Raw genomic sequence first — 438,835 nt, 5'->3', positions numbered from 1 at the left:
CCTGCGCCTCGGTCAACGGGCCGCCCGTGTCCAGGAGCGCGCGCAGCTGTCCGGCTTCGGCACCGGCGGCATGGAGCGCCGCTACGACCGGAAGGGTCTTCTTGCGGGCTGCGAGGTCAGTGCCGACGGGCTTGCCGGTGCGGCGGCTGTCTCCCCAGATGCCGAGGACGTCGTCGGCGATCTGGAAGGCAACTCCCGCGTGGCGGCCGAACCGCTCCAGCGCCTCGACCACGGCCGGGGGAGCGCCAGCGAGGGTGGCTGCCAGCTCGCAGGCAGCACCGGTCAGGGCTCCAGTCTTCCCTTCTGCCATCTTCAGGTACGCGTCCACCGTGACCTGCTGATCGTCTTCGAAGGCAAGGTCGCTGCCCTGGCCGCGCACGAGCGCGTTCATCATCCGCACGCACACTCCCATGGACGCCGCGCTGCCGCTGTCGGCCAGCACACCGAGCGCGAGCGTCAACAGCGCGTCGCCGGTCAGCAACGCCGCCGGAACGCCGTAGACGACCCAGGCCGCGGCGCGGCCGCGCCGGGTGCGGTCGCCGTCCATGATGTCGTCGTGCAGCAAGCCGGTGAGCCTTGAGCCATCGGGTGCAGTCGGTTGCCACGGCGCCCAGGAAAGGCCGCTGCCCCAACTCGTCTGCGACGGAGTATGCCCGACCCGCCGACCCATCATCAGGCATCGGGCACCGCCATCCGGGCCGTACCCGGGAGGGCGGTCGCCAGCACGTCGGAGGCGCCGACGACGAGCTGTAAACCTGCGTGACGCATCATCCAGAGCTTTCCAGGAACTAGGCAGGTGGGAACTTTTTGAACCGGCCCAAGACGATCACGAGCACTGTGCGCTTACACGTCCGTTGGGACCCGATCCCTCGAACGGGGGAAACGTCATCAGCCCTTTGGCGTAATGCGCGTACCGGCGATCCTTGGCGGGTCGGGATCCGTGTCGATCACGGCGTGTGGCTGACGGTCGCGATCAGCTCTCTGGCATGGTCCTTGAGGGCCCTGCAGAGGCCGGCGGAGGGGATGGGTTGTTCTTGCGATTCCCAGCGTCGGAGGAGGGACGACCGCGAACGTCCAGCGGGAAGGGATCTTCTCGGTCGGGAACTTCGGGAACCGTTCGCTCATGTACTGGTACATCAACCGGTGTCTGGCGGCCAGGCTCAGGCGGGCGCGTTCGCCGCACTCGGCCTTGACCGCGACGATCGCCTCACGGACCTACTCGGTGACGCTGCGATGGCCACTGCGGCGCCGGGTCCAGTGTCCGTCCGCGCAGGCCAGCAGGAGACTGTCGCCCGCGAGTCCCGACAGACGCACCAACGTCCGGAAACTGAGGTGCTGCAGCCCGAGCCGGACGGCCTCCGGACGGGGCATCGCCCTCATCTCCGCCGCCTTCGCGTACCGACGCTGGGTCAGCGTCGTGCGGCCCGGGTCGTAGTTCGCTCGGGGCTCGCCCGGCAGGGCCCGGGCCGGGTGCCCCTCCCGGAAACCCGTCTCGACTTCCAGCACATGAGCGGCCCGCAGCCGGGCCCGCTCCAGCTGGTCATCGGTCAGGTCGGCCAGAGTCCTGGGCTGCCGGACGACCGGCGCCGGCCGCTCCGGCGCTTCGGCCGCCGGCAGGAGCCGCAGGTCGGCGTGGTTGATGAGCCAGCGGAACGAGCGGGTCTCAGCATGGCCGCCACCATCGAGGAGCACGAGCCGGCCGAGCTGGCCGTGGACCTGCTCGACCGTCCACTCGACACCGTTGAGTGCGACCCGCCTGCCCGGCGCGATCTGCAGAAACGCCCTCGCCGCCATCACACCCCCCAGATCAGCGAGCTGTCACGCAAGGGACTGCCCAGATCAACTCCGAGCTCGCGCTGCCAGAGCAGCCGGACGATGTTGGCCCGGCCGACGGCAGGCACGCTGGTCGCGTCCGCCAGCGCGGAGAACGTCATCACGCGGCCTTCCCGGCCGCCGATGATCGTCAGTAGCTGGTCCCGCATGCCCAGCAGATCCCTCACCGGCCGACGACGCGACGACAAGTGGTCAAGGACGCTCCAGACGTGCGGGCGCCAGCCCGCGACCACCGAGTACCGCCAGCCGCACGCAGCCGCCATCTCCCTGGTCGCGGCGAACTTCAGCGCGTCCTCGTCCTTGATCAGTCCGATCGGGCGCACGTCCAGCAGCCACATCTGCCGCCGATCACGGCCAAGTAGTTCGGGATGTGCCAGGACGACCCGCCCTTGTGCGCAAAGTCCAGCCGGAACGGCTGCGAGAGCACTTCCGACGCCCCCACGAAGTCCAGCGCGACCAGCAGCCGCACTTCCTCCAGCGACTCGAAGCCGTACCCCCTGCCCGTGGACGCCATCACCTCCAGGCCGGGCCGGTGTCGCTGCTTCGCCCGCCAGGTGAACCCCCGCATCGGCCGCGACGACAGCACCGGAACATGAGCCATGTCGCGGATCGGCCAGCAGACCTCGCCGGCACCCACCCGCCACGTCGAACTCCACCGACAAATCCAGCCATCCGCGAGATCGAGTTGATCCCGAAATGCGGCATCCCCGCTGTACCCCGCGACAAGCTCGTCGAGGCGACTTGAGTCCGACCGGATCCCTGCCCTGGGTAACTCGCTCACTCACCCAGAGCATCACCACCCGCATGGCGACAAGTCCCGATCTTCGGAACCGACCACAACACAGCGCTACCGAAGCAAGATCCGCCAACTACTGCGCTCGTCCGCCAAGTAAAGATCTCGATCGCACCCGGCGTGCCGATGTGTCGCGTCGCGGCAGGAGTGGGGGAGACCGTGGAGCCCGGAAGACATGAGTTCGGCGGCGTCGGGCGGATCCGGTGACCAGCGACCGTGAGCTCGCACGGCAATGGGAGGACACGCGCCGTCGCCTGCGCTTCGGGCAGCGCTTCAAGGGCACGGTGGTCCTGGTGCCCAGGCCGGGCACCATCGGGGTCTTCGTCGACATCGGACTCGCCGTCAGCGGCTTCGTCGACGTGATCCTGCTCCCTGAACACGGCGAGTCGTGGCCGACAGTGGGCACCGAGTCCGAGTTCGAGGTCTGGTGGGTCGATGAGCGGCCCCAGGTCCGGTTGAAGCCGGTGGATCCGCGGTTCCTGCGGGAGGACTTCGCCGACTACCTCAGCCGCTGGCGCCCGGGGTGGCCCCAGGAGCAGGGGCTTCCGGTCCTGGCCGCCGACGTGCCGCCCACGGAAACCGGAGCCGCCGGCTGAGGTGGTTCGAAGCCGTCTGCTCCGGCCCGAACGGACCCCGCATCCGCCGGCCTCCGGCACGAGGGCGCGAACGCCCGGAACACGCCTCGGCCGCCTTCGAGTGTCGCTGGGACTCCCGCAAGGCGGCCAGGGTCGTTCGGGCGCCGCCGTCAGCAGGGCTGGGGGATGCCGTTGCCGATGCGGGTGGGGACCGGGTCGGTCTCGCTGTAGATGTCCGTGTCCTTCATCCAGCCCCACTTGCCGTTGTCCGCCATGGTGAACAACCAGCGGTACGGGTGCGGGCCGCCGACGTAGGCGCCGCTGTCCCTACGGCACTCGAACCAGCTCGGGTTGGAGTACATGACGCCGACCGGAGTGCTGGTGTCGGGGGTGGCGTAGACCGTGGCGCCGGAGACGTTGTTGCAGTACATGCGCATGCCGCCGTCGCCCCACCAGCACGGATTGGCCGCCTCGGCGGTGCCTGTGAAGACGGTGCCCAGAGCGGTCAGTGCCATGCCGGCGACGAGGCCCGAGATCGTGCGCGCGGATGATTTCAAGGTGTTCCCCCTGTGGTGAAGTCGGTGGCGTGCGGTCAGCACGGACGCACCGAGTTGGTCTCGCTGTAGATGTCCGTGTCCTTCATCCAGCCGTACTCGCCGTTGTCCGCCTTGGTGAACAGCCAGCGGTACGGGTGCGGACCACCCACGTGCGGCCCGTTGTCGCGACGGCAGATGAACCAGCTGTGGGTGCTGTACATCGGACCGACGATCCGGTCCGGGATGGGATAGCCGTCGATCTCCCGTGCGTCGTAGACCGGTGCGCCGGCCACGTTGTCGCACCAGTAGTAGCCGCTGCCGTCGGGACCGGTGCAGTTGTTGGCCGCCGCGGCGGTCCCCGCGCCCGCGAGGCCCGTACCAGTGGTGACGGCCGCCAGCAGCAGGGCGGTAAGAGTTCCCCGTACGCGCATCGAGCGCTCCTTCACGATGGATCGTCCGGAAGCGGCGCGCGCTGACGCGTCTCCCGGGAGTTGTCGGCCTTATGCGTCGAAGACCTTGAAGTAGGCGATGTCGTCGTTCGCCCGGTCGCCCACGTACGACGTGGCGTAACCGTAGTAATAGAAGGTGGTCCGGCCGTCGTTGAGGACGGCCTGCTGCCCGTCGCAGTTGTTGTACGTCCGGAACGACGAGATCATGTAGCGCGAAAGCCCGGTGTCCAGCAGATAACCGTCGCTGTCACAGGGGCCGTAGTCCCCGTACACATGGGTCACGTCGCCGCCGAACCCGGCGTGCTGGTACCAGCTCATGAGCAGCGTCCCGGCGCTGCTGCGGGTCGCCGCGGTCTTGTCGTCGGAACAGGTCCGGCTCTTCACGCGGGAGGCCTTTTCGCCGGGCTTCACCCGTTCCACCACCACGGTGCAGTACCTGCCCTGCGATGTGTCCGAGGCCTCGGCCGAGGCCGACACCGGCGAGGCGAGTCCGACGAGACCCATCAGCGAGGCGGCCAGCGTGAGCGTGGCTGCCGTTCGGGTGCGCAGATGCATGGGGCTCTCCTTGCGGCTGGGACGGCAGAGGGCTTTCGAGATCGAAAGGCTAGGGGAATGCGGGCCGCGGCGGTCCTGACAGGTGTCAGGGATCCCGAGCCGGCGGGATGCGGGGCCGGACCGACGATCGGTACGCGGCAGCGCGTGCTGTCGCCCCTCGAACCCGCGGGACAGCGGCCCGTGTCGGCGAACCCGCCTGAACGGTGCTGCCGCGGTTCGATCGCCTGACCGGCGCTTTTCCCCAATCCCTGGAGCGGTGCCGCTGTTCATTACCTGGTCGGGCGTTTTCCTGCCCCGGATAACGGTGTTGAGGCTTTCTGGAGGGCTGCTAGACAGGGAGCCCAGCCGAATTCGACAGGCAGGGACAGGCGTTGTGATCTCGCTTAGTGTGACTCCCGCGTTTACTGATCCGCTTTCCTGAATGCTGCGGAGCGCGCGACGGAAAAGGGAGCGATGGAGAATGTCGAATTCACGTAAGGGCCTCACGAGATGGGCGCTCGCACTGTCAGCGGGCGTCGTTGCCGCACCCCTGGCGACCGCCGGGCCTGCCGGTGCCGCGACGGCCGGGACCGATGACCTCTCGCAGGTGACGGTCAAGGTGGTGGCGTCGGGGTTGAAGAACCCCCGGGACGTCACCGCGCTGAGCGACGGCAGCCTGCTCGTGGCGGAGTCGGGCGAGGGACTGCCGGGCTGCCCCGTGGGCCAGGTGTGCGTGGGCAAGACGGGCGCTATCTACAAGGTCAAGGGTTCGTGGCAGGGCCGTGTCGTGACGGGCCTGACGTCCTTCGGCCCGGGTGCCGCGCCGGGGGCCGCGGTACAGGCCCTGGGTCCGGCGAGCGTCCTGCCCGATCCGTACGGCGGGTACCTGGTTCTGAACTCGGGCGGTTTCGACAGCAACGGCCGCGCCGCGCTGGGGCCGGAGGCCAAGACGCTGGGCACGCTGATGCGCACCCGTGACGGTTCCATCGTCGCGGACTACGTCGATCACGAGACGCGGCTGAACCCCGATGGCCGCGAGCCGTACGCCAACCCGTGGAAGGTGCTGCGCAGCGGCAGCAGCTACCTGACCACCGACGCGGGCGCCAACACCGTGCTGCGCACCACGGGCGGCACCACGACCACCGAGTTCGTGATGCCGACGAACGAGAACGATCGCGACGGCGTGCCCACCGGCATCGCCCGCGCCGCCGACGGCACGACCTACGTCGCGGGCCTGGGCGTCTACGAGGGGCAGTCGCGGATCTACAAGGTCGGCCCCAACGGCCTTGAGCTGTGGGTCGACGGTCTGACCAACGTGGTGGACCTCGCGGTCGCCCCGAACGGCGACCTGATCGCTCTGACGTACACCCCGGGCTACCTCGAGGACCCGCCGCAGCCGAGCAAGGTCCTCAAGATCAACCCCGCCACCAAGGCGGTCACCGAGATACCGACCGGCGACCGGCTCATCATGGGCACGGGTCTCGACGTCAACCGGGACGGGAAGATCTTCATCGTCAACAACGCCCGTGGCACGAGCGGCGAACTGCTGAGCCTGACGTACTGACACCCTCCGGCGGCGTCGCCGGTACGTGTCTCCTCCTTCACCCCGACGTGCGAACGCCCGTCATGAGCGGCCCCGCCGGTGACACCCACACCGGCGGGGCCGCTCACGCATCCGTGCGACGGCGCCTGGTCACGCCACCGCGGTACCCTCCAGCTCGACCATCTGGCCAGGGACCGCCAGCCGTGTCACCCCGAGCATCGTGGTGGTCGGGGCCACCGCGGCAGCGCCCAACCGAGCTGCCAGCTCGCCGTAGTGCTGGAAGAGCAGGTCGACGTCGGTCGTATAGACGTTCAGCCGCACCAGATTGGCGAGAGTCATCCCCGCCTCGGCGAGCACGGCCTCCAGGTTGTCGACGCCCAGCCTCAACTGCGCCGCCATGTCCCCCTCGTGCTGTGGTCTGCCGTCCTCGCTCATCGCGGTCTGGCCCGAGATGTACAGGGTTCGTGTGTGCCCGGAGACGACCTCACCCTGGTTGAAGCCCAACTCCACCGACCACTGCACCGGGTTGACGGCCGTTCGCTCCATTACCGCATCAGCTCCATTCGATTCATCTGGAGTACGTACGTCCATGGGCTCGCTGTGCACCCGCCTCGACGTCGCGCTGACGAGCCTCCCAACAAATCACGACACCCTTGGTCACGTATTCCGTTAGTGTTTTTCGCATGCGCGCCGACCGGCTGGTCTCTTTGGTGTTGCTGCTGCGTCAGCGCGGCCGGCTGACCGCGGACACGCTCGCCCGTGAGCTGGAGGTGTCCACTCGCACCGTGCTGCGCGACATCGAGGCGCTGTCCGCGGCCGGAGTCCCGGTCTACGCCGAACGCGGCCGACACGGCGGGTTCGTGTTGTCGCCCGGTTTCCGCACCGAGCTCACCGGGCTCAACCACGACGAGGCCCTTGCCCTGTTGACCGCGGGAACGGGGCGTGGCCAGCAGGCGTTCGGCCTCGGCTCGGCGCTCGCCTCGGCCATGCGGAAGGTGGTCGACGCGCTGCCCGAACCCCACCGGGCCACCGCGAGCGATGCGGCCCAGCGATTCCTCGTCGACCCGGACACCGACCTGCTCTCCCGCCGGGTGGTCACCAAGGAGGTACCCGACAGCACCATGGTCGAGGTCCGGCGCGCGGTGCTCGCCGGACACAGACTGCGCATCCACTACGCGGCCACGGGCCAGGCACCGCAGTGGCGCACGGTGGAGCCGATCGGCCTGGTCACCGTCCGCGGCCGGAGCTATCTGCTGGCCACGAGATCCGGCGCGGACCGCACCTACCGGCTGTCGCGGATGCTGGCCGCGGAGGAACTCCCCGAACCGGCGCAACGGCCGAACCGGGTGGACCTGGACCGGATCTGGCGGGAACGCTCCGCGCAGTTCCTCGGCGGCGATCACATCACCGTGCAGGTGCGGGTCGATCCGGCCCGGCGAGAGGACCTCCTGGACACCGCACTCGCCGTCCGAGCCGAAGAGCCCGACGCAGAAGGCCGGTTGCGTCTGGAGCTGAGTTTCCAGGACGCGCGACACGCCGAATGGGCCCTGTGGCAGCTCGGTACGGACGCCGAAGCCCTCACCCCGCCGTCGCTGCGTGCCGCCCTGCGCGACCGTGCCGCCGCGATCGTCGCCCGCTACGCGGACTCGGGCCGCAACGACCGCTGACTGGCGAGAGCGCCAGGGCACGGGGCAGGGCCGAGGGGCTGACCTGGGGCGGGAGTGCGGCTGTCCCGAGGCCTACGGTGTCGAGAACAGGCCGGGCCCCGACGGTGAAGGGCCGTCGGCGCGGACGCCGTTGGTGACCCGCAGGAACTCCAGCTTTTCGGCATCGGCCGTACCGGCGGCCACCGTGTAGACGACGAGCCGGATGTCGCTGCCGGGGACGGTGAGGACGTCGCAGTCGCAGACGACCTCCCCGACCTGGGGATGCTGGATGGTCTTGCGGGACGAGACGTGCGGGCCGACCGCGCCCTCGTCCCACAGGCGCGTGAACTCCGCGCTGGTGGACCGCAGTTCGTCGACGAGGTCGTTCAGTGCGCGGTCGTGGGGATAGGTGAGGAGAGCCGTGCGCAGATCGGCGACGAGGGCGGAATTCAGGGCGTGGCCGTCCTGGAGCACCGGCCAGGCCGCGAGCCCCGAGGATCCCGCGGCGAAGACCGCTCGCACGAGGTTGCGCTCCAGGTGTGTCCGCCCGCTGGGGTCGCCCAGCAGTGCTGCCCATGCGGGAGTCCAGGAGAGCAGTGTCCAGTCGGCACTGAACACACCCACGGGGTAGTCGCCGAGACGAGCGAGCATCCGCTGGACCCCCGCCGGAACATGTGTGGAGATCGTCCCCTCCTGCGGAGGGAGGAGACCGGCCAGGCGGTAGGCGTAATCGCGTTCGAGGGGCTGCAGCTGAAGCGCCCTGGCCAGACTCGCGACGACCTGTGCCGAAGGGCTCGTGGCGCGCCCCTGCTCCAGTCGCACCACGTAGTCGACGGACAACCCCGCCAGCTCGGCCAGTTCCTCGCGCCGCAACCCCACCGCACGCCGTCCGGGCCGCGCAGGCCGTCCGACATCGAGGGGGGAAAGCCGGTCGCGCCAGCGGCGCAGAGCCGTGCCAAGGGTTTCGTCCACCCGCCCATTGTGTCCGCCGGGCAGCCGTTGTGCCTGGTACTGGCAGTCCTACCGTCGCAGGGGGCACTGGTTGTCGCCCGGCCGCGGGCCGAGAGTGAGACGCATGACGACAACATTCATCACAGGAGCCAACAAGTCCCTCGGGTACGAGACCGCCCGTCGCCTGATCGAGGCCGGGCACACCGTCCTCGTCGGTGCACGTGATCCGGAGCGAGGCAGGGCGGCCGCCGACGCACTCGGTGCCCGTTTCGTGCGGATCGATGTGACGGACGACGCGTCCGTGGCCGCGGCCGCCGCCGATGTGAGGGCCCGAGAGGGTGGCATCGACGTCCTGATCAACAACGCCGGAGCCCTCGGGACGCACAACCCCGCCGACCAGATCACGGCCGCTGACGCCGACGAGGTGTTCGCGGTCAACGTCGTGGGGATCGTGCGGGTGACCCACGCGTTCCTGCCGTTGCTGCGCGAGTCCGCGAACCCGGTCATCGTCAATGTGTCCAGCGGCATGGGGTCCTTCGGTGCCACCCATGACGCGGGGCGCGTCGAAGGCCGGGTGCTCGCGCCGCTCTACACGGCGTCGAAGGCCGCCGTGACCATGTTGACCACGCAGTACGCGAAGGCGTGGCCGGACGTGAAGGTGAACGCGGCCGACCCGGGCTACACCGCGACCGACTTCAACGGGCACAGCGGCCCGCAGACGGTGACCGAGGGGACCGACGCGATCGTCGCGCTCGCCACCATCGGGCCGGACGGCCCGACCGGCGCCTTCCGCGACCGTCACGGTGAGATGCCCTGGTGATCCGTCCCGGACCGGCGCCCCGCCCGAGCTGCGGGAGCCGCCAGTACCCGTTGCCATGGTGCCTTCGACGCGCCCCCCTCACGGGTGGCGCCCGAAGGCCCCATGTCGCTGCCGCCATGTCACCGTTCCGGCGCCGCGGTCCGCGCCGGGCGCAGCTCGTCCAGCCGTGCGAGGTGGGCAGTCGCGGCATCGGCGATGTCCGCGGCGAGGTCCTTCGCCTTGCCCGCCCGGCCCTGGGCCCGCTCGCCGGTGCAGAGGGTGCGGGACTGGGTGAGGTGAGCCCGCAGCGCCTCGGTGAGGATCTGGTCGAACGCCGCGCCGGTCGTACCCCGGGCCCGCTCGATCGTGTCGAGACGGACCATGCCCGGCATGTTGTGTCCCTCGTGAGGGCGGGAGTCGGGCGCGCCCGAGAGGTCCAGCAGTTCGCGCAGGCCTCGCAGCTCCTCACGCAGTCGCGAGCCGGTGCCGGCCGCCAGTGCCGTCACCTCTGTGTCCGCGGCGCGCGAGGGAGCCAGGTCGGTCAGGAGCTGCGCACGCTCGTCCATGGGAATCATCAACTGGATCCATGCGATGTCGGTGGCGTTGAAGGACGCGGTCGGCGATGCGCCGTGCGTCGGCGACGTGCTGGTTGCCGGCTGAGTGCCGCAGCCGGCAACCAGCAGCGTGATGGCCGCGGCGCACGCCAGACGCAGCGTCAGAAGGTGCCGGCGGAGTTGCACTTGGCCTTCTGGGTGATGCAGTCCTTCACACGCTGTCCTTGAGCGGCGTTGTCCCACGCGTTGAAGAAGTCACCGTGGATGGACGACGCCATGCCGGAGGCCAGCCGGAAGCCTGCGGTGCTGCCGCTGGTCGGATAGCTGACCACGAAGGAGAGGTTGGGTATGGCCACGGGATAGGCGCCGCTGCACTTTCCGTCGTAGGTGTAGGCCACGTGTGACTTGTGGTCGGGGCTGTCGAGGTTCTTGCCGTCCCAGCAGTCGGGGAAGACGAGTTGGTGGGTGAGATGGGCTTTGGGCGCGCAGACGGGCCAGTTGCCGTCGGCGCTGCGGCCGATCTCACCGCCTTCGCCGGCGCACCAGTACTGACCGGGCGACCCGGGCGGGGTGGGCGCCTGCGCCTTGGCGTCGCCGGCGATCATGCGGAACCCCTGCGGGAAGGGCACGGTCACCGAGGGGTCGGGCAGCCGGGAGCCGTAGTAGACGATCATGCCTTCGGCCTCGACCGCCCTGTCACCCTCGTACAGGGTGGGGATCCAGTACGCCGAGAGGTCCTTGGCGGGGGTGCAGCTGGTCGGCGTGTTGGCGAGCAACGACTGGGTCGTGGAGAAGGCGTCGGTGCTCTTGTTGCCGAAGAAGCTGTGCATGTGGGACCCGCCGGGAAGGCCCGGCAGGACGATGGGGTCGTCCGGCTTCGAGTGGCTGTAGGCGCAGGTGGCGTTGAACTCCGGGACCCGGACCACGCCCGCGGGCACGGGGGCCGGCGTCATCGCTCGGAACTGCGCCAGCTGTGCGTCCCACGTGGCTTGGTCGACGGGGACCCATCCGGGAGTCGTGCTGTCTCCCGCGCCCACGAAGGAGAACCAGTTGATGTTGACGAAGTCACCCGGTGCTGTGCCGCGCAGCACCGCGAACACCGTCTGCGCACCCGTGGGGTGGGTGGTGACGTCGGTGGTGCGCGTGACCCAGTTCTGCCAACCGCCGGTCGGAGAGGTCTGGATGACGGCGAGCAGTGGTCCGTTCAGGCTGGTGGTGCGCAGCTCCACCGTGCCCGAACCCACGGCGGACGCGATCCGGGCGGACACCGTGAGCCGACCGGCCGGACCGAGGTCGACGTTGTCGAAGCGCATCCAGTCGCCATCGGCGAGGAACGCGGCGTTCTGGCCGCCTCCGGAGTCCGCGGTCGCCTCCAACCCGACGCCTGACTGGGCGGCGTAGGACTCGGCCTGGACGGTGACGTTGGCGGCTCGCGCCGGCTGGGCCGAGACGGTCAGGCCCAGCGCGGCGGCCAGGACGACCACCAAGGCGCCTGCCAACAGCGTGTACAGATGGACGGGATATCTGCGCATCTCACTCCTCACGAACATCGGGGGTGCGGGGACGAGCCATCGGGATCTCAGGCAGAGGGCAGGGGTGGAGCACCGGCGGAAGAGCGTGACCGCGGGGTGGTCACGGGTGCCCCGGGCCGCTTCGGGGGGCGGGCGGAGCGGCCCGGGAGTCTCACGGAGGCCTCGGCGGACGAGGCGGCTACTGGTAGACCCGCACGTAGTCGACGAGCATCTTGGCGGGGAAGGGCGTGCCGGCGTCGGTCGGGCCCGGCCAGTCCCCGCCGACCGCCAGGTTGAGGATCATGTAGTGCGGGTGGTCGAAGATCCACGGCCCGCGGGTCTGCTCGACCTGCTCCTTGTCCAGGGTGAACACGGTCCGGCCATCCAGGCGGTAGGTGATGCCCCGGCTGTTCCAGTCGGCGGTCCAGGTGTGGAAGTCGTCGGAGAAGTCGGCGTCGCCGGGCAGCCGGTACGGGGCCCCGATGCCGCCTCCGCCGTTGTACGCGGGAGCGTGGACGGTCGAGTACGCGGTCTTCACGTCCTTGCCCAGGATTTCCATGATGTCGATCTCGCCGTTGTACGGCCACGGCCGGCCGGTCAGGAAGTCGGCGCCCATCATCCAGAACGCGGGCCACAGTCCGTTGCCCTTGGGCACCTTGACGCGGGCCTCGACGCGCCCGTAGGTGAACTGGAACGTCGCGCCGGTGTTCATCCGCGCCGAGGTGTACTGGCAGGTGGTGCTGCCGCTCAGCGGGTCACGCGGACAGGATGTCCCGGCGGTGGCTTCCTTGCGCGCCTCCATCACCAGGTGACCGGCCCCGTCCAGTGCGGCGTTGCGGTGGTCGGTGTAGTACTCCAACTCGTTGTTCGGCCCGGTGCCGGGGTCGGCCTTCCACTTCGAGGCGTCGGGCCTGGTACCCGCCGTGCCCTCGAATTCGTCGCTCCACACCAGCCGGGGCGGGTCCGCGGGATCGCTCGGCAGGGGAGGAGCCGGTATCGGGTCGCCGCCGGTGCCGTACACCTGGAACTCCCACAGCGAGTAGCCGTAAGGGGTGCCACGCTCGGTGCCGTACATGCGCACATGACGGCCGGTGCCGGAGACGGCCAGGGTCTGCTTGAAGCCCGTGCCGGACGTCGTCGAGTAGATCGGCGTCCAGTCGGATCCGTTGGACGAGACCTGGATCTGGAAGGACTTGGCGTACGCGGGATCCCACTGCAGGACGACCTTGTCGATCTGCGCCGTCGCCCCGAGGTCGACGGAGATCCAGCCCGGATCGGTCCACCCCGTGGTGGAGCTCGTGGCCCAGCGGGAGGCCGGATCGCGGTCGAAGGCCCTGGCCGGGGTGCACTCCCAGCAGTTCTGGTCGCTCTGGGAGGAAGAGGCCGCGCCCGTCCTGCCGTAGGAGAGGAGTCTGCTGGTGTCGCCGGCGCCGGCCGTGCCGTAGACCTGGAACTCCCACAGGGAGTAGCCGTATGCGGTGGCCCGCTGGGTGCCGTACATGCGCACGTAGCGGCCGGTGCCGGCCACCGTCAGGCTCTGGGTGCCTCCTGTGCCGCTCGCGGTCTCGTGGACGGTGGTCCAACTCTGGGCGTCGGTCGACACCTCGATCCTGAACGCCTTGGCGTACGCGGCTTCCCAGTTGAGGGCGACCCGGGTGATCCGGGAGCTCGCGCCGAGGTCGATCTGGATCCACTGCGGGTCGGCGAACGCGCTGGACCATCGGGTCCCGGGATCGCCGTCGACGGCACTCCGAGCGCTGAAGACGGCCTCGGTGCTCGATGCGGTGGCGGACTTCCCCTGGGAGAGCAGGACTTCAGCCGCCTGGGCGGAAGGAGTGGGCAGAGCGACGAAAGCGAGCAGGGAGGCGGCGACGGCCCAGAGTAAGCCGAAGCGACGCAAAATCGTGTGCACGGGCGACTCCTCAGACGGGGGTGGAGGTGAGGGAGCGCTCCCTGAGGGGAGAATGATGGTGCCAGTAGAGACTGTCAAGGCTCCTGTTCACCTTGAAAAAACAAGGGTGAAACGCACCCGGCACACTCAGGGAGCGGTTTCTCACGACCTCGTGGCAGGCAAACGGCCGCAAGCTGCCGCATAGGGGAATCGGAGCCCTGGGCAAGCGAGTTGCGTCCCCGCCTGCGGATACGCTGCAACGACGACGCGGAACTGCACGACGACGCAGGGCAGTAGACGCAGCGCCGCACGACGACGTAGATCCGCATGACGACGCAGAGCCGCACGACGACGTAGAGCCGCATGACGACGCAGAGCCGGAGGTCGCCTCGATGAGAAAACCCTCCCCATGTAGGGATCTGGGCGACAGCGCAGGGGAGGGGCAGCGATGAAACGCCCCACGCTCGAAGTGGTCGCCGCCCGTGCGGGAGTGTCGAAGTCGAGCGTCTCGCGCGTCATCAACGGCGAGACGACGGTCGCCCCGCAGATCCGGGACGTCGTCATGCGCGCTGTGCAGGAGCTGGGTTACGTGCCCAACGGGGCGGCGCGCAACCTCGTCAACGGCCGTACGGACACCCTCGCCGTGGTCGTCTCCGACCCGCCTCAGGGGGTCGTTTCCGACGACCCGCTCTTCTCCGCCGTGGTCCGCGCCGTGAGCAGGCAGCTCGAGGCCGCGGGCAAACGCCTTGTGCTCATGCTCGCCGAATCGGACCAGAGCCGGACCAGAGTGGAGCAGTACATCGCCGGCGGGCACGTGGACGGCGTACTGCTCGTCGCGCTGCACGGCACGGACCCGCTGCCGGCCGCACTGGCCAGGCAGGGCCTGCCGGTCGTCTCCTTCAACCGCACGTCCGCACAGGGGGTGCCGTACGTGGCCCTCGACAACGCCGGTGGCGCGACACTGGCGGTACGTCACCTCCTGGAGCGCGGGCGGCGCCGCATCGCCACCATCACCGGGCCACTTGAGCTCTACGAGGCGCGCGAACGCCTCGAGGGCTACCGCCGGACGCTGCGCGACACCGGGCGCCGCTCGATCGTGGCACTGGGCGACTTCACCAGAGCCTCAGGCGCCGAAGCCATGCGTGAGCTCTTGGCGGACGATCCCGACCTGGACGCGGTGTTCGCGGCCAATGACCTGATGGCGATCGGGGCCCTGCGCACCCTCCACCAAGCTGGACGACGGGTCCCCGACGACGTGGCCGTCGTCGGCTTCGACGACATCGAAGCAGCGGCCTACACCACCCCCGCGCTCACCTCCGTACGCAGCCCCATGGCAGACCAGGCGACCGCCGCCGTCGACCTCCTCCTCGGCCTCATAGAGGGCGGACCGACGGATCCGGTGATCATGCCGAACGAACTTGTGGTGCGTGAATCGGCCTGAGGGGAGGGGGGCGTTGGGGCGCCTCGCTGATCCGCCGTGCCGGTGATTCGGGCCAAACCGCCCTGCTCGACGCGCTATTGTTCCGCCAGGCCTCTTCTCAAGCTTCCGGTCCGGGCCCTTGGGCCACGGACCGAGAAACTGAGAGGGGAACTCTCTTGGAGAACAAGCACAACCTGTGGCCCCGCGTTCGTCGCTTGGCCGCGAAGGTCGTTCCAGGCGTCGTGTCGGGCGTACTCGTCCAACTCATCCTCGCCTTGCTCGGCCTCAACTGAGAAGGGGCCAGGGGGAACCACCCGGGGAGTACACCGGGCCCCGCCTTTCCCTGCCGCCCGGGTGCCGCCGACGGCCCTCTCCAGATGCCGCGCACCGCCCGAGGGTGCTCGGCGGGCTCGCCGTGACCGGCGCGAGGGAGTCCTGAGCGGTACCTGCGACTGCGTCCTCGGCCCCCTGGAGCCCGGCCTGTCCTCCACGGACGCCGACGCCGACGCCGACGCCGAGGACCAGGCCCTCGGGTGTGCCGATCACACCGCCGACGTCGTGCGGTGAGACGTCCGGCCGAAGGTCATGATCCTCGCGAACGAGGTGCCGGGCGCCGACCTGACCCGCGTGGACGTGCGCTGCGCCGGCAGATCCGCCCTCACGCCGTCGCCTGCCACGCCGACCTGTGGGGTACTGGCACCGTCGGCGGACCCGGCTCTGGGCGCACCGAGCCCGCGTACGCCCTGCTGGCCGACGGCGTCGCCCTCCACGAGCAGCGCACGGGCGCCGACGCCATGCCTCCCAGGAGACCCACCGTGGCTGACACCGCCCTGAGCGCCCGGTTGCCTCCAACACGCACCGACGATCGCAGCGTGGCGTGGCGTGGCGTGGCGTGGCGTGCGTGCGGGCCCGTCTCCCCGGCGGCCGCGGCCCGCGACCGGGTGGCGTCGGCAAGCCCCCCGGCGTGGTTGGGGATGCCTCAAGTGCCCGGACGACCGTGAGCAGGGGCTCTGGGGGGGCGCATTCTCGGCGACGGCGGGCGCCGGAGGGGTGCCAGATCGCCTGTCCGATCGCTGGCGGGTCCGCTGTGAGAGGGGCGAAGTCGATCTCCGAAGAATTTAATCGGCAACAGTTTCCTGATTGCGTGGGTGATAGCGCTGCTTCGGGGCATTCGGGAGAAGAAGGATCGGGTCACCCAGGAGGTAGGTCATGATCGCGCTCGGCATCATTCTGCTCATCGTCGGTTTCCTCACCGGCATATCCATCTTGTGGACCCTCGGCATCATTCTGGCCGTGGTCGGAGTCGCCTTCTGGATCATGGGATCCATGGGCCACGCGGTCGCCGGCCGACGCCACTATTGGTGACCGTAGCCCTTCAAGAACGCCGATAGTTGCCCCCGCACCGAACACCTTCGGTGCTGGGGGCATCGGGCGGTGAGAGGGCAGGTCTCGCCTGTTCCCCTGACGCGGCGACCGCGCCGTACCCGCCGGTCACGCGGCCCCGTGCGACGCGGCCGGGGACGGAGCTGCCTGGTCGTCCGGCCGCCATAGCCAGCGGAGGGCGTCGGGAAGCAGGACACCGCCGTGGTTGGGGCTGTGCCCGCCGTCGCCCATGACGAGGCGGAAGTCGTAACCGGCCTCCGCGAGCGCGGCCGCGACGCGCAGATTGGCGGCGAGCCAGTTCCCTTCGGGCTGGTTCCACCGCAGGTCGCGATGGCCCGCTTGCATGAAGACGCGCAGCGGCTTGCGCGGGACCCCGGGGATGAGGTCGGGGTATGGGTTGCCGCCTGGCATCTGCGTGAAGCTGGACAAGTATCCGATGACCCGCCGGAATTTGTCCGGGCGCAGCCAGGCCGCGGTAAAGGAACAATTACCGCCACTACTGCCACCACAGAGGCCCCATCGATCGGGGTCCTCGGCGATCGAGTAGCGCCTCGTGACCACAGGAATGATCTCCGTAAGGAGAAAACTGACGTACCGATCGTCGTAGGCGTCGTACTCGGTGTTGCGGTTCTTCGAATTCTCGGCACCCGGAAAGACACCCGGGTCGACAAAAACTCCGATGGTGACCGGGATGTCACCGCCGTGGACGAGGTTGTCGAGAACGACGGCGCCGCGCACCTCCCCTTCGGGGTCCAGGTACCACCAACCGTCCTGGAACACCATCAGCGACGCCGGCTCCGAGGGGTCGTACCGCGCGGGCACATGCACCCAGAACCTCCGTGACGTCCCCGGATAGACCGCGCTGTCGTTCCAGTCGAACTCGATCGTCTTACCGGCCGGTACGCCTGGCTGAACGGCGGAGTCGGGGCCATGGGCGTAGCGCACGTCCGACTGCTGGATCGGCAGCGACTGGTAGGGCACCTCGATCGTCACGCGGGCCAACCTAGGAGAGATCACGAACGCCCTCAAAGGGTTTGTGACTGCCTCACACGGCCTGACCCCTGCACCCGGGCCCCCTCCTGCCGGGAGTCCTCCCGCGCGACGGGCACTGACCGGCGAACCGATGAGCGGCGCGGCCGGCCCCATCGCCCCTCACCCGAAGTACGTACGTCCCTCTCGGCTGTCGCGGGCCCTGAGCCGGGCCGCGGTCCTGGGCCGAGCCGCGTGTGGCGCGAGTCGGCGAAGTGGTGCTCAACAGCGATAGGCGACTGTTGCGGTCTCGGTGAAGGATCCGGATCAATGGGTTGGTGTCGCCCGTGTTCCACACTGCTACCACTCGACTCGGCGCCATGTCGGTCAGCGGCACCACGGCCAACTCCGTGGGCAGGTCGTGTCCGAGCGGGGCCAGGCCGACCGTGCTGTTCCATAAAGCGGCCTGGAGGCATTCCTGGACGGCGCGCACCACGGGGCCCTCGCGCGGCGTGGCGCCGTTCCAGTACGACCGCCAGACGGGGTTGGTGCCCTCAGGGAACTGAAACCAGCGGCGCTCGCTCAGGTCTGCCAGCCGCAGCTGGTTGCGGCGGGCCAGCGGGTCGTCGACGCGCAGGACCACGCCAACTTCCGAGACCTGCAGGACGTGTTGGCCGACGAGGGGCGGCTCACACCGCAGGTCGGCATCGACGCGATGAACCGCTACGCCACCGAACCCGCCTGACGCCGAGGCGGACCGCACGGTCGGGCGACTCCCCACCGTGCCGGCGCGGCGCCCGTTCCTTTCCGCCGATGTCCGATGGGTGGGCGGAAGCGCTCGACAATCGGTGGGCTGATCACGCACCGGAGCAGGTGGGTTGAGGGGCGGGGGCGCCGGCTGGTGAGCATCCGGGAGAAGGGACCGCGGGGTTGTGGGACGCCGCCGACGCTCGGTGGCGGAGGAAGGTCGATGTGTATCGGCGTTCATTGCCCGGACGGCGGGTGTTTGCCTTCGGCGCTAGCGGCAACGCGGAGTACATGAGTCAAACGAACAGCGGCACGAGTCAGAATTCCAACGCCAAGCAGAGTGCTTCTGCCAAGGCCCGGCAGGCCACGGCGAAGGCAACTGCCCCGGCGTCGCAGGCGGCAGACAAGGCAGCCGCCAAGTCCGGTGACGCGGCCTCGACAGCCGCGGACACGGCCGAGCGTACGGCCGGAACGGGCACGGCCATCGTCAACAGCACCGCCGAGCGCGTCCAAGCCGGCCGTCAGGCCGTCATCGACGCCTCGGGGCAGGCCGCGGCCTTCGCCAAGACGACCTGGACGGTGATCGCGAACCGAAAGGTCGTGGCCGCCGGTGTGGGTGCGGGCCTGTCGGTGCTGGGTGCCACGTCGTACCTGGCGGGGCGCCGCGCGGGTCGCCGTACGTATGGTCCGATCACGCGTCTGACCGGCGGACGGATCTGAGGCCAGAGGTCACCGGAGCGGCCCCGCCACCAGGCGGGGCCGCTCCGGTTTTCACTGCTCGGCGGAACGGCCGCCCGCGTGCGGCTGGTTGGGCCGGCGCGACAGGCGGATTCCGAGCCTGCTCCGTCTCCGCGAGGAGGATGCCCGGCGCGCGCTCTGTGGTGACACCAGCGCGAGTCCACCGACGGGATCATCAGTCGACGCCGCATCCCTCGGCCGACGGACGGCTTCCCGTGGACGGGTCGGGCGCTAGCTCGAAGTGGACACGTGCGGGGAGCGGAGTACGAGCAGAGTGATCTCGCTGGGGGCGAACACACGGAACGGCGGGCCCCAGAAGCCCGTGCCTCGGCTCGTGTAGAGCAGGGTGCGGGAGCCGTGCCGGGTGAGGCCGGCGAGGGCGGGCTGGTCGATGCGTACGAGGTGATGGAAGGGCCAGATCTGGCCGCCGTGGGTGTGGCCGGAGAGCTGGAGGTCGACACCGGCGGCCGCTGCCCGGTCGATGAACTTGGGCTGGTGTGCCAGGAGCAGGACGGGCAGGTCGGGATCGGCGCCGTCCAGGGCTCCGGTGAGGTGGGCGCGGTGGCCCGGCAGTCCGGAGGACTCGGCGGTGACGTCGTCCACGCCGGCGACCACGAGGATGTCACCGCCGCGTTCGAGCAGCAGATGGCGGTTGCGCAGCGGCTCCCAGCCCAGCTCGTTCATCAGGTCGACCCAGCCCTGGGCCTCGCTGTAATACTCGTGGTTACCGGTGACGTACACCCGGGCCCGGGTGGCTCGTACGGTTCCCAGCGGCGCGGCCTGGGCGCGGCGGCGTTCGGCCGTACCGTCCGCGATGTCGCCGGTGTGGCAGACCAGGTCGGCCTCCAGGGTGTTCACCGTCTCGCACACCCGCGCGGACCAGCGGGCGCGATCGAGCGGGCCGTAGTGGGTGTCGGTGATGAGGGCGACGCGGAGACCGTCCAACCCGGCGCCCAGCCGGGGGAGTTGCACGTCGAGTCGACGCACGCGCGGCACCCGGCGGGCCTCCGCGTACCCCCAGACGAGCAGCACTGCGGTGACGCCGAGGACGGCCCAAGTGACGACGCGGGCCCGGTCCTGACTCTCGCCGACACCGGCCACGGCCAGGGCGAGCCGCAGAAAGACGCCGAGCAGCACGGACCAGGTGAACAGGACCCAGCTCGAGCCCAGCAGGGTGTCGCCGACGATCGCTGCCCCGTCCTGCTGACGCCGACCGTGGCCGCGCATCATCGCGACCGGCATGCCGGCGAGTCCGAGGACGAACAGGGCGGTGCCGATCAGCGTGACGGGCAGGGGCCAGTGCTGGCCGGTGTACAGGAGCACCCAGCAGGGCACCGTCCAGAGCAGTACGGGGGCGACCAGAGGGATGTAGCGCATCAGGCGGTGCAGCCGGCTCGGCTGCCGCGGGGCGTGCGCCTCGTTGTCGGCGGGTCGGGTGTCGCTGGTGTCGGTCACGCTTGCCCTCTCTGACCGGTCTACCGTCTCGCGCACTGTATCCGGTCCCCCTCGGACCGGACCGAGCGGCGTTCCTGGGCGGCGGGCCCCGGACCGGCGCCGTACTCCGCGACCGTCGGCATCGACGAACCGTCCGCACATGCGCTCCCGGCGGTGATGCCGCCGGTGCCCGCCCTTCACCTTCCCGCGCTCACCTCGACGCGCTGATGCGGAGCCTGAGCGTGTGGGCCTCGGGGCGCAGGGCGAAGTCCGGCCAGACGTCCGGGCCGCAGGCACGCGAGCCCAGGCCGTGCTGGGCGGCGTCGATGTGGAGGTGGGTGGTGGTGGAGTCGGGGAGTTCGAAGGGGTGGTCGGCCGCGGCGATCTCCTGCGGGGTGTGGCGGCTGAGGACGAACCCGGGACGGCGGCCGCGGGTGTCGGGGAGGGCCACGACGCGCAGGACCTCGGTGCCGCCGCTGGTCAGGGACAACTCGCGCAGTCGGGAGCGGTGTCCCGTCTCCTGGGGGCGCGCGTAGTCGACCGAGAGGCCGCGCACGGAGGAGGAGAAGCGGCCCGTCAGTGCCGCGCGCAGACTGTCGGGGTACGACTCCAGCGGGCCGAGACCGAACCACTCGGCGCCGTCGACGGGTGCGGTGCCGTCAGGCAGGTCGAGACGGATGCCGACGCGCGGCCACACGGTCCGCCAGCCGCGGGAGGGCTGGATCTCCACGCGCAGTTCCAGTTCACCCGCGTCGAGTGTCCAGGTCGACTCCACCATCACGAACAGGGCGGAGTCCGCCGCGGACACCTTGTCGACGGTGCGCAGGGCGTCCTCGGCACGTTCGGTGCTCACGCGGCGTGTGGTCAGCCGGTGCAGGCCCTCCCGTCGCCACAGCTCGGCGTTGGAGATGCCCGGGACGGCCGCGTCGGTGTGGTCGACCTCGTCGGAGGCGGCCTCGTCGTTGTCGGTCGGCGCACGGAACAGCTCCAGCCGGGGGCCCGACACGGCACGGTCGGCGAGCCGCACCAGGCAACCGTCGGCGAACTCGGCGATCCCCAGGGCGAGGGTCCCGGTGCAAGGCCGCCAGTCCGGCTCTGGGCGTAGGGCGGGGACGGGACGGTGGACCGAGCGGTCCAGCTGGGCGGTCGCGACGACGTGACCCTCCGGCGCCCAGGCGGTCCCCGTGGCCAGCACCGCATCGATGGTGAGCCACGTCTCGGCGTCCGGGGCCACGGCGACCGGCGGCATCGGCACCCACTCCGAGGCGCCCGCGGCGACGACCGGGGCGTCCAACTCGCCCTGCTCGACGAGGATTCCGTCGTGCTCGACGCGCCAGCGGAACCGCAGGTCCGAGGTGTCGGCCGAGTGCCGCAGGTTGGTGACGGCGACCTTGTGGCCGTCGAAGGAGAAGGCGAGGGGCTGCACGACCGCCTTGAACTCGTACAGACTCGGCGTCGGGACGTCGTCGCTGAGGACCATGCCGTCCATCACGAAGTTGCCGTCGTGCACGACCTCCCCGAAGTCGCCTCCGTAGGCGTAGTACGGCGTGCCGTCCGCCGCCTCGGCCAGGATGCCGTGGTCGCGCCACTCCCACACGAAACCGCCGTGCAGGCGGGGGTGTTCGCGGACCAGCGCCTCGTACTGGTCGAACCCGCCCGGGCCGTTGCCCATCGCGTGGGCGTACTCGCACAACAGGAACGGCTTCGTGCGCTGCCGTGCGCCCTGCGCGGGCGTGCAGTTGAACAGCGGCGCGCGGGAACCGTCGGTGCCGATCTCCTTGGTCTCCGGCACGGAGGAGTACATACGGGAGTAGACGTCGGTGTACTCGCCGGTGTGGTCGCCCTCGTAGTGCACGGGGCGTCCGGCGTCGCGGGCGTGGACCCAGGAGGACATGGCGGCCAGGTTGCTGCCGGTGCCCGCCTCGTTGCCGAGCGACCACATGACGATGCTGGGATGGTTCTTGTCCCGCTCCACCGTGCGGCGGATGCGGTCGAGGTACGCCTCGCGCCACGCGGGGTCGTCGCTGGGGTTGCCCGCCCAGTCGATCTTCTCGAAGCCGTGCGTCTCCAGGTCGCATTCGAGGATGACCCAGAAGCCGAGCTCGTCGGCGAGGTCGAGGAGCCGCGGGTGCGGCGGGTAGTGGCTGGTGCGGAGGGCGTTGACGTTGAACCGCTTCATCAGGGCGAGATCCTCGCGCGCGTGCTCCTCGTCGAAGACACGGCCGCGCTCGGGATGCGTCTCGTGGCGGTTCACCCCGTGGAAGACCACGCGGCGGCCGTTGACCAGGAACTGATCGCCCCGGATCTCGACCGTACGGAAGCCCACGCGCAGGGCGATGCTCTCCGCCGCGTTGGACACCGTCGCCTCGTACAGGCGGGGAAGCTCCGCCGACCAGGGTTCGACCTCGGCGAGGTCGAAGCCGGTGACGTCGGCGGGCGTCGCCCAGACCCGCTCGATGCCGAGTTCGGGGATGCGCAGCGTCACGGGGAACGCCGCGGGGTCGGCGACGATCTCGGGGTCGATGTGCCCGCGGCCGGTGTCGTACCCGGTCCGCAGCCAGACGTCCTCGATGCCCGCGGCCGGGCGGGCCAGGAGGGTGACGTCCCGGAAGATGCCGGGCAGCCACCACTGGTCCTGGTCCTCGACGTAGCTGGCCGCCGACCACTGGTGCACTCGTACGGCGACGACGTTGCCGCCCGGACGCACCGCGGAGGTCACGTCGAACTCGTGCGCGAGCCGGCTGCCGCTGGCGCTGCCGATCTCGGTCCCGTTCACCCACACCCGGAACAGCGACTCGACCCCGTCGAAGCGCAGCACGATCCGTTCGGCGCCGGACCAGTCGGCGGGCAGTTCGAAGGAGCGGCGGTAGTCGCCGGTGGGGTTCTCGTCGGGGACGTGGGGCGGGTCGATCGGGAACGGGAACTGGACGTTGGTGTAGATCGGCCGTCCGTAGGCACCGTCGCCCTCGAGCACCCAGTGCGACGGGACGGTCAGGTCGTCCCAACCGTGATCGTCGAAGTCCGTGGCGGCGAAGTCCTCCGTGACGGCCGCCGTGGGGGACAGGCGGAACCGCCAGGAGCCGTTCAGCGACAGGGAGGGGGCGTCGGAGTGCAGCCAGGAGCGTGCCGGGCGGAGCGCGCCGCGCGCTGGGGTGATGTCAGAAACGTGAGCGGAGAGCTGGGAAGGCAACAGTCACATCTTTCTGCTGGTCACGGTGTTCTGTGAGGGGGAAGCGGCCGGTCAGGCGGTCGTCTGAGGCGGATCGGTCCGGGTCCTCCGAGAACTACGGCGGCGGGTGGCGAGGCGGTTGGAAGTGCGGTCCGTGAGCGGTAACGTGAGCGCTCACGGGAGCTGACCGATGTGGAGTCTGCGCCCATGTCCGGACAAGTGTCAAGGTGCCGGAGTCGTTGCGAGGGACAGAGGTGAGACATGACGTCGTCGGCGCACGGTCCACGCAGAGTGACCATCGACGACGTGGCCCGGGCCGCCGGAGTATCGCGGCAGACCGTGTCACGGGCGCTGAACGACAAGGGCGAGATCGACGCCACCACCAAGCAGCGCGTCCTAGACCTCGCCCGGGAGCTGGGCTACCGGCCGAGCCGCTTCGCCCGAGGCCTCGTACGGCAGGACTCCACCAGCGTCGGCCTGGTGATCCCCGACCTGCTCAACCCCTTCTTCACCGAGGTCGCCGCCTCAGCACTGGAAGCCGCACGCAAGCGCGGCTGGCACGTCGTCATCTACGACACCGGCGACAACGCGGACGAGGAGCGCGGCACCCTCGAAGCCATGGCCACGCAGGTCGACGCCGTCGTGGGCTATCTGACCCTGCCGGAGGACGAGATCGACCAGCTGACCCGCGGGCTCCCCGTCGTCCTCATCGACCGTGAACACCGCGGCGAGCGGTTCAACGCGATCAGGATCGACGGCGAGGCGGGCGTCCACGCCGCGATCAGACATCTGGCCGGCCAGGGACACCGGCGCATTGGCATGCTCGACCACGCGGCCCGCTCGGAGCCGAGCATCCGACACCGCTGGTTCGCCGACGCCATGACCGCCTGCGGCCTCGCCCCCACGGCGGTCAGCCATGCCGAGCAGACCATCGAGGGCGGACAGAGCGCACTGCGCGAGCTGCTCGCCGCTCACCCCGACGTCACGGCCGTGTTCACGTTCAATGACATCATCGCCATCGGCGCACTGCGCGCCGCGCGGCAGCTCGGTCGCGGGGTCCCGCAGGACCTGGCCGTGATCGGCTTCGACGGCCTCCAACTCGGCACGCTGGTGGAGCCCGCGCTGACCACGGTCGCTCTGGACACCCGCGAACTCGGCGTGCTCATCGTCGAACAGGCCGGCCGGCTGCTGGCCCGCAGCGGACCACTCAGCCACGAGGCGGCGACGGTCCGGGCCGAACTGCGACTGGGCCGGTCCACCTGACCGGGGCGCGTTCGGCCTGGCGGGCTCAACAGCCGTGCGTTCGGGGGCCGGTGGTTCAGGCCGTGGGGGTGTCGTCCGCGCCGTCGACCGGTTCGACACCCGCGTCCCGCGCCATGGCGAGGAAACGCCGGACAACCTCCACCGGCATGTCCAGTCCCTCGGACGCGGACTGCTCGTCACCGAAGACGCGGACCGCCTCGGTCACGGCTACGGCCAGTTCGGACTCGGCCTTGCGGACCTTGACCTCGGCCTTGTCCACCAAGTCGACCGCCAGCAACTGGCGGCGCTGCTTCTCCTGAAGCCGCTGCTTGCGGGAAAGGGCCTTTTCGGGGTTCTGCACTGTCATGACCAAGATCATAGTGACTCGCGGCACGCCCTTTGTCCCGGCAACTCGCGACTGGCGGAGCGCCGTTGGAGCCGTCTGGCTCTGGACGTACGCGGCTTCGACTGACCTGACCGCGTCCTCGGTCTGCTCGGAGGACCGGAGCACGCGGCGCGGGGGTGGACGCTCGGATGTGGACGCTAGTGCCGAGCGTAGGCAAGGGAGTTGGATTGGGGGCGCCCGTTCCAGGGGAGTTGGCCACGGGCGGACCTCCGGCCGCCGGTCAAGGAGTGCGCGTCGGCACGGCGGTCAGCAAGCTGTTGGCGACGTCCTGAAGGGCCTGGTTCAGTTCGTCCTCGGGCAGGTCGCCGCAGATCTTGCGGCCCTCGGTGAAGTCGACGCCGCCCCCGGTTCTGCGCAGCTCGGGCGTGAGCCAGGCCCGGCATTCGGATGTGAGGCCCGTGGTGGGGGTGGCTTGCGGCAGAGTTCCGTCGAGGGCCTCGCTGACCTGGTCGGCCATGAGTTCACCCGAGTACTTCTGGAGCGTTTCGGCGTCGACACCGTCGCACTGCGGGGGCCGGGCGGTGGGAGCGGCCGTCGCACCTGCCGCGATGGCGTCCCGGAGTTGCTCGCGCATGGCGATCTTGCAGGCGCCCGGATCGGCGTGCGTCTCGCTCCCTGGAGCGCCGGCGCACGCGGAGAGCACGACAGTGAGAACGAGGGCGGCGCAGGCGGTGGTGCGGGTCTTCATGATCCCCCCGGGGCAGTGATGTTGAGGGGCATCATGCGGCATGAGGGGTCGTCACGTACTGGTTCGACGACAACTCGAAGACCCGCACGCGTCGGCCGTGGCCGCGACCGACGATCTCACGGACCGGCCGCATCCCCAGTTTGGTCACGACCCGTTCGGAGGCGCCGTTGCCCACCTGAACGATGCTCACGATCCGCTCAAGACCCCGCTCCTCGAACCCGAACCGCACAGCGGCCGCAGCGGCTTCGGTGGCCAGCCCCTGCCCCCAGTGGGAACGCCCCAGCCGCCAGCCCACCTCGACCGCCGGTAGCACCTCCGGAAGGAAGTGGGGCACCGCGAGCCCGGTGAACCCGGCCAGCTCACCGGTGGCCCGGATCTCCACGGCGAACAGTCCGAAGCCCTCCGACTCCCACTCGCGCTCCCACGCCTGGATCCCGTCGCGCGTCTCCTGCTCGTCACGCACGCTGCCGTCACGAATCCACCGCATGACCTCGGGGTCGGCATTGACGGCAGCCATCGGCACGATGTCTTCCTCGCGCCAGCGACGCAGGATCAGCCGGGGCGTCTCAAGGGTGACCATCGAATCATTCTGGATCAACGACGGTTTCGGCACCACGCCCACGGCCGGGCAGTGAGCTGGAGCTCGGGCGCCTGTGTGCCGCGTCAAACAGGCGTAGGACGCATACCGGCCCACTCAGGAGTCCGCGAAGCTCAACACGGCGGTAGGCGCCGGTGGTTCGCACGATTCAAGCTCCCGCCGCTGCGGGGCGTCTCACTCGTTCGGGGTCACTAAACCGTGGACAAAGTCGGGGAATTGAGCCGAGGGCGCGAGAACCCGAGGGCGTACCGGAGGGAGTGCTCCAGGAGGGGCGCTCCCTCCACGCCCCGGCGCGCGAGGCCATTGCCCGGGGTCGGGCATCCTCGGCTGGAAGGCCGCCCTGCACGCCGGAACCGCCCGCCAGAGGTGCTCGTCCCCCCAACCGGGCAGTCTTGGGAGCGTCATTGCCAGGTGTCGGCCATGGGCACCTAGGCTCCCCGCATGCAGCAATCCGAGATCATGCGACGCGTCATCGGCATCCTGACCGAGGCCATGGAGATAAGGCGACAGGCAACCGAGAACCCGGACGTCGAAGTCGCACTCACCGGCGCCATCTCCAGCCTCCTCGCCGAGACCCTCCCTGAGATCAGCCTCCCGGCGGACGCGAGCCCGCAAGAGGCCGCGGACATCATCGTGAGGGCTCTGGGGCCCGCGATCGTGGCGCTCTCCACCTGCTTCTCCTACGCCTTCGTCCACCTGGGCGAGGTGCACGACGAGGGGCACCCCGAGACGTCGACGACCGATGTGCTGCGGTCCCTCTCCCTCCGGTTCTCACAGGGAGACGGCGCCTGACCCCACGGTCCCCGACCGCCGAGCGTGAGACGCCCGCCATCTGGGCGTGCCCACCGCGCTCGCGCTCGCCGGTCCCCCTGTCAACCGTTTGCGCGCAGAACGCCGGAGTTTGCGTTCGTAGACCAGTCGACTGATCGCCCTCGCGGCAGGTCCGCGGTGTGTGGCGGCAGGGGGCGGCCTTGCCTGGCTCGCGCCGCCCGAACGTCGTGGAGCCACGACATTTCCTTGCGTTCGAGGTGCCCCATCGTCACGGGCCCCCGGCGTCCGCTCTCGCTGTCCGCGCCGTTTCCGAAGCCCCTTGTCCCGCAGTTTCCTTTGCTGATTCCTCCGTCACTGCGCCCTGCCCGGCGGCCCCCTTCCGGTTTGCCGCAGCTATCGAAAGACACACCGCTGCGGGCCCTCGGTGTGAGCGAGTGCGGGGCGTGAGAGTGGCCTCCCGGCGGATTCGGTAGGGGAGGGCGGCAGGTCTCCCTTGCGTCATTGACGCCCAAGCGACACCGCATTGTCGAGCAATTACGAATCTGGCGCGCAATCTTGCGTGGGGTTGTCGACGGTGGTTGAGTGTGGCCCGCCCCACAACGCACCCGTACCGACGGTGGGGCCTCCTCCACGTCATGCCCGAAGGGGATCCACCCATGAGAGTTGCCCGGTTCCGTCGTACGCGCCGCGCCAGCGCGGTCGCCCTCGTCTCCGCCCTGACGCTGACCGCTCTGGCCGCCTGCGGCACCAGCAGCAGTGACAACGGGGACAACTCCGAGGGGAGCGGATCGAGCGACCCGTCCGCCCCGCTGGACCCCAAGACGAAGGTGACCCTCACCATCGACTGCATGCCCCCGACGGCGAAGGCGGCCGAGCTCAAGGAGTGGAAGGAGGACGTCGCCGAGTTCAACAAGACGTACCCGAACGTCACCATCGAGGGACGTTCCACGCCCGGTCAGTGCCTGGAGCCCGCGCGGTTCACGGCCATGCTCAAGGCCAAGTCGCAACCGGACGTCTTCTACACCTACTTCACCGACCTCGGCCAGGTCCTCTCCGAGGACGGCGCCGCCGACATCAGCGCCTATGTCAACGACAAGACGGTGCCGCTGCTCAAGGACATCGACCCCAACGTCCTCGGCCAGCTCAAGAAGGACGGCAAGCTCTACGGCCTGCCCACCAGCAACTACACGATGGGCCTGCTCATCAACCGCAAGCTGTTCAAGCAGGCCGGGCTCGACCCCGACAACCCCCCGCGCACCTGGGACGAGGTGCGTGAGGCGGCCAAGAAGATCGCCGGCCTCGGCGACGGTGTCGCTGGCTTCGGCGAGTACAGCGCCGGCAACACCGGCGGCTGGCACTTCACCGCGCAGATGTACAGCCGTGGTGGCGAGATGGTCGACGCCAGTGGCGAGAAGGCCGCCTTCAACGACGACATCGGCAAGCAGGTGGCCGAGAACCTCCACGCCATGCGGTGGGAGGACGACAGCATGGGCAAGACCCAGCTGCTGAAGTGGGGAGATCTGCAGAAGCAGATCGCCACCGACAAGCTCGGCATGTTCCTCGCCGCGCCCGACGACATCGCGTACATGGTCCAGCAACTGGGCGCCCAGTACGAGAACTTCGGCATGGGCCCGATCCCCGGAGAGCAGAGCACGCTCGCCGGCGGCAACAACTACATGATCAAGAAGGGCATCTCCGGCGACAAGATCAAGGCCGCGGTCGCCTGGCTGAACTTCAAGAACCTCACCGTCGGCAAGGGCCAGTTCGACTGGGAGCGGGCCAAGGCCGACAAGCTCCCCGTCGGTGTCCCGCAGCCCAACTTCTGGCTGAACGAGTCCAAGACCAAGGACGACGCGGCCCGCCAGGCCAACGCGACCATGCCGGTCGCCAACTTCAAGGCGTTCATGGACAACCCGGTCCCGGGCAAGGCCGAGCCGCCGAAGGCCCAGGAGGTCTACAAGGTCCTCGACAACGTCATGTCCGGCATCCTCACCAACAAGAACGCCGACATCGACAAGCTCCTGTCCACCGCCGAGTCGCAGGTCAACCAGGTCCTCGCCAACCAGTGACCGGCCGGGGCGGGGCGGCCCTTCCACGGCGGCCCCGCCCGGCAGCAGCAACGGCAGCACGTACGGCAGCACGTACGGCAGCACGTACGGCCGCCGATACGGCAGCCCAGTACCGAGGAGCGACGATGTCGGCCCCGAGCCTGACCCCGAGCAAGGCGGGACCTCCCCGCCCTCCCGAGCCGCGCACCGCGGGCCCGTCGGCCCCCGGCGGCTCCTTCGCCAGAAGCCTCAGGCGCAACCTGACGGCCCACGGCTTCCTCATCGGAGCCGTCCTCTGCTTCCTGGTGTTCTCCTGGTATCCGATGGTCCGGGAGTTCTTCCTCGCCTTCCAGAAGACCGAGAGCGGGCAGACGACCTGGGTCGGCTTCGACAACCTCGTCACCGTCTTCAACGACCCCGCCTTCTGGCAGGCCTGGCGCAACACACTGCTGTTCACCGTGCTCGCGCTGGTCCTCGGCTTCGCCGTGCCGTTCGTCGTCGCGGTGGTCATCAACGAGTTCCGGCACGGCCAGGGTTATCTGCGGCTGCTCGTCTACCTGCCCGTCATGCTGCCGCCCGTCGCCTCGGTCCTGCTCTTCAAGTACCTGTACGACCCCGGGTACGGGCTCCTCAACGAGCTGTTCGCCATCCTGCACCTGCCCGAGCAGCAGTGGCTCCAGGACCCCGACCTGTCCATGCTGTCCGTGGTCATCGCGTCCACCTGGATGAACATGGGCGGCGCCACCCTGATCTACCTCGCCGCGCTCCAGGGCGTGCCCGGCGAACTGTACGAGGCGGCGGAACTCGACGGCGCCGGTCTGCTGCGCAAGATCTGGCACGTCACCATCCCGCAGACCCGCCTCATCCTGTCCCTGATGCTGCTGATGCAGATCATCGCGACGATGCAGGTCTTCGTCGAACCCTTCCTCCTGACCGGCGGCGCCGGCCCCGAAGGCTCCACGACCACCGTCGTCTACCTCATCTACCAGTACGCCTTCAACTTCAACAACTACGGTGCCGCGGCGGCGCTCGGCCTGCTGCTCCTCGTACTGCTCGCCGGATTCTCGGCGCTGTACGTCAAGCTCAGCCGCGCCGAGGACAAGTAGGCCAGGGGAGTCCACCATGTCCACACGCACGCTCATCGCGCCGGCCGTCCTCGCCAAACGCAAGGGCAAGGCGCTGTACTGGACCGTCTTCGCCGTGGTCGTCGGCGGGTTCAGCCTGGTGTTCCTCGGGCCGCTCTACTGGCTGGTCTCCAGCGGCTTCAAGGACACCCAGGAGGTGGTCCAGACCCCGCCCACCCTGGTGCCCGGCAGCTTCACGCCGGAGAACTACAGCAGGGCCTGGGACGTCATGGATCTGTCCTCCCTGCTGTTCAACACGCTGTACTACGCGTTCGGCGCCCTCGCCTTCCAGCTCGTCCTCGACGTGGCGGCCGCCTACTCGCTGTCCAAGCTGCGTCCCGTCCTGGGCAAGGCGATCCTGGGCATGATGCTGGCCACGCTGATGATCCCGGCGACCGTGCTCGTCGTACCGCAGTACCTGACGGTGCTCGACGTGCCGATCGTGGAGCGCAACCTGCTCAACTCGCCCTGGGTGATCTGGTTGCCGTCCGTCACCAACGCGTTCAACATCTTCCTGCTGAAGCGCTTCTTCGACTCCATCCCGCAGGAGCTCCTGGACGCCGCCTCCATGGACGGGGCCGGCCCGATGCGGACGCTGCGCTCCATCGTGCTACCGATCTCGCGGCCCATCCTCGGCGTGGTGTCGATCTTCGCGGTCGTCGGAGTCTGGAAGGACTTCCTGTGGCCGATGCTCACGCTGCCCGACCCCGCCAGGCAGACGCTCAACGTCGGCATCTACTCGCTGTCCAACGGCGTCCCCGTCAACGTGCTGATCGCGGCGCTGACCATCGCCTCGATACCGACGCTGCTCATCTTCCTGGTCTTCCAGCGCAACATCATGAGCGGCCTGACCGCCGGCGGCCTCAAAGGCTGACGCCCACCGCACGGAACACCCCCCGATGAACTTCGCCGCCGCCCTGTCCATCCGCCCCGCAGCAACCGGGGCGACGGCGAGGAATCTTCCTGCCCGAAAGGAACCTCTGTGGCAGCCCCTCATGCGCCCCGCACCGACGACTGGTGGCGCGACGCCGTCATCTACCAGGTGTATCCACGCAGTTTCGCCGACGGCGACGGCGACGGCACCGGTGACCTCGCGGGCGTCCGGGCGAGACTGCCCTACCTCGCCGAACTGGGCGTCGACGCCGTCTGGTTCACCCCGTGGTACGCCTCACCGCTGGTCGACGGCGGCTACGACGTCGCCGACTACCGCACCATCGACCCCGCCTTCGGCACCCTCGCCGAAGCCGAGAAGTTGATCGCCGAGGCCGCGGCCCTCGGTATCCGCGCCATCGTCGACATCGTCCCCAACCACGTCTCCGACCAACACCCTTGGTTCCAGGCAGCGTTGGCTGCAGGGCCCGGCAGCGCCGAGCGGGAGCGGTTCCACTTCCGGCCCGGACGCGGTGAGCACGGTGAACTGCCCCCGAACAACTGGCCCTCCCAGTTCTCCGGACCCACCTGGACGCGCGTCCCGGACGGCGAGTGGTACCTGCACCTGTTCACCCCCGAACAGCCCGACCTCAACTGGGCCCATCCCGAGGTCCGCCAGGAGCACGAGGACGTCCTGCGCTTCTGGTTCGAGCGCGGTGTCGCCGGCGTCCGGATCGACTCCGCCGCGCTGCTCGCCAAGGACCCCGCGCTCGCCGACTTCGAGGAGGGCGTCGACCCCCACCCGTACATCGACCAGGACGAACTCCACGACGTCTACCGGTCCTGGCGCGCCGTCGCCGACGAGTACGGCGGGGTCTTCGTCGGTGAGGTGTGGCTGCCCGACGCCGAACGCTTCGCGCGCTACCTGCGCCCCGACGAACTGCACACCGCGTTCAACTTCAACTTCCTTTCCTGCCCCTGGGAGCCCGGCCGGCTGCGCCGCACGATCGACGACACCCTCGCCGAGCACGCCCCGGTCGGCGCGCCCGCCACGTGGGTGCTGTGCAACCACGACGTCACCCGCACCGTCACCCGCTACGGCCGCGAGGACACCGGCTTCGACTTCGCCACCAAGCGTTTCGGCACGCCCACCGATCTCGCTCTCGGGACCCGCCGCGCCCGGGCCGCCGCCCTGCTGACCCTCGCGCTGCCCGGCTCGGTCTACCTCTACCAGGGCGAGGAACTGGGCCTGCCCGAGGCGGACATCCCCGTCGACCGGATCCAGGACCCGATGCACTTCCGCTCCGGCGGTGTCGACCCCGGCCGCGACGGCTGCCGGGTGCCCCTGCCCTGGGAGGAGGCGGCCCCGGCGTACGGGTTCGGCGCGGGGGACGCCCCCTGGCTGCCGCAGCCCGAGAACTGGGCGCACTACGCCGTGGACCACCAGAGCGTCGACGCCTCCTCGATGCTCTCGCTCTACCGGCGGGCGCTGCGCATCCGCCGAGCCGAGCCGGGTCTCGGCGACGGGTCGATGCGGTGGCTGCCCGCCGGGGAAGGTGTGCTGGCCTTCGCCCGCCCCGGAGGAGTGGTCTGCGTGGTCAATCTGTCGGCCACGTCGGCCGGCCTTCCCCCGTACCGCGAGGTCCTGTTGGCCAGCGGGCCGCTCCGGGCCGACGGGACGCTGCCCTCGGACACGGCGGTGTGGCTGCGGGCAGCCGACGGCGCCTGACCCACGTTCCCTGCGCGCCCCGCCGTCCGCAACAGGTCGGCCGGGCGCGCAGGTTCCATCCGCCGGTTACCGCGGGGCGTGTCCCCGTGCCGGCAGGTTCCATCCGGCGGCTACCGAGGGGCGCGCCCCCGTGCCGGCAGGTTCCATGCGCCGACTACCGCGAGGCGCGCCCCCGTGCCTACGTCCCTGCCACCGGACCGCATCCACCGCCCCCGTACGACGTGCCTCGCCCTTCCCTCCGACAGAAGCGAGCCCCGATGTCTCCCAGACGCGTCCGCGCACACACCGGCGCCAGAGCCACCTCCCTGTTCTGCGTGCTTCTCGCTCTCGGACTGGCGGCCGACGGCATCGCCGCCGCGGCACCGGGCCGCACCTCCGACGCCACCGGCGTCCGTCCGGTCGTCACCCGGGCCGCACTGGATCCCGCACTGGTCGCCGGACGCGGCGCGGACGTGGACTTCGACGAGCAGGAAGCCGAGAACGTCACCACGGACGGAACCGTCATCGGACCCGACCGCACGCCGTACACCCTCGCCTCGGAGGCGTCCGGACGGAAGGCGGTCCGGCTCACGCCCGGTCAGTACGTCGAGTTCGTCCTGCCACGTGCCGCCAACGCCCTCACCGTGCGCTACAGCATCCCCGACGCCCCCGAAGGCGGCGGGATCACCGCGCCTCTCGACGTGAGCGTCGCCGGCCGGCACCGCGCCACGATGACACTCACGTCCCGGTACTCCTGGCTCTACAACCAGTACCCGTTCACCAACGACCCCCGCGCCGACCTGCTGCACCCCGACTGGTGGATCACCGAGTGCTCCTGCGTGCCCGCGGCCACCACACCCGCCCCGCGGATCGACAAGCCGTTCCGCCCCACCCACTTCTACGACGAGCAGCGCCTGCTCCTGAAACGCACCTACCGCGCGGGCGACCGGGTGCGCCTGACGGTGCCCGCGGGCAGCCGCGCCGCCTGGACCGTCGTGGACCTGCTCGACTCCCAGCTCGTCGCCCCGCCGAGGACCGTACGCGGGGGCGTCGACGTGCGGGCCTTCGGCGCGGACCCCACCGGCCGGAGGGACGCCGCGCCCGCCATCGAGCGGGCCATCGCCTTCGCCCGCCGCGCCCACCGGCCCGTCTATCTGCCGCCGGGCACCTTCCAGGTCAACCGGCACATCGAGGTCGACGACATCACCATCACCGGTGCGGGCAGCTGGCACACGGTCCTGAAGGGGCGCCAGGTCACCCTCGACACTCCCGCGCCCGACGGGTCCCGGCACACCGGCGTGGGCCTGTACGGCAAGAGCGCCGCGGACGGCGGCAGCCACCACGTGCACCTGTCCGGCTTCGCCGTCGAGGGTGACGTCCGCGACCGCGTCGACACCGACCAGGTCAACGCGATCGGCGGCGCCATGAGCGACTCCACCGTCAGCGGCCTGTATCTGCACCACACCAAGGTCGGGCTGTGGTTCGACGGGCCCATGGAGAACCTGCGGGTGCGCGACAACGTCATCGTTGACCAGATCGCCGACGCCCTGAACCTCCACACCGGCGTGACCCGCTCGCTCGTGCACGGCAACTTCATCCGCAACACCGGCGACGACGGCCTGGCGATGTGGTCGCAGACGACGGCCGACTCCGGCAACACCTTCTCCCGCAACACGGTGCAGTCCCCGACCCTCGCCAACGGCATCGCGATCTACGGCGGACGCGACAACACCGTCAGCGGCAACCTGGTCGCGGACCCGGTGCGCGAAGGCAGCGCGCTGCACGCGGGCGCGCGCTTCGGTGCCACACCGTTCGGCGGGTTCCTGCACTTCACCGACAACACCACGGTCCGCGCCGGCACCCTCGACCTCAACTGGCGGATCGGGCTGGGCGCCCTGTGGTTCTACGCCCTGGACCGCTCCATCGACGCCGACATCCGGGTCACGGGCGACCACTACCTCGACAGCACCCACAACGCGATCATGCTCGTCAGCGAGTACGGCGTGAAGGACCTCTACGACATCCCGTCGGTCCACTTCAAGGACATCCGCGTCGACGGCACCGGCAACTCGGTGCTCAGCGCCCGCACGAAGGGGTCCGCCACCTTCGAGAACGTGGACGCCCGCAACGTCGGCGCGGTCGGGGTGAACAACTGCGGTTCCTTCAACTTCCCGGCGTCCGGATCGGAGTTCGCGCTGACCGACCTCGGGGGCAACGACGGAGGCTGGCTCTCGGACTGGCTGCTGCCGAACACCATCACCTGTGACGACCGGCCGCCGGTGGTGGAGCCCCCGGCGCCGTCACCCTGGTGACGCGGTTACGTCCGGCACCGTCCCATGGCCCAGGCGGTCACCGGGGGAGGGGCTGTCCGGCCGGTGGGCTCCGGGTTGCAAGCGCCGCTGCGACGGGAGCCCGGGACGGCGCTGGTGGCGCCCCTCGGAGGTGGCAGGAAACCGGAATTTTCCGCAACTGGCTTGCGTATCTTGCGCTAGGCTTGCGTTCATGACGCGACGACTTGCTCAGGTGGCGAAGAAGGTTGGGGTCAGCGAGGCGACGGTCAGTCGTGTCCTCAACGGAAAGCCCGGGGTGTCCGAGGGGACCCGGCAGTCGGTCCTGACCGCCCTGGACGTGCTCGGGTATGAGCGGCCGACCCAGCTGCGCGGTGAGCGGGCCCGGCTCGTCGGCCTGGTCCTGCCCGAGCTGCAGAACCCGATCTTCCCCGCGTTCGCCGAGGTCATCGGCGGGGCGCTGGCCCAGCAGGGGCTGACCCCGGTGCTGTGCACGCAGACCCGAGGCGGCGTGTCCGAGGCGGACTACGTGGAGCTTCTGCTGCAGCAGCAGGTCTCCGGCGTCATCTTCGCCGGCGGTCTGTTCGCGCAGGCCGACGCCCCGCACGAGCACTACCACCAGCTCGCGGAGCGGAAGATCCCGGTGGTGCTGGTCAATGCCTCCATCGACGGACTGGACTTCCCGTGCGTCGCGTGCGACGACGCCGTCGCGGTCGAGCAGGCCTGGCGGCATCTGGCCTCTCTGGGGCACGAGAGGATCGGCCTGGTCCTGGGCCCGGAGGACCACATGCCGTCGCGCCGCAAGCTGGCGGCCGCCCGCCTGGCCGCCGACGCGGCGGGCACGGTCTGGGACGACGCCCTGGTCCAGCGGTCGATCTTCTCCCTGGAGGGCGGGCAGGCGGCCACCACCCGGCTGCTCGAGGCGGGGGTGACCGGCATCGTCTGCGCCAGCGACCCGCTCGCCCTGGGCGCCATCCGGGCAGCGCGTCGGCGGGGGCTGACCGTGCCGACGCAGGTGTCGGTCGTGGGCTTCGACGACTCGGCGTTCATGACGTGCACGGAACCGCCGCTGACCACGGTGCGCCAGCCCATCGAGGCGATGGGGCGCGCGGCGGTGGACCTGCTGTGCTCGCAGATCCAGGGGAGTACGGCGCACCCGGGCGAGCTTCTCTTCGAGCCCGAGCTGGTGGTGCGCGGCTCCACCGCGCCGCCGCCCGTCGAGTGACGGACTGATCCCGCGTCGCCTCTCGGCACCGGTGTCACCGCCTTTCCGGCGGTTGTGACACCGGTGCCGTTGTCGTTTCCACGGCATTCGACTGTCGTGAACCTGACGGAAGCGTTGACAAAGTCGTCACACTGGAGAAACCTGTCACCTCAGCGTTGCAAGTGAGTCACATAACTACTCAATAAATCGACTCAACGGCGCCATCCCTCATTGAAGTCCTGCTGGGCTCCAGGCGCGCGACCTCGGCACCCCCACTCCGGCCCCGGCGTGCGTCCCGCGCCCGCAGGCCCGATCCGAGAGGCGGCGCCGGGGTTCCCGCACCCTGCCCGGATCGCGGAGAGGCCACCATGAGACGCATCAACTTGAGCAGACGGCTGGGGGTCGGCCTGCTGCTCGCGGGTCTGACAGCCACCGGGCTGCTCCCCGCCCCGGCACACGCCGCGGCCCAGCCCAACCTCGCCCTGGGCAGAACGGCCACCGCCGGCGGAACCCTCGGCGGCTACCCGGCCGCCCACGTCACCGACGGAAGCCAGCAGACGTACTGGGAAGGGCCCACCGGCTCCTTCCCCCAGTGGGTACAGGTCGACCTCGGCGCGCAAGTCCCCCTGGACCGCGTCGCGTTGAAGCTGCCCACCGGCTGGGAGGCGCGCACCCAGTCGCTGTCCGTCCTCGGCAGCACCGACGGCGGCTCCTTCAGCACCCTCGCCGCCGGGCAGGGCCGCGCCTTCAACCCGTCCGCGGCGAACACCGTGAACATCGACCTGCCGGCCGCGACCGCCCGCTATGTGCGGGTGCAGGTTGCCTCCAACACCGGCTGGAACGCCGCCCAGTTGTCGGAACTGGAAGTCTTCGGCGAGGCCGGCCAGGAACCCGAGGAGCCGCCGGTCGAGGCGGGTGACCTCGCCCGGGGCAAGCCCGTCGAGGCCTCCTCGACGACCCAGAACTACATCGCCGCCAACGCCAACGACGGCAACATCGGCACCTATTGGGAGTCGGCGGGCTTCCCGGCGAACCTCACGGTGAAGCTCGGCTCCGACGCGGACGTCCAGGCCGTGCGCGTCAAGCTCAATCCCGACGCGGCCTGGGGACCGCGGACCCAGTCCATCGAGGTCCTCGGCCGCGCCACAGGAGTGTCCGGCTTCACCACCCTCAAAGCCCGCGGCGACTACTCCTTCAGCCCCTCTTCGGGCGGCAACAGCGTCCTCATCCCGGTCAGTGGCCGGGTGGCCGACGTACGGCTCGCCTTCTCCGCCAACACCGGCGCGCCCGGCGCCCAGATCGCCGAGATCGAGGTGCTCGGCACCGCCACCCCGCAGCCCGACCTCGTCGTCACCGACCTGACCTGGTCCCCGGCCACGCCGTCCGAGGCGGACACGGTGACGGTCAAGGCCACCGTCCGCAACGCCGGCACCGCCGCCGCGCCCGCGAGCGCGCTCGACGTCAGCGTCGAGGGCACCGTCGCCGGTTCCGCCTCCGTCGCGGCCCTCGCCGCGGGGCAGTCCGCCACGGTCGACGTGCCCGTGGGGAAGCGTCCGACGGGTTCCTACACCGTCTCCGCGGTCGTCGACCCGAGCGACACCGTCACCGAGTCCGACAACGGCAACAACAGCCGTACCGCGACGGCCAAGCTGACCGTCTCCCCGGCCCCGGGCCCGGACCTCCAGGTCACCGGCATCACCACCAACCCGTCCTCGCCCGCGGTCGGCGCCGACGTCTCCTTCACCGTCGCGGTCCGCAACCGCGGCACCAGCGGCGTTCCGGCGGGCAGCGTCACCCAGCTGACCGTCGGCGGCCAGACCCTCAAGGGCACGGCCGGCGCGATCGCCGCCGGCGCCACGGCCGAGGTGGCGATCAGCGGGACCTGGAAGGCCACCAGCGGCGGCGCGACCCTCACGGCCACCGCGGACGCCACCGGCACGGTCACGGAGACCAACGAGAACAACAACGTCTTCGCCCGCTCCATCGTCGTCGGGCGCGGAGCCGCCGTGCCGTACACCGAGTACGAGGCGGAGACCGGTCGCTACCGGGGCACCCTGCTGACCGCCGACAGCAAGCGGACCTTCGGCCACACCAACTTCGCCACCGAGTCCTCGGGCCGCGAGTCCGTACGCCTCGACACCACCGGCGACTACGTGGAGTTCACCTCCACCAACGCCGCCAACTCCCTCGTCGTACGCAACTCCATCCCCGACGCCGCGGGCGGCGGCGGCCGGGAGGCGACCATCAGCCTCTACGCCGACGGGACGTTCGTCCGCAAGCTGACCCTGTCCTCCAAGCACAGCTGGCTCTACGGCAGCACGGACGAACCCGAGGGCCTGACGAACCGCCCCGGCGGCGACGCCCGCCGACTGTTCGACGAGGCGCAGGCGCTGCTGACCACGAGCTACCCCGCCGGCACCACCTTCCGTCTCCAGCGCGACGCGGGGGACAGCGCCGCCTACTACGTCCTGGACCTGATCGACCTGGAACAGGTGGCGCCGCCCGCCTCCAAGCCGGCCGAGTGCACCTCCATCACCGCCTACGGCGCCGTGCCCAACGACGGCATCGACGACACCGACGCCCTCCAGCGGGCCGTCACCGCCGACCAGAAGGGAGACATCGCCTGCGTGTGGATCCCCGCCGGGCAGTGGCGCCAGGAGCAGAAGATCCTCACCGACGACCCCCTCAACCGCGGGCAGTACAACCAGGTCGGCATCCGTGACGTGACCATCCGCGGCGCCGGCATGTGGCACTCGCAGCTGTACACGCTGACCGCGCCGCAGGACGCGGGCGGCATCAACCACCCGCACGAGGGCAACTTCGGCTTCGACATCGACGACAACACCAAGATCTCCGACCTCGCGATCTTCGGCTCCGGCACCATCCGGGGCGGCGACGGCAACGCCGAGGGCGGCGTCGGCCTCAACGGCCGCTTCGGCAAGAACACGAAGATCAGCAACGTGTGGATCGAGCACGCCAACGTCGGCGTCTGGGTCGGCCGCGACTACTCCAACATCCCCGAGCTGTGGAACCCCGGCGACGGGCTGGAGTTCACCGGCATGCGGGTGCGCGACACCTACGCCGACGGCATCAACTTCGCCAACGGCACCCGCAACTCGACCGTGTACAACTCCTCCTTCCGCAACACCGGGGACGACGCGCTCGCCGTCTGGGCCAGCAAGTACGTCAAGGACACCTCGGTCGACGTCGGCCACGACAACCACTTCCGCAACAACACCGTCCAACTGCCCTGGCGCGCCAACGGCATCGCCGTGTACGGCGGTTACGGCAACACGATCGAGAACAACGTCGTGGCCGACACGATGAACTACCCCGGCATCATGCTGGCCACCGACCACGACCCGATCCCGTTCTCCGGACAGACCCTCATCGCCAACAACGCGCTGCACCGCACCGGCGGGGCGTTCTGGAACGAGGACCAGGAGTTCGGCGCCATCACGCTGTTCGCGCAGGGGCCGGACATCCCCGGCGTGACCATCCGCGACACCGACATCCACGATTCGACCTACGACGGGATCCAGTTCAAGACCGGGGGCGGCGCGATGCCGGGTGTGAAGGTGAGCGACGTCCGTATCGACACGTCACTCAACGGCTGCGGTGTCCTCGCCATGGGCGGGGCCCGCGGCAGCGCGACCCTGACCGGTGTGACCATCACGGGTTCGGCGGAGGGCGATGTCTGTGTCGAGCCGGGCTCCCAGTTCGTGATCAACCGCAACTGACCGACCGGGGTGACCGGTTCGGCGGCCCGCTCCACGCGGGTCGCCGAACCGGAATGGCGTCATGAACGGACGCCCCTCCCGAGCCGCGACCCGCATCCCCGACCCGCATCCCCGACCCGCACCCCCGACCCGCACCCCCGATCCGCCCCCCGACGTGCGATCCCGAAATGCGAGGAACGATGAGAACCCCCACCTGGAGATCACGGTGGCTGAGCGCCGTGATCGTGACGAGCCTGCTGGCCCTCGGCGGCCCCCTGATGACCGCCCAAGCCGCCGGCGGACCCAACATCGCGCTCGGCGACACCGCATCGGCCAGCAACACCAACAACGGCTACGCCGCCTCGAACATCACCGACGGCAACCAGGGCACGTACTGGGAAAGCGCGGGCAGCAGCCTGCCCCAGTGGGTCCAGGCCGACCTCGGCAGCAGCCGGCGCATCGACGAAGTCGTCCTGAAGCTGCCCTCCGGCTGGGAGAGCCGCACCCAGACCCTCAGCGTCCAGGGCAGCGCCGACGGCACCAGCTTCGCCACCCTCAAGAGCTCCGCCGCCCACACCTTCAGCCCCGCCACCGCCAACACCGTCACCATCGGCTTCCCCGCCGCACAGGCCCGCTACGTCCGCATCGCCATCAGCGCCAACACCGGCTGGCAGGCCGCCCAGCTCTCCGAACTCGAAGTCCACGCCGCGGGCGAGTCCTCCACCAACCTCGCCTCCGGCAAGACCCTCAAGGCCAGCAGCCACACCGAGGTCTACGCCGCCCCGAACGCCAACGACGGCAACCGCGCCAGCTACTGGGAGAGCACCAACAACGCACTCCCGCAATGGCTGGAGGCCGACCTCGGCGCCTCCCTCGCCGTCAACCGCGTCGTCCTCAAACTCCCCGCGAACTGGGAGACGCGCAGCCAGACCCTGAAGATCCAGGGCAGCACCAACGGCAGCACCTACACCGACCTCTCGGCCTCCCAGGCCTACACCTTCAACGCGGCGAACGACAACACGGCGACCCTCACCCTCGACTCCGCCACCACCCGGTTCGTCCGCGTCCTGGTGACCGCCAACTCCGTGCAGCCCGCCGCCCAGATATCCGAGCTGGAGATCTACGGCCCGAGCGGCGGCGACACCCAGGCCCCCAGCGCCCCGACCAACCTGGCCTACACCGAGCCCGCCGACGGTCAGATCAAGCTCACCTGGAGCGCGGCGACCGACAACACCGGCGTCACCGGCTACGACATCTACGCCAACGGCTCCCTGCTCACCTCCGTCGCGGGCAGCGTCACCACCTTCACCGACACCCGCCCGGCCAACCAGACCGTCTCCTACCGCGTCCGGGCCCGCGACGCCGCCGGCAACCAGTCCGCCGACAGCAACACCGTCACCCGCATCGGCGACGCCGGCGACACCCAGGCGCCCACCGCCCCCGCGAACCTGACGTACACCGAACCGGGCAGCGGCCAGATCAAGCTCACCTGGACGGCCTCCACCGACAACACCGGCGTCAGCGGCTACGACATCTACGCCAACAATGTCCTCAGGGACAGCGTCGCGGGCAACGTCACCACCTTCACCGACACGCAGCCCGCGACCAGCACCGTCACCTACTACGTCCGCGCCAAGGACGCCGCCGGCAACCAGTCCGGCAACAGCAACACCGTCACCCGCAACGGCAGCGGCGGCAACGGCTCCAACCTCGCCGTCGGCAAGCCGATCGACGCCTCCTCCACCGTCCACACCTATGTCGCCGCGAACGCCAACGACAACAACACCGCCACCTACTGGGAAGGCGCGGGCGGCAGTTACCCCAACACCCTCACCGTCAGGCTCGGCGCCAACGCCGACCTCGAACGCCTAGCCCTCAAGCTGAACCCCGACAGCGCCTGGTCCGCCCGCACCCAGACCATCGAGGTCCTCGGCCGGGAACAGAACGCCTCGACCTTCACCAGCCTCGTCGCCGCCAAGAGCTACGCCTTCGACCCGGCGAACGCCAACACCGTCACGATCCCCGTCACCGCCCGCACCGCCGACGTCAGACTGAGGTTCACCACCAACTCCGGCGCCCCGGCCGGCCAACTCGCCGAGTTCCAGGTCATCGGCGCCCCCGCCCCCAACCCCGACCTGCTGGTGACGAACCTGACCACCACACCGGCCGCGCCGGTCGAGTCGGACTCCCTCACCGTCGCCGCCACCGTCCGCAACGACGGCCCCGCCGCCGCGCCCGCCAGCAAGCTCGCGGTGCGCCTGGGCGGCACCAAGGTCGCCACCGCCGAGGTCGGCGCCCTCGCGGCCGGCGCGCAGACCACCGTCAACGCCTCCCTCGGCCAGCGGGAAGCCGGCTCCTACGAGCTCAGCGCCGTCGCCGACGACACCGACACGGTCATCGAACAGAACGAGACCAACAACACCTACACCCGGCCCACCGCCCTCGTGGTGAAGCCCGTCGCCAGCTCCGACCTGGTCACCACCTCGGTCACCACCACCCCGTCCAGCCCCTCGGCGGGCGACACGGTCTCCTTCAAGGCGTCCGTCAAGAACCAGGGCACCGAACCCACCGCCGCAGGCAGCCACGGCCTGACCCTCACCCTCCTCGACAAACAGGGCGCCACGGTCAAGACCCTGACCGGCGCCCACACCGGCACCCTCGCCCCCGGCGACTCCACTGTCGTGACGCTCGGCCCCTGGACCGCGGCCAACGGCACCTACACCGTCAGGACCGTACTCGCCGCCGACACCAACGAACTGCCGGTCAAGCGGGACAACAACACCGCCACCCAGTCCCTGTTCGTCGGCCGCGGCGCCAACATGCCCTACGACATGTACGAGGCGGAGGACGGCACCACCGGCGGCGGCGCCAGTGTCCTCGGACCCAACCGCACCGTCGGCGACCCCGCCGGCGAGGCCTCCGGGCGCAAGGCCGTCCGCCTCGACGCCACCGGCGAGTACGTCGAGTTCACCACCCGCGCCGCCACCAACACCCTGGTGACCCGCTTCTCCATCCCCGACGCGGCAGGCGGCGGTGGCACCGACGCCACCCTCAACCTCTACGTCGACGGCACGTTCAAGAAGGCCGTCCCGCTCACCTCCAAGTACGCCTGGCTGTACGGCGCCGAAGCCTCGCCGGGCAACTCCCCGGGCTCCGGCGCCCCACGGCACATCTACGACGAGGCGCACGTCCTGCTCGGCGAGACCGTGCCGGCCGGCAGCAAGATCCGCCTGCAGAAGGACGCCGCCAACACCTCCACCTACACGGTCGACTTCGTCAACCTGGAGCAGGCGGCACCGGTCGCCAACCCCGACCCCGCGACGTACGCCGTGCCCGTCGGCTTCACCCACCAGGACGTCCAGAACGCCCTCGACAAGGTCCGCATGGACACCACCAACACTCTCGTCGGCGTCTACCTGCCGCCGGGCGACTACCAGACCGCGAGCAAGTTCCAGGTCTACGGCAAGGCCGTCAAGGTCGTCGGAGCCGGCCCCTGGTACACCCGGTTCAACGCTCCCACCACCCAGGACAACACCGACATCGGCTTCCGCGCCGACGCCACCGCCAAGGGCTCGCTCTTCAAGGGCTTCGCCTACTTCGGCAACTACACCTCGCGCATCGACGGCCCCGGCAAGGTCTTCGACTTCGCCAACGTCTCCGACATCACCATCGACGACATCTGGAACGAGCACATGGTGTGCCTCTACTGGGGCGCCAACACCGACCGCATCACCATCAAGAACTCCCGGATCCGCAACATGTTCGCCGACGGCGTCAACATGACCAACGGATCGACCGACAACCTCGTCACCAACAACGACGCCCGCGCCACCGGTGACGACAGCTTCGCGCTGTTCTCCGCCATCGACGCCGGCGGCGCCGACATGAAGAACAACCTCTACGAGAACCTCACCACCACCCTGACCTGGCGAGCCGCGGGTGTCGCCGTGTACGGCGGCTACCACAACACCTTCCGCAACATCCACATCGCGGACACGCTCGTCTACTCCGGCATCACCATCTCCTCGCTCGACTTCGGCTACCCCATGAACGGCTTCGGCACCGATCCGACGACCTTCGAGAACATCTCGATCGTCCGCGCCGGCGGCCACTTCTGGGGCGACCAGACCTTCCCCGGCATCTGGCTCTTCTCCGCCTCCAAGGTCTTCCAGGGCATCCGCGTCAACCACGTGGACATCGTCGACCCCACCTACAGCGGCATCATGTTCCAGACCAAGTACAACGGCAGCCAGCCCGAGAACCCGGTGAAGGACACCGTCTTCAACGACATCTCCATCACCGGCGCCCGCAAGAGCGGCGACGCCTGGGACGCCAAGTCCGGCTTCGGCATCTGGGTCAACGAGATGCCCGAACCCGGCCAGGGTCCCGCCGTGGGCGAGGCCACCGTCAACTGCCTGCGCACAAACAACAACGCCCAGGACATCCGCAACACGACCAACTTCAAACTGACCATCAACCCCTGCTGAGGCCCCGACCCACCGCACACCACAGCGAGAACCGCGCCCGCCGCACTCCGCGGCGGGCGCGGCAGCATGATCCGTGGCGCGGGACACGCATCGGCGAGCCCCACCCGCGGGAGCCCCGCTCACGAGCCGGCGCGCTCGCGGGGGATCTTCTGACCCGCCTCGATCGCGACCGGCAGCCGGTTCTCGGCCGGGGGCAGCGGGCAGGTCGCCAGGTCCGTGTAGGCGCACGGCAGGTTCGTGGCGCGGTTGAAGTCCAGGACGACCGTGCCGTCGGCGGCGGGCGGATCGAGGGTCAGGGACCGGTTGGCGGCGTAGGTCGTGACCCCGGAGGTCGCGTCGGTGAACAGCACCATGAGCCGGCCCGCACCATGACCGGGGAACGCGGTCAGCGACAGCGGGCGTCCGTCGAGTTCGAACTCGACCCTGCCGGGAGCCTCGTAGACATGCTCAAGGCCCTCGACGGCGGCTCCCACAGTGGTCGGCCGCGGCGTGTCGAACGGGACGTAGCGGCCCGTCACGGCCCAGCGCGGGTCGGGGGCGTAGGCGGGCGTTCCGGTGAAGGAGGTGCGCAGCGGCGCGTCCGGGTGCCGGGGGCGCACGATGTCGTACCCGCCCCGCTTGGCGACCTCGATGACGGCGTCCCCCCAGACGGCCTCGACACCCCCGCGCTCGGGAAGCACCCCGAAACGGTGCTCACCGCTCACGGTCGTACCCTCGACGACCAGTTCCTCGCCCTCGTCGAGGGTCACGACGACCCCCTCCGGGCCGGTGTGCCACGCACCGGGCGCGTCCGGGAAGCGCTGGGGCCGGTCGTCGAGCCAGTGCAGTCCGGTGATGGCCAGGAAGCCGTGCGGGGCGGCGAGCCGTGCCTCCTGGGCGCGGTGCCACTCCACCCAGGTATCGGTGAAGGCGGCGAGGTCGGTGCCGGTCTCGGCGGTCACGGGATCTCCTTCGTCACAGGGGGTCGGGGGAGCGCGGCGGTCGGGCAGCCGGGCTCGACGGTGTGTTCAGCGGGCCAGTTCGCCCAGGAGCCGCCAGGTGCGCCTCCGGTCGGTCTCTCCCGCGATCTCGGTGCCCGAGAACACGACCTCGGTGGCGCCGGCGTCGCGGTAACGCCGGATCTCGGCCTCGGCGGTCTTCTCGTCACCGATCACGGCAAGGTCGGCGGCACGTCGGCCGCCGGAGAGTTCGATGACCCGCGCGTAGGACGGGATCTAGTAGAACGCCAGGTTCTCGGTGGCCTTGGCCCGTACCGCGTCGGTGTCGTCCGTGACCACGCCGGGCACGATGTGGTCGGCCAGGGCGCGCGGCCCCGCGAGGTACGGCAGGATGCCGTCCGCCAACTCGCCGCTGACACGCAGGGCCTGGGGTCCCATCGCGGCGACCAGCAGGGGGACACCGCCCTCCGCGCCCGTCACCCGGGCGGGGATCGGCGTGGTGGCGGTGAGCAGCTCGCCGTGGAAGTCGGCCGTGCCCCGAAGGTCTGCCCGAACCACGCCGACGTGAGACAACTCAGCGGCTTCTGAGGCGAGTTGGACGGTCGCGTCGACCTGGTTCGATGCCTGGGACGCGTTGAGTGCTACTCCGACAGTCATGTCAGTTCAGAACGAGCGCCGCCCGAACGCGCATTCCGGTCCGCGTATGACAGCTTCTTGTCAGTCATGTGTACAGGGAGCCGCACCTCCAGGCACCGTTCACGTCGTTGACGTGCGCCCTGGTGCCCGGTGTCTGGTTGTCGTCAAGCAACCTGACCTCGCTGTGGGCCGGGCCGGCGAACGAGCCGTGCGGACGGGTGCCGTGCCGCACGGACCCGTACGGTGACACCGGCCGGTCACATCCACCCGGCGCCCCCGGCTTCGGTGCTCAGCGCCAGCCCAGTGCCGGAGCGACGTGGGTGAGGATGCTCTCGATCACGTGGGCGTTGTAGGCGACGCCGAGCTGGTTCGGCACGGTGAGGAGCAGCGTGTCGGCGGCGGCGACCGCTTCGTCCTCGGCGAGTTGCTTGACCAGGACGTCCGGTTCGGCGGCGTAGGACCGGCCGAAGATGGCCCGGGTGTTGGCGTCGATATAGCCGATCTGATCTTGGGAGTCGCCCTCGCGGCCGAAGTAGGCGCGGTCCCGGTCGTCGACCAGCGCGAAGATGCTGCGGCTGACCGAGACGCGCGGCTCGCGGGCGTGCCCCGCCTCCCGCCAGGCCTCGCGGTAGGCCTCGATCTGCTTGCGCTGCTGGACGTGAAGCGGTTCGCCGCTCTCGTCGTCCTTGAGGGTCGAACTCTGCAGGTTCATCCCGAGCGTGGCCGCCCACGCGGCGGTGGCGTTCGAACCGGACCCCCACCAGATTCGGTCCCTCAGGCCCTCCGAGTGCGGCTCGATGCGCAGGAGCCCGGGTGGGTTGGAGAACATCGGATGGGGGTGGGGCTGCGCGAATCCCTCACCCTTCAGTACCTCCAGGAGCCGCTCGGTGTGGGCGCGGGCCATGTCGCTGTCGGTGGTGCCCTCGGCGGGCAGATGCCCGAAGTGGCGCCAGCCGTCGATGACCTGCTCCGGGGATCCTCGGCTGAGGCCGAGCTGCAGTCGACCGCCGGAGATCAGGTCCGCGGCGCCCGCGTCCTCGGCCATGTACAGCGGGTTCTCGTAGCGCATGTCGATCACACCGGTGCCGATCTCGATCCGGCTGGTTCGCGCGCCGATGGCCGCGAGCAGCGGGAACGGTGAGGCGTACTGCCGCGCGAAGTGATGGACCCGGAAGTACGCGCCGTCGGCGCCCAGCTCCTCCGCGGCGACCGCGAGGTCGATCGCCTGGAGCAGGGAGTCCGCCGCGGAGCGCGTCCGGGAGTGCGGCGACGGTGTCCAGTGACCGAAGGACAGGAACCCGATCTTTTTCATACCACTTTCAACAATCAAGCAGGACGTTCATTCCCTGCCGCCCGGGCAGCCGATCCTGCGGGGCTGCGACCACGTCGGTCAGCTGGCTCGCCTCGCACAGGAACGCAGGCAGGGGCTAGGCGGTGGCGTAGTCGGACAGGGTCGGTTCCAGGAGGTCGAAGGCTTGAGCGGCTTCGGCGGTGATGGTCTCGGCGATCCGGTCGTTAGGGTGTCCGGCGAGAGTGAGCTCCTGGATGCGGTGGAACAGCGTGCGGTGCACGGTGCCCAGCAGTTCGGCGACGGTCCGGACGGTGATGTCGTCGGGCCGGGCGCCGGTCGCCTCGGCGAGTGCGTGAGCGAGGTGGTGGGCGCGTTGGTCGTGGAGGCCGCGTACGCAGGTGCTCAGGGTGGGGCTGTCGGCGATCATGCGGGCGAACTCCTGGCCGGAGAAGCCCGCGACCGGGTCCTGCGAGGCGACGGAGTCGGCGAAGGCGCGGCGCAGCGCGGCCAGCGCTGATTCTCCCGGGTGTCGTGCGTCCACGGTTCGCGCCAGCGAGGCGGCGAACTGCTCCTGATGGTCCAGCGCCAGGTCCTCCTTACGGGGGAAGTAGTTGGTGACCGTCTTTTTGGCGACGCGGGCGGCGGCGGCGATCTCGGCGATGGTCGTCTGCTCGAAGCCCTGTTCGATGAACAGTCGTGTCGCGTGGTCGGAGATGAGCTGCCGGGTCTCCTGCTTCTTCGTCTCGCGAAGCCCGGCCTTGGGGGACGGCGTCTGGGTAGCCATGACGCAATCTTACCCCCGTAGCATTTTTATGTTGACACTATGGATGGGCGGGGCTAAGTTTACGTCCGTCGTAAATTTACGTCGATCAGACAGCGGCAGGGTGTCACCCGCGCGCCCCGCCGTCACAGCCGCTGAGCCCGTCCCACCGCATCCAGGGAGCCTTGTGCAGTTCACCGCCTCCACCGTCTCGCTGACCGTTGACGACGTCATCCGTTCGCAAGAGTTCTTCACCACCCATCTGGGCTACGTCGTCCGGCAGTCAGCCGACGGGTTCGTGGCCTTGTCGCACGACGACGCGGTCGACGTCATCCTGCTCGCCCGCGGTATCGAGGTGCTGCCGCCCGAGCAGCGTGAGCAGCGAGTCAGTGGGCTGATCCTGGCCTTCACCGTCGCCTCCGGCCTGCGCGAGCACGAGGAGCGCCTGCGTGCGGCCGGAGTCCCGATCACCATGCCGTTGCGCCAGGAACCGTGGGGTGAGCGCCTGTTCCAGGTCACCGATCCCAACGGCGTGATCGTCCAGTTCGTCGAGTGGGCTGCTCCCGAGCACGGCTGACCCCGCCCCGCCCCCAACGGATCTCGGGCCTGTCGCCCGATCCGCACCATCCGCACCGATCGCCACCTGCCACCCGACAGCCGATCCACCAGGAGCTCTTCTTGCGCAAGCTCGTCTACTACATCGCCACGACCCTCGACGGCTTCATCGCCGGGCCCGACGGCGCCGACCCCACCGGTCCTGACGGCTTCTGGCCGGTCCCCATGGACTACGTGCAGTACCTGGCCTCGGAGTACCCCGAGACGCTGCCCGCCCCGGCCAGGCAGGCGTTGTCCATCACCGCGGAGGGCACCCACTTCGACACGGTCCTCGAAGGCCGCAAGACCTATGAGATCGGCCTCGAAGCCGGTATGACCAACGCCTACCCGCACCTGCGGCACCTGGTGTTCTCCACCACATTGACCGAGAGCCCCGACCCGGCCGTGGAACTGGTCGCGAGCGACCCGGTGGCGAAGGTGCGGGAGCTGAAGCAGGAGACCGGCAAGGACCTCTGGCTGATAGGGGGCGGCGAACTCGCGGGCGCCCTGTATGCCGAGATCGACCAACTGATCATCAAACTGGGCCCGTTGACGATCGGGACCGGCATCCCTCTCTTCGGGCGCCGGGCCGCGTTCGACCCGCAGGTCTGGAATCTGACGGACCACACTGTCCTGGAGAGCGGGGCAGCGTTCCTCACCTACAGCCGCGGCTGAGGGCGACCGGTGTGCCTGATGCCGCGGGCCGGACACGCGGGCCCTCGGCACCAGGCACGGCTCTCCGGCCGCCGTCCGGGATCGTCACCGGAGCGGACCTGCGGCCGGTGAGGGGATCGGGGCCTCAACCGCGAGGCCTCGTGACCTCCTTAAGGCACCCTCCCGGTCACACGGAACCGGTGCCGGCGGGCGACGGCAGCGTGTGGTCGCCGTCCGGCGCCGGGCCGGTCGCCGGGCCCCGTTGGCCGGAGTCCTGCCGGGCGCTGTCGCCGAGGAAGCCACCCGACTGGTGCCTCCACAACCTGGCGTACGTGCCCTGCCCCGCGAGCAACTCCTCGTGGGTTCCCTGCTCGACGACGCTTCCACGGTCCAGCACGACGAGACGGTCCATGCCCGCGACGGTGCTCAGCCGGTGCGCGACCACGAGCGCTGTGCGCCCCTTCATCAGTCGCCACAAGGCGTCCTGGATGAGGATCTCGCTCTCGGAGTCCAGCGCGCTGGTCGCTTCGTCGAGCAAGAGCACCGGTGCGTCCCGCAGGATGGCCCGGGCCAGGGCGACGCGCTGACGCTGGCCGCCCGAGAGCTTCACCCCTCGCTCGCCCACCAGCGTGCTGAAACCGTCGGGGAGTTGCTCGGCGAACTCCCTGACATGGGCGGCCTCGGCCGCCGCGAGGATCTCCGCGTCCGTCGCGCCGGGCCGGGCGAAGGCGATGTTGTCCCGCAGCGGCCGGTGAAACATGGCGGGTTCCTGAGGGACGTAGGCGATCAGTGACCGCAGGTCGCTCTGCCGCAGCCGACTGATGTCCTGGCCGCCGATCAGGATGCGTCCGCCGTCGATGTCCGACATCCGCAGCAGCAGGCGGGTGAGGGTGGTCTTGCCGCCGCCGGACCGGCCGACCAGCCCGATCCGCGCACCCGCCGGTACGTCCAGGTCGAGTCCCTCGAAGATCGGCGCCGCGCCCGCGTGGGCGAACGTGACCTGGTCGAAGCGGACGCTGGAGTCACGGGGCGCGAGCGGCTCCGGCTTCGGCGGGTCGACCACGGTGGGCGGGTCCAGCAGCAACTCCGTGAACTGCGCCGCCTCGGTCATCGAGCTCTCCAGGCGCCGGTAGATCTGATTGAACTCGAACATGATCTCGGTCGCCTGGGAGTAGTAGGTGAAGGCGACGACAACGCCCTCCACCCCCAACCCCGGTCCGCCGAAGGCGATCGCCACGATCAGCCCCAGCACGTTGGTGGCGACAGACATCGGCGCGATCACGGTGTCGACGCGTAGGTTGCCGTAGTCCCACGACCTCAGCGTCAGCCGCCGGGACTCCGCCACACGGCTGCGGTGCTCGGCTCCTTCGCGCTGTTCGGCCGCGAACGCGCGGATGGTCTCCATGTTCATGAGGCTGTCGGCGACATGGCCGGAGACGCGGGCGATCGCCGCCTCCCGCTCGTTGACCAGCCGTTGCCTACGCCGGATCAGCGGGGTCGCGGCCACCAGGGTCAGTGCCATCATCACCAGCAGGCCGGCGACCAGCATCGGCGAGTAGGTCCACAGCACCGCGGCACCGAAGAGCAACGGCACCAGACTGCCCACGATCCGGTACGTCATCGTGTCGATGTAGTCCTCGAAACGCTTGCCGTAACTCAGTACCCGCTTGGTGAGGGAGCCCGCGAAGTTGTCGTGGAAGAACGCCGCGTCCTTGGCCAGCAGTTCGTCCATGCCGTCGACGTAGAGGTGCTCCATGCCGAGCGCGGCCACCCGGTTCAGGCAGTGCTGCCCGACCCGCCACACGGCCTCGGAGAGCAGCAGTGTCACCCCGAAGCCGAGCAGGTAGGGCGACGCGGAGTCGAGGGTGAGGCCGTCGTCGGTGGCGGCCTGCCCCGCGAGCTTGGCGATCAGCAAGGGGGCGATGTAGCGGATGCCGATGTTGCCGAGGGCCGGAAGCAGCAGCGCCGGCAGCGTCAGCCACCGTAACCGCAGGAGTTCGAGGTTGTAGTGGCGCAGCGCCAGGAGGACCGCACTCCTGCCCGGAGCGGAGCCGTAGGTCTCAGAGGTGCCCATCACACTCCCGGAGGTGAGGAAGCGGGCAGTGTCCCGTCGAACAAGGCTCTCAGTCCATGCATTTACGGCGGAGCGGTGAGAATCGGACACTCCGTCCAAGGTCGTCAAGGACGGTTACTGGCGTTGGGACTTCACCTCAACGAGCCCGGGGGCACACGCGCCTGCGCTGCTCGCGTCCCAGGCTAGGGTGGAGTCCATGTCTGTGAACATCCATCTCTACCTGGACATTCTCAACCTCGCCTCCGCCGAGGAAGCCGACGCGGTGGCGGTGTCGGTGGAAGAAGTCTTCAAGGGCCACGGAATCGACTCGTGGATGCAGGTGGGTATTTACCACCAGCCGCCGCAGGTGCTCACGAGCAGCGAGCACGGACCGATCATCATCAGCGGGTTCGGCAAGTGGTCCGAGCGCTTCGAGACCGACGCGACCGAGGCGATCCGCGCCATCGCGCCAGAGGCCCGGATCGAGTTGGAGTGGGGTTACCCGGACGAGGCTCGATAGGGCGCTAGCGGGCACCGGCACTCGAGGCTGGCGCCCGCCGACAGGTCACCCCCCGGCAGCGTCCGTCGCCCCCGACCCCGCAACGGCGTGGCGGCCATGGCTGTTCGGCGGCCCTGGTTCTACCGGGGATGGGTGCCCGGGCCGTGTTCTCGGCCGGCCAGTGGGGTGGGGGAGAGGTCGGCGGGTTCCTCGCCGGCTTCCAGAAGGGTGTCGGCGGCGCCGACGACCAAGGGGTCCGGCTTGCCGACGGCTTCGGAGTCCTTGTCCGGGTAGTCGCAGCGCTGCAGCAGACTGCGCATCGCTTCCAGACGGCCCCGCCGTTTGTCGTTGTTCTTCACCACGGTCCATGGCGCGAACTCGGTGTCGGTGGCGCGGAACATCTCGACCTTGGCGGTGGTGTAGTCGTCCCAACGATCGAGGGAGGCGACGTCGGTGGGGGAGAGTTTCCAGCGCCGTACGGGATCGACCTGGCGGATGGCGAAGCGGGTCCGCTGCTCGGCCTGGGAGACGGAGAACCAGAACTTCACCAGCAGGATGCCGTCCCGGGTGAGCATCTGCTCGAACTGCGGGGCCTGTTCGAGGAACCTCTCGTGCTCGTCGTCGGTGCAGAAACCCATGACCCGTTCCACACCGGCCCGGTTGTACCAGGAGCGGTCGAAGAAGACCATCTCGCCGCGGGCCGGCAGGTGGGCGACGTAACGCTGGAAGTACCACTGGCCCGCCTCGCGTTCGGTGGGCTTCTCCAGAGCGACCACCCGAGCACCGCGCGGGTTGAGCCGCTCGGTGAAGCGCTGGATGGTGCCTCCCTTGCCGGCGGCGTCGCGCCCCTCGAAGAGGATCACGACCCGTTGGCCGGTCTCCTTCACCCAGCGCTGCATCTTCAGCAGTTCGATCTGCAGGATGCGCTTGGTCCGCTCGTACTCCTGGCGGCCTATCTTGCGGTCGTAGGGATAGTTCTCCCGCCAGGTGTCCACCGGGCTGCCGTCCGCGTCCAGCAGGACCGGGCGCTCCGGTCGGCGCCGGTCCACACTGAGGCCGTCCAGGAGCGTCGCCTCCACGGGCGCGTCCTCCGCGTCGTCGCCCGTCAGGGCCATGTGCTCGTCATCCGACACCGCTGCTCTCCCGAACTGCTCGTTGCTTGCCCTTGCGGGCCCCGGCGACGACGGCCGCCGGGCCGTCCCGCTCCGGGGCCATCGCTCTCGCTTCGCGGCGCCGAGGCTCAGAACGGCATACGCCCGCGGGCCCGCCGGCCGGCCGCACCACTGCGTCCCATCGCCCGCGAGCTGGAACTGAACGGCTTGCTCAGCAGTCGGCCGAAGACGCCCGGTGCCTTCGATCCGGCGCGCGATCCGGCTCCCAGGCCGCGCTGGGCACCGTTCTGCGGGTGCCGGGACAGCCGCGGCAGCAGGAAGGCCAGTACGGCCAGGACGACGCAGCCGGCGATGACAAAGCCGATGACCATCGTTGTCTCCAAGTTTCGGTGGCAGGCAGGTCCTGTGCTCTTCTGTTCCACCGACTGCCCCGTCCGCCTGAACCAACACTGCCCGCACCGACCTCCGACCGCATCCGCTCCGTGGTGCACCCCCAGGCCCCAGAAAGGGGAGGCAGGCAGTACGGCCAGCGATATGGGCTCGCCCATCCGGCTGTTCCGGTGGGGAGTTGGACCTGCTGGTAGTCGCCGGTCGGAAGATCCGCCGGTGCCGCGGAGGCGGAGAGGGCCGTGGGAGCCGCCGTGGCGACGCCGGCCGGGACGAGCGCGAGCGCGGTGAGGCTTCTCAGCCCCGCGCGGGGGCGCCGGAAGATGGGGGCGGTCCTTCCTGGCGATGGCAGATGTCAGGCAAGGCACGCGCCGGCCGCGCTTGCCGGGTGCAGGTACGGGGCGAGCCCGAGCTCACGGCCGGCGCAGCACACCATGCGGCTCAGCCGTGCGGCGTGCAGGGTGGGGGCATGGCCACCGATCATCCCGTAGTCGTGTACCCGCCCACGGCGGACGGTGGCCGACGCGTACGGATCGACGGGCACTTCGTCGGCATCGCCTACAGCGTTCTCGACATCGCCGCATTCGTTCAGGAGGCCGGGCTCCAGGACTGGGACGAGATGGACGTCGTCCGGTCCTCGCTGATCGAGTGGCGCAGCGGCGGGCCCGACGTCTGGACGCCTGAGTGATCGCGATCCGTGTGGTGTCGCGCGACTCCGGGAGGACTTCAGCGGCAGCGCCCCCGCATGGTTGACGCGCGTAGCCGCCCGGCCTCACCCTGAGCGGTGGATGGTCACGCAGTGACAGTCGATCCGTCTCATGGGGCTGTTTTCGGGACGTACGGTCGGGAGGCCGGAATGTTCGTACGGGTGGCACGATTGGTCGCTTCGTTTGTCATGGTCGCGACAGGAGTGGTGGTGGGAGTGGGCGTCAGCGCGGGCACCGCTGTGGCTGACGAGTGCTACACCTGGGGACGCACCCTCTCCCAGGGGGCGTCCGGCGGTGATGTGACACAGCTGCAAATACGTGTCGCCGGGTGGGTGACCTCCGGCGAGCGGCTGTCCTACGACGGTCAGTACGGGGCGCGCACCGCGGCAGCGGTCAAGAAGTTCCAGTCGGCGTACGGTCTGACCGCGGACGGCGTGGCAGGCCCCGCGACCTTCGCCAAGATCTACTCCCTCCAGGACGCGGACTGCACGCCGGTCCACTTCAGCTACGCGGAGCTCAACAAGTGCAACTCCGACTGGTCGGGCGGTGCGGTCTCCGCGGCCACGGCGAAGGCCAACGCCCTGAAGACCATGTGGAAACTGGAGGCCATGCGCCACGCACTGGGTGACGTGCCGATCACGATATCGAGCGGCTTCCGCTCCTACGCCTGCAACAACGCGGCCGGCGGATCGTCCACGAGCCGCCATCTCTACGGCGACGCCGCCGACCTCACCGGCTCGGTGAGCCTGTGCCGGCTCGCCCAGCAGGCCAGGACGCACGGCTTCTCGGAGATCCTCGGCCCGGGCTACCCGGACCACAACGATCACACGCATCTCGCGTTCGACCCGTCGCCCTACTGGTCCGCACCCACGTGCGGGATCTGAGAGAGGGCAGGCGTCCGCAGCGCGCCGAGGCACGCCGCAGCGTGCCGAACCACGGCACGGCCGGCAGGCGGGCGTGCGACCACGCCTCAGCCCGCCGGCCGGGCCGCCCTCGGTGAGCGGTGCCGCCCCAGCCCCCCAGACCCTCCTCCGCCACCGGAGAGCGGCCGGGTGTGTACCGGGTTCCGAGAGGGAACCTGTGCAACCTGATCGTGGCACGGCGGAAAGGAACCCGGTGGCGGTGTCGGACTCGGCGGCGAACGGACCGCGCACGGGCGGTGGCAAGGACGGGTACGTCCCGGATCCCAACCGGTGGCACGCGTTGTGGGTCACCCTCGTCGCGGGGTTCATGAGCCTGCTCGACGTGACGATCGTGGCGGTGGCTCTGCCCACCGTCCAGCGTGAGCTGGGCGCCACCCCCGCCCAGGTGCAGTGGGTCGTCTCCGGGTACGCCCTCTCCTTCGCCCTGGCCCTGGTCACCGCCGGACGGCTCGGGGACGCGCTCGACCGGCGCCGCATCTTCCTGCTGGCCCTGAGCGGATTCACCCTCTTCAGCGCCGCGTGCGGCGCAGCCCCGAACATCGGCCTGCTGGTGGCGGCCCGGCTCGCCCAGGGGCTGGCTGCCGGCTTCATGGCCCCGCAGAACTCCGCCCTGATCCAGCAGATGTTCCGCGGCGCCGAACGCGGACGCGCCTTCGGCCTCTTCGGCGCCACGGTGGGCATCTCCTCCGCCGCCGGGCCCCTCACCGGCGGCGCCATCCTCGCACTCGCCGACGGCTCCGACGGCTGGCGCTGGATCTTCTTCGTCAACGTGCCGATCGGTGTCCTCGCCGTGCTGCTCGGTCTGCGCCTGCTGCCACGCGCCGAGCGCTCCGGCCGCGGCTCGGTGGACGTCGCTGGCATCGTGCTGCTGGGCCTGGGCGTGCTGGCGGTCATGTATCCGCTGGTACAGGCGGACGCCGGCGGCATCGGACAACTGTGGTGGCTCTTCCCCGTGGGCGCGGCGCTCCTCGCGCTCTTCACGCGGCGTCAGTTCCGCCTGGTCGCGCGCGACGCCCAGCCCTTGTTGGATCCGCGCCTGTTCACCACCGTGCGGGGTTATGCGGTCGGCGCGGGAGTCGGCACGCTGTACTTCATCGGCTTCAGCGGGGTGTGGCTCGTCTTCGCGCTCTTCTACCAGCGGGGACTCGACTTCACCCCGTTGCGGTCCGGGCTGGCGGTCACCCCCTTCGCCCTCGGCTCCGCCGCCGCCGCGGTGGTGGCGGGCCGGCTCGTGGACCGCTTCGGCCGCCTGCTCACGGTGTGCGGGCTGAGCGCCGTCATCCTCGGCATGGGGGGCGCCGCGCTGCTGCTGTGGCTCGTCGCGGACGACTCGGCGCCCTGGGCGGCCGCACCGGCGCTGTTCGTCGCGGGCATCGGCGGGGGCTTCGTGGTCTCCCCGAACATCACCATGACCCTGCGAGACGTGCCCGTCCGCATGGCCGGGGCGGCGGGCGGCGCCTTGCAGACCGGCCAGCGTCTCGGGGCGGCTGTGGGTACCGCGGCCCTGCCCGGCATCTACTACCTCGTCCTGGGCAGCACCGACCACTACCGCACGGCACTGGTCACCGCCCTCGGCGTGGCCCTGGTCGGCATGACCGCCTCGCTGGCGCTGGCCACCACCGACTGGCTGCGCGACCGGGGCGGCGACGCCGGGCACCGCCCCTGCCCGGACGAGGTCGCCAACAGCCCCGTCCACTCCCGGCATGGCTGAGCTGGAGGCCGTACGGGGTCCCGTCCGCTCTGCGTTGTGGAGCGCGCGGCAAGAGTCCTCACATCCGGCGATCCCAGGACCTCGGGGTCGGCGCACCGAGGCCCTCGGAACGCCGGATGTGGGCGGGGCGGTCTCCCTCAGGGCTCAGATGCGTACGACGGCGAAGTCGGGCAGGTCGGGGTAGAGCTCCTGCCGTGTCTCCGTCACACACTCCACGACGACCGGCTCGTCGCGGGCGGTGGCGGCGAAGTCCGTGGCGTTGTGCTCGGTGCCCGACACGTTCACCCCGCGGCCCTTGAGGCACTTGCCGACGGCTCGTCGCAGCGGCTGGTCCATCACCTTGCGGTGTGACTCGACGTACGTGGGCTCGATCATGGACAGCTGGCCGAGGTTGCAGCGCTGCACCCGGTCGTTGTACGTCGCCGGGTCTCCCGACGGGGTGATGTCGTACAGCAGGCTCAGTCCGTCGATGGGGCTGAGCACCGGCTTTCCGGTGCGGTAGCCGCTGTCCTCGATGCAGGTGAGGAAGCGTGTGATCGCGGTGCGGTACTCGCCCGCCGTCACCCGGCCGTCTCGTAGTGCCCATCGCTGGCCCGGAAGGGGCACGTCCTCGTCCGCCCCTCGCGTACCGCTGTCGGTGGTGCCGGGGGAGCAGGCCGCCACCGCGACTGCCGTCAGCAGCGCGGTGGCGACGGAACGGAAGCGCACCTGCTAGCTCCTGGTCACGTTGCACGAGTCGCAGCCCCAGTGCAGCCCGTTGGCGGCCCTGGTGGTGGAGGTGTGCGAGGTGTAGGCGTTCTCGCTCGTCCCGTAGGCGCGAGGCGTCCACCAGCCGGTGCCGTACTCGATGGCCGAGCTCAGCCGGCCGCTGCAGTCACCGCTCTGCCTGCGGGTCTGGGCCCAGTTGTAGCTGCCGGTGAACCCGCTGGAGACGTAGTTCGTCCCGCAGGAGCGGCTCACCGCCCGGTTGTTGCCGAGTGCGTTCGCGGACGGTGCCGCGAGAGTGGAGACCAGGATGGCGAGGACTCCTGTCGCCGCCACCTTCGAAAGCCGTCTGCCCGCGAGAATTCGTCCCATCACTTCTCCTCCTCGATGGAAGCCAGAGCCGGGCGTGGCCCCGCGAGGCGCACAGACCGGTTGGCGCGAACTCATGTTCCCGGGCCGTAACCGCTGCTGTCATGCTCATTCGACCCTGCTGACACATCGCAGATGAGAGATCTGAGCACAGGGGGGAACACGTTGCTCCGCTTTCATTTCACGCCTGAGGACCTGACCAGACTCAGGATCGCCACCGCACCGCACCCGCTGTGGGAGATCGCGGCGAGCCTCCACCGCTTCCAGACCCAGGAAGGACGGTGGGCCTACGCGCCCTGGTACCGCACCGCGCGCTCCGTCCTGTGCAGTACCGGACTGGACCGCATGGTACGCACGGTCCTGCTGCCCCTCTTCCCGCGGGCGAGCTACTTCCCCGACTTCCTCACCCCGGCCGACGGCATCGCGGGCCTGGACGCCGGGCTCGAATCCATCCGGGCCGCGCCGGATCGACAGGTCGCCCAGGAGGTGACCAAGCTCCGGGAGATCGTCGGCGCTCCCGCCTGGACCCGCAAGCTCACCGACGGCGGGATGCGGGACCAACTCGTGCGCGCGTTACGCGCCTACCACCACGCCGTGATCACCCCGTACGAGGAGTGCCTCCACGGACGTCTGCACGCCGAGCGCACCCGGCAGACCCGCACGCTCTGCGGTACGGGCATCGAAGGCGTACTGAACACCCTGGCGCCCTCCATCCGATGGCGCCCTCCCGTCCTGGAACTCGGCAGATACCCGACCGAGGCCGACATCCACCTCAGTGGTCGCGGGCTGCTCCTCATCCCCTCCTACTTCTGCTGGAACACCCCGGTCTCGCTGGCCGACCCCGACCTGTCTCCCGTACTGCTCTATCCCCTGCACCACCCGCCCGCCGCGCCCCAGCACGTCGCCGGCCACGCACCGCTGCACGCCCTGCTCGGCAGCACCCGCACCGTCATTCTGCGGGCCGCGGCCATCGGCGCCACCACCACCGAGGCCGCCCGGCACGCCGGTGTCACCCCCACGACCGCGAGCCACCACACAACCGTTCTGCGCGACGCGGGCCTGATCACCAGCCACCGCCACGCCAACACCGTGCTCCACGCCCTGACGCCCCTGGGGGCCTCCCTGCTGCAACAGGACGGGTGGCATCGCATCCCCTGACCCCGCTGGACGGCGCGATCAAGTTTTCCGGGCGCAGGCCGAATCCTTTCGGCGGGCCCGCGCCTCCTATACATGTGCCGACGAACGTCGGGACAGAATGAGGAGGTTGTCATGATCGTAGGTATCGCCATCGCCGCCGGAGCCGTACTGCTCTGCACGTGCAGCTACTTCGTCATGCGCAAGCGAAAGCAAGCCCGTGGCTGAGTCTTCCTGGCCCGCTGAGCAGCTGATCGTCGCCGCCCAGCGCGGCGACGTCGATTCGCTCACCGCGTTGGTGTCGGGTTCGCACCCGAACGTGCGGCGGTTCGCGCGCTCACTGTGTGCCACACCCGAGGACGCCGAGGACGCGACGCAGGAAGCCTTGATCATCCTCTATCGCAAGATCGGGATGCTACGGGCGTCCGGCGCACTGGCGTCGTGGATGTTCCGCATCGTCCGCAACGAGTGCCTGCGACGGGTGCGGACGACGCGGGTCCACGCACCCCTGCCGGATGCCGCCGTGCGCTCGGCCGAGGAGGTGGTTCTGCAACGCATCGAGGCGGGGAGGGTGGCAGCGGCCGTCGCCGCTCTCCCGGAAGAGCAGCGCAGCGTGTTGATCATGCGGGACATCCAGGGCTACAGCGGACGCATGACCGCCGATGCGCTCGGCCTCAGTACCGCCGCGATGAAATCCCGACTGCACCGCGCCCGCGCTGCGGTTCAGCAGTCCCTCCGTGTCACATCCGAACCTGAGCCTGGAGATACGCATGACGACAACGAAAGCCGACCGTCCTGACTTCGCGAGTTCCTCCCTGCCCCGGCACCTGCTGCGGGGTGTGATCGGATTCGGCAGCCTGATCGGCTCGGTCGCGTTGCTCTCGACCCTCGGTCCGGTCAGTCTGCTGCTCCTGCCGGTCGGCCTCCTGGCACTGCGGGGCTGCCCGATGTGCTGGACCATCGGCATGATCCAGACCATCTCGCGCAACCGCCTTCAGCGCACTTGCGAGGACGGCCAGTGCAGGCTGGCCGTGGCGGATCGCGACCACGAGGAACGCCCGAGCGAACTGGTCTCGCCGTAGCGGAACCGAGGGTTCGGTGCCCGTCTCCGCGATGCCCAGGCCGGTGAGTCACCGATAGGATCCGCGGGTTGTCTCAACGGGGAGGGACCATGGCCGAAGGCCGGGAGATGATCAACAGCGGCGAGGAAAGTGCCGCCGATGTGGGGGACGAGGCGGCGGTGCAGGTGGTGTACCGACCTCAGCCGGCCGACACGTTGGTCGCTCTGCGGGTCCGGCAGCGGATCAAGCGGTGGGGGGTGGTGCTGCGGAGCGTGTTTCTCGTCCTGTGGGCGGGACAGTGGTTGCTGATCACGATCGGCCGCGGCCGTGTCGACGTCGTAGCCACCGTCCTGTTCCTGTTGGTCGTCCTGTTGACAGTCGGCTACCCGCGCTTGCAGGCCGCCCAGGTGCAGCGCGTCGTCGCAGCACAGGGCGAGTACCGCACCACCGTGTCCGGTGCCGGGCTGACCACCAGCAACGACCACAGCACCCTCATCCAGAAGTGGTCGGTCCTGCGGGGATACCGGGAGACGCCCGGCCACTTCGTCCTGCTCAGTCGGGACCCCAACATCCTGTGCCTTGAGGTCCTGCCCAAGCGCGGGTTGAGCACGGCCGACGACGTCGACCGGCTGCGTGCCCTCCTGGATCGCCACTCCGTCCGGGTCTGAGCTACGCGCCCACGAGCAGGGATGTGGATGCGGGGCGCCGACCAGGACGCACGGCTCTCGCCCCGTGCACTGGGCGTGCGGGGGAGCGGTTCACAGGAAGCGCCGGAGCGGAGTGACCGCGGCTTCCTTGGCGCGTTGTAGCGCTGCGCGTCGTTCCCAGCGGGAAAGATCGATGGCCACGCTCTGTTCGAGGTCGGCGTCGTAGTCGCGGTCGAGCGCGGCGGTGAACGTCTCGTCCAGGACGGCGAGCATGACTTCCTCGTCGTGTTCCATGGAGCGGCGGTTGAAGTTGGTCGATCCGATGAGTGAGGCGACCGAGTCCACCGTGATGATCTTGGCGTGCATCATCGTGGGCTGGTACTGGCGGATGTGCACCCCGGCTTCCAGGAGCCGTGTGTAGTGGTGCTGGCCGGCGAGTTGGCAGGCGCGCTGGTCGGTGTGGGGGCCGGGCAGGAGTATCTCGACGCGCACGCCGCGACGCGCGGTCTGGCACAGCAGATCGATGAAGTAGGTGTCGGGCGCGAAGTAGGCGGTGGCGAGCCGGAAGCGCTCTTCTGCGGAGGTGAGCATGATCCGGACGAGGGTCTGCATGTCCTGCCAGCCGATGCTCGCCGATCCGCGCACCACCTGGACCACCGAGGAGCCGACCTGCTCGTGTTCCGTGAAGCGGTCACAGTGGTCGAAGAGTTCGTCGTGGCACTCCGCCCAGTTCTGCGCGAACGCGGCCGCGATCCCGTCCACCGCCGGACCGCGTACCTGTACGTGGGTGTCCCGCCATTCGGCAGGATTGCTGGCGTTGCCGCACCACTCCTCGGCGATCCCGACCCCGCCGGTGAAAGCGGTGTGCTCGTCGACGATGAGGGCCTTGCGGTGGCAGCGGTGATTCTGTTTGAACGGCGAGAGCCACACGGGTTTGCGGAACCAGGCCACCTTCACGCCTGCGCTGCTCATGAGGTCCAGCAGTTCCGGCTCTATCTCCTTGGCGCCGAAGCCGTCCAGCAGCAGTCGCACGCGAACCCCGGCGGCGGCGCGTTCGGCCAGCGCTCCGGCGAAGGTGTGCGCGATGTCGCCACGCCAGTACACGAACGTCATCATGTCGATGGTGTGCTGGGCCGAGCGGATGGCCTGGAGCATCGCGGGGAAGATCTCGTCACCGTTGCGCAGGGGGACCAGGTCGTTCCCCTCGGTCGCGGCGATGCCGATGAGCCGTTCCAGACGGCGGCGCAGGCGTTGCTTGCGCGCTGCCTGCGCATCGACAGGTGAAGGCGCAGGTCTACCGTCGAGTCGCACGCGGAACCTCCTGTTGGGGTAGGGAGTCGAAAGGCTCACCCCACCGGACGAACCCGAACAACCTCCTGCCCTGCGCTTCCCTCGGCATGCAGCTCACACAGGTGGGCGGCATTCGCGAAGAGGCGAACGGAAGGGGGGACCGGTCCGCCCACACGGATGTTCACGGCCTGGGCGCGCGGGCAGCTGTGGGGGCGGTACGAGGTGTGGGACTACCGGGCGCCGCAGCAGCCGCAGGCCGTTGCCCGCTGTCGGGCCCCATGAGAGCATCAAGCCGGTCCGTCTGCTTTCTCTTGCGTTTCGCGACGTGAGCGAAAGGGGGCGGGCCGTTGCCGTGCTGAGGGTGAAGAGCCTTCCCTCAAGGTCTGCGAATGACGGGTACCGCCTGATGTCCACAACTGAGCCGAGGGAAGCCCGTATCGAGGACGCGGGCAACGTTTTGGTGGCGCCTTCGGCGCTGCGGGACGAGGGCTTGGTCCGGGATTTCTTCGGATCCGTGATCACCCCGGAGGACCTTTCCTCCGCCGCATTCGACCTGGCGCAGAAGACCGTCTACCTGTGTGGTGACATCTCCGGGCTCCATCGCGTTCAACTGCGCAAAGCCGCCCGGGTGTTCGTCGTACGGCAGCTGTCGCACGGCTACGACGAGGATGCCGGTCAGGACTGGAGTGCGGTTGATCTCGGCCGAGTCCCCGTCCGTGTGCAGGGCGTGGGCGTGTACTACCGCCGGTTCTTCGACGTGGGGGCCGACTATTTCGGACAGATCCGCGCGGAGCACGCGTTCCAGTCCCTGACCGAGTCCACCAAGCCCGGCACGGCCCATCGCAGCGGGATCTACCTGACGCCCGTGACGCGCGACGGCGACGCACTGCATTTCCGTCTGCTCCGCTGCTCCACGAATCTTTCGGGGCCCACCGAGGGGTTCGGCCCGACCGACACGCGCATCGTCGAGGAGCTGAACCGCGAGGCTGATGCCGTCTTCCGGGACCAGGCGCCGCTGAATCACGTTCTGGCTCAGATCTACCACAACACCCGTGCCACTGCCGAGCGCAGACAGTCAAAGGCCAAGATCTCGGCCCATGCCGACAAGACCAAGGACATGCCCGTCAACGGCGTCATGGCCTTCTGCACTTTCTACGATCGGCTCGACGGGATGGAACCCCTGGCCGAAGACGCCTTCGACCACGGAGTGAGGGGGGTCAGTGGACTGACCAGACTTCACTTCCGCCTCAAGGAGGCGACCGAGGAACGCGAGGGGAATGCGCTGCCACCGCATTTCACCCTGACGCTCTATCCCGGCTCCGTGTTCTTCATGCCGTTGTCCACCAACCGCCTGTACACGCACGAGGTCCGGCCCTCGGCGCTGGACGCCGAGTTGCTTCCGACCCGCCTCGGGTATGTGGTGCGCTGTTCCCGTACCGAGGCCGTGCACAAGGACGGACAGACGTTCCTCAAAGCGGCCGGAGGCGCGGTGCCGCTGGAGCCGCCCACACAGGCCGGCATGGACGAGCTGCGCAGGCTGTACGCGGAGGAGAACCGAACCTCGTCGTTCGTCGACTACGGCGACGAATTCGTCTTCAGCATGAACACGGGAGACTATCTTGCCCCCCCGAGCCTAGGATCCCGGACGAGATCCTCACGTACGGCTTTCCGACTGACGAGAACCCCTTCACCGAGCTGTTCGCCTCTGTCCGTTGGGAGGACGTAGGCAAAGGCCGACGGGGCGCCGTGCTCACCAAGTTGGACGAGGCGGGCGGGGTACCGCTCGTACGCACCACCACTCGATACCGCACTCCGGCGCAGCGCTTCCGGGCGGTGCACGAACGACTGGCGCGGCAGGTCCAAGAACGCGCGGCGCTCCCGGTCGCCTTCAACAACGCCCTTGTCGAGTGCTACACGAGCGCCTACACCACCATGGGGAGCCATTCGGACCAGGCTCTCGATCTGGCCGACGGCTCGTTCATCGCCGTCTTCTCCTGCTACGAGCGTCCTGAGGTGGGTCCGCCGCGGCAACTGATCATTGAATTGAAGGGGAGCGGTGGCGAAAGGTACGGGATTCCCCTCGCACACAACACTGTCGTCGCGTTTTCCCTCGATACGAACCGGCGGTTCAGGCACAAGATCGTGTTGGACGGGTCCGCGCGGGCGGCGGACAACCAATGGTTGGGCGTGACCTTCCGGACGTCGAAAACCCTGGTCCGCTTCGGCGACGGGCAGGTACAACTCCCGCAGGGTGCGCGCCTCATGGTGGCCGACGAGGAGCAGAGGCGCGAGTTCTACCGGCTGCGACGCCGTGAGAACGAGGAGACGGACTTCGTCTATCCCCCGCTGACGTACACCGTCAGCGAGAGTGATCTGCTGCCACCGCTCTGACCTGAGTGCACTGCGGGTGTGCGAGGTAGCGGTAGGGATGAACCACCGGGCTCCGGACCACGCCCGCGCCTGAGTACCGCCTCGGCGCGGCCCGAAGGGATGCGAGCGCGGGACAGGCCTCAGGCGATGGACGCCGAAATGATGGCGGAGACGGCGAGGTTGCAGGAGGCCGTCACCCACACCGCGGGGTGCGGTTCCGTCTCGACCAGGGTCGCGCCCAGGCGCCCTGGGGTGATCAGGTCCACGATCCAGAACGCCACGGCCATCATCACCAGCCCGAGCAGCCCGAACGCCCCGGTGGAGAGCAGTCCCTTGCCGAAGTCCTCGTACGTCGTCCAGATCGACGTGAACACGATGCCGCCTATGCCGAGCAGTGCGGAGCTGAGCACCAGGGCGGCGTTGCGGTTGCGCTCTTCCCAGATCTGTCGGCCGAGCTTTCCGGGCGTCAGTACGTCGACCAGGACGATGCCGAGAACCAGCAGGACCAGGCCCAGGCCTCCGTATGCGGTGGCCCGTCCGAGTCCGTTGACGATGTCGCTCATGAGGTTGCCGACTCCGTGAGGTGAGAGATCGTGAGTGATCGCGGTCAAGGAGAGGCAAAGTTAGCGCACGCGTGTGGTCCGCTGATCGGCGCCCGGGCCTGGGTGGGAGATGAAGCCCGAGCGGGCTCCGTCGCGGTCGGCATCGGAGCCCGCTCGGTGATGCTGGTGAGGGGTCAGGTGGTGTGCAGGGTCAGCCCGTAGCGGTTGAGGATCTCGTTGACGGGCTGGTGCCAGGTCTGGCCGCCGCTGCCGCAGTTGCCCCAGCCGCCGGAGGTGACGCCCTGGGCCTGGTCGCCGCTGATGAAGGAACCACCGGAGTCACCCGGCTCGGCGCAGACGCTCGTCTTGGTCATCTGGTAGACGGCACCCTGGCTGTAGTTCACGGTCTCGTTCTTCGCCAGGACCGTGCCGCAGTGCCAGTGTGTGGTGGAGCCCGAGCGGCATATCGAGGCGCCGACGGGGGCCTCGGCGGAGCCGCGGACGAGTTGGTCGGGGACGGTGCCCCAGCCGAGGACCACGGGCACGGTCCACCAGCCGCTGCCGACGTTCACCCAGGCGTAGTCGTCGCCCGGGAACGACGAGCCCTGGAAGTTGCCGATGTAGGAGCGGTCCCAGCCGTACACGGCCGCGCTCGGCCGACCACAGTGCCCGGCGGTGACGAAGCCGCCGTGCACGGAGAAACCTATGGAGCAGCGGACGTTGCCCGTGTAGTAGGGGTCGCCGCCCACGGTGCCGGCGGCGAAGGTGCGTGGTGCCGTGGGCACGTCCCGCACGGTGACGGGTCCGGCCTGGCGGGCTCGGGTGAGGAAGGAACGGACATCGTTGTCGTCCCGGTGCGCGGCGACGACGTTCACGACGACGGCGTTGGTCCTCGCGTCCACGTGCCAACTGCCGACTCCGGCGGGCGCGGACAGGGCGTCGATGCGCTTCTTCGCGGCGTCGAGCTGTGCCGCGTCATGGCGTACGAGGCGTACGTTCGCCCCGGCCGCGCGTACGGCATCGACCCGTGCGGCGCTCGTGACGGCGACGGTGAGCCGGCCGCGGTCGGCGTCGAACCAGGAACCGGCGTAGGCGGAGCCGGCAGCCCTGCGGGCCTTGGGTTCGACGGCTGTGGCGGTCTTCTCGGCGGCCAGGCGGGTCTCGGCCTGGCCCCGGGTGAGCCCCAGGTCGCGCTGCATCGCGGACAGCAGGTCGGCGGAGGCCGGTGCCTGGGGTGAGCGGGTGGGTGCGTCCGCGGCGGAGGCCGGCAGGGTACTGGCGGTCGCCCAGGTGCCGAGGAGCAGGAGGGCGGACAGGGCGGTGCGCGGAAGTGTGGTGCGTCTCAAGGGAGTGACCCTTCGTTGTTCCAGCAGGGTGGGGGTGGAACAGCCGTGCTTGAGAGCGCTCTCGTGCGGGCAGAGCCTAGCCCGTGATCATGGATTGGTCCATGCCAACTTCAGCCGTGTGTCGTCGCGTTGGCGCCGGTGTCGCCCGGGAAGGTCGGCGGACCCGTTGGCGACGCGCCACGCGGGACGCCCACCGGTCAGCAGCTCGGGGGCTCCTGACCGGTGGGCGTCTCGGCATCGCGCTCAGCGGCGGACGTCGTACCGGTCGAGGTTCATCACCTTGTCCCACGCGGCGACGAAGTCCCGTACGAACTTCGCGTCGGCGTCACGGGAGGCGTAGACCTCGCTGAGGGCGCGGAGCTGGGAGTGCGAGCCGAAGACGAGGTCGACGGCGGTCGCGGTCCACTTCACCTCGCCCGTGTTCCCGTCCCGGCCTTCGTAGACGTTCTCGTCCGTGGCCGACGTGGACCACTGCGTCCTCATGTCGAGGAGGTTGATGAAGAAGTCGTTGGTCAGGACCTCCGGCCGGTCGGTGAGAGCGCCGTGTGCGGAGCCCTTGTAGGCGGTGTTGAGGGCTCGCATGCCGCCGATCAGGACGGTCATCTCGGGGGCCGTGAGGTTCAGCATGTTCGCGCGGTCGAGCATGAGCGTCTCGGGGGAGAGCTTCTCGCCCGCCTTGAGGTAGTTGCGGAACGCGTCCGCCTTGGGTTCGAGTACTGAGAACGACTCCACGTCGGTCTGTTCCTGCGTGGCGTCCGTGCGTCCGGGAGTGAAGGGGACGGTCACCTTGTGCCCGGCGTCGGCCGCGGACTTCTCGATGGCCGCACAGCCGCCCAGGACGATCAGGTCGGCGAGGGAAACCCGGGTCCCGCCGGTCTGTGAGCCGTTGAAGTCCTGCTGGATCCGCTCGAGTGCGCGTACCGTCTCGGTCACCTCGGGGAGGTTGTTGACCTCCCAGTCCTTCTGCGGTGCGAGCCGGATGCGGGCCCCGTTGGCGCCGCCACGCTTGTCGGTGCCGCGGAAGCTGGCGGCCGAGGCCCAGGCGGTGGTGACGAGCTGGGAGACCGACCGGCCGGAGGCGAGGATGGTGGCCTTGAGGGAGGCGATGTCCGCGTCGGTGACCAGGTCGTGGTCGACCGGGGGAACCGGGTCCTGCCACAGCTGCGGCTCGGGAATCCACGGGCCGAGGTAGCGCGAGCGGGGGCCCATGTCGCGGTGCAGGAGTTTGAACCACGCCTTGGCGAAGGCGAGCGCGAACTGGTCCGGGTTCTCGTGGAAGCGCTTGGCGATCGGCCCGTAGACGGGGTCCATCCGCAGCGCGAGGTCCGTCGTCAGCATGATGGGGGCGTGCCGCTTCGACGGGTCATGCGCGTCGGGCACCTTGTCCCGGGCGGAGGCGTCGGTGGGAGTCCACTGCTTGGCACCGGCCGGGCTCGTCGTGAGTTCCCACTCGTAGCCGAACAGGTTGTCGAGGAACCCGTTGTCCCACTTCGTCGGCTCGTGCGTCCATGCCCCTTCGAGCCCGCTGGTGATCGTGTCGCCGCCGACTCCCCTGCCGCAGGTGTTCCGCCAGCCAAGGCCCTGCTGCTCGATGGGGGCGGCCTCGGGCTCGGGGCCGAGGTAGCTGGGGTCGACCGCTCCGTGACACTTGCCGAACGTGTGGCCGCCGGCGATGAGCGCCACCGTCTCCTCGTCGTTCATCGCCATCCGCCCGAACGTCTCACGGATGTCCCTGGCGGCGGCCAGCGGGTCCGGGTTGCTGTTGGGGCCTTCGGGGTTGACGTAGATCAGCCCCATCTGTACGGCGCCGAAGGGGCCGGTCAGTTCCCGGTCGCCGCTGTAGCGCTCATCCCCGAGCCAGGTGTCCTCGGGTCCCCAGAAGATCTCCTCGGGTTCCCACTGGTCCTCCCGCCCGAAGGCGAACCCGAACGTCTTGAACCCCATGGACTCCATGGCGCAGTTCCCGGCGAAGACCAGGAGGTCCGCCCAGGAGATCTTCTGCCCGTACTTCTGCTTCACCGGCCAGAGCAGACGGCGCGCCTTGTCCAGGCTCGCGTTGTCCGGCCAGCTGTTCAGCGGGGCGAATCGCTGCGAGCCGCTGCCGCCGCCGCCCCGGCCGTCCGCTGTCCGGTAGGTGCCGGCGGAGTGCCAGCTCATACGGATGAAGAGCGGACCGTAGTGACCGTAGTCGGCGGGCCACCAGTCCTGCGACGCGGTCATCACCTCGAAGACGTCGCGCTTGAGCGCTTCCACGTCGAGGCCCGCGAACTCCTTGGCGTAGTCGAAGTCCTCGTCCATCGGATTCGAATGCGACGAATGCTGATGGAGGATCTGGAGGTCGAGCTGGTTCGGCCACCAGTCACGGTTCGTCCGGGGACGACTCGCCGTGGGGGTGGGGGAGGGGATTGCCGGGTTCTCGCTCTCACTGCCGGGCATGCGCGCAACCTGCTTCCTGGTCGGATGTGTCCTTTTGCCGGTTGTTGGTCCTGACGTTGTTCGCTTTGCCGGAGCCGGGCAATCCGACACGCACGCGGAGGGCGCCATGGCGCCCACAGGATGGAAACCCCGGCCCGGGCCGCGTCTCATTCCGCTGTAGCGGCAGCACGGTAGAGACTCCTACGGGCGAGGACGGGTCTCCAAGGGGGCAGGTTCGCCACCGTGGCCGTCGAGCGGCCGCGCAGGGTGGCTGAGCGGCCGCCAGGGCCGGGGCGGGCCGCGCCGAGGCGGCCCCCGCAGCTGTTCTCACTCCCGGTCAGTGGCCCGAGCCCTGGGTGCCGCCGAGCTGGTCGCGGTAGCGGGGGTCGCCGAGGTACTTCTCCTCGTCGAAGACGGGCGCCGCCTTGACCTGGTCCTTGGTCCAGCTCAGGTGCACGGTCCGGGCCGCGTGGTCGATGCCCGCAACGGCCTCGGACGGGATCACCACGTCCTTGCCGAGCAGGGGGAGACCGGTGTGCACCACCGCGTGGTGCGGCCCGAGGTCCGCGGAATGCGCGCCGATCTTGCCGACCTCCGCGTCCACCGCGTGCACGTGGTAGCCCGTGAGATCGTCGTCCGGGGTGTGGCCGGCGGTCGGCACCTGGTCGCTCTGGAACTCGTTCACTTCGTCCTCCCTGTGGTCCTGGACCTGCGTCTGCCCACCATGGGCCGCGCCAGACGTGCGCCGACCGGCTCGTCGGGATGATCGACTACGCTCCAGTGCGACCCCGGCGCGACCACAGGAGATGCCCATGCCCTCGCACACTGACCAGGACAGCAGCACCGTGGAGGTCGTCGACGTTCCCGAGGCATCGCGCTTCGAGGTGCGCCTCGACGGGCGGCGGGTGGGCCTCGCGGAGTACCTGCGTACGGACGAGCTGGTCGTCTACCCCCACACGGAGGTGGACCCCGCCTACAACGGCAGGGGCCTCGGCTCGGCACTCGCGCGTGCCGTCCTGGACGACGCCCGCGAGCGGAAGCTGGCGGTGCTGGCGACCTGCCCGTTCATCGCGGCCTACCTCGCGCGGCACCCGGAGTACCACGACCTCGCCTACCAGAACCGCAGCAAGGTCGCGGACTGAGGGAGGCCGCCGCATCGCACGGGCGCCGTGCGTCGTCCCGGTCACCGAGGCGGCGTCGGCGCCCGTTTCGGCGTAGGGCGTCCGCCTCGGTGCAAGGCGGCGTTGAGCCGCCCGCCGCCCGCCTGCCGTCCGCTGCCCCCGCCCGCCTGGCGCGGGGGCGCGCTTTTCGCACCGAGGTGCGGCAGGTCGACCAGCCCGCGGGACATGTTCCCGCCTTGCGTGTGACCACCTTGCGTGGGCATGAGCGCAGGCCATTGGGCGGTGGCGACGAGTCCACCGCCGACCCGGTCGACGCGGCCGCCCACGGCGAGGGCGCCCCGCGGGGGGCGCCCCGATCGTGAGGACGGTCGTGCGGTGGGGCGTGCCGCGACCTTGCCGTTACGCCCCGCGAACGCGCGAGATCCCGGCGGCGCCATCGTGGACGGCTGCCGCCGGGACCTCGCGGGGACGCCCCTGGCCGGTCACCGGCGTGAACCGCTCCCGGCCCGGGCGGGACCGCTCACCGACCCGGGGCGGGGGCAGCCGCGGCGAACCACTGAGAGCCGCTCCCCGCCCCAGGTCGGCCGGTCACGCCGCGGTGAATCGCTCCCAGACCCGGTGCGCACCGAGCAGTTCGGCGAGCTTCTCCAGCGTGGCGGTCATGCTGTCACCGACGACCACACCCGGCCCCGCGGTGGGCAGCCCCGCCCACTCCAGCACGGCTTGGGTGCCGTTGAGCCCGCCGATCGCCTTGCCGTGCCGGAACGCCTCCGACAGCAGTAGCGCGACGCGCGGGTCGTAGGCGGCCTGCTGGGCGTCCGTCAGAGGTGACTTGGCGTCCCGGCCGCCGAACGCGTCGCCGCCAACACCCGGCACCGCCACGAGCAGCAGGGCGTCGAACTCGACGGAGCGTGCGGTGGCGTAGGTGCGCTGCACGGTGACCGCGCTGTCGCCGGAGCCGAGGACGCCGCCGGTCGGGGCGATGACGAGGGGCACCATGCCGGCGGCGAGGATGGTCTCGCGGGCGGCCTGGACGGCGTCGAGATCAGCGTCGGGTCCGGTGACGATGCCGATGAGGCGTCCGTCCGTCGGCCAGGTCTGACCGACCTGCGAGAGGGCCGGGCTGGGCGCCACGTCCGCCGGCGGGACCGTGGGTTCCGGGGCGGGCAGTCCGAGGCCCTCGGCGACCTGCGCGCACAGATAGGGGTCGATGTTGGCCAGGACCTGCAACGCCCTTTCCCTGATGGCCTGCTCGTAGCACTTGCTCAGCTCGAAGGTGTAGGCGCCGATGATGTGCTCGCGCTCGATCGGGCTCATGCTCAGCCAGAACCGGCGGGGTTGGCTGAAGTGGTCGGCGAAGGACTCCGGCGCCTTGCGTACCTTGGTCGCCTCCGGCACCCGCACCGGCGTCTCGACGAAGGCGCTCATGTCCGCGCCCGCGGTGAACGGGCAGCCGCCGTCGAGGCTGTTGGGCCGGTAGGGCGCGCTCCCGCGGTGCACGGCCGTCTGGTGCATGCCGTCGCGCAGCATGTCGTTGACGGGGGAGTGCGGGCGGTTGATGGGCAGTTGCGGGAAGTTGGGGCCGCCCAGGCGGGTGATCTGGGTGTCGAGGTAGGAGAACAGGCGTCCGGCGAGCAGCGGGTCGTCGGTGATGTCGATGCCCGGGACGAGGTGCCCGACGTGGAAGGCGACCTGCTCGGTCTCGGCGAAGTAGTTGGAGGGGTTGCGGTTGAGAGTGAGCAGTCCGATGGGCTGCACCGGCGCGAGTTCCTCGGGGACGATGTTCGTCGGGTCGAGCAGGTCGATGCCTTCGAACGTCTGGTCCGGGGTGTCCGGGAAGGTCTGGATGCCGAACTCCCACTGGGGGTAGGCGCCCGCCTCGATGGCGTCGGCGAGGTCCCGGCGGTGGAAGTCGGGGTCGACGCCGTTGATGATCTGCGCCTCCTCCCAGACCAGGGAGTGGACGCCCAGCTTGGGCTTCCAGTGGAACTTCACCAGGGTCGTCTCGCCCGCGGCGTTGACCAGCCGGAAGGTGTGGACGCCGAAGCCCTCCATGGTGCGGTAGGAGCGCGGGATGCCCCGGTCGGACATGTTCCACAGCGTGTGGTGGGTGGCCTCGGTGTGCAGGGTGACGAAGTCCCAGAAGGTGTCATGGGCGCTCTGGGCCTGCGGGATCTCGCGGTCCGGGTGCGGCTTGCCGGCGTGGATGATGTCCGGGAACTTGATCCCGTCCTGGATGAAGAAGACCGGCATGTTGTTGCCCACCAGGTCGAAGACGCCCTCGGTGGTGTAGAACTTCGTCGCGAACCCGCGGGTGTCGCGCACGGTGTCGGACGAGCCGCGCGAGCCCAGCACGGTGGAGAAGCGCACGAAGACCGGCGTCTCCACGTCCTTGGCGAGGAACGCGGCCTTGGTGACGCCCTCGGCGGTGCCGTAGGCCTTGAAGACGCCGTGCGCGGCGGCGCCGCGGGCGTGGACCACGCGCTCGGGAATGCGCTCGTGGTCGAAGTGCATGATCTTCTCGCGCAGGTGGTGGTCCTGGAGCAGGACGGGACCGCGCGCACCGGCCTTGAGCGAGTGGTCGGTGTCGTACAGGCGGGTGCCCTGCGCGTTGGTGAGGTAGGCGCCGCCCTGCGCCACCTGAGCCTGGTCGGTGCCCGTGGGCTGGCCGGTGGGCGAGTAGGTGTCCGGGCCGCTCTGATCGGGCTTCGGCGGCAGCGGCTCTCTGGGCTCGGTCGGCTCGGCGACGCCGGGGGACTGGGGGCCGGGCTTGCCGGGGACGCCGTCCTCGGGTCCCGTGCCCGAGGGCAGGCTGTCGGCGATCTTGTGTGCGGCGCGCTTGAGGGGATTGGCTTCGCTCATGGGGGGTGACCTGTCTCCGTTCTCCTCGGGCACCTGCGGTCGCGGTGGCACCGAGAGGGGTGATCTCCGTGGACACGGAGTCCCCAGCGAGCGCGCTGCCAAACGATCCGCCCCATCAGGCGGTACGCAGTTCCGCGGTGCTGTGGCGTGACGCCAGGTCAGCCGGATGTCCGCATGCGGGTGTTGCGGTCGGTGCGGATGTGGTGGCCCTGGGGGGGCGAGGCGCGACGGTTCGTGACTCAACTTCCGCGTCCGGCAGTAGATCGATCACTTTGATGTTGAAAACAACATCAACAAATTCCGGAAAATCTTGCATTAATCCCCACGAAGCGGACACCCCGAACGGTGAAGCCGATCCACTTCTAGACATCGAGGAGATGGTGGTATGGCTGCCGAGAAGATCGCTCAGGAAGCCCGTCTGGCGGACATCGACATCGAGGCGGTGCTCGACCCCGCCGAGCCGGACGGCGTCTACCGCGACAGCAGGCAGTGCGGCGCACTGGCGCTGTCGTCCGGGACGACCAACCTTCTGCTGTCGCCGCCGACCCCGCGGCCCAAGAAGGGCTGAACGGATCGACGGGAGCAACCCCATGAAGCAGTCAGGTACCTCCGCCCTCTTGCAGGGCGCGGTGCAGGACCTCGCTTCGAGCGTGGTCTCCGCCCTTCGGGGCGGAGGCCACGCGCCTTCGGCCGCTGCGGCCGTGGGCGCCTCGCTCGGCGACGACCTCACCTTCGCGGCCGCACGTGTGCTCGGCGCCGACCTCCTGCTGCCAGGCATCCTGCGCCGCATCACGCCCCCGCAGGAGCACCTCGCCCTCATCCGGCGGACCCTCGCCCTCTTCCCGCCCCGGCCGCAGGCCGCGCCCACCGTCCTGTGGAGCCACTGGGCCATGCGGCGCTCGCTGCGCCTGGCCGACGACGCGCCCACCAGGACTGGCTCGTGGGCGGCAGGCACCGAGGAGCCGGAACCCGACACCGCCTGGATCGACGGCGCCCCCTGGTCCCAACTGACCCACCAACTCGCCGTGCTGGCGCCCCTCGCGCTGCCGGGCGAGGACTGCGCGGTGGCCCGCGTCGCCCGCTCCCGCACCCTCGACGTCTCCCGGGGCTTCGTCCGGGCCGTACGGCGCCGGGACTGGCAGCAGGCGGCCGGCGCCGGACGATGGCTGGCCACCCTCGACGACGTGCCGCACACCCTGGGCCTGGACAAGGGGCTCGACTTCGTCGAACTCATGAGCGACGGCGATCCCCGGGTGCTGCTCCAGGTGCAGGCGGCGCGGTTGATGCGAGCCGGAGCGTACGCGTGACGGCGGCACCGGCCGCGCGGGTGCGCGACGCGGCGCTGCACTGGCTGGGGCGCAACCGGGAGCGGTTCGCCCTGGACGCCGACGCGCTGTCCCCGGACGGCCGCGCGGACCGCAGCTGGAAGCCACTTGGCGAACTGGCCCAGGTCAGTGCCACGCTCACCGTCCGCACCCCGCCCAGCGACCCCGCGCACGGCCGGGCACGCGACCTCCTCGCCTTCGCCTGGCAGGAGACGCATGACGGCGCCCTGTTCGTCCACCTCCAGCGCGCGGAGCCCTTCGCCACCTACCCCCTGGAGGTCTACTCCGCCTTCGCGGCCGCCGGGCTGCGGCACCCCGAGTACGAGCGGGTCGCCGCCGGCGTGGCGCGCACCCGCGGCTGGCGGTGCGCGGAACAGGACCCCACCCGGCGCCTCGGCGTCCTCCAGGCCGAACGGCACACGGGCGCGGACGGCGCCGGTGCGCCGCTGGAGCAGATCCTCGCCTCCACCTGGCTGGGCGGGCTGCCGGAGCCCTGGAGTTTCGAACGCTCGTCCGGCTACGCGCTCACCCACGTCGTCTTCCACCTGACCGACTGGGGACGCGGCGGTCCCGGCGTACCCCCCGCCATGACCGACTACCTGCACGACTGGCTGCCCGCGTGGCTCACCACCTGCCTGGAGGCGGGGATGTGGGACCTCGGGTGCGAACTGCTGGCGGTGGCCGCGAGCCTCCCGTGCCCCGACGAGGCGCTGCTGCGCGAGAGCTGGACACGGCTCGCCGACGCGCAGGACGAGACCGGGGCCCTGCCCGAGCAGGACGGGCTTCCCACCAGCGGCGAAGCCGACTTCATCCACACCTACCACTCCACCCTGATGGCCGCCTTCGCGGCCGGCCTCACGGTCGCCGCGCCGGTCCGGACCGACGCCTCCCGTACGGTGCGGCACCCGCAACACGCACGGGCCGTGCGAGTGGTGCACAACGCACAAGGAGTGTCCGGATGACCGACACCCGCCTGCTGCACACCGTGGGGGCCTGTGCCGTCGAATGGCTGTGGGCGCACCGCGACGGGTTCCGGCTCGAAACCGACGTGGACCCGGAGACCGGCTTCCTGGAGCGGTTCAAGCCCATCGGTGAACTCGCCCTGGTCTGCAAGGTGCTGTTCCGCGAAGGGGTCGCGGGCTCGGTCCAGGCCGAACTGGCCCGCCGACTGCTGGACCACGTCTGGCGCGACACCCTGGACGGCGGACAGATGCTGGTCCGCGGGCAGCGCATCGAGCCGATCTCCCCGATCCCCTTCGAGGTCTACCTGCCCTTCCGTGAACTGGGCTACAGCCAGCCCGACATCGAGCGCGCAGCCCGGCTCAACCACCGCCTGGACAGCTGGACCTCCTTCGAGACGACCCCCACCCGACGACTGGGCCTGTCGGCGTTCCAGCGCCGCTTCGGCCTCACCCCGCACCCACCCGAGCACGAGGCCCTCACCACGACCTGGCTGGCCCGCACCCCCGAACCCTGGACGGTGGAGGGACACATCGCCTACGACGTGACGCACGCCGTCTTCCACCTCACCGACTGGGGCGAGAACCCGGACGGCCTGCCACCCGAACTCGCCGACTACCTCGCCGCCTGGCTGCCCGCCTGGATCGACGACTGGCTGGACCTCCAGCGCTGGGACCTCCTCGGCGAACTCCTCGTCGTGGACGCCTGCCTGCCCCGGCCGACCCTCCACGAGGACGCCTGGGCGGCCTTCGCCGCAGCGCAGCAGCCGGACGGCGCCATGCCTGCGGTGCGCGCGATGCCGGTCACCGACGACCGCGACGAACTCTTCGACCTCATCTACCACCCCACCCTGGTCGCCGCCTTCGCCTCCACCCTGGCCACCTCCCGCTCCCTGAGCCAACTCGCGCAGGCCGCCTCATGACCGGCCACGACCTGCCCTGGCTCGCGCTCGACGACCTCTCTGTCGGGCTGGTGAGCGTGGGCCGGACGCCCGAGCCCCTTCGTGAGTCCGAGGCGGAGCTGGACGCGCGCCTGGCTGCCGCCGTGGACGCGGTCGGCGCCCCCGACGCCGTCTTCGCCCTCTCCCGGCACGGCCGCCGCCTGGTGCGCTCCGGTGGCACCGCCCCCGCGCCGGCGGCCAGCCGCGCGGAACGGCGCTACGAGATCGGCTCGGCCACCAAGACCTTCACCGCCCTGCTGCTCACCCGGCTGATCGACACCGGAGCCGTGACCGGCACCGAATCCGCCGCCACACTCCTGGCACCCGCCGACTCCGCCCCGGCGTCCTCCGCCACCCTGGCGCACCTGATCACCCACACCGCGGGACTGCCCCCGCTCCCCGGGGACTTCTACGTGAACGCCCTGCCCGCCTGGCGCACGAACCCCTACGCCCGCTATCCCGCCCCGCGCGTACGAGAGGCCTTCCTGCGCCACCGGCCCCGGCACCGGCCCGGCACGCGCTGGCGCTACTCCAACTACGGCGTCGCCGTCCTGGGCCTGGCCCTGTCGGCGGCCACCGGCACCGCATGGGAGGAGCTGCTGGCCGCCGAGGTGCTGCACCCCCTGGGCCTCGGCGACACCGCCACGCGCGGGGATCACGTCCGCGACGCGGTCGGCCACCGCAAGAACGGCGTCACCCCGACCCCCGGGTTCGACGCGGGCGGCTTCCAGGCGGCCGGAGCGCTGCGCTGCACCCCCAACGACCTGCTGACCTTCCTCGAAGCCCATCTCCGGCCCGCCGCAACGCCGTTGCGGGAGGCGCTCACCGCCGTACAAAGGCCCGTTCTGCGCCGGGGCCTGACCCACCGGCACGTCCACACCGCGGGCTGGTTCCGGCACCCCACCGAGGGCGGGCCGATGTACTTCCACAGCGGCGCCACCCTCGGCCAGCAGGCGTTCCTGGGGTTCAGACCGGACACCGGGACGGCCCTGGCGGCGGTGTGCACCCGCCGGTTCGGCGCACGGGATCCGTTCATCCCGACCGCGTACGGGCTGCTGGCGGGGCAGTAGCGCGGGCCGCTCTCAGACGACCCCAGGGCCTGCCGGGCGCGACCCGGCCCGGGCGCGCGCAGGTGCCGCGCCCGGGTGAGGGCCGGTCGTCACAGACGCTGCCACAGGGCGGGCGTGACGTCCGGGGCCCAGACGCCCTGCGCCTGGTGCGTCTGGAGGCACCGGTAGCTGTGCTGGCCCCGCGTCACCGTGGTGCCGACCTCGTAGACCCGGCCGGCGCTCCAGGCGTCGGCCGCGCCGCCGTTCTGCTCGGGGGCGGCGCCGCTCTGGGCGGTGGTCTTCAGCGTCAGTCCGTAGTCGCCGAGGATGGGGTTGACCGGCTGGAAGAAGGTGGTGCCGCCGCGGGTGCAGTCGCCGGAGCCACCCGACAGGACTCCTTGCGCCTGGGTGCCGGCGACATAGGAGCCGCCGGAGTCGCCGGGCTCGGCGCACACGTCCGTGCGGGTCACTCCGTCCACGGTGCCCTGGGCATAGCTGACGCTGGTGTCCTGCTGCTGGACGGTGCCGCAGTGCCAGCCGGTGGTGGAACCCGAGCGGCACACCGCAGCCCCCACGACCGCCTGCACGGAACCGGCGACCTGGACCTTCTCGCCGTTCTCGGCCTTGATGTCGGGGGTGGCGGTCCAGTCGGCGTTGACGGTCACCCACGACATGTCCTTGCCCGGGAACGCGGAGCCCTGGAAGGTGCCCTGGGCGCTCTTGTCCGCTCCGGCGGTGATGGAGCCCGCGGTGCCGCAGTGGCCGGCCGACACGAAGCCCTGCTGCTCGGCCTTGGTGGCGGAGAAGCCGATGGAGCAGCGTGCCTTGTCGTCGATGTAGTAGGCATCGCCGCCGACGAGGTCCTTCAGGACGCGCGGGCGCTGCGTGGTGAGACGGACGCTCGTCATGTCGGCGTCGGCGCCGGCCGCGGAGAGGAAGGCGGTGGCCGCGGCCTGGCTGGTGGCCTCGACGGTGACCCGGTTGGTGGGGATGTCGACGTACCAGACGGGGGTGGCGGAGGTGTCGGTGCCCGCGGCCGCCTCGCTGAGCTGCTTCTTCACGGCGCGCAGGTCGCCGAGGCCGTAGCGGACGACCGCCGCGGTGGCGCCCTGGGCCTCGATCAGGGGGACGTCGGCCTTGTCGGTGGTGGCGACGGTCAGTTCGGCGGAGGTGGCGCCCGTGACCCAGGCGCCGGCGAAGTGCGTACCCAGGGCGTTGTGCAGGATGCCCGCGCGAGTGCCGGCCTCCGCCTCGTTGGCCAGCCGCTCGGTCGCCTCCTCGGGGGTGAGGCGCAGGTCGCGCTGGAGCGCCCGCAGCACCTCGGGCGCGGGCCTGTCGGCCCCGAGCGTCTGGGCGGTGCTCGGGAGGGGGCCCCGGACGGGCGGCGGCTCGGCCGACGCGGCGGGGTGGACGGCGGTCAGTACGAGCGTGCCGAGAGCGACGAGGGCGGCGCTGCGTCCGCCGGTGCGATGTCTGCCTGCCATGGGCATGCCTTTCGGAAGCGGTGAGCCATGCGAACAACAGGCCTAGCCACCGCCACCTGGGGCGATATCGGGAGGACGGTCCTTTTGGGTACTTCGGGGGACACCGGAGAGGGCATGTGCAGTAGCCGGCCCCCGCGGCCACCCTCGACCTGGGTGTCCCCCGTGCTGCTCGGTCGACGCGGCGAGGTGGCACACGACGCGGAACGCCCCGGGGCTCAGGGCCCCGGGGCGTCGACCGGCGCGGTCCGCCGCGGGACCGCCGGGTGTCGGCACAGCCGGTCCCTCGGCGGCGAAGCGGCGCCGTGTCTCACACGAAGGCGCTCTGGCCGGTGATCGACTTGCCCACGATCAGGGTGTTCATCTCGCGGGTGCCCTCGAAGGAGTAGATCGCCTCGGCGTCGGCGAAGAACCGGAAGATGTCGTGGTCCAGGAGGATGCCGTTGCCGCCGAAGATCTCCCGGCTCCAGCCCACGACCTCCCGCATTCGCGCGGTGACGAACGCCTTGGCCAGCGAGGAGTGTTCGTCACGGAAGATCCCGGCGTCCTGGAGGCGGGCGAGCTGCACCAGCATGCCCCAGGAGGCGGTGACGTTGCCGAGGCTCTTGACCAGGAGGTCCTGCACGAGCTGGAAACCACCGATGGGACGGCCGAACTGCTCACGTTCACGGGCGTAGTCGAGGGCCAGTTCGTAGGCGCCGGCCATGACACCGAGCGCCTGCCAGGCCACCCCGGCGCGGGTCGCGCGCAGGATCTCGGCGACGTCGCGGAAGGAGTGGATGCCCTGCAGGCGGTTCGCCTCCGGGACCCGGACGTCGGTCAGCGTGATCTCGGCGTTCTCGACGATGCGGAAGGCGACCTTGTGCTGGATCTTCTCCGGGGTGAACCCGGGAGTGCCCTTCTCGACGACGAAGCCCTTGATGTGGTTGTCGTCGACGTCCCGCGCCCACACGACGACGTAGTCGGCGAAGGTGGCGTTGCCGATCCACTTCTTGGCGCCGTTCAGGATCCAGCCGTCGCCCTCGCGCCGAGCGGTGGTCCGCATGCCGCCGGCGACATCGGAGCCGCCGAGGGGCTCGGTCATCGCGAAGGCGCCGATCTTGTCCATCGCGGCCATGGCCGGCAGCCAGCGGTCGCGCTGTTCCTGGTCGCCACCGGAGTGGATGGAGTACATCGCCAGCCCGTTGTGGACGCCGAAGAACGTCGACACCGAGGCGTCGGTACGGGCCATCTCCATGGCGAGCGTGCCCGCGAGGAGGTTGCTCGCGGCGGGCTTGTGCTCGCCGTAGCCCTCGTAGGGCAGGCCGGTCAGGCCGCTGTCGCGGAACAGGCCGATGAGCTCCGTGGGAAACTCCCCCTTCGCCCAGTGGTCGTTCACCAGCGGCTTGACCTGGTCGCGCATGAGGTCGCGGGCCTTGAGGAGGATCTTGCGCTCCTCGTCCGGGAGCAGCGACTCGAAGTGGTAGAAGTCGGCGGTCAGTTCGCCGGTGAGGGGCCCGGCGGTCGGGGTGGTCATCTCAGTTCTCCTCCTTCGGGCGGGTCGTCCCGTTCGCGCCATCCAGCGCGTCCAGGACCGCCAGTTGCCTGCGGTCGCGCGTCTCGGCGAGTTCCGAGTACGTGGAGGAGCCGTAAGCCTTCTCTACGGCTTCGATGAGCCGTTCCTGCTGGGCGGGGGTCTGTGCGGGGCGGCCGAGGCCGTTCCCCATGGCCTGCATCGAGGCGCCGATGTGTTCGACCAGGTGCCGGTAGCCGCCGGGGCCTCCGCCCAGGTGGGAGCCGAGGAACGGACCGACCGTGGCCCAGCGCAGGCCCAGCGAGTTGGTCACGACCCGGTCGAGGTCCTCGGGGGTGACCACGCCCTGCTCGACGAGGTGCACCGCCTCGCGGCTGAGCGCGTTCTGCAGGCGGTTGCCGACGAAACCGGGGATCTCCTTGCGCTCGACGACCGGCGTGCGGCCGACCGAGGTGTAGAAGTCCAAGGCGGTCTGTACGGCGTCCTCGCCGGTGCGTTCACCGGGGACGACCTCGACCAGCGGGAACAGGTGCGGCGGGTTGAACGGGTGGCCGATCAGGACACGGGCGGCGTCCTCGTCGGCCAGCTCACCCGTGAACGCCGTGGACGGTATCGCCGACGAGGAGCTGAGCAGCAGCGCGTGGGTGGGCGCCTGGCGGGCCGGCGTGGCGAACAGGTCCTTCTTGAAGTCGACACGCTCCGGGCCGTTCTCCTGGACGACGTCCGCGTCCCGGACCGCCTCGGTCACGTCGGCGGCGATGTGCACCCGGTCGGCGAGGCCGGTCACGTCCAGGCCGCGGGCGGCCAGATGCGGCGCGTACCGGGTGAGGGCCTCGTCCACCGCCTCGGCGAGGTCCTCGCGCGGGTCGCTCACGCGGACGGTCAGGCCGTACGCCGCGAACAGCGCCGTCCAGGACAGTCCGATGGTGCCGGCGCCGATGACGGCGGCCGTACGGAAGGGGCGGGTCATGAGGAAGCGCCTCACTTCAGCTAGTCGTGGACCGGCTCGACGCCGTTCAGCGTCAGGTCGGTGAGGATGTGGCTGGCGGAGACGACCTCCAGCACAGGCAGGTCGGCCAGCGGGGCGAGCGCGTGCTGGAAGAGCTGGAGCCGGGCCGGTCCGGTCCAGGCGCCCTTGACGGTGAGGTCGGTGATGCGGGTGCGGACGAGTTCCTGCACGCGCGGCGTGCCGTCGTAGCCGGGGATCGTCTTGAGCATGAACGTCGGCACGGCGATCTGCGCCTCGGCCTCGCTCCGGTCCAGCTCGTGGTGCTTGTAGCCCATGGTCGCGGTGGCGACCCGCAGCGTGCCGTAGTCGAGGGTGCCGACGAGCGCGCCGGAGTCGATGGAGAGCGACGGGGAGCCGATGACCTTCGGGTAGGCGGAGACCTCGCGGCCGGAGGCGGTGGCCGGGAAGTTGTCGAGGTACATGGCGTGCAGGTACTCGCCCCGCTCGCCGTCGAAGCTGACGGGGATCGCCTGGCCGGCCTCCGTGTAGGGGCCGTAGCCGCTGACGTCGCCCATCCTCATGACCTCGAACCGGACCAACGGCTCGTCGATCCGCAGCGGTTCGGGGACGACGGCTCGCAGGGCGTCGGGGTCGGTGCGGTAGACGATGTTGAGGTACTCGCGGTCGGTGAACCGCGGGACCGTCGGCGCGTACGCCGGGCTGGTGAGCGGAGTGGTGAGGTGCTGTCGTACGTCCTGGGTCTTCATGCCTGCCTCACCGCCCCGTCCACCGCGGCGGACGGCGCTCGGCGAAGGCGGTCATGCCCTCGGTCACGTCGGCGGAGGCCATCAGGGTCCTCATCTCACCGCGCTGGAAGGCGAAGGCCTCGGCGTCCGGGGCTCCGTCGGCCGCACGGACGACGCGCTTGACGGCGGCCAGCGCCAACGGGGCGTTCGTGGCGAGCTGTTCGGCCAGGCGCAGGGCCTCGGCGACGGCCAGGCCCGTGGGGGTGACCCGCTTGGCCAGACCCAGCTCCCCGGCGCGGCGCCCGTCGACGGGCTCGCCGGTCAGCAGCAGCGTAGAGGGCCGCTCGGAGGGCGTGATCAAGGGCCTCACCGGAGGCCGATCGGGTGCGGGGCGCGGCCACTCGGTTGCGGACGGATCAACTGGACTGCTTCTACCTGTCCTTCTTGAGCTTGTGCTCCCGCCAGAGCGAGATCGATCCGCTGAGGACGCTGATCACGATGATCATGATGACGCCGGTGGGCCAGAAGCTGTGATCGCCTTCGGCGGCCAAGTAGAGGTGATCCATGGGAGACCCCTTCTCCTCTTCTCCTCAGCAACTGATCGGTTCCGGTTCCCGCCGCCGATCGCGGTTGCTGCGAGGTAGCTGCCCGCGCCGACGCCGGTGTCGGGTACACCGTCGCGCCTACCCGTAACGCATCGAGGCCCGCTCTCCTCGGGCCGCTGCGGCATCGTCCGGAGGGTGCAACTCGCAGACGGTGAAGGCGATCCCGTCCGACCGAACCGATCGGGCGGGATCTTTGCGTTGAGCTGTGCGCGGAGCCGTGCATGGAGCTGTGCGTCGGGCCGAACTCCCTGGCCGTAGCGTCGCCTGGGGGCGACAATCCCCCGCATGACCGAGTCCTCCGGTGGCGCATCCACCTTCCGTGACCTGTCCGCCTTCGTCGCCCGCCCCCGCGTCAACTCCCTTGCCCTGTCCTGTGACGGCAGTCGTCTCGTCGCCGCTGTGCAGTCGTTGTCCGGGGACGGGACGCGCTTCGTGTCGGGTCTGTGGGAGATCGACCCGGCCGGGGAGCGTGACGCGTTGCGGCTGACCCGCTCCGACAAGGGCGAGTCGGCGCCGGTGTTCGGTCCGGACGGGACCCTGTATTTCCTGTCCGGTCGCGCCGCCGCGCACGGTGACAGCGAGGAGGACGAGGGGGCCGCGCTGTGGGCGCTTCCCCCGCGCGGTGAGGCCGCCATCGTGGCCCGGCACCCGGGCGGGATCACCGCGGTCACCGTCGCCCGGGACTCCGGCGCGCTGTGCCACACCGCGGGCCTGCTGCCGGGTGCTGCCGATGCCGAGGCGCACGGCAAACTGCGCGCGGCACGCGGGGACGCGAAGGTCACCGCGATCCTGTACGAGGCCGGCCCGACCCGCGCCTGGGACCACGACCTCGGTCCGGCGGAGCCGCACACCTTCGTCCGTGCCGGTGCCGACGCGGAGCCGGTCGACGCCGGTGGACAGGGGGTCGGCCTGGAGGACCCGGGGGACGCGGCGCTGTCGCCGGACGGCACACGGGTCGCGTACCGACGGTTCGTGCCCGGGCGGGTCCCGGACGAGCACCGCACCGCCGTGGTGGTGGCCGACGCGGTGAGCGGCGGGGAGATCCACGTCGTCGGTGATCTGGAGCACCTGTATGAGGCCCCGCGGTTCACGCACGACAGTTCGGCCGTCGTGTGCTGCCGGATGCGTTACCCGACGTATGACGAACCGTGGGACGTGACCCTCGTCCGGATCGACCTGGCCGACGGCACGGTGCGGGATCTGCTGCCCGGATTCGACAACTGGCCCGATGGCGTGGCTTGTTCACCGGTTGACGACACCCTCTTCTTCACGTCCGACGAGCAAGGGCACGCGCCCGTCTTCCGGCGCGATCCGGACGGGGGCGTCACACGGCTGACCGCGTCGGGCGCGTACGGTTCGCTGACCGTGGCCCCCGACGGGCGGACGCTCTACGCCCTGCGCCACGCGGTCGACGCCCCGCCGACGCCCGTCCGGATCGCTGCCGATGCAGTCGACCAGACTCCGGTCGAGCTGCCTGCCCCGGGTGGCATCGGGGAGCTGCCCGGCACGCTTACCAAGGTGCACGCGGAGGCGGACGACGGGTTCGTGCTGCGCGGCTGGCTCGTGCTGCCCGAGGGCGCGTCCGCCGAGCGGCCCGCGCCGCTGCTCGTCGCGGTCCACGGCGGACCGCAGTTCAGCTGGAACGGCTGGACCTGGCGGTGGAACCCGTGGCCGTTCGCCGCGCGCGGTTATGCGGTGCTGCTGCCCGACCCGGCCCTGTCGACCGGTTACGGACAGATCAACCACCGCCGCGGTTGGGGGCAGTGGGGCGGGCGGCCCTACACGGATGTGATCGCGCTGACCGACGCGACCGAGGCCCGGGACGACATCGATGCCGGACGCACGGCGCTCGCGGGCGGCTCGTACGGCGGATACATGGCCAACCGGGTCGCCACCAGCACGGACCGGTTCAAGGCGATCATCAGTCATGCGGGTCTGTGGGACCTGCGGATGTTCCAGGGCGACACCGACGTGCCCTGGTACTTCCAACGGATCTTCGGTGACCCGCTGACCCGCCCCGAGCGCTACGAGGCGGACTCCCCGCACCTGGGCGTCGCCGACATCCGCACCCCGATGCTCGTCATCCACGGCGCGAAGGACTACCGCGTGCCTGTCGGGCAGGGCGCCACGCTCTTCCAGGAACTGCAACGGCACGAAGTCCCCGCGAAATACCTCTACTTCCCGGACGAGAACCACTGGATCCTGAAGCCGAACCACGCGCGCGTCTGGTACGAGACGTTCCTCAACTTCCTCGACCACCACGTCCTCGGAGCCGAGTGGCAGCGGCCCGGACTGCTCTGACCGGGCCGAGCCGGGTGCGCGTACGCCTGTCTCCGCGTGCCGGTGATCTGATCCGGGGTCGCGCAGCGGGCGGCCGTGCGGCATCAAGGGGGCCGCATGGACGGAGGAGTGAGGCAGTCGGACGGGGCCGACTACGACTCTGCGCGCATGGCCAGTGCGCTCCGTGCCAGCCCGCGTAGCCAGGTGTGGGCGTGGTCGGTGTCGTAGCGCTGATGCCACGACAGGTATATGGGGGCCGGCGGCAGTTCGAGCGGGAGGGGGAGTGCGACCAGGCCGAGGTCGGCGATCGCTGACCGCGTGGTGGCTTCGGGAACGCTGATCAGGAGATCGGAGGCGCGCGCGAACTCCAGCGCGGCCGCTTCCGTGGGCGCCGTCGCCACCACGCGGCGGGTGAGGCCGAGCTGTGCGAGCGCGTCGTCGAGCGCGTTGCCGAGGTTCCCGCGGCGCGAGACGCTGACGTGTTCAGCGGCGGCGTACTGCTCTGCGGTGACGCTCCCGGCGCGGGCGAGCGGGTGCCCCTGTCTCACGACGATGACGAGGCGGGTCTCGCCCACCTTCTCGGCACGGATCTCAGGTGCGCTCGGGCGATTGGCGTTCGCCTCCAAATCGACCTCGCCCCGCCGCAACTCGGGGGTGTCGCTGCTCGATTCCGAGAGGAAACGCAGCCGCACGCCCGGCGCCTGTTCGCGCACGGCCGCGAGCAGTGCGGGGCCGCTCAGGGCGACCAGGGAATCATGCCAGCGGAGTGTGAACGTGCGCTCCAGCGTCGCCAGGTCGAGCTCACGGCTCGGTGCCAGCACCGCCTGGACCTGGTGCAGCAGTTCGTGCACCTGCTCCCGGACGGCGATCGCATACGGCGTCGGGGTCATCGTGCGGCCGGTGCGCACCAGGATCTGATCCCCGGTCGTGCGCCGGATGCGGCCCAGGCTCCGGCTCATCGCGGGGGCGGTGACGTGCAGACGCGCGGCCGCCCCGGCCACACTGCCCTCCTCCAGCAGCGCGTCGAGCGCCGCGAGCAGGTTCAAATCCAGTTGCATGGGAGTAATCCTAGGCGTGCTTGACATGCATTTGAAGTTAATCAAGGGGCTCTATACCTTCGACAAGAGAGCCCAGGACGGAACGCACAGCGACGGAACGCACAGCGTGGTCCCGCCGGCCTCCTCATCACCCCTCCTCACACGGGAGTTCCACCATGTCCGAAACGCCTCAGCTCCTCGATGGCACCGTGTCCGACGCCGACTTGCTCGACCAGACCGCGAGTGCCGTACGCGCGGCCGGTTCGGTGCTGCGCGAGCGCTTCGGCGAGGTGGTCCGCTACCAGAGCCGCGAAGAGTTGATGCGTGCGCTCGCCGCCAACGACGACGCGGCGCTCGACATCCTGCGCCCCCGTCTCACGCGCCTGCGCCCGGACGCCGGCTGGGTGGAGGACGAGCTGGACGGCGGGGCGCTGCCGCCCGGCGAATGGTGGGTCGCGGATCCGGCCGAAGGCAACGTCAACCACCTGCACGCGCTGCCGGAATGGGCGGTGACCGCCACCCTCGTGCGTGAGAACCAGCCGGTGCTCACCGCGGTCCACCTGCCGTTGACCGGCGAGACCTACACCGCGCTGACCGGAGCGGGCGCCTACGTCGACGGCCGGCCGCTGCGCGTCTCCCCAACCGCGGACCTCGCCTTGAGCATCGTGGCCACCAGCCAGGCCCGGCCGGACGAGGACGAGCAGGTCGTGCGGCGCGTCGGCTCCTCGATCACCGCGATGCTCTTCGACGCACTCGTCGTCCGCACCGCCGTGCCCGCGACCCTGCACCTGCTGAACGTGGCCGCCGGACGGATCGACGCGTTCTGGCAGTTCGCCGGCGCCCGCGCGGACCTGCTGCCCGGCACGCTGCTCGTCACCGAGGCCGGCGGACAGATCTCCGACGCCGAGGGTCGCCCCTGGACCCCGCAGAGCGACAGCTTCCTGGCCGCCGCGCCCGGCGTCCACGCCGAGGCTGTCGCCACCCTCTCGTGCTGACCGCGCACCACACCCCGCACGCTCGGAAGGACCAGATCATCATGAGCACGATCGCAGTTCTCGGCAACGGCCGCGTCGGCGGCAACCTGGCCGCGGCTCTCACCCGGGCAGGACATGAGGTGACCGTGGCGGACCGCACGCCGGGCGCTGCCGCCGACGCCGCCCGGGGCGCCCAGATCGTCATCAACGCCACCCCGGGCGCCGGTTCGCTCGACGCGCTCGTCGCCTTGCGCGAGGAACTGCGCGACAAGATCCTCATCGACGTCTCCAACGCCACCGTCGACGGTCCCGACGGACTGCCCGCCGACCTGATCCACCCCGGCTCGAGCCTCGCCGAGCAACTCCAGCAAGCGCTGCCCGAGACGCGCGTCGTCAAGACGCTCAACACCATGCTCTTCCCGGTGATGACCGCGCCGGCCACGCTCACCCAGGCGCCCGACGCCTTCCTCTCCGGCGACGACCCACAGGCCAAGCAGACCGTCCGCGAGCTGCTCATCGACCTCGGCTGGCGCAAGGAGTGGATCATTGACCTCGGCGGGATCGAGACCGCCCGCGCCACGGAGGCCGCGATCCTGTTCGCACCGCACGTGATCCGGTCCAGCGGATTCGCACCTTTCGCGATCTCGATCGCCCGCTGACCCGGCCTGGACGGCAAGCCGCGGCCGACCATGACCGGAGCCATGTGACCGCGGGCCGCCGCGGTGGCCGGCCGAAATTCCCAGGCTCGTGCAGTCCGCTCCTGCGATGCTGTTCGCCGCCGTGGAGGTTGGGGCGCCGCTTGCTCCGCGAAGACAGCAGGGGCGTCGCTGTCGTCCATAAGACGTGTACGTGTGCTCGACATGAGGGGACGACATGGAGCCGCCGGAACTCGGGCGCGCAGTTGAGGCGGGACGTACGACCGCTTCTGAACTGGGCCTTCAGGTCGACGATGTGGTCGTCATCCACAACTCGGATCGCGTGGCACTGCACCTGGCTCCTTGTGATGTGCTGGCTCGGGTCGCGCCTCCAGGGCATCTGGCTGGTTCCGAGTTCGAGGTGGAGGTCGCCCGCCGTCTGGCCGACGTCGACGCTCCCGTGGCCGAGCTCGATCGTCGGGTGGAACCGAAAGTCTTTGTGCGTGATGCCTTCGCCATCTCGCTCTGGACCTACTACGAGCCCGCGGAGTCAGAGATCGCGCCGGCCGACTACGCAGACGCCTTCAAACGGCACCACGCCGCCCTGCGCCGAATCGATCTGGACGCCCCGCATGTCACCGATCGCGTCGCGATGGCACTCGGAGAGGTGAACGACCGGGAGAAGACCCCCGGGCTGCCGGAGTCTGACCGAGAACTCATCATCAGCACCCTCAGCGCCCTGGGCGCCGCGATCAGCCCCGACCGAGTCGGCGGCCAGCTGCTGCACGGCGAGCCGCATCCGGGCAACGTCCTCAACACCCGGAGGGGGCTGCTCTTCGTGGACCTCGGTACGTGCTGCCGCGGACCGATCGAGTTCGACCTCGCCCATGCGCCCGAAGAGGTGGCGATGCACTATGAGGGGGCTGATCACGGGCTGATTCGCCAGTGCCGCGCCCTGAACTGGGCGATGTTCTCAGCCTGGCGCTGGCGCCAGGACGACCAGATGCCTGACCGGGACCATTGGAGAGCGGCGGGCCTCAACCATGTTCGTGCTGCACTCGATCGCTGCGAGCTGGGCTGAACCGGGGGCGACGGCCGCTGACTCCGAGATCCGCTGCGCCGTGCGCGTGCCGCATTCTGGAGGCTCGGACCAATGAAATAGCGGCGATGATCGCGAGGGCGTCAGTGGGGAGCCGATGCCGGTTGACGACCGCGACCGGGTGCTGGAGGCAGTTTCCGGCACGGCTGGCGTCCACGGCGCGTATCACCTCATCGGCCCTGTCACCGGCAAAGGCCTGCCAACCGCGTTCCTTGAGGACGAACCCGCAGCCCACGCCACCCGCGCGGTGATCGAGAGGGCGCACCGAGGAGATCGGCTGGAAGTCGGCCGGAAGAACGCCTCGCACCCGGCCCGGCACCCACATCCCAGGCGATCCGGCAAGTCGTCCGGCACGGGTAACACGGCGCCACCCTGCCTGTCCGCGAGATGATGTCCTTGGAACGACACCTCCGCCCACCCCGTGCCCACGACACAGGGCAGAGGGCACGCACTGCCACTCGTGAAGTGCCGTCGGGCACACCGCGTGCTGGTGTGACTATCTTGGGGAACTCGCTCAAAGAACGTGGGACAAGAAGCGGACGCGGGTGCCGATGTGCAGTGGGTGGCGCGGTCGGCAATCGCAAAGGAGGACGGGCGTGACGGGGCCAGAAGGGGCCGAAGAAGTCGATCAGTGGTCTCGCAGGGCGGCTGACACCGCCCTGGTCGGGGCGCTGGCCGCGATCGGCGCGGGGGCGTACGTGGTGGACGCCAAGGGTTGCATCCTTGCCGTCAATGCCCGCGCGGAGCAGTTGCTGGCCCGTACCGCTGAGGAACTCGTGGGCCATGACGCGCATGATCTGCTGCACCGGGATGCCCGTGGCCAGGCCCTGCCGACCAGCCGATGCAGCATGCGACAGGCGTTCTACGCCAGGCACACGGCTCAGACCGAGGGGGACTGGTTCGCTCGAGGTGACGGCTCCCTGCTGCCCGTCTCCTGGATGATCGCCCCTTACGACATGGGCGGTCCGGACGCGGCCACGCTGGTCATCTTCCACCGTGAACAGCAGCACCAGGAGGCGGACCGGCGCTCAGAGGACGCCGCCGAGCCGCTGACTGAGCTCGAGCGGCTGACCTTGCTGGCGGAGACCACCACGCAGCTGACCTCCACCTTGGACGTCGACGAGACGCTGCGTCGGCTCGTGGCACTGGTCGTGCCGCGCTTGGCGGACTGGGTGATCATCGACATGATCACCGAGCGCGACGAGGTGTGGCGCACCGCCGTGATCCATGCCGACGGCGACATGTTGGTGCGCCGCGATGACCTCGAAGGACCGATGCCGCCGGTACCGGAGGAATCTCCGATGCCACTGTCCAGAGCCCTGCGGGGGGTGGCTTCCACCGTCGCCAGTCCGCAGACCTACGAGGGAAGCCCGGACTCGGGCATAGCGGTCGAACAGCGCCGTCTCTTCGAGGCGACCGGTATCCGCTCCGCGGCCATCGCTCCCATCCGCAGTACCCGCGAAGTCCTGGGCGCCCTGACCCTGGGCCGTGCGGACCAGGCGAGGGACTTCAGCAGCGCGGACCTGGCGCTGATCGAGGACATCGCACGTCGGGCCGCGGTCGCCCTGGACAACGCCCGCCTCTACCAGCGTCAGCGCACGGTCGCCGAGACCATGCAGAACCACCTGCTGCCTCAGTTGCCGCGGGTGCCCAGGCTGGAGATGGTCGCCCGCTATCTGCCCGCACCCGACGCCTCCCAGGTCGGCGGCGACTGGTACGACGCCTTCCGTCTGCCCCACGGCGTCACCGCACTGGCCGTAGGCGACGTCGTCGGGCACGATCTGGAGGCCGCGGCCGGTATGGCACAGGTGCGCAACATGCTCCGCGCCTACGCCTGGTCCCAGAAGGAACCCCCGAGCAGGATCGTGGAGCGGCTCGACGAGGCGCTCACGCACATCACCAATGTCCCCATGGCCACGATGATCTTCGCCCACCTCGAAGACACGGGTGACGGCCACTGGGAGCTGTGCTGGACCAATGCCGGGCACCCGCCGCCCCTGCTGATCACCCGCGACGGTCTCACGCGCTACCTCGACGAGGGCCACGGCATCCTCCTGGGCACAGGGACCCGCAGACCCCGCCCCGACGCCACCGCCGTGCTGCCCCCTGGATCCACCCTCCTGCTCTACACCGACGGCCTCATCGAAGAACCCGGGCACTCCCTGGACGAGGGACTCGCACGCCTGCGCCAGCACGCCGCCGCCCTCGCCCACCGTTCCCTGAAATCCCTCACCGACCAGCTCCTGCGCCGGGTCCGCCCCGCCGACAACGACGACGACGTGGCCCTGCTGGCTCTGCGGACCCCGTTCAACAAGCGGACGCGGTGAGGAGCGGCGTCCGGCAGGGCGACCACGCGCCCGCCCGTTCCAGCGGCGGCTGCACGCTCCTGGAACCCGAGCCGCCCCTTCGCCTACGCCGAGGCCGCCCGCAAGGCCCGGGCCGCCGTGGCCGTCACGGGGCCAGCGTGGAGGCGAGTGCCTCGGTCGCGTTCACGAGTTCGCTGTCGCGCTCGGCCAAAAGGCGCGGGATGACACCGCGTTGCGCGCGCACGGCCTGGCGGGCGGCCGACTCCCACGCGATGTCGTCGCCGTGGTGGCGGCGCAGCTTCGGGTAGGCGGCGGCAGTGGTCTCCCACTGCCGAGCCTCGGCTATGTTCCGCAGCAGGTGCAGGATGTGCACACGACACGTGATCTGCGGTCGCTGGGCCAGGTCCCACAGGAAGGGGACCGTGACGGCTGTCGCCTGCCCGACGAGGAAACCGTGCCGGCAGATGCGGTGCCGCAACCGGCCCAGCGCGTCGCGCGCAGCGGCCTCGTCGCCGGAGGCGATGGCGGCGAGCAGGAAGGGGATGGCGGCGGCGGACCCTGACGAGTCCTTGATGTCCCTCCAGGGCACGCGACCGGCGTCGCGGAGCGCGGTGGCCTGATGGGGCCGAGGCGCGGCTCTGTCACCGCTGCGGACGTCGGTGGACCGGCGCATGTCAGGCCCGCGGCCCTATGGGCAGCATGGCCCAGACGGTCTTGCGCAGGGGCGAGTGCCGGGTCCAGCCCCAGTGCCGCGACAGGGCCTCCACGATGAACAGTCCACGGCCGCTTTCGCTGAGCACGTCCGGCGCGTGCGGTGGGCACGGATGTCCTTCGCCCTGGTCGGTCACGGCGCACACCAGGTGCGCGGACCGGCGCGTGAGGCGCAACCACACCACGGAGTCGGCGTCGTCGGCCAGGTCGCCGTTTCGGCCGTGCAGCACCGCATTGGCGGTGAGTTCGCAGACGACGGTCAGCGCGTCGTCCCGGTAGTCACCCAACCCCCACTCGCTCAGGACGCGTTGGGTGAACTCGCGCGCCTGTGCGCAGCCCTCGCTGTTGCCGGGCAGGCGCAGGGTCGCGCTTGTGCTGGTGGGGCGGGAATGGGCGCTGGGGGGTGCGGGCCGGTGTGCCGGGAGCACGGTGGGGCCAGACCAAGGTGCTGGGCGTGCGGGCTGCGACACGGCATCTCCTGAGGTGGCGTCAGGACTGGGCGCCAGCACGGATGTTGGCGACGGGGTTATTATCCATCTCGACAGCCAGTCCGTGCAATTTCACGAGAAATTGCGCGTGCGGATCGAGCCAGTCATGCGCGAGGAGACTGCGGTGCCATCTGTTCCGAACGGAGTGCAAGCGAGTTCATTGGACGTCCGCTGGACCAAGAGCCGACACAGCAACGCCGAGGGCAACTGTGTCGAGGTGGCGCCCCTGACCCAGGGAGGCGTGGCCATACGCAACTCCCGTGACCCGCACGGTCCGGCGCTGGTCTATACGTCCGCCGAGGTCGCGGCGTTCCTGGCAGGTGTGAAGGACGGCGAGTTCGACGACCTGATGTGACAGGGGGCGCGCGCCGTCCGTACCGAACTGGGCACGGAGCATGCGCGCAGGGGCCAACCGGTGCGATAATGCGGGCTGTTGCCTTCTGCCCACCGGGAGTCAGGATGCCCTCCGAGTCACCGCGCGTCTCCCGTCTCGAACCGTACCTGCAGCGCACCGAACCCGCGCCGACTTTGCTCAAGATGCTGGTCGGCGTGCAGTTGGCGGGCTTGCGCGAGGACGCGGGCATGGCGCAGGAGCAGGCGGCGCGTGCCGTCGGGTTCAGCGCGGCGAAGCTGTCCCGCATCGAGGCGGGCAAGGGCCGCCGGCCACCCACCGAGGGTGATGTCCGCGCACTGCTGGACCTCTACAAGACAGAGGACTACGAGGCGTCCGTCCTGCTGCAACTGCTGCGGAGGGCCGGTGAGCCCGGATGGTGGCAGCGCTTCGACAAGCGGTTGATGCCGGAGTGGTTCGACCGGCTTGTCGGCCTGCAGGAAGCGGCTGATTTCATCCGTACGTTCGAGATCCAGTACGTTCCCGGGCTGTTGCAGACGCCGGCCTATACGCGCGCCGTAGTGGAGCGCGGCCTGCCCTCCGCCCCGACCCGCGAGGTGAACCGGCGCGTTGAGCTGCGCATGAAGCGGGCGGAGCTGCTGGGACGGCCGGACGCACCACAACTGTGGGCGGTCGTCGACGAGTCGGTGCTGCTGCGGGTGCTGGGCAGCCGCGAGATCATGCGCGAACAGCTGGAGTACCTCATCGCGATGGCCGAGCAGCCGCATGTCGTCGTGCAAGTCGTACCCCTGGACGTGACCAACGCCTCCGCACCGGCCATCCCGGTCACGTACCTGCGCTTCGGCGACCTCGACCTCCCGGACATCGTCTACCTGGAGCACATCAGGAGCGCCACGTTCCTGGAGGACCGCGACGAGACCGAGCAGTACCGCGTGGCACTGGACCAACTGGCCGACGACGCGCTCAGCCCCCGTGACACCCTCGACTGCCTGCGCAGGACCGTCAAGGAGCGCTACGGGAGCCAGTGAGCCGGTGCCGCACCGTCACAGCATGCGGCCGACTCCGCCGAACTCGACCCACTCGTGGGTCAGCTGACGCGGAGCCACCTCGGTGTCGGGCCGCCAGGTGGACACCTCCACCAGGCCCGGTTCGAGGATCTCCAGCCCCTCGAACCACTGCGCCACGTCCTTCTCCTGGCGCACCCGGCCCCAGTGTCCCTGGGTGGCCTTGTCCATGAAGTCGGTGACGAACTCCCGCACCTTGGAGTCCTCGCTGACCAGCTGGCACATCACCAGGCAACTGCCAGGCGCGAGCCGCTCGGTCACCCGCTTCACCACCGCGAGGGGACCGTCCGTGTCGCTGTCCGGAATGCAGTGGAAGACCGAGTTGAACAGCACGCCCACCGGCTGAGAGAAGTCGATCAGCCGCTGGGTGTCGGGGTGGGAGAAGATCACGTCGGTGTCGCGCAGGTCGGCCTGGATCACGGCCGTGCGGTCGTTCTGGTCCAGCAGGGCCCGGCCGTGCACCAGAACCATCGGATCGTTGTCCGCGTACACGACGCGCGTGGTGGGATCGATGGCCTGGGCCACCTGATGCACGTTGTTCTGCGTGGGCAGACCGGACCCATGGTCCAGGAACTGCCGAATGCCGTACTCCTGCGCCAGCGTCCCCACCACCCGCTGCAGGAAGCGCCGGTTGTTCAGCGCCAGCGCCCGGGTGCTGGGCACCACCTTGTCCAGTTCCTCGCATGCGGCACGGTCGACCGCGTAGTTGTCCTTGCCGCCCAGGTAGTGGTCATACATGCGCGCGGCCGTCGGAACCGTGGCGTCGATCTTGGTGGACAACCGCTTCCCGGATTCCATCGTCTCCCCAGTCACCTACCCGCACCGGCCCGACCGGCACGTCAGGCAACACATCCTAGGGACAAGGCACTTGACGCAGCCACCGTCTCCACAAACTCCAACTGCCGAGTCACCGCTGGGTGCCCGCGAGGTCTCCGGTGTCCGGGTCTTCCTGGTCGCCGAACCCTTACCGGGAGCCGTTGGTGGGCCAGACGAGGCCTTGATCGGTCCAGATGACGCCCTTGTTGCGGCAGAGGCAGAAGGGGTGGCCGACGGGGTCGGTGTAGACACGGAAGCCGTAGCCGTCGGGGTCGGTGCAGTCCCGGTGCAGGGTCGCGCCGAGGGCCAGGACACGGCGCTGTTCGGCCTCGATGTCGTCGACTTCGAAGTCGAGGTGGAACTGCTTGGGGTGCTCGCTGTCGGGCCACTGCGGGCCCGATAGTCGTCCACCTGGACGAAGGCCAGTTCCAGCTCGCCGAACCGGATACCGGCCCAGGTCTCGTTACTGTCCTCCTTGACGGGGAGCCCCGTCACCTCGGAGTAGAAGGCTGCCAGCTTCATCGTGTCCGGGCAGTCGATGATGAAGTCGGTGAGTCGTAGCATCCCGTGATCTTGCCACAAGACCACGGGAACCGAACTTCGGGCCGGAACCAGGCCTAGTAGCTGTCGTGGCTCGGCTTGCCGTGGGGCCGGTAGACGCCGACGATGGTGCCGCTCTTCGTGCTCGAGACGCTGACCGGCTCCAGCGCTGTGGGGATCGCTCCGTCGGCGAACAGCCGCTTGCCGGTGCCGATGATCACCGGATGGATGGTGAGCCGATACTCGTCGACGAGGTCGTGCCGCATGAGGGTCTGGGCGAGGTCTCCGCTGCCGACGACGTTGATGTCGGCGCCGTCGGACGCTTTGAGCTCGCGTACGGCATCGGCGATGTCGCCCTCCAGCAGCGTGGAGTTCTGCCAGTCGACGGACGTCAGGGTTCGGGACGCCACGTACTTGTGCATGCTGTTCATCCGGTCGGTGAACGGGTTCTGAGGGTCAGCGGTCGGCCAGTACGACGCGAAGATCTCGTACGTCTTGCGGCCGAGCAGCATGGCGTCGGAAGCTTCGTACCAGCCGGCGATGGCCATGCCGACCTCGTCGTCGCTCACCGGCTTCTGCCAGCCGCCCTGCTCGAAGCCGCTCTCAGGGTCCTCGTCCGGACCGCCCGGCGCCTGCATGACGCCGTCCAGCGTCAGGAAGGTACAAACGATGATCTTGCGCATGGTGCGCTCCCTTCGTCGAGGGGTAGACCGCACAGCCGCCGGAGACTCATCGGTGAAACTCCCGCGGCGTGGCACGGGGGCCTCGTTCACCCAGGGAACTCGCCGATCCGCGCTGCGGCTCGCGGCTGGTGAGCTGGGGCTCACGACGGTGCGGGTCGACCACATCCGGCGCCTGGCGGAGACCACGAGGACGGGGCCGCCCGGCGCCCGGGCCGGCGCCGTCACCGGCACCCCCGTGCCGAACGTGGCGGTATCCGTCGTGCGCACCGGCCCGGGAGCCTCGCAGCTGTGGCGCCGCAAGTCCGCGGGGCTCGTCGCGCGGGTCTTCCGTCGCCGGGCCGCGTCCTCCTCAACCGGGTCTCCCCGCAAGGCGGGCCAGGGCGGTCGCCGTCTCGTCGGCGGAGGCCGTGTCGCCGGCCGTGACGAACAGACGGTGGGCCTCTGTGAAGCGGGTATGGGCCTCGGTCAGTTCGCCGCACCGCTCCAGGGCCGTGGCGAGACCGGCGAGGGCCTGGGCCTGGAAACGACTGGTGCCGCCGTGGGTGACGGGGGCTATGACGGCGCGGAAGGCCCGCACCGCCTCGGGCCACCGCTCCAGGGCGAGCAGGTCGCGGGCTATCTGATGGCGCACGATGGCCTCGGCGAACTCCTGGAAGCCCGGCGCGTCACCGGCCCGGACGCCCAGCAGAGCCAGGTGGACGCTCAGTGCCTCCTCGGCGCGCCCGGCCTCACGCAGGGCGCTGCCGAGGACACGCCGGGAGACGGCCTGGCCCGCCTCGTCACCGGTGGTCGCGAAGAGCCTCACCGCGCTCTCGGCGGCCTCGGCCGCATCCGCCGGGCGGCCCAGGGACATGCAGGCCCCGGCGATGTACGTCGACGCCCATGCCTGCTGCGCGATGTCGCCCGCGTCCGTGGCCAACTCCAGTGCACGGCGGGCGTGTTCCTCGGCCTCCCGGGGACGGCCGTCGCTCACCGAGTACGTCCAGGCCAGGCAGTTGAGTTGGTGGGCCTCGGCCGACCGGTCGCCGAGCGCCGCCGCCGCGCGGACGCCGTGGGAGAACAGGGTGCGCCACTCGGGCCAGGAGTCCCAGCGGTCGGAGAACCAGTACAGCGTGCGGGCCGCGTGCAGAATCTCCCGGTGCCGGCCGGCCGCCGACATCACCGGCAACGCGCCTGACCAGTGGGCGCGTTCGGTGGTCAGCCACTCCTCGGCCTCGGCGGCGGACGCGGGGGTGAAGGGCGCGGGCTCGCCCTTCCACGGCTCCGGCGCGGTGTCCGGTGCCTCGAACAGGCGGCCGGCCGCCGAAGCCGAGCGCAACAGCCAGTCCGCGACCTGGAGGTGGACCGTGTCCGCGTCCTCCTCCTCGTCCCGCAGCCGCTCGCGGGCGAAGAGCCGTACGAGATCGTGCAGGGCGTATCGGTGGGGTGTCGTCTCCTCCAGCAGGCCCCGGTCGACCAGCAGGTCGAGGGAGGCCTCGGTGGTGAGCGGGTCCTCGCCGTCGAGGACGGCCGCGAGGTCCGGGCCGGCGTCGTGGCCGGGCAGCAGAGCGAGTCGGCGCAGCAACCTTCGGTGAGGAGGCGTGAGTTGGCCGTACGACAGGGCCAGTGCGCTGCGGACGGCGAGGTCACCCGCCACCAGTCCGCTCAACCTGCTTTCCTCGTCGGTGAGTTGACTTACCAGTCGGGCCGGGGTCCAACTCGGGCGGCTGGAGAGGCGGTTGCCGACGATCCGCAGGGCCAGGGGAAGGTGGCCGCACAGTTCGGTCAGCCGCTTGATCACTTCCGGCTGGCCGTCGGTGCGCGGGGCGCCGAGGATCCGTTCCAGCAGCCGCGCCGATTCACCGCCGCTGAGCCCGCCGAGCCTGATCCGCCGGACGCCTTCCAGTCCGGCCAGCGGCCGCCGGCTGGTGACCAGCACGAAACTGCCCTCCGCGTCCGGCAGCAGCGGTCTGGTCTGACGCTCGTCGGCCGCGTCGTCCAGGACGACCAGTGCCCGCCGGCCTGCGAGCGTGGCACGGTAGAGCGCCTCCCGGGCGACCGGGTCCACCGGGATCCGGTCGGGCGGATGTCCGAGCGCTGTGAGCAGGCGGACCAGGGCCTCGGCAGGGGGCAGCGGGGAGTCACTCATGCCGTGCAGCTGGACGCACACACAGCCGTCCGGGAAGGCGTCCGACAGCCTCCGTACCGCCTCCGCCGCCAGTGTCGTCTTGCCCTGCCCGCCCGGCCCGAAGAGCACCACGGCCCGCGTCCGGGCCCCGCCGGCGAGGGCCGCCAGGTCCGCCAGTTCCTGTTCCCGACCGGTGAAGTCCGGGACTGTGCGCAGGAGGTACGGCGTTGTCGGCGCCCCTCCGCGTTCCCGGCCGGCGTCGGCCAGCCGCTGGAGGCGCTCGCGCTGCTCGGCGTCGAGACGGAGGGCGGCGGCGAGCGCCTCGACGGTACGGCGCTGCGGTCCTCGGCTGCGGCCGCGCTCCAGGTCACCGAGGGCGCGCACGCTCACTCCGGACGCCTCGGACAGCTCCTCCAGGGTCAGCCGGGCGGCCTTGCGCAGGGAGCGGAGTATGCCGCCGAAGGCGGTGCCGCCGGGGGAGGTCTCGGACTGCGGGGGTTCAGATGTGTGACTGGTCATCACGCCAATTAGAACAAGCGTTTTCTACTTCCGCCTGCACTTCTGCCTGGCGGGCGCGGGCCGCCCCTGATGAGCTGGAGGCTCCCTACGACAAGGACGTCCGACATGCCGTACATCACCGTTGGCCAAGAGAACAGCGCGCCCGTCGAGCTCTACTACGAGGACCACGGCACCGGACAGCCCGTCGTGCTGATCCACGGGTACCCGCTCGACGGCCACTCCTGGGAGCGCCAGGTCCCGGCGCTGCTGGAGGCCGGCCACCGGGTCATCACCTACGACCGCCGCGGCTTCGGCCGCTCCTCGCAGCCGACCACGGGCTACGACTACGACACCTTCGCCGCCGACCTCAACAAGGTGATCGAGGAGCTGGACCTGACCGACGCGGTCCTGGTCGGCTTCTCCATGGGCACCGGCGAGGTGGGCCGCTACCTGGGCACGTACGGATCGGGCCGGATCGCCAAGGCGGCCTTCCTGGCCTCGCTGGAGCCCTTCCTGCTCAAGACCGACGACAACCCGACCGGTGTCCCCCAGGAAGTCTTCGACGGAATCTCGGCCGCGGTCACCAAGGACCGGTACGCCTACTTCACCGCCTTCTACCAGGACTTCTACAACCTGGACGAGACGCTGGGCAGCCGGATCAGCGAGGAGGCCGTGCGCAACAGCTGGAACGTGGCCGCGGGTTCCTCGGCGCACGCCTCGGTGGCCTGCGTACCGACCTGGATCACCGACTTCCGGGCCGACGTGGCGAAGGTCGACGTACCGTCGCTGATCGTGCACGGCACCGGCGACCGCATCCTGCCGATCGACGCGACCGGACGGCCCTTCCACGCACTGCTGCCTTCCGCCGAGTACGTCGAGATCGAGGGCGCCCCGCACGGGCTGCTGTGGACGCACGCGGAGGAGGTCAACGCGGCGCTGCTGGCGTTCCTCGCGAAGTAGTTCCCAGCGGCGGGACACCCCCTGAAGCGGTCACCGCCGGCGGCCCGGCCTAGCGCCGGGTGGCGATGACCGCCTTCACCCACCGCATCCATGCCCGAGCAGAAGGCCAGGCCCGGTGTTTCCGAAAGTTCCGCTAGCATTCCATATGAATGCTTTTGGGCTAATGTCCGAAAAGGGATGAACATCTTTCGGAGTGGCGCATGTCCCGCAAGGGCCCCGCGTACGACGGCGACGAGCTGCTGGCCAGACTCGGCTCGCTGACTTCTCGGGCGCGTGAGCACGCGGAGCTACAGCGCTCCCAGGTCGAGCTGGCCATTGCCCTGCAGCGCGGCATGCTTCCCGCGGAGATGCCCACCGCGCCCGGCTACCACCTCGCGGTGCGCTACGCACCGGCCTTTCATGGCCTGAACGTGGGCGGAGACTGGTACGACGCCTTTCGCCTCCCGGACGGCCGGATCGGGCTGTCCATCGGGGACGTCCAGGGCCACAACATAGAGGCCGCCGCCTTCATGGGGCAGGTACGTGTCGGGCTGCGTGCCCTCGCCTCGGTGACAAGCGAGCCCGGCGAACTGCTCGCGCGGACGAACGACCTCCTCCTGTCCCTCGGCACCGATCTCTTCGCCACCTGCACTTTCCTGCGCCTCGACCCGACCACCGGCGTACTGGAGAGTGCCCGCGCCGGGCACATCCCCCTCGTCTGGGCGACGGCGGACGGCAGGAGCGGTATCGGCGGCGACGAGGGCGGTCCGCCGCTGGGTGTCCAGGCCGGCACGACCTACCCCGTCACCTGTTACCGGCTCACCACGGGCGGCGTGCTTGTCCTGCTCACGGACGGTGTGGTGGAGGGGCCGTCCATGGAACTCGGTCAGGGGCTGGACCAGGTCGTGCGACTTGCCGGGGTCGCCGCTGTGGCGGGCATGGACGCCGGTGCGCTCGCCACCGCCGTGATGCGGGGCGCGGACCAGGTGGGACATGAGGACGACGCCGCCGTGCTCGTCGTCGGGTACGAAGGGGCCGAAGCTCAGCCGTAGGGCGGCATGCGGCCGCTCCCGCCTCGCCGGAGCGGCGGCCTCGGTGTCTGATGGCTGGTGTGGTGGGTACCGAGAATCTGCGCCGGGACGGCGTCTTCGCCCTCCAGACGCTGGCCGTCGCCGGTTGCTACTACGCCGCGGGACGACTCGGACTTCTCTGGAACCTGGCCGTCGAAGGGGCGGTGTTCACTCCCATCTGGCCGCCGACCGGTATCGCGGTGGCCGCTCTGCTGATCTTCGGGCTGCGCGTCTGGCCCGGAATCACACTCGGAGCCCTGCTCGTCGTCGTGCACCTCACCTCGCTCAGGCCCGAGGTGCTCGGGAACCTGGCCGGCAACACGGCCGCACCTGTCTGCGCGTACCTGATGCTGCGTGCGGTGGGCTTTCGTACCGACCTGAGCCGGTTGCGGGACGGCCTGGCGCTGGTGTTCCTCGGGGCCCTGACCGGCATGCTGATCAGTGCCACGGTGGGGGTCGGCATGCTCGTGATCACGGACCGGCTGCACACCCACAGCTTCTGGGGGGTGTGGCTGGCGTGGTGGGTGGGCGACGCGATGGGCGTCTTGATCATTACGCCGCTTCTGCTCGTGTTGTACGAGGCACGCTGGCCCCCGCCTCTGTCCCGTTGGCTGGAGGCCACAGCGCTGACGATCGTCACCTGCGGCGTCATGCCGCTGGTCACCCACAGCAGGCTCAGCGTGCTGTTCCTCGTCTACCCTCTGCTGATCTGGGCTGCCCTGCGCTTCCAGCTGGTCGGCAGCATGCTCTGCGCTCTCTTCGCGTCCGTCATGGCCACTGTTGCCGCAGCGGAGGGAGCAGGGCCTTTCAAAGGCTTGAACCAGATTGAGATGATGATCAAACTGCAGGCGTTCAACGGCACCATAGCCCTGACCGCCCTGCTCCTCTCGGCTGTGATGACCGAGCAGCGCAACACCCGGCGCTCGGTGGAACGGGCCTGCCAGGAGCTTGTCGAGGTCCTCGAACATCTCACCGCGGGGGATGCGGCACGCGGCAGGCCCATGCGGCCGAAGGGGGAGGCGGAGACCGACGACGGGCCCCGGCAGCAGGAGAGAGGACATTGAGCCTCGCCCCTGCGGCATGCCGTGATGCCCGGTGCGGCTCACTGCCCAGTCGCATGCCGCGTCGCCCGGTGTGGCTCACTCGGGACGCCGCCCTACCGGCGCGCGCCGGTAGGGCCCTCGATGCGTTCCGTGCCGTTCTCGGCGCGGCGGCGGGTCAGTGGTCGGAGTAGCTGAAGTCGCCCACGGTCCAGGCGCTGACGTCCTCGATCGCCACGCGGTACATCCCGCCCGTCTCCGGGATCCCCACAGTGCCCTGCAGGATCCGGGCGACATGGAAGTGCAGATGCGTGGGCGGCCCCTCCTCCTTCACGGGGGTGTCGAAGACGGCGGAGAAATCGCCGAGGTCGGAGGAGTCCGCCAACACCTCCGACACCCGCTGCCTCCACACGGCTTCGGGAGCCAGGCGACCGGTGATGACAGCACCACCGGTCACCACGGTCAGGGACATCTGATTACTCTGCCCGGACTCCACACGGGCGGCGATATCTACGATCAGCGCGTCAGGCTTCGACATGAGATCGGATTCTACGCACCGACCCGCTCGGGCAGGCCGAGTGGTGGCCCTACCTGGCAGAACGGGCGCACAGGGCGCTGCTGCCGGCGACCCGGAGGTGGACCTTGGTGGCGGGGGCGCCACTGGCCGAGTCGGCTTCCAGGCGCTCGTGGGATGAAGGTCGTCGACGCGTTTCACGCGATGAAGGCCCGCAGACCAAGACCGGGACCGGGGGCCTGGAGCCACTAGACGTTTCAGCTATAGCCGAAAGGGAGTGCGCGACGGTGGCCCGGGGGAGTCAGCGGGCGGTGAACCGCAGGGCGGGGCGGGGCAGTTGGCCGGTAGCCTGAGGATGTGGCTGAGCCCTGGACCGAGCAGCTGGACGACGGAGACCGCTACCGGCCCGACGGGGGAGACCTCTGGCTGGGGTGGCGCCCGAGCGGTGGGGCTGCCGTCGATCGCTAGGCAGCTGCCGAACACGTCCGCGAAGCCTGCCGAGCCCGCGACGGCGTCTGTTTGACCTGCCCTACGGTGACGCCACCGTCATAGCCCTCAGGTACCCGCGAGCCGGAGTGGGCGCCTTACGTGGCAGCCGAGGAAACGGACCTGGTGACGGCCGCATGAACGGGCGGACAACCCGCAGTTGGCGTAACGGCCTTTGTGACACCAGTGACAGGACCGCGACAAAAAGGCCCACAACTGTCAGTGGGGCTTTCCGGTCTCACTCTGCGTGGACGGCAACGACCGGCCGTCCCGATATGGCAGCAACAGGGGGAACACCATGAAGTCGATCCGCAACAAGGCAGTCACCGCCGGCGCCCTCGCCGTCCTGGCCCTGGGCGGCACACTCGCCGCGACCACACCGGCCTCGGCCTCCACCACAGGCGCGTACAACGGAGCGTGCGGCGAGGGGTACGAGGTCTTCATGTCGACCCCGATCAAGTCCTCGCAGACCACCGTGGCCGCCACCACGTACGTGGCCTACAGCTCCGCGGACGAGCAGTGGTGCGCGGTGACCGTACGCAACAAGCCCGGCGCCCGCGTGTTCATGGAGGTCACCCTGGACACCTGGCCGACCAGCAGCGCCCCGGCGAGGGACGCCGGCTCCTACACGACCTACGCCGGCCCGGTGTACAAGGACCTCCCCGAGGCCGGCCAGTGCATGACCTGGAGCGGTTCGATCGACATCTACTACAACTCGGACAACGGCCTGTGCCCGTGACCTGACGGCAGCCGACGTGGTCGACCTTCGGATCGGCTACGCCCATGACATCCAAGCTGAGAGCCCCCCGGCGCGGCCGGGGGGCTCTCAGCTCTGGCTACGGGTTACAGGTCCTGATCCGTGACGTCAGAAGGCTTGGGCAGGCTCAGCCCGTACCGGCGCAGCCGCCAGAGGCCGAAGACTTCGCTCCCGTCGACTGCGAAGTCCACATTGATCTCGGTGGTGCTGTCAGGGTTGCTGCGCAGGCGGCAACGAGAGGTAGAGGCGAGTGCCTTGCGGGCGGAAGCCGACGCGTTCGTAGACGCGGCGGGATCCTTCACCGGAGTACTCCAGCCAGACTGAACCGGCTCCCTGGGCGAACATCGCTTCGCTGAGCACGGCGGTGACGGCAGCGGCGATGCCGCGGCCGCGGCAGGCGGGGCGCGTGCCGACGCCGGTCAGCTCTGCGGTGTTCTCGGCAGGAGGGGAGCAGGACGCCCCGCCGGCGATGCCGCCCCGTGGGTCGCGCACAAAGCGCACTGCGCCGCCGCTCTGCTGGGTGTGACGCAGCCGGGCCGCACCCTGTGGGGAGGGGGTGAAGAGGCCACCAAACGCTTCGGCCAAGGCGGCGTCGAGCTCAACGAACTCCTTGTCGGTGGTCGGGATCTCCACCTGCGGGGAGTCGGGGGACTGGGGGAGCACCAGCGTGCGGGGTGTGCAGACGAGGTATTCGTGCGCGGCCTCGGTGCCGAAGCCCGCCGCCCGCAGGGCCGGTGCCACGGCGGGGGCGGCCTGGGGCACGAACTCCAGCCGTGGCAGCAGACCCCGCTCCCGGAAGGCCCCGATCAGCGCGGCGACGTCCCGCGCCGTTGGTGCCGCGCCGGGTAGCGGCGTCGCGTAGTTCAGGTAGGGGTTGTCGGTATCGGGGGTGAAGCCGGCTACGAAGCCGCCGGTCTCGACGACCACGGGACGGCGGCGGAGGTTGATGACGGCAAAGCTCTGGACCTGGGTGTCCATGGTGGGTATGACCTCACGGAGTCTCTGGATGAGCCCCTGGTGAACTTGGGAAGTCCGGGGCGCGAGAGCGGCGATGCGTCAGGCATCGCGTCGTGGGGTCGCCGTAGGCAACAGCGTGGCCGGCTGGGCTGCCGCGAAGCGGGGCTCAGGGCCGACGGCGACCGCTGGGGGGCGCCGAGCACATGGACTTCGTTCCTCACCGTGAGTGTGTCTGCGGGGTCGCAGAGTGCGGTACACCCTTCCACGGCCAACCGCCGTGGACAAGCAGTTATTTTCGCTGCGGTCCAGGGGGGGCCGGTCTCCCCGGAGCCACCCCCGCCGCAGGCTCAAGGCCGGGCTGGGACTTCAGGCGCTCGCGCACCACTGCCGCCCACCAGTGACGGCCGCTGCTCCCTCAGCGACGGTTACAGCGGGGCTCAGCCGGGTCCGACACCCCGCTCCGCCACATCACCGTCCCTGCTGACGAGCCGGTTTCACCCCTGCAGTACAGGATGAAGCGGCTCACTCAGGAAGAACTGCCCCTGACGTGTCTGCCGCTCAGGTCTGTGACCGGTCGCACGGGCCCTTCACAACCTGGGCGGGCCGGCTACCGGTCTGACCGGGCGGGCGGCACCGGCGGGCCTCACTCCGGCGTCAGGGCGCCGGTCCGCAACAGGGCCAGTCCGAGGGGGGTGATGAGGTGCAGCACGGACCTGCCTCGGCGGCTGGTGGTGATGAGGTCCGTGTTCCGCAGCACGGTCGCGTGCTGACTGGCCGCCGCGGCCGTGACGTTGAGGCGGCGTGCCAGTTCGGCCGTCGTGCAACCCTCCGCTGTCACCCGCAGGGCGGCAGCTCGCGTGCGGCCGAGCAGAGACTCCAGGTTCCGGGCGGGGGAGTCGTCCGCTTCGCCGGGGCCGGTCAACGGCCGGCGGAGGGCCGGTACGGTCAACCGGGGAGACTGGGTGTTGTCGAGCGGGTCCCACAGAAAGCTGACCGGGAGCTTCGAGAAGACCGTGGGCGTGATGATCAGCCCCCTGCCCTGGAGGCGCACCTCGACCCGGCGCGGGTAGGGAGCTTCGAGCACTGGCGGACGCCAGCGGACCAGTGGTGCGCAGATCGACCGCAGCAGCAGATCGGTGCCTCCTTCCAGGACCAGGTTCGCGCAACGGGTGGACAGCGCGACCAACTCGGCCCGTCCCCGGTGCCAGTAGGGCTCCACGGCCAGCCGATGACAGGCGCGCACGGCTTCGGCGAGCTCCCGCCGCGCGTCCCGGTCTCCTTCGGACACGCGTCTGGCCCAGGGCAGGTGTCCGGGGTGGAAGTCGAGACCTTCGAACTCGCGTCGCAACCGGGACACCGGGGCGTGGAGCAGGTTGTCCACGGCGTGGTCCAGAGAAGACACGTCACCCATCAACGCCAGCAGATCAAGCCCGGGGCCGCGCACCGGAACCAGGGACGTCAGGGGGCGTGTGTCGCTTCCCATCCGGCCCGCGACCGCTGAGCGCCATGACCGCAGGTGAAGAAGATCTCGCGTCTCCCTCAGCAACTCCAGGCTGTAGTAGATCTCCGCTGCCACACCGATCGTCGCGGCTACCCGGGTCCGGGCGAGGTCCTCCGCCGTGAAGTGGATGCGTAACACCAACCGTCCCCCCTGCCACCGCGACAGCGCGACAGCGCGTGTGAGCGCACCCCAGGATGCCCCACCTGGCACACCCCGAGAGGCACGCCCGAAGGGAAGCTGTACGCAGTCTTCACACCCGGGGCCGCCCAATCCGCGCCGCCCACAGCCGGGGGAGGGCCGGGCGGAGACGACTGTCGTGTCCGGTGAAACACACCCTGCTCGACGCGCCTCGCCCGCAGGCACTGTCCGACTGATCGGGCGGCCCGACCGCTCGCTGTGCCGTTCGCGGGGGACTACCTCATGGTCAAGGCCGCGAAAATCTACCTTGGCCATAGTAGACATTGGAGATCCGGCCAGTTATGGTTTCTCTCGTAGCCGAGATCTAGAAGGGCCCGGCAGAGATGAACTGCCGGGCAGCAGTACGCAGGACGGTGCGGCAGTGGAGCTCCGAAGCCAGGGTTGTTGCATGACGGCGACGGGACTGACGGCCGGACCGGGTGGCCCGCGGTGATCAGGGGCTGCCACGAGCAGGACCGCAGTACCAGTTCGGTAAGTGATTGATCAGAGGGAAGAACGGAGGAGCCGAGCGCCATCAGGATCGCCCGGACGAGTAGTGGGTCCGGGTACCGCAGGACATCGATAGTGAGGTGGTCTCCGGTCACGCATTCGCGATCCCCGCATCCCCGGCAGTCTTCAGGCCAGGCACGCGGAAACAGAAGGCCGGCGCATTACTGGGCCGGCAGATGGTGTAGATAGTTCCTTCGGGGTCCTGGTGCCGATGGCACCAGGACCCCTCCACGTGTTCCACAGAGAGGTGCGATGACAGCAGACGACTCGTTCGGGCGTCTCGATGACGACGACTACCCCGCCTACACCATGGGCCGGGCCGCCGAACTGCTCGGCACCACCCAGGGCTTCCTTCGCGCCGTCGGCGAAGCCCGCCTCATCACCCCGCTGCGCTCCGCAGGCGGACACCGCCGCTATTCCCGCTACCAGCTGCGCATCGCCGCCCGGGCCCGCGAACTCGTCGACCAGGGCACGCCCATCGAGGCCGCCTGCCGCATCATCATCCTCGAGGACCAACTCGAAGAAGCCCAGCGCATCAACGCGGAACACCGCCGCGCGGCCGAAGCGTCCACGTGACCCGCAGCCTGAGGCAGTGCGTGGTCATTGCCTCAGGGGAACTTGCAAGTTCCCCCAAGTTCCCCTTCGCCCACGTCTCCCGGCGTGGGCGTTGTGCTGTCGTGCGCTGTGCTGCTGGATCAGATGGTCACCTTCGCCTGCGCATGTCGCGGGAGGTGCACTGGTCAAGCGGGGGTGCGTGCCGGGCGGAAAATCGCCACTGGAATAAGCGCTCTTTGAGCGCGTAAGGGCGACCGCTGTTCCTGAAACGCTGCGCTTCGGGTCGGTCAATATCTATGGCCGCGAGGTGAGGATTTGCCGCGTCGCGCAGAAAATATTGTCGCTGGGACGGTCGGGGCCGGGGCATTTACCGGACTCGGCCCGCCATCTCATGCTACTGTTGATCTCAGTTGCAGTTGTGGTTCCCAAAAACTTCAAACGCCTTCACCGTCATTTCAGCCGGTGGCGGTGTTTTTTTGGCCGGTCGTTTCCCGGACGGGGCATCATCGCGGCGACCCGGTTTCCGTGCATCGCGGATCCCGGCGTACTGCCCAAGAGGAGATATGACATGGCTTCAGGCACTGTGAAGTGGTTCAACGCGGCCAAGGGGTTCGGCTTCATCGAGCAGGACGGTGGGGGTGACGACGTGTTCGCCCACTTCTCGAACATCGCCGCCCGTGGCTTCCGCGAGTTGCTCGAAGGTCAGAAGGTCTCCTTCGACATCGTGACGGGCCAGAAGGGCCCGACGGCCGAGAACATCGTTCTCGCCTGACGCTGACGCGTACTCCGTAGCTGGGGCCCGCACTCCGAGGGGTGCGGGCCCCAGCTACGGACATTTCCCGCAGTGGTGCGACCTGCGGGACGAGAAGCGTCCGCGGTCCCTTGTCCAGGGACGGGCGCCTCGTCGAAGGCGCAACCGGTAGGGGCCCGGGATTTCACGTCCCGATGGCATCAGAAATTCTACCGATGCAATTCGCGCCAGATCTATCGCACTCCTCATGCTTTTTCGTATTCATTCGGTCCGGTCTTGTGATTCCCAGCGCTGCTTTCGCTGCGGGAATTCCTTGATACGTGCCGTATCAAGGAAGGTTCTCAATGAATTTTGCACGTACCAATGACCGTTCTTCCCGTCGCAGCCGCGGCGAGGTCCCCGCTTTCGGCTCCGGCGGCGGCACCAGGCGCGGCAGCCGTTTCGCATCGTCCGCCCCGAGCCGTTCAGGGGGTCCGAGCCGTTCGGGCGGCTACGGCCGGCGGCCCGCAGCGGTTCAGGGGGAGTTCGCGCTGCCCAAGACGATCACTCCCGGGCTGCCCGCGGTCGAGGCGTTCGCCGACCTCGACATGCCCAAGCAGTTGCTGGCGGCGCTGACCGCGCACGGCGTGAGTGTCCCGTTCCCGATCCAGGGCGCCACCCTGCCCAACACCCTCGCGGGCCGAGACGCCCTGGGACGCGGACGCACCGGCTCCGGCAAGACCCTCGCTTTCGGTCTGGCCCTGCTGGCCCGCACCGCGGGCCAGCGCGCCGAGCCCCGTCAGCCGCTGGCCCTGGTCCTCGTACCGACACGCGAGCTGGCCCAGCAGGTGACCGACGCACTCACCCCCTACGCCCGCTCGGTGCAACTGCGTCTTGCCACGGTCGTCGGAGGAATGTCGATCGGCAGGCAGGCCCACGCGCTGCGCAACGGTGCCGAGGTCGTCGTCGCGACACCGGGCCGGCTCAAGGACCTCATCGACCGCGGGGAGTGCCGGCTGAACCAGGTCGCGATCACTGTCCTGGACGAGGCGGACCAGATGGCCGACATGGGCTTCATGCCCCAGGTCACCGCGCTCTTGGACCAAGTCCGCCCCGAGGGCCAGCGGATGCTGTTCTCCGCCACCCTCGACCGCAATGTCGACCGACTGGTCCGCCGCTACCTCACCGACCCGGTCGTCCACTCCGTCGACCCGTCCGCGGGTGCGGTCAGCACGATGGAGCACCACGTGCTGCACGTCCACGGCGCGGACAAGCACTGGACGACGACGCAGATCGCGGCACGCGAGGGCCGAGTGATCATGTTCCTGGACACCAAGCACGCCGTCGACCGGTTGACGCAGGATCTGCTGAACTGCGGGGTGCGGGCCGCCGCCCTGCACGGTGGCAAGTCGCAGCCGCAGCGCACCCGGACCCTGACCCAGTTCAAGACCGGGCATGTCGGCGTGCTCGTGGCCACGAACGTCGCCGCCCGCGGCATCCACGTCGACAACCTGGACCTGGTCGTCAACGTCGACCCGCCGACCGACCACAAGGACTACCTGCACCGCGGCGGTCGCACCGCCCGCGCCGGCGAGTCCGGCCGTGTCGTCACCCTGGTCACCCCCAACCAGCGCCGCGAGATGACCCGTCTCATGGCCGCCGCCGGCATCGTGCCCCAGACCACGCAGGTCCGCTCCGGCGAAGAGGCACTCAGCCAGATCACCGGCGCCCAGACGCCCTCCGGCATCCCCGTGACGATCACCGCGCCGGTCGCCGAGCGGCGTCAGCGCGGCACGTCGCCGTCACGCGGCCGTCGTAGCCCCGCCTCGGCCGCCCGACGCAAGACCCGGCAGTCCACGTTCAACGCGGCGGCGTAAGGACTTCGTGTTCAGGTTCAGCACCCTGGCCCACCTCTGTAGGAGGCACGTTTTGACGATGGTTCAGATGCAGCCCCGCCCGACAGGCACCGACGTCATTTCGAGGACGGTGGCCGACGCCATGGACACCGCCGGTCCGCAAGTGTGTGACGACATGACCGTCGAGGTGGCCCTGTCCGTCATGGCCAGCGCCCGCACCACACACCTGCTCGTCTGTGACAACGACGGCGTGTGCACCGGACTTCTCACCGAGGCACAGCTCACCGCGGTCCGCGACAGCGCCGTGTACACGGACCGGGTCCAACTGCGGGACATCGCCGTCGACCCGGGGCCTTTCGCCTCTCCCGTGACCACGATGGTCGAGGCCGAGCATGCGATGCGCTACCGCAGCCTCCATGCACTGCCCGTGGTGGATGAACAGGGCAACGCCCTGGGCATCCTCGCCCTCGCCCGGTGATCCGCCTCAAACGCGGCAGAACCATCCCTTCGTTCTTCTCCCCTGTGAGGCATCATGCGCTGTGTCATCGCCCGATTCCCGTTCGACCTGACCAAGAGCGGTGTCCTGGAATCGATGAAGGGCGTCAAGCCTGAGCAAGCCATCGGGGCGTCCGTGATCATCGGCCGTCGCACCTACCCCGTCAAGCAGGTCGGGCAGGTCATCACCCGCCAGGACCGCCGAGACTTCAGCGTCGACGAAGTCCTGCGAGCCATGACCCAGCTCGGCTTCACCTGCCGCGACCTCTCCCAAGTCGCCACACCGGCGCGCGTTCTCAGCCCGTTGCAGAAGGCTTCCGCGATGCTCGGGGCCCCGGCAGCCGTGTGACCGACGTTGCAGCAGGGGTGAGCTTCGCCGCCATCACCGAGTAGTGGTGACTGCTGCCGAGGGCTGGAGTCCGTGGAGGGTGCCCTCGCGGAGCAGCACCCGCTTCAGCCCCCGAGGCGGTGTGCAAAGGTCGAGCAGATCTGCCAGGTGCAACACCCGCCCGTCGAAGCCCGGGAGGGGGACATGGAGTGGCTGTGTCCACCGGGCGGGGATGGCGTCCAGCCCGTAGTACGCCCCCGCGAGGCCTCCGGTGACCGCGGCGACGGTGTCCGTGTCGCCGCCGAGGTCGATCGCCGCGCGTATCGCGTCCTCGAAGCCTGCGGTGGTGCGCAGGGCCCAGACGGCGGAGCCCAGGCAGGGCCAGACGGCACCGTTGAACTCGGTCGCCTGATCGGGGTGCCAGTCAGGCGCGAGGACGGTGGCGTAACGGCCGCGGTGGTCGGGGTGGACAAGGGCCAGGATGTCCGGGAGCGCGGCGAGGGGGTCGGTCTCCTCCCACGTGAGGCGGACGAGTTCGTGGAAGATCGCGGTGCCCTCCCAGGCAGCGCGGTCGCCGTGGGTGAGGGCGGCGATCCGGCGTGCCGCCTCCGTGGTGGCTTCTTGGCCGGCGGCCGCGAAGTAGACCGCGGAGGTCGACGCCCGCATCAAGGAGCCGTTTCCCGCTGCTCGTTGGTTCACCTGGAAATGGATGGCGGCGGCGAGGTCCCAGGACATGCCGTTGGTCAGGACGTCTTCGGTCTGCAAGCCGATGTCCTTCGGCTCTGACGCTGCCCACCGCTGGAAGCGGCCGAAGATGTCCGGCAGATCCAGGCCACCCCGCTCCAGCAACGACTCCGCGACCAGGACGGCCATCTGCGTGTCGTCGGTCGCCTCGCCGGGCTCCCAGCCGCCGCCTCCGCACATCTCGCCACCGGCACCAGGCACGGGAAACCGCGCGGAGAACACTCCCTGGGGACCGAACTCGAATGGGCCGCCCAGGGCGTCACCCACCGCCGAGCCGACGACCGCGCCGGCGGCTCGCTGTATCCGCTTCATGCGCGGAGGCTATCCGCGCCCCGCCCCGCCCCGCCCAGCCGCGCCTACGGCCGCACGGCCCTGTCGCGTTCCTCGGCTCCCCGAACCGTCGGCGGCGGATGCGTCTCGACTACGGAGGCGCACCGGCTGAGACACCCGCACAGGTCACCCACTGTCCGCGTCACAGCCCAGCGCTGGTGTCGTGCGCGCTGGTGTCCAGGTCGCCCACCGTTACAACAGACCTCACCGGACCCGGCGCCGGCGCGGGATCCGGTGAGAGGTCTGAGCCGATACCGGTGATCAGGCCGCGACGAGTTCCTGCTCCTGCTCGCGAACCGGTGCCTTGGCCTTGGGCTTGCTGTTCGGCAGCGAGAGCCGGATGACCTTGCGCCACGCGGAGAACACCTGCTTGGGCAGGGGACCGGTGACGTACTCCAGCTCGTACTTCTCGAACAGCGCGCGCACCTTCACCGCGACCTCGGCGTAGCGGTTGCTCGGCAGGTCCGGGAACAGGTGGTGCTCGATCTGGTGCGAGAGGTTGCCGGTCATGAAGTGCATGGCCTTGCTGCCGCTGATGTTGGCCGAGCCCATCATCTGGCGCAGGTACCACTGGCCGCGCGTCTCGCCCTTGATCGACCGGCGCTCGAAGACCTGTACGCCCTCAGGGAAGTGCCCGCACATGATCACCGAGTGGGACCAGATGTTGCGGACCAGGTTCGCGGTGAACGTGGCGGCGAGCGTGGTGAGGAACGACGGGCCCGACAGCGCCGGGTGGATCACGTAGTCCTTGAGCACCTGCTTGCGGATCTTGCGGCCCACGGCCCTGGCCTGCGCGCGGAACTGCGGGTCCTTGCGGCGGCGCTTGTTCAGGTTCTTGCCCAGCTCCAGGTCGTACGCCGCGATGCCGTACTCGAAGAAGCAGGCGTTGATGAAGTTCCACAGCGGCTGGCCGAGGTGGAAGGGGTGCCACTTCTGGTCCTCGTCGACGCGCATGATGCCGTAGCCGAGGTCGTTGTCCTTGCCGAGCACGTTGGTGTACGTGTGGTGCAGCTCGTTGTGCGAGTGCTTCCACTGCTCGGCCGGCGATACGTGGTCCCAGTCCCAGGTGGAGGAGTGGATCTTCGGGTCCCGCATCCAGTCCCACTGGCCGTGCAGGACGTTGTGGCCGATCTCCATGTTGTCCATGATCTTCGCCACGGACAGCCCGGCAGTGCCGACCAGCCACGCGGGCGGGAAGAACGAGAACAGCAGCACGCCCCTGCTGGCCAACTCGAGCTTGCGCTGCGCCGAGATGACCTTGCGGATGTAGGCGGCGTCTTTCTCACCGCGGCTGGCGATCACTTCGTCGCGGATCGCGTCCAGCTCGCGGCCGAGCTCCTCGATCTGCTCCGCGGTCAGGTGGGCGGTGGGGTCGATAGCGGTCAAGGTGTTCCTAACGTTCGATGTCGCAAGGGCCCGCGGCAGCGGACACGCAGGTCTGGATGAGGACGCCCGGTTCGGCCTCGGTGATCTCGCCGGTGCGCAGGTCGCGGACGGCGCCCGCCTTGAGCGGCGTGATGCAACCGAAGCAGATGCCCATGCGGCACCCCGACGGCATGAGCACTCCGGCCTCCTCACCGACGTCCAGCAACGGCGTCGCACCATCCGCGTCAACCGTCTTGCCGCTGGTGCTGAAGGTAATCTCGCCGCCGTCGCCGGTGACGACGATGCTGGGGCGGAAGCGTTCGATGTGCAGGCGCTCTGGGACGCCGTGTTCGCTCCAGTGCTTCTCGGCGGCGTCGAGCAGGCCCGTGGGCCCGCAGGCCCAGGTCTCACGCTCGGCCCAGTCGGGCACGAGTTCGTCGAGACGGGCGATGTCGAGCGTGCCGTCCGTGTCGGTGTGCACCTCGGTGAGCCGCAGCTTGTTGTCCGCGACCAGGTCATGCAGTTCGTCGCGGAAGATCACGTCCTGCGGCTGTGGCGCGCAGTGGACCATGACGACGTCGTCGAACGCGGTGTCGCGCAGCATGCCCATCACAGGCGTGATGCCGCTGCCGGCCGTCAGGTAGAGCACCTTGGCGGGCTTGGCCGGCGGCAGCACGAAGTCGCCGGTCGCCTGGTCGAGCTGGATCAGCGTGCCCGGTTTCGCCTTGCGGACCAGGTGGTTGCTGACCTTGCCGTCCGGGATCGCCTTCACGGTGATCGTGATGCGACCGTCCGGGCGGTTCGTCGGCGAGGTGATGGAGTAGGCACGCCACAGGCGCACGCCGTCGACGTCGACCCCGATCCGTACGTACTGACCGGGCGTGTGGCCGCGCCAGCCCCGTCCCGGTCTGATCACGATGGTCGCGGCGTCAGGCGTCTCGGGGTGCACGGCCTCGATGCGCCCGCGAAGGTCAGCGCCCGCGCGCAGCGGGCTGACCAGGTCGAGGTAGTCCGACGGCAGCAGCGGCGTCGTGACCATCTCGAGCAGTTTCCACGCCCTGCTGCGGAGGGCTGTACTCGTCATGTCTCCAGCTTGCTGCGCTTCAGGGCGTAAAGTCCTGTCCGTAGGACGTAAATCTGGACGGCGGAATTGTTCGCAGGGAACAAAACATGAGTCATGCGATCCAGAGGGCCAGCGAACTGGCCCTGGATGAGACGACGGTCGCGGCACTTCGGGCCGCGGTGAGGACCACCGCGGACGAGGTCGTCCAGGCGATCATCGACGAGGTCCCTTCTTACGCCAACGCCCTCTCCGGCCGCATGGGTGGCACCATCCGCAGAGCCGTCCGCACCGCTCTTGGGCACTACCTGGACCTCGCGAGCGGGAACGCCACGGGTGGCGACGCCGGTGACGCGGCCTACGAGCTGGGCCGCGGTGAGGTCCGCGACGGCCGTTCGATGGACGCGCTGCTCAGCGCCTACCGCGTCGGCGCCCGAGTGGCCTGGCGATGCCTGGCGGCGGGTGCTGTCCCCGCGGGCCTGCCCGCCGCCGAGGTCGCCAAGTTCGCCGAGCTGACCTTCGCCTACATCGACGAGCTCTCCGCCGCGAGCGCCGCGGGCCACGCCGACGAACTTGCCGCCCGGGGCCGGGCCCAGGAGCGCCACCTGGAACACCTGGCCCGCGACCTCCTCATCGGCGCGAGCCCGGACGTGCTGCTGGCCTCTGCCCAACGGGCCGGCTGGCAGCCTCCCCTCTCGCTGACCGCGGTGCTGCTGCCCGCCGCCCAGGCCCGGCCCGCCTACCGCGTGCTCGATCCGAGCACTCTCGTCCTCGACGATCAACCGGACGCCACCGGTGTGCTGCTCGTTCCCGATGCCGACCGATCGCATCTGCTGCGGCAGTTGACCGACCGCACCGCCGTGGTCGGCCCGGCCAGGCCGTGGACTCGTGCGTCCGCCTCGTACGCACGAGCGGTACGCGCGCGTTCCCTGTCCCCCGACATCCGCGACACCGAGGACCACTTGCCCGAGCTGGTGCTGAGCGCCGACGCGGAGGCGTTCGCGGACCTGCGTGCCCGAGCCCTCGCACCGTTGCGGACCGTGCCCGACGCGACCGCGCGGCGGCTGGAGGAGACGTTGCGGGAGTGGCTGCTGCACCAAGGCAGGCGGGAGGAGGTGGCGGCGGCGTTGTTCGTCCATCCCCAGACCGTCCGGTACCGCATGTCGCAACTGCGGGAGCTCTTCCCGGACCTCGCCTCGCCGCAGCGGGTCCTTGAACTGACGCTGGCCCTGGGCCTCCGGGACAGCTGACGCGTGCCGCATGAGCCGGCTGATGGCACCGAGGGCGAGGTGCATCCGCTGGACCGCTCACCGACGCGGTTGTGGACGGACGCACAGACAGGCGAGGCCTCGGAGGCCCGCCGGGCCCCTGACTCCCGTGGACGACGCCCATCGGCCCGCTCCGGCGCGCTCCGCCGGCGTGCTGCGGGGCCCCCTGTCTATCGGGCAGCCGGACGTCCGACCGGTCGGCCCGGCGTGGCGCGCGAGAGATGATGGGGGCGACATGACGGAACGCGAGGTCAGGAGCTTCCATGGCGAAGGCGGTTCACCGACCCCGTGAGGACGCGGAGTTCGATTTCATCCTCGGGATGAGCGCGGTTCCGGTCCTCGCGTACTTCACCGGGACATGGCCCAAGGCGATCGAGCCCTGCCGGGTGATGAACCTCGTCGTGGGTGACATCGCCGACCACTACGCGGGCCGTCTGACGACCGTCCGCACCGACATCACGCGTTGCCCGGCCGCGACCACGCGATACGGCATCACCGGAGCCCCCTCCTACGTCCTGCTGAAGGACGGAGAGGCGGTGGCGCACGGGATGGGGCCCATGACCACCGCCGAGCTACGGGAGTTCCTGGACGGCCACATCTGAGTGGCCGCTGCGGCTCGCGTCCCTTGCCACCGCTCACGTCGGCCACTTCCTGGCCCGCCTCCTGCGTCGGCAGACGAGGCGCGCAGTCTGTGGACCTGTCGCGCCCCCACTTACATCCCGTTCTGGTCGGGCACGCACATGACGTGGTGAGCCGGTACGACGGGCTCAACAGGTGGCGGATCGAGTCCGCGGACCCGCACAGCGACGATGTCCGTGGCGATGAGGGAAGGGCCCGGGAGCTTGGTCAATCGCCATCTGAAGGGCTCTGGGACGTCCTTGGCGGGCAGTTCGACCGTACTGAGGCTCACCCAACGGTCGTAGTTGGTCGGGTACACGCGGATCGGTGCTCCGCACTCGGGGCAGGTGGGCGGCTCGATCCATGACGTGTCGTCGGGGTCAGGCTCAGGTCTTGGTGCGGCTGTGGCGCCGTCGGCTTCGGCCATCTCGTTCGCGAGGATGTTCCAGCACCGCGCACAGAGTCTCGCCATGAGGTCGATCCGCCCTCGATCGCGCACCGTCGGGCTTGCCTCACCGCAGCGATCGCATAACCCCTCTTGATCCCTCAATGCCCCCATGTGTTCGAGTGTGAGTGAATCTGACCGGATCGCAGTAGGTGGCGATTCGGCCTCGTTTGGTGACTTCTCACCGGTGAGGTCGACAAGGCCCTGTCGATCGCTGCGCGTACGCCGGGCGGGACGGGGGCGCGTCGAGCGGTGTTGTCACCCGGGAGGCTGAATTGCACGTCGGGTGTGGGCGGATGGCGCATAAGGGCGGGCGGGTGAGGAGATGCAACGGGGGCGGGGTTGTGGCTGACAGCAAGGAGAGCGCAGGTGGATGCCGTTGCGTTCAGTGCCGATTTCTCCTCGGAACGACAGTGGGTCGCGGGCCGGTCCTGGGCCTATCCGGACGGAGGGCCCACGAATCCGGGCGACAACAAACTCGATCACCTCACGGCCGACCCCGCCTATTCCCGGACGGGGACGTTCAGGGCCCGACGCAGGGCGGACGGCTTGTGGGACGCCGGGCTGCTGACTACGGAGGAGAGTTCCGAGGGGTTCATGGTGGCCACCGGGGACCACCTGGACGCCACCGTACGGCTCCCTACCCGGCTGGGTGCCTGGCCCGCCATTTGGACCTGGCGGGACGGCGGCAACGAGGTCGACGTCTTCGAGTACCACCCCGACAACCCAGACCTTCTGGAACTGACCAACCATGTACGGCAGAGCCAGAGTTACGTTCGCCACGACGCGGTGCGTCCGGGAGCCGTCCTCGATGTGGGCGTGACCTTCGGCCGACGCAGTGTGGTGTGGACCCTCGACGGGGAGCGGATATTCGCCGACGGACGCGGCGTGGGATCCGACTGGCAGGCCTACCTCATCGTCAACCTGTCGGTGTGCGCGGGCCGTTACCACCCCGCCCCCGAACCCGAGACCACCGAGATGTCCTTCGAGGTGCGCCGTCTCGTGGTCACCCGGCCGTTCGGGGGTGTTTCGGACGACCCGGCGGAGGCGGACTGACCCGTGGTGCCTCGTCGGGGGAGACCTGACCCGGAGGCGCCTGGGTGATCAAGGCTTCGCGGCGACTTGTTGGCCGCGTGCAGCCGCGCGCACCCCGCGCAGCGGGCGCGCGCACCGGTCGGTCAGCCCGGCCTCGTCAACCGCGCGCCATGTGAGGCGCCTTTGGTAGGGCCTATTACGAGGTCTGCTGTCGGCGCTTCAGTGCTCGAAGACCGCGGTCGCCACTGGTACTGCCAGCAGCAGGCTGAGTCCGATCAGGGGCAGGCGGTCCAGCCACAGGATGGCGGCGAATTCGCGCAGTGTCGCGGCCAGCCAGTAGGCGGGTGAGGTCGGCGCGCCCACGACGTGCACGGGCACGCCGACGCGGCGGGCCAGCAGGGTCGTGCGGTAGACGTGGAAGCCGCTCGTGACCACCGTGGCACGGTGGCCGGGAGTGGTGCCGTCCACAAGGGCCGCACTGAAACGGAGGTTCTGCCCGGTGTTGACGGAACGGTCTTCCCGCACGATCCGGTCGGCGGGCACTCCGCGTCCGCGCAGATAGTCGGCCATCGCGTCCGCCTCGGAGCGGACCTCGTCGTTGCCTTGGCCGCCCGAGACGACGAACACCGCACGCGGCGTGTCCGGTGCGCGGGCGGCGTCGATCGCGAGGGCGCGCTCCAGCCTGCGTGTCAGCAGGGGGCCGGGCCCCTCGCCGTTGAGCCCGGCGCCCAGGACGACGACGTGGGTGGTTTCCGGCAGGGGGGTGCTACGGCCCCGGACGAACACGTAGCCGGCGAAGACAAGGAAGAGCAGAGTGAGATATCCCGCGGCCGCGTTCACCGCGACCACGAGGGCACCTAGCGCCTCGCCGTCGACCGCGTAGAAGACCGCGTCCAGGCCGAGCACCGCCAGCACCGCGCAGCCGGCGGCCCCGGTCGCCAACAGGGCTGCCTGCGGTCCGTAGCGCCGGACCAGGAGGACGCCGTCGGCCAGCAGCAGCAGGCCCAGCGCGAGCGCCAGGAGCAGGGCGGCGACGGCGAGGACGGTGGCGATGGTCGGGTGGGCTGCCGCGCTGCGACCGGCCACGCCCAGTCCGGCAGAGGTCACCGCGAGGCAGAAGAGGACGGCGGTGGAGAACCGGTGCGGTGCCAGCAGAGCGTTGACGCCGCCGCCCGCGGCGAACACGACCGCTGCGAGGTACTCCGGGTACTCCAGCATGTGCCGCACCGCTCCGCTCTCCCGCCCGTCTCTCGTCGTCCGCAGATTCCCGGACCCGGTACGGACGGCTGCCGGCCATCCTCCCAGACCTGCTGCGGTCCGCCGAACGCGGGCGGGCGGTGGCGCGTTCGGCGGGACTGGCACGTCGTGCCGGTGCCGGTGCCGGTGCCGGTGCCGGTGCCGTATTAGCGGCGGTGGCGAAAAGCCGAGTATGCATCTTGCGGTGGGCGGGGAAACGACAGGCCGGGCGTCAGGCCCTGGCCCGCCCTTTTCTTTATGGCCTGGTTTCTGTGGAAGGTCAGCCGGCAGTGTCACTGCGGCGCTGCCGAAACCACAGGGTGATGTATCCCGCGAGGGCGAAAGTGAACAAGACCGACATGGCGATACGCAGGATGAGCCATGGCTGTCCGTCGGGGTCCCACAGTGCCTCTGCCAGATTGAGAAGCAGTGTGAGGCACAGTGTGACCAAGAGAGCAGTCTTCGCCCACGCGGCCTGCTGTCGTGTGGCTTCCATCAGTGATCTCTCACTCCGTGACCGAGGAATAGTCGCTGGTGGAGCAGCTTTTGGCCGACCGGGTCGGGCTGTGCCTGGCGACCGGCTGGCACCGCGGGGACTTCGTGTTCCAGCCCGGCCACCTCGCCGAACTGCCCGTGCCGAACACCGTCCTGATGTTCATCGGCAGCCTACTGTGCGCGTACCGCTCCGAACTCGTCCTGCTGGTGAGCGGCTGGCTGCTCGGCGGGCCCGTGGGCGTCGGTACGGTCTGCTTCCTCGTCGTGGTCGACCTTCAGATGCCCCACTGTGGCCCGCGTGAGCGGGAGCAGGGTGGGGCGGTGGGCCCGCTAGGGGCCATCACGGTCCCCCTCGGGCCGTCTGTGCCCGCGCACACGGCTCGTCCTGACCCGTTGTGCGCGGGTCTCGCGATGCCGAGGAGTCCTGGACCACGTGTCGGGCGGCTGATGGCATGACCGCCATGTCAGCCGCATCTGTCGTCGCGCAGTCCCGGTCCGCGCGTACGCGACCCCCAGGCCGCGCCCTCGCCGTCACTATGTTCACTGGTCCGGAACGGGACGTTCTAGCCGTTCACGGCACCGCGTGGGCAGCGGGGCGTCGCCGGTGAACTCCACGGACGGGCAGTCCCTCGCCGCGATGGTCTTCCTCGTCTTCGTCGCCGGATCGCTGTTGCTGTGCGGGCTCGCCGCCGCCGACCTGGACGAGCCCGAGCATTTCTACGCCGGTGGCGGTGCCGCCTTCGGCCCGGTCGGCAGCGGTCTCGCGATCGCGGGCGACTATGTCTCCGCCGCGACCTTGCTCAGCACCACGGGCGCGGTCGCGCTGGACGGCGCCGACGGCCTTCTGTTCGCTACGGCCACCGTGGTGTCGCTGTGGCTCGTGCTGCGGATCCTGGGCGAACGCCTGCGCGGCGAGGGGGTGTTCACCGTCGGTGACTTCGTCGCGGCCCGGCTCGGCGATCCCTCCGCGCGCAAGGCACTGGGAGTGGCCGCTCTGGTCGTGCTGACCCCGTTGCTTCTCGTGCAGCTGTCGACCGCCGGCCACATCGTCGTGGCCATGTTCGGCCTGCCCGAAGCAGCCATCGCGGGTTGCACCATCGGGAGCGGCGTCCTGATGATCAGTTACGCCGCGTTCGGCGGCATGCGAGGCATCGGTTACATACAGATCCTCAAGATCGTCGTGGTGCTGATCGCGGTGCTGCTGCTCGCCGGTCTCGTCCTCGCGCGCCACGGCTGGTCGCCCCCGGCCCTGTTCGAGGCCGCGCGCGATCAGTCGGGGGCGGGAACCGACTACACCGTCCCCGGACTGCACTTCGGGCCCTCACTCGTCGGCCGCCTCGACCTGCTCAGTTTCGCCGTGACCCTGCTGCTCGGCGCTGCCTGTCTGCCGCACCTCACGATGCGTCTGCATCCGTTGCGCGACGCCCGTACGGCGCGCCGCGCCGTCGGGTGGGCGGTGGTTCCGGTGACACTCGTCTGCCTGGGCGTGGCGGTCGCGGGGCTGGGTGCGTGCGCCCTGCTCGGCCGGGACGCGATCCGGGCGGCCGACCCCACCGGGTCGACCGCCCTGCTCATGGTGACCGGCGCGCTCGACCCGTCCGCTGACGGCACCCGGCACAGCATGCTGTTCGCGATCGTCGCCTGCGCGGTCTTCGCGACCACCCTCGCAGCCGTCGCGGGCATCACCCTGGCGGCAGCGGCGGGCCTGGTCAGGGACTTCGCCAACCGCCCCCACCGCGACCGCCGTTCAAGCGGCGAGGTCCGTCGGGCCAGAGCGGGAGTCGTCCTGTTCGGCGCCGCCGCCGTACTGCTCGCCGTCCTGCTGCGGGATCGCGGCACCCTCACACTGATCTCGCTGTCCCTGACGACAGGCGCGTCCGTTCTCGCCCCGGTCCTGCTGTACGCGATGTTCCTGCCCCGGTTCACGGCGGCCGGGGTGCGATGGACCGTGTTCGCGACCCTGCCGCTGATCGTGACCATCATGTGCCTCTCACCAGCGGTTTCCGGCACTCCGACGGCCCTGTTTCCCGACCGCGACTTCCATCTGTTCCCCTTGCAGACACCCGGCCTGCTCACGATCCCCGTCGGATTCCTGCTCGGGCTCCTCGGCAGGGCCCGCACACCCCACACGCGGCCGGCCTGGGGGAGGCGGTCGACAGGGGTGGGGGCGCGGCGCCGAGTGGGCTCGGGTTCGGCCTGACGTGTCGGGGCACCGCCCTGCTGCCCGGGCTGTGCCCCGACCCGTGCCGGTCAGACGCGGCGGCGGGTGAAGCGCTGGTTGGGGTTGCCGCTGTAGGTGTACTGGGCGATGCGGGCGCCGTCGGCGGTCGAGTGCTCCCAGACATCCATCGCCAGGCCGGACTCCCGGTTGACGAGACTGATGACGCCGCCACCGTGGTCGACCACGCGCCACTGCTGGCCGGTGGCGTTGGTGTCGGCCTGTTGGACGATGTCCGCGCCGGTCGAGGTGCCCGTGGGCTGGAGGAACAGGCCACTGTGCAGTGCCTTGACGCGGACGTGGCCGTTACCGGCGTCGATGAACTCGAACTGCTGGTTGGGGCGACCGCTGCTGGTCCGCTGGACGAGTGGTGCGCCGGCGGCGGTGGAGGCCCCGTTGATCTCGGCGGCCTTGCCGCTGTGCTGGGCCAGCAGGGTGTAGAGGCCCGGGCCGCCGGGGGAGTCGCCCAGCTGGGCCTCCCACCTGCTGTTGGACCCGGAGGCGTCAGCCGCGAGGCGGTCCCGTGCGGCGGTGTCGCCGTACATGGTCCAGCGGGCCCAGTCGACGACGGTCCTCGGGAAGCGTTGGTCGCTCCAGAAGCTGGTGTGGCTGCCGCCGACGAAGGTGAGGAACGCCTTGGGCCAGGTGATCTCCGAGTACGCCTGCCGGGCCGAGGAGTACGACGTGGTCGAGTCCCGGTCGCCGTGGACGAACAGGACCTTGGCCGAGACCGAGCTGGACGGGTTGCCCATGTCCACGCAGGACTGGGGGTTGGCGGAGACGATCCGGCTGTCGGGCCAGGAGGTCAGCAGGCCGTGCGTGACCATGCCGCCCAGGGAGTGGCCCGAGACGCCGACGCCGATACCGGTGTTGATGTGCCCGGCCAGCGGTCCGCTCGCGTTGAGCGCGAGGGTGTTGGTGAGGACCTGCGAGACGTCCTTGGAGGTGTTGCCGTTGTTGACGTCGGTGAAGTTGTGGTTGAAGTGCGGGGCGGGGACGATGAAGCCTGCCGAGGCCAGGGCCCTGATGATGAACAGGGAGTTCTGCGGGCTGCTTCCGTAGCCGTGGGTGAAGTTGTAGACGGGGAAGACCCCGGCCGCGACCGGGGCGTCCGTCACCGGACCGCCGCCGGAGGCGCCGGTGGCCGGGTAGTAGACGTACGTGGTGCACGGGCGGCTCCCGCGGGTCCAGTTGTGCCGGCGCACGCCGACCGCGAACGGCGTGGTCGGCGCGGTGTCCAGCGGCCCGGCGGTTGCCGGTGCCTGTCCTGCCCCGAGCAGGGACAGGCCCACGCCCGTCGCTCCGGCCGCGCTCAGGCCGAGGAAGGTTCGTCGTCGCAGCGTCATGGTGGCTCCTTGGGTGCGGGGATGAGTCTGGCGAGGGGTGCGCGGCTGGGCTTGTCGCCGGGTGGAGGCGCGGTGCGGACAGCCGGTCGCTGGTCGAGGCTAGGAGGGGGGCACACCGTGTCCACCGCGTCCGGGAACGACGTCGACGACCGCCGTGACCGATCCTGCGCCGGTCGTCCCGGTGACTGTCACCTCGCCCGGCCTGTCGGTCGCGCCCGGTGGCAACGGCTGCCGGCGGACGGGGACCGTGCTGATCTGGTGGGTGGCGGTGGTGAGCACGCGGAGGGAGGAGGGCAGCTTCGGGGCGGTGCCCACCACGGTGGCGGTGTAGACGGTGTCCTGGAGGACGCGCTCCGCGCGGCTGGCGTTGAAGACGTCGACGGACGCGTGCGGCTCCCACGTGTTCGCCAGTCCGGGCACAGCCCGGAACATCGGCTGGTAGCCGGCCGGCTCCCACACCAGCACACCTGAACCTCGGTTGCCGGCCACGTCGTTGGCGGCCTGGAACACCCTGCGGATCGCGTCCGCCTGCCCCTGAATGGTCCGCGGGTACGGCGAGTTGGGCAACGGCGAGCCGTCGCCGCCCGAGGCGGGGTAGGCGGTTTCCGCGATGTCGATCTCGCCCGACCGGCCTCGGTTCGCGCCCGCCACCGCGTGCTATCGGAGATACGCGGCGAGCGGGAGGTTCTGGCGGCGCACGTCACCGGCGACGAGCCCGGCGATCCGCTGGGCGCCGTAGGTGTCGAAGTGGGTGTGGTCGTTGCAGAAGAAGGTGCCCAGGGGACCGCTGCCTCCGTAGTCGCCGTTGTTCGGGCAGAAGCGCAGACTGTTGTAGAGCGAGACGCTGAGCGTCTGGAGGTCGATGACGGGTGCCCTGGTGGCGGATCCGGCGGCGAAGGTCTCGTTCACGAAGCCGCGGTTCTTGGTCGCCGTGCCGCCGAAGCAGGTGATGGCGGCCACCGGGGGGAGCAGCACCGGGTGCGCGCCCCGGGCCAGGGCGGCCTGCGCCATCATGGTCATCAGCTGCTGGTACCGGGCCCGGCCGACGTGCCGGGGGCAGGTCGAGGACGAGTCGTTGATGCCGAACTGGATGAACAGGTAGTCACCGGCCTTCATCCCGGTGGTCGCGTTCAGCATCGCCTGCCAGCGGGACGAGTACGTGGTGGAGGTGAGGCGGCACTCACCGTCCGAGCCCTTGGTGCTGCTCACGTTCCCCTCGTACAACCAGGTCTGGATGCTGCGGCCTCCGACCGCCTGGTTCTTGACGGTGATGTCGGTGTTGAACAGGGCGTCGAACTGGCTGCCCCAGCCGACCGGGCACCGGCCGGAACTCGGGTTGGCCATGGTGGAGTCACCCGCCAGCCACACGGTGACCGGCGCGGTGGCCGCCCGTGCGGCGGGGGTGTGGGTGGGTGAGGCGCTGGTGCAGTGGGTGGTGACGCGGTCCGCGGCGGATGCGGTGCTGACACCGAGACTCGACAAGGCGATCACGAGCGCGGTCGTGATGACGATCCGTAAGTTCCTCAAGGGTCCCTCCTTGGGACGGGCGCCGGGCGTCGGTCAGCGCAGATGCGCGGCCAGGGGCAGGTGTTGCTCGCGGATGCTCTGGAGCACCAGCCCGCCCATCTGGCTCGCGCCGTACTGCGAGAAGTGGGTGTTGTCCGTGACCCCGTCGACGGACGAGCGCAGGAAGAGCTGTGCGGAGGCGGACGGGCCGAGGGACTCGACCAGCGTCTTGCTCTTGGTGGTCAGATCGATCACCGGCACGTTCTGCGCGGCGCCGACCGAGCGCATCTCGGCGGGCAGATTCACTCCGACGCCGTTGACGTGCAGTGCCGTGGGCGTGAGTCGGCTGCCGTCGAACTGCCGGCGGACCGGCGGGGTCACGAGAACGGGGAGGCCGCCCTTCGCACGGACCTGCGTGATCATGGAGGTGAGGTTGCTTCGGAAGGCTGACGCGCTGGTCTGCTTGTCGTTGTGGCCGAACTGGATGAAGACAGCGTCGTTTGCCCTGACCTTCGCCAGCAGCGCCGGGAAGAGCGCCGAGTTCCTCAGGAAGCTGCCCGAACTCTCGCCGGAGTCCGCGTAGTTGGCGACAGACGCTCCAGGGCCTACCGCCGGCGTGATCATCTGGCCCCAGCCCGTGTGCGGGGCCACGGGCTGGTCGCACACGGTCGAGTCACCGGCCAGGTAGGCGACCAGGGGTTGGGTCGCCGGTTGGACGGAGAGGGCCGACACCTGTGGGTTGGCCCCCGCGAACCGGATGTCCAGACCGGGGTTCCCGGTGCCGCCCTGGCCGGTCGGCTGGCCCTCCGGCTGGCGCACATTGACCGTGAACGAGTACGTGGCGGTGGCGCCGGCGGTGGTCTTCGTCGCCGGAATCATCAGGCGCCGGGCCTCCACCCACATGTCGGTCTCGCCGGCAGCGCCGCCACCGCCGATGGAGACCGTCACGGCGTAGTTGCCGGGGGAGAGCGCATAGTGGCACTTGATCGGTGCGGTGCCGGAACAGCCGGCCGGCAGCGCCCGCGTGGCGGCGCCGGCCGGCGTCGCACCAGTGCTGACCAGCGTCGCGAGGGTCAGTAGCCCCACTGCTCCCAGCCTGGCCCCATGCCCTTCGGAACGTAATGTCATGCCCATTACAATCACCATTCTCGTGCGTCCATCGGCGAGTTGCCCGGGGTGAGGTCCGTGGCCCGTCGCTCAGGCCTGGGTGAAGCCGTTCATGATGACGGAGGGCCGTTTCGTGGCGGAGTCCCAGGCGCCCATGGTGTAACCGGTGAACGGGGACATGCACTCCGGCTCCCAGTAGAAGATGCCCTGCCCACCGCTGGCCTTGAGGGCCCTGATGTAGGCCACCAGCGCGGCCTGGGTGGAGGAGGCGCGGTCCACCCGGCCACCGAACTCGCTCTGCAGGAACGGTTTGCCGTAGGCGTCGGAGATCCTCTTCATGTTCCCCACGATCCCGGCCGCGACATCGGCGCTGCCGTAGGAGGAGAACACCGACATGTCCCACTTGCCGCCGTTCGCGGCGAAGCGACTGAAGAACGTCGTCATCACGTCGTACTTCTGCGGCTGGGCCAGGTGGATGCACACGGTCGAGTTCGGTGACACCACCTTGACCTGATCGTATGCGGCGTTCAGGAGTCCGGTCATCTGTGCCGGACTGGAGACGCTGCCGACCGGGCGGCAGATCCCGCTGTTGATCTCGTTGCCGATCTGCACCCAGGTCGGCAGCACGTCGTTGTTCCTCATGACCGTCATGGTCTGGTTCACGTATGTGCCGATCGCGGTGCGCATCTGGCTGTAGCCCATGTTGCGCCAGGCCGCGGGCGGGTTCTGCACCCCGACGGAGTTCCAGGTGTCGCCGAACATGTAGTCGAGCATGATCGACATGCCGGCGGCCTTGACCCGCTTGGCGAAGGCGGCCACCTCGTTGATGGCGCAGTGCCCGTTGGCCGGGTCGTTGGAAGGGTTGACGAACGTGCGCAGGCGTACGGCGGTGATGCCGTATCCCTTGAGGATGGTCAGCAGGTCCTGGGTCTGCCCGTTGGCGTTCTTCCAGGAGTAGCCGCGCGCCTCCATCTGAGGAGCCCAGCTGATGTCGACGCCCTTGACGAAGCCCGCCGCGGCGTCGGCAGGCGTCTCGAGTTCGGCGAAGGCGACGGCGGTGGCCAGCGCTCCGGCGGTGGCGGTGGTGGCCTTGAGCAGGGTGCGCCGGCTGATGCGTCCGGTGCCTGGTGTGGGGGGTTGCTGGGGCACGGTCGGTCCTTTCCTTCCGTCGGCCTTGGGGGAGACGTCACGGTCGGCGGAGAGCGGGTGGTGAGAGAGGTGTCGAGGAGGGGGCGAATGAGTGGAGCGAGCAACTGGCTGGTGGGCGACGGAAGTTGATGTGGTCCGGTGTGGTCCAGTCGAGGCGTTTCCCTTGGTGCGGCAACAACTGCGTCAGGAGTGCTGATGAGTGGCACGTGTGGCGAGGGTGTGGCCTGGGCGTGCCAGGAACGTTCCCATAGGTCGGATCTGTGAGCGATCACAGGAATGTTGCGACGGAAGTGTGCAATCGCATCAGGCCGAACTTGAGGTGCATCACGCAGCTTCTCGATCGGACACAAAGCTGTCAACCATTGCTCACCAATCCTTGGGGGAACCACTGGGATCTTCTGGACGGGGGCCGCTGCTCCTCGGCTGCGAACGGTCTGGAGCGACGAGATGAAGCCCCAGTTCAAGTGCCCTTCGAGGAGGGATGCGGCAACGTGGAGAGGGTGCACGCCGGGCATCGGGAGGGCTCGCATCCGAACACGCTCGAACAAGAAAAGCCAACAGAATGCTTGACGGGCTATCAGTGGATTCCTACCCTCGCAGCGAATGAGAGCGTTCCCATGCTGGGGTCAGATCGCCGTCTCCGCGATCTTCGCCTCACCCCCCACATCGGAGGTCATCGTGACCGACCCGCACCGGCATCCCCGCATCGCATCGCGTCCATGGCGAATCCAACGCCGGTCGACCAAGCGGCTGTTCGGCGGCTTGACGGCCGCTACCGCACTGGCCCTGACCACACTGACCGGACTGCCACAGACCGCGCAGGCCGCGACCGCGCGGCAGGTGGAACGCCTCGACCGGGGCCTGACCAGCGTCCACACCAGCAACGGGAACCTGGTGTCGTGGCGGTGGCTGGCCACTGACCCGAACGACGTGGCCTTCAACGTCTACCGCGGCGCCACCAAGCTCAACTCCTCACCCCTGACCACCTCGACGAACTACCTGGACGCCGGCGCCCCGGACTCGGCCGACTACACGGTGCGCGCGGTGGTGAACGGCACCGAGCAGGCGCCGTCCGAACACGCGCTCCAGTTCCGCACCGGGTACAAGGACGTGCCGATATCCCCGCCACCCGGGGGCACTTCACCGGGCAACTCGCCGTACACCTACGAGGCCAACGACGCCTCCGTCGGCGACCTCGACGGCGATGGCGCCCTGGACATCGTTCTGAAGTGGCAGCCGACGAACGCCAAGGACAACTCCCAGTCCGGCTACACCGGCAATACGATCGTCGACGGCATCAAGCTCGACGGCACCCGGCTGTGGCGCATCGACCTGGGCCGCAACATCCGCTCCGGCGCGCACTACACCCAGTTCCAGGTCTACGACTACGACGGCGACGGCAAGGCCGAGGTCGCCATGAAGACCTCGGACGGCACGAAGGACGGCACCGGCGCGGTCATCGGCAGTTCCTCGGCCGACCACCGCAACTCCAGCGGGTATGTGCTGTCCGGCCCCGAGTACCTGACGATGTTCAACGGCCAGACCGGCAAGGCGATGCAGTCCGTCGACTACGTCCCAGGCCGAGGCACGGTGTCGTCCTGGGGAGACTCCTACGGCAACCGCGTGGACCGGTTCCTGGCAGGCACCGCGTATCTGGACGGCTCCCGGCCGTCACTGATCACGGCGCGCGGCTACTACACCCGCGCGGTGATCGCGGCCTGGGACTGGCGCAACGGCCAGTTCACCCGCCGCTGGACCTTCGACTCCAACGCCAACAGCGGCTACGCGGGCCAGGGCAACCACCAGCTGTCGGTCGCGGACGTCGACGGGGACGGCAAGGACGAGATCGTCTACGGCGCGATGGCCGTCGACGACAACGGCAACGGCCTGTGGACGACCCGGAACGGCCACGGGGACGCGATGCACGTGGGCGACCTCGACCCGTCCAGGCCGGGTCTGGAGGAGTTCAAGGTCGACGAGGACAGCTCCAAGCCGTCCTCCTGGATGGCGGACGCCAGGACCGGCCAGATCCTCTGGTCCACCCCCTCCGGCGGTGACAACGGCCGGGGCGTGTCCGGTGACATCTGGTCCGGCAGCGCCGGCGCCGAGTCGTGGTCGTCGCTCGTGAGCGGCGTCCGCAACCCCAAGGGCGCGGTGGTCTCCAACCGTAAGCCCGGCTCCAGCAACTTCATGGCGTGGTGGGACGGCGACCCCACGCGCGAACTCCTCGACGGCACCCACATCGACAAGTACGGCACCTCCGGCGACACCCGCCTGCTCACCGGCTCCGGGGTCCACTCCAACAACGGCACCAAGTCGACGCCGTCCCTGTCCGGCGACATCCTCGGCGACTGGCGCGAGGAGGTCATCTGGCCGACGTCCGACAACACGGCCCTGCGGATCTACTCCACGCCGTACCAGAGCACTACGCGGATCACGACCCTCCTCCACGACACCCAGTACCGCACGGCCCTGGCCTGGCAGAACACCGCCTACAACCAGCCCCCGCACCCCAGCTTCTTCATCGGCAGCAACATGGCCACCCCGCCCCGCCCCACGGTCACCGTCCCGAACCACCTGTGAGCTGAATGGCCGACTTCCCTGATGCTTGAGCAAGTTCAGGCATCAGGGAAGCGGCGTTTGTTGAGGCAGCGAACCCGGGCCGGCTGCCTGAGCACCGGCCGCGGGGCATGCGGCCCGGTGGGGGTGTTGGTCATCCACGCCGTGTCCCCGCGATGCCGGCCCGACCGGCATCGCGGGGACAGCCTGCCTGACGCCCTGCTACGTGCCAGACGGAAGGCCCTGGTTGGCTGCGCTGGCACCGACGCCGCTCATGATGCCGTTGATGATGCCCTGTTGGGTCACCGTGAGGGAGCGCCGGTCGAACAGTCCGAACCCGTAGCGACCGGTCGCACCGTTGTCCCAGTAGATGCTGGCGGCCCCGTATTTCTTGGCAGTGGCCGCGACGGCCCGGGCGAAGTCCGCGCGATACCTGTTGTTGGACGAGTCGAACGACGACTTGTCGATCGCGCCGTACTCGCCGACAACCACCGGATACCCCTTCGTGACGAACACGTCGTGCATCGTCTTGAGCTGGGCGTCCAGATAGTCCTCCTGCCCCCAGGTCGACTTCCTCGAAGGATCGGTCGCCCCTCGTCCCCACTGCGTGATGGTGCCGCTCTCCTCGCCGGCGAAGTCCCACGGGCTGTAGTGATGAACGGAGATCATGATCCGCCGCTCACTGGCGGGAATGGAGGAGGAGCGGTACTGGTCGGTCGGGAGCTTGAAGCCGTAATTCCCCGCGGTGTAGTCGATGTTGGTGTTCCACCCGGCCACGAGCAGCCACCGCGAACTGTTGTTTCCGCCCGTTCTCCGCACGGTGTCCACGAAGATCTGGTTGTAGCTGTTGATGTTGGAGTAGCAGGGTTGGGTCGGACGGCCGTACTGCCCGTCGAACTCCTCGTTCATGGACTCCAGGATCAGGCGCTGGTCGTAGTTCTTGAACCTGTTCGCGATCTGCTGCCAGGCCTTCTCGTACTTGGCCTTGATCGTCGTCTGGGAGGACGAGTCGCAGATCAACCAGGAGCCGCTCACGTTCTTGTAGCCGTCACCGTGCATGTTGATCAGCACGTGCAGGCCCCTGTTGTAGGCGTAGTTGACGACCTCCTGGACTCTGTTCAGCCAGGACGCGTTGATCGTGTAGTTCGGGCCGGGGCCTATGTATCCCAGGTAGGAGACGGGAATCCGGATCGTCTTGAACCCTGCCGCCCGCACCTTGTCGATGAGGGCCTGTGTCACGGCCGGCTGGCCCCACGCCGTTTCGCTGGGGTATCCGTTGGTGGTGGCTTCGAGCTGGTTCCCCAGATTCCATCCCGCGCCCATGTCGGCCACGATCTGCGAAGCGCTCGACTGTGCCCCGGTATCGGCCGATGCCTGATGAGCCGCACCGTACACGGACGCGGCAACCGCCATCAGGACGGCAAGGACAATGACTCTGATCTTCCCTGCTGGTGAAGCCATGGGCTTTCCTTTCTGCAGTCTTGGGGGGTGTCGGACCCCCAAGTGGACCTTTCTGCCCGAGCGCGGGCGGTCGGAGCCGCCCGGCTGTTCGGGAGTGTGATGTCCGGGGCCGGGCCTGGCGACGTACACGGTCGGCCGGGCGTCCGCCGACGCGCGTCCGTGGGCGGTCAACGCATCCCGCACGGCCCGGGCGCGGCCCCGCGCTCACGGCGAACGCGCGCTGTCGGGGCCGAGCGTGGCGGTTCCTCAGCTCAGGGCGGATTCTGCGTCCGGCCATGCCGTGAGCAGGCCATGGGTGGTCATGCCGCCCATCGAGTGACCGGAGACACCGACTCCGACCGCCGTGTTGAGGTGGCCGGCCAGCGGGTCGCCGGAGGCGTTGAGGGCGAGGGTCCGGGTGATGACCTCGGAGACGTCCTTGGACTGGTTGCCGTTGTAGACGTCCTGGCCGCTGAGGTTGCCGAAGTGGGGGGCGGGGACGATGAAACCGGCCTCGGCCAGGGGGCGGATGAGCGCCAGGGACTTCTGGGGGCTGCTGCTGAAGCCGTGCATGAACTAGCAGACCGGGAAGACGCCTTGCGCGACAGAGCGTTGACGACCGGGCCGCCACCGGGGGCGCCGGCGGCGGGGTAGTAGACGCACGTGGTCCACCGGCGGCTGGCGACCCCGAGCAGTCCCAGCCCACGGCAGCCGCCGAGCCGGACACCCATCGGCCGCGGCCGGTGTCCGAGGGCATCCCCGTCCAGCCGGAGGCCGCGTCCGACGGCCCTGCCGCGGCTCCAGGCGTACTGGCGCACGCCGACCGCGAACCGCTGGGTCGGAGCTCCCGCCCGCGCGGTGGCATCTGCTTGGCCCGTGCCGAACAGGGGCATGCCCACGCCCGCGGCTCCGGCCGCGCTCAGGGTCAGGAAACTACGCCGTCGCATGGTCATGAGGACTCCTGGTGTGGGGGGTTCGGAGCGCTGCTCGGTCAGGTGCCGGGAGGAGACATCGGCGATGCTGGGGCGGTCGTACCGACCGAGGTGGTGGGGTCGTAGCCGCGGGGGTGGGGTTGCGGCCGCGGAGATGGTCAGGTGGGCGTATCGCGCACGGTGGGGGACGTTCCGGTCCTGCCCATGGCAAGGACCGTGGTGGTGATCGATGCGGCGTTGCCATGCGTGCGGAGACGGGGCGAGCCGATGAACACCTGCCGACCCCGCGGGGGCGTGCCAGAGGGTGCCTCTCCTTCCACTTGGCGTGTGCCGCGCCTCTGGGAGCGTTCCCACGTCGGGTTGCAACAGTCAGAGTCCCGATCGGGTGCCAATCTGTCAATCATCGGCGCCCAACTCTGTTGTCTTCGACGCGCATTCGACAGATCAAGGGGCGGATGGCCCGGTGTGGCGTCTCCCCACACCGTCCGGTCACGCTCGCGACGGGCCCCTCGTCAGGTGTGACCGACGCCCGCACTCATGCCGGCGATCGTATGGGCCTTGATGTCGAGGTGCGGACCTTCGGCGAATCGGGTCACCACGGCGCGGACGTGGTCCTGGGCGGGCTGGAGCAGCCTGTCGTACACCGCGACGCAGACTTCCCGCGCCCGTGACCGCGGCCAGTCGGAAGGCAGCTGCCCGATGGGGAGCAGCGGGTCCAGGATGGGGAAGTGCCGGTAGGCGTGCATGACCTCGGTCCGGGCGCGCACCGCGTCGGCGCCGGTGACATCGTTGGCGCTGATGCGCGCGAGCAAGCCGCTCCAACGGCTGATGAAGGCGTGGTAGTGGTCGGCGATACCGGTCAGGTCCCACGCCTGGACCGGGTTGCGGTCGACCTCCGTGTCCAGTTCCTCCTGCCGCGCGCGGAACACGGTCACCGCTCCCCGCGCCAGCTCGGCCACCTCGATCCGCCCCTTGGGGGTCAGGGGGTGCGGCGACACCCAGAGCGCGTCGTACAGCGGCGCGAATCCGCGCCAGCGCAACGCGGTGCGCAACGCCCGCCGCCGCGTGCTCTCCTGTTCCGGGACGGAGAAGGCGATCAGTGTCCACCGTCCGTCCCAGGCGTCGGGTTGGGTGGTGAAAGTGGCGATCGAACTGGCGCCGCTCCACAGGTCGGCGGCGGCCTGCGACGTCAGCCGGTATGAGCTGTACCGCCCTTGCCGGCTGCCTTCCAGTACCCCACGGCGCATCAGCCTGCTGATCGTCGTACGGGCGGCACCCGCGCTCACGTGGAACTCGCCGAGCAGCGCCACGATCGCCGCCGACGGCAACCACGCCCGCACGGGGAACGTGTAGTCGGCGATCAACGTCACTGCGAGTCCCTGCGGTGAGAGGGTGCTCTGCCAGCCGGGTGACCGCACGGGGTCGGCGGCGCCGTCACCCTCGTCCGAGAAGATCTCCTCGAGATGGGACAGGTTCGGCAAGGTCGGCTCCGACGCGGTGGACAGGGTCGGCCTCACTTTAACGGCTGGGAAAACGTCGGGTGGAGATCCGCCGGGATTGCTCCACCCGGAGGGACGTCCGCGCACCGGCGAAGGCGCACGGACAGCGTCCAGGTACGCAACACAGGTGTCCTGGAGGGCACTTGGAGGGGTGGTAGTGAACCGTGCCCGGTCAGGTCACGGTGTTCCGCAACCCCGGGGCGAAGTCCGTCCGCATTTGATCGACCGGCGCGCGGTGGCAGCGGGGGAGTGGGCTCGGCACCCCAGTCTCGCGCTGCGTCTCGCGCTCCCGCGGCTGGGAGTCCGTCCAGAGGGCGGGGCCGACGGAGTGCTACGGCCTCAGCGAAGTCGGCAACGAATGGGAAGGGCTTGGCCTTGCATGGTCGGCGGGCGGATCGGTCACCGCCTCGCGTCACCAGCACGGTGGGATCCGCGTTCCCGGCAAGCGCGGTGCGGCGATCTCGCCGTCGAGCGGGCCGGGGACGGGCGCCCGCGCAAGCCGCGCAAGCGGCCAAGGCTGTGAAGGCTGCGAAGGCGCCCGCCTGCGCGGCGCGGTCCGGCGGCCCAGGCCGCTCTCCGTCACATACCGATCCGCGCCGCGATGATCGGTGCCAGCCGGTCCGCGATGGCGCGGTGCCCCTGGTCGTTGGGGTGGACCGAGTCCGACAGGTCGCCCGAACCCAGCCAGCCGGTGGTGTCGACGAAGGAGACCCGGGAGTCGCCACCGTCGGCGGCCGCCTTGACCGCCGCCTGGGTCTGCGGGACGTAACGCCCGCGGAAGGTCTCGAGTGCGAAGATCCACGCCTGCGGGTACGCGGCGCGGACCTTACGCAGCAGGCTGGTGTACGCCGTCTGGAACTGCGCGGAACTCACCCCGTGGCCCACGTCGTTGGTGCCGAGGTTGATGACGACCGCGTTCGCCTGGTAGCGGGCGAAGTCCCAGTCGGGCGTGGCCGCGTTCGGGTTGAGCTTGGTGAACTGCCGCTCCAGACCGACGCATCCGTCCGCCGCGGCGACCAGACAGGCGCCGCCCTGGGCGATCTGGGTGTGCTCGGTGCCGAGCCGTTCCCCGATCAGCCAGCCGTACGCGGTGCGGGCGTTCTGCGACGACGTTGTCCCCACCGTGATCGAGTCGCCGACGAACTCGATCAGCTTGCCGGGCGCCGGCGGTGCATACGTCGTGGCGCCGCTGTCGAGGACCAGTCCCTGAAAGACGGCGTCGCCCCGGTAGGAACCGGCGACCACCTGGTAGTTGACCTGGAGGGTGTGGTTGCCGGCGGACAGCGGGGAGGGCGTCAGGTTCACCGTCCCCTTGACGTCGTCGTAGAACTTCACCGGGCCGTTGTCGATCCTCGCCCAGAAGTCGATCGTCCCGCGCTGCTTGAGCTGGACGGTCCGGCCGGTGAAGCCGACCCGGTAATAGGCGCCCGCCCAGTACGGGGTGTAGGCGGTGGAGGTCCTGGTGTCCCAGCGGCCCACGAACTTGATGTTCGGGTCGCCGGGTTGGCCGGGAGCCGCCGCCAGGGTGGACGCGGGGTTGCCGAGCCGGGCGGCGATGACGGGGGCGAGACGGTTCGCGAACTTGGTGTGGCCCGCCTCGTTGGGATGCCCGTTGCCGTCCTCGTAGTCGGTGCCGTCGGTCAGCCAGCCCGTGGTGTCCACGTAATGCACCCTGCTGTCACCGGCGTTGGCGCGGGCGGTGACAGCCGCCTTGGTCTCGGTGACGTAGCGCTTCTTGAGCGTCTGCACGGCGAAGAGGCGAGCGTTGGGGTAGGTGGCGCGCAGGTCGGCGAGGAACTTGGTGTACGCCGACTGGAAGGCGGCGCCGGTCACGCCGTGGCCGATGTCGTTGGTGCCCAGGTTGATGACGACGGCGTCCGCCCGGTAGCGGGAGAAGTCCCAGTTCTGGGTGCCGGTGCTCGCCGTCCTGAAGAACTGTGTGCTCAGGCCCGTGCATCCGGACTGGGCGACGAGGCAGTAGCCGGAGCGGGCGATCTGGGTGTGGCGCGCCCCCAGTTGCTCGCCAGCCTTCCAGGCGTACGAGTCGAGTGCCAGCCGGTCCGTGAGCGCGCCGGCGGTGATGGAGTCGCCGACGAACTCGATTAGCCGGGACGGGGTGTTCGGCGTCACCGTGCGCGCACCGGCGTCCAGCACCAGGCCCTGGAAGACGGTGTCGCCGGAGCGGTACGAGATGCGCAGGGTGTGGGTGCCGGGGGACAGCGGTCGGGGAGTGAGGTTCACCGTGCCGCGCACGCCCGCGTGGAAGACGTCGGGGCCGCCGTCGATGCTGGCGTACAGGTTGACCGCGTCTCTCGCCTTGACCTTCACCGTGGTGCCGGTGAAGGCCGTCTGCAGATAGGCGCCGGTCCAGGAGGGCACCGCCGCCGTGCCTGCGCTGGTGTCCCAGCGCCCGACGTAGACGATGTTGGGGTCGGAGACCGAGCCGTCGCCCGGCGCGGCCTGGGCGGGGGAGCTCCCCGTCCAGGACAGCAGACAGGCGACGAGAACGGCCGCGACGAGCGCGGGGAGGGTATGGGCGAGGCGGCGTAAAGAGGTGACGTGGGGGGTGGTGTGGGGGGTTGTCTGCACGGGGATCCCTTTCGGCGTGGGGTGGGAGCGTTCCCAGAAGCAGCCTCTTGAGAGAAGCAATGAAACGGTTCAGCGTCAAGGGTTCGCGTGAGGCAGGCAATTCACCGATAGGCGAGGGGAGTTGCTCGAGTCGTCTCCGCCGATCAGGGCTTGGCGGGATGGTGGCGCGCCTGCAGTGCACTGCACTGCATTGCGTTGCTGTTAGGCGTGATTGCCGGCCAGCCGTTCAGCACGCGGAGTGGGGGCGGCGGCTGATCCGGTGGCCGTCGCCGTGGAGTCAAAGGCGGGTTCGGGGCTACTCGGCGGGTATGACTGCTGGAGACGCCCGGGCCGCGCCGCGAGGTGGCCAAGGTCTTGTCGCCGCTGACCGTGGCGGACGAACAACTGCGGCTGGGCTTCGATACTCGGGGAGTCCGTCGCCTCGGTGACCGGCAGGCTGGCCCTCGCAGCCTGACCGAATCCGGCCAACCCACCTCTTGAACTGACGATCTTCGCGCGGCGGACCGGCCGCGGGGCCGGCGGGGCCGGCGAAAGGGAGGACAGATGTCGGTCGACCTCGTCGGCTTCCTAGGCGTAGTGCTGGTGGCGTATGTGGTCCCCGGCCCAGACTTCCTCGTGGTGGTGAGATCGGCCGGCGAGAATCCCGCCAAGGGGCGGGCCGCGGCGCTGGGCGCGCAGACCGGACTGTGCGTGCACATGGTCGCCGCCGCGGTCGGACTGTCCCTGATCGCCGCCCGATCACCGGCGGTCTACGACACCATCAAGCTGCTGGGCGCGGCCTACCTCGTCTATCTCGGGGTCCGGGCTGTGCTGGCCGCGCGACGGGCCGCCCGTGAGCGTGCCGCCGGGTCAGAAGAGCCGGTCACCGGTCTGGCAGACGGCGTTCCTTCGCGGGCTTCGGCCGACAACGGTCGGGTCCCTGGCGAGTGGCGATCGGGCTTCACCCAGGGCTTCTTCACCAATGTTCTGAACCCCAAGGCCGCCCTGTTCTTCCTCAGCATCTTGCCGCAGTTCGTCAACGGCGGCGGCTCCGCGTCGCGGCAGATCTTTCTTCTCGGCACCCTGGACATCGTCCTCGGGGTCGCCTACTGGTTCATCGTTGTCGCGGTCACCGCGCGGCTACGGGCCTTCCTGGCCCGCCCGAAGGTTCGTCACCGCTGGGAGCTGACCACCGGCTGGCTCTTCATCGGCATAGGCCTGGGTGTCGCCGTGACAGCCTGACAGCGCTACTCCCGGTCCCGGTCCCGGTCCCGGTCCCGGTATCGGACCTTCTCCGGGAGCCGGGCAGGGCCGGCGGCGCATACGTAGGCCGCGGTGGTTCCTCCCGCATACCGATGCCGAACGGGGCGTAGGGCGCCGCATGTCACGTACGTCGGATCAGCCGTGGTCTATCAGTCATGCGGGGGCTGATCGTGCGTGGGTGGCGGAATGCCCGGCGGCCGCCTGCGCACCCTGCTGGGCCGGGACCTGTTCGGACCGAGTTCGGCCCAGGCGCGCCGCGTGTTTCTGGAGGCGGTCAACGGCCCGTTCCGGCCGGAGGAGGAGTCGGCCCTCCTTGGGCCCGGTCGCGACTTGCGGCGGGTCGGCGCCAGGGGCCCCCACGTGTCCGGCTGCCGACCGCACGTGCGGAACCTGCCTGTCCGGTAAGCGACTGTCACCCACCGTGACGGCCTCCTGGTTCAGCTGAGGGAAGCGCCGCGTCCCGTCAGCGGGTGGAGCGGATGCTGCCGGGAGCCGGGAGGGCTGGCGTTGCGGGCCGCCGGGCCGTGCCGCCGGTGGTGCCGCAGGGGTTCAGGCGGCGTCCTGCGCCGTGAGGGCCCCGTTCAGGGTGGGGTAGAGCGGGAGGACGGCGTCCAGTCCGACGATGCGCAGGAGGTCCAGCACGCGCGCCGGAGTGTGGGCCAGGCGCAACCAGCCGCCTTCGGCACGGGCGGCGTTGTTCGCGGCGACGAGGACGTTGATGCCGCTGGAGTCCATGAAGGTGACGTCGCAGAAGTCGACGACCGTGCAGCGGGTGGACCCGTCGTCCGCGGTGAGGGCCTGGCGGAAGATGTCGGCTGTCGTGTGGTCGATCTCGCCGACCAGGGCGAGGACGTGCACGCCGTCAGTGGTGGTGTGCCGGGTGACGGTCAAGTGGGCCTGTCGCATACCGTCTCCTGTCCCTCGTAGGCGGACTCGCCGCTACGAGGCCACTGCCCACGCAAACGCATGCCGCCCTACGATGTCAACTGTCCCACGGTCGGACGGGCCTGAAGAGGCTCGGACGGGGCAGATGCCAGGCGCTGTGGTGCAATGGGCGGGCACAGGATGAATATCGTGTGCTGATCATGTGAGGCGGGCGGGTGCATGGGGCAAACCGCGGGGGATGAGGGACGAACGGCCAAGGATCGCGATCTGCTGTCGGCGTCGGCCGCTTTTGACGGCGACTCCTCCTGCATCAGCGCCGCGCGTCATCTGGCCACCGGCTTCCTCGCCGAGGTGCAGGCCGTTCACGGGCTGCCGGTGTCCGAGCGGGCGATGGGGATGACGGAGTTGGTGGTCAGTGAGCTGGTCACCAACGCGGTGAAGTACGCGCCGGGGCCGGTCATACTCGACCTGCAGATCAGCCAGGGCTCGGTCCGGGTGTCGGTGTGGGACAGCGATCCGGTCCTGCCGGACGTCGCGGCCACCGATCCGGAGCGGGTCGGGCGGCACGGGTTGGAGATCACTCTCGCCGTCAGCCAGGGCTATGAGGTCCACCGTGAACCGGTCGGCAAACGCATCACGGCGCTGATCGCGCTGGCCGACGACCCCGGCGGGAGCATCGCCGGCCGCACCGCGCCGTAGAGCCCGAGCGGCCGACAAGCACGACCTGCTGGATCCGGGGTATGTGCGCGCGAGGGTGCCACCCCCGTCTGTACAGGTAGGTCTCGAATGCCGTCGGTCGTCGGACTACTGGAACAGCACGAGCCCGTTGCTCGGCGCCGGGTCGGCGGCCTGCGTGAGGAGGCCGACCGGAGAGCCGTTCAGGAGGCCCTCCCCGCATGCGCCGAGTACCCGACGATCAGCCGATCGAGACGGCAGTTCGATCACCAAGGCCCCAGAGCATCACGACAAAAGCTACTTACGCGTCGGGGTGCTTCGGCAGGGCGAGCCAGTCCGACCAGGAGGTCTCGCGGCCGAGGAAGCGCGGCTGCTCGAACGGCCAGTCGGCGGCGATCCACTGCGGCACCAGCTCGTTGAGGGCCTGCTCGACCTCGCTGCCCACCAGCTCGTCGACCACCCACCAGGAGATCTCACCGTCCGCGCCGACTCTCTCCGGTGGATCGATGTAGACGCAGCCGAGCAGAGCTGTCTCCGCCGCGTCGAACAGCGCGTAGTTGAACGACTGATGTGCGGCGATCTCCTTCTCGTGCCGCAACAGGTCGGCCTGGTCGGCCTCGTAGGTCATGGTGGCCGCGGGCCAGCCCCAGGCTGGGCCGAAGATGGTCCACAGCCGCTCGCGCGAACCCATCACAGCCGGATAGTCGAGCGGGGTGTCCGACTCCCGGATCGGCCGCAGGTGATGACCACCGCCCGGCAGCGGTACCAGGACGGGATGGACGAAGTCCTCGGGGAGCCAGCTCATAGCGCCCGACCGTAGCAGCGCGCAGCCGTCCGTTCGGCTGGAATTTCCCCGTAGACCGCCAGGCCCTGCTCTCATCCGGGGCAGTGCCCGCGATCACCCGATGGAGACTCCCGCTCGATCGACCGACTCCATGATCAGTCACCTCACCCTCAGCCCTGACCCCAATCGTCTCGACCAGGAATCACTGCGCTGCGCCGGCACCAGCTCGCTCCCTCCCGCTACCCGGCGATCCGGTTCCGGGCCGCCGATGAGTTTGGGTGTGCCGGACGGTCCAAGTCGGCACACCTACTGAGGAGAGAGCCCGATGGGCAAGACGAGCGTGCATCCGATGACTCACATCGCCCGCCGCATGCACGAGCTCCTGGAGCCGATCTGCCTGGTCACCTACTTCGCTGACGAGTGCAATGAGGAACTGGCCGCGCTCGGGCACCGCACTTACTGGGACGGCTATTTCGCCAGCAGGGCCGCACCGCTGGGGCGGGTACCGGCGGAGGTCGTGCACGCCGCTTTCTACAACTTCGCGGACGGGGAAGCCGCACGGCACATTCCCAGCGCCTGGGAGACCATCCCACCCGAGGCGTCCGTCGCCGCACGGGAGCGGGGCAGCGCGGCCTCCCTGCGGCGGATCCTGGGCGAGGAGCTGGCTGATTCCCCAGGCCTGGTGCGCGCCGCTGACCTGACCACCAAGGCCGCGACGAGCGCCCCCATGGAAGGCCGGATGATGTACGCCGGGATGCGCACCCTTGCCGTGCCGAGCGACGCCGTCGCCCGCCTGTGGCACTCCGCGACCATGCTGCGCGAGCACCGCGGTGACGGGCACGTCGCCGCTCTCCTCGGGGCGCGCATCGGCGGCACGGCAGCTCATGTCCTGTCCGCCCTGGAGATGGGCATCCACCCGCCGGAGTCGTTCGGGCGCATCCATCACCTACCGAAGGAGCGGCTGGCCGCGGTCATGGACGACTTGCGCGAGCGCGGGCTTGTCGACGCCGATGGTCGCTTCACCGACGCCGGTCGCGAGACCAAGCGACGCATCGAGGCTCTGACCGACGAACTCGCCGCCCCGCCCTACGACGCCCTGACTCCCGCCGAACTCGACGAACTGATCACCGAGCTGGAACCCATTACCGCGGCCCTGGTGGCCGAACGCTCGCAGTGAGGCGCGCTCGCCCGGGGCCCGGGCCGAGGCCCGTGCGCGATTGCCGAGTTGCTGCGTCGGGGTGAGCTCACGGCCGGGCGCGTGTTTGAGGGGTGTCGTCACCCGCGAGCCGATTCCGACGTCGGCGAGTACCGGGACGGCAGCTGCCGCCCGACGCGATGGCGCTGCCGGCCGACCGCTGCTTTCTGGGGCCGGGGCGTGACGTAAGAGGTAAGAGGCCCAGTGCAGGTCAGCTCCGCGCCCCCGGCCCGGTTTCGTCCGAGCGAGTGCGGTTGCTGTGCCAGTCCAGTATCAGGACTGTGGCGTCGTCCCTGAGATTGCCGTGGCAGGCGTCGAGTACCGCGGTGGTCAGACTCTGGACGGCTTCTCGCGGATGTAGCGCACGGGTCTCGTGCACGATCGATGCCAGGTCGACGGACGCGGCACCACGCTCCTGCATTCCGTCGGTGAGCAGGACCAGGCGGTCCCCGGGAAGCAGTTGCAGCTGCTGCAGACGGTAGGACGTGGGCGCCGCCACGCCGAAGGGCAGATTGACGGCGAGTTTCACCTCTTCAACGGCGTTGTCACGCAGTCGGAACGGCCGGGGGTGACCGGCGTTGACCAGTTCACACAGACCTGTGTCGAGGTCGACGCAGAACAGTTGCCCGGTGGCCAGGCCTCGGCTGTGACTCAACAGAGCCTGGTGGGCGTGGCTGGCTTGCTTGAGGGCGTCACAGCCGCTGCGGCGCGCCCGCCGCAAAGCGCCCACCAGCAAGGTGGCCAGGAGCGCGGAATTCGTGTCGTGGCCCATGGCGTCGGTGATGGACAGGTGCAGGGTGTCGCGGTCGAGGGTGTAGTCGTAGGTGTCGCCACCGATGTCATCGGCTGGGACCAGCCCGGCGGCGAGGGTGAACTGGGCCGCCTCGCAGCAGGACGCCGAGGGAAGCAGCTGGTGCTGGATCTCCGCGGCCAGGCTGGTGTCCGTGGTGCGCCGGCCCAGGTGGTAGAGATCGGTGAAACGGCGGTCCGTGACGATGATGTAGGCGAGCGCGTGGGCCGCGTCGCGGACCTGTCTGAGCACGGTGTCGTCGGCGGATTGGAGGGTCACCTCCAACACCCCGAGGCAGTCACCGCGGTTGGTGACCGGCGTGATGACACGCCGTCCACCCTGTTCGTCCGCTTCCACATGCTGACGCTGGTTCCGCAGAACGGTGTCGTAGACGCTGCCCTGCAGATCGATCGGACGGGCACGGTCCACGCCGGCTTCCGTCGCGGCGAGCCGTACCAGCCGCTGGCCGATGAGATCGACGAACAGGAACGACACAGCCTCCGCACCGAACCGCTTCTGCAGATCGTGCGCCACCACGTCGACGGACTCACCGGGCGGCGCCGCTTCCGCTGCGGCCAGCAGCTCGCCCAGTTCAAGGTCTCCACCCTTCACGACAACCTCCATTCGGCTGTCGCCACTTCTTCCCCGAGTCGTCGCTACCTCACCTGTGAGCTGCGTCCTGCCTGGTCAAGGCAGAGAACGACGCGCCCGACGCCCGTTCGAAGGCGGCCGCGGACCAGCTGATCGCTCGGCGCGAGGTGTACCTGTGGGAGAAGGCGTAACCGGCAAGTTTCCCCGGCCAGCGGTCGCCTACGGGGCGCCGTCGAGGACCTGGCGCAGTCGATGCGCGAACTCGTCCGGCTTCCCCCGATGTCCGAACTCGCCATCGCAGAACCCGCCGTGATGGCTAGGGAAGACGGTCACCTGCTGCCCGAGCAGTTCGGCGGTTGCGAGGGAGGTTCGTCCGGTCAGGACGCCTTCGGACTCCTCGCCCACGGCGATCACGATACGGGTGGGCGCAGCGGTGAGCGCGTCGACATCCGGCTGGTAGCTGCTGATCGCCCAAGACCGGTCGGACAGCAGCGGATCGTCACGGGAGCCGTCGTCTTCCGTGGGCATCCCGAACGCGGCGGGATCGGCTTGCGGTTGTGCGAAGTACGCGTCGGTGAACTCGCCTTTCCACGAGGCCATGGCCACGAACGCAGCCATCCCGGCCCCCCACCCGCGCTGCTCGTAGGCCTCCCGGACTCCGGCCCGTGCCCGTACGGCCGCCGGGCCGTCCGGTGTGAGGGTGATGAGTGGCGGTTCGTGCGCGACCAGGGTGGTTACGTCTGCGGGATACGCCGCCACGAGCGCGAGCGCGGTGACCGCTCCGCCGCTGCTGGCGAACATCTCGACAGGTCCGGCACCGAGCGCCTCGACGACGGCGTGCACGTCGTCGGCCTGGGGCTGGGGCGTATGGTCGATCCGCCCGTCCTTGCGGGTGCTGCGCCCGAGCCCGCGCGGGTCGTAGGTGATCACGGTCCGCTCGGGGAAGCGTGCGGCGAGCGCGGCGAAGCCGGCAGCGTCCATGGGCTGCCCGATCATGAACAGCGGCGGGCGCCCGTCTGCGGTCGGCAGCGGCCCACGAACGTCATAGACGAGGTCCGCACCGGCTGTCTTGAGCGTATGAGTGTCCATGGTGGTGCAGACCCTCCTCGCCTCGAAAACTAATCGGTCCGGCGGGCGCCGCTCAACGGTCCGGCGGACCTGTCACTCGGGTCAGACAAACCACGACGAGTGGCCCCGCACCGCGCTGCGAGTAAGGGCGGGTGATGCGCCCCAGCGGGGCGCCGGGGATGGTGTGCTCGATGCGCCAGAACGCACACGTGGCAGGCAGGCCTGCGCGGTCTCACATCCGGGATCGCAGCACGTCGACCTCACAGCCCGGCGCGAAGGGGTCGAAGCCCTGCTCGATCAGCGCGCGCACTGCCAGCAGGCTTCGCAACGACGACCACGCGCGGATCACGCCGAGGTCGATGTCGATGTCGGTGCCGTACCCGGCGAGGACGTCGTCGAGGCGCTCCTCGTGTCCGAGTGTGAAGGTGGCCAGGTCGTACAAGGCATCTCCCTGGCCCGCCTCGGACCAGTCGATGATGCCGGTGACCTCGTCGCCGTCGACGAAGACGTGCGCGATCTGCAGGTCGCCGTGTGTGAACGCCGGAGTCCACGGCCGCAGCGCAGCCTCGGCGACCTGGCGGTTGCGGGTGACCAGGTCGGCTGGCAGGACGCCGTTCGTCACCAGCCACTCGCACTCGTCGGCGAGCTCCTTCGCCCGCTCGTCGATGCCCCGGCCGGCCCGTCCAGGCCAGGGCGGCAGCGGTGCGTCGTGCAGCGTCCGGATGGCGACACCCGCCGCGGCCCACGCTGCCGGCGCCCCGGTCGCCGGCCCGCCGAGGCGCCCGAGCGTCGTGCCCGGGAGCGCGGCGGTCGCGAGCACGGGCGGCTTGCGCCACAGGATCTCCGGGGTCGGAACCGGCGCGAGGGACATCGCCTCGACCTCGACGTCGATGCGCGCCTGATCGGCGTCCACCTTCAGGAACACGTCACCGACGCGCAGAGTCGCGCGCTCGGAATGGGCGACGACGACTTTGACCTCATCCATGGGCGGCCAGTATCCCGGGCCTGATCGCCGACGTCGCCGGATTCATCGCATCCGATGACGCGGCTGACCGCGTCCCGGTGATCTTTGCCAACGTCATCGAACTGGATGAGCAGGCAGAACCGGTCCACGAGAAACACGCGGAGCGCCGGGCTGCCGCCTGGCTCTACCGTCAACGTGGGCGAAGACCAAGCCCTCCCGCACCCGGACGGATCCGAACGTACGAGTCAAGGGTGGCGGCCACTCGTTCGGCAGGTCAGGGCCCTTTGGCGCTGTCAGACTCCAAGAGGAAATGCGCCGGTGGGGCGTGGATGCGGCGGGAGCAGCGAGGCAGGGTGGGTGTGACCGAGCGTGGTACGGGCGGTCGTGCCGCTGCGGACGGGGTGGGGCTGGGCATGAGGGACCACGGTGTTCCGCACGCACGCGCGGCTACGGAGGACTGGCTGGGCGGGAAACCGTGGGACGAAAGTCCCGGCGGGCAGCGGCGGGACGACGGGCCGGTGCGTTCGGTGCCGCGGCACGTGGCCTGTGTGATGGACGGCAACGGCCGCTGGGCGCAGCGGCGTTCGCTGCCTCGTACGGCGGGTCACCGGGCTGCTGAGACCACGGTCATCGACATCATCGAGGCGGCGCGGGCCGCTGGTGTCGAGTGGCTCAGCCTGTACGCGTTCTCCACCGAGAACTGGAACCGCCCTGGTCCCGAGGTCGAATTCCTGATGCGCCTGGTCCGTCGGGTCGTGCGCAAGCACGCGCCGCTGTTGCTCGCCCGCGGCATCCGCTGCCGTTTCCTGGGGGTCGCCGACCCGCGCATCCCCCGCGAACTGGCCCGGGACTTCGACGATCTGGCCACGCTGACGGCCGAGAACCGGGGGATGACGCTGACCGTTGCCTTCGACCACGGGGGACGCCGGGACATCGTGGAGGCCGCCAGATCGCTGATCCGCAGCAAGACGCCGGCCGATGAGGTGACCGAGCAACTCTTCGCGGACCACCTGCCGTTCCCCGACACCCCCGACGTGGATCTGGTCATCCGCACCTCTGGCGAGCAGCGCATCTCCAACTTCATGCTCTGGCAGGTCGCTTACGCCGAGTGGGTATTTCCCGAGCTGTTGTGGCCGGACTTCCGGGCTCCCGACTTCCTCGCCTGCCTGCACACCTACCGGCGCCGCGACCGCCGCTTCGGCGGCGTGCCGCCCCGGACGAACGGAAACTCATCATGACCACCGAAACCACGGGAACGCACAACGAGACCTCCCTGTTCGGGCCGCAGTCGCAGTTCAGCGGCTTCTTCGACGACCCGCGCTGGGCGCTGGCCATCATCCGCGCCACCGTGCTGGAGGCCGCACATCCGCAGATCGGCGCCGCCCTCGTCGACAACTCCACCTTCGTCGCCCACCCCTGGCGCCGGCTGCGCAACACCTTCCTCAGCATGCGGCGCATGTTCGGCAACGACCCGGCGGTACGCGAGAGGGAGGCCGCTCGGCTCAACCGGCTGCACGCCCGCATGAGCGGCACCGACCCCCGCGGCCGTGCCTACGACGCCATGGACCGCGCGACCCGCGCCTGGGTGGTCGCCACCCTCTTCGAGAGCGCCGTCACCATGTGCCGACTGAGCGGTCAGCCGCTCGACCAGGACACCATGGAGCGGATGTACGCCGAGTACCGCACCTTCCTTGGTGCGCTCGACGGCGACGCCACAGAACTCCCCGAGGACCTGAACGACTTCTGGCCGTACTTCGACCGGGTCGTCGAGAACGAGCTGGAGAACACCGAGGCGGCCCGCGTCATCCTCTACCGCCTCTTCGACCACCTGCCCGCCCCCGCCCTGCTCGACGGCGCGCCGACACTGTGGGCGGCCGGCCGTGCTGTCGTCGGACCGCTGCTCGGCACGATCACCGTCGCCTCGCTCCCCGAGGCCTACCGGCGTCGGGCCGGCCTGCCGGAGATGCCCGGCGCCGCAACCCTCATGCAGGGTGCCTATCTCGCCGCTGGGCTCGCCCGTTTCCTGCCTGAGGGCTGGATCAACGCAGAAAGCATCATCGAAGCCCTCTCCCTGTCGCCCGACAGCGACGACCCCCGGGCGCGGACCGTCGCGGCTCTGCGCACTCGCATGAAGCGTGCATCGGCCCTGCTCCGCCTTCTCACACCGCTGAGCGGCGACCCGGCCCCCGACCCGGCGCCTTCCGCGGGTACAGGAGAGAGCCGACGCTCGGCGGAGGAGTTCTTCCGAAAGGTGCTGGACCAGACCGGCGACGGCCACCTCGACTGGCCCGACCTCGCTGCCATGGCCCGGGAACTCTCCACCCGCCTCGACCTGGACGAACCCGAAGAGAGCCGGCTCTACGACGCCTTCGCCGCCTGGTGGCGCGAGCTCCAGGCCGCCCTCGACACCGACGGCGACGGTCGCGTCAGCGCCGACGAGTACGCCGTCGCCGTCCCCTCTCTCGCCGGTCCCGCGCTCATCCGCGTCGCCGAGGTCCTCTTCGACGCCACCGACAAGGACGGCAACGGAACCATCGACGCCCACGAATACCGGGCCCTCTTCCACACCGCCTTCCACCGCGACCTCACCATCACCGACGGCACCTACGGCCGAAGCGCCTTCGTAGGGGACTTCCTCTCCTTCATGTCCGGCCGCCGCCCGAGCAGCCCGTACGACCCCCTCCTTGCCGACGCCTAACGAAGTCGAGCAGGGGAGGGGGACAGCCTCGCCCCTGCTCGCGAGACGCCCAGGAGGTGGGCGGGGACGCACGCGGGGTGACCCGGGCCGATGCGGGGCACCCGGATTGGCTCCGTCAAGGCGCTGAACTGGGCGCAGGCGTTGGTGTTTGCTGGGGCGGGCCGGGTCGGGCCGGGCGGGGTTGCGGCGTGAGCGGGGCGGGGCGGGACGGGGCAGGGCGGGGCGTCAGGAGTCGGCGGACTCCCCGGACTTCTTTTTCGCGAGCCCGTCCCGCACTTTCTTCGCAGCAGGTTTCACTTTGTTGTTCCAGAAGGGCTTGACGTGAGGAGCGATGAGCAGAGCGCCCACTACGGCTCCCCCGATTGCCAACCCTTTCCAACTGGGCGGAGAGACATCGTCATCGTCGCTGCTGCTGCAGTCCGACGAAGGTTCGTACGGCGGAGTGTCCTCTTCGTCAGTGGAAGAGTCTCCCGCGTTGAAGCCTCCGGGGTTGGCTTCCATGTCAGCCTTGAGCGCCGCTGCCGTTTCGTCGCTCCAGGTGCGTGTTTCCCAACTAGGGTTGTACTGTGCGTAACCGCCAGTGCCACGAGAGTGGTACTTCTCCTCCGCGTACTGCTGTCCCTTCTCGGTGAGCCCGTACGCGCCGGGGTTTCCGTCCAGGTACCCGTGGAGCTTGAGGAGCTCATTCATTTCGCGAGCCGTTCGACCGAATTCCCAGCCCAGCACCCGTGCTGACTTCCCCATGGAGCAGAGTCCCCCTCTTCCGCGTAGCAGTGACCTGCACGCGAAGGGCATCGTATCCGTGCAACACGGCGGCGAAAGCCTGGCAGTTGACGCAGGATGCGTCTCCGCGATCGAGCATCCGCCACAACATGGTTCTGCTGGGCGGACTTGAGGGCGAGGGGACTGTCAGTGCCCGACGCGGACCAGGCCTGGCGCCGACATGTGTGTCTCGGTTATGCCCGCAGCTCCTCCGTCACGGGCACGCACTCGGTGAGCAGGTCGACGACGTCGCGCCAGGCTCGCTGTGCGTGCTGTGGGTGGTAGCCGACGCCGGGGAGGGTGGGGTGGTCGACCGGCGGGTGGTGGAAGGCGTGCACGGCGCCGCCGTAGACCGTGAGGCGCCAGTCGACGCCCGCAGCCTGCATCTCAGTGGTGAACGCGTCCCGTTGCGCGGGCGACATGATGGGGTCTTCCGACCCGACCCCGGCCCACACCGGGCAGCGGATGCGCGCCGCCTCGCCCGGTCGGCCCGTGAGCGTCGCGTTGACTGTCCCGATCGCGCGCAGGTTGACGCCGGCGCGCCCGAGTTCCAGGCCTATGGCGCCCCCGGTGCCGTAGCCGACAGCGGCTATCCGGTCGGGGTCGGTCCTCGGCTCGGCGCGCAGCACGTCGAGCGCCGCATGGCCGATTTCTCGCATCCGGTCGGGATCAGCGAGCAGTGGCAGGCAGCGGGCCAGCATCTCCTCGGGGTCGCTCAAATAGCGCCCGCCGTGAAGGTCGAAGGCCAGCGCCACGTAACCCAGTTCGGCGAGAGCGTCGGCCCGCCGGCGCTCGACGTCGCTGAGCCCGATGCCCTCTGGTCCGAGCAGCACCGCGGGCCGCTGGTCGACATCGGCCGGGAGCGCGAGGTGCCCGATCATCGTCAAACCGTCCGCCGGATACTCGACCGTGCGCGTCGTAATCGTCGTCATGAGACTGGACTTTAGGGAACATCGGGCCCGGTCCTGCCGGTGTTCTGCCGCTGGCAGAACAGCGCGTGGGTCCCTCGAATTCGGGGGCCGGGCTCAGGGCCGGGCCGCCCCCGCGCAGGCAGTGCGGGATGTCGACGGGTACAGCGCGCGTCGGCTCGGGCAACGACCAACTGGACGGCAAAGACGGAGACATGGTTGACGTCTTCCACCGCCCGAGCCCGCATCGGCGTCTCTTCCCCCGGCCGGGCGACGGTTCTCGAAGGAGGGTGCCGAATCCACACGTCTGACCCGAGTGCCTGTGAGTGATCCTCCAGGTCCGGGCCGGGGCGGTGTATCTGCCTGGGCAAGCAGGGACGCCGCCCTACGGCGCGAATCTGTGCGTCAGGCGGATCTGCAACGGGCCGCACCGACGCTTCACCTGACGGTCACACAGGGATCGGAGGGGGCGCGGACACGTCTGACGCCTCGACTCCGGCCGCGACCGGGATGGTCTGGGGCGGCGTCTCCTCGGCGACGTCCGCGCCCTCCCCGGTGCGCGGCTTCGCCTTGCGGTCGTCGAGCCGGCTCTTGACCTTCATGGCGGCGACGGTGGCCGCGACGGACGTCACCGCCGTGGCACCGACGATGCCCGCGACAACGCGTCCCGCGGGGAGCAGGTCGGCGTGCCCGACGAGATTGTTGCCGCTGCCGCGCAGAAGACTGCTGAATGCGCCAGCCGTACTGGAGTTGGACAGGGACGTCCACTCCGGCCGTTTCACCAGCATCAGGCACCAGCTCGCGCCCTTCCAGCGAATGTTCATGGCGCCACTGTAGGGGCGCCACCTCACGCTGCGGGGCGGAACGTGATGTTCCTGGATCCAGGTCGGCTGCGCCTTTGAGCTGGCGAGACCGCTCTTCCTGTCCGTCGGTGAGCCCTGTCCCGGTCATGGCTCCAGCCCGGCCTCCCGCAAGCGAAGCAGCGCCCTGCCCATGCACTCGGCGACCGAGGCTCCGTCGGCTCTCATCCCACCGTCCAGCGGCCCACCAGACGCGGCAAATCCACGTCGGCTGACCATCACGCATGCGCTCCGCATCGACCCGGGACTCCAAGGGCCGCCTGAGCAAGGCCGTGGGGACCAAGGACGGCTCCATCACCGCCGGCTGGGCCTACTGCTACGACAGGGCCAGCAACATCACCGGCCGCTCCACCGGCACCAACCTGCCCGTCTGGACAAGGCCCAGTCCGTCCGCGAGTTCAACAACGCAGGCGAACTGACCTCAGTGGACGGCAACACCGGCTTCAGCTACGACGTCGATGGCAACGAGACCTCCGCCGCCTCTCCCATCGGCAACCGCTCCGGCGGCCAGTGGACCCCCTTCACCCAGCTGTCCGACCTGACGGCCTCCGGTGCCGCGTCGAACTACACCTACGGCGGAGTGGACAACAACGACCGTCTCAGGCGCGGCAGTTCGGCCGTCACCAACGCCGCGGCCGGCAAGACGCGGGAAAACTCCACCGGTTTCGTCCGTGAAGCCTCGGGCACGTGGACAGCCATGACGACCGGCGGAGCGAGCCAGTACTACCTGCCCGACGTCCAGGGCAGCGTCATCGGCCTTGTCGACGCCGGCGGCAAGCGCACCGCCACCTACAGCTACGGCCCCTACGCCGAAGCACGCACCACCACCAGCACCAACCAGCCCTACCGCTACACCGGCACCTACCTCGACCCGTCCGGTCTGTACAAGATGGGCGCCCGCTACTACGACCCCCAGCTCGGCCGCTTCACCCAGCCCGACCCCTCCGGCAGGGAAAGCAACCCCCACGCCTACGCCGCCGGGGACCCCGTCAACCCGCATCGACCCCAGCGGCCTGGACTTCCTCGGGTTGTCCGGGGGTGAATGGCTCAGCCACGGCGACCAGGCGCCGGGGTTTGCTTCCATCTTCAACCTGGCGGCGCGCTCGTAGCGGCCGGTCTCACCGCTGCAGCGATCGGTATGGAGGCCGCAGGCGGGGCCATGCAAGGAAAGAGCGGGTCTTCGATTGTCGCCGGAGCTCTTGTGGGTGCGGTAGGCGGCAAGGTGGGAATCGGAGCAAAGCTGCTCGGCGCTTCCCAAGCAACGGCTCAGGACATCGGCGTGGCCTACTGGGCCATGGGCGCAGGTGCCGGCCTATTCATGTGACCGGCTTGTGACAGGCTGAGGAGAAGGACATGTCATTACCGCTTGCTCGTTCCGGCGCCGCTGTCGGGGGCAGCGTCGGAGCCACCATAGCCATCATCATCATCGGGCTTCTCATCTTCGCAATCCTCACCCTGCGGCGCCGCAGGAGAGGCGGAAAATGACAGCCGTCTGTCCGTGAAGTGAGAACGACGCACTGATCGGTGCTTAGCGTGTATGGAAAGTCCGCTGCATGAGGGCGCCCGACCACCACTGGCCGAGCGCCCGTCGGACATGCGGACCGCTCCGACTTCGACACCCCCCGCCGTCCACCGCGACCTTGCTGCACTGACACCACGCGAACGCGAGGTACTGACACTCATGGGCAAGGGCCTGTCCAACGCCGAACTCGCTCAGGAACTGACACTGAGCGAAGCGACGGTGAAAACCCACGTGGCCCGGATTTTCGCCCAGCTCACCCTGCGGGACCGGGCCCAGGCCGTCGTCCTCGCCTACGAGACGGGACTCGTCGCGCCCGGCGAGTCCGCTGACCTCAATTGCTAGCTGCTTTCACCCTGCCGCCGTTTCCACCCAGCCGGGTCCGTCCGCCCTGGTTGGTCCGGTGGTCGGCGTCCACGAGCAGACGAGGGACGTCATACAGTCAATTCCAGGTCTGGGCGGTCGCCTCGAAGAGATGCGGATCACTGTGGACGGGGATGACGCACACCAGGTGCCCACCCGGCGCTCGTAACACATGGCACTCAAGCCAACGAGACACCTCGGTTGCGCCGAGTTGCACGAGGCGGTCGACCTCGGCCTCGACGTCGTCGGTTTCGATGTCGATGTGCATACGTGGTGCAGCATCGACGGCCTGGACCGCGGTAGCCAGTTGGTCCACGGCGCCGACGAGTGACGTGAACTGGGGTTCTGCGGGGTCGACACGGGTGGGCACACCCAGAGCGGCTGACCAGAAGCGGGCTGCTGCCGGAGCCTCTTGCTCCGGAGCATCCACGATCAGCGCGTACATTCGTGATCGGTGCATACATGTCACTTTAGTGATCGCAGAGCCGACTTGAGGCCCCTGGAGACACCTGGCCGAGCAGCCTGCGCCAGTGGACTGGCTGGCCAGCCCCGGCGCTACCGCGTCGGCACCCGCGTGGCGAGACGGGCGAGTGACTCCGTGGGGGCCAGTAGAGCCAACACCGGCGAGGAAATGAGGATGCTCACCGGGACCAGAGCTCTCACGGCGCTCAGCTTCGTCCTCTCCTATATCGCATGCGCTCAGTGCGCTGACCTGAATGGCTCTTGTCAGCCTGCTCTGCGGGCTTGGAACTGACCTTGCGGTGGGTGGGGCGGGTGTACGCGGCGCCGGTGGCGAGGACGCGTTCCGCTTCAGCGGGTGGCGGGGCAACGGTTCCTCGAACCAGGCGGACCCCGGAAGGGAAACGTGGGTCACGCGGTGGTGCAGGCAGTGCCGTTCAGATAGCGCCCCTGGATGGTCGTCGTACCGAAGGGCTGGCGGATCGTGGCGTCGGTCTCACGACCTTGTAAATGGAAGCGCTTCCAGTCCTTGATTCGGGCAGGACGGCAGGGATAGCTCAGGTCCATGACAAGGATGCCGACAGGAACACGTTGACCTGATGAGAGAGACGCAGGCCAGACAGGGGCGGTCACAAGACATGCCCGCCCGTTCCGAAGGGTTCCCCGGGCGCTGGTACGGACGACGGTCAGGTCGACTCGCGGACCACCAGCTCCGTACGGAGGATGACGTGACGCCAGGCCACAGCGCCCTCCTCCATCTCCTCCAGGAGCAGGCGGATCATGGCCCGCCCGATCTCCTCGATCGGCTGACGGACCGTCGTCAGTCGTGGTTCGGTCCGTTGCGCCAGCGGAAAGTCGTCGAAGCCGATTACGGCGACGTCCTCGGGCACCCGGCGTCCGGCCGCGTGCAGGGCCTCCAGTGCCCCCGCCGCCGTGGTGTCCGAAGCGGCGAGGACGCCGTCGATGTCCGGATGCCGATCGATGAGCTCGGTCATGGCACGGCGTCCGCTCTCCGCCGTGAAATCGCTCTCGGCGACACGGGTCTGATCACCCTTCAGGCCTGCCATCGCCAGGGCCTCTTCGTAACCGCGCAGCCGGCACTGGGCGGCGTGCAGGTCGAGCGGCCCGGTGATGGTGGCGATGACCCTGCGGCCCCGCCGCAGCAGGTGGGAGACGGCGCTGCGGGCTCCGCCGACATTGTCCGCGTCGACGTAACTGACGTACTCGTCACCGGAGCGGCGCCCCAGCAGCACGGTCGGCAACCGGGCCTCGGCGAGCATGTCGGGCAGCCGGTCACCGGCACGCACGGACATCAGCAGGACGCCGTCGACCCGGCCGCCGCGCGCGTACTCGAGGAAACGCTGCCGATCGGCGTCGGAGCGGACCAAGGTCAGCAGCAGCTGTATTCCGGTGCCGGTCAGCGCGTCCCCGAGCGACGTGACGATCTCGGAGAAGAAGGGTTCCGCGAACTGCCGCCAGTCCGGCTCCGTCATGACCAGGGCGACGGCGTCGGCCCTGCGTCCGGCCAGGGAGCGGGCGGCGAGATTCGGGACGTAACCCAGTTCCTCGATGGCCTGTTGCACGGCCAGGCGGGTGGACTCCTTCACGCCCGCGGCGTTGTTGATGACGCGGGAGACCGTGCCGCGCCCCACCCGTGCGTGGGCGGCCACCTCCTCCAGCGTCGGTGCCTCCGGGCGCCGTCTGCCCATGCCACCTCCCCCAAGAGATCACCGATCTTACCGGCCGGAGGGGGCCGAGCACATGAGTTCACCAGCGCATGGCCACAGACGGTCGTCCTGCCCGCGATGATTGGGAGCGCTCCCAGTCCAAGCGGGGAGGCGTGTGCGCGATGTGTGCCAGGCCAAGCGGCCCCTGGGGGCGTGGGGCCGCCCGGCCTGGTGACCCGTCGCCTTGCTACCACCAATGGGTGCCCACCGTCGTCGGCTCCAACTACCGGCTCGTGAACGTCAACAGCGGAAATGCCTGCAGATCTCCGGCGCCTCCACCGCCGACGGAGCGGTCGCCGTCCATTCGACATGCACCGGCGCCCCGCACCAGCTGTGGACCCAGGACGGCTGTGATCGGAGGCCACGTCACCTTCACCAACGTCAACAGCGGCAAGTGTCTCGAAGTCGCCGTAGCGTCCACAGTCAACGGCGCCCCGCTGGACCAGGCAGCCTGCACCTCCGCCGGCAGCCAGCAGTGGATGGTCGTCTGAGGCGCCAGAGCACGGCGACCGGGTGGAGGGCGAAGCGCGCCGCATCATTAACTGCCCCCCGCCACGTAGCCCGCCACCGAGAGATCACCCGGCACCGACAGCCCGCCTTCGGTCACCGCCTCCAGGACACCCATGGCAACGATGTCCTTCGCCCCCGCGAACACAACCGTGAACCTGACCGGACGTGCGAGCAACTGTCTCGCGCCCTCGTATCCGCCCTGCTGGGTGTAGCTGGTGGAGAGGACGTCGATCTCCTCGTCCAGGCCCAGGTCCCGCCTGGCCTGCCGATAACCACTGGCGCGCGGGGCGTTGGGGCATGCCGCGGTCGATCATGGCCTCCATGACACGGCCCTCCTCCTTCTCCCTGTTGCAGTCCGGGCCCTGGGTATGGCGGGCCACGTCGACGATGGTGACGCGACGAGGTGGCGCGGGCGGCTCCATACCAACCGACCCTGGACCACAGCCAGATGCCCGGCCTCACGCACGGCGGCACGAACAACGAACTGGTGCACGCGGGCACGACCAACTCCGAGCGCACGAAGCTGGGTTCGACGTCGTTCCACCGCACCGCGCTGGGTTCGGCGTCCACGACGACGAACGAACCTGGACGCCGGATTCATCCATGAGTCGACGGGCACGTTGAATCCCATGACGATCTGGGGGAGTCCTACTCCTACCTCACCGGCGCCACCGGGAAGGTGCTCGGCTTGGTGGACGACGCGGGCAAGCGCACCCACACGTACGCCTATGCCCCCGCTCACCTCCGGGCAGGAGACGGGCCCCTACCTCTCACGCCAAGCTGACCGCCTCTTTCGGGATCGGGCCCCCGGCGTGGGTGAGCTCTCCGCGGACACTGGTGACACGGACAGCGGCTGGCCGGGCGAGGTGTCCTGCTGTTACCGGCCTGGAAACTCCAAGCCGGCCGGGGACAAGAGCGGTGCGGACATCGGCTATGGAAGTGGCGCGGGCAATACACCTTCTAGACACGAGGAGCATCAGTGAACGTCGCCGTCGGAATCTTCATGGCTGCCTTTGGCCTGGCATTCGCGATCTTCGCGCCTCGCTTTTCAAGGGCCAGTGCCGCCAGCTCCAAGGAAGTGTTCGGGACGACCGGCGGCAGGCCGATGTACCTCTGGAACCGGACAGTTTTCATAGTGGTTGGACTCGTCCTGGCCGTGTTCGGGATCCTCTACGCCGCCGGTGTAATTGGCTGAGCGTGATCTAGCGCCCCGGTTGGACCTGCGATGGTCCCACCGAGCGCACGCGAACCGTAGTTCGGTGCCACGACCTGCTCCACCACGAGGCTGTTCAGCGCTGTGACCGTGTGACGGGCGCCGCCTCGTGGATGTGGCAGCAGGTGCGATGGTCAGCCCGCCTCGTCCTCCGCCTTGTTGGTGGGAACGGATGCTCGGGTACGGCGCGCCGTCATCACACCGGCGGCCGCTGCGGTGGCGGCCAGGAGCACGGTGGCTGTGCCGAGGGCGTGTTCGGCCGCGGTGCGGGGGCCGCCGGTCGTGTCGAGGTAGATCCCGCCGATGAGGGCGACGCCGAGCGTTCCGCCGAGTTGTTGGACGGCGTTGAGTAGTCCCGCTGCGGAGCCGGTCTCCTGCGGTCCGACGGCTCCCAGCGCGGTGGTGAAGAACGGCGGCGTGAACAGCCCGGAGCCCAGCCCCACCAACGCGAGGGCGAACGGGAGGGCCGTCGGGTACGCGTCGGGGGCTGCGGCGCGGTAGGAGAGGGCGGCGGCGGCCAGGCCGCAGGCGAAGGTCGCGATGCCGGCATGCATGACACGCCCGCCGTACCGGGGGACGAGGTGGCTTCCGGCGGCCCAGGAGGCGACGGCCAGTCCCATGGACCAGGGCAGCAGGCTGAGTCCGGCGGTCAGCGGCCCGTCGTGGAGGCCGAGTTCAAGGTGCAGAACGACGGTGATCATGACGCCATTCATCACGGCGAAGAACAGCGTGGACGTGGCGAGTGCGGCAGGAAAGGAGCGGCCGCGCAGCAGGGCGGGTTCGATCAACGGGGCTTTGCCGCGACGGGCGGTGCGGCGTTGCTGGGCGGCGAACACCGTGAGAACGACGGCGCCGACTGCGGCGGTCGCCCACGCTGCGGGCCCGGGGTGGCCGGTGGCGAGCGGGCACACCAGCAGGGCCGTGCCGAGCATGGCCAGTGCGGTGCCGGCCGGGTCGAGGCGCGGACGGACGGGGGCGCGGTCCTCGCGCAACCGGGGTGCGGCGGCCAGAACGGCCGCGGCGAGGGGGAGGTTGACGAGGAAGACGGCGCGCCAGGAGGCGCCGAGCAGGTCGGCGTGGGTGAGAACGCCGCCGAGCGCGGGGCCGGCAACGGCGGACATCCCCATGACAGGACCGATCATGCCGAGAGCCTTGGACAGTTCGGTGCCGGTGAACATCGCGCGGATCAGCCCGAACGTCTGCGGGATGATCGCGGCCGCGGTGGCCCCTTGCAGGGCACGCAGGATGATGAGAACGGTGGGGGTGGGAGCGAGCGCGCACGCCAGGGAGGTCGCGGCGAACGCGACGACCCCGGTACGAAAGACGCGCTTGCGGCCGTGAATGTCGCCAAGGCGGGCGCCGGTGAGCAGGCCGAGGGCGAAGGCAAGGGTGTAGGAGGCGCTGAACCACGGGATGGTGGCGCCCGCTCCGCCGAGATCGGTGTGGATGACAGGCGCGGCGACCTGGACGATGGTGGCGTCGAGCAGGTTCATGGCCTCGGCGGCGAGGAGTGCGGCGAGCGCTATCCAGCGCCACCGGTACGGCACGGGCGCGTTGGCGGGGGTGCCCGCTGCGGCGGGCGTGGTGGCGGGTGTGCCGGTCGTGCGAGACATGCGGTCTCCCTAGGAATACGGGTCGTGACGAACCGGCGACCACCGTGCCCGCACACCCGCGTCAGCTTCCATTTCTTCGCAGCCGACGGGCCATAACTTCCATTCAGATCAGCTAATTTGCTGGATATGCTCATACTGGATGACCTGGATCGAGGCCTGATCCATGCCCTGCAGGTGGACGCGCGGGCGCCGTTCACGCTGATTGCCGAGATCCTCGGCTCCTCGACGCAAACCGTCGTCCGCCGCTACCGCCGCCTGCACGCGCAAGCCGGGCTGCGGGTGGTGACGCTGCCGACTCCGCGCAGCGCGGGCGCACACCAGTGGTTCGTGCGGCTGACGGCGGCGACGCGCAGCGCGCACGACATCGCGTTGGCGCTCGCGCGCCGACCGGACACCTCGTGGGTACGGCTGACGTCCGGCGGCACGGAGATCGTGGCGATCATCCACACGGCACCCTCCGGTCCGGACGCGCACACGCTGCTGCTACGCGACATCCCGCGCACTGCCGGGATCACCTCGGTCTCCGCGCACTACCTGCTGCACACCTACCTCGGCGGGCCGACGGCATGGCGGGGACGGGTGAACGCGCTGGACGAGGAGCAGCAGGCCCGGCTACGCGCTGAACGGGACACAAGTGGCGTCAACGGGCGAGCCGCGCACCCTGAGGAAGGGCCGTACCTGCTGACCCCCGCGGACCGGGTGTTGCTGAACGCGTTGCGCGAGGACGCACGAGCCAGCTACGCAGAACTGGCTGCGGTGACCGGCACGACGGCGTCGACAGTGGCCCGCCGACTCGCCGAACTGCGGGCACGCGACGCGTTGTTCTTCGACGTGGACGTGGACCCGGCGCTGGTGGGCATCACGGTGTCGGCGCTGTTGTGGATGCAGGTCGCGCCCGCGCACCTGGAGACGGTGGCCACCGCCCTGGCGGGCCACGACGAACTGGCGTTGGTCGCGGCGACGACCGGGCCCACGAACCTGGTCGCTCATGCCCTGTGCCGGGACGCGGAGGCGCTCCACGCGTACCTCACGCGACGCGTGGCATGGGAGGCAGTGGCACGGATGGAAACGGCACCAGTACTGCGCACGTACAAGGCAGCGGTGGCTGTGCGGACACCCTGAGCGGTTTCCAACCTCCTGCGCCTGGCTGCCCAGTTGGCCCGACAGCCGGATGACGCCCCTCTCGCCCACCTCCACAACGGGCCCCCTTATGCCAGCTCGCGGCAGGTCTCGGGACGGCACCACCACCGTCTACCGCTACGTCACCGGGACCGTCGAACTGCTGGCTGCGCTTGCCCCCAGGTTCGCCGAAGCCATGAGGGCGCGCCTAGATGAAGGAGTACCTGTCCCCGGCGTACCTGTTTCCTGGACGGGACGCTGCTGCCGATCGACCGAATCGCCGCCGACCGTCCCTTCTACTCGGGCAAAACCCAATAAGCACGGCTGAATGCGCAGGTCATAGCCGACCGGTAGGACTGTCTCCTGTGGGCTTCACCAGCCCCGGCAGGCGCCGTCCCTCACGCCTAAGCCGCAGGCGAGCACGACCTCATCGACCGATGCGTCTGGGTCACGGGAGCGGTCCGACTTCTGAAACGACTGTGAGGAGTAAGCCGAGTGGACCTTTACAGCATCAGGTGTGTAAGTGACAGGACCAGGGCACGCGAGTGGTTCGAGGCCTTTTTTGGGCGCCCAGCAGACGAGCTCATTGGCGAGGAACACCTGTGGCAGGTCGGTCAAAACGCATGGGTAGTCGTTGACGATCGGGACATGCGCGCTGAGCGAGTGGGCGAAGGCATGATCACGCTCGGCGTGAGCGACCTCGACGACATCCTCTCCCGACTCGCCGCACACGGGATCGACCACGAACCGGTCGAGACCTACAGCAACGGCGTGCGCCACGTCGTCGTGCTGGACCCCGACGGGAACAGCCTGTCACTTGCCGAGGCGCCCGCTCGGTGAGGTTCCCACCTGTGCGCTGCGCTGCATCTGACCTGCTCAGAGGGAGGTTGAAAACGCTCCCTGACCCGGGCCGGGCAGGCGGTGGGACTGGCCGGTGCGCTGGCTGTTCCTGCTCTGCCCGTGGGGTCCGGTCTCACGGCCCTCAGTGCGGGGCTGGAGGCGCCGATGGTTTCGCTGAAGGAAAGAGCGCATCGGATATCGCCGGAGAAGCGTCGCGGCAGGCGGAGTTATGTGAAGGAGTGTCGAATGACCTTGTTGAGCGCGGCAATAACTGACAACCCGCCGGTGACCATCGCAGTGCTCGTCATCGGCTTGTCCATCACGATCTTCGTCATGATCAGGGGTCGAAACAAATAGCGACCCCACTGTTGCGTCCCGCCGAGCTCGGCTGCGTTCCCTGTGGCAGGGCCGCCTCATGAGTCAGTCCTCTGCCGGTGTGACCGTCCAGCGGATGGAGACCGATCACCGGTACATGATCCGTGCTGAACGGCGAGCGGCGAGCGCGCCGGTCTCACCGACTGTCGCGACCGTGGTGAGCAATGTGTCTTCCGTGCGGAGGTAGACACGGCCTCCGCCGGCCAGGGGTCTGGCCGCGCAGCTGGCCCAGAGGCACCGACGTGCGCGTGTTCGGGAATGGGTCGTTGGCGTGACGAGTGAATTGCCACGCCAACGATGAGGAGCTCCGACCTGTGCCGCTCGTGCCGAAGGCAACTTATTTCATGCGTGCCTTAGAAATGGAAGGAGGGAGCTCTGAGGAGTGTTCAGCGGTAGACCCAGCTGCAGCGGTCCTGTACCAGCCAATCATCCTTCTCAAAAATGGCGACGTCGACAGTCACAGCCGCTATCCCGGCGGGGTCGGAGGCGGACGTGTCCCAGATGTCGGCGGCACCCTTGCCGCCGTAAGTGTGGTGCCAGGACCACGTCTTAACGGTGCCCCCGTTGGTCTTCGTCACCAGGCGAATTGCTGGGTGGTGGCCATCGGCGGCTGTGTCGTACAGGTGGAGCTCCAGCGGGTCCAGTTTGGTGCTGCTCGACCAGTCCCCCCACCAGTACCCGTAGGAACCGTCCACCTCACATCCCGACGAAGTCGCAGCAGACGCTGACGGTGTCGAGAGCGAAATCAGCCCAGCCGCCATCACTGCAGTGCTCAGCAATGCAGGAAGTTTACGCATATTATTCCCTTTTCCTTGGTCTGCTAAATAAATGCACCAGACGCCCGGTCGTGATCAGCAAGAATTTTGACCGCCGCACCGATCGACGTCAGAAGGACGACCAATCAGTGCCGGGCGAACCGAGTCGCAAGGCATTTCGGTGCTGCAGCCGGTGTGATCACCTTGACCGTTGATGATCTTAGGTTCGGATAGTGGTTCACCGGAAGACTCAGGCGTGCACAACCCTATTTCCTCGTGGCTCACTTGTGCGCAGCTCGTCACTAATTGCTCAACAGACTCAGATTCAGGCATCGCCGCCACCGCCCCAGAATGTCGCTTAGGCACCGTTTCTGATGGTGGGTCCATGTCGTTGTCGGGGTAAGGCAGGCCTTGTAGAGCGGCTGGTGCCCGGAGGAGCTGTGGGAACTGTTCCGGCGGGTCGTGCCGCCGACCGAGGTAGTCCGCCCGCAGGGCGGAGGGAAAAGGCGAGCTGACGATCGCGAGGTCTTGGCCTGGATCATCTTCGTCGCTACCTCCGGGCGCACCTGGCGGCAACTGCCGCCCGTGTTCGGCCCGTGCTGGCAAACGGTCTATCGGCGTTTCGCCCAGTGGAGCCGCGCACGGGTGTGGGCCCGGCTACACCGTGTGATCCTGGACGAGTTGGGAGCCCGTGGTGAGCTGGACTGGTCCCGCTGCGCGGTCGACTCGGTGAGTATTCGCGCCGCAAAAGGGGGCTGTTGACGGGACCGAATCCGACCGATCGCGGCAAGAACAGATCGAAGATCCACTTGATCACGGACCGGAACGGACTTCCGCTGTCCCTGGGGATCTCGGCCGCCAACCTTCACGACAGTCAGGCTCTGAAGCCACTGATCTGCGGTATCCCTCCGGTCCGCTCCCGCCGCGGCCCTCGTCGACGCAAGCCCGACAAACTCCACGCCGACAAGGGGTATGACTACGCCCACCTGCGGCGATGGCTTCTAGAGCGGGACATCACCCCTCGCATTGCTCGCAAAGGAACCGAATCGTCGAACCGGCTCGGCCGTCACCGCTGGGTCGTGGAGAGAACAGTGTCCTGGCTGGCCGGCTGTCGGCGCCTGCACCGTCGATACGAGCGCAAGCCCGAGCACTTCCTGGCCTTCGTCGGCGTCGCAGCAGCCCTCATCGGACATCGCCGCCTGACATGCTGAGATGCGAGGTCAGTCCGTCGACGGGGTCAGAGGGTCCGGTCGGGACAACGTCTCGGACAGCGGCAGCCCGTCCCTTGCGGCAACGACCCGACGCACCCGCAGCTCGGATCGTGTCCGCGGGCGGTACTTGGGCTCCTTGCCGCACCCGCAGACCGATAGCCCCTCGTAGCGCAGCCCTTCACCCAGCACCGCAGCCACCACAGACCACGCGTGGACATCACGCCTGGGCGGCGGAGCGAAGTCATGACCAGCGCAAATGAGGGGCTGAGAACAGTTTGGGCACACGTGCTCGCGCTGCGGATAGGCATGCTGCTTGAAGCTGACACGGCACGAAACACACGCGTAGTGCAGCTTGTAGTAGGTCATGGCGTAGAAGCACACCGGGTCACCGTACCCACCAGTCCTTCAGGCAGACCACCCGTTTCGAGCGACCAACAGTCCGCCATCAGAAACACCCTCTTAAGCGATGTGTTCTCACACTCCGTCAGCACGCACCATGCGCGCTCTACCGCGTCACAGCGGGGAGGCGGTGGGTGTACGGAAAGGGGTGCGGCCCCCGGGGATCCGGAGCCCTGCGCGGTTACCCGCTGCGCGGGCGAAGCGTGACAACTTGACCAGCAACGAAGTTGAGGAGCTGGCTCAAATGCAACGGGGGAACCGCCGATTGCGGGGGTGCCTCTGTGCCTTGCGTCGGGCGAGGCGTGGGTTCTGGGTTCGGAGAGGGTGTCGTGCCGTCGCGGAATATCGCGAACAGCACGCTGATGCGATGTCGGGCCAGGCGGAGAAGAGCGTGCGTGTCCGTCTTGCTGCGGGCCCGGCATCGGTCGTAGTAGGGAACGGGAGGTGTGATCGTGCAGGGGGGCGAACGCGGACAGGAACACCGTCCGTTTGAGCTGCCGATTGCCGCCTCCGTGCGTTTGGAGGTGTGAGACAACGGCGTGGGCTTCGACGTCGCGTGACTGAAGGGGTGCGACGCTGGCGACGGGTGCTGTTTCGGACTGATCGCGAGCCGGGAGCGCCCGCCGCGTGTGCCGGCACGATGAGCGTCGACACCCATCAGGTCCGGCCAGCCGACCCTGACGACCAGGCGGCGGCCCGTGCTCTGGCCCGAACTGGATCTCACCGGCTCACCGCCGAGGAGGGCGCGCAGTCCCGTACGGAGGACGGCATGGTCGTCCACGATCAGGATCTGGATCGTCGCGGCGGCCGTCTCGTTCATCGCGTACTCGCTGGGCCGGGGGCTTGCACGGGCACGATGCGGGCGGCGGCCCGCCGAGTGTCCCGTCGGCGGACTGTGCACCCGACGCGAGGCGGTGGCACAGTCCGGGCAGCTCAACAGGTTCCTCGGCGCCCCGCCGCTTCTGCTGCCGGTGGGCGGTCGTTCCACGGCACAGAGTGTCGGGCACTGCCGAGGAGCGTGCGTCGTGCCACTGCACCGAGTGCACCGAGCCTTGCCGGTTTCTTGACGAAACCGCAGGACTGGAGGGCCGATCATGGGCAAGGAGCGGAACGTGACTCGTATGGCAATCGTCGTTCTGACTCTGGCCCTCGGCGTGCTGGCGTCCGTTGCAGCGGTCGGTCTCTCGCTGTGGTGGTGCGCTGCCGCCGTACCGCTCGTCCTGCTGGGCCTGCTGGGTGCGGCGGACCTGTTGCAGCGCCGGCATTCGGTGTTGCGCAACTATCCCGTTGTGGGGCACGCCCGCTTTCTTCTGGAGCGGATCCGTCCCGAGTTGCAGCAGTACTTCGTCGAGCGGAACTTCGACGGGCGCCCCTTCGACCGGGATGTCCGCACCATCGTCTACGAGCGGGCGAAAGGCACGGACGCCGAGCAGCCGTACGGTACTGAACGGGACGTGTATGAGCCCGGTTACGAGTTCCTCGTGCCGTCGATGGCTCCGCGCCCGGTGCCGAAGTCGCCTCCGCGGGTGCGGGTCGGTGGGCCCGACTGCAGCCGTCCCTATGACATGGCGCTGCTGAACGTGTCGGCGATGAGCTTCGGTTCGCTGTCGGCCAACGCGATTCTCGCGCTCAACGGCGGCGCCGCGGCCGGGGGCTTCGCCCACGACACCGGTGAAGGCGGCCTGTCGGAGTACCACCTGAGGCCGGGTGGGGACCTGGTCTGGGAGATCGGCACCGGGTACTTCGGCTGCCGTACCCAGGACGGCGACTTCGACCCCGCCGAGTTCGCCGAAAAGGCCGCGCACGATCACGTCAAGTGCGTGTCCCTGAAGCTCTCGCAGGGCGCCAAACCCGGCATCGGCGGTGTCCTGCCCGGCACGAAGGTCAACGCCGAGATCGCGAAGGTACGGGACGTGCCCGAGGGCCAGACGGTCATCTCGCCGCCGTACCACAAGGTGTTCTCCACCCCGCGCGAACTCGTCCGCTTCATCGCCCGGATGCGTGAGCTGTCCGGTGGCAAGCCGACCGGGTTCAAGCTGTGCGTGGGGTCGCGTCGGCAGTTCCTCGCCGTGTGCAAGGCCATGCTGGCGGAGGGCACGGCCCCCGACTTCATCGTCGTGGACGGAGGCGAAGGCGGCACCGGAGCCGCGCCCCTGGAATTCGCCGACCACGTGGGAACACCGCTGACCGAGGGCCTGCTCACCGTGCACAACGCCCTCGTCGGCGCGGGCCTGCGCGATCGCATCAGGATCGGGGCGAGCGGCAAAATCGCCACGGGCACCGATCTGGTCAAACGCCTGGTGCAGGGCGCCGACTACGGCAACGCGGCGCGGGCGATGATGTTCGCCGTCGGCTGCATCCAGGCTCAGCGGTGCCACACGAACACCTGCCCCACCGGTGTGACGACCCAGGACCCCCGACGCGCCCGCGCTCTCGACGTCCGTGACAAGACGCCGCGTGTGCAGCGGTTCCAGGAAGCGACCGTCGCCAGCGCCCTGCAGATCATGGCGTCCATGGGGGCCACCGATCCCGCCGAGCTGCGCCCGCGCATGCTCCGCCGGCGCATCGATCCGTACACCGAGCGCTCCTACGAGGAGCTGTACGAGTGGCTCGAACCGGGCCAGTTGCTCGCCGAGCCGCCTGCCGCCTGGGCGGCCGACTGGCAGGCCGCCGACCCCGACCGATTCACCGTCTGACCTGGAGGACTCAAGTGGCCCGAACCGTAGCCCGCGTCATCGTGGACGCCCTGAGCGAACTCGGCGTGCGCCAGGTGTTCGGCGTCGTGGGAGACGCCCTCAATCCCGTGACCGACGCCATCCGCACCACCGAGGGCCTGGAATGGGTGGGCTGCCGGCACGAGGAGGCGGCGGCCTTCGCCGCGAGCGCGCAGTCGCAACTCTCGGGCACTCTCGGTGTCTGCATGGGCACGGTCGGACCCGGTTCCGTCCACCTGCTCAACGGACTGTACGACGCGGCCAAGAGCCGCACCCCCGTCCTGGCGATCGCCGGCCAGGTACCGCTCGCCGAACTGGGCACCGACTACTTCCAGGAAGTCGACAATGACGCCCTGTTCAGCGACGTGGCCGTCTTCCGCGCCACCATCACCTCTCCCGACCAACTGCCTCAGATGCTCGAGACGGCGGTGCGCCACGCCCTGGGCCGCAAGGGAGTCGCCGTCCTGACCGTGCCCGGCGACCTCGGTGAGCGCGAACTGGCCTCGGACCGCCCGGCCCGGTTCTCCCTGAACCCTCCGCTCAGCCGGCCCGAGGAATCCGCCGTACGGCGTGCCGCCGAACTCCTGGACCGGTCCGAGAGGGTCTCGCTGCTCGTCGGACGGGGCGCACGCGCCGCACGTGAGGATGTACTGGCCCTCGCCGACCGGCTGGCCGCGCCCATGGTGCTCACGCTCAAGGCGAAGGAGGGCTTCGAAGGCGACACCAATCCTTTCCAGGTCGGCCAGACCGGGCTGATCGGCAACCCGGCCGCCGCGTCCGCCCTTCACGACGCGGACACCCTGCTGCTCCTGGGGACCGACTTCCCCTACCGGGACTGGTATCCGGAGGGGAAGACAGTCATCCAGGTCGACACCGAGGCCGCCCACATCGGGCGACGCGTACCGGTCGACGTCGGCCTCGTCGGCGACACGGGCGAGACCGTTCGCGACCTCCTCACCCACCTCGCCACCGCTCCCGCCGGGACGGAAGGCGCGCGTGACCGCACGCATCTGGAGAAGGCGCGTGAGCGGTTCGAGCACTGGCGCGAGGGCCAGGCACGGCTGGCCGACCCGGCACACGACAAGGGCCTGCTCGGTCGTGTGCGTTCCTCGCTCGACAACCGGACCCACGACATCCGACCGGAGGCGTTGGCCGCGGTGGTGGACCGGCTGGCCGACGACGACGCTGTCTTCACCTCCGACACGGGCATGGCGACGGTGTGGCTCTCCCGTTTCGTCGAGATGCGCGGCGAGCGGCAGCTCATCGGTTCCTACAACCTCGGCTCCATGGCCAACGCGATGCCGCAGGCGCTGGGAGCGCAGTGCCTGGACCGTGAGCGGCAGGTCGTGGCCTTCTGCGGGGACGGCGGACTGAGCATGCTCCTCGGCGACCTCATGACACTGAAGACACACCAGCTCCCCGTGAAGCTCGTCGTCTTCGACAACCGCCGTCTGGGCATGGTGAAACTCGAGCAGGAACAGGTCGGGCTCCCGGAGTTCGGCACCGTCCTGGACAACCCCGACTTCGCCGCCGTCGCCACCGCCATGGGCATCCCCGGAATCCGCGTGACGGACCCGGCCGACCTGGAGAACGCCGTACGCCGCGCCTTCGACACCCCCGGGCCGGTGCTGCTCGACGTCCTCACGAACCCGGACGAGATCGCGGTACCGGCCAAGCCGACCGTCGAGCAGGGCTGGGGGTTCGCGGTGGCCAAGGTCAAGGAGGTCGTGCGCAGCCACGGGGACGACAGCCCGCACTGATCTGGCCGCGAAGGCCGGCCCCGACGCCCGGCATACATGCCGCGTCGGGGCAGACGGGTGGACGTCGGTGACTGAACCCGCCGGTGACGAAGCCCACGACGACTGGACTGGCCCGCCCAGGAACTCTGAGGCGCTCTGCGGATGAGGTCAGGTGCGGGCCACTTCGCCGGAGCTTCGGCGGGCTGCCGATTCCTTGGCGCCATCGCTGTGGAACGCCGGGTCCTCGTCTTCGCCGCCAGCCATCCGCGACGCGGAAGACACACCACCGCCAAGTCGTTCGAAGCCGGCTCCTGGCGCGTCGTCGCGCTAGAGGCCGGGTTCAACACATCGGCCGACAGCCATACTTGAGTATGCGGGGCCATTCCCGTGGTGACGTGACTCGGGAGAGGCTGCAAACCGGTGAACAGCGACAACACGCAGAGTGTGAGCAAGGTCGAGGTACGGCTCAAGTGGGACCCGAGTCCCTGGAACCAGCCATCTCACCATCTCGACATCATCGCCACGACCTACTCGGCGGAAACCCCCTACAGCCGGCCCGTGTACGTCGTCCACTTCGACAGCCGCTCACCGGACGGCACCATCAACATGGGCCGACACAGCCAGACTGGTCAGGGCTTCGGCTACGTCGAGGTCATGACCCTGGAGCTCGATCGCCTCGGTTCCTCCTTCGCACGGGTGGTCGTGGGCGTGGCGATCCACCAGAACAACGGCCCCAAGACCTTCGGTGACGTCTCGAACGCCGGCGTACTGGTCGTCGAGGGGTACAAGGAGCTCCTCAAGGACGACTTCACCCAGCTCTCGGGAGCCACCGCGGCGACGGTCGCGGAGTTCACCCGGGATACGTCCGGAGCCTGGAAGTTTCACGAGATGGTCCGCGGCTTCGACAGCGACCCCACGGTCTTCACCGCTGAGATGGGCCACGCCCCGCGGTCGTGACCCGGATCATGGAGCGCTCCGCAGTCACACCAGCGCGGTGGGGCAGAGCTGACCAGAGCACACGTCGAAGCGGTCGCACCAGATACTCACGCTGGCGAACAGCTGCCCGTCGACGAGACGCAACGCCGTCTCATGCACACCGTCATGGACTACCACCAGGGACGGGTGGAGGACGACGCCACCGTCCTGTTCTGCGAATGGCACGGTCCTCCGGGCGCCCCGGTGGGATGAACGGGGGAGGGGCTCCAAGCCGTCCCCCGCCGGGCTCGCGCCCGTCGACCCGGCGTGTGAAGGCCGCGCGGCCGGCTGACGTCCGAAGGGCGGCTTCACCGCCCGGCCACTGCCGACATGTGTGCACGGCCGGTCAGCGAACTGGTGACCAACGCGCACACGCACGCCCCCGGACTTGCCTGCTGGATCTGGAGATCAGCGACAGCGCAGTGGCAGACGCAGCCTGGGAGCCGAACTCCGCCGGCTCCGCCGGCCGGCGATCCGAAGAGCGCCGAAGCGGCCGAGCGGCTCATGGTCTCCCAGTCCCTGGACTGTGGTCCGACCTGCGACCCCACGGGTTCGCGACCGGACTCGGTGGAGCACGCACCGGTCTGGCAGCCCGGGGCGGAGCTCGTGCCACCCGCCGTCGATTACGGCCGTTGCCCACCCCCCAGTCCACCCCGCGGCCCGCGCTCCGCGCCGACAGAGCGCGGGCCGGGGGCGTGACCGGACCGGTGGACGAGCGTGGTCAGGACGCGGTGGGAACCGACACGTCGATACCGCGGGCGGCTACGAGCTGGGCACTGCCGTCGGCCAGCCGGTAGGACAGCCCCACCACGCCGAGGCGGCCCTCGGCCACCGCGTCGGCCAGGATGCGGGAGCGCTCCAGCAGCAGGTCCACCGTGTGCTCGATGTGCTCAGCCAGGATCTCGTCCGGCTCGACCCGTCCGGCGGCCCGCGCCGCGAGAACACTGGGGGTCACCCGTTCGACGACGTCGCGGACGAAACCGCCCGGGGTCTGCCCGTTCTCCAGGGCGGAACAGGCTGCGGCGACCGCGCCGCAGGAGTCGTGGCCGAGGACGACGACCAGCGGCGCGTTGAGGACAGCGACGCCGAACTCGAGACTTCCGAGCACTTCGGTGCCCGCGACGTGTCCGGCGGTGCGGACCACGAACAGGTCGCCCAGACCGCGGTCGAAGATGATCTCGGCGGCCAGCCGGGAGTCGGAGCACCCGAACAGCACAGCGAAGGGCTTCTGGGACGGTGCGGTCTCGGTGCGGCGGGCGGCGTCCTGGTTCGGATGCTCGGAGGCGCCGGAGACGAAGCGCTCGTTGCCGGCCATGAGCAGGTCGAAAGCGTCACGGGGCGTGGGAGTCAGGATCTTCTCGGTCATGGCGGCAGCCTACGAGGTGACACCAGCCCCTGTGTCGTACACCCCCGCTCCAGTCCGCCGGAGCCGTACCCGCCGTGGACTCCTTGACCAGCGCCCGCCGGTGCGCTCCACACCGAGCCGGCAGCTTGGCGGTCTCCTCACCGGGCGCGCGGAACGTCCGCACGGCCGCACGCATCCCATGGGAGGAAGTCACGATGGTTCGTGTACGACGAGGTCTGGCGGTGGCACTGGCGGCCGGTGCGGTCCTGGTGGGCGGCGCGTCGGCGGCGTCCGCCGACGCCGGCGCGCAGGGCGTGGCGGCGTACTCGCCGGGCGTGGGCTCGGGCAACCTCATCCAGGTGCCCATCCACATCCCGGTCAACGCCTGCGGCAACACCGTCAGGGTCATCGGCCTGCTCAACCCCGCCTTCGGCAACACCTGCGTCAACGACTGACCGGACGCCGGGAGAAGAGCCCCGGTCCACCGCCGACAAGACGGGTCGGTGACCTGCCCCGGCTACGGCGTGCGAGGCGACCCTGAGGACGCCTTGCACTGACCGTGAACTGGGCGGGTCGGCTGCGGGTGGCTGCCGGCACAGCCACCCGCAGTACCCCCGTCCTTTGCCGGGCCTACCAGGTGAGGACGGCGATGACCTGCTTGTCGCTGTCCAAGGAGATGACCCGCAGCCGGTTGGCGGCGGGGTTGAAGTCCACGCCGAACGCGCTGCCGACCAAGACCGTCACCGTCACCCATACCGGAGGCGTCCTGGACCTCGGCCTCGTGCTCCCCACCGCCACCCATCTCGCCGGCGAAACCGTCCTGGCCCGGCTCGGCACCGCAAGAGGACTCATCGTCACGGCCATCGGCCTGTGGCTTCTGACCGGAGCCCCCGTGACAAGCCCGACCACGGCCAGACCATCACGGGCATGAGCACGGGCACAGGCACAGGCACAGGCACAGGGCAGTCGCCCGGCCCGGCCCCGACCTCCACCATCGGGATGCGTGGGGTGTGCGGGTCCTGAAGGATCCTGAGCCATGCCGGAACATCGCCCCCCGCCCATGACCCCCGACGGCCGTTATGTCGTGATCAATGGCCGTCGGTGGCGTGCCACCGATCCGTCACTGCCCCCGGAGGTCGCCGCCGTTCTGCGCCGGCACCTTATGTCGGCGCGGCGCGCCGTCCGTTCGGCCCTGTCCGCAGGTGACCCGGCCGCCGAGCGGGCGGCGCGGGCTCGGGTGAACACGGCGAAGACCGCACTGGGCGAGCGCGGCACTCCTTGGTGGGAGCAGGACGAGGACGAACGGCGAAGGCGCTGGGAAGAAGGTCTCACGCAGCTCGACGCGCAACCGTAGCGGCCCTGACTGGGGAGGCCGAAAGGGCCGTTGACACGGCCCGAGGGTGATCACGGGCGCACTCGACGCACTCGTTGTGCAACCGTTCCCCCGGCCAGGCCACCTCGGCTCCTCCCCTCATGTTGTCCGGCGCCACGCTGACATTCGGTGTCGGAGTCTGACTCAGGCAATTCAAGCGACCCGGCCTACGAGATGCGCGCCGCCCTCGAAACGCCGCGACGCGCGTCACCAGTGCGGATGGCGGCACTTACGTGACCCGGATGTCGCACTGTCATCGGCGTTTCGCGCCTACCTTTTCTGACACTCTGTAATTTGACGTGCAATTTGTCGGTTTAACACCGATATGACGCAAGGGGTGGCAGTGAGAGCGGTGAAGCGGAGCCGGACGTCGAGGGCCGCCACGGGAGCCATGGCGGCAGCGCTGTTGCTGCTGACGGGGTGCGACGTACCGGGCCTCTATCGTCCCGCCCGTCCCGCCACGGGAGGGCCGTTCACCTTCTATGTGAGCCCGGACGGCGACGACGGGAACGACGGGATGTCTCCTCAGAGGCCATGGCGGACCCTCGACCACGTGAACAGCGTGCGGCTGCGGCCCGGTGACCGGGTTCGGCTGAAAGGCGGCGCACGGTTTCGCGGGAGCCTGACCCTCGAGAAGGGCGAGGCCGGCAGTGCGAGTGAGCCCGTGGTCATTGAGTCGTACGGGACCGGCCGTGCCACCATCGCGCCGCGGCGCACGTCGGCGATCACGGTGCGGAACACCGCGGGAGTGGACATCCGGAACCTGTCGCTGGTAGGCGATGCCAAGGCCCTTCAAGAAGGGGTCGGTGTCGCCTTTCGGAACAGTTTGCCCAACCACCGGCGGCTCGGTCACGTCAGGATCTCGAAGGTAGAGGCCAGGGGATTCCAGAACGGCATCAGCGTGGGCGCGGACCGGGATGATGCGGCGGGTTTCAGCGACGTACGGATCACCGACGTCTCGGTGCATCACAACCTCGAAGCCGGGCTCACCTTCTACGGGCCCGTGTTCGACGCCGACCGCCCGGCCTACGCGAACGAAGGGCTCCGGATCGAGCGAGTGAGGGCATACGCCAACGCCGGCGACCCCCACAGCGTCGACCGCAACACCGGCAGCGGCATCGCCCTCGGCAGCGTGCGGGATGCCAGGGTGGCGCGTTCGCTCGCCTATGGCAATGGCGCGAGGTCCGCCGCCACCGCGGACGAGGGGCCTGAAGGGGTCTGGGTGTACGACTCCACCCGCGTCGTGCTGGAGCACAACACGTCCTACCGCAACCGCACGGGTTCCCGTGTCGACGGCGGCGGCTTCGGCCTGGACAACAACGTGTCGGACTCGGTCATGCAGTACAACCTCGCGCACGGCAATGACGGGGCCGGCTTTCTCGTCTACTCCGGGCAGCCGACCGGCGCCCACAAGAACAACACCGTCCGTTTCAACATGAGCTGGGACGACGCCCGCAAGCTGCCCGATTACGGCGGCATCGTCGCCTACGGCACCCGCATGAGCGACTTGGACATCCATCACAACACGGTGGTGATGCGGACCGTCGGCCTGGCCTCCGCACAAGCCGTCGGAGTCAGGCCGCCGGCGCTCCGGCTGCGTGACGGCATGCGTGACGTACGCGTCCACAACAACATCTTCGCCACCGACGGCGGCCCCCTGGTCGAGGCCCAGTCCCCCTACAGCCCCTCCCATCTGAGGCTTCAGGGCAACGATTACTACAGCAGCGGCCGTTGGGACCTGGGCTGGGGGCCCCAGCGCCACGCCACGCTGGCCGACTGGCGTACCGCGTCGCTCCAGGAAATCCTCAACGGGAAGCCCATCGGCTCCGACGAAAATCCCTGCCTGCCAGGCCTGATCGCACCCGTCCCCGAGGGGGCCGACGCCATGAACCTGGTGCCCCGCTGCGCGAGCGCAGCGCCCCTGGGCCTGGAAGCCGGGACCTTCGGAGTCGCGCCGGGGCTCGTCGACTACTTCGGCAACCGGCTCGGACAGACCTTGGTGGTCGGGGCCGCCCGGCCGGTGATCGCCAGCCCGTCGCCCGACTCCGGCGCAGCCGGCGCCGAGGACCTGAACCTCCTGTCGGACCCGACGCCCGCGGCGCCCGGCGACGCAGAGGACGCCGAAGACGCCGACGGCAGTCAGTTCGTCGACCCGGGTGCGGACGAGAAGCCCCTGTCGCGACACTGACCCTCCGCAAACACCCGAAGACGAGGAGGAAGGGCCGCGACGGGTCGCCCGTCGCGGCCCTTCACCGCTGTCAGGGCCATGGGGCAGCCTGGGCTGCCTGAGTCCGGACGGCAGACGCCGAGCGGGCGGAGCCGTTCAGGAGGATCACGGACCTTCACGGCCCGCGTATGGCTCTGCCCCGGCCCCGCGGTGGAGTTCGCGGTGCCAGGGCAGTGAGGGGTTGCCTCGGCCGGGCCTATGCGCGGGCTGCCGTGTGGTCGACGGGGGCCGGCGCGGTGGCTGGGGAGACGATCGTGGTCCGCAGCGGTTCGTGCGGGCGGTCGGCGTCCGGGTGTTCTGACGGGGCCGGGCGGCCCAGGGCCTTGACCGTCCAGCCGGCGGCTCGCCACTGGGCGTGGGCGAGCGTGTTGCGGCCGTCGATGAGGACCGGTGCGCGAACGACGCGGGCGAGCTTGACCGGGTCCAGCCCGCCGTACTGACTCCACTCGGTGAGGTGCAGGACCAGCTCGGCGCCTTGGCAGGCGCTCAGCAGGTCTGCGCTGTAGCTCAGCTCCGGGTGGGCGAGTTGTGCGTTGGCCGTGCCCTCCGGGTCGTGGACGCGGACGTCGGCGCCCTCGTGGCGCAGCGCCGAAGCGACGGCCAGGGCGGGGGAGTCGCGCACGTCGTCGCTGTTCGGCTTGAACGTGGCACCCAGCACCGTCACTCGGCGTCCGGTCAGGTCTCCGCCGGCCAGTCGGCGGGCGAGCGCGACGGTTCGTGTCCGCTGGCGTTGGTTGATCTCGTCGACCTGGTGGAGGAACGCCACCGCTGCCCCGGCGCCCAGTTCCTGGGCCCGGGCGGTGAAGGCCCGGATGTCCTTGGGCAGGCAGCCGCCGCCGAAGCCGATACCGGCGTTCAAGAACCGGCGGCCGATCCGGTTGTCGTGGCCCAGCGCGTCGGCGAGGGTGGCGACATCCGCATCCGCCGCGTCGCAGACCTCGGCCATCGCGTTGATGAAGGAGATCTTGGTGGCGAGGAAGGCGTTCGCCGCGACCTTCACCAGCTCCGCCGTGTTCGGGTCGGTGCTGATGTATGGCACGCCCGCCGCGAGCATGGGGGCGTACACCCGGCGCAGTGTGTCGTCGGCGGTGCGGCTGGTGGTGCCGACGACGAGCCGGTCCGGGTGCAGGGTGTCCTCGACGGCGAAGCCCTCGCGCAGGAACTCCGGGTTCCACGCCATCTCGGCTCGTACGGTGTTCGGTGCGAGGCTCGCGATGCGGGTGGTGAGCTGGGCTGTGGTGCCCACCGGGACCGTGGACTTGCCGACGACCAGGCAGGACGCGGGCAGGTGTGGTGCGAGGCCGTCGACTACGGCCTGCACGTAACTCAGGTCCGCCGCGTGGGAGCCGGCCTTCTGCGGGGTGCCGACGCAGATGAAGTGGACCTCGCCGTGCGCCGCCGCCTCACGCAGGCTGGTGGTGAAGCGCAGCCGGCCGGAGGTGAGGGCGCGGCTCAGGATGTCGTCGAGCCCCGGCTCGTAGAACGGGGGCCGGCAGTCGGCGAGAGCGTTGATCTTTTCGGTGTCGACGTCGACACCTAGGACGTCGTGCCCGATGTCGGCCATGCACGCGGCGTGCACAGCTCCGAGGTATCCCGTACCGATGACGGTCAACCGCATGCGGCGTACTCCTGTCTGGGTGGAAGGGGGGAAGAGACGCCGAACGCGTCAGGGGGCATAGCCGTTCGGGTTGTGCTGCTGGAAGTGCCAGGCGTCGCGGCACATCGCCGCCACGTCGCGCCGGGCCGTCCAGCCCCAGGCTGCCGCGACCTTCGCGGGATCGGCCACCAGCTCCGCCACGTCGCCCTGACGGCGGGGCGCGATGCGGTGCGGGAGGGGCAGGCCGCACGCCTCCTCGAAGGCCCGCACGAGTTCCAGGACGGACGAGCCGTGCCCGGTGCCGAGGTTGAAGACCTGCAGCCCCGGCTCGTCGTCGAGGTGGTCGAGGGCGGCCACATGACCCTCGGCGACGTCCATGACATGGATGTAGTCCCGCACTCCCGTACCGTCCGGCGTCGGGTAGTCGTCGCCGAAGACGCTGAGCTCCTTGCGGCGGCCCACGGCGATCTGGGCGAGGAACGGCATGATGTTGTTCGGCACGCCGCTGGGGTCCTCGCCCAGCAGCCCGCTGGGGTGCGCCCCGGCCGGGTTGAAGTACCGCAGCGCGAGCACCCGCAGCTCGGGTACGTGGCGGCACAGGTCCGCGAGGATCTGCTCGCAGGTCCACTTGGTGGAGGCGTACGGGTTGGTGGGCGCGGCCGGGGAGGTCTCGGTGAGCGGGACGACCGTGGCGTTGCCGTAGATCGAACAGGACGAGGAGAAGACCAGCCGATGCACCCCGTGGTCGTGCATCGCCGAGGCGAGCGCGGTGGTGCCGCCGACGTTGATGTCGTAGTACGTCAGCGGGATGCGCACCGACTCGCCGACGGCCTTCTTCGCGGCGAAATGGATCACCGAATCGATGGCGTGGCCCGTGAACACGGCATCCAGCGCCCGCCGATCGCGGACGTCGGCGGTGTGGACGGCAGCGATCGGCCGGCCCGCGATCTTCGCGACGCGTTCCAGGGCTTCTGGGGAGCCGTTGGAATGGTCGTCGAGGACGACCACCTCGTGACCGGAGCGCAGGAGTTCGACGCAGGTGTGGCTGCCGATGAAGCCGGCACCGCCGGTGACCAGGACGGTTTCGGGCATGGGGACCTCGTCTCTCGAGCGCATGCGGTGGGCCGTCACCAGGAGTAGAAGCCGGTGAGGTACAGGGGGAAGACGGCGACGGCAAGCGTCAGAGGGAGCAGGCAGAACACGCCGGCCGTCAGAGGGATCACAGCGGTACGCAGCGCGCGAAACGCGGGGACGCCGGTCGCGCGCGCGGTCTCCTTGACGTGCAGTACGCCGATGACGAGCGTGACGGCGGCATAGGAGGCTGCGCCCAGGAGGCACAGGAAGACGTAGCCGACGGCCGGTCCCGTGAACTGTCCCACGAGGGCCGAGCCCGACAGAAGCAGAGTGATCACCAGGTACGGTGCGACGGCGCGCAGCGGGAGCCGCTCCAGGCCGTCGCGCTTCTTCGGCGTGACCTTGAAGGTGATCTGGCGGGGCCGCAGCTTCTGTACGACCGCCGCCAGTACACCCCAGGCGACGTAGGGCCAGCGCGACAGACCGAAGAGCCAGATCTCCCAGCTGAAGAGCGGGACGTTGTTGGGCCGCAGCAGGCCGCGGCGCCGGCACAGCAGCGTCAGCGGCAGCAGCCAGAGCGACATGCTCCAGAAGTGTGCGAGGAACTCCAGGTAGTTGACATTGATCCACGGTGCACCGGTGATCGCGGCGATGGGCGGCAGCAGGATGCCCGTGACGGTGGCGACGGCGAGCAGGGGGTAGTACAGCAGGGCCACACCGAAGCGGATCTTCAGCTTCACGGGCATGCGTGCCAGATGGCGCGGCAGCATCCCCAGGAGCATCACGGTGAGGCTGCGCGACCACTGGAACTCCTGTGTGACCATCGCGCCGAAGGTGATCGGGCCCTCGCCGTGCGCCTCCGCATCGATCGCGAACGCACCTTGCCAGCCGGCCGAGGTGAGCAGGAACGTGGTGGAGAAGTCCTCGGCCAGTTCCGGGCCGAGACCGCCGATGTCTTTCAGGGCACGGGTGCGGACGGCGTAGTGCGAGCCGATGCACACCGGGGCGAGGCCGGCGGAGTGGCCGAGCTGCACGGGGCCGTGGAAGAGGGCCTCGCGCTGGAGGCGGCCGCGGGCCGCCCAGGACTGTTCGGCGTTGGAGTCGCAGACGCTGGGTGCGGCGACATAGCCGATGGACGGGTCGGCGAACGGGCGGATGACCTCGGCCAGGTAGCGCGGGCCGGGCACGTGATCGCAGTCGAGCTGGGCGACGACGTCGTAGTGCTCGTAGCCCCAGTGGTCGTAGAAGAAGGCGAGGTTGCCCTCCTTGCAGCGGGTGCGCCGCGGCCACTGGGCCCGGTGGTAGTCGCCGCGGCCGTAGCGGCAGGAGACGCCGACGCCCTGTGTCCGGCACCAGGTGAGGATCTCGTCGCTGGGGTCCTCGTCGCACAGCCACACGTCATAGGCGTACGGGAACTCCTGGTCGAGCATCGCCTCCAGGGTGGCGCGAGCGATGTCCCAGCTCTCGGACGGGGCGCGGGTGACCACGAACGCGGTGTGCAGGGCGGGCACTTTGATGGCCGGGGCGAGACGCCGCATTCGGTTCAGCGCGACGAGAAAGTGCACCGGCAGGTAGGTCAGGTAGAGCAGCAGAGCGCTGTTGATGAGCAGGCCGAGCCAGCCGATGCGGTGGGACGGCTCGAACCACCATGCCCAGAACCAGACCAGGCAGGCCGCCCAGCCGAGACTGAGGACTGCGACCAGGAAGCGGTCCCAGTGCGAGAAGGCCCGTACGAAGCTGGAGGGGAGCGGCGTGAGCCCGCGTGCGGGCCGTGTGAGGACCGGCCCGTCCGGGCCGATGGACGTCACCGCGCCGTTCGACAGGGCCCTGATCTCCCTGCCCAGCGCTTGCCATTCCTGCGGGGAGCCGGGGGTGGGGGCGGCGAGCGGGAGACCAGTGACGGTGCCGGCCCCGCCGGGGGGACCTTGCTCCAACGACGTCATGACAGCGCGTTCTCCAGGCGGTTGGACAGTGGTCCGCGAGGTGCGGTTGCAGGAACAGGGGGCGAGGGCTGCCGCGGCAGGCGGATCAGCCGGTCGTCGCGGACGGCCCGGGGGCGGCGGCGACCCCGCGGGCTACGGTGGCCGGGCAGGGGATCGTCGAGGCGGCCAGGGCGGCCGGATGTGTGACGGCGGCCAACGGCACGGTCTCGTCCTGGCCGCCTCGGATCGCCGCGGCCGACGCGCGCAGCCGGTCCGGGCGGGCGGCGAAGTACGCGACGGTCCGACGCAGACCCTCGCTGATGTCGACCTCCGGCTCCCAGCCCAGGACTTCACGGGCCCGGGTGATCACGGGGCGTCGGCGGACCGGGTCGTCGACCGGTAGCGGGTGGTACTTCACCTCGGACGCGGAACCGGTCATCGCGAGCACCAGATCGGCGAGCTCGGCGACGGTGCGCTCGACCGGATTGCCGAGATTGAACGGGCCCAGCTCGCAGGAGTCGAGCAGGGCGAGCAGACCGCGGACCAGATCGTCGACGTAACAGAAACTGCGGGTCTGCTTACCGTCGCCGTAGATCGTGAGCGGCTCACCGGTCAGCGCCTGGGTGATGAAGCTGGACACCACCCGGCCGTCGTGCGGCCGCATCCGCGGACCATAGGTGTTGAAGATCCGGGCGATGCCGACGTCCACATCGTGAATACGGCGATACGCGGCCGACACCGCTTCGGCATAGCGTTTTGCCTCGTCATAGACGCTGCGCGGGCCGATCGTGTTGACGTTTCCCCAGTACGTCTCCTCCTGGGGGTGGACCAGGGGGTCTCCGTAGATCTCGCTGGTCGACGCGAGAATGAAACGGGCGTCGTGGCGCAGAGCCAGCCGCAAGGCGTTCTCGGTGCCGCGGCTGCCGACCGCCAGGGTCTCCAGCGGCTGCCGCAGGTAGTCGGGCGGGGACGCGGGAGACGCCAGGTGAGCGACCGCGTCGACCCGGCCGGCGACCTCCACGGCCTCGCTCACATCAGCGAGCTGGAACTCGAAGCCCGGCTCGCTGAGAAGGTGGACGATGTTCTCGGGAGAGCCCGTCGAGTAGTTGTCCAGGCACACCACCGAATCGCCGCGACGCAGGAGCGCCTCGCACAGGTGGGACCCGAGAAAGCCACCGCCACCGGTCACGGCAACGCGCATCTGTTTCTCCAGGAATCGGAACCGGAAGTGCCTTGCACCCCGCTGCACGGACGACCTGAAAGAACATCACCGGACGAACCGAGAAGCGGAGCGATCTCTCACACAACGCAGGGACGAGAATATGGACATAAATTGCTATTTACGTGAAGGCGAATCGGGCGCTGGGCCGTTCGGCAGACACTGCACGTGGGGCACACGCAGCCCGACTCTCCCGTTGCATGGGGCTCTTCCTTCGAACGGCTCGGCCGAGCGGCATCACACGCACGTGTGAGATGGCGGCGGGCGCGCTTCTAGCCGGGCCGGCGGGCGTGCCGGTGCGTGGGGTGGACGGGCCTGTGGTTGCGTGCGGCCGGCTCATGGGGTGGTCGTGCCGGGGGCGCTGAGGGCCATGGCCGCGGCGAGGGGTTCGCGAGACGGCGGGCGGGCTTCGGGCGCATCCGCGATGGCCGGGCATCACGGGCATGCGTGCGGGTCCTCGCAACCAGCAGCAACCGCCCCTTTTCCGCCAGCGGCTGACTTCAGCGCGACGTCGCGAGCGGCGCGTCGCATGGGGGGTGTCGATCGGACGGGACGATCGAGCGGGAGAATCAGGCCATGGTCATGGCAAGGCGCTTGTATGCCTCTTCTCCCGTGGTGGACGGTCTGCCGTTGCTGGCAGAGCCGGAGTTCTGGGCGGCCCACCTGGTGGAGATGTATGAAGGCTCGCAGGTGGAGTCCTTCGGCGTTGATCCGGCGGACGTCGAGGGCATGCTGGAACGCCTGAGTGACAAGGTCGCCTGGCCTGTGTTCCGGATCCCGCTCGTGGGCGGGCACAGCATCGTTGTGCACTACAACAGCGGTGAGGAGTACACCTGCGTCGACTACTTCATCGTCCACCCGGACTGGCGGACGAAGGAGCTGGTCCTGGCCAGCACGGACGGGGATCGGATCGGCCCGGGCCTGTGCTGGGCGGAACTCGCCGCACTCCTGCAGGCCCCGGAAGGCGAGGACGGAGTCACCGACCCGCACGCCCGGCTGCTGCTCCTGCTCCCTGTCCTGGGCGACACGAACATCCCGGCTGAAGCCGTCACCCTGGTGCAGCAGGCACTGTCCGCTCAGGGCGCCCTCGACGACGAGGCACTGGCCCGCTGCCTTCTGCAGGGGCACCCCATGTGGGGAGCGGCGACGTGGTCGTTCGACGAGGATGAGCGCGCCTGGATCTGCGCGGGCGAACACAGCCCGCGCAAGGAGGCACTGGGTGATCACCTTCCGGACGGGCAGCGCAGGGCGCTGGATGCCTGCCTCACACCGCTAGGCGGCTGATCCGGTCAGGCGGCGCCGGCTGGCGGTGACATGCTCCACCGTTCGAAGTGCCGGGTGGGCGGGGCGAGGAACATGGGGATAGTGGTGTCCCGCCTGGGTACTGGGTGCGGGTGGCCGCGAAGAGTGCGGATGGTCGGGGTCTGTGACGCATGGGAGTAGCGAGTTGGGGTTCGTCGGGTCGGGTTTCGCTCTCATGTCCCGCTGCAGCGCCCGAGTGGTGGCGGGCCGCTACCGGCTGGACGAATTGATCGGTTCCGGCGGTGCCGCGGATGTCCATCGGGGCTTCGACCTGCGACTGCGCCGCCCGGTTGCTGTGAAGGTCTTCCGGCCCGGGACCGGCTTCGACACCGAGGAGAACTTGCGCGGTGAAGCGGTGATCCTGGCCCGGCTGGAGCATCCGGGAGTGGTCAGCGCCTTCGACGCCGGGCACGACGGCGACGGCTACCTCGTCATGCAGCTGGTCGACGGCCCCACTTTGAAGGCCCGCATCGCCGAAGGGCCCCTGCCGTGGCAGACGGTGGCGGTGCTGGGCGCCCGACTGGCCGACGCGCTGGCTCACGCGCACGGGGAGGGGATCGTCCACCGGGATGTGAAGCCGTCGAACATCCTCCTGGACGCCTCCGGCCGTCCCCATCTGACCGACTTCGGCATCTCGCGGCTGCTGGACGGCACCACCCGCACCGCCACCGGCACCCTCACCGGCACGGCTGCCTACCTGGCCCCCGAACAGGTCCTCGGCAGGCCCGTCGGCCGACCCGCTGACGTCTATGCCCTCGGCCTGGTCCTTCTGGAATGCCTGACCGGCCGGCTCGAGTACGACGGCGGACCGCTGGAGGCCGCCATCGCGCGACTGCACCGCGGGCCCGGCATCCCCGACGGCATCCCTGACGGCTTCGCGGCCCTGCTGCGGCAGATGACCGACCTGGACGAGCACGCGCGGCCCCCGGCCGGCGACTGCGCCCGGACGCTGAACCTTCTGGCAGCGAGCCACATCCCAGGGACGGAGGCCATCCCTACCGCGTCACGGCCGACAGGGGTGCGTGCGCCGGTAACGGCGGGCGGCACAGGCCGCGCCCTGTCACCAGAGGCCCCGCCGTCCGACACTTCGACGACCGCTTTCAAGGAACCGGCGGCTGCCGCGTCCGCGCGCCACCGAGTGCGCATGGCGAGGGCGGCCGTGGCCGTCGCTACGATCGCCGTCCTCGCCGTCACCGAGGGCACCGCCCGTCACACCACGGGGGGTGACCAGGCCGCCCCAGCCACCCCGGTGACGCCACAGACGCAGGTCGAGGACACCCCCTCTGAGACGGGGTCCTTGCCCGCCGATGAGCAGCCGGTTCCCGCCCGCAAGCTCCCTGCCGCCGCGCCGGGACAGGGCGCTACCGGCACCGCCAGGCAACCGGCCGCCGGGCGGGCGCAGGCCCAGCGCCATCCCACGCCTGCGCACACACCCGCTGCCGCCCCGGGGACGACGAAGACCGCCGACGCACCGCGAGGCCACGCGAAGCGTCAGGGTGGCAGCGAGTCGGGCAAGCGAGGTTCGGCTCAAAAGGTTGAGCAGGGTAAGCGCCGCTGACAGGGCGTCTTGGGCAGGCGCTACGCCCCCCCTGCACCGGTGTGATCATGAGACGCGAGGGATGGGGGCCTGCCCGCGCAGGGGGAGAACCACGCGTTCTTGAGGTCGCGTACTGCTCGGCGAGCGTGTCCTGCACGTCCGCCAACGGGCCTGGTGCCGGCGTCCTGCCAGGCGACCGCTCATGGGGATGGTCATCGACCACAACCATGGCTTCGTGCATGGCCAGCATGGTTTCATAGTCGCGCGCCAGGCGACGCGAGCGCATTACCCAGCTCAGCGTCCTCTCCATCAGCCATCTATGCCGCAGCGCCACGAACTCTGCTGTGCCGTCGATGCGTTGACGATCTGATGGGTCGGCCAGCCGGGGCTTCTCGCGGGCCCAGTCGATGATCCGGCGGGTTACAGTCCCGACGAGGCGACATGGAGATCGGCCCGCTTCGGACCGCCCGCTCGCGGGTACCTATCGAGGGGACGCTCGTCACGCAGGCCCGCACGTTGCGAGTTACCTACCGTTACCTACCGCGTAGGCCTGTTCAGATACGGATCACGATCTTTCCTCGGGTGCGTCCGCGCTCGGCGTGCGCGTGGGCGTCGGCGATCCGCTCCAGGGGGTAGGCCTGTTCGATACGGGGTGTGTAGCGGCCTTGCCCGCCCAGTTCCGCCGCTGCGGACAAGAGAGTTGAATCGTTCTCCGCGTTGACCACGTGCGTGCCCAGGCGCTGCCCGCCCGCGTGGTCGGCGACCGTCGCGACGCGCTTCGGATCACCTGTGATCGCGACGAGGTCGTCGAGGGAGCCGGAGGCCGCGGTGTCGAGCGCTATGTCGACGCCGTTCGGAGCGAGGGCGTTGAGGCGCTGTGCGAGGCCGGGGCCGTAGGTGGTGGGAACGGCGCCGAGAGAGGTGAGGAACTCGTGGTTGCGTTCACTGGCTGTCCCGATCACAGTGGCGCCTTGCGCTACCGCGATCTCGACCGCCGCGCTGCCTACGCCTCCGGCGGCTCCCTCGATGAGAAGGGTGCGCCCCGCGAGGGGGCCGAGCGCGTCGAGCCCACGCATCGCGGTCACGGACGCGAGACCGGCACCAGCGGCCTGCTCGTCGTTCCACGTGGCGGGGGTGTGCGCCCAGGCCGAGAGGATGAACAACTCCGCGGTCGCCCCGGTGACACCGCCCAGTCCGAAGACCCGGTCGCCGATGCTCACCCCCCGCACCCCGTCGCCGATCTCGTCGACCACACCGGCGCCGTCGCGCCCGGGAATGGCGGGCAACTCCAGGGGAATCAGCTGGCGCAGGGCGCCTGCGCGCAGCTTCCAGTCGATGGGATTGACACTGGCCGCCGCGACGCGGACGCGGATCTCGCCGGGTCCGGGGTGGGGGGCGGGGGCCTGTTCGATCACCAGGCTCTCCGCTCCGCCGTATTCGTGGAACCGGGCTGCGCGCATGATGGTCTGCCTCACTTTGACGGGCCGGAATGACGTGTTCATCCGACGCTCGGCACCCTAGAACCTGACGTTGACGTGAGGTGCAAGCCCAAACTGCCGCCCGGCCGGAAGAGGGCAGGCGCGGATGGGTGAGGTTGCCGAGCGGCGGGGGTGAGCGTGGGGGCCTGCGCCACCGCGAGGGATCACGCGGCCCGTTAGGGTCGACACCCATATGCCCTCGGGCGACTCCGTGATCCCGGCACGACGCGAGGACTGCCGTGCGTACGTGAACCACGTGAACGCCCTCGGGTCCGCCACCAGGTCATGATCAATCTCGGCGCCGGCAACGGTTCGATCGGCCCCCGGCGATGCCCCCCGGAGCCGGAACCGGTATTGCTAACCTAAACCTCACGTCAACGTAAGGTACGAGCGGGAAGGGAGTGGCCTGCGCCATGCGCATCGGACAACTCGCCAGGCGGTCAGGGGTCAGCGTGCGGGCCCTGCGCTACTACGAGGAACAGCGGCTCCTGGAATCGACGCGGACGCCCGGTGGGCAGCGTGACTATCCCGACGAAGCCCTGGAGCGGGTCCAGCTCATCCAGGACCTCTTCGCGGCCGGCCTCTCCAGCCGTACCGTTGTCGAACTCCTGCCATGCGTGAGCACCGGCGTCGCGACCCCCGCCATGCTCGACCAGCTCATCGTCGAACGCGATCGCATCGCCGCACGCATCCAGGACCTGACCCGGGCCAAGACCAAACTCGGCCGCGTGATCGAGAATGTGACCGCGGCGAACGTGGCACAGGACTGATCAACCCGCTGCGAGGGGTGGGGCCCCGACCTATCCGGCATCTACCGGGCGACATCGCGCGTGAACAGGTGTCCCCACCCGGTCGGGTCCGTGAGCGCCCCAGCCACGGCAGGCCCGTGGCGAGGAGGTGGCGTCCTCGCCATCACCCCGAAAAGGCCGCTGGCAGGGGTGGCGGACCGCTGCCGGTGAATGACTACGGCATCCACTGCCTCGGCCTGCTGGCCGCGATCCCGCCTGCCACGGCCCACCGCCTGCTGGGCGGGCACGCGGGCCGGATCGCCGCCGGCCGCGCCCCCGGCCTCGATCCCCGCCCGTCATCTCCCGCGCCCTGCCCGCCTTAACCGCCGTCCGCCGTAGTTTCGACCGGCACATCCTGGACGGCGCCGCCGTCCGCGCGGCCCTGTTCGACCTCGTTGTCCGGCTCAGCACCCTGCTGCGCGGCCGCCATCAGGTGGCCCGCGCGGTGATCCTGCCCCTGACCTTCGCCGGAGGCAGTCGCTGGAGGAAGATCTGCCGCATCGGGGAGACGCGCGTACGACGACGAACTGCGCCTGCTCGCCTACCAGCTGATGGACGCCTCCGGCCTCCAGTGCGGCCGCCTGACCGGCCTCGCCCCCAAAGCCGAGGACCTCATCAGTGCCGACCAGGCCGCCGAGCAGATCAGCCACGCTGCCGCCCGCGAGAACCGCCTGATCGCCGAAGACGCCATCGACCGTATCCGCGCGAAGTTCGGCCCCCGCAGTATCGGCCGGCCACCATCTACCGCCGCGCCTCATGACCGGCCCACGCACGGGAGTTGAACGGTGATCCTCCACCCGCCCGGCCTGGGCGCCGATGCGGCACAGCAACTGCCGCACTGGCCCTTCCTCCAGAACGGTCGACGCAGCCCTCACCCGCCGGGGCGTCCCGTCCGGAAAGAGCCGTGCCGACCGCAGCCACCCCCAATTCAAAGCCTTGTTGTATCTCGTCCTCACCTGGGACATCAGCTGCACCGCGAGCAGATGCGGCCTGCGCAGTTGTAGACGCTCCGACAGCCACCGGGCCGACGAACACCGACTCCCGCGCTGCTCTGCGCCGCTGGTGCGGCCACCGGTCGTATCCGCTCCGGACAGCCGCAGCAGGTCGGGTCGATGAGACAGTGGTGTTGGCAGAGGAGACGATGGAGGCGCGGCGCCGGGTGTTGGGCGATGAGCATTCCGACACCGTGCGCACGGCAGTGCTGTCCCTGTTCGCAAGCTGATGGGCGGGGCCGACGTCCCCCTCTACGATGGCGGCCTGGCCGCCGCATGGAGCGGCGGAACCGACGCTGGCCCGTCGCGAGGCCGGCTAGGAAGACGGTGACTCATGGCGTACGACAGGGAGCTCGCAGATCGCATTCGTGAAGCCCTTGCAGGAGTGACGCAGGTGCGCGAGGTGCGCATGTTCGGCGGGCTCAGCTTCATGGTCAACGGCAAGATCGCCGCTACCGCGAACGCCGGCGGTCAGCTCATGGTCCGCTGTGATCCCGACAGAACCGAGGCCCTGCTCAAGCGCGAAGGTGCCAGCTGGCCGGAGATGCGTGGCCGCAAGATGAGTAAGGGCTGGATCGTTGTCGACGATGGCGGCACTGCATCGGACGAGGCCTTCAACTTCTGGTTGAACGAAGCGCTGGATTACAACACGAAGGTAAGCACCGACGGCTGACATGGCCCTGCTTGACCTTTGCCGCCGCAGACGCGGGACGCTGGCTCGGCCCGGCGGCGTCCCAGTCGTGGTCGTCGATGACGTGCTGGACGCGCTCGCGCCCTTGCCCGCACCGTGCTGGCGTTCACGGCGCTGGAGCAGCCGCTGGTGATCATGGAGTCGCGATCCTCTGTGACTACTCGGGAGACCGCGCCCGCGCTGCCCTCATGGCTGACCGAACCGCTCTCGATCCACTCATCCTCAGTCGCACGCGCAAGAGCAGCCTCCCACTCACTCCGCAGAAGGTGGAACCTCGGTAGCGGACCCCACTTCAGGGCGGGAAGGCTCGGGCACTCGCCCCGACCACCCGGAGTGTCGGCTCAACAGGCGGAGTTCGCCGGTACGGACGATTTCTTCTGCCTCGGCGGAGACGCGCTCATCATGCCGAGGATCCAGCGAGAAATTCTCTCCGAGCTCGGCATCGAGGCTCACGGCAAGCGCTGTATCCGACTGAGTGTCAGTTCCGACTGAGTACTCGTTCCCGCGAATGGACCGTGTCGCCGAGGGTATTGACCGGCTCGGCGAGGTACGCGAAGCGCTGCGCATGAGCGCATGAGCGCGAAAGCCGGGGAGTGAATCAATGGGTGAATGGTTGCGCCGCCATCCGGTAGAGGGGCCTGTGGTCAGCCGCCTGGTCTGCCTGCCGCACGCGGGCGGGACCGCCGGGTCCTACGCCGGCTGGGCCGGCCGGCTGCCTGCCGGGGTGGAACTCGTCGCGGTGCAGTACCCGGGCCGACAGGACCGGCTGGCCGAGGAACCCATCGGGGTCATGGCGGAGATGGCCGACCAACTCGCGCAGGCACTACGTCCGTTGATGGACCTTCCCATGGCACTCTTCGGGCACAGCATGGGTGCCGGCCTGTCCTACGAGCTGGCCGGCCTGCTGGAGCGCGCGGACGGCTTCGTGATGGACCACGTCTTCGTCTCCGCGCGGCCCGCCCCGCACCGGATCCACGGGGAGCACCGGCACCGGTTGGGCGACGAGGAGCTGATCGCGGCGATGCGGCGGCTGGGTGGGCCGGACGTCGTGGTGTACGACCACCCGGAGCTGCTGCCCGTCATCCTTCCGCCGCTGCGGGCGGACCTGGCCCTGCTGGACCGCTACCGGCCGGAGCGCCTGACACCGCTTCGGGCGCCCGTGACGGCGTTTGGCGGTGAGGCCGACGAGACGTGTCCGGTCGCCGAACTGGCGTCCTGGGCCGAGGTCACGACGGCCGGCGCCCGGGTCCGGACGTTCCCAGGGGGACACCATTACCTACGGGAGTGCGAGGACGAGGTACTCAGAGCCGTGTGCGCGGACGTGGCGCCGACCCCCTGATGTGACGCGAAGGGGCGCCGGACGCCCAGCGGGTCTCTCGGTGTCCAGCGCCATGCCGCGAGTTCACCAGAGACCGCGTTCTCGTTGAGGGCGACTAGCGGGCGACTAGTGGGCGACTTGAGGGCAACTTGAGGGCGACTTGGGTTCGTAACCGAGGTGGCGGAGGAGGAGGGCTCCGGTGACGGACGCGCGCCCGTCGAGGAGGTCGACGACGAGCCGTCCTCGGCTATGACGACCCGGTCGGGGTCGACATCGGTCCGGATGGCGGGTCGCCCGTTGGGCCCGCAGTTGGCGCCATTCGCCGTGCAGGGGATGACGAGTTGGCGCCATCAGCCGTGCAGGGGCATGGCGTTGCGGGGTGCCGTGCTGGCGGGGGAGTAGCGCCCCTGGTACGCGTGGTCTCCACTCGTCTCCAGCGCGGTGACAGCCTCTTCGTAGTCCCCCCGGGCACAGGTGGCCCCCGTAGTCGGCATGCGTGGCCCGGGCTCCGGCCAGCCAGTCGGCGATCAGTTCACTCCACTTCCCTGCCGACGGCCCGTCGTTCATCTGGTGACGCCGGCTCAACTCGGTCCGCCACTCGTCAGCAACATGGCGCCCGAATGCGTGAGCGGTCAGGGTGACCGGGGCGAAGCCCTCGCGCCCTGGGACCCGCGTCCGAGAAGGCCGTCCGGCAGGGCCATGGCGGCGGTGGGACGCGACGCGTTGTCGGCGTACATCTGAACGAGGCGTACCCCCCCGCGGACATCAGGCGGGTGCGACGAGAGATCACGGTGATGGCCCGCTGCCCGCTTGCCTTGGACCGCATCTGCGATTACTGGCAACTCCGACTTCATGGGGTCGAGTTGCGCGGGTCACTGCAACGCGCGGACCGTCGGAACCCTCGCGGGCACCGCCCGTGCGTCCTGGGTGCGGCCCGCCCTCTGCGCGTGTTTCCGCCGGGCATCGATGACGCCAGGCGCTCGGCCCGGGAGCTTCTGTGCGGCGGACCGGCAGGCAGGCGTAGTGATCGCAACTCTCTTACCGGCGCGCGAGGCTGGCAGGGCCGGGCGCGCACCCGCGTACGCCGCGCACACGCCAGAGAAGTGCGCCCATCGCGCTCCCTATGCGCCCCCGGCGGGATTCGGCCGAAAGCAGGGTCGAGACTCGGCCGTACTTCCGTGGCGGCAGCATTCGGCCGCCGGGCGCCGCGAGGAACGCCTCCAGCGGTGGACGATCCTGGAATTAGGTGTTCCGATTCGCTGCAGGCGTGCTCGTACGGCCGCGGCGAACGATCTCTGTGCAGGTGAGGCGAGTTGCGGGCGGTGTGCGCTTAAGGGGAATTGTGGGTTCTGCATGTGTGGTTGTTTAGCCATCTGTTCGCGGGGCACGCGTTCAGGGCCATGTCGATGGGTTTGCTTCGGGCTGCCCGAGGCCCCTGAGAGATGCCTTGTCGGAATACCCCTCCGTTCAACTTGAGGGGGTTGCCGTCGGTTGACCCACCGTGAAGACTATCGCCGAGTTCGACCGGGTCGACGGTGCTCGTCGTGAGTACGACCCTGCCCTGACCGGCGGGGATGCGCAGCTTTGCAGGGAGCCGTAAGGGCGGGTCCACCCAAGGGCCCGCCCTATATAAAGGCAAGCGGAAGTCGCCGTACGGCACTTGCGCGGTGCGTTCACTGGAGATGTGTGATGTCGGCTTGGTGTGCACCACAAGTACTGCCGTTTGTCCAAGGGCGGGGCATGGAGTCGATGTGGTCCGCGGTGCATGGGGTGAGGCGGGTGGCGGAGTCGGGTGAGGCACGGCAAATGGCTGTTGGAATCGGTCGGAGCCGCGCCGGTTCCCGAAACGCTTGACGCAACAATTCGAGCTGCTCACCGCTCCGAGGCGTCGGCCGCTTCGCCACCCGTGTAGAGCCGGTTGCCTGTCGTGAGCGCCCGAGGTCACATGCGAGACCCGTGTCCGGGGCTGCGGCTCATCGTCGACCATCCCGCTTGTGGATGCGCTGTCCCCGCGTTCCCCACGAAGGAGAAAAGGTGACCGGCAACCCATCGGTCCAGAAGGACTCGCCCTTCGACAGACTGAGCGAGCGCTGGCAGTCCTTACGTGCCTGCGGTCCAGTTCATTACGACGATCGGCAGGGCGCGTGGCAGGTGGTGGACTACCCGTCGGTGGCCGGGATTCTCGCGGACCCGGCGACGTACTCCTCCGACTTCTCGTCCATCGCGCCCACGCAAGAGGACTTCGAGGTCTTCCGGCAAGGCAATTTCGTCGGCATGGACCCGCCGGAGCACCGCAAGCTCCGGACGCTTGTCAGTCAGGCATTCACTCCCCGGACGGTGCAGGGATTGGAATCGCGTATCGAATCTGTGTGCGGTCGCCTGCTGGATGATGTCGCCGACCGCGACCGGTTCGATCTGGTCGACGCCCTCGCTTACCCGCTGCCCATCATCGTCATCGCCGAACTGCTCGGTATCCCGGCCGCGGACCACAAGCTTTTCCAGGAGTGGGCGGCCACCCTGTTCGGAGGGGACGAACTCGGCGAGTCGCCCAGCATGGCCGACCTGGAGCGCGCCCTGAACGCCATCGCCCCGACGGTGCGGGAGATGAACGGCTACGTCCTGGACCATATCCGCAGGTGTCGGGCGCGGCCGGGGGACGATCTGACCAGCAAGCTGGTGGCTGCCGAAGTGGACGGTGTCCGCCTGGAGGACCAGGAGATCGTCGGTTTCGTCGCCCTGCTGCTGGTCGCCGGGCACATCACCACCACGGCCCTGCTGGGCAACGCTGTTGTCACGTTCGACCGGCACCCCGGCACGCTCCGGTCGTTGCGTGCCGACACCGGGCGGCTGCCGGAGGCCATCGAGGAGGTGCTGCGCTGGCTGCCCCCCTTCGCGGAGCTCGGCCGGCGCACCACGCGCCCGGTGGTGATCGGGGATCAGGAGATTCCCGAGGGCGCGATGGTGGTGGCTCACCTGGGTGCCGCCAACCGCGATCCCGCCCGCTTCGACGAACCGGACGTCTTCGATCCGGCCCGAAGCCCCAATCCCCACCTGACCTTCGGTCACGGCATCCACTTCTGCTTCGGCGCCCCCCTGGCCCGACTGGAGGCGCGGATCGCGCTTCGGATGCTGCTTGAACGTTTCTCCAGTGTGGGTGTCCCCGCCCATGATGAGGTCATCTTCCAGAACCCGGCCGTCATCGTCGGCGTACGTCACCTGCCGGTCGAGGTCGCAAGGCGTTAGCACGCACCGAAGCACACCCGCACCGACGCGTCGGGCCGAACCGCTCCTCCCCATCGGCCTTCGTGTCATGTCCATGAACACAGTCATCGGGAGTCCCCTTCTCATGCACTACCCCACCGCCGCTTCAGTCGCCGCCTCACGACCGTCCCTCTTACGTCAGGCGTTGCAGCACAGTCTCGACACCCTCGCGCGGACCCACCGCGTGCCCGGCGCCCACCTGGCCGTCGACACCGGGACGGAGGTCGTCAGCGTGCACACCGGGACGGCCGACGCCGTCCGGGGCACCGCGTTCACGGCTGAGACGGCCGTGCCGCTGGGGAGTGTCACCAAGACCTACACGGCCGCCACCGTGATGCTGCTGGTCGACGACGAGGACCTCGACCTCGACGAGGCCGTCGCCGACAGCCTTCCGGAGTTCGAGGACATACCCAAGGTGACCGTGCGTCACCTTCTCTCCCACACCGCCGGTCTGCCCACCGGCCCCGACTCGGACACCGCGGCAGGCTTGACGGCCTCCCGCTATCTGTCGACGGAGTGCACCGCCGAGAAAGCGCTGTTCGCACCCGGGACGGACTTCTCCTACTCCAACGTCGGTTACGTGGCGGCGGGACGGCTGATCGAGGCCGTGACGGGCATGAGCTGGCAGGAAGCGGTCCGCGTCCTACTCCTGGAGCCCCTGGGCACCACACCCGCCTTCCTCGGCGCGAGTGCCCCCGGCCGCCCGGCCGCCATCGGGCACGCGCTCAACACCGCGACGGGCGCCATCCGGCCGGCCCGCCAGAACCTCGCCCCCGTCGAGGCCCCGGCGGGCGCCCTCCTGGCGGGCGCCCACGATCTGATCGCCCTGGGCAGGGCCCTGATCGGCCGGTCCGCCGTCGTCCCGCCCACCGTCGCCACGCTGATGCGGCGCGCCGAGCCGGGAACGGAGGCCGGCGGTCTGGCGGACGCCTGGGGGCTGGGGGCCGCCCTCTACGAGCAGGACGGCCGATGGTGGTGCGGCCACGACGGGAACGCCCAGGGCACCTCCTGCCACCTGCGCGCGGAGCCGCGCAGCGGTGTCGTCGTCGCCTTCACGGGCAACGCCGGTGGTGCCACCGCCCTGTGGCGGGACCTAGCCGACATCCTCACCCGGCTCACCGGCATGCGTGTGCCCGCCACTCCCGCGAGCGTCGACCGGGGGGAGCCCGTCGCCTTCCCCGAATGCGCCGGGACGTACCGCAACGGGACGACCGAGTACCGGATCAGCCTCGACCCGGACGGCCGGCCCGCGCTGTCCATCGACGGTGACCTGCCGCTGCCGCTGGTCTGCTATCCCGATCTGACCTGTGACCTGGTCGACCCGGTCACCGGCCGGAGGGAACCCGGCGGACGCTTCCACCGGGACCCCGTCGACGGAAGCGTCGACCGCGTGCAGATCTCCGGTCGCACGGCCCGCCGCGTCGGCACCGCCTGACCCCAGGGCCGTTCCGGCAGCCCCACCCCAGCCGTCCCGGCGTATCCGGACGCACCTCTCCCCGCACCGAAGAGCAGTCAGCGCGGGGGTTCCGGTGCGCCCGGGCGGCTCCCCGCGCCCGCGCGCCCCCGCATCGTCACCGCCTTCCGAGGACTCCCCATGACGGACCTGCACAACTCGCCCGACTCGATGTCCCCCTCCACCCGGGCGGACGACGGCACCGCAGCCGGCGGCGGGGCGGTGCCCCACCGGACGCTCGGTGAACTGTTCGAGGCGTGGGTGAGCCGTACGCCGCACGCGCCGGCGGTGACCGATGGCCGACGGACGTGGTCCTACCGGGAGTTGGCCGAACGGACCGGTCGCCTGGCCGCCGATCTCGTCCGGCAAGGGGCCGGGCCGGAGCGGACGGTCGCGCTGGTCCTGCCGCGCTCCCTGGAGCTGATCGCCGCCGAGCTGGCCGTGGCCCGGGCGGGTGCCGCCTTCCTGCCCGTGGACCCGCAGTACCCGGAGGAACGGCGCGCGCTGATGCTGCGGGACGCGGCACCCGCCGTGATCCTCGACGACCCGGCCGGCGTACGCGCCGTCATGGAGGCCGCCGAAGACACCCCGAGACCGTGTCCGCGAGTGGACGCCGACCATGCCGCCTACGTCATCTACACCTCGGGCTCGACCGGAACGCCCAAGGGCGTGACCGTCACCCACCGGGGCATCTCCGCCTTCACCGCGGGCGCGGCCGAGCAGTACGCCGTGGGCCCGGGCGACCGGGTGCTGCAGTTCTCCTCGCCCAGCTTCGACGCTTCCGTGCTGGAACTGTTCATCTCCGTGCTGTCCGGCGCCACTCTCGTCGTCCCGCCGGACGGCCCCTGGCTGGGCGACGAACTCGCCTCCGTGGTCAACGAGCACCGCATCACCCACGCCCTGATCCCGCCGGCCGCCCTCGCCACCCTGCCCGACCCGGCGCGGATCGACGCGGGCCGCCTGCGCACGCTGATCGTGGGAGCGGAGGCCTGCCCGGCGGACCTCGTCGACCGCTGGGCGCCCGGCCGCCGGATGATCAACTCGTACGGGCCCACCGAGACGACCATCGTGGCGTCCTGGACCGGGCCACTGGCAGCGGGCAGCGGGACCCCGGGCATCGGCACCCCTCTTCCCGGCACCGAGGTGCACGTACTGGACGCGGCCCTGCGGCCGGTGCCGCCCGGAGCCGACGGTGAACTGTTCGTCGGCGGCGTGGGAGTGGCCCGCGGCTACCTCCACCGGCCCGGCCTCACCGCCGGACGGTTCGTCGCCAGCCCCTTCGGTCCGCCCGGCGCCCGGCTCTACCGCACCGGCGACCGGGCACGCTGGAACGCGCGCGGCGAACTGGAGTACCTGGGCCGGCTCGACCGCCAGGTGAAACTGCGCGGCTACCGTATCGAGCCCGGCGAGATCGAGGCGGCGCTGCGGCGCCTCACCGGTGTGCGTGACGCCGTCGCCGTGGTGCGCGAGGACGAACCCGGGCGGCGCCGACTCGTCGGGTACGTCACGCCCGCCGATCCCGAACAGCCCCTCGACTCCGATGAGTTGCGGGAGAATGTCGCCGCCGTCCTGCCACCGCACATGGTGCCGTCCGTCGTGGTCGTCCTCGACACCCTGCCGCTCACCCCGCAGCACAAGATCGACCTGGGTGCCCTGCCCGCGCCCGTCCGCGCGGCCGCCCGGGGGCACGTGGCGCCGCGCACCGCGCGGGAACGTGTGCTCGCCGACGTCTGGGCGGACGTCCTGGGGACGGATGCCGTCGGCGTCGAGGACGACTTCTTCGACCTGGGCGGAGACTCGATCCTCGCCGCCCGCGCCCTGGCCCGCGTCCGCGAGGAACTCGGCGCCCGCCTGTCCATCCGGGACGTGTTCACCGCGCGCACGGTCGCCGCCCTGGCCCGGCTGCTCAGCGCCCCCTTCGACGCGGTGGCCGAGGACCCGATCCCGGCCGCCCCGCGCGACCGGCCGCTCCCGCTCTCCAGCGCCCAGCGGCGCCTGTGGTTCCTGAACGACCTCACCCCGGGCGGCACCGAGTACAACACCGGGTCGGTGCTGCGGCTGCGCGGCGAGGTGGACACCGCGGCGCTGGCCCGCGCCCTCGACAAGCTGGCCGCCCGCCACGACTCGCTGCGCACCACCTTCGCCACACAGGACGGACACGGCGTACAACACATCCACCCGCACGCCGACCTGCCGCTGTGCACCGCCGACGTGACGCACCTGCCCGCCGCCCGGCGCGAGGAAGCCGCCGACCGGCTGCTCACCGAGGAGCTGGAACACCCCTTCGATCTGGCGGCCGGCCCGCTCACCAGGGCGCTGCTCGTCCGCCGCGGTACCGACGACCATCTCCTGTTGCTGGCCCAGCATCACATCGTCACCGACGGCTGGTCCGTGGGCATCCTGACCCGTGATCTGGCAGCGCTGTACCGGGCCGAGGTGTCCGGCACAGCGGACGGGCTGCCCGCACTCGGCGTGCAGTATCCGGACTTCGCGGTGTGGGAGCGGCGACAGCGCTCCGACGCCAGGGAAGCGGAGGACCTCGCCTACTGGAAGCGGCACCTGGCCGGCATGCCGCAACTGGAGCTGCCCACCGACCGGCCCCGGCCCGCGGTGCGCACCACGGCCGGCGCCGCGCACCGCCGGCACCTTCCGGCGGAGCTGGTCGCGCGGCTGCGGCACCTGGCGGGGGAGCGCGGTACGACCGTCTTCACCCTGTTCGCCGGGGCGGCTGCGGTGCTGTTCTCCCGGTTCTCCGGCCAGCGGGACGTCGCCTTCGGCACCGTCACCACGGGGCGGGAGCGCCGCGAACTGGAGGACGTGGCCGGGTTCTTCGCCAACACCGTCGTACTGCGCGGCGACGTGGACGACGCCGCGACCGTCGACCGGTTCGTGGAGAGCATGCGGGCGACGGTGCTGGACGCCTTCGCCCACGACGCGGTGCCGTTCGACCGGGTGGTGGAGGAACTGGCCCCGCCCCGGGATCCCAGCCGGACCCCGCTGGTGCAGGTGCTCGTGGTGCAGCAGACCGCTCTGAGCGACCCGCCGCCGGCCGGCGGGGTGCGCATCGAACAGCACCCGCTGCCCCGCCCGGCAGCCCGCTTCGACCTGGTGCTGGAATTCACGCCGCGCGCCGACGGCAGCTGCGAGCTCACCACCGAATACAGCACCGGCCTGTTCGACGCGGACACGGTCGCCCGCATGAGCCGCCACCTGCTCCGGCTGCTGGAGGGCATGGCGGACGGCCCGCACCGCACGGTGGGCGAGCTGGCGCTGCTGTCGGAGGACGAACGGCGCACCATGCTGGAGGTGTGGAACCCGCGGGCCGCGGACACCGGCCGCGCGCCGGGCAGCACACTGTCGGCGCTCTTCGAGGCACAGGTGGCACGGACACCCGAGCGCACCGCTGTGGTCTGCGGCTCCGAGCGCCTGGACTACGCCGAGGTCAACCGGCGCGCCAACCGGCTCGCCCGGGTGCTGGCCGCCCGCGGGGCCGGGCCCGAGACGCTGGTGGCTCTGTGTCTGCCGCGGACGGCGGACCTGCTGCCGGTGCTGTGGGCCGTACTCAAGTCAGGCGCGGGCTACCTGCCGGTGGACCCCGGCTACCCCGTCGAGCGCATCCGCTTCATGCTCGGTGACGCCGCTCCCGCTCTCGTCCTGGCCACGCGCGAGACCGCGGGCGCGCTGCCCGAGGACTGCGCCGCGCTGCTGCTGGAGGACTGCCTCGCGAGGGACGCCGCCGACGGCGACCTCACCGACGCCGACCGGGCGCGGCCCCTCGACCCCGAGCATCCCGCGTACGTCATCTACACCTCTGGTTCGACGGGGCGTCCCAAGGGTGTCGTGGTCACCCACCGCAGTGTCGCGGCCCTCGCGGCATGGGCGGGGGAGCGCTTCGGCCCGCGGCGGCTGGCCCACGTGGTGGCCTCCACCTCGCTGAACTTCGACGTGTCGGTCTTCGAGATGCTCTGCCCGCTGCTCGTGGGCGGCGGCATCGAGGTGGTCCCCGACCTCCCGGCCCTCGCCGACTCCTCCGAACCCCGACGCGCCGGACTGGTCAGCGGCGTGCCGTCGGTGATCTCCCGCATGCTCACCGAGAGCGGGGCGGCCGTGACGGCGGACACCGTCGTCCTGGCCGGGGAGGCGCTTCCCGCGCAGACCGTGCACGACCTGCGACGGGCCATGCCGGACTGCGAGATCGCCAACATCTACGGCCCCACCGAGGCCACGGTCTACGCCACCGCGTGGTTCGCCGGCCCGGCGGCACCGGACCAGGCCCCGCCGATCGGCAGGCCCGTGGCCGCCACCCGGGCCTACGTCCTGGACCGCCTGCTGCGTCCCCAGCCGCCCGGCGTGACGGGAGAGCTCTACCTGGGCGGCGGCGGGCTGGCCCGCGGCTACCTGGGACGCCCGGGGCTGACCGCCTCCCGGTTCGTGGCCGATCCCTTCGGTATGCCGGGGGATCGCATGTACCGCACCGGAGACCTGGTGCGGTGGACCACCGACGGTGAGCTGCAGTACCTGGGCCGTACCGACCAGCAGGTCAAGGTGCGCGGCTTCCGCATCGAACTGGGCGAGGTGGAGGAGGCGCTGCGCGGTGTCGACGGCGTGGCGGAGGCGGCGGCCACCGTCCGGGAGAGCGACGGCCGCCGTCGTCTGGTCGGCTACGTCGTTCCCGCCCCGGACGCGCACCTGGATGCGGAGGGGGTGCGCCGGACCCTCGGCCGCACCCTGCCCGACTACATGGTGCCGGCGGCCGTCCTGGTCCTGGCCGACCTGCCCCTCAACCCCAACGGCAAACTGGACCGGAGCCGCCTGCCGGACCCGGGGCCCGCACGGAGCGGGACGCACCGCGTGCAGCCGCGCACGCCCACGGAGCGCACCCTCGCCGCGATCTGGGCGGACATCCTGCGCGTGGACCGGGTCGGGGTGGACGACAACTTCTTCACGCTGGGCGGCGACTCCATCCTCAGCATCCAGGTGGTGGCCCGGGCCCGCCAAGCGGGCCTGACCGTGACCTCCCGGGACGTCTACCATCACCAGACGATCGCCGCCCTCGCCCGCTGCGCCGACGCGGCCGGCGACCGGCGGCCCGCCGTCCCGGACGCGGTGCCCGCCACCGGCCCCGCCCCGCTCACGCCCATCCAGCGCTGGCTGTTCGACAGCGCGGTCGAACGTGCGGACGTCTTCGCCCAGACCCTGTCCATCCAGCTTCCCGACACGGTGGACCCGGTGGCTCTGGAGGACGCCCTCAACGACCTCGTCGCCCACCACGACGCGCTGCGCTCCCGCTTCCTCACCGCGGAGACCGGCGAAGCGGCCACCGACGACACCGTCGACGGTCCGGACGCGGCGCCCCGCACCGCATGGCACATCGAGGACCGGGCACCGCGCCTCAGGCTGGGCCGCCACGCCGGCCCCGACACCGACACACCGCACCACGGCCCCTTCGACCTGCGCCACGGCCTGCTGCTGCGTGCGGTGCTGCACGACCGCGGCCCCGGCCTGCCCGGCGTGCTGCACCTGGCCGTTCACCACCTGGTCGTGGACGGCGTCTCCTGGCGCGTGCTCCTGGAGGACCTCGACCGCGCCTACCGCGCCCGCCGGGAAGGCCGCGACGGACAGACGGCGCTGCCCCCCAAGTCCTCGCCGCTGCGGCACTGGGCCCGGCGCCTGTCCGCCCACACCGCCGACGGCGGCTTCGACGACGAGGTCGCGTACTGGACCGACGCCGTCGCGGGCGCCGGTGCGGCGCTCCCGGCCGACGGGGAAGGCGCCAACACCTACGCCTCGGCGCGCTCGGTGACCGTCCGCCTCACCCCCGAGGACACCTCCGCCCTGCTGCGCATCCTGCCGGACACCTACCGCACCCGGGTCAACGACGTACTGCTGAGCGCGCTCGGCCGGGTGCTGTGCACGTGGACCGGGCATGAGCGGGTGCTGGTGGACGTCGAGGGACACGGCCGCGAGGAACTCTTCGCCGACGTGGACACCAGCCGTACCGTCGGCTGGTTCACCAGCCGCCATCCCGTCGCCCTCGCCGTCCCGCCCGACGCCGACTGGGACGTGGTGCTCAAGCAGGTCAAGGAGCAGCTGCGGGCGGTACCCCGGCACGGGGTCGGACACGACGCCCTGCGGTACCTGACCCGCCCGCAGGCCCTGTCCGGGGTGCCGCAGGCGCAGGTCAGCTTCAACTACCTGGGCCGGTTCGGCCTCCCCGACACCGGAGGCCTGTACGCGGGATCGTTCCGCACGCTGGAACTGGACGCCCACCCCTCGGCGGTACGTCCGCATCCTCTGGAGGTCGTGGGCCGACTGGACGGCGACGCACTGGAGTTCACCTGGTTCTACTCCGAGGACCTGCACACCAGGACGACCGTCGCCGACCTGGCCGCCCGCTTCGGCGACGCGCTGGTCGGCATCGCGCGCCACGCCGGCCGGCCCGGCAGCGGCGGACGCACCCCGTCGGACTTTCCCCTGGCCCGCCTCGACCAGGCGACCGTGGACCGGATCGTGGGGGACGACCCGAGCGCGGTGGAGGACGTCCACCCGCTCACCCCCACCCAGACCGGCATGCTCTTCCACGGGCTCTCCCAGGCCGACGAGGGCGTCTACTTCCAGCAGTTGACCTTCGACCTTGACGGCGTGGCGGACCCGGCCGCGCTGGCGGCGGCCTGGCAGCGCGTCACGGACCACACGCCCGTGCTGCGCGGACGCGTCTGCTGGCAGGACGTGCCCGAGCCGCTGCTGGTGGTGCAGCGGCATGCCCGCGTACCCGTGACCCACCTGGACTGGCGCGAGCTGACGGAGCGGGAGCGCGAGACCCGGCTGCGGCAGCTGCTGGACCGGGACCGTGAACAGGGCATCGACCTGACCCGGGCCCCGCTCCAACGGCTGGTGCTCGCCAGGATCTCCGACAGCGGCGTACGCGTCGTGTGGTCCTTCCACCACCTGCTGCTGGACGGCTGGAGCCTGTTCCAGGTGCTGTCCGACGTCTTCGCCGGGCACGCCACCGCCGGCAGTGAGCCGCTGCCCGACCGGCGCCCGTTCCGTGACTACGTGGCCTGGCTGCGCGACCGCGACGGGGCGGAGGCCGACCGGCACTGGCAGGGCCGCCTCGCGGACCTGGACGAGGCGACCGCTCTGCCCTACGACCGCGAGCCGCGCGAGAGTCACCGCGCCGAGTCCACGGCGGCGGTCCGCGGCGCCGTGGACGCGGCCACCACCCGAGCCCTGGAGGAGCTGGCCAGGACGGCGGGGCTGACCGTCAACACCCTGGTGCAGGGGGCGTGGGCGCTGCTGCTGGGGCGGCAGGCCCGCAGAACCGACGTGGTGTTCGGCACGACCGTCTCCGGGCGGCCGCCCGAGCTGCCGGGAGCCGACTCGATGACCGGCCTGTTCATCACGACCCTGCCCACGCGGGTGAGCGTGCCGCACGACCGGCCCCTGCTCGACTGGCTGCGCGACCTCCAGCGGGACCAGAGCGAGGACCGCCGCTTCGATCACGTGCCGCTCACCCGGATGAAGGACTTCACCCGACTCCCCGAGCGGGCACCGCTGTTCGACAGCATCGTCGTCTTCGAGAACTACCCGGTGGACGACGACCTGGCCGCCGTCCACGGACTGCGCCTGACCGGTCTCGACGGCATCGAGACCACCAACTACCCGCTGAGCCTCGTGGCCTATCCGGGTGCCGAGCTGGGACTGCGGCTGGGCTACGACCCGCGGTTGTTCGACGCCGGCACCGTCGAGCGGATGGTCGAACACCTCACCGTCCTGCTGTCGGGCATGGCCGCCACTCCCGGACTCCCGCCCGCCCGGCTGCCGTTGCTCACGGACGCCCGCCGCCGCCAGGTGGTCGAGGAGTGGAACGACACCACCGCCGACGCACCCGAGACCACGGTGGCGGAGCTGTTCGCCGCACAGGTGCGGCGCACACCGGACGCCGTGGCCCTGGACGCGGACGAGGAACGGCTCACCTACCGGGAGCTCGACGCCCGGGCCGCCCGGCTGGCCGCCCGGCTGACCGCGCTCGGTGTGACGGCCGAGGTCGCGGTCGGCGCGCTGACCAGGCGTTCGGTCGATCTCGTCGTCGTGCAGCTGGCGCTGGTCCGTACCGGAGGCGTGTACGTCCCGCTGGACGGCAGGGCGCCCCGGGAACGGCTGCGCAGGATGCTCGCCGAGGCGGGCGCGCGGTTGCTGCTGACCGACGTCGAGTGGCAGCGGACGGCGGGGGAGGCGCTGCCCGACGGCACCGTGCTGCGCGTGGAGGACCTCCTGGCGGGTGAACTGCCCGACCCGGAAGCCGCCTTCGCGGCGGACGCGCCGGCCGCCCACCCGGTCCACCCCGACAACGTCCAGTACCTGATGTTCACCTCCGGTTCCACCGGCACTCCCAAGGGCGTGGCGGTACGCCAGCGGGACGTCGCCGCGCTCGCCCTCGACCGCGCCTTCACCGGGCACGACCGGGTCCTCGTGCACTCCCCGCACGCCTTCGACGCCGCCACCTACGAGGTGTGGGTGCCGCTGCTGCGCGGCGGGACGGCCGTGCTGGCCCCGCCGGCCGACGTGGACGCCGGAGTCGTCCGCCACGCGATCACCGAGCGGGGCGTGCGCTGCCTGTGGCTGACCGCGGGCCTGTTCCGGCTGCTCGCCCAGGAGGACCCCGCCTGCCTGCACGGCGCCCGCGAGGTGTGGACCGGCGGCGAGGCCGTACCGGGCGCCGTGGTGGGCCGTGTGCTCGACGCCTGCCCCGGCCTCACCGTCGTCGACGGCTACGGACCCACCGAGACCACCACCTTCGCGACCCGGCGGGTCTTCCGCGCCGGTGACCCGCTCCCGCCGGTGCTGCCCATCGGGCGCCCGCTCGACAACACCCGCGTGTACGTGCTGGACGACGTCCTTCAGCCGCAACCGCCCGGCATACCCGGGGAGTTGTACATCGCGGGGGCCGGCCTGGCCCGCGGCTACGCCGGACGCCCCGGCGCGACCGCCGCGCGCTACCTGGCCGACCCGTTCGGCCCGCCCGGCGAACGGATGTACCGCACCGGCGACATCGTGCGGTGGAGCGCCGACGGCGAGCTGCACTTCGTGGGACGCGCGGACGACCAGGTCAAGATCCGCGGGTTCCGGGTCGAGCCCACCGAGATAGAGGCCCGGCTCACTGCCCACCCGGCCGTCGCCGAGGCGGTGGTCTCGGTGTACGAGCACACCGGACGCAAACGGCTGGCCGCCCACCTCGTGCCCGCGCCCTCGGCCGCCGTGCCGTCCGCGAGCGAGCTGCGCGCGCACGTGGTCGCCGAGCTGCCCGACTACATGGTGCCCGCCGCCTTCGTCACGGTGACCGAGCTGCCCCTGACCGCCAATGGCAAGGTGGACCGGCGCCGGCTGCCCGCCCCCGACTGGGCGGCGGCCGGTGACGCCGAGTACCGCGCGCCGCGCACCGAGGCCGAGCGGATCCTCGCCGGTATCTGGGCGGAGCTGCTCGGCGTGGACCGGGTCGGAGCCGACGACAACTTCTTCATGCTGGGCGGCGACTCGATCATCAGCATCCAGGTCGTCTCCCGCGCCCGCGCCGCCGGGCTCGCGCTCACCCCGAGGGACCTGTTCCGGCATCCGACGGTCGCCGCTCTGGCCGCCGCGGCGGCCACCGGCACCGCCGCACCCGTGGCGGGGACCGGCCCGGTGAGCGGTGAGATCCCGCTCACCCCGATCCAGCACTGGTTCCTCGATCCCGGACCGCGGCGGCCGGAGTTCTTCAACCAGTCCGTCGTCGTGGACACACCCGACGACGTCGACCCGGCCGCTCTGCGCCACGCCCTCTCGGCCGTCTACGCCCACCATGACGCCCTGCGCTGCCGTTTCGTCCGGTCCGCCGACGGCACCTGGCGCCAGGAGTGCGCCGGAGCCGACGAGGAGGTCCCCGAGCTGCTGGAGGTCTGTGACCTGAGCGGGCTGCCGGCGACGGCGGCCGAGGAGACCGAGGCCCGCGTCACGGCCGAGGCGCACGCCGCCTTCCGGCTGACGAGCGGACCCCTGCTGACGACCCGCCTGTTCACCGGCACCGGCACCGGCACCGAAACGGAAACCGGAACCGAAACGGAAACCGGAACCGGCACCGAGGCCGGGACCGGCGCCCGGCTCCTTCTCGTCGTTCACCACCTGGTCGTCGACGGGGTGTCCTGGCGCATCCTGCTGGAGGACCTGGAGACCGCCTACGGGCAGGCCCGTGCCGGGGAACCGGTGCGCCTGCCGGACCGGACGACCTCCGTCCAGGAGTGGGCGCGACGCCTGCACGCGCACACCGAGGCCGGCGGTTTCGCCGCGCAGCGCGAACACTGGGAGGAGGCGGCCCGGCACTGCGCCGCGCCGCTGCCGGTGGACGGCGACGGCGGCAACACCATGGCCGACGTGGACGCGGTGACCGTGCGCCTGGGCCGGCGGCACACCGACGACCTGCTGCGGAAGGTGCCCGGCGTCTACCGCACGCGCGTCGACGACGTCCTGCTGGCCGCTCTCGGCCGGGTGCTGTCCGGGTGGACCGGGCGGCGTGCCGTCACCGTCGGCCTGGAGGGGCACGGCCGCGAGGACCAGCTCTTCGACGACGTCGACCTGTCCCGCACCGTCGGCTGGTTCACCACCCTGTTCCCCGTCGCCCTCGACATCCCGGACGGGGACTGGGGAGCGGCCCTGAAATCCGTGAAGGAGCAGCTGCGATCCGTGCCCGGGCGGGGCCTGGGACACGGCGCCCTGCGCCGGCTCGCGCGCGACGAGCGGCTGGCCGACGCGCCGATGCCGGCCGTCAGCTTCAACTACCTGGGCCGGTTCGACTGGTCCGCCGGGGGCGGCGCGCTGGTGCGTTCCGTACCGGGCGGGCTGGACGGCGCCGAGGCGCCCGAGTCGGTGCGCCCGCACCTGCTGGACGTGGTGGCCCGCGTCGAGGACGGCGAGCTGGAGGTCACCTGGCACTACAGCCGGCACCTGCACCGGGAGGAGACCGTCAGCCACCTCGCGGCCGGCATGCTGCGGGCGCTGGAGGAGGTCGTCGCGCACTGCGCCGACCCCGGGTCGGGAGGCCGTACACCGTCGGACTTCCCGCTGGTCCGCATCGACCAGGCGGCCGTGGACCGGGTCGTCGGCGACGGCCGCGGCGTCGAGGACCTGTACCCGCTGACGCCGATGCAGGCGGGCATGCTGTTCCACAGCCTCATGGACCCCGACAGCCGCACCTACGTCAACCAGGTCCAACTGGTGCTGTCGGGCGTCGGCGACCCGCACGCCCTGGCCGAGGCCTGGCAGCAGACCGTGGACGCCAACGCGATGCTGCGCACCCGCCCGGTGTGGCAGGAGACCGCCGAACCCCTCCAGGCCGTGCAGCGGCGGGCGACCGTGCCCGTCACCCAGCACGACTGGTCAGGGTGGTCCGACGAGCGGTGCGAGGCGGAACTCGCCCGGCTGGTGGACGAGGACCGGCAGACCGGCATCGACCTGCGGACGGCTCCGCTGATGCGCCTGGCCCTGATCCGGCTCTCGCCCGAACGGGTGCGGATGCTGTGGACGTTCCACCATCTGCTGCTCGACGGGTGGAGCGCGGCCCAGGTCTTCGACGAGGTGTGCGAGCGGTACGCGGCACTCACCACCGGGCGCCGGCCCCACGTGCCCGACCGTGCCCGCTTCAGCGACTACCTGGCCTGGCTGGCCCGGCAGGACACCGAGCGGGCGGAAGCGTACTGGCGCGAGGCCCTGGCCGGTTTCCCCGTCGCCACCGAACTGCCGCGCGACCGGCGGCCGGCGGAGGCGCACCGCAGCTCCTCCTCGGGGTCGGTGCGGGTGACGCTCGACGCCGAGGTGTCGGCGAGGCTGCGCCGGACCGCGCAGGAGGCCGGCCTGACCGTCAACACCGTGCTCCAGGGCGCCTGGGCACTGCTGCTGTCCCGTTACGGCGGCGGGGACGACGTGGTGTTCGGCACCACCGTCTCGGGGCGTCCGGCCGACCTGCCGGGCGTGACCTCGATGGTGGGCGTGTTCATCAACACCCTGCCCACCCGGGCGCGGATCGACGGGCGGCGCCGGCTGCTGGACTGGCTGGGTGACCTCCAGGCCGCCCAGTCGGAGTCCCGGCGCCACGACTTCGTCTCGCTCGCCCAGCTCCAGACGTGGAGCGAGGTACCGGGCGGCACCCCCCTGTTCGACAGCATCGTGGTCTTCGAGAACTACCCGTTCGACGCGGACGCCATGGCCCGGCACGGCCTGGCCATGGAGCAGGAACGCGATGTGGAGCCGACCAACTACCCGCTCAGCGTGGTGGTCGCGCCCGGCGACACCCTGACGGTCACCCTCGACTACGACCCCGCCGCCTTCGACGCCGCCACCGTCGACGGCCTCGGCGCGAGCCTGCGCACGCTGCTGACGGAGATGGCCACCGACCCCGAACGCGACCTGGCCGACCTGCCCCTGATGTCCGGCGAGCAGAGCCGTCGTCTGCGGGAACGCTTCGGCGGCCCGGTGGCCGAGGCACCGCGGCGGACCCTGCCCGAGGCGTTCCGCGCGCAGGCCGCGCGCGTCCCGGACGCCGTCGCCGTGCTCGACGACACGGAACAGCTCACCTACCGGCAGCTCGACGAGCGCGCCAACCGGCTGGCCCGGCTGCTCATCGACGCCGGAGCCGGGCCCGAACGGTTCGTCGCGCTCGCCCTGCCGCGCACCCCGGACCTGATCGTGGCCCTGCTGGCGGTCCTCAAGAGCGGCGCCGCCTACCTACCCGTCGACCCGGGCTATCCCGCCGAGCGCGTCGCCTTCCTCTTCGACGACGTGCGGCCCGAAGCCGTCGTCACGAGTGCGCAGACCTCCAGCCGGCTGCCGGACGGCCCGTTCACCCGGATCGCCCTCGACGACCCCGCCTGCGCCGCGCGCCTGGCCGCCCTGCCCGGCGACGACATCACCGACGAGGAGCGGCACGCGAGGCTGCTGCCCGACCACCCCGCCTACGTCATCCACACCTCCGGCTCGACCGGCCGGCCCAAGGGAGTCGTCGTCGCCCAGGCGTCGGTGCTGGCGCTGACCGAATGGGCCGCGGCCGAGTTCGGCGGGCGGGGCCTGGAGCACGTCGTGGCCTCCACCTCGCTCAACTTCGACGTGTCGGTGTTCGAGATCTTCTCCCCGCTGCTGGCCGGCGGCCGTGTCCAGATCGTGCGTGACCTGCTGGCCCTCGCCGAGCGGGAGGGGCCGTGGCGGGCGGGACTGCTCAGTGCGGTCCCCTCCGCGCTGGGCCGGCTGCTGGCGGAGGACACCGTCCGCGTCACCGCCGACACCGTCGTCCTCGCCGGGGAGGCGCTGCCCGTGCGGACCGTGAGCCAGGTGCGCGCGGCGGTCCCCGGCTGCCGGGTGATGAACATCTACGGCCCCACCGAGGCCACCGTCTACGCCACCGCCTTCACCTGTGACCCCGCCGACCCCGACCGTGTCCCGCCCATCGGCAGGCCTGTCGGCGGAGCCCGCGCCTACGTCCTGGACGCCCGGCTGCGCCCGGTCCCCGCCGGTGCGCCCGGCGAGCTGTACCTGGCCGGAACCGGCGTGGCCCGCGGCTACCTGAACCGGCCGGGACTGACCGCGTCCCGCTTCCCCGCCGACCCGTTCGGGCCGCCCGGCAGCCGCATGTACCGCACCGGAGACGTCGTACGGTGGACCGCCGACGGCGACCTGGTGTACCTCGGCCGCTCGGACGACCAGGTGAAGGTCCGCGGCTTCCGCATCGAACTCGGAGAGGTCGAGGCCGCGCTGACCCGGCACCCGCGGGTGTCCGCGGCCGCCGCCCGCGTCGTCGAACACGACGGCCACAAACGGCTCGTGGCGTACGCCGTACCCGACGGCGGCGGGCTGCCCGACTCCGCCGGACTGCGGGACTTCCTCGCGCGTACGCTCCCCGACCACCTGGTGCCCGCACTCGTCCTTCCGCTGGAGCGGCTGCCGCTGGGGGCCACCGGCAAGCTGGACCGGCGCGCGCTGCCCGACCCCGTGTGGTCGGCGCCGGGCGGGGCCGGTGACCGCCCGCCGCGCACCGAGGCCGAACGGGCGCTCGCCGCGATCTGGTCGGAGGTGCTGGGCGTGCCCGACGTGGGGGCGCGGGACAACTACTTCGCGCTCGGCGGCGACTCCATCCTCGGCATCCAGATCGTCTCCGCCGCCCGCAGGGCCGGTCTCGCCCTGACCCCCCGGCACCTGTTCCAGCACCAGACCATCGCCGAACTCGCCCTGGTCGCCCAGGAGGCGACGGAGCGGCCGGCCGTGGGGGAACAGGGCCCGGTCGTGGGGGAGGTACCGCTCACCCCCGTCCAGCACTGGCTGTTCGACACGCTCACCGGCGACCCCGCGCGGCTGACCCAGGTGGTCTCCTTCCACCTGGCCGCCGACACCGACGAGACCCTGCTGCGGGCCGCCCTGGCCCGCGTACTGGAGCATCACGACGCGCTGCACCTGCGGTTCGAGCAGACCGACGACGGGCGGTGGCGGCAGCACGGCACCGCCCCCGGCGAGGCGCCGCCGCTGGAGGTGCACGACCTGCCCGACGGCACGGACACGTCGGTGAGTGACCTGGCCGACCGTCTGTGCGCCGGGTTCGACCTCGTCGACGGCCCCCTGTTCAGGGCCGCGCTGTGCAGGACGGGCGACGCACGGCGGCCCGTGCTGCTGCTGGCCGCCCACCACCTGGTCGTGGACGCGGTGTCCTGGCGGATCATCCTGGAGGACCTGGAGACCGCCTACCGGGCGCTGCGCGGCGGCGAGCCGGCGGACCTCGGGCCGAAGACCACCTCCTTCAGGGCGTGGTCGCGGCGCCTGACCGCCCACACCGCGTCCGGCGGCTTCGACGACGAACTCGCCCACTGGCAGGCCCTGCCCGTCGACCCGGCGCCGCTGCCGACCGACCTTGCCGGAGCCAACACCGCCGCCGACGAGGAGACGGTGACGGTGAGCCTGGACAGCGACGAGACCCGGCGGCTGCTCCAGGACGTGCCGAACGTCTACCGCACCCGCGTCAACGACGTCCTGTTGTGCGCCCTGGGCCGCGTCCTGACCCGCTGGACCGGGCGGGACCGGGTCACGGTGGCGCTGGAGGGCCACGGGCGGGAGGACCTGTTCGACGACATCGACCTGTCCCGTACCGTCGGCTGGTTCACCTCCATGTTCCCCGTCGCGCTCGACCTCCCCGGGGACACCGGCACCGGGGCGGCGCTGAAGTCCGTCAAGGAGAGCCTGCGGGCCGTGCCCCGGGGCGGACTGGGCTACGGCGCCCTGCGCCACCTGCACCCCGACCGCGACCGGCTCGGCCTTCCGGGGCTGCCGCAGGTCGGCTTCAACTACCTGGGCCAGCAGGACTGGAACGCCACCGAGGGCGGCCCGCTGCACACGCCGTACGCGGGACTGACCGGCGGCATCGACCGCGCGGCGGACCGGCCCCACCTCCTCGACGTCCTCGGCCGAGTCGTGGACGGGCGGCTGGAGTTCACCTGGTCGTACTCGCGCCAGGTGCACCGGCGGGAGACGGTGGCCCGGCTGGCCGCCGGAATGGCCGGGGAACTGCGGACCATCGTGCGGCACTGTGCCGAGCCCGGCGCGGGCGGCCGTACCCCGTCGGACTTCCCGCTGGCGCCGCTGGACCAGTCGGCCGTGGACCGGCTGGTGGGCACCGGCCGCGACATCGTGGACCTCTACCCGCTCACCCCGACCCAGGCCGGCATGGTCGTGCACGGGCTGGACGAACCCGGCCAGGGCATGTACGTCGAGCAGATCACGTTCGTCGTGGACGGGGTACGCGACCCTGGCACGCTCGCCGCCGCCTTCCAGCACGTGGTCGACCGCACCCCCGTCCTGCGCACCACCGTCGCGCTGCACGGCGTCCCCGTCCCCCTCCAGGCCGTCCACCGCGGCGCCGACCTGCCGGTCACCGAACACGACTGGAGCGCCCTGACCCCGGCCGAACGCGACACGGCACTGGAACGGCTCCTGGCCGAGGACAAGGCCCGCGGCATGGCGCTGGACCGCGCCCCGCTGCTGCGCCTCGCCCTGATCCGGCTCGGCCCGGACCAGGTACGGGTCCTGTGGACCTTCCACCACGTGCTGCTGGACGGCTGGAGCGTCTTCCACGTCCTCGCGGACGTCATGGCCGCCCACGCGGCGCTCGCCCGGGGAGAGGGACCCCGGCTGCCTGACCGCCGCCCCTTCGCCGACTACGCCGCCTGGCTCGCCGCCCGGGACACCGCGCCGGCCGAGGAGCACTGGAGGAGTGTCCTCGCGGATCTCACCGCCCCCACACCGTTGCCCTATGACCGCAGGCCGGCCCACAGCTCCGCGGCCCGCTCCGACACCTGGCTGTCCCAGTGGCTGGGAACGGAGGAGACCAAACGGCTGGAGGACTTCGCCCGCCGCAACCGCCTGACCCTGAACACCGTGGCGCAGGGCGCCTGGGCGCTGCTGCTGTCGCGTTGGAGCGGAGAGCGGGAGGTGTGCTTCGGCACCACCGTCTCCGGGCGGCCCGCCGACCTGCCCGGCGCCGACACCATCACCGGCCTGTTCATCACCACCCTGCCCGCACGGATCACCGTGGACGGCGGCGCGTCCTTCGACGCCTGGCTGCGGGAGACGCAGGCCGGCCGGGCCGAGGACCGCCGCTTCGACCACGTGCCCCTGACCGACTTGCAGGCATGGAGCGGACTGGACGCCGGCACACCGATGTTCGACAGCCTGCTCGTCTTCGAGAACTACCCGGTCGGGGACGCCACGGCCGGCGCCCACGGCGTCCACGTACGCGACCTCGACGCCCGCGAGGCCACCAACTACCCGCTCACCGTGGTGATCTCGCCGGGTGAACGGCTCGGCGTCGAACTCGGCTACGACCCGCGCTGCTTCGACGCGAGCACCGCGCGGTCCCTGGCCGGTCAGCTCCTGCACACCCTGGGCGAGCTGGCGGCCGCCCAGGACGCCGACCGCCTGGACACGATCGACATCCTGCCGCCCGAGGAACGGGCACGGCTGCTGCGCGGTCCCGCCCGCCCGCAGCTCGCCCCGGTGCCCCCGGCGACCCTGCCCGCCCTGATCGAGGCGGCGGTGGACCGCCGGCCGACCGCCCCGGCCCTGAGCGCGCCCGGCCTGTCGCTGACCTTCGCCGAGACGGAGGCGCGGGCCAACCGCCTGGCACACCGGCTCGTCGCGCGCGGCGCGGGCCCCGGCACCCTGGTCGCGCTGGTCCTGCCGCGCTCGGCGGACATGGTCCTGGCCCAACTGGCGGTGGCCAAGACCGGCGCCGCGTTCCTGCCGGTCGACCCCGACTACCCGGCCGAGCGGGTCGCGTTCATGCTGCGGGACGCGGCACCCGCCGTCACCCTCGACGCCGCCGAGGTGGCCGCCCTGCTCACGGCGCAACCGGACGGCGCGGCGGACCACCGGCCCGCCGACGCCGACCGCACCCGCCCGCTGGACCTGGACGACCCGGCCTACGTCATCTACACCTCCGGGTCCACCGGCACCCCCAAGGGCGTGGTGGTCACCCACCGGGGCCTGGCGGGCTTCGCCGCCGCCGAGGCCGCGCACTACCAGGTGGCGCCGGGCGACCGGGTGCTGGCGTTCGCCACGCCCAGCTTCGACGCCTCGGTCCTGGAGCTGTGCATGTCCCTGCCGCAGGGCGCCCGCCTCGTCGTACCCCGGCCCGGCCCGCTGCTCGGCGCCGAACTCGCCGACGTGCTGCGCGAGGAGCGCATCACCCACACCCTGCTGCCCCCGGCCGCCCTCGCCACCCTGCCGCCGGACACCCCCGGCACCCTGCCCGACCTGAAGACCCTGACCGTCGGCGCCGACGCGTGCGGCGCCGATCTGGTCGCCCGCTGGGCCCCGCACCACCGCCTGGTCAACTCCTACGGACCGACCGAGGCCACCGTCGTCGCCACCTGGTCCGATCCGCTGGAGGTGGACGGCACCGCGCCGCCCATCGGCCGCCCGCTGCCCGCCACCGGCGCCTACGTGCTGGACGCCCGGCTGCGGCCCGTCCCCGACGGCGTGGCGGGCGAGCTGTGGCTGAGCGGACCGGCGCTGGCCCGCGGCTACCTGGGCCGGCCCGGGCTGACCGCGACCCGGTTCACCGCCGACCCGTTCGGGCCGCCCGGCACCCGCATGTACCGCACCGGCGACCTCGTACGACGAGACGCCCGCGGCGAACTGCACTACCTGGGCCGCACCGACCGCCAGCTCAAGCTGCGCGGCCACCGCATCGAGGCGGGCGAGGTGGAGGCCACGCTCGCGCGTCACCCGGCCGTCCTGGACGCCGTGGTGAGCGTCCGGGAGGACGAACCGGGCCTGCCGCGCCTGGTCGCGCACCTGCTGCGCGCACCCGACGCCGAGACGCCCACCGCCGCCGAACTGCGCAAGCTGGCCGCCGCCACCCTGCCCGGGCCCATGGTGCCCTCGGCGTACGTGGTGCTGGAGCGTTTCCCGCTCACCGAGAACGGCAAGACCGACCGGGCCGCCCTGCCCGCGCCCGCCCCGGACGCGCCACGGGCGGCGGAACACATCGCTCCCCGCACCCCCACCGAGGAGGTGCTGGCCGCCCTGTGGGAGGAGGCCCTGCACACGCCGGTCGGCGCGGAGGACGACTACTTCGACCTCGGCGGCGACTCCCTGCGGGCCCTGCTCATCGCCTCACGGGCCAACGACGCCTTCGGCGTGACGCTCACGCCCCGCGACGTCCTGGTCCACCGCACGGTCGCCGCCCTGGCGGACCTGGTGGAGGAACAGGTGCTCAGCGAACTCGAAGACGCCGCACGCGGCGACAGCGACCACGACGAACGGTGAGGACCGGCAGACCATGACGTCTTCGAAGCGAGACCGCACCAAGGCCCTGCCCCAGGACCTCCAGGAGGCGATGCGCCGCCGGCTCGCCGGCCGGGCCGCCGCCGCACGCCAGGGCATCCCGCGCGCCGACCGCGCCAGGCCGCTGCCGCTGTCCTTCGCCCAGCAGCGGCTGTGGTTCCTGGACCGGCTGCGGCCCGGCGACGCCCGCTACAACAGCGCCGTCGCGCTGCGTCTGACCGGCCCGCTGGACCACACCCTCCTGAGCCGCGCGCTGGACACCGTCGTCGAGCGGCACGAGGCGCTGCGCACCACCTTCGAGGAGAGCGACGGACGGCCCGCGCAGAGGGTGCGCCCGGCGGCCCCGGTGCCGCTGCCGGTGACCGACACACCGCCGTCCGCCCTGGAGGCCGCCCTGCTCGCCGAGTACGAGCGGCCCTTCGACCTGAGCACCGGTCCGCTCCTGCGCGCCCTGCTGCTGCGCGAGTCGGACACCGCGCACACGCTGATGCTGACGGCCCATCACATCGTCACCGACGGCTGGTCGATGGGCGTCCTGCTGGAGGAACTGTGCACCGCCTACGAGGCCCTGTCCCGGGGCGCGGCCCCGGAGCTGGAGCCGGTGGCGACGCAGTATCCGGACTTCGCCGCATGGCAGCGCGAACAGCTCACCGGGCCGCGCTTGGAGCGCGAACTCGCTTACTGGACCCAGCAATTGTCGGGCGCCGTCCCGCCGCGGCTACCGCTCGACCGCCCCCGCGACGGGGAGGAGTCCGGAGCGGGAGCCGTGCACGCCTTCACCGTGCCCGCGGACGTCACCGCACGGCTGCGCGAGCTGGCGGCCGAGCAGCACACCACCCTGTTCACGTCCCTCCTCGCCGCCTGCCAGGCACTGCTGGCCCGCTGGTCCGGGCAGGACGACATCACCGTCGGCTCCCTCACCCCGGGCCGCTCCCGCACCGACCTGGAACGGGCCGTCGGCTTCTTCGCCCACACCGTCGTGCTGCGCACCCCCGTCGACACGGACGGTTCCTTCCGCGACCTGCTCGGGGCCGCCGCGACCACCGTCAACGACGCCTTCGCGCACGGCGACACGCCGTTCGAGCGGCTGGTGGAGTCCGTGGGCGCGACGCGCGAGGCGGGCCGCAACCCCCTGTTCGACGTCATGGTCCTGCTGCACCCGGCTCCGCCCGCCGCGCCCGCCCTGCGTGATCTGACCACCGCCCCGGTCGCCATACCCCGGCAGGCGGCCACCTTCGACCTCAGCGTGGAGTTCGTCCCCGACGGGGACGGGCTGACCGGCCTCCTGGAGTACCGCACCGACCTGTTCGACACCGCCACCGCCGAGCGGATGGCCGGCCAACTGCTGCGCACCCTGGAGGGCGTGGCCACCGCACCGGACCGCCCCCTGGGCACCGTGCCCCTGCTCACCCCGGGCGAGGCCCGGCGCGTCACACAGGAGTGGAACACCACCGCGCCGCCCGTCCCCGCCACCACCCCCCAGGAGCTCTTCGCCCGGCAGGCGGCCCGCACCCCGCACGCCACCGCCCTGGTCGCCGCGGACGACCGCCTCGACTACGCGACCCTCGACGCCCGCGCCAACCGGCTCGCCCACCACCTCATCGCCCAGGGAGCCGGCCCCGAACGCCTGGTCGCGCTCCGTCTGCCGCGCACCGCCGACATGATCGTGGCGATGCTCGCCGTGTGGAAGTCCGGCGCCGGATACCTGCCCCTGGACCTCGCCCTGCCCGAGGAACGCGTCCGGTTCCTGCTCGACGACGCCCGCCCCGCCCTGGTGCTGGACGAGGCCGCACTGCGCGCGGTGCCCACGACCCTGCCGGACACCGACCCGGCCGCCCCCGCGTCCCCGGACACCACCGCGTACGTCATCTACACCTCCGGCTCCACCGGCCGCCCCAAGGGCGTCGCCGTGACGCACCGCGCGCTCACCCACCTGCTGGCCGCACACCGCGCGGGATTCGTCGCCGACGCGGGCGGCGGACCGCTGCGGGTGGCGCTGACCGCGTCGTTCTCCTTCGACACCTCGCTGGAGGGCGTGCTGCTGATGGCCGACGGCCACCCGCTGCACCTGGTCGACGAGACGACCCGGCTGGACGCCGCCGCCCTGGTGGAGTACGTCGTCGAGCACCGCGTCGACTTCCTCGACCTCACCCCGTCCTACCTGCGCCAGCTGCTGCCCGCCGGACTGCTCACCGACCCGCGGCACCGTCCGCGCGTGCTGATGCTCGGCGGCGAGGCGATCGGCCCCGCCCTGTGGCGGGAGCTGGCCGGCCACCCGGACGTGGCCGCGTACAACTTCTACGGACCCACCGAGTGCACGGTCGACGCCCTGGCCTGCCGTATCGAGGGCGAGGGGCGTCCGCTGGTGGGCCGGCCGCTGCCCCACGTGCGCGCGTACGTCCTCGACGACCGCCTCCAGCCGGTGCCGCCCGGTGTCGGCGGCGAGCTGTACCTGGCCGGCGAGCAGCTCGCCCGCGGCTACGCGGGCCGCCCCGGGCTGACCGCCGCGCGTTTCCTCGCCGACCCGTTCGGCCCGCCCGGAACCCGCATGTACCGCACCGGCGACCTGGCCCGCTGGACCGCCGACGGGCGCGTCGACTACCTCGGGCGCGCCGACGACCAGGTGAAGGTGCGCGGCCACCGCATCGAGCCGGGCGAGGTGGAGGCGGCACTGCTCGACCTGCCGGACCTCACCGGCGCCGCGGTCGTCGCGGTCGCGGACGCGCACGGCCACCTGCGGCTGGCCGCCTACGTCGTACCCCGACAGGGCGCGGAACCGCCCGCTGCCTCGGAGCTGCGGGCGGCCTGCCGCCGGGTCCTGCCCGACCACATGGTGCCGTCGTCGTTCACCGTCCTCGACGCGCTGCCGCTGACCACCAGCGGCAAGCTGGACCGCCGTGCCCTGCCCGCCCCCGACGTCGACGCGGCCCCGCGCGAGCGGGAGTTCGTCGCACCGCGCACCCCCGAGGAGGAGGCGCTGGCCGGGATCTGGGCGGAGGTGCTGGGCGTTGCGAGCGTGGGTGTCACCGACAACTTCTTCGAACTCGGCGGCGACTCGATCCTCAGCATCCAGGCCGTCTCCCGCGCCCGTGCGGCCGGTCTGCGCCTGACCTCGCGGGACGTCTTCCGCCACCAGACCGTCGCGGACCTGGCCGCCGCGGCGTCCCGGCGCACCGCCGAGGCGCCCGCGCCCAGCCTGGCGCGGCAGGAAGGGCCCGCCCCGCTGACCCCGGTCCAGGACTGGTACTTCGCCACGCACGGCGACCCGGACGGCAACCCGCGGCTCTTCAGTATGTCGATGCTCATCGACCTGCCGTACGACCTCGACGCGCCCGCGCTGGAGCGCGCCGTCGACGCGCTGGCCGCCCACCACCCGGCCCTGCGCACCCGCTTCGCCCGCGACGGCGACACCTGGCGGCAGCACCCCGGCGAGGGCCCGGCCACCGGGCTGACGACCCGCCACGACCTGACCGGCGCCGCCGACCTCCCGGCCGCCCGCACCCAGGCCGCCGACGCCGCCCGCGCGGCCCTCGACCCGGCGACGGGCGCACTCCTGCGCGCCGCCCTGCTGCTGCCCCCGCCCGGTGAACGACCGCAGCTCTTCCTCACGGCCCACCACCTGGCCGTGGACAGCGTCTCCTGGCGCATCCTCCTCGCCGACCTGGAGCCGGCCTACCGGCAGGCGTCGGCGGGCGAACCGGTGCGCCTGGAGCCCGTCCCCTCGGCGTTCACCGACTGGGCCGCGGACCTGTCCCGCCGGGTGCGGGCCGGCGAACTCGACGACGACCTGCCGTACTGGACGGCCGAGGCCGCCGAGTCCCGGACCCCGCTGCCCGTGGACCGCCCCGGGACCCCGCTCGCCGGATCCGTGCGCACCGTCCGTACCCGGGTGGCCCGCGGCACCACCGAGGCGCTGCTGCGCCGGGTGCCCGCCGCCTACCGCACGCAGGTCAACGACGTCCTGCTGAGCGCGCTGAGCCGGGTCCTCACCGACTGGACGGGGACCGAGCGGGTGACCGTCGCCCTGGAGGGCCACGGGCGCGAGGACCGGCTCTTCGAGGACGTGGACCTGTCCCGCACGGTGGGCTGGTTCACCACCCAGTACCCCGTCACCCTCACCCCGGCCGGGCCGCCCTCCGCACCCGACTGGGGCGGCACCCTGAAGGCGGTGAAGGAGCGGCTGCGGGCCGTGCCCCGGCGCGGACTGAGCTACGAGGCGCTGGCCCGCCTCGGCTCGCCGGCCCCCGCCGCCCGCGCCCTGGCGGAGGTGCCGCTGCCGCAGGTGTGCTTCAACTACCACGGGCAGTGGGACGCGAGCCCCGGGCAGGACTTCGCACCGGCCGCCGAGGTGCCCGGCAGGGACATGGCGGCCGACGAACCACTGGACCACCTGCTCGACGTCTCGGCCGTCGTGGTCGACGGCGAGCTGGAGATCACCTGGCACTACAGCGACCACACGCACGACACGGACACCGTCCGGAGCCTGGCGGACGGCATGGTGGCCGCGCTGGCCGCGATAGCCGAGCACTGCGGCCGCCCCGGCGCGGGCGGTCGCACCCCCTCCGACTTCCCCCTGGCCCGCCTGGACCAGGCCGCCGTGGACCGGCTGGTGGGCGACGGCCGCACGGTGGAGGACCTGCTTCCGCTCACCCCGTTGCAGGAGGGCATGCTCTTCCACCGCCTGGTCGGCGGCCCCGACGACGTGTACGTCGACCAGGCCGCCCTGCTCCTGGACGGCGTGGCCGACCCGCACGCCTTTGCCGTGGCCTGGCAGCGCGTCACCGACCGCACGCCCGCGCTGCGGACCTCGGTGGTGTGGCAGGACGTGCCCGTGCCGCTCCAGGTTGTGCACCGCGACGTCCACCTGCCGGTGACCCAACTCGACTGGCGGGACGTGCCCGCGGGGGAGCGCGCCGACCGCTTCACCCGGCTCCGGGCCGACGACCTCGCCCGCGGCGTCGACCTCGCCTCGGCACCGCTGATGCGGCTCACCCTGGTCCGGCTGCCCGACGCCCGACTGCATCTGCTGTGGACCTCCCACCACCTCATACTCGACGGCTGGAGCCTGGCCCAGGTGCTGACGGAGGTGTGCGAGGAGTACGCGGCGCTCACCGCCGGAACCGAGCCGAGCCCGCCCGTGCGCCGCCCCTTCGCCGACTACGTGCGCTGGCTGGCCGACCAGGACGCCGAGGCCGGGCGGGCCCACTGGCGCCACGCCCTCGCCGGGTTCGCCACCCCCACCCCGCTGCCCTTCGACCGCCCCCTGACCGGCGGACACGAAGCCCGGTCGGCGGACGTCCACACGGCCGAACTGTCCGACCCGGTGTCCCGAGCGCTGGCCCGCACCGCCCGCGAGGCCGGGCTGACCGTGAGCACCGTGGTGCAGGGCGCCTGGGCGCTGCTGCTGGCCCGCTACAGCGCCGAGCCGGACGTGGTGTTCGGCACCACCGTCTCCGGACGCCCCGAGGAACTGCCGGGCGTGGAGTCGATGGTGGGCATGTTCATCAACACCGTGCCCACCCGCGTCCGGGTCGACGGCCACCGCGCGGCCGTCGACTGGCTGCGTGAACTCCAGTCCGCGCAGGCCGAGTCGAGGCGTTTCTCGGCCGCCTCCCTCGCCGAACTGACCGCCCTGAGCGACGTGCCGTCCGGCAGCCCGCTCTTCCACAGCATGGTCGCCTTCGAGAACTACCCCTTCGACGACGCCCGCACCTCCGGCTCCGGCATCCGCCTGGCGGACGTCACCTCCCGGGACGCCACCAACTACCCCCTGGTGCTGCGCGCCTACCAGGGCGAGCGGCTCGGCTTCGACCTGGCCTACGACCCGCACCTGTTCGACGCCGGCACCGTCCGGGCGTTCGCCGACCGGCTGCGCCTGCTGCTCACGGAGTTCGCCGAGGCACCCGGCCGGCCGCTGCGTGCCCTGGCGTGGACGACCGCCGAGGAACGACGGCGGATGCTGGTCGACGTCAACGGCAACGAACGGGGCCGCCCCGCGGACACCTTGGTGGACCTCTTCGAGGCCCAGGCCGCCCGCACCCCCGACGCCACCGCCGTCACCTGCGGCGCCGACCGCCTCGACTACGCCACGCTCGACGCGGCGGCCGGCCGCCTCGCCCACCGGCTGGCCGAGGCCGGCGCCGGACCCGAACGGTTCGTGGCCCTGGCCCTGCCCCGCTCCACCGACCTCGTCGTGGCGATCCTGGCCGTACTGAAGACCGGCGCCGCCTATCTGCCGATCGACCCCAAGCTGCCCGCCGAACGCGTCGCCCACCTGCTGGACGACGCCGCCCCGGTGACCCTGGTGACCACCACCGAGGCCGCCGAACGCGCACCCGTCACCACCGTCCCGCTCTTGGTGCTGGACGCCCCCGACGTGCCCGCCGACCTCGCCCGCCGCCCCTCCACCGGCCCCGCCCCGGCCCGCCGCCCCCTGCCGGAGAGCCCCGCCTACGCCATCTACACCTCCGGCTCCACCGGCCGGCCCAAGGGCGTGGTCGTCCCGCACGCCAACGTCGTCCGCCTGTTCACCCGCACCCGCCACTGGTTCGGCTTCGACGAGACGGACGTGTGGACGCTGTTCCACTCCTACGCCTTCGACTTCTCCGTCTGGGAACTGTGGGGGGCCCTGCTGCACGGCGGCCGGCTCGTCGTCGTCCCCGACGACACCGCGCGCTCCCCGGAGGACTTCCTGCGCCTGCTCGTCGACGAGCGGGTCACCGTCCTCAACCAGACCCCCTCCGCCTTCTACCCGCTGACCCGCGCGGACGCCGAGCACCCCGAGCTCGGCGCCCGCCTCGCCCTGCGCACGGTGGTCTTCGGCGGCGAGGCCCTGGACGTGTCCCGGCTCGCCGACTGGTACACCCGCCACCCCGACACCGCGCCGCGCCTGGTGAACATGTACGGCATCACCGAGACCACCGTGCACGTCACGTACGCGCCGCTGGACCGCACGACGGCCCGCACGGGCACCGCCAGTCCGATCGGCACCGGCATCCCCGACCTCCGGATCTACGTCCTCGACGACGCTCTGGCCCCCGTACCGCCCGGGGCGGTGGGTGAGATGTACGTGGCGGGGGAGGGCCTGGCCCGCGGCTATCTGCGGAGACCCGGTCTGACCGCGACGCGTTTCCCCGCCGACCCGTTCGGCGCGCCCGGGACGCGGATGTACCGCACCGGCGACCGGGCCCGCCGACGGGCCGACGGAACCCTGGAGTACCTGGGCCGCGCCGACCAGCAGGTGAAGATCCGCGGCTACCGCATCGAGCCCGGCGAGATCGAGGCGGCGCTGCACACCCACCCCGGGGTGGGCGAGGCGGCCGTGGGTGTCTACGAGGACGGCACGGGAACCCGGCGGCTGGTGGCCCATGTCGTCGGCCGCGGCGGCGCCGAACCGCCGTCCGCCGCCGAACTCCGCGCCCACCTGGAGCGGCTGCTGCCCGCGCACATGGTGCCCGCCGCCTACGTACCGCTGGCGGCCCTGCCGCTGACCGCCAACGGCAAGCTCGACCGCCGCGCACTGCCCGCCCCCGGCCCGGACGGCTTCGCCACGGGCACCGGGCACAGCGCGCCGCGCACCCCCGCCGAGCGGGCGGTTGCCGCCGCGTGGGCGGACGTGCTCGACACCGGAGAAGTGGGAACCGACGACGACTTCTTCGCTCTCGGCGGCGACTCCATCCTCGCCGTCCGGGTCGTCTCACGGCTGCGCGCCGCCTTCGGCACGGACGTCTCGCCCCGGCTGCTGTTCACCCACCCGACGGTGTCCGCGCTGGCCGCCGCACTCGGTGACCCGGCCGAGAACGGCACCATGCCGGCCGACGTCATCCCGGCCGCGGACCCGGGCACCCCGGCGCCGCTGTCGTACGCCCAGCAGCGGCTGTGGTTCCTCGACCGCTTCGAACCGGGCAGCACCGAGTACACGACGCTGTCCGTGCTGCGCCTGCGCGGCCCGCTCGACGAGACCGCCCTGCGCACCGCCCTCTCCGGCCTGGTGGCCCGCCACGAGGCGCTGCGCACCACCTTCGCCGAACAGGACGGCCACGCGACGCAGATCGTGCACCCGCCCCATCCGGTGGACCTGCCGCTGGACGACCTCACCGGCGCCCGCGACCGGCTGGACGCCCTCGTGGGGAGCGAGGCCGCCGTCCCCTTCGACCTGAGCACCGGACCTCTGCTGAGGGCACGTCTCGCGCGCCTGGCCGACGACGAGCACGTGCTGGTCCTGGCCGTCCACCACATCGTCACCGACGGCTGGTCCGTCGGTGTGCTGGGCCGGGACCTGGGCGAGCTGTACGCGGCCGCCCGCGAGGGCCGGGCGCCCCGGCTGCCGCACCTGCCCGTCCGGTACGCGGACCACGCCACCTGGCAGCGCGCCCGCACCGACCACGTGGACAAGCAACTCGCCTACTGGCGGGACACCCTGGACGGCATCACCCCGCTGGAACCGCCCACCGACCGGCCGCGGCCCGCCGTCCGCACGCGTGACGGCGCGCTGGTGACCTTCACCCTCCCCGCCGCGCTCACCGACCGGCTGCGGGAGACGGGCCGCGATGCCGACGCCACCCTCTACATGACCCTGCTGACGGCCTGCACGATCCTGCTGTCGCGCTGGGCGGACCAGGAGGACATCACCGTCGGCACGGTCACGGCGGGGCGGGAGCGCCCCGAACTCCACGACGTGGTCGGCATGTTCGTCAACACCCTGGTGCTGCGCAACCGGGTGGAGCCGGGCCTGTCGTTCCGCGCACTGCTGGAGCGGGTCCGCACCACCGTCCTGGACGCGTTCGCGCACCAGGAGGTGCCGTTCGAGAAGCTGGTGGACGCCCTCCAGCCCGAGCGGGACACCAGCCGCACCCCGCTGTTCCAGGTGATGGTGGCGCTGCACAACCTCGGCGCCACGGCGCCCGACCTGCCGGGGCTGGACGTCGAACCGCTCACGCCGCCGGTCCGGTACGCCGCCTTCGACCTCGCCTTCGACTTCGTCGAGAGCGACGGCGGCGTCACCGGCTACCTGGAGTACGACACCGCCCTGTTCGACGCCGACACCGCCGAACGCCTCGCCGCGCGACTGGGGTTGCTGCTGGAAGCGGCGGCCGAGGACCCGCACCGGGACGCCCGTGCCCTGCCGTTGCTCACGGACGCGGAACGACGGCAGGTGCTCGACGAGTGGCAGGGCGGACGCCTGCCCGCGGCGGACACCGCCTTCCCCGCCCTCTTCGAAGCGCAGGCGGCCCGCACCCCGGACGCCACCGCCCTGGTGGCCCGGGACGAGACCCTCACCTTCGCGGCCCTCGACGAGCGCGCCAACCGGCTGGCCCACCACCTCATCACCCTGGGCGTCGGCCCCGAGCACGTCGTCGCCGTGCGGCTGCCGCGCACCTCACACCTCCTGGTCGCTGTGTTCGCCGTCCTCAAGGCGGGCGGCACCCTGCTCTGCCTCGACCCGGACCTGCCCGAGGAGCGCGTCTCCTTCCTCCTCACCGACGCCGCGCCGCACACGGTCCTGACGGCCGACGCCCTGCGTGAGGTGCCCTGGGACCGGCTGCCCGCCCACGCCCCCACCGACGCCGACCGGCTCGCCCCGCTGCACCCGGACAACGCCGCCTACATCGTCTACACCTCCGGCTCCACCGGCCGTCCCAAGGGCGTCACGGTGGAACACCGCCACCTGGTCAACCTCTGCCACGACCACCGGGAAGGCCTCGTCGCCCCGCACACCGCCGACGGGCGCCGGCTCAAGGCCGCGCTCAGCGCCTCCTTCTCCTTCGACACCTCCTGGGAGGGGCCGCTGCTGCTCGCCCTCGGCCAGGAGGTCCACCTCGTCGACGAGGACGTACGCCTGGACCCCGAGGCGTTCTGCGCCCAGGTCGACCAGCGGGAACTGGACCTGGTGAACGTCACCCCGTCCTTCCTGCGCGAACTGACCGCCGCCGGACTCCTCGCACCCGGCCGCCACCGTCCCCGCCTGCTGCTGGTGGGCGGAGAGGCGATCGGCCCCGACACCTGGGCCGAACTGTGCGCGGCCGGGACCGACTCCGGCGTCACCGCGTACAACATGTACGGCCCCACGGAGACGACCGTCGACGCCGTCTACGGCCGGTGCGCCGACCGCCCCGAACGCCCCGTCATCGGCCGGCCCGGACGCAACCTGCGCGCCTACGTCCTCGACGGCGGGCTCCGCCCGGTCCCGCCCGGCGTGCCCGGCGAGCTGTACCTGGCCGGGGCGCAGGTCGCCCGCGGCTACCTGAACCGGCCCGGCCTGACCGCCGCCCGCTTCCTCGCCGACCCGTTCGGGGCGCCGGGGGAGCGGATGTACCGCACCGGCGACCGCGCCCGCTGGGACACGTCCGGGACGCTGGAGTTCCTGGGCCGGGCCGACGAGCAGATCAAGATCCGCGGGTTCCGCATCGAGCCCGGTGAGGTGGAGGCCGCCCTGCTCGCCCTCCCGGACGTCACCGACGCCGCGGTGACCGCCCGCGAACACGCCGGGCGCACCATGCTCGTGGCGTACGTGGTGCCCGCCGGAGAGCGGTCCCCGTCGGCCGACGCGCTGCGGGTGGCGCTGCGGCGCACCCTGCCGGACCACATGGTGCCCGCCGCGTTCGTGCCCCTGGCGCGGATACCGCGCACCAGCAGCGGCAAGACAGACCGCCGCGCACTGCCCGCGCCGCCCGTCCAGCCCGACGGCGGCACACCCTATGTGGCACCCCGCCCCGGCACCGAGGAGCGGCTGGCCGCCATCTGGGCCGAGGTGCTGGGCGTGGAGCGGGTCGGCGCCCGGGACAACTTCTTCGCGCTCGGCGGCGACTCGATCCTCAGCATCCAGATCGTCTCCCGCGCCCGCCGATCCGGCCTCGCCCTGACGACGAAGGACGTCTTCCGCCACCAGACGATCGGCGAACTCGCCCTCCAGATCGGTGAGTCGGCGCCTCGACCGGCGGCCGGTACGGACGACGCCCCGCCCGCCGAGGCACCACTGACGCCCATCCAGCGCTGGTACCTCGACGACCGCCGCCCCGGCGACACACTCCGCTTCACCATGACCCAGCGCCTCGAACTGGCCGCAGGCACCGACCTGCCGGCCCTGGAGCAGGCGGTCGACGCTCTGGTACGCCACCATCCGGCCCTGCGCACCCGGTTCCGGCACACCGGCGACGGCTGGCACCAGGAGGTGCTCCCGCAAGCGCCGGACGGCGTGTGCACGCGCCATGACGTGGCCGGCCTGGACGCCCCGGCGCTGGAGGCCGAGGTGCAGCGCGCCGCGGACGCCGCACAGGCCTCGCTCGATCCCGTCGAGGGCCGGGTCGTACGGGCCCTGCTCTTCGACCGGGGTCCGGAGCACCCCCCGCAGCTGCTGATCACCGTGCACCACCTGGTCGTCGACGGGGTGTCCTGGCGCATCCTGCTCGCCGACCTGGAGAGCGCCCACCACGCCGCCGCGACCGGGCGGCCCGTGGAACTCCCGCCGGCGGGCACCGCGTACGGCCACTGGGCGGCGCGGCTGGCACAGCACACGCGGTCCGGCGCCCTGAACGCCGACCGCGCCCACTGGAACCGCACCGCCGCCACCCCGGCCGCCCTGCCCGCCGGACGGCCCGGCGCCAACACCCACGGCACCGCCGCCACCGTCACCGTGGCGCTGGCACCGCAGGAGACCGAGGCGCTGCTGCGCCAGGTCCCCGACGTCTACCGCACCCAGGTCAACGACGTGCTGCTCAGCGCGCTGGGCCGCACCCTGGCCCGCTGGTGCGAGCGCGACACCGTCCTGGTCGGGGTGGAAGGACACGGCCGGGAGGACCTGTTCGACGACATGGACCTGTCGCGGACCGTCGGCTGGTTCACCGCGGAGTTCCCCCTCGCCCTGACCGTCGCGCCCGACGCCGACTGGCGCGCCACCCTGCGGTCGGTCAAGGAGCAGCTGCGCGCGGTGCCCCTGCACGGCCTGAGCCACGGCGCCCTGCGCCACCTGCTGCCGGCCAGCCCGCTCGCCGACGCCCCGCCGCCGCAGGTCGGCTTCAACTACCACGGCCGCTGGGACGCGGGCAGCGGCACCGAGGAGGGCCTGTACCGGGCCGCGCTGGCGCCGGCCGGCCGGGACACCGACCCGGACGAGACCCGCCCCTACCTGCTGGACATCACGGGCGTGGTCCAGGACGGCCGCCTCGAACTGGGCTGGACATACCCGAGTGCCGTCTACGACGAGTCGCTGGTGCGGGAGCTGGCCGATCAGATGTGCGCGGCCCTCCGCGACATCGTGGCGCACTGCGCGGACCCGGACGCGGGCGGCCGCACCCCCTCCGACTTCCCCCTCGCCGATCTCACCCAGGAGCAGCTCGACCAACTGGTGGGCGACGGACGGCACGTGGCGGACGTCCTGCCGCTGACGCCCCTTCAGTCCGGCATGCTCTTCCACGGCCTCGTCGACACGGCCGGCGCCTACTTCGACCGTACGGCGGTCCGGCTGACCGGAGTGGCCGACCCCAGCGCGTTCGCCGCGGCCTGGCAGCAGGTCGCCGACCGCACCCCGGCCCTGCGCACCAGCGTCCACTGGCAGGGCCTGCCGCACCCCGTACAGGTCGTCCACCACCGCGTGGAACTGCCCGTCACCCACCTCGACTGGCGCGCACTGACGGCCGAGCAGCGGGCGGAGGCGACCGAACGGCTGCTCGCCGAGGACCGCGCGGCGGGCATGGAGCTGACCGCCGCGCCGCTCACCCGGATCACGCTGGCCGCCCTGCCGGGCGACGAGGTCCTGCTGCTGTGGTCCTCCCACCACCTGATCCTGGACGGCTGGAGCTCCGGGCAGCTGCTCACCGAGGTGTGCGAACGGTACGCCGCGCTCGCCGGCGGTCAGGACACCGCGCCACCGGTGCGGCGGCCGTTCGCGGACTTCCTGCGCTGGCTGCGCGAACAGGACGCCGAGGGAGGTACGGCCGAACGCCACTGGGCGGACACCCTCGCCGGTTTCACCGAGCGCACCCCGCTGCCGTACGACCGCACTCCCGCCGAGGCGCACCGGGCCCGTTCCGCCGAGTCCGTCCACCACGAGCTGGACGCGCGGGTGTCACAGCGGCTGCGGGAGACGGCAGCCCGCGGCGGGCTCACCGTCAACACGGTCGTACAGGCCGCCTGGGCGCTGCTGCTGGCCCGCTACAGCGGGCGCGACGACGTCGTGTTCGGCACGACCGTCTCCGGCCGGCCCGCCGAACTGCCGGGCGTCGACACCATGATCGGCATGTTCATCAACACCGTGCCGACCCGGGTACGCGTCCGGGCCGGCGGTGTCCTGCCCTGGCTGCGCGGTCTTCAGGAGCGGCAGAGCGAGGACCGGCGCTTCGACCACCTCTCCCTCGCCCGTCTCCAGGCGCTGTCCGAAGTCCCGGCCAAGGAAGCCCTGTTCGACAGCATGGTGGTGTTCGAGAACTACCCGGTCGACGAGTCGGCCGCCGCCCGGACGGGCGTGGGCGTGGCGGAGGTACGGGCCGACGACGCCACCACCTTCCCGCTGTGCCTGCGCGCCCACCTGACCGACCGGCTCGGCTTCGACCTGGCCTACGATCCCGCCTTCTTCGACCGGGCCACGGTGGAACAGGCCACGGCTCGCCTGGCCGCCCTGCTCACGAGGTTCGCCGACGGCCTCGACGGCGACGTGGGCGACGTCGAACCGCTCACCGCCGAGGACCGGGGGCTGCTGGCCGGGTGGAACACCACCGCCCGTCGGACTCAGCCGCGCAGCCCGGTGGACCTGTTCGCCGAGCAGGCCCGCCGCACCCCGCACGCCCTCGCACTGGACGACGGTGAGCAGCCGCTGACCTACCGCGAACTCGCCGACTGGTCCGACCGCGTGGCGTCCCGCCTGCTCGCGGACGGTCTGGCCGCCGAGGATGGGGTGGCCCTGCTCATGGACCGCGGCGCCGAACTCGTCGTCGCCCAGCTCGCGGTCCTCAAGGCGGGCGGCGCCTACGTGCCGGTCGACGCCCGCGCCCCCGAGGAGCGGCGCCGGACGATGCTCGCGCAGGCCCGTGTCAGGGCCCGGCTCACCGCCGAGGACGTCACCGCGGCCCGTCACGCACCCCTGGCGGGACCGGCCGCCGTGCCGGCGGATCCCGACCGGCTGGCCTACGTCATGTTCACCTCCGGCTCCACCGGACTGCCGAAGGCCGTGGCGGTACGCCACCGCGACGTGGCGTCGCTGGCCACGGACAGCCGCTTCGCCGACGGGGTGTGCGCCCGCGTGCTGCTGCACTCGCCGGTCGCGTTCGACGCCGCCACCTTCGAGGTGTGGGCACCCCTGCTGACCGGTGGCTGCATGGTCGTGGCCCCCGGGGAGACGGTGGAGGCGGGCCTGCTGCGGCGGCTGACCGGCGGCACGGCGCCGAACGGCGACAGCGGGCTGAGCGCCCTGTGGCTGACGGCGGGCCTGTTCCGCCTCCTGGCCCAGGACGCGCCCGACTGCTTCGCGGGCCTGCGCCAGGTGTGGACCGGCGGTGACGTGGTCCCCGCGACCGCCGTACGCCGGGTACTGGATGCCTGCCCCGAGCTGACCGTGGTGGACGGCTACGGCCCGACCGAGACCACGACCTTTGCCACCTCCCACGCCCTCGACGACGCGGCGGCCGTGCCCGAGACCGTGCCCGTCGGCCGGCCGCTGGACGACAAGCGGGTCCACGTCCTGGACGCCCGGATGCGTCCCGTTCCGCCGGGCTGCGCCGGCGAGCTGTACGTGGCCGGCGAAGGCGTCGCGCGCGGCTACCTGGGCCGCCCCGGCGAGACCGCCCGCCGCTTCCTCGCGGACCCCTCCGGACCGCCCGGTGCCCGGATGTACCGCACCGGCGACCTGGCCCGGCGCCGCCCGGACGGCACGGTCGAGTTCCTGGGCCGCGCCGACGACCAGGTGAAGATCCGCGGTTTCCGGGTCGAACCCGGCGAGGTGGCGGCCGTACTGGCGGCCCACCCCGGTGTCACGGACGCGGCGGTGGTGGCCCGCGAGGACCGGCCCGGCGCCCGCCGCCTGGTCGCCTACGTCGTGGGCCCGGCCGGGGACGAGCCCGAAGAGCTGCGCGCCCACGCACGGCGCACGCTTCCCGACTACCTGGTGCCCTCCGCGTTCGTCGCGCTGGCGGCCCTCCCGCTGAGCGGCAACGGCAAGGTGGACCAGGCGGCCCTCCCGGCGCCCGAGCCGGACACCGACGCGGCACGGGACACGGGCAGGGCGCCGCGCACCGAGGCCGAACGCCGTACCGTCGACGTCTTCGCGGACGTGCTCGGCGGACAACTCCCGGGCGTGGAGGACGACTTCTTCGCGCTGGGCGGCGACTCCATCCTCAGCATCCGCCTCGCCTCCCGCCTGGCCGAGGAGTTCGGCACCACGCTCTCCCCGCGCGCCGTGTTCACCCACCCGACGCCCGCCGCGCTCGCCGCACTGCTCACCGGCGACCGGACCGCCGAAGGGGCCGCTCCGGCGATCGTGCCGGTGGCCCGGGACGCGGCGGCACCGATGTCGTACGCGCAGCAACGCCTGTGGTTCCTGGAGGAGTTCGCGCCCGGCGGCACCGAGTACGTCACCGCCCTGGCGCTGCGCCTGCGCGGCCGGCTCGACACCCGCGCCCTCACGGCGGCCCTGGGCAAGCTGGTGGCCCGGCACGAGTCGCTGCGCACCACCTTCGACACGGTGGACGGCCACGGCGTCCAGATCGTCCACCCGCCGAGCGAGGTACCGTTGCCGCTCGACGACCTGTCCCGACTGCCCGAGGGCGACCGCGCGGCCCGCCTGGAGGAACTGCTCGCGGCCGACCGCGGCCGCCCGTTCGACCTGCGCGAAGGCCCCCTGCTGCGCACCGGCCTGATACGCCTGGCCGACGACGAGCACGTCCTGACCCTCACCCTGCACCACATCGTCACCGACGGCTGGTCCACCGCCGTCCTCACCGGCGACCTCGCCCACCTGTACCGGGCCGAGCTGGACCCGGCCACCGGGCCCCTGCCGGCGCTGCCGGTCCAGTACGCCGACTACGCACAGTGGCAGCGCACCACCAGCGGCAGCGAACAACAACTGGCCTACTGGAAGGAGCAGTTGGCGGACATCGAGCCGCTGGACCTGCCCACCGACCGGCCGCGCCCGCCGATCCGCACCCGGTCCGGGGCGACCGCCCGGCTGACCCTGCCGCCCCGCACCGCCCGCCGCCTCGCGCAGGTCGGCCGGGACCGCGGAGCCACCCTCTTCACCACGCTGGTCGCCGCCGCCCAGACCTTCCTCGCCCGGCTGAGCGGCGGCCGGGACATCGCCGTCGGCACCGTCACCTCGGGCCGCGAACAGACCGAGATCCAGCAGCTGATCGGGTTCTTCGTCAACACCCTGGTGCTGCGCTCGCACGTCGACGCCGGCCGTCCCTTCCCCGAGTTCCTCGACGACGTACGGCGGACCGTGCTGGACGCCTTCGCCCACCAGGAGGTGCCGTTCGAGCAGGTGGTGGACGAGGTGCGACCGGTGCGCGACACCAGCCGCACCCCGCTCTTCCAGGTGATGGTCGTCCTGCAGAACACCCCGACGGCCGACCTGGATCTGCCGGGCCTGGAGGTGTCCGCCGTCGCGACGGAACTCCAGCACGCCGCGTTCGACCTCACTCTGGAGTTCGCCGAGACGGACTCCGGCGCACTGGACGGCCTGCTCACCTACAACACCGACCTGTTCGACGCGGCCACGGCGGGACACATGGCCGACCAGCTCGCCACGCTGCTGACCGCCGTGGCCGACGACCCGCACCGCCCCCTCGGCGCCCTGCCCCTCGCCTCCGACGAGGAACTCAAGGCCCTGCTGGACCGGGGGCAGGGCACGGCCCCGCCGGTACCGGTGGCGACACTGCCGGAACTGTTCGAACGGCAGGCCGCCGACACCCCCGACGCCGTCGCGCTGCTGGACGGGGAACGGCAGCTGTCGTACGCGGACGTGGACCGCGCCGCCAACCGGCTCGCCCACCAGCTGATCGCCCGCGGGGTCGGGCCCGAGGAGACCGTCGCCCTGGCCCTGCCCCGAGCCGCCGAGACGGTGGTGGCGCAGCTCGCCGTCGCCAAGGCGGGCGGCGCCTTCCTGCCCGTGGACCCCGACTACCCCGAGCAGCGGCGGGAGTTCATGGTGCGCGACGCGGGCGCCCGGGTAATCCTCGATGACCCGGCGGACGTCTGGGCGGCGGGCGGACCGGACACCGCGCCCACCGACGCCGACCGCACCACCGCCCTCACCGCCGACCATCCGGCCTACGTCATCTACACCTCCGGCTCCACCGGCACCCCGAAGGCAGTCGTGGTGACGCACCGAGGCCTGGCGGGCTTCGCCGCGGCCGCCGCGCAGCGGTACCAGGCGGGCCCCGGCGACCGGGTCCTCCAGTTCGCCTCACCCAGCTTCGACGCCTCCGTCCTCGAACTGTGCGTCTCCCTGCTCAGCGGCGCCGCGCTGGTGACGGGGGAGGAGGGACCGCTGGTCGGCGAGCGGCTGGCCCAGGTGCTCGCCGAGCGCCGCATCAGCCACACCCTCGTCCCGCCGGCCGCGTTGGCCACCGTGGAGCCGGAGACCTCCGGAGCCCTGCCGCACCTGCGCACCCTGATCGTCGGCGCCGAGGCGTGCCCGTCCGACCTCGTGGAGCGGTGGGCGCCCGGCCGCCGAATGATCAACTCCTACGGGCCCACCGAGGCCACCGTGGTCGCCACCTGGACCGGCCCGCTGAGCCCGGGAGACGATGCCCCGCCGATCGGCCGCCCGGCCGGCGCCACCCGCGTGTACGTCCTGGACGCGGCCCTGCGACCCGTCCCGCGCGGCGTGACGGGGGAGCTGTACGTGGCGGGGCCGGGCCTGGCCCGCGGCTACCTCGGCCGGCCGGGCCTGACCGCCCAGCGATTCGTCGCCGATCCGTTCGGCGCGGCGGGCGACCGGATGTACCGCACCGGCGACCTGGTGCGCTGGGGCGCCGACGGCGAACTGCGCTTCGTCGGTCGCGCGGACGACCAGATCAAACTGCGCGGCTTCAGAATCGAGCCGGGCGAGACGCAGAGCGCCCTGCGCCGCAGCCCGCACGTGCGCGACGCGGTGGTCGTCGTACGCACCGACGGCCCCGACGGACAACCGTCCGGCGGTCCCGGACGGCTGGTGGCGTACGTCGTCCCCGCCGACGGTGACATCGGCCGGCTGCCCGTCGCCGCCCTGCGCGAGCACCTGGCCGGGCTGCTGCCCCCGCACATGGTCCCGGCCGTGTTCGTTCCGCTGGAGCGGCTGCCCCTGACCCCCAACGGCAAGACGGACCGGCGGGCCCTGCCCGCACCCGGCCCCGCGCACACCGTCACCGGCTCGCGCACCGCACCGCGGACCGACACCGAGCGCCGCATCGCCCACGTCTGGGCCGACGTCCTCGGCGTGGAGGACTTCGGTGTGGACGACAACTTCTTCCACCTCGGCGGCGACTCCATCCTGAGCATGCAGGTGGTCTCCCGGCTGCGGCGCGAGGGCCTGCACCTGGCCACCCGGGACCTGTTCACCCACCAGACCGTCGCCGAACTGGCCACCGTCGTCGCCACCGCGCCCCAGCACACCGGTGACGGACCGGTGACCGGCGCGGTGCCACTCACCCCGATCCAGGAGTGGTTCCTGACCACACCGCGCGCCGACCACACCCACTTCAACCAGTCGACGCTGCTGGAACTCGGCGGCGCGCCCGATCCGACCGCCCTGACCGCCGCCCTGAACGCCCTCCTGGAACACCATGACGCGCTGCGCATGCGCTTCACCAGGGACTCCGACAGCTGGCACCAGTTCAACCCGCCGCCGGGGGAGACCCAGGCGTCCCTCGTCCGGCACGACCTGACGGGCCTGTCCGCGCACGAGGCCGACACGGCCATGGAGAAGGCCGCCGACGCCCTGCACACCGGCTTCGACCTGGGCCGGGGCCCGCTGCTGAGGGCGGCGCTGTTCACCGGCGCGGGCGCGGGCGCCGAAGAGGGCGCCGCTGGTTCGGCCTTCCTTTTCCTGGTCGCCCACCACCTCGTCGTGGACGCCGTGTCCTGGCGGATCCTCGCCGACGACCTGGAGACCGCCTACCGGCAGGCGGTACGCGGTGAACCCGTCAGCCTGGGGGAGCGCACCACCTCCTTCCGCGACTGGGCGCGCAAACTCGCCGCCCACGTCGCCGACGGCGGCCTGGACCACGAACTGCCCTACTGGGAACAGGCCGTGACCGCCGACCAGCTGCCGATCGCCTCCGCGCCCGGCCCGGAGGCCCAGGAGGAAGGCACCCTCACCGTCGAACTGGGGGAGGAGGACACGGCGGCACTGCTGCGCGCCGCGCCGGCCGCCTACCGCACCCGCGTCAACGACGTCCTTCTGGCCGCGCTGGCCCTGGCGCTGGCCCGCTGGACCGGAAGCGACCGTGTCCGCCTCGACCTCGAAGGGCACGGCCGTGAGGACCTGCTCGACGACGTGGACCTGTCCCGGACGGTCGGCTGGTTCACCACCATCCACCCGGTCGCCCTCCAGGTGCCCGAACCGGACCACCTCGGACCCGACCGGAACTGGCGTGCCCTGGTGAAAGCGGTGCGCCGCCAGCTGCGCTCCGTACCCGGCAACGGACTGGGCTTCGGCGCCCTGCGCACCTTCGGACCGCCCGAGGTGCGCGAGCGGCTCGGCGCCGCGGCCCACGGGCAGGTGGTCTTCAACTACCTCGGCCAGTGGGACGCCGGCCCCGCCGCCTCGGGCGATGGCCTGGTGCGCACGGAGCACGGCTCCTTCGGCCAGGACCACGACCCCCGGGACAGCGGATCGCACCCGCTCGAGGTGGTCGGCGCGGTCCGGGACGGGCGCCTCGCCTTCACCTGGCATCACCGTCCCGGCACCTACGACACGACGACCGTGCGGCGCGTCGCCGGGGAGTTCGCCGCAGCGCTGCGCCACATCTCCCGGCAGGCCAGGGAGAGCCTGTGACCACACCCCCTCCCGGCGCCCGGGAGCCCCCCGCGCCGTGAGCGTCTGCAACCAATTCCGGCCGCCGTCGGCGGCCGGCCGGACCGATCCACCCACGACGGGAGCACACGACATGGACGAGAACACCCGCTACCAGGTACTGCGCAACGACGAGGACCAGTATTCGCTCTGGCCGGTCGACGTGGAGGTGCCCGCGGGCTGGCAGCCCGTCGGCAAAGAGGGCACCGAGCAGGAGTGCTCCGCCTACGTCGACGAGGTGTGGACCGACATGCGTCCGCGCAGCCTGCGGGAGCGGATGCAGGACGCGCAGGCCTGACCTCCGTCGCCATGAGCCGTGGGCACGGGGGCGGCACGCCACCTCCGCGCCCACGGCACCGAGCCCACCTCCCGGGGCGGTGTCCGACCGACCGCACCGCGGACCCGGGCACCACCCGCTGCCGAGGACGGCCCGCCGCCCGCCGCCCGAGCATCGCTCGCCGTACGCGGGGGCGGGACACCGCCCCGGGAGAAATCTCGCCCACACCGGCCCCGCCCCGCGGGACGGGGCCACAACATCCGCCGCACGCCCGAGGAGTTCGCCGATGACACCCGCTCTGAGAACCGAACGGCTGGAGTTCACGCCCTACCGTCCCGAGGACGAGGACCACTTCGTCGCCCTGCTGCGCACAGAGGAGGTGTGCCGCTGGATGGGACAGGACCAGGCGCCCGAGGCCGACCTGCGCGCCGTGTTCCGTGCCATCCTCAGCGACGTCTACCCCACGCACCGCTTCGACGTGTGGGGCGTGTGGTGCCAGGGCACGTACATCGGCCACGCGGAGGTGAAGAAGACCGGCAACGTCGACGGTCACGAACTCATCGTCGCCCTCGCCCCCGAATACTGGGGACAGGGGATGGGCACCGAGGTCACACGCGGCCTGATGCGCCACGCCGCGGACAACCTCGGCCTGAAGGAGGTCTACGGCATGGTGGGCGTCGAGAACACGGCAAGCCTCGCCCTGTGCCGACGGTTGGGCTTCCGCGACGTGCGCGACGTGGTCGGCGAGGACGGTTCGGTGACCCGGATGGTCGTCATCCCCACCACGGTGTGACCACCCGAGGCCGACGCGCCCGGCCACGGGCGACGCCGTGGGCACGGCGGACTGGGACTGGGGGCTCGGAGTGCCCCTGGACCGCGCACCGGCGTCGGCCTGGCCTACCAGCTCGCCGAAGGCGGCGCCCGGCTCGTCAGCTCGCAGGGCATCCCCGCGGGCATCAGCCACCGCACATACCGGCTGATCACCCGCTGGGCGATTTCGTCCGGATCAGCGGGCCGACCACGGGAAGATGCCGGCGGTGGCCGCAGACGAACTCGTCAGCAAGCACGCGCATGTGGAGTCCGGCCGCGTAGATGATCGCCGTCTTCTCGTAGCGGGTGGCGATGCCACGCCACTGTTTTGAGGCGGTTTTGAGGCACGGTGGCCTGCCGCCCTGGCTGGCTCGTCGCAGCCGGTGGCCACGCTGATCTGCCGGGACCGGGATCACCGCCCGGATGCTGCGCTTGCGCGGGTGGCCGTGGATTGGACGGGACAAATAGGCCTTGTCCGCCAGGCCCGACCTGTCCGGCCAGGAGAAGAACACCTACCTCTATGCAGGCGGCGACTTCCACCGCTACTTGTGAAACGGCACTGGTGACGTCCGCGCCGACCAGCGCAGGCGCCACGATGGCGGGCACCGTCGGCTGCGCCACCGATGGTGGAGCCCTCCGGAGAGTCAGCGGAGACACAGGTCTGATCAATCCGGGGGTGGAGCGCCGAGGCGTTCCACCCCCGTCGGCGCAGTGTGGAGGTCAACGGAGATGTTTGTGGCTCGTGACGCAATACCCGATGGCTATGAGCTGCCAGTCGTGTTCCTCGCCTTCGGGTTCGTAGCCGCAGTTGTTTTCTGTGGGCGCTGGAGGAACGGCGCAGCGGTGGACCCAGACCAGCGACGAGTGGCAGCGCTCATCGGTGGCATCGCGGTGCTTCTCTGGCTTGTCTTCGTCGTTCTGCTTCTCGTATGAAGTAACTGGTGCCATTCCAAGCCCGAGGTCGATGCTTTGGTGCAGGAACGGGACGGACGGGACGTGGGTGACAGCTCTCCGTCCGGGATGTGCGGCATGCTGTCGCTGACCGAGGTGCTGCGGCAGCCTCGGGTGACTTTTGTAGTAGTCACAGGCCAGTTCGCAAAGGGCGGCGACCTTGCGGGGACAGTGCCGATGAACGTTCGACGTGGCGTCAGACACCACCTCCTGCACCCCGTGGGCGTACGCGGGCGGGCCGAACCAGACTTGGAGCGACGGATCACTGCGGATCCCGCGCCCGGGCGGCGTCGTGGAGGTCTACATCCTGATGTTCGACGAGAACTACACCACGCTGGCCGACGTGGTCTGTACCCGCGGCGGCTGTTCGCGGCTGGACATCTGAGCCAGCCACCAGCAGCGGTCAGCCCTGCCCGGCGGTCGGCCTCGAGTCGCGCAGCAGCGCATGGGTGTCAGACGAAGTCGAGAATGTCCGGAGGCGGGGCCACGGCCGGATGCTGCGGGGGTGCAGCCGCTGTGCTGAGCGGATTGCCGGCGTGCGGTCAGCTCGTTCTTTCCAGCCCCCGGGTGAGGATTAGGCGATGCCTCACTCAGCGAGCACGCGCAGCACCGCAATGAGCGCCAGGAGAACGCCGCCCGCCTGCGTCCGGCCAAACCTCCCATCAGCCTCGCCCCAGATTCGTGACCCCCGCCCGCTCGACGGACGGCACTCCGCGTGACAGTTCACGGAATGCGCGCGAGACCAGGTTCGTAAGTGCAGCCATCAGGTCGGCGACGCACGTGTTTTCACGGACGTCATGGCGCGCCTGCGCGTTCCCGTCGCCGAGGATGGACCCGCGCACCAGGCCGGATGTGGTTATGGCGGATAAGGCGTACTCTTCCCGCGCGATTCGCGATCCCCTGCGCCAGCGCGGCATCCGCAAGCCTCAGGGACTCGGCGCGGTCAGGTACCGCTGGATCGTCGGTGCCAGCCATGCCACGATCTCCGCCCGCGCCAGCACCACCGCGGGCGGCATCCGCAGTACGTACCGCGTGAGCGCCAGCCCCAGCAGCTGCGACGCCATGAGGGCCGCCCGTGCCGGGACCTGCTCGGGGTCGGGGCACACCTGCCGGGCGACCGGCAGCAGTTGGTCCCGCAGGATGCCCTGCATGCGCTCGGCCCCGGCCTGGTTGGTCACGCCGACCCGCAGCAGGGCGGTGAGTACCTCGTTGTTCTCCCACATGTCGAGGAAGTGCTCGACCAGGATCCGCCCCGCGTCCTGCCGGTGGTCAGCCCCGCTCACGTCCGGCAGCCGCAGGTCGATGGCGACGGCCGCGGCGAAGAGGCCCTCCTTGTTGCGGTAGTACCGCATCACCATCGACGGATCGATGTTCGCGTCCTTGGCGATGGCGCGGATGGTGGCTCGCTCGTAGCCGTCGGTCGCGAAACGCTCGCGGGCCGCCGCGAGGATCGCGCCGCGAGTGGCGTCGGACCGGCGGGGGGCGGCTGAGCCGGGAACCGTGGAGGTGCTGTCGCTGCCGTTCATGCCAACAAGCGTAGGCCAACGGGCGTAGGTCAACAAGTGTTCGCCAACAGATGTTTGCCAACAAGCGTTGACACCTCTCCCAGTGCCTCGCTATCTTCGTCCACAAGTGTTGGCCAACATCCGTTGGCAACAGGTGATGGCAAGCAAGCGTCGGCAACAGGAGGCCACCATGAACGGCACCACCACCCACCGCACGGTGATCGTCGTAGGCTCCGGCCCCACCGGCCTTCTCCTCGCCGGTGACCTCGCCACAGCCGGTGTCCCCGTGACCCTCGTCGAGAGGCGGCCGCGCAAGATCAACAACCTCTCCCGTGCCTTCGGGGTGCACGCACGCACCTTGGAGCAGCTCGACGCCCGCGGCCTCGCCGACCCGCTCCTCACCACCGGCGACACCATCACCGGCCTACGGCTCTTCCGCCGCCTCTCCCTCGATCTGAGCACCCTGCCCTCGCGCTTCCCGTTCCTGCTCATCACCCCGCAATACGAGGTCGAGCGGCTCCTGGAGCGCCGGGCCCGGGAGGCCGGGGTCGAGTTCGAGTACGAGAGCGAGGTCGTCGGGCTGCGGCAGGACGACGAGGGAGTCGACCTCGACGTGCGCGGCGCGGACGGGACGGTCGTCACCCGCCGAGCCGCCTACGTCGTTGGCGCGGACGGTCATCGGAGCGCCGTGCGGGAGGCGATCGGGCTGGACTTCCCCGGTGTCTCCGTCATCAAGTCGCTGATCCTGGCCGATGTCCGGCTGGCCGAGAAGCCCGAGGGCGTCCTCACCGTCAACGGCCGCGGCGACGCCTTCGCGATGATCGCCTCCTTCGGCGACGGTTGGTACCGGGTCATGGGCTGGAACCGCCGCAACGAGGTCTCCGACGACGCCCCGCTCGACCTCGACGAGGTCAAGGAGATCACCCGCCGTGCCCTGGGCACCGACTACGGCATGCACGACGCCCGCTGGCTCTCCCGTTTCCACAGTGACGAGCGTCAGGCACCGCACTACCGGGTCGGGCGGGTGTTCCTCGCGGGGGACGCCGCGCACATCCATTCCCCGGCCGGCGGGCAGGGCATGAACACCGGCCTCCAGGACGCCGCCAACCTGAGCTGGAAGCTCGCAGCGGCCGTCCAGGGCCGGGCACCCGAAGGGCTCCTCGACAGCTACGAGGCCGAGCGCCACCCCGTCGGCAGGGCGGTGCTGCGCAGCAGCGGCGGACTGGTCCGGCTGGCCCGCGCGCAAAATCCGCTGCTGCGTGCCGCCCGCGCCCTCGTCTCCGCGTTCGTCGACATGGCCCCGCCCGTTCAGCGCAAGGCCCTCGGGCAGATCACCGGGATCGGCTACGCCTACCCCGCCCCCCGCGGCGCCCATCGCCTCACCGGCACCCGCGTCCCCGACGTCACCCTGAAGGACGGCCGGCTCTACGAGGCGCTGCGCGGCGGCCGATTCGTGCTGATCACGCCGGGGACGTATGAAGGTCCCGGTGTCCGCGAGGGGTGGCTGACCGTGGAGCGCTGGGCGGGCGACCGCCGGACGACCGTCCTGGTACGGCCCGACGGATATGTGGCCTGGGCGGCGGAGGGCGCGGACGCGGCGGAGATCGAGGAGGCGGTGGCCCGGCATGTGGGCGCTGACCTTGAATGCGTGACGTCGTCGTAGTGGTTGGGTCGGAGACCGGTGCCGGTGCGACAGCCGTCGAGGCCGTCGTGGCGGTATTGGAGCCGACGTAGGCCACGTAGGACGGCAGTGAAAGTCCTCCGGGTCGGCGAAGGCACGGTTGGCCGCGGTGGTGCGTCGCAGGACTGACCAGGTGCCCTAGGGCCGTGTTTTGGAAGTCGGCTCTGTTCCCCGTCCCGCATCGCGATGATCTCGGTGTGGGGCGAGGGGATCTTTCTGACGAGCATCGGGCCGTCTTGGAACCGCTGTTGCCGGTCGCGGTGGTGGGGCGGCCATTGTTGGGCCGGCGGAAGTTGATCGACGGGATCCGGTGGCGGGTGCGGACCGGTGCTCCGTGGAGGGATCTGCCGTTGCAGTACGGGCCGTGGCAGACGGTCTATGGGCTTTCCGCCGCTGGCAGCGTGACGGTACCTGGCCCGAACCGCTGACCCGGCTGCAAGTCCGTGCGGACGCGGCCGGGCTCATCACCTGGGAGATCAACATCGACTCCACGATCTGCCGCGCCCATCAGCGGCCAACGGCTACTGTCCTTCCTGGTCACCGCAGGTCAGCGTGGTGACAGCCCTCAATTCGCCGCCGTTTTGGATGGCATCAGGGTGCCTCGCATCGGACTCGGCCGTCCACGTGTCCGGCCGCTGCGGGTGCGGGGCGACAAGGGGTACTCCTCACGCGCCAACCGCGCCTACCTGCGAAAGCGCGGAATCCGCTGCACGATCCCGGAGCCTGCCGACCAGGCCGGCCACCGCAAACGCCGGGGAACGGCTGGCGGGCGGCCTCCGGCCTTCGACCGCGAGGACCACAAGGCCCGGCACCCGGTTGAGTGCGGCATCAACCGGCTGAAGCGGAACCGGGCGGTGGCGACCCGGTTTGACAAGCTTGCGGTCCGCTTCGAGGCAAGCATCCTTATCGCAGCTATCAACGAATGGCTGTGACCTGGCGTAAGTGCCAGCCCCGGGTGAACTTGCTCGCGAAGTGCCAGCAGCGATCGTTCTGCTGTTTGGAAACACTCATGCGGCTTGGGCTCGATGGTCACGATGACGGGCAGCACCTCGCTCGGCGACTGATAGGCCGGGCGAGGTGAGTTTGTTGGTGCGACGGACCAACTGCTTTCCGGGCTGGTCCCCCTGTGACAGCCCGGCGCCCAGTCAGCTGAGCCGAGTTGTGGCGTACGCCTCGATGGCGTCGCGCTGGTACGCGGCCAGGCCCGGTGCGATCGCCTCGTACGCGGAGCGCCAGGCGCTGTTGTCCACGCAGGAGCGCCCGACGGCGCGGTACTCCTCGGCCGACACGGTCCTCAGTTCGGTCATGGCCTGGTACTGGGCGTCGATCTGGGCCTGCACGGGCGCGGCGTCGGCCGGGTGGCCGGCGGCCATCAGGTCGGCCAGCAGGATCATCTGCGTCGTTCGCTCGCGTTGCCCGGCCTCGATGTCCTGCGGGGTCATTACGGCGACCCTTCGGGCAACTTCCTCGGAGTGCTCGGGGAAGTCGCGCAAGCTCTCCTGGTACTGGGAGGGCTGGATGCCCTCGAACAGGTTCTCCGGTCGGTTGATGGTCATGGGGTTGCCGTCCTTTCTGGACTGTTCCAGGTCGGCGATCGTGCGGGAGACGGTGCCTGCCAGGGCGTCGAGCCGGTCCCGCTCAGCAAGCAGTCGCAGGTGGTGGCCGCGCAGCGCGTCCACCTCGTCGACCTGCTCAGCCAGGATCCGGCCGACCTCGGGAAGCCCTACGCCCAGCGCCCGCAGCACGAGAATCTGCTGCAGCCGCAGCAACTGATGCTCCTCGTAGTAGCGGTGGCCGTTGGCCCCGATCCGGGCGGGCGGCAGCAGGCCGACCTCGTCGTAGTGCCGCAGGGTCCGGGCGGTCACGCCCGACATCCGAGCGACCTCCGCGATAGGCCAGTCCATCGCTGTCTCCCTCACGATCGCGTCACCGGGCCGGTTTCTCCGGCCCTGTTAAGGACGGTAGAAGCTTCCGCAGCGGCAACCGCAAGCCCGCACCCTCACGATCTGGATGGCCGCCCGCGACGTTCCCCGACGGCCCACTCAGCACACCGGTAACTTCCAAAACACGGCCTAGGCGTGCCGGTGTGTTCACCACCCCCGAACCACTCAGGGTGATCGTCGGCCTGGTCGCGAGCAGGATCCTCGGCATCCTCGTCGGCACCTACCAGAGGGACGACGACGGATAACTGACGTTGGTCGAGCGCGGCGCGATGTCTCCAGGGCGCGGGCTACAGGATCAGTCCCGTCGTGCTGGAGAGGGCGCTGCTGGAGCACGAGGCAGTCCCCGAGGCTGCCGTAGTGCCCGCCCCGGACGGGCCACGCCTCGCCGTCACCAAGGCCCACGTCGTCCTCGACGACGGCTGGGAGCCGGGTTCCGGCACCGCGAATGCCCCCTTCGAGCACTCCCGCGAAGGTCCTCAGATGGCCGACGTCCGGGTGATCGGCGTGCCGCACGAGCGGTACCGGTGAGGAGGTGCTGGCCTGTGTCATCCCCCGCGACCCGGCCGACCCGCCCACGCTGGAGCAGATCGGGCGGAGCCTGGTGCGGCTGCCGAGGGAGGAGATGGAACAGCCGGAGGTCGCCGGGCGCCATGTCATCTTGCGCACCCGGCCGGTGCTGCGCGGCTCGGTCCGAGGGCACCGGACGGGCCCGGGCGAAAACTTTCGGGAGCGCTCCCAACTCCCATTGCCCATCGAAAGGTTGCGATGTGCCCGCCTGGCCTGCGGCTTCGAAATCCCTTCGACGCATTCGCGCCCACGGGGTTGTCAGGGACATGGGCGGACTTCTACAGTCCGACCCGAACGAGTGGGGTGGGAGCGCTCCCATCAGTGGGGAGGTGGGAGCGCTCCCGTACCGGCCCCGATACAGCCGAGCCACGTTCGAGAGAGGCACCCGCATGCGATCGTTACCGCACCGTCCCCGCCCCGTGCGCGGCATGTTCGCCGCACTGCTCTCCGCTTTCGCCGCGCTCGCGGCTCTCCTCGTCGCCGCGCCGCCGGCCCAGGCCGACACCACGATCTGCGAGCAGTTCGGCTCGACCGTCATCCAGGGCCGCTACGTCGTGCAGAACAACCGCTGGGGCACCAGCGCCACCCAGTGCGTCACCGCCACCGACACCGGCTTCCGCCTCACCCAGGCCGACGGCTCGGTGCCCACCAACGGCGCCCCGAAGTCGTACCCGTCGGTGTTCAACGGCTGCCACTACACGAACTGTTCGCCGGGCACCAACCTTCCGGCGCAGCTCAGCACCATCTCCAGCGCGCCCAGCAGCATCTCCTACGGCTTTGTCTCGGGCGCCGTGTACAACGCCTCGTACGACATCTGGCTGGACCCGACGCCTCGCACCGACGGCGTCAACCGCACCGAGATCATGATCTGGTTCAACCGGGTGGGCTCCATCCAGCCGATCGGCTCGCAGGTCGGCACCGCCACCGTCGGCGGCCGCACCTGGCAGGTGTGGACCGGCAGCAACGGCTCCAACGACGTGATCTCCTTCGTCGCTCCCTCGGCGATCAGCAGCTGGAGCTTCGACGTCATGGACTTCGTCGACCAGACCGTCGCCCGGGGGATGGCGCAGAACAACTGGTACCTGACGAGCATCCAGGCCGGGTTCGAGCCGTGGCAGAACGGCGCCGGACTCGCGGTGAACTCCTTCTCCTCCACCGTCAACCTCGGCGGCGGCGGCCCGGGCGGCCCCGGTGGGCCGACCACGGCCTGCCAGGTGACCTACGCGACCAACGTCTGGCAGGGCGGCTACACCGCCGACGTCACCGTCAAGAACACCGGTACCACCGCCCTCAACACCTGGCAGCTCGGCTTCACCCTGCCCTCCGGGCAGCGCGTCACCAGCGCCTGGAACGCCACCCTTTCCGGCTCCTCCGGCGCGGTGACGGCGACTCCCGTCGCGCACAACGCGCAGATCGCCGCCGGCGGCAGCCAGACCTTCGGCTTCCAGGGCACCTACAGCGGCACCTTCGCCAAGCCCGGCACCTTCACCCTGAACGGCACGGCCTGCACCAGCGCCTGACCCCGCCGGTGCGCCGCACCGGCCTCCTCCGGGGCCCGCCCCGCCTTCCCGCACCGACGGGGGGCGGGCCCCGGCTCCACGTCCGCCCCTCCGGCCCGCACCCGGAAAGGCCGCACTCCATGAGCCCGAGCCGCACCGTGTCCGCAAGCCCTCCCGTACCCCTGCGTTCCCGGACCCGTCGCCCCGCCCTCGTCGCCGCGCTGTGCGCCGCGACCCTCGCCCTGACCGGTCTTGCCGCCGCCCCGCCCGCCCAGGTCCCCACGGCCACCGCCGCCCTGCCGTACCAGGACCCCTCCCTCCCGGTGTCCCAGCGGGTCACCGATCTGCTCTCCCGGATGACGCTCGACGACAAGCTCGGGCAGATGACCCAGATCGAGAAGGACGCGCTCGTCCCGCAGTCCGACCTCGCCACCTACCGCATCGGCTCGGTGCTCTCCGGCGGCGACTCGACGGTCAGCCCCAACAACGCCCAGACCTGGGCCGACACCTACGACTCCCTTCAGCGCACGGCCCTCACCACCCCGCTCGGCATCCCGATGATCTACGGCATCGACGCGGTGCACGGCCACAACGCGGTGCGCGGCGCCACCCTCTTCCCGCACAACATCGGCCTCGGCGCCACCCGTGACCCGGCGCTGGTGCAGCGCGTCGGACGGGCGGTGGCCGAGGAGGTGGCCGGTACCGGCATCGACTGGTCCTTCGCGCCGTGTCTGTGCGTGGCCCGCAACGACCGGTGGGGCCGCACCTACGAGTCGTTCGGCGAGAAGCCCGAACTGCCCACGTCCATGGCCACGTTCGTCACCGGCATGCAGGGCACGGGCCTGGGCGGCGACCCGGCGTCGGTACTGGCCACGGCCAAGCACTACATCGGCGACGGCGGCACCACCGGAGGCGTCGACCAGGGCAACACCGAGCTGTCCGAGGCCGAGCTGCGCGCGATCCACCTGCCGCCCTTCCAGGAGGCGGTACGGCGGGGCGTGGGTTCGGTGATGCTGTCCTACAGCAGTTGGAACGGCGTGCGCTCGCACGGGCACAAGTACCTGGTCACCGACGTGCTCAAGGGCGAGCTGGGCTTCACCGGCTTCGTCGTCTCGGACTGGGCCGCGGTCGACCAGCTGGACGGGCAGAGCGGATTCACCGGCGCCGAGATCGCCACGGCCGTCAACGCGGGCGTCGACATGGTGATGGTCCCGCACGACTACAAGAAGTTCCTCACCCTGGTGCGTGGCGAGGTGAGCGCCGGGCGGATCCCCCTGGCGCGCGTCGACGACGCCAACCGGCGCATCCTCACCAAGAAGTTCCAGCTCGGCCTGTTCGAAAGGCCGCTCACCGACCGGTCGTTGACCCCGACCGTGGGCTCCGCGGAGCACCGGGCCCTGGCCCGGCAGGCGGTGCGGCAGTCGCAGGTGCTGCTGAAGAACGACGGCGCGATCCTGCCGCTGGCGAAGAACGCCAAGCTGTTCGTGGCCGGCAAGTCCGCCGCCGACATCGGCAACCAGAGCGGCGGCTGGACCCTGGGCTGGCAGGGCCGCAGCGGCCCCGTCACCGAGGGCACGACCGTCCTCCAGGGCATCCGCGCCGCCGCGACCGACCCGTCCCGGATCACCTACGACCGCTACGGCAACGGCATCGACGGCAGCTACACCGCCGCCGTCGCGGTGGTCGGGGAGACGCCGTACGCCGAGATGCACGGCGACCGGCCCGGCAGCATGGGGCTGGACCAGGAGGACCTACAGACCCTCAGCCGGCTCAAGGCCAGCGGGGTGCCCGTCGTGGTGGTCCTGGTCTCCGGGCGCCCGCTCGACATCGCCGCCCAACTTCCGGACTGGCGCGCCCTGTTGGCGGCCTGGCTGCCCGGCACCGAGGGCGCCGGAGTGTCGGACGTGCTCTTCGGTGACTACGCCCCGACCGGCAAGCTCCCCATGACGTGGATGCGCAGCGCTTCCCAGCAGCCCATCAACGACGGCGACGGCAAGAGCCCGCTCTTCGCGTACGGGCACGGCCTGACCTACGGCACCGGTCCCGACCCCGACCCGGACCCGGAGCCGGAGCCCCAACCCAAGTCCTGCACCGCCCAGTTCAAGGTCGTCTCGGCCTGGTCCGGCGGCTACCAGGCGGAGATGACCGTCAAGAACTCCGGCACCGGCCCGCTGACCGGTTGGTCCGTCGTCTGGGACCTCAACGGCTCCACCATCAACAGCTTGTGGAACGGCTCCCTGACCGTGGCCCAAGGCCGCGCGACCGTCCGCAACGCCGCCCACAACGGCGCCCTGTCTCCCGGCGCCACCACCTCGTTCGGCTTCACCGCCAACGGCGGCGCGGGCACGCCCGCTCCGCAGTGCACCGGCTCCTGAACGTACGACCGGCACACCCGCACGTACCACCGAGGAGGGCACGATGACCCACCCGACCAAAACCGACGGCGCCTCGCTGCCGCGCATGCGCCGACGACGGTCGGCAGCCCTGGCCACCGCCCTGGCCACCCTGATGCTCGGGGCGGCCGGCCAGATCGCGGGACAGCCCGCGGCAGCGGCGGAAACTCATGTCGACAACCCCTTCGCGGGGGCGTCCTTCTACGTCAACCCCGACTACGCCGAGCTCGTGAACACGTCCATCGCGCAGACTTCCGACGCCACGCTCAAGGCGAAGATGGAGAAGGTCAAGACCTATCCGACCGCCGTCTGGCTGGACCGGATCGCTGCCGTCCACGGCGGTGCGGCCAACGCGGGGCGCAAGAGCCTGGCCGACCACCTCGACCTGGCGCTCGCCCAGAAGAAGCCCGGACAGCCGATCACCGCCACCTTCGTGGTGTACGACCTGCCGGGACGGGACTGCGCCGCCCTCGCCTCCAGTGGCGAACTCCCGCTCACCCAGGCCGGGTTGGCCCGCTACAAGAGCGAATACATCGACGTCATCGCGAACGTCCTCAAGAACCCCAAGTACCAGGACATCCGGATCACCACGGTCGTCGAGCCCGACAGCCTGCCCAACCTGGTCACCAACACCTCCGACCCCGAATGCGGCCAGGCCAAGAGCAGCGGCATATACGTCGAGGGCATCCGGTACGCCCTGGACAAGCTGCACGCCATCCCGAACGTGTACACCTACCTGGACTACGCGCACTCAGGCTGGCTCGGCTGGGACAACAACCTCTCCCAGACCGTGCAGCAGTACACCGAGGTGGCCAGGGGCACCGCGGCCGGGCTGAGCAGCGTCGACGGGCTGGTCACCAACGTCGCCAACGCCACGCCACTGGAGGAGCCTTTCCTTACCAACCCCGACAAGAGCGTCGGCGGCAACCCGGTCAAGTCGGGCAAGTTCTACGAGTGGAACCCGAACTTCGACGAGGTGGACTTCACCAAGAACGTGCACCGGGCGCTGGTCTCGGCGGGCTGGCCCGCCTCCACCGGCATGGTGGTCGACACCTCCCGCAATGGCTGGGGCGGCTCGGCCCGGCCCACCGCCGAGAGCACCAGCACCACCCTCGACACCTACGTCACGGAGTCCAAGGTCGACCGGCGCGCCCACCGCGGACTGTGGTGCAACGTGAGCGGAGCCGGACTCGGACAGCCGCCGCAGGCCGCACCCTCCGGATACCCGGACTCGCACTTCGACGCCTTCCTGTGGGTGAAGCCGCCGGGGGAGTCCGACGGGGCCAGCAAGGACATCCCCAACGAGGAGGGCAAGAAGGCGGACCCGATGTGCGACCCGGACTACACCGCGCCCAACGCCGGCAACAACAAGACCGGGGCACTGCCCGACGCGCCGCTGGCCGGCCACTGGTTCCACAACCAGTTCCAGATGCTGGTACGCAACGCCTACCCCGCCGTGCCGACGGGCGGCACCGACCCGGGTGACACCACCGCCCCGACCGCCCCGGCCGGACTGCGGGCCACCGCGAAGACCGCGAGCAGCGTCTCCCTGGCCTGGACCGCGGCCACCGACGACGTGGGTGTGACCGGGTACGACGTGTACCGCAACGGCACCCGGGTCGGCTCGCCGGCCTCCGGCACCACGTACACGGACACCGGGCTGAGCGCCGCCACGGCCTACAGCTACACCGTGCGGGCCCGTGACGCGGCCGGGAACGTCTCCGCCGCATCCGCAGCGCTGAGCGTCACCACCGAGACGGGCGGCGGCGGTCCCGACCCGGCGGGCGGTCTCAAGGTCGCCTACAAGAACAACGACTCCTCGGCCACCGACAACGCCATCCGCCCCGGCCTGCGGATCACCAACACCGGCAGCGCCGCTGTCGACCTGACCGGGGTGACCGCCCGCTACTACTTCACCCGGGATGGCGGCTCGTCCACGGTGAGCGCCTGGTGCGACTACGCCGCGGTCGGCTGCTCCAACGTCAAGCTCAGGGTTGTCCCGCTGAGCACCCCCGTGGCGGGCGCGGACGCCTATCTGGAGGTCGCCTTCTCGGCCGGCTCGCTGGCCGCGGGCCGGGACACCGGTGACCTCCAGCTGCGCATGGCCAAGTCCGACTGGTCCGCGTTCAACGAGGTCGGCGACTACAGCCGCACGACTGCCACGTCCTACACCGACGCCCCTGCGATCCCCGGCTACCTCGGCACCACCCTGGCCTGGGGCGCACCGCCCGCCTGATCCGCCTACCTCCCCACACTCCCTCGCCCGCCCGGAGCGACCTGTTCCCCGGGCGGGCGGGGGCTCCACAGCGGACAGCCACGGAACGACAGGAGGCACCATGGTTCGACGCAGAAACCGGCTCCTCTCCTGGGCGGCGGTGCTCGCCACCCTGCTGAGCGGTCTCGGTCTGGCCTTGCTCGGCCAGGGCAGCGCGCAGGCACACGGGGTGGCGATGATGCCCGGCTCGCGGACGTATCTCTGCTACCAGGACGCCAAGACCGGCACCGGCGCCCTGGACCCGACGAACCCGGCGTGCAAGGCCGCGCTGGCCGAGAGCGGATCGACGGCGCTGTACAACTGGTTCGCCGTGCTCGACTCCAACGCGGGCGGCCGCGGCGCCGGTTACGTACCCGACGGCAAGCTGTGCAGCGCCGGTGACCGCTCCCCGTACAACTTCACCGGCTACAACGCCGCCCGCGCCGACTGGCCCCGCACGCATCTGACCTCCGGGAAGAGCATGCAGGTCCGGTACAGCAACTGGGCGGCGCACCCGGGTGACTTCCGGGTGTATCTGTCCAAGCCCGGCTACTCGCCCAGCTCCCCGCTGGGCTGGGGCGACCTGGAGCTCATCCAGACCGTCACCAACCCCGCCCAGTCGGGTTCGGTGGGCAGCGACTCCGGTCACTACTACTGGAACCTGAACCTGCCCTCGGGCCGCTCGGGCGACGCGGTGCTGTTCATCCAGTGGGTGCGCTCGGACAGCCAGGAGAACTTCTTCTCCTGTTCCGACATCGTCTTCGACGGCGGCAACGGCGAGGTGACCGGCATCCGCGGCTCGGGCGGCACCCCGACGCCGACCCCCACGCCCACGCCGACCCCCACCCCGACCGACCCGCACAGCGGCTGCATGGCCGTCTACTCGGTGACCAACGCCTGGAACGGAGGCTTCCAGGGCTCTGTGCAGGTGATGAACCACAACACGACAGCGATGAACGGCTGGGCCGTGCGCTGGCAGCCGGGCACCGGTACCCGGATCAGCAGTGTCTGGAGCGGCACACTCAGTTCCGGCACGGACGGCACGGTCACGGTCAGAAACGTCGACTACAACCGCACCGTCGCGCCGGACGGCAGCGTGACCTTCGGATTCACCGCCACCTCCACCGGCAACAACCATCCGGTCGGCTCGATCGGCTGCGTCACCCCGTAAGAAGTCCCGCCGAGACGCCGGCTCCCGCACTGCGGGGAGCCGGCGCTCTCGTGTGCGCGGAGCTCAGCGGGCGGGGGAGTGATCTCAACGGTGAGGGTCGCCGGGGCAACAGTCGGACAGCGTCGACCATCTGGCCGAGACCGCCCACGCCGTCGGCTCCTTCTTCCCCTACCCGAGTTCACCGCGACGGAGGGCGTCCCTCATCTCGCTGAGCTTCGCGGTCATTGCCGGGGTCTGCTCCTGTGGTTGTTCAGCGAGTCGGAGGGCATCGTCAATCTCGCTGAGCTTCGCCGAGGACAGGACGGCCACCCGCTCGATCAGGCCATCCCGTGACACGGTGGTCACCCACGTGCATGGGGTAAAGCCCGGACGCGGGAACGCGAGCCGCAGCACGCCCTCGAAGGGCAGCCCTTCCGTGGCGCCAACTCGCACTTCGACGCCCAGACCGCTCATGTCGACGCCCGCCGGCGCGACGACCTGCATCGCCCGGATCCCGGACGGGTCATCTCCCGACAGCAGTACGAACAGTCGCCGCTCGTCGGACCCCACCCACCAGACTTCGCCACGTTGCACATGTCCTCCTGACACGGGAGGGCGGGCGAACCCGCACCGCTCCGAAGCCATGATCCACCTCGCCATGACGGGCCTCATGGCCCGCCGCCTGACCGACGAGTACACCATCTGCCGGCGCGACCCGACATCACAGGACCAACTACGCATCACTGGATGGGGCATCGGGAAGAACCGACGTCTAAGCGGCGTGTTCCCACTCGTCCTGGTAGGGGTCTTCGTCGTCGGTCGGCGGCTCGGCGGTGTTCTTCTCGTGGGCTCGCAGCAGTGCCCAGGCGAGGGTGGAGACACAGGTGAGGATCCAGGGTGCGGGCCAGGTGTAGGGCCACCAGGGGGCGTGGGGGTCGAGCAGGAGGTCGGTGGCGGCCAGCGCCATGGCGGTGGCGAGGCTCCAGCAGAGCAGGCGGCCGGTGTACTGGACGGCGCGGGTGAGCCGGCCGGGTGTGGCGCGGTGCGGGCTGCGCGCGCGGCATGTGGGCGTGGGTCTGCCCGGCTCGGTCATCGCGGGAAAATCCTCTGCTCGAAGCGGCGGCTGCTGCCGCGGATACGGTCGGGCTCGCCGGACGCTGTAAGTGTGCATTCGGTGAAGAGATGCGCACAGGGGCGTTCTTGGGGCGGGCGCGGCCTACGAGACAACTTTCCTCCCTGGGCGTTTCCGTATGAACCAGGACGCAGTGTGTCGTCCCATAAGGTCGAAGTCGCAGGTGAGCGGACTGAACTTGTCTGGAATCCGGCGCATAGAGGCAGGGCGGGCTGCTGAAAACCGGGAAAGGAAGCGCTTTCAGTCAAGTCACTTGTCATATCTAGGGCAGGAACTGAGCATTCCTCAGATTTTTGGTGCCGATTCACACGCTCTTGTCCTGTTCTGGCAATCTGAAGAGGTAGGGCCGATTCCGGCCCGTATCAGAACGCGGTTGCGGGGCAGGCGGGGCTGCTTCATGTGTCTCCCGTGACAGCTCAAGCTGATGCAGTCACCTGCTGCCCGCACGCCTTCTCGGGCCCGGAGATCGTCCAGAACCATCCTCACCGCCGCCATCTCCACCGCGGCTTCAGTCGTGGCAGCCGCACCCGCTGCGCTCGTCCGGTGGGTCGGCATCACCGATCACACGCCGGGGGCGGTATCAGCCTGTGTGATCACGACGACTTCGTCGCGATCGGTCCAGCGCCGTCGCTCGTTCTTGTCCGGGTTGATACGCACTCCGTGGTCGGGGACGGCCGTGGATCGGTCGTGTCGGCGGTAACCGATGGCGCATTCGCGGCGCTGCTGCGCCGCTGCGACGACCGTGGCGAAGGACGCGTCACTGCCGGGCAGGACGTAGGACGCCGCCGGTCGCAGGTGGATCTGACTGCCGGTGAGGGAGAACAGTTCCTCGAACACAGCGGCCAGGTGCCGGTTCTGGGAGATCTGAGCCATCAGCAGGCCGATGAGTTTTCCGCTGATGATCACGTCGGCTCCGGGGCTGATGGGCGCGAGCGTCCGGTTGCGGTCGTCGGTCATCTCGGTGACCACCGGCAGCTCCCGTCCGGTCTCCTGTTCCAGCATGTGCAGAACGAGGAGCGTGACGAGGGTCCGGTTGTCGGCCTCGTCGGGCCGCTGTCCCGGAACGAGGTCCGGGCCGAGCACGACGACGCTGTCGTACGAGTCGATCTCCAGGCACCGTAATGTCTCGGGCCGGGTGACGTCCCCAGGCCGGAAGGTCATGGTCAGACGGGGAGCGAAGTCCGTACCGGCGTCCCGTACCTGCTCGGCCGTCACCTCCTTCGGGTCCGCGACCACGGCGATGACCGAGCCGTGCACGGCGTACCGGCCGAACTGGTCGACGATGAGTGAGGCCCGCCGGTTCCAGCCGAGGATCAGGACCCGTTCGGGCCGGGCGTTCACCGGCTGCCAGGGAGTCATCACCGACTCGTCGACGAGCCCGGAGCAGTCGCTGAGCCGCGCGGTGTCGTCGTCCCGCGTGATGACGATCAGCCGGTCGCCGGGGCCGAGCAGGGTCTGTGGCGGCGGGTTCAGCACGGGCCTGCCGTCGCGCAGCAGGCCGACCACGCTGGAGGTGGCGTAGGCCAGCAGCGTGTCGCCGAAGGACCGGCCGGTCAGCGCCGGGTCCGAGGTGAGGTAGAACTCGTCTCCGGCGAAGTCCAGGAGATCGCGGTACACCAGGGAGAGTCCCGGACGGCGGGCGGACTGAACGATCAGCCGGGCGGTGATCGCGTCGCTCTCCAGGACGGTGCCGTTTGATCCCGCGGCGAGGGAGGCCGCCAGACGGTACCGGTCGTCTCTGACGGCGGCGGCGACCGGCGGGCTTTCCTGCCCGCCGAGTGTGGCCCGCAGCGCCAGCAGTGTCTTGACCACTTCCGGATCCGCTGACGGATCGTCGTGAGGCAGCACCAGCACAGCACTGGCCGCACCGGGGTTGGTCAGGGCGAGCAGATCGGGGTCGGTGGGAGAACCGCTGCGGCAGACAAGCCGGGTACGGCCGGTGGTGCCCACCTTGCTGCCGAGGGCCTCCTCCATCGTGGTCTTGTCCCGGTCGGCCAGTACGGCCACCGCGCCGTACCGCTGATTGGCGTTGGCGGCCACCAGTTCGCTCACCACCGTGAACACCTGCTCGGACCAGCCCAGCACCACCGAGTGCCCCTGCTCGATGACGGTGGAGCGGCCCCGCCGCAGTGCGGTGAGCCGCTCGGTCAGTCCGGTGGTGATCAGACCGACGAGGGTCGAGACGTACACCAGGGCGACCAGGGCGAGCAGTACCGACAACAGCACGCGCAGGAGCGGGCCTGTCGCCCCGCCGAGCCGCAGTGTCTCACCGCTGAGACGCCAGACCGCTGCCAGCCTCCCCGAACGGGACGTGGGCGCATGCGGGTCCGTCCACACCAGCACGGCGCTCACCGGGAAGACGACGACGAGACAGCCCACGGCCAGCCAGCCGACGAGCGCGGAGGTGCCGCGGGTCAACGTGGTGTCGAACCAGTAGCGTGCCCGGCCTTTGAGTGAAGTCCCTTGTCCCACGCCTGCCCCCTGTTCTGCCGGGACTTCCGGCGGCGGCAGCCATGCCGCTCCGGTTCGTCCCGCCCGTTCCCCCGCCAACCACGCACGGCCACCCGGCCATCTGGAAGTGTGCCGATGAGCCGGCCCGACACGCGGGTCACCGTCTGTCTTTCATCCCTTCGGGGACGTCGCCGAAGGCGCGCTCCGCAGACGTCCGACTGTGCGTCAGCGGTTCGACCCGGCATCGCTCGTTCGGGGCAACGCCGCAGCACAGTCGGGCGAGTCGGGTCGGCCCACCGTTACAAGTGGGTCATGACTGAAGATCACAAAGCCGTCGTGGCAGGTTCGGGCCTGTCCAGGCGAAGCTTCGCAACGGCGGCGGGAACGGCAGCGGCGGCCACGGCTCTGGCCAGTGGCGCGCCTGCCACGGCCATGCCCGTGCAGGCCCCGGCCGCACCGGCGCCCACCCGGGGCGCGGACTTCGACAGGTGCCTGGCTGTGGCCCGGGCCCTGCTGGTCGTGGACGACCACGACCGCCCCTTGGTCCCACACTACGAGCACGTACTCAAGGAGGGACTGCCCACCCGGCGGGCTGGCGCACCCAAGAAGGTCCTTGTCATCGGAGCCGGCCCGGCAGGTCTGGTGACGGCGTTACTGCTGAAGCGGGCCGGCCATCACGTGACCGTTCTCGAGGCGAACGGCAACCGGGCGGGCGGACGCATCAAGACCTTCCGCCGCGGCGGCCACGAGCGGGCGACGCAACCCTTCGCCGACCCCCGCCAGTACGCCGAGGCGGGCGCCATGCGCCTGCCCGGCAGCCACCCCTTGGTGATGGGGCTGATCGACCAACTGGACCTGAAGAAGCGGCGTTTCCACTACGTCGACGTCGACGGTGACGGCCGGCCCGCCAGCCGCACCTGGATCTACGTCAACGGCCTCCGGATGCGGCGTGCGGAGTACGCCCGCGCGCCCCGGCGCATCAACCGGTCCTTCGGCGTGCCGCGCGCCCGCTGGGACACTCCCGCCGGGGCCATCCTTCGGTCGGTACTGGATCCGGTGCGCGACGAGTTCAGCACCCTGGGCGCCGACGGCAAGCGGGTCGACAAGCCGCTGCCGGAACGGGTGCAGGGCTGGGCCAGGGTCATTCAGCGGTTCGGCGACTGGTCGATGTTCCGCTTCCTGACCGAGCACGCGGGGCTGGACGAGCGCACGGTCGACCTGATCGGCACTCTGGAGAACCTCACGTCGCGTCTGCCCCTGTCGTTCATCCACAGCTTCATCGGCTCCTCCCTCATCAGCCCCGACACCGCCTTCTGGGAGCTGGAGGGCGGCACTGCGGTGCTGCCGGACGCGCTGCTGACGCGGGTGCGCGACACGGTCCGGTTCGACCGCAGGGTCACCCGCATCGAGTACCACGATCCCGACCGCCCCTCCTCCGACACCCGGCACGTCGGTCGCACGGGCCCTCAGGTGTGGGTGGACACGGTGTCCGAGGGGCGTGACGGTCCGGTGGTGCGCGAGCAGTTCACCGCGGACGCCGCCGTGGTCACCGTGCCCTTCTCCGGTCTGCGGCACGTACAGATCAGCCCCCTGATGTCATACCGCAAGCGCCGCGCGGTCGCGGAGCTGCACTATGACAGCGCCACGAAGGTGCTGCTGGAGTTCAGCCACCGTTGGTGGGAGTTCACGGAGGCCGACTGGAAGCGCGAGCTGGGCCGGATCGACTCGAAGCTGTACGACGCCTACCGCACCGGCCGGGCACCCGCCGACGGCAGCCTGCTGGGTGCCCATCCCTCCGTGCCGGCCGGCCACATCAGCCCGGGCCAGCGCACTCATTACGCCGCCAACCGGGCCGTGTCCCGGGACCAGCCCGAGGCCACCCACGTCGTGGGCGGCGGCTCGGTGTCGGACAGCGCCAACCGGTTCATGTACCACCCCTCCCACCCGGTGCCCGGCAGCTCCGGCGGAGTGGTGCTGGCGTCCTACAGCTGGGCGGACGACGCACTTCGCTGGGACTCCCTGGACGACGAGGCCCGTTACCCGCACGCCCTGTGCGGACTGCAGGAGGTCTACGGCCAGCGCGTCGAGGTCTTCTACACCGGCGCCGGACGCACCCAGAGTTGGCTGCGCGACCCCTACGCGTACGGAGAAGCGTCCGTACTACTGCCCGGCCAGCACACCGAGTTGCTGCCTTCCATCCCCGTGCCCGAGGGCCCGATGCACTTCGCGGGTGACCACACCTCCCTCAAGCCGGCCTGGATCGAGGGCGCCCTGGAGTCGGCGGTCCGCGCCGCCCTGGAGGTCCACACCTCGCGCCCCCTTCGACGGCCCGCCTGATACTCCAGCAGCGGTTCTCTGTCTGGCCTGGTCAGAGGCATCGCCGGGAGTGTAGTCAGGTGATGATGTGTCAGGGGCGGTCTTGCCGGACCGCCCCTCCAACGAATGGCATTGCCGCTGGCGGTTCGTCGAGGAACTCACCCAGGCCCGGACCGCCGAACGTCTCGGCGTCTCCCAGATCCACGTCTCGCGGCTGATCACGTGCCTCTTGGCCCGCCTGCGTGAAGGCATGCTCTGCACCTCTCGACGACTGTCGGCCCGAGGCCGGGAGTTTCGGAAAGGCGCTGAGACCGCGAAGAGGGGGCCTGCCCGGCATCACGCCGGGCAGGCCCCCTTTGTCGGAGCCGCAGGTCGGACGGAGCGGGCGTGCCCCGCCGAACCGGCCGAGATCTCCGTCGTTGGCGGGTCCCGTCAGGGGCGGTCGCCGGTGCCGCCGTCGGTGGGGGCGGAGGTGCGCTGGTGGCCGCCCGGACGCGGTGCCTGCCGGGTGTCGTGGATGCTGTCGCGGGCGGCCTCTGCGACGGCTAGCGGCGTGATGCCGAACTCGTCGTACAGGCGCTGGTAGTCGGCGGAGGCGCCGTAGTGCTCCAGGCTCACGATCCGTCCGGCGTCGCCGACCACCTCGCGCCAGCCCTGTCCGACCGCGGCCTCGACGCTGACACGCGCGCGCACGGACGGCGGCAGCACGTCGTCCTGGTAGGCCGGGGACTGGGCGGCGAACCACTCGCGGCACGGCATCGACACCACCCGCACCCCGAGACCGTCGGCCGCCAGCAGTTCGCGGGCGTCCAGGGCGATCTGGACCTCGGAACCTGTCGCGATCAGGATGACGTCCGGCGCGGCGCCGTCCGCCGTGTCGGCCAGGACGTATGCGCCTCGAGCGGCGCCTTGCGCGGGGGCGTACGCTCCGCTGTCGCGGTCGAGGACGGGCAGGTTCTGCCGGGTCAGGATCAGGCCGGCGGGCCGGTCCCGGTGTTCCAGGATGGTTCGCCAGCAGGCTGCGGTCTCGTTCGCGTCGGCGGGGCGCACCACGTCCAGACCGGGGATGGCGCGCAGCGCCGCCAGGTGTTCCACGGGTTGGTGGGTGGGGCCGTCCTCGCCCAGTCCGATGGAGTCGTGGGTCCAGACGTAGACGGCGGGCAGTTGCATCAGCGCGGCCAGGCGTACGGCGGGGCGCATGTAGTCGGAGAAGGTCAGGAAGGTGCCGCCGTAGGGGCGGGTCAGGCTCTGCAGGGCGATGCCGTTGAGGATGGCGCCCATCGCGTGCTCGCGGATGCCGAAGTGCAGGGTGCGGCCGTACGGGCCGCCCTTCCACTCCTTGGTCTGCCGGTCGGCGGGGACGAAGGAGGGCTCGCCGTCCATGGTGGTGTTGTTGCTCTCGGCCAGGTCCGCCGAGCCGCCCCACAGCTCCGGCAGTACCGGCGCCAGTGCGGTGAGGACCTGGCCGGACGCCTTGCGGGTGGCCATGCCCTTCGCGTCGGCCGGGAACGTGGGCAGCGCGTCGGCCCAGCCGTCGGGCAGTTCCTGCGCTTGCAGCCGGTCGAGCAGCGCGGCGCGGTCCGGGTTCGCCTCCCGCCAGGCCGTGAAGCCGCGCTCCCACTCGGTGTGGGCTTCGCGGCCCCGGTCGGCCACGGCGCGGGCCCGGCGCAGGACGTCGTCCTCCACGGTGAAGGTGTGTTCCGGGTCGAAGCCCAGCACCTCCTTGGTGGCGGCGACCTCGTCGTCGCCCAGCGCCGAGCCGTGCGCCTTCCCGGTGTTCTGCTTGTTCGGCGCGGGCCAGCCGATCAGGGTGCGCAGCATGATCAGCGACGGGCGGTCGGTTTGGCGCTTGGCCTCCTCGACGGCGGCCAGCACCGCGTCGACGTCTTCGACGTAGGAGCCGGTGCGGGTCCAGTCCACGGTCTGCACGTGCCAGCCGTAGGCGGCGTACCGGGCGGGGACGTCCTCGCTGAAGGAGACGTCGGTGTCGTCCTCGATGGAGATGTGGTTGGAGTCGTAGAAGGTGATCAGGTTGCCCAGTTCCTGGTGGCCGGCCAGTGAGGCGGCCTCGGAGGTGACGCCCTCCATCATGTCGCCGTCCGAGGCGATCACGTAGACGTGGTGGTCGAACGGGCTGGTGCCCGGCGCGGCGTCGGGGTCGAGCAGCCCGCGCTCGCGGCGGGCGGCCATCGCCATGCCCACGGCGCTCGCCAGACCCTGGCCCAGCGGGCCGGTGGTGATCTCCACGCCGCGGGTGTGGCGGTACTCCGGGTGGCCGGGGGTGGCCGAGTCCCAGGTCCGGTACGCCTCCAGGTCGGAGAGTTGCAGTCCGTAACCGGAGAGGTAGAGCTGGATGTACAAGGTCAGGCTCGAGTGTCCGCAGGACAGGACGAACCGGTCGCGACCCAGCCACTGGTCGTCGTTCGGGTCGTGGCGCATGACGTTCTGGAACAGCAGGTACGCGAGTGGGGCCAGGCTCATCGCCGTCCCGGGATGGCCGTTGCCCACCTTCTGGACCGCGTCGGCCGCCAGCAGCCGCGCGGTGTCCACTGCGCGTACGTCCACCGGGTCCCAGCCGGCCCGCTCCGCCACCGGCAGGGGCACCGACCTGTTCCGCTGGATGCTCGACTCCTTGCTTGCCATGCAGTTCTCCTGACGAATCGGTTCAGCTGGACTTCGGGTGATGTGGCCGGCCCCTTGCGCGAGTGGCGAGAGCCGGCCACGGGTTGAACGAGAGAAAGCCCGCCTGGCGCTGTGCGCCTGGTGGCGGGCCTGGTACGAAGGGGAAGATCTTTTACCTCTGTCCCCGATGGGCTTTCGGAGCCTGGTGAAGGCGCGCTCAGCGGTTGTCGTCGTAGGGGTCGCGGCTGCCCGACTTGGCCAGTCCTCGGCTGATCATGTAGCCGACGGTCAAGATGACGATGTACAGCCATGCCGTGTCGGCTCGGAAGTAGTCGGCGTGACCCTCGTCGTCTCCGACCACCATGGAGGCGATCAGCACCGCGACGACGGAAGCGAGGTAGATGAAGAACTCGGTGGTCTTCAGCGCTGACTTCGTCTCGGTCGAAAGCCTGCGGGTCTGGTGAACCGTGGAGTCGTTGCCCGCGCGGTGGGCCGGATTGCCGGCCGGGTTCATGGTAGTCATGGGCGCGCATCCTTTGGGCTTGCGGAAAAGGTTGCCGCACTCCGATGGGATATTCCCTGAAGATCGGCGTGCCCCTTCCGAGTACCCACGTGAAGAGGGGCAAACAGGACTCGTGCCGCGAGGGGTCTCCAGCTGTGACCAGCTGCGGGGCGCAGCCGTCCGGGCTCCGCGGTGGGTCACCGGAGAAGAGCACGGGGATCAGTCTCCGCGGAGCACGTCCTTGACCATCTCGTGCCGTGGGAGGACGGTCGTGAGACGGGTGAGTTCCAGGATGCGTCTGACCTTTGGTGGGGCACCGGGCAACGCGAATCGGTGCCCGGCGTCGGGACGCCGGCGGTGGATGTCGACGGAGGCTCCCAGCGCGCTGGAGGCGCGGAAGTCCACAGGGGTCAATCACGCGCGACCGCCACCACCTGGTGCGCGGCGTCCTCGGGCCGATGCAGGTACAGCAAGGTGACTGTCGTCGTCGTGCAGATCGCCGGCAAGGGCATCCAGCCAGGAGTCGCAGTCCGCGATGCGGGGTGTTCAGCCGCCGGAGCCCGGGCCATAGAGCGCGGCGATGTCTTTGGAGGTCGCCCACCGGCTGTAGGTGGGGGACTGAGGCCAGCCGTCGGGGGAGTCCTGCCACTCCTCCTGCCGTCCGTAGGGCAGGACGTCGATCAGGGGGAAGGTGTGACTGAGCTGTTCGGTGCCCCGGCCGTTGGTGTGCCAGGTGCGATAGACGGTGTCGCCGTCGCGCAGGAACACGTTGACCGCGAATCCTGCGTCGGGTGGTGCACCGACGTCGGCCCCGAAGGAGCTGTTGGCAGTCGAGTACCACGTCATCTGGTTGCCGACCCGCTGCTGGTAGGCGAGTGCCTCTTTGATCGGGCCCTGGGTGACGATGACGAATCGCGCATCGTAGTTGTCCAGGAACTCCAGGCGGGTGTACTGCGAGGTGAACCCCGTGCAGCCCGGGCACTGCCATTCCTTGCCGGCGAACCACATGTGGTTGTAGACGATCAGTTGCCGCTTGCCTTCGAAGACGTCCGCCAGCCGAACGGGGCCGTTCTCGCCCTCCAGGGTGTAGTCGGGCATCTCGACCATCGGCAGGCGACGACGCTCGGCGGCGATGGCGTCAAGCTCCCGCGTCGCGGCCTTCTCCCGGGCACGCAGCGCCTCGAGTCGGCGCTCCCAAGTTGCGGCGTCGACGACGGGTGGGAGTGCGTGGGTGGTCATGGTCCCTCACAGAACTCGTGTGCAGCTTTCGCTCGTGCAGAGGTAGACCTCATCGGGCCCCGGAACTCATCGGCCCGAGCCGCCTCCTTTTCCTGGCTCCGACGGCGTGCTGGTGGGCTCGGCAGACGGTCGGGTGCACGGACACGGACACGGACACGGTCCAGCCGACGTCGTCAGCGTCGTCGGCCGCTGCCGGGACCGCGGCGACGATCCGTTCCCAGGGGTTCACCCAGCGCCGCCAGGCGGCCGTCACCGGATGTCTATGGGGTCCGGATGCTCGTGCACGTCGAAGCCGCGCCGCGCCGAACCGGAGACGACGTCGCCGCCCTGCATGATGCCCTGGCCAGGCGCCGGAACGCCGGGAACGCGGACAATGCCGAGTGCGTCGAGGCCGACGTCGCCCCGCACGAGGCCGTGGTCTTCGCGGCGCACAGCGCGAGCACACCCGTGCCCCGGCGTGAACGGCGCCCGCAGAGTGTCTAGGGGTGCCCGGGAGCCCCGGTTAGGGGTTATCGGGGACTGCCCGTGTCCGTAACGTCGAAGCTCCCGCACCCTTCCGGAGGTGGCCGTCTTGATCTGCCGTTCCTGGAGCCCCGCACCGAGTACGCCGACGACGGCGGCATGATGGGAGCCCCGACCGAGCACCGGGCCGTCGGCATCCTGGGCACCGGGTCGTACCTGCCCGCCGAGGCCGTCCCGAACCAGCTCGTGGCCGAGCGGGCCGGCGTCACCGCCGACTGGATCGAGGCCAAGACCGGCATCCGCAGCCGCCGTTACGCCGCCGAGGACGAGGCCACCTCCGACCTCGCCGCCGAGGCGGCGCTCGACGCGCTCGACACCGCGGGCGTCACCCCCGACCGGCTCGACTGGATCGTGGTGGCGACGTCCACCCCCGACCATCCACAGCCTGCCACGGCCTGCCTGGTGCAGGAGCGCATCGGCGCGGTGAACGCGGCGGCCTTCGACGTCAACGCCGTGTGCAGCGGTTTCGTGTTCGCCCTCGTGGTGGCCGCGCGGCTGCTGCAGTCGCCGGGGGCCGCGCCCGGGGGCCACGCCCTGGTGATCGGCGCGGACCTCTACTCGCGCATCATCGACCGCTCGGACCGGCGTACCGCCGTGCTGTTCGGCGACGGCGCGGGCGCGGTCGTGCTGGGGCCGGTGGGTCCGGACCGCGGCCTGGTGGGCGCGCACGCGGCCAGCCACGGCGCGTTGCACGACCTCATCAAGGTGCCGGCCGGCGGCAGCCGGGAGCCCGCGTCGCAGCAGACGGTGGCCGAGGGCAGGCACTCCTTCCGCATGAGCGGCCGGTCGGTCACGGAGTACGTGATGGCCGAACTCCCTGCCGCCGTCCGGGCCACGCTCGCCGAGAACGGCGTGGACGGCGCGAGCGTCGACCACTTCGTGCCGCACCAGGCCAACGGCGTGATGCTGGACAGGGTCCTGCCCGGCCTCGGGCTGCCGCGGGCGCGCGTGCACCTCACGGTCGCCGAGCACGGCAACACCAGTGCCGCGTCCATACCGCTGGCGCTGGACTCGGCGCGCAGGCAGGGGGCATTCGCTGACGGGGACCTGTTGCTGCTGGCCGGGTTCGGCGGCGGGATGTCGCTGGGCACGGCACTGGTCAGGTGGCAGGGGACCGAGTAGGGCGCCCGCCGAGGCATGTTTCCCTACTCGGCGCGTCGGTGCCACTGAATTACGCCCCGTGTAAAAAGGTGGCTAAAAAATTGTGGTCCACGGGTGCGCCATAGTGCGCCCCGTGTACGGATCCGGATCCGCGCCGGACGCGTCCGCCGCACTTCGGTAGGGGGATACCCCTATCTTCCGGCACGCGCTCGTCCCGGTCATCGGGCAATCACCCAGCCGCATGTGAGAGGCGTCCGACCACTGCTTCGTCGGCAGCCATTTGGCGAGAGTTCAGACCGGTTCAACCTCCGCGGCTTTACAGCGGAATGAGTGATTCCCATGGAAACGGGATCGTTCACTACGGTATGAATTGGCAGAATCAGGTCGCGGTATGCGGGTTTCCGTCGGTGGCCAGGCGGAGGGGCTTGGTCCGGGGCTGGTTGACAGTCGGACGAGCCCGAGGGTTTCATCGATCTGTGGACACGGGTGGGGGAATCTGCCGTGCGGACCTCCGTCTCGTGGAGGCGGAGCGGCCGAACCACCGCCGGAGCAGAAGGTATTGACGGTCTGTCAGTACCGCCGGTCCATCGGTGAAGGGGGATCCGGATTCCGTATGCTGATAGCCAGGGAATTAGAACTCGCCGCACTGAAAATAGCTGTGCGAGACAGTGCGGCGGGGCGAGCGAGAACTATTTTCGTCGAAGGACCCGTGGGATGTGGCAAAACCGAGCTTCTGGAAGCCCTGGCGGCATTGTCGAGTGAGGCGGGGGCGATCGTTCTCCGGGCCACCGGAATGCCGTCGGAGGAGAGTGTTCCGCTGGGATTGGTGAGGCAACTCGTCCACAGCGAAGCGCTGCCACCCGAAACCAAGCCCTGGCTAGAGCGTGTGCTGGACGAGGAAGAGGGAACGACCGGCCCCGGTCTGCCCGACGGGACGGCCCAGGGCAGGGGCGCGGGGATGCAGAGGTTCTGGGCCGCGCTGCGCACCGTCGCGCGCGACCGGCTCGTCGTCATCGGCATCGACGATCTCCAGCACGCCGACAGCGCCTCCCTGCAATACCTGCTCCACATAGCGGGCCGCTCGCGCACCAGCCGGCTGCTGATGGTGTTCACGGAAGCCCTTTACTACCGGCAGCAGGACACCGCGTACCGCACCGAATTCCTGCGCCAGCCGAACTTCCGCAGGATCCGCTTGGGATGCCTCGGTCCCGACGCGGTGGCGCGATTCCTCGCCCACCACCAGTCCCGGCTGCCGGTGCGGGAGGAAACGGCGGAGGAGTTCTACGCCGTGACGCGGGGCAATCCACTGCTGCTGCGCGCCCTGCAGGAGGAGCGCGGAACGGCCGTGGGCGCGTCAGGCTGTTTGGACCCCGCGCCCGGGGAAACGTTTGCCCATGCCGTCCTCACCTGCCTGGACCGCAGCGGGCCCACGGCCGCCAAGGTCGCTGAGGGACTGGCCGTCCTCGGCGCGGCCAGCACTCTCGACCTGCTCAGTCGCCTGTGCCGGCTGCCCCGCACCTCGGCCGCCCAGGGCCTGCGCGCCCTGCACGCCGCCGGTGTGGTCGACGACTGCCACTTCCAGCACCCGGCGGTCAGCAGCCAGGTCCTGGACGCGATGGACCCCGAGCACCGCCAGCAGCTCCACCGCAGGGCGGCCACCCTGCTGTACGCCGACGGCGCCCGGGCCTCGGCCGTCGCTCCCCACCTGCTGGCGCTGGAGCGGATCAGCGAGCCGTGGGCGGCCGCGGTCCTGTGCGACGCCGCGGAGGAGGCGCTGGCCGACGACGAGGACGACGTGGCCGTGGCCTGCCTGGAGCTGGCCCACCGGGTCTGCGAGGAGCCCGGCCGGCGCATCGAGATCAAGCTGCGCACCTCGGTCATCCTGCGGCGCAACCACCCCTCCGCCGCGGAGGACGCGGCCGAGGAACTGCTCGCGGCCGTACGGTCGGGCCAGGCACCGCCGCGGTACACGACGGCGATCGCGGACCTGTTCCTGGCGCACCGGCGGCTCGAGGAGGCGTACGAGGTGCTCGTCCCCGGGCCCCAGGGCGCCGGCGTGGCGTCCGCGGCCGTCGGGCCCGCCCGTGCCGCCGCGCCCGCCGGCCAGGCCGCCGCCGGGCAGGAACGGGGCACGGGAGGTGCCCTGATGACCTCCATCGTGGAACGCCGCTATCCGTGGGCGGACGGCCGGCTGAGCGGCATCCCGCACCAGGGCGGCGAGGTGCGGGCCCTCCCGGCCCGGCCGGGAAGCGAGTCGCTGCCCTCCTGGGGCGGCCAGCCGTGGCGGCTGCTCCTCGGCCCCCGGCGCGGCGACTTCGCCACCGCGGCCGAGGAGATGCTGCAGCGCTCCGCGCTCACCGACGCCACGATGGAGCCCCTCACCAGCGCCATAAAGTGCCTGCTGTTCTCCGGGAAGACGGAGCGGGCCCGCTACTGGTGCGACGTGCTCCTCAAGCACACCGCCCGCCGCGGCGCGGGCGGCTGGTACGCCATGTTCGCCGGGCTGCGCGCCGAGGTCGCCCTCGCGCAGGGGAACCCCGAGGAGGCCGAGCGCTGCATCGACGCGGGGCTGGACCGCCTCACCGAACGCAAGCGCAGCGTCCTGGCCTGCGGCCTGATCGCCGTCCAGGTGATGGCCCAGACCGCCATGGGGAAGTACGAGGCCGGCGCCCGCAAGCTCAACGAGCCCGCCTCGCAGGCGCTGTACGCGAGCGCCTACGGACTGACGTACCTGCGGGCCCGGGGCCACTACCACCTGGCCACGAACCGCCTCGACGCGGCGCTGGACGACTTCATGGCCGTGGGCCGCACGACCCAGCGCTGGGGCCTCGACCAGCCGGTGTGGGTGCCGTGGCGCAGCGACCTGGCCGAGGCGCTGCTCGGGACAGGCGAGTGCAAGGAGGCCGAGCGGCTGCTCCTGGAACAGATCTCCCGCCTCGACGACGCCAACCCCCGGATCCACGGCATCTCCCTGCGGCTGCTCGCTGAGGCGTCCGCGCCGGGGGAGCGGCTGGGCCTGCTCACCCGGGCCGTGGCCCAGCTGCGGCAGTCCGGGGACCGCCTGGAGCTGGCGCGGGCCCTGTGCGACCTGGGAGAGACCCACAAGAGGCTCGGGGACCTCGCGCAGGCCGCGATGGCGTCCCGGCGGGCCTGGGAACTGGCCAGGGAGTGCGGCGCCGAGCCGCTGTGCGCGCGGATCCGCCTCGAACACGGGGAGGACGGCTGGGGCACCGGCCCGGAGAGGACGGTGGTGGACACCCGCGAGGCCAAGCTCAGCGACTCGGAGAAGCGGGTGGCGGCGCTGGCCGCCTGCGGCTACACCAACCGCGACATCTCCTCGCAGCTGTACATCACCGTCAGCACCGTCGAACAGCACCTGACCCGGGTCTACCGCAAGCTGAAGATAGGTGGCCGCCAACAGCTCCCGATAGACCTGCAGTTCGACCTGCCGGAGACCGCGTGACATGAGGCCGCGGCGACGGTCCCCCCGGCGGGGGCACCGTCCCGGCGGTCCGCGCCCCAGCGCGGTGGGCGGCTCAGCGGCCCGCGTGGACCCGGAACCCCTGCCCCGACTTGCTCCCCAGGTGGCCCGCCCGGACCAGGTGCTCCAGGTAGCGGGCGGGCGCGAGCGACGGATCGAGGAACGTGTCGTGCAGCGTCCGCTGGATCTGCAGCGACACGTCCAGGCCGACCACGTCCAGCAGCTTCAGCGGGCCCATCGGATAGCCGTGGCCGCCCGTCATCACCTCGTCCACGTCGTCCGGGGTGATGGCCTGCTGCTCCACGAGCCCGATGGCCCGGTTCAGGTAGGGGAACAGCAGGGCGTTGACGATGAACCCGGCGCGGTCCGCACAGCCCACGGGCCGCTTGCCCATCGCGGTGGCCGCGGCGTGCGCGGTGCCGACCGTCTCGTCGGAGGTGAGCGCCGTGCGGACCACCTCCACCAGCCGCATCACCGGGGCCGGGTTGAAGAAGTGCATGCCGACCACGTTCTCCGGGCGGCCCGTGGCCGTGGCACACTCGATGATCGGCAGCCCGGACGTCGACGAGGCCAGCACCGCGTCCGGCCGGCAGGTCCGGCCCAGCTCCGCGAACAGCGTCCGCTTGACCGCCAGGTCCTCCACCACCGCCTCGACCACCAGGTCGCACTCGTCGAGCGCCTCCAGCTGGGAGACGGCCACCAGCCTGCCCAGGGCCGCGTCCGCGTCGCGCCGCGACACCTTCCCCCGGCCCACCGCCCGTTCCAGGGACCGCTCGACCATCAGCACCGCCCCCTTGGCCTTGGCGTCGCTGCGCGCCACGAGCACCGTGGGGTGGCCGGCCCTGGCGCACACCTCGGCGATGCCCGCGCCCATCGTCCCGGACCCCACCACGCCCACCGTGCGCACCGGGCGCGAGGGCAGGACGCTCCGGCCGGAGACGCGACCGCCGGCCACGGACGTGGGGGCCTCGCCGTCGGGCCCGTAGTCGTAGAAGCCGCGCCCCGTCTTCCGCCCGAGCAGCCCGGCCGCCACGTAGTGCGAGAGCAGCGGGGCCGGCGCGTAGGCCCGGTCGCCGGTCCGCTCGTACAGCAGCTCCAGCGTGTCCCGGGCCACGTCGAGGCCCATCATGTCGAGCTGCGCCAGCGGCCCGAGCGGCAGCCCGCAGCCCAGCGTCATCGCCGTGTCGATGTCCTCCCGGGAGGCGTAGCGCTGCTCGTACATCGTGACCGCGCTGTTGAGGAACGTCATCGCCAGCGCGCCGCCGATGAAGCCCGGGCGGTCCGCGACCTGGACGGGGGTGTGGTCCAGGCGCCGCGCCAGCTCCACCACCGCCTCCCGGACGGTCCGTTCGGTCAGCGGGGTGCTCACCACCTCCACCGCCTTGGTGGGCACCGCGGGGAACAGGTGCAGGCCGACCGTGCGGGTCATCGTGCCGCACAGCGACGCGATCTCGGTGACCGAGTGGCCGCTCGTGGTGGTGGCGAACACGGTGTCCGGCCCGCACACCCCGACCGCCTCCGCGAGCACGGCGGTCTTGACGTCCAGACGTTCGGGCACCGCCTCGATCACCAGGTCGGCCCCGGCGGCGTCCGCCACCCGGGTGCACCAGCGCACGCCCGCGGGCTCGGTGCCGTCGGCGGTACGCCCCGCCGCCCGCCGCCTCCCGGCCGCGAGCGCCTGTTCGTCCGCCTCCACGGCGGTGACCGGCAGCCCCGCCCGGGCCAGCAGGTCCACGAGCGTGGCGCCGACCGCGCCCACCCCTATCACCGCTGTCCGCGTGAACGTCTGAGCCATGGTGGTTGGGTCCCTTCGGTTCCTCGTCCGGTCGGTGCGCAGACAAGGGGACCGCGGCTCGGCTCTCCGACCGGACGGTGAAGGCGGCCAGGATCCCCTGCGCCCGAGTGGGGTCAGCCCTTGTCGATGACGGTGGCGTCACCGCGGCCGTAGAAGGCCTGCATCTGGTCGACCAGGCCGTCGTCGTTGACCCGGATCACCATCACGATGTTGACCCGGATCATCTTGTTCTCCGGGTCCGGCGGCGGCTCCGGCGGCAGCAGGCCACTCTGCGCCATCGCCGGCCCGGCGAGCGGCAGGTAGTTGAACGTCGACACCATGGGGACCGCGGCCCAGCGGCCGCCCTCGGCGGCCACGGGCGACGCGGCGTCCTCGTACGCGCCGGAGAAGATGGCTGCTGCGGCGCGCTGGCTCAGCGCCTTGAGCCCGTACTGCTTGCCATTGCCGACCGGGTCCTCGAAGCTGCAGTCCTCCGCGTACAGCTTGAGCAGGCCCTCTACGTCCCCCTCGTTGATCTTCCGGCAGTGGTCCAGGATGAGCTGCTTGGCTGTCGCCTCGTCAGGCATGGGGTCTCCGGTGCCTCTCGCAGTGAGCCTCGGGGCCGAACGGTTCGGTGCTTCTCCGGTGGGGTGCGTGTCCTAGGCGTGCTTCACGGACACCGGCAGCGACTTGACGCCGAAGAAGTTCTGTTCGTGGAAACGCAGCGGCACCTCGCGGTCGAGCCGGATGTCGGAGAACCGGTCGAACAGGAGCTCCAGGGCGACCCGGCCCTCCAGGCGGGCCAGCGGGGCGCCGATGCAGAAGTGGATGCCCTTGCCGAACGCCACGTGCGCGTTGGGCGAGCGGTGGATGTCGAACACGTCCGGGTCGGCGAACTGCCGCTCGTCGCGGTTCGCCGACACCAGCCACGGAATGACGATCGAGCGCTCCGGAATGGTCACCCCGGACAGTTCCACGTCCCGGGTCGTGTAACGGCCGGTGATGGTGAACGGCGGCCGATAGCGCATCACTTCCTCCAGCGCACCCGGGATCAGCGAGCGGTCCGCCCGCAGTTGCGCCGCGGCTCCCGGAAACTCGTCGAAGGAGAGGATGGAGCTGCTCAGCATCATCGTCGTGGTGATGTGCCCCGCGATCAGCAGCAGCCGCGCGAAGTTGACCGCCTCGGCGCCCGTGATCGGCTCCCCGTCGAGCTCGCTCGTCACCATCCGGCTCAGCAGGTCGTCCCCCGGCCGGGCCCGCCGCTCCTCCAGCTGCCCCTCGAGGTAGTAGTCCATCTCCTCGATCGCGGACCTGAGCCTCTCGTACGTCTCCGGGTCGTCCACACCGGCGATCTTCGCCGCGATGATCCGGTCCGCCCAGTGCCGGAACACGGGGCGGTCCTCCGCCGGCACGCCCAGCAGCTCGGCGATCACGATCACCGGCAGCGGATGCGTCAGCTGCCGCACGAGGTCCAGTTCGCCGGCGTCCCCGGCGGCGTCCAGCAGCCCGGTGCCTATCTCGCGGATGCGCGGCTCCAGGCCCGCCACCATCCGCGGGGTGAACACCCGGCTGATCTGCCGCCGCAGGTGGTGGTGGACGGGCGGGTCGATCTGCGCCAGGTCGCCCTTGGCCACCTCCGCCGCCTTGGGCGAGACCGGCGTCGGATCGGAGGAGAAGTCGGCGTACTCGGAGAGCACGTGCTGCACGTCGGCGTAACGGAACACATACCAACTGCCGTTGCTCCCCCGGACGACGGGCGCCTCGTCGCGCATCACGCGCAGCCAGTCGAACAAGGCCGCTCCACCGTCGGCAGCCGAAGGGGGAGTCAGAGGAAGAGCCTGTTCGGACATGTGAGGACTCCTTACGTCCGGACGGAAAGGCAGGAAAGGACCGGCGACGGAAGAAGAAAGAGGGAGGAATGAGTAAGAAAGAGGGGGTGGGAAAGGAAAATGGGCCGTTCCCGGGTGCTTTTTCCCAGTACTGCTCTTCGTCCGGAAATAAAGGGCGAGTTCCTGCGCACTAACCGGACGCACCCCGGTACCGGAACGCACGAACCGTATCCGAGCGTACGCGCGTCCGGCATCCCCAGATTGCCCGTAGGGGGACTCCCGGACGACATAGGGGTGGGGGCCACCAAGCTAGGGGCCCATGAGCACCAGGCACCGGTCGACACACGCACCGTCGTCCTGCTGGGATTCGGGGAAACCAACGCATCACCTCGACACCCACCCGTTCGGATTCCCACTTCCATCCGGCCCGATCGCGGTCTCGACGCAATTCCCGGGGAGCTCTGGAGACAGTGTTGGCGGACAACAAGGCGCGCGAGAATTCCATGACCCCGTCCGGCGACGGGCCGGCCGACGGTGACGAGGCGATCGCCGTCGTGGGGCTCGCCTGCCGCCTGCCCGGAGCCCCCACCCCCGCCGCCTTCTGGGAGTTGCTGCGCGCGGGCGGCCACGCCGTCCGCGAGCTCCCCCCGGAACGCCTCGGCGCCGCGGCCACCGACGACGGAACCGACGGCGAGCAGGACACCCGCACCCCCCGCTTCGGCGCCTTCCTCGACCAGGAGCAGATCGAGGGCTTCGACGCGGCGTTCTTCGGCATCTCGCCGCGCGAGGCCACGCTGATGGACCCCCAGCAGCGCCTGGCACTCGAACTCGGCTGGGAGGCGCTCGAGGACGCCGGACTGCCCCCGACGGGGCTCGCCGGCCAGCGCTCCGGTGTGTTCGTCGGCGTCATCGCCGACGACTACGCCGCGCTCTCCGCCCGCCTCGGCGCCGACGCCCTCGGCCCCCACTCCATGACCGGCCTGCACCGCAGCATGATCGCCAACCGGGTCTCGTACGCCCTCGGCCTGCGCGGCCCCAGCATGACCGTGGACACCGGCCAGTCGTCCTCCCTGGTCTCGGTCCACCTCGCCTGCGAGAGCCTGCGCACCGGTGAGAGCACCGTCGCCCTCGCCGGCGGCATCAACCTCAACCTCCTCCCCGAGACCACCGACCGTGTCGCCCGCTTCGGCGCCCTCTCCCCGGACGGCCGCTGCCACACCTTCGACGCCCGCGCCAACGGCTACGTGCGCGGCGAGGGCGGCGCCGTCGTCGTCCTCAAACGCCTCTCGAAGGCCGTCGCCGACGGCGACACCATCCACTGCCTGCTGCTCGGCAGTGCCGTCAACAACGACGGCGGCGGCGCGTCCCTGACCGCCCCCCTGCGCGCCGCCCAGGAGGAAGTCCTGCGCCTGGCCCACCAGCGGGCCGGCACCGACCCCGCGGACGTCCAGTACGTCGAACTCCACGGCACCGGCACCAAGGTCGGCGACCCGGTCGAGGCCGCCGCCCTCGGCGCGGCCGTCGGTACGGCCCGCGAGCCCGGCGACCCCGTGATGGTCGGCTCCGTCAAGACCAACGTGGGCCACCTGGAAGGCGCCGCCGGCATCACCGGCCTCCTCAAGGTCGTCCTCAGCCTCCGGCACCGACTGCTCCCCGCCAGCCTCAACTACGAGACACCCAACCCCGAGATCCCCCTCGACCGGCTCAACCTGAGCGTCCAGCGGACCACCGGCCCGTGGCCCGCTGACGACCGGCCGCTGCTCGCCGGCGTGTCCTCGTTCGGCATGGGCGGCACCAACTGCCACGTCGTGGCCGCGGAATGGACCGGAGCCTACGAAGCCACCGCCCCGGAAAGTGACACCGCGCCGTTCGCCCACACTCCCGTGACGTGCTGGCCGCTCTCCGGCCGGAATCGCGCGGGCCTGCGGGGGCAGGCGGCGCGGCTGGCGGCGTTCGCCGGTGAGCGGACGGAGGTGTCGCTGCCGGACATCGGGTGGTCGCTGGCGACGGGCCGGGCCGCGCTCGATCACCGTGCGGTGGTGCTGGCGGGTGACCGGGGTGCGGCTGTGGGGGTGTTGGGGTCGGTGGCGGAGGGTGTGCCGTCGGCTGGTGTGGTGTCGGGGGCGGTGTCCGGGGAGTCGGGCCGGGTGGTGTTTGTGTTCCCGGGTCAGGGGTCCCAGTGGCTCGGCATGGGGGCGGGGTTGTGGGAGGCCTCGCCGGTCTTCCGGGAGCGGCTTGCGGAGTGTGAGGCGGCTCTTGCGCCGTTGGTGGACTGGTCTGTGGTGGATGTGGTGCGGGGTGTGCCTGGTGCTGCGTCGCTGGACGATGTGGTGGTGGTGCAGGCGTCGTTGTGGGCGGTGATGGTGTCGCTTGCGGCGGTGTGGCGTTCGGTGGGTGTCGAACCGGGCGCGGTGATCGGGCACTCACAAGGTGAGATCGCCGCTGCCGTGGTGGCGGGTGGGCTGTCGGTGCAGGATGGCGCCCGGGTCGTGGTCCTGCGGGCGCAGGCGATTGCGGAGAGCCTGTCGGGCAACGGCGGGATGGTCTCCATCGCGGCGAGCGCCGATCGGGTGCGCGAGTTGACCTCCGTGTGGGGTGAGCGGATCTCGATCGCCTCCGTCAACGGCCCTTCGTCGACCGTGGTTTCGGGTGAGCCGGGGGCTCTCGACGAACTGACAGCCGCCTGCGAAGCCGAGGGGATTCGGGCGCGTCGTATCGCGGTCGACTACGCGTCACACTCCCCGCAGGTGGAGTCCATCCGGGAGCAAGTCGTCGACGCCCTCAGGGACATCGAGCCCCGTTCTGCGGAGGTGCCGTTCTACTCGACGGTGACCGGTTCGGTGTTCGACACCAGCGGCTTGGATGCCGGGTACTGGGTGACGAACCTGCGTCAGGAGGTGCGTTTCGACGCGACCGTCCGCGAGCTTCTGACGGATGGCTTTGGCTACTTCGTGGAGTGCAGCCCTCACCCGGTTCTGACCGTTGGTATGCAGGAGACGTTCGAGGACCACGCCGACGCTCAGGCCGCGGTCGCGTTGGGGACCTTGCGCCGTGACGAGGGCGGGCCCGAGCGGTTCCTGACGTCCCTCGCCGAGGGCTACGTCCGTGGACTCACCGTCGACTGGAACGCCCTCTACGCCGGCACCGGCGCCCGGCGGGTCGAACTGCCCACCTACGCCTTCCAACGGCAGCGGTACTGGCTCGACACCGTTGTCTCCGTGGATGCCCTCGCCGCGCCCAGGGTGCGACCGGCCGCCGTGCCGGAAGCCGACGAGACAGCGGACGCGGACGCCCACGCGCTGCGCCGCGAGCTCGCTCTCCTGAGCGAGGCCGAGCAGGAGGCAGCGCTGTCACGGCTGGTGCGGACCCACGCCGCCGCCGCGCTCGGGCACTCCTCGATGGACGCGGTGGACACCGGTGTGTCGTTCAAGGAGCAGGGCTTCGACTCGCACCTGTCCGTGCAGCTGCGGAACACACTGAGCGCCGAGACCGAGCTGTCGCTGTCCACGACCGTGCTCTTCGAGCATCCGACCCCGGACGCCCTCGCGCGCCACCTGCGAGCCACCCTGTTCGGCGCGGCCGCGCCCGCCGTGCAGGAGGCCGCCGCCAGGCGTACCGAGGACGACGAGCCCATCGCCGTCGTCGGGATGGCCTGCCGTTTCCCGGGCGGTGTCAGCTCTCCCGACGAGCTGTGGGAGGTGGTGGCGGGTCGCCGGGACGTGATCGGCGACTTCCCGGACAACCGGGGGTGGGACCTGGAGAACCTCTACGACCCCACCCTGGAGCGCCAGGGCACGAGTTACGTGCGCAGCGGCGGCTTCCTGCGGGAGGCGCCCGACTTCGACCCGGCGTTCTTCGGGATCTCGCCACGCGAGGCCCTGGCCATGGACCCGCAGCAGCGGCTGCTGCTGGAGACCTCGTGGGAGGCGGTGGAGCGGGCCGGACTCGACCCGCTGTCCCTCCGGGGGAGCCGGACGGGCGTGTTCTTCGGGGCTATGTTCCAGGAGTACGGGCCCCAGCTGAAGGACGGGGCCGAGGGCGTGGACGGGCACCGGCTCACCGGTGGCACGACCAGCGTGGCCTCCGGCCGGGTGGCGTACACCCTGGGCCTGGAGGGCCCCGCCGTCACCGTGGACACGGCGTGCTCGTCGTCGCTGGTGGCGCTGCACTGGGCCGTGCGCTCCCTGCGGTCCGGGGAGTGCTCCATGGCGCTCGCGGGCGGCGTCACCGTCATGTCCACGCCCGGCATGTTCGTGGAACTCAGCCGTCAGGGCGCGCTGTCGCCCGACGGGCGCTGCAAGGCGTTCTCGGCGTCGGCCGACGGCACAGGGTGGGCCGAGGGCGTGGGCACGCTCCTGGTGGAGCGGCTGTCGGACGCGCGGCGCAACGGGCACCCGGTGCTCGCGGTGATCCGGGGCTCGGCTACCAACCAGGACGGCGCGAGCAACGGCCTCACCGCCCCGCACGGGCCCTCCCAGCAGCGGGTGATCCGCGCGGCGCTGGCCGACGCGGGCCTGTCCGCCGCCGAGGTGGACGCTGTGGAGGCGCACGGCACCGGGACGACGCTGGGCGACCCGATCGAGGCCCAGGCGCTGCTGGCCACCTACGGCCAGGACCGACCGTCCGGCCGTCCGCTGTGGCTGGGGTCGGTGAAGTCCAACATCGGCCACACACAGGCCGCCGCCGGCGTGGCCGGTGTGATCAAGATGGTCATGGCCCTGCGGCACGGGACGCTGCCCGGGACCCTGCACGTGGACGAGCCGTCTCCGCACATCGACTGGTCGCAGGGGGCGGTGGAGCTCCTGACCGAGCCGGTGGAGTGGCCGCGCGACGGCCGCCCGCGGCGCGTCGGTGTGTCCTCGTTCGGTATCAGCGGCACCAACGCCCACCTGATCCTGGAGGACGCGCCCGAGGAGCCCGCCGCCGCGGTCGCGGGTCCCGGCCGGACGGGCACACCGGCCGGAACGGAGCCGCGGCAGGGCGCGGAAGAGACGCCGGCCGGTCGGCACGAGGAGCCCGGCCTCGCCGTGGCCGCCGGGCTCGTCCCGTGGCCGCTGTCGGGGCGCAGCGAGGAGGCCCTGCGCGCCCAGGCGCGGCGCCTCGCCGGCTACGTCGGGGAACGCCCGGAGCTGTCACCGGCCGACACGGCCCTGTCCCTGGCGACCACCCGGTCGGTGCTGGAACACCGGGCCGTGGTGCTGGCGCAGGGCCGCGACGATGCCCTCCCCTCGCTCTCCGCACTCGCCGACGGCGTACCCACTCCCGGGGTGGTGGCGGGTGTGGCGGATGTGCGGGGCCGGGTGGTGTTCGTGTTTCCCGGTCAGGGTTCGCAGTGGGCGGGGATGGCGGTGGAACTGCTGGACGCTTCCCCGGTGTTTGCTCGTCGTTTCGCCGAGTGTGATGCGGCGTTGGGTGAGTTCGTGGACTGGTCGGTGACGGATGTGCTGCGGGGGGTTGTGGGTGCGCCGAGTCTGGAGCGCATCGAGGTGTTGCAGCCGGTGTTGTTCGCGGTGAACGTGTCGTTGGCGGCGTTGTGGGAGTCGGTGGGTGTGGTGCCGTCGGCGGTGGTGGGTCACAGCCAGGGTGAGATCGCGGCGGCGTTGGTGGCGGGGGCGCTGTCGTTGCGGGATGCGGCGCGGATCGTGGTGTTGCGCAGTGCCCTGTTCGCTGAGCGTCTGGTGGGGCGTGGGGCGGTTGCTTCGGTGGCTTTGTCGGCGGGTGAGGTGCAGGAGCGTTTGGGCCGGTGGGAGGGCCGGTTGGTGATTGCCGGGCGTAATGGTCCCGGGGCGGTGACGGTGGCGGGTGAGGTGGCGGCGCTGGAGGAGTTCGTGGCGTCGTGCAAGGCGGATGATGTGCGGGCGCGGGTGGTGGGTTCGACGGTGGCGTCGCACTGCGCTCAGGTGGATCCGTTGCGTGAGCGGATTTTGGAGTTGTTCGCGGATGTGGTGCCGGTGCGGGGCAGGGTGCCGTTCTATTCGACGGTCACTGGTGGGGTGCTGGACACGACTGGGCTGACGGCGGAGTACTGGTTCGCTAATGCGCGTCGGCCGGTGGACTTCGAGGGTGCGGTGCGGGCGCTGTTGGAGGACGGGTTCCGTTTCTTCGTCGAGTCCAGCGCTCATCCGGTGCTGGTCATGGGTGTCGACGCCACCAGTGACGATGCCGGTACCGATGCCGTGGCTGTGGGGACGCTGCGGCGTGACGAGGGCGGCCCGGGGCGTTTCCTGACCTCGGTGGCGGAGGGGCATGTGCGCGGTCTGCCGGGGGTGGACTGGCGGGCCGTGTTCGCCGGAACCGGCGCCGGCACCCTGCTGGACCTACCCACCTACCCCTTCCAGCGCGAACGCTACTGGCTGGAGCCCTCCTCCGCGGGCGCGGGCGACCCGGCAGGGCTCGGACTGCGCGCCGCCGACCACCCCATGCTGGGCGCTGCCGTGGAGGTCGCCGGCGGCGGGCAGCTGCTGCTGACCGGGCGGCTCTCCCTGCGCTCCCACCCCTGGCTGGCCGACCACGCCGCTCTCGGCACCGTCCTGCTGCCGGGCGCCGCCTTCACCGAACTGGCCCTGCGCAGCGCGGAGTCCGCCCGCTGCGACCGGCTGGAGGAGCTCACCCTGGAGGCGCCGTTGGTCCTCCCCGCGGACGGTGCGGTCCAGCTCCAGATCACTGTTGCCGCCCGGAGCGACGACGGCCGGCGCGCCATCGAGATCCACTCCAGGCCGGAGACCGCCCACGGGGACGACGACGGCGCCACGTGGACCCGCCACGCCTCCGGCACCCTCACCGGTCTCGGTACTGCAGCCCCCGCACCCGTGGATTCGGGGCTCGGGGTGTGGCCTCCGGCGGGTGGCGTGCGGGTGGACGTGGGGGATTTCTACGAGCGGGTGGGGGACGCGGGGTACGGGTACGGTCCCGCGTTCCGTGGGGTGCGGTCGGTGTGGCGTGTGGGTGGGGAGGTGTTCGCGGAGGTCGCTCTGCCGGAGGAACAGGCCAGGGACGCGGGGCGGTTCGGTATCCACCCGGCCCTCCTGGACGCCGCGCTCCACCCGATGCTCCTCGCCCGGCTCGACCAGCCCGGCGGCACCTCCGAGGACGACGCCTCCGTCAGCCTGCCGTTCGCCTGGAGCGGCGTCACGCTGCACGCCGTAGGAGCCACCACCGTCCGCGTCCGCGTCGCCCCGGCCCAGTCCACGGCCGACACGGTGGCCGTGACTGTCGCCGACACCACCGGCGCACCCGTCGCCACCGTCGACGCCCTGAGCCTGCGCCCCGTCTCCGCCGACCGGTTGCGCACCGCAGGCTCCGGGAACGACCTCAAGCTGCGCAACGCGCTGTTCCGCACCGAGTGGAAGGCGCTTCCGGCCGACGCGCTGCCGGCCGGCACTGAGGACACCTCCTCCTGGACACTGCTCGCCCCCGCAGACGGCGAACCGGCCGGATCACTGGCCGCCCAGGCGATCGGCCGCCCGGAGGCACTGGTCACCCTGGACGGGACCGCCACCGAGGTCGTGAGCGTCCCCGAGATCGTCGTCGCGGACCTCACCGCCCCGGACCCGTGCCTGGCCCCAGGTGCGGAGCCGTCGCCGGACGCGTCCCTCATGCCGGAGACGGCCTCCGACGTCGTGGCGGCTGCGCACCGGGCCACGGCCGCTGCCCTGGACCTGGTGAAGTCGTGGCTCGCGGACGAGCGGTTCGCCTCCGCGCGCCTGGTCGTGGTCACCCGCAGTGCCGTCTCCACAGGGCCGGGCGACCCGGTCACCGACCTGGTGCACGCGCCGGTGTGGGGTCTGGTGCGGTCGGCGCAGTCGGAGAACCCGGGCCGGTTCGTGCTGGTGGACGTGGACGGTCATCCGGCGTCGGCTACGGCGTTGACGGCGGCCGTGGCCGGTGCCGTTGCGGCCGGTGAGCCGCAGGTGGCGGTACGCGGCGGTGCCGTGCTGGTCCCGAGGTTGGCTCGTGTCGCGTCGACAGGTGGCCCGGCGGGCGACGCGGTGTGGGATCCGCGCGGGACGGTGTTGATCACGGGTGGTACGGGGACGTTGGGTGGTCTGCTGGCGCGGCATCTGGTGGTGGAGCGGGGGGTGCGGCATCTGCTGTTGACCAGTCGCCGTGGTCTTGAGACGCCGGGTGCGGCGGAGTTGGTGGGCGAGCTGCGGGGGCTGGGTGCGCAGACCGTTGACGTCGTGGCGTGTGACGCGGCGGATCGTGAGGCGTTGGCCGGGGTGTTGGGGGGTGTGCCTGCGGAGCGTGGGTTGAGGGGTGTCGTGCACGCGGCGGGGGTGCTGGACGACGGTCTCGTGGGGTCGTTGGACGGTTCGCGCCTGGAGCGGGTGTTGCGGCCGAAGGTGGACGCGGCGGTTCATCTGCACGAGCTGACACGGGAGTTGGACCTGTCGGCGTTCGTCCTGTTCTCCTCCATCGCCGGCACTTTCGGCAACCCTGGCCAGTCCAACTACGCCGCCGCCAACGCCTTCCTCGACGCCCTCGCCTCGCACCGCAGGGCATCCGGCCTGCCGGCGCACTCCCTCGCGTGGGGCCTCTGGGAACAGTCCACCGGCATGCTCGACCACCTCGACGGCGACGACCTGGCGTGGATGCGCCGTGCGGGCATCCACCCCCTGCCCGCCGACCTCGGCCTCGCACTCCTCGACACCGCGACCACCCTGGACGACGCCCACCTGGTGCCGGTCCTCCTCGACCCGGCCACCCTGCGCGGCGAGGCCGCCTCCGGGATGCTGCGCCCGCTCTTCCGCGACCTGGTGCGCACCGGCTCCCGACCCCAGGCAGCGGCGGCGAACCCCACCGACGGATCGGCCCTGGCCCAGCGCCTCGCCGGCCTCACCGAGGAACAGCAGGAACGCGAGATCCTCGGACTCGTACGGGCCCAGGTCGCCACCGTCCTGGGGCACGCCACACCGGAGACCGTCGCCCTCGGACACCCCTTCAAGGAGTTGGGTTTCGATTCCTTGACGGCGGTGGAGTTGCGGAACCGGTTGAACGCGGTGACGGGGTTGCGGCTTCCGGCGACGTTGGTGTTCGACTATCCGACGCCGTTGGCGTTGGCGGGTTTTGTGCGGGGTGAGGTGCTGGGCCTGGGGGCGGCTGTGTCTCCGGGTGCGGTGACTTCTTCGGTGGTGGCCGGTGGTGTCGGGGTGGATGAGCCGGTGGCGATCGTGGGGATGGCGTGCCGTTTCCCGGGTGGGGTGGGGTCGCCGGAGGGGTTGTGGGACCTGGTGGCTTCGGGCGGAGACGCGGTGTCGTTGTTCCCGGAGGGCCGTGGGTGGGATGTGGAGGGGTTGTACGACCCGGATCCGACGGCAGTGGGCAAGTCGTACGCCCGTGAGGGCGGGTTCTTGGAGGGGGCGGGGGAGTTCGATCCTGCGTTCTTCGGTATTTCGCCGCGTGAGGCGTTGGCGATGGATCCGCAGCAGCGGTTGTTGCTGGAGACGGCGTGGGAGGTGTTCGAGCGCGCTGGCATCGATCCGGCGACGGTGAAGGGGAGCGCGACCGGGGTCTTCGCCGGCGTCATGCACCACGACTACGCCTCCGCCGCCGGGCAGCCCGAAGAACTGGAGGGTTACGCCGTCACCAGCACCCAGGGCAGCGTCGCGTCCGGCCGCGTGGCCTACACGTTCGGCCTGGAAGGTCCCGCGGTGACGGTGGACACGGCGTGCTCGTCGTCCCTGGTGGCGCTGCACCTGGCCGTGCAGGCCCTGCGGTCCGGTGAGTGCTCCATGGCCCTCGCGGGCGGAGTCAGCGTGATGGCCACCCCCTGGGTGTTCGTGGAGTTCAGCCGGCAGCGCGGCATGGCCCCCGACGGGCGGTGCAAGGCGTTCGCGGCGGCGGCCGACGGCGCGGGATGGTCCGAGGGCGTCGGCTTGCTGCTCGTCGAACGGCTCTCGGACGCGCGGCGCAACGGGCATCCGGTGCTGGCAGTGGTCCGGGGCACGGCGGTGAACCAGGACGGTGCGAGCAACGGCCTGACCGCGCCGAACGGTCCGTCCCAGCAGCGCGTCATCCGGGCGGCGCTCACCAACGCACGGCTGACGGCGGCGGACGTGGACGCCGTGGAGGCCCACGGCACGGGGACGACGCTGGGCGACCCGATCGAGGCCCAGGCACTGCTGGCGACCTACGGCCAGGACCGTCCGGCGGACCGGCCGCTGCGGCTGGGGTCGGTGAAGTCCAACATCGGGCACGCCCAGGCGGCAGCCGGTGTGGCCGGCGTGATCAAGATGGTGCAGGCCATGCACCACGGCGTCCTGCCCAGGACCCTGCACGTCGACGAACCGACACCGCACGTGGACTGGTCCGCGGGTGCCGTGGAACTTTTGACGGACACCGTGAACTGGACGGCGGACGGTGAACGCCCGCGCCGCGCCGGGGTGTCGTCGTTCGGCATCAGTGGGACGAACGCGCACGTGATCCTGGAGGAGGCGCCGGAGCTGGAGGGGGCGCAGGAGTCTTCCGGTGATCCGCGTCTGGTCTCGGGTGTGTTGCCGTGGGTGGTGTCGGGTCGTTCGGATGCGGCGCTGCGTGCGCAGGCGGGGCGGCTTGCGGAGTTCGTCGCGGAGCGTCCTGCTCTGACGGTCGCGGATGTGGCGCGTTCGCTGGTGGAGACGCGGTCGGCTCTGGAGCACCGGGCGGTGGTCTTGGCGGGTGACCGGGATGCTGCCGTGGAGGTGTTGGGGTCGGTGGCGGAGGGTGTGCCGTCGGCTGGTGTGGTGTCGGGTGTGGCGTCCGGGGAGCCGGGCCGGGTGGTGTTCGTGTTCCCGGGTCAGGGGTCGCAGTGGCTGGGGATGGGGGCGGGGTTGTGGGAGTCCTCGCCGGTGTTCCGGGAGCGGCTGGGGGAGTGTGAGGCTGCCCTGTCCGCGTTGGTGGACTGGTCTGTGGTCGATGTGGTGCGGGGTGTGCCTGGTGCTGCGTCGCTGGACGATGTGGTGGTGGTGCAGGCGTCGTTGTGGGCGGTGATGGTCTCGCTCGCGGCGGTGTGGCGTTCGGTGGGTGTGGAGCCGGGTGCGGTGATCGGTCACTCGCAGGGGGAGATCGCTGCCGCTGTGGTGTCCGGTGGGTTGTCGGTGCAGGACGGCGCGCGGGTGGTGGTGCTGCGGGCGCAGGCGATTGCGGAGAGCCTGTCGGGCAACGGCGGGATGGTCTCCATCGCGGCGAGCGCCGATCGGGTGCGGGAGTTGACCTCCGTGTGGGGTGACCGGACCTCGATCGCTTCCGTCAACGGCCCGTCCTCGACGGTCGTTTCGGGTGAGCCGGGAGCTCTCGACGAACTGACGGCCGCCTGCGAAACCGAGGGGATTCGGGCGCGTCGTATCGCGGTCGACTACGCGTCGCACTCCCCGCAGGTGGAGTCCATCCGGGACCAAGTCGTCGAGGCCCTCAGGGACCTCGAGCCCCGTTCTGCGGAGGTGCCGTTCTACTCGACGGTGACCGGTTCGGTGTTCGACACCAGCGGCCTGGACGCCACGTACTGGGTGACGAACCTGCGTCAGGAGGTGCGTTTCGACGCGACCGTCCGCGAGCTGCTCACAGACGGCTTCGGCTACTTCGTGGAGTGCAGCCCCCACCCGGTCCTGACGGTTGGTATGCAGGAGACGTTCGAGGACCACGCCGACGCCCAGGCCGCGGTCGCGTTGGGCACCCTGCGCCGTGACGAGGGCGGGCCCGAGCGGTTCTTGACCTCCCTCGCCGAGGGCTACGTCCGTGGACTCACCGTCGACTGGAACGCCCTCTACGCCGGCACCGGCGCCCGGCGGGTCGAACTGCCTACCTACGCCTTCCAACACCAGCACTACTGGCTGGAGTCCGTTCCCACCGGTTCCGGTGATCCCGCCGGCTTCGGGCTTGCCGACGCCGAACATCCGTTGCTGGGTGCGTTGGTGCGGATGGCGGCTGAGGATCGTGTGGTTTTGGCGGGGCGGGTGTCGTTGGGTTCGCATCCGTGGTTGGTGGATCACGCGGTGTCGGGTGTGGTGGTGGTGCCGGGTGCGGCGTTGATGGAGTTGGCGTTGCGGGCGGCGGACGAGGTGGGGTGCGCCGTGGTGGAGGAGTTGACGTTGGCGGCGCCGTTGGTGGTGCCGGAGCGTGGGGGGTTGCAGGTTCAGCTCTCGGTGGGTCCGCCCGACGAGACGGGACGCCGGGAACTCACCCTCCACTCCCGCCCCGAGGGCGCGGCGGACGGCGTCGAGTGGGTGCAGCATGCGATCGGCGCCGTCAGCACACAGGAGCCGGTGGCCGGGGTCTCGCTGACCGCTTGGCCGCCGCCGGGGGCGGAACCGGTGGACGTGGATGGGTTCTACGAGCGGGTGGCGGCCAAGGGGTACGAGTACGGGCCGTCGTTCCAGGGGCTGCGCGCCGCGTGGCAGGTCGGTGACGAGGTCTTCGGGGAGATCGAACTGCCCGAGACCCTGCATCAGGATGCGGAACGGTTCGGAATCCACCCGGCGCTGCTGGACGCCGCGCTGCACCCGCTGCTGCTGCGGGCGGAGGACCGGCCACTGCGGCTGCCGTTCGCGTGGGGTGATGTGGCGTTGTTCGCGGTGGGTGCGCGGGTGGTGCGGGTGCGGGTGAGCCCGGAGGGTGAGGACGCGGTGTCGGTCGTCCTGGCAGACGGGGCGGGTTCGCCGGTGGCGTCGGTGGGTTCGCTGGTGCTGCGGGCCGTGGACCCGCGCAAGCTGCGTACGGTCGACGACCCGATGAGGGATGCCCTGTTCCGGATGGAATGGGCCGCGCTGGGGTCCGGGTCGAAGGAGTCGGCCGCGCCCGCCGCGACGGTCGAAGTGGGTCCGGCGGGGGAGCGGCTGACGGACGCGCCCGGCTTCCCGGACCTGGCGGCCCTGGCGTCGTCGGTCGACGCGGGCGCGGAGGCGCCGGACACGGTGATCGTTCCGCTCGGTCGCGGGCACCGGGACGGTGATGTGCCGGGTGGGGTGCGTGCCGTGGCGTCGGAGGCGTTGGGGCTGGTGCAGGAGTGGCTGGCGCTGGACCGTTTCGCCGGGTCGCGCTTGGTCGTGGTGACGAGTGGCGCGGTGCCCGCCGGGGACGCGGGAGACACCGGGGACGGTGCCGACGCTGACGGCGCCGTGGATCTGGTGTCGGCTCCGGTGTGGGGTCTGGTCAGGGCCGCGCAGGCGGAGAACCCGGGCCGGTTCCTGCTGCTGGACATCGACGGTGACGAACGCTCGCGGGCTGCGCTGCCCCAGGCCGTCGCGGCGGCGGTGGCGGCTGAGGAGCCGCAAGTAGCGGTGCGGGGAGGAGAGTTGGTCGTACCGAGGATGGTGCGGGCGGGCGAGTCCGGTGGGCCGTTGCTGCCTCCGGCCGGCGTCGAGGCGTGGCGGCTGGACACCACGGGGCCGGGCACGCTGGAAAGCCTGGAGCTGCTGCCCGCTCCGCAGGCCCTGGAGCCGTTGGGTGAGGGGCAGGTGCGGGTGTCGGTCCGCGCGGCGGGCGTCAACTTCCGCGACGTCGTGGTCAGCCTCGGCATGGTGCCCGGTCAGGAGACCCTGGGCAGTGAGGGCGCCGGTGTGGTGACCGAGGTAGGTCCCGGAGTGACCGGGCACGCGGTCGGGGACCGGGTCATGGGCCTGATTCCGCAGGGCGCGTTCGGCCCTGTCGCCGTGGTCGACCAGCGGTTGGTCACCCGGGTCCCGGACGGCTGGTCGTTCGAGCAGGCCGCGGCCGTGCCGGCGGTGTTCCTGACCGCGTACGTGGGCCTGGCGGATCTGGGTGGGTTGTCGGCGGGTGAGTCGGTGCTGGTGCACGCGGCCACGGGTGGTGTGGGGATGGCCGCGGTGCAGTTGGCGCGGTACTGGGGTGCGGAGGTGTTCGCGACCGCCAGTGAGGGCAAGTGGGACATCTTGCGGGAGATGGGTTTCGACGCTGATCACATCGCGTCGTCGCGGGACCTGGGCTTCGAGGAGAAGTTCCTGCGGGTGACCGGCGGGCATGGTGTGGATGTGGTGCTGGACTCGCTGGCGAGGGAGTTCGTGGACGCCTCGCTGCGACTGCTGCCGCGAGGTGGCCGGTTCCTGGAGATGGGCAAGACCGACATCCGCGACCCCCGCGAGGTCGCCGAGCGCCATCCCGGCGTCACCTACCAGGCCTACGACCTGGCGCAGGTCGAGCCCGACCGGGTGGCCGCCGTCCTCGCGGAGCTGCGGGAGTTGTTCGAGCGGGGTGTGCTGGAGCCGTTGCCGGTGCGGACGTGGGACGTGCGCCGGGCGCCGGAGGCGCTGCGGTTCATGAGCCAGGCCCGTCACACGGGCAAGCTGGTGCTGACGGTGCCGCGCCCGTGGGACACGGCGGGCACGGTGCTCGTCACCGGCGGGACGGGAACGCTGGGCGGGCTGCTGGCCAGGCACCTGGTGGCCGAGCGCGGGGTACGGCACCTGCTGCTGACCAGCCGGCGCGGCCCGCACGCCCCCGGCGCCACCGAACTCATGCGGGAACTGCGGGAGTTGGGCGCGGAGACGGTGGACGTCGTGGCCTGCGACGCAGCCGACCGCGAGGCGCTGGCCTCGGTGCTGGCGTCGATACCGGGCGAGCGTGCGCTGACGGCTGTCGTACACACCGCCGGAGCCCTGGACGACGGCCTGGTGGGTGACCTGACCCCGCAGCGGCTGGACACCGTCCTGCGGCCCAAGGTTGACGCCGCCCTCAACCTCCACGAACTCACCCGGGAAGCGGATCTCGCTGCCTTCGTCCTCTACTCCTCCTTCGCGGGAGTCATGGGCAATCCCGGCCAGGCGGGATACGCGGCGGCGAACGTGTTCCTGGACGCGTTGGCGGGGGTGCGCCGGGCCCAGGGGCTGCCGGGTGTGTCGTTGGCCTGGGGCCATTGGGAGCAGGCCAGTGAGCTGACCGGGCGGCTGGAGGCGAACGACCTGTCGCGGCTCGCGCGTTCAGGCATCGTGCCGATGCCCGCCCCGTTCGGGCTGAGCCTGTTCGAGGCCGGCTGCGGGGTGGACGAACCGATGGTCGTCACCGCGCGGCTGGAGGTGGAGGCGTGGGCGTCGGGCGGGAGTGAGGTCACCCGAGCGCTGGCTCGGGGTCTGACGACGGCCGGGAACGTCCGGCGCCGGACGCGTGCCGCGGCCGGCGATGGTGAGGCGGGCGGCTCGCAGTTGGAGCGGCGCCTGTCGGCGATGCCGCGGGCCGAGCGGGTCTCGTACCTGGTGGATGTGGTGCGTGCTCACGTGGCCACGGTGTTGGGGCACGGTTCGCCGGCGGCGGTGGATCCGGGCCGGGCGTTCAAGGAGATCGGCTTCGACTCGCTGACCGCCGTGGAACTGCGCAACCGGCTCCAGACCGCGACCGGACTGCGCCTGCCCGCGACCCTCGTCTTCGACCACCCCACCCCCGACACCCTCGCCGAACACCTCCTTCAGGAGCTGTCGCCCGAGGAGGACACGGCGCATGGGACCGAGTCCCTGCTCGCCGAACTCGCCCGGCTCGAATCGGCCTTCGCCGCGGTCTCCGCCGACGAGGCCGGACACTCGACCGTCGCACGGCGCCTGGAGAACCTGCTCGCGGCCTGGAAGGAAACAGGGCCGGCGCAGCGCAAGGAAACAGCCGGTGATCGTCTCAAGTCGGCATCCGCTGACGAAGTCTTGGATTTCATCAACAGCGAGCTCGGGATTTCCTGAACGGTCACGATCCCGCCGCGGACGAGCCGTTCGCGCCCTTCCGGAATTCCCGCAAGCTCGAAGGAGGACCGCGTCAGATGACGAACGACGAAAAGCTGGTCGACTACCTGAAGCGCGTGGCGGCCGACCTCTACGAGACGAGGCAGCGCCTGCGCGAGGTCGAGGAGCGCGAGCACGAGCCCATCGCCATCGTCGGCGTCGCCTGCCGCTTCCCCGGTGGGGTGAGTTCGCCCGAGGACCTGTGGCGGCTCGTGGAATCCGGCACCGACGCGATCTCCGACTTCCCGGACGACCGCGGCTGGGACGTCGAAGACCTCTACGACCCCGACCCCGACGCCGTGGGCAAGACCTACCTGCGGCAGGGCGGTTTCCTCGACGGCGCCGGTGACTTCGACGCCGACCTGTTCGGCATATCGCCCCGCGAGGCCCTGGCGATGGACCCGCAGCAGCGGCTCACCCTGGAGTCCTCGTGGGAGGTCCTGGAACGCGCAGGCATCGACCCGATGTCGCTCAAGGGCACGAAGACCGGCGTGTTCGTCGGCGCCGCCGGCACCGGCTACCTCAACACCATGCAGCGCGTGCCCGACGGCGTGGAGGGCTACACCGGCGTCGGCTCCTTCGTCAGCGTCATCTCCGGCCGGGTCTCGTACACGCTCGGCCTGGAAGGGCCGGCCATCACCGTCGACACGGCCTGCTCCTCCTCGCTGGTGGCCCTGCACATGGCCGTGCAGTCGCTGCGCTCGGGCGAGTGCACGCTCGCCGTGGCCGGTGGCGTCGCCGTCATGCCCACCCCCTGGGTCTTCGTGGACTTCAGCCGCCAGCGCGGCCTGGCCCGCGACGGCCGCTGCAAGGCGTTCGCCACCGCCGCGGACGGCACCGCATGGTCCGAAGGCGTGGGCACCCTCCTGGTCGAACGCCTCTCCGACGCACGGCGCAACGGCCACCGGGTCCTCGCCGTCATCCGCGGCTCCGCACTGAACCAGGACGGCGCCAGCAACGGCCTCACCGCCCCCAACGGCCCCTCCCAGCAGCGCGTCATCCGCGCCGCCCTCGCCAACGCACAGCTGGCCGCCGACGAGGTGGACGCGGTCGAGGCGCACGGCACCGGCACCCCGCTCGGGGACCCCATCGAGGCCCAAGCCCTGCTCGCCACCTACGGCAAGAACCGCCCCGCCGACCGCCCCCTGTGGCTCGGATCCGTGAAGTCCAACCTCGGACACACCGCCCACGCGGCCGGCATGGCCGGCGTCATCAAGATGGTCATGGCGCTGCAGAACCACACCCTCCCGCGCACCCTGCACGTCGACGCACCCTCGCCCCACGTGGACTGGTCCCCGGGCACCGTCCAACTGCTCACCGACCAGGTGACCTGGCCGCGGAACGGCCGCCCGCGGCGCTTCGGCGTGTCCTCGTTCGGCATCAGTGGCACCAACGCCCACCTGATCATCGAGGAGGCGCCCCAGCCGGAGACCGACGACCCGCGGACCGGCGAAGGACCGCAGGCGAGCGCGGACCACGACGGGGCCACCGCCGGCACGGAGACCGGAACCGGGGCCGGCAAGGAGTCCGGCACGCTGACCGGGGCCCCGGCGGGCGACGAGCGGCCGCCCGTACCGCTGACCGCCCTGCCCGCAGTCCCGTGGGCGGTCACCGGCCGCACTCCGGAAGCGCTGCGCGGCCAGGCCGCACGCCTGGCCGCCTTCGTGGAAGAATCCGCCCCGGACGCCGCCGACCTCGGGTACTCCCTCGTCACCTCCCGCGCCGCTCTCGAACACCGCGCGGTGATCACGGCCCCCGACCGACAGAGCGCGCTGACCGCCCTGTCCGCACTCGCTCAGGGCGTCCCCACGGCCGACGCGGTAACGGGTGCCGTGTCCGGAAAGCCGGGCCGGGTGGTGTTCGTGTTCCCGGGTCAGGGGTCGCAGTGGCTGGGGATGGGGGCGGGGTTGTGGGAGTCCTCGCCGGTGTTCCGGGAGCGGCTCGCGGAGTGTGAGGCTGCGCTGTCGTCGTTGGTGGACTGGTCGGTGACCGATGTGGTCCGGGGTCAGCCGACGGCTGCGTCGCTGGACGATGTGGTGGTCGTGCAGGCGTCGTTGTGGGCGGTGATGGTGTCGCTCGCGGCGGTGTGGCGTTCGGTGGGTGTGGAGCCGGGTGCGGTGATCGGGCACTCGCAGGGGGAGATCGCCGCCGCTGTCGTGTCCGGTGGGTTGTCGGTGCGGGACGGCGCCCGGGTCGTGGTGCTGCGGGCGCAGGCGATTGCGGAGAGCCTGTCGGGCAACGGCGGCATGGTCTCGGTCGCGGCGAGTGCCGATCGGGTGCGGGAGTTGATCGCCCGGTGGGGTGAGCGGATCTCGATCGCGTCCGTCAACGGCCCTTCGTCGACCGTGGTTTCGGGTGAGCCGGGGGCTCTGGACGAGCTGACGGCCGCCTGCGAAGCCGAGGGGATTCGGGCGCGTCGTATCGCGGTGGATTACGCGTCGCACTCCCCGCAGGTGGAGTCCATCCGGGAGCAGGTCACCGAGGCGCTGGCCGGCATCGAGCCCCGTTCCGCTCAGGTGCCGTTCTACTCGACGGTGACCGGTTCGGTGATCGACACCAGCGGCTTGGACGCCACGTACTGGGTGACGAACCTGCGCCAGGAGGTGCGTTTCGACGCGACCGTCCGCGAGCTTCTGACGGACGGTTTTGGCTACTTCGTGGAGTGCAGCCCTCACCCGGTTCTGACGGTTGGTATGCAGGAGACGTTCGAGGACCACGCTGACGCCCAGGCCGCGGTCGCGTTGGGCACCTTGCGCCGTGACGAAGGCGGACCCGAGCGGTTCCTGACGTCCCTCGCCGAGGGCTACGTCCGTGGACTCACCGTCGACTGGAACGCCGTCTTCGCCGGCACCGGTGCTCAGCGGGTGGACCTCCCGACGTACGCGTTCCAGCACAAACGGTACTGGCTGGAGGCGGGCGCGCTTTCCCCGGCCGACGCCGGTGGGCTCGGGCTCGGCGCCGCCGACCACCCCCTGCTGGGCGCGACCGTGCAGGTGGCGGGCGGCGACCAGATGCTGCTGACCGGGCGGCTCTCCCTCCAGACCCACCCCTGGCTGGCCGACCATGCCGCCCTGGGCACCGTGCTCGTGCCGGGTGCCGCCTTCGCGGAACTGGCGCTGCGCGCCGCCGACGAGGCCGGGTGCGAACGGGTCGACGAGCTGACCCTCGAGGCCCCGCTGCTCCTGCCCGAACGGGGAGGCGTGCAGGTTCAGTTGTCCGTAGGCGCGCCCGACGAGGCGGGCCGCCGAGAAATCGCGGTCTACTCGCGACCCGAGGATTCCGGCAGCACGGACGACACCTGGCAGCGGCACGCTGTCGGAGTGCTGGCCGGCGACTCCGTACCCGCCGTGGAGTCGGGGCTCGGGGTGTGGCCTCCGGCGGGTGGCGTGCGCGTGGACGTGGAAGATTTCTACGAGCGGGTGGGGGACACGGGGTACGGGTACGGTCCCGCGTTCCGTGGCGTGCGGTCGGTCTGGCGCGTGGGCGGGGAGCTCTTCGCGGAGGTCGTGCTGCCGGAGGAGCAGGCGAAGGACGCGGGACGGTTCGGCATCCACCCGGCCCTCCTCGACGCCGCGCTCCACCCGGCCGCGCTGCTGCACGACGGTGACACCGCCGATGACCAGCTGCGCATGCCGTTCTCCTGGAGCGGAGTGAGCCTGCACGCGGTGGGCGCCACTACCTTGCGCGTCCGGATCAGCCCGGCCGGCGAGAACACGGTCACGGTGGCGATCGGTGACGCCACCGGCGCCCCGGTCGCCTCGGTGGACACCCTCACCTTGCGGCCCGTGACCCCCGAGGCGCTGCGCCGCGCCACCGACCCCGCACGCGACGCCCTGTTCCACGTGGACTGGGTGCCGCTGCGCACCGAGGACCAGGCCCCCGCCGACACGTCGGAGTGGGCCGCCGTGGGTGCGGACGGCCCCTTCGCCGCAGTGGCCGGACGCCACCACGCGGACCTCGCCGCCCTGCTCTCCGGGCTCGACGCCGAACTCGGCTTCGCGTCCGGATCCGAGTCGACCGGCGTATCCGGCCCCGAGTCCGCCTCCGCCCCCGGCACGGTCCTGCTCGTGCTCCAGGCACCGCCGCACGACGTCGACGCCGAGCTGCCCGCCCTCGTCCACCAGGCCACCGCCGACGCCCTGAACCACGTGCGGATGTGGCTGGACGACGAGCGGCTGGCGTCCTCTCGACTGGTGATCGTCACCCGTAACGCGGTCAGCGCGGGACGCGACGAGGACGTCGTGGACCTGGTGCACGCGCCGGTGTGGGGTCTGGTGCGGTCGGCGCAGTCGGAGAACCCGGGTCGGTTCGTGCTGGTGGACGTGGACGGTCATCCGGCGTCGACTACGGCATTGACGGCGGCCGTCGCCGGTGCGCTTGCGGCCGATGAGCCGCAGGTGGCCGTGCGCGAGGGCGCTGTCCTGGTGCCGCGGCTCGCCCGCACCGCGCCCGTCGATGACGTGCGGGCCGGCGACGCGGTGTGGGGTCCGCGCGGGACGGTGCTGATCACGGGTGGTACGGGGACGTTGGGTGGTCTGCTGGCGCGGCATCTGGTGGTGGAGCGGGGGGTGCGGCATCTGCTGCTGACCAGTCGCCGTGGTCTTGAGACGCCGGGTGCGGCGGAGTTGGTGGGCGAGCTGCGGGGGCTGGGTGCGCAGACCGTTGACGTCGTGGCGTGTGACGCGGCGGATCGTGAGGCGTTGGCCGGGGTGTTGGGGGGTGTGCCTGCGGAGCGTGCACTGACGGCTGTGGTGCATGCGGCCGGCGTGCTGGACGACGGTCTGGTGGGCTCCTTGGACGGTTCGCGGCTGGAGCGGGTGTTGCGGCCGAAGGTGGACGCGGCGGTTCATCTGCACGAGCTGACACGGGACTTGGGCCTGTCGGCGTTCGTCCTGTTCTCCTCCATCGCCGGTACCCTCGGCAACCCTGGCCAGTCCAACTACGCCGCCGCCAACGCCTTCCTCGACGCCCTCGCCCGGCGCCGTCGCGCCGAAGGGCTCCCGGCCCTGTCCATGATCTGGGGCTACTGGGCGCAGAGCAGCGACCTGACCGGACACCTGGACGACGCCGACGTCGCCCGCTACCTGCGCCTGGGCGTCACCCGGATGGGATCCGAGCAGGGCCTGGCCCTCTTCGACGCGGCCTGCGCGGCCGAACGCGGCGACGGCGCCCCGGTCCTCAGCCGCCTCGACCTCGCCGGGCTGCGCTCCCAGGCCAACGCCGGGGAACTCCACCCCCTGTACCGCGGCCTGGTGCGCGCCACCGCCCGGCGCACCGCCGCCGGTGCCGGCGACGACTCCGGAACGCTGCTGCGCAGGCTCGCCGGCTTGAGCGAGCAGGAGCAACTGCGCCTCCTGCTCGACCTGGTGCGCGAACGGGTCGCCACCGTCCTCGGCCACTCCGACGGCGAGAGGATCGACGTCAACCGCCCCTTCAAGGAGTTGGGTTTCGATTCCTTGACGGCGGTGGAGTTGCGGAACCGGTTGAACGCGGTGACGGGGTTGCGGCTTCCGGCGACGTTGGTGTTCGACTATCCGACGCCGTTGGCGTTGGCGGGGTTTGTGCGGGGTGAGGTGCTGGGCCTGGGGACCGGTGCGTCTCCGGAGACGTCGGCGGCCAGTGGTGTGGTGGCCGGTGGTGTCGGGGTGGATGAGCCGGTGGCGATCGTGGGGATGGCGTGCCGTTTCCCGGGTGGGGTGGGGTCGCCGGAGGGGTTGTGGGATCTGGTGGCTTCGGGCGGGGACGCGGTGTCGTTGTTCCCGGAGGGCCGTGGGTGGGATGTGGAGGGGTTGTACGACCCGGATCCGACGGCGGTGGGCAAGTCGTATGCGCGTGAGGGTGGGTTCTTAAAGGGGGCGGGGGAGTTCGATCCTGCGTTCTTCGGTATTTCGCCGCGTGAGGCGTTGGCGATGGATCCGCAGCAGCGGTTGCTCTTGGAGACGGCGTGGGAGGTGTTCGAGCGCGCTGGCATCGATCCGGCGACGGTGAAGGGGAGCGCGACCGGGGTCTTCGCCGGCGTCATGCACCACGACTACGCCTCCCGGGTCGAACAACTGCAGACCGAGACCGAGGGCTACGCCCTCATGGGCGCCTCCCCGAGCGCGGTGACCGGCCGCGTCGCCTACACGTTCGGCCTCGAAGGCCCCGCGGTGACGGTGGATACGGCGTGCTCGTCGTCACTGGTGGCGCTGCACCTGGCCGTGCAGGCCCTGCGGTCCGGCGAGTGCTCCATGGCCCTCGCGGGCGGAGTGACCGTCATGTCGACACCGACCCTCTTCGTGGAGTTCAGCCGGCAGCGGGGCATGGCCCCCGACGGGCGGTGCAAGGCGTTCGCCGCGGCGGCCGACGGCGCGGGATGGTCCGAGGGCGTCGGGCTGCTGCTCGTGGAGCGGCTGAGCGACGCCCGGCGCAACGGGCACCGGGTCCTCGCCGTGGTGCGCGGCAGCGCGATCAACCAGGACGGTGCGAGCAACGGCCTGACCGCGCCGAACGGCCCCGCCCAGCAGCGCGTCATCCGGGCAGCGCTGGCCAACGCACGGCTGACGGCTGCGGATGTGGACGTCGTGGAGGCCCACGGCACGGGCACCACGCTGGGCGACCCGATCGAGGCCCACGCCCTCCTGGCCACCTACGGCCAGGACCGTCCGGCGGACCAGCCGCTGCGGCTGGGCTCGGTGAAGTCCAACATCGGCCACACGCAGGCCGCCGCGGGCGTGGCCGGCGTGATCAAGATGGTGCAGGCCATGCACCACGGCGTCCTGCCCAGGACCCTGCACGTGGACTCACCCTCCCCGCACATCGACTGGTCCTCCGGCGCCGTGGAACTCCTGACGGATGCCGTCGAATGGACGACGGACGGAGAACGTCCGCGCCGCGCCGGGATCTCCGCGTTCGGCGCCAGCGGCACCAACGCCCACCTCATCCTGGAGCAGGAGCCCGAGGACCACGTCCCCTCGGCCACTGAGTCCGCTGTCTCCCCGGTGGACTCGCTGGTCGTCCCCTGGGTGCTCTCGGGCAGGACCGAGGCGGGCCTGCGGGGGCAGGCGGCGCGGCTGGCGGCGTTCGCCGGTGAGCGGGCGGAGGTGTCGCTGCCGGACATCGGGTGGTCGCTGGCGACGGGCCGGGCCGCGCTCGATCACCGTGCGGTGGTGCTGGCGGGTGACCGGGGTGCGGCTGTGGAGGTGTTGGGGTCGGTGGCGGAGGGTGTGCCGTCGGCTGGTGTGGTGTCGGGTGTGGTGTCTGGGGAGTCGGGCCGGGTGGTGTTTGTGTTCCCGGGTCAGGGGTCGCAGTGGGTGGGGATGGGGGCGGGGTTGTGGGAGTCGTCTCCGGTGTTCCGGGAGCGGCTTGCGGAGTGTGAGGCTGCGCTGTCGTCGTTGGTGGACTGGTCGGTGACCGATGTGGTGCGGGGTCTGCCGTCAGCTGCGTCGCTGGATGACGTGGTGGTGGTGCAGGCGTCGTTGTGGGCGGTGATGGTGTCGCTCGCGGCGGTGTGGCGTTCGGTGGGTGTCGAACCGGGTGCGGTGATCGGTCACTCGCAGGGTGAGATCGCCGCCGCTGTGGTGTCCGGTGGGTTGTCGGTGCGGGACGGCGCCCGGGTCGTGGTCCTGAGGGCGCAGGCGATCGCGCAGAGCCTGTCCGGCAATGGCGGGATGGTCTCGGTCGCGGCAGGTGCCGACCTGGTGCGGGAGTTGATCGCCGCGTGGGGTGAGCGCATATCGATCGCGTCCGTGAACGGGCCTTCGTCGACGGTGGTTTCGGGTGAGCCCGATGCTCTGGACGAGTTGATGGCCACGTGTGAGGGCGAGGGGGTCCGGGCGCGTCGTATTGCGGTGGATTACGCGTCGCACTCGGCCCAGGTGGAGTCGATCCGGGATCAGGTGATCGAGGCTCTCCAGGGCATCGAACCCGGTCCCGCTCAGGTGCCGTTCTACTCGACGGTGACCGGCTCGGTGATCGACACCAGCGGCCTGGACGCCACGTACTGGGTGACGAACCTGCGCCAGGAGGTGCGATTCGACGCGACCGTCCGCGAGCTGCTCACAGACGGCTTCGGCTACTTCGTGGAGTGCAGCCCTCACCCGGTTCTGACCGTTGGTATGCAGGAGACGTTCGAGGACCACGCCGACGCTCAGGCCGCGGTCGCGTTGGGCACCTTGCGCCGTGACGAGGGCGGATCCGAGCGGTTCCTGACGTCCCTCGCCGAGGGTTACGTCCGTGGACTCACCGTCGACTGGAACGCCCTCTTCGCCGGCACCGGCGCCCAGTGGGCGGACCTCCCGACGTATGCGTTCCAGCGTGAGTGGTTCTGGCTGCGTTCTGCGGCCGGAGCCGGTGCGGCGGACGTGTCGGAAGCCGGCCTCGACGTCACGGGGCATCCGTTGCTGGGTGCGTTGGTGCGGGTGGCGGCTGAGGATCGTGTGGTGTTGGCGGGGCGGGTGTCGTTGGGTTCGCATCCGTGGTTGGTGGATCACGCGGTGTCGGGTGTGGTGGTGGTACCGGGTGCGGCGTTGGTGGAGTTGGCGTTGCGGGCGGCGGACGAGGTGGGCTGCGCCGTGGTGGAGGAGTTGACGTTGGCGGCGCCGTTGGTGGTGCCGGAGCGTGGGGGGTTGCAGGTTCAGCTCTCGGTGGGGCCGCCCGACGAGACGGGACGCCGGGAACTCACCCTCCACTCCCAGCCCGAGCACTCCGGTCCCGAAGTGGCCTGGACGCGCCACGCCACCGGTGTCCTCGCGGACGGCGACCGGGAGGGCGGCCAGCGGCTGACCGCTTGGCCGCCGCCGGGGGCGGAACCGGTGGACGTGGATGGGTTCTACGAGCGGGTGGCGGCCAAGGGGTACGAGTACGGGCCGTCGTTCCAGGGGCTGCGCGCGGCCTGGCGGGCCGGCGACGAGGTCTTCGCCGAGGTCGCACTGCCCGACGAGGCGGTCGAGGAAGCGGACCGGTTCGGGATCCACCCGGCGCTCCTGGACGCCGCCTTGCACCCGGTCGTCCTGCTGAACGGCGCTTCCGCCGAGGACTTGGCGGAGCTCAGGCTGCCGTTCGCGTGGGGTGACGTGGCGTTGTTCGCGGTGGGCGCGCGGGTGGTGCGGGTGCGGGTGAGTCCGCTGGGTGAGGACGCGGTGTCGGTCGTCCTGGCAGACGCGGCGGGTTCGCCGGTGGCGTCGGTGGGTTCACTGGTGCTGCGTGCCGTGGACCCGCGCAAGCTGCGCACGGTCGACGACCCGACGAAGGACGCCCTGTTCCGGGTCGAGTGGAAGCCGTTGACCGAGCCGGGGGACGCCACGACCGCCGTTTCGCTCGCGGAGATCGGCGAGGCGGGGGAGCGGCTGACGGACGCGCCCGGCTTCCCGGACCTGGCGGCCCTGGCCGATGCGGTCGGTGCCGACGGGGAGGTGCCCGAGGCCGTGGTGGTCCGCCTCGTCGCACACCGGGACGGTGACGTGGCGGGTGGTGTTGCCGGGGCGGTGCGTGCCGTGGCCGCGGGGGCGTTGGGACTGGTGCAGGAGTGGCTGGCGCTGGACCGTTTCGCCGGGTCGCGCTTGGTCGTGGTGACGAGTGGCGCGGTGCCCGCCGGGGACGCGGGAGACACCGGGGACGGTGCCGACGCTGACGGCGCCGTGGATCTGGTGTCGGCTCCGGTGTGGGGTCTGGTCAGGGCCGCGCAGGCGGAGAACCCGGGCCGGTTCCTGCTCGTGGACGTCGACGACGCGGACGCCTCGCGCCACAAGCTCACGCACGCCGTGGCCCTCGCGGTGACGGACGAGGAGCCTCAAGTAGCCATACGCGCCGGGGACTTGTTCGTGCCGAGGATGGTGCGGGCAGGTGATCCCGGTGGGTCGTTGCTGCCTCCGGCCGACGCCGACGCGTCCACCGCTGACGTCGGCGCCGAGGCGTGGCGCCTGGGCACCACCGGTCCCGGCACGCTGGAGAACCTGGAGCTGCTGCCTGCTCCGGAAGTCCTCGAGCCGTTGGGTGAGGGGCAGGTGCGGGTGTCGGTCCGCGCGGCGGGCGTCAACTTCCGCGACGTGCTGACCGGCCTCGGCATGTACCCGGACCCCGACGCGTACCTGGGCACCGAGGGCGCGGGTGTGGTGACCGAGGTCGGTCCCGGAGTGACCGGCTGCTCCGTCGGCGATCGGGTGATGGGACTCCTGCCCGAGGCGTTCGGACCGGTGTCCGTCGTGGACCGGCGGCTGATCGCGCCCGTGCCCGAGGGCTGGTCGTTCGAGCAGGCCGCCGCCGTGCCCGTCGCCTTCCTCACGGCCTGGTTCGGCCTGGCGGATCTGGGTGGGTTGTCGGCGGGTGAGTCGGTGCTGGTGCACGCGGCCACGGGTGGTGTGGGGATGGCCGCGGTGCAGTTGGCGCGGTACTGGGGTGCGGAGGTGTTCGCGACCGCCAGTGAGGGCAAGTGGGACACCTTGCGGGAGATGGGCTTCGACGCCGATCACATCGCTTCGTCGCGGGACCTGGGCTTCGAGGAGAAGTTCCTGACGGTGACCGGCGGGCGTGGTGTGGATGTGGTGCTGGACTCGCTGGCGAGGGAGTTCGTGGACGCCTCGCTGCGGTTGCTGCCTCGCGGTGGCCGGTTCCTGGAGATGGGCAAGACCGACATCCGCGACCCGCGGACCGTGGAGCAGGCGCATCCCGGCGTCACCTATCACCCGTACGCCCTCACCGAGATTTCCTACGACCGCCTCGGCGAAATCCTCACCGAGCTGCGGGAGTTGTTCGAGCGGGGTGTGCTGGAGCCGTTGCCGGTGCGGACGTGGGACGTGCGCCGGGCGCCGGAGGCGCTGCGGTTCATGAGCCAGGCCCGTCACACGGGCAAGCTGGTGCTGACGGTGCCGCGCCCGTGGGACACGGCGGGCACGGTGCTCGTCACCGGCGGGACGGGAACCCTGGGCGGGCTGCTGGCCAGGCACCTGGTGGCCGAGCGTGGGGTACGGCACCTGCTGCTGACCAGCAGGCGCGGCCCGGACGCCCCCGGCGCCACCGAACTCATGCGGGAACTGCGGGAGTTGGGCGCGGAGACGGTGGACGTCGTGGCCTGCGACGCAGCCGACCGCGAGGCACTGGCCTCGGTGCTGGCGTCCATACCGGGCGAGCGCGCACTGACCGCCGTCGTGCACACCGCCGGAGCCCTGGACGACGGCCTGGTGGGTGACCTGACCCCGCAGCGGCTGGACACCGTCCTGCGGCCCAAGGTCGACGCCGCCCTCAACCTCCACGAACTCACCCGGGAAGCGGATCTCGCTGCCTTCGTCCTGTACTCCTCGCTCGCCGGCGTCCTCGGCAGTCCGGGGCAAGGGAGTTATGCGGCGGCGAACGTCTTCCTGGACGCGTTGGCGGGGGTGCGCCGGGCCCAGGGGCTGCCGGGTGTGTCGTTGGCGTGGGGTCATTGGGAGCAGGCCAGTGAGCTGACCGGGCGGCTGGAGGCGAACGACCTGTCGCGGCTGGCGCGTTCAGGCATCGTGCCGATGTCCGCGCCGTTCGGGCTGAGCCTGTTCCAGGCCGGTTGCCGGGTGGACGAACCGATGGTCGTCACGGCCCGGCTGGAGGTGGAGGCGTGGGCCTCGGGCGGGAGCGAGGTCACCCGCGCCCTGTCACGCGGCCTGGCCGCAACCAAGAATCCGCCCCGTCGGACGCGTGCCGCGGCTGTGGACGGTGGGCGGGCCGGTGGCTCGCAGCTGGGGCGGCGCCTGTCGGCGATGCCGCCGGCTGAGCGTGTGTCGCACCTGGTGGACATGGTGCGTGCTCACGTGGCCACGGTGCTGGGGCACGGTTCGCCGGCGGCGGTGGACCCGGGCCGGGCGTTCAAGGAGATCGGCTTCGACTCGCTGACCGCCGTGGAACTGCGCAACCGGCTCCAGACCGCGACCGGACTGCGCCTGCCGGCCACTCTCGTCTTCGACCACCCGACCCCCGAAACCCTCGCCGGATTCCTGCTGTCCGAGCTGCTCACCGACTCCGACAGTGACACCGACACCGTCACCGGCGGTGCCGCTGTCACCCGGGGGACCGGTGCCGAGACACCCGTGGACGACGACCCGGTCGTCATCGTGGCGATGGCCTGCCGCTTCCCCGGCGACGCGGACTCGCCGGAGGGACTGTGGGACCTGGTCGCGGAGGGCCGCGACGCCATCTCGGGCTTCCCGGCCGACCGGGGCTGGGACCTGGACCGGCTGTACGACCCGGACCCGGACCGCTCGGGCCGCAGCTACGCGCGGGAGGGCGGTTTCCTGCGGGACGCCGCGGACTTCGACGCCGGCCTGTTCGGCATCTCCCCGCGCGAGGCCCTGGGGATGGACCCGCAGCAGCGCATGATGCTCGAGTCCTCCTGGGAGGTCTTCGAACGCGCCGGCATCGACGCCGTGTCGCTGCGCGGCAGCCGCACCGGTGTCTTCGTCGGCGCGGTCACCACCGGCTACGGCCAGGACACCAGGCTCCAGCGGAGCGTGGAGGGCTACTCCGTCACCGGCAACGTGCTCAGCGTCGTCTCCGGCCGCGTCTCCTACGTCTTCGGACTGGAGGGCCCGGCCATGACCGTCGACACGGCGTGCTCCTCAGCCCTGGTGGCGCTGCACCTGGCGGCGCAGTCGCTGCGCTCGGGCGAGTGCTCGCTCGCCCTGGTCGGCGGTGTCACCGTGATGCCGAGCCCGTTCGGGTTCGTCGAGTTCAGCCGCCAGCGCGTGCTGTCCCCGGACGGCCGCTGCAAGGCGTTCGCGGAGTCGGCCGACGGCACCGGCTTCTCCGAGGGCGTGGCCACTCTGCTCGTGGAGCGGCTGTCCGACGCACGGCGCAACGGGCACCCGGTGCTCGCGGTGATCCGGGGCTCGGCGACCAACCAGGACGGTGCCAGCAACGGGCTCACCGCCCCCAACGGCCCCTCCCAGCAGCGCGTCATCCGTGCCGCCCTCGCCAACGCCGGGCTCACCCCGGCCGACGTGGACGCCGTCGAGGCGCACGGCACGGGCACCGCGCTCGGCGACCCCATCGAGGCGCAGGCCCTCCTCGCGACCTACGGCAGGAACCGTCCCGCCGACCGCCCGCTGTGGCTGGGGTCCGTGAAGTCCAACATCGGCCACACGCAGGCCGCCGCCGGGGCCGCCGGACTCATCAAGATGGTGGAGGCCATGCGGCACGGCGTCCTGCCGAAGACGCTGCACGTGAACGAGCCCACGCCCGAGGTGGACTGGTCGGCGGGCGCCGTGCGGCTGCTGACCGAGTCGGTGCGGTGGCCGGACACCGGCGGGCGCCCGCGCCGTACCGGCGTCTCCGCGTTCGGCATCAGCGGCACCAACGCCCACGTCATCCTCGAGGAGCCGCCCGCCGACCTGGCGGAGGACCGCGCACAGGACGAGCCGCACGACGCCGGCACCACAGACGGACCGGCGGACGCGCCCACGCCGGGCGGACCACAGCACGCGCTCACCCCGGACGGGCCCGAGAACCCCGGCCTCACCTCCGAGCTGGTGCCCTGGCTGCTGTCCGGCAAGAGCGACGCGGCGCTGCGCGCCCAGGCCGGACGGCTGGCCGCCCACCTGGAGGACCACGACGGACTGCGGACGCTCGACGTCGGTCACTCCCTGGCCGTGTCGCGGACCGTCCTCGAACACCGCGCCGTCGTCCTGACCGGACACGGTGAGGACGCCGGCCCCGGCCTGTCCGCGCTCGCCGCGGGGCTGCCCGCCGCCGGGACGGTGGCGGGTGTGGCGGATGTGCGGGGCCGGGTGGTGTTCGTGTTCCCCGGTCAGGGTTCGCAGTGGGCGGGGATGGCGGTGGAACTGCTGGACGCTTCCCCGGTGTTTGCTCGTCGTTTCGCCGAGTGTGATGCGGCGTTGGGTGAGTTCGTGGAGTGGTCGGTGACGGATGTGCTGCGGGAGGTTGCGGGTGCGCCGAGTCTGGAACGCATCGAGGTGTTGCAGCCGGTGTTGTTCGCGGTGAACGTGTCGTTGGCGGCGTTGTGGGAGTCGGTGGGTGTGGTGCCGTCGGCGGTGGTGGGTCACAGCCAGGGTGAGATCGCGGCGGCGTTGGTGGCGGGGGCGCTGTCGTTGCGGGATGCGGCGCGGATCGTGGTGTTGCGCAGTGCCCTGTTCGCTGAGCGTCTGGTGGGGCGTGGGGCGGTTGCTTCGGTGGCTTTGCCGGGGGGTGAGGTGCAGGAGCGTTTGGGCCGGTGGGAGGGCCGGTTGGTGATTGCCGGGCGTAATGGTCCCGGGGCGGTGACGGTGGCGGGTGAGGTGGCGGCGCTGGAGGAGTTCGTGGCGTCGTGCAAGGCGGATGAGGTGCGGGCGCGGGTGGTGGGTTCGACGGTGGCGTCGCACTGCGCTCAGGTGGATCCGTTGCGTGAGCGGATTTTGGAGTTGTTCGCGGATGTGGTGCCGGTGCGGGGCAGGGTGCCGTTCTATTCGACGGTGACCGGTGGGGTGCTGGACACGACCGGGCTGACGGCGGAGTACTGGTTCGCCAATGCGCGGCGGCCGGTGGACTTCGAGGGTGCGGTGCGGGCGCTGTTGGAGGACGGGTTCCGTTTCTTCGTCGAGTCCAGTGCTCATCCGGTGCTGGTCATGGGTGTCGACGCCACCAGTGACGATGCCGGTACCGATGCCGTGGCTGTGGGGACGTTGCGGCGTGACGAGGGCGGCCCGGGGCGTTTCCTGGCCTCGGTGGCGGAGGGTCATGTGCGCGGTCTGCCGGGGGTGGACTGGCGGGCCGTGTTCGCCGGGACCGGTGCCGCACGCGTGGACCTGCCCACCTACCCCTTCCAGCGCGAACGCTACTGGCTGGACGACCTCGCCGTGACCTCGGCGGACGACGACGGCAGCGCGGCCGACCCGGTGGAGGCGGAATTCTGGGAGGCGGTGGAACGCGGCGACCTCGAAGGTGTCGCCGCGGAGCTGGAGGTCGGCACCGACCGGCTCGGCGCCCTCCTGCCCGCCCTGTCGACCTGGCGTCGGCGCCGGCGCGAACGGTCCCTGGTGGACCGCTGGCGCTACCGCACCGTCTGGCGGCCCGTCGACACCCAGGGCACGCCCCGCCGCAGCGGAGGGGCCCCCGCCGCCCCCGCCCTCTCCGGACGCTGGCTCCTGCTCGTCCCCGCGAACCTCGCGGCGGACCCGTGGGCCGACGCCGCCGAACGGGCCCTGACAGGCCATGGAGCCGAGGTGGAACGCGTCACCCTGGACACCGCGGACGCCACCGACACGGCACTCGACCGGCTCGTCGGCCTGCTGCGCGACGACACCGCCGGCGTCCTGTCCCTCCTCGCCCTGGACGACGCCCCCCACCCCGACCACCCCGCCGTCCCCGCGGGCCTCGCCGCCACCCTGGCGCTGGCCCGGGCGATGGCCGGCGCCGGGACCACGGCACGGCTGTGGGCCGCCACCCGAGGTGGTGTGCTCACCGGCCACGACGACCCCCGGACGAGCCCCGGCCAGGCCCAGACCTGGGGCCTCGGACGGGTCGTCGCCCTGGAGGAGCCCGCGCTGTGGGGCGGCCTCGTCGACCTGCCGGACACCGCCGACGACACGGCCGCCGCCCGGCTTGCCGCGGTCCTCGGCGGCCTCCCCGCTCCCGACGGATACGGGGAGGAGGACCAGCTCGCGATCCGCCCGGACGGGGTCCACGCGGCCCGGCTCGTCCGCGCCCCGCTCGGCGACGAGACCGCGCGGCGCGCCTGGAAGCCCGGCGGCACCGTACTGATCACCGGCGGCACCGGGGGGATCGGCTCCGGCGTCGCGCGCTGGTTCGCCCGCAACGGGGCGCGGCACCTGCTGCTCACCGGCCGCCGCGGCCCCGCCGCGCCCGGCGCCGGAGAACTGCGCGCGGAACTGGAGGAGTTGGGCGCCCAGGTCACCATCACGGCCTGTGACATGGCCGACCGGGAGGCGGTCGCCGCCCTCGTGGCGGGCGTGCCGCGGGAGCACCCGCTCACCGCGGTCGTCCACGCGGCCGGCGTGCCGCAGGGCTACACCCCGTTCACCGACACCACGGCCGACGACCTCTCGGACGTCACCGCGGGCAAGGTGGCGGGCGCCGCCCACCTGGACGACGTACTCGCGGACACGCCCCTGGACGCCTTCGTGCTGTTCTCGTCCAACGCGGCCGTGTGGGGCAGCGGCGGACAGGCCGCCTACGCGGCGGGCAACGCGTACCTCGACGCACTCGCCGCGCGGCGTCGCGCCCTCGGCAGGACCGCCACCTCCCTCGCCTGGGGCGCCTGGGGCGGGGGCGGCATGATGGCCGCCGAGGGGGCCGCCGACTACATGGGCCGCCGTGGCGTGCTGGAGATGGCACCCGAGCCGGCCACGGCCGCGATGGTGCAGGCCGTGGAGCACGACGAGACCACCGTCGCCGTCGCGGACGTCGAGTGGGACCGGTTCGTCCTCGGCTTCACCGCACGCCGCCCCAGCCCGCTGCTCGCCGAGATCCCCGAGGTCCGGGCGGCCCTGCGCGAGGACGCGGAGGAGCCGGACACCGGGCAGGGCGCCGCCCGGGCCGCGCTCACGGGCCGGCTGGCCGCGATGACGGAGCACGAACGGCTCAGGACGCTCGTGGAGTTGGTGCGCGAGGAGGCCGCGGTCGTCCTGCGGCACGACGGCACCGACGGCATCCAGGGCGCACGGGCCTTCAAGGAGCTGGGCTTCGACTCCCTGACCGCCGTCGAGCTGCGCAACCGCCTCCAGGCCGCCACCGGCCTGCGGCTGCCCGCGGCCGTCGTCTTCGACCACCCCACGCCGGCCGCGCTCGCCACCCACCTGCGGGGCTTGCTGGTGCCGGACGACGCCCAGGACGGCACCGGCGCCGTACTGGACGGGCTCAAGGCTTTGGAGGAGTCCGCCGCCGCGCTCGCCGGCGGTGGTGACGGCACGGCCAGGATCGTCGAACGCCTTGAGGCGCTGGTGTGGAAGCTCCGCGACAACGGCGCGCAGGCCGCGACGGCCCCCGGAGACGACGCGGGTCCCGCGGGCGGCACCGACGACCTCGCGTCGGCCACGGCCGAGGACATGTTCGACCTGCTCGACCGCGAACTCGGCAACGCCTGACCCGCCGCCCGGGCACGGCACGCACTCGACCCGCGACTGGGGGACCAGAGGCAATGGCAGAGAACGAAGAGAAACTGCTCGCGTACCTGAAGCGGGTGACGGGCGACCTCCGCCAGACGCAGCGCCGTCTGCGCGAGGCCGAGGCGGCGAACAGCGAGCCCGTCGCCATCGTCGGCATGGCCTGCCGCTACCCGGGCGGGGCCGACTCCCCCGAGGGACTGTGGGACCTCGTCGCCCGCGGCGGCGACGCCGTCACCGGCTTCCCCACCGACCGGGGATGGGACGTCGAGGGCCAGTACGACCCCGACCCCACCCGCAGCGGCAAGAACTACGTCCGCGGCGGCGGCTTCCTCGACGGCGTCACCGACTTCGACGCCGGCTTCTTCGGGATCTCTCCCCGGGAGGCCCTGGCCATGGACCCCCAGCAGCGGTTGCTGCTGGAAGGCGCCTGGGAGCTGTTCGAACGCTCCGGCATCGACCCCGCGTCGCTCAAGGGCAGCCCCACCGGCACGTTCATCGGCTTCAGCTCGATGGACTACGGCTGGGAACTGCCGAGGATCCCCGAGTCCGTCGAGGGCTACTACGCCACCGGCAACTTCGCCAGCGTCATGTCCGGGCGGATCGCCTACAGCTTCGGCCTGGAAGGGCCCGCGGTCACCGTGGACGCGGCCTGCTCCTCCTCGCTGGTCGCCCTGCACCTGGCCGCCCAGGCGCTGCGCTCGGGGGAGTGCTCCCTGGCCGTCGCCGGCGGCGTCACCGTGATGTCCACGGACGTGGGGTACGCCGAGTTCAGCCGGCAGCGCGCGCTGTCACCCGACGGCAGGTGCCGCGCCTTCTCCGCCTCCGCCGACGGCTTCGGCCCCGCCGAAGGACTCGGTCTGCTGCTCGTGGAACGGCTGAGCGACGCCCGCCGCAACGGCCACCGCGTCCTCGCCGTGGTCCGGGGCTCGGCCGTCAACCAGGACGGCGCCAGCAACGGCCTCACCGCCCCCAACGGCCCCTCCCAGGAACGCGTCATCCGCGCCGCCCTGCGCAACGCCCAGGTGTCCCCCGACGAGGTGGACGCGGTCGAGGCGCACGGCACCGGCACCCCGCTCGGCGACCCCATCGAGGCCCACGCCCTCCTGGCCACCTACGGCGAACGCCGCGACCGGGAAAGGCCGTTGTGGCTGGGCTCCGTCAAGTCCAACATCGGCCACACCTCGGCCGCGGCCGGAGTCGCGGGCGTCATCAAGATGGTGCAGGCCATGCGGCACGGTGTGCTGCCCAGGACGCTGCACGCCGACGAGCCCACACCCCACGTCGACTGGTCCCCGGGCACTGTGCGGTTGCTCAACGAGCCCCGGCCCTGGCCCGACACCGGCGACCGCCCGCGCCGGGCCGGCGTGTCCGCGTTCGGCATCAGCGGCACCAACACCCACGTCATCCTCGAACAGGCCCCGGCCACCGCTCCCGACGGTATCGAGCCCGCACCCGCCCCCGGGACACCGTCCGGGCTCACCGCGACGGTCGTGCCGTGGCCGCTCTCGGCACGCTCCGAACCCGCCCTGCGCGCCCAGGCGGAACGCCTCACCACCTACCTGACCGCACACCCCGAGGCCCCCCTCGACGGCGTCGGCCGTACCCTGGCCACCGCCCGCGCCGCACTCGACCACCGCGCCGTGGTCCTGACCACCGGCCGTGACGAGGCCCTCACGGCCCTGGCCGCCGTCTCGGACGGGCATCCGGACGCGCGCGTGGTCCACGGCGTCGCGCTGACCGACGGCACCGAACAAGAACTGGCCGGCCGGGTGGTGTTCGTGTTCCCGGGTCAGGGGTCGCAGTGGGTGGGGATGGGGGCGGGGTTGTGGGAGTCGTCTCCGGTGTTCCGGGAGCGGCTGGGGGAGTGTGACGCTGCCCTGTCCGCGTTGGTGGACTGGTCTGTGGTCGATGTGGTGCGGGGTGTGCCTGGTGCTGCGTCGCTGGACGATGTGGTGGTGGTGCAGGCGTCGTTGTGGGCGGTGATGGTGTCGCTTGCGGCGGTGTGGCGTTCGGTGGGTGTCGAACCGGGTGCGGTGATCGGTCACTCGCAAGGGGAGATCGCCGCCGCTGTCGTGGCGGGTGGGCTGTCGGTCCAGGACGGCGCGCGGGTGGTGGTGCTGCGGGCGCAGGCGATTGCGGAGAGCTTGTCGGGCAACGGCGGGATGGTCTCCATCGCGGCGAGCGCCGATCGGGTGCGGGAGTTGACCTCCGTGTGGGGTGACCGGATCTCGATCGCGTCCGTCAACGGCCCGTCCTCGACGGTCGTTTCGGGTGAGCCGGGGGCTCTCGACGAACTGACGGCCGCCTGCGAAGCCGAGGGGATTCGGGCGCGTCGTATCGCGGTCGACTACGCGTCGCACTCTGCTCAGGTGGAGTCCATCCGGGACCAAGTCGTCGAGGCCCTCAGGGACATCGAGCCCCGTTCTGCGGAGGTGCCGTTCTACTCGACGGTGACCGGCTCGGTGATCGACACCAGCGGCCTGGACGCCACGTACTGGGTGACGAACCTGCGCCAGGAAGTGCGTTTCGACGCGACCGTCCGCGAGCTGCTCACGGACGGTTTCGGCTACTTCGTTGAGTGCAGCCCTCACCCGGTCCTGACGGTTGGTATGCAGGAGACGTTCGAGGACCACGCCGACGCTCAGGCCGCGGTCGCGTTGGGCACCTTGCGCCGTGACGAGGGCGGGCCCGAGCGGTTCTTGACCTCCCTCGCCGAGGGCTACGTCCGCGGACTCACCGTCGACTGGAACGCCGTCTTCGCCGGCACCGACGACGCCGAGCCGCTGCTCGACCTGCCCACCTACGCCTTCCAACGCAGGCGCTACTGGCTGGACGGGGGCGCCGCGTCCGTCACCGACCCGGCCGGGCTCGGGCTCGCCGACGCGGGCCATCCGCTGCTGGGCGCGACGGTCCAAGTGGCCGACGACGAGCGGATGTTGCTCACCGGACTGCTCTCCCGCCGGGCCCAGCCCTGGCTGGCCGACCACGTCGTCCACGGCGCGGCGCTCGTCGGCGGGGCCAGCCTCGCCGAGCTGGCGCTGGCCGCGGCCGCGCAGGCCGGTGCCGACCGGGTGGAGACACTGGTCGTGGAGGCGCCGCTGCCGCTGCCCGAGCAGGGCGGCGTGCAGATCCAGCTGTCCCTCGGCGCTCCTGAGGCCGAGGACCGGCGCGAGCTGGCCCTGTACGCGCGACCCGGTGACGCGTTGCCGGACACCCCGTGGACCCGGCACGCCCGAGGCACCGTGGCGACGTCCCCGTCCGCGCCCCCCACCGAAGAACTCTCCGGTGTGTGGCCGCCCGAGGGCGCCGTGCCCGTGGGGATCGGTGAGGCGTACGAGCGGCTGGAGCCCGCCGGGTACGGGTTCGGTCCCGCGTTCCGAAGGCTGCGGGCCGTGTGGCGGCGCGGTGAGGAACGGTTCGCCGAGGTCGCGCTGACCGAGGAACAGGCCCGTGACGCAGGGGCGTTCGGCCTGCACCCGGCCCTCATGGACGCCGCCCTCCACCCCGTCCTGCTCGACCACCTGGCCGACGACGCGGCGGTGCGGCTGCCGGTCGAGTGGCACGGTCTGGCCCTCCACGCCGTGGGCGCCACCGTGCTACGGGTCCGGATCCGGCCCGCCGGCCCCGGCGCCGTGTCGCTGCTCCTCGCCGACGCGGCCGGCGCCCCGGTGGCCTCGGTCGGCGAGGTGCGGCTGCGCGAGCACACCCCCGAAGAGGTGGCCGGTGCCGCGCGGCCGCTCCGGGACGCGCTGTTCCGGCTGGAGTGGACCCCGTTCGACCGGCCGCTCCCGGCGATCGCCCCCGCCGGCGGTTGGACCGTCGTGGGCCCGGACGAGCTGGGCATCGGCGCCGGCGCGGAGCAGGACGCCGAACCGTCCCTCGCCCTCGCCTCGTTCGCGCCGCTCGCGGAAGGAACCCCCGGTGCCCCGCTCGCCCCGCGGGTGCACGAGGCGGCCACGGCGGTGCTGGGCCTGGTGCAGAAGTGGCTCGCCGACGAGCGGTCCGAAGCCGTGCCGCTGGTGCTGGTGACCGGCGACGCGGTGGCCGCCGCGCCCGGTGACCGGGTCACCGGCCTCGTCAACGCGCCGCTGTGGGGCCTGGTCAGGTCCGTGCAGGCCGAGTACCCGGCCGGCAGGTTCCTCCTCGTGGACGTCGACGGGCACGAGGAGTCCCGCGCGGTGCTCGCGGCCGCGGCAGCCGCCGCGCTGGAGGCGGGCGAGAGCCAACTGGCCGTCCGCAACGGCACCGTACTGGTGCCGCGCCTGGTCCGCGCGGGAGAACCGGTGGAGGGTGCCGCGGCGTCGTTCCCCGGTTCCGGCACGGTCGTCGTCACCGGCGGCACCGGCACGTCCGGTGCGCTGGTCGCCCGCCACCTCGTGGCCGCCCACGGGGTGCGGCACCTGCTGCTGGTCGGCCGTCGCGGCCCGGACACCCCCGGCGCTGCCGGACTCCGCGACGAACTTTGCGAGTTGGGCGCGGAGACGGTGGACGTCGTGGCCTGCGACGCCGCCGACCGCGACGCCCTGGCGGCCGTCCTCGCCTCCGTGCCCGCGAGCCGTCCGCTGACCGCGGTGGTGCACGCGGCCGGAGTGCTGGACGACGCCCTCACCGCCTCCCTGACCGCCCCGCAGCTGGAACGGGTCCTGCGGCCGAAGGCCGATGCCGCGCTCCACCTGCACGAGCTCACGCGTGACCGCGAGCTGTCGGCGTTCATCCTGTTCTCCTCGGCCGCCGGGACGCTCGGTAACCCGGGACAGGCCAACCTCGCCGCCGCCAGTGCCTTCCTCGACGCCCTCGCCGCGCACCGGCACGCCCTCGGCCTGCCCGCCGTCTCCCTGGCCTGGGGCCCCTGGGCCCTGGACGGGGACGAAGGTGAAAGGGCGGCGGACGGAGGAGTGCTGCCGTTCTCCCCGACGGAGGGGCTGGCGCTGCTGGACGCGGCCCTCGCGGACGGCACCGCGCTCGCCGTGCCGGTACGACTCGACCTCCCCGCACTCGGCGCCGCGGCGGCCACGGGGACGCTCCCCGCACCCCTGCGCCGCCTGGTGCGCGTTCCCGTCCGACGCGCGGCGGCCGCCGAGCCGGGCACGGGGGCGGACACCGGTCTCACCCGCGAGCTTGCCGCGGCGTCCGAGGCCGAGCGGCGCAGGATGCTGCTCGACCTGGTGCGCACCGAGGTCGCGGCGGTCCTGCGGCACGCGACCGTGGACGACGTGGAGGCCGACCGGGCGTTCAAGGAGCTGGGCTTCGACTCCCTGACCGCCGTCGAACTGCGCAACCGGCTCGGCGCCGCGACCGGCCTGCGGCTGCCGCCCACGCTGGTCTTCACCTATCCGAACCCCACGGCCCTGGTGCGTTTCCTGCTGGACGAGATCGCGCCGGGGACCGGGGAGGAGTCCGCGACTCCCGTCCTCGCCGAGTTGGACCGGCTCGACGCGAGCCTGTCCGGCCTGGCCCCGGACGACGCGACCCGCGACAGGATCACCCGGCGCCTGGAGGCGCTGCTGTGGAAGTGGAGCGGTGAATCGGACGGCGAGGAGGGCGTCCTCGGCCGGGAAACCCTCGAAGCCGCTTCGGACGACGAGATGTTCGCGCTGATCGACCAGGAGCTCGGCGGAGCCGGCTGAGGTCCCGTCACCACCACGCGGAGAAACCGGCCGCGGGCGCACCCGCGCCGGAATCGCTCGAACGGCTTGCGAAGGAGTTCTGGGGAAGATGTCCAACGGCAGCACCGAGGCGAAGCTCCGCGACTACCTCAAGCGGGTCACCGCCGAGCTGGGCGAGACCCGGCACCGTCTGCGGGAGGCCGAGGCCGCCGCCGGGCAGCCGATCGCCATCGTCGGCATGGCCTGCCGCTACCCGGGCGGGTCCGACTCCCCCGAGGGGCTGTGGGAGCTGGTCGACCAAGGGCGGGACGCCATCACGCCCTTCCCCGCCGACCGCGGCTGGGACCTCGACGCGCTGTACCACCCGGACCCGGAGAACCGCGGCACCAGCTACGTCAGGGAAGGCGGGTTCCTGCACGACGCCGCCGACTTCGACCCCGCCTTCTTCGGCATCACCCCGCGCGAGGCGCTGGGCATGGACCCCCAGCAGCGCCTGATGCTGGAGACCTCCTGGGAGGCCTTCGAACGGGCCGGCATCGACCCCCTCACCCTGAAGGGCGCCCAGGTCGGCGTCTACACCGGCATCGTCACCTCCGGCTACGTCACCCGGCTGCGGGAGACCCCCGAGTCCGTCGAGGGGTACGTCGTCACCGGCACCATGGCGAGCGTCGCCTCCGGACGCGTCGCCTACACCCTCGGCCTGGAAGGGCCGGCGGTCAGCGTCGAGACCGCCTGCTCGTCGTCCCTGGTCGCCCTGCACCTCGCCGTGCAGGCCCTGCGCGACGGCGAGTGCTCCATGGCCCTGGCGGGCGGTGTCGCGGTCATGCCGGTGCCGGACGCCTTCGTGGAGTTCAGCCGCCAGCGCGGCATGGCCCCGGACGGGCGGATCAAGGCCTTCGCGGCCGCCGCCGACGGCACCACCTGGTCCGAGGGCGCCGGTGTGCTCCTCGTGGAACGGCTCTCCGACGCCCGCCGCAACGGCCACCCCGTGCTCGCCGTGGTCCGCGGCTCCGCCATCAACCAGGACGGCGCCAGCAACGGCCTGTCCGCCCCCAACGACCTCGCCCAGGAACGAGTGATCCGCGCCGCCCTCGCCAACGCCCGGCTCACCCCGGCCGACGTGGACGCCGTCGAGGCCCACGGCACCGGGACGACGCTGGGCGACCCGATCGAGGCCCAGGCACTGCTGGCGACCTACGGCAAGGAGCGCCCCCAGGACCGGCCCCTGTGGCTCGGCTCCCTCAAGTCCAACCTCGGCCACTCGGGCCCTGCGGCGGGCGTGGCCGGGGTGATCAAGATGGTGGAGGCGCTGCGGCACGGCGTCCTGCCCAGGACCCTCCACGTGGACGCCCCCACGCCCCACGTGGACTGGTCGTCCGGCGCGGTCCGCCTGCTCACCGAACCCGTCGACTGGACCGGCCACACCGACCGGCCCCGCAGAGCGGGCGTGTCCGCGTTCGGCATCAGTGGGACGAACGCGCACGTGATCCTGGAGGAGGCGCCGGAGCTGGAGGGGGCGCAGGAGTCTTCCGGTGATCCGCGTCTGGTTTCGGGTGTGTTGCCGTGGGTGGTGTCGGGTCGTTCGGATGCGGCGCTGCGTGCGCAGGCGGGGCGGCTTGCGGGGTTCGTCGCGGAGCGTCCTGCTCTGGCGGTCGCGGATGTGGCGCGTTCGCTGGTGGAGACGCGGTCGGCTCTGGAGCACCGTGCGGTGGTCTTGGCGGGTGACCGGGATGCTGCCGTGGAGGTGTTGGGGTCGGTGGCGGAGGGTGTGCCGTCGGCTGGTGTGGTGTCGGGGGCGGTGTCTGGGGAGCCGGGCCGGGTGGTGTTCGTGTTCCCGGGTCAGGGGTCCCAGTGGCTCGGCATGGGGGCGGGGTTGTGGGAGTCCTCGCCGGTGTTCCGGGAGCGGCTTGCGGAGTGTGACGCTGTCCTGTCCGCGTTGGTGGACTGGTCTGTGGTCGATGTGGTGCGCGGCCTGCCGTCAGCTGCGTCGCTGGATGACGTGGTGGTGGTGCAGGCGTCGTTGTGGGCGGTGATGGTGTCGCTCGCCGCGGTGTGGCGTTCGGTAGGTGTCGAACCGGGTGCGGTGATCGGTCACTCGCAAGGTGAGATCGCCGCCGCTGTCGTGGCGGGTGGGCTGTCGGTCCAGGACGGCGCCCGAGTCGTGGTCCTGCGGGCCCAGGCCATCGCGGAGAGCCTGTCCGGCAACGGCGGGATGGTCTCCGTGGCCGTGGGTGCGGACCAGGCGCGGGAGTTGATCGCCCGGTGGGGTGAGCGAATATCGATCGCGTCTGTCAACGGCCCGTCGTCGACGGTGGTTTCGGGTGAGCCGGGTGCTCTGGACGAATTGACGGCCGCGTGTGAGGCGGAGGGGGTACGGGCGCGTCGTATCGCGGTGGACTACGCCTCGCACTCGGCCCAGGTGGAGTCGATCCGGGACCAGGTCGTTGACGCCTTCAAGGGCATCGAACCCCGCCCCGCTCAGGTGCCGTTCTACTCGACGGTGACCGGTTCGGTGTTCGACACCAGCGGCCTGGACGCCACGTACTGGGTGACGAACCTGCGTCAGGAGGTGCGATTCGACGCGACCGTCCGTGAGCTGCTCACAGACGGCTTCGGCTACTTCGTGGAGTGCAGCCCCCACCCCGTGCTCACCGTCGGTATGCAGGAGACGTTCGAGGACCACGCCGACGCCCAGGCCGCGGTCGCGTTGGGCACCTTGCGCCGTGACGAAGGCGGATCCGAGCGGTTCCTGACGTCCCTCGCCGAGGGCTACGTCCGCGGACTCACCGTCGACTGGAACGCCCTCTACGCCGGCACCGGCGCCCGGCGGGTCGAACTGCCCACCTACGCCTTCCAACGGCAGCGGTACTGGCTGGAGGAGCCCCCAGGAGCGGCATTCCGGCAGGGTGAGGGGGAGTCGGACGAGGCGGACGCCGGGTTCTGGGCCGCCGTGGACGCTGGAGACCTGGACACGCTGACCGCCGAGCTGGGCGTGCCCGCCGACGAGCCGTTCAGCGGAGTGCTGCCCGCCCTGTCGTCCTGGCGCGGCCGCCGGCAGGAGGAGTCGCAGTCCGACGGGTGGCGCTACCGGGTGGTGTGGCGGCCCGCCCGCTTCCCGGCCGGCCCGGAACCGCGGGGGCGCTGGCTCGTCGTCGTTCCCGAGGGGTACGCGGACGATCCTTGGGCCGCCGGTTGCGTGCGCGCCCTGGAACGGTCGGGCGCCCTCGTGACGCGCCTGGTCGTGGACCTGGAGAGCGCCGACCGTGGGCGGTGCGCGGAGGCGCTGCGCCAGGCGTTCGCCGAAGACGCGGGCGAGGTGTCGCCCGGGGGAGTGCTGTCCCTGCTCGCGCTGGATGACGTCCCGCACCCGGCCTACCCGGCCGTTCCCTCGGGGCTGGCCGCGACCGTGGCGCTGGTACAGGCGATGGTCGAGGTGGGCGAGGGGATGCCCGTGCCGCCCCGGCTGTGGTGCGCGACCCGGGGGGCGGTGTCCACGGGCGCGTCCGACCCGCTGACCCGTCCGGAGCAGGCCCACGTCTGGGGCCTCGGCCGGGTCGCGGCGCTGGAGCACCCGCTGCTGTGGGGCGGCCTGGTCGACCTGCCCGAGGACGCCGGTGACACCGAGGTGGCCCGGCTGGCGGCCGCGCTCTCCGGACCCGCCGACGAGGACCACCTCGCCGTGCGCGGGGACGGCCACGGCGTGTACGTCCGCCGGTTGGTGCGGGCGCGCGCCACGGGGGTTCCGTCGGTGCGCGAGTGGCGGCCGCGCGGCAGCGTCCTGATCACCGGGGGGACCGGCGGCATCGGCGGTCATCTGGCGCGTCGTCTGGCGCGGGCGGGCGCCGAGCACCTGGTGCTGGTCAGCCGGAGCGGCCCCGAGGCGCCCGGCGCCACAGAACTGGCGGAGGAGCTGACCGCGGCAGGGGCGAAGGTGTCCCTGGTGGCCTGCGACGTCTCCGACCGGGACGCCCTCGCCGCCGTACTCGCGGCCCTCCCCGCAGACCAGCCGCTGAGCGCCGTCGTCCACGCCGCCGCCGTACTGGACGACGGGGTGATCGACTCGCTGACCCCGGAGCGGATGGAACACGTGCTGCGGGTCAAGGCGCAGGGCGCGCTCCACCTGGACGAGCTGACCCGGGACAGGGACCTGTCCGCGTTCGTGCTCTGCTCCTCGTTCGGCGCCACCTTCGGTCTTCCGGCGCTCGGCAACTACGCGCCCGGCAACGCCTTCCTCGACGCCCTCGCCGAGCGGCGCCGGGCCGAAGGACTGCCTGCCACCTCCGTGGCCTGGGGCACCTGGGCCGGCACCGGCATGGCGGCCGGGGCCGTCGGCGCCCGCGGCCGTCTGGAGGGCATCCACGAAATGGAGCCGGAACCCGCCTCGGCCGCCCTGGAACGGATCCTCGACCGCGACGAGACCACCGCGGTCCTCATCGACCTGCGCTGGGACCGCTTCGCCCCGGTCTTCCACGCCAAGCGGCCCACCGCCCTGTTCTCCGAGATCCCCGAAGCCGTGCGGGCGCTGGCCCGGGGCGGCGGTGACGGGGACGAGGACCCGGCCACGGCCGGCGAGGCGGCCGGCGGGCTGCGGGCCAGGCTCGCCGGGGTTCCCCGGGCCGAGCAGGAGCGCGAGCTGCTGGAGCTGGTCCGCTCCCACGCGGGCGTCGTCATGGGCCACGTCACCCTCACCGGGAACGCGCGCGACGCCGTCGCACCCGACCGGCCCTTCCGCGACCTGGGGTTCGACTCCCTGATGGCCGTGGAACTGCGCAACCGGGTCGGCGCCGCCACCGGCGTCGGCCTGCCGGCCACGCTCGTCTTCGACCACCCGACCCCGGAGGCGGTGGCCCGTCACCTGCGGCAGGAGATGGGCCTGACCGACGCCGACGGCGTCCCTCCCGGCTTCGCCGAACTGGAACGCCTGGAGGCCGCGCTCGCCGCCGCGCCGGCCGATGGGGAGGCACGGGCCCGGATGGCCAAACGCCTGGAGCGGCTGCTGTGGACGGTGAGCGGAGACGCCCCCGCGACGGCACCCGGAGAGGACTCCGGGGACACCGAGTTCTCCACCGTCAGCAACGACGAGATGTTCGACCTCATCGACCGCGAACTGGGGGCCTAGCCGACATGACCACCGACGAAAAGAAACTCCGGGAATACCTCAACAAGGTCATGACCGACCTGCGCCGCACACAGCGCCGCCTGCGCTCGGTCGAGGAACGGGACCACGAGCCGGTGGCCGTCGTCGGCATGGCCTGCCGCTACCCCGGCGACGCGGAGTCCCCCGAAGGGCTGTGGCGGCTCGTCGACGGCGGCGGTGACGCCATCTCCGGGTTCCCCACCGACCGCGGCTGGGACCTGGAGAGCCTGCGGCTGACGGACCCGGAGGGCAAGGAACTGGCACCCGAGGGCGGCTTCGTGGCCGGGGCCGCCGCGTTCGACGCCGGCCTGTTCGGGATCTCCCCGCGCGAGGCCCTGGCGATGGACCCGCAGCAGCGGCTGGTCCTGGAGTGCTCCTACGAGGCGTTCGAACGGGCGGGCATCGACCCGTTCTCGTTGAACGGCAGCGACACCGGCGTGTTCGTCGGCGCCTCCTACACCGGTTACGGCGCCGACGTGGAGCAGATCCCGGACGGTCTCGAGGGCTACACCATGACGGGGTCCGCCAACAGCGTCGTCTCCGGGCGGGTCGCCTACACGTTCGGCCTGGAAGGGCCCGCGGTGACGATCGACACGGCGTGCTCCTCCTCCCTGGTGGCGCTCCACTGGGCGGTGCAGTCGCTGCGGGCCGGCGAGACCGGCCTGGCCCTGGCGGGCGGGGCGATGGTGATGCCGAGCCCGATGGAGTTCGTGGAGTTCAGCAGGCAGCAGATCCTGGCCGCGGACGCCCGATGCAAGGCCTTCGCCGAGGCGGCCGACGGCACCGGTTTCTCCGAGGGCGCCGGCCTGGTCCTCCTGGAACGACTGAGCGAGGCCCGGCGCAACGGCCACCGGGTCCTCGCCGTCATCCGCGGCTCGGCGGTCAACCAGGACGGCGCCAGCAATGGCCTCACCGCCCCCAACGGCCCCGCCCAGCGGCGCGTCATCGAGGCCGCCCTCGCCAACGCCCGGCTCACCCCGGCCGACGTGGACGCCGTCGAGGCCCACGGCACCGGCACGACCCTCGGCGACCCCATCGAGGCGCAGGCCCTGATCGCCGTCTACGGCAAGGACCGCCCGGCGGAGCACCCGCTGTGGCTGGGCTCGGTGAAGTCCAACATCGGCCACACCCAGGCCGCCGCGGGCGTGGCTGGCGTGATCAAGATGGTCGAGGCGCTGCGGCACCGTTCACTGCCCCGCACCCTGCACGTGGACACCCCGACCCCGCAGGTCGACTGGTCCTCGGGAACGGTGCGGCTGCTGACAGAGGCCCGCCCGTGGGACACCCCCGGCGGCCGTGCGCGCCGCGCCGCCGTCTCCGCGTTCGGCATCAGCGGCACCAACGCCCACCTCATCCTGGAGGAGGCCCCCGAGGACACGGGGACACCCGACACCGACGGGACCGGCGAGGCGGCCGGTGACGGCACCTCGACCGGGGAGCGTCCGGGCGGCCTGGTGGGCGGCGCCGTCCCCTGGCCGCTGTCCGGCCGGACGACGGCGGCCCTGCACGCCCAGGCCGCCCGCCTCTCCTCGTACCTGGACGACCACCCCGGCACGTCGCCGCTCGACGTGGGCGCCTCCCTGGCGCTCTCCCGGGGCGCCCTCGACCACCGCGCGGTCCTGCTGGCGACCGACGCGGAGAGCATCCGCACCGCGCTCACCGCCCTGGGCCAGGGCGTCCCCACGGCCGACGTGGTGCCGGGCGCGGTACTGCCGGGCGCGCCGCGAGTGGTGTTCGTGTTCCCGGGTCAGGGGTCGCAGTGGGTGGGGATGGGGGCGGGGTTGTGGGAGTCCTCGCCGGTGTTCCGGGAGCGGCTGGGGGAGTGTGAGGCGGCTCTTGCGCCGTTGGTGGACTGGTCGGTGACCGATGTGGTCCGGGGTCTGCCGACGGCTGCGTCGCTGGATGACGTGGTGGTGGTGCAGGCGTCGTTGTGGGCGGTGATGGTGTCGCTCGCGGCGGTGTGGCGTTCGGTGGGTGTCGAACCGGGTGCGGTGATCGGGCACTCGCAAGGTGAGATCGCCGCCGCTGTCGTGGCGGGTGGGCTGTCGGTCCAGGACGGCGCCCGGGTCGTGGTGCTGCGGGCGCAGGCCATCGCGGAGAGCCTGTCCGGTAATGGCGGCATGGTCTCCGTGGCCGTGGGTGCGGACCAGGCGCGGGAGTTGATCGCCGCGTGGGGTGAGCGAATATCGACCGCCTCCGTCAACGGGCCCTCCTCGACGGTCGTTTCGGGTGAGCCCGATGCGCTGGACGAGTTGATGGCCGCGTGTGAGGCGGAGGGGGTCCGGGCGCGTCGCATCGCGGTGGACTACGCGTCGCACTCGGCCCAGGTGGAGTCGATCCGGGAGCAGGTGATCGAGGCTCTTCAGGGCATCGAACCCGGTCCCGCTCAGGTGCCGTTCTACTCGACGGTGACCGGGTCGGTGATCGACACCAGCGGCCTGGACGCCACGTACTGGGTGACGAACCTGCGCCAGGAGGTGCGTTTCGACGCGACCGTCCGCGAGCTTCTGACGGACGGTTTTGGCTACTTCGTGGAGTGCAGCCCTCACCCGGTTCTGACCGTTGGTATGCAGGAGACGTTCGAGGACCACGCTGACGCCCAGACCGCGGTCGCGCTGGGCACCTTGCGCCGTGACGAAGGCGGACCCGAGCGGTTCCTGACGTCCCTCGCCGAGGGCTACGTCCGTGGACTCACCGTCGACTGGAACGCCCTCTTCGCCGGCACCGGCGCCGACCACCGGCTCGACCTGCCCACCTACGCCTTCCAACGGCAGCGCTACTGGCTGGAGTCCGGCCCCGCCGGTTCCGGTGACCCTGCCGGGCTGGGGCTCGCCGACGCGGGCCATCCGCTGCTGGGCGCGGCCGTCGAGGTGGCGGGTGGCGACCAACTGCTGCTGACCGGACGGTTGTCGCTGCGCGCCCACCCCTGGCTGGCCGACCACGTCGTCCAGGGCACACCGGTGCTCGCCGGAGCCGCGTTCGCGGAGCTCGCCCTGCACGCCGGTGAGCGGGCCGGGGCCGAGGTGGTCGAGAGCCTGACCGTGGAGGCGCCGCTGGTGCTGCCGGACAGCGGCGGGGTGCAGCTCCAGCTGTCCGTCGGCGCGCCCGACGAGGACGGCGGGCGCGAACTGGCCGTCCACGCGCGGCCGGAGGCGTCGGAGGATGCCACGCCGTGGGTGCGGTACGCCACCGCCCGGCTGGTTCCCGACGGCGCCGGGGAGACCGGCGATGACGGGTCCGGGGCCGTCGAACGGCTCGCGCAGTGGCCGCCCTCGGGGGCGCAGCCGGTGAGCGTCGCCAACTTCCATCAGCGGATGGCCGACGCCGGGCAGGGCTACGGTCCCGCGTTCCGGGGGCTGCGCGCGGTGTGGCGGCACGGCCGGGAGATGTATGCCGAGGTGGCCCTGCCCGAGGACCAGGAGAGGCGGGCCGCCGGGTATGGGATCCATCCGGCGCTGCTCGACGCCGCGTTGCAGCCGGCCCGGTTGGAGGAGCGCGCCGGGGTGCTGTGGACCGACTGGTCGGGGCTGTCGCTGCGCGCGGTGGGGGCCACGGAGCTGCGGGTGCACGTGCGGCCCGCGGACGACGGCGCCGTGACGGTGACCCTCGGCGACGCGTCGGGCCGTCCGGTCGGCACGGTGGCGGCGGTGGCCGAGCGCGCGGTCGCCCCCGAGGAACTGCGTCGTGCCGCGGACGGTGCCCGGGACGCGCTGTACCGGGTGGAGTGGACGCCGGTGCCCGCACCCGGGCAGACCGCCGACTGGGTGGTGCTGGGCGCCGACCCGGTCGGGGTGGCCGACGTGCTGGAGGAGGCGGGTGCGTACCCGCAGACGTACGACGACCTGGACGCGCTGGCCGAGGCCGTGGAAGCGGGGCTGCCGCTGCCGGAGCTGACCGTCGTGTCCCACGGCGGCCCCGCTCCGTCGGGGGACGGCGCTGTGGCACGGCGTGCCCTGGACGCGGTCACGGATCTGCTGGCGGTCGTTCAGCGCTGGCTCGCCGACGAGCGGTTCGCCGGGGGGCGGTTGCTGGTGGTGACCAGGGACGCGGTCGCGGCCGGTCCCGGGGGCGGCGTGGGCGACCTGGCGCACTCCGCGGCCTGGGGCCTGGTGCGCTCCGCGATGGCCGCCCACCCGGGCCGGTTCGGACTGCTGGACCTGGACGGGGACGACGGTTCGCTGGCGGTGCTCCCGGACGCCGTGCCCGCCGTCGTCGCCTCGGGTGAGTCCGAGATGGCCCTGCGCGCGGGTGTGGTCCTCGTGCCCAGGATCCGCCCGGCGTCCGCCGCGCCCGCCGCGGCCCCGGCCGACTGGGACCTCGACGGCACCGTGCTGATCACCGGCGGCACCGGCGCGCTCGGCCGGGTGCTCGCCCGCCACCTGGTCAAGCAGTACGGCGTGCGCCACCTGCTGTTGCTGAGCCGCCGCGGCCGCGACGCGGACGGCGTCGAGGGACTGGAGCGCGAGCTGTCGTCGCTCGGGGCGTCGGTGTCCGTGGAGGCGTGTGACGCCGCCGACCGGGAGGCGCTGGCGCGGGTGCTGGCCTCCGTTCCGGCCGACCGGCCGCTCACGGCCGTGCTGCACGCCGCCGGGACGCTCGCCGACCGGCCCCTGGAGGCCCTGACACCGGACGACGTGGAGCACGTGTTCACGCCCAAGGTGACGGCGGCGGTCAACCTGCACGAGCTGACCCGGGAGTTGGACCTGGCCGCGTTCGTGCTGTTCTCCTCCGCGTCCGGTGTGCTCGGCAGCCTCGCCCAGCCGAACTACGCGGCCGCCAACGCCTTCCTCGACGCCCTCGCCGCGCACCGCAGGGCGGCGGGTCTCGCCGGCCGGTCGCTGGCCTGGGGACTGTGGGCGGGGGCGAGCGACATGGCGGGAGGCGCGGACACGGCCAGGTTCGCCCGCGCGGGCATCCTGCCGCTGTCCCCCGACGAGGGCACCGCCCTGTTCGACGCCGCGTCGGGCACCGACGAGGCGCTGCTGGTGCCCGTGCTCCTGGACACGGCCGCCCTGCGCTCGCGCGCCGCCGCCGGCACCTTGTCCGGGATGCTGCGCGGCCTGGTGAAGGCGGCCCCCAGGAAGCGGGCCGTGTCCGCCCCCGGCGCCGCTCAGCAGGAGCCGGACTGGGCGGCCCGGCTCGCCGGGCTCACCCGGGACGAGCAACTGCACCGGCTGGTGGAGCTGACCCGCGCCCACGTGGCGTCCGTGCTGGGCCACGGCACCCCGGAGGCCATCGAGCCCGACCGTCCGTTCAAGGAGATCGGCTTCGACTCGCTGACCGCGCTGGAGCTGCGCAACCGGCTTGGCGCGGCCACCGGCCTCACCCTGCCCGCCACCCTGGTCTTCGACCACCCCACGCTGAACGCGACCGCCGCCCTCCTGCTCGACCTGCTCGCCCCCGCGCCCGCGACCGCGGCACCGCCCGCCTTGGCGGAGCTCGACCGGCTGGAGGAGGCCCTGGCCGCCGTCCCCGACGGCGACACGGCCACCCGCGCCCGGGTGAGGGAACGGCTCCAGGCCCTGCTGGCCGGGTGGTCCGGCGCGGCCCGGCCTGCCGACGGCGGCGACGAGGAACTGGACGACGCCACCGACAGCGAGCTGTTCGCGTTGCTCGACGACGAACTGGACACGCCGTGACCACGGCCCGCCCCCGACACAGCGACCCGAGGAACCCGGCCATGGATGGGTGTGACAGCCGATGAACAGCGAAGACAAGCTGCGGGACTACCTGAAGCGGGCCACCGCCGACCTGCGCAGGGCGCGCCGCCGCATCCAGGAGCTGGAGGAGCCCGAGCCGGTCGCCGTGGTCAGCATGGCCTGCCGCTACCCCGGCTCCGCCGACACCCCGGAGGCCCTGTGGGAGCTGCTGGCGTCCGGCGGCGACGCCATCTCCCCGTTCCCCGACAACCGGGGCTGGGACCTGGAGGCTCTGTACGACCCGGACCCGGACGCCGAGGGCCGCAACTACGTGCGCGAGAGCGGCTTCCTGCACGACGCGGGCGAGTTCGACGCCGACTTCTTCGGCATCAACGCCCGCGAGGCGCTGATCATGGACCCGCAGCAGCGGCTGCTGCTGGAGACCTCGTGGGAGCTGTTCGAACGGGCGGGCATCGACCCGCGCTCCGTCCGGGGCAGCCGTACCGGCGTCTTCGTGGGCGCCGCCACCGTCGACTACGTGACCGGCCACCAGTACGTGCCGGAGGGCCTGGAGGGGTACACCGGCGTCGGCTCGTTCGCCAGCGTCATCTCCGGCCGGGTCGCCTACTCCTTCGGCATGGAGGGGCCCGCCCTCACCGTCGACACGGCCTGCTCGTCCTCCCTGGTCGCGCTGCACCTGGCGGTGCGGTCGCTGCGGCAGGGCGAGTGCGCCATGGCGCTCGCCGGGGGCGTCGCGCTGATGCCGACGCCGCAGGGGTTCATCGCGTTCAGCAGGCAGCGCGCCCTGGCACCCGACGGCCGCTGCAAGGCCTTCGCCGACGCCGCCGACGGCTTCGGGCCGTCTGAGGGCGCCGGGCTGCTGCTTCTGGAACGCCTGTCGGACGCGCGGCGCAACGGCCACCCGGTGCTCGCCCTGATCCGCGGCACCGCAGCCAACCAGGACGGCGCAAGCAACGGCCTCACCGCCCCCAACGGCCCCTCCCAGGAGCGGGTCGTGCGCGACGCCCTCGCCGACGCCCGGCTGACGCCCGCCGACGTGGACGCGGTCGAGGCGCACGGCACCGGCACCACCCTCGGCGATCCCATCGAGGCGCGCGCCCTGCTCGCCACCTACGGCAGGGACCGGGACCCGGACCGCCCCCTGTGGCTCGGCTCGGTCAAGTCCAACTTCGGGCACACCGCGCACGCCGCCGGCGCGGCGGGGGTCATGAAGATGGTCCTGGCGCTGCGCAACGAGCTGCTCCCGCGGACCCTCCACGTGGACCGCCCCTCCACGCACGTCGACTGGTCCACCGGCGCGGTCGCGCTGCTCACCGAGCCCGTGGCGTGGAAGCGCGACGGCCGCCCGCGTCGCGCCGGCGTGTCCGCGTTCGGCATCAGCGGCACCAACGCCCACGTGATCGTGGAGGAGGCCCCGGAGCCGGGCGACGGCGCCGAGTCCGCCGGGAAAGCCCCGGCGATACACGCGGAGGGCGAAGGCGGCGCCGTGGACGGCGGCGAGGGGAGCGGCACCCCTGCCCGCGCCCCGCTCGCGCTGCCCGTCGTGCCCTGGGTGCTGTCCGCCCGGTCGCAGGCCGCCCTCGCCGCGCAGGCCGAGCGTCTGGCCGCCTTCGTGGAGCGGCGCGGCGAGGTGCCCGCCACCGACATCGGCTGGTCCTTGGCCACCGGGCGCGCCGCCCTCGAACACCGCGCCGTGGTGCTCGCGGGCGACCACCCCTCCGCCCTCGCCGGCCTGGACGCCGTACGCCGCGGCGAGCCCGCCGCCGGGGTGGTGACCGGCACCGCGCGGCCCGGCGCCGCCCGTGTGGCGTTCGTCTTCCCCGGTCAGGGCTCCCAGTGGCAGGGCATGGCCGTTGGGCTGCTGGAGTCCTCCCCGGTGTTCGCGCAGCGGCTCACCGCCTGCGACGCCGCCCTGCGGCCGTGGACCGGCTGCTCGGTGATCGACGCCGTCCGCGGCGGAGAGGGCGCCGCGTCGCTGGACGACGTGGTGGTCGTCCAGTCGGCGCTGTGGGCCGTCATGGTGTCCCTGGCAGCGCTGTGGCGCTCCGCCGGAGTGGAGCCCGCCGCCGTGATCGGGCACAGCCAGGGCGAGATCGCCGCCGCCGTGGTCGCCGGGGCGCTGTCCCTGGAGGACGGGGCCCGGGTCGTGGCCCTGCGCGCCCGCGCCATTGCCGGGGACCTGTCCGGACGCGGCGGCATGGTGTCCGTGCCGCTGCCCGCGGGGCGCGTCGTCGAGCGCATCGCCCGCTGGGAGGGCCGCATCGGGATCGCCTCCGCCAACGGCCCGTCGTCCACCGTCGTCTCGGGCGACCCTGGAGCCCTCGACGAGCTGCTGGCCGCCTGCGAGGCGGACGGAGTGCGGGCCCGCCGTATCGCCGTGGACTACGCCTCCCACTCGGCCCACGTCGAGGCGATCCGCGACGAGGTCCTCACCGCCCTGCACGACATCCAGCCGCGCGGCGGCGACATCCCCTTCCACTCGACCGTCACCGCGGGCCCGCTCGACACGACCGGGCTCGACGCCGGGTACTGGTACACCAACCTGCGGCAGACCGTGCGCTTCGAGGAGACCGTGCGCGGCCTGCTGGCGGGCGGCATCCGGTTCTTCGTCGAGTGCAGCGCCCACCCGGTGCTCGCCGTCGGCCTGCAGGAGATCTTCGACGACGCGGGCGCCGACGCCGTCGCGCTCGGCTCCCTGCGCCGCGACGAGGGCGGCCCGCAGCGCTTCCTCACCTCGCTCGCCGAGGGCCACGCACGCGGACTGCCCGTCAACTGGGACGCCGTGTTCGCGGGCACCGGCGCCCGCCGCGTCCCCGACCTGCCCACCTACCCGTTCCAGCGGCGCCACTACTGGCTGGAGGCCGAGTACCGCACCGCGGGCGACGCCGGCGACCTCGGCCTCACCGCCGTGGGGCACCCCCTGCTGGGTGCCGCCGTGCGGCTCGCCGAGGGCGACCGGCTGCTGCTCACCGGACGGCTGTCGCTGAAGACCCACCCCTGGCTCGCCGACCACGCCGTCGGGGGGACCGCCCTGGTGCCCGGCACCGCGTTCGCGGAGCTCGCCCTGGAGGCCGCCGCGCGCACCGGCTGCGGCCTCCTCGCCGAGATGACCCTGGAGAGCCCCCTCAGCGTGCCCGCACGCGGCGCCGTCCACGTCCAGGTGGAGGTGGACGCCCCCGACGGCGCCGGACGGCGCGCCCTCACCGTGCACGCCCGCCCCGGTGACGCCGCGGACGGCGACCCCTGGACCCGGCACGCCACCGCGCTCCTCGCCCCGACCGGGCCCGCCGCCGATGGCGAGGCGCTCACCGCGTGGCCCCCGCCCGGTGCGGAACGCCTGGACACCGCGGGGATGTACGAGCCGGTCCCCGGCGGCGCCTACCGGTTCGGCCCCGCCTTCCAGGGGCTGCGCTCCGCCTGGCGGCTCGGCGACACCGTCTACGCGGAGGCCGCGCTGCCGCCGGAGCTGCACCAGGACGCCGCCCGGTTCGGCGTGCACCCGGCCCTGCTGGACGCCGCCCTGCACGCCATCGGCTTCGGCGGCTTCCTCGGCGAGGGCACCCACCTGCCGTTCTCCTGGCACGACGTCACCCTGCACGCCGTCGGCCCCACCGCCGTGCGGGTGCGGGTGCGCGCCGCTGGGAACGACGCGGTCACCGTCACCCTCGCCGACGCCGAGGGCGCCCCCGTGGCCACGGTCGGGCGCCTGGTGTTCCGTCCCCTTCCCGCCGGTGGCGCGGGCGACGACCTGCGCGACGCGCTGTTCCACGTCGACTGGGTCCCGCTGCCCGTCGACGCCACTGCCCCGTCCGGCGGTGGCTGGGCCGTGCTCGGCGCCGACGGGCACGGCCTGGTGCCCGCCCTGCGCGGCGCCGGGGTGCTCGGCGGCGCCCACAGCGGCCCCGCCGAGCTCGCCGCCGCCGTCGCGTCCGGTGAGTCGGCTCCCGAGGTGGCGGTGCTGTCCTGCGTGCCGGACCCCGCCGTCGTCGCCGCGGAGGGCCTGCCCGCCGCCGTCCGCCGCGCCGCCGAGGGCGTGCTGTGCGCCGCCCGGGAGTGGCTGGCCGACGACCGGTTGCACGGATCCGTGCTCGCCGTCGTCACCCGCCGCGCCGTGGCCGCGGGGCCCGGCGAGGACGTCGAGGACCTGGCGCACGCCGCCGTGTGGGGCCTGCTGCGCTCCGCGCAGATGGAGCACCCCGGCCGGTTCCTCCTCGTCGACCTCGACGGGCGCGACGAGTCCAGGGCCCGCACCGCGGCCGCCGTCAGGGCGGCCCTCGCCGCGGACGAGACCCAGCTCGCCCTGCGCCTCGGCGCCGCCCGCGTCCCCCGCCTCGCCAGGACCCCCGCCGGGTCGTTCCTCGTCCCCCCGCCCGGCGAGGCCGCCTGGCGCCTGGACACCACCGGTCCCGGCGACCTCGACCAGCTCGCGCTGCTGCCCCACCCGGAGGCGCTGGCACCCCTCGCGGACAACCAGGTCCGGGTCTCCGTGCGCGCCGCCGGCGTCAACTTCCGTGACGTCCTGGTCGGCCTCGGTATGGTGCCCTCCCAGGAACGCCTCGGCAGCGAGGGCGCCGGCGTCGTCACCGAGATCGGCCCCGGCGTCACCGGCGTCGCCGTCGGCGACCGGGTGATGGGTCTGCTGCCCGACCCGTTCGGGCCCGTCTGCGTCGTGGACCGGCGCCTGGTCACCCGCGTCCCGCGCGGCTGGAGCTTCGAGCAGGCGGCGGCGGTGCCCGCCGCGTTCCTCACCGCCTGGTTCGGCCTCGCCGACCTCGGCGGGTTGCGCGAGGACGAGACCGTGCTCGTCCACGCCGCGACCGGCGGCGTCGGCATGGCCGCGGTGCAGCTCGCCCGTTACTGGGGCGCCGAGGTCTACGCCACCGCCAGTGAGGGCAAGTGGGAGACCCTGCGCCGGATGGGCTTCGACTCCGGCCACATCGCCTCCTCCAGGACCCTGGACTTCGAGGGCACGTTCCGCGCCGCCACCGGGGGGCGCGGCGTCGACGTGGTGCTCAACTCCCTCGCCCACGAGTTCACCGACGCCTCCCTGCGGCTGCTGCCGCGCGGCGGCCGGTTCCTGGAGATGGGCAAGACCGACCAGCGCGACCCGGGCGAGGTCGCCGAGCGGCACCCCGGCGTCACCTACCGCCCCTACGACCTCATCGACGCCGGCGCCGACCGCATAGCCGAGATCCTCGGCACCCTCGTCCGGCTCTTCGAACGGCGCGTCCTGCGGCCGCTGCCCGTGCGCACCTGGGACGTGCGCCGCGCCCCCGAGGCGTTCCGGTTCATGAGCCAGGCCCGGCACACCGGCAAGCTCGTCCTCACCGTCCCCCGGCCCCCGGACCCCGACGGCACCGTGCTCGTCACCGGCGGCACCGGCACCCTCGGCGGCATCCTCGCCCGGCATCTGGTCACCGCCCACGGCGCCCGGCACCTGCTGCTGGCCGGCCGCCGCGGCCCGCAGGCACCCGGCGCCGACGGCCTGCGCGAGGACCTGCTCGCGCTCGGCGCGCACACCGTCACCGTCGCCGCGTGCGACACCGCCGACCGCGACGCGCTGTCCGCCCTGCTGGCCTCCGTACCCGCGGACCGCCCGCTCACCGCTGTCGTGCACGCCGCGGGCACCACCGCCGACGGCGTCCTCGGCTCCCTCACCCCGCAACGGCTCGACGAGGTGCTGCGGCCCAAGGCGGATGCCGCGGTCCACCTGCACGAGCTCACCCGCGAGGAGGACCTGGCCGCGTTCGTCCTGTACTCCGCGGGCGCCGGCGTCCTCGGCAACCCGGGCCAGGCCAACTACGCCGCCGCCAACACCTTCCTGGACGCCCTCGCCCACCACCGCCGCGCCGCCGGTCTGCCCGCCGTCTCCCTGGCCTGGGGCTACTGGGCCGAGACCAGCGAGCTCACCGGGCGGATGGACGGCTCGCACGTGGAGCGGATGACCCGCTCCGGGGTGCTGCCCATCGACGCCGCCCACGGCATGCGCCTGTTCGACGCCGCCCTCGGCGCGGGCGAGGCCCTGCTCGTGCCCACCCGGCTCGACGTCTCCGCGCTGCGGGCGGGCGCGTCCACGGGCCCCGGCCCCGCGATGCTGCGCGGCCTGCTCGGCGGCGGCCGGCGGCAGGCGCCCCGCCAGGCCGCCCGGGCCGGGACCGCCGCCGTCGAGGCCCGTTCGCTCGAGGCCAGGCTGGCGGGTCTGCCCGCCGACGAGCAGCGGCTCCTGCTGGAGGACCTGGTGCGCGGCCACGTCGCCGCGGTGCTCGGCGCCGCAGGACCCGAGGCCGTCGGCGCCGAGCGGGCCTTCAAGGACATGGGCCTCGACTCGCTCACCGCCGTCGAACTGCGCAACCGCCTCGGCGCCGCCACCGGCCTCACCCTGCCCAGCACCCTCGTCTTCGACTTCCCCTCGCCCCGGGAACTCGCCGGGCACCTGCACCAGGAACTCGCCCCCGACGCGGCCGCCGCGGCCGCGGACGGCCCCGACCCGGAGGAGGCCCGGGTGCGCGCCCTGCTCGCCACCGTCCCGCTGGCCCGGCTGCGCGCCGGCGGGCTGCTCGACCCGCTGCTCGGGCTCGCCGAGGACCCGGCGCCCGGCACCGAGCCCGCTCCCGACCGGGACGCCGGGGCGATCGCCGAGATGGACGTCGAGGACCTGGTGCGCGCCGCCCTCGGCAGCAGCGGTTCGTGAACCGGACGCCGCCCGCGACGGGACACCGCCGCATCCCCGCCGATCAGGAACGGCGCGCCGAGCGCCCCACAGAGAGGGAGTGACCGATGGCCTCCACCGAACAGATCATCGAGGCCCTGCGCGCGGCCCTCACCGACAACGAGCGGCTGCGCGAGCAGAACCGGCGGCTGGTGGCCGCGGCGTCGGAACCGCTGGCCGTCGTGGGCATGGCCTGCCGCTTCCCGGGCGGCGCCACGTCCCCGGACCTGCTGTGGGAGCGCCTGGCGGACGGCAGGGACATGATGTCCCCGCTGCCCGACGACCGGGGGTGGGACCTCGACGCCCTCCTCGGCACCGCCGACGGCGGCCCCGCCGCCTCCGCCGCGCGCGAGGGCGGGTTCCTGGCCGATGTCTCCCGCTTCGACGCCGAACTGTTCGGCATCTCGCCCCGCGAGGCCCTCGCCATGGACCCCCAGCAGCGGGTGATGCTGGAGGTCTCCTGGGAGGCGTTCGAACACGCCGGCCTGGACCCGCTGTCCCTCAAGGGCAGCCCCACCGGCGTCTTCCTCGGCGTGTCCTACGCGGCCTACGGCTCCGACGTCACCCACGTCCCCGCCGAGGTCCAGGGCTACTCCATGACCGGCAACGTCACCAGCGTCGCCTCCGGGCGCATCGCGTACACGCTCGGCCTGGAGGGCCCGGCCGTGTCCGTCGACACCGCCTGCTCCTCCTCCCTTGTCGCCCTGCACCAGGCGGTGCACGCGCTGCGGGCCGGCGAGTGCTCGCTCGCGCTGGTCGGCGGCGTGTCGGTGATGCCCACACCGGCGCTGCTCGTGGAGTTCACCCGGCAGGGCGGCATGGCGAGCGACGGGCGCGCCAAGGCGTTCGCGGCGGCCGCCGACGGCACCGCCTGGGGCGAGGGCGCCGCGGCCGTCGTAGTGGAACGGCTGTCCGACGCGCGGCGCCACGGCCACCAGGTCCTCGCGCTGGTCCGCGGTTCCGCCGTCAACCAGGACGGCGCCAGCAACGGCCTGACCGCTCCCAGCGGCGCGGCACAGCGCCGGGCGATCCGCGCGGCACTGGACAGCGCCGGCTTCACGCCCCACGAGGTGGACGCCGTCGAGGCGCACGGCACCGGCACCCGCCTCGGCGACCCCATCGAGGCCCGCGCCCTGTTCGACACCTACGGCAAGGACCGGGACCCGGCGCACCCGCTGTGGCTGGGCGCCGTGAAGTCCAACTTCGGGCACGCCGGGCCCGCCGCGGGCCTCGCCGGGCTCGTCAAGATGGTGCTGGCGATGCGCGCGGGGCGGCTGCCGAGGACCCTGCACGTGGCCGAGCCCACCCCGGCCGTCGACTGGTCGACCGGCACCGTACGGCTGCTCACCGAGGACGTCCCGTGGACCCGCGCCGGCCGCCCGCGCCGCGCCGGGATCTCCTCGTTCGGCATCAGCGGCACCAACGCCCACGTGATCGTGGAGGAGGCCCCGGAGTCCCAGGAGACCCCGGAGCCGGAGAAGGCCCCGGAGCCGCAGAAGCGCCCGGCCGCTCGGAAGACCCCGGATCCCCAAGAGGCCCCGGCGGCGGACGGAGCGCGTAGGGCACCCGGCATGGCCGTCGCATCGACACGGGCCGCGGCGGCCGACCCAGACGCCTCCAACCCCGCCCCCGCCGAGACCCCCCTGCCCCTCGCCGGCCGGACCGGGGCCGCGCTGCGCGCCCAGGCCGCCCGGCTCGCGGACCACATCGCCCGCAGGACCGGCGTCCCTCTCGCCGACGTCGGCCTCTCGCTCGCCACCACCCGGGCCCAGCTGCCCCGGCGCGCCGTCGTGGTCGCGGACGGCCAGGAGGAGGCCCTGCGGGCCCTGCGCGCCCTCGCCGCCGGCGAGCCCGACCCGGCCGTCACGGAGGGGGAGGCGGAGGCCGAGAACCGGCCCGCGTTCCTGTTCACCGGCCAGGGCGCCCAACGCCCCGGCATGGGCGCGGGCCTGCACGCCGCGTTCCCGGTGTTCGCCTCGGCGTTCGACGAGACCTGCCACGCCCTGGACCGGCACCTGGAGCACCCGCTGCACGAGGTCGTCCTCGCCGCGCCGGGCACCCGGGGAGCCGCCCTGCTCGACACCACCGCCTACACCCAGCCCGCCACCTTCGCCCTCCAGGTCGCCCTCTACCGGCTGTGGGAGTCCTGGGGCGCCGCCCCGCGGTTCCTCATCGGCCACTCCGTCGGGGAGATATCCGCCGCCCATGTCTCCGGCGTCCTCTCCCTGGACGACGCGGCCACCCTGGTCACCGCGCGCGGCGCCCTGATGCAGGACCTGCCGCCCGGCGGCGCCATGTACGCCCTCCAGGTCACACCGGACGAACTGGCTCCGCAGCTGGCCGGCCGCGAGGCCGAACTGTCCCTGGCCGCCGTCAACGGGCCCCGCTCCACCGTGCTGTCCGGCGATGCCGAGGCCGCCGCCCGGGTCGCCGCGCACTGGGCGGAGCGCGGCCGCAGGACGAAGCGGCTGCGCGTCAGCCACGCCTTCCACTCGGCGCTCATGGAACCCATGCTCGACGCCTTCCGCGAGGTCGCGGCCGCCCTCTCCTACCGGCCGTCGGCCGTGCCCGTGATCTCCAACGTCACCGGCCGGGCCGCCGCCCCCGGCGAACTGGCCGACCCCGGCTACTGGGTGCGGCATGTGCGCGGCACCGTCCGCTTCCTCGACGGGATGCGGGCGCTCGCCGACGAGCACGTCACCGCCTACGTCGAGTTGGGGCCTGACGCCGTCCTCACCGCCATGGCGCGCGAGTGTCTGGGCGGCCGCGCCGGAGCCCGCGTCCTGGCCCCCACCCTGCGCCGTGACCGGCCGGAGACCCGCACCGCCCTCACCGCGGTCGCCGCCGTGCACGCCCACGGGGTGCCGCTCGACTGGGAGGCGGTGTTCTCCGGGCGCGGGGCCCGCCGCACCGACCTGCCCACGTACGCCTTCCAGGGCAGGCGCTACTGGCTGACCAGCGCACCCGACCCGGACGCCGGCGACGTCGTGCCCACCCTGCTGGCCCAGGCCCCGTCCGAAAGCCTGGCCCAGGCGCCGACTCCGGCCGCCGCCGGGTACGGTACGCCGCCGTCCGGAGACCTCGCGCGGCCGGACGCGCGGGAGCGACTGGTGGCGGAGCTGTCCGGCCTGGACGAGGAGGCCAGGATCGCCCTGCTCACCGCGCTGGTCCGCCGTCACGTCGCCTCGGTGCTCGGCCACACCTCCCCCGAGGAGGTCCTCGTCGCCCGCGACTTCGGCGAGCTGGGTCTCGACTCCATGCCGGCGGCCGAGCTGCTGACGCGGCTCCAGGAGGCCACCGGGCTGGACCTGCCGGCCACCGCCGTCCTTGACCACCCCAGCTGCGAACGGCTCGCGGCGCACCTCGCCGGCCGTCTCGCCGACGGCGTCCTCGCAGCCGCGCCCGTCGCCCGCCCGGACGGGCTCGCCGGGCTCTTCCTGCGGGCCTGCCGCGAGGGCCGGGCGCGCGAGGTCCACGAGCTGACCGCCGGGCTCGCCGCGTTCCGGCCCTCGTTCACGGACGCCGCCGGGCTCGACCGGGCGCCGCGCACCGCCTGGCTGTGCGACGGGCCGGACGAGCCGGTGCTGCTCTGCTTCCCCTCGTTCGTCTGGCAGCAGAACTTCTACACCTACGCCCGGCTGGCTTCCGGCTTCCGCGGCGGTCGCGCCGTCGCCGCGATCGGGCTGCCGGGCTTCGAGGAGGGCGAGCCCCTGCCGGCCTCCGTCGACGCCCTCGCCGAGGTGCTGGCCGACGCGGCCGTGCGGGCGGCTGCAGGCCGGACGTTCGCCCTGCTCGGGCACTCCGGCGGCGGCAACGTCGCCGCGGTGGTCACCGCCCGGCTGGAGCGGCGCGGCACCCCGCCCGGGGCGCTGGTCCTGCTCGACACCCCGGCGTGGGGCGGCGGGCACGGCCTCGGCGGCGAACGCTGGGGCGACGCCGTGCAGCGCGCCCTCGTCGAACGGGCCGACCTGGTGGCGCGGGTCGGGGACGGCACCGCGGAGGCGTGGATCACCGCCCGGGCCCGGTACGCCGGCTTGGACTACACCGTCCCTGCCCTCGCCACCCCGACGCTGCTCGTGCGCGCCACCGAACCCCTCGCGGCGCCGGGCGGCCCGGCCCCCGCCGACGACGGCTGGCGCGTGGCCTGGGCGCTGCCGCACACCGTCGCCGACGCGCCGGGCGACCACTTCTCGATGCTGGAGGCCGACCACGCGGCCAAGACGGCGCAGGCCGTCGACGACTGGCTGCGCGGCCCCCGGTGAGCCCCGCGGCGCACCCGGACGCCCCGCAGCCCCCGGGACCCGATGGCACCAGGCCCCCGAGCCGGGACGCCTCCGGCTCGGCCCCCGCCCCGCCCCGCGCACCACGGAGCAGAAACGGACACATGGCATGACCCCCTGGGACCGCGCAGCCGGAGCATGGCTGACCCGCTACACCCCGCCCCGGCCCGGCGGCGGCCGCGTCCAGCTCGTCTGCCTGCCGCACGCCGGCGGCTCGGCCACCTTCTTCCAGCCGCTGGCCAGGGCGTTCGAGGCGCTGCCCGACGCCCCCTTCGAAGTGCTCGCGGTCCAGTACCCGGGCCGCCAGGAACGGCGCTCGGAACCGCTCGTCGACGACCTGCTGGTCCTTGCAGACCGGGTGGCCGAGGCCCTGCGGCACGCCGGGGACGCCCCGCTCGTGCTGTTCGGGCACAGCATGGGAGCGCTCGTGGCCTGGGAGGCCGCCCGCAGGCTGTGCCGGCCCGGGGACACACCCCCGGCGGGGCTGGTCGTCTCCGGACGCGGCGCGCCCTCCCTGCACCGCGACGTGCGGCTGCACCTGCGCACCGACGCCGAGCTGGTCGCGGACCTGCGCTACCTCAGCGGCACCGCGTCCGACCTGCTGACCGACCCCGGCGTCCTCGGCATGGTCCTGCCCGTGCTGCGCGGCGACTACAAGGCCGTCGACGGCTACCGCTACCAGCCCGGGTCCCCGCTGAGCTGCCCCGTCGCCGTCTTCCTCGGCGACCGCGACCCGTGGGCCAGACAGCGGGAGGCGCGCGGCTGGCAGGAGGAGACCACGGGCCCGGTGACGTTCCGCACCTTCCCCGGCGACCACTTCTACCTCACCGCGCGGTGGGACGCGGTGGCCCTCGCGGTCGCGGAGTCCCTGACCGGCGTCACGGCCGGCTGACGGCGCGCACGCACACGATCGTCTTCCCCGAAAGGAACGTGAGAGGAACGATGTCCGAAACGACACGGGCGGTGGTCCTGGGCGCGGGCATGGCGGGCATGCTGGCCGCCACCGCGCTGGCACGTCACGTCGAGGCGGTGACCGTGTTCGACCGCGACCGGCTGCCCGGCAACGCCGACCCTCGCCGCGGCGTGCCGCAGGCCCGGCACACCCACGTGCTGTGGTCGGGCGGCGCCCGGGTCATCGAGTCGCTGCTGCCCGGCACCACGGACCGGCTACTCGACGCGGGCGCGCACCGCATCGGGCTCCCCGAGGACCTGGTGTCGCTGACCGCGTACGGCTGGCAGAGGCGCTTCCCCGAGACCCAGTTCATGATCGCCGCCAGTCGCTCGCTGCTGGACTGGACCGTGCGCGACCAGGCCGTTGCGGATCCGCGGATCACGGTGACGGGCGACACCGACGTGATCGGGCTGCGGGGCGGCGCGGAAGCGGTCACCGGCGTCACGTACAAGCCGCGCCGGGAGGGCACGGTGTCGGTGCTCGACGCCGACATCGTGGTGGACGCCACCGGCCGGGGCTCCCCGGTGAAACGCTGGCTCGCCGGGCTCGGTCTGCCGCCGGTGCAGGAGGACGTCATCGACTCCGGCATGGCGTACGCCACCCGGGCGTTCCGGGCGCCCCCGGGTGCTCGGAAGAAGTTCCCGCTGGTCAGCGTGTACGCCGACCACCGCGCCGGAGTGCCGGGGCGCAACGGCATCCTGCTGCCCATCGAGGACGGCCGCTGGATGGTCACCCTCTCCGGCACCCGCGGTGGCGAGCCGCCGGCCACCGAGGAGGGCTTCACCTCTTATCTGCGTACCCTGCGCCACCCGCTGATCGCCGACCTGGTGGAGCGCGCGGAGCCGCTGACGGGCGTGCAGGCGTCCCGTTCCACCGCCAACCGGCGCCTGTACTACGACCGGCTTGTGGAGTGGCCCGACGGACTGGTGGTGCTGGGGGACGCGGTCGCCGCGTTCAACCCCGTCTACGGGCACGGGATGAGCGCGGCGGCGCTCAGCGCGGCGGTGCTCGGCGCCACCGTGGCCGAACGCGGACTGCGGCCGGGCACCGCCCAGGCCGTGCAGCGGGCCGTCGGCGCGGTCGTGGACACCCCGTGGTCGCTGGGCACCTCCCAGGACATCTGCTACCCGGACGTGTTCGCCAGCACCGACGACCCGCGGCTGACCCGGCACGCGGCGCAGCGGCGCGCCCAGGCCGACCTGATCGGCACGGCGGCGCTCGCGGACGCCGCGGTGTGCGCGGCCGCGATGCGCGTCAACACCCTGTCGGGCGTCGCCGACGACGCGTTCCAGGCCCCTCAGGTGCGCGCGGCACTGGCCGGGGCCGCCGCGCTCGACCTGCCCGACGGGCCGACGCTGAGCGACGACGAGTACGAGGCGGCGCGGACGGCGGTGCCCGCGGGCCACTGATCGCGCGGATCCCCGCTCCGGCAGCGCGCCACCGTTGCCGGAGCTTCCACTTTTCTCGTTCAGTCATTACAGTGATGACTGAAACGGCTATAGCTCGCTGTGAGCTACAGGAGGTGCTGCAGCATGTCGTCGGACGACGCCGGGATAGAGCAGGATCCCGACGCGGAGCGGCTCCGCGACTGGATGGAGCGGGTGACGGCATGGTTCATGCAGCAGGCCGGCTGGCCGCCGATCATGGGCAGGACCATGGCGTGGCTGATGATCAGCGAGCCGCCGGAGCAGACGGCCGCGCAGATCGCCGAAGCCGTGCAGGCCAGCCGCGCGTCCCTGACCACCACCCTCCGGTTGCTCACCGAGGCCCGCATGGTGCAGGCCGTCACCCGCGCCGGTGAGCGGGCCACGTACTACCGCATCACGGAGGACGCGTGGTCCGGCGTCCTCAAGCGGCGTCTGGAGAGCCTGACGTCCTTCGTGGACATCACGGCCGAAGGGCTGGGGTTGTTTCCGGAGGGCGAGGTGCGCGCGGCCAGGATGCGCGAGGCGCATCGCATGTTCACCTGGCTGAACTCCGAGGCCGAACCCATGTGGAAACGCTGGGATGCCGTCAACCGCGGCGACCGGGCGGACGAGACGAATGAGGAAGACGGGATGTCGTTATGAGTGATGAGCAGAGCCGCAAATGGTGGGCCCTGGGGGCCATCGGCGTCAGCCTGCTGACGGTCGGGGTGGACGCGACGATCCTCAATGTGGCGCTCCCCACGGTGAGCGCCGATCTCAACGCGTCCACGAGCCAGCTCCAGTGGATCGTCGACGCGTTCACCCTGGTCCTGGCAGCGGTGCTGTTGCCCGCCGGACTGCTGGGTGACAAGTTCGGCCGCAAGAAGTTCCTGGTCGCCGCACTGCTGCTGTTCGGTTCCGCCTCCCTGTGGTGTGCCTACTCCGGCTCCTCCGGGCAGCTGATCGCCGCCCGGGCCGTGCTCGGCCTGGCCGCGGCCTTCCTCGTGCCGCTCTCCACCTCCGTCCTGCTGAACCTCTTCGAGGGCGAGGCGGAGCGCACCAAGGCCATCGGCGTCATCGCCGTCTCCCAGATGCTCGGCCTGCCGCTCGGCCCCATCATCGGCGGCGCCCTGCTCAACCACTTCTGGTGGGGCTCGGTGTTCCTCATCAACGTTCCCCTGGTGCTGCTCGGTGTCCTCGCCGTGGCGAAGCTCGTGCCCGAGTCCCGCAGCAGCGAGCGCGTGACCATCGATCTGGGCGGCGTGGTGCTCTCCAGTGCCGGTCTGACCGCGCTCACCTATGGCGCCATCGAGGCCGGCGAGAAGGGCTGGGACAGTCCCGAGACGGCGGTGGCGCTGCTCGTCGGCGCCGCGCTGATCGGCCTGTTCGTGCTGTGGGAGCTGCGCGTCACCGCGGCGGGCAAGGTCCCGCTGGTCGACCTGAGCCTCTTCCGCGGCAGGGGCTTCGTGTGGGGTTCGGTCCTGAGCACCATCGTCAGCTTCGCGATGTTCGGCCTGATGTTCGCCCTGCCGCAGTACTTCCAGGCGGTGCTCGGGTCCGACGCGCTCGGCACCGGCCTGCGGTTGCTGCCGCTCATCGGCGGCCTGCTCGTCGGGGCCAGCGTCATCAACAAGATGCCGGCACAGCTCGGCCCGCGCGCCGTTCCCGCTCTGGGCTTCCTGCTGGTGAGCGTCGGCCTGTTCATGGGCACCGCCACCGAGACGGACTCCGGCTACGGCTACGTCGCGATCTGGCTGGTCGTCATCGGCGCCGGTCTCGGCCTGGCGATGACCCGCTCCATGGCGGCGGCCCTGAACTCCCTGTCCAAGGAGCGCAGCGGCGTCGGCTCGGCCGTGGTGCAGGCGCTCCGCCAGGTCGGCGGCGCGATCGGCGTCGCGGTGCTCGGCGCCGTCGCCAACTCCGCCTACCGCGGCGGCCTCGACCTCCCGGGCACCTCGGACCAGGTCGAGGAAGCGGCCGGGCGCAGTGTCTCCACCGGCGTGGCCGTCGCCGCCAAGCTCCGCGACCCGGCACTCCTCGAGGAGGTCAGGGACGCGTTCATGGGTGCCATGCACACCCTGCTGTTCGTCTGCTCGGGCATCGCCCTGGTCGCCGCGCTGCTCGCCCTCGCCTTCATGCCCAAGCAGGCCGCCGTCCCGGCCGAGGACACCAAGGGGGAGGCTGCGGAAGGGGCGCGGGCCACCGGCTCGGTCGCCTGAGGAATCCCCCGTTTCAGGCGACCGTGAAAAGGCCGCGGTACCGCCGGCTCGCGCCGGTGGTGCCGCGGCCGCCCCATGCCCGCGCTCCCGCCCGTACGCGACCGCACCCCTAACCATGCCCGCGCACCCCTGCCAGGGGCCCTGCCGGGTACGGGGTGCCCCGGCAGATTAGGGGTTCTGGGTCCTCGTCGGTGGTCCCTACAGTCGCAGACGGCGGTCAGTCACTTCTCACGCCAGAATCGGGGACCTCGTGGAAGCCATAGTCAGCGCCGTACTCTCCGACGATGCCCGGCCCGAGGACTTCGAGGCCCTCCCGGTGCCCGAGTCGTACCGCGGGGCGGTGATCCTCAAGGACGACGCCATGATGTTCGAGGGCCTCGCGACCCGGGACAAGGACCCGGCCAAGTCCCTGCGCGTGGAGGACGTGCCGACCCCGCAGCCTGGCCCCGGCGAGGCGCTGATCGCGGTCATGGCCAGCGCGATCAACTACAACACCGTGTGGAGCGCCATCTTCGAGCCGCTCCCGACCTTCACGTTCCTCGAACGGTACGCCCGCTCCGGCGACCCCGACGCCGCCCGGCACGACCAGCCGTACCACGTGCTCGGCTCGGACCTCGCCGGCGTGGTGCTGCGGACCGGCCCCGGCGTGCGCGGCTGGAAGCCGGGGGATCGGGTGGTGGCCCACTGCCTGTCCATCGAGCTCCAGTCCCCGGACGGGCACGACGACACCATGCTCGACCCCGAGCAGCGCATCTGGGGCTTCGAGACCAACTTCGGCGGCCTGGCCGAGCTGTCCCTGGTGAAGGTCAACCAGCTCATGCCCATGCCCGGCCACCTCACTTGGGAGGAGGCCGCGGCGTCCGGGTTGGTGAACTCCACCGCGTACCGGCAGATGGTCTCGCGCAACGGCGCCCGGATGAAGCAGGGCGACACGGTGCTCATCTGGGGCGCGGCGGGCGGGCTCGGCTCGTACGCCACCCAGATCGCCCTCAACGGCGGCGCCGTTCCCGTGTGCGTGGTCTCCGGGGCCCGTAAGGCCGAGCTGGTGCGTTCCATGGGCGCGGAGCTGGTCATCGACCGGGCGGAGGAGGGGTACCGATTCTGGAAGGACGAGTCCACACCGGACCCCCGGGAGTGGAAGCGATTCGGCGCCAGGATCAGGGCGCTGACGGGCGGTGAGGACCCGGACGTCGTCGTGGAGCACCCCGGCCGGGAGACGTTCGGCGCCAGCGTGTACGTGACCAGGCGCGGCGGCACCGTCGTGACGTGCGCCTCCACCTCCGGGTACCGGCACGAGTACGACAACCGCTACCTGTGGATGTCCCTCAAGCGCATCGTCGGCAGCCACTTCGCCAACTACCGCGAGGCATGGGAGGCCAATCGCCTCATCGCGAAGGGCATGATCCACCCCACGCTCTCCACCGTGTATCCGCTCTCCGCCGTGGGCACCGCCACCCAGGACGTGCACCGCAACCGCCACGCCGGCAAGGTCGGCGTGCTGTGCCTGGCGCCGGAGCCCGGTCTCGGCGCACGGAACGGCGAACTGCGCGAACGGCACCTGCCCGCCATCAACCGCTTCCGCACCCCGACCTCCTGACGGCCGCCGGCCGCGCCGCCTGACGGAACGCCGGCCCCGTGCCGCTCTCCGAGCCGGTGCGGGGCGCTCTCCGTCTTCTCCCGGGCGGCCGCCCGCGTACGACGGCGCGGCACCACCGCTCCTCAGGGTGGTGCCGCGCCGTCCGTGTCCCGCCCCGCTGGGGGCGTCAGCCCGCGGTGGCCGCCGTTTCCTTCGCGAACGCCGCCACGTACTCGCTGATCGTGTCCGTCACCGACGCCTGGTGGTCGTTGAGGTAGAAGTGCCCGCCCGGGAAGACCCGGAAGTGGAAGCCGCCCGTGGTGTGCCGCCGCCACGCCTGCGCTTCCTCCGGCGTCACCCGCGGGTCCGCGTCGCCCGTGATCACCCCGACGGGGCAGCGCAACAGCGGCTCGGGCGCCGGCTCGTGCGTCTCCACCGCCTTGTAGTCGGCCCGCAGCCCCGGCAGGATCATCCGCACGATCTCCTCGTCGTCCAGGAGAGCGGACGCGGTGCCGCTCAGTGAGCGGACCTCGGCCAGAAACTCTGTGTCGCCGAGCTGGTGCGCGTTCTCCACCCGGCGTACCGACGGTGCCCTGCGGCCGGACGAGATCACGCCGAGCGGCACGCCGTTGCCCTCGCTTTCGAACATCCGGGCCACCTCGTAGGCGATGACCGCGCCCATGCTGTGCCCCATCAGCACCAGCGGCCGGTCCGCCCAGCCGCGCAGCGCCCGGTGGACGCCGTCCGCCAGCTCGGGCAGGGACTCCAACGGCGCCTCGTCACGCCGGTCCTGGCGCCCCGGGTATTGCCCGCTCAGCGCCTCGACGCGGCCCGTGGCGGCCAGTGCCGCCGAGAACGGGAAGAAGAACGACGCCGAACCGCCCGCGTGCGGCAGGAACACCACCCGCACGCCCGCATCCTGCACCGGGTGGAACCGCCGGACCCAGAGGGTGTCCCCGGCGTCCGCCGCGCCCGTTCCCGTGCTCCTGTCCGTGCTCATCCACGTGACTCCTCACCGGGCGGCCCCGCGGGGCCCGTCCACATGACGGCGCCAGCCTAGGCCGCTCCGGCCCCCGCCCGAACCCCTAATCCTGACCGCGGACCCGGCGCGGCCACCCCTAAAGGGAAGGACAGGGGTTCGCGGCCGTAGAGGCCGTCCTTTCGACCGGACCCGCGGGAACCGGAGGCGCTCCGCCTGCTCACACAGTGATCATTCCACTGAGACTGCGCATGACCGCTGTCGTCTCGGATCTGAAAGTCCCATTCCCTACAGGGAATTGTCGGTCTCCGCCGTGCCCCGCAGGATCTGCTCCGAATGGACCTGCCCGGGCAAGGAGACGACGATGATCGAGATCGACCCGCAGCAGCTGGCCGACCGCTACATGGCTCAATGGAATGTGCCCGATGCCGCAGAGCGCCGCGCCGCCATCGAGCGACTCTGGGCCGAGGACGGCACCCACATCCTTCACCCGCCCGCCGAGATACGGGAGACCGCCGCGGAACTCGGCTTCGACCACCCGACTCTGGAGGCACAGGGATACGACGCCATCGAGACCCGAGTGGCGCGAAGCTACGAGCGGTTCGTCGAGAAACAGGGGTTCGCGTTCCGGGCGCGCCCCGGTGCGATACGTCTTGATGGCGTGGTCAGGATCGGCTGGGAGGCGGTGTCCAGCGCAACTGGCGACGTGATGGGTGGTGGTTCGGACATCCTCGTACTCGACGACAACGGCCGCATCAAGACGGACTACATGTTCCCGGGCTCCTGAGCGGCGGCAGCACAAGCCCTTGCCCCGGCGGCTGCTGAGAGAGCCTCGGCAGTCGCCGGGTCGGCCGGCAGGAACGCCTCCAGCTTCAGCTCGGCAAGCGTCACGTCGACGGCGGTCGCGAAGGTTGTCACGGTCGTCATCAGGCGGAGCTCACCGTACGAGGACCGCAGGCGGAGTGGCACCGCGAAACCGAGTTGCCCGGCGGACGGCTCCAGCTCGGGAACGTACCCGGTGAGCTCGGCGCGCAACTCCTCCAGATGGCCAAGGCGCACCAGGATGTGGCGTGCCCACTCGGCGAGATTGAGGATGCGCGGAGCCAGTCCGTCAGGATGCAGCGCCAAGCGGTAGATATTCGTGCCCGGACCCACCAGCTCGTCAGCCACGCCCTCGGTGATCAGGTCGAAAGCGGAGTTCGCGGCGATCAGGTCACCGCCCCGGTCCACCACCAGCGCCGGATACGGCAGATGCCCGCGCAGGATGTGGTCGATCGCAGTACGCACGGGGGCCAGCACCGGATCGTCCAGTGAGCTCTCCGGGTAGGCGGGCGCGTACCCGGCGGCCAGCAGCAGCTCATTGCGCTCCCGCAGCGGCAGCTGCAGCGACTCGGCCAGGCGCACGACCATGTTCCGGCCCGGGACGGACCTGCCGGATTCAATGAAGCTGAGGTGGCGCTGGGTGGTGCCCGCTCGCAGCGCCAGATCGAGCTGGCTGACATGACGGCGGGTACGACGTTCACGAAGCGTACGAGGGAAGTCCACGGGCCTGTTGTAACGGTGGCGCAGGGTCCCAGGCCATTCCCCGCAGGGAATTGTCGCCACTCGTACCGGTCGTGAACCTTGCCGCATGAACATCGGTGTACTGCTCCCGACCGGAACCGCCCAGTGGGGCCCTGCCGGCGACCCGCGCGAGCTGATTGCCTTCGGCCGCTGCGCCGAACGCTCGGGCTTCTCCTCGCTCTTCGCCAACGATTCTCTCATCAGCCCACGCATCGAGGCGCTCACGATGCTGGCCGCACTTGCCCCGGTGACCGAGACCGTGACACTGGGCACAGCGGCACTGATGCCGTTCCTCCGTCGGCCGATCCAGGCCGCGCAGGCACTCGCGTCGATCGATCTGATGTCCGGTGGCCGGCTCACCGTGACCGTCGGCGCGGGCTTCCCCGGCCGCTTCGGGCGGCCCCTCTACACCCTGTCCGAGCTGCCGTGGGAAAGGCGCTTCGCCCGCCTGGACGAGACCGTGGCACTGTGGCGGGCCCTGTGGGACGGAGCCGACGCCTTCCACGGCGAGATCCTCCGGTTCGATGACGTCCCGCCCACGACCAGGCCGCCCCGAGCCGGCGGCCCGCCCATCTGGCTCGGCGGCGCGTCCCCCGCAGCACTGGCCCGCACTGGCCGACTGTACGACGGATGGCTGCCCTACCCGCCTGACCCCGCCGACTACGCGTCCGGCCTCCACAACGTCCACAAGGCGGCGACCGAAGCAGGACGCGAGGTTGAGGACATCACCCCCGCACTGTTCGTCTCGGTACGGATCGACAACGACATCGAGAGCGGCCGTCGGGCACTGGACGACTACGCGCGGGCCACATACGGCATGCCACTGGAGGAGCTGGAAAAGATCCAGGCAGTGGTCACCGGCTCCACGGACCAGGTGCTTGAGCACCTGGGACAGTACGTCGCCGCCGGTGCTCGGCACATCGTGGCCCGCCTCGGTGCCCTGGACCTGTACTCCCAGCGCGACCAGCTCGAACGGATCGCAGACCTGATCCCCGCCGTCCAAGCGGCAGCGGCTCACGCCGCCACCTCGGAAAGCTCCTGAGCCTCAATGGGCAGGCCGGTGACGCGCCCGCCTGCGAGACGGTCATGGCCCGCATCGGATGCAGACTCGCCCCCTGTCGACACAGCACCTGCCTTGCCTGGTCACCACCTGAGCAAGGTCTCCGCCACGCTCACGGTCCAGACCCGCGCACGGTCGCGGTCGAGCCCGGCTGCCCCATCCACGGCTGGTCAAAGAGCCTGGCCCTCGCAGCGCGGAGGGCACCGCTGTCGTCGTTCCCCCCTTGGCTACTCCGCCCGGACGAGAAGGCCACGAGCGAGTCCCCTGCTGTGCAGGTCGCGGCGACGTGCTCAGTGCCGCACGGCTTAAGGTCCCTACGTGACACACACCTTCGAGGAACTCCTGGACAAGCAACGCGCCGCTGACCAAGCGCACGCCGCCGTGCAAGCCCTACGCGATCAAGGCGACCCGCCCGCTTACGAGACCGCGTGGCAGACGTGGCGCGACCTCACCCGAGACGTACAGGTCGCGGTCACCGAGCACGCGAAAGAGCAGGGCGCGATGCGGGCCGGAGTGGAACTTGACGTGAAGAGGGCGGTGCGGTGCGCCGAGTAGCGAGCATGCGGTGGTCGCCGCTGGGGCGTTCCTGAGTTGGGTGTAGTTCCCCTTGGGGGACATACCTGATCACCGGGGAGAAACGCCCGGCCTGGAAGCCAAGATGCGCGTGGGCGACCGAGCGGCGTAGCTGATCGACGGGGCGTGGATCGACGGACGAGTTGTCACAGGAGCCGGTGCTGACGTCGTGTCGGTACAAGGCACGGCGCACGGCTTCGACCTCGCCTACTCCGACGCACCCGGTGCCGACGGGATCGGTCAGCAGACGTTCCAGCGTGATGTCGAGACGCAGGGCGGCAGGTCGAACGATCGAGAGCCGCGGCTCTGCCTGGCGGCGGCCCCCTTCGAACTCCTCCACCAGCCGCACGCTCTTGCCCATCAGTCTCGCCCGGGCCGGTGCGGGCCTTCGAGCCCCACGTGGGCACCGTCGACAGCCACCGAAACAAGGCTCCGCCGTGTGCAACCTTTTCCCCCGTCGGACTGTCTCCTGATCATCAACCGCTCCTGTCTCTGTGGTCTCTTAGGCATCAATCGGCACAGGAGCGGTCGCATAGAAACATCAGGAGACATTTCATGCGCATTCGCCCCGCAGCCTGCGCGGCACTTCTCGTGGCGTCCCTCGCCCCCGTCCTCACGGCATCTCCCGCCAGTGCGGCGGCGGCCAAGTACGCGGACGACTTCAACGGCGACGGCTACCGCGACTACGCCAGCTACACCTACGAGCAGTACAGCAAGGGCGGCGGCGTCCAGATCACCTTCGGTACCGCCTCCGGTCCCGGCACCCAGACCCAGCTGATCACCCAGGACAGCCCCGGTGTCCCCGGCGCCGACGAGACGGAGGACCAGTTCGGCGATGTCCGGGTGCCCGCCGACTTCAATGCCGACGGATACGGGGACCTCGCCGTGTCGGTGTCGCGCGAGGACGTCGACGGACGCAAGGACGAGGGCGGCGTCGTCATCCTGTGGGGAAGCGCGAGCGGCCTCTCGGGCGGCACCGCGATCCCCAACGCCGGCGCCAAGGTGTCGAACGCCCGCTTCGGCCGCGACCTCGCCGCCGGGGACTTCAACGGGGACGGCAAGAAGGACCTGGCCGCGATCAGCGGGAGCAAGGTCTACGTCTACCGCAGCATCACGCGCACCGGTGTGGCAGGCTCGGTCACCAGCCACGACAAGACGACGAGATTCGCGCCCACGTCCCTGGTCTCGGGCAACATGAACGGGGACTCCAAGACCGATCTGGTGATCATCGGAATCACCGACGAGCTCGACAACTTCGGCACGGACGCGTGGTTCATCAAGGGCGGCTCCGCGCTCAGCGCGGGCAAGACCCTGCGCCTCGTCACGGACTACGGCGACCCCAGCGAGGCGGTGATCGCCGACTTCAACAAGGACGGCTACGGGGACCTCGCGGCGGGCAGCCAGATGTACAACAACTACCAGGGCCGGGTGTCCATCTGGTACGGCTCCTCCACCGGCCCCGCCACCGCCGCCCGTATCACGCAGGCCACCACCAACGTCGCCGGCACCCCAGAGTCCGGCGACTCGTTCGGCTCCTCCGTCTCGGCCGCCGACATCAACGGCGACGGCTACAAGGACCTCGCGATCGGTGTCTACGGAGAGAAGATCAGCCAGGAGACGACCGAGGGCGGCGTTCACGTCCTGCGCGGCAGCGCGAGCGGGATCACCGGCACCAACTCCCAGTGGCTCGCCCGCAACACCGCCGGCGTCCCCGGCGACGTCGCATGGAACGACTGCTTCGGCGACGCGGTCCGCCTCCGCGACACCAACCGCGACGGCAAGGCCGACCTCTACATCGGCGCCATCAACGGCTCGCTGCGCTTCCCCGGCACGTCGTCCGGCGTCACCACGAACGGTGTGACCGACGCCGACACCGACCTCATCTGGGGCATGCTCCAGTAGGCCCGGCCGCCGCGCAGCTGTCTGGGCGTTCGCCTTGTTCGTACGAGTGCGGCCGCGGCGTGGCCGCTCGCGCAGTTCCCCGCGCCCCTGAAACGGGGCTTCGCCCCTGCACCGGGCCCCGTTCGGGGGACAGGGGACGGAGCCCCGACAGCAACGCCGAGAGCCGTACCCATGGCGGGGGTCCGGGGGCAGCGCCCCCAGCGTCGATTTTTGCGCAGTCCCCTGGTCCAGGCGTGCGCGCGGACCCAGGCGCCTTCCGCCTTGGTCATCGGGGGGCGTGGTGGAGGGGGACTGAGCAGGCTGGTCTCGGTGTAGGCGATGCGTCTGCGCCGCTCCACGGTCTGACCGTTTGTGGCCGTCATGTCGCCCCTGCGAGGAGCCCGGCGGGCTTGGGGCGAGAAAGTCTGGCCGGCGGGGCAGTCGAACCTGCCTTCGCGCCCGTCTTTACAGGGGAACGAGGGAGGGCGCATTGAACGCCGACGAGGAACGCCAGTTCCGCGAGTTCGTGGCGGCACGGTCGAGATCGCTGCTGCACACGGCCTACCTGCTCACCGGGGACTGGGAGCAGGGCCGGGACCTGCTCCAGACCGCGCTTGCCGCCACGGCTCGACGCTGGTCGAAGCTGCGCGACCGGGAGCAGCCGGAGATCTACGTGCGCCGGGCGCTTTACCACGCCCAGGTGGACCGCTTCCGGCTGCGCAGCTGGGGACGGGAGACGGTCACCGACACCCTGCCGGACCAGCCGTCCGCGCAGGGTGTCGACTGGGCCGACACCGTGGTCCAGCGGCAGGACATCATGGCCGCGCTGCGGCGTCTGCCCAAGCGCCAGCGTGCGGTGGTCGTGCTGCGCTACTTCGAGGACCGACCGGACGCGGAGATCGCCGCGATCTTGGGTGTCGCCCAGGGGACGGTCCGCAGCCAGACCCACAAGGCCCTCGCTTCTCTCCGCACCGCCTTGGCCGAGGCGGGACAGTCGGCCGCCTCCTCCACCGCCTCCGGAAGGGGCGTCGTCGCATGAACGACTCGACCGAACACCCCCTGCACGAAACGTCGTTGCACGACGCCCTGCACGCTCAGGTCCGGGGGAGTGGCGGGGATGCCGCCGGCGCCCATCTGGTCGGCCTGGCCGACGGCGCGTTGCGGATCGCCCGGCGGCGGCAGCGGCTGACCCGTGCCGGTGTCGGTATCGTCGCCGCTGTCGTGGTCGCCACCGCCGGGGTGGCCGTCGCGGACGGCGTGACCCTGCGCGCCCGCGTGGGTCAGCCTGCCGCAGGGGTCGACACCACGAACACCGGGAAGGCGGCCCTGATCTCCTTCCTGCCGGTCACCTCGTCCAACGAGCACGCCTGCGCCCAGGGCAGCGGCGGCTACCCCGTGCCCGCGAGCGCGACCCACCCGGAGTCCTGCGTCCAGGCCGACCGGGCCAGAGGCATGACCGACGTCCAGGTCGCCTCCGCGAAGGCCGACAAGAGCGGTGCCGACGGCACCTGGCGGGTCGAGGTGACTCTCGCCTCCGCCGACCGAACCCGTTTCGCCGCCCTCACCGGCTCGATCGCGTCGGCCCCAACCCCACGCAACGAAATCGCCATCGTCATCGACGGCAAACTCTGGGGCACCCCCTCCGTGACCTCGTCGATCACCGGCGGCCGCATCGAGATCGTCGGAACCTACGTCGGAGACCTCACCGGCGCCACCGCCCACGACCTCGCCCACCGGCTGGACCCGAACTGACAGCCGGTGCAGGCCACTGAGTCACCCAGGGCGGGCTAATGCCGGCCTGCCTCCGCCCTGAGCGCGGCCTGCCCAGCGTCCAGAACAGGACGCCGAAGAGCATGAATCCGAGCATTGGGAGTGCCTCGGTCAGGAGGTACTCCACGCGCTCGCCGTGATGCCAGCCGTACGGCGCGCAATCCCGGCTGAACCAGTGGTCGCCGAGGCCCGCGGCGACCAGCTGAACTGCACGCTCGCGAAGGGGGCGAGCGAAGCGCGCCGTATGGCGAGTCCTCAGCGGTGATACGAGGAACAACGCCTCGATCATGCAACGGTCGAACGGCGATCATCAACTGGCTTCTGTACAGGGCGGCGAGACCAGTCGGTTCGGACTGAGCCTTTGCCCACCGCAGTTTGAGCAGATCAGTTGGAGGGTGAGGACGGCTTGGACGAGCCTGGCGACCCGGGTGGTGCTGCAGCGGAGTTTCCGCAGCAGGCGTCAGGTCTTCAGGGTCGCCATGGTTTGCTCACCGAGGCCCGGATGCGGGCGTGCGCGGTGTTGACCGCGCGTTGGCCTGTCGAGAGCCGATCCCACCCACATTGCGATGATCGATCTCATGACCCGCCGCCTCACCCACGAGTCCACACCAACCTGGCGAGGAGCCTGAAGCACCATCACATGCCCACCTCGGAGTCGGCCGAAGGATCCCCGCTGGTACGGATTCTCGGTGTTGTTGTGGGAGGCGCTGCGCGATACTCGCCCTGTGGAATGGCGTGAGCAGGTACAAGCGGCAGAGCAGGCCGGTGATTGGGATGCGGCTATCTTGCTGGTGAGCGCTCGTGCCGAGTGCTTCTCCACTGATTTCCTCGCGCACGACAACCATCTGTGGCACATGGATCTGCTCGTTCGTGCGGAGCGATTCGACCAACTCGCCGAACTCGCGATCACAGATGTCCACGCACGCCGGCGGCTCAACAGATCGCTTTACGAGCGGGGCATCGACACAGCGCTGCGCCACCGTGCTGAGGCTGGCGACAGCGGTGCCTTGTATCACCTCGTGCAGTTGCTGTGCGGAAGAGACCAGTTCCAGGAGGCCCAAGAAGCGGTTGAGTGTCTAGGTCCTGAGGATGAGTACGCGCACCAGCTCGTGGCCGACTCCCGAACAGCCTCAGGCGACACTTGGTAGCTCCCCGCTGCGGACCGCCGTACGCCCGTGAAACGATGCCAGTTCCGGGCGAAGTATCGGCAGAAAACACCCTCTGCAATTTCTCTTTATCTATCGTCCGCGTCATGGGGCGGGGATGGACGATCCCAGATGGCGTCTGACCGGCTGACAACCTTGCGCAATTCGCGGGCACTTCGGGGTGATATGGCCTGCATCACGGTGTCGAGGAGGGCTCGGGCTTCGAGGGGGTCTCCGCAGCAGTACCAGTGCACGTTGCCCCACTCGTAGTCGTGCCACAGATCCCGCTCGGGCTGGTGGACGTAGTTCTTCCACAGGCCCACAGCTGTGCTGACATCGCCTGGCTGCAGATAGTTGCGGGTGTGCTCGAGACGCGCGATCTCGGACAGTGCACGCGAAGAAAGGCCGTCGATGACTGGCCTTGTACCGGTTGTCAGGTGGCTGCCGGGGACGCCAGCACGGATCTGTCCTGGCCGTTTACGCGGCATGGACCTTTCGGTTCGTCGTCATGCGGTACATGGTGCCACGGGCTCGAATGGCGCCTCAAACGGATTCGCTCGCGTGGGGATTTCGCCGGACGGGGGGGGCGGCCTTCGTCTGATCATGTACTCCGACCAAGGTGCAGGTGACCACGACGAAGGCCGCGAGGGTGGGCCTTCCCCCGCGAAGGTGGGCAGTGGAGGGTCTCGCGTCTCAGGGATGCGTGGAAGCTTTCGCAGGCCGCGTTGTCGGCGCTACTGCCGACCGCGCCCATCGACCGGGGCACCCCGAACTGGTCGCAGAGATCGGCGAAGCCCAGGGGGCCGTACTGGGCCCCGTGGCCGTCGCTGGACCATTCGACGACCTTGCGGCTGAAGCAGTCCAGCGCGCTCGCCAGGTAGAGGAACTCCCCGTTCACCAGGGGGAGGTACGTGATGCCGCCCGTGTATTTGCGCCCCGGTCCGGGACGGTGGTGCGCCGCGCGTCTGCGCAGGCGGATGCCGGTGATGGAGAACGTCCGCATGATCCGGGTGACCCGCTTTTCGTTGACCCGCCGCCCTCTCCTGCGGAGCTCGGTGGTCACCCGTGGGGAGCCGTCGGCGCCGCCGGACTTGCGGTGGACCTGACGGATCGTCTCAGCCAGGACCCGGTCCTGGCGCCGGCGAGCCACTTGGAGTAGCTGGACCGGTTCACGCGCTCCTCGACACTCACGCGCTCACCTCCACCCGGCCGGAGGCCAAGGATCCCAACTCATCAACGGCGGGGACGCCCACCGGAGTTCAAGGGTGGTTTCTCAGCGGTCCGCCGCTCGGGGTGCGGCGAATGGGCCTCACAGCTCGGTGCCCCAGACCAAGGCATGGGGCACCGAGTTCGTTGTCTTCCGTTCCCGACGGCGGAGCCGGGGCCGGCCGCGGTCCTGCCGGGCGGTTACCAGCGCACCGGGAGTGAGGTGGGGCGGCGCAGCAGGGTGCCGTGGTCCCAGGGCAGGGTCTGGGGGTCGGCGTCGAGGGACAGCGTGGGGAACTCGCGGGCCAGGCGGGTGAGCAGCGTGGTGATCTCCAGGCGGGTCAGCGCGGCACCCATGCAGTGGTGCATGCCGTAGCCCAGCTGGAGGTGGCGCTTGCCCTGGCGGTCCGGGTCGATGACCTCCGGCTCGGGGAAGGCCTCAGGGTCGCGGTTGGCCGCCAAGGCGTCCGCGTAGACGACGTCCCCCTCGCGGACGAGGCCGCCGCTCGTCTCCAGGTCGCGGGTGGCGACCCGGGGGAAGGTGGAGATGGTGCCGAGCGGTATGAGCCGGAGCAGTTCCTCCACCAGCCGGGGTGCGATGTCGGGTTCGTCGACCAGCCGCTGCCACAGTCGCGGGGAGCAGAGCAGGACGTAGACGGCCTTGGTGAGGAACGACAGCACGTTCTGGTCCGCACCGAGGACGGAGCCGAGCAGCAGGCCCACCAGTTCCTTGTCGGTCAGCGGGGGTTCCGCGCGGTCGCGTCCGGCGACGAACCGGGCGACCAGGCCGTCGGGGCTGACCGGACGGGCACCGGTGACCAGGTCGGTGACGTAGTGATAGATCTTCCAGAAGTGGTCGAGCAGGAGGGGGACGTCGTCGCTGGACGCCATCTGGACGGTAAGGGAGTACTGCCGGAAGTAGGCGATGTCGTCCAGCGGCAGGCCCAGGAAGTGGCAGTTGACCGTCACGGGGAAGGGGTCGAGGACGGTACGGAACAGGTCGGGGCTGTCCTGCGAGCGCAGGGCGGCGAACCGGTCGTCGATGACCGCTTCGACGGTGGGACGCAGTCGCTCCACACCGGCGGCGCTGTAGTCCGCGGTGACGAAGCCGCGCATCCGTGCGTGGTCCGGTGTGTCGAGGTTGAGCAGCAGTTCCGGAGGCATCGTCGTGGGGAGGAAGCTGGGGCCGTCCTCGACGTTGGTGCGGGCTCGGGCGAACGTCGGGTCGGTGAGCACCTTGTGGACGTCCCGGTAGCGGGTCAGGTGCACGGCGGCGTGCCCGCTGGGCAGGGTGACCTGCGGCAGGCCACCGGCGGAGCGGTCCGGCCGCAGGGTGTAGACGGGTGATGCGTCCAGGTGGGGTATGTCCGCGACCGTGACGGCCGGGGCGGTGCTGGTGGTCATGACGGATCTCGTTTCGTCGGCGGGGAAGTCGGCGGGGAAGGAACCGTCCGGCGGTTCGGCGCGGGACTCCCGCTGCCGTATGCGGCGGGCCGGTGAACTCGGCTCTCGGCCGGACACGTGTGCCGCGCGGGGCAGGCGGGGATGTCGGACGAAGCGGGGCAGGCCGGTGATCCGGCGCCGTTCGTCGCAGGCCCGGGCTGGGCGGGGCCGGTGGACCCGGCCTTATGGCCGGACACGTCTGCCGCGAGGCGGGCGGGGGGTCAGAGGATGCTGGGCAGGCCGGTGACGCGGCGCAGTTCGTCGAGGGCCTGGGCGTTGTCGCGGAAGTGCACGGTCTGCCATCCCCGGGATCGGGCGGCCTCGCAGTTCTCGGCGAGATCGTCGATGAGGACGCAGTCGCCGGGTTCGGCTTCGGCCGTCTTCGCGGCGAGGTCGAAGATCCTCGGGTCGGGCTTGCGGACGCCGACCTTGCAGGAGTCGATGAGGCAGTCCACCTCTCCGGCGGGCTCCACGATGGGCCGCCAGTAGGGCTCCCACTCCACGACATTGTTCGACAAAATCCCGACGCGGAAGCCGTTGTCCCGGGCGTAGCGCAGCGCGCACACCATGAGGGGGTTGGCGACGACGCCGTCGAACCACTGCTCGCCGAAGGTCTCCAGCCGTGCGCGGGACAGGTCGATGCCGGGGTGCCTGCGGGTCAGGGCTCGGGCCAGGCCGCGGCCCCACTCCGCCTCGGTGATGACGGCGAGTTCGACGGGGGCCAGCGTCGGCATGTTCATCTCCGCCGCGACATCCTTCATGGCGGTTTTGAGCTGGTCGGGTGTGATCCCCGTCTTTCGGTGGTAGTCGTCGTACAGGTCGTCGAGGGGCGGTGAGAGAACCCCGCCGAAGTCGAACCAGATCATGGGCATGGGTTTGGGCATGCTGATGTGCTTCCTGGGGAGATGGTGTGCTGCGCGAAGCCGCCCGGCGGCCCGCGGCCGACACAGGCGTCGACGGCGGGCGCTGCTGCTGGGCGGGTTCGAGGAGATCCGCGGCCCGGGACAGGACTGGTCACGGCGGGGCCGCGGGGTGGGGATGGAGTGCTCAGCCGACCTGTACGGCCAACGGCGCGGTCTCGGGGACCAGTCGGCGCCCGATGGGGGTGGCGCACTGAAGGCCGATCTCAGCGGTGGAGATCACCACTTCGTCCTGTGTGATCTCCATACGGAAGGTCACGCCCGGACGGTCGGGATCCTCGACCAGTTCCGCCCGGCAGATGGCCGGCATCTCGAACTCGCCGAAGCGGGTGAAGGCGGCGACGCAGCGCATCATGGTGAGCCGGTGCGGGGACAGGCCCAGCAGTTCGTGTGCCGCGTGCAGGGCCGTCTGCCGGTACGCCTCGAAGAGCAGGGCACCGGGGATGTGGTCCAGCGGGTGGTCGAACAGGGCGGGGTGTGACTGGTCCACCAGCACCTTGGCCACCAGTTCGCGGCCGATGACGGCCGACTCCGACAGGACGACGTTGTGCGGCGAGTACCGCCCGACCGAGGCGGGAAGAAGCCGCCGGGCGGCTTGAGGCGCACGCGCCGGCTCGCTGTCGAGGCCGAGGGCGGCCCGGCCACGTTCGCGCAGGTCACTCCAGACCTTCGGGGGCATCCACTGGATGGTCATGGTCATGGAAGCGGCGTCGCGTCCGTCCAGGGCCAGCCCCATCCGGAGCGTTACGCCGACCAGGTCGCCGCCACGGCGCTTCTCTGCCTCGACCTCTACAACGAGCAGGGCGTGACCGGGCGTGTCCGCGATCAGGAGCGCGTCCGGGTCGAGCACCGCGAGGTCGCCGTCGTTGAAGGAGAACTTGTTGTCGGTCGGTGCGCCCAGGTGCTCGTGGGCCACCAGGATCGACGTCTGGCGGAACACCTCGAGCAGCAGCAGAGGGTCGTAGGCCGCGGGCGTCGCGAGGTGGTCGCTGTAGTAGCTGTGCACTCGGGGAAGCTGCGCCGCGACGAGGAATCTCTCGTTGGATTCACGTTTCGTGTCGGTCAGAAATACCTCACAGACGGCGGCCCGATGGACGAGCTTTCGGGAAACCGTAGCCGAATAGGAAAGGCCGGTGAGGGTTGGCCTGGACAAGTAAATCTCCCCCTTCAGTCCTAGGTTCGATATAAATCGTACCAGCGTTGCGATGCTTTTCTACCCTGAATCACGGATCCTTGTGTGATCTATGCCTCGCCGTATTTGCGTCAACGGTCATTCCGTTGGGCTGCGGCCGTCGTCATCCGGCGGAAACCCCCGGCGCGGTAACCGTCACGGCTCCGGCCGCAGGCCCGGACGACCCTGCGTTCCCGGTCGGCACGGGGGTGCCGAACCACTTCCGCAGCGCCGACCGCAATCCGTCCTCCTCGTCCGCCGACCGGGAGCCGGCCCAGGCCACGTAGCCGTCTGGCCGCACCAGCAGGGAGCCCCACGGAAGGGGTTCCGGCGACTGGGCCCATACGGCGTCCACGGCGTGCGCCCATCCGGCGGCCGCCCGGACACACCCCGGGTCCACCCCGTCGAACAGCAGCAGCACGGGGCGACCCGGGTGCAGCAGCTCGGCCACGCAGGTCTCCCGGCCCTCGACGGTCAACGGCAGATTGGGCAGGAAGCGGCCCTCCCACGGTGAGCCGGACGCGGAACCGTAGACGGTCTCCTGGGCGCTGATCATGTCGCCGAGATGGGCGTTCACCTGGTCGAGGCTCAGCAGTTCACGGAAGAGCGCGCGCAGGGGATCGGTCTGCGCGCCCGGCCGCATGAGGGCGAGCTGGGCCCGTGTGTTGTCCACGACCCGCTGCCCGGCCGGATGCCGTTCCTCGTGGTAGGAGTCGAGCAGGCCCGGCCCCGCGTGTCCGCGGAGGGTCGCGGCCAGCTTCCAGCCGAGGTTCAAGGCGTCCTGGAGCCCGAGATTGAGCCCCTGTCCGCCCACCGGGAAGTGCACGTGGGCGGCGTCCCCGGCGAGGAAGACCCGCCGGTCCCGGTAGTGCCGGGCCAGTCGCGTGTAATCGCTGAACCGGCTCGTGAAGACGGCGTCGGCCATCGGGATGTCCTGCCCCGCGATGCGGCTCGCGGTGGAACGCAGTTCGTCCAGGCCTACGGGCGTGTGCCGGTCGGTGTGCGGCCCTGCGAAATCGAAGGTGATCACACGGCTGTACCCGAACGGATTGACGTTGATCACCGTCCATCCGCGCGGCGTCAGGTGCCATCCCGGCGGAGTGCCGGTCGGGTCCAGCAGACGGACCTGCCCGAGCAGGGCGGCCACGGTCGGCGGGTGGTCGTCGCTGGGGATGCCGGCCAGCCGCCGTACCGCGCTGCGGGCTCCGTCCGCGCCCACGGCGTAGTCGGCGGTGACGACGGCACGTGCGCCGTCGGCCCGCTCGGCCGTGATCTCCACCAGGTCGGCGGTCTGGGACAGGGCGACGACCCTGTGGCCCCGGAGGATCGAGACCCCGAGCTCCCGTGCACGCCGCTCGAACGCCCGCTCGAGGTCGGCCTGGGTCCGCCCGGCGATGGGGGTGCCCTCGACGGCGGGAGCCGTGATCGTCAGGCCGGGCATGCCGGCGAAGTGGAAGGCGTCGGCGGTGAGCTGGTCCAGACGTCCGCCGCGCCGCGCGGGCAGGTGGCCGCGCCGGGCGAGGGACTGGACGGTGCGCGCGTGCAGGGTCCTCGCCTTGGGCTGGTCCACCGTCGCGGCGTTGCTCTCCAGTATCACCGTGCTGATCCCGTGCAGGCCCAGTTCGGTCGCGAGCAGCATCCCTACGGGGCCGCCTCCCACGACGGCGACACCGTAGTGCTGTGTCGAGGACATGATTGACTCCTTCGAAGGCCGCCGGTCAGCCCGCTGCCTGCGATCCGGTCGCGGCCGCCGACTCGCGTCCGTCACGGCTGGTGCGCACCAGAGCGCCGATGACCAGGAAGAGGACGAGGCAGATGCCGGTCAGGACCCACAGGATGGTGTGGAACGCCGAGTCGTAGGACCGCACCAGGAAGTCGGTGAAGTCGCCGCGCGCCGAGGTGTCCACGGCGGAGGCGGGACCGGTCAGGTTGCCGCCGGCGACCTCGTTGGCCACGGTCGCCGGGTCCCCGGCGCCGGGAAAGTCGCCGATGCCGTCACGCATCCGCGATGCCAGCACCGTGGCCAGCAGCGATCCGTAGATCGCGACGGCGATCGCCTCGCTGCCCAGGCGGAGTGTGTTGAGGAAGCCGGCCGCCATGCCGGCCTTCTCCGGTGCGACGATCTCCAGCGCCTGGCCGTCCACCAGCCCGGCGGACAGCCCCATTCCGGCACCGGTGACGAGCATCGGCACGGCGACGACCATGAGGGCCACGTTCTGCCCGAAGAGGGTGAGCGTGGCGTCTCCCACCACCAGGCAGCCCAGGCTGACGTAGATCAGCGTGAGCGCCGAGACGCCGCGGGCGACCAGTTTGGCGGCGAGCATCGGGCAGGCGAAGACCGGCAGGGTGAGCAGCACCATGATCAGTCCGGCGGTGCCGCTGCTGTAGCCGCTCACCGCGGTCAGGTAGCTCGGCAGGTAGGTCAGCATCGTCACGAAGCCGAAGGACGCGGCGACCGGTACGAGGCACAGTGCGAGGTAGCGGCCGTTGGCCAGCACGCTCAGGTCGAGCATGGGGTGGTCGCGGCGCTTCTCGACGGCGGTGAAGACGGCGAGGGCCACCAGGGTTCCGGCGAACAGCGAGAGCACGCCCGCACTGGCCCAGCCCCACTGGGACCCCTGCACGATGGCCGTGGTGAGCAGCAGCATCGCGAGGATGAACAGGACGCTGCCGAGCACGTCGATGCGGGCGCCCTCACGGCGCGGCTCGCTGATCCGACGGGCGATGACCGGCAGAGCGAGGAGCACCAGCCCGAGGGCGACGGTGTGCAGCGCGAAGACCCAGCGCCAGCCCACACCCTGCACCAGCGCACCGGAGAGCGACGGCCCGATGCCGACGCCGATGCCGGCGACGGTGCCGAAGAGGGCGAACGCCTTCCCGCGCGCCGGGCCGTCGAAGACGGTGGACAGGATGGCGCTGCCGCAGGAGAAGATCGCCGCGCCGCCGATCCCGGCCAGGGCCCGGGCGACGTCCAGCATGATCACGTTGCTGGCGAGGGCGCTGGCCAGTGAGGCCACGGCGTAGATCCCCGCGCCGAGGCCGAAGGCCCGCACGCGGCCGATGATGTCGGCGACCGAGCCCCACGCGAGGGTGAAGCAGGCGAAGGCCACGTTGAACGCGTTGACCACCCATTGCAGGGGCACGAGGGTCGCGTGCGTGTCCGCGCCGATGTCGGGCAGGGCGACCGCGGTGCCCGAGATGGACGTCGGTACGACGAAGACGGCGAGCAGGACGATCAGCAGCGTCAGCGTCTGCCGGGGCGTGGCCCCCGACGCCGCGGACTTTCCGGGCTCGGCGACGCCTGCGGCGCCGCCCCCGGCGGGCGAGGGTTCAGTCTGTGTGGACAATGATCGCTCCGTATGAGTCTGGCGGACGAACCAAGGTTCGCTTTTGATCGAACCTTACGCTGCCATGACCGCCAGGTACGATGCAACTAGAACCTGATCGCGCTCGACCACCGCCGGTCGACACGCCCGTGCGATTCCCTGACCTGCGGCGCGCCCGCATCGACCGAAGGAGTTCACGCGATGCCCGACTCAGAGGGGCACCCCTCATGTGAGGAGATGGACCTGCGGACCGTCCTGCACGCCCTGTCCGATCGCCTGCGCTACGAGGTCATCTCGACGCTCGCCTGGGAGCCTGAGGGCACCGAGCGGCACTGCACGTCGTTCGGCCTGCCGGTAACCAAGTCCACCCGGAGTCACCACTTCCGCATCCTGCGCGAGGCAGGCCTGATCCGTCAGGTCGACCGGGGCAACAGCCGGATGGCACAACTGCGAAAAGCCGATCTCGATGCTCGTTTTCCTGGACTTCTCGACCTCATCAAGAAGAACCCGGCACCTCCCCGCGAACACTGACCGGTTCGCATTGCAGGGGTGGAGTGACACCTGCCCCGCGATCCTTTTCCGCACTCTGCACATTCACGGTATGCGGGCACGGCGACGCGTACCTAACCCGTGCGGAAATTAACTGTAGCATGCACTTTAATGCGTGGCCGATTTTCGGTGTCGGCTGGAAAGTATCTTTCCATCGATGCCTTGTCATCGAGCTGTTTCGACGATTCCGGGGATATTCGCCCGTGGTGCGTCAATGAGATCCATGTGCCCCTGAGAGGTCGTTTTCCCCCTTGTTTCATCCCGGCAGCGGGTGTTTGGTCCGCGGTATCGGGTTGCGCCAGGAGAGGGTGTTCCCGCCGGTCCAGCGCGCCGTGTCGTTCGCTGAAGGGGCGGCCGGTCAGATCCTGGCCGTGCACGTGTGGCAGGTCGAACGCGACCGGGTGCGCCGGGGACTCAAGTCCCGCGCGGGCGGCGGCCGCACCGCGGTAGTGAACGCGCTGCTGGAGACGCTCGAACGCGAGGAACGCTTCCCCCGACACTGGGCCGCCAGGCCCCCGTACGGGTTGCACGGCGCTGTCGCACGGCCGGTCGTATCGCCTCGAAAAAATGTCGTCCACCTGCACAACCCTTTGGCTGCCTGGAAAGTCTTGCGAGCACGTCTATGACGGTGTCATGTCACGTTCCGTGTCGCGTTCTCTGGAGTTGCCCGTGCGTAAACGCACTCTGCTGATGTCCGCCACCCTGCTGGCCTCCGGCCTCACACCGCTGGCCATGGCGAGTGCCGTGGCCGCTGTCGGCACACCGGGGGACGTGAACAAGGACGGTTACCGCGACGTCGTCATCTCGGCTCCGGACGCCACCGTGGCGGGCCGCACGAAGGCCGGGGCGGTGGTGGTGCTCTACGGCACCGGGCACGGCATCGATCCCTCCAGACGCACCGTACTGACGCAGAACTCGACCGGCGTCCCGGGAACAGCCGAGTCCGGCGACCGGTTCGGTGCGGCCGTCGTCGTGTCGGATCTCAACCGGGACGGCTACAGCGACCTCGTGGTCGGCTCACCCGGCGAGGAGGTTTCGGGGGACGTCGGCGGCGGCTCGGTCACCGTCGTCTACGGCACCTCTTCTGGCTTGACGAAGGCGAAGCCGGTCGAGGACCCGTGGCCGTCGTCCCACGACGCCTACGGGCGGACTCTTGCCGTGGGAACCTACAACGGCCTGAACCCCGTCAACGACGGCAAGCTGTCGATCGTCGTGGGCGCCAACGACGCCGAAATCACCTTCATGCCCGCCGACTTGTCCGGGCAGTCGGGGACCTCGGGCAACGGGTTCGCGTTCAACCCCGCCTACGGCATCGTCGCGCTGACGGCGATCGACCTGCCCGCCAGTGACGACGATCGCCTGATCGTCCACGGTCGGGGTGTGGGCGACGGCGGCTGGGGCTACGACGGGACCGGGGACGACCCACAGACCCATTTCGCCGACCCGGCCGGGTTCGAGGAGGCCGACCTGCCCGCCGGTACCACGTCCGCGGTGGGGGACCTGGACGGCAACGGCTCCCTGGACCTCGCCATCGGCCATCCCGAGGACCCCTCGCAGAGCCCGGACACCGCGCTCGGCGGGAAGGTCACCATCTACTACGACGCCGGGTACTCGGGCTCATCGAGCCGGGTGCAGACCATCACCCAGGACACGGCGGGCGTACCCGGGTCCGGTGAGGCCAGGGACCGCTTCGGAGCTTCCGTCGCGATCGGCGACACCGACAAGGACGGGCGCGCCGACCTCGTGATCGGCGCCCCGGGCGAGAACGCCGCGAGCGGCGCCGTCACCGTCGTACGCGGCACCGCCGATCAGCTGGACGTCGCCCACGCCCGCACCTGGTCGCAGAACACCGCGGGTGTTGCGGGCAGCTCGGAGACCGGCGACGCCTTCGGATCAGCCCTGCGGATCGTCGACACCAACAAGGACGGTTACGGCGACCTTCTCGTGGCTGCCTCCGGCGAGAACGGCGGTGCGGGAGCGCTGTGGTCGCTGCGCGGCTCGGCGGCCTCCGTCACCGCGACCGGCTCCACCAGCGTCAGCACCGGCGCACTGGGCCTCGGGTCGGCCGGCGCCGCGCACCTGGGAAGCGTGGTGACCGGTCCGTGACGCACCCTCGTCCCGCCCCGCACGCCACCGAACCCGGAGCCGTCATGACGCACCACGCGCACGTCCGCCCCCGCCGCAGGTTCTCCTCGCGCCTGCTGTCCGCCGCGATCGCCGTCAGCGCGGCCATCACGCTGACCGCTGTCGTCCTGCCCGCCGGACCCGCGGCGGCCGCCGCACCCTACCGCGGCGCCAACACCCCGGCCGTGCAGGACGACTTCAACGGCGACGGCTACCACGACCTGGCCGTCGGAGCCCCCGGAGCCGCCAACGGCACGGTGGAAGCCGCCGGCGCGGTCGTGGTGCTGTACGGCTCGGCGAACGGCGTCTCCGCCTCCCACCGCACGGTCATCACCCAGGCCACCTCCGGAGTCCCCGACAGCCCGGAGGAATGGGACGAGTTCGGCCGTGCGGTCACCTCGGCCGACCTCGACCGTGACGGCTACGCCGACCTGCTGATCGGCACACCGTCCGAGTCCGCCGGCACCATGGGGGGCGTCGGCTCACTGACCGTGGTGTGGGGAGGCTCGGCCGGCCTCAAGGGCGCGGCCTCCATCTCGCCGCCCACCGGACTGGACGAAGGCTGCGGATTCGCGGCAGGCCTGGCCGTCGGTGACGTCACCGGTGACGGCGCGCCCGACATCGCCGCCACCGGCGACTGCGGCGCCACCACCTACACCGGGCCGTTCACCCGCACCGGCGCCGCGGCACAGCGGAACTTCGTCAACGCCCTCGGCACCAACCGCGGTGTCGTCATCGGCGACGTCGACGGCGACGGACGCGCCGAGCGCTTCTGGCTGCCCGGCCCCACTGACGGAGACGTCAGCGGACCCGTCTATGCCGAGGGCCACGACGGCCACTACACCGAACTCCCTCTCGCCGACGGCCTGTCGGGCGAGATCGGCGACATCAACGGCGACGGCTACGGCGACCTGGTTACCGGAGTGCCCTACGACGCCTCCCTGCAACCGGGCGACACCCCCGCCCACCGCGGCGGCGAGATCCAGGTCCTCTACGGCAGCGCGCAGGGCATCACCCCCTCACAGAAGCCCCAAGTCATCCACCAGGACACCGCGGGCGTGCCTGGAACGGCCGAAAACGGCGACCAGTTCGGATCCTCCCTCGCCATCGGTGACACCAACGGCGACAAGTACGCCGACGTGCTGGTCGGCACTCCGGGAGAGGCCATCGGGTCCGCCCAGTACGCGGGCGGGGCGACCCTGCTGCGAGGATCGGCCGCCGGTCTGACCACGACCGGTGCGAAGGCCTACACGCAGAACACCAGCGGCGTACCCGGGACCGCAGAGAGCGGCGACCAGTTCGGCGCCGCCACACACCTCGTCGACGTCACCAAGGACGGCAGGGCCGAGGTGATGGCGGGCACCCCCGGCGAGAACCAGGACGGCGCGCTGTGGACCGCCCGGGGATCCGCCTCCGGCCCCCTCACCAGCGGATCCACCACCATCAGCGGAACTGCCGCCGGACTCAAGTACAGGTACACCGACATCGAATTCGGCGCGGCGCTCCCCGCAGCCCGCTCCACCATCTGACCAACCGAACTGAAACCAGCGGTGGCGGCGTGCCCTGGGACTCCTCGCTCGGCTGCCACGCCACGGGCTCCTGGTAGAGACGCTTGAGCACGTGCGGCGGGTGTTGGGTGAGCATCACCCTGTCACCCGCCGTACCGCTGCCTGGTGGGAGAGGTTGGTGAAGGGCCAGGGAGAGCCGGGCGCGGGTGGATGAAGCTGGTGCCGTGTTCTGCCGCCCCGGCGCCGTCTACCAGCGCATGCCCAACGCGTTGCGGGCGTCGTGTCGTTCGGCGGCGCGTCGGCGGGCGTTGGAGATGAACGACCCCAGTCCAAGCAGCTCACCCCACCAACATCTTCGCGGTGCTGACGGGATACGCGCAGATGGCCTTGCCGCGAGCGGAACCGGCGGGCCGCGGCCATGTTCCAGGACGACAAAGTCCCTTACGTCATCAGCGCCAGGTCGTGTCCCTGACCCAGGGCAGTGCGAACCGTTCCAGCAACACCAAGGCAAAGTAGAGAAGGATGCTCATCAACCCGATCAGGATGATCGCGGCCCACGCGGTGGCGGTGTCGCCCACCCCGCCGGCTTGCACGATCAGATAGCCCAGCCCCGACTCCCCGGCCTGGAACTCGCCGATGACCGCACCGATCGCGGCGAGCGGCATGGCCACCTTCAACCCGACGAAGATCTGCGGCAGCGCGGCGGGAAACCGCACCTTCCGGAATGCCTGCCAGCGCGAGGCATCCAGCGAGCGCGCCAACTCCGCCAGGTCCGCCGGGGTCGAGGTCAGGCCGGTCGCGGTGGACAGCACGATCGGGAAGAAGCAGAGCAGGAAGACCATGGTCAGGACCGGCTTCTGCCCCCATCCGAGCGCCCCCACCAACAGGGGCCCGAGCGCGATCTTCGGAACCGCGTTGACGGCGACCAGCAGCGGCGTGAACATGCGCTCCAGTACCCGCGAGGCGGCCAGCGACAGTCCGATCAGAACTCCGCAGGCGCTGGAGAGAACGAAGCCGACCACCGTCTCCACGGTGGTGTCGCCGGTGTGTTCCAGAAACCGGCCCGGGGTTGCGGTGAACGCCGAGAGCACAGCACCCGGCGGAGGCAGTACCGCCGGGTGGATCACCTCCAGCGCTGACGTGAGAAGCCACCACACGCCGAGCGCGACCAGCAGCCCGGCCACCGGCAGCAGTACGACGCCGACGCCCGTCCCGCGACGGGGACCGACTCGTGGCACGGGCACCGGCTCAGGGCCCGCCGTGGGGGACTGCTGCAGCGACTGCTGCGGCCTCGAGAGTTCGGTCATCCCATCCTTCTCCAGGGCGGCTCCTCACCAGCGCGGCGCGGTCAGGCCTTCGGGACCAGGCCGAAGTCGATGATCTGCTCAGGGGTCATCCCCTTCGGCAGCGTGCCCGCGTCCTCCAGAATCCTGATGCTCCTCGCCACCCGCCCGGAGTCCAGCGTGCCGATCGTCGTGCCGGAACCGTCCTTCGGGGTGACGTACGCGGCCATCAACTCCAACTCGGCTGCCGCAGCGGCCGGATTGGTGGTGTCCACGTTCCGCTTCAGGATCTCGGAGGCTTCCTTCGAGTGGGCGAGGCTGTACTTCAAGCCCTTGAGCAGCGCGGCGGTGAACCGCCGCACCATCTCCGGATCCTGCTCGGCGATCTTCTTGGACGTGATCAGTACGTTTCCGTACAGGTCGGGGATCACGTCGCTGTACGGCAGCAGCACGGCCTTCTTCTTCGTCACCGCCTCGATGGTCGGCTTGCCCACCACGAACTGGCCGATACCGTCCACCGAGCCGCCTGCGAGCGTGCCCATCAGGGTCTGCGCCTCGCCGTTCACCCAGGTCACCTTGCCGGCGTCCACGCCGGCCAGCCGGGCGTACGTCGGGAAGAGGTTGCGTACGACAGATCCGGGCGTGTCGGCGAGCCGTTTGCCTTCGAGGTCCTTCGGTGTGGCGATGCCGTTGCCCTCGGTGGTGGCGATCGCGGCCATGGTGCGCTGCTGGATGGCGGCCACCGCGACGAAGTCCTTCGCCTGGCCGTTGCCCATGTGCAGCAGACCTCCCGTCAGGTCGATCGGGCCGAACTGCGCCTGGCCGCTCACGACGGCCGGAATCACACCGCCGGTGCCCTGCCCCGGCCTGATCCTCACGTCGAAGCCGGCCTCTTCGAAGAAGCCCTTGTCCTTCGCGACCCAGGCGTACGCGTCCCGGCCGAAGCTGCCGAAGGAGGTCAGGTAGGTCACCTTCTTCAGCGCCTTGCCGTCCTCACCGGCGTCCGCGTCGGAATCCGAGCCACCGCAGCCCGCCATCAGCGCCAGCGCGGTGGTCAGGGCTGCCGCGGTGACCGTACGGGCGAACCGGATCATGCGCACAGTGTTGTCCTTTCCGGCCGCCGAACGCGCCGGCGGAGGGGCGTCGAGACAGACGAGACGGAGCGGCGGCACAGAGCCTCCGAGGGCATGACACGTGGTGCAGGCAACAGCGTACGAGGGATGGGTAGTTGCGGGCCAGGTGTATGTCATTGGGGCATGCATCGACCGGACGACAGGTACCGCCGATCGGCCTGCCACGGGTAGCCTGATCGGGCGACAGGAGCCGGACGGCACGACGATTGCCCGTGGATGGGGAGACCGCCGGATGATCAGACTCACCGGTGTGTCCCGGAGCTTCACCAGCCGGTCCGGTTCGACGGTGGCGCTCCAGGACATCGGCCTGCACATCGCCGACGGCGAGTTCGTGGCCGTGGTGGGCCGGTCCGGGTGCGGCAAGTCCACGCTGCTCCGGCTGATCGCCGGTCTCCTGCCGGTCACCGACGGCGAGATCACCATCGGCGGCGAGCGCGTCACCGGCGCCCGCCGCGATGTCGCCATGCTGTTCCAGCGGCCGGCCCTGCTGCCCTGGCGGTCCGTCCTCGACAATGTCCTGCTGCCCGTGGAGATCTTCGGCTGGAACAAGGCGCAGCACCGCGAGCGGGCATACCGGCTGCTGGAGACGGCCGGACTGAACGGCTTCGAAAAGCACCGGCCGCACGAACTGTCCGGCGGCATGCAGCAGCGAGTCGCGCTGTGCCGGTCGCTCATGGGTGAGCCACGGGTGCTGCTCATGGACGAGCCGTTCTCCGCACTCGACGCACTGACCCGCGCGGACCTCGCCGTGGAGCTGCAACGCATCCACCTCGAGAACTCCTCCACCGTCGTCTTCGTCACCCACTCGATAGACGAGGCCGTGCTGCTCGCCGACCGGGTGGTGGTGCTCACCCCACGCCCTGGCCGGATCCGTAAGATCGTCGACATCGCCATACCCCGGCCGAGGACGCTGGGCCGAACCGCACACCTGGGCGAAGTGGCCCGGTGCAGCGCCGATCTGCATGAACTGCTGATGGAACGGGACCTGTCCGGGACGGGCGAAACGGAGCGGCGATGAGCCTGCGGATCTGCGTCTTCACCGAGCCGCACCGCGGCGCCGACTACGAGGACCAGCGGCGCTTCGCACAACTCGTCGAGGCCGGCGGATTCGAGGGCTTCTTCAGGGCCGACCACTATCAGACGATGGGTGCAGATCCCGGCCTGCCCGGCCCCACCGACGCCTGGCTCACGCTCGGCGCGCTCGCCCGGGAGACCTCCAGGATCCGGCTGGGCACCCTGGTCACCTCGGCCACCTTCCGGCTGCCAGGGCCGCTGGCCGTGATGGTGGCGCAGGTGGACCGGATGAGCGGGGGGCGGGTCGAACTGGGCCTCGGCGCGGGATGGTACGAACGGGAACACACCTCGTACGGCATCCCGTTCCCGCCCGCCCCGGAGCGCTTCGATCGGCTGGAGGAGCAACTGCAGGTGATCACCGGCCTGTGGCGGACACCGGTCGGCGAGAGCTTCAGCTATCGCGGCGACCACTACCAGCTCGTCGACGCGCCCGCCCTCCCGAGGCCCGTGCAGGTGCCGGGACCGCCCATCATCGTGGGGGGCCGCGGCCCCAAGCGCACCCCGGAGCTGGCGGCCCGGTACGCCGACGAGTTCAACATGCCTTTCAAGTCGGTGGCCGAGACTGCCCGGGCGTATCGACGGGTTGCCGAGGCATGCGATCGGACCGGTCGAGATGGCGCCGGTCGGCCACCACTGGTGCTGTCGGCCGGTGTCGTGGCGGCCATCGGCCGTACGGACGCGGAAGTGCGACGGAGGGCCGCCCCGCTCCACGCGAAGAGCGCGTTGCCGCCGGAGGATGCGGTGGTCGGATCCCCGGCCCAACTCATCGAACGGCTCGGTGAGTTCGCCGCGATCGGCACGACCCGTATCCATCTGCGGCTGATCGACTTCGATGACCTCGACCACCTGGAACTCATCGCCGGTGAGGTGCTTCCGCAGTTGTAGAGCGTGACATCCACGACACGCTTGCCGTGCTGAGGTGGCAAGCGTTTTCCCGGGCGAGCCCGGGGGCTCGCAGTCAGGAACGGGAGCGTTCGACCTTCGTCGCGCCGGAGCCGACCCGGGCCCGATCCGCGGCATGGTGTCGGTGGGTTGGTGAGTGGCGTGCCCTCCACACGTCTCTGCCGACCGGGTGCCTTCGCGGTCACCCGGTACCGAACCACTTCCTGGAGATGCTGAGCAGCTTCGAACGCGAGTGCAGGAGGTGTTTCAACCGAAACACCCTCCTCGGACATGCCAAGCCGTCCTTGCCTAACTTGCCTGCACCCATGGTCAGTGGGCTGGCATGGGTCAAGAGGCTCTGCCCCCCAGATAACGTCGTCGTCGCCTCATCGAGGTCTGACCGGCCTCTGTTTCCCGGGCGGGTGGCGGTTCTCCGCGGTGCGCACCGGTTCCACTGTCTGTACACCCGCCTGTACGCCCAGCTTGGGGGTGACATTACGGATGAGGTCAGGTCGCGGGCTACGGGGTGGGGAAGAGGCGAGGACTCCAGCCGCGAGCAGCTCCTTGCCTCGGCCGAGGACTGGCGCACGCAGTGCCTCGGCGCCGCTTCTCGCCCTCAAGCGCATTGCGGTCGAGCTGTAGAACGACTGCATGGAGAACGCCCAAAACATCAGACGCGCACCGGTCTTTCGCGAACCGCTGCCTACGAAGTCCCCCGCGCCGCCAGGTATTGATCCCGCCACGCGTGATTACATTCTTGGCCTCGGTGCGACTGCGCCGCTCGTTCCGGCAGCTCCGCAGGCCGGCCCCGATCCCGACCCTCCTTTCAGCGGTTGCCTTTACGTGTGGCGAGCGCGGCCAAGACGGTCATTATCAACCCGCCCGCAATAGCCGCGGCACCGAAGATAATGGACGGCGTGTCGCCAGTTGTAGCACCAGAAATGCATCCGAAGACGCCAGCTACTATCGCAATAGCCGAGAAGATCAGCGTATTCCGAATCGCTTCCTTCACATGAGTCTCCTCGTCACCCGCCTTGTGCTTTTTCGATTTCGGTGTCTACTGTAATACTCCAGCCGTAGATGGTGATCTTCATGGCCAGTGTGCGCTCCAGCTGACCTGGGGAGCGGCCCAAGCTGCCTGGGGCTCCGCCTGCCTTGGTGTCGTGCCCCGCTTCTATGCTCCTGCGATGACGTCTTACGAAGGAACGCATCGGACCGTTCTCGTCCGGGTGGGTAGCCGCCATGCCCAAATCGACGAACAGCTCGCACCCACGATCCAGGCGATCTGGGAGTGCGGCCTCGACACGTTCACCTGCTGCCAGGACCTGGCAGAGAGCAACGCGGACTGGCCGGAGAAGCTGCCGCACATGGCGGAGTGGGTGGAGTCCCGCCGTGGCTGGATGCTCATCGACTTCCCGGTCGAAAGCGGCCTAACCTTCCTCTCGGCCGCGGCGAACGCCGGCCCGCGAGACGCCTTCTACGTGCGGATGACTCACTGGGCCGCCCCGGAGGCCTGGGATGTGAAGATCAAGCCGATGGACGCGGCGATGTTCCAGGAGGACCAACCATCGCACTTCGGCCTGCGCCTCCTACAGGTGAGCTTCCCCGCCTACGACCTGCCGGAAATGACCCGACGCCTCCGCGAACACGCCGCAGGCCGTTCCGTGCCGCCCGCCCCCGCCGATTGGAGCACCGTCGGCCGCTAGCTTCTGGGCCGGGCCCGGTCTGCATGGCAAGCTCCGGCTGAGCCCCTACATGGCCAGACGGGCCAACTACAGCGTTCAGTCACACCTGGGTGACCGCTTGCCGTTGGTAGTGAGACCTGCGTGCGCGGGCCTGGTGGCGTCGGCGCCAGTGCGACCAGCGGAGTCGGTGCGCGAGGTCGTGGGCCGGGCTGGTCATGGTGGTGAACAGACGCTGGAGCTCGTGCATGGGCCAGGAGGTGCAGCGGCGGACCTGGTGCTCGTCCAGCCTGCCAGACCGTCCAGCGCCGTCCGGCCACCCGGATCAGGTCGGTCAGCGGGACGGGACGCGGTGAGAAGCAGCGGGAGAAGGCGAGTTGACCGCTTCGCTGGGTGCGGCGGATCAGCAGCCACCAGTGCCCGGGCCGGTCGGCGGGGCCATGAACGTCGGCCTGGGCCCCGTCGTAGTACTGCTCGCCCTTGGCGCCCGCTCCTGCCGAGCGCCGCTGCCAGGCCCGCTTGGGGATCTTCGCCACGATGGCCTTGGCCGGCAATGTCCCTGCGGTGGTGGAGACTTGGTGGGTGCTGGAGACGGCCAGAATGTAGCCGGTTCGGCGGTGTTCGAGTGCGGCCCGCAGGTGCGGGTTGTCGCCGTAGACCTCGTCGCCCGCGACCCAGTCGGCGGGCGTTCCCGCGTCCAGCGCCCGGCCGATCATCCGGGCCGCCAGGACCGGCTTGGTTGCGAAGGCGAGGTTGTAGGAGATGCCGGCGGCCCGGCAGCGGCCGGGGTCGTCGGCCCAGGAGCGCGACACGTACAGGGCGCGGTCGATCACGGCATCCCGCGCGCGGCAGAGTAGACGAGGTAGACGGCGGCCCGGGAGTTCTTGATTCGCCCGGCAGTACCGGTGTATTGACGCTGGACGCCGACCGTGGCGGCGCCCTTCTTCAGGTCGCCGGTCTCGTCGACCACCAGCACGGCCGCGTCGTCGGCCAAGTGCTCGATCACGTAGGCGCGCACGTCGTCGCGGACCGCGTCTGTGTTCCACTTCGCGCGATGCAGTAGGTGGTGCATGCCATCCGGGGTGGCATCGTCCGCGTGCTCGGCCAAGGTCCAGCAGTTCTTCCTCGGCAGGTCCGACAGCAGGCCAAGGACCAACGCCGTTGCCCGGCGGCGTGGTTCGACCCGTGTGAACCGGCCTGCGATATGGCCCGTCAGCTGGTCGAACATCGACTGCCACCGGGCAGGTACTACGCTGTGACCTGCGGCCACCGCCTGATCTTCGTTTGTCGACACAACTCGATCTACGGCTGGATTACTAAAGCCTACTGGCCGATCGCTGTGAACGAGCGGCCGGCCAGTACGGCGGAGTAGGCGATCAGCAGCACGCTCACGAACGAGTGACGCCTTCCGCGCCGGTGGCGCGGATCGGCCAGCGTAACCAGCCGCTGCGACAGATATGGGAGCGCGCGGTGCTGACTCGAGGGCGTCTTGATCAGGCAGATGCTGGCAGACTGACGGCACATCGAAGCTCCGGTTGGACAGGGCGACTTGGCAACCCTTTCCACTGGAGCTTCGTTGCGTACGTGGCGAGTGACCGATACACCGTCACCCGGCCGTGACCTGTATCAATTCATGAGGGCAGTACTTTGAAACCTCCCTGACCTCGTTGTTCTCACAAGAACCGCCGGATAGCCGCCTCCAGCCGACGAACATCGTTATCAGCAGACCACCCCTTTTCCTTGCATGCTTCAACTACTAGCTGACCCACTCTGAGCACATCGGCAGACAGTTCCTCGCCATCCACCTGACATGCCGGAAACCCGGGACCACCCCGAGGAATCAACTGAATTTGCGACCCAACCGGAAGGATCTCAATCGAGAAAGGCCCGTCGAAGAACATTACTTCACCTTTTCGACCAGAAAGGGCGCCGCCAACCTCGCACACTAGCGCCGCAAGGTAAGGGACAATCATGTCGTTCCATCGCACGAAAGGGAAATTTTGATCCTCCACTTCATGCCACACGTTGCCCCAAATGGTGCCCGACCCTGCCCGATCTAGCGACTCAATGTCTACGAGAGTACGAAACATGCTATTTACCTCCAATCGGGTAGGCTGTTTCAATTATTCCAGTTTCCCTGTTAAGCCAGAACTCAATCATCATGCCTTTACTCACGCCTCTCGTTTATAGTGCTCACTGCACCTTTATGGGACTTTTGGAATTTCGATAAGCCTGCCGCAATGGCTGGACATCGAAGAGAGGGATGGAAGGGGGCGCCGGGGCAAGCACGGCGCGAAGGTGCATGAGTGTGGCTCGCCACTGCTTCCAGTCGTCCGGGTCGACCAAGTTTGAGGCTGGCCCGTCCTCGTCGCTGGCGATGCGGGCGAGGGCTTCGTCGGCGAGTGCCCGAAGGTCGGAGGGGAAGATGGGCATAGGTGTTTCCGGACCGTAGGACATGTCGACAGGTTCGTATCCCGGGCACTGCGCCGCGATGAGTGCAGCGGCGGCCACCGCCTCTTCTGCTTCCGTGAGATAGCCGGTGGCGTCGATCGTCCGGATGAGGACGCCTCGGATCAGGGCTTCGCGCGCCTCGGGCTCGGCGTCGTCGAGAGCGTTGGCGAAGTCCGCGGCTGTGTCGTTGTCGAAGGGACCGGTATCCCAGGTACCCATGCTGATCTCCCTTGCGTATGGTCGCCCGGATCCTCGCATCAGGGACTGACAACGTGAGTGCGAGGCGAGCAGAACCCGCTTGCGCAGAAGTCGGAAGCCAGCGCGTCCGAACATCTGGCGCTTGAGCATTTGATCCGGTTGACGTTGCCTTCGACGACTCCGGAGTTCCAAGCAGCGTCAAGCCGGCGATGACCGCGTCACGGTCTCGGTCGATGCCGGCCACGAGAGTGTGGAGACTGGGCAGGTCGTCGTGGCGGACCGCGTCGAGCCACTGCGGGAGTCATTCACCCTGGCGCTCGGTGAGCATGTGGGCGAAGGACCGGACGTGACCAGTCAGGGTGTCGAACTCGCGGCAGTTGGCCAGGACGGCCTTGAGCCGGAGCTGTGCGATCTCGGTCAGCGTCTCGGGTCGGCTGAGGATCCATCTCGCCACCACGCGGGGTGCAGGCGGTTCCGCGGTGACGGGCCGTCGCGAGGCGCGCTTCTGTCGCAGGTAGGCGCTGACCCGCCGTAGCTGCCTCGAGAACCCAAGGGGACGATCTCCTCCCAGGGCTTCCAGGCGTTGGTGCAGCCCTCGTCCCGGCGGGCCACTCAGACGAGTACGCGGACAGCTCGCTAGCATCGTGGCTGTTGAAGGGGGCGCCATGGCACTGGTCCGCAAGGGATCACGACGGATCGTTGTCGACGGCACGGTCTACCGCTGGCGGCTGCGAGGCAGGCCGACGTACTGCCAGGGCCTGGCCTGGTCGCCGTGCTCGTTCGCGGTCGAGCATGCGGATACTTCGGGGACGACGCTCGTGGTCACCACCGACCAGCCGCATCCGAGTAACTGGATCGGCCGCGAGGCTGAGTCTGTACTGCCGTCTGCTGTTGCCGCGGCTGTTCGGCTTGCCCTGCATGAGGGATGGACCCCGACGGCTCCTGGCTCCGCTTTCTACCTCGACCAGAACGCCGGTTTCACGCCTTCGCACTGAACGTACCGGCGGTCTGAAACCACGAGGGAGGAAGCCGGTGTTGTACGCACACGAGGTGGTCCTGAACGAAATCGCGCAGGGGCTCAGACCGATGACCGAGGGTGTCGAGTGGTTCGGGGGCCTCTCAGAGGATGACCGACGCAAGGTCTTGCATGCACTGGTGCTGTTCTGCAGGCAGGCCCTGCGAGGACGATGTGCCAGAGAGCATTACGCGTTCTGGCATTCGTCCCACTCACACGCTTGCCGTGATGCTCACGAAGTGGCGCTTCGGGCTGGCAGGGCTTCCGGCCTATGAACTCACCAAGTCCTTCCGCCTGCTCATTGCCCTCTTCAGCATCGCGGACGCCCGCAGGTGGGCAATGCATTGCGCCGATGGGTGCGGTCACGAGTGGCACAATTTGACGGATCCGCTGAGGGATGCAACCTAGGGTGACTTCTTGCCCTGGGTCTTGCCGGGGATCTTTCCCGCAGGTCAACTCTCGCCGACCCAAACCAAGTTACACCGCTACCTATACAGACCCCGGTGACGGCCGCGTCCCAGGTCCTGTGGAGCGCACCACGCTGATCTGCATCGCCGGCGACTTCACCCGCTACGACGTACACGCCGTGCGCGAGCACCGCCGATCGAGCTCGCCATGGTCTGACACACCGCCCCGGCGGGCACGCAGCCGGGACCCTGGGGTCCCGCCACTGCCTGCCTGCGGCGACGCTTTCGGCTATTCGCGTCTGCACGGCGCAGCCGCCCATGGCCGGGCCCCGCACCCCACAGGGGGGCCCTCGCCCCGGAGGCTGCGAGCTCATTGATCACGAGCCGGTACGCGCCCTGGAGACCGGTGTCGGGCTCCCGTCCGTCTCGAACCCAGCACGCGGTACGAGCTCGGGCGATCTCACGGAAGAAGGCCACTGCCTGAGCCCCGCCTATGTCCCCCCGAACGCCGGGGGGTCGGTGTCGGCACAACTACGTGTCGGGCGGTCAGTGCGCGGCGTCGTAACGGGCGCGTGCGGTTTGTAGGTCACTTTCGCGGGCGAGTGCCCATTGTCCGAGTGTGATCAGGAGTTCGTGCAGGGAACGACCGGGATCGGTCAGGGCGTACTCGGCCCGGGGAGGTGTGCCGGCATGGAGGGTTCGGCTGATGAGTCCGTCGCGTTCCAGCGACCGCAGCGTGCGAACCAGCATGCGGCGGCTGAGGCCCTGGACCGACCGGTCGAGCTCGTTGAAGCCGTAACTGCGTTGTGCCAGCAGCGACAGCAGCACCGGGCTCCACTTGTCGCCGATCCGGCGCAGTAGCGCCGTCGCGGGACACCTCTCGTGGTCGTCGACCGTGACCGGCACCGTGACGCCGGCGACGGGTTGGTGTGCCGCAGTTTCGTGGAGGGGTGACATCAATGTGCCTTCTTACGAGACCGACGCGCCTTCACTCATCATCAGGCTACACACACGGCACAGGGAGCTTGTCTTGATCGCAGTGAGCGGAGCCTCGGGAAATCTGGGCAGTTTGACCGTCCGTCATCTCCTCCAACGTACCGACGCCGCCCGCGTGTTGGCGTTGTCCCGCACCCCGGACAGGAGCACCGGCCTGGGCGTGGGCACGCGCAATGCCGACTTCGACGAACCGGACGCGCTGGTGCGGGCCCTGGACGGGGTGGAGCGGCTGCTGATCATCAGCATCGCTACCGACGACCGGCTGCCCAGGCATGCCCGGGCGATCGACGCTGCCGCGAAGGCGGGCGTGGGCCATGTCGTCTTCACCTCTATCACCCGCGCCGGTGACCCGGGCCACCCCAACCCCCTCGTCCCCGACTACGGGGCCACCGAACGGCTGCTGGCGGAATCCGGACTGCCCTTCACGGTGCTGCGCTTCAATGTGTGGATCGAGATGCTGACCCTGGTCGGGGTGGCCCCCCGGGCCGTGGCCGCCGGGGTCCTGCCCAGCAACAGCCGAGACGGACGCATCGCTCACCTCACTCGCGATGACAGCGCCGCAGTGGCCGCAGCCGTCCTGGCCGAGGGCGGCAGCGAGGGAGAGATCCTCGAGGTCACCGGGCCGCAGGCAGTGACCGACGCCGATGTCGCCGCCGCGCTGAGCGAGGCCACAGGCCGCCGCGTGCGCTACGAGGAGGTCTCCGACGCCGTCCACCCCCAGCGGCTGCTGGATCAGGGCTTCCCCGAGCACTTCGCTCACGCCTGGAGCGCCGCCGGCATCGCCAAACGTCATGGCTGGTACGACATCACCACCCACGCGGTCCAGCGGCTCACGGGCCGGCCGGCCACGTCGATCACCGACTACTTCGCGGCGCACCGTGCCGAGTTGGTCAGCTGAGCCGGGCGCCGAAGTTTCTGCGCGGTAAGCCCGCCGGGTGGCAGCGGGTCCTCAACCTGGCCGCCGCCCGCGAGATCGCCTCCGTACTTGTGCGGTGGTCCGCCGCCCTCGCTCCGGAATCCTCAGCGGATCTGCGCCACCGCGAGGCCGCCTGGCTCAGCAAGCACGGCGTGCGCCTGCCCCGCACCTGGGCGCCCCCGGTCGTTGCGGCCGGCGGCCGGCGCCCGGTGACTGGCCCCCGAAAGGCCCGCGTTCCGCTCGTGCACGAGGGCGACGCGTCCGCCCCGGCGCACATGAGAGGTCTGGACACACGAGCGGTCATGCGGATGAAGGAACTGCCCGACGGCGAACCGGAAGGGATGGCGGTCGGCGGCGGTGTACCTGACCGACAGCAGGGAGGAGGGCACCGAGGTGGACTACTGGATCGGCGCGGTGCCCGGATCCGAGGTGACCGCCGACGCAGCCGACGCCCTCAATGTGCCTGCCGGGACCTGGACGCCCTTCGACAAGCACGGGCCCTACCCGCGCTCTTTCCAGGAACTGTGCCCTCCGTCGCTGGTTGCCGATGCCCTCGGGTACAGCCACCAAGCCACGTTCCTGCATGACGAGAAGGCTGCAGAACCCTGGGCGCCCTACGCGGGGCGCCGTGTCCGCTCGCCGTAAGGCACGCAGCATGACTCCTCGTCCGAGGCGTAGCGTTGACCGCCTGAACCCGCACCGATCAGAGGGCGCAAGCGACCTGCGAGCAACAGCGCGGTCCTGCCAGGGACTGAGAGCCAGGTTCTATACCTTGCTCGCGACCACCATGTAGTTCTCGGCCTCAAGATCGAACGTGCTCATTTCCGTCCGGAGTCCGACCCGGTGCAGCTCGACTTCGAGTTCCTCGTACCGGTAGGGCCAGCAGGACAGCAGTTCCGAGCGGACAAGAACCAGACCAGTCGCATCGACTTGGGCGATCGCAATCTCGATGTGGTGCTCATCCTCCCAATGCGGCGCAATCTCCCAGCGGTAGACCACGACGGCATCGCGACCGTTTCGTCGGACGAGTCGGTCCTTGATGTCCAGCCGGGAACCTCTGGCCCTGACGAGTTCCCAGGTGCGGGATGTGAGCACCAAGCGCCCGCCAGGGCGCAGAAGCCGTGACATCGACTCCAGAGCAGCACCCCTGCCTGTCGCGCCCGCGGCATGGTGGAGCGAGTTGCCGACGCAGAACACCATGTCGAACGTGTCGTCCTCGAAATGATCGGGCAACTCTTCCCAGTTCGCCCGCACGGCCTGGACGGAGGCCCCGAATTCCTCAGACAGCTCTGCGGTCCGGCGAACCATGGCCTCGCTGGCGTCAGTTGCGACAACCTGCATGCCACGACCGGCGAGGCCAACCGCCAACTGTCCGGTTCCGCATGAACAGTCGAGGACGTGAGCGTTCGACGGCAGGAGACTGAGGACGTCATCGAACGACGCAGCGAACTCGGCGGGAGGCAACTTTGCATCCGAGATGAGCCATTCGTACACCTCGGCAAGCACGTCATATTCCGTCACAACCACTACCTCCGTCACACAGCAGCCTCACCGGCGGGACGTCAGCCCACCAGCGGAGCAAGCCGGGCACCAATGGTTTTCGCAAGGACAACCCGTCCGCCCGTGCCGTGGACAGCGCGAGCTGATCTGCTCGGTCATTCGCCGTGTTCGGTTCTTGTCAACGACCGCGTTCGGCAGGCCCTCGCCGATAGTGATGTGGACGTCGCGGTCGACCATGGGGCCCAGCACGGAACTCCTGGTGTGCACGGGATCGCCGAACTCCGACAACTGCGCGTCGATGTTCAGCTCGGCGCACACAGCGAGGGCTTCGGACGGGAGTTTCTCCTGCCGTACGAACAGAACCTCGATAAGAGCAGATCATCGGCCATGACGTCTTCAAGCGCCCAACGCCCCCAGCGGGGCACGCCGCGCAACCACGACAAGATGGTGCGCGGCGTGACCGTGTGCCGTCAGGTCGGCAGTTCCTCACGGACCGCGGCCTCCAGACCGCTCAGAGCCTGGCGGTAGAACCGCGGCCCGTAGGAAACCCGCGCCACGCCCAGCTCGCGGAGCTTGGCCAGGCCCAGCACTCCGGGCCTGGTGTTGCCGTTGACCGGCCCGGGCAGCTCGGCGACCAGAGTGGCGATGGTCCGCTCGTCGCCGACGCCGATCGGGTAGACACAGTCGGCCCCGGCCGCCAGGTAGCGGCGGCCCCGGCGGATCGCCTCCCCGACCCGGTCGTCCTCGGCCACACCGGACGCCGCCAGGAAGACGTCGACACGGGCGTTGATCACGATCGGAATCCCGGCGTCCTCCGCGGCGGATCGGACGGCCGCCAGCCGCTCGGCCTGCGCACCGGCGTCGACGAGTCCGCCCGCGCGGTGGTCGGTGTCCTCCAGGTTGCAGCCGACCGCGCCGATTTCCAGCAGCCGGTCGACGAACTCCCGCGGCGGCAGGCCGTATCCGGCCTCGGCGTCCACGGTGACGGGAACCGCCACCGCACGGGCGATCCGTCCGGCCAGGGCGAACATCTCCGGCCATGGCGCGCCTTCCCCGTCCGGGTAGCCGAGCATCGCCGCGAACGCGGCGCTGCTGGTGGCGATCGCCGGGAACCCGGCATCAGTGATGATCTTGGCGCTGGCCGCGTCCCACGCGTTCGGCAGCACGAGCATCTCGTCGGCGTGATGCAGTTCGCGCAACTGCGCGGCATGCGCCTTCAAGTCCCTGTTCTCAAGCGGCATTGTCACTCCCCAGCAGTGCCATGTTCTGGCGTTCGAGCGCCTTGACCGGGCTGTTGCGCCAGCCCTCGGCCAGCGCTGCCGACAGCGCGTCGGGGAAGATCTCGTCCTCGCCGTTCTCGACGCCGTCGACGATGGCCCGCGCAACGTCGGCCGGCGAGGTCTTCGGGATGTCCCAGTCGCGGATCATGTCCGTGTCCACAGGCCCGGGCAGCACGGCGTGCACGGCTACGCCCTGCCGTGCCAAGAGGGCACGCAGCGACTGGGACAGGGAGAACGCCGCCGCCTTGGAAATCGCGTACGACGGGGTGATCGGCACCGTGGCGAGCGACGCGAGCGACAGCACGTTGACGATCGCTCCCCGCGAGCGGACCAGCAGCGGCTGGAAGGCCCGGGTCACGGCGTAGGTGCCGAAGAGGTTGACGGCGAGATGCTGTTCGAGCACGGAAACCTCGCTCAAGTCGTCGATCAGCGCCATCCCGGCGTTGTTGATCAGTACGTCGAGCTCGGTCACGCTCTTGGCGGCTGCCTGCACCTGCGCCGCGTCGGTCACGTCGAGGGCGACGGGCGTGACCCTGGGGTCCGGAGATGCCACGGGCCGGCGTGCGGCGGAGTAGACGCGCCGTGCGCCGCGTCGCAGGGCTTCCTCCACCAGCGCCTGGCCGATGCCGCGGTTGGCGCCTGTCACGAGAACCGTCTTGTCGGTGATAGTCATGCCACTACTGACACGGCCCCCGCTGAAAACTGGGCGCTTTGACGGCGACCAGTTCCGCCGACCGCCGGTGTCAGTACAGGGGAGGACGCAGACGGAGGTGTCGGATGGAACCGCTCGATCGGGCCCGCAGCGGCGACCGGGACGCGTTCAGTGCCCTGGTCGAGCCGCACCGCGGCGAACTGCGCGCGCACTGCTATCGCATGCTCGGTTCGTTGCAGGACGCGGAGGACGCGTTGCAGGAGACTCTGCTGTCGGCCTGGCTCGGTCTCGACGGCTTCGAGGGGCGGTCGTCGGTGCGCACCTGGCTCTACCGCGTCGCCACCAACCGGTGCCTCAACCAACTGCGTTCGGCGAAGCGGCAGCCGGTCACGATTCCCGAGTCGGTACCGCTGCCGGAGCCGAGTCGCCTGGGCGAGGTGATCTGGCTACAGCCGTATCCCGACGTACTGCTGGCGGAGCGCCCCGATCAGGCGCCCGGGCCCGAGGCCCGCTACGAATCCCGCGAGGCGATCTCGCTCGCATTCGTCACTGCCGTGCAACTGTTGCCGCCGAACCAGCGCGCGGTGCTGCTGCTACGCGATGTGCTCGGGTACCGCGCCGGCGAGACAGCCGAGCTACTGGGGCTCACCGAGGACGCCGTCACCAGCGCCCTCAAACGCGCTCGCGCCAGGATGAACTCACCGCGGACGGCACCGCCCGCACCCGGCGGGCCGGATGAGCGTGAACTGCTGGACCGGTTCGTCGCCGCCTTCACCGAGCTGGACGTCGACGCCCTGATCGCGCTGATGACCGACGACATCTGGGTGCGGATGCCACCGCTGCCGTTCGAGTACCGCGGAAGCGAGGCCGTGCACCGTTTCTTCAGCGTGATCCGCACCCTGCTGGGACGGATCGACCGGCTGGTGCCCGTACGCGCGAACGGCCAGCCCGCCTGGGGCGAGTACACGCGTGACCGGGTCACCGGCGTCCTCCGGCTCGCCGGCGTCGTGGTGATCGGCCTCGCCGGCGACCGGATCTGCGAGTTCACCCGGTTCGAGTCGGCGGTCGCGCCGTACTTCGGCATCCCCCGGACACTCGACTAGCCTCCGTCGCGGCGCCATTCGGGGAGTGGCTCATCGGAAGCCGTCACGCACAGCCTCCTTCGGCACCGTCCAGGCGGATCCGTACTCGTCCGAGGGCCAGTGCTCGCCGCGGCGCCGACCGGCCCTTGCTCATGCCGGTCCGTCGGAGCCGGGACCGCTGCAGGACTGGAGGAAAGGGAGTTCACCGACTTGGCGGCCAGATGCCGGTCGAGGTACTCCGGTGTGTCATCCGGAGGCGAACCTGAGTAACGCAGTCCTGGTCAAGGCGAACCTTTCGCACACTGACGTGCGCAAGGCCCCGGCCTCACAGGAGCCGAGCTCTGGCGCGCGGATCTGACGGGAGCTCGCCTGTCGAGAGCGAAGCTCACCGGTGCGAAGCTGGACGGGACCAGACTCGACGGCGTTCGTGACCTACCCTCAACCTTCCCCGCCTGGCCTCGTGAACGTACGACCGCGCGTAAAGCCTCCGCGGGCCTTGATGTCTTGGTCTACGCGTTTGCCGGGCGTTTGATCATGATGGCCGCTCGGACCTCGCCATCGTCGCCATCATCCGCTCCAGGCGGGCCAGCCGGGTCTTCTCGGTGCGAGCGGAGACCAGGCGGAGATACAGGGCGAACCGGTCGGACTTGCTGAGCGTCTCGTAGAACGCCCGTGCGGTCGGGTTCGCGTCAAGCGCCTCGACGAGATCCGGCGGTGCGGTGGCATTCTTCTGCGAGGCGTATGCCGTCTCCCAGCGGCCGTCCGCCCGCGCCGCCTCGATCTCGGCGAGGCCGCGGGGGCGCATCCGGCCTGCCGCGATCAGGGCCTCGGCCTTGGCGACGTTCACCTGCGACCAGGCGGAGCGGGGGCGGCGGGGTGTCGTGCGCTGCAGGAAGTGCGTGTCGTCAAAGCCGCGCCGCAGACCGTCGATCCAGCCGAAGCAGAGCACCGTGTCGACCATCTCTTCCCAGGTGAGCGACGGGATGCCGGTGTGCTTCTTGGCGATCTTCACCCAGAGCGCGGTCCGTTCCCCGTGATGCACGTCGAGCCAGGCCTCAAGTTCGGCCGGGCTCGCGGGGACAAGGATCTCGACGCCGTCCTCGTATTTCTGCATAAAACCGCAGACTAGAGGCCCTATAGGACAGTTGCTGACCTACACGAGCGCACCGCTCAGGTGACCCGCTCAAGCGCCGAGGCGCGCCATCGCTACCCGCTACGACAAAACCGCCCAGTCCTACGAATCAGCCGTCACCCTCGCATCACTCCTCATGTGGGCGTGACATGTGAAGACACTGCCTAGCGGGGCCTGAGTCCGTCGACGACGACGTCCAGCATGCGGTTCAGCTGGGGGCGTTGCTCGGGTGCGCCGGCCACGGAGAGCAGACCGGCGAGGATGCCGCCTACCTCGACCGGATCGATGTCGCTGCGCAGTTCTCCGGCTGTGGCGCCGGCCTCGAGCACCATCGCCAGGACCTGCTGGACCTCGTCGCAGACCGGTCCGGTGCCGAAGCGGCCGGAAGCACTCATAGCGACCAGGGCCTCACAGATGCCGCGTCGTTCACCGGCCCAGTCGGCGAATCGGAGCATCCACGCGTGGAGGGCCTGCGCGGGCGGCTTCGCAGCCAGCAGGGTGCGCGCATCTTCGCGCAAGGGGCGGATCTGGTCCCGGTAGACCTCTTCGACCAGATCCTCTCGGGTGGGGAAGTGCCGGTACAGGGTGGCGTTGCCTACTCCCGCGCGTTTGGCGATCGCGTCCAGCGAGATCGGGCGTCCGGAGGCGAAGGCCTCGGCGGCCGTGGCGATCAGCTGCTCGCGGTTGCGCTGCGCGTCGGCGCGCAGGGTGCTGCGTGGAGGTGTCATGACCTTCGCGATCGTGAGTGCCGGATGAGGGTCGGAGCGAATTGGGGATGTCCCCGGATCAGTGTACGGTGAGGCAACCGGGGAGTTCCCCGTTTGCAGGTGGTCTCACCCATCGCTTCAGCGACGAAAGGTTTGCCATGCCTACAGCGGTCATCACCGGGGGGACGACCGGGATCGGCAGAGCGACGGCCGAGCTGCTGCACGCCCGCGGCTACCAGGTCGCGGTCACCGGACAGAATCCCGAGTCCCTCGCGCGGGCGCGTTCCGAGCTCCCCGGCGACGTGCTCGTCGTCCGATCCGACGGGCGTGTGCTCGCCGACACCGACGCCCTGATGTCGGCGGTGTCGGCGCGGTTCGGATCGCTGGACCTGCTCTTCCTCAACGCCGGGATCTTCCGTCCGGCACCGGTTGCCGAGGTGACGGAGGAATCGTTCGACGAGCACGCCGACCTCAACTTCAAGGGCCAGTACTTCACCCTCCAAAAGGCCCTTCCCCTCATGAACGACGGCGGTTCGATCGTGCTGACCGTCGGTATCGGATCCCGTCGCGGCGCCGCTGGCGCCACGGTGGGGGCGGCGACACGCGGCGCGCTGCTGGCCATGCTGCCCTCGCTCGCGCTCGAACTGGCCCCGCGCAGGATTCGCGTCAACGCCGTGAGCCCCGGGGCCACCGACACCCCGCTGCTCGACAAGCTGGGGGTGCCCGAGAGCGGCCGGGACGCCATGCGCGCGAAGATCCCCTTCGAGCGCCTCGGATCCAGCCAGGAGGTCGCGGAAGCAGTCGCCTTCCTCGCCTCGGACGCCGCCGGCTACATCACCGGCCAGGACATCACCGTGGCCGGCGGTTACGGGCTCGGCGCCTGAAGCCCGGGCGAGTCGACCACCGCTCCGCACCTCTCGAACGCCACGAACCGCACCTCACAGGAGAACACGATGGCACTCACTCTCGACACTTATCGGCTGCTGGGCCGTTCAGGACTCCGGGTCTCACCGCTGGCGCTGGGCACGGCTACCTTCGGCACCGAGTGGGGCTGGGGCGCCGAGCGCGACGAGGCGCGCAAGCTCTTCGACCGCTACACCGAGCTCGGCGGCAACTTCTTCGACACCGCCAGCACCTACACCAACGGCAGCTCCGAGCGACTGCTCGGCGAATTCGCCCGCACCCACCGCGACAAGATGGTGCTGGCGACGAAGTACTCGACGCTGCGCCAGCCCGGTGACCCGAATTCCGGCGGTACCCACCGCAAAAGCATGCTGGCGTCGGTGGAAGCCAGTCTGCGGCAGCTGAACACCGACTACGTCGATCTGCTCTACGTGAACGTATGGGACTTCAGGACACCGGTGGGGGAGATCCTGCGGGGTCTGGACGACCTGGTGAGGCAGGGCAAGGTGCTGTACGTGGCGATCTCCAGCGCCCCGGCCTGGCAGGTGTCGCGCATGCAGGCGATCGCCGACCTGCGCGGCTGGTCGCCACTGGTCGCACTGCAGACTGAGTACAGCCTGATCGAGCGCACCGCGGAGCGTGACCTGATCCCGATGGCACGCGAGATGGGACTCGGCGTGGTCCCCTTCTCGCCGCTGGGCGGCGGGGTGCTCACCGGCAAGTACAGCCGGCAGGACCAGAACCAGGCGGGCCCCGTTGCCGGCGAAACCGCCAGCAACCGCAAGAGCCTCAACGTCGCCCTGGGATGGGTCACCGACCGCAACCTCGCCATTGCCGATGCGGTGAAGGAGGTGGCCTCGGAGCTGGGCCGCACCCCCGCCCAGGTCGCACTGGCCTGGACCCTGAACGCCCCGGGCGTGACAGCACCCATCATCGGCGCCCGCACCATCGCGCAGCTGGAGGACAACCTGGGTGCCCTGCAGGTCGACCTCACTCCCTCCCAGCTGGCCCGCCTCGACGAGGTCAGCGCCATCGACCTCGGCAATCCGCACAACCTGCTCGCCAGCGATCACATCCGCACGGTCATCACAGGCGACATGACGATCGAAACCCTCGACTGAGTAGCTTCCTGAACGGCGACATCCAGATATATCGACATGTCTTTGACGAGGGAACGGAGCCACCTCGGTATGGGTAAGTACAGCGACAACAATGTGGTGATCACGGGTGGCAACAGCGGCATGGGGCTCGCGCTGGCGGAGCTGCTGGTGCAAGGCGGAGCCCGCGTGGTGATCACGGGCCGTTCTCAAGGCAAGCTCGACGCGGCACGCGAGCGGCTCGGCGAGAATGCCGTGGCCGTCCGGGCGGATGTGGCCTCACTGCCCGACCTGGATATGCTCGCCGACCGTGTAAAGAGGGGGCTCGGCTCGATCGAGGCTTTGTTCGTCAACGCCGGCATCTCACCCCTCACACCCCTCGAGTCGACGACCGAGGACGTGTACGACGAGCTGTTCGCGATCAACGTCAAGGGCGCCTTCTTCACTGTGCAGAAGCTCGCTCCGCTGCTGAGCGCGCACGCCGGCATCGTCTTCACCACCTCGATCGCGAACGTCATCGGCATGGCGGACACCAGCGTCTACGCGGCCGGCAAGGCGGCGCTGCGCTCGATGGCCCGCACCTTCTCCCGCGAGCTGCTTCCGCGGGGAATCCGTGTCAATGCGATCAGCCCAGGTCCCATCGACTCGGGGATTCTGGAAACGATGAACTTGTCCAAAGAGGCCGCTGACCAGTTCAGGGCGGAGCGGACCGCGAGCAACCCCATGAAGCGCTACGGCACCGTCGAAGAGTTCGCCAAGGCGGCCGCATTCCTCGCCTTCGACGCCACGTACACCACCGGCATCGAGCTGGCCGTGGACGGCGGCGAAACCCAGCTCTGAGCTCGCTCGTCTGCTTCAGATGGCTGCGCAGTACGCCGTCTGCAGTGTCGGAGACCGCGTGGCGCCGGTCGGGCAAGCAGGAACGCGTCCCCCTGCCGGACTAGCTGCCCACCGCTTCGCGGAGTGCGCAGCCGTGCGCGCAGGACGTGGGCCGGGCTGCGCAGTCGGTCGTGTGCACGGATTGCGCAGCAGCGCCGGGACGCGTGGTTCATACAGATCGCCAACGGTCTCTTCCGTGACGAGCGGCTGCAGTTCAAGGCGAAGGGCATCTTCGGCTCCATCAGTAGCCACCGGAGCGGCCGGCAGGTGACTGTCGCCGATCTCATGCGGGCGGGCCCGACGGGCGGGACGCGGTACGGGCCGGCCCGCGCGAACTGCAGACCCACGGCTACCTCGTGCGTGAACAACTACGCCGCGAGGACGGCACCCTCGGCGAGTTCGTCCACTCCATCACCGACCGCCCGGCGACCGGCGACACCCACGCCCCGCAGCCCGTCGCGGCGCTCCCTTCTGCCTCGGCACACGATCACCGGCCTCGTCGCCGAGCGGGAGTTCTGGCCGGGCGATGGCCTGCTTCCTCCGCTCTTCCGCCAGGCACAAGGCAATCACTGGCGGTTGATCGCCCGTGAGATGCCGGCGGCGACGGTCGTGGCCAGGATCCACCCGGCAGCGGTCAGTGCGTAGGCGAGCCATTGCCCAGTGCCTCGTGGTGCGAAGGCGACGTCCTGTCCGAAGGCGGAGATCGGGACGAGCAGGTCGAGCGTGTAGACGACGGCGTTGAACGGCGGCGCCTTCTCCGCTTCGAGAGGTGCGGGAGGGTGGGCCGTGAAGAAGAGTGCGCCGCAGGCGAGCAGAGCGGTGAGCCAGAGGCTGGCGCGCAGTGGCCGGTAGCCGTAGCCGACGGTTGCGTCCTGGATGTAACCCCACACGCGGGTATGCAGGGGGAGCAGGGCACGGCGATGGCGTTGCTTGGCGAGGAGCACCGTGCGTGCTTCGTCCTCGTGCCCGAGCCGTCTGTAGGCGGCTGCGAGCTGCTCGTATGGCTGGGGAAGGAAGGTGTCGGTGCCGCGCCGGAGCCAGTCGAGCCGTTCGGCGGCCGACAGAGGGCTGGCGATGGCGTCGTAGGTGGTCTCGGCAAGTCGGAGGTCGGCGGGCCAGGTGCCGGGGGTGTCGTACAGGGTGCCCAGATGGGCGTTGGTCGCGTCGACGGTGCCGGCGATCGGCTGCTGGGTGCGCAGATCGGTCTCCCGGGCCTGGACCAGGCGCAGGGACAGGGCAGTGCCGCCGGGGTTCGCCAGCGTGGCATCGCGGAAGCTGAGCTGCGTGCCGATGGTGCTGCCGTCGAGTTTGACGCCGCCGTCGACGCGGAGCCCGTGGCCGAGGTCGAAATTGCGGGCGACGTTGACGTCGATGGCCTCCAGCGCAATGTCGCCGGCGTTGTCCAGCCGAGCCCCACAGAATCCGATCGCCGCCTCGACCGTGGCGCCGGAGAGGATGATCCGCCCTTCGGCGCTGAAGCCCGGGTGGAAGGTGAAGTCCTCGGTGATCTGGACGTGGTAGGCGTCCAGGGCGTGGCCGTCGGGGTTGCGCAGAGAGGCGCCCTCCAGGTCGAACTCGCCGGAGATGGCGGCGCCGGAGCAGCGGAATGTTCCCCGGACCGCCAGGTTGGTGCACAGCACGTCGCCGCCCGCTATGAGGCGGACAGCGGATATCGCCTCGGCACCGGGAGCGGTGATCACGGTGTCGCGGAGGTCGAGGTCGCTGTGGATCTGGGTGCGGGTGAGTACGAGGGGCCCGCTCAGGTGGCAGCGGGACAGGACCAGCCGGCCGTCGATCTGGGCTGTGTCGGCGGTGAGACCTGGCAGGGCGCATCGGGTCAGGGCCAGCTCGCGGATTCTCGCCCCCCGGAGCAGGGGCACTTCGTCGAAGCGACATTCGTCCAGCATGACCCGCACGGGAATTTCGGCGAACTGCAGATCCAGCCTTCCCGTGATGCGGGCGCCGGTCAGGCACACTGCCGGGCGGTCACCCGGGGCGGGATCGGTACCGGCACCCAGCAGCAGCGCCGCGATGACCTCAGCCCGCACCGCGGGTTCCGCCGATTCCGGGCTGTCGCGGACATCGACAGCGCGGCCCCGGGTGAAGGAGTTCCACAACTGGCGTTCACCAGCGTTGAGTTCGTCGAGACGCATGATCGACGATCATTCCGGTTCGGGCCCGCCCTCGACAAGCCCGATATGCCCCCGGCCCCGCGAACGAGGCAGCCATGAGCCCGTCGACATCCGCAAGCGTCCCTACACCGTGCAGGCGAGCACTCCGATACGCCAGCCGCAAGATTCCGGGTGTTGCCACAACTCAGGTTTTGGCACAGGTTCTGTGGTGCATCCACGCCCGCAATTGTTGCTCTTCGTATCGGCTCGCCTCGATCATCCCGAAATGCCTCATGGAGGCTGGTGCGGCAGCGTCACGTTCCGGCCGGTCGGATGGTCAGGGCCGGTTGTACCGCTCACAGCTGATGGGCTGCGCGTACTCATTGTCGAGGCAGACGATGACATACGTGGCGCCCCCGGGCACATCCGCACGGAGTTCGGTCTTGATCGGATACGTGGTGTTGCACTTGGTGCTGGTGCTCTTGGCGTCGAGCTGCTGGCCAGAGGCACCGTACGCGCCGAACCACGCCCTGCGGCAGCCGACGGCCCGGAGTGTTCCCTCGACGCCGACCGATCGGTTGTACCAGGTCAGGGTGCCGCGGGCATAGCTGCCCTGGCCGTCCTCAACGTTGAAAGAGCTGATCGGATAGGCGGTGGTTTGCGCGCTGGCGGCGGGAGCGCCCAGCAGGGTGCCCGCGGTCAGCACGACGGACCCGACGGCGGCGGCGGCGAGGTGAGTCTTCATGCGATCTCCAAGGGGTGAGCCGGTTGAGGCTTCACATCGTGGAGGGGTCGGCCACCTGTGGCCTAGCTCTTAAGCCACGGCTTAAAGGGTGCCGAGGGCGGCAGGCGCGGGTCGCGCGCCCCGTCTGACGCCGCGGTGCCCTCGGGCCTCACGGTTTCCGTCAGGGCGCCGGTCCGCAGCAGGGCCGGCTCGAGAGGGGTGATGCGGTGCAGCACGGACCCGCCTCGTCGGCTGGTGGTGACGAGGCCGGTGTTTGGCAGCACGGTCGCGTGCTGACTGGTTCGACCCGGCGCGCCGATGATTTTTCGTTCGCGGGTCCTGCGGCAGGCCGATGGCGACGCCCGCCGCGGATTCCCGCCCGCACCGTCCGGAGCCACAGGGACGCCAACCGGCTCGGCCGCACTGGCACCGTGCGGACCGTCTCTGCACCGGCACGGCGGCCGTCCGTACGGTCGGACTCACTGCGCGCGGTCGACCCTCCGCACCGCCACCGCCACCGCGGCCGTCAGGCGCTGGAGCGGACGACCAGGCGGGTCGGCAGGACCAGGGGAGTGGGGTCCAGGCCATTGACCACCGAGACGAGCATGCGCGCCATTTCCCACCCCAGGGCCTCTATGGGCTGATGGACGGTGGTGAGCGGCGGGTCGGCGAACTGCGCGACGGCCAGGTCGTCGAAGCCGACCACGCAGACATCGGTCGGGATCAGCCGGCCGGTCTCGCGCAGTGCGCGCAGCGCGCCCGCCGCCATGTTGTCGTTGGCGGCGAACACCCCGTCCACGTCAGGATGGTTCGTCAGCAGCGCGGCCATGGCGGCGGCTCCGCTGGCCTCGGTGAAGTCGCCCTCCTGCGGCGGGAGCGGTTCGAGACCCGCGGCCAGAACGGCATCCCGGTAGCCGCGGTACCGGGCGCGCCCGGCCTCGGTGTCCAGCCGTCCGCAGAGCGCGGCGACACGACGCCGACCCCGGGTGATCAGGTGCTCGGTCGCCTCGCGCGCCCCGCCGACGTTGTCGACGTCGACATACCACCGGGGAGTCGCGCCGACCGGGCGCCCGCCGAACACCACGGGCATCTGCGCTTCCGCGGTCAGGGGCAACAGCGGGTCGTCCTCACGCAGCGCCATCAGCATGACGCCGTCAGCGCCTCGGGATCGAAGCAGTTCCGCAACCCGTTTGCGACCCCGGTCGGAAGCGGCCAGACACAGCATCAGATGCAGGTCGGCCTCTTCGAGGGCGGCCGACGCCCCGACGATGACCTGGGCGAAGAAGGGATCGGCGAAGATCGACGGATCTTCTCCCGAGATCACCAGGGCGGCCGCTCCTGTCTGCCGGGTGGCCAGAGCGCGGGCGCTCGGGTTGGGGACGTATCCGAGTTGCCGGACGGCCCGTTCGACGGCCTCACGCTTGGCGCGGCTGACGTGCGGGGCGTTGTTGAGCGCGCGGGAGGCCACGGAACGGGAGACGCCGGCGCGTTCGGCCACCTCGTCGAGCGTCGGCTGCCGGCGCGGCGCATGTTCTGCCATGGATCGAGAGTCTTTCACAGGTGAGAAGGCCCCGGCGCCGATTCTGGGAGCGCTTCCAGTACCACTGGCACCTTGCCGTGCTGAGCCGGAGCTGCGCCAGCTATTGACACCTAAACAAGCCCGCCTCACGATTGGGACCGCTTCCAGTGGGAGCGCTCCCAACTCCCGTTCCCTGTAGATCCCCCTGCCAGGAAACCGAGGTCTTGTGATGAGCCGCAGACTCCGCACCCTGGCGGCAGCGCTCTTGGCACTGCCGCTGGCGCTCGCCGCCGCACCGTCCGCACATGCCGCCGACCCCACCTCCATGACGAGCGGGTTCTACGTGGACCCCAATTCCACGCCGAAGCAGTGGGTGGCCGCCAACCCCGGCGACGGCCGGGCCTCCGCGATCAACTCCGCCATCGCCAACACCCCGATGGCCCGCTGGTTCGGCTCCTGGAGCGGCACCATCGGCACCGCCACGGGGGCGTACGTCGGCGCGGCGGACCGGGCCGACAAGCTGCCCCTCCTCGTCGCCTACAACGTCTACAACCGCGACTACTGCGGCGGCCACTCCGCCGGGGGAGCCTCTTCGCCGTCCGCCTACGCGAGCTGGATCGCCCAGTTCGCCGGCGGGATCGCGGCCCGCCCGGCCGTCGTCATCCTGGAACCGGACTCCCTCGGGGACTACGGCTGCATGACCCAGGCCCAGATCGACGAACGTGAAGCCATGCTCAGCGGTGCCATCGCCGAGTTCAGCCGCCAGGCGCCCAACACCTGGGTCTACATGGACGCGGGCAACCCGGGCTGGACGAACGCGGCGACCATGGCTCGCCGCCTCCACGAAGCCGGTCTCCGCCAGGCCCACGGTTTCTCGCTCAACGTCTCCAACTACTTCACGACCGCCGAGAACACGGCCTTCGGCAACGCCGTGAATCGTGAACTCGGCGCCCGCTACGGCTACACCAAGCCCTTCGTCGTGGACACCAGCCGCAACGGCAACGGCTCCAACGGCCAGTGGTGCAACCCCTCCGGCCGCCGCATCGGCACACCCACCCGAACGGGCGGAGGCGCCGAGATGCTCCTGTGGATCAAGACCCCGGGGGAGTCCGACGGCAACTGCGGCGTCGGGGGCGGCTCCAGCGCCGGCCAGTTCCTTCCCGAGGTGGCCTACAAGATGATCTACGGCTACTGACGGATCGGGGTGGGCCGGTAGGGCCGCCACACGACCGCACCCTCGGCCGGCGCGCGTGGCGCGCGGCCGTAGGTGCGGCGCGCGGCCACCGCTCCGACGGCGGCCGCGCTGACAGATGTCGGCCTACTCCTCGGGGATCAGGCAGACTCCGCGGCGTGCGGTGGCCATTTCGATGAACGCCATGGCGGCCGGTGTCTTCTCCCACTCGACCAGGGTCAGCGACAGGATCACCTCGTCGCGATCCTGCGAGGTATCACGGGGCCTGCCGGCCGTGTGGGCAGCGACCATGGTCCCAGTGGCGCTCTGTCACCTGCCGGTGCAGATCCTGCAGGCCCTGCTGGTACACCTCGTTCGCTTTGCCGAGGAACTGCACCAGGCCCTCGCCGCGGCTGGCCGGTGCCGCCGCAGCGAGGTCGAGGATGCGCCGGGTCGTCGTCATCGTCATCGAGTATCCGTCCCAGTTGGGGGTGAGCGGCGGTGTGGTGGTCAGCTGCAGCCATTGCAACCGGTGGCACCGCGCACGCCTGCACCACCGCGGTCATCAATCTCCTGGCCGCCCGTGCGCCCGGTCTGCTGCGCGCTCTGCGCGAGGCAGAACCCGAGTTCGTTCGCTCGACGGCACCCTGGCCGAGCGCGACCGCCTCGGCGACGGCCGCGCCGACTACTCGGCCAAGCACCGCCGCCACGGGGTCGTCGTGCAGGTGGTCACCGATCCAAACGGCGGGGTGCTGTGGCTGTCGCCGGCCCTGCCGGGGCGCTGCCATGACCTGGCCGCGGCCCGTGCCCATCAGATCATCAGGATCTGCGAGCGCCAAGGGATCCCGATCCTGGCCGTCCGTGCCTACATCGGCGCCGGCGCGTGGGTGACCACACCGGCCGGACGGCCTCCCGGAGGTGAACTGTTGCTCACCCAACAGTCCATCAACCGGGCGCTGTCGAAGGCGCGGGCCCTGGTCGAGGGCGGCGTTGCCCGCTTGAAGCGCTGGCGGATCTTCCGACGAGCCGGTGCAGCCCGAATCGCATCGCCGTGAAGGCCATGGTCCTCACGGACACCGAGGGGCGCGTGATGTTCTGCAGCCCGGTCCGGCCAGGCAGCTGCGCCGATATCACCCAGGCCCGACCGCTCGGACTGGCCCACATGAGTGACATCGTCCAAGCCGTCGTCGGACTTCTCTCACACCACCCTCGGACGTGTCTTTCGAGCGTGAACACCGACAACGCCACACACCTCGACGCGCCACAGGCAACCATGCACGAGGTCGTTAGACGACCAGGCCGTGAGGCGGAAGGTCGCCGCTGAGCAGCGCGGAGCCCAACGGGGTCAACGTGTGGATGACCTGAGTGCCGACGCGCTGGCTGTGCGCGAGCCCCACATCTCTGAGGGCAGCGACGTGCTCGCTCGCCGAGGGTGCGGAGATGGCCAGGCGTCGGGTGAGTTCCCCGGTGGTTGCGGTGCTGTCCAGGGCGGCCAGCACGCGGGCGCGAGTCCGACCGATCAGAGCGGCCAGGGCCTCGGGCCGGCGGTCTCGCGTGACCGCCGGTGCCCAGGCCGGGGGATGGGCGACGGGGTAGGCCAGAACCTGCGGGAGGGCGGGGTCGGCCAGGGCGATCGGCATGCGCCAGCAGAAGTGCGAGGGGATGAGTCGCACGCCGCGGCCGTCGAGGTGCAGGTCCCGGTCCTTCGGGTAGCGCACGTGCAGCACGGGAGGACGCCAGACCATCAGGGGGCGGAAGGAGTCCAGCAGTCCGTGGACACCGCGGTCGCGCAGAATCCGCGTCCGCAAAACCCGGTCGGCCTCGGTGGTGCCGGCAGTCTCGGCCCAGTCCGGCATGATGATCGCGCGATGCACCAGCCGGAACGCCGTCGCGACCTCCTCTGTCCCGGTCGGGTCACCCTGGGCCAGGCCGTGGGCCCAGCGTGGCAGTGGGTAGGTGTCGGTCAGCCGGTGCAGTTCTTGGCGCAGCCGTGGCCGGGGGGTGGCGCGCAGTTCGTCGAGCGCCGCCTCCAGACCGCCGGCCGAGGCGTCGGGTGTCAGGAAGTCGGGCCAGTAGCCCGCCGATGCCGGGGCCAGGGCTGAAAGCATCCGGACCGGGTGCGTCAGGTGCTCCTCGACCAGCTTGGCACGGGCGGTGCGTCGCCAGCGGGCGAAGACGGGCAGGCCGCGCCGCGGGGCGGTTAACTGGTGCAGGCCCAGCAGGGTCTCCCAGACCGGATCCGGCTCGCGGGCCAGGTGGACACGGGCCAGGTCCCCGTCCGTGAAGTGGATGCGCAGCACCTTGTCTCCCCGTGTGGTCGCTTGTTGTCGGAAACGCCTGGACGTGAGCGTGGCGAGGGCCGCCGGTGCCGCCTGGCGCGCGGCCCGGTCACCGTGCCGGCCGCCCGCCCCCGTCACTCCGGAGGGACGCCGTCCCCGGCCCGGCGGTCCGGGCTCCCACCGGTGACCGGTCCTGTGCACGCACGCGAGGGGCGGCGACCGGGATCGAAACGACTGGGGGCGAGGAGAGCGTGGGCCGGAACAAAGCCGGCGGGCAGCACGTTCTCCACGCCAGACAGCGGGCATGTCCTCATCGCGCCTCCCCCGGTCCGGCCGCCCTGCCGGTGCCGGCGGTCAGTCCAGACGGCGGAGCGCCCGTTCACGGTCGCACGAAGAGTGTGCGTCTGTCAGGGAGGCGGGTGATGAGATTGTGGGCCCGATCGATGCAGCGGCCGCTATGGCCGCAGGTGGAGGATGTCTGCCGTGCCTGATCCGGCGGGAACAGCGGAACCGAGCTTCCATCAGCTACGACTCTTCCTGGTGCTGGGTGAGGAACTGCACTTCGGCAGGGCCGCCACGCGGTCGCACATGACCCAGCCGGCGCTGAGCCGCCAGATTCAGGATCTGGAGAAGCGGCTGGGCGTCCTGCTGTTCTCACGGGACAGTCGCACGGTGACCCTCACCGAGGCCGGCCGTGCTCTGACGGAGGAAGCGCGGACCACGGTGGAGGCGATGGCCCGACTGCGTGCCCACGCCGGTCAGTGGGCCCGCACCCTTGTCGGACATGTGGTGGTCGGGACGATCGGCGCGGAGCTGGCCATGCCCTACACCCACGCGATCCTTGAGCACCTGCGCGCCCGTCACCCCAGGCTCACGGTGGAGATACGCAGTCTCAACTTCGCCGAGCACCTGGCACAGTTGCTCGCCGGCGACGTTGATGTCGCTTTCCTACGGCCCCCGGTGCCCGCCGCCATCGAACTGCTGGAACTGGCCACCGAGTCGCGCGTCGCCTGCCTGGCCGCCACCGACCCGCTGGCGGAGTCGGCCGAGGTCTCCCTGGCCGACCTCGGTGACCGGGTCTTCCTGGACGTCCCCCCGGAAGTGCCCCGGGTGTGGTGGGACTTCTGGGCGGTGGACCCGCGCCCGGACGGCACGCGCGTGCGCTACGGCCCCGTCGTCACCGACATGGAAGGGCTGCTGCATGCGGTCGCCAGGGGGGAGGGGATGTGCTTCCTGCCCGCTGCGGCCAGGGAGCTCTTCCCCCGCCCCGGGGTGCGCTACCTGGATGTGGTGGATCTGTCCCCGTCGGTATCGGCCCTCGGCTGGCCGGTCCAGTACCGTGACCGCCCGGGCGTGTGGGCCGTGAGGGAGGCCGCGGCCGCCGCCATGGCCGACCCCAACTGGGGGTGCGTCCCGTCCCGCCTGGTGTCCCCTCCCAGGTCAGGCACGCGTGAGAGGCCTCGGAGGAGCAGGAGCTCGGGCCGTTCCTGATGAGAGCGGGAAGAGGGTCTCCCGAGTCGTCCCAGTACGTCATGACGGTGTGCTTGTGCGGCGGTACGCCCGTCAGTCAGGGGTGCGGCCAAGTCCAGCGAGGAACGCGGGAGTCGCGCCGGCCCAGCCGGGACCGCAGGCCGAAGTAGTCACTCACCCGGCCACGTCACCGGGGCCCGCACGGGTGCGTGCCGTGCGGGCACCGATACGACACGTGAGGGTCCTGGCCGGGGGCACGCTGTGGTTCGCCCGATGCGGTACGGTCCCGGTCGCGCCGCGCTGCCGGCTTGTCCGTATGACCCCACGTCGGCCGAGCGGGCATCCGCGGATTCGCCGCACGAGATCTCCGCGCTTGGCGTTGAGGCTATTCCGCCGGCCCGGGCCTGGCCGTGCCCATGCCCGTCATCTGAACGGACTGTTTTCTTCCATTAGTTCTTGACCTGGTTTTTTCGGTCTCACACGAAATCCCTTTCCCCGTCCCGACCGTGAAGACAGGATCGAGGGGTGCTTCCTGCCAGACCGAAAGCACCGCCAGAGGAAACCAGAACGGGAAGGTCATGTGCGCATGAGAGGGAGAACTGCCCGGGCAGGAGGCATATGGCCCCGTGCGGCCGCCCGCGTGTATCGCGATGGCAGCACGGAGAACGGGGCTTCCCGTACGCCACATGGCCCTCGCAGCGACCATCCCCGGCGCACGGGCGGCCGGGCGGAGGCCACGGCAGGCGCGGTGGTTGCCGTTCTGCTGCTGTCCGCCGCGTGCACGGCCACGGACCGGCAGGAGAACCACGGCGCCGATTCCCATCGGAGCACGGGCGGTGTGGCTCAGGAAAGCGGCCTCGCGCCCAAAGAGGAAACCACCCGCGAGGAGTTACGGACACTGCACGACGCGGAGCAATTGCTGATCCAGGCGTGCATGGAGCGTCATGACTTCAGGACGTGGCCCACCCCCTATGAAAATCCAGTGGCCGACGCCGCCGAATTCCCCTACGTGGTCACCGATCCAGAGTGGGCGGGCCGGCACGGATACGGAGGCGACATCCAGCAGCGCGTCGGTGAGTTGATGCGGTCGGACCCCAACCGGCGCTACTTCGACAGCCTCTCTCCTGAGCGCCGGACAGCGGCGGTCACCGCCCTCAGTGGGCCGCGGCCCGTCGGGCTCGTCGCGAAGCTGGCGGGAGGCAGCGTGGTGCGCAGGAGCAGTGCGGGGTGTGTGTCCGAGGCCGAACGCGATCTCTACGGCGATCTGCGCACCTGGTACACGGTCAAGAAGATCACGGACAACCTGCACGGCCTCCGCGTGAAGCGGGTCATGGCGGACGAGGAGTACGAGCGGTCCGTGAAGGACTGGTCGGCCTGCATGCGGAAGAAAGGCTACCCCTACGCCGGTCCCGGCGAGGCCCGCGCTTCAGCGCTGGAGGCGGCGGCAGGCGGAGAAGGGCGGAGTGACGAGATCCGTACCGCCGTCGCCGAGGCACGGTGCGCCGCCGACTCCGGCCTGACCGGCACGGCACGGCGACTGGACGAGCGATACGAGCGGTCCATCAGCCGGCAGTACCGCAAAGAGATTTCTACGCGCTGCGCGCTGGAGGCCGCGGCCCTTCCCCGCGCCACCGAGGTCCTCTCCGACCACTGAAACCGTCGGCGCGCCGGCCCGTCGGTGCGCCGGCCCGTCCAACAACCGATCATCACTTCAAGGAGATTCACCATGAGAAAGCTGCGCACAGCCCTGCTCGCCACGGCGACCGTGGGCTTGCTGTTCTCGGGAGCATCGGCCACTGGGGCAGCCCCGGGCACCGACCGCACCTCACCGAAGGCGGCCGTCTCCGCCTGGGCGAATGCCTCCGCGCAGAAGGCCAGCTCACGACCTGCCGACGGCCGGGTCTGGGTGTGGGAGCATGCGGGATTCTCCGGCAACGGATGCGGCATGCTCTACAACGTGCAGGACTACCGCAACATCAGCGGCTGCAGCAACATGGACAACATCGTCTCGTCGGTGTGGAACAGCGGCTACGTGGGGACCTTCGACGACGTACGGCTGCACGACGGCTACGCCTACGGCGGAGTGCGCATGTGCATCGGCGTGGGCGACGAGTGGGGGAACCTCGACCTGGGTTACGAGAGGTTCAGCGACAACACGAAGGCCAACGACCGGATCAGCTCCCACATCTGGGCCAGCAGCTGCCCGTAGCCCGGCGATCCGGCACAGGCGAGGGGCCGGTTCGGCGGCGGCCCCTCGCCGCACCCGCATTCCGCAGAACGGACCTGGCGGCGGCCACCGCTTCTGCGGTCGGCCTCGGATGGCAGCGGCAGGCCCAGCGGGCGGCGTTGGTGGGGCTCTCCGCAGCTTCTTCCTGCGCGCCCGCACTGGCGCCGACCGCCATCCGCCAGGTCCAGTACCGCAGCGACCTCATCAACGGATGCCTCGCCGAAACCGGACTCTCCTTGACGACACCACGGTGACAACGTCAGTAGTCCGACGGTGCGCTACGGTCTCGACGGGCACGAGCACGGCGCCGCCGTCGATGAGCAGGGCAGCTCCTTGATGACCGTGTCGAAGCGCGCTCATGAGGTGGTCGGGGTCGGTGAAGGCGGTGTCGACCTGGCTGCTGCGCCACAGCAGGGGCCAGATGCCCTCGACGGGCTGAGGTCCGGTGCGTAGGCCGGCAGCAAGTAGCAGGTGCTCCAGTCGTGGGTGTCAATGAACTCCCGCAGTCGGCGGTCCCTGTGAACCTCGAGGTTGTCCCACAGGAGCACGATGGGTGCGCCGAGTTGCTGGTGCGCGGTGGAGAGCAGGTCGCGGTAGTCGGGCCAGGTGAAACTGCGTCTGTCGCCGTGTTTGTGATCGACGTGCCGCTTGGGCCGGTAGATCAGCCGTGAGCGTTCGCCTTGCTTGTAGCAGGCCAGAGCCGCGATGGAGAAGCGGCGCTGGGAGGATCCGCGGACCCGGATGACGGGTGTGCGTCCGCGCCTTGCCGAGCACGCGCCAGTCCTTGAGGTGGGCGAAGTCGCGCTCCACCGGTGCCCGGACCGCTGCCAGTGCGGTGTTCGACAGCTCCTGGCCGCGGGTCAGGGGCCGGTTCCGGGCGGCCTTGTAGCCGGTGATCACCGCCGGGTCGGCGTCGGGACGATGATCGACGCCGTGATCGAGACGGCCATGGCGGAACTCACGCCCCTGCCCGGGGGTGCGTACCGGGCCACCCGCCGGGCCCAGAGCGGCCACTACAGCCGTCACCGCCAGTCCCCGCCGCCATCGGCCAAGCCGCGCCTTCCGTGCGGCCGCAGCCACGCGCCCTGTCGACCCAAGAGCGGGCCACCGTGCAGTCGCCGCTCCACACCGGCGACTTCGCCGACACCGCCCCGGCATCGGGATACCACCAGCTGCTTGACCAAGGCGTGTGCGTGGTCGGCGTGTCCACCATGTACCGCATCCTGCGCGAGCACGACGAGGTCCGTGAGCGTCGCCGCCCCGCCGTCCACCCAGCGCACACCCAACCGGAACTGCCGGCCACCCGCCGTCCCGCGTCTCGTGGGTGACCAGGACGAGGCCGCCACCATCCGGGTTCTCCGCATGCACGGGCGGGCTCGGTCTTGTACCGAGCCCGCCGTTCCAACTCCACCTGTCCTGGTAGAGGAACTGCAGGTTGCAGGGGTCGATGGTCTTGTCTGGTCGGGGTTGGTGCGAACCGCATCGCCGTGGCTGATGTCCCTGGTCCAGGCCGTCGCGCCGCTGTTGGCACTGCCGGCGAAGGGGCTGGTCACGGTGTTGGCCTGCGGTGACGGTGTCCAGGTGCCGTTGAGGCTGGTGGCCGTGAACGCGCGGAAGTAGCGACCGTACCCGGTGTAGTTCTGGGCCTCGACGATCATGAGGTACTGGTTCTGGCCCTTGACCTTGTAGACCTCCGGCGCCTCGAACAGGTCGAGCGACGACTCGCTCATGATCTTCGTGTACGAACCGAAGGTGCCCGGGAAGTTGCCGATGGGCATGCTGGCGCGGTAGATGCCGCCCTCGTCGTCGGCGAAGAACATGTACATGTCCGTGTCATCGCCGATGAGGGTCACGTCGAGGGGGCCCCTCTTGCGGGTCTTGCCGTCGGGATCCACAACGTCCGGGAGGGTGGTCGTGAAGAGATCCTGCTGCGGGCCCCAGCCGTTGGGGTTGGTGGGGTCGGTCGAGGTGCGGTAGGAGAAGGTGTAGGGCCAACCCCCGTTGTAGGCGAGCACCCAGAGGTTCTTCGGGGCGAAGTAGAACAGCGTCGGCGCGATGCCGTCGAAGGGGATCGTGGTCTGGGTGGCGGTGGCCATGTCGGACCAGTTCGTGAAGGGGCTGAAGGTCATCAATCCCCAGCGCCCATCGATACCGGCGAGGTTGTTGTGCGACGTGGCGTAGACGACGTGCTTGCCGTTGTAGACGACGTTGGTAAAGTCCTTGAGCGCTGACCACCCCGCCTTCGGCTGCGCCAGCGGGCCGGTCGAGTTCCACCGGTAGGTCGACGGAAGAGCACACGCGTTGCTCGCCTCGGACAGACCGGTCCACTTCTGGTTGGCGCCGCCGGTGCACGACCAGAGCTGCGCCACCGTGCCGTTGGCCGAACCCCAGCCCGCGGCTTCCAGGCACAGTCCGGACCGCACGCCGACGATCGTGCCGTCGGAGTTCACCCGCCACTGCTGGTTGTCACTGCCGGTGCACGACCAGATCTGCACCGCGGTCCCGTTCGTGGTACCGCCGCCCCGGGCATCCAGGCACTTGTTGCCGTACACGGTCAGCTGGTTGCTGTCCGTCGACGTCCACTGCTGGTTGACTCCACCGTGGCAGTCCCAGATCTGGACGTTCGCGCCGTCGGTCTGGCTGAAGCCCGACACGTCGAGACACTTGCCGGAAGCAACACCGCGCACGTCGCTGGTGGTGGCCGCCTGGGCCGGGCCGGCGACGAGCAACGCCACCAACGCGGCCAGGGCCGCAACCACGGCAGTGAGCACCGCAGGTGGACGTCTGCGGCTGAAAACACGTGTGTGCATATCGTCAGCCTTGAGCAAGCGACTCCGGTTCGGCCCGTCAGGGGCTGTCCGGAGGCGGTGTGGTGCGGCCCTACAGTGTTCGACATAACGAACACGGGTCGAAGTGTCGAGCAACTGGATAATAGGGTTCCAGTGATCAGCGTCAATGCCTCTCGCAAACTCGCGGGCAGAACGTTCGCAGGCAGAAACCAGGCGGCTTCAAGTTCCGTGGCTGTACGGGTCTTTGACGTGAGGGGCAGGTAGCGGTGCGGGCACGGGCTTGGTGATCATTACGGACCCCGGCCAGGGCGCTCGCCGGAGCCTCTGGTTCGGCTCGGTGCCCGACCCGCGCTCGCGGCGGGGCCGGTGGCACTCACGGACGCCGGTCCGGTCGCCGTGTGCCTGCGGTGGTCGTCTGCGGTGCGGGGAGCGTTGAGAACGCGCAGGAGGAGTGTAAGTCTTCGAAGCGCTTCGATATTGCAGCGAGGATAAGAGGCTACCTGTAGGGCCACAAGGCTCGCGTCAATTTTCACTGGGAACATTGAAGAGTTGGGCGTTGACGGGGTCTTCTGCGGGTCTGTGCGAGCTTGGGTGAACGCCTTGACGTCTGGGTCGAGGCGACGGAACATCGAAGCGCTTCGAATCCCGACCTATCTGCTCCCGCACCACCTCCTGCTCGGCCTCCAGGTCTTCTTCCTGCTTCGCATCCTGCTTGTCCTCCTCAAGGGATCTGAGTACGTGACCGAAAGCTCGCCGCCTCTCTTCCGCGACCTCACCGCCGCCCTGGACCAGCGCGTCGACGACCTCCCCTCCTGCCTCACACTCGACGAACGCATCGCATTCCTGCACCAGTTCACCCCCGCGGTGGACCGTCTCGGTGTCGCCGCCTTCCGCACCGGGCAGAAGGCCCTGCACGGTGTGGCCTGGATGGGGCCCGGCGACGGTCTTCCCGCAGGCGGTCGGCCTCGGCGCGACCTGGAACGACGGCCTCCTCCGCCGGGTCGGCGACGCCGTCCCCCAAGGGACGCGGGCGATGCGCGCACGGGACGACCGGGTGGGACTCAACGTGTGGGCGCCGAGGGTCAGTCTGCTGCGGCACCCGCTGCGGGGCAGGAACGAGGAGGGCTATGTCGAGGACCCGCACCTGACAGCGGCGATCGCGGGCGTACACCCGCGGCCTACGCGGCGACGACCCGGCGTACTGGATGGCGGCCCCCGTCCTCAAGCGCCGGCCGGCCCACAACAACGAGACGGACAGGTCGACTTCGTCCTCCTCGGTACGGCCGAGGGTCCTCCACGAGTACGACATGCGCGCCTTCCGCCGCCCCGTCGAGGCCGGCGCGTGGCCGGGGTGATGCCCGCGTACAACCTCCTCAACGGGCGGCCGAATGTCTCGCCGTACCTGCGGGAACACCTTCGGACCTGGACGGACCAGGAAACCGCAGCCTCTGGGCAGACGTGGCCCCCCGCTCGACATAGACATCCACGGCAACCCATCCGCGACGTCAGATACGACAACATCCGCGTCGAGGACATCCGCCAGGACGTCACGTTCGAGAACCTCGTCGTCAACGGGCGGGTCATGCGCGACAGCGGGCAGGCTGGCCTCGGACGGCGTGCCCATGTTCGCCAATGAGCATGTTCACCAACGCCGCTTCCTCACCACCGAGGAGGCCGCGCCTCTGCCGCCGCCAGCGCCCGGCCCGGCGTCTTCCTCAGGCGACGCGGGAGCCGACCGCCCACCTTTGACACCGGCAACGAGCGGGTCGGTCGCGTCCACCAGTTCCTCGACAGCTGTCTAGAAGGCTCCGTACGGGGAGGTGCGCAGCTGCCCTTCACCCCGGCCTCTTGACGGCCTCCCCTCCAGGTCCGCCCAACTCTCTTACCGATACAGAATGTCCCGAGCCTCTTGGAGCACCCATGTCCACCGTTACCGCCATCATCGACCTCGACATCGAGGGCCCGACGATCAGCCGACATCTCTACGGTCACTTCGCCGAGCACCTCGGCCGCTGCATCTACGGCGGCTTCTGGGTCGGGGAGGACTCGACGATCCCGAACGAGGGCGGTATCCGCCTTGACGTCGTCCAGGCGCTGCGTGCCCTGAACATCCCCAACCTCCGCTGGCCCGGTGGCTGTTTCGCCGACGAGTACCACTGGAAGGACGGCATCGGCCCCCGCGACCGGCGCCCCCGGATGGTCAACACCCACTGGGGCGACGTCGAAGAGAACAACCACTTCGGCACCCACGAGTTCATGGCGCTGTGTGAACTCCTGGGCACCGAGCCCTACATCAGCGGCAACGTCGGCTCCGGCACCGTGCAGGAGATGAGCGAGTGGGTCGAGTATCTGACCCGCGACGGCGACAGCCCCATGGCCAGGCTGCGCAGGGCCAACGGCCGCGACCAGCCGTGGCACGTGAAGTTCTGGGGCATCGGCAACGAGACGTGGGGCTGCGGCGGCAACATGCGCGCCGAGTACTCCGCAGATCTGGCCCGGCAGTACGCCACGTACTGCCGCGACCACGGCGACAACAAGCTGTACCGCATCGCCTCAGGCGCGGCCGGCGACGACTACAAGTGGACGCGCACCCTGATGGAGCAGATCAACTGCTTCGGCTGCGTGGCCACACCGCGCACGTTCTTCCAGGCCATATCCGTGCACCACTACACGATGACCGGCACCTGGGAGTCGAAGGGCAGCGCCACCGGCTTCGACACCGAGGGCTACTACCGCACTATGGTCTCGGCACAACAGATCGACCGTATCCTCACCGGTCACTCCACCGTCATGGACATCTACGACCCAGGCCGGAAGGTCGGCCTGGTCCTGGACGAGTGGGGCACCTGGTGGGACGTGGAACCGGGTACCAACCCGGGCTTCCTGTTCCAGCAGAACACCATGCGCGACGCACTGGTGGCCAGCACCCACTTCGACATCTTCCACAAGCACGCGGCACGCCTGTACATGGCGAACATCGCGCAGACCGTCAACGTCCTACAGGCCATGATCCTCACCGACGGCGACGCGTTGGTCCTCACCCCCACCTACCACGTCTTCGAGATGAACAAGAACCACCAGGACGCCACCTCACTCGCCGTGCACCTGCGCACCGAGGATGCCCGGCGCCAGGTGGGGGATGCCGAACTCGACACGCTGTCCGCCTCGGCCAGCATCAAGGACGGTGCGGTGCTGATCTCAGTGTCCAATCTGGACGCCGAGGAACCGGCCGAGGTGACGCTCGACCTGCGCGGAGGAGCGGTCGGCGAGCCGACCGCTCGCCTGCTGACCGCGGACAGACTCCAGGTCCACAACTCCCCGGACTCGCCCGAGGCAGTGGTCCCGCGCCCGTTCGACGGCGTGAAGCCAACAGGTCAGGGGCTCGTTCTGACACTGCCTCCCCACTCGTTCGTCACCGTCCAGGCCCCCGTGGCCCGCGCGGACTGAGGAGCCGTCTCGACTACCTCCCCCTCCTGAAGGCGGGGGATTGCAGCGGTCGCCCGCTGGGGTTCAGGTGGGCGCGGGCGGCGGGGTGGCGCAGGTCGAGGTGGTAGCGGCCGTTCGCGTTGACGCGGGCGCCGTGGCGGCGGAAGAACGCCTCGTCGGGCAGGGCGGTGGCGACCGGGCTTTCCAATCCCACCACTTCCGGTTCCAGCCACAGTCCCGGCACCATGCCGCGCTCCCGTATCCGATCCACGACCTCCCCCAGGCCGCCCTCGCCGGGAAAGCGGGAGGGGGCGGGCTCCCAGGCGCCGACGGTGGTCCACCAGCCGCCGTCCCCGTCGTCGTACCAGCCGGCGTCGATGACGAAATACTCGGCGCCCGCCTCGGCGGCGGCGTCGATGTGCGGCAGCAGGCGGGCTGTGGTCGGGTCGCCCATCAGGCAGTTCATGTAGTCGTTGAAGATGACGGGAAGGTGCTGGTGCTCGGGGTGCGGGCGGCGGATCGCCCGCCGGTATCGGGTGAGCGCGGCGAACGCCCCGTCGATGCCGCCGGGCTCGGTGAGGGCGAGGGCCACGGGTACGGTTGTGAAACTCGCCCCCGGCTCAAGACGGTGCGACCAGCCGTGCCGGACGTTGGTGGGACCGGACAGGGACAGGAATCCCGTGTCCATGTTCTCCCCGCACTCCCACTGCCAGCCGCCGCCGTTGGTCTCCAGCTGCCACAGCCACAGGGAGCGGCACGCGGTCGAGTGTGGGATCAACCGGCTGAAGCGCCACCGCGCGGTTGCGACGAGGTACGACAAGCTCGCCGTCCGCTACCACGCGACGGTGCTGGTTGCAGCCATCAACGAGTGGCTATGACCAGCACGGTCGCCCCTAACCGTTGATATCCAAGGCCGTCCCGTACAGCCGCTCCACCCTCAACCGAATGACAATCCTGCGCTCGGCGACCAGCTGTTTGAGGAACGCGTCTTCGTCCTCCGGCTTCGCGGCCGTCGGGATCATCGCGAGCAGTTCCCGCCCGACCGCGTCGCCGGGAACCGTCGTGATCTCGGAAGCCTCCGCCGCGCCCTCGGCGACGGCGAACGACCATACGTCGCCACCCTGCACATGCAGCGCCGCGCGCGGGTTGCGCTGCAGGTGCTTGACCTTGATGCGGTCGGCCGTGGTGGACAGCCTCACGATGCGGGCCTCGGGGTCCCAGCTGTAGAGCATGGTGGTCAGGTGCGGATGGCCACTTTGCTTGACAGTGGCGAGGGTCCCGAACTGCTGCCTGGCGAGTAGAGCGGAGAGGGCTTCGTTGGACAGGGAGCGAGGCGCTGGTCCTTGAGTCATGCTGTGATCAACTTCCGTAACGTCCCCGGCATTCCACGGCCCTCTTGTGCCCTACCATCCACTTTCGCAACAGGCCCTAGCTCCAGCGTCGACGTGGTGCCAGGACGCCGCTTCACCATGTTCACCCCACCCCCAGGGCGCCCGATCTTTCGGTCCCGGGCGGGCGCCTGATCGGTGGGTCGGCGTCGGTCGGCGGCCCGTTCGCCTGCCGTACCTCTGGCGCGGTTCCACCCTGCGCACCCCGTGTCCCGTTCTCCTTGACCGACCCGGCCCAGGCCGCGACGGTGCGGGAGGCGGTGAGGGCGGCAGGGTCAGGGCGGGGGTCAGCGGCGCAGGGTGAGGGGCAGCGCCTCCAAGCCGCGCAGCATCATCGTGTTGCGCCAGCGCAGGTCGCGCTCCTGGCAGGCCAGGGTCATTCCGGGGAAGCGGGCGAGGAGCGCGGTGAGCGCGATCTCGGTCTCCAGCTTGCCGAGCAGGGCCCCGAGGCAGCGGTGGATGCCACCGCCGAAGGCGAGATGGCCGGCGTCCCGGCGGTCGAGGATGAGACGGTCGGGGTCCTTGAAGCGCGCCGGGTCGCGGTTGGCCGCGCCGAGGGACAGCAGCACGAACTCGTCCTGCGGGATCTCCACCCCGCCGACGTCCACCGGCTCGGTGGTGAAGCGGGTGGTGGCCATACAGACGGGGGAGTCGTAGCGCAGGAACTCCTCGACGGCCCTGGGCATCCGGGTGAGATCGGCGCGCAGCCAGGCGGCCTGGCCGGGATCGCGCAGCAGCGCGAGGCAGGAGGTGCCCAACAGGTTCACGGTGGTCTCATGCCCGCCGATCAGCAGCAGGGCGACCATGCCCACGATCTCGTCGTCCGTCAGCTCCCCGCGCTCGCGGGCCGTCAGCAGTTCGGTGAGCAGGTCGGCGGGACGCTCGTTGCGGCGGATACGCCGGTCGGCGATGGCCAGGACGTACGAGCCCATCTCCTGGACGGCTCGCTGGAACGCCGCGTGGTCGCCCTCCTGGGTGACGATGGTGGTCGACCACTTCCGGTAGAGGTCGCGGTCCTCGGGCGGGAAGCCGAGCAGTTCGCAGACGACGAGGATGGGCAGCGGGAAGGCGAAGTCACGTATCAGGTCCACCGTGGCGGTGGTGTGGCGCGCGGCTGCCGCGTCCAGCCCGTCGAGGAGTTCGAGGGTGATGCGCTCGACCATCGGCCGCATCGCCTCGACCCGCTTGCGGCTGAACGCCGCCTGGACCACGCGGCGCAGGCGGGTGTGGTCGGGCGGATCGCTGCTGAGCATATGGGTGATCTCAGCGCCCAGGTCGACGCCCTCGACCCGGCTGTCGGCCAGGGCCTGGGCGCGCCGCACATCCTGCGCGAAGCGGCGGTCGAAGAGCGCGGCCCGGACATCGGCGTAGCGCGGGATGATCCACAGCCGCAGGCCGCCGTCGCTGTGCAGCACGGAGACCGGGGCCGATTGCCGCATCCTGGCCAGGGTCGGGTACGGGTCGCTGAGGAACGTCGGCGGGTTCTGGCGCGGTCGCGTCGTCTCGGGCTTGTCCGGCCGGGGACTGTTCGTCCGGGGCGCTGCCGTCGCTGCCGTAGCTGTGGTCATCTTGTTTTCCTGTCCTCACCGGTACGGCCGGCGCCGCGGCGGGGTGCCGGGCGTGGCACCCCGCTACGACGCTGCTTGGGCTCACTGCAGAGGCGACTTCTTCTCCGTGTTCTTCTTCGTGCGGGTGGTGCAGGCCCGCGCCGGGCCGTTCGGCCGGACCGAGACCGCCTTGTCCAGGGTGGCCGTGGTGTCCGGATGAATGATGAGCCCGCGCTCCCGCTCGGTGGCGCTGATGGGGTCGACGCGCAGTCCGTGACGCTTCATGGGGTTGACCTTTCTTCGGTTTCTTCGGTGTGGTGGACGGGGTGGTGCGAGCCGGTCCGCCCGCTGTTGCGGCGGTCGGCGGTTCTGGGGGAGGCGCGCAGCGTGTCGTCGGCGTAGCGCACCATGGCGGCCCAGGCGGCGGCGTATCCGGCTGGGTCACGGCCCACGTCGTGCCCGCCGCCGAGCCACCGGACGCGATGCGGTACGCCGCGGCGCCGCAGCGCGGCGAGATAGCGCTCGATCTGTTCCGGAGGGCACTTCTCGTCGTCCGCCGAGGCGGCGAGGAAGAGCGGGCCGCGTACGCGGCCCACATAGGTCATCGGGCAGGCCGCGCGATAGCGGTGCGGCACCTGTTCGGGGGTGCCGCCGAAGAGGCGGTCGTCGACCTCCCGCAGCGCCGGCGTCGTCGCCCGGTACGCCGCCGTGTAGTCGGCCACCGGGGCGACGGCCAGCCCCACGTCCCACAGCCGGGGCTGGACGCCCATCGCCAGCAGCGTCAGATAGCCGCCCCAGGAGTAGCCGCACAGGCCAGTACGGCCCGGCTGTGAGACTCCCGCGTCGATGAGGTGGCCGCGCACCGCGGCGAGGTCTTCGAGCTGGGCGAGGCCGACCCGGTGGCCGAAGTCGTCCCGCCAGCGGGGGCCGTAGCCCGTCGAGCCGCGGTAGTTGGTGCGCACCACGGCGAATCCGGCCCGGACCAGGTCCTCGGTCCGCCCGTCATAGGCGTCCCGGTCATGGGTGTGGGGCCCGCCGTGGACGAGGAAGACCGTCGGCCAGGGGCGGTGGCCCGCCCTGCGGCCGGGCGGGGTGGCCACAAAGCTGTGGATCTGCCCGTACGGCCGACGTGTCCACAGCTCGCGGCGCCTGGATCCGGTCGTTCCGCCGGGCGCCGTGCCGCGTGACGCCGTCGTGGAGCGGCCGGGGTGGCCGGAGTGGTCGGAGTGGTCGGAGTGGTCGGGACGTGCCGGGGGTTCCGGGTGCTCCGCACTTTCCGAGCTTTCCGGGTTCTCCGGGTGGCGGATCAGTGGCCGGGGCGGTTCGCCGTCGCGGCTCCACAGGCAGTGGACCGTGCGGTCGGGTGCGCAGGAGAAGTCGATGATCGTGCCCTCGGGCGTGGGAAGCACCGTCGTCGTACCGCGGTCGAGGTCGGCGCGGAGCAGGCGGCTGCGTCCCGCCCGGTCCTGCTGGACCAGCGCCGTGCGGCCGGGCCCGTACCAGCAGGCGGTGATCTCCGTATCGAAGTCGAGGGCGGAGCCGGGACCGTGCGTACGGATCCCCTCGCCCTGCCGCCAGAAGGCCAGGGTGTAGCGGCCCGCGCGCTCGAGGACGAGCAGCAGTTCCGGACGTGCGGTGGTGAGGTCCGGGCGGAAGCCCAGTGCCCACGCCGCGCCGCCGTCGCCGTCCCCCGCTGCGCCGGGGATGGCGTCCACGAGGGCGCCGGAGGCCGGTGACCACAGCCGGACCGCGGCCGGTCCGTCCGGGCACCCCGCGGTGGCCAGCAGCCGGCCGCCGGGGGCCAGGCCCACCACTGCCGCATAGCCGGGCTCCTCGGCCACCAGGCGGGCGCGCTCGCCCGGTCGGCCGAGGTAGTACCGCGAGCGGTCCGCGACCCCGACGCCGACGGCGGCGAGGCCGCTGCGGGGGTCGAAGGCCAGGCCGTGCATCCGCCCGGCGGGTACGCCGTCGAGCGCCGGGCGCGGGTGCCCGCCCTCGAACGGCCCCCGCAGCCAGCGGCCTTGACCGCCGGGAGCGGCGTCGAACCACCACAGGCCGTGGCCGTCCGGCTCGATGGCGGCGGTCTCCACACCCAGCGGTGCGGTGGTCGCCTGGCGTCGCTGACCCGTCGTCAGATCCCAGGCCACGATCTGCGGGAGACCGTCCACATACCGGGTCTCGACCGCTCGCCGTCCGTCGCGGGCGGCGAAGGACGGGACGTGCACCGCCGTTCCGATACCGCTGCTCATCGCCGTCCCTCCCTTCGTTGGTGTCCGCTTGTGCCGCCGGCGCCTTGGCTGTGGTGGGCTCCGACGGCCATCACACTGCCGGACGATCGGGCCGCGTGGCAGGGAAGAAAGCGCAGCGGCACCGGCAGTGAGCTCCTGCCTGTCCTTCCCTGGCACCGGGCGGTGGGCGGGCGACAGGGTGCGGGGGCGACCACATGGTCCGGACCCACCGAGGAGAAAGGGGCGATGCGATGACGATCGCGGCGACCCGGCCCGGCGCAGCCCCCGTCCCACCCGGCGGAGCGCCCAACGGCACAGCGGGTGGCAGGGCGAGCCGTGCGCTGACGGCGGTCTATGTCGCGGGCGCGGTGACGGCCTTGGGCACCCAGATGACCATGCTCGCGCTGCCCTGGCTGGTGCTGGAGACCACCGGCTCGGCTACGCGGGCGGGAGTGGTCTTCGCGGCCCAGGTGCTGCCCATGGCGCTGCTCGGCTTCGCGGGCGGGGAGGTCATCCAGCGCCTGGGCGCCCGCCGGACCATGGTCGTCTCCGATCTCGCCCGCGCTCCGGTGGTGGCGCTGATCCCGCTGCTGCAGACCCTGGGCGCGCTCAATCTGGCCGTCCTCGTGGCGATCGTCGTGGCGCTCGGGGCGCTGGCCGTTCCGTACCACGCGGCACAGCGGGTGCTGGCGATGGAACTGCTGAGCCCGCACGTCCGCTCTCTGGCCCGCGCCAACAGCGCGCTGGCAGGCGTGCAGAACGGCTCGGCGTTCGTCGGACCGGCGCTCGCGGGCGCGCTGATCCCGCTGGTGGGGACCACATCGGTGGTGTGGCTGGACGCGGCCTCGTTCGCCTTCTCCGGGTTGCTGCTGCTGTGCCGCGTCCCGGCCGGGGGTGGCGGGGCCAAAGGGCCCACGGCCGGGCCCCGTGGCCTGTGGGCGGGGGTGCGGCATCTGCGCGACGACTGGTTCCTGAGCCGGGCGATGCTGTCCACCGTGGTGTTCGGGCTGATGCTGCGAACCCTGATAATCACCATGCCGGTGCTGGCGTTCACCCGGTTCGAGGGGGACGCCAGGGTCGGCGGCCTGCTGATCGCCGCCCATGGCGCCGGTGGCCTGGTGGGCTCGGTGGCCGCCTATGTGCTGGCGGCACGGGTCGCCCCCGTACGACTCGCCAGTACGGCCCTGGTCTGCGTCGCTCTGCCCCTGTGGGCGCTCCTGGTGCCCGTGCCGGCCAGCGTGCTCGTCGTCGCCGTCGGCCTGTCATCGGCCGCCGGGCCCCTGGCGAACGCGCCGCTGATGGGCCTGCTCTCCGCCCGGCTGCCGGACGGCTTCGGGCCCAAGGTGCTGCAGGCCGTGGTCACGATCAGCACCCTGGCCGGGCCGCTGGGCTTCCTGGTCGCGGGCGCCGTGCTGGACCGGGCCGGTGTCGCGGCGACCCTGTGGGGCGTCGCCGCGCTCGCGACGTTCGGCAGCGGCAATCTGATCCTGGCCCTGCGCCGCCTCCAGGCCACCGAGAACCCGGACTGACCTGGTCTTCCGAGTAGACCCCGGTGGACGAGGGTCACGCGGCGGCGGAGTTCACCGGAAGTCCTCCTCGCGCTACTCCGCGTCCGAGCCCGCCGCGGTGGCCTGGCGCAGCTCGATGCGGCGGGTCTGGAGGCGGGGTGACGTTGTCGAACACCGTGGTGTCCGCGATCTCCACCATCATCGGGACCGTGCCGTCGGCCCGGACCAACTGCTCGTTGGTGGGCTCGAGATGGACGGAGACCCGGTCGGCATCGAGGTAGGCGAACACCAGGACACCCGCGGTCTCGAGGCAGGGCAGGCCCCTCATCCTCCGGCCCGTCCATCGGGTGGAAGATCGCCGAGCTGATCGCCGCCGCGCAGGCCTCGGCATCCGAGGGTGGAGGCTGAGGAGCGCGCGCACGTGACGGGAGATGTTGGCCGGGTACAGCATGCAGCCCGCGTGTACTGCGTAATGTTGGGATCCGGACGGATCTTGGGGGGCTTGTGAGTCTGAAGAACGCTTATTTGGAGACTGCCGCGCAGGCCTTAGCGTTGTTGGACGCACCGGGAGTGGCGGCCTCGTGGGAGAAACCCAGCGCGTTGGCGCAGTGGACTGTCGGAGGTCTGGCCGGCCACCTCGCGTACCAGATCTTCAGCGTGGATCCGGCGCTGGAGGGGCCCGCCTCTGAGCAGGAACCCATCCCTGTGTTGGAACACTATGCGCGGGCCGTGTGGATCGACGCGCCGCTCGACGGCGAGATCAGCTCCGGGATTCGAGCGAAGGGTGAAGACATCTCATCCGAAGGCGTGCGGCTGCTGGTCGAGCGAGTCCATGCCGTGCTCGACCGACAGCGAACCAGCCTTGAGGAGGTGCACGGCGACTGGGTGGTGTTCATGCCGCAGACAGGATGGGCGCTGAGCCTGGACGATTTCCTCGTGACTCGGATGGTCGAGCTCGCTGTGCATATGGATGACCTGGCGGTCAGTGTGGGCGTCAGTGCTCCGGAGCTTCCAGGCTCTGCCCTCGATCCCGTGGTTGGGCTGTTGACCGGGCTTGCCGTCCGGCGTCATGGTCAAGCGGCGATGCTGCGCGCCTTGACTCGCGTGGAACGGGCACCGGCTGCGATCAACGTGTTCTGAATGTTGCGTCAGCTGGCCTCGGCTGTTGCGCGTGCGCTGAAGCGCACGCAGCGATATGCCCCCCCGGTGATCCCGGCGGATCGCCGCGTACAACTCGACCTTCGACTGGAACGCGTGCCCCTCGCCCGGCCGAACGAGAGGCACTGTTGCAGCACTGGACGGAGACCCCGTGACCCACGTCAAGCCATCGCCCAAGGCATTACCGTCACTACCCGTCCTCGCCTACGACGGGGACTGCGGGTTCTGCCAGACGTCCATCGACCGTATCCGGGCCCTTGCCACACCGATGCTGCATGCGGTGCCGTGGCAGTTCCTGCCCGCGGAGTCGACGGTGCCGCATCTGGACCGTCTGGAGCGTGAGGTCCTCCTCCTGCGTGACGGTGAGGTCCTCGCGGGCGGGGCCGATGCCCTGGCCTACTACGTGAGCACCTCGCCGGCGTGGGCGTACCGCACGCTCGGATCCGTGGTTCGCCTTCCCGGCATCCGCGCCTGCAGCAGCGCGGTCTACGGCTGGGTGTCCCGCAACCGCCGTCGCCTGCCCGGCGGTACGACCGCCTGCGTAGTGCCACCGCGCGGAGCATGAGCGCCGCCGTGCAGCGCATTCCGACGTGCGTGTTCAGCCACAAGGGCCCGCCGGCTTGCAACAACGGTCATGCCGTCGACCGCTTCGTTCAGATCGCCTCGCTCACCAAAGTTGTCACCGGCACAGCGCTGACCCGTATGGCCAAGTGCGGGATGCTGGCGCTCGACGACCCCGTCGAGCGGTGGCTTCCCGTTGCCCCAGGAACAGGGATCACTCTCTTGCACCTGGCCCGGCATACCTCCGGCCTCCCGCGCCTGCCACCCGGTCGTCACTCCCGCCGTGACCCCTACGCAGCGTTCAACCGCGCCGCGTTGGACCGGCTACTGCCCCGACTCGACACGCTCGCCACGCGCCCCGCCGGCGAGGTGGAGGAGTACTCCAACTTTGGTTACGCCGTGCTCGGCGCGGCCCTGAGCGCCGCCTCGGGGACCACGTACGAGGAGCTGGTGACCGAGTACGTCCTGCAACCGCTCGGCATCACCGAGGTGACCACCAGCCCCGATCCCGGCCGACGTCTGCCGACCCCCGGCCTTCTCGGCCGCGCCCGCAGGCCGTGGACGATGGACGGCGCAATCTTGCCGGCAGGAGGCCTATGGGCAACTCCCCGGGCGGCGGCCGACATGGTGGTACGACTCCTGGTGGAGCGCCGGCTGGGGGAGCCCGCGTCGAGCTGGCAGACGTCCGGCTCCTTGCGCTGGCACAACGGGGCGACACGCCACGCCTCCCTCTTCGCCGGAGCGATGGACGACGGTCGCTGGGTGCTGATCCACCGCCTGAACGCGGTACCACAGGACACGGACCGAGTGGGTATCGAGATACTCCGAGGAAGCTGAACTGCTCCGTAGCCCACTGCACATGTCGTACTCCGCAGGCGGATTGAGCGTGATGCAGTTCTAGGGTCCGTCTTCAATCAGATCTTGCCCAGAGCAGGATTGATGCGATAGTGACCGCCGCTTCGTAGGAGGTGGCGGTCTTTTCGTATCGGGTGGCGATGCCGCGGAAGGCCTTGAGTCGGTTGAAGCAGCGTTCGATGACGTTGCGTTGGCGGTAGATCTGCCGGTTGAACGTTGGCGGTCGCCCGCCGCGGCGGCCGCCCTACAGCGCGTCCTCGTCGGCGAGATCGCTCGTGCCGAGCTCGGTGTCGGTCATCGCCGGCCCGCCGAGGAAGCCGTTCATGAGGTCGTCGAGATCGAGCGTCGTGGCTCCGGCCGGAGCGGTGGGATTGGCGCCCTCGCGCATCCGCAGAGTCAGGCCGAGCTTCTTCACCTTGGCGTTCTCGGCCAGCTTGGCGAGGTCGAGATCCACCTGGGCCAGTTCGCCGTTCTCGAGTGTGAAGTCGGCTGTCACCTTGGCGTTGGGAGCGTCCTTCAGATCCTTGTCCGTCGGCAGTTCCATTCCCGTCGGCAGGTCCTTCACCAAGGGCCGGATGCGGCCGAGCAGTTCGCTGACCAGCGTGCGGAAGGGGGCCGTGGCGGTGACGTGCTCGGTATCGCCCCCGTCACCGGTCGTCTTGAACTCCACCTCACGGGCGATGACTTTGCGGAGGGCCTGGACGAGCTTCTTCTGCGTCTTGGCGTCGAAGGGGGCGGGACCGCTCTCGGCTTCCTGACCTTCGCCGGCGGCCTTGTTCATCTCCTTGGTGCTGAACTTGACCCACTTGCCCTCCAGGACGTCCTTCATCGCCCCGGCCTCCGGGGGCAGTTCGTCGGCGTCCGGCAGGGGGCTGCCCATCGTCTTGCCTAGGACGTCCGTGTCGGCACGGAGGTAGGTGTAGTCGCCGATCACCCGGTACTCGACAAGGTCGCCGTCCGTGGTGCCGACTTTCACGGCCGTGCCGACGAGGTCCTTCTCGCCGGACTTCTCCAACGGCTTCTTGGACTGCACAGTCACCGTGATCTTCGCGCCGCTGAGCAACTCGGCGACCTCGTCCGGTATTTCCTCACCGGGTTCGGGGTCGGACGCGGCGTCCAGTGCCTTCAAAGACGCCACGTCGGTGTCCAGGTCGAGCTCGAAGGAGAGCGTGTTCTTCTCGCCGAGCTTCTCGAAGGCCTGCTCGAGCTTCCTGCCGGCAGACAGCTGCTCCACTGTCCCACAGGCGGCGGAACCCGCGAGGACGGTACCGACGACGGCGGTGGCGGTCAGGGTTTTGCGTAGGGCGTTGATGATGTCTCTCCTCGTGGCTGCGATCACGATGTGACCGCTCAGAAGACTCACCACGCACCCATAAGGTTGCCCTGTTCTTCCCGCGACCCGTATCCGAGGCTTCAACGCCTGGCGGCCGTCGGATCGCCGCCCGCCAGACGCGTGGTTGCTGCGGCGAGGCTTAGGACACGCTCCTGTACACCTGCCACCCCATGGCAATCCTCGTGACAGGCGTCGCCAGCAGATGAGTGCGCATCCCAGGGTGAGGAAGGCTCATGGATGTCGCCCGCGGGTCTCCCAGCGGATCCGCAGGCCGCGCGGAACCAGTGCAGGTGGGCGAACGCGCGCTCGACAAGCCAGCGTTGGCTTCCGAGTCGGGAGCTATGTTCGGTGCCACGTCGTGCGATCAGTGGGCTCACGCCCAGCTCCCAGACCAAGCGGCGGTGCTTGCCATGGTCGTAGCCGCGGTCGCCCAGGACGACGTCGGGGCGGTGCCGAGGCCGGCCACGTTTGCCCCGTACCGGCGGGATCGCCTCCAGCAGGGGGAGGGTGACCTTTCAGCGATCCGTTGTGAGGAGTTACAAGATCTCGACAGTCCTGGGCGGAATTGGTCCCTCGCCCGCGTAGGTGTTGCCCAGTGGCCCCGACGGCGCGTTGTCCTCGGCGATCGTCAGGCTGGGCCAGGGCCGGGCGAGTGTGGCGTCGTCCATGGAGATGCCAAGGTGGTCCAGTACGAGGGCCACCACAGGTGCCATCCCGGCATCCTTTCCTTCGTACGCGGCGAGCGCTGCTTCCACTCGATCCCACCAGGGGCCGACCGGTTCGGACCGGGTGTGCTCCATGCCTGGCTCGAAGTATTCGACGCATGCGCCGCCACGCCAGTACTGGAAGACGTTGATTCCGTCGGTCGTTGCCACGCTGTATGCCTCAGTGCCGCGAGACAAGTTTGCGAGCGATGCCTCCCCGGAGCCGATGCCACCGTCCTCCTCGACGTAGAAGGCCCATGCATCGATCCTTCCGGATCGCAGCAGCGAGACCATCCCGTCACCGGAGCTGTCCGAGAGCAGGTCCGAGGCTGTGGTCCAGTCGAGCAGGCGCGCCTGTTTAGGGTCGGCCCCGTAGCGGGTGAGGACCTCCTCGGGGCTCAGGCCGCGGGCAAAGGTGACGCATGTCCCGGCCACCGCCCAGCGGAGCGCGTCCATGTCCGTGTCCGTCTTCATGCTTTGCCTCCGTTGTTCACTTCGGTATTGCTCGCTGAGTCATATGCGTGGCGCGATGGGGAGCCAGGCTCGTGCTGCGTGATGGTGAACTTTCCGTGGAGCTGCCTCTTGATCTTCTTGATGCGGTTGGCGGCGACCTCGACTCTGCCGTAGCTCCATTCCAGGGCGAGTCCGGCTGTCGCGGCGTCGAGGTCTCGGAGTAAGTCGAGGGAAAGGTTGTTGCGGCCGGGCAAATTGGCTGGCGTTGACGTTGTCGATCCAGGTCGGGAGCCTGGCGCTGAGGCGGCTGGTGAGGATCTCGCCGACGTCGCTGGGGTAGGGCTGGTCGCGGCTCGCGCGGTCGTCGACCTCCAGCACACGTGGCGTGCCGAACTGCGGATCGGGCAAGTCCATGACCGTGCGCGACAAGGTCGTCCTCCCTGCCCCGAAGTTCAGTTGAGCGGCCGGCCGGGCACCGCTTGCCCGGCCAACGCGAGCGCGACGCGCCCCAGGCCGTGGCCGCTCCGACCTGAGTGCTCGCGCACGGCTCGCTCTCCTACCGAAGCCCGGCTGACCACAGTGGAACCCGGCGTCCGCCCGAGGCGACACTTGGGCTGTCGGCCTGCCCGTCCTCAGCCACCGAAAGCGAAACGGTCCGCCGACTGTGTCGGCAGACCGTCAAGAGAGATCGAGGTCAGGTCGGCAGTTCGGGCTGCAAGGCCGCCGAGACCATGTCGAAAAGTCCCCAGTACCCTTCGATCCAGCTGCTGTCCGGCAAGCCGGTGCGGGTGGATACATGAGTGAAGGCCTCCACGCCGACCCAGCCCTGGAACTCTCCGGCGTCGTCGATGATCTGCAGCATGGGGCGGGGGTGGGAGTTGTGGGTGTAGCAGGTCTTCCCTTGGGCTAGGGACTGGCACCAGTACTCCTCGGTGTTACGGCGGCCGCCCCCGATCTCACCGATGTAGCGGACCCGGTCTTTGTCAGTGCCGGTGCAGGAGGTGTTCGGTTGGAGCCAGCCCATGCACTGGCCACTGGCACATGGCTTCCACGGGTTCGAAGACGGACCGAAGTTCCAGGCTCCGCCTGCCCCCTCCCGGCCTACGATGCCTGTTCGGGTGGCGGGATCGGACGACGATGCCTTGGCCACGACAAACGCGCCCCGATACGGTTCAGCGTTGTAGCGCGGGTCTTTGACGAGTTGGCTCATGGTCGCCCGGCTCGTGCGATCCAGCGAGGCGTTGCTGCCGTAGCCGACGCCGAAATTGGCAGAGGTGGAGAAGGTTCCCTCAGCGGGGATCTCAACGTCGTTGCCGTAGGCCCCGTAGAAGGTGGGGCTCGTGATGCGGGCCGCTCGCCCGCTGGCCAGCCCTGTGGTGATGTTCCAGCGTTCGGTGATCGGCTGTGCCAACGCGGTGCCGGCAGCGTTTTTGGTCCAGGTCACGGCGAGTTGCCCGGCCGGGGTGTAGTCGAAGGTGCCCTGGTAGCCGCCCGTCGGGTCGCCGGTGAATCCGTCGACTGTGCGGACCGTACAAGTGGGGACGTCTCCGCCGCAGTCCGCATTCATCGCGTTTACCCGCTGCGGCTGTTCCTGCTGATCCCAGGCCCAGTAGTTGGTCGTCACCGTGCCGTTGGTCTGGAAGGCGTAGTACCCGATCCGGACCCAGTTGCGGTAGTTGTTCTTCGTTGCGAGATCCAGGTAGCCGAGGGAGACAACCCAGTTCGACTTACCTCCGGGCAGCGGCGTGGCCGCCTGGGCAGGGGGCGCCGTAACAACAAGGGCCGCCAGAAGAGCCATGATTGCTGGCAGGATGCTTGTCACCCATGTGTCGAGCGCTCTCACTCTGATTCTCATCAGGCTTCCTCCTGTAGGCATTTCGCGGGACGCAGCCGCCCTGACGCCTCCCCTTACCGGGAGGACCCGTTCGAGCCCTTCGGGGTTGTAACGAATGCGTCCAAGCGACGGCAGACACGAAGAGCGCGTGCACGGCTCGCCCGTCAGACCTGGCGATGACGCCCGCATTGTCGCCGACTCCGTGCCCCACCCAGAGCTGTTTGGGGAGCCGTACCAACGGCACGCAGCCGTCATCCACCGGTACGCGGCCGCCCGATGTGGCGGGGATGCAGTCGAGGACATCACCGCGGAATCGTTTCTGAGCGCATTGAGCAGAGGTATAAGTCGGGTAGCCGGGTCACGGCAACGTGACCCGGCTACCCGACTTAGAAGCCTTCCGCTCTTCGCACGTGATCGTTCACGCGGTCGTGAGATGAGGCCGAGCGCATCGCCCTGAACGGCTGTGCCGTCAAGCTCGGGCCGACCTCACCGACGTACACCTGCCGGATCGGCCACCTCTCTGTCTGCCCGGGACGCGGCGCCTGAGCCGGGCCCGAACCCTCTGACGATCAGCCACCCGGCCAGCCCCAGCTCCCAGGCGAACACCGGGAGCGCGGCGGCCGACCCCGCCACGGAGAGCTGCGCGTAGGCCCCGAACATCACGGCGACGGCCGAGGCGCAGATCAGCGGCCCGCCGACCAGCCCAAGCACGGCGAGGAAGCGCGGCACGAGCCGTGCGCGGTACGCCAGGTGGGCCAGCAGGACGGTGTTCAGGCCGAGGGCGATGTTGGGCCCGAGCAGGAATGTCCAGTCGTGGACGGCCACCAGCGCGACGTCGGCGCCTGCCGCCGCCCCCGCGTCCCGCCGCAGGGTGACGAGCGCCAGGACGGAGACGATCCCGAGGGCGATGACAGCCGCCTCCAGCAGCCGCCCGAAGGCGTACCCGAGCGCGAGCCCCTCGCCGTGGCGCCGCAGAACGGGGAACAGCGCCGCCCCGGTACCAGCCACCGCCACCACCAGCACCACCTCGCAGAGCACCCCGAGCAGCGCCCGCGTGTCGGCGCCCTGCGCGAGCCGGCCGTCCGCCGCTCCCAGCAGGGGGCGGTACAGAACGGCCCCGGCTATCGCGGCGGCCTCGGTCAGCAGGAACAGCGACCCGGCGGCCACCGCGGTTCTCCGGTCCGGACTCATCTTCTCGGTACTCCCCACTCGAGTGGTGTACGTCGTACACCTCGCGGTCAACATAGGTGTACGACGTACACTCGTCAAGGAGAGGGCACTGTCGAGGAGGGAAAGGGCCGAACGCAATGACCCGGCAGGAAGCCACGCATCGGATCCCCCTGAACAGGGACCGCGTCCTGCGCGCCGCCGTCGCGCTCGCCGACGCCATCGGCATCGACGCGCTCAGCATGCGCAGGCTCGCGCAGGAGCTGGACGTCGTACCGATGGCCCTCTACAAGCACGTGGCCAACAAGGAGGAACTGCTCGACGGCATGGTCGACACCGTGGTCGGCGAGATCGACCCGCCGACTGCGGGCCCCGACTGGCAGAGCGTGGTCCGCGGGCGGATCCTCTCGGCCCGGCGGGTCCTGCTGCGCCACCCCTGGGCGGCCCGGGTCATCGAGTCGCGGACCGGCCCCACCCCGGCCGTGCTGTCGTACCTGGACTCGATGGCCGGGAGCTTCCGGGCCGGCGGCCTATCCGCCGACCTGACGCACCACGTCATGCACGCGATGGGCAGCCGCCTGCTCGGCTTCAGCCAGGAACTGTTCGACACCTCGGGCCCCTCCGGCCCCCCGGACCCCGGGCTGGCGGCGCGCTACCCGCACATCGCGGAACTTGCCGCGACGGCCGCACACGACGGGAGTGCCACAGTCGGTGGCGGCTGCGACGACCAGTTCGAGTTCGAATTCGCCCTGGACCTCCTCCTGGACGGCTTCGAAGGCCTCCGCCTCCAAGGCTGGACGTCCGCGCGGAAGGCGTAGCGGCCGCGGAGGGCTGATCTCGCGTCGAGGGGGAGGGAACCAGCCGAGCCGAGGTTCAGCAGAGGTTGGGTAAGGGGTAAGGAGAGCCTGGTCGGGAGAGCGAGCCCGGTGACGCGCTCCCCTTCGGCCCCGTTCGTCTACCAGCGCATTCCCAGCGTGCTGAGATCCTTACGGTGTTCCGGCGGCGCCGCATCCAGGTGTGCGCCGTCCACGGCGTGCTGCCTGAGCAGGCCCTCGACGTCCATGCGGTCCACGCTCTCCACCCACTGGTGACTTCTGACCAGGCCCGGGGCCGGGTTCCAGTAGACGCACCTCGCCCCCATATGTACGACACGCACAGTTACCTTTGAGCGAGCCGTCCTGTTGGTGGGTTGCTCGGAAGCACTGCTCCCTGAGCATCCAGCCGACATTCATGGAGGACGAACCCAATGGCAACCAGCACTCCCATTCGGCAGGCCATGGCCCGCATCACCACCACCGTTGTGCTGACAACCGGTGTGCTTGCACTGGGCGTCGCCGGCGCCCATGCCGCCGAAGCCCCGTCGGCACCCCTCGCCCCTGCGGGCACCGCCGACTTGGACGGCCTCCTGGGCACGGTGACTGGCCTCCTCGGCGGCGTGACCAACGGCAGCGCCATCTCCGGGCCGGGTGGGCTCCTGCCCAGCGGCATCCTGGGGGCGACGCCCTGACGCACGCGGCGGTCTTGGGGGCCCGCCGATGCTGGTCTCCCAAGACCACTTTGTGAGGCCCAGATCTGGAGAGCGGACCCGGAGGTGGATCGCCGACGAGGAGAGGCGCGAAGCGGAACGGCAACGGGCCTCGATCGCCGCGAGCGTCCCGTGATGCTGGATCAAGCCTTGGGCCAGGTGATCCAGGATGCACAGGCGGCGCAGGCCGCGAGAGGCGACGGCCAGCTCCGGGTCGAGCTCGTGCAGCAACGAGCGCAGCTTGTTGCCGATTGTGGTGCGCTGGGCCACCAGCGTGCGCCGATGGTCGACCAGCAGCTTGATATCCCGACTCGGGCCGTCCAGGCATGCCTTGGGCAGGTCGGGCTCGCGCAGAGCGACCCGGGCTACCGCCTCTGCATCGATCGGGTCGGATTTCCCGCGCTCCCGGGCTGAGCGTCGTGCGCCGGCCCATCAGCCTGGTGTGAACCCGCACCACCGCGTGCCCACTGTTGAGCAGGTCGGCCTCGAACCTGCGGGTCAAGTGGCGGCAGTCCTCGACTGCTACCAGCACCGAACCGAAGCCGTGCAGCCAGGCCAGCGCCTTGAGATGGCCAGCGGGCCTGGCAGCCACGGTCAGTTCCGCCAGCCGCTTTCCCACCGGATCGACCGCCACCAGCGTGTGCGTGTTCTTGTGTCCGTCCATCCCGACGACGATCAACGTTCTCCTGCGACGATGCCGGATGCTCATATGATCGTCCGGCGCCGGGGGCACGCCTCAATCGGGCCAGCGGCACGCTCCTATCAAGCCACACCGCACCGGACGGCCTGCGACCGGCGGGCGGCACATCGCCGACAAGCCACCGCCGTACCGGGCAGCGAAGAAACGAGCCAGCCCGCCGGTCGACAGGATCCTGCCACCAGAGGGCGGCACATCAAGGACCAACCACCAAAGGCGGCTTCGGCCCGTGTCCACCCGCCGATCGCCAACAGCCTGACATTGACGCGAAGAAAGCCGTGGCCCGCTTGAGGATGTCGACGTCCTCACCCAGACGGCGGTTTTCCCGCCGCAGTGCGGCCAGTTCCTCGCGTTGGCTGCTGGTCAGGCCGTCCCGCTCACCCGCATCGACCTCGGCGTGCTTCACCCAGTCACGCACCGCAGTCTCGGTCAGATCGAAGTCCTTGGCGATCTGACCGACCGAGCGGTCACCGCGTCGGCACAGCTCGACGATCTCCGCCCTGGACTCCGGCGTGACGAGCGACGAGGGCGAGGCCTTTTCTTCCCCATGCTCTCCATGATGGACATCCTCCCGGGGCTGAACCCCTGATCTCGGATGTCCGCCAAAGCGGATCAAGCCCACGGACCCACCCTCGACAGGCTGCGCCAGGACCGCATCCTCGACGAAGCCACCGCCACCGGCGACCCGCTCGAACTCATGAGGCCCTTCGGCATCACCAAACAGACCACCATGCGCTACGTCGGCGCCGCCTACCCGGAGCGAACCGCGAAACTGCCCAGGTAGCCGGGCCCAAGGCGATACATGGTGCCTGCGAAGCTGTCAGTTTGCCAGCCGAGCTTTCCAGATCTCGTCGCTGGGCCATTGCTGGGCCCAGTCGGCGGACACTTCTGCGTAGTCGCGCGCATGCTGGGGCGCCTGAATCTCAATCAGGTCTTCAACGACGAAGCCGCTGGCCCGCAGCAGACGGAGCATCTCACCGTGCGGCAGGATGAACTGCACGTGATTCCCCCAGTGCAGCCGAGTCAGGCCGAATTGCCTGCGGGACAGGGTGGTGGATACCGGACCCTCGGACGGTGCACACAGCGCGAACAGTGGTGAGTAGCGCGAGAACACCAGGTGGCCTCCGGGAACGAGAAGCCGGGCTGCCTCCGGGATCCACTGGTAGGGGTCGCACCACAGCGAGGCGCCGTACTCGCTGATCGCGAGGTCGAACGTGTTGTCCTCATAGGGCACCTTCTCGGCATTGCCCAGGACAAGGGGGAAGTCGATGCCGAACTCCGCCTGCATAGCGCGAGCAGTGGCGAGCTGCTTCTCCGAGACGTCGATCCCGACCGGGTGGGCTCCTGCTCTGGCCAGCCAAGCGGAAACGTAGGCCGTACCGCAGCCCAACTCAATGGTGCGCATCCCGTCGATCCCGTCGGGGAGCAGGGAGACCTGCGACTCAGGGGTGGCCCACAATCCCCAGGACGGTTCCACCTGCGCCCAGTGATCACGGCCGAGCGGCCCGTGCCACGCAGCCGCCTCGTCATCCCAAAAGCGTCGGTTCTGCTCCACATGGTCCACCGGACCGTCATGAGTCATGGAGGCATTCGATCGAAAATGCTGCTGCTCCGACAACGGAATTTCCATGGAAGACACCCTTGAGACCCGCAGCTGGCACGACGGCCAGGTCGGCACCACCACCTGCGGCGTGGATCGCTCTGGCCGACGAGCAACTCCACCGCCGGACGTGATGCCCAAACCCGTCGACAAACGTTGCCCACTCACTGGCTCTGGCTCAACTTCTGTGGAGCGGACACGCTGAGTAGTAGACGTCCCGACCTCTCAACCTCCGTTCGTTTCCCCGCCTCTACCAATCGGCCGCCTGAAGTACTCGTAGGGCGATGTCCTGTACCGACCGGCTGTCCGTCGGGATACGGATGGTGCCCACTGGAGCCTCTTCGTCCAGGTACCGTGCCATCCGCAGGCTTCGGTCGATGTGAGCTTGTAACTGGGATCCGATTTCCCGTTGGGCCAGCCGCTGTCGCACGGTGGCTTCCTCTGCCGTGAGCAGGATGCGGGTGGCTGTGATTTCGCCGCCGCCCATGGCCCGGCTGACCATCGGCTGTTCAAGGACGCTCACCGTGTTGGTATAGATCAGCCGGTGCTGGCCAAGAACCGCGTAGTTCGACCAGACCGTGGCGATGTTCCGTTCGGTGATTGTTGTGCGGTGAGGATCGTCGCTGGGGGCGGGATGGATCTGGTCCATGCAGTCCCCCTCGATCAGGCAATGCGCTGTGTCCTTCTCCTGCAATGCTGCTGACACCTCCCATGCGACGATCGTCTTCCCGACGCCCGCGCCACCACCAATGAGCAACAGTTCGTAAGCAGTCATGGCTCGTCAGCCTGGCAGAGCCCGGACTGCCGCGGCATGTGCTTTTGGCTGGAGCCAGCGCATCGGGCAGGTTCCACCTTCGCTGTTCATTGCGGCCAGGCTGAAGGTCGGAGCAGGACACTCAACGTGCCAGAAGAACGCGTTTCCGCGGGAGAGCGAACCCAGCGCGGCCGAACATTTGACGCTTGAGCCTCTTGATGCGGTTGACGTGGCCTTCAACGACGCCGGAGTTCCAGGGGGTGGACAGGCCGGCGGCGAGTGCTGCCAGGTCGCGTTCGAGGCCACTGGCGAAGGCGTGGAGGCCGGGAAGGTCGTCGGCACGGACGGCAGCGATCCACCTCGCGATCTGCTCGCCTTCGCGTTGGTGAGCATCATGAGTGCTTTCGGGCACCGGCACCACGTTCTTACCCCCGGCGCCCGGGCCGGGGATGCGGGTCGCCCTCCCGCGTCCCGGCCTCGGGCCCAGCTCACCCGCCTCCCCTCCTCAAGCCCCGCTCCAAGGATCCGCCCCGCGTGCCAGCTTCGTCGCGCGGTGGCGTACGTCCGGAGGAAGGTGGTCGAGGAGGGTGCGGGCCGCTCGGCGGAGGGTGGGGGAGGAGGTGGTGTGCAGGAGGAGGCGGTGCGGGAAGTCGGTCTGGGTCGGGTGGCCTGCGTACAGGCAGAGTTGGCCGGTCGGGCCGGTCCAGCCCGGGGTCACCAGGCGGGGTGGTGTGCCGATACGCGCCGCGGTAAGGCGGAGGCCGGGGGCGTTCGGGGCGTCGTCGGGTGGGGTCAGCCGGGCTCGGCGACCCACCCCCAGGAGTTGGGCGTTTGCCCAGACCAGGTGGGGGCCGGGTGGCATCGGGTTGCCGCCGCTCAGAGTGACCGGGTCGATCACCGTGTCTCCGGTGAGGATGACGCGGTGGCGGCCGGGGCCCTGAGGCTGGGTGCGCGGGGACAGATCGGCGGGCGGGAACCACCACAGGTCGCGGGGCGTGTCGTGCACGAGGATCTCGGCGTGGGCGTGGCTGAGGGGGTGGGGGGCCTCCCAGTCCTCGGCGCCCTTGATGCCGGCCAGCAGGTCGGGGTCGAGGAGCAGGCGGCCGTAGCGTTCGACGAGGGTGAGGGGCCGGCCGTCGGGGTGGCACATGCCGAACGTGGTGGTGATGTGGAGTTTGCCGGCGTCCCAGTGGATGTCGTCGACCGTGAGCTCGGGCTTGAGGTCTTTGGTGCGGCGGGCGAGTTCGACGAGGGAGTCGAGGTGGCCCTCCTCCAGCAGGTGCGCTCGGAGCCTGGTGAGGGCGGGGAGGCCGTCGCGTACGCCGGGCGGGTAGGCGTCGAGGGCCATGCGGCGTACGACGGTGAAGTAGCGCTCGAGGGCCTTGCCGGTGCGGTGGAGGACGCGGGGTTCGCCGACCGGGCGCAGGAGTTCGACGCGGTAGGAGCGGCGGAGCAGGTGGTCCTGCAGGGGGCCCGGCCGGGTGTCCTGCTTGATGGCGTCGACGACCGCGCGGAGGTGGCCGTAGTAGTTCTCGGGGGTGGCGGCGCGGCTGCTGGTGTTGCCGCCGTCGTCGCGGCGTTTCCATACGTAGCAGGGGTGGTCGCCGAGGATGGAGACCGTTTTGGCGCGCAGGTAGGCGCGGACCATGAAGAGCTGGTCCTCCAGGCGCACCGGTCCCTCGGGGAAGGTGATCCCCTCGTTGAGGAGGAAGTCGCGGCGGAACATCTTGTGCGGGGTGAGGCTCTCGAAGAGGGGCGCGTCCTCGACCGTGCAGCGCTCCACGTTGCATTTGAAGACGCTGCTGGGGCCCTGCATGGTGCCGATGACCTTGCCCAGCACGATGTCGGAGCCGTTGCGGACGGCCATGCGGTGGAGGTGTTCGAGGGCCTCGGGGGTCAACTCGTCGTCCTGGTCGACGAACTGGACGTACTCGCCGCGGGCCAGCCGGACGCCGACGTTGCGGGGTTTGCCGGGCCAGCCGGAGTTCTCCTGGTGGACCACGCGTACGTGCGGGTGCTCTGCCGCCAGCCGGCCGAGGCGCTGCGCGGAGTCGTCGGTCGAGCCGTCGTCGACGTAGATGATCTCGTACGCGTCCTCACCGAGGGTCTGATGGAGGAGCGACGGCGCGCAGAGATCGATGTACCGGCCCGCGTTGTACACCGGCACCACGATGCTGACCTTGAGCGTGGGCGCTTCCTCCGCCGGGGGACAGGTCTGCTGTTGTTCCATGGCCGTTCATGCTCTGGCACGGGGTGGCCGTGGCGGCGTCGTTGAGGCGAGTGTCTTGGGGAATGACCCGATCGCTTCGTACAGGGCCCGCGGTTGGTCCAGGTGTACGTCATGCCCGGCGCCCGGGGCGACGGTCACGCGGGTGTCCGGGCCCCCGACGGCCTGCCCGACGAGAGGACCTTCGCCACCAAACCGGAGCTGGCCAGGCCATCGCTGGCGTGGAAGTACCGCACCTGCCGGCCCTCCCTCACCAGGCCGCAGTTCACCTCGCGGCCATCCTCGTCCGGGCCTGCACGGGCTCCGGCTCCGCAGCCGAACTGATCACGGCGAGCCCCACCCGAGGCGCCCCGCCGGTACGAAGATCAACCCATGGACGTCCTCGTGCAGTTCCTTCGGGACCGCGAACTGCGGGTGCGGACGCCGACGATCCCCCCGCCGTGCCGGTCGGTGGCGTGGTGCCGGTCGGCGAGGTAGGCAGCCACCGCCCGGTCCGGGGCGTCGCCGTCACCGCCCCGGCGCACGCCCGATCTCCGACGACGACGGTGTGCGCCGCACCCGAGCAGGTGACGGCCCACAGCGAGGGCCCGTGAACGGCCCACCCGAGGCCCTCGCACCCCGCTCGGTGAGCTCTCGACGCTCCCCGCACCGCAGACGACCCCCGCGGGCACACGTCGACCGGACCGGCGTCCGTGAGTGCCACCGGCCCCGCCGCGAGCGCGGGTCGGGCACCGAGCCGAGCCAGAGGCTCAGGTGAGCGACCTGGTCGGGGTCCGTAATGATCACCAAGCCCGCGCCCGCACCGCTACCTGCCCCTCACGCCAAAGACCCGTACAGCCACGGAACTTGAAGCCGCCTGGTTTCTGCCTGCGAACGTTTCCGCCCGCGAATTGTGCGAGAGGTATTGACGCTGATCACCGGAACCCTATTATCCAGTTGCTCGATACTTCGACCCGTGTTCGTTATATCGAACACTTCAGGGCCGCACCACACCGCCTCCGGACAGCCCCTGACGGGCCGAACCGGAGTCGCTTGCTCAAGGATGACGAGGTCCTTATGCACAGACGTAGTTTCAGCCTCAGACGCCCGTCCGCGGTGCTCGCCGCCGCGGTCGCGGCCCTGGCCGCGCTGGCGGCGCTCCTCGTCGCCAGCCCGGCCCAGGCGGCCACCACCAGCGACCTGCGCAGTGTTGATTCCGGCAAGTGTCTCGACGTGTCGGGCTTCAGCCAGACCGACGGCGCGAACGTGCAGATCTGGGACTGCCACGGTGGAATCAATCAGAAGTGGACGCTGACGGACAGCGCCCAGCTGACCGTGTACGGCAACAAGTGCCTGGATGCCCGGAACGGCGGCACCACGGCCGGGACCCCGGTGCAGATCTGGACGTGCACCGGCACCGAGAACCAGCAGTGGCGGGTCAACCCCGACGGCACGATCATCGGCGTGCGGTCCGGGCTGTGCCTGGAAGCCGCGGGCTGGGGCAAGGCCAATGGCACAGGGGTACAGCTCTGGTCGTGCCACGGCGGCGCCAACCAGAAGTGGACCGGCCTGTCCGGAGTGACCAACGCGTGTGCTCTTCCCTCGACCTACCGCTGGACCTCGACGGGTCCGCTGGCGGAGCCGACGAACGGGCAGGTCGCGCTGAAGGACTTCGCCACCACCACGTACAACGGCAAGCACCTGGTCTACGCGACCACCTCCGACGGAACGAATTGGCACTCGACGGGGTTCAGTCCCTTCACGAACTGGTCGGACATGGGGGCGGCGACCCAGAACAAGACGAACCGGGACGCGGTGGCGCCCGAAGTGTTCTACCTCTCGACCAAGAACATCTGGGTGATGGTGTACCAGTGGCCGTCGTTCGTCTACAGCACGTCCAGCGACCCCACCAACCCCAACGGCTGGTCCGACCCGCAGCCGCTGTTCACCGGCACCCTTCCCCCGAACCCCGATCCGACAAAGCACGACGCCCCGCTCGACGCGACCATGATCGCCGACAACCAGAACATGTACCTGTTCTTCGCCGGTGACAACGGCAAGATCTACCGGGCGAGCATGCCGCTCGCGAACTTCCCCAGCAGCTTCGGCTCCTCGTACACGACGGTCATGAGCGACACCGAGGACCTCCTGTTCGAGGCGCCGGAGGTCTACAAGGTCCAGGGCCGGGACCAGTACCTCATGATCGTTGAGGCGAAGGGTACGAACCGCTACTTCCGCTCGTTCACCGCCCCCAGCCTGGACGGTCCGTGGACCGTCCAGGCCGGCAGCGAGAGCAGCCCCTTCGCGGGCCAGGCCAACAGCGGTTCCACCTGGGCCCGGGGCATCAGCCACGGTGACCTGATCCGCAACAACCCCGACCAGACCATGGCCATCGATCCCTGCAACCTGCAGTTCCTCTACCAGGGCCTCACGGACTTCCCCAAGGACACCCCCTACCCGGCCCTGCCGTACCGGCCGGGCCTGCTCACCCTGCAGCGCTGACCTGCCTGATCCACGGTGATCGCGATGGGATGCGGTCCGCCGACGCGTGGACGAGCTGTCTACGGCGTGGGTGACTCCACCCGCTGACCGATACTCACCGCCTTGAGGAACCCCAGCCGCGCGTCGGCCGGGGTTCCTCTCGTTCGTGGACTCTCATCGTGGGTACGGACCGAAGCCCTATGACGCCACCGGGGACAGCCGCTTCTCCGCGACCTGCCGCACGGAAGCGACCTGCTTGGCCAGCACACTCGTGCCCGGCAGCAGCACCCGGTGGCGCCGCAGCCAGCCCACCGCCTGGTTGAACAGAGCCACCGGACCCTCGGCACCCGTCCACGCCCGTCCGTGCAGGAACGCGCGGAACTTTCGGCCCCACTCCGCGTCCTCGAAGGGGTGGTAGCCGTAGGCGTCCCGGATCTCCCACGCGTGCTCATACGCCGTTTTCGCCCGCTCCGTGTACCGCTTCACCACCGACGCGTCCTCGATCTGCAACTGCGCGGCCAAGTGCTCGATGACCGACCACGGCACGTCCAGCGGATCGTCCACCAGAAACCGCCCGACATACCGGACGGTGCACATCTGCACCGCGAAGCCCAGCTGATGCGCCGTCGTACGGCGCAGCGCGATCAGGTTCCGGTCCACGTCGTCCAGGAAGAAGAACCGCTCCAGCTCCGGCCGCGTCGGCTCCTCCACGAACCGTCCGTACGCCGCCGCTTGCTCATCAGTCAGAAATTCCACCGGCACCCGGCGTCCGGTAGCCACCCATCATCCGGGCCCACCGGGCTTCCAGGGAAAGCCGACACCGCATCCCGGAGCTGTGCTAGACGGCCATGATCAATGTCAGCGCCAAGCACGGTTCGATTGATCCCCGGGGCCGGAGGGGGAACGCTCGCTGCCGGTGCCCGTGGCCGACGTCCGGCTGCTGCCGCCTCTCCAGCCACCGACCGTCCGCGACTACATGACCTTCGAGAGCCATGTCGCGGGCGTTGCCCGGGGATACGGTGACACCGTCCCCGAGGAGTGGTACGCCGCGCCAGCGTTCTATTTCACCAACCCGTACGCGACGATCGGCGCCCACGATGACGTACCAGTGCCACCCGGCTGCCTCCGCTTCGACTTCGAACTCGAGGTGGCCGCCGTCATCGGCAAGGCCGGCCGGGACCTGACCCCCGAGCAGGCTCGCGAGCACATCATCGGCTACACGATCCTCAACGACTGGTCCGCCCGCGACCTCCAGGGCCGCGAGATGAGGGTCAAACTCGGCCCCGCCAAAGGCAAGGACACCGCCACCACCCTCGGCCCCTGGCTGGTCACCACCGACGAACTCGAGCCCCACCGCGACGCGGAGGGCTTCCTCGACCTGGCCCTCACCGTCCAGGTCAACGGCGAGACGATCGGGCGGGACAGGCTGGCCAACATGGCCTGGACGTTCGAGGAGATGGCGGCGTACGCCTCCCGCGGCACCTGGATCCGCCCCGGCGACGTCCTCGGCTCCGGCACCTGCGGCAACGGCGGCTGCCTGGCCGAACTCTGGGGCCGCAACGGCGCCTTGGAACCCCCACCGCTCATCCCTGGCGACCACGTCACCATGACGGTCGAGGGCATCGGAACCCTCAGCAACACCGTCGTCGAGGGCGTCGCTCCGGTTCCTCTGCCTCCTGCCCGCCGCAGGCGATGACCGCCGCACGTCCGGGAAACAGGGGCGGGGTCACCAACCGGCTTGGACGAGACCCCGGTGCCGGACCGCCCGTCCGGCACCGGGAGAAAGGAACGAAACAACGTGGACGAGGGTGGCCCCGGCCGCCGACGCGGTCGCCGACATACCGGAAGGGGCATCTCTGACGGTGGGCGGCTTCGGGCTGTGCGGCACCCCCACCGTCCTCATCGGCGCCCTGCACACCCGGGGCACCGGCGGACTGCGCGTGGTCTCCAACAACTGCGGCATTGACGGCCAAGGGCTCGGCGTCCTGCTGACGGCCGGCCGGATCGCCCGGGTCACCGGCTCCTGCGGGGGGAGAGAGAACAAGGAGTTCGCCCGCCAGTACCTCGCCGGTGAGCTGGAAGTGGAGCTCACCCCGCAGGGCACACCATACGAATCAACTACCCGCGAAGTCCGGGTCTAGGAACGGTATTTCGGAGATCAACTCTCCGTCCGCTCACGCACCGCTCACGCAAACGGCCCCGGACGAGGAGTCCGAGGCCGAACAGAGTGCCTCCCTGGGGAGGAAACTCCGGTGCAGCGGCGTTCTGCGTTGTGCCCTCGGCGGGATCACCAAAGGATGGGACCTGGGCTGGCCAGCGGTTTTACGCCGGTCGGCCTGTGGTCGAGGCCTGTCAACGCGTTCACCCGGCTGACCGCGCCACCGCGACTGATCACCTGAACACCAGCCCACGTCCCGACGAGCAGCCGGCGGAGGGCCCCCGGCCACCACGCCGGGCCATCGGTGTGCCCGCGAACTCCGGCAAACCTCCCCGAGATCGACTACCCGGATCGCGGCCTTGATCAACGGTCAGCGAAAGGCGGAGGGTCGGCTCGACGGACGCCGAGCTCGGCGAGGCCAGCGTTACATCTTGACGCGGCCGATGTTGTCGCTCACAGTGCACGTGATTGTTCAGCCGCCCCGTCGGTTGGCTACTCAACACCTACACCCCTACAAGTTCCTGCACGGCTCGTCCTCGGGAAATGTTAGCGCTAACACGTCACGTCCCAGGCGGTTGTCCGTGCGCGGGTGTCGTCGGCGTCCGCGCCGATGCGGCCCGTTTCATGTCGGCGATCCCAATGATGGAAGGAAGACGCTATGCCGGTTGGGTTTGCGCGCGCCGCGAGGTGGCGCCGTCGGTGGCGGTCGGGGGTGGTCGCCGCGGCAGCCATGGCGATTGTGGGCGGGTTGCTCGCGTTGACCACGACGCCGGCGTCGGCCGCCACGGTGGACACCTCCGCCTGGTACGTGCTGGTGAACCGCAACAGCGGCAAGGCGATGGACGTGTCCGGCGTTTCCACCGCCGATGGGGCGGCGATCCACCAGTGGACTCGTCACGACGGAGCGAACCAGCAGTGGCAGTTCGTGGACTCCGGTAATGGCTACTACCGGTTGAAGTCGAAGAACTCCGGCAAGGTCCTCGAAGTGAGCAACTGGTCGACCGCCGATGGCGCGAAGGTCCAGCAGTGGACGGACCACAACGGCACGAACCAGCAGTTCCGGCTGGCCGACTCCGACAGCGGCTACGTCAGGCTGATCAACCGCAACAGCGGCAAGGACGTCGAAGTCCAGAACGCCTCGACCGCCGACGGCGGCAACGTCGTGCAGTACGCCGACTGGGGCGGCAGCAACCAGCAGTGGCAGCTCGTCCGCGCCGCCGAAGAATGGAATCCCGATTCGTCGTATACGACGACGGACACCGGCAAGGGCACCTACGCGGTTCCCATGCTCAATGCCGACGTGCCGGATGTCAGTGTCGAGCGCGTCCCCGCGTCGCAGAACGACGAAGGGCGCGACGTCTACTACATGGTCAGCACGACGATGCATCTCAGCCCGGGCGCACCGATCATGAAATCGTACGACCTCGTCAACTGGGAGATCGTGAGCTACGCGTTCGATCGCCTCGACATCAGTGATGCCGCGTCCTTGCGCAACGGCAAGAACTCCTACGGGGAGGGGCAGTGGGCGTCGTCGATCCGCTTCCACGACGGCACCTTCTACGTGCTCATCAATTCGCTGAATCTCGGCGGCGCCTTCCTCTACCGCACCGACGACATCGAGAACGGAGCGTGGACGAAGACGGCGTTCGGTCGAGGCTTCCACGACCCTTCGCTCTTCTTCGACGACGCTAACGGCGGAACGCCGTACATCATCTACGGCGGCGTCAGCGCGGTTCGGCTGAACCCGACGCTGACGGCGGTCGAGCAGGAGTTCCCGGACTTCATCCGGCGCAGCGACTACGCGAGCAAGCCGTACGTCGGCAGCGATGGGATCTTCGAGGGCGCCCAGGTGTCTTTCATCGACGGGTACTACTACGTGGTGATGATCACCTGGCGCAGCGACGGTCGACAGGTCGTCATGTTCCGCTCGACCGAACTGCTCGGGCGCCTCGCGGCTACCCCGGCGCCCTACGAGTCCCGTTCAGCGCTGAACTCGAACGGATTCGCCCAGGGTGGCCTTGTGCCCATCTCGAATGACGCGGGCGACGACGACTGGTATGGCTTCTTCTTCCGCGACTCGTATCCGGTCGGTCGCATTCCGGCGCTGATCCCGGCGACCTGGAGCGACGGGTGGCCGACCTTCGGCAACAACGGCGTCGTGCCGGTCGACGGCATCTTCCAGAAGCCGATCAGGCTCACCCCTGAGCAGGAGCGCTTCGAGCGGCTCAAGAGCATCGTCGTGTCCGACGACTTCGACAACGATGCACCGCACCGTGCCTTCCAGGACGAGCAGTGGACGGTGCCGACACCACCCGACATCGACGAGACGCTGGTCGGCGTCGAACTCTTCGGCAATCCCGGCGTCGAGTCCGGAAGCACAGCGAGCTGGATCGCCAACGACGGCGCGACGCTCTCGACGACGACGGACGCACGCACGGGTTCGAGGGCCCTCGCGGTCACCGGGCGGAACGCCACGGGATCGGGGCCGGCGCAGATCGTCACCGGCAAGGTGCAGCACGGCGTCACGTACGACGTCTCGGCATGGATCAAGTACGACAACCCTGCGAGCCCGGCGACCAAGCAGTTCCTCATCACTGCTCGGTACGGCGGCAGCAACACGACCTTCGCCAACCTCTCGCCCGCCACGGCCGTGACCCGCGGGAGCTGGGGCAAGGTGTCGGGATCGTTCACGATTCCTGCATCCCAGGCTCTCTCCGATGTCCGCATCTTCATCGAGACCCCCTGGGTGAGCAATCCGTCGTCAGACCCCAACACGCACCTCATGGACTACAAGGTCGACGACGTTTCACTCATCGGGCGGCCAGCCGCCGAGCCGCCGCATCCCGATGAAATCGCGCCGAACGGGTCGAATCTCGACCTGGCTTGGGAATGGAACCACGCGCCCGACAATCGGTACTGGTCGCTCACTGACCGCCAGGGGTGGCTGCGGTTGACGGCCGGCAAGGTCGTGACCGGTGCGTACACCCACCGCAGCCCCGGTGGCGAGCTCACCTGGCTCGAAGAAGCACGCAACACGCTCTCGCAGCGCTCCTTCGGACCCCGGCAGTCGGCCGAGACGAAGCTGGACATCTCGGGCATGAACAACGGCGACGCCGCCGGTCTTGCAGCGTTCGGCCACGACTTCTCGTACATCGCGGTCAAGCGCGTGAACGGGGTGAACACGGTGGGAGTCGTCCATCGCGGACGTCCCTTCACCGAATCGATCGACCAGTCGGCGATCGAGAGCTTCGTCCCGGGCACCGCTACGGCGCTCGGGGGTGCCACGGAGGTGCACCTGAAGGCAGATCTGGACTTCGCCCGGAGTCCGGGGCAGCTCTACACGACCTTCTATTACAGTTTGAACGGGATCGATTGGACCAAGCTCGGCAACGCCGTCGGGCCGCTTGAGTTCGCCGGATCGATACACTTCATGGGACACAGGTTGGGACTGTTCAACTACGCGACTCAGCAGACCGGCGGCCACGTCGACTTCGACCGCTTCCTGCTGAGCGACACGCTGACATCGCAGAACCAGCCGCTCGACGAAGGCGACCTGGATGCTGCGATCGCCTACGCCGAATCACTCGACTCGGGGGACTATCCCGCCAAAGCGTGGGCGGCGATGCGCGACGCGCTCGCCGAAGCGCGAACGGTGGCAGCAGGGGTGGTCGGCACGCAGAACCAGATCGACGCCCCTGAGCGAGCGCTCAGCTATGAGCTCGCCCGCCTCGGAACGCTGAAGGCGCCGGCGCCGTGACTCGATGTCGAGCTGACGGCCGGCACCCGCTGCGTGGCCGGAAAGGTGGTCGTCAGGGTGCGCGCGGCCAACGCGGAGGAGGTGCCGATCACGGTCGCCTTCGAGACGCCGTATGGCAGCAAGCCCTGGGCGTCGGTCGCCCCGGCGCGAACGCGGTGCACGCTTTCACGACCCGACTGGTGAGCGTGCCGGAGGGAGCGGCATCCGCTGAGCTCTCGGCGACCATCGACGGCGAATCCGTCTCGACGGAGAGTGAGGCGCCGTACCCGGCTCGCACATGCAACTGATCTGAGCGGCACGGACCCCGCCGACCAGGGTCCGTGTCGCTCAGAACCCGGTCCCGAGGCCGACCTCGGGACCGGGCCTCCAACGTCCCACGGGACCTCAACCGAAGAGAAGTCGTGGAACCGCGACGGCCCACCTAGCCGCTCGGCAACATAGCCCTAACCGAGCCAGCCCGTAAGGCATCCCATCGCGATTCATTCACATGTTCGAATGTTTGAACGGATCTCGACCGCCTCCGGCTGGCCGCCACGGCTCAAGCTCCCCCTCCAAGACCGCGCGACCCGCAGGAACCCTCAGAAGGGTGGCACGCCTGAACAGATGAACTTGACGGGGAACACCCCGGTTCAGACGGCGCACCGCCGCCAGCACGTGGGTGGAATCCGTCCGGACCCGTCCCCGCCGCTTGACCAGACCGGCTTCTGCCAGGCGGTCACGACCAGCACCAACAGCCGGTCCGCGCGGTCGCCTTCAGCCATCCGGCCACGGAATTCACTCAGGACCGTGACGTCGAATCCCGGATCGTCCAGCTCCAGGCCCAGACAGTACTTCCAGTCCAGGCGGCAGCGGACCGCGTCCGCCGCCTGCCGGTCAGTGAGGTTTTCCGCATACTGCAGCACCGACACGAGAGCCAGCTGAACCGGCGACAGCCCACGCCGTCCGTCAGCCGGATACCAGTCGGCGAAATCGGCATCCGTGAACACGCCGCCCAGCCGGTCACGCACCCACATCGCGGCCGTGCCCCGTGGATTGCTCGCCCGTGCCATCCGCACCGTCAACGGCGGAATCACCCGCCCCGAGACCGAACCCATTGCCACTGCGGTCACCCCTCCGACCGCCGAAACCGCCCCGCTCCCACCAGCGCAGCACCACGAGGACATGAACACAGCCACCGTCAGAAGGCTTCACTCCACCGAGTGAAGATCACCAACAGCATCGGTTCCGTGAATCCCCAGGTCAGCGGCTAAAACGATGGATCGTTTCGCCAGCGTACTTTCCTGCCGTGGTGAGCAAGACGATTTCCCGGCGGCACCACCGGGCACGTCCTGATCACCTCCCGTAACCCCAACTGGCACACCTACGCCGTCCCCCTGGGCGTCGACACTCTCGCCCGTGCCGAGTCCGTCGCCCTGCTACGCGCCCAGAGCGCAGTCCTCTCCGACGAGGATGCCGATCGCCTCGCCCGCACCCTGGACGACCTTCCCCTGGCACTCGCGCAGGCTGCGGCCCTGCTCACCCGGGGCTTGTCGGCGGCCGATCTGATGGCCGACAACCCGAAGGTCGCCTCCCGCCCCGCAGGAACCTTTGCGGTGGGCATGCCGGCCTAGATGTGGGTGGAGCAGACAGACCGAGGCCACCTGCGTGCCGACCACCGCCGCAGTGACCGCGGCCGCGGGGGGCGGTCAACGCCACTGCTGAAGTGACCGCGATCCGTTGGGACATGGGCGACGGCGTCGCGACGAGCGGCGAGAGCCGTTCACCTAGAGCGACCTGCATGGACATACGGAGAATCGTTGCGGTGCTGGCCGAGGAAGCTGAGCTGCAGATCCAAGATCAGGTGTGGAAACTGGAGCCGAGTGACCGCCAACTCGCCCGTGAGACCGAGGACCGCCTGCGCGAGGCTGTGGGCCCGCAGGACCTCCAGGAGGCATTGCCGCAGATCAAGCGGCTCGAACGCTTGCGTGAAACTCTCGCCGTCCTGGCCATCTCCCTCGCGCGCACTCACGGTCGCCTGGCCTGGTTTCTCTCCGGAGCTCTCAACGCGCTCGAACCGGTCCTGCGCTGGCGCGCCCTGCCGGCTGACGGCGGCGGCACCTTCGGCACCGTCCTGCCGAGTCCTGAGCAGTACACGGAGGCGGAAGAGGCCGTCCGCCGACTCCAGGACGCCCTTGCGCGGATCACGGCCGAGGTGGTTGACCTCGGCAGCGTTCACCTAGATCAGTCGGCAAACGACGCCTGAATTCCTGTCACTACCCTGACCTGTATCCGCTCGCCCACCGCGCCGCCCGGCGGGCGGGTTGGCCACTCCGTTTCAGGCGTGCCAGCTGGCCTGTTGCTCGGGGGCGGTGAGGGGCCGCCAGACGGGCGCGAAGGGCCCGTCGCGCAGGACGTCGGTGAGGAAGGGGGGCCTGCATGGGCACCTTGGCCGCGGAAGTCGGGCCGGGTAAGGCTGGCGCCGGCGGCGAGGGCACTGATACGGGTGTCCACCCCTGCGGAGAACGGGCTCTGGTCCAAATTCTGTGGAGCTCTCACGCCCTGTAACCTGCCGGGACTGGAGGCCCTTCGTGACTCGTTGACAGACCTGCTTGGGATCATGCCCACATGGACTTCGACCTCGCCCCACCGACCGGCGTCGGCCCGTTGCAGATCGGTATGACTCGGCACGCGGCCAACACGGCGCTGGACTCGCTCCGCGATCTCTCTGCGATCTCGGAGTCTGATCGGCCGGGGCAACACGTCTTCCGTCCCAGCGGGCTGATGATCAGCATCCACTGCATGCGAGACATGCTTGAGGCCATCGAGTTGGGAAGGCCGTCGTCCCAGACGGACCGAGTGTTGTTTCAGGGTGTGGACGTGTTCGTGCTTCCGGCCCGCGAGGTTGTCCTGCGGATGGGCGAGTTCACCTCGATCGAGGAAGACCCAGACGACGATGCTTCATTCATCGCCCCGGACTTGCTGCTGAGCTTCTGGCGTCCATTCGCAGCCGACGATGAGCCCGAGGAAGAGCAGGGCTACCACTTCAGCTCGGTCCTGCTGGCACGGCCTGGCTACTACGACACCCCTGCTCAGGCCGCGGAGCGGCTCCAGCAGAGCTCATGACAGGCCCGTCAGGACGCCAGCAAGACTCGTTTCCGCAAGAGGGAGGCGGAAGAGTGGTGAGCAGGTTTGCGGGCGTTCTACCGTGTGGGCGGATCCGGGGGGCGATGAGGTATCGGTGGCGGCGAGGGCTACTGGCCGTGGTGGGGCTGCTGGTGGCGGGCTGTTTCGCCCCGTCGCCGCCGATGTTCGGCGATGGGGAGGCGGTGCCCGAAGAGGCCTCGCGTGTTCCACTGCCGGTGCGGCCGGGCCCCGATGGCACCTGGGCGCTGAACGAGCCCGCGGCGGGGCTGCTCGGCCAGGGCCGCACGCTGGTCCGCCTGGATGGCGCAGAGAACGGGGGCTGGCGGCTGGCATTGCCGGCCGAATTCGCGTTGACCTCGCACCAGCCCGGCGCGGCGCACTCCGTGCTCGGCGGTGATCGCCGGGTGATACTGGTCGGCGGCAGAGACGGCCGCCAGGGTCCGAGTGCGATCGCCGGGCTCGACCCGGAGCGGGGGCTCCTGATCTGGCGTCAGGCCTTGCCGCTCGGCAGCCAGGTTTTCCTGTTGGAGAACAGCTCCGTGGTACTGACGGCGGTCTGCCGTCCCAGGTCCTGCCGCCTGACCGGCTGGGACGCCTGGTCGGGTGTACTCCAGTGGACGCGCGCAGTGTCCGGGGCGGTAGGAGTCGTCTGCCAGGCCGACGCGCTCGCCACCGCCGACGGCCGCAGTGGGGACCATTGCGGGCCCTATCTGGTCACCCCCGACCGTGTCGGCACTGTTGACCCGGGCGACGGCGGGCTTCACTGGCAGGCGGCGCTGCGGCCGCCCGACGGCACCGTCGATCGAATGATCAAGGACAACGACCGGGTCATCATGGTCACCGCACCGGCCAAGGGCAGCTGCCGCGCCACCGTCCTCGCCAGCGGGGTGGAATCCGGTGACGGGGACCGCGGCTGGCAGTACAACTTCGTCTGGGACCAGCCTCAGGCCCCGCGCGACGCGCGCACCGGATGCCGCTGGGACCGTACTCTTCCCCTGATCGTCGGCTACCGGATGGTACTGCCGGACGCCAAAGGCACCCTGGTCGTCGATCCCTACTTCGGCACCCTGCGCCGCTCCCGGCGACTGGCCCCGGGCGAGTACCTGGTCACCTACGGCACCATGAACGAGATCATCCGCGCGCCTGGCCGCCCGGATCGGCTCCTGTACGCGGGCGCCGACCAGCTCGTCCGCCCCCACGGGCTGAGCCTCGCGGCGCGGTCCGTCACCGGCGGCTTCTGGCAGGACGGTCGCCGCCTGCTCCTGCTGGACCACCGGGGCAATACCCTCTGGCGGGGCACATCGGACTGCCAGGCGTTCCGGCCCGCCAACAAAGCCGTCGGCGGGCCGCTCGTCTACTGCGACGGCAACGACCTGGTGACCTTGCGTCCCGTGCACAAGGACTGACAGCCCCGTACGACCGGCGGTGGGCACCGCTTGGTGGCACACGGACGCTAGTGACAGTGCGAAGTCGACGGAACCCGTCCACCGCGGGCACAGCCCCAAAGCGGAGTGGCCCGAAGCTTGCGAGCAGTCCCATCCACAGGATTTGACAATTCCTCTCCGCCCTTTCCCTGAGGCCGGATTGGTCGAGCTGTTCAGCTGAAGACGGGCTCCAGCACGGTCACAGCGACGCGCTATTACTCGTTCGCAGGCCAGACCGTCGCGATTCGCACGGCGGACAACAAGGTCTCGCTCCTCGCCTCGGACCGTACTGCTGGAGTACTAGGCCGAGGCGGACGCGAAGGGCCTGATCACCCTGGGATGTCAACGTCGACTCCACCGTCTGTCGCCCAGCAAAATCCACGGTGATGATGGTGGGGTGGCCGCTTCGGACCTGACCCAAAAATCCACCGACACCGTTGGGTTGTCCTGGCGAGGATGCGTCGTTCCGGGGCGATCATGCGCGCGGCCAGACTGGATGTTCGTGACCGCATAGGATCCTGGCTCCCGGGCCATCCCTGCCCCGAGCGCGCGAGCCGCGGGTGTGCGGTGACTGTCGTGGCGCCGTGCCGGGTCCGTGCTGTCCGGTGTCGGCAGAGGCTCGGACCCGCCGAGTCAGTCCGTGTCCGCCGTTCGCTGGGACACATGGGCCTTGCGGGTTCACGGCGCCGCTGGGCGGCGGTCCGCATGGAAACCACCTCAGTCCGAAGGCGGCTGCGATTCCTCGGCGTGGGGTCGGGCGAGGGTGTCGGCGGCGGCCTGGGCGAAGTCGTGGATGAGGCGGGAGCGGCGGGCCGCCACCCAGGCGAGGGCCACCTGGTTGGGGCCGATGTCCTTCACGCGCAGCGGGATCACGTCCGGCCGGGTGTAGAAGCTGGCGGTCGACAGCGGGAGCACGCAGATGCCCGCTCCGGCCGCAACCATTTCCAGTTTCTCCTCCACCTGGTGGATCACCGGGACTTCGGGGCGCCGTCGACCCCGCAGTTCCAGTGCCACATCACGCCACTCCGGAACGGCGTCGGGATCCTGAAGCAGGTGCTCGGCGGCAAGATCCTTGATGCTCACCGACGTCCTGCCGGCCAAGGCGTGCCCGGCCGGTACCATGACGACGCGGGGCTCCCGGAAGAGCGGACGCATCTGCAGACCGTTGCTGTCGATGGGCAGGCGCACGATGCTGACGTCGGCGCGGCCGTCCAGCAGCACCTCGACCTGGTCGGCCCACGTGGTGCGCAGAAGGCGCACGTGCACGTCCCGATGGTGCGTGGTGAAGGCGACCATGGCCGGGGTGACGGTGATGCCTGGCATGAAGCCGACGGTCAGCGACTGGGTGCCCTGGGCCGCTGACTTCACGCGTCTCGTCAGTGCCTGGGCCGAGGCGAGCAGGGGTAGGGCGTCCTCCAGCAGCTGCTCTCCGGCCGCAGTGAGCTGCGTTCCGCGGCGGCCCCGGTCGAACACCTCCGCTCCGAGGTCGTCCTCCAGACTGCGGATCTGCCGGGACAGCACCGGCTGGGCGATGTGCAGCCGCTCCGCCGCCCGCCCGAAATGGAGTTCCTGCGCCACGGCCACGAAGTAGCGCAGCTTCCGCAGATCAAGATCCATCCGGATTCACCGCCCGCTCTGTCGCCACGGCACCCCGGGTCGGTCGGCCGCTGTGGGCCATGGCTGTCCCGGAACTCCTTCGGAACGCCCATGGCAGTCGATCATCAATCTACCGGGCTAGTGCATGCCGCCGCAGACGCTGCCGGCCGGCGGTGCACAGGTGTGCTCAGCCACGGGCCAGAACGGCCAGGGGGTCGGTGTGGGCGGGAGTCCAGCCCAGTTCCTCCCTGGCCCGGGCCGGCGTGAACTGCTGGTCCAGAGCGAAGGCGTCGGCGATCGGGCCCATCTGTTCGCGGGCCTGTTCCAGGCTGATCGATGCGACCTTGCCCTCGATGCCCGCGGCCCGGCTGAGGGCGAGGGCGCACTCCTTGGCGGTGGGGTTGACACCGCCGACACCGACGTACACCGAACCCGGCTTCGTCTTGAGCGCGGCGACGTACAGCTCGGCGATGTCGTCGATGTGCACCAGCGCCCAGCGGTTGGTCCCGTCGCCGATGTAGGGGATGGCGCCGGCCTCCTTGCCCGGGGTGGTGTAGAAGATGTCGATCAAACGGTTCTCGCCGCCGTACAGCAGGCCGGGCTGTACCACGACGGGGCGGCCACCGCGCTGGGCGCGTGCGAGGACGGCGTCCTCCACGGACTTGCGCCAGGCGACCAAGGCCGGCGGGTTCCACGGGGCGCTCTCGTCCGCCACGCCCTGGGTGTCGCCGTAGACCCAGGTGCCGCCGGTGTGCACGTAGGGGCCGCTGCCGATGCCGTCCTGCATGGCCCCGGCCGCCCTCAGATCCTCGGCGCCGGTTTCAGCCTGCGCCAGGTGAACGACGGCTTCCGCGCGGGGGGCCGCGGCGTTCAGCACGCCGAGGTCCCCAAGCCCGCCGCGCACCGGTGTCGCGCCGAGGGCACGGACGGTCTCGGCGGCGCCGTCGCTGCGGGCCAGAGCGTCCACGGTGTGTCCCTGCCGGATCAGCGCGCCGATGGTCGCCCTGCCGATGTATCCGGATCCGCCGGTGAGGAAAACCCTCATGGTCTTCAGCTCCTGTCAGTGGCTCAATGGCTTGCCCCCACAGCCTCCGTCCGGCGGCGGCACTCCGTCCAAGACCTCTTTCGACGCCGCTGATACCCATCAGGCATCACGCGCGTGTCGATGGCCGGACGCACCTTCGCTGATGCCCGGCGGGCATCAGCGAAGGCAGAAGAGGGCTTGGACACCCGCCCCTCCGTGCCCGCGGATGCGGTCCTTGAGCACAGTCAGGCCGCGGTCCCAGCCGATCCGCTCAGCGATCACCGTCGCCGGCATCTCCGGCCACTGTTCGAGCAGTTCACGGATCTGCGGCTCGACCGCGTCCCCGATCGAGCCCTTCGGCGCCCGCTGGTACTTCGGCGGCGCATCATCCACGATCGCCCTGCGGACGGTGTCCTTGAGATCCCCAACTTCTTCGCGATCGCCCGCACCGGCATCTGCTTGGCCCGGTGAAGCCGGCGGATCTCTGCCCGATCCTCCAGGCTGATCACCGCTCCTCCCGGTCTGGCTCAACGAGCCAGACCCCTTGGAGGGGGGCAACTTTCAAGCGTCGCTACTGGTCCACCTTGGGTGATAATCCTGCAGGAATCTCGTTCAAGGAAATGCTGCGCCGGGTCCTCCGGGCGGCAAGCAGCAGTGGTACACCGGCACGGCGTGGCAGTGGCGCGGTCTGGTGCGTGTCCCGCTGCGTCAGTGCGGTGGTAGGAGAAGGGCCGCGCGGGCTTAAGGGGTGGTGATGTCCTTCTCTCCCAGTGCGGCTCGATCAACTACACGTCGATTTCCATGCGGTGGTCAGAAGCCAGCCCGCCGCCGGTTCGCGCCGGTGGTGATCCGACCCCGGACTTGCTCGCCCAGAACCAGCAGTTGCTTCTCGCAGGGCTTTCAGCGGCGGTGGTGGCGTTTGCGACGCTGTCCGCTTCCCTGCAGCGACCGTGTACCCAACGGTTTGCTCTCCTGGGTCCTACCGCTTCGGATTGAGTCACGCGCGCAGAGCATCCCGGTGGTCGAGCATGCGTCGGTTCGTGAGCAGCGTCCGCATCGCTCACTGGCAATGGGCTTTCTGGGATGGCTGGAGTTGCAGGCCATCCCAGTGAGGTCGAAGGCCCGCTGGAGGCGCCAGGCACGGCTGACTGGTGTTTGGCGTCTCGGGGAAGCCGGTGGTCCTTGGGTGCGGCTTTTCTGCAGTGAGCTGGTGATGCCCTGCGCCTTTGCTGCGCGCGCCGCAGCCCAAGTGGGGAGGGCTACCGGGCGCTGGCCGGCCGGTAGGTGCGGCAGGTCAGGATGAGGGGCCCGGCGTCAGGGCCGCGCTGGTAGGCGTTGAGGTCGTGGACGACGGTGGTGGCGCGGGGCGCGGCAGGGTCGGGGGAGCAGTCGGGAGCCGGCGGGTCCATTTCGTCCAGGCCGTCCAACACCGGCAACACCATGCCGTGCTGCACCAGGTCGGCGGCCAGGTTGGCGGGTCAGTCGTAGGCCTCGACCAACCGTTGCTGCAGCAGCTGGGGCAGGGACTGGCGTTCGGTGTCCCATCGCGACAGCGGGATACGCACGGGCACGGGGTATCCTCGGCCCGGCCGTCGATGAGAGCCAGCATCAGTTCCAGGGCCAGAACCGTCTTGCCCGCGCCGGCGGCGCCGGTGACGACCAGACGCAGCGGCTGCGTGGCACGGTGGTAGGAGACGATGTCCGGCAACGTTACCGGGCCCGAGCCGTCCGTGGTCAGACGCCCGGCAGCCGGCGCTACGGCAGGGCGGGCAGCGGCGGGGTGCAGGTCGTAGGTGAGGTTGATGCGTCGGGTGTCGTCACCCAGCAGCTGCCGCCACACTCCGCTCTCGCCGTCCTCGACCTGCCGGGCCAGCGTCGCGGCCCAACCGCGGGCGCGTTCAGCATCGTTGCCCTCGATCGGCTTACGTAGTGCCGTCACCGCGACCACCAGCCCGGGCACCCCCAGGGGCAGACCCAGCAGCCCGGCCGTATCACCGGGTTCCAGAAGACCACCGTGCATCAGCTGCCGCACCGCGTACGCGACACTCGCCACGATCACCAGGGCACCCAGAGCCCCGAACACCTGCCACTTACGCCGCCGACGACGCCCCCCGAGTCCTGCCACCCCCCGATCATCACCACCACGAACTCAGTGCATCGACGACCGGTGCCAGATCCGTGGTGCCGGGCGGCAGGTCCTCGGCAGGAGCCCAGCTCAGGGGGGGGCGCATGCGCATGCCGCCAGGATACGGAATCCGTGGAGGCACGGCCCTGGTACCGGTCGGCATCGGCTGCGCGGCGGCTCGGGAAGCCTCCGATGCCGCTTCACCCGGTGGTCAGCGCAGCGTTCCACACAGGGCTGTCCACGTAGTGGTTGTCGTAGAGCTCCGAGGATGCCTTGATCTCCTCGAAGCCGGCCTCGCCGCGCATGACCCGCCCCAGCAGCCGGAGGTAGTCGAAGCGGGCCATCCCCGGAGTGAAGGTGAACAACACGTCCGCCGTGCACCCCGGGGCAGCGGCGAAGGCGTGTGGCGTGTGCGGCGGTACGAGCAGGAAGTCACCCGCGCTCAGCACGGTGATCGTTTCGTCCAGCAGGACGCGCAGGGATCCGTCGATGACGAAGAACATCTCCGCGGCCCGGGTGTGGAAGTGTGCCGGTGCTCCCACCGCCCCCTCGGCGAAGGTCGAGCGGTAACTGGTCAGCAATCCGCCTGTCGTTTCGGAGTCCGCCAGCAGCGACATCTCACTGCTGGGGTCACTCGTCTTCTCCGCCTCAGCGGCCCGGGTCACGACCGGCGCAAAGTCTGTACGGATGCTGCTCATCAGGTGTGCTCCCTTGATAGCCGGCGCCATTGGCCGCCGTGTGATTACTATTCTCGGCGACCCGTTGACCGGCCTATGGGTGCAATCTGACACTCATATGGTGGGTCAATCGGGGGGCGTGCGGGTGGAGGCGTCGAGACCGGTAGCGCAATGCCGGCAGGGCCGTCGGGCAAGTCGACCCTGGTCGAAGGACTGGCGGAAGGCTTCGGCCTGGACTCCTACGGCGGCTCCCATGACTGGCGCTACGCCTCCCCGCGCGGCAAGTCGATCCTCGGGGAGCGTCTCAAATTCGATGCCGCTTCGGGGCGCGGGCGGCGCATGGCAGCCAGCTGGCGGCCAGGGAAGGCTTCTTCCTGCGCGCCGAGACCGCGCTGGATGCCTTGGGTCGGGAGGGCTTCGCGCCGCATACTGTAAGCCACGGGGAGGGCTTTCTCACGGCGTTTCGCGAGAAGTTCCGGCACGCCGGGCTATACGTTCTGGACGAGCCGGAGGCAGCGCTCTCGTTCTCGTCATGTCTCGAGCTGGTGGGGCATATCGACCGGCTGGCTCAGGAGGGCGGCCAGGTCATCTGCGCCACGCACTCCCCACTGCTGACCGCGCTACCGGGTGCGGACATCATCGAGGTCGGTGAGCGCGGCATGCGGTGGGTGGCGTGGCGGGAGCTCGGCGTGGTGGATCACTGGCGCCGCTATCTTGCCGATCCGCAGGCGTATTTGCGGTACATGGTCGAACCGTGCAGGGCATGCCTTCACCAGCACGTTCTGGGGGCCGCTATCTGGAGCGTCAACTTCCGTATACGAGGGCTCGTTTGGGTGCGTGTGGTGGCAGAGCCCGGGTAGTCGAAAGGTCCGGTTTCGGATGAGGGGAGTGACGGCTCGTGGAGCGGGAGAAGACCGCGGAACGAAGGCTCGGCACCTTGCAGCGAGGAACGGCTCAGCGTGCGCAACTGCGTGTCCGGCTGGCCGACATCGCGTGGACCTGCCTGTGTGTCGTCCTCGCGCTGTGGGCGGTCGTGAGCTCGGTCGGGGCCGCACGCGGGACGACGGCCTGGGCCTACTGCGCGGTCGCCTGGATCCTTTTGGCCTTCGCGTGCGCCATGGTGCTCGCCGGATACAAGCGCCGGAAGCGGATCTGACGACTGAAGGAGGCGGGGCGTGGAACGGATCCGGGACTTCCTGGCGCGGCACCTGTGGGTACAGATCGCCCTGTCGGTCCTGGCCGCCAGCGTGCTGGTCGCGTTGCTGTATCCGGGGCGCTCGTTCGCGACCGTGGTGCTGCGTACGGCCATCATGTCGGCCGGTGGAATCTGCATCATGGTGATCATGCGCCGTAAGGAGAAGCGAGCCGCGGGCGGGAAGACGGACGACCTCCTCTCCCTGGACCAGAAACTGCGCAAGGGCGAGGTACCGCAGGACCCGCGGGAACAGAGCGCGATGCGTGACCTGGTCGCGCAGCGGTTGTACCGCACCCGCCACCGCATGGCCGCGCTGATCTTCCTCGCCGTGCTCTTCACCACGGTCACGGTGGGGACCGCCCTCACTGCAGGACTCCGGCAGACCATCGGGATGACCGTGCTCAGTGTGGGGTTCATCGTGTGGATGATGTACTTCAGCAACCTCCAGAACCGCCGACTGCACACCATGCGCGCGGCACTTGAAGAGCGGGTCCCGAGCGTCGCCACCAGCGGCGCGCCCTCGCATCGCGCCTCGCGGTGATGCCATCCTGCGGCGTGACCGAGACGAGATGCATCGCCTGGCTCTGCTTGAGGAGGCCATGGACCTGTTCCTCGCTTCTAGGGACAGCGTTGCCCTAGAAGACATACACAGCATGACGCCAGCCGCATTCGAGCAGACGGTAGCGGCATTGGCGCGGCGAGACGGGCATGAGGTCATCCGGGAGGGAGGCGGTGCTCGCGACCTCGGAGCAGACGTCATAGCCGTAACGCCCGACGGCCTCCGAGTGGTCTTCCAGTGCAAGCACCGTGAGGCCGGCCGCGGGAAGGTCGGGTCGCCTGACATACAGACCCTCAACGGCACAGCCCGGCCGCAGCACAAAGCCGACGTCGTAGTCGCAGTGACTGACGGGTGGTTCACCAAGGCAGCGGCGGACTTCGCATACACCCATGACATTTACCTGCCGGACCAGATCCACCTGCGGCGATGGGCTACGTGGGGCGAGCCCCTCACATCAGTACTTGCCGTATGAGACACCGCGAGGGCTTGCCCAGGGCTGCTTCGGCAAGCCCTCGTTGTCGGTGGCGGCTGCGAGCGTGTCCTGCGCGTAGTGGGAGTTGGAGGGCCTGGGGTGGTCGAGTAGTGGCTGTCATGACGATGAGGACAAGCAGCCGACGTCAGTGGTTGCAGCCAGTGTGTTGAGTGCTGTTGGCCGGCCTGATGGGGTGGGCCCTGGGTCGGTTACGAGGACGTCTTCCTGGCGAGCGCCTGCTTTACGTGTCTGTCGTGATGGGTGCGGTTCCTGGCGCACGTCCAGGTAGCGGGTCAGCCGGATGCCAGGCTTGCCGGGTTCCCGGTGCGTACGGTCGGCCACGGCGGTTGCCCACCGTTCGGCGAGCGCCGTCTGGACGGCGAGCGCGGTCTGGACGGCGAGCGCGGTCTCCGTGTCTGCGGCCGCGACTTCCAGCACGGCCAGCCCTGGCTCCTCGACATGTGCTTCGTTGATCGCTCTCACGCAGTGCACTACGCGCCGGGCCCTGTCGGGGTTCTCCTCTCCGGGCGACTTCACCCGACCGGGTATCCGGGGCGTGTGGTCAGGTGCGGGTGCTGGTGTAGCGGACGCTCGGGCCCCAGTTCTCCTGGACGGATGCCATGCACCACTGGCAGAGGGGTGAGCCGCCGTGCCGTACCGGTGTGTCTTGCGCTGGCAGCCGGCGCACAGGCCGACGCGGTCGCCGGAGCAGATCAGCGCGGATGGGTCCGGCTCGGAGACCGGTGGCGGGGGAGCGGGGGTGAGCATGGGTGTGGTCCTGTTTCGGGTGATGGTGAATCACCGCGAACGCAGCATAGCGAGCAGGCGGTACAGGTGTTCGATCAGCGCGCTGCGGTGAGGGGTGAAACCGGGCGGGCGGATAAGTCGAGGACGAGCAGCCGGACGTCGGGCTGGCAGTGGCTGCAGCCAGGCAGGCCGGCCGCGAGGAGGCGCCGTGCTTCGTCGCGGTCCACGGGCCGATGGCGCTTGCCAGTCATGTAGCAGTCACCGGCGTGGACCTGGGCGGGCGGCCGGCCGTTTCCGATGCCGAGTTCGACGATCCACTCCGGCGACTTCGGCCGGGTGTTCCGCCCATGCTCGACTTCACGTTCGCGCTGCCGGACGGCCGCGATCTTGCGGTCGATGCGCTCGACCCACAGGGCGTGCCAGATCTGCAGCGTCTGGAGCCGGGCAAGATCATCCGGAAGGTCATCGAACACATTTTGTGACTGAGCACGGTAGATGGCGCGGATGGACGACTCCGATGCACAACTCCGCCCCCCGGCCGGTCAGGTAGCCCATGGAAGCCGTACGGCTTCGAGGTCCCCGTCGTTGAGGAGGGCTTCGATCAGCGCGGTCGGGCCGGCCACCTTGGTGGCCCAGAGGTCGTAGTCCGTGCACAGTACCCAGGACTGGTCCCGCGGCCAGAGGTTGGACGGGCTCCAGCCGTCCTCCTCAGGGTGGTCGTACAGCACGTGGGCGCCTGCGAGCGTGCCGGTGCGGATGTGCAGGTTCTCGAAGTCATCGGCTCCATGCAGCAGCGGACTGTAGTAGGCCAGGCAGGAAGTGTCGGGGCCCTGCGGGCTGTGCTCGGTGAGGATCGTGATCAGGCGGTTCCAGGCGGCCCGGTCCATGCTGCCTTCGGACGGCACCTGGATCCCGACCGGCCAGGGACGCGGCGCGATCGAGGGGAAAGAGCTGTGGCACGGCAGGCGTCCCTCAGGCACGGTCGGGTCACCGATCCGACGCGCGAGCTCCGTCCATCGCAGTCGGCGCCAATGAGGTCCGGGGTGCTCACCGGGGACCGCGTCCATCACGTCTGCCGGGTCCAGACCTGGGACGATCTCGGGCCCGCCGCCCAGGAGCACGCGCCGCTCGTACTCGACGTAGGACATGCCCGTCGGTCCGAGCTCGTGCTCGTACATGGAGTGAAGCACCCAGACCGCGTCGGGCAGCGCTGGCGGCATGAACCCCGTCAGTCCGTCATCGGAGGTCAGCTCCCGCAACCAGTCGGCTTCCCGGCCCGCGGTGAGGGGCCACCGAGCGGTCGCCAGAGCTGCAGCTGTCTCGTGCATCCGCCCAGAGTCGCACCCGACGTGAAGGGCCTCCCCGGCGGGGCCCAGACTGCCCGGCACACCCCACTCAGGGTGCTCCCGCGCCAACCATCGCGCTCAAGGCCAACCAGGGTGCTCAAAGGCCAGCTATCGCGCTCAGTCACACACGCTGTGACTGAGCGTTGTAGTTGACCCTTCCGGCCAGATACACGCTCAGTACTCGGTGGAGCCCGTTCACAGCGTCCCGTACGGTCGGCCCGTGATGATCAAAATAGGCGACCCCCGCAGTCTCGGCGTCCCAGCCTCCGAGGCACGGTTGAACTTCGATACGGAACTGCAGGAGCTCGGCGGCGGACCGCGGCGCCGCTTGCTCATGGTCGACGACGAGCCGGCCTTCGAGCTCAGCTTCTACTGCGGCACGTGCCCGCTCCTGTTCCGCCGACTGAAGACCGCGCGGGAGAAGCTGTCCCTGGAGAGCATGCAGGAACGGCTCACCGGAACGCTGGCCGATCCGGACAACGGCGGCGTGATCGAGGCGTTCGGCGCGTTGTTGCCGCAGGGTGAGTACCTTCCGCTGCTCCTGGACGTGGAACCCCATCTGGTCATCCCCGGCAGAGAGGGCGACTACTTCAGCGGCGAACAGGTCACGACGTGGGGGATCGATCAGTTCTGGGGCCTTCCGGAGTACCCGCACACCCCGTACTACCGGACCTTCGAGACCGCGGTCGACGCGGACGCCCACCTCTACGAGTTCGTCGTGCCCATGGTTCCCCCGACATGGAACGAGCGGGAGCGCGTCGAGGAATACGTCGCACTCATGGAGCAGGGAACGGTCCCCACGGCGGTGGCGATCTCCACTCTGGACGTGTGCCAGCCCGCCATCGACCGAGGAGACGACTACTTCGTGCACTGGGGCCTGACCCACTTCCTCCTCGACGGGCACCACAAACTGGAGGCCGCCGCCACCGCCGGTCGGCCGGTGCGGCTCCTCTCGCTGCTGACCTTGGGCGAAAGCCTGGCCGGAGTGGAAGACACCGCCCGACTGCCTGCCTTGCGCACGCAATCCGGCACGGCCCGCCGGATCGGGCGGTAGACGTCGGTGCGTGACTCCGGCCAACTACAACACTCAGTGGCCAACCGGTGGTTCAGCTACGAGTCAGTGGAACCAGACGACGAGGCGTACGTTCTCGGCTCCGTGGACTTCGCTGAGGATGCGCATGACGCTCCAGACCCGGCCCCAGTCTGTGTCGGTCCCTGCGGCTGAGGCGCGGGTTCGTGTGCCTGAGGCGTCGGTCTCCTGCCAGTCCGTGGTGTCTAGCTCGGCCCAGGTCAGCCAGGTGGTCCCGTGCACATCGTGGGGGCCGCCGTAGCTGGCGAACTCACCTCGCAGCCCGTCCGAGGCGTCGTCCGGGAAGCCGCGACCCTCCGCCAAGGGTCGGAAGCCGAAAGAGTTTCGGACTCCGAAGAGGCAGGCCAGGCCGTCGTAGGCATTGCCCCTGTTGAGGAGGAAGAGATCGATGCCGATTTCCCATACGGAGTCCTCGTCGTCAGGGCCCCATAGGCGGGCGCCCGGCCGGCATTCGATCATTCCGCTGACGTCGGTCGACATGGAGAGATCCTGCCTGCGCAGGCCAGGAGCCGGCATCTCCATTTCGCTTCGCGCGTGCTTACGTGGTCCGGTACCTCGAATGGGACCGCGAGATCGTCGAAGGAGCAGTTGTGGGACCACACCGGCCGTACAACAGGCGCGGGCTGAGCGGAGGCGGTAGCCATGTCGCCAGCACACAGGTCTGCTGGGCGTCCACGGCGCACTTTCGCGAAAGTCGTAACTGAAGGTTCCGCAGTCGAGCGGCCCGTCACCCACGAGGTTCTCGACGAACTGCCCCCGGGCAAAGTGCTAGCCCACCTGCGCAGTGTCCTGGTCGCGACCGGCACCCTCCCGCCCCGCGACGAACGGCTCATCGCCCTGGAGAAATGGATCACCGGGACCGTCCAGGCCCGCATCGATCTCGCCGAGCGTCGGACCCTGCACGGCTATGCGGTCTGGCACCACATGCGTCGGCTCCGCAGACGCCTCGGCGAAGACCATACGACTCGACTCCAGGATCTGAACGTTCGCTGCCACGTCACCGCAGCCGACAGCTTCCTGACTTGGCTCAACCGCGAAGGACTCACCCTGGGGACGTGCACCCAGCCGGACCTGGAACGGTGGATGGCCGATGCCACGGTCAGCTACCGCGACGAGACCGGCCACTTCGTGCGCTGGTCGGTACAGCACCGGCATGCCCGCGACCTGACCTACGGCACCGTCCGCTGGACCGGCCCCCAGGGCGCCATCGACAGCGAGAAACGCTGGGCCGACGCCCGGCGCCTCCTCAACGACGACACACTGCCGACCCAGGACCGCGTCGCGGGACTGCTGCTGATCCTCTACGCACAGAAGATCGCCACCATCAGCCAACTCACCGTCGACGACATCTACATCGACGGCGACACCGTCACGATCACGTTCGGCACCTCGCCGGTCGTACTCCCAGCGCCACTGGCAAGCCTCGTCCGCGAGCTCGTCGCCACCCGCCGCGGCAAAGCCAAGATCGGCACCCCCAACGACGTTCCCTGGCTGTTCCCCGGAGGCCACCCCGGGCTCCCCCTCACTGATAGCCCGATCGGCAAGCGCCTTCACCGAATCGGGGTCCGGCCCAAGCAGGACCGCTCCACCGCCCTGTTCACTCTCGCCACCGAAGTCCCCGCCGCGATCCTCGCCCGGATGCTCGGGGTCCACATCAAAGTCGCCGTCCAGTGGCAGCAGGCATCAGCTGGGGACTGGGCCGCCGCCGCCGATGTGAGCCAGCGGAAGAGATCACAACCCTGAGATTCTGTCCCGGCCTGCCTCTCTCTGCTTCTGCAGCAAAACGGTCCTCCGACCGGCCGGTCTCGGTACGCGCTGGCCCTGTGTCGGGGCTGGAGGACGGCGCCCTCAATTCTGTTCGTTGCGCAATGTGCCAGCAGCAGAGAGCAGGAAGTCAGCGAAGTGCTCGGTCAGCGGTTCGCCCGTGAGTGGTTCCAGGAACAGGAACTGGCCCTGTGGGTTCACCTCGAGCCATACCGGCTGCCCGTCCGGCGTCAGCTTCAGATCCACCACGCCCATGCGTAGCCCCAGTCGGCGCAGGACTGTGCCCACATGGCGGCGGACGTCCTCGGGAACGGGCCAGGGAGATATGGGTACTTGGAGGTCAGGCCGCCAATCGAGTTCTTCCGTCTCGATGAGCGCGGCATACATTCGCTCGCCAAAGCAGTTGAGCCTGACGTGCCGACAGCCCTCGATGTACTCCTGGTAAGTGGCGGGACATACCTCGAAAGACGCCGCCGGGATCGATTCGGGGTCGTCGACCCAGCGTGTCCAAAGGGACGGTCCGCGTGCGCCGACAACCGGTTTGACGATAGTTCGCCCGACCTGCCGTGTGAAGGCTATGATGTCTGCTCGTGACTGGGAGATGAGGGTGCGTGGCACTCGGAAGCCGACGTCCCGCGCCACCGCGAGTTGGTACACCTTGTCGGCAGCCCCATCGGTCGCCTCGGGTGGCGAGATCCACTGGCCGTCAAAAGCGGAGGCAAGGATGCCGCCGAGAGCACCGCGACAGTCGTTGTTTACGAGACTGCGCTCATGGGTGCTGCTCGCATGCGCGGCGATCTCCTGATCGGCCCTGGGCCGCCGCCACCACAAGACAGCAGCCTCTTCAGGCGCGACAGCGACACCCTCGGAGGTCAGGAGGGTCGCAGTCCGATTCCCATGGGCACCTTCGTCGCTGTGCGAGTACCAGGACAGCGACGGCCTGCCACCGATGGTGTCGCTCTCCACAATGTGGAAATCGTGCTTCCCCCGGCTGCGTACCGCATGTTGCACAGCGAGGGCGTGGAGGTCGTCGCGGACCGAGACGGCCAGTATCACGCCAGTCCGCAGTCGTCGCTGTGGCTCGCCTCGCCATACGAGCACCCGGTTTCGGAGGCCACACCTGCTAGATTCTCGGCCACGATCTCAAGCCCTGTCGTCTGCCGAACCGCTTGCTCCCAAGCCCGAAGTTGCTCAGGGGTCTTCAGGAGCACGTAGCTATCGGGCTGTGCACGGAAAACGACCGGGGGCGGCATCTTGATGACGTCCTCCGGGTACTCATCCAGCGGATCGCCGAGCTTGAAGTCAGGCATCGTGCCCACCTCGGATCGGTAGTCGACTTCGCTTACTTCTACGAAACCACCGATGGGCCATCCGTGCTCGTTGGGCCCGTCGTGATCTCGGCTGAGGTGCTCTCGGCGGCCGAGATCTTCGAGGAACCGAACGAGGAGTCCGAGACCCATTCGGACAGTTCCAATACCCGACTCCACCATTAAGCCCCTACGCCTCCGGCTTCCCCGACGAACTCGTCTCCGAGGAATGGCTCGCCCGCCTCGAGTGATCAATACACCTAGGGCCTGTTTGAGATGTTGATCAAGGTCGTGAAACGATCTTCGGATGGCTCGTGGAGATCTGACGGACGACCAGTGGCTGTGCTTGGAGGCGGTATTGCCGCCGTTGCCGAAGATGGGGCGCAAGCCGCGGGATCGGCGGCAGGTCTTTGACGGGATCTGGTGGCGGGCGAGGACGGGTTCGCCTTGGCGGGACATGCCCGAGCGGTACGGGCCGTGGGAGACGTCGTACTCGGTGTTCCGCCGCTGGCAGATCGACGGAACCTGGGCCCGCGTCCTGGAGAAACTGCAGGTCAAGGCGGATGCCGCCGGGCACATTGAGTAGGAGGTCTCAGTCGACTCCACAGTCTGCCGCGCCCACCAGCACTCCGCGGGGGCCCGGAAAAGGGGGCTGCCCGTCCGGGCCGGACGTCCCCGGACGGCCTGGCGGACGAGCCGGACGACCACGGCCTCGGCCGCTCGCGCGGCGGCCTGAGCACCAAGCTCCACCTGGCCGCCGACGCCGCCGGACACGTCCTCGCCGTCGTGATCACTGGAGGCCAACGCGGCGACGCACCACACTTCATCCGGGTCATGGACCGCATCAAGGTGCCCCGGACCGGCAGCGGGCGGCCTCGTGTCCGGCCCGATCACGTGCTCGCCGATCGCGCCTACTCCTCCCGCGAGATCCGCGCCTACCTGCGCAGGCGGCAGATCCCGCACACCATTCCGGAGAAGCGTGACCAAGCCGGACACCGCCTGCGTCGGGGAGCGGCAGGTGGACGGCCGCCCGGCTTCGACCGCGAGAAGTACAAGGCCAGGCACAAGGTCGAGTGCCGGATCGGCCTGCTGAAGCAGGCCCGGGGCGTCGCGACCCGCTACGACAAGCTCGCCGTCCGCTACGAAGTGACCATCCAACTCACGTTGATACGGCAGTCCCTGTGACCTGGCCGCAACCGTGCCCTCCGTTACGCCAAGGGCCCGCCGGCACCAGGGCACCGAGCACTGCCAGTAGCTGTGGCGGCTCGACCCGGTCCGGCAGCGAGTCCAGATCCGACCACAGCACCCACGCATGCGAGTCGAGGTTGGCCTGTTCATCGGGAAGTAGACCGGCGCGTTCCAGCGAGGGCTGCTCCTCAGTGAAGCGCGCCACGAAGAAGTCCTCTGTGCCGACGAACTGCATGCCCTTCCACCGCACATTTCGTTCCACAGGCACGGACCGCTCCAAGACCGCCTCGGGGTCCAGACCGGTCTCCTCGACCAGTTCGCGCCGTGCCGCCGTCAGCGGCGTTTCACCAGGGTCAATGCCGCCACCAGGCGGTTCCCACAGCCACGTTCCGTCGACTGGATCGCGCCAGCGCAGCAGAAGCACGCGGTCAGAGGCGTCCAGACAGACCACGCGTGCAGCGGGCCGATGCATCGTCTCCATGGCCTTGACCCTAGGCGCGCCCGAAGCCCCGATCGAGGCTTCGGGCGCTCTAGTGATCACTATTTCAAACCCGCCCTAGGGCCCGTCTTCAAAGATCATTGAATGGTGGATCATGGTGGGGTGATACGTCGTCATGAACTCACCGATCAGGAGTGGGAGTTACTCGCTCC

Annotated in this window: 295 protein-coding genes and 39 pseudogenes; 172 read left to right on the top strand and 162 right to left on the bottom strand. The window is 70.5% G+C overall.

The features are described from left to right. The 4 genes from ACZ56U_RS24470 to ACZ56U_RS24455 form a co-directional block, all read right to left on the bottom strand. On the bottom strand, positions 1-565 hold a 565-nt coding region (locus ACZ56U_RS24470; protein ID WP_469086120.1), incomplete at its 3' end, for a polyprenyl synthetase family protein. A 650-nt stretch (positions 566-1,215) separates the two neighbouring features. Then, entirely contained in the window at positions 1,216-1,794 is a 579-nt protein-coding gene (locus ACZ56U_RS24465; RefSeq protein ID WP_469086119.1) for a hypothetical protein, read from the bottom strand. Further along, entirely contained in the window at positions 1,794-2,171 is a 378-nt protein-coding gene (locus ACZ56U_RS24460; protein ID WP_469086118.1) for a hypothetical protein, read from the bottom strand. Before ACZ56U_RS24460 ends, ACZ56U_RS24465 begins: the two co-directional genes overlap by 1 nt. After that, positions 2,138-2,434 (bottom strand): hypothetical protein, encoded by a 297-nt coding sequence (locus tag ACZ56U_RS24455; RefSeq protein ID WP_469086117.1) that lies wholly within the window; start codon positions 2,432-2,434, stop codon positions 2,138-2,140. Before ACZ56U_RS24455 ends, ACZ56U_RS24460 begins: the two co-directional genes overlap by 34 nt. Before the next feature lie 395 nt (positions 2,435-2,829). Between ACZ56U_RS24455 and ACZ56U_RS24450 the strand changes: the two genes are divergently transcribed. Next, positions 2,830-3,222: a hypothetical protein gene (locus tag ACZ56U_RS24450; RefSeq protein ID WP_469086116.1), complete on the top strand. Its 393-nt coding sequence runs from the start codon at positions 2,830-2,832 to the stop codon at positions 3,220-3,222. A 149-nt stretch (positions 3,223-3,371) separates the two neighbouring features. Here the strand turns inward: ACZ56U_RS24450 and ACZ56U_RS24445 are convergent, their stop codons facing one another. The 3 genes from ACZ56U_RS24445 to ACZ56U_RS24435 form a co-directional block, all read right to left on the bottom strand. Continuing rightward, positions 3,372-3,758: a hypothetical protein gene (locus ACZ56U_RS24445; protein WP_469086115.1), complete on the bottom strand. Its 387-nt coding sequence runs from the start codon at positions 3,756-3,758 to the stop codon at positions 3,372-3,374. Positions 3,759-3,793: 35 nt separating this feature from the next. Continuing rightward, on the bottom strand, positions 3,794-4,168 hold the full coding sequence (locus tag ACZ56U_RS24440; protein WP_469086114.1) for a hypothetical protein: 375 nt from the start codon (positions 4,166-4,168) through the stop codon (positions 3,794-3,796). A gap of 69 nt (positions 4,169-4,237) precedes the next feature. Further along, positions 4,238-4,741 (bottom strand): hypothetical protein, encoded by a 504-nt coding sequence (locus ACZ56U_RS24435; protein WP_469086113.1) that lies wholly within the window; start codon positions 4,739-4,741, stop codon positions 4,238-4,240. A gap of 460 nt (positions 4,742-5,201) precedes the next feature. On the opposite strand from ACZ56U_RS24435, the gene ACZ56U_RS24430 reads away from it, so the two are divergent. Continuing rightward, positions 5,202-6,284 carry a ScyD/ScyE family protein gene (locus ACZ56U_RS24430; protein ID WP_469086112.1) on the top strand — a complete coding sequence of 361 codons (1,083 nt, stop codon included), beginning with the start codon at positions 5,202-5,204 and terminating at the stop codon, positions 6,282-6,284. 129 nt (positions 6,285-6,413) lie between these two features. Here ACZ56U_RS24430 and ACZ56U_RS24425 read toward each other — a convergent pair whose 3' ends face one another. Further along, on the bottom strand, positions 6,414-6,809 hold the full coding sequence (locus tag ACZ56U_RS24425) for a RidA family protein (RefSeq protein ID WP_469086111.1): 396 nt from the start codon (positions 6,807-6,809) through the stop codon (positions 6,414-6,416). A 137-nt stretch (positions 6,810-6,946) separates the two neighbouring features. Here ACZ56U_RS24425 and ACZ56U_RS24420 point away from each other — a divergent pair, with 137 nt between their 5' ends. Further along, complete coding sequence (locus tag ACZ56U_RS24420; RefSeq protein ID WP_469086110.1) at positions 6,947-7,930, top strand: helix-turn-helix transcriptional regulator; 984 nt, start codon at positions 6,947-6,949, stop codon at positions 7,928-7,930. 72 nt (positions 7,931-8,002) lie between these two features. On the opposite strand, the gene ACZ56U_RS24415 is transcribed toward ACZ56U_RS24420, so the two are convergent. After that, complete coding sequence (locus ACZ56U_RS24415) at positions 8,003-8,881, bottom strand: helix-turn-helix transcriptional regulator (protein ID WP_469086109.1); 879 nt, start codon at positions 8,879-8,881, stop codon at positions 8,003-8,005. 103 nt (positions 8,882-8,984) lie between these two features. Here ACZ56U_RS24415 and ACZ56U_RS24410 point away from each other — a divergent pair, with 103 nt between their 5' ends. Further along, positions 8,985-9,680, top strand: a complete 696-nt coding sequence (locus tag ACZ56U_RS24410) for an SDR family NAD(P)-dependent oxidoreductase (protein ID WP_469086108.1) — start codon at positions 8,985-8,987, stop codon at positions 9,678-9,680. Between the two features lie 119 nt (positions 9,681-9,799). Here ACZ56U_RS24410 and ACZ56U_RS24405 read toward each other — a convergent pair whose 3' ends face one another. From ACZ56U_RS24405 to ACZ56U_RS24395, 3 genes are all read right to left on the bottom strand, one after another. Next, positions 9,800-10,225 carry a DUF305 domain-containing protein gene (locus tag ACZ56U_RS24405; protein ID WP_469086107.1) on the bottom strand — a complete coding sequence of 142 codons (426 nt, stop codon included), beginning with the start codon at positions 10,223-10,225 and terminating at the stop codon, positions 9,800-9,802. A gap of 149 nt (positions 10,226-10,374) precedes the next feature. Continuing rightward, positions 10,375-11,745, bottom strand: a complete 1,371-nt coding sequence (locus ACZ56U_RS24400) for a DUF1996 domain-containing protein (protein WP_469086106.1) — start codon at positions 11,743-11,745, stop codon at positions 10,375-10,377. Between the two features lie 178 nt (positions 11,746-11,923). Then, positions 11,924-13,636, bottom strand: coding sequence for a discoidin domain-containing protein (locus ACZ56U_RS24395; protein WP_469086105.1), 1,713 nt, complete (start codon positions 13,634-13,636; stop codon positions 11,924-11,926). Between the two features lie 427 nt (positions 13,637-14,063). On the opposite strand from ACZ56U_RS24395, the gene ACZ56U_RS24390 reads away from it, so the two are divergent. The 3 genes from ACZ56U_RS24390 (at position 14,064) to ACZ56U_RS24380 (ending at position 16,400) form a co-directional block, all read left to right on the top strand. Further along, positions 14,064-15,056 carry a LacI family DNA-binding transcriptional regulator gene (locus ACZ56U_RS24390; RefSeq protein ID WP_469086104.1) on the top strand — a complete coding sequence of 331 codons (993 nt, stop codon included), beginning with the start codon at positions 14,064-14,066 and terminating at the stop codon, positions 15,054-15,056. A gap of 333 nt (positions 15,057-15,389) precedes the next feature. Next, complete coding sequence (locus tag ACZ56U_RS24385) at positions 15,390-15,602, top strand: hypothetical protein (RefSeq protein ID WP_469086103.1); 213 nt, start codon at positions 15,390-15,392, stop codon at positions 15,600-15,602. Between the two features lie 642 nt (positions 15,603-16,244). Continuing rightward, complete coding sequence (locus ACZ56U_RS24380; protein WP_391232167.1) at positions 16,245-16,400, top strand: DUF6131 family protein; 156 nt, start codon at positions 16,245-16,247, stop codon at positions 16,398-16,400. Between the two features lie 126 nt (positions 16,401-16,526). On the opposite strand, the gene ACZ56U_RS24375 is transcribed toward ACZ56U_RS24380, so the two are convergent. Both ACZ56U_RS24375 and ACZ56U_RS24370 read right to left on the bottom strand, forming a co-directional pair. Then, positions 16,527-17,411, bottom strand: a complete 885-nt coding sequence (locus ACZ56U_RS24375) for an alpha/beta hydrolase (protein ID WP_469086102.1) — start codon at positions 17,409-17,411, stop codon at positions 16,527-16,529. Positions 17,412-17,669: 258 nt separating this feature from the next. Then, positions 17,670-18,051: pseudogene (locus ACZ56U_RS24370) on the bottom strand (LysR substrate-binding domain-containing protein); the annotation flags it as partial. Between the two features lie 374 nt (positions 18,052-18,425). On the opposite strand from ACZ56U_RS24370, the gene ACZ56U_RS24365 reads away from it, so the two are divergent. Further along, the gene (locus ACZ56U_RS24365; protein WP_469086101.1) at positions 18,426-18,854 is read left to right on the top strand and encodes a hypothetical protein; all 429 of its coding nucleotides are present in this window, start codon (positions 18,426-18,428) and stop codon (positions 18,852-18,854) included. Positions 18,855-19,103: 249 nt separating this feature from the next. On the opposite strand, the gene ACZ56U_RS24360 is transcribed toward ACZ56U_RS24365, so the two are convergent. Both ACZ56U_RS24360 and ACZ56U_RS24355 read right to left on the bottom strand, forming a co-directional pair. Further along, complete coding sequence (locus ACZ56U_RS24360; protein WP_469086100.1) at positions 19,104-20,327, bottom strand: metallophosphoesterase; 1,224 nt, start codon at positions 20,325-20,327, stop codon at positions 19,104-19,106. A 190-nt stretch (positions 20,328-20,517) separates the two neighbouring features. Continuing rightward, positions 20,518-23,499: a glycoside hydrolase family 2 TIM barrel-domain containing protein gene (locus tag ACZ56U_RS24355; protein ID WP_469086134.1), complete on the bottom strand. Its 2,982-nt coding sequence runs from the start codon at positions 23,497-23,499 to the stop codon at positions 20,518-20,520. Between the two features lie 237 nt (positions 23,500-23,736). Here ACZ56U_RS24355 and ACZ56U_RS24350 point away from each other — a divergent pair, with 237 nt between their 5' ends. Continuing rightward, positions 23,737-24,738 (top strand): LacI family DNA-binding transcriptional regulator, encoded by a 1,002-nt coding sequence (locus ACZ56U_RS24350; protein WP_469086099.1) that lies wholly within the window; start codon positions 23,737-23,739, stop codon positions 24,736-24,738. A 55-nt stretch (positions 24,739-24,793) separates the two neighbouring features. On the opposite strand, the gene ACZ56U_RS24345 is transcribed toward ACZ56U_RS24350, so the two are convergent. The 3 genes from ACZ56U_RS24345 to ACZ56U_RS24335 form a co-directional block, all read right to left on the bottom strand. Then, on the bottom strand, positions 24,794-25,084 hold the full coding sequence (locus ACZ56U_RS24345) for a hypothetical protein (protein WP_469086098.1): 291 nt from the start codon (positions 25,082-25,084) through the stop codon (positions 24,794-24,796). 259 nt (positions 25,085-25,343) lie between these two features. After that, positions 25,344-25,811, bottom strand: coding sequence for a hypothetical protein (locus ACZ56U_RS24340; protein WP_469086097.1), 468 nt, complete (start codon positions 25,809-25,811; stop codon positions 25,344-25,346). A 31-nt stretch (positions 25,812-25,842) separates the two neighbouring features. After that, positions 25,843-26,391 carry a GNAT family N-acetyltransferase gene (locus tag ACZ56U_RS24335; RefSeq protein WP_469086133.1) on the bottom strand — a complete coding sequence of 183 codons (549 nt, stop codon included), beginning with the start codon at positions 26,389-26,391 and terminating at the stop codon, positions 25,843-25,845. A 459-nt stretch (positions 26,392-26,850) separates the two neighbouring features. Between ACZ56U_RS24335 and ACZ56U_RS24330 the strand changes: the two genes are divergently transcribed. The 9 genes from ACZ56U_RS24330 to ACZ56U_RS24290 all read left to right on the top strand — a co-directional run bounded on the left by ACZ56U_RS24330 (position 26,851) and on the right by ACZ56U_RS24290 (position 44,628). Beyond that, a complete protein-coding gene (locus ACZ56U_RS24330; RefSeq protein ID WP_469086096.1) occupies positions 26,851-27,201 on the top strand; it encodes a hypothetical protein in 351 nt (116 codons plus the stop codon). A gap of 635 nt (positions 27,202-27,836) precedes the next feature. Continuing rightward, the gene (locus ACZ56U_RS24325) at positions 27,837-29,249 is read left to right on the top strand and encodes an ABC transporter substrate-binding protein (protein ID WP_469086095.1); all 1,413 of its coding nucleotides are present in this window, start codon (positions 27,837-27,839) and stop codon (positions 29,247-29,249) included. Positions 29,250-29,374: 125 nt separating this feature from the next. Beyond that, complete coding sequence (locus ACZ56U_RS24320) at positions 29,375-30,334, top strand: carbohydrate ABC transporter permease (protein ID WP_469086094.1); 960 nt, start codon at positions 29,375-29,377, stop codon at positions 30,332-30,334. A gap of 16 nt (positions 30,335-30,350) precedes the next feature. Beyond that, positions 30,351-31,226, top strand: a complete 876-nt coding sequence (locus ACZ56U_RS24315) for a carbohydrate ABC transporter permease (RefSeq protein WP_469086093.1) — start codon at positions 30,351-30,353, stop codon at positions 31,224-31,226. A gap of 108 nt (positions 31,227-31,334) precedes the next feature. After that, entirely contained in the window at positions 31,335-32,951 is a 1,617-nt protein-coding gene (locus tag ACZ56U_RS24310) for a glycoside hydrolase family 13 protein (protein WP_469086092.1), read from the top strand. A 257-nt stretch (positions 32,952-33,208) separates the two neighbouring features. Then, positions 33,209-35,242, top strand: coding sequence for a glycosyl hydrolase family 28-related protein (locus tag ACZ56U_RS24305; protein WP_469086091.1), 2,034 nt, complete (start codon positions 33,209-33,211; stop codon positions 35,240-35,242). 190 nt (positions 35,243-35,432) lie between these two features. Next, positions 35,433-36,443: a LacI family DNA-binding transcriptional regulator gene (locus ACZ56U_RS24300; protein WP_469086090.1), complete on the top strand. Its 1,011-nt coding sequence runs from the start codon at positions 35,433-35,435 to the stop codon at positions 36,441-36,443. A gap of 347 nt (positions 36,444-36,790) precedes the next feature. Next, on the top strand, positions 36,791-40,162 hold the full coding sequence (locus tag ACZ56U_RS24295; protein WP_469086089.1) for a CARDB domain-containing protein: 3,372 nt from the start codon (positions 36,791-36,793) through the stop codon (positions 40,160-40,162). A gap of 179 nt (positions 40,163-40,341) precedes the next feature. After that, positions 40,342-44,628 carry a discoidin domain-containing protein gene (locus ACZ56U_RS24290; protein ID WP_469086088.1) on the top strand — a complete coding sequence of 1,429 codons (4,287 nt, stop codon included), beginning with the start codon at positions 40,342-40,344 and terminating at the stop codon, positions 44,626-44,628. A 119-nt stretch (positions 44,629-44,747) separates the two neighbouring features. Here ACZ56U_RS24290 and ACZ56U_RS24285 read toward each other — a convergent pair whose 3' ends face one another. From ACZ56U_RS24285 to ACZ56U_RS24270, 4 genes and pseudogenes are all read right to left on the bottom strand, one after another. Continuing rightward, positions 44,748-45,569 carry a DUF1684 domain-containing protein gene (locus ACZ56U_RS24285; protein ID WP_469086087.1) on the bottom strand — a complete coding sequence of 274 codons (822 nt, stop codon included), beginning with the start codon at positions 45,567-45,569 and terminating at the stop codon, positions 44,748-44,750. A 66-nt stretch (positions 45,570-45,635) separates the two neighbouring features. Then, positions 45,636-46,103: pseudogene (locus tag ACZ56U_RS24280) on the bottom strand (LLM class oxidoreductase); the annotation flags it as partial. Positions 46,104-46,491: 388 nt separating this feature from the next. Continuing rightward, the gene (locus ACZ56U_RS24275) at positions 46,492-47,514 is read right to left on the bottom strand and encodes an LLM class flavin-dependent oxidoreductase (protein ID WP_469086086.1); all 1,023 of its coding nucleotides are present in this window, start codon (positions 47,512-47,514) and stop codon (positions 46,492-46,494) included. 115 nt (positions 47,515-47,629) lie between these two features. Further along, the gene (locus ACZ56U_RS24270) at positions 47,630-48,277 is read right to left on the bottom strand and encodes a TetR/AcrR family transcriptional regulator (protein ID WP_469086085.1); all 648 of its coding nucleotides are present in this window, start codon (positions 48,275-48,277) and stop codon (positions 47,630-47,632) included. Between the two features lie 163 nt (positions 48,278-48,440). On the opposite strand from ACZ56U_RS24270, the gene ACZ56U_RS24265 reads away from it, so the two are divergent. Together ACZ56U_RS24265 and ACZ56U_RS24260 are read left to right on the top strand one after the other, a co-directional pair. Continuing rightward, on the top strand, positions 48,441-48,830 hold the full coding sequence (locus ACZ56U_RS24265; protein WP_469086084.1) for a VOC family protein: 390 nt from the start codon (positions 48,441-48,443) through the stop codon (positions 48,828-48,830). Positions 48,831-48,931: 101 nt separating this feature from the next. Continuing rightward, a complete protein-coding gene (locus ACZ56U_RS24260; RefSeq protein ID WP_469086083.1) occupies positions 48,932-49,522 on the top strand; it encodes a dihydrofolate reductase family protein in 591 nt (196 codons plus the stop codon). 166 nt (positions 49,523-49,688) lie between these two features. On the opposite strand, the gene ACZ56U_RS24255 is transcribed toward ACZ56U_RS24260, so the two are convergent. Further along, positions 49,689-51,575 (bottom strand): ABC transporter ATP-binding protein, encoded by a 1,887-nt coding sequence (locus tag ACZ56U_RS24255; protein WP_469086082.1) that lies wholly within the window; start codon positions 51,573-51,575, stop codon positions 49,689-49,691. A gap of 196 nt (positions 51,576-51,771) precedes the next feature. Between ACZ56U_RS24255 and ACZ56U_RS24250 the strand changes: the two genes are divergently transcribed. Continuing rightward, positions 51,772-52,074, top strand: a complete 303-nt coding sequence (locus ACZ56U_RS24250) for a hypothetical protein (RefSeq protein WP_469086081.1) — start codon at positions 51,772-51,774, stop codon at positions 52,072-52,074. A gap of 119 nt (positions 52,075-52,193) precedes the next feature. On the opposite strand, the gene ppk2 is transcribed toward ACZ56U_RS24250, so the two are convergent. After that, positions 52,194-53,168 carry a polyphosphate kinase 2 gene (gene ppk2, locus ACZ56U_RS24245; protein ID WP_469086132.1) on the bottom strand — a complete coding sequence of 325 codons (975 nt, stop codon included), beginning with the start codon at positions 53,166-53,168 and terminating at the stop codon, positions 52,194-52,196. Positions 53,169-53,293: 125 nt separating this feature from the next. After that, positions 53,294-53,536 carry a DUF6411 family protein gene (locus ACZ56U_RS24240; protein WP_391232194.1) on the bottom strand — a complete coding sequence of 81 codons (243 nt, stop codon included), beginning with the start codon at positions 53,534-53,536 and terminating at the stop codon, positions 53,294-53,296. A gap of 485 nt (positions 53,537-54,021) precedes the next feature. On the opposite strand from ACZ56U_RS24240, the gene ACZ56U_RS24235 reads away from it, so the two are divergent. From ACZ56U_RS24235 to ACZ56U_RS24225, 3 genes are all read left to right on the top strand, one after another. Continuing rightward, positions 54,022-54,240: a hypothetical protein gene (locus tag ACZ56U_RS24235; RefSeq protein WP_469086080.1), complete on the top strand. Its 219-nt coding sequence runs from the start codon at positions 54,022-54,024 to the stop codon at positions 54,238-54,240. A gap of 168 nt (positions 54,241-54,408) precedes the next feature. After that, complete coding sequence (locus ACZ56U_RS24230) at positions 54,409-55,143, top strand: D-Ala-D-Ala carboxypeptidase family metallohydrolase (protein ID WP_469086079.1); 735 nt, start codon at positions 54,409-54,411, stop codon at positions 55,141-55,143. 238 nt (positions 55,144-55,381) lie between these two features. After that, entirely contained in the window at positions 55,382-56,893 is a 1,512-nt protein-coding gene (locus ACZ56U_RS24225; protein WP_469086131.1) for an MFS transporter, read from the top strand. 144 nt (positions 56,894-57,037) lie between these two features. Here ACZ56U_RS24225 and ACZ56U_RS24220 read toward each other — a convergent pair whose 3' ends face one another. Together ACZ56U_RS24220 and ACZ56U_RS24215 are read right to left on the bottom strand one after the other, a co-directional pair. Further along, positions 57,038-57,601 carry a hypothetical protein gene (locus ACZ56U_RS24220; RefSeq protein WP_469086078.1) on the bottom strand — a complete coding sequence of 188 codons (564 nt, stop codon included), beginning with the start codon at positions 57,599-57,601 and terminating at the stop codon, positions 57,038-57,040. A gap of 3 nt (positions 57,602-57,604) precedes the next feature. Further along, the gene (locus tag ACZ56U_RS24215; RefSeq protein ID WP_469086077.1) at positions 57,605-57,970 is read right to left on the bottom strand and encodes a hypothetical protein; all 366 of its coding nucleotides are present in this window, start codon (positions 57,968-57,970) and stop codon (positions 57,605-57,607) included. A gap of 162 nt (positions 57,971-58,132) precedes the next feature. Here ACZ56U_RS24215 and ACZ56U_RS24210 point away from each other — a divergent pair, with 162 nt between their 5' ends. The 4 genes from ACZ56U_RS24210 (at position 58,133) to ACZ56U_RS24195 (ending at position 60,830) form a co-directional block, all read left to right on the top strand. Further along, entirely contained in the window at positions 58,133-59,125 is a 993-nt protein-coding gene (locus tag ACZ56U_RS24210) for an ArsR/SmtB family transcription factor (RefSeq protein ID WP_469086076.1), read from the top strand. A 196-nt stretch (positions 59,126-59,321) separates the two neighbouring features. Beyond that, a complete protein-coding gene (locus ACZ56U_RS24205; protein ID WP_469086075.1) occupies positions 59,322-59,900 on the top strand; it encodes an RNA polymerase sigma factor in 579 nt (192 codons plus the stop codon). Beyond that, positions 59,872-60,183, top strand: a complete 312-nt coding sequence (locus ACZ56U_RS24200) for a hypothetical protein (RefSeq protein WP_469086074.1) — start codon at positions 59,872-59,874, stop codon at positions 60,181-60,183. The genes ACZ56U_RS24205 and ACZ56U_RS24200 overlap by 29 nt, the downstream gene beginning before the upstream one ends. Before the next feature lie 89 nt (positions 60,184-60,272). Further along, complete coding sequence (locus ACZ56U_RS24195) at positions 60,273-60,830, top strand: YcxB family protein (protein ID WP_469086073.1); 558 nt, start codon at positions 60,273-60,275, stop codon at positions 60,828-60,830. Between the two features lie 90 nt (positions 60,831-60,920). On the opposite strand, the gene ACZ56U_RS24190 is transcribed toward ACZ56U_RS24195, so the two are convergent. Beyond that, positions 60,921-62,120, bottom strand: coding sequence for a phospholipase D-like domain-containing protein (locus ACZ56U_RS24190; protein WP_469086072.1), 1,200 nt, complete (start codon positions 62,118-62,120; stop codon positions 60,921-60,923). 385 nt (positions 62,121-62,505) lie between these two features. On the opposite strand from ACZ56U_RS24190, the gene ACZ56U_RS24185 reads away from it, so the two are divergent. Together ACZ56U_RS24185 and ACZ56U_RS24180 are read left to right on the top strand one after the other, a co-directional pair. Further along, positions 62,506-63,825: a hypothetical protein gene (locus ACZ56U_RS24185; RefSeq protein WP_469086071.1), complete on the top strand. Its 1,320-nt coding sequence runs from the start codon at positions 62,506-62,508 to the stop codon at positions 63,823-63,825. Further along, complete coding sequence (locus tag ACZ56U_RS24180; protein ID WP_469086130.1) at positions 63,738-64,490, top strand: alpha-ketoglutarate-dependent dioxygenase AlkB; 753 nt, start codon at positions 63,738-63,740, stop codon at positions 64,488-64,490. The genes ACZ56U_RS24185 and ACZ56U_RS24180 overlap by 88 nt, the downstream gene beginning before the upstream one ends. A 119-nt stretch (positions 64,491-64,609) precedes the next feature. Here ACZ56U_RS24180 and ACZ56U_RS24175 read toward each other — a convergent pair whose 3' ends face one another. From ACZ56U_RS24175 to ACZ56U_RS24160, 4 genes are all read right to left on the bottom strand, one after another. Continuing rightward, positions 64,610-65,032: a DUF350 domain-containing protein gene (locus tag ACZ56U_RS24175; protein WP_469086070.1), complete on the bottom strand. Its 423-nt coding sequence runs from the start codon at positions 65,030-65,032 to the stop codon at positions 64,610-64,612. 173 nt (positions 65,033-65,205) lie between these two features. Next, complete coding sequence (locus tag ACZ56U_RS24170; RefSeq protein WP_469086069.1) at positions 65,206-66,357, bottom strand: S1 family peptidase; 1,152 nt, start codon at positions 66,355-66,357, stop codon at positions 65,206-65,208. 243 nt (positions 66,358-66,600) lie between these two features. Then, positions 66,601-68,793 carry a catalase/peroxidase HPI gene (katG, locus tag ACZ56U_RS24165; protein WP_469086068.1) on the bottom strand — a complete coding sequence of 731 codons (2,193 nt, stop codon included), beginning with the start codon at positions 68,791-68,793 and terminating at the stop codon, positions 66,601-66,603. A gap of 316 nt (positions 68,794-69,109) precedes the next feature. Further along, on the bottom strand, positions 69,110-69,457 hold the full coding sequence (locus tag ACZ56U_RS24160; RefSeq protein ID WP_469086067.1) for a PRC-barrel domain containing protein: 348 nt from the start codon (positions 69,455-69,457) through the stop codon (positions 69,110-69,112). Between the two features lie 127 nt (positions 69,458-69,584). On the opposite strand from ACZ56U_RS24160, the gene ACZ56U_RS24155 reads away from it, so the two are divergent. After that, entirely contained in the window at positions 69,585-69,914 is a 330-nt protein-coding gene (locus tag ACZ56U_RS24155) for a GNAT family N-acetyltransferase (RefSeq protein ID WP_469086066.1), read from the top strand. A 567-nt stretch (positions 69,915-70,481) separates the two neighbouring features. Here the strand turns inward: ACZ56U_RS24155 and ACZ56U_RS24150 are convergent. After that, positions 70,482-72,755, bottom strand: a complete 2,274-nt coding sequence (locus ACZ56U_RS24150) for a catalase (protein WP_469086065.1) — start codon at positions 72,753-72,755, stop codon at positions 70,482-70,484. A 385-nt stretch (positions 72,756-73,140) separates the two neighbouring features. On the opposite strand from ACZ56U_RS24150, the gene ACZ56U_RS24145 reads away from it, so the two are divergent. From ACZ56U_RS24145 to ACZ56U_RS24125, 5 genes are read left to right on the top strand one after another with little or no spacing between them, the layout of a single operon-like run. Then, a complete protein-coding gene (locus ACZ56U_RS24145; RefSeq protein ID WP_469086064.1) occupies positions 73,141-73,323 on the top strand; it encodes a hypothetical protein in 183 nt (60 codons plus the stop codon). A gap of 22 nt (positions 73,324-73,345) precedes the next feature. Beyond that, positions 73,346-74,062 (top strand): hypothetical protein, encoded by a 717-nt coding sequence (locus ACZ56U_RS24140; protein WP_469086063.1) that lies wholly within the window; start codon positions 73,346-73,348, stop codon positions 74,060-74,062. Beyond that, positions 74,059-75,042, top strand: coding sequence for a DUF6895 family protein (locus ACZ56U_RS24135; protein ID WP_469086062.1), 984 nt, complete (start codon positions 74,059-74,061; stop codon positions 75,040-75,042). The genes ACZ56U_RS24140 and ACZ56U_RS24135 overlap by 4 nt, the downstream gene beginning before the upstream one ends. Next, entirely contained in the window at positions 75,039-75,962 is a 924-nt protein-coding gene (locus ACZ56U_RS24130) for a DUF6895 family protein (RefSeq protein ID WP_469086061.1), read from the top strand. Before ACZ56U_RS24135 ends, ACZ56U_RS24130 begins: the two co-directional genes overlap by 4 nt. Further along, entirely contained in the window at positions 75,959-77,050 is a 1,092-nt protein-coding gene (locus ACZ56U_RS24125) for a serine hydrolase domain-containing protein (RefSeq protein ID WP_469086060.1), read from the top strand. Before ACZ56U_RS24130 ends, ACZ56U_RS24125 begins: the two co-directional genes overlap by 4 nt. Positions 77,051-77,139: 89 nt before the next feature. On the opposite strand, the gene ACZ56U_RS24120 is transcribed toward ACZ56U_RS24125, so the two are convergent. The 6 genes from ACZ56U_RS24120 to ACZ56U_RS24095 form a co-directional block, all read right to left on the bottom strand. Then, positions 77,140-78,513: an alpha-lytic protease prodomain-containing protein gene (locus tag ACZ56U_RS24120; protein WP_469086059.1), complete on the bottom strand. Its 1,374-nt coding sequence runs from the start codon at positions 78,511-78,513 to the stop codon at positions 77,140-77,142. Between the two features lie 307 nt (positions 78,514-78,820). Further along, complete coding sequence (locus ACZ56U_RS24115; protein ID WP_469086058.1) at positions 78,821-80,026, bottom strand: acyl-CoA dehydrogenase family protein; 1,206 nt, start codon at positions 80,024-80,026, stop codon at positions 78,821-78,823. Between the two features lies 1 nt (position 80,027). Beyond that, on the bottom strand, positions 80,028-80,993 hold the full coding sequence (locus ACZ56U_RS24110) for a 3-hydroxyacyl-CoA dehydrogenase NAD-binding domain-containing protein (RefSeq protein ID WP_469086057.1): 966 nt from the start codon (positions 80,991-80,993) through the stop codon (positions 80,028-80,030). 20 nt (positions 80,994-81,013) lie between these two features. Further along, a complete protein-coding gene (locus ACZ56U_RS24105) occupies positions 81,014-81,739 on the bottom strand; it encodes an acetoacetate decarboxylase (protein ID WP_469086056.1) in 726 nt (241 codons plus the stop codon). A 7-nt stretch (positions 81,740-81,746) separates the two neighbouring features. Continuing rightward, positions 81,747-82,079, bottom strand: a complete 333-nt coding sequence (locus ACZ56U_RS24100; RefSeq protein WP_469086055.1) for an enoyl-CoA hydratase-related protein — start codon at positions 82,077-82,079, stop codon at positions 81,747-81,749. 70 nt (positions 82,080-82,149) lie between these two features. Continuing rightward, positions 82,150-82,284, bottom strand: a complete 135-nt coding sequence (locus tag ACZ56U_RS24095) for a hypothetical protein (protein ID WP_469086054.1) — start codon at positions 82,282-82,284, stop codon at positions 82,150-82,152. A 324-nt stretch (positions 82,285-82,608) separates the two neighbouring features. On the opposite strand from ACZ56U_RS24095, the gene ACZ56U_RS24090 reads away from it, so the two are divergent. Continuing rightward, a complete protein-coding gene (locus tag ACZ56U_RS24090) occupies positions 82,609-84,624 on the top strand; it encodes a prolyl oligopeptidase family serine peptidase (protein ID WP_469086053.1) in 2,016 nt (671 codons plus the stop codon). A gap of 131 nt (positions 84,625-84,755) precedes the next feature. Here the strand turns inward: ACZ56U_RS24090 and ACZ56U_RS24085 are convergent, their stop codons facing one another. After that, complete coding sequence (locus tag ACZ56U_RS24085; protein WP_469086052.1) at positions 84,756-85,661, bottom strand: LysR family transcriptional regulator; 906 nt, start codon at positions 85,659-85,661, stop codon at positions 84,756-84,758. A 155-nt stretch (positions 85,662-85,816) separates the two neighbouring features. Here ACZ56U_RS24085 and ACZ56U_RS24080 point away from each other — a divergent pair, with 155 nt between their 5' ends. The 4 genes from ACZ56U_RS24080 to ACZ56U_RS24065 all read left to right on the top strand — a co-directional run bounded on the left by ACZ56U_RS24080 (position 85,817) and on the right by ACZ56U_RS24065 (position 90,675). Beyond that, positions 85,817-86,635: an inositol monophosphatase family protein gene (locus tag ACZ56U_RS24080; RefSeq protein WP_469086051.1), complete on the top strand. Its 819-nt coding sequence runs from the start codon at positions 85,817-85,819 to the stop codon at positions 86,633-86,635. Between the two features lie 41 nt (positions 86,636-86,676). Beyond that, entirely contained in the window at positions 86,677-87,273 is a 597-nt protein-coding gene (locus ACZ56U_RS24075; protein ID WP_469086050.1) for an NADPH-dependent F420 reductase, read from the top strand. 214 nt (positions 87,274-87,487) lie between these two features. Then, positions 87,488-88,330: a phosphotransferase gene (locus ACZ56U_RS24070; RefSeq protein WP_469086049.1), complete on the top strand. Its 843-nt coding sequence runs from the start codon at positions 87,488-87,490 to the stop codon at positions 88,328-88,330. A 614-nt stretch (positions 88,331-88,944) separates the two neighbouring features. Further along, positions 88,945-90,675, top strand: coding sequence for a PP2C family protein-serine/threonine phosphatase (locus ACZ56U_RS24065; RefSeq protein WP_469086048.1), 1,731 nt, complete (start codon positions 88,945-88,947; stop codon positions 90,673-90,675). Between the two features lie 124 nt (positions 90,676-90,799). On the opposite strand, the gene ACZ56U_RS24060 is transcribed toward ACZ56U_RS24065, so the two are convergent. Together ACZ56U_RS24060 and ACZ56U_RS24055 are read right to left on the bottom strand one after the other, a co-directional pair. Next, positions 90,800-91,243 carry a hypothetical protein gene (locus ACZ56U_RS24060; protein ID WP_469086047.1) on the bottom strand — a complete coding sequence of 148 codons (444 nt, stop codon included), beginning with the start codon at positions 91,241-91,243 and terminating at the stop codon, positions 90,800-90,802. A gap of 85 nt (positions 91,244-91,328) precedes the next feature. Next, positions 91,329-91,793, bottom strand: a complete 465-nt coding sequence (locus ACZ56U_RS24055) for an ATP-binding protein (RefSeq protein ID WP_469086046.1) — start codon at positions 91,791-91,793, stop codon at positions 91,329-91,331. Positions 91,794-91,977: 184 nt separating this feature from the next. Between ACZ56U_RS24055 and ACZ56U_RS24050 the strand changes: the two genes are divergently transcribed. Together ACZ56U_RS24050 and ACZ56U_RS24045 are read left to right on the top strand one after the other, a co-directional pair. After that, positions 91,978-92,208, top strand: coding sequence for a DUF397 domain-containing protein (locus ACZ56U_RS24050; RefSeq protein WP_469086045.1), 231 nt, complete (start codon positions 91,978-91,980; stop codon positions 92,206-92,208). Positions 92,209-92,312: 104 nt separating this feature from the next. Beyond that, entirely contained in the window at positions 92,313-93,233 is a 921-nt protein-coding gene (locus tag ACZ56U_RS24045) for a helix-turn-helix domain-containing protein (RefSeq protein ID WP_469086044.1), read from the top strand. 15 nt (positions 93,234-93,248) lie between these two features. On the opposite strand, the gene ACZ56U_RS24040 is transcribed toward ACZ56U_RS24045, so the two are convergent. The 4 genes and pseudogenes from ACZ56U_RS24040 to ACZ56U_RS24025 form a co-directional block, all read right to left on the bottom strand. Further along, positions 93,249-94,067, bottom strand: a complete 819-nt coding sequence (locus ACZ56U_RS24040) for an SAM-dependent methyltransferase (RefSeq protein WP_469086043.1) — start codon at positions 94,065-94,067, stop codon at positions 93,249-93,251. 166 nt (positions 94,068-94,233) lie between these two features. Further along, positions 94,234-94,649 (bottom strand): annotated as a pseudogene (locus ACZ56U_RS24035) (VOC family protein). Between the two features lie 53 nt (positions 94,650-94,702). Then, positions 94,703-95,308, bottom strand: coding sequence for a dihydrofolate reductase family protein (locus ACZ56U_RS24030; protein WP_469086042.1), 606 nt, complete (start codon positions 95,306-95,308; stop codon positions 94,703-94,705). A 349-nt stretch (positions 95,309-95,657) separates the two neighbouring features. Next, on the bottom strand, positions 95,658-97,934 hold the full coding sequence (locus tag ACZ56U_RS24025) for an ATP-binding protein (protein ID WP_469086041.1): 2,277 nt from the start codon (positions 97,932-97,934) through the stop codon (positions 95,658-95,660). Positions 97,935-98,039: 105 nt separating this feature from the next. On the opposite strand from ACZ56U_RS24025, the gene ACZ56U_RS24020 reads away from it, so the two are divergent. The 3 genes from ACZ56U_RS24020 to ACZ56U_RS24010 all read left to right on the top strand — a co-directional run bounded on the left by ACZ56U_RS24020 (position 98,040) and on the right by ACZ56U_RS24010 (position 100,986). Continuing rightward, complete coding sequence (locus tag ACZ56U_RS24020) at positions 98,040-98,873, top strand: alpha/beta fold hydrolase (RefSeq protein WP_469086040.1); 834 nt, start codon at positions 98,040-98,042, stop codon at positions 98,871-98,873. 200 nt (positions 98,874-99,073) lie between these two features. Continuing rightward, positions 99,074-99,904: a PP2C family protein-serine/threonine phosphatase gene (locus ACZ56U_RS24015; protein ID WP_469086039.1), complete on the top strand. Its 831-nt coding sequence runs from the start codon at positions 99,074-99,076 to the stop codon at positions 99,902-99,904. A 59-nt stretch (positions 99,905-99,963) separates the two neighbouring features. Beyond that, on the top strand, positions 99,964-100,986 hold the full coding sequence (locus tag ACZ56U_RS24010; protein WP_469086038.1) for an MASE1 domain-containing protein: 1,023 nt from the start codon (positions 99,964-99,966) through the stop codon (positions 100,984-100,986). Between the two features lie 154 nt (positions 100,987-101,140). Here ACZ56U_RS24010 and ACZ56U_RS24005 read toward each other — a convergent pair whose 3' ends face one another. Next, positions 101,141-101,500, bottom strand: a complete 360-nt coding sequence (locus ACZ56U_RS24005) for a hypothetical protein (RefSeq protein WP_469086037.1) — start codon at positions 101,498-101,500, stop codon at positions 101,141-101,143. A 760-nt stretch (positions 101,501-102,260) separates the two neighbouring features. On the opposite strand from ACZ56U_RS24005, the gene ACZ56U_RS24000 reads away from it, so the two are divergent. Next, positions 102,261-102,701 carry a hypothetical protein gene (locus ACZ56U_RS24000; RefSeq protein WP_469086036.1) on the top strand — a complete coding sequence of 147 codons (441 nt, stop codon included), beginning with the start codon at positions 102,261-102,263 and terminating at the stop codon, positions 102,699-102,701. A 228-nt stretch (positions 102,702-102,929) separates the two neighbouring features. Here the strand turns inward: ACZ56U_RS24000 and ACZ56U_RS23995 are convergent, their stop codons facing one another. Together ACZ56U_RS23995 and ACZ56U_RS23990 are read right to left on the bottom strand one after the other, a co-directional pair. Beyond that, on the bottom strand, positions 102,930-103,697 hold the full coding sequence (locus ACZ56U_RS23995; RefSeq protein ID WP_469086035.1) for a GNAT family N-acetyltransferase: 768 nt from the start codon (positions 103,695-103,697) through the stop codon (positions 102,930-102,932). A gap of 622 nt (positions 103,698-104,319) precedes the next feature. Then, the gene (locus ACZ56U_RS23990; protein ID WP_469086034.1) at positions 104,320-105,087 is read right to left on the bottom strand and encodes an ArsR/SmtB family transcription factor; all 768 of its coding nucleotides are present in this window, start codon (positions 105,085-105,087) and stop codon (positions 104,320-104,322) included. 1,029 nt (positions 105,088-106,116) lie between these two features. On the opposite strand from ACZ56U_RS23990, the gene ACZ56U_RS23985 reads away from it, so the two are divergent. The 5 genes from ACZ56U_RS23985 to ACZ56U_RS23965 all read left to right on the top strand — a co-directional run bounded on the left by ACZ56U_RS23985 (position 106,117) and on the right by ACZ56U_RS23965 (position 109,849). Continuing rightward, positions 106,117-106,440 carry a helix-turn-helix domain-containing protein gene (locus tag ACZ56U_RS23985; protein WP_469086033.1) on the top strand — a complete coding sequence of 108 codons (324 nt, stop codon included), beginning with the start codon at positions 106,117-106,119 and terminating at the stop codon, positions 106,438-106,440. Positions 106,441-106,987: 547 nt separating this feature from the next. Then, complete coding sequence (locus ACZ56U_RS23980; RefSeq protein ID WP_469086032.1) at positions 106,988-107,191, top strand: cold-shock protein; 204 nt, start codon at positions 106,988-106,990, stop codon at positions 107,189-107,191. 323 nt (positions 107,192-107,514) lie between these two features. Further along, on the top strand, positions 107,515-109,026 hold the full coding sequence (locus ACZ56U_RS23975) for a DEAD/DEAH box helicase (protein ID WP_469086031.1): 1,512 nt from the start codon (positions 107,515-107,517) through the stop codon (positions 109,024-109,026). A 52-nt stretch (positions 109,027-109,078) separates the two neighbouring features. Next, the gene (locus tag ACZ56U_RS23970; RefSeq protein ID WP_469086030.1) at positions 109,079-109,483 is read left to right on the top strand and encodes a CBS domain-containing protein; all 405 of its coding nucleotides are present in this window, start codon (positions 109,079-109,081) and stop codon (positions 109,481-109,483) included. Positions 109,484-109,537: 54 nt separating this feature from the next. Next, positions 109,538-109,849 carry an SCO5918 family protein gene (locus tag ACZ56U_RS23965; RefSeq protein ID WP_469086029.1) on the top strand — a complete coding sequence of 104 codons (312 nt, stop codon included), beginning with the start codon at positions 109,538-109,540 and terminating at the stop codon, positions 109,847-109,849. A 33-nt stretch (positions 109,850-109,882) separates the two neighbouring features. Here ACZ56U_RS23965 and ACZ56U_RS23960 read toward each other — a convergent pair whose 3' ends face one another. From ACZ56U_RS23960 to ACZ56U_RS23950, 3 genes are all read right to left on the bottom strand, one after another. Then, a complete protein-coding gene (locus ACZ56U_RS23960) occupies positions 109,883-110,884 on the bottom strand; it encodes an ADP-ribosylglycohydrolase family protein (protein WP_469086028.1) in 1,002 nt (333 codons plus the stop codon). Positions 110,885-111,163: 279 nt separating this feature from the next. After that, positions 111,164-112,288 carry a fatty acid desaturase family protein gene (locus ACZ56U_RS23955; RefSeq protein ID WP_469086027.1) on the bottom strand — a complete coding sequence of 375 codons (1,125 nt, stop codon included), beginning with the start codon at positions 112,286-112,288 and terminating at the stop codon, positions 111,164-111,166. A 7-nt stretch (positions 112,289-112,295) separates the two neighbouring features. Next, on the bottom strand, positions 112,296-113,351 hold the full coding sequence (locus tag ACZ56U_RS23950) for a ferredoxin reductase (protein WP_469086026.1): 1,056 nt from the start codon (positions 113,349-113,351) through the stop codon (positions 112,296-112,298). Positions 113,352-113,437: 86 nt separating this feature from the next. Between ACZ56U_RS23950 and ACZ56U_RS23945 the strand changes: the two genes are divergently transcribed. Together ACZ56U_RS23945 and ACZ56U_RS23940 are read left to right on the top strand one after the other, a co-directional pair. Then, a complete protein-coding gene (locus tag ACZ56U_RS23945) occupies positions 113,438-114,577 on the top strand; it encodes a PucR family transcriptional regulator (RefSeq protein WP_469086025.1) in 1,140 nt (379 codons plus the stop codon). A 281-nt stretch (positions 114,578-114,858) separates the two neighbouring features. Next, positions 114,859-115,197: a thioredoxin family protein gene (locus ACZ56U_RS23940; protein WP_469086024.1), complete on the top strand. Its 339-nt coding sequence runs from the start codon at positions 114,859-114,861 to the stop codon at positions 115,195-115,197. 110 nt (positions 115,198-115,307) lie between these two features. On the opposite strand, the gene ACZ56U_RS23935 is transcribed toward ACZ56U_RS23940, so the two are convergent. After that, positions 115,308-115,640, bottom strand: coding sequence for a DUF6083 domain-containing protein (locus tag ACZ56U_RS23935; RefSeq protein ID WP_469086129.1), 333 nt, complete (start codon positions 115,638-115,640; stop codon positions 115,308-115,310). Positions 115,641-116,027: 387 nt separating this feature from the next. Here ACZ56U_RS23935 and ACZ56U_RS23930 point away from each other — a divergent pair, with 387 nt between their 5' ends. Next, the gene (locus ACZ56U_RS23930) at positions 116,028-116,714 is read left to right on the top strand and encodes a beta-glucanase (protein ID WP_469086023.1); all 687 of its coding nucleotides are present in this window, start codon (positions 116,028-116,030) and stop codon (positions 116,712-116,714) included. Positions 116,715-116,912: 198 nt separating this feature from the next. Here ACZ56U_RS23930 and ACZ56U_RS23925 read toward each other — a convergent pair whose 3' ends face one another. Then, positions 116,913-117,911: a YdcF family protein gene (locus tag ACZ56U_RS23925; RefSeq protein WP_469086022.1), complete on the bottom strand. Its 999-nt coding sequence runs from the start codon at positions 117,909-117,911 to the stop codon at positions 116,913-116,915. 552 nt (positions 117,912-118,463) lie between these two features. On the opposite strand from ACZ56U_RS23925, the gene ACZ56U_RS23920 reads away from it, so the two are divergent. Both ACZ56U_RS23920 and ACZ56U_RS23915 read left to right on the top strand, forming a co-directional pair. Next, positions 118,464-118,880 (top strand): hypothetical protein, encoded by a 417-nt coding sequence (locus tag ACZ56U_RS23920; protein WP_469086021.1) that lies wholly within the window; start codon positions 118,464-118,466, stop codon positions 118,878-118,880. Between the two features lie 148 nt (positions 118,881-119,028). Next, a complete protein-coding gene (locus ACZ56U_RS23915; protein ID WP_469086020.1) occupies positions 119,029-120,624 on the top strand; it encodes a sodium/solute symporter in 1,596 nt (531 codons plus the stop codon). Between the two features lie 50 nt (positions 120,625-120,674). On the opposite strand, the gene ACZ56U_RS23910 is transcribed toward ACZ56U_RS23915, so the two are convergent. The 5 genes from ACZ56U_RS23910 to ACZ56U_RS23890 form a co-directional block, all read right to left on the bottom strand. Further along, positions 120,675-121,988, bottom strand: a complete 1,314-nt coding sequence (locus ACZ56U_RS23910; RefSeq protein WP_469086019.1) for an RICIN domain-containing protein — start codon at positions 121,986-121,988, stop codon at positions 120,675-120,677. A 99-nt stretch (positions 121,989-122,087) separates the two neighbouring features. Further along, positions 122,088-122,639 (bottom strand): glycosyl hydrolase 53 family protein, encoded by a 552-nt coding sequence (locus tag ACZ56U_RS23905; RefSeq protein WP_469086018.1) that lies wholly within the window; start codon positions 122,637-122,639, stop codon positions 122,088-122,090. A 6-nt stretch (positions 122,640-122,645) separates the two neighbouring features. Next, on the bottom strand, positions 122,646-123,515 hold the full coding sequence (locus ACZ56U_RS23900; RefSeq protein ID WP_469086017.1) for an SGNH/GDSL hydrolase family protein: 870 nt from the start codon (positions 123,513-123,515) through the stop codon (positions 122,646-122,648). A 33-nt stretch (positions 123,516-123,548) separates the two neighbouring features. Next, entirely contained in the window at positions 123,549-124,580 is a 1,032-nt protein-coding gene (locus ACZ56U_RS23895) for a rhamnogalacturonan acetylesterase (RefSeq protein ID WP_469086016.1), read from the bottom strand. A 111-nt stretch (positions 124,581-124,691) separates the two neighbouring features. Next, positions 124,692-125,750 carry a glycosyl hydrolase 53 family protein gene (locus tag ACZ56U_RS23890; protein ID WP_469086015.1) on the bottom strand — a complete coding sequence of 353 codons (1,059 nt, stop codon included), beginning with the start codon at positions 125,748-125,750 and terminating at the stop codon, positions 124,692-124,694. Between the two features lie 603 nt (positions 125,751-126,353). Between ACZ56U_RS23890 and ACZ56U_RS23885 the strand changes: the two genes are divergently transcribed. Continuing rightward, positions 126,354-128,333: a rhamnogalacturonan lyase gene (locus ACZ56U_RS23885; protein ID WP_469086014.1), complete on the top strand. Its 1,980-nt coding sequence runs from the start codon at positions 126,354-126,356 to the stop codon at positions 128,331-128,333. 198 nt (positions 128,334-128,531) lie between these two features. Here ACZ56U_RS23885 and ACZ56U_RS23880 read toward each other — a convergent pair whose 3' ends face one another. The 4 genes from ACZ56U_RS23880 to ACZ56U_RS23865 form a co-directional block, all read right to left on the bottom strand. Next, positions 128,532-129,770 (bottom strand): glycoside hydrolase family 5 protein, encoded by a 1,239-nt coding sequence (locus ACZ56U_RS23880; protein ID WP_469086013.1) that lies wholly within the window; start codon positions 129,768-129,770, stop codon positions 128,532-128,534. Between the two features lie 246 nt (positions 129,771-130,016). After that, complete coding sequence (locus tag ACZ56U_RS23875; protein WP_469086012.1) at positions 130,017-130,322, bottom strand: hypothetical protein; 306 nt, start codon at positions 130,320-130,322, stop codon at positions 130,017-130,019. Positions 130,323-131,193: 871 nt separating this feature from the next. Continuing rightward, on the bottom strand, positions 131,194-132,162 hold the full coding sequence (locus ACZ56U_RS23870) for a PaaX family transcriptional regulator (RefSeq protein ID WP_469086011.1): 969 nt from the start codon (positions 132,160-132,162) through the stop codon (positions 131,194-131,196). Positions 132,163-132,759: 597 nt separating this feature from the next. Then, entirely contained in the window at positions 132,760-134,769 is a 2,010-nt protein-coding gene (locus ACZ56U_RS23865; RefSeq protein WP_469086010.1) for a GDSL-type esterase/lipase family protein, read from the bottom strand. A 543-nt stretch (positions 134,770-135,312) separates the two neighbouring features. Between ACZ56U_RS23865 and ACZ56U_RS23860 the strand changes: the two genes are divergently transcribed. Further along, entirely contained in the window at positions 135,313-135,990 is a 678-nt protein-coding gene (locus ACZ56U_RS23860) for a LysE family translocator (RefSeq protein ID WP_469086009.1), read from the top strand. A gap of 570 nt (positions 135,991-136,560) precedes the next feature. Here the strand turns inward: ACZ56U_RS23860 and ACZ56U_RS23855 are convergent. Beyond that, positions 136,561-136,917 carry an STAS domain-containing protein gene (locus ACZ56U_RS23855; RefSeq protein ID WP_469086008.1) on the bottom strand — a complete coding sequence of 119 codons (357 nt, stop codon included), beginning with the start codon at positions 136,915-136,917 and terminating at the stop codon, positions 136,561-136,563. Positions 136,918-137,115: 198 nt separating this feature from the next. Between ACZ56U_RS23855 and ACZ56U_RS23850 the strand changes: the two genes are divergently transcribed. Then, complete coding sequence (locus ACZ56U_RS23850; protein ID WP_469086007.1) at positions 137,116-137,595, top strand: ATP-binding protein; 480 nt, start codon at positions 137,116-137,118, stop codon at positions 137,593-137,595. A gap of 277 nt (positions 137,596-137,872) precedes the next feature. Here the strand turns inward: ACZ56U_RS23850 and ACZ56U_RS23845 are convergent, their stop codons facing one another. Beyond that, on the bottom strand, positions 137,873-138,376 hold the full coding sequence (locus ACZ56U_RS23845) for a GNAT family N-acetyltransferase (RefSeq protein WP_469086006.1): 504 nt from the start codon (positions 138,374-138,376) through the stop codon (positions 137,873-137,875). Positions 138,377-138,680: 304 nt separating this feature from the next. Between ACZ56U_RS23845 and ACZ56U_RS23840 the strand changes: the two genes are divergently transcribed. Continuing rightward, complete coding sequence (locus tag ACZ56U_RS23840) at positions 138,681-139,532, top strand: SCO6745 family protein (protein WP_469086005.1); 852 nt, start codon at positions 138,681-138,683, stop codon at positions 139,530-139,532. A gap of 229 nt (positions 139,533-139,761) precedes the next feature. On the opposite strand, the gene ACZ56U_RS23835 is transcribed toward ACZ56U_RS23840, so the two are convergent. The 3 genes from ACZ56U_RS23835 to ACZ56U_RS23825 form a co-directional block, all read right to left on the bottom strand. Next, positions 139,762-140,964, bottom strand: a complete 1,203-nt coding sequence (locus tag ACZ56U_RS23835; RefSeq protein WP_469086004.1) for a PP2C family protein-serine/threonine phosphatase — start codon at positions 140,962-140,964, stop codon at positions 139,762-139,764. A gap of 186 nt (positions 140,965-141,150) precedes the next feature. Continuing rightward, a complete protein-coding gene (locus ACZ56U_RS23830; RefSeq protein WP_469086003.1) occupies positions 141,151-142,020 on the bottom strand; it encodes an alpha/beta fold hydrolase in 870 nt (289 codons plus the stop codon). Between the two features lie 211 nt (positions 142,021-142,231). Beyond that, positions 142,232-142,984, bottom strand: coding sequence for a phosphotransferase family protein (locus ACZ56U_RS23825; protein ID WP_469086002.1), 753 nt, complete (start codon positions 142,982-142,984; stop codon positions 142,232-142,234). An 11-nt stretch (positions 142,985-142,995) separates the two neighbouring features. On the opposite strand from ACZ56U_RS23825, the pseudogene ACZ56U_RS23820 reads away from it, so the two are divergent. The 3 genes and pseudogenes from ACZ56U_RS23820 to ACZ56U_RS23810 form a co-directional block, all read left to right on the top strand. Further along, positions 142,996-143,142, top strand: a pseudogene (locus tag ACZ56U_RS23820) (DUF7677 family protein); the annotation flags it as partial. Between the two features lie 339 nt (positions 143,143-143,481). After that, on the top strand, positions 143,482-144,201 hold the full coding sequence (gene uppS, locus ACZ56U_RS23815) for a polyprenyl diphosphate synthase (RefSeq protein WP_469086128.1): 720 nt from the start codon (positions 143,482-143,484) through the stop codon (positions 144,199-144,201). After that, entirely contained in the window at positions 144,198-145,661 is a 1,464-nt protein-coding gene (locus ACZ56U_RS23810) for an oxygenase MpaB family protein (RefSeq protein WP_469086001.1), read from the top strand. Before uppS ends, ACZ56U_RS23810 begins: the two co-directional genes overlap by 4 nt. Positions 145,662-145,886: 225 nt before the next feature. Here ACZ56U_RS23810 and ACZ56U_RS23805 read toward each other — a convergent pair whose 3' ends face one another. From ACZ56U_RS23805 to ACZ56U_RS23795, 3 genes are all read right to left on the bottom strand, one after another. Then, positions 145,887-146,405 carry a hypothetical protein gene (locus tag ACZ56U_RS23805; protein ID WP_469086000.1) on the bottom strand — a complete coding sequence of 173 codons (519 nt, stop codon included), beginning with the start codon at positions 146,403-146,405 and terminating at the stop codon, positions 145,887-145,889. 212 nt (positions 146,406-146,617) lie between these two features. After that, complete coding sequence (locus ACZ56U_RS23800) at positions 146,618-147,355, bottom strand: dienelactone hydrolase family protein (protein ID WP_469085999.1); 738 nt, start codon at positions 147,353-147,355, stop codon at positions 146,618-146,620. A 425-nt stretch (positions 147,356-147,780) separates the two neighbouring features. Beyond that, on the bottom strand, positions 147,781-148,155 hold the full coding sequence (locus tag ACZ56U_RS23795) for a hypothetical protein (RefSeq protein ID WP_469085998.1): 375 nt from the start codon (positions 148,153-148,155) through the stop codon (positions 147,781-147,783). A gap of 260 nt (positions 148,156-148,415) precedes the next feature. Here ACZ56U_RS23795 and ACZ56U_RS23790 point away from each other — a divergent pair, with 260 nt between their 5' ends. The 3 genes and pseudogenes from ACZ56U_RS23790 to ACZ56U_RS23780 form a co-directional block, all read left to right on the top strand. After that, the gene (locus ACZ56U_RS23790) at positions 148,416-148,610 is read left to right on the top strand and encodes a hypothetical protein (protein WP_469085997.1); all 195 of its coding nucleotides are present in this window, start codon (positions 148,416-148,418) and stop codon (positions 148,608-148,610) included. A 5-nt stretch (positions 148,611-148,615) separates the two neighbouring features. Further along, entirely contained in the window at positions 148,616-149,233 is a 618-nt protein-coding gene (locus ACZ56U_RS23785) for an RHS repeat-associated core domain-containing protein (RefSeq protein ID WP_469085996.1), read from the top strand. A 579-nt stretch (positions 149,234-149,812) separates the two neighbouring features. Further along, positions 149,813-150,055: pseudogene (locus tag ACZ56U_RS23780) on the top strand (response regulator transcription factor); the annotation flags it as partial. Between the two features lie 97 nt (positions 150,056-150,152). Here the strand turns inward: ACZ56U_RS23780 and ACZ56U_RS23775 are convergent. The 3 genes from ACZ56U_RS23775 to ACZ56U_RS23765 form a co-directional block, all read right to left on the bottom strand. Then, a complete protein-coding gene (locus ACZ56U_RS23775) occupies positions 150,153-150,518 on the bottom strand; it encodes a VOC family protein (protein WP_469085995.1) in 366 nt (121 codons plus the stop codon). A 425-nt stretch (positions 150,519-150,943) separates the two neighbouring features. Beyond that, positions 150,944-151,099, bottom strand: coding sequence for a hypothetical protein (locus ACZ56U_RS23770; RefSeq protein WP_469085994.1), 156 nt, complete (start codon positions 151,097-151,099; stop codon positions 150,944-150,946). A gap of 119 nt (positions 151,100-151,218) precedes the next feature. Further along, positions 151,219-152,241: a LacI family DNA-binding transcriptional regulator gene (locus ACZ56U_RS23765; protein ID WP_469085993.1), complete on the bottom strand. Its 1,023-nt coding sequence runs from the start codon at positions 152,239-152,241 to the stop codon at positions 151,219-151,221. A 368-nt stretch (positions 152,242-152,609) separates the two neighbouring features. Between ACZ56U_RS23765 and ACZ56U_RS23760 the strand changes: the two genes are divergently transcribed. After that, positions 152,610-152,750: an RICIN domain-containing protein gene (locus ACZ56U_RS23760; protein WP_469085992.1), complete on the top strand. Its 141-nt coding sequence runs from the start codon at positions 152,610-152,612 to the stop codon at positions 152,748-152,750. Positions 152,751-152,797: 47 nt separating this feature from the next. Here ACZ56U_RS23760 and ACZ56U_RS23755 read toward each other — a convergent pair. Beyond that, a pseudogene (locus ACZ56U_RS23755) lies at positions 152,798-153,052 on the bottom strand (substrate-binding domain-containing protein); the annotation flags it as partial. A 165-nt stretch (positions 153,053-153,217) separates the two neighbouring features. On the opposite strand from ACZ56U_RS23755, the gene ACZ56U_RS23750 reads away from it, so the two are divergent. Then, positions 153,218-153,376 (top strand): hypothetical protein, encoded by a 159-nt coding sequence (locus ACZ56U_RS23750; RefSeq protein ID WP_469085991.1) that lies wholly within the window; start codon positions 153,218-153,220, stop codon positions 153,374-153,376. A 372-nt stretch (positions 153,377-153,748) separates the two neighbouring features. Continuing rightward, positions 153,749-153,964, top strand: a complete 216-nt coding sequence (locus ACZ56U_RS23745; RefSeq protein WP_469085990.1) for a hypothetical protein — start codon at positions 153,749-153,751, stop codon at positions 153,962-153,964. 152 nt (positions 153,965-154,116) lie between these two features. Here the strand turns inward: ACZ56U_RS23745 and ACZ56U_RS23740 are convergent, their stop codons facing one another. Continuing rightward, complete coding sequence (locus ACZ56U_RS23740; protein WP_469085989.1) at positions 154,117-155,595, bottom strand: MFS transporter; 1,479 nt, start codon at positions 155,593-155,595, stop codon at positions 154,117-154,119. Between the two features lie 126 nt (positions 155,596-155,721). Here ACZ56U_RS23740 and ACZ56U_RS23735 point away from each other — a divergent pair, with 126 nt between their 5' ends. From ACZ56U_RS23735 to ACZ56U_RS23725, 3 genes and pseudogenes are all read left to right on the top strand, one after another. Then, entirely contained in the window at positions 155,722-156,717 is a 996-nt protein-coding gene (locus tag ACZ56U_RS23735; protein WP_469085988.1) for an Lrp/AsnC family transcriptional regulator, read from the top strand. Positions 156,718-156,777: 60 nt separating this feature from the next. Next, positions 156,778-157,119, top strand: a pseudogene (locus ACZ56U_RS23730) (helix-turn-helix domain-containing protein); the annotation flags it as partial. A 90-nt stretch (positions 157,120-157,209) separates the two neighbouring features. Then, positions 157,210-157,554, top strand: a complete 345-nt coding sequence (locus ACZ56U_RS23725; protein ID WP_469085987.1) for a VOC family protein — start codon at positions 157,210-157,212, stop codon at positions 157,552-157,554. A 761-nt stretch (positions 157,555-158,315) separates the two neighbouring features. Here the strand turns inward: ACZ56U_RS23725 and ACZ56U_RS23720 are convergent. Next, on the bottom strand, positions 158,316-158,726 hold the full coding sequence (locus ACZ56U_RS23720; protein ID WP_469085986.1) for a hypothetical protein: 411 nt from the start codon (positions 158,724-158,726) through the stop codon (positions 158,316-158,318). A 332-nt stretch (positions 158,727-159,058) separates the two neighbouring features. Between ACZ56U_RS23720 and ACZ56U_RS23715 the strand changes: the two are divergent. Beyond that, a pseudogene (locus tag ACZ56U_RS23715) lies at positions 159,059-159,895 on the top strand (IS5 family transposase). 715 nt (positions 159,896-160,610) lie between these two features. On the opposite strand, the pseudogene ACZ56U_RS23710 reads toward ACZ56U_RS23715, so the two are convergent. Beyond that, positions 160,611-160,803 (bottom strand): annotated as a pseudogene (locus tag ACZ56U_RS23710) (IS110 family transposase); the annotation flags it as partial. 603 nt (positions 160,804-161,406) lie between these two features. Here ACZ56U_RS23710 and ACZ56U_RS23705 point away from each other — a divergent pair. The 3 genes from ACZ56U_RS23705 (at position 161,407) to ACZ56U_RS23695 (ending at position 165,704) form a co-directional block, all read left to right on the top strand. Continuing rightward, a complete protein-coding gene (locus ACZ56U_RS23705) occupies positions 161,407-162,990 on the top strand; it encodes an FMN-binding glutamate synthase family protein (protein WP_469085985.1) in 1,584 nt (527 codons plus the stop codon). 14 nt (positions 162,991-163,004) lie between these two features. Then, entirely contained in the window at positions 163,005-164,768 is a 1,764-nt protein-coding gene (locus tag ACZ56U_RS23700) for a thiamine pyrophosphate-dependent enzyme (RefSeq protein WP_469085984.1), read from the top strand. Positions 164,769-165,167: 399 nt separating this feature from the next. Further along, positions 165,168-165,704 (top strand): TerD family protein, encoded by a 537-nt coding sequence (locus ACZ56U_RS23695; protein ID WP_469085983.1) that lies wholly within the window; start codon positions 165,168-165,170, stop codon positions 165,702-165,704. 739 nt (positions 165,705-166,443) lie between these two features. Here ACZ56U_RS23695 and ACZ56U_RS23690 read toward each other — a convergent pair. Next, on the bottom strand, positions 166,444-167,088 hold the full coding sequence (locus ACZ56U_RS23690) for a carbonic anhydrase (RefSeq protein WP_469085982.1): 645 nt from the start codon (positions 167,086-167,088) through the stop codon (positions 166,444-166,446). 194 nt (positions 167,089-167,282) lie between these two features. Between ACZ56U_RS23690 and ACZ56U_RS23685 the strand changes: the two genes are divergently transcribed. From ACZ56U_RS23685 to ACZ56U_RS23675, 3 genes are all read left to right on the top strand, one after another. Beyond that, positions 167,283-167,522 carry a chaplin gene (locus ACZ56U_RS23685; protein ID WP_469085981.1) on the top strand — a complete coding sequence of 80 codons (240 nt, stop codon included), beginning with the start codon at positions 167,283-167,285 and terminating at the stop codon, positions 167,520-167,522. A gap of 581 nt (positions 167,523-168,103) precedes the next feature. Next, positions 168,104-168,421, top strand: coding sequence for a hypothetical protein (locus ACZ56U_RS23680; RefSeq protein ID WP_469085980.1), 318 nt, complete (start codon positions 168,104-168,106; stop codon positions 168,419-168,421). Positions 168,422-168,830: 409 nt separating this feature from the next. Continuing rightward, positions 168,831-170,627, top strand: coding sequence for a right-handed parallel beta-helix repeat-containing protein (locus ACZ56U_RS23675; RefSeq protein WP_469085979.1), 1,797 nt, complete (start codon positions 168,831-168,833; stop codon positions 170,625-170,627). A gap of 235 nt (positions 170,628-170,862) precedes the next feature. Here the strand turns inward: ACZ56U_RS23675 and ACZ56U_RS23670 are convergent, their stop codons facing one another. The 4 genes from ACZ56U_RS23670 to ACZ56U_RS23655 all read right to left on the bottom strand — a co-directional run bounded on the left by ACZ56U_RS23670 (position 170,863) and on the right by ACZ56U_RS23655 (position 176,460). Next, positions 170,863-172,284, bottom strand: coding sequence for a UDP-glucose dehydrogenase family protein (locus ACZ56U_RS23670; protein WP_469085978.1), 1,422 nt, complete (start codon positions 172,282-172,284; stop codon positions 170,863-170,865). A 48-nt stretch (positions 172,285-172,332) separates the two neighbouring features. Further along, complete coding sequence (gene galE / locus ACZ56U_RS23665) at positions 172,333-173,355, bottom strand: UDP-glucose 4-epimerase GalE (RefSeq protein WP_469085977.1); 1,023 nt, start codon at positions 173,353-173,355, stop codon at positions 172,333-172,335. 35 nt (positions 173,356-173,390) lie between these two features. After that, positions 173,391-175,280: a glycosyltransferase family 2 protein gene (locus ACZ56U_RS23660; protein ID WP_469085976.1), complete on the bottom strand. Its 1,890-nt coding sequence runs from the start codon at positions 175,278-175,280 to the stop codon at positions 173,391-173,393. An 85-nt stretch (positions 175,281-175,365) separates the two neighbouring features. Further along, on the bottom strand, positions 175,366-176,460 hold the full coding sequence (locus ACZ56U_RS23655; RefSeq protein ID WP_469085975.1) for a UDP-glucuronic acid decarboxylase family protein: 1,095 nt from the start codon (positions 176,458-176,460) through the stop codon (positions 175,366-175,368). A 600-nt stretch (positions 176,461-177,060) separates the two neighbouring features. On the opposite strand from ACZ56U_RS23655, the gene ACZ56U_RS23650 reads away from it, so the two are divergent. Next, on the top strand, positions 177,061-177,762 hold the full coding sequence (locus tag ACZ56U_RS23650) for a hypothetical protein (RefSeq protein WP_469085974.1): 702 nt from the start codon (positions 177,061-177,063) through the stop codon (positions 177,760-177,762). Between the two features lie 193 nt (positions 177,763-177,955). After that, the gene (locus ACZ56U_RS23645; protein WP_469085973.1) at positions 177,956-179,338 is read left to right on the top strand and encodes a serine/threonine-protein kinase; all 1,383 of its coding nucleotides are present in this window, start codon (positions 177,956-177,958) and stop codon (positions 179,336-179,338) included. A 533-nt stretch (positions 179,339-179,871) separates the two neighbouring features. Here the strand turns inward: ACZ56U_RS23645 and ACZ56U_RS23640 are convergent. Continuing rightward, on the bottom strand, positions 179,872-180,777 hold the full coding sequence (locus ACZ56U_RS23640; protein WP_469085972.1) for an NADP-dependent oxidoreductase: 906 nt from the start codon (positions 180,775-180,777) through the stop codon (positions 179,872-179,874). 431 nt (positions 180,778-181,208) lie between these two features. On the opposite strand from ACZ56U_RS23640, the gene ACZ56U_RS23635 reads away from it, so the two are divergent. The 10 genes from ACZ56U_RS23635 to ACZ56U_RS23590 all read left to right on the top strand — a co-directional run bounded on the left by ACZ56U_RS23635 (position 181,209) and on the right by ACZ56U_RS23590 (position 229,201). Continuing rightward, positions 181,209-181,565, top strand: coding sequence for a MerR family transcriptional regulator (locus ACZ56U_RS23635; RefSeq protein WP_469085971.1), 357 nt, complete (start codon positions 181,209-181,211; stop codon positions 181,563-181,565). Between the two features lie 569 nt (positions 181,566-182,134). Continuing rightward, positions 182,135-182,365: a hypothetical protein gene (locus ACZ56U_RS23630; protein ID WP_469085970.1), complete on the top strand. Its 231-nt coding sequence runs from the start codon at positions 182,135-182,137 to the stop codon at positions 182,363-182,365. 544 nt (positions 182,366-182,909) lie between these two features. Further along, positions 182,910-183,248 (top strand): TfoX/Sxy family protein, encoded by a 339-nt coding sequence (locus ACZ56U_RS23625; protein ID WP_469085969.1) that lies wholly within the window; start codon positions 182,910-182,912, stop codon positions 183,246-183,248. 619 nt (positions 183,249-183,867) lie between these two features. After that, entirely contained in the window at positions 183,868-184,605 is a 738-nt protein-coding gene (locus ACZ56U_RS23620; protein WP_469085968.1) for a thioesterase II family protein, read from the top strand. Positions 184,606-186,618: 2,013 nt separating this feature from the next. Continuing rightward, positions 186,619-187,827, top strand: a complete 1,209-nt coding sequence (locus tag ACZ56U_RS23615; protein WP_469085967.1) for a cytochrome P450 — start codon at positions 186,619-186,621, stop codon at positions 187,825-187,827. 163 nt (positions 187,828-187,990) lie between these two features. Further along, a complete protein-coding gene (locus ACZ56U_RS23610) occupies positions 187,991-189,280 on the top strand; it encodes a serine hydrolase domain-containing protein (RefSeq protein WP_469085966.1) in 1,290 nt (429 codons plus the stop codon). Positions 189,281-189,439: 159 nt separating this feature from the next. Beyond that, positions 189,440-208,132 carry a non-ribosomal peptide synthetase gene (locus ACZ56U_RS23605; RefSeq protein WP_469085965.1) on the top strand — a complete coding sequence of 6,231 codons (18,693 nt, stop codon included), beginning with the start codon at positions 189,440-189,442 and terminating at the stop codon, positions 208,130-208,132. Positions 208,133-208,145: 13 nt separating this feature from the next. Beyond that, positions 208,146-228,113, top strand: a complete 19,968-nt coding sequence (locus ACZ56U_RS23600) for a non-ribosomal peptide synthase/polyketide synthase (RefSeq protein WP_469085964.1) — start codon at positions 208,146-208,148, stop codon at positions 228,111-228,113. A 112-nt stretch (positions 228,114-228,225) separates the two neighbouring features. Next, positions 228,226-228,429: an MbtH family protein gene (locus ACZ56U_RS23595; RefSeq protein WP_469085963.1), complete on the top strand. Its 204-nt coding sequence runs from the start codon at positions 228,226-228,228 to the stop codon at positions 228,427-228,429. A 265-nt stretch (positions 228,430-228,694) separates the two neighbouring features. Continuing rightward, positions 228,695-229,201: a GNAT family N-acetyltransferase gene (locus ACZ56U_RS23590; RefSeq protein ID WP_469085962.1), complete on the top strand. Its 507-nt coding sequence runs from the start codon at positions 228,695-228,697 to the stop codon at positions 229,199-229,201. Positions 229,202-229,388: 187 nt separating this feature from the next. Here ACZ56U_RS23590 and ACZ56U_RS23585 read toward each other — a convergent pair whose 3' ends face one another. Continuing rightward, positions 229,389-229,730 (bottom strand): hypothetical protein, encoded by a 342-nt coding sequence (locus tag ACZ56U_RS23585; RefSeq protein WP_469085961.1) that lies wholly within the window; start codon positions 229,728-229,730, stop codon positions 229,389-229,391. Between the two features lie 629 nt (positions 229,731-230,359). Here ACZ56U_RS23585 and ACZ56U_RS23580 point away from each other — a divergent pair. Both ACZ56U_RS23580 and ACZ56U_RS23575 read left to right on the top strand, forming a co-directional pair. Next, the gene (locus tag ACZ56U_RS23580) at positions 230,360-230,554 is read left to right on the top strand and encodes a C2 domain-containing protein (protein WP_469085960.1); all 195 of its coding nucleotides are present in this window, start codon (positions 230,360-230,362) and stop codon (positions 230,552-230,554) included. Between the two features lie 382 nt (positions 230,555-230,936). Then, positions 230,937-231,090: pseudogene (locus ACZ56U_RS23575) on the top strand (IS5/IS1182 family transposase); the annotation flags it as partial. Between the two features lie 5 nt (positions 231,091-231,095). On the opposite strand, the gene ACZ56U_RS23570 reads toward ACZ56U_RS23575, so the two are convergent. Beyond that, complete coding sequence (locus tag ACZ56U_RS23570; protein ID WP_469085959.1) at positions 231,096-231,695, bottom strand: TetR/AcrR family transcriptional regulator; 600 nt, start codon at positions 231,693-231,695, stop codon at positions 231,096-231,098. Between the two features lie 169 nt (positions 231,696-231,864). Between ACZ56U_RS23570 and ACZ56U_RS23565 the strand changes: the two genes are divergently transcribed. Then, on the top strand, positions 231,865-233,337 hold the full coding sequence (locus tag ACZ56U_RS23565) for an FAD-dependent monooxygenase (RefSeq protein ID WP_469085958.1): 1,473 nt from the start codon (positions 231,865-231,867) through the stop codon (positions 233,335-233,337). Positions 233,338-233,552: 215 nt separating this feature from the next. Continuing rightward, positions 233,553-234,287, top strand: a pseudogene (locus ACZ56U_RS23560) (transposase). Positions 234,288-234,500: 213 nt separating this feature from the next. On the opposite strand, the gene ACZ56U_RS23555 reads toward ACZ56U_RS23560, so the two are convergent. Further along, the gene (locus tag ACZ56U_RS23555; RefSeq protein ID WP_469085957.1) at positions 234,501-235,259 is read right to left on the bottom strand and encodes a MerR family transcriptional regulator; all 759 of its coding nucleotides are present in this window, start codon (positions 235,257-235,259) and stop codon (positions 234,501-234,503) included. 327 nt (positions 235,260-235,586) lie between these two features. Here ACZ56U_RS23555 and ACZ56U_RS23550 point away from each other — a divergent pair. From ACZ56U_RS23550 to ACZ56U_RS23530, 5 genes and pseudogenes are all read left to right on the top strand, one after another. Then, a pseudogene (locus tag ACZ56U_RS23550) lies at positions 235,587-235,769 on the top strand (AMP-binding enzyme); the annotation flags it as partial. Positions 235,770-236,254: 485 nt separating this feature from the next. Beyond that, positions 236,255-237,385, top strand: coding sequence for a glycoside hydrolase family 12 protein (locus tag ACZ56U_RS23545; protein ID WP_469085956.1), 1,131 nt, complete (start codon positions 236,255-236,257; stop codon positions 237,383-237,385). Between the two features lie 137 nt (positions 237,386-237,522). Further along, on the top strand, positions 237,523-239,739 hold the full coding sequence (locus ACZ56U_RS23540) for a glycoside hydrolase family 3 N-terminal domain-containing protein (RefSeq protein ID WP_469085955.1): 2,217 nt from the start codon (positions 237,523-237,525) through the stop codon (positions 239,737-239,739). Positions 239,740-239,782: 43 nt separating this feature from the next. After that, positions 239,783-241,993, top strand: coding sequence for a glycoside hydrolase family 6 protein (locus ACZ56U_RS23535; protein ID WP_469085954.1), 2,211 nt, complete (start codon positions 239,783-239,785; stop codon positions 241,991-241,993). Between the two features lie 100 nt (positions 241,994-242,093). Further along, entirely contained in the window at positions 242,094-243,182 is a 1,089-nt protein-coding gene (locus ACZ56U_RS23530) for a lytic polysaccharide monooxygenase (protein ID WP_469085953.1), read from the top strand. A 168-nt stretch (positions 243,183-243,350) separates the two neighbouring features. Here the strand turns inward: ACZ56U_RS23530 and ACZ56U_RS23525 are convergent, their stop codons facing one another. The 3 genes from ACZ56U_RS23525 to ACZ56U_RS23515 form a co-directional block, all read right to left on the bottom strand. Beyond that, positions 243,351-243,755 (bottom strand): type II toxin-antitoxin system PemK/MazF family toxin, encoded by a 405-nt coding sequence (locus ACZ56U_RS23525; protein WP_469085952.1) that lies wholly within the window; start codon positions 243,753-243,755, stop codon positions 243,351-243,353. Between the two features lie 178 nt (positions 243,756-243,933). Further along, positions 243,934-244,254, bottom strand: a complete 321-nt coding sequence (locus ACZ56U_RS23520; RefSeq protein ID WP_469085951.1) for a hypothetical protein — start codon at positions 244,252-244,254, stop codon at positions 243,934-243,936. 600 nt (positions 244,255-244,854) lie between these two features. Next, on the bottom strand, positions 244,855-246,765 hold the full coding sequence (locus ACZ56U_RS23515) for a CASTOR/POLLUX-related putative ion channel (RefSeq protein ID WP_469085950.1): 1,911 nt from the start codon (positions 246,763-246,765) through the stop codon (positions 244,855-244,857). A 291-nt stretch (positions 246,766-247,056) separates the two neighbouring features. Between ACZ56U_RS23515 and ACZ56U_RS23510 the strand changes: the two genes are divergently transcribed. Together ACZ56U_RS23510 and ACZ56U_RS23505 are read left to right on the top strand one after the other, a co-directional pair. Further along, positions 247,057-249,081 (top strand): flavin monoamine oxidase family protein, encoded by a 2,025-nt coding sequence (locus ACZ56U_RS23510; protein WP_469085949.1) that lies wholly within the window; start codon positions 247,057-247,059, stop codon positions 249,079-249,081. 118 nt (positions 249,082-249,199) lie between these two features. Then, a pseudogene (locus tag ACZ56U_RS23505) lies at positions 249,200-249,325 on the top strand (sigma factor-like helix-turn-helix DNA-binding protein); the annotation flags it as partial. 167 nt (positions 249,326-249,492) lie between these two features. Here the strand turns inward: ACZ56U_RS23505 and tkt are convergent. The 5 genes and pseudogenes from tkt to ACZ56U_RS23480 all read right to left on the bottom strand — a co-directional run bounded on the left by tkt (position 249,493) and on the right by ACZ56U_RS23480 (position 253,855). Continuing rightward, positions 249,493-251,703: a transketolase gene (tkt, locus tag ACZ56U_RS23500; protein ID WP_469085948.1), complete on the bottom strand. Its 2,211-nt coding sequence runs from the start codon at positions 251,701-251,703 to the stop codon at positions 249,493-249,495. 196 nt (positions 251,704-251,899) lie between these two features. Further along, on the bottom strand, positions 251,900-252,205 hold the full coding sequence (locus ACZ56U_RS23495) for a hypothetical protein (RefSeq protein WP_469085947.1): 306 nt from the start codon (positions 252,203-252,205) through the stop codon (positions 251,900-251,902). Between the two features lie 525 nt (positions 252,206-252,730). Continuing rightward, positions 252,731-253,423 (bottom strand): DUF899 domain-containing protein, encoded by a 693-nt coding sequence (locus tag ACZ56U_RS23490; protein WP_469085946.1) that lies wholly within the window; start codon positions 253,421-253,423, stop codon positions 252,731-252,733. Between the two features lie 76 nt (positions 253,424-253,499). Beyond that, positions 253,500-253,643 (bottom strand): annotated as a pseudogene (locus tag ACZ56U_RS23485) (IS5/IS1182 family transposase); the annotation flags it as partial. 29 nt (positions 253,644-253,672) lie between these two features. After that, positions 253,673-253,855 carry a hypothetical protein gene (locus tag ACZ56U_RS23480; protein WP_469085945.1) on the bottom strand — a complete coding sequence of 61 codons (183 nt, stop codon included), beginning with the start codon at positions 253,853-253,855 and terminating at the stop codon, positions 253,673-253,675. Between the two features lie 192 nt (positions 253,856-254,047). Between ACZ56U_RS23480 and ACZ56U_RS23475 the strand changes: the two genes are divergently transcribed. Together ACZ56U_RS23475 and ACZ56U_RS23470 are read left to right on the top strand one after the other, a co-directional pair. After that, complete coding sequence (locus tag ACZ56U_RS23475; protein ID WP_469086127.1) at positions 254,048-255,067, top strand: 3-oxoacyl-ACP synthase III family protein; 1,020 nt, start codon at positions 254,048-254,050, stop codon at positions 255,065-255,067. Between the two features lie 370 nt (positions 255,068-255,437). Next, positions 255,438-258,509, top strand: coding sequence for a helix-turn-helix transcriptional regulator (locus ACZ56U_RS23470; RefSeq protein WP_469085944.1), 3,072 nt, complete (start codon positions 255,438-255,440; stop codon positions 258,507-258,509). A gap of 73 nt (positions 258,510-258,582) precedes the next feature. Here ACZ56U_RS23470 and ACZ56U_RS23465 read toward each other — a convergent pair whose 3' ends face one another. The 3 genes from ACZ56U_RS23465 to ACZ56U_RS23455 form a co-directional block, all read right to left on the bottom strand. Then, positions 258,583-260,322 carry a 3-hydroxyacyl-CoA dehydrogenase family protein gene (locus tag ACZ56U_RS23465; protein WP_469085943.1) on the bottom strand — a complete coding sequence of 580 codons (1,740 nt, stop codon included), beginning with the start codon at positions 260,320-260,322 and terminating at the stop codon, positions 258,583-258,585. A 113-nt stretch (positions 260,323-260,435) separates the two neighbouring features. After that, a complete protein-coding gene (locus ACZ56U_RS23460) occupies positions 260,436-260,888 on the bottom strand; it encodes a nuclear transport factor 2 family protein (protein WP_469085942.1) in 453 nt (150 codons plus the stop codon). A 72-nt stretch (positions 260,889-260,960) separates the two neighbouring features. Beyond that, positions 260,961-262,151 carry a cytochrome P450 gene (locus tag ACZ56U_RS23455; RefSeq protein WP_469085941.1) on the bottom strand — a complete coding sequence of 397 codons (1,191 nt, stop codon included), beginning with the start codon at positions 262,149-262,151 and terminating at the stop codon, positions 260,961-260,963. 482 nt (positions 262,152-262,633) lie between these two features. Between ACZ56U_RS23455 and ACZ56U_RS23450 the strand changes: the two genes are divergently transcribed. The 12 genes and pseudogenes from ACZ56U_RS23450 to ccrA all read left to right on the top strand — a co-directional run bounded on the left by ACZ56U_RS23450 (position 262,634) and on the right by ccrA (position 328,451). Beyond that, entirely contained in the window at positions 262,634-277,783 is a 15,150-nt protein-coding gene (locus ACZ56U_RS23450; protein WP_469086126.1) for an SDR family NAD(P)-dependent oxidoreductase, read from the top strand. A gap of 77 nt (positions 277,784-277,860) precedes the next feature. Beyond that, positions 277,861-294,864, top strand: a complete 17,004-nt coding sequence (locus ACZ56U_RS23445; RefSeq protein ID WP_469085940.1) for a type I polyketide synthase — start codon at positions 277,861-277,863, stop codon at positions 294,862-294,864. Between the two features lie 53 nt (positions 294,865-294,917). After that, positions 294,918-300,512 (top strand): type I polyketide synthase, encoded by a 5,595-nt coding sequence (locus ACZ56U_RS23440; protein WP_469085939.1) that lies wholly within the window; start codon positions 294,918-294,920, stop codon positions 300,510-300,512. Positions 300,513-300,564: 52 nt separating this feature from the next. Next, a complete protein-coding gene (locus tag ACZ56U_RS23435) occupies positions 300,565-305,610 on the top strand; it encodes a type I polyketide synthase (RefSeq protein ID WP_469086125.1) in 5,046 nt (1,681 codons plus the stop codon). Positions 305,611-305,615: 5 nt separating this feature from the next. Beyond that, positions 305,616-311,267: pseudogene (locus ACZ56U_RS23430) on the top strand (type I polyketide synthase); the annotation flags it as partial. Between the two features lie 61 nt (positions 311,268-311,328). Next, positions 311,329-317,979, top strand: a complete 6,651-nt coding sequence (locus ACZ56U_RS23425) for an SDR family NAD(P)-dependent oxidoreductase (protein WP_469085938.1) — start codon at positions 311,329-311,331, stop codon at positions 317,977-317,979. A gap of 116 nt (positions 317,980-318,095) precedes the next feature. After that, positions 318,096-322,259 (top strand): annotated as a pseudogene (locus ACZ56U_RS23420) (type I polyketide synthase); the annotation flags it as partial. A 127-nt stretch (positions 322,260-322,386) separates the two neighbouring features. After that, positions 322,387-323,169: a thioesterase II family protein gene (locus ACZ56U_RS23415; RefSeq protein WP_469085937.1), complete on the top strand. Its 783-nt coding sequence runs from the start codon at positions 322,387-322,389 to the stop codon at positions 323,167-323,169. A gap of 50 nt (positions 323,170-323,219) precedes the next feature. Continuing rightward, positions 323,220-324,638: an FAD-dependent oxidoreductase gene (locus ACZ56U_RS23410; protein WP_469085936.1), complete on the top strand. Its 1,419-nt coding sequence runs from the start codon at positions 323,220-323,222 to the stop codon at positions 324,636-324,638. 123 nt (positions 324,639-324,761) lie between these two features. After that, the gene (locus tag ACZ56U_RS23405) at positions 324,762-325,298 is read left to right on the top strand and encodes a GbsR/MarR family transcriptional regulator (RefSeq protein ID WP_469085935.1); all 537 of its coding nucleotides are present in this window, start codon (positions 324,762-324,764) and stop codon (positions 325,296-325,298) included. Next, positions 325,295-326,854, top strand: a complete 1,560-nt coding sequence (locus ACZ56U_RS23400; RefSeq protein WP_469085934.1) for an MFS transporter — start codon at positions 325,295-325,297, stop codon at positions 326,852-326,854. Before ACZ56U_RS23405 ends, ACZ56U_RS23400 begins: the two co-directional genes overlap by 4 nt. Before the next feature lie 250 nt (positions 326,855-327,104). Next, complete coding sequence (gene ccrA, locus ACZ56U_RS23395) at positions 327,105-328,451, top strand: crotonyl-CoA carboxylase/reductase (RefSeq protein WP_469085933.1); 1,347 nt, start codon at positions 327,105-327,107, stop codon at positions 328,449-328,451. Between the two features lie 166 nt (positions 328,452-328,617). Here the strand turns inward: ccrA and ACZ56U_RS23390 are convergent, their stop codons facing one another. After that, on the bottom strand, positions 328,618-329,430 hold the full coding sequence (locus ACZ56U_RS23390) for a thioesterase II family protein (RefSeq protein ID WP_469085932.1): 813 nt from the start codon (positions 329,428-329,430) through the stop codon (positions 328,618-328,620). A 343-nt stretch (positions 329,431-329,773) separates the two neighbouring features. Between ACZ56U_RS23390 and ACZ56U_RS23385 the strand changes: the two genes are divergently transcribed. After that, a complete protein-coding gene (locus ACZ56U_RS23385; RefSeq protein ID WP_469085931.1) occupies positions 329,774-330,196 on the top strand; it encodes a hypothetical protein in 423 nt (140 codons plus the stop codon). On the opposite strand, the gene ACZ56U_RS23380 is transcribed toward ACZ56U_RS23385, so the two are convergent. Continuing rightward, on the bottom strand, positions 330,175-330,954 hold the full coding sequence (locus ACZ56U_RS23380; RefSeq protein WP_469085930.1) for a helix-turn-helix domain-containing protein: 780 nt from the start codon (positions 330,952-330,954) through the stop codon (positions 330,175-330,177). The two genes, ACZ56U_RS23385 and ACZ56U_RS23380, sit on opposite strands and share 22 nt — an antisense overlap. Positions 330,955-331,039: 85 nt before the next feature. Here ACZ56U_RS23380 and ACZ56U_RS23375 point away from each other — a divergent pair, with 85 nt between their 5' ends. From ACZ56U_RS23375 to ACZ56U_RS23355, 5 genes are all read left to right on the top strand, one after another. After that, complete coding sequence (locus ACZ56U_RS23375) at positions 331,040-332,014, top strand: LLM class flavin-dependent oxidoreductase (RefSeq protein ID WP_469085929.1); 975 nt, start codon at positions 331,040-331,042, stop codon at positions 332,012-332,014. 336 nt (positions 332,015-332,350) lie between these two features. Continuing rightward, positions 332,351-332,587 carry a hypothetical protein gene (locus tag ACZ56U_RS23370; RefSeq protein ID WP_469085928.1) on the top strand — a complete coding sequence of 79 codons (237 nt, stop codon included), beginning with the start codon at positions 332,351-332,353 and terminating at the stop codon, positions 332,585-332,587. Positions 332,588-333,160: 573 nt separating this feature from the next. After that, the gene (locus tag ACZ56U_RS23365; protein ID WP_469085927.1) at positions 333,161-334,507 is read left to right on the top strand and encodes an FG-GAP and VCBS repeat-containing protein; all 1,347 of its coding nucleotides are present in this window, start codon (positions 333,161-333,163) and stop codon (positions 334,505-334,507) included. 469 nt (positions 334,508-334,976) lie between these two features. Further along, complete coding sequence (locus ACZ56U_RS23360; protein ID WP_469085926.1) at positions 334,977-335,525, top strand: SigE family RNA polymerase sigma factor; 549 nt, start codon at positions 334,977-334,979, stop codon at positions 335,523-335,525. Beyond that, positions 335,522-336,238 carry a SecDF P1 head subdomain-containing protein gene (locus ACZ56U_RS23355; RefSeq protein WP_469085925.1) on the top strand — a complete coding sequence of 239 codons (717 nt, stop codon included), beginning with the start codon at positions 335,522-335,524 and terminating at the stop codon, positions 336,236-336,238. Before ACZ56U_RS23360 ends, ACZ56U_RS23355 begins: the two co-directional genes overlap by 4 nt. Before the next feature lie 391 nt (positions 336,239-336,629). On the opposite strand, the pseudogene ACZ56U_RS23350 reads toward ACZ56U_RS23355, so the two are convergent. Then, positions 336,630-336,811: pseudogene (locus tag ACZ56U_RS23350) on the bottom strand (IS5/IS1182 family transposase); the annotation flags it as partial. 170 nt (positions 336,812-336,981) lie between these two features. On the opposite strand from ACZ56U_RS23350, the gene ACZ56U_RS23345 reads away from it, so the two are divergent. Then, positions 336,982-337,404, top strand: a complete 423-nt coding sequence (locus ACZ56U_RS23345; protein WP_469085924.1) for a hypothetical protein — start codon at positions 336,982-336,984, stop codon at positions 337,402-337,404. A gap of 598 nt (positions 337,405-338,002) precedes the next feature. Here ACZ56U_RS23345 and ACZ56U_RS23340 read toward each other — a convergent pair. From ACZ56U_RS23340 to ACZ56U_RS23315, 6 genes are all read right to left on the bottom strand, one after another. After that, complete coding sequence (locus tag ACZ56U_RS23340) at positions 338,003-338,551, bottom strand: IS3 family transposase (protein WP_469085923.1); 549 nt, start codon at positions 338,549-338,551, stop codon at positions 338,003-338,005. Positions 338,552-338,808: 257 nt separating this feature from the next. After that, positions 338,809-340,011: a cytochrome P450 gene (locus tag ACZ56U_RS23335; RefSeq protein WP_469085922.1), complete on the bottom strand. Its 1,203-nt coding sequence runs from the start codon at positions 340,009-340,011 to the stop codon at positions 338,809-338,811. 260 nt (positions 340,012-340,271) lie between these two features. Continuing rightward, on the bottom strand, positions 340,272-340,934 hold the full coding sequence (locus ACZ56U_RS23330) for an HAD family hydrolase (RefSeq protein WP_469085921.1): 663 nt from the start codon (positions 340,932-340,934) through the stop codon (positions 340,272-340,274). A 163-nt stretch (positions 340,935-341,097) separates the two neighbouring features. Beyond that, a complete protein-coding gene (locus tag ACZ56U_RS23325; protein ID WP_469085920.1) occupies positions 341,098-342,123 on the bottom strand; it encodes a ScbA/BarX family gamma-butyrolactone biosynthesis protein in 1,026 nt (341 codons plus the stop codon). 142 nt (positions 342,124-342,265) lie between these two features. After that, the gene (locus ACZ56U_RS23320; protein WP_469085919.1) at positions 342,266-343,834 is read right to left on the bottom strand and encodes an FAD-dependent monooxygenase; all 1,569 of its coding nucleotides are present in this window, start codon (positions 343,832-343,834) and stop codon (positions 342,266-342,268) included. A gap of 25 nt (positions 343,835-343,859) precedes the next feature. Then, a complete protein-coding gene (locus ACZ56U_RS23315; protein ID WP_469085918.1) occupies positions 343,860-345,488 on the bottom strand; it encodes an MFS transporter in 1,629 nt (542 codons plus the stop codon). A gap of 180 nt (positions 345,489-345,668) precedes the next feature. Between ACZ56U_RS23315 and ACZ56U_RS23310 the strand changes: the two genes are divergently transcribed. From ACZ56U_RS23310 to ACZ56U_RS23295, 4 genes are all read left to right on the top strand, one after another. Then, the gene (locus ACZ56U_RS23310) at positions 345,669-345,998 is read left to right on the top strand and encodes an ArsR/SmtB family transcription factor (RefSeq protein ID WP_469085917.1); all 330 of its coding nucleotides are present in this window, start codon (positions 345,669-345,671) and stop codon (positions 345,996-345,998) included. A 326-nt stretch (positions 345,999-346,324) separates the two neighbouring features. Further along, positions 346,325-346,642: a hypothetical protein gene (locus ACZ56U_RS23305; protein WP_469085916.1), complete on the top strand. Its 318-nt coding sequence runs from the start codon at positions 346,325-346,327 to the stop codon at positions 346,640-346,642. A 43-nt stretch (positions 346,643-346,685) separates the two neighbouring features. Beyond that, positions 346,686-348,122, top strand: a complete 1,437-nt coding sequence (locus ACZ56U_RS23300; protein WP_469085915.1) for a hypothetical protein — start codon at positions 346,686-346,688, stop codon at positions 348,120-348,122. Between the two features lie 44 nt (positions 348,123-348,166). Next, positions 348,167-349,669, top strand: a complete 1,503-nt coding sequence (locus ACZ56U_RS23295) for an FG-GAP-like repeat-containing protein (RefSeq protein ID WP_469085914.1) — start codon at positions 348,167-348,169, stop codon at positions 349,667-349,669. A gap of 428 nt (positions 349,670-350,097) precedes the next feature. On the opposite strand, the gene ACZ56U_RS23290 is transcribed toward ACZ56U_RS23295, so the two are convergent. Both ACZ56U_RS23290 and ACZ56U_RS23285 read right to left on the bottom strand, forming a co-directional pair. Beyond that, on the bottom strand, positions 350,098-350,832 hold the full coding sequence (locus ACZ56U_RS23290) for an ABC transporter permease (RefSeq protein WP_469085913.1): 735 nt from the start codon (positions 350,830-350,832) through the stop codon (positions 350,098-350,100). Between the two features lie 164 nt (positions 350,833-350,996). Next, on the bottom strand, positions 350,997-352,025 hold the full coding sequence (locus ACZ56U_RS23285) for an ABC transporter substrate-binding protein (RefSeq protein WP_469085912.1): 1,029 nt from the start codon (positions 352,023-352,025) through the stop codon (positions 350,997-350,999). 271 nt (positions 352,026-352,296) lie between these two features. On the opposite strand from ACZ56U_RS23285, the gene ACZ56U_RS23280 reads away from it, so the two are divergent. Both ACZ56U_RS23280 and ACZ56U_RS23275 read left to right on the top strand, forming a co-directional pair. Beyond that, a complete protein-coding gene (locus tag ACZ56U_RS23280) occupies positions 352,297-353,082 on the top strand; it encodes an ABC transporter ATP-binding protein (RefSeq protein ID WP_469085911.1) in 786 nt (261 codons plus the stop codon). Continuing rightward, positions 353,079-354,023: an LLM class F420-dependent oxidoreductase gene (locus ACZ56U_RS23275; RefSeq protein ID WP_469085910.1), complete on the top strand. Its 945-nt coding sequence runs from the start codon at positions 353,079-353,081 to the stop codon at positions 354,021-354,023. The genes ACZ56U_RS23280 and ACZ56U_RS23275 overlap by 4 nt, the downstream gene beginning before the upstream one ends. Positions 354,024-354,846: 823 nt before the next feature. Here the strand turns inward: ACZ56U_RS23275 and ACZ56U_RS23270 are convergent. Beyond that, the gene (locus ACZ56U_RS23270; protein ID WP_469085909.1) at positions 354,847-355,032 is read right to left on the bottom strand and encodes a hypothetical protein; all 186 of its coding nucleotides are present in this window, start codon (positions 355,030-355,032) and stop codon (positions 354,847-354,849) included. 175 nt (positions 355,033-355,207) lie between these two features. Here ACZ56U_RS23270 and ACZ56U_RS23265 point away from each other — a divergent pair, with 175 nt between their 5' ends. Further along, on the top strand, positions 355,208-355,726 hold the full coding sequence (locus ACZ56U_RS23265; RefSeq protein ID WP_469085908.1) for a hypothetical protein: 519 nt from the start codon (positions 355,208-355,210) through the stop codon (positions 355,724-355,726). Here the strand turns inward: ACZ56U_RS23265 and ACZ56U_RS23260 are convergent. The 3 genes and pseudogenes from ACZ56U_RS23260 to ACZ56U_RS23250 all read right to left on the bottom strand — a co-directional run bounded on the left by ACZ56U_RS23260 (position 355,723) and on the right by ACZ56U_RS23250 (position 358,805). After that, positions 355,723-356,930, bottom strand: a pseudogene (locus ACZ56U_RS23260) (IS701 family transposase). The gene ACZ56U_RS23265 and the pseudogene ACZ56U_RS23260 overlap by 4 nt on opposite strands. 965 nt (positions 356,931-357,895) lie before the next feature. After that, positions 357,896-358,372, bottom strand: coding sequence for a DUF4259 domain-containing protein (locus ACZ56U_RS23255; RefSeq protein ID WP_469085907.1), 477 nt, complete (start codon positions 358,370-358,372; stop codon positions 357,896-357,898). Positions 358,373-358,652: 280 nt separating this feature from the next. Continuing rightward, the gene (locus tag ACZ56U_RS23250; RefSeq protein ID WP_469085906.1) at positions 358,653-358,805 is read right to left on the bottom strand and encodes a hypothetical protein; all 153 of its coding nucleotides are present in this window, start codon (positions 358,803-358,805) and stop codon (positions 358,653-358,655) included. A 211-nt stretch (positions 358,806-359,016) separates the two neighbouring features. Between ACZ56U_RS23250 and ACZ56U_RS23245 the strand changes: the two genes are divergently transcribed. The 3 genes and pseudogenes from ACZ56U_RS23245 to ACZ56U_RS23235 all read left to right on the top strand — a co-directional run. Further along, positions 359,017-359,346, top strand: coding sequence for a hypothetical protein (locus ACZ56U_RS23245; protein WP_469085905.1), 330 nt, complete (start codon positions 359,017-359,019; stop codon positions 359,344-359,346). After that, positions 359,270-359,774, top strand: a pseudogene (locus tag ACZ56U_RS23240) (DUF5958 family protein). Before ACZ56U_RS23245 ends, ACZ56U_RS23240 begins: the two are co-directional and overlap by 77 nt. Positions 359,775-359,869: 95 nt before the next feature. Beyond that, a pseudogene (locus ACZ56U_RS23235) lies at positions 359,870-359,973 on the top strand (DUF5655 domain-containing protein); the annotation flags it as partial. Positions 359,974-360,319: 346 nt separating this feature from the next. On the opposite strand, the gene ACZ56U_RS23230 reads toward ACZ56U_RS23235, so the two are convergent. After that, positions 360,320-360,730 carry a winged helix-turn-helix transcriptional regulator gene (locus tag ACZ56U_RS23230; RefSeq protein ID WP_469085904.1) on the bottom strand — a complete coding sequence of 137 codons (411 nt, stop codon included), beginning with the start codon at positions 360,728-360,730 and terminating at the stop codon, positions 360,320-360,322. Here ACZ56U_RS23230 and ACZ56U_RS23225 point away from each other — a divergent pair. Both ACZ56U_RS23225 and ACZ56U_RS23220 read left to right on the top strand, forming a co-directional pair. Next, positions 360,669-361,667, top strand: coding sequence for an NAD(P)H-binding protein (locus tag ACZ56U_RS23225; protein ID WP_469085903.1), 999 nt, complete (start codon positions 360,669-360,671; stop codon positions 361,665-361,667). The genes ACZ56U_RS23230 and ACZ56U_RS23225 overlap by 62 nt on opposite strands. 375 nt (positions 361,668-362,042) lie before the next feature. Beyond that, the gene (locus ACZ56U_RS23220) at positions 362,043-362,330 is read left to right on the top strand and encodes a hypothetical protein (RefSeq protein ID WP_469085902.1); all 288 of its coding nucleotides are present in this window, start codon (positions 362,043-362,045) and stop codon (positions 362,328-362,330) included. A 120-nt stretch (positions 362,331-362,450) separates the two neighbouring features. Here the strand turns inward: ACZ56U_RS23220 and ACZ56U_RS23215 are convergent, their stop codons facing one another. From ACZ56U_RS23215 to ACZ56U_RS23205, 3 genes are all read right to left on the bottom strand, one after another. After that, on the bottom strand, positions 362,451-363,206 hold the full coding sequence (locus ACZ56U_RS23215; RefSeq protein ID WP_469085901.1) for a class I SAM-dependent methyltransferase: 756 nt from the start codon (positions 363,204-363,206) through the stop codon (positions 362,451-362,453). Between the two features lie 449 nt (positions 363,207-363,655). Then, positions 363,656-364,426, bottom strand: a complete 771-nt coding sequence (locus ACZ56U_RS23210; RefSeq protein WP_469085900.1) for an isocitrate lyase/PEP mutase family protein — start codon at positions 364,424-364,426, stop codon at positions 363,656-363,658. Further along, entirely contained in the window at positions 364,416-365,138 is a 723-nt protein-coding gene (locus ACZ56U_RS23205; RefSeq protein WP_469085899.1) for an SDR family NAD(P)-dependent oxidoreductase, read from the bottom strand. Before ACZ56U_RS23205 ends, ACZ56U_RS23210 begins: the two co-directional genes overlap by 11 nt. Positions 365,139-365,242: 104 nt before the next feature. Here ACZ56U_RS23205 and ACZ56U_RS23200 point away from each other — a divergent pair, with 104 nt between their 5' ends. From ACZ56U_RS23200 to ACZ56U_RS23190, 3 genes and pseudogenes are all read left to right on the top strand, one after another. Beyond that, entirely contained in the window at positions 365,243-366,220 is a 978-nt protein-coding gene (locus ACZ56U_RS23200; RefSeq protein ID WP_469085898.1) for a sigma-70 family RNA polymerase sigma factor, read from the top strand. A 25-nt stretch (positions 366,221-366,245) separates the two neighbouring features. Beyond that, positions 366,246-366,557 carry a pentapeptide repeat-containing protein gene (locus tag ACZ56U_RS23195; protein ID WP_469085897.1) on the top strand — a complete coding sequence of 104 codons (312 nt, stop codon included), beginning with the start codon at positions 366,246-366,248 and terminating at the stop codon, positions 366,555-366,557. After that, positions 366,536-366,613: pseudogene (locus ACZ56U_RS23190) on the top strand (pentapeptide repeat-containing protein); the annotation flags it as partial. The gene ACZ56U_RS23195 and the pseudogene ACZ56U_RS23190, both read left to right, overlap by 22 nt. A 118-nt stretch (positions 366,614-366,731) precedes the next feature. Here ACZ56U_RS23190 and ACZ56U_RS23185 read toward each other — a convergent pair. Both ACZ56U_RS23185 and ACZ56U_RS23180 read right to left on the bottom strand, forming a co-directional pair. Next, positions 366,732-367,313, bottom strand: coding sequence for a YdeI/OmpD-associated family protein (locus ACZ56U_RS23185; protein ID WP_469085896.1), 582 nt, complete (start codon positions 367,311-367,313; stop codon positions 366,732-366,734). Positions 367,314-367,495: 182 nt separating this feature from the next. Further along, entirely contained in the window at positions 367,496-368,059 is a 564-nt protein-coding gene (locus ACZ56U_RS23180) for a TetR/AcrR family transcriptional regulator (protein WP_469085895.1), read from the bottom strand. Between the two features lie 137 nt (positions 368,060-368,196). Here ACZ56U_RS23180 and ACZ56U_RS23175 point away from each other — a divergent pair, with 137 nt between their 5' ends. The 3 genes from ACZ56U_RS23175 (at position 368,197) to ACZ56U_RS23165 (ending at position 370,878) form a co-directional block, all read left to right on the top strand. Continuing rightward, the gene (locus ACZ56U_RS23175) at positions 368,197-368,922 is read left to right on the top strand and encodes an SDR family oxidoreductase (protein WP_469085894.1); all 726 of its coding nucleotides are present in this window, start codon (positions 368,197-368,199) and stop codon (positions 368,920-368,922) included. A 69-nt stretch (positions 368,923-368,991) separates the two neighbouring features. Continuing rightward, on the top strand, positions 368,992-370,062 hold the full coding sequence (locus ACZ56U_RS23170; RefSeq protein ID WP_469085893.1) for an aldo/keto reductase: 1,071 nt from the start codon (positions 368,992-368,994) through the stop codon (positions 370,060-370,062). Positions 370,063-370,131: 69 nt separating this feature from the next. Then, positions 370,132-370,878 carry an SDR family oxidoreductase gene (locus ACZ56U_RS23165; protein ID WP_469085892.1) on the top strand — a complete coding sequence of 249 codons (747 nt, stop codon included), beginning with the start codon at positions 370,132-370,134 and terminating at the stop codon, positions 370,876-370,878. A gap of 605 nt (positions 370,879-371,483) precedes the next feature. On the opposite strand, the gene ACZ56U_RS23160 is transcribed toward ACZ56U_RS23165, so the two are convergent. From ACZ56U_RS23160 to ACZ56U_RS23150, 3 genes are all read right to left on the bottom strand, one after another. Further along, positions 371,484-373,070, bottom strand: a complete 1,587-nt coding sequence (locus tag ACZ56U_RS23160; protein ID WP_469085891.1) for an oxidoreductase — start codon at positions 373,068-373,070, stop codon at positions 371,484-371,486. Positions 373,071-373,365: 295 nt separating this feature from the next. Further along, the gene (locus ACZ56U_RS23155) at positions 373,366-373,773 is read right to left on the bottom strand and encodes a hypothetical protein (protein WP_469085890.1); all 408 of its coding nucleotides are present in this window, start codon (positions 373,771-373,773) and stop codon (positions 373,366-373,368) included. 505 nt (positions 373,774-374,278) lie between these two features. Then, a complete protein-coding gene (locus ACZ56U_RS23150; protein WP_469085889.1) occupies positions 374,279-375,292 on the bottom strand; it encodes a LacI family DNA-binding transcriptional regulator in 1,014 nt (337 codons plus the stop codon). Between the two features lie 208 nt (positions 375,293-375,500). Between ACZ56U_RS23150 and ACZ56U_RS23145 the strand changes: the two genes are divergently transcribed. Further along, the gene (locus ACZ56U_RS23145) at positions 375,501-376,466 is read left to right on the top strand and encodes a glycoside hydrolase family 6 protein (RefSeq protein ID WP_469085888.1); all 966 of its coding nucleotides are present in this window, start codon (positions 375,501-375,503) and stop codon (positions 376,464-376,466) included. Positions 376,467-376,719: 253 nt separating this feature from the next. Here the strand turns inward: ACZ56U_RS23145 and ACZ56U_RS23140 are convergent, their stop codons facing one another. Next, the gene (locus ACZ56U_RS23140; protein ID WP_469085887.1) at positions 376,720-376,911 is read right to left on the bottom strand and encodes a hypothetical protein; all 192 of its coding nucleotides are present in this window, start codon (positions 376,909-376,911) and stop codon (positions 376,720-376,722) included. 47 nt (positions 376,912-376,958) lie between these two features. Between ACZ56U_RS23140 and ACZ56U_RS23135 the strand changes: the two are divergent. After that, positions 376,959-377,526 (top strand): annotated as a pseudogene (locus ACZ56U_RS23135) (transposase family protein); the annotation flags it as partial. Between the two features lie 202 nt (positions 377,527-377,728). Here ACZ56U_RS23135 and ACZ56U_RS23130 read toward each other — a convergent pair. After that, on the bottom strand, positions 377,729-378,742 hold the full coding sequence (locus ACZ56U_RS23130) for an ArsR/SmtB family transcription factor (protein ID WP_469085886.1): 1,014 nt from the start codon (positions 378,740-378,742) through the stop codon (positions 377,729-377,731). A 453-nt stretch (positions 378,743-379,195) separates the two neighbouring features. On the opposite strand from ACZ56U_RS23130, the gene ACZ56U_RS23125 reads away from it, so the two are divergent. The 3 genes from ACZ56U_RS23125 (at position 379,196) to ACZ56U_RS23115 (ending at position 382,400) form a co-directional block, all read left to right on the top strand. Beyond that, positions 379,196-380,212, top strand: coding sequence for a LysR family transcriptional regulator (locus ACZ56U_RS23125; RefSeq protein WP_469085885.1), 1,017 nt, complete (start codon positions 379,196-379,198; stop codon positions 380,210-380,212). 817 nt (positions 380,213-381,029) lie between these two features. Continuing rightward, the gene (locus ACZ56U_RS23120; protein ID WP_469085884.1) at positions 381,030-381,845 is read left to right on the top strand and encodes a hypothetical protein; all 816 of its coding nucleotides are present in this window, start codon (positions 381,030-381,032) and stop codon (positions 381,843-381,845) included. 72 nt (positions 381,846-381,917) lie between these two features. Beyond that, positions 381,918-382,400, top strand: a complete 483-nt coding sequence (locus ACZ56U_RS23115) for a hypothetical protein (protein WP_469085883.1) — start codon at positions 381,918-381,920, stop codon at positions 382,398-382,400. A gap of 222 nt (positions 382,401-382,622) precedes the next feature. Here the strand turns inward: ACZ56U_RS23115 and ACZ56U_RS23110 are convergent. From ACZ56U_RS23110 to ACZ56U_RS23100, 3 genes and pseudogenes are all read right to left on the bottom strand, one after another. Continuing rightward, a pseudogene (locus ACZ56U_RS23110) lies at positions 382,623-383,185 on the bottom strand (transposase); the annotation flags it as partial. 643 nt (positions 383,186-383,828) lie between these two features. Then, positions 383,829-385,228: pseudogene (locus tag ACZ56U_RS23105) on the bottom strand (non-reducing end alpha-L-arabinofuranosidase family hydrolase); the annotation flags it as partial. Between the two features lie 501 nt (positions 385,229-385,729). After that, positions 385,730-386,122, bottom strand: a complete 393-nt coding sequence (locus ACZ56U_RS23100) for a hypothetical protein (protein ID WP_469086135.1) — start codon at positions 386,120-386,122, stop codon at positions 385,730-385,732. On the opposite strand from ACZ56U_RS23100, the pseudogene ACZ56U_RS23095 reads away from it, so the two are divergent. Then, positions 386,042-386,678: pseudogene (locus tag ACZ56U_RS23095) on the top strand (glycoside hydrolase family 3 N-terminal domain-containing protein); the annotation flags it as partial. The gene ACZ56U_RS23100 and the pseudogene ACZ56U_RS23095 sit on opposite strands and share 81 nt — an antisense overlap. A 449-nt stretch (positions 386,679-387,127) precedes the next feature. Further along, positions 387,128-388,654: an alpha-N-arabinofuranosidase gene (locus tag ACZ56U_RS23090; protein WP_469085882.1), complete on the top strand. Its 1,527-nt coding sequence runs from the start codon at positions 387,128-387,130 to the stop codon at positions 388,652-388,654. A 61-nt stretch (positions 388,655-388,715) separates the two neighbouring features. Here the strand turns inward: ACZ56U_RS23090 and ACZ56U_RS23085 are convergent. Beyond that, a pseudogene (locus ACZ56U_RS23085) lies at positions 388,716-389,378 on the bottom strand (alpha-galactosidase); the annotation flags it as partial. Between ACZ56U_RS23085 and ACZ56U_RS23080 the strand changes: the two are divergent. Next, positions 389,377-389,511 (top strand): annotated as a pseudogene (locus ACZ56U_RS23080) (IS5 family transposase); the annotation flags it as partial. The pseudogenes ACZ56U_RS23085 and ACZ56U_RS23080 overlap by 2 nt on opposite strands. Positions 389,512-389,526: 15 nt before the next feature. On the opposite strand, the gene ACZ56U_RS23075 reads toward ACZ56U_RS23080, so the two are convergent. From ACZ56U_RS23075 to ACZ56U_RS23060, 4 genes are all read right to left on the bottom strand, one after another. Continuing rightward, positions 389,527-389,985: a TIGR03618 family F420-dependent PPOX class oxidoreductase gene (locus ACZ56U_RS23075; protein WP_469085881.1), complete on the bottom strand. Its 459-nt coding sequence runs from the start codon at positions 389,983-389,985 to the stop codon at positions 389,527-389,529. A gap of 323 nt (positions 389,986-390,308) precedes the next feature. Next, positions 390,309-391,589, bottom strand: coding sequence for a cytochrome P450 family protein (locus tag ACZ56U_RS23070; protein WP_469085880.1), 1,281 nt, complete (start codon positions 391,587-391,589; stop codon positions 390,309-390,311). 81 nt (positions 391,590-391,670) lie between these two features. Beyond that, positions 391,671-391,853, bottom strand: coding sequence for a hypothetical protein (locus tag ACZ56U_RS23065; RefSeq protein ID WP_469085879.1), 183 nt, complete (start codon positions 391,851-391,853; stop codon positions 391,671-391,673). Further along, positions 391,850-393,817 (bottom strand): alpha/beta hydrolase family protein, encoded by a 1,968-nt coding sequence (locus ACZ56U_RS23060; protein ID WP_469085878.1) that lies wholly within the window; start codon positions 393,815-393,817, stop codon positions 391,850-391,852. Before ACZ56U_RS23060 ends, ACZ56U_RS23065 begins: the two co-directional genes overlap by 4 nt. Before the next feature lie 230 nt (positions 393,818-394,047). On the opposite strand from ACZ56U_RS23060, the gene ACZ56U_RS23055 reads away from it, so the two are divergent. Continuing rightward, positions 394,048-395,325, top strand: coding sequence for an MFS transporter (locus ACZ56U_RS23055; RefSeq protein ID WP_469085877.1), 1,278 nt, complete (start codon positions 394,048-394,050; stop codon positions 395,323-395,325). A gap of 34 nt (positions 395,326-395,359) precedes the next feature. Here ACZ56U_RS23055 and ACZ56U_RS23050 read toward each other — a convergent pair whose 3' ends face one another. Next, entirely contained in the window at positions 395,360-395,632 is a 273-nt protein-coding gene (locus ACZ56U_RS23050) for a hypothetical protein (protein WP_469085876.1), read from the bottom strand. A 176-nt stretch (positions 395,633-395,808) separates the two neighbouring features. On the opposite strand from ACZ56U_RS23050, the gene ACZ56U_RS23045 reads away from it, so the two are divergent. From ACZ56U_RS23045 to ACZ56U_RS23035, 3 genes are all read left to right on the top strand, one after another. Next, positions 395,809-396,444 carry a maleylpyruvate isomerase N-terminal domain-containing protein gene (locus ACZ56U_RS23045; protein ID WP_469085875.1) on the top strand — a complete coding sequence of 212 codons (636 nt, stop codon included), beginning with the start codon at positions 395,809-395,811 and terminating at the stop codon, positions 396,442-396,444. A 169-nt stretch (positions 396,445-396,613) separates the two neighbouring features. Beyond that, positions 396,614-397,027: a thiol-disulfide oxidoreductase DCC family protein gene (locus tag ACZ56U_RS23040; RefSeq protein WP_469085874.1), complete on the top strand. Its 414-nt coding sequence runs from the start codon at positions 396,614-396,616 to the stop codon at positions 397,025-397,027. Further along, complete coding sequence (locus ACZ56U_RS23035; RefSeq protein ID WP_469085873.1) at positions 397,024-397,860, top strand: serine hydrolase domain-containing protein; 837 nt, start codon at positions 397,024-397,026, stop codon at positions 397,858-397,860. Before ACZ56U_RS23040 ends, ACZ56U_RS23035 begins: the two co-directional genes overlap by 4 nt. A gap of 73 nt (positions 397,861-397,933) precedes the next feature. Here ACZ56U_RS23035 and ACZ56U_RS23030 read toward each other — a convergent pair. The 6 genes and pseudogenes from ACZ56U_RS23030 to ACZ56U_RS23005 all read right to left on the bottom strand — a co-directional run. After that, positions 397,934-398,095: pseudogene (locus tag ACZ56U_RS23030) on the bottom strand (transposase); the annotation flags it as partial. A gap of 27 nt (positions 398,096-398,122) precedes the next feature. Continuing rightward, the gene (locus ACZ56U_RS23025; protein ID WP_469086124.1) at positions 398,123-399,112 is read right to left on the bottom strand and encodes a hypothetical protein; all 990 of its coding nucleotides are present in this window, start codon (positions 399,110-399,112) and stop codon (positions 398,123-398,125) included. 279 nt (positions 399,113-399,391) lie between these two features. Further along, a pseudogene (locus ACZ56U_RS23020) lies at positions 399,392-399,717 on the bottom strand (transposase); the annotation flags it as partial. Between the two features lie 30 nt (positions 399,718-399,747). Then, positions 399,748-400,389 (bottom strand): DUF6461 domain-containing protein, encoded by a 642-nt coding sequence (locus ACZ56U_RS23015; RefSeq protein ID WP_469085872.1) that lies wholly within the window; start codon positions 400,387-400,389, stop codon positions 399,748-399,750. A 673-nt stretch (positions 400,390-401,062) separates the two neighbouring features. After that, positions 401,063-402,166: a hypothetical protein gene (locus ACZ56U_RS23010; RefSeq protein WP_469085871.1), complete on the bottom strand. Its 1,104-nt coding sequence runs from the start codon at positions 402,164-402,166 to the stop codon at positions 401,063-401,065. Between the two features lie 522 nt (positions 402,167-402,688). After that, positions 402,689-403,393, bottom strand: a complete 705-nt coding sequence (locus ACZ56U_RS23005; RefSeq protein ID WP_469085870.1) for a DUF4386 domain-containing protein — start codon at positions 403,391-403,393, stop codon at positions 402,689-402,691. A 116-nt stretch (positions 403,394-403,509) separates the two neighbouring features. On the opposite strand from ACZ56U_RS23005, the gene ACZ56U_RS23000 reads away from it, so the two are divergent. Then, positions 403,510-404,187: a TetR/AcrR family transcriptional regulator C-terminal domain-containing protein gene (locus ACZ56U_RS23000; protein WP_469085869.1), complete on the top strand. Its 678-nt coding sequence runs from the start codon at positions 403,510-403,512 to the stop codon at positions 404,185-404,187. Between the two features lie 137 nt (positions 404,188-404,324). On the opposite strand, the gene ACZ56U_RS22995 is transcribed toward ACZ56U_RS23000, so the two are convergent. Further along, positions 404,325-404,525, bottom strand: a complete 201-nt coding sequence (locus ACZ56U_RS22995) for a hypothetical protein (protein WP_469085868.1) — start codon at positions 404,523-404,525, stop codon at positions 404,325-404,327. Positions 404,526-404,615: 90 nt separating this feature from the next. On the opposite strand from ACZ56U_RS22995, the gene ACZ56U_RS22990 reads away from it, so the two are divergent. Beyond that, positions 404,616-404,876, top strand: coding sequence for a hypothetical protein (locus tag ACZ56U_RS22990; protein ID WP_469085867.1), 261 nt, complete (start codon positions 404,616-404,618; stop codon positions 404,874-404,876). 294 nt (positions 404,877-405,170) lie between these two features. Here ACZ56U_RS22990 and ACZ56U_RS22985 read toward each other — a convergent pair. Next, positions 405,171-405,278 (bottom strand): annotated as a pseudogene (locus ACZ56U_RS22985) (IS110 family transposase); the annotation flags it as partial. 509 nt (positions 405,279-405,787) lie between these two features. Beyond that, positions 405,788-406,213 carry a transposase gene (locus tag ACZ56U_RS22980; protein WP_469085866.1) on the bottom strand — a complete coding sequence of 142 codons (426 nt, stop codon included), beginning with the start codon at positions 406,211-406,213 and terminating at the stop codon, positions 405,788-405,790. Between ACZ56U_RS22980 and ACZ56U_RS22975 the strand changes: the two genes are divergently transcribed. Beyond that, positions 406,187-406,375: a hypothetical protein gene (locus ACZ56U_RS22975; RefSeq protein WP_469085865.1), complete on the top strand. Its 189-nt coding sequence runs from the start codon at positions 406,187-406,189 to the stop codon at positions 406,373-406,375. The two genes, ACZ56U_RS22980 and ACZ56U_RS22975, sit on opposite strands and share 27 nt — an antisense overlap. Positions 406,376-406,411: 36 nt before the next feature. Here the strand turns inward: ACZ56U_RS22975 and ACZ56U_RS22970 are convergent, their stop codons facing one another. The 4 genes and pseudogenes from ACZ56U_RS22970 to ACZ56U_RS22955 all read right to left on the bottom strand — a co-directional run bounded on the left by ACZ56U_RS22970 (position 406,412) and on the right by ACZ56U_RS22955 (position 410,175). After that, positions 406,412-407,221: a class I SAM-dependent methyltransferase gene (locus tag ACZ56U_RS22970; RefSeq protein ID WP_469085864.1), complete on the bottom strand. Its 810-nt coding sequence runs from the start codon at positions 407,219-407,221 to the stop codon at positions 406,412-406,414. 220 nt (positions 407,222-407,441) lie between these two features. Next, complete coding sequence (locus ACZ56U_RS22965) at positions 407,442-407,966, bottom strand: hypothetical protein (protein WP_469085863.1); 525 nt, start codon at positions 407,964-407,966, stop codon at positions 407,442-407,444. Between the two features lie 121 nt (positions 407,967-408,087). After that, positions 408,088-408,327: pseudogene (locus tag ACZ56U_RS22960) on the bottom strand (ISL3 family transposase); the annotation flags it as partial. A gap of 123 nt (positions 408,328-408,450) precedes the next feature. Continuing rightward, positions 408,451-410,175 (bottom strand): glycosyltransferase family 2 protein, encoded by a 1,725-nt coding sequence (locus tag ACZ56U_RS22955; RefSeq protein ID WP_469085862.1) that lies wholly within the window; start codon positions 410,173-410,175, stop codon positions 408,451-408,453. Between the two features lie 1,053 nt (positions 410,176-411,228). Between ACZ56U_RS22955 and ACZ56U_RS22950 the strand changes: the two genes are divergently transcribed. Then, positions 411,229-412,653 carry a non-reducing end alpha-L-arabinofuranosidase family hydrolase gene (locus ACZ56U_RS22950; protein WP_469085861.1) on the top strand — a complete coding sequence of 475 codons (1,425 nt, stop codon included), beginning with the start codon at positions 411,229-411,231 and terminating at the stop codon, positions 412,651-412,653. A 195-nt stretch (positions 412,654-412,848) separates the two neighbouring features. On the opposite strand, the pseudogene ACZ56U_RS22945 reads toward ACZ56U_RS22950, so the two are convergent. Beyond that, positions 412,849-413,394: pseudogene (locus tag ACZ56U_RS22945) on the bottom strand (DUF4158 domain-containing protein); the annotation flags it as partial. Positions 413,395-413,608: 214 nt separating this feature from the next. Between ACZ56U_RS22945 and ACZ56U_RS22940 the strand changes: the two are divergent. From ACZ56U_RS22940 to ACZ56U_RS22925, 4 genes and pseudogenes are all read left to right on the top strand, one after another. Further along, complete coding sequence (locus ACZ56U_RS22940) at positions 413,609-414,328, top strand: fumarylacetoacetate hydrolase family protein (RefSeq protein ID WP_469086123.1); 720 nt, start codon at positions 413,609-413,611, stop codon at positions 414,326-414,328. A 112-nt stretch (positions 414,329-414,440) separates the two neighbouring features. Beyond that, positions 414,441-414,737: pseudogene (locus ACZ56U_RS22935) on the top strand (CoA-transferase); the annotation flags it as partial. Between the two features lie 783 nt (positions 414,738-415,520). After that, positions 415,521-416,003 (top strand): annotated as a pseudogene (locus tag ACZ56U_RS22930) (RICIN domain-containing protein); the annotation flags it as partial. 72 nt (positions 416,004-416,075) lie between these two features. Then, positions 416,076-418,547: a beta-xylosidase family glycoside hydrolase gene (locus ACZ56U_RS22925; protein ID WP_469086122.1), complete on the top strand. Its 2,472-nt coding sequence runs from the start codon at positions 416,076-416,078 to the stop codon at positions 418,545-418,547. Between the two features lie 760 nt (positions 418,548-419,307). Here the strand turns inward: ACZ56U_RS22925 and ACZ56U_RS22920 are convergent. Next, positions 419,308-419,485, bottom strand: a pseudogene (locus ACZ56U_RS22920) (transposase); the annotation flags it as partial. Between the two features lie 764 nt (positions 419,486-420,249). On the opposite strand from ACZ56U_RS22920, the gene ACZ56U_RS22915 reads away from it, so the two are divergent. The 3 genes from ACZ56U_RS22915 (at position 420,250) to ACZ56U_RS22905 (ending at position 423,076) form a co-directional block, all read left to right on the top strand. Then, complete coding sequence (locus tag ACZ56U_RS22915; RefSeq protein WP_469085860.1) at positions 420,250-420,789, top strand: hypothetical protein; 540 nt, start codon at positions 420,250-420,252, stop codon at positions 420,787-420,789. Between the two features lie 362 nt (positions 420,790-421,151). After that, positions 421,152-421,649 (top strand): hypothetical protein, encoded by a 498-nt coding sequence (locus tag ACZ56U_RS22910; RefSeq protein ID WP_469085859.1) that lies wholly within the window; start codon positions 421,152-421,154, stop codon positions 421,647-421,649. A gap of 137 nt (positions 421,650-421,786) precedes the next feature. Continuing rightward, positions 421,787-423,076 (top strand): outer membrane protein assembly factor BamB family protein, encoded by a 1,290-nt coding sequence (locus ACZ56U_RS22905; RefSeq protein WP_469085858.1) that lies wholly within the window; start codon positions 421,787-421,789, stop codon positions 423,074-423,076. A 735-nt stretch (positions 423,077-423,811) separates the two neighbouring features. On the opposite strand, the gene ACZ56U_RS22900 is transcribed toward ACZ56U_RS22905, so the two are convergent. From ACZ56U_RS22900 to ACZ56U_RS22875, 6 genes and pseudogenes are all read right to left on the bottom strand, one after another. After that, entirely contained in the window at positions 423,812-424,711 is a 900-nt protein-coding gene (locus ACZ56U_RS22900; RefSeq protein WP_469085857.1) for a LysR family transcriptional regulator, read from the bottom strand. 166 nt (positions 424,712-424,877) lie between these two features. Further along, the gene (locus ACZ56U_RS22895; protein ID WP_469085856.1) at positions 424,878-425,735 is read right to left on the bottom strand and encodes an NAD-dependent epimerase/dehydratase family protein; all 858 of its coding nucleotides are present in this window, start codon (positions 425,733-425,735) and stop codon (positions 424,878-424,880) included. Positions 425,736-425,939: 204 nt separating this feature from the next. Beyond that, positions 425,940-426,223: pseudogene (locus ACZ56U_RS22890) on the bottom strand (helix-turn-helix domain-containing protein); the annotation flags it as partial. 750 nt (positions 426,224-426,973) lie between these two features. After that, complete coding sequence (locus tag ACZ56U_RS22885; RefSeq protein ID WP_469085855.1) at positions 426,974-427,156, bottom strand: hypothetical protein; 183 nt, start codon at positions 427,154-427,156, stop codon at positions 426,974-426,976. Between the two features lie 702 nt (positions 427,157-427,858). Next, positions 427,859-427,951 (bottom strand): annotated as a pseudogene (locus tag ACZ56U_RS22880) (NAD-dependent protein deacetylase 1); the annotation flags it as partial. An 88-nt stretch (positions 427,952-428,039) separates the two neighbouring features. Then, complete coding sequence (locus tag ACZ56U_RS22875) at positions 428,040-428,537, bottom strand: cupin domain-containing protein (RefSeq protein ID WP_469085854.1); 498 nt, start codon at positions 428,535-428,537, stop codon at positions 428,040-428,042. A 165-nt stretch (positions 428,538-428,702) separates the two neighbouring features. Here ACZ56U_RS22875 and ACZ56U_RS22870 point away from each other — a divergent pair. From ACZ56U_RS22870 to ACZ56U_RS22855, 4 genes and pseudogenes are all read left to right on the top strand, one after another. After that, positions 428,703-429,268: pseudogene (locus ACZ56U_RS22870) on the top strand (AAA family ATPase); the annotation flags it as partial. Positions 429,269-429,414: 146 nt separating this feature from the next. Then, on the top strand, positions 429,415-429,672 hold the full coding sequence (locus ACZ56U_RS22865) for a hypothetical protein (protein ID WP_469085853.1): 258 nt from the start codon (positions 429,415-429,417) through the stop codon (positions 429,670-429,672). Positions 429,673-429,691: 19 nt separating this feature from the next. Continuing rightward, a complete protein-coding gene (locus ACZ56U_RS22860) occupies positions 429,692-430,252 on the top strand; it encodes a hypothetical protein (RefSeq protein ID WP_469085852.1) in 561 nt (186 codons plus the stop codon). 58 nt (positions 430,253-430,310) lie between these two features. Further along, on the top strand, positions 430,311-430,742 hold the full coding sequence (locus tag ACZ56U_RS22855) for a restriction endonuclease (protein WP_469085851.1): 432 nt from the start codon (positions 430,311-430,313) through the stop codon (positions 430,740-430,742). Positions 430,743-430,859: 117 nt separating this feature from the next. Here the strand turns inward: ACZ56U_RS22855 and ACZ56U_RS22850 are convergent, their stop codons facing one another. The 3 genes from ACZ56U_RS22850 to ACZ56U_RS22840 form a co-directional block, all read right to left on the bottom strand. Continuing rightward, a complete protein-coding gene (locus tag ACZ56U_RS22850; RefSeq protein ID WP_469085850.1) occupies positions 430,860-431,225 on the bottom strand; it encodes a DUF6207 family protein in 366 nt (121 codons plus the stop codon). Between the two features lie 359 nt (positions 431,226-431,584). Further along, positions 431,585-431,962, bottom strand: coding sequence for a DUF6233 domain-containing protein (locus tag ACZ56U_RS22845; protein ID WP_469085849.1), 378 nt, complete (start codon positions 431,960-431,962; stop codon positions 431,585-431,587). 69 nt (positions 431,963-432,031) lie between these two features. After that, positions 432,032-432,817: a hypothetical protein gene (locus ACZ56U_RS22840; protein ID WP_469085848.1), complete on the bottom strand. Its 786-nt coding sequence runs from the start codon at positions 432,815-432,817 to the stop codon at positions 432,032-432,034. Positions 432,818-433,058: 241 nt separating this feature from the next. On the opposite strand from ACZ56U_RS22840, the gene ACZ56U_RS22835 reads away from it, so the two are divergent. After that, a complete protein-coding gene (locus ACZ56U_RS22835) occupies positions 433,059-433,889 on the top strand; it encodes a hypothetical protein (protein ID WP_469086121.1) in 831 nt (276 codons plus the stop codon). Positions 433,890-433,952: 63 nt separating this feature from the next. Here ACZ56U_RS22835 and ACZ56U_RS22830 read toward each other — a convergent pair whose 3' ends face one another. Beyond that, positions 433,953-434,405 carry a hypothetical protein gene (locus ACZ56U_RS22830; protein WP_469085847.1) on the bottom strand — a complete coding sequence of 151 codons (453 nt, stop codon included), beginning with the start codon at positions 434,403-434,405 and terminating at the stop codon, positions 433,953-433,955. 285 nt (positions 434,406-434,690) lie between these two features. Between ACZ56U_RS22830 and ACZ56U_RS22825 the strand changes: the two genes are divergently transcribed. Next, complete coding sequence (locus ACZ56U_RS22825; protein WP_469085846.1) at positions 434,691-435,668, top strand: hypothetical protein; 978 nt, start codon at positions 434,691-434,693, stop codon at positions 435,666-435,668. A gap of 105 nt (positions 435,669-435,773) precedes the next feature. On the opposite strand, the gene ACZ56U_RS22820 is transcribed toward ACZ56U_RS22825, so the two are convergent. Continuing rightward, complete coding sequence (locus tag ACZ56U_RS22820; protein ID WP_469085845.1) at positions 435,774-436,745, bottom strand: ATP-grasp domain-containing protein; 972 nt, start codon at positions 436,743-436,745, stop codon at positions 435,774-435,776. Further along, positions 436,742-437,149 (bottom strand): hypothetical protein, encoded by a 408-nt coding sequence (locus ACZ56U_RS22815; RefSeq protein WP_469085844.1) that lies wholly within the window; start codon positions 437,147-437,149, stop codon positions 436,742-436,744. Before ACZ56U_RS22815 ends, ACZ56U_RS22820 begins: the two co-directional genes overlap by 4 nt. Before the next feature lie 154 nt (positions 437,150-437,303). On the opposite strand from ACZ56U_RS22815, the pseudogene ACZ56U_RS22810 reads away from it, so the two are divergent. Beyond that, positions 437,304-438,181, top strand: a pseudogene (locus tag ACZ56U_RS22810) (IS5 family transposase). On the opposite strand, the gene ACZ56U_RS22805 reads toward ACZ56U_RS22810, so the two are convergent. After that, positions 438,156-438,665 carry an NUDIX hydrolase gene (locus tag ACZ56U_RS22805; protein ID WP_469085843.1) on the bottom strand — a complete coding sequence of 170 codons (510 nt, stop codon included), beginning with the start codon at positions 438,663-438,665 and terminating at the stop codon, positions 438,156-438,158. The pseudogene ACZ56U_RS22810 and the gene ACZ56U_RS22805 overlap by 26 nt on opposite strands. Between the last annotated feature and the right edge of the window lie 170 nt (positions 438,666-438,835).

This window comes from Streptomyces sp. NPDC034103, assembly GCF_055575395.1.
The sequence above is the reverse complement of the archived record's forward strand: the minus strand, read 5'-3'. Positions and strand labels throughout refer to the sequence as shown.

Bases quoted from the DNA above. Each gene is read 5' to 3' on its own strand.
- ACZ56U_RS24465 (WP_469086119.1), bottom strand. From the start codon at position 1,794: ATGGCGGCGAGGGCGTTTCTGCAGATCGCGCCGGGCAGGCGGGTCGCA.
- ACZ56U_RS24460 (WP_469086118.1), bottom strand. From the start codon at position 2,171: ATGTGGCTGCTGGACGTGCGCCCGATCGGACTGATCAAGGACGAGGAC.
- ACZ56U_RS24455 (WP_469086117.1), bottom strand. From the start codon at position 2,434: ATGGCTCATGTTCCGGTGCTGTCGTCGCGGCCGATGCGGGGGTTCACC.
- ACZ56U_RS24440 (WP_469086114.1), bottom strand. From the start codon at position 4,168: ATGCGCGTACGGGGAACTCTTACCGCCCTGCTGCTGGCGGCCGTCACC.
- ACZ56U_RS24435 (WP_469086113.1), bottom strand. From the start codon at position 4,741: ATGCATCTGCGCACCCGAACGGCAGCCACGCTCACGCTGGCCGCCTCG.
- ACZ56U_RS24430 (WP_469086112.1), top strand. From the start codon at position 5,202: ATGTCGAATTCACGTAAGGGCCTCACGAGATGGGCGCTCGCACTGTCA.
- ACZ56U_RS24425 (WP_469086111.1), bottom strand. From the start codon at position 6,809: ATGGAGCGAACGGCCGTCAACCCGGTGCAGTGGTCGGTGGAGTTGGGC.
- ACZ56U_RS24420 (WP_469086110.1), top strand. From the start codon at position 6,947: ATGCGCGCCGACCGGCTGGTCTCTTTGGTGTTGCTGCTGCGTCAGCGC.
- ACZ56U_RS24410 (WP_469086108.1), top strand. From the start codon at position 8,985: ATGACGACAACATTCATCACAGGAGCCAACAAGTCCCTCGGGTACGAG.
- ACZ56U_RS24405 (WP_469086107.1), bottom strand. From the start codon at position 10,225: ATGGACGAGCGTGCGCAGCTCCTGACCGACCTGGCTCCCTCGCGCGCC.
- ACZ56U_RS24400 (WP_469086106.1), bottom strand. From the start codon at position 11,745: ATGCGCAGATATCCCGTCCATCTGTACACGCTGTTGGCAGGCGCCTTG.
- ACZ56U_RS24390 (WP_469086104.1), top strand. From the start codon at position 14,064: ATGAAACGCCCCACGCTCGAAGTGGTCGCCGCCCGTGCGGGAGTGTCG.
- ACZ56U_RS24380 (WP_391232167.1), top strand. From the start codon at position 16,245: ATGATCGCGCTCGGCATCATTCTGCTCATCGTCGGTTTCCTCACCGGC.
- ACZ56U_RS24365 (WP_469086101.1), top strand. From the start codon at position 18,426: ATGAGTCAAACGAACAGCGGCACGAGTCAGAATTCCAACGCCAAGCAG.
- ACZ56U_RS24350 (WP_469086099.1), top strand. From the start codon at position 23,737: ATGACGTCGTCGGCGCACGGTCCACGCAGAGTGACCATCGACGACGTG.
- ACZ56U_RS24345 (WP_469086098.1), bottom strand. From the start codon at position 25,084: ATGACAGTGCAGAACCCCGAAAAGGCCCTTTCCCGCAAGCAGCGGCTT.
- ACZ56U_RS24340 (WP_469086097.1), bottom strand. From the start codon at position 25,811: ATGAAGACCCGCACCACCGCCTGCGCCGCCCTCGTTCTCACTGTCGTG.
- ACZ56U_RS24335 (WP_469086133.1), bottom strand. From the start codon at position 26,391: ATGGTCACCCTTGAGACGCCCCGGCTGATCCTGCGTCGCTGGCGCGAG.
- ACZ56U_RS24330 (WP_469086096.1), top strand. From the start codon at position 26,851: ATGCAGCAATCCGAGATCATGCGACGCGTCATCGGCATCCTGACCGAG.
- ACZ56U_RS24325 (WP_469086095.1), top strand. From the start codon at position 27,837: ATGAGAGTTGCCCGGTTCCGTCGTACGCGCCGCGCCAGCGCGGTCGCC.
- ACZ56U_RS24320 (WP_469086094.1), top strand. From the start codon at position 29,375: ATGTCGGCCCCGAGCCTGACCCCGAGCAAGGCGGGACCTCCCCGCCCT.
- ACZ56U_RS24315 (WP_469086093.1), top strand. From the start codon at position 30,351: ATGTCCACACGCACGCTCATCGCGCCGGCCGTCCTCGCCAAACGCAAG.
- ACZ56U_RS24305 (WP_469086091.1), top strand. From the start codon at position 33,209: ATGTCTCCCAGACGCGTCCGCGCACACACCGGCGCCAGAGCCACCTCC.
- ACZ56U_RS24300 (WP_469086090.1), top strand. From the start codon at position 35,433: ATGACGCGACGACTTGCTCAGGTGGCGAAGAAGGTTGGGGTCAGCGAG.
- ACZ56U_RS24295 (WP_469086089.1), top strand. From the start codon at position 36,791: ATGAGACGCATCAACTTGAGCAGACGGCTGGGGGTCGGCCTGCTGCTC.
- ACZ56U_RS24290 (WP_469086088.1), top strand. From the start codon at position 40,342: ATGAGAACCCCCACCTGGAGATCACGGTGGCTGAGCGCCGTGATCGTG.
- ACZ56U_RS24275 (WP_469086086.1), bottom strand. From the start codon at position 47,514: ATGAAAAAGATCGGGTTCCTGTCCTTCGGTCACTGGACACCGTCGCCG.
- ACZ56U_RS24270 (WP_469086085.1), bottom strand. From the start codon at position 48,277: ATGGCTACCCAGACGCCGTCCCCCAAGGCCGGGCTTCGCGAGACGAAG.
- ACZ56U_RS24255 (WP_469086082.1), bottom strand. From the start codon at position 51,575: ATGGGCACCTCTGAGACCTACGGCTCCGCTCCGGGCAGGAGTGCGGTC.
- ACZ56U_RS24250 (WP_469086081.1), top strand. From the start codon at position 51,772: ATGTCTGTGAACATCCATCTCTACCTGGACATTCTCAACCTCGCCTCC.
- ppk2 (WP_469086132.1), bottom strand. From the start codon at position 53,168: ATGGCCCTGACGGGCGACGACGCGGAGGACGCGCCCGTGGAGGCGACG.
- ACZ56U_RS24240 (WP_391232194.1), bottom strand. From the start codon at position 53,536: ATGGTCATCGGCTTTGTCATCGCCGGCTGCGTCGTCCTGGCCGTACTG.
- ACZ56U_RS24235 (WP_469086080.1), top strand. From the start codon at position 54,022: ATGGCCACCGATCATCCCGTAGTCGTGTACCCGCCCACGGCGGACGGT.
- ACZ56U_RS24230 (WP_469086079.1), top strand. From the start codon at position 54,409: ATGTTCGTACGGGTGGCACGATTGGTCGCTTCGTTTGTCATGGTCGCG.
- ACZ56U_RS24215 (WP_469086077.1), bottom strand. From the start codon at position 57,970: ATGGGACGAATTCTCGCGGGCAGACGGCTTTCGAAGGTGGCGGCGACA.
- ACZ56U_RS24200 (WP_469086074.1), top strand. From the start codon at position 59,872: ATGACGACAACGAAAGCCGACCGTCCTGACTTCGCGAGTTCCTCCCTG.
- ACZ56U_RS24195 (WP_469086073.1), top strand. From the start codon at position 60,273: ATGGCCGAAGGCCGGGAGATGATCAACAGCGGCGAGGAAAGTGCCGCC.
- ACZ56U_RS24185 (WP_469086071.1), top strand. From the start codon at position 62,506: ATGTCCACAACTGAGCCGAGGGAAGCCCGTATCGAGGACGCGGGCAAC.
- ACZ56U_RS24175 (WP_469086070.1), bottom strand. From the start codon at position 65,032: ATGAGCGACATCGTCAACGGACTCGGACGGGCCACCGCATACGGAGGC.
- katG (WP_469086068.1), bottom strand. From the start codon at position 68,793: ATGCCCGGCAGTGAGAGCGAGAACCCGGCAATCCCCTCCCCCACCCCC.
- ACZ56U_RS24155 (WP_469086066.1), top strand. From the start codon at position 69,585: ATGCCCTCGCACACTGACCAGGACAGCAGCACCGTGGAGGTCGTCGAC.
- ACZ56U_RS24150 (WP_469086065.1), bottom strand. From the start codon at position 72,755: ATGAGCGAAGCCAATCCCCTCAAGCGCGCCGCACACAAGATCGCCGAC.
- ACZ56U_RS24145 (WP_469086064.1), top strand. From the start codon at position 73,141: ATGGCTGCCGAGAAGATCGCTCAGGAAGCCCGTCTGGCGGACATCGAC.
- ACZ56U_RS24140 (WP_469086063.1), top strand. From the start codon at position 73,346: ATGAAGCAGTCAGGTACCTCCGCCCTCTTGCAGGGCGCGGTGCAGGAC.
- ACZ56U_RS24130 (WP_469086061.1), top strand. From the start codon at position 75,039: ATGACCGACACCCGCCTGCTGCACACCGTGGGGGCCTGTGCCGTCGAA.
- ACZ56U_RS24125 (WP_469086060.1), top strand. From the start codon at position 75,959: ATGACCGGCCACGACCTGCCCTGGCTCGCGCTCGACGACCTCTCTGTC.
- ACZ56U_RS24120 (WP_469086059.1), bottom strand. From the start codon at position 78,513: ATGGCAGGCAGACATCGCACCGGCGGACGCAGCGCCGCCCTCGTCGCT.
- ACZ56U_RS24115 (WP_469086058.1), bottom strand. From the start codon at position 80,026: ATGACCACCCCGACCGCCGGGCCCCTCACCGGCGAACTGACCGCCGAC.
- ACZ56U_RS24110 (WP_469086057.1), bottom strand. From the start codon at position 80,993: ATGACCCGCCCCTTCCGTACGGCCGCCGTCATCGGCGCCGGCACCATC.
- ACZ56U_RS24105 (WP_469086056.1), bottom strand. From the start codon at position 81,739: ATGAAGACCCAGGACGTACGACAGCACCTCACCACTCCGCTCACCAGC.
- ACZ56U_RS24095 (WP_469086054.1), bottom strand. From the start codon at position 82,284: ATGGATCACCTCTACTTGGCCGCCGAAGGCGATCACAGCTTCTGGCCC.
- ACZ56U_RS24090 (WP_469086053.1), top strand. From the start codon at position 82,609: ATGACCGAGTCCTCCGGTGGCGCATCCACCTTCCGTGACCTGTCCGCC.
- ACZ56U_RS24085 (WP_469086052.1), bottom strand. From the start codon at position 85,661: ATGCAACTGGATTTGAACCTGCTCGCGGCGCTCGACGCGCTGCTGGAG.
- ACZ56U_RS24080 (WP_469086051.1), top strand. From the start codon at position 85,817: ATGTCCGAAACGCCTCAGCTCCTCGATGGCACCGTGTCCGACGCCGAC.
- ACZ56U_RS24075 (WP_469086050.1), top strand. From the start codon at position 86,677: ATGAGCACGATCGCAGTTCTCGGCAACGGCCGCGTCGGCGGCAACCTG.
- ACZ56U_RS24070 (WP_469086049.1), top strand. From the start codon at position 87,488: ATGGAGCCGCCGGAACTCGGGCGCGCAGTTGAGGCGGGACGTACGACC.
- ACZ56U_RS24045 (WP_469086044.1), top strand. From the start codon at position 92,313: ATGCCCTCCGAGTCACCGCGCGTCTCCCGTCTCGAACCGTACCTGCAG.
- ACZ56U_RS24040 (WP_469086043.1), bottom strand. From the start codon at position 94,067: ATGGAATCCGGGAAGCGGTTGTCCACCAAGATCGACGCCACGGTTCCG.
- ACZ56U_RS24030 (WP_469086042.1), bottom strand. From the start codon at position 95,308: ATGCGCAAGATCATCGTTTGTACCTTCCTGACGCTGGACGGCGTCATG.
- ACZ56U_RS24025 (WP_469086041.1), bottom strand. From the start codon at position 97,934: ATGACCAGTCACACATCTGAACCCCCGCAGTCCGAGACCTCCCCCGGC.
- ACZ56U_RS24020 (WP_469086040.1), top strand. From the start codon at position 98,040: ATGCCGTACATCACCGTTGGCCAAGAGAACAGCGCGCCCGTCGAGCTC.
- ACZ56U_RS24015 (WP_469086039.1), top strand. From the start codon at position 99,074: ATGTCCCGCAAGGGCCCCGCGTACGACGGCGACGAGCTGCTGGCCAGA.
- ACZ56U_RS24005 (WP_469086037.1), bottom strand. From the start codon at position 101,500: ATGTCGAAGCCTGACGCGCTGATCGTAGATATCGCCGCCCGTGTGGAG.
- ACZ56U_RS24000 (WP_469086036.1), top strand. From the start codon at position 102,261: ATGAAGTCGATCCGCAACAAGGCAGTCACCGCCGGCGCCCTCGCCGTC.
- ACZ56U_RS23995 (WP_469086035.1), bottom strand. From the start codon at position 103,697: ATGGACACCCAGGTCCAGAGCTTTGCCGTCATCAACCTCCGCCGCCGT.
- ACZ56U_RS23990 (WP_469086034.1), bottom strand. From the start codon at position 105,087: ATGGGTGACGTGTCTTCTCTGGACCACGCCGTGGACAACCTGCTCCAC.
- ACZ56U_RS23985 (WP_469086033.1), top strand. From the start codon at position 106,117: ATGACAGCAGACGACTCGTTCGGGCGTCTCGATGACGACGACTACCCC.
- ACZ56U_RS23980 (WP_469086032.1), top strand. From the start codon at position 106,988: ATGGCTTCAGGCACTGTGAAGTGGTTCAACGCGGCCAAGGGGTTCGGC.
- ACZ56U_RS23975 (WP_469086031.1), top strand. From the start codon at position 107,515: ATGAATTTTGCACGTACCAATGACCGTTCTTCCCGTCGCAGCCGCGGC.
- ACZ56U_RS23965 (WP_469086029.1), top strand. From the start codon at position 109,538: ATGCGCTGTGTCATCGCCCGATTCCCGTTCGACCTGACCAAGAGCGGT.
- ACZ56U_RS23960 (WP_469086028.1), bottom strand. From the start codon at position 110,884: ATGAAGCGGATACAGCGAGCCGCCGGCGCGGTCGTCGGCTCGGCGGTG.
- ACZ56U_RS23950 (WP_469086026.1), bottom strand. From the start codon at position 113,351: ATGACGAGTACAGCCCTCCGCAGCAGGGCGTGGAAACTGCTCGAGATG.
- ACZ56U_RS23945 (WP_469086025.1), top strand. From the start codon at position 113,438: ATGAGTCATGCGATCCAGAGGGCCAGCGAACTGGCCCTGGATGAGACG.
- ACZ56U_RS23940 (WP_469086024.1), top strand. From the start codon at position 114,859: ATGGCGAAGGCGGTTCACCGACCCCGTGAGGACGCGGAGTTCGATTTC.
- ACZ56U_RS23935 (WP_469086129.1), bottom strand. From the start codon at position 115,640: ATGGCCGAAGCCGACGGCGCCACAGCCGCACCAAGACCTGAGCCTGAC.
- ACZ56U_RS23925 (WP_469086022.1), bottom strand. From the start codon at position 117,911: ATGCTGGAGTACCCGGAGTACCTCGCAGCGGTCGTGTTCGCCGCGGGC.
- ACZ56U_RS23910 (WP_469086019.1), bottom strand. From the start codon at position 121,988: ATGACGCTGCGACGACGAACCTTCCTCGGCCTGAGCGCGGCCGGAGCG.
- ACZ56U_RS23885 (WP_469086014.1), top strand. From the start codon at position 126,354: ATGAGAGCGTTCCCATGCTGGGGTCAGATCGCCGTCTCCGCGATCTTC.
- ACZ56U_RS23880 (WP_469086013.1), bottom strand. From the start codon at position 129,770: ATGGCTTCACCAGCAGGGAAGATCAGAGTCATTGTCCTTGCCGTCCTG.
- ACZ56U_RS23875 (WP_469086012.1), bottom strand. From the start codon at position 130,322: ATGCACGGCTTCAGCAGCAGCCCCCAGAAGTCCCTGGCGCTCATCCGC.
- ACZ56U_RS23860 (WP_469086009.1), top strand. From the start codon at position 135,313: ATGTCGGTCGACCTCGTCGGCTTCCTAGGCGTAGTGCTGGTGGCGTAT.
- ACZ56U_RS23855 (WP_469086008.1), bottom strand. From the start codon at position 136,917: ATGCGACAGGCCCACTTGACCGTCACCCGGCACACCACCACTGACGGC.
- ACZ56U_RS23850 (WP_469086007.1), top strand. From the start codon at position 137,116: ATGGGGCAAACCGCGGGGGATGAGGGACGAACGGCCAAGGATCGCGAT.
- ACZ56U_RS23845 (WP_469086006.1), bottom strand. From the start codon at position 138,376: ATGAGCTGGCTCCCCGAGGACTTCGTCCATCCCGTCCTGGTACCGCTG.
- ACZ56U_RS23840 (WP_469086005.1), top strand. From the start codon at position 138,681: ATGGGCAAGACGAGCGTGCATCCGATGACTCACATCGCCCGCCGCATG.
- ACZ56U_RS23835 (WP_469086004.1), bottom strand. From the start codon at position 140,964: ATGGAGGTTGTCGTGAAGGGTGGAGACCTTGAACTGGGCGAGCTGCTG.
- ACZ56U_RS23830 (WP_469086003.1), bottom strand. From the start codon at position 142,020: ATGGACACTCATACGCTCAAGACAGCCGGTGCGGACCTCGTCTATGAC.
- ACZ56U_RS23825 (WP_469086002.1), bottom strand. From the start codon at position 142,984: ATGGATGAGGTCAAAGTCGTCGTCGCCCATTCCGAGCGCGCGACTCTG.
- ACZ56U_RS23810 (WP_469086001.1), top strand. From the start codon at position 144,198: ATGACCACCGAAACCACGGGAACGCACAACGAGACCTCCCTGTTCGGG.
- ACZ56U_RS23805 (WP_469086000.1), bottom strand. From the start codon at position 146,405: ATGGGGAAGTCAGCACGGGTGCTGGGCTGGGAATTCGGTCGAACGGCT.
- ACZ56U_RS23800 (WP_469085999.1), bottom strand. From the start codon at position 147,355: ATGACGACGATTACGACGCGCACGGTCGAGTATCCGGCGGACGGTTTG.
- ACZ56U_RS23795 (WP_469085998.1), bottom strand. From the start codon at position 148,155: ATGAACATTCGCTGGAAGGGCGCGAGCTGGTGCCTGATGCTGGTGAAA.
- ACZ56U_RS23790 (WP_469085997.1), top strand. From the start codon at position 148,416: ATGCGCTCCGCATCGACCCGGGACTCCAAGGGCCGCCTGAGCAAGGCC.
- ACZ56U_RS23775 (WP_469085995.1), bottom strand. From the start codon at position 150,518: ATGTACGCGCTGATCGTGGATGCTCCGGAGCAAGAGGCTCCGGCAGCA.
- ACZ56U_RS23770 (WP_469085994.1), bottom strand. From the start codon at position 151,099: ATGGACCTGAGCTATCCCTGCCGTCCTGCCCGAATCAAGGACTGGAAG.
- ACZ56U_RS23765 (WP_469085993.1), bottom strand. From the start codon at position 152,241: ATGGGCAGACGGCGCCCGGAGGCACCGACGCTGGAGGAGGTGGCCGCC.
- ACZ56U_RS23750 (WP_469085991.1), top strand. From the start codon at position 153,218: ATGCCCGGCCTCACGCACGGCGGCACGAACAACGAACTGGTGCACGCG.
- ACZ56U_RS23740 (WP_469085989.1), bottom strand. From the start codon at position 155,595: ATGTCTCGCACGACCGGCACACCCGCCACCACGCCCGCCGCAGCGGGC.
- ACZ56U_RS23735 (WP_469085988.1), top strand. From the start codon at position 155,722: ATGCTCATACTGGATGACCTGGATCGAGGCCTGATCCATGCCCTGCAG.
- ACZ56U_RS23720 (WP_469085986.1), bottom strand. From the start codon at position 158,726: ATGCGTAAACTTCCTGCATTGCTGAGCACTGCAGTGATGGCGGCTGGG.
- ACZ56U_RS23690 (WP_469085982.1), bottom strand. From the start codon at position 167,088: ATGACCGAGAAGATCCTGACTCCCACGCCCCGTGACGCTTTCGACCTG.
- ACZ56U_RS23685 (WP_469085981.1), top strand. From the start codon at position 167,283: ATGGTTCGTGTACGACGAGGTCTGGCGGTGGCACTGGCGGCCGGTGCG.
- ACZ56U_RS23680 (WP_469085980.1), top strand. From the start codon at position 168,104: ATGCCGGAACATCGCCCCCCGCCCATGACCCCCGACGGCCGTTATGTC.
- ACZ56U_RS23675 (WP_469085979.1), top strand. From the start codon at position 168,831: ATGGCGGCAGCGCTGTTGCTGCTGACGGGGTGCGACGTACCGGGCCTC.
- ACZ56U_RS23670 (WP_469085978.1), bottom strand. From the start codon at position 172,284: ATGCGGTTGACCGTCATCGGTACGGGATACCTCGGAGCTGTGCACGCC.
- galE (WP_469085977.1), bottom strand. From the start codon at position 173,355: ATGCCCGAAACCGTCCTGGTCACCGGCGGTGCCGGCTTCATCGGCAGC.
- ACZ56U_RS23660 (WP_469085976.1), bottom strand. From the start codon at position 175,280: ATGACGTCGTTGGAGCAAGGTCCCCCCGGCGGGGCCGGCACCGTCACT.
- ACZ56U_RS23655 (WP_469085975.1), bottom strand. From the start codon at position 176,460: ATGCGCGTTGCCGTGACCGGTGGCGGTGGCTTTCTCGGGTCCCACCTG.
- ACZ56U_RS23650 (WP_469085974.1), top strand. From the start codon at position 177,061: ATGGCAAGGCGCTTGTATGCCTCTTCTCCCGTGGTGGACGGTCTGCCG.
- ACZ56U_RS23645 (WP_469085973.1), top strand. From the start codon at position 177,956: ATGTCCCGCTGCAGCGCCCGAGTGGTGGCGGGCCGCTACCGGCTGGAC.
- ACZ56U_RS23640 (WP_469085972.1), bottom strand. From the start codon at position 180,777: ATGCGCGCAGCCCGGTTCCACGAATACGGCGGAGCGGAGAGCCTGGTG.
- ACZ56U_RS23635 (WP_469085971.1), top strand. From the start codon at position 181,209: ATGCGCATCGGACAACTCGCCAGGCGGTCAGGGGTCAGCGTGCGGGCC.
- ACZ56U_RS23630 (WP_469085970.1), top strand. From the start codon at position 182,135: ATGGACGCCTCCGGCCTCCAGTGCGGCCGCCTGACCGGCCTCGCCCCC.
- ACZ56U_RS23625 (WP_469085969.1), top strand. From the start codon at position 182,910: ATGGCGTACGACAGGGAGCTCGCAGATCGCATTCGTGAAGCCCTTGCA.
- ACZ56U_RS23620 (WP_469085968.1), top strand. From the start codon at position 183,868: ATGGGTGAATGGTTGCGCCGCCATCCGGTAGAGGGGCCTGTGGTCAGC.
- ACZ56U_RS23605 (WP_469085965.1), top strand. From the start codon at position 189,440: ATGACGGACCTGCACAACTCGCCCGACTCGATGTCCCCCTCCACCCGG.
- ACZ56U_RS23600 (WP_469085964.1), top strand. From the start codon at position 208,146: ATGACGTCTTCGAAGCGAGACCGCACCAAGGCCCTGCCCCAGGACCTC.
- ACZ56U_RS23595 (WP_469085963.1), top strand. From the start codon at position 228,226: ATGGACGAGAACACCCGCTACCAGGTACTGCGCAACGACGAGGACCAG.
- ACZ56U_RS23590 (WP_469085962.1), top strand. From the start codon at position 228,695: ATGACACCCGCTCTGAGAACCGAACGGCTGGAGTTCACGCCCTACCGT.
- ACZ56U_RS23570 (WP_469085959.1), bottom strand. From the start codon at position 231,695: ATGAACGGCAGCGACAGCACCTCCACGGTTCCCGGCTCAGCCGCCCCC.
- ACZ56U_RS23565 (WP_469085958.1), top strand. From the start codon at position 231,865: ATGAACGGCACCACCACCCACCGCACGGTGATCGTCGTAGGCTCCGGC.
- ACZ56U_RS23555 (WP_469085957.1), bottom strand. From the start codon at position 235,259: ATGGACTGGCCTATCGCGGAGGTCGCTCGGATGTCGGGCGTGACCGCC.
- ACZ56U_RS23545 (WP_469085956.1), top strand. From the start codon at position 236,255: ATGCGATCGTTACCGCACCGTCCCCGCCCCGTGCGCGGCATGTTCGCC.
- ACZ56U_RS23535 (WP_469085954.1), top strand. From the start codon at position 239,783: ATGACCCACCCGACCAAAACCGACGGCGCCTCGCTGCCGCGCATGCGC.
- ACZ56U_RS23530 (WP_469085953.1), top strand. From the start codon at position 242,094: ATGGTTCGACGCAGAAACCGGCTCCTCTCCTGGGCGGCGGTGCTCGCC.
- ACZ56U_RS23520 (WP_469085951.1), bottom strand. From the start codon at position 244,254: ATGACCGAGCCGGGCAGACCCACGCCCACATGCCGCGCGCGCAGCCCG.
- ACZ56U_RS23510 (WP_469085949.1), top strand. From the start codon at position 247,057: ATGACTGAAGATCACAAAGCCGTCGTGGCAGGTTCGGGCCTGTCCAGG.
- tkt (WP_469085948.1), bottom strand. From the start codon at position 251,703: ATGGCAAGCAAGGAGTCGAGCATCCAGCGGAACAGGTCGGTGCCCCTG.
- ACZ56U_RS23495 (WP_469085947.1), bottom strand. From the start codon at position 252,205: ATGACTACCATGAACCCGGCCGGCAATCCGGCCCACCGCGCGGGCAAC.
- ACZ56U_RS23490 (WP_469085946.1), bottom strand. From the start codon at position 253,423: ATGACCACCCACGCACTCCCACCCGTCGTCGACGCCGCAACTTGGGAG.
- ACZ56U_RS23475 (WP_469086127.1), top strand. From the start codon at position 254,048: ATGGGAGCCCCGACCGAGCACCGGGCCGTCGGCATCCTGGGCACCGGG.
- ACZ56U_RS23470 (WP_469085944.1), top strand. From the start codon at position 255,438: ATGCGGGTTTCCGTCGGTGGCCAGGCGGAGGGGCTTGGTCCGGGGCTG.
- ACZ56U_RS23465 (WP_469085943.1), bottom strand. From the start codon at position 260,322: ATGGCTCAGACGTTCACGCGGACAGCGGTGATAGGGGTGGGCGCGGTC.
- ACZ56U_RS23460 (WP_469085942.1), bottom strand. From the start codon at position 260,888: ATGCCTGACGAGGCGACAGCCAAGCAGCTCATCCTGGACCACTGCCGG.
- ACZ56U_RS23455 (WP_469085941.1), bottom strand. From the start codon at position 262,151: ATGTCCGAACAGGCTCTTCCTCTGACTCCCCCTTCGGCTGCCGACGGT.
- ACZ56U_RS23450 (WP_469086126.1), top strand. From the start codon at position 262,634: ATGACCCCGTCCGGCGACGGGCCGGCCGACGGTGACGAGGCGATCGCC.
- ACZ56U_RS23445 (WP_469085940.1), top strand. From the start codon at position 277,861: ATGACGAACGACGAAAAGCTGGTCGACTACCTGAAGCGCGTGGCGGCC.
- ACZ56U_RS23440 (WP_469085939.1), top strand. From the start codon at position 294,918: ATGGCAGAGAACGAAGAGAAACTGCTCGCGTACCTGAAGCGGGTGACG.
- ACZ56U_RS23425 (WP_469085938.1), top strand. From the start codon at position 311,329: ATGAACAGCGAAGACAAGCTGCGGGACTACCTGAAGCGGGCCACCGCC.
- ACZ56U_RS23415 (WP_469085937.1), top strand. From the start codon at position 322,387: ATGACCCCCTGGGACCGCGCAGCCGGAGCATGGCTGACCCGCTACACC.
- ACZ56U_RS23410 (WP_469085936.1), top strand. From the start codon at position 323,220: ATGTCCGAAACGACACGGGCGGTGGTCCTGGGCGCGGGCATGGCGGGC.
- ACZ56U_RS23405 (WP_469085935.1), top strand. From the start codon at position 324,762: ATGTCGTCGGACGACGCCGGGATAGAGCAGGATCCCGACGCGGAGCGG.
- ACZ56U_RS23400 (WP_469085934.1), top strand. From the start codon at position 325,295: ATGAGTGATGAGCAGAGCCGCAAATGGTGGGCCCTGGGGGCCATCGGC.
- ACZ56U_RS23390 (WP_469085932.1), bottom strand. From the start codon at position 329,430: ATGAGCACGGACAGGAGCACGGGAACGGGCGCGGCGGACGCCGGGGAC.
- ACZ56U_RS23385 (WP_469085931.1), top strand. From the start codon at position 329,774: ATGATCGAGATCGACCCGCAGCAGCTGGCCGACCGCTACATGGCTCAA.
- ACZ56U_RS23375 (WP_469085929.1), top strand. From the start codon at position 331,040: ATGAACATCGGTGTACTGCTCCCGACCGGAACCGCCCAGTGGGGCCCT.
- ACZ56U_RS23365 (WP_469085927.1), top strand. From the start codon at position 333,161: ATGCGCATTCGCCCCGCAGCCTGCGCGGCACTTCTCGTGGCGTCCCTC.
- ACZ56U_RS23355 (WP_469085925.1), top strand. From the start codon at position 335,522: ATGAACGACTCGACCGAACACCCCCTGCACGAAACGTCGTTGCACGAC.
- ACZ56U_RS23335 (WP_469085922.1), bottom strand. From the start codon at position 340,011: ATGACCACCAGCACCGCCCCGGCCGTCACGGTCGCGGACATACCCCAC.
- ACZ56U_RS23330 (WP_469085921.1), bottom strand. From the start codon at position 340,934: ATGCCCAAACCCATGCCCATGATCTGGTTCGACTTCGGCGGGGTTCTC.
- ACZ56U_RS23320 (WP_469085919.1), bottom strand. From the start codon at position 343,834: ATGTCCTCGACACAGCACTACGGTGTCGCCGTCGTGGGAGGCGGCCCC.
- ACZ56U_RS23310 (WP_469085917.1), top strand. From the start codon at position 345,669: ATGCCCGACTCAGAGGGGCACCCCTCATGTGAGGAGATGGACCTGCGG.
- ACZ56U_RS23295 (WP_469085914.1), top strand. From the start codon at position 348,167: ATGACGCACCACGCGCACGTCCGCCCCCGCCGCAGGTTCTCCTCGCGC.
- ACZ56U_RS23285 (WP_469085912.1), bottom strand. From the start codon at position 352,025: ATGATCCGGTTCGCCCGTACGGTCACCGCGGCAGCCCTGACCACCGCG.
- ACZ56U_RS23280 (WP_469085911.1), top strand. From the start codon at position 352,297: ATGATCAGACTCACCGGTGTGTCCCGGAGCTTCACCAGCCGGTCCGGT.
- ACZ56U_RS23275 (WP_469085910.1), top strand. From the start codon at position 353,079: ATGAGCCTGCGGATCTGCGTCTTCACCGAGCCGCACCGCGGCGCCGAC.
- ACZ56U_RS23265 (WP_469085908.1), top strand. From the start codon at position 355,208: ATGACGTCTTACGAAGGAACGCATCGGACCGTTCTCGTCCGGGTGGGT.
- ACZ56U_RS23255 (WP_469085907.1), bottom strand. From the start codon at position 358,372: ATGGGTACCTGGGATACCGGTCCCTTCGACAACGACACAGCCGCGGAC.
- ACZ56U_RS23245 (WP_469085905.1), top strand. From the start codon at position 359,017: ATGGCACTGGTCCGCAAGGGATCACGACGGATCGTTGTCGACGGCACG.
- ACZ56U_RS23230 (WP_469085904.1), bottom strand. From the start codon at position 360,730: ATGTCACCCCTCCACGAAACTGCGGCACACCAACCCGTCGCCGGCGTC.
- ACZ56U_RS23210 (WP_469085900.1), bottom strand. From the start codon at position 364,426: ATGCCGCTTGAGAACAGGGACTTGAAGGCGCATGCCGCGCAGTTGCGC.
- ACZ56U_RS23205 (WP_469085899.1), bottom strand. From the start codon at position 365,138: ATGACTATCACCGACAAGACGGTTCTCGTGACAGGCGCCAACCGCGGC.
- ACZ56U_RS23200 (WP_469085898.1), top strand. From the start codon at position 365,243: ATGGAACCGCTCGATCGGGCCCGCAGCGGCGACCGGGACGCGTTCAGT.
- ACZ56U_RS23185 (WP_469085896.1), bottom strand. From the start codon at position 367,313: ATGCAGAAATACGAGGACGGCGTCGAGATCCTTGTCCCCGCGAGCCCG.
- ACZ56U_RS23180 (WP_469085895.1), bottom strand. From the start codon at position 368,059: ATGACACCTCCACGCAGCACCCTGCGCGCCGACGCGCAGCGCAACCGC.
- ACZ56U_RS23175 (WP_469085894.1), top strand. From the start codon at position 368,197: ATGCCTACAGCGGTCATCACCGGGGGGACGACCGGGATCGGCAGAGCG.
- ACZ56U_RS23170 (WP_469085893.1), top strand. From the start codon at position 368,992: ATGGCACTCACTCTCGACACTTATCGGCTGCTGGGCCGTTCAGGACTC.
- ACZ56U_RS23165 (WP_469085892.1), top strand. From the start codon at position 370,132: ATGGGTAAGTACAGCGACAACAATGTGGTGATCACGGGTGGCAACAGC.
- ACZ56U_RS23160 (WP_469085891.1), bottom strand. From the start codon at position 373,070: ATGCGTCTCGACGAACTCAACGCTGGTGAACGCCAGTTGTGGAACTCC.
- ACZ56U_RS23155 (WP_469085890.1), bottom strand. From the start codon at position 373,773: ATGAAGACTCACCTCGCCGCCGCCGCCGTCGGGTCCGTCGTGCTGACC.
- ACZ56U_RS23150 (WP_469085889.1), bottom strand. From the start codon at position 375,292: ATGGCAGAACATGCGCCGCGCCGGCAGCCGACGCTCGACGAGGTGGCC.
- ACZ56U_RS23145 (WP_469085888.1), top strand. From the start codon at position 375,501: ATGAGCCGCAGACTCCGCACCCTGGCGGCAGCGCTCTTGGCACTGCCG.
- ACZ56U_RS23140 (WP_469085887.1), bottom strand. From the start codon at position 376,911: ATGACGATGACGACGACCCGGCGCATCCTCGACCTCGCTGCGGCGGCA.
- ACZ56U_RS23125 (WP_469085885.1), top strand. From the start codon at position 379,196: ATGTCTGCCGTGCCTGATCCGGCGGGAACAGCGGAACCGAGCTTCCAT.
- ACZ56U_RS23115 (WP_469085883.1), top strand. From the start codon at position 381,918: ATGAGAAAGCTGCGCACAGCCCTGCTCGCCACGGCGACCGTGGGCTTG.
- ACZ56U_RS23090 (WP_469085882.1), top strand. From the start codon at position 387,128: ATGTCCACCGTTACCGCCATCATCGACCTCGACATCGAGGGCCCGACG.
- ACZ56U_RS23075 (WP_469085881.1), bottom strand. From the start codon at position 389,985: ATGACTCAAGGACCAGCGCCTCGCTCCCTGTCCAACGAAGCCCTCTCC.
- ACZ56U_RS23070 (WP_469085880.1), bottom strand. From the start codon at position 391,589: ATGACCACAGCTACGGCAGCGACGGCAGCGCCCCGGACGAACAGTCCC.
- ACZ56U_RS23065 (WP_469085879.1), bottom strand. From the start codon at position 391,853: ATGAAGCGTCACGGACTGCGCGTCGACCCCATCAGCGCCACCGAGCGG.
- ACZ56U_RS23060 (WP_469085878.1), bottom strand. From the start codon at position 393,817: ATGAGCAGCGGTATCGGAACGGCGGTGCACGTCCCGTCCTTCGCCGCC.
- ACZ56U_RS23055 (WP_469085877.1), top strand. From the start codon at position 394,048: ATGACGATCGCGGCGACCCGGCCCGGCGCAGCCCCCGTCCCACCCGGC.
- ACZ56U_RS23050 (WP_469085876.1), bottom strand. From the start codon at position 395,632: ATGAGGGGCCTGCCCTGCCTCGAGACCGCGGGTGTCCTGGTGTTCGCC.
- ACZ56U_RS23035 (WP_469085873.1), top strand. From the start codon at position 397,024: ATGAGCGCCGCCGTGCAGCGCATTCCGACGTGCGTGTTCAGCCACAAG.
- ACZ56U_RS23015 (WP_469085872.1), bottom strand. From the start codon at position 400,389: ATGAAGACGGACACGGACATGGACGCGCTCCGCTGGGCGGTGGCCGGG.
- ACZ56U_RS23010 (WP_469085871.1), bottom strand. From the start codon at position 402,166: ATGGCTCTTCTGGCGGCCCTTGTTGTTACGGCGCCCCCTGCCCAGGCG.
- ACZ56U_RS23005 (WP_469085870.1), bottom strand. From the start codon at position 403,393: ATGAGTCCGGACCGGAGAACCGCGGTGGCCGCCGGGTCGCTGTTCCTG.
- ACZ56U_RS23000 (WP_469085869.1), top strand. From the start codon at position 403,510: ATGACCCGGCAGGAAGCCACGCATCGGATCCCCCTGAACAGGGACCGC.
- ACZ56U_RS22990 (WP_469085867.1), top strand. From the start codon at position 404,616: ATGGCAACCAGCACTCCCATTCGGCAGGCCATGGCCCGCATCACCACC.
- ACZ56U_RS22975 (WP_469085865.1), top strand. From the start codon at position 406,187: ATGTCCGCCAAAGCGGATCAAGCCCACGGACCCACCCTCGACAGGCTG.
- ACZ56U_RS22970 (WP_469085864.1), bottom strand. From the start codon at position 407,221: ATGGAAATTCCGTTGTCGGAGCAGCAGCATTTTCGATCGAATGCCTCC.
- ACZ56U_RS22965 (WP_469085863.1), bottom strand. From the start codon at position 407,966: ATGACTGCTTACGAACTGTTGCTCATTGGTGGTGGCGCGGGCGTCGGG.
- ACZ56U_RS22955 (WP_469085862.1), bottom strand. From the start codon at position 410,175: ATGGAACAACAGCAGACCTGTCCCCCGGCGGAGGAAGCGCCCACGCTC.
- ACZ56U_RS22950 (WP_469085861.1), top strand. From the start codon at position 411,229: ATGCACAGACGTAGTTTCAGCCTCAGACGCCCGTCCGCGGTGCTCGCC.
- ACZ56U_RS22940 (WP_469086123.1), top strand. From the start codon at position 413,609: ATGACCTTCGAGAGCCATGTCGCGGGCGTTGCCCGGGGATACGGTGAC.
- ACZ56U_RS22925 (WP_469086122.1), top strand. From the start codon at position 416,076: ATGCTCAATGCCGACGTGCCGGATGTCAGTGTCGAGCGCGTCCCCGCG.
- ACZ56U_RS22910 (WP_469085859.1), top strand. From the start codon at position 421,152: ATGGACTTCGACCTCGCCCCACCGACCGGCGTCGGCCCGTTGCAGATC.
- ACZ56U_RS22900 (WP_469085857.1), bottom strand. From the start codon at position 424,711: ATGGATCTTGATCTGCGGAAGCTGCGCTACTTCGTGGCCGTGGCGCAG.
- ACZ56U_RS22895 (WP_469085856.1), bottom strand. From the start codon at position 425,735: ATGAGGGTTTTCCTCACCGGCGGATCCGGATACATCGGCAGGGCGACC.
- ACZ56U_RS22885 (WP_469085855.1), bottom strand. From the start codon at position 427,156: ATGGTGTTGCCGGTGTTGGACGGCCTGGACGAAATGGACCCGCCGGCT.
- ACZ56U_RS22875 (WP_469085854.1), bottom strand. From the start codon at position 428,537: ATGAGCAGCATCCGTACAGACTTTGCGCCGGTCGTGACCCGGGCCGCT.
- ACZ56U_RS22855 (WP_469085851.1), top strand. From the start codon at position 430,311: ATGGACCTGTTCCTCGCTTCTAGGGACAGCGTTGCCCTAGAAGACATA.
- ACZ56U_RS22840 (WP_469085848.1), bottom strand. From the start codon at position 432,817: ATGCACGAGACAGCTGCAGCTCTGGCGACCGCTCGGTGGCCCCTCACC.
- ACZ56U_RS22835 (WP_469086121.1), top strand. From the start codon at position 433,059: ATGATCAAAATAGGCGACCCCCGCAGTCTCGGCGTCCCAGCCTCCGAG.
- ACZ56U_RS22830 (WP_469085847.1), bottom strand. From the start codon at position 434,405: ATGTCGACCGACGTCAGCGGAATGATCGAATGCCGGCCGGGCGCCCGC.
- ACZ56U_RS22815 (WP_469085844.1), bottom strand. From the start codon at position 437,149: ATGGGTCTCGGACTCCTCGTTCGGTTCCTCGAAGATCTCGGCCGCCGA.
- ACZ56U_RS22805 (WP_469085843.1), bottom strand. From the start codon at position 438,665: ATGGAGACGATGCATCGGCCCGCTGCACGCGTGGTCTGTCTGGACGCC.